General features: G+C 49.4%; 320 protein-coding genes, 1 tRNA gene and 1 pseudogene (2 of these 322 cut by a window edge). 168 read left to right on the top strand and 154 right to left on the bottom strand.

All coding sequences use genetic code 11. From position 1 onward, the window contains the following. Together Pan241w_RS07215 and Pan241w_RS07210 are read right to left on the bottom strand one after the other, a co-directional pair. On the bottom strand, positions 1 to 2,835 hold the 5' portion of the coding sequence (locus Pan241w_RS07215) for a hypothetical protein (RefSeq protein ID WP_145213056.1). The gene continues 480 nt to the left of window position 1, outside the view; the window shows 2,835 of its 3,315 coding nt (coding positions 1-2,835); it begins with the start codon at positions 2,833 to 2,835; the stop codon falls past the left edge of the window. Positions 2,836 to 2,864: 29 nt separating this feature from the next. Beyond that, a complete protein-coding gene (locus tag Pan241w_RS07210) occupies positions 2,865 to 4,055 on the bottom strand; it encodes an ArnT family glycosyltransferase (RefSeq protein WP_198000373.1) in 1,191 nt (396 codons plus the stop codon). A 399-nt stretch (positions 4,056 to 4,454) separates the two neighbouring features. Here Pan241w_RS07210 and Pan241w_RS07205 point away from each other — a divergent pair, with 399 nt between their 5' ends. Further along, the gene (locus Pan241w_RS07205) at positions 4,455 to 6,260 is read left to right on the top strand and encodes a flagellar basal body P-ring protein FlgI (protein ID WP_145213050.1); all 1,806 of its coding nucleotides are present in this window, start codon (positions 4,455 to 4,457) and stop codon (positions 6,258 to 6,260) included. Positions 6,261 to 6,372: 112 nt separating this feature from the next. After that, positions 6,373 to 7,218 (top strand): sterol desaturase family protein, encoded by an 846-nt coding sequence (locus tag Pan241w_RS07200; protein WP_145213048.1) that lies wholly within the window; start codon positions 6,373 to 6,375, stop codon positions 7,216 to 7,218. 58 nt (positions 7,219 to 7,276) lie between these two features. On the opposite strand, the gene Pan241w_RS07195 is transcribed toward Pan241w_RS07200, so the two are convergent. Then, on the bottom strand, positions 7,277 to 7,510 hold the full coding sequence (locus tag Pan241w_RS07195; RefSeq protein WP_145213044.1) for a hypothetical protein: 234 nt from the start codon (positions 7,508 to 7,510) through the stop codon (positions 7,277 to 7,279). Between the two features lie 506 nt (positions 7,511 to 8,016). On the opposite strand from Pan241w_RS07195, the gene Pan241w_RS07190 reads away from it, so the two are divergent. Next, positions 8,017 to 8,247 (top strand): hypothetical protein, encoded by a 231-nt coding sequence (locus Pan241w_RS07190; RefSeq protein WP_145213041.1) that lies wholly within the window; start codon positions 8,017 to 8,019, stop codon positions 8,245 to 8,247. A gap of 92 nt (positions 8,248 to 8,339) precedes the next feature. After that, on the top strand, positions 8,340 to 8,816 hold the full coding sequence (locus tag Pan241w_RS07185) for a hypothetical protein (protein ID WP_145213038.1): 477 nt from the start codon (positions 8,340 to 8,342) through the stop codon (positions 8,814 to 8,816). Between the two features lie 289 nt (positions 8,817 to 9,105). Here Pan241w_RS07185 and Pan241w_RS07180 read toward each other — a convergent pair whose 3' ends face one another. Next, a complete protein-coding gene (locus Pan241w_RS07180) occupies positions 9,106 to 10,437 on the bottom strand; it encodes an Lpg1974 family pore-forming outer membrane protein (RefSeq protein ID WP_232107466.1) in 1,332 nt (443 codons plus the stop codon). Between the two features lie 448 nt (positions 10,438 to 10,885). Between Pan241w_RS07180 and Pan241w_RS07175 the strand changes: the two genes are divergently transcribed. From Pan241w_RS07175 to Pan241w_RS07155, 5 genes are read left to right on the top strand one after another with little or no spacing between them, the layout of a single operon-like run. Continuing rightward, on the top strand, positions 10,886 to 13,480 hold the full coding sequence (locus Pan241w_RS07175) for a PSD1 and planctomycete cytochrome C domain-containing protein (protein ID WP_145213032.1): 2,595 nt from the start codon (positions 10,886 to 10,888) through the stop codon (positions 13,478 to 13,480). A 56-nt stretch (positions 13,481 to 13,536) separates the two neighbouring features. Continuing rightward, positions 13,537 to 14,181, top strand: coding sequence for a DUF1501 domain-containing protein (locus Pan241w_RS07170; protein WP_145213029.1), 645 nt, complete (start codon positions 13,537 to 13,539; stop codon positions 14,179 to 14,181). 14 nt (positions 14,182 to 14,195) lie between these two features. After that, positions 14,196 to 14,642 carry a transposase gene (locus tag Pan241w_RS07165; protein WP_145209666.1) on the top strand — a complete coding sequence of 149 codons (447 nt, stop codon included), beginning with the start codon at positions 14,196 to 14,198 and terminating at the stop codon, positions 14,640 to 14,642. Next, positions 14,639 to 15,040, top strand: coding sequence for a transposase (locus Pan241w_RS07160; protein ID WP_145209663.1), 402 nt, complete (start codon positions 14,639 to 14,641; stop codon positions 15,038 to 15,040). Before Pan241w_RS07165 ends, Pan241w_RS07160 begins: the two co-directional genes overlap by 4 nt. A gap of 1 nt (position 15,041) precedes the next feature. Further along, complete coding sequence (locus Pan241w_RS07155) at positions 15,042 to 15,851, top strand: DUF1501 domain-containing protein (protein WP_145213025.1); 810 nt, start codon at positions 15,042 to 15,044, stop codon at positions 15,849 to 15,851. A gap of 30 nt (positions 15,852 to 15,881) precedes the next feature. Here Pan241w_RS07155 and Pan241w_RS07150 read toward each other — a convergent pair whose 3' ends face one another. Continuing rightward, positions 15,882 to 16,076, bottom strand: a complete 195-nt coding sequence (locus Pan241w_RS07150; RefSeq protein ID WP_145213022.1) for a DUF6435 family protein — start codon at positions 16,074 to 16,076, stop codon at positions 15,882 to 15,884. A 200-nt stretch (positions 16,077 to 16,276) separates the two neighbouring features. Here Pan241w_RS07150 and Pan241w_RS07145 point away from each other — a divergent pair, with 200 nt between their 5' ends. Together Pan241w_RS07145 and Pan241w_RS07140 are read left to right on the top strand one after the other, a co-directional pair. Beyond that, positions 16,277 to 17,662, top strand: a complete 1,386-nt coding sequence (locus tag Pan241w_RS07145; protein ID WP_390621017.1) for an APC family permease — start codon at positions 16,277 to 16,279, stop codon at positions 17,660 to 17,662. Positions 17,663 to 17,930: 268 nt separating this feature from the next. Next, positions 17,931 to 18,620 carry an SGNH/GDSL hydrolase family protein gene (locus tag Pan241w_RS07140; protein ID WP_145213014.1) on the top strand — a complete coding sequence of 230 codons (690 nt, stop codon included), beginning with the start codon at positions 17,931 to 17,933 and terminating at the stop codon, positions 18,618 to 18,620. 108 nt (positions 18,621 to 18,728) lie between these two features. Here the strand turns inward: Pan241w_RS07140 and Pan241w_RS07135 are convergent, their stop codons facing one another. Beyond that, positions 18,729 to 20,102: a DUF1501 domain-containing protein gene (locus Pan241w_RS07135; RefSeq protein WP_145213011.1), complete on the bottom strand. Its 1,374-nt coding sequence runs from the start codon at positions 20,100 to 20,102 to the stop codon at positions 18,729 to 18,731. Between the two features lie 294 nt (positions 20,103 to 20,396). Further along, entirely contained in the window at positions 20,397 to 21,716 is a 1,320-nt protein-coding gene (locus Pan241w_RS07130) for a DUF1501 domain-containing protein (RefSeq protein ID WP_145213007.1), read from the bottom strand. Between the two features lie 832 nt (positions 21,717 to 22,548). Here Pan241w_RS07130 and Pan241w_RS07125 point away from each other — a divergent pair. Next, on the top strand, positions 22,549 to 23,871 hold the full coding sequence (locus tag Pan241w_RS07125; RefSeq protein WP_145213004.1) for a DEAD/DEAH box helicase: 1,323 nt from the start codon (positions 22,549 to 22,551) through the stop codon (positions 23,869 to 23,871). Positions 23,872 to 23,959: 88 nt separating this feature from the next. Here Pan241w_RS07125 and Pan241w_RS07120 read toward each other — a convergent pair whose 3' ends face one another. Beyond that, entirely contained in the window at positions 23,960 to 24,889 is a 930-nt protein-coding gene (locus Pan241w_RS07120) for a DUF1559 domain-containing protein (RefSeq protein ID WP_145213001.1), read from the bottom strand. A gap of 262 nt (positions 24,890 to 25,151) precedes the next feature. Further along, positions 25,152 to 26,174, bottom strand: coding sequence for a ferrochelatase (locus tag Pan241w_RS07115; protein ID WP_145212999.1), 1,023 nt, complete (start codon positions 26,172 to 26,174; stop codon positions 25,152 to 25,154). Positions 26,175 to 26,681: 507 nt separating this feature from the next. Here Pan241w_RS07115 and Pan241w_RS07110 point away from each other — a divergent pair. Both Pan241w_RS07110 and msrA read left to right on the top strand, forming a co-directional pair. Next, complete coding sequence (locus tag Pan241w_RS07110) at positions 26,682 to 27,872, top strand: acyltransferase family protein (RefSeq protein WP_145212996.1); 1,191 nt, start codon at positions 26,682 to 26,684, stop codon at positions 27,870 to 27,872. A 127-nt stretch (positions 27,873 to 27,999) separates the two neighbouring features. Then, positions 28,000 to 28,752, top strand: a complete 753-nt coding sequence (gene msrA, locus Pan241w_RS07105) for a peptide-methionine (S)-S-oxide reductase MsrA (RefSeq protein WP_198000372.1) — start codon at positions 28,000 to 28,002, stop codon at positions 28,750 to 28,752. A gap of 66 nt (positions 28,753 to 28,818) precedes the next feature. On the opposite strand, the gene Pan241w_RS07100 is transcribed toward msrA, so the two are convergent. Then, positions 28,819 to 29,991, bottom strand: a complete 1,173-nt coding sequence (locus Pan241w_RS07100) for a GNAT family N-acetyltransferase (protein WP_145212994.1) — start codon at positions 29,989 to 29,991, stop codon at positions 28,819 to 28,821. A gap of 215 nt (positions 29,992 to 30,206) precedes the next feature. After that, positions 30,207 to 31,379 carry a GNAT family N-acetyltransferase gene (locus tag Pan241w_RS07095; protein ID WP_145212991.1) on the bottom strand — a complete coding sequence of 391 codons (1,173 nt, stop codon included), beginning with the start codon at positions 31,377 to 31,379 and terminating at the stop codon, positions 30,207 to 30,209. A gap of 325 nt (positions 31,380 to 31,704) precedes the next feature. Here Pan241w_RS07095 and Pan241w_RS07090 point away from each other — a divergent pair, with 325 nt between their 5' ends. Both Pan241w_RS07090 and Pan241w_RS07085 read left to right on the top strand, forming a co-directional pair. Next, entirely contained in the window at positions 31,705 to 32,070 is a 366-nt protein-coding gene (locus Pan241w_RS07090) for a hypothetical protein (RefSeq protein WP_145212988.1), read from the top strand. A gap of 316 nt (positions 32,071 to 32,386) precedes the next feature. Continuing rightward, complete coding sequence (locus Pan241w_RS07085; protein WP_145212984.1) at positions 32,387 to 36,589, top strand: hypothetical protein; 4,203 nt, start codon at positions 32,387 to 32,389, stop codon at positions 36,587 to 36,589. Here the strand turns inward: Pan241w_RS07085 and Pan241w_RS07080 are convergent. Next, positions 36,572 to 36,820 carry a hypothetical protein gene (locus Pan241w_RS07080; protein WP_145212981.1) on the bottom strand — a complete coding sequence of 83 codons (249 nt, stop codon included), beginning with the start codon at positions 36,818 to 36,820 and terminating at the stop codon, positions 36,572 to 36,574. The two genes, Pan241w_RS07085 and Pan241w_RS07080, sit on opposite strands and share 18 nt — an antisense overlap. 670 nt (positions 36,821 to 37,490) lie before the next feature. Between Pan241w_RS07080 and Pan241w_RS07075 the strand changes: the two genes are divergently transcribed. After that, positions 37,491 to 38,792 (top strand): GAF domain-containing protein, encoded by a 1,302-nt coding sequence (locus tag Pan241w_RS07075; RefSeq protein ID WP_145212978.1) that lies wholly within the window; start codon positions 37,491 to 37,493, stop codon positions 38,790 to 38,792. A gap of 71 nt (positions 38,793 to 38,863) precedes the next feature. On the opposite strand, the gene Pan241w_RS07070 is transcribed toward Pan241w_RS07075, so the two are convergent. Both Pan241w_RS07070 and Pan241w_RS07065 read right to left on the bottom strand, forming a co-directional pair. Continuing rightward, positions 38,864 to 39,655 carry a glycosyltransferase gene (locus Pan241w_RS07070; protein ID WP_145212975.1) on the bottom strand — a complete coding sequence of 264 codons (792 nt, stop codon included), beginning with the start codon at positions 39,653 to 39,655 and terminating at the stop codon, positions 38,864 to 38,866. Beyond that, positions 39,652 to 40,863 carry an NAD(P)/FAD-dependent oxidoreductase gene (locus Pan241w_RS07065; RefSeq protein ID WP_198000371.1) on the bottom strand — a complete coding sequence of 404 codons (1,212 nt, stop codon included), beginning with the start codon at positions 40,861 to 40,863 and terminating at the stop codon, positions 39,652 to 39,654. The genes Pan241w_RS07070 and Pan241w_RS07065 overlap by 4 nt, the downstream gene beginning before the upstream one ends. A 913-nt stretch (positions 40,864 to 41,776) precedes the next feature. Between Pan241w_RS07065 and Pan241w_RS07060 the strand changes: the two genes are divergently transcribed. Then, entirely contained in the window at positions 41,777 to 45,247 is a 3,471-nt protein-coding gene (locus tag Pan241w_RS07060; RefSeq protein WP_198000370.1) for an MAC/perforin domain-containing protein, read from the top strand. A gap of 12 nt (positions 45,248 to 45,259) precedes the next feature. Continuing rightward, positions 45,260 to 46,594: a hypothetical protein gene (locus Pan241w_RS07055; protein ID WP_145212966.1), complete on the top strand. Its 1,335-nt coding sequence runs from the start codon at positions 45,260 to 45,262 to the stop codon at positions 46,592 to 46,594. 400 nt (positions 46,595 to 46,994) lie between these two features. On the opposite strand, the gene Pan241w_RS29305 is transcribed toward Pan241w_RS07055, so the two are convergent. The 7 genes and pseudogenes from Pan241w_RS29305 to Pan241w_RS07020 all read right to left on the bottom strand — a co-directional run bounded on the left by Pan241w_RS29305 (position 46,995) and on the right by Pan241w_RS07020 (position 61,242). After that, positions 46,995 to 48,362: a sulfotransferase gene (locus Pan241w_RS29305; protein WP_198000369.1), complete on the bottom strand. Its 1,368-nt coding sequence runs from the start codon at positions 48,360 to 48,362 to the stop codon at positions 46,995 to 46,997. 96 nt (positions 48,363 to 48,458) lie between these two features. Beyond that, positions 48,459 to 49,127, bottom strand: coding sequence for a hypothetical protein (locus Pan241w_RS07045; protein ID WP_145212963.1), 669 nt, complete (start codon positions 49,125 to 49,127; stop codon positions 48,459 to 48,461). A gap of 275 nt (positions 49,128 to 49,402) precedes the next feature. Beyond that, positions 49,403 to 50,065, bottom strand: coding sequence for a HEAT repeat domain-containing protein (locus Pan241w_RS07040; protein WP_145212960.1), 663 nt, complete (start codon positions 50,063 to 50,065; stop codon positions 49,403 to 49,405). Further along, positions 50,065 to 58,116, bottom strand: coding sequence for a cadherin domain-containing protein (locus tag Pan241w_RS07035; protein ID WP_198000368.1), 8,052 nt, complete (start codon positions 58,114 to 58,116; stop codon positions 50,065 to 50,067). Before Pan241w_RS07035 ends, Pan241w_RS07040 begins: the two co-directional genes overlap by 1 nt. Before the next feature lie 573 nt (positions 58,117 to 58,689). Then, positions 58,690 to 58,842 carry a hypothetical protein gene (locus Pan241w_RS29300; protein ID WP_198000367.1) on the bottom strand — a complete coding sequence of 51 codons (153 nt, stop codon included), beginning with the start codon at positions 58,840 to 58,842 and terminating at the stop codon, positions 58,690 to 58,692. A 92-nt stretch (positions 58,843 to 58,934) separates the two neighbouring features. After that, positions 58,935 to 60,143, bottom strand: a pseudogene (locus Pan241w_RS07030) (type I restriction-modification enzyme R subunit C-terminal domain-containing protein); the annotation flags it as partial. A gap of 1,025 nt (positions 60,144 to 61,168) precedes the next feature. Continuing rightward, a tRNA-Ile gene (locus Pan241w_RS07020) sits at positions 61,169 to 61,242 on the bottom strand. A 274-nt stretch (positions 61,243 to 61,516) separates the two neighbouring features. Here Pan241w_RS07020 and Pan241w_RS07015 point away from each other — a divergent pair. After that, positions 61,517 to 62,605, top strand: a complete 1,089-nt coding sequence (locus tag Pan241w_RS07015) for a sialidase family protein (protein ID WP_198000366.1) — start codon at positions 61,517 to 61,519, stop codon at positions 62,603 to 62,605. On the opposite strand, the gene Pan241w_RS07010 is transcribed toward Pan241w_RS07015, so the two are convergent. The 3 genes from Pan241w_RS07010 to Pan241w_RS07000 all read right to left on the bottom strand — a co-directional run bounded on the left by Pan241w_RS07010 (position 62,602) and on the right by Pan241w_RS07000 (position 69,188). Next, complete coding sequence (locus Pan241w_RS07010; RefSeq protein WP_145212951.1) at positions 62,602 to 64,674, bottom strand: CehA/McbA family metallohydrolase; 2,073 nt, start codon at positions 64,672 to 64,674, stop codon at positions 62,602 to 62,604. The genes Pan241w_RS07015 and Pan241w_RS07010 overlap by 4 nt on opposite strands. Positions 64,675 to 64,729: 55 nt before the next feature. Then, positions 64,730 to 68,245, bottom strand: a complete 3,516-nt coding sequence (locus tag Pan241w_RS07005) for a PVC-type heme-binding CxxCH protein (RefSeq protein ID WP_145212948.1) — start codon at positions 68,243 to 68,245, stop codon at positions 64,730 to 64,732. Positions 68,246 to 68,360: 115 nt separating this feature from the next. After that, a complete protein-coding gene (locus Pan241w_RS07000) occupies positions 68,361 to 69,188 on the bottom strand; it encodes a 3-keto-disaccharide hydrolase (protein ID WP_198000365.1) in 828 nt (275 codons plus the stop codon). Positions 69,189 to 69,456: 268 nt separating this feature from the next. On the opposite strand from Pan241w_RS07000, the gene Pan241w_RS06995 reads away from it, so the two are divergent. Both Pan241w_RS06995 and Pan241w_RS06990 read left to right on the top strand, forming a co-directional pair. Next, positions 69,457 to 72,270 carry a PSD1 and planctomycete cytochrome C domain-containing protein gene (locus Pan241w_RS06995; RefSeq protein WP_145212942.1) on the top strand — a complete coding sequence of 938 codons (2,814 nt, stop codon included), beginning with the start codon at positions 69,457 to 69,459 and terminating at the stop codon, positions 72,268 to 72,270. Between the two features lie 7 nt (positions 72,271 to 72,277). After that, positions 72,278 to 73,699 (top strand): DUF1501 domain-containing protein, encoded by a 1,422-nt coding sequence (locus Pan241w_RS06990; RefSeq protein WP_145212939.1) that lies wholly within the window; start codon positions 72,278 to 72,280, stop codon positions 73,697 to 73,699. A 7-nt stretch (positions 73,700 to 73,706) separates the two neighbouring features. Here the strand turns inward: Pan241w_RS06990 and Pan241w_RS06985 are convergent, their stop codons facing one another. From Pan241w_RS06985 to Pan241w_RS06965, 5 genes are all read right to left on the bottom strand, one after another. Continuing rightward, positions 73,707 to 74,144: a GNAT family N-acetyltransferase gene (locus tag Pan241w_RS06985; protein ID WP_145212936.1), complete on the bottom strand. Its 438-nt coding sequence runs from the start codon at positions 74,142 to 74,144 to the stop codon at positions 73,707 to 73,709. Beyond that, complete coding sequence (locus tag Pan241w_RS06980; protein WP_198000364.1) at positions 74,144 to 75,790, bottom strand: Na/Pi cotransporter family protein; 1,647 nt, start codon at positions 75,788 to 75,790, stop codon at positions 74,144 to 74,146. Before Pan241w_RS06980 ends, Pan241w_RS06985 begins: the two co-directional genes overlap by 1 nt. 118 nt (positions 75,791 to 75,908) lie before the next feature. Further along, positions 75,909 to 76,712: an SDR family NAD(P)-dependent oxidoreductase gene (locus Pan241w_RS06975; protein ID WP_145212931.1), complete on the bottom strand. Its 804-nt coding sequence runs from the start codon at positions 76,710 to 76,712 to the stop codon at positions 75,909 to 75,911. Between the two features lie 29 nt (positions 76,713 to 76,741). Continuing rightward, positions 76,742 to 77,755 carry a Gfo/Idh/MocA family protein gene (locus tag Pan241w_RS06970; RefSeq protein ID WP_145212928.1) on the bottom strand — a complete coding sequence of 338 codons (1,014 nt, stop codon included), beginning with the start codon at positions 77,753 to 77,755 and terminating at the stop codon, positions 76,742 to 76,744. Positions 77,756 to 77,882: 127 nt separating this feature from the next. Continuing rightward, the gene (locus tag Pan241w_RS06965; protein WP_145212925.1) at positions 77,883 to 79,352 is read right to left on the bottom strand and encodes a glycoside hydrolase family protein; all 1,470 of its coding nucleotides are present in this window, start codon (positions 79,350 to 79,352) and stop codon (positions 77,883 to 77,885) included. Between the two features lie 229 nt (positions 79,353 to 79,581). Between Pan241w_RS06965 and Pan241w_RS06960 the strand changes: the two genes are divergently transcribed. From Pan241w_RS06960 to Pan241w_RS06950, 3 genes are read left to right on the top strand one after another with little or no spacing between them, the layout of a single operon-like run. Continuing rightward, on the top strand, positions 79,582 to 80,718 hold the full coding sequence (locus Pan241w_RS06960) for a GntR family transcriptional regulator (protein ID WP_145212922.1): 1,137 nt from the start codon (positions 79,582 to 79,584) through the stop codon (positions 80,716 to 80,718). Between the two features lie 38 nt (positions 80,719 to 80,756). Continuing rightward, the gene (locus Pan241w_RS06955; protein ID WP_145212919.1) at positions 80,757 to 82,445 is read left to right on the top strand and encodes a M14 family zinc carboxypeptidase; all 1,689 of its coding nucleotides are present in this window, start codon (positions 80,757 to 80,759) and stop codon (positions 82,443 to 82,445) included. 34 nt (positions 82,446 to 82,479) lie between these two features. Further along, positions 82,480 to 83,388 carry a sialidase family protein gene (locus tag Pan241w_RS06950; RefSeq protein WP_145212915.1) on the top strand — a complete coding sequence of 303 codons (909 nt, stop codon included), beginning with the start codon at positions 82,480 to 82,482 and terminating at the stop codon, positions 83,386 to 83,388. A gap of 76 nt (positions 83,389 to 83,464) precedes the next feature. On the opposite strand, the gene Pan241w_RS06945 is transcribed toward Pan241w_RS06950, so the two are convergent. After that, complete coding sequence (locus tag Pan241w_RS06945) at positions 83,465 to 83,779, bottom strand: hypothetical protein (RefSeq protein ID WP_145212912.1); 315 nt, start codon at positions 83,777 to 83,779, stop codon at positions 83,465 to 83,467. Between the two features lie 41 nt (positions 83,780 to 83,820). After that, the gene (locus Pan241w_RS06940) at positions 83,821 to 85,365 is read right to left on the bottom strand and encodes an aspartate:alanine exchanger family transporter (protein ID WP_232107465.1); all 1,545 of its coding nucleotides are present in this window, start codon (positions 85,363 to 85,365) and stop codon (positions 83,821 to 83,823) included. A gap of 331 nt (positions 85,366 to 85,696) precedes the next feature. Here Pan241w_RS06940 and Pan241w_RS06935 point away from each other — a divergent pair, with 331 nt between their 5' ends. Further along, positions 85,697 to 86,182: a ferritin family protein gene (locus tag Pan241w_RS06935; RefSeq protein WP_145212907.1), complete on the top strand. Its 486-nt coding sequence runs from the start codon at positions 85,697 to 85,699 to the stop codon at positions 86,180 to 86,182. Positions 86,183 to 86,307: 125 nt separating this feature from the next. Beyond that, entirely contained in the window at positions 86,308 to 88,743 is a 2,436-nt protein-coding gene (locus Pan241w_RS06930) for a glycoside hydrolase family 10 protein (protein WP_145212904.1), read from the top strand. 305 nt (positions 88,744 to 89,048) lie between these two features. On the opposite strand, the gene Pan241w_RS06925 is transcribed toward Pan241w_RS06930, so the two are convergent. Next, positions 89,049 to 90,470: an RtcB family protein gene (locus tag Pan241w_RS06925; RefSeq protein ID WP_145212901.1), complete on the bottom strand. Its 1,422-nt coding sequence runs from the start codon at positions 90,468 to 90,470 to the stop codon at positions 89,049 to 89,051. Between the two features lie 639 nt (positions 90,471 to 91,109). On the opposite strand from Pan241w_RS06925, the gene Pan241w_RS06920 reads away from it, so the two are divergent. Next, positions 91,110 to 94,319 (top strand): DUF1553 domain-containing protein, encoded by a 3,210-nt coding sequence (locus Pan241w_RS06920; RefSeq protein WP_145212899.1) that lies wholly within the window; start codon positions 91,110 to 91,112, stop codon positions 94,317 to 94,319. 79 nt (positions 94,320 to 94,398) lie between these two features. After that, positions 94,399 to 95,874: a DUF1501 domain-containing protein gene (locus tag Pan241w_RS06915; protein ID WP_145212896.1), complete on the top strand. Its 1,476-nt coding sequence runs from the start codon at positions 94,399 to 94,401 to the stop codon at positions 95,872 to 95,874. Between the two features lie 340 nt (positions 95,875 to 96,214). On the opposite strand, the gene Pan241w_RS06910 is transcribed toward Pan241w_RS06915, so the two are convergent. Continuing rightward, positions 96,215 to 97,015 (bottom strand): sialate O-acetylesterase, encoded by an 801-nt coding sequence (locus Pan241w_RS06910; RefSeq protein WP_198000363.1) that lies wholly within the window; start codon positions 97,013 to 97,015, stop codon positions 96,215 to 96,217. A 121-nt stretch (positions 97,016 to 97,136) separates the two neighbouring features. Between Pan241w_RS06910 and Pan241w_RS06905 the strand changes: the two genes are divergently transcribed. Both Pan241w_RS06905 and Pan241w_RS06900 read left to right on the top strand, forming a co-directional pair. Then, positions 97,137 to 98,042 (top strand): alpha/beta hydrolase, encoded by a 906-nt coding sequence (locus Pan241w_RS06905; protein WP_145212893.1) that lies wholly within the window; start codon positions 97,137 to 97,139, stop codon positions 98,040 to 98,042. Positions 98,043 to 98,103: 61 nt separating this feature from the next. Further along, positions 98,104 to 101,079 (top strand): PVC-type heme-binding CxxCH protein, encoded by a 2,976-nt coding sequence (locus tag Pan241w_RS06900; protein ID WP_145212890.1) that lies wholly within the window; start codon positions 98,104 to 98,106, stop codon positions 101,077 to 101,079. Positions 101,080 to 101,094: 15 nt separating this feature from the next. Here Pan241w_RS06900 and Pan241w_RS06895 read toward each other — a convergent pair whose 3' ends face one another. Next, entirely contained in the window at positions 101,095 to 101,832 is a 738-nt protein-coding gene (locus Pan241w_RS06895; RefSeq protein WP_145223248.1) for an SDR family NAD(P)-dependent oxidoreductase, read from the bottom strand. 481 nt (positions 101,833 to 102,313) lie between these two features. On the opposite strand from Pan241w_RS06895, the gene Pan241w_RS06890 reads away from it, so the two are divergent. The 3 genes from Pan241w_RS06890 to ndk all read left to right on the top strand — a co-directional run bounded on the left by Pan241w_RS06890 (position 102,314) and on the right by ndk (position 104,697). Beyond that, entirely contained in the window at positions 102,314 to 102,709 is a 396-nt protein-coding gene (locus Pan241w_RS06890; RefSeq protein WP_145212887.1) for an ArsR/SmtB family transcription factor, read from the top strand. A 142-nt stretch (positions 102,710 to 102,851) separates the two neighbouring features. Beyond that, entirely contained in the window at positions 102,852 to 104,030 is a 1,179-nt protein-coding gene (gene carA / locus Pan241w_RS06885; RefSeq protein ID WP_145212884.1) for a glutamine-hydrolyzing carbamoyl-phosphate synthase small subunit, read from the top strand. Between the two features lie 199 nt (positions 104,031 to 104,229). Beyond that, positions 104,230 to 104,697: a nucleoside-diphosphate kinase gene (gene ndk, locus Pan241w_RS06880; RefSeq protein WP_145212881.1), complete on the top strand. Its 468-nt coding sequence runs from the start codon at positions 104,230 to 104,232 to the stop codon at positions 104,695 to 104,697. A 93-nt stretch (positions 104,698 to 104,790) separates the two neighbouring features. Here the strand turns inward: ndk and sucD are convergent, their stop codons facing one another. Together sucD and sucC are read right to left on the bottom strand one after the other, a co-directional pair. Further along, complete coding sequence (gene sucD / locus Pan241w_RS06875) at positions 104,791 to 105,669, bottom strand: succinate--CoA ligase subunit alpha (RefSeq protein WP_145212878.1); 879 nt, start codon at positions 105,667 to 105,669, stop codon at positions 104,791 to 104,793. Between the two features lie 110 nt (positions 105,670 to 105,779). Beyond that, complete coding sequence (gene sucC / locus Pan241w_RS06870; RefSeq protein WP_145212875.1) at positions 105,780 to 106,967, bottom strand: ADP-forming succinate--CoA ligase subunit beta; 1,188 nt, start codon at positions 106,965 to 106,967, stop codon at positions 105,780 to 105,782. 262 nt (positions 106,968 to 107,229) lie between these two features. On the opposite strand from sucC, the gene Pan241w_RS06865 reads away from it, so the two are divergent. Beyond that, the gene (locus tag Pan241w_RS06865) at positions 107,230 to 107,661 is read left to right on the top strand and encodes an RbsD/FucU family protein (protein ID WP_145212872.1); all 432 of its coding nucleotides are present in this window, start codon (positions 107,230 to 107,232) and stop codon (positions 107,659 to 107,661) included. Between the two features lie 207 nt (positions 107,662 to 107,868). Here the strand turns inward: Pan241w_RS06865 and Pan241w_RS06860 are convergent, their stop codons facing one another. Further along, a complete protein-coding gene (locus Pan241w_RS06860; protein WP_145212869.1) occupies positions 107,869 to 109,155 on the bottom strand; it encodes an adenylosuccinate synthase in 1,287 nt (428 codons plus the stop codon). A 240-nt stretch (positions 109,156 to 109,395) separates the two neighbouring features. Here Pan241w_RS06860 and Pan241w_RS06855 point away from each other — a divergent pair, with 240 nt between their 5' ends. Then, on the top strand, positions 109,396 to 109,785 hold the full coding sequence (locus tag Pan241w_RS06855; protein WP_145212866.1) for a response regulator transcription factor: 390 nt from the start codon (positions 109,396 to 109,398) through the stop codon (positions 109,783 to 109,785). Between the two features lie 223 nt (positions 109,786 to 110,008). Here Pan241w_RS06855 and Pan241w_RS06850 read toward each other — a convergent pair whose 3' ends face one another. From Pan241w_RS06850 to Pan241w_RS06830, 5 genes are all read right to left on the bottom strand, one after another. Further along, a complete protein-coding gene (locus Pan241w_RS06850) occupies positions 110,009 to 110,521 on the bottom strand; it encodes an REP-associated tyrosine transposase (RefSeq protein ID WP_145212863.1) in 513 nt (170 codons plus the stop codon). 265 nt (positions 110,522 to 110,786) lie between these two features. Further along, positions 110,787 to 111,050 carry a MoaD/ThiS family protein gene (locus Pan241w_RS06845; protein ID WP_145212860.1) on the bottom strand — a complete coding sequence of 88 codons (264 nt, stop codon included), beginning with the start codon at positions 111,048 to 111,050 and terminating at the stop codon, positions 110,787 to 110,789. An 18-nt stretch (positions 111,051 to 111,068) separates the two neighbouring features. Beyond that, a complete protein-coding gene (locus Pan241w_RS06840; protein WP_145212856.1) occupies positions 111,069 to 113,363 on the bottom strand; it encodes a xanthine dehydrogenase family protein molybdopterin-binding subunit in 2,295 nt (764 codons plus the stop codon). Beyond that, positions 113,363 to 113,869 (bottom strand): (2Fe-2S)-binding protein, encoded by a 507-nt coding sequence (locus tag Pan241w_RS06835; protein WP_145212852.1) that lies wholly within the window; start codon positions 113,867 to 113,869, stop codon positions 113,363 to 113,365. The genes Pan241w_RS06840 and Pan241w_RS06835 overlap by 1 nt, the downstream gene beginning before the upstream one ends. 70 nt (positions 113,870 to 113,939) lie before the next feature. Next, a complete protein-coding gene (locus Pan241w_RS06830; protein ID WP_145212849.1) occupies positions 113,940 to 114,809 on the bottom strand; it encodes an FAD binding domain-containing protein in 870 nt (289 codons plus the stop codon). Positions 114,810 to 115,307: 498 nt separating this feature from the next. Here Pan241w_RS06830 and pruA point away from each other — a divergent pair, with 498 nt between their 5' ends. From pruA to Pan241w_RS06810, 4 genes are all read left to right on the top strand, one after another. Continuing rightward, positions 115,308 to 118,319, top strand: a complete 3,012-nt coding sequence (pruA, locus tag Pan241w_RS06825) for an L-glutamate gamma-semialdehyde dehydrogenase (protein WP_145212846.1) — start codon at positions 115,308 to 115,310, stop codon at positions 118,317 to 118,319. Positions 118,320 to 118,963: 644 nt separating this feature from the next. Continuing rightward, positions 118,964 to 120,922, top strand: coding sequence for a cache domain-containing protein (locus Pan241w_RS06820; RefSeq protein WP_198000361.1), 1,959 nt, complete (start codon positions 118,964 to 118,966; stop codon positions 120,920 to 120,922). After that, a complete protein-coding gene (locus Pan241w_RS06815; protein WP_145212840.1) occupies positions 120,910 to 123,168 on the top strand; it encodes a GGDEF/EAL domain-containing response regulator in 2,259 nt (752 codons plus the stop codon). Before Pan241w_RS06820 ends, Pan241w_RS06815 begins: the two co-directional genes overlap by 13 nt. Positions 123,169 to 123,214: 46 nt before the next feature. Continuing rightward, positions 123,215 to 124,108, top strand: coding sequence for an HDOD domain-containing protein (locus tag Pan241w_RS06810; protein WP_145212837.1), 894 nt, complete (start codon positions 123,215 to 123,217; stop codon positions 124,106 to 124,108). 33 nt (positions 124,109 to 124,141) lie between these two features. Here Pan241w_RS06810 and dnaB read toward each other — a convergent pair whose 3' ends face one another. From dnaB to Pan241w_RS06780, 6 genes are all read right to left on the bottom strand, one after another. Continuing rightward, positions 124,142 to 125,563 (bottom strand): replicative DNA helicase, encoded by a 1,422-nt coding sequence (gene dnaB, locus Pan241w_RS06805; RefSeq protein WP_145212834.1) that lies wholly within the window; start codon positions 125,561 to 125,563, stop codon positions 124,142 to 124,144. Between the two features lie 194 nt (positions 125,564 to 125,757). Next, positions 125,758 to 126,264 carry a 50S ribosomal protein L9 gene (gene rplI / locus Pan241w_RS06800; RefSeq protein WP_145212830.1) on the bottom strand — a complete coding sequence of 169 codons (507 nt, stop codon included), beginning with the start codon at positions 126,262 to 126,264 and terminating at the stop codon, positions 125,758 to 125,760. Between the two features lie 91 nt (positions 126,265 to 126,355). Beyond that, a complete protein-coding gene (gene ssb, locus Pan241w_RS06795; protein WP_145223246.1) occupies positions 126,356 to 126,847 on the bottom strand; it encodes a single-stranded DNA-binding protein in 492 nt (163 codons plus the stop codon). A gap of 84 nt (positions 126,848 to 126,931) precedes the next feature. After that, entirely contained in the window at positions 126,932 to 127,348 is a 417-nt protein-coding gene (gene rpsF / locus Pan241w_RS06790) for a 30S ribosomal protein S6 (RefSeq protein WP_145212827.1), read from the bottom strand. Between the two features lie 128 nt (positions 127,349 to 127,476). Beyond that, positions 127,477 to 128,076, bottom strand: a complete 600-nt coding sequence (gene pth, locus Pan241w_RS06785; RefSeq protein WP_232107378.1) for an aminoacyl-tRNA hydrolase — start codon at positions 128,074 to 128,076, stop codon at positions 127,477 to 127,479. Positions 128,077 to 128,105: 29 nt separating this feature from the next. After that, on the bottom strand, positions 128,106 to 128,723 hold the full coding sequence (locus Pan241w_RS06780) for a 50S ribosomal protein L25 (protein ID WP_145212824.1): 618 nt from the start codon (positions 128,721 to 128,723) through the stop codon (positions 128,106 to 128,108). Between the two features lie 653 nt (positions 128,724 to 129,376). On the opposite strand from Pan241w_RS06780, the gene Pan241w_RS06775 reads away from it, so the two are divergent. The 3 genes from Pan241w_RS06775 to Pan241w_RS06765 all read left to right on the top strand — a co-directional run bounded on the left by Pan241w_RS06775 (position 129,377) and on the right by Pan241w_RS06765 (position 135,256). Next, positions 129,377 to 134,092 carry a PQQ-binding-like beta-propeller repeat protein gene (locus Pan241w_RS06775; RefSeq protein ID WP_145212821.1) on the top strand — a complete coding sequence of 1,572 codons (4,716 nt, stop codon included), beginning with the start codon at positions 129,377 to 129,379 and terminating at the stop codon, positions 134,090 to 134,092. A gap of 90 nt (positions 134,093 to 134,182) precedes the next feature. After that, positions 134,183 to 134,629 carry a hypothetical protein gene (locus Pan241w_RS06770; protein ID WP_145212818.1) on the top strand — a complete coding sequence of 149 codons (447 nt, stop codon included), beginning with the start codon at positions 134,183 to 134,185 and terminating at the stop codon, positions 134,627 to 134,629. A gap of 189 nt (positions 134,630 to 134,818) precedes the next feature. After that, entirely contained in the window at positions 134,819 to 135,256 is a 438-nt protein-coding gene (locus Pan241w_RS06765; protein ID WP_145212815.1) for a hypothetical protein, read from the top strand. Positions 135,257 to 135,374: 118 nt separating this feature from the next. Here the strand turns inward: Pan241w_RS06765 and argJ are convergent, their stop codons facing one another. Together argJ and argC are read right to left on the bottom strand one after the other, a co-directional pair. Next, positions 135,375 to 136,580, bottom strand: coding sequence for a bifunctional glutamate N-acetyltransferase/amino-acid acetyltransferase ArgJ (argJ, locus tag Pan241w_RS06760; protein WP_232107377.1), 1,206 nt, complete (start codon positions 136,578 to 136,580; stop codon positions 135,375 to 135,377). Positions 136,581 to 136,602: 22 nt separating this feature from the next. Further along, positions 136,603 to 137,616: an N-acetyl-gamma-glutamyl-phosphate reductase gene (gene argC, locus Pan241w_RS06755; protein ID WP_145212812.1), complete on the bottom strand. Its 1,014-nt coding sequence runs from the start codon at positions 137,614 to 137,616 to the stop codon at positions 136,603 to 136,605. Positions 137,617 to 138,132: 516 nt separating this feature from the next. Here argC and Pan241w_RS06750 point away from each other — a divergent pair. From Pan241w_RS06750 to greA, 4 genes are all read left to right on the top strand, one after another. Further along, a complete protein-coding gene (locus Pan241w_RS06750) occupies positions 138,133 to 139,356 on the top strand; it encodes a cupin domain-containing protein (protein WP_145212809.1) in 1,224 nt (407 codons plus the stop codon). Positions 139,357 to 139,440: 84 nt separating this feature from the next. Then, entirely contained in the window at positions 139,441 to 140,493 is a 1,053-nt protein-coding gene (locus Pan241w_RS06745; protein WP_145212806.1) for a sugar phosphate isomerase/epimerase family protein, read from the top strand. A gap of 60 nt (positions 140,494 to 140,553) precedes the next feature. After that, positions 140,554 to 141,711 carry a Gfo/Idh/MocA family protein gene (locus tag Pan241w_RS06740; protein ID WP_145212804.1) on the top strand — a complete coding sequence of 386 codons (1,158 nt, stop codon included), beginning with the start codon at positions 140,554 to 140,556 and terminating at the stop codon, positions 141,709 to 141,711. A 132-nt stretch (positions 141,712 to 141,843) separates the two neighbouring features. Next, positions 141,844 to 142,323: a transcription elongation factor GreA gene (gene greA / locus Pan241w_RS06735; protein ID WP_390621016.1), complete on the top strand. Its 480-nt coding sequence runs from the start codon at positions 141,844 to 141,846 to the stop codon at positions 142,321 to 142,323. A 115-nt stretch (positions 142,324 to 142,438) separates the two neighbouring features. Here greA and Pan241w_RS06730 read toward each other — a convergent pair whose 3' ends face one another. From Pan241w_RS06730 to Pan241w_RS06705, 6 genes are all read right to left on the bottom strand, one after another. Further along, entirely contained in the window at positions 142,439 to 142,789 is a 351-nt protein-coding gene (locus Pan241w_RS06730) for a hypothetical protein (protein ID WP_145212797.1), read from the bottom strand. 340 nt (positions 142,790 to 143,129) lie between these two features. Next, positions 143,130 to 144,464, bottom strand: coding sequence for an alpha/beta hydrolase (locus Pan241w_RS06725; RefSeq protein ID WP_145212792.1), 1,335 nt, complete (start codon positions 144,462 to 144,464; stop codon positions 143,130 to 143,132). A gap of 162 nt (positions 144,465 to 144,626) precedes the next feature. Next, a complete protein-coding gene (locus Pan241w_RS06720) occupies positions 144,627 to 145,073 on the bottom strand; it encodes a hypothetical protein (protein WP_145212789.1) in 447 nt (148 codons plus the stop codon). A 160-nt stretch (positions 145,074 to 145,233) separates the two neighbouring features. Next, on the bottom strand, positions 145,234 to 146,184 hold the full coding sequence (locus Pan241w_RS06715; RefSeq protein WP_145212786.1) for a DUF1559 domain-containing protein: 951 nt from the start codon (positions 146,182 to 146,184) through the stop codon (positions 145,234 to 145,236). A gap of 578 nt (positions 146,185 to 146,762) precedes the next feature. Continuing rightward, a complete protein-coding gene (locus Pan241w_RS06710) occupies positions 146,763 to 147,089 on the bottom strand; it encodes a hypothetical protein (protein ID WP_145212783.1) in 327 nt (108 codons plus the stop codon). A gap of 503 nt (positions 147,090 to 147,592) precedes the next feature. Further along, a complete protein-coding gene (locus Pan241w_RS06705) occupies positions 147,593 to 149,626 on the bottom strand; it encodes a sigma 54-interacting transcriptional regulator (protein ID WP_145212779.1) in 2,034 nt (677 codons plus the stop codon). 249 nt (positions 149,627 to 149,875) lie between these two features. On the opposite strand from Pan241w_RS06705, the gene Pan241w_RS06700 reads away from it, so the two are divergent. Continuing rightward, positions 149,876 to 151,141, top strand: a complete 1,266-nt coding sequence (locus Pan241w_RS06700; protein ID WP_145212776.1) for a PQQ-like beta-propeller repeat protein — start codon at positions 149,876 to 149,878, stop codon at positions 151,139 to 151,141. A gap of 216 nt (positions 151,142 to 151,357) precedes the next feature. Further along, on the top strand, positions 151,358 to 151,807 hold the full coding sequence (locus Pan241w_RS06695) for a hypothetical protein (protein ID WP_145212774.1): 450 nt from the start codon (positions 151,358 to 151,360) through the stop codon (positions 151,805 to 151,807). A 16-nt stretch (positions 151,808 to 151,823) separates the two neighbouring features. Here Pan241w_RS06695 and Pan241w_RS06690 read toward each other — a convergent pair whose 3' ends face one another. From Pan241w_RS06690 to Pan241w_RS06655, 8 genes are all read right to left on the bottom strand, one after another. Beyond that, a complete protein-coding gene (locus tag Pan241w_RS06690; protein WP_145212771.1) occupies positions 151,824 to 152,222 on the bottom strand; it encodes a hypothetical protein in 399 nt (132 codons plus the stop codon). 255 nt (positions 152,223 to 152,477) lie between these two features. Beyond that, positions 152,478 to 152,834, bottom strand: coding sequence for a 50S ribosomal protein L20 (rplT, locus tag Pan241w_RS06685; RefSeq protein ID WP_145212768.1), 357 nt, complete (start codon positions 152,832 to 152,834; stop codon positions 152,478 to 152,480). Between the two features lie 82 nt (positions 152,835 to 152,916). Further along, positions 152,917 to 153,117, bottom strand: coding sequence for a 50S ribosomal protein L35 (gene rpmI / locus Pan241w_RS06680; RefSeq protein WP_145212765.1), 201 nt, complete (start codon positions 153,115 to 153,117; stop codon positions 152,917 to 152,919). A 409-nt stretch (positions 153,118 to 153,526) separates the two neighbouring features. Continuing rightward, positions 153,527 to 154,576 (bottom strand): flagellar motor switch protein FliM, encoded by a 1,050-nt coding sequence (fliM, locus tag Pan241w_RS06675; RefSeq protein ID WP_145212762.1) that lies wholly within the window; start codon positions 154,574 to 154,576, stop codon positions 153,527 to 153,529. A 74-nt stretch (positions 154,577 to 154,650) separates the two neighbouring features. Continuing rightward, positions 154,651 to 155,916, bottom strand: coding sequence for a glutamate-5-semialdehyde dehydrogenase (locus Pan241w_RS06670; RefSeq protein WP_145212759.1), 1,266 nt, complete (start codon positions 155,914 to 155,916; stop codon positions 154,651 to 154,653). Positions 155,917 to 156,177: 261 nt separating this feature from the next. Continuing rightward, complete coding sequence (locus Pan241w_RS06665; RefSeq protein ID WP_145212756.1) at positions 156,178 to 156,702, bottom strand: Crp/Fnr family transcriptional regulator; 525 nt, start codon at positions 156,700 to 156,702, stop codon at positions 156,178 to 156,180. An 87-nt stretch (positions 156,703 to 156,789) separates the two neighbouring features. Continuing rightward, complete coding sequence (locus Pan241w_RS06660; protein WP_145212753.1) at positions 156,790 to 158,019, bottom strand: Glu/Leu/Phe/Val family dehydrogenase; 1,230 nt, start codon at positions 158,017 to 158,019, stop codon at positions 156,790 to 156,792. A 361-nt stretch (positions 158,020 to 158,380) separates the two neighbouring features. Beyond that, entirely contained in the window at positions 158,381 to 159,598 is a 1,218-nt protein-coding gene (locus tag Pan241w_RS06655; protein ID WP_145212750.1) for an SGNH/GDSL hydrolase family protein, read from the bottom strand. 20 nt (positions 159,599 to 159,618) lie between these two features. Between Pan241w_RS06655 and Pan241w_RS29295 the strand changes: the two genes are divergently transcribed. From Pan241w_RS29295 to Pan241w_RS06630, 6 genes are all read left to right on the top strand, one after another. Next, a complete protein-coding gene (locus Pan241w_RS29295; RefSeq protein ID WP_198000360.1) occupies positions 159,619 to 159,765 on the top strand; it encodes a hypothetical protein in 147 nt (48 codons plus the stop codon). Positions 159,766 to 159,843: 78 nt separating this feature from the next. Continuing rightward, the gene (locus Pan241w_RS06650) at positions 159,844 to 161,049 is read left to right on the top strand and encodes a M20/M25/M40 family metallo-hydrolase (protein ID WP_145212747.1); all 1,206 of its coding nucleotides are present in this window, start codon (positions 159,844 to 159,846) and stop codon (positions 161,047 to 161,049) included. 48 nt (positions 161,050 to 161,097) lie between these two features. Further along, entirely contained in the window at positions 161,098 to 161,994 is an 897-nt protein-coding gene (locus Pan241w_RS06645; RefSeq protein WP_145212744.1) for a polyprenyl synthetase family protein, read from the top strand. Continuing rightward, entirely contained in the window at positions 161,994 to 163,907 is a 1,914-nt protein-coding gene (dxs, locus tag Pan241w_RS06640; RefSeq protein WP_145212741.1) for a 1-deoxy-D-xylulose-5-phosphate synthase, read from the top strand. Before Pan241w_RS06645 ends, dxs begins: the two co-directional genes overlap by 1 nt. Before the next feature lie 56 nt (positions 163,908 to 163,963). Further along, positions 163,964 to 165,364, top strand: coding sequence for a hypothetical protein (locus tag Pan241w_RS06635; RefSeq protein ID WP_145212738.1), 1,401 nt, complete (start codon positions 163,964 to 163,966; stop codon positions 165,362 to 165,364). A gap of 276 nt (positions 165,365 to 165,640) precedes the next feature. Then, complete coding sequence (locus Pan241w_RS06630) at positions 165,641 to 166,576, top strand: GGDEF domain-containing protein (RefSeq protein WP_145212735.1); 936 nt, start codon at positions 165,641 to 165,643, stop codon at positions 166,574 to 166,576. Between the two features lie 29 nt (positions 166,577 to 166,605). On the opposite strand, the gene Pan241w_RS06625 is transcribed toward Pan241w_RS06630, so the two are convergent. From Pan241w_RS06625 to Pan241w_RS06615, 3 genes are read right to left on the bottom strand one after another with little or no spacing between them, the layout of a single operon-like run. Continuing rightward, a complete protein-coding gene (locus Pan241w_RS06625) occupies positions 166,606 to 168,945 on the bottom strand; it encodes a parallel beta-helix domain-containing protein (RefSeq protein WP_145212732.1) in 2,340 nt (779 codons plus the stop codon). 39 nt (positions 168,946 to 168,984) lie between these two features. Further along, positions 168,985 to 170,682: an aldehyde dehydrogenase family protein gene (locus Pan241w_RS06620; protein ID WP_145212729.1), complete on the bottom strand. Its 1,698-nt coding sequence runs from the start codon at positions 170,680 to 170,682 to the stop codon at positions 168,985 to 168,987. Positions 170,683 to 170,740: 58 nt separating this feature from the next. Beyond that, entirely contained in the window at positions 170,741 to 171,751 is a 1,011-nt protein-coding gene (locus tag Pan241w_RS06615) for a DUF1559 domain-containing protein (protein ID WP_145223240.1), read from the bottom strand. Between the two features lie 495 nt (positions 171,752 to 172,246). Between Pan241w_RS06615 and Pan241w_RS06610 the strand changes: the two genes are divergently transcribed. The 6 genes from Pan241w_RS06610 to Pan241w_RS06585 all read left to right on the top strand — a co-directional run bounded on the left by Pan241w_RS06610 (position 172,247) and on the right by Pan241w_RS06585 (position 180,297). Further along, complete coding sequence (locus tag Pan241w_RS06610) at positions 172,247 to 172,861, top strand: TetR/AcrR family transcriptional regulator (protein ID WP_145212726.1); 615 nt, start codon at positions 172,247 to 172,249, stop codon at positions 172,859 to 172,861. 416 nt (positions 172,862 to 173,277) lie between these two features. Further along, positions 173,278 to 175,335 (top strand): carboxy terminal-processing peptidase, encoded by a 2,058-nt coding sequence (locus Pan241w_RS06605; RefSeq protein ID WP_232107376.1) that lies wholly within the window; start codon positions 173,278 to 173,280, stop codon positions 175,333 to 175,335. 195 nt (positions 175,336 to 175,530) lie between these two features. After that, positions 175,531 to 176,607: a beta/alpha barrel domain-containing protein gene (locus Pan241w_RS06600; protein WP_145212723.1), complete on the top strand. Its 1,077-nt coding sequence runs from the start codon at positions 175,531 to 175,533 to the stop codon at positions 176,605 to 176,607. Positions 176,608 to 176,707: 100 nt separating this feature from the next. Beyond that, positions 176,708 to 177,739, top strand: a complete 1,032-nt coding sequence (locus tag Pan241w_RS06595; RefSeq protein WP_145212720.1) for an ABC transporter ATP-binding protein — start codon at positions 176,708 to 176,710, stop codon at positions 177,737 to 177,739. A 71-nt stretch (positions 177,740 to 177,810) separates the two neighbouring features. Next, complete coding sequence (locus Pan241w_RS06590; protein ID WP_145212717.1) at positions 177,811 to 178,635, top strand: ABC transporter permease; 825 nt, start codon at positions 177,811 to 177,813, stop codon at positions 178,633 to 178,635. Between the two features lie 411 nt (positions 178,636 to 179,046). Beyond that, positions 179,047 to 180,297, top strand: coding sequence for an MFS transporter (locus tag Pan241w_RS06585; RefSeq protein WP_145212714.1), 1,251 nt, complete (start codon positions 179,047 to 179,049; stop codon positions 180,295 to 180,297). Positions 180,298 to 180,318: 21 nt separating this feature from the next. Here the strand turns inward: Pan241w_RS06585 and Pan241w_RS06580 are convergent, their stop codons facing one another. Continuing rightward, a complete protein-coding gene (locus tag Pan241w_RS06580; protein WP_145212713.1) occupies positions 180,319 to 180,585 on the bottom strand; it encodes a hypothetical protein in 267 nt (88 codons plus the stop codon). A gap of 528 nt (positions 180,586 to 181,113) precedes the next feature. Between Pan241w_RS06580 and Pan241w_RS06575 the strand changes: the two genes are divergently transcribed. After that, positions 181,114 to 182,154, top strand: a complete 1,041-nt coding sequence (locus tag Pan241w_RS06575; RefSeq protein WP_145212711.1) for a fatty acid desaturase family protein — start codon at positions 181,114 to 181,116, stop codon at positions 182,152 to 182,154. Between the two features lie 100 nt (positions 182,155 to 182,254). Here Pan241w_RS06575 and gcvT read toward each other — a convergent pair whose 3' ends face one another. The 6 genes from gcvT to Pan241w_RS06545 form a co-directional block, all read right to left on the bottom strand. Beyond that, complete coding sequence (gene gcvT, locus Pan241w_RS06570) at positions 182,255 to 183,352, bottom strand: glycine cleavage system aminomethyltransferase GcvT (RefSeq protein WP_145212709.1); 1,098 nt, start codon at positions 183,350 to 183,352, stop codon at positions 182,255 to 182,257. Positions 183,353 to 183,664: 312 nt separating this feature from the next. After that, positions 183,665 to 184,426: a succinate dehydrogenase/fumarate reductase iron-sulfur subunit gene (locus tag Pan241w_RS06565; protein WP_145212707.1), complete on the bottom strand. Its 762-nt coding sequence runs from the start codon at positions 184,424 to 184,426 to the stop codon at positions 183,665 to 183,667. Then, the gene (locus tag Pan241w_RS06560) at positions 184,426 to 186,357 is read right to left on the bottom strand and encodes a fumarate reductase/succinate dehydrogenase flavoprotein subunit (RefSeq protein ID WP_145212705.1); all 1,932 of its coding nucleotides are present in this window, start codon (positions 186,355 to 186,357) and stop codon (positions 184,426 to 184,428) included. Before Pan241w_RS06560 ends, Pan241w_RS06565 begins: the two co-directional genes overlap by 1 nt. Before the next feature lie 75 nt (positions 186,358 to 186,432). After that, positions 186,433 to 187,176, bottom strand: a complete 744-nt coding sequence (locus Pan241w_RS06555; RefSeq protein ID WP_145212703.1) for a succinate dehydrogenase cytochrome b subunit — start codon at positions 187,174 to 187,176, stop codon at positions 186,433 to 186,435. A gap of 386 nt (positions 187,177 to 187,562) precedes the next feature. Beyond that, a complete protein-coding gene (rnr, locus tag Pan241w_RS06550) occupies positions 187,563 to 189,851 on the bottom strand; it encodes a ribonuclease R (protein WP_145212701.1) in 2,289 nt (762 codons plus the stop codon). A 4-nt stretch (positions 189,852 to 189,855) separates the two neighbouring features. Further along, positions 189,856 to 190,827, bottom strand: a complete 972-nt coding sequence (locus Pan241w_RS06545) for a 3'-5' exoribonuclease YhaM family protein (RefSeq protein ID WP_145212699.1) — start codon at positions 190,825 to 190,827, stop codon at positions 189,856 to 189,858. 423 nt (positions 190,828 to 191,250) lie between these two features. Between Pan241w_RS06545 and Pan241w_RS06540 the strand changes: the two genes are divergently transcribed. Next, entirely contained in the window at positions 191,251 to 193,005 is a 1,755-nt protein-coding gene (locus tag Pan241w_RS06540) for a proline--tRNA ligase (protein ID WP_145212697.1), read from the top strand. 99 nt (positions 193,006 to 193,104) lie between these two features. On the opposite strand, the gene Pan241w_RS06535 is transcribed toward Pan241w_RS06540, so the two are convergent. From Pan241w_RS06535 to Pan241w_RS06515, 5 genes are all read right to left on the bottom strand, one after another. Further along, positions 193,105 to 193,773, bottom strand: a complete 669-nt coding sequence (locus tag Pan241w_RS06535; protein ID WP_145212695.1) for a 3-keto-disaccharide hydrolase — start codon at positions 193,771 to 193,773, stop codon at positions 193,105 to 193,107. Between the two features lie 108 nt (positions 193,774 to 193,881). Further along, positions 193,882 to 195,351 (bottom strand): sulfatase family protein, encoded by a 1,470-nt coding sequence (locus Pan241w_RS06530; protein ID WP_232107375.1) that lies wholly within the window; start codon positions 195,349 to 195,351, stop codon positions 193,882 to 193,884. A 155-nt stretch (positions 195,352 to 195,506) separates the two neighbouring features. Beyond that, positions 195,507 to 196,040: a hypothetical protein gene (locus Pan241w_RS06525; protein ID WP_145212694.1), complete on the bottom strand. Its 534-nt coding sequence runs from the start codon at positions 196,038 to 196,040 to the stop codon at positions 195,507 to 195,509. Positions 196,041 to 196,470: 430 nt separating this feature from the next. Further along, positions 196,471 to 197,574, bottom strand: a complete 1,104-nt coding sequence (locus Pan241w_RS06520; protein WP_315940505.1) for a DUF6655 family protein — start codon at positions 197,572 to 197,574, stop codon at positions 196,471 to 196,473. A gap of 503 nt (positions 197,575 to 198,077) precedes the next feature. Then, positions 198,078 to 198,539, bottom strand: coding sequence for a tetratricopeptide repeat protein (locus Pan241w_RS06515; RefSeq protein ID WP_145212690.1), 462 nt, complete (start codon positions 198,537 to 198,539; stop codon positions 198,078 to 198,080). Positions 198,540 to 198,958: 419 nt separating this feature from the next. Between Pan241w_RS06515 and Pan241w_RS06510 the strand changes: the two genes are divergently transcribed. After that, positions 198,959 to 200,590, top strand: a complete 1,632-nt coding sequence (locus Pan241w_RS06510) for a sulfatase family protein (RefSeq protein ID WP_232107374.1) — start codon at positions 198,959 to 198,961, stop codon at positions 200,588 to 200,590. A 27-nt stretch (positions 200,591 to 200,617) separates the two neighbouring features. On the opposite strand, the gene Pan241w_RS06505 is transcribed toward Pan241w_RS06510, so the two are convergent. Next, positions 200,618 to 201,463: a hypothetical protein gene (locus tag Pan241w_RS06505; RefSeq protein WP_145212689.1), complete on the bottom strand. Its 846-nt coding sequence runs from the start codon at positions 201,461 to 201,463 to the stop codon at positions 200,618 to 200,620. A 197-nt stretch (positions 201,464 to 201,660) separates the two neighbouring features. On the opposite strand from Pan241w_RS06505, the gene Pan241w_RS06500 reads away from it, so the two are divergent. The 8 genes from Pan241w_RS06500 to alaS all read left to right on the top strand — a co-directional run bounded on the left by Pan241w_RS06500 (position 201,661) and on the right by alaS (position 214,848). After that, positions 201,661 to 202,785, top strand: coding sequence for an MraY family glycosyltransferase (locus Pan241w_RS06500; RefSeq protein WP_232107373.1), 1,125 nt, complete (start codon positions 201,661 to 201,663; stop codon positions 202,783 to 202,785). Then, positions 202,778 to 205,192 (top strand): O-antigen ligase family protein, encoded by a 2,415-nt coding sequence (locus tag Pan241w_RS06495; RefSeq protein ID WP_145212683.1) that lies wholly within the window; start codon positions 202,778 to 202,780, stop codon positions 205,190 to 205,192. Before Pan241w_RS06500 ends, Pan241w_RS06495 begins: the two co-directional genes overlap by 8 nt. 107 nt (positions 205,193 to 205,299) lie before the next feature. Next, a complete protein-coding gene (locus Pan241w_RS06490; protein WP_145212680.1) occupies positions 205,300 to 206,556 on the top strand; it encodes a DUF1573 domain-containing protein in 1,257 nt (418 codons plus the stop codon). 197 nt (positions 206,557 to 206,753) lie between these two features. Continuing rightward, on the top strand, positions 206,754 to 208,430 hold the full coding sequence (locus Pan241w_RS06485) for a multiheme c-type cytochrome (RefSeq protein ID WP_145212676.1): 1,677 nt from the start codon (positions 206,754 to 206,756) through the stop codon (positions 208,428 to 208,430). Between the two features lie 52 nt (positions 208,431 to 208,482). Continuing rightward, on the top strand, positions 208,483 to 209,049 hold the full coding sequence (cyaB, locus tag Pan241w_RS06480; RefSeq protein WP_145212672.1) for a class IV adenylate cyclase: 567 nt from the start codon (positions 208,483 to 208,485) through the stop codon (positions 209,047 to 209,049). Positions 209,050 to 209,338: 289 nt separating this feature from the next. After that, positions 209,339 to 210,406, top strand: a complete 1,068-nt coding sequence (gene recA, locus Pan241w_RS06475) for a recombinase RecA (protein WP_145212669.1) — start codon at positions 209,339 to 209,341, stop codon at positions 210,404 to 210,406. Between the two features lie 201 nt (positions 210,407 to 210,607). Then, a complete protein-coding gene (locus Pan241w_RS06470) occupies positions 210,608 to 212,224 on the top strand; it encodes a trypsin-like peptidase domain-containing protein (protein WP_145212666.1) in 1,617 nt (538 codons plus the stop codon). Continuing rightward, positions 212,221 to 214,848: an alanine--tRNA ligase gene (alaS, locus tag Pan241w_RS06465; RefSeq protein ID WP_145212663.1), complete on the top strand. Its 2,628-nt coding sequence runs from the start codon at positions 212,221 to 212,223 to the stop codon at positions 214,846 to 214,848. The genes Pan241w_RS06470 and alaS overlap by 4 nt, the downstream gene beginning before the upstream one ends. A 106-nt stretch (positions 214,849 to 214,954) precedes the next feature. Here the strand turns inward: alaS and Pan241w_RS06460 are convergent, their stop codons facing one another. The 13 genes from Pan241w_RS06460 to nusA form a co-directional block, all read right to left on the bottom strand. Next, positions 214,955 to 215,980 carry a dihydrodipicolinate synthase family protein gene (locus Pan241w_RS06460; protein ID WP_145212660.1) on the bottom strand — a complete coding sequence of 342 codons (1,026 nt, stop codon included), beginning with the start codon at positions 215,978 to 215,980 and terminating at the stop codon, positions 214,955 to 214,957. A 92-nt stretch (positions 215,981 to 216,072) separates the two neighbouring features. Beyond that, complete coding sequence (locus Pan241w_RS06455; protein ID WP_145212658.1) at positions 216,073 to 218,232, bottom strand: Na+/H+ antiporter NhaC family protein; 2,160 nt, start codon at positions 218,230 to 218,232, stop codon at positions 216,073 to 216,075. 136 nt (positions 218,233 to 218,368) lie between these two features. After that, a complete protein-coding gene (locus Pan241w_RS06450; RefSeq protein WP_145212655.1) occupies positions 218,369 to 219,604 on the bottom strand; it encodes a sensor histidine kinase in 1,236 nt (411 codons plus the stop codon). An 83-nt stretch (positions 219,605 to 219,687) separates the two neighbouring features. Next, a complete protein-coding gene (locus tag Pan241w_RS06445) occupies positions 219,688 to 220,272 on the bottom strand; it encodes a response regulator (protein ID WP_145223233.1) in 585 nt (194 codons plus the stop codon). A gap of 553 nt (positions 220,273 to 220,825) precedes the next feature. Beyond that, positions 220,826 to 222,658, bottom strand: a complete 1,833-nt coding sequence (mnmG, locus tag Pan241w_RS06440; protein WP_145212652.1) for a tRNA uridine-5-carboxymethylaminomethyl(34) synthesis enzyme MnmG — start codon at positions 222,656 to 222,658, stop codon at positions 220,826 to 220,828. Between the two features lie 37 nt (positions 222,659 to 222,695). Beyond that, the gene (gene ruvB / locus Pan241w_RS06435; RefSeq protein ID WP_390621015.1) at positions 222,696 to 223,781 is read right to left on the bottom strand and encodes a Holliday junction branch migration DNA helicase RuvB; all 1,086 of its coding nucleotides are present in this window, start codon (positions 223,779 to 223,781) and stop codon (positions 222,696 to 222,698) included. 131 nt (positions 223,782 to 223,912) lie between these two features. After that, positions 223,913 to 224,965: a zinc ribbon domain-containing protein gene (locus Pan241w_RS06430; protein WP_145212646.1), complete on the bottom strand. Its 1,053-nt coding sequence runs from the start codon at positions 224,963 to 224,965 to the stop codon at positions 223,913 to 223,915. Between the two features lie 28 nt (positions 224,966 to 224,993). Next, a complete protein-coding gene (locus Pan241w_RS06425; protein WP_145212643.1) occupies positions 224,994 to 225,746 on the bottom strand; it encodes a YebC/PmpR family DNA-binding transcriptional regulator in 753 nt (250 codons plus the stop codon). Positions 225,747 to 225,857: 111 nt separating this feature from the next. Next, positions 225,858 to 228,131 (bottom strand): tetratricopeptide repeat protein, encoded by a 2,274-nt coding sequence (locus tag Pan241w_RS06420; RefSeq protein WP_145212640.1) that lies wholly within the window; start codon positions 228,129 to 228,131, stop codon positions 225,858 to 225,860. A 245-nt stretch (positions 228,132 to 228,376) separates the two neighbouring features. Then, positions 228,377 to 229,312 (bottom strand): hypothetical protein, encoded by a 936-nt coding sequence (locus tag Pan241w_RS06415; protein ID WP_145212638.1) that lies wholly within the window; start codon positions 229,310 to 229,312, stop codon positions 228,377 to 228,379. Positions 229,313 to 229,399: 87 nt separating this feature from the next. Further along, positions 229,400 to 229,810 carry a 30S ribosome-binding factor RbfA gene (gene rbfA, locus Pan241w_RS06410; RefSeq protein WP_145212635.1) on the bottom strand — a complete coding sequence of 137 codons (411 nt, stop codon included), beginning with the start codon at positions 229,808 to 229,810 and terminating at the stop codon, positions 229,400 to 229,402. Between the two features lie 35 nt (positions 229,811 to 229,845). Continuing rightward, complete coding sequence (infB, locus tag Pan241w_RS06405; protein WP_145212632.1) at positions 229,846 to 232,632, bottom strand: translation initiation factor IF-2; 2,787 nt, start codon at positions 232,630 to 232,632, stop codon at positions 229,846 to 229,848. A 112-nt stretch (positions 232,633 to 232,744) separates the two neighbouring features. Then, entirely contained in the window at positions 232,745 to 234,190 is a 1,446-nt protein-coding gene (gene nusA, locus Pan241w_RS06400) for a transcription termination factor NusA (protein ID WP_145212629.1), read from the bottom strand. A 769-nt stretch (positions 234,191 to 234,959) separates the two neighbouring features. On the opposite strand from nusA, the gene Pan241w_RS06395 reads away from it, so the two are divergent. Beyond that, complete coding sequence (locus tag Pan241w_RS06395) at positions 234,960 to 236,378, top strand: tetratricopeptide repeat protein (RefSeq protein ID WP_145212626.1); 1,419 nt, start codon at positions 234,960 to 234,962, stop codon at positions 236,376 to 236,378. Positions 236,379 to 236,473: 95 nt separating this feature from the next. Here the strand turns inward: Pan241w_RS06395 and Pan241w_RS06390 are convergent, their stop codons facing one another. From Pan241w_RS06390 to rpmF, 6 genes are all read right to left on the bottom strand, one after another. Further along, complete coding sequence (locus Pan241w_RS06390; RefSeq protein WP_145212623.1) at positions 236,474 to 237,775, bottom strand: beta-ketoacyl-[acyl-carrier-protein] synthase family protein; 1,302 nt, start codon at positions 237,773 to 237,775, stop codon at positions 236,474 to 236,476. A 415-nt stretch (positions 237,776 to 238,190) separates the two neighbouring features. Further along, positions 238,191 to 239,435, bottom strand: a complete 1,245-nt coding sequence (gene fabF / locus Pan241w_RS06385; protein ID WP_145212620.1) for a beta-ketoacyl-ACP synthase II — start codon at positions 239,433 to 239,435, stop codon at positions 238,191 to 238,193. A gap of 84 nt (positions 239,436 to 239,519) precedes the next feature. Further along, on the bottom strand, positions 239,520 to 239,753 hold the full coding sequence (gene acpP, locus Pan241w_RS06380; protein WP_002649181.1) for an acyl carrier protein: 234 nt from the start codon (positions 239,751 to 239,753) through the stop codon (positions 239,520 to 239,522). Positions 239,754 to 240,143: 390 nt separating this feature from the next. Then, positions 240,144 to 241,052: an ACP S-malonyltransferase gene (gene fabD, locus Pan241w_RS06375; protein WP_145212617.1), complete on the bottom strand. Its 909-nt coding sequence runs from the start codon at positions 241,050 to 241,052 to the stop codon at positions 240,144 to 240,146. Positions 241,053 to 241,103: 51 nt separating this feature from the next. Further along, the gene (gene plsX / locus Pan241w_RS06370; protein ID WP_145212614.1) at positions 241,104 to 242,105 is read right to left on the bottom strand and encodes a phosphate acyltransferase PlsX; all 1,002 of its coding nucleotides are present in this window, start codon (positions 242,103 to 242,105) and stop codon (positions 241,104 to 241,106) included. Between the two features lie 6 nt (positions 242,106 to 242,111). After that, positions 242,112 to 242,291 carry a 50S ribosomal protein L32 gene (gene rpmF / locus Pan241w_RS06365; RefSeq protein WP_145212611.1) on the bottom strand — a complete coding sequence of 60 codons (180 nt, stop codon included), beginning with the start codon at positions 242,289 to 242,291 and terminating at the stop codon, positions 242,112 to 242,114. A 269-nt stretch (positions 242,292 to 242,560) separates the two neighbouring features. On the opposite strand from rpmF, the gene Pan241w_RS06360 reads away from it, so the two are divergent. Beyond that, the gene (locus Pan241w_RS06360) at positions 242,561 to 243,814 is read left to right on the top strand and encodes a tetratricopeptide repeat protein (protein ID WP_145212608.1); all 1,254 of its coding nucleotides are present in this window, start codon (positions 242,561 to 242,563) and stop codon (positions 243,812 to 243,814) included. A 7-nt stretch (positions 243,815 to 243,821) separates the two neighbouring features. Here the strand turns inward: Pan241w_RS06360 and Pan241w_RS06355 are convergent, their stop codons facing one another. Further along, positions 243,822 to 244,994, bottom strand: coding sequence for a prenyltransferase/squalene oxidase repeat-containing protein (locus Pan241w_RS06355; RefSeq protein WP_198000359.1), 1,173 nt, complete (start codon positions 244,992 to 244,994; stop codon positions 243,822 to 243,824). A 384-nt stretch (positions 244,995 to 245,378) separates the two neighbouring features. On the opposite strand from Pan241w_RS06355, the gene Pan241w_RS06350 reads away from it, so the two are divergent. From Pan241w_RS06350 to Pan241w_RS06340, 3 genes are all read left to right on the top strand, one after another. Further along, positions 245,379 to 246,776 (top strand): PP2C family protein-serine/threonine phosphatase, encoded by a 1,398-nt coding sequence (locus Pan241w_RS06350; RefSeq protein WP_198000358.1) that lies wholly within the window; start codon positions 245,379 to 245,381, stop codon positions 246,774 to 246,776. A 398-nt stretch (positions 246,777 to 247,174) separates the two neighbouring features. Next, entirely contained in the window at positions 247,175 to 247,639 is a 465-nt protein-coding gene (locus Pan241w_RS06345) for a BLUF domain-containing protein (protein WP_145212599.1), read from the top strand. Between the two features lie 457 nt (positions 247,640 to 248,096). Further along, entirely contained in the window at positions 248,097 to 248,618 is a 522-nt protein-coding gene (locus Pan241w_RS06340) for a zinc ribbon domain-containing protein (RefSeq protein ID WP_145212596.1), read from the top strand. Between the two features lie 48 nt (positions 248,619 to 248,666). Here Pan241w_RS06340 and Pan241w_RS06335 read toward each other — a convergent pair whose 3' ends face one another. The 3 genes from Pan241w_RS06335 to Pan241w_RS06325 form a co-directional block, all read right to left on the bottom strand. Next, positions 248,667 to 249,734 carry an alpha/beta hydrolase gene (locus Pan241w_RS06335; RefSeq protein ID WP_145212593.1) on the bottom strand — a complete coding sequence of 356 codons (1,068 nt, stop codon included), beginning with the start codon at positions 249,732 to 249,734 and terminating at the stop codon, positions 248,667 to 248,669. A 156-nt stretch (positions 249,735 to 249,890) separates the two neighbouring features. Next, positions 249,891 to 250,922: a phosphotransferase enzyme family protein gene (locus Pan241w_RS06330; protein ID WP_145212590.1), complete on the bottom strand. Its 1,032-nt coding sequence runs from the start codon at positions 250,920 to 250,922 to the stop codon at positions 249,891 to 249,893. A gap of 372 nt (positions 250,923 to 251,294) precedes the next feature. Then, positions 251,295 to 252,449 (bottom strand): acyltransferase family protein, encoded by a 1,155-nt coding sequence (locus tag Pan241w_RS06325; protein WP_145212587.1) that lies wholly within the window; start codon positions 252,447 to 252,449, stop codon positions 251,295 to 251,297. 495 nt (positions 252,450 to 252,944) lie between these two features. Here Pan241w_RS06325 and Pan241w_RS06320 point away from each other — a divergent pair, with 495 nt between their 5' ends. Both Pan241w_RS06320 and Pan241w_RS06315 read left to right on the top strand, forming a co-directional pair. Then, the gene (locus Pan241w_RS06320; RefSeq protein WP_145212584.1) at positions 252,945 to 253,154 is read left to right on the top strand and encodes a hypothetical protein; all 210 of its coding nucleotides are present in this window, start codon (positions 252,945 to 252,947) and stop codon (positions 253,152 to 253,154) included. A gap of 322 nt (positions 253,155 to 253,476) precedes the next feature. Then, the gene (locus Pan241w_RS06315; RefSeq protein WP_145212581.1) at positions 253,477 to 254,811 is read left to right on the top strand and encodes a glycosyltransferase family 87 protein; all 1,335 of its coding nucleotides are present in this window, start codon (positions 253,477 to 253,479) and stop codon (positions 254,809 to 254,811) included. A 9-nt stretch (positions 254,812 to 254,820) separates the two neighbouring features. Here Pan241w_RS06315 and Pan241w_RS06310 read toward each other — a convergent pair whose 3' ends face one another. Beyond that, positions 254,821 to 256,032 carry a hypothetical protein gene (locus Pan241w_RS06310; protein ID WP_198000357.1) on the bottom strand — a complete coding sequence of 404 codons (1,212 nt, stop codon included), beginning with the start codon at positions 256,030 to 256,032 and terminating at the stop codon, positions 254,821 to 254,823. Positions 256,033 to 256,336: 304 nt separating this feature from the next. Here Pan241w_RS06310 and Pan241w_RS06305 point away from each other — a divergent pair, with 304 nt between their 5' ends. From Pan241w_RS06305 to Pan241w_RS06295, 3 genes are all read left to right on the top strand, one after another. Continuing rightward, the gene (locus Pan241w_RS06305) at positions 256,337 to 257,761 is read left to right on the top strand and encodes a neutral/alkaline non-lysosomal ceramidase N-terminal domain-containing protein (protein ID WP_145212578.1); all 1,425 of its coding nucleotides are present in this window, start codon (positions 256,337 to 256,339) and stop codon (positions 257,759 to 257,761) included. A 226-nt stretch (positions 257,762 to 257,987) separates the two neighbouring features. Continuing rightward, positions 257,988 to 260,663, top strand: coding sequence for an aconitate hydratase AcnA (gene acnA / locus Pan241w_RS06300; RefSeq protein ID WP_145212575.1), 2,676 nt, complete (start codon positions 257,988 to 257,990; stop codon positions 260,661 to 260,663). An 11-nt stretch (positions 260,664 to 260,674) separates the two neighbouring features. Then, positions 260,675 to 261,619, top strand: coding sequence for an RluA family pseudouridine synthase (locus Pan241w_RS06295; RefSeq protein WP_198000356.1), 945 nt, complete (start codon positions 260,675 to 260,677; stop codon positions 261,617 to 261,619). An 87-nt stretch (positions 261,620 to 261,706) separates the two neighbouring features. On the opposite strand, the gene sthA is transcribed toward Pan241w_RS06295, so the two are convergent. Further along, entirely contained in the window at positions 261,707 to 263,203 is a 1,497-nt protein-coding gene (sthA, locus tag Pan241w_RS06290; protein ID WP_145212569.1) for a Si-specific NAD(P)(+) transhydrogenase, read from the bottom strand. A gap of 319 nt (positions 263,204 to 263,522) precedes the next feature. Here sthA and msrP point away from each other — a divergent pair, with 319 nt between their 5' ends. Further along, entirely contained in the window at positions 263,523 to 264,530 is a 1,008-nt protein-coding gene (gene msrP, locus Pan241w_RS06285; RefSeq protein WP_145212565.1) for a protein-methionine-sulfoxide reductase catalytic subunit MsrP, read from the top strand. 303 nt (positions 264,531 to 264,833) lie between these two features. Here msrP and Pan241w_RS06280 read toward each other — a convergent pair whose 3' ends face one another. After that, positions 264,834 to 265,568: a Bax inhibitor-1/YccA family protein gene (locus tag Pan241w_RS06280; RefSeq protein WP_232107371.1), complete on the bottom strand. Its 735-nt coding sequence runs from the start codon at positions 265,566 to 265,568 to the stop codon at positions 264,834 to 264,836. A gap of 297 nt (positions 265,569 to 265,865) precedes the next feature. On the opposite strand from Pan241w_RS06280, the gene Pan241w_RS06275 reads away from it, so the two are divergent. The 3 genes from Pan241w_RS06275 to Pan241w_RS06265 all read left to right on the top strand — a co-directional run bounded on the left by Pan241w_RS06275 (position 265,866) and on the right by Pan241w_RS06265 (position 271,308). Next, the gene (locus Pan241w_RS06275; protein ID WP_145212562.1) at positions 265,866 to 269,732 is read left to right on the top strand and encodes a hydantoinase B/oxoprolinase family protein; all 3,867 of its coding nucleotides are present in this window, start codon (positions 265,866 to 265,868) and stop codon (positions 269,730 to 269,732) included. A gap of 230 nt (positions 269,733 to 269,962) precedes the next feature. Then, complete coding sequence (locus tag Pan241w_RS06270; protein ID WP_145212559.1) at positions 269,963 to 270,499, top strand: peptidylprolyl isomerase; 537 nt, start codon at positions 269,963 to 269,965, stop codon at positions 270,497 to 270,499. 5 nt (positions 270,500 to 270,504) lie between these two features. After that, positions 270,505 to 271,308, top strand: a complete 804-nt coding sequence (locus Pan241w_RS06265) for a putative hydro-lyase (protein WP_145212556.1) — start codon at positions 270,505 to 270,507, stop codon at positions 271,306 to 271,308. A 15-nt stretch (positions 271,309 to 271,323) separates the two neighbouring features. Here Pan241w_RS06265 and Pan241w_RS06260 read toward each other — a convergent pair whose 3' ends face one another. Then, positions 271,324 to 271,581 (bottom strand): hypothetical protein, encoded by a 258-nt coding sequence (locus Pan241w_RS06260; protein ID WP_145212553.1) that lies wholly within the window; start codon positions 271,579 to 271,581, stop codon positions 271,324 to 271,326. Between the two features lie 368 nt (positions 271,582 to 271,949). Here Pan241w_RS06260 and Pan241w_RS06255 point away from each other — a divergent pair, with 368 nt between their 5' ends. Genes Pan241w_RS06255 through Pan241w_RS06240 form a run of 4 tightly spaced genes read left to right on the top strand, consistent with a single transcriptional unit; the run spans position 271,950 to position 275,790 of the window. Continuing rightward, positions 271,950 to 272,873: a dihydrodipicolinate synthase family protein gene (locus tag Pan241w_RS06255; RefSeq protein WP_145212550.1), complete on the top strand. Its 924-nt coding sequence runs from the start codon at positions 271,950 to 271,952 to the stop codon at positions 272,871 to 272,873. A 58-nt stretch (positions 272,874 to 272,931) separates the two neighbouring features. Then, the gene (mch, locus tag Pan241w_RS06250; protein ID WP_145212547.1) at positions 272,932 to 273,882 is read left to right on the top strand and encodes a methenyltetrahydromethanopterin cyclohydrolase; all 951 of its coding nucleotides are present in this window, start codon (positions 272,932 to 272,934) and stop codon (positions 273,880 to 273,882) included. A 34-nt stretch (positions 273,883 to 273,916) separates the two neighbouring features. Next, entirely contained in the window at positions 273,917 to 274,834 is a 918-nt protein-coding gene (locus tag Pan241w_RS06245; protein WP_145212544.1) for an ATP-grasp domain-containing protein, read from the top strand. Positions 274,835 to 274,869: 35 nt separating this feature from the next. After that, positions 274,870 to 275,790 (top strand): inositol monophosphatase family protein, encoded by a 921-nt coding sequence (locus Pan241w_RS06240; RefSeq protein ID WP_145212541.1) that lies wholly within the window; start codon positions 274,870 to 274,872, stop codon positions 275,788 to 275,790. On the opposite strand, the gene Pan241w_RS06235 is transcribed toward Pan241w_RS06240, so the two are convergent. Beyond that, positions 275,778 to 276,536 carry a class I SAM-dependent methyltransferase gene (locus tag Pan241w_RS06235; RefSeq protein WP_145212538.1) on the bottom strand — a complete coding sequence of 253 codons (759 nt, stop codon included), beginning with the start codon at positions 276,534 to 276,536 and terminating at the stop codon, positions 275,778 to 275,780. The two genes, Pan241w_RS06240 and Pan241w_RS06235, sit on opposite strands and share 13 nt — an antisense overlap. 383 nt (positions 276,537 to 276,919) lie before the next feature. On the opposite strand from Pan241w_RS06235, the gene Pan241w_RS06230 reads away from it, so the two are divergent. The 8 genes from Pan241w_RS06230 to Pan241w_RS06195 all read left to right on the top strand — a co-directional run bounded on the left by Pan241w_RS06230 (position 276,920) and on the right by Pan241w_RS06195 (position 285,185). Further along, positions 276,920 to 278,029 carry an arsenate reductase/protein-tyrosine-phosphatase family protein gene (locus Pan241w_RS06230; protein WP_145212535.1) on the top strand — a complete coding sequence of 370 codons (1,110 nt, stop codon included), beginning with the start codon at positions 276,920 to 276,922 and terminating at the stop codon, positions 278,027 to 278,029. A 307-nt stretch (positions 278,030 to 278,336) separates the two neighbouring features. Beyond that, positions 278,337 to 278,792 (top strand): ribose 5-phosphate isomerase B, encoded by a 456-nt coding sequence (gene rpiB / locus Pan241w_RS06225; protein ID WP_145212532.1) that lies wholly within the window; start codon positions 278,337 to 278,339, stop codon positions 278,790 to 278,792. A gap of 296 nt (positions 278,793 to 279,088) precedes the next feature. Further along, the gene (gene gcvH / locus Pan241w_RS06220; RefSeq protein WP_145212529.1) at positions 279,089 to 279,475 is read left to right on the top strand and encodes a glycine cleavage system protein GcvH; all 387 of its coding nucleotides are present in this window, start codon (positions 279,089 to 279,091) and stop codon (positions 279,473 to 279,475) included. Between the two features lie 183 nt (positions 279,476 to 279,658). Further along, positions 279,659 to 281,014, top strand: coding sequence for an aminomethyl-transferring glycine dehydrogenase subunit GcvPA (gene gcvPA / locus Pan241w_RS06215; RefSeq protein WP_145212526.1), 1,356 nt, complete (start codon positions 279,659 to 279,661; stop codon positions 281,012 to 281,014). A gap of 66 nt (positions 281,015 to 281,080) precedes the next feature. Beyond that, positions 281,081 to 282,553, top strand: a complete 1,473-nt coding sequence (gcvPB, locus tag Pan241w_RS06210; RefSeq protein WP_145212523.1) for an aminomethyl-transferring glycine dehydrogenase subunit GcvPB — start codon at positions 281,081 to 281,083, stop codon at positions 282,551 to 282,553. 50 nt (positions 282,554 to 282,603) lie between these two features. Then, complete coding sequence (locus Pan241w_RS06205; RefSeq protein ID WP_198000355.1) at positions 282,604 to 283,380, top strand: lipoate--protein ligase family protein; 777 nt, start codon at positions 282,604 to 282,606, stop codon at positions 283,378 to 283,380. Positions 283,381 to 283,815: 435 nt separating this feature from the next. After that, the gene (locus Pan241w_RS06200) at positions 283,816 to 284,655 is read left to right on the top strand and encodes an FHA domain-containing protein (RefSeq protein ID WP_145212517.1); all 840 of its coding nucleotides are present in this window, start codon (positions 283,816 to 283,818) and stop codon (positions 284,653 to 284,655) included. A gap of 317 nt (positions 284,656 to 284,972) precedes the next feature. Further along, positions 284,973 to 285,185, top strand: coding sequence for a hypothetical protein (locus tag Pan241w_RS06195; RefSeq protein WP_145212514.1), 213 nt, complete (start codon positions 284,973 to 284,975; stop codon positions 285,183 to 285,185). Positions 285,186 to 285,255: 70 nt separating this feature from the next. On the opposite strand, the gene Pan241w_RS06190 is transcribed toward Pan241w_RS06195, so the two are convergent. Continuing rightward, complete coding sequence (locus Pan241w_RS06190) at positions 285,256 to 285,675, bottom strand: hypothetical protein (RefSeq protein ID WP_145212511.1); 420 nt, start codon at positions 285,673 to 285,675, stop codon at positions 285,256 to 285,258. 85 nt (positions 285,676 to 285,760) lie between these two features. After that, positions 285,761 to 286,708, bottom strand: coding sequence for a DUF1559 domain-containing protein (locus Pan241w_RS06185; RefSeq protein WP_145212508.1), 948 nt, complete (start codon positions 286,706 to 286,708; stop codon positions 285,761 to 285,763). 521 nt (positions 286,709 to 287,229) lie between these two features. Here Pan241w_RS06185 and Pan241w_RS06180 point away from each other — a divergent pair. The 4 genes from Pan241w_RS06180 to Pan241w_RS06165 all read left to right on the top strand — a co-directional run bounded on the left by Pan241w_RS06180 (position 287,230) and on the right by Pan241w_RS06165 (position 291,142). After that, positions 287,230 to 287,787: an RNA polymerase sigma factor gene (locus tag Pan241w_RS06180; RefSeq protein ID WP_145212505.1), complete on the top strand. Its 558-nt coding sequence runs from the start codon at positions 287,230 to 287,232 to the stop codon at positions 287,785 to 287,787. Next, entirely contained in the window at positions 287,774 to 288,484 is a 711-nt protein-coding gene (locus tag Pan241w_RS06175) for a hypothetical protein (protein ID WP_145212502.1), read from the top strand. The genes Pan241w_RS06180 and Pan241w_RS06175 overlap by 14 nt, the downstream gene beginning before the upstream one ends. Before the next feature lie 73 nt (positions 288,485 to 288,557). Further along, a complete protein-coding gene (locus tag Pan241w_RS06170; RefSeq protein WP_145212499.1) occupies positions 288,558 to 290,381 on the top strand; it encodes a DUF3352 domain-containing protein in 1,824 nt (607 codons plus the stop codon). 443 nt (positions 290,382 to 290,824) lie between these two features. After that, positions 290,825 to 291,142 carry a hypothetical protein gene (locus Pan241w_RS06165; RefSeq protein ID WP_145212496.1) on the top strand — a complete coding sequence of 106 codons (318 nt, stop codon included), beginning with the start codon at positions 290,825 to 290,827 and terminating at the stop codon, positions 291,140 to 291,142. A gap of 102 nt (positions 291,143 to 291,244) precedes the next feature. Here Pan241w_RS06165 and Pan241w_RS06160 read toward each other — a convergent pair whose 3' ends face one another. The 6 genes from Pan241w_RS06160 to Pan241w_RS06135 all read right to left on the bottom strand — a co-directional run bounded on the left by Pan241w_RS06160 (position 291,245) and on the right by Pan241w_RS06135 (position 305,173). Beyond that, on the bottom strand, positions 291,245 to 292,990 hold the full coding sequence (locus tag Pan241w_RS06160) for a SpoIIE family protein phosphatase (protein WP_145212493.1): 1,746 nt from the start codon (positions 292,988 to 292,990) through the stop codon (positions 291,245 to 291,247). After that, positions 292,980 to 294,662 (bottom strand): SpoIIE family protein phosphatase, encoded by a 1,683-nt coding sequence (locus Pan241w_RS06155; protein WP_145212490.1) that lies wholly within the window; start codon positions 294,660 to 294,662, stop codon positions 292,980 to 292,982. The genes Pan241w_RS06160 and Pan241w_RS06155 overlap by 11 nt, the downstream gene beginning before the upstream one ends. A gap of 114 nt (positions 294,663 to 294,776) precedes the next feature. Beyond that, complete coding sequence (locus tag Pan241w_RS06150) at positions 294,777 to 296,057, bottom strand: glucuronate isomerase (RefSeq protein ID WP_145212487.1); 1,281 nt, start codon at positions 296,055 to 296,057, stop codon at positions 294,777 to 294,779. Positions 296,058 to 296,254: 197 nt separating this feature from the next. Next, on the bottom strand, positions 296,255 to 299,548 hold the full coding sequence (locus Pan241w_RS06145; protein WP_145212484.1) for a c-type cytochrome domain-containing protein: 3,294 nt from the start codon (positions 299,546 to 299,548) through the stop codon (positions 296,255 to 296,257). Positions 299,549 to 299,641: 93 nt separating this feature from the next. Next, positions 299,642 to 302,260, bottom strand: a complete 2,619-nt coding sequence (locus Pan241w_RS06140) for a PPC domain-containing protein (RefSeq protein ID WP_198000354.1) — start codon at positions 302,258 to 302,260, stop codon at positions 299,642 to 299,644. Positions 302,261 to 302,638: 378 nt separating this feature from the next. Continuing rightward, a complete protein-coding gene (locus Pan241w_RS06135; protein WP_232107370.1) occupies positions 302,639 to 305,173 on the bottom strand; it encodes a DUF1549 domain-containing protein in 2,535 nt (844 codons plus the stop codon). A 623-nt stretch (positions 305,174 to 305,796) separates the two neighbouring features. Between Pan241w_RS06135 and ribA the strand changes: the two genes are divergently transcribed. Further along, positions 305,797 to 307,047: a GTP cyclohydrolase II gene (ribA, locus tag Pan241w_RS06130; protein ID WP_198000353.1), complete on the top strand. Its 1,251-nt coding sequence runs from the start codon at positions 305,797 to 305,799 to the stop codon at positions 307,045 to 307,047. Between the two features lie 2 nt (positions 307,048 to 307,049). Here ribA and solA read toward each other — a convergent pair whose 3' ends face one another. Both solA and Pan241w_RS06120 read right to left on the bottom strand, forming a co-directional pair. After that, the gene (solA, locus tag Pan241w_RS06125; RefSeq protein ID WP_145212479.1) at positions 307,050 to 308,186 is read right to left on the bottom strand and encodes an N-methyl-L-tryptophan oxidase; all 1,137 of its coding nucleotides are present in this window, start codon (positions 308,184 to 308,186) and stop codon (positions 307,050 to 307,052) included. 533 nt (positions 308,187 to 308,719) lie between these two features. Further along, positions 308,720 to 308,995, bottom strand: coding sequence for a carbon storage regulator (locus Pan241w_RS06120; protein WP_145212476.1), 276 nt, complete (start codon positions 308,993 to 308,995; stop codon positions 308,720 to 308,722). A 470-nt stretch (positions 308,996 to 309,465) separates the two neighbouring features. Between Pan241w_RS06120 and rpmB the strand changes: the two genes are divergently transcribed. The 4 genes from rpmB (at position 309,466) to gatB (ending at position 313,162) form a co-directional block, all read left to right on the top strand. Continuing rightward, positions 309,466 to 309,726: a 50S ribosomal protein L28 gene (gene rpmB, locus Pan241w_RS06115; protein ID WP_145212473.1), complete on the top strand. Its 261-nt coding sequence runs from the start codon at positions 309,466 to 309,468 to the stop codon at positions 309,724 to 309,726. 30 nt (positions 309,727 to 309,756) lie between these two features. Further along, positions 309,757 to 310,047: an Asp-tRNA(Asn)/Glu-tRNA(Gln) amidotransferase subunit GatC gene (gene gatC / locus Pan241w_RS06110; protein ID WP_145212470.1), complete on the top strand. Its 291-nt coding sequence runs from the start codon at positions 309,757 to 309,759 to the stop codon at positions 310,045 to 310,047. Between the two features lie 100 nt (positions 310,048 to 310,147). Continuing rightward, entirely contained in the window at positions 310,148 to 311,605 is a 1,458-nt protein-coding gene (gatA, locus tag Pan241w_RS06105) for an Asp-tRNA(Asn)/Glu-tRNA(Gln) amidotransferase subunit GatA (RefSeq protein ID WP_145212467.1), read from the top strand. A gap of 72 nt (positions 311,606 to 311,677) precedes the next feature. Beyond that, entirely contained in the window at positions 311,678 to 313,162 is a 1,485-nt protein-coding gene (gene gatB / locus Pan241w_RS06100; RefSeq protein WP_145212464.1) for an Asp-tRNA(Asn)/Glu-tRNA(Gln) amidotransferase subunit GatB, read from the top strand. A 103-nt stretch (positions 313,163 to 313,265) separates the two neighbouring features. Here the strand turns inward: gatB and Pan241w_RS06095 are convergent, their stop codons facing one another. The 6 genes from Pan241w_RS06095 to Pan241w_RS06070 form a co-directional block, all read right to left on the bottom strand. Then, on the bottom strand, positions 313,266 to 313,652 hold the full coding sequence (locus Pan241w_RS06095) for a metal-sulfur cluster assembly factor (RefSeq protein WP_145212461.1): 387 nt from the start codon (positions 313,650 to 313,652) through the stop codon (positions 313,266 to 313,268). A 103-nt stretch (positions 313,653 to 313,755) separates the two neighbouring features. Then, positions 313,756 to 314,073, bottom strand: coding sequence for a non-heme iron oxygenase ferredoxin subunit (locus tag Pan241w_RS06090; RefSeq protein ID WP_145212459.1), 318 nt, complete (start codon positions 314,071 to 314,073; stop codon positions 313,756 to 313,758). Positions 314,074 to 314,109: 36 nt separating this feature from the next. After that, positions 314,110 to 315,459, bottom strand: a complete 1,350-nt coding sequence (sufD, locus tag Pan241w_RS06085) for a Fe-S cluster assembly protein SufD (RefSeq protein WP_145212456.1) — start codon at positions 315,457 to 315,459, stop codon at positions 314,110 to 314,112. Positions 315,460 to 315,582: 123 nt separating this feature from the next. Then, a complete protein-coding gene (gene sufB, locus Pan241w_RS06080; protein WP_145212453.1) occupies positions 315,583 to 317,007 on the bottom strand; it encodes a Fe-S cluster assembly protein SufB in 1,425 nt (474 codons plus the stop codon). A gap of 140 nt (positions 317,008 to 317,147) precedes the next feature. Continuing rightward, positions 317,148 to 317,945: a Fe-S cluster assembly ATPase SufC gene (sufC, locus tag Pan241w_RS06075; RefSeq protein WP_145212450.1), complete on the bottom strand. Its 798-nt coding sequence runs from the start codon at positions 317,943 to 317,945 to the stop codon at positions 317,148 to 317,150. 76 nt (positions 317,946 to 318,021) lie between these two features. Next, positions 318,022 to 318,645, bottom strand: a complete 624-nt coding sequence (locus Pan241w_RS06070; RefSeq protein WP_145212447.1) for a helix-turn-helix transcriptional regulator — start codon at positions 318,643 to 318,645, stop codon at positions 318,022 to 318,024. A 466-nt stretch (positions 318,646 to 319,111) separates the two neighbouring features. Between Pan241w_RS06070 and Pan241w_RS06065 the strand changes: the two genes are divergently transcribed. Next, positions 319,112 to 320,800 (top strand): alanine/glycine:cation symporter family protein, encoded by a 1,689-nt coding sequence (locus Pan241w_RS06065; RefSeq protein WP_232107369.1) that lies wholly within the window; start codon positions 319,112 to 319,114, stop codon positions 320,798 to 320,800. Positions 320,801 to 320,895: 95 nt separating this feature from the next. After that, complete coding sequence (locus tag Pan241w_RS06060) at positions 320,896 to 321,333, top strand: universal stress protein (protein ID WP_145212444.1); 438 nt, start codon at positions 320,896 to 320,898, stop codon at positions 321,331 to 321,333. A gap of 44 nt (positions 321,334 to 321,377) precedes the next feature. Here Pan241w_RS06060 and Pan241w_RS06055 read toward each other — a convergent pair whose 3' ends face one another. After that, a complete protein-coding gene (locus Pan241w_RS06055; protein WP_145212441.1) occupies positions 321,378 to 322,160 on the bottom strand; it encodes a 3-keto-disaccharide hydrolase in 783 nt (260 codons plus the stop codon). Positions 322,161 to 322,586: 426 nt separating this feature from the next. Between Pan241w_RS06055 and Pan241w_RS06050 the strand changes: the two genes are divergently transcribed. Further along, complete coding sequence (locus Pan241w_RS06050; protein WP_145212438.1) at positions 322,587 to 323,645, top strand: DUF3500 domain-containing protein; 1,059 nt, start codon at positions 322,587 to 322,589, stop codon at positions 323,643 to 323,645. 52 nt (positions 323,646 to 323,697) lie between these two features. Here the strand turns inward: Pan241w_RS06050 and Pan241w_RS06045 are convergent, their stop codons facing one another. Continuing rightward, a complete protein-coding gene (locus Pan241w_RS06045; protein WP_145212435.1) occupies positions 323,698 to 323,994 on the bottom strand; it encodes a hypothetical protein in 297 nt (98 codons plus the stop codon). A gap of 215 nt (positions 323,995 to 324,209) precedes the next feature. Between Pan241w_RS06045 and Pan241w_RS06040 the strand changes: the two genes are divergently transcribed. The 6 genes from Pan241w_RS06040 (at position 324,210) to Pan241w_RS06015 (ending at position 330,963) form a co-directional block, all read left to right on the top strand. Further along, complete coding sequence (locus tag Pan241w_RS06040; protein ID WP_145212432.1) at positions 324,210 to 325,097, top strand: sugar phosphate isomerase/epimerase family protein; 888 nt, start codon at positions 324,210 to 324,212, stop codon at positions 325,095 to 325,097. A 280-nt stretch (positions 325,098 to 325,377) separates the two neighbouring features. Beyond that, entirely contained in the window at positions 325,378 to 326,091 is a 714-nt protein-coding gene (locus Pan241w_RS06035; RefSeq protein ID WP_145212429.1) for a PTS sugar transporter subunit IIA, read from the top strand. A 391-nt stretch (positions 326,092 to 326,482) separates the two neighbouring features. Beyond that, entirely contained in the window at positions 326,483 to 327,214 is a 732-nt protein-coding gene (locus Pan241w_RS06030) for a PIG-L family deacetylase (RefSeq protein ID WP_145212426.1), read from the top strand. A gap of 166 nt (positions 327,215 to 327,380) precedes the next feature. After that, on the top strand, positions 327,381 to 328,121 hold the full coding sequence (locus Pan241w_RS06025; RefSeq protein WP_145212423.1) for a PP2C family protein-serine/threonine phosphatase: 741 nt from the start codon (positions 327,381 to 327,383) through the stop codon (positions 328,119 to 328,121). Between the two features lie 85 nt (positions 328,122 to 328,206). Continuing rightward, positions 328,207 to 329,790: a hypothetical protein gene (locus Pan241w_RS06020; protein WP_145212420.1), complete on the top strand. Its 1,584-nt coding sequence runs from the start codon at positions 328,207 to 328,209 to the stop codon at positions 329,788 to 329,790. 321 nt (positions 329,791 to 330,111) lie between these two features. Beyond that, complete coding sequence (locus Pan241w_RS06015; RefSeq protein WP_145212417.1) at positions 330,112 to 330,963, top strand: hypothetical protein; 852 nt, start codon at positions 330,112 to 330,114, stop codon at positions 330,961 to 330,963. A gap of 32 nt (positions 330,964 to 330,995) precedes the next feature. On the opposite strand, the gene aroH is transcribed toward Pan241w_RS06015, so the two are convergent. Continuing rightward, positions 330,996 to 331,367, bottom strand: a complete 372-nt coding sequence (gene aroH, locus Pan241w_RS06010; protein ID WP_145212414.1) for a chorismate mutase — start codon at positions 331,365 to 331,367, stop codon at positions 330,996 to 330,998. Between the two features lie 413 nt (positions 331,368 to 331,780). Here aroH and lpxD point away from each other — a divergent pair, with 413 nt between their 5' ends. Continuing rightward, positions 331,781 to 332,878 carry a UDP-3-O-(3-hydroxymyristoyl)glucosamine N-acyltransferase gene (gene lpxD, locus Pan241w_RS06005; RefSeq protein WP_145212411.1) on the top strand — a complete coding sequence of 366 codons (1,098 nt, stop codon included), beginning with the start codon at positions 331,781 to 331,783 and terminating at the stop codon, positions 332,876 to 332,878. 44 nt (positions 332,879 to 332,922) lie between these two features. Then, a complete protein-coding gene (locus tag Pan241w_RS06000; RefSeq protein WP_145212408.1) occupies positions 332,923 to 333,813 on the top strand; it encodes an LpxI family protein in 891 nt (296 codons plus the stop codon). A 19-nt stretch (positions 333,814 to 333,832) separates the two neighbouring features. On the opposite strand, the gene Pan241w_RS05995 is transcribed toward Pan241w_RS06000, so the two are convergent. Next, positions 333,833 to 334,258 (bottom strand): FHA domain-containing protein, encoded by a 426-nt coding sequence (locus Pan241w_RS05995; protein ID WP_198000352.1) that lies wholly within the window; start codon positions 334,256 to 334,258, stop codon positions 333,833 to 333,835. A 627-nt stretch (positions 334,259 to 334,885) separates the two neighbouring features. Here Pan241w_RS05995 and ppdK point away from each other — a divergent pair. Both ppdK and fusA read left to right on the top strand, forming a co-directional pair. After that, on the top strand, positions 334,886 to 337,618 hold the full coding sequence (gene ppdK, locus Pan241w_RS05990; protein ID WP_145212405.1) for a pyruvate, phosphate dikinase: 2,733 nt from the start codon (positions 334,886 to 334,888) through the stop codon (positions 337,616 to 337,618). Positions 337,619 to 338,040: 422 nt separating this feature from the next. After that, positions 338,041 to 340,185, top strand: coding sequence for an elongation factor G (gene fusA / locus Pan241w_RS05985; RefSeq protein WP_145212402.1), 2,145 nt, complete (start codon positions 338,041 to 338,043; stop codon positions 340,183 to 340,185). Between the two features lie 28 nt (positions 340,186 to 340,213). Here the strand turns inward: fusA and Pan241w_RS05980 are convergent, their stop codons facing one another. Next, positions 340,214 to 341,146, bottom strand: coding sequence for a dihydrodipicolinate synthase family protein (locus Pan241w_RS05980; RefSeq protein ID WP_145212399.1), 933 nt, complete (start codon positions 341,144 to 341,146; stop codon positions 340,214 to 340,216). A 165-nt stretch (positions 341,147 to 341,311) separates the two neighbouring features. Between Pan241w_RS05980 and Pan241w_RS05975 the strand changes: the two genes are divergently transcribed. The 3 genes from Pan241w_RS05975 to trxA all read left to right on the top strand — a co-directional run bounded on the left by Pan241w_RS05975 (position 341,312) and on the right by trxA (position 343,633). Beyond that, a complete protein-coding gene (locus Pan241w_RS05975; RefSeq protein WP_145212396.1) occupies positions 341,312 to 342,214 on the top strand; it encodes a triphosphoribosyl-dephospho-CoA synthase in 903 nt (300 codons plus the stop codon). Then, complete coding sequence (locus Pan241w_RS05970; RefSeq protein ID WP_145212393.1) at positions 342,211 to 342,708, top strand: 6-pyruvoyl trahydropterin synthase family protein; 498 nt, start codon at positions 342,211 to 342,213, stop codon at positions 342,706 to 342,708. The genes Pan241w_RS05975 and Pan241w_RS05970 overlap by 4 nt, the downstream gene beginning before the upstream one ends. A 61-nt stretch (positions 342,709 to 342,769) precedes the next feature. Continuing rightward, positions 342,770 to 343,633: a thioredoxin gene (trxA, locus tag Pan241w_RS05965; protein WP_145212391.1), complete on the top strand. Its 864-nt coding sequence runs from the start codon at positions 342,770 to 342,772 to the stop codon at positions 343,631 to 343,633. A 7-nt stretch (positions 343,634 to 343,640) separates the two neighbouring features. Here the strand turns inward: trxA and Pan241w_RS05960 are convergent, their stop codons facing one another. The 3 genes from Pan241w_RS05960 to Pan241w_RS05950 form a co-directional block, all read right to left on the bottom strand. Next, positions 343,641 to 344,795, bottom strand: coding sequence for a hypothetical protein (locus tag Pan241w_RS05960; RefSeq protein ID WP_145212388.1), 1,155 nt, complete (start codon positions 344,793 to 344,795; stop codon positions 343,641 to 343,643). A 1-nt stretch (position 344,796) separates the two neighbouring features. Beyond that, the gene (locus Pan241w_RS05955) at positions 344,797 to 346,983 is read right to left on the bottom strand and encodes a hypothetical protein (RefSeq protein WP_145212384.1); all 2,187 of its coding nucleotides are present in this window, start codon (positions 346,981 to 346,983) and stop codon (positions 344,797 to 344,799) included. A gap of 68 nt (positions 346,984 to 347,051) precedes the next feature. Continuing rightward, positions 347,052 to 348,527: a MotA/TolQ/ExbB proton channel family protein gene (locus tag Pan241w_RS05950; protein WP_145212381.1), complete on the bottom strand. Its 1,476-nt coding sequence runs from the start codon at positions 348,525 to 348,527 to the stop codon at positions 347,052 to 347,054. Between the two features lie 581 nt (positions 348,528 to 349,108). Here Pan241w_RS05950 and Pan241w_RS05945 point away from each other — a divergent pair. Beyond that, positions 349,109 to 353,101: a hypothetical protein gene (locus Pan241w_RS05945; protein WP_145212378.1), complete on the top strand. Its 3,993-nt coding sequence runs from the start codon at positions 349,109 to 349,111 to the stop codon at positions 353,099 to 353,101. Between the two features lie 83 nt (positions 353,102 to 353,184). On the opposite strand, the gene Pan241w_RS05940 is transcribed toward Pan241w_RS05945, so the two are convergent. After that, the gene (locus Pan241w_RS05940) at positions 353,185 to 355,296 is read right to left on the bottom strand and encodes an elongation factor G (protein WP_145212375.1); all 2,112 of its coding nucleotides are present in this window, start codon (positions 355,294 to 355,296) and stop codon (positions 353,185 to 353,187) included. A gap of 400 nt (positions 355,297 to 355,696) precedes the next feature. Continuing rightward, positions 355,697 to 356,977, bottom strand: a complete 1,281-nt coding sequence (locus tag Pan241w_RS05935) for a DUF4013 domain-containing protein (protein ID WP_198000351.1) — start codon at positions 356,975 to 356,977, stop codon at positions 355,697 to 355,699. A gap of 314 nt (positions 356,978 to 357,291) precedes the next feature. On the opposite strand from Pan241w_RS05935, the gene Pan241w_RS05930 reads away from it, so the two are divergent. From Pan241w_RS05930 to Pan241w_RS05855, 16 genes are all read left to right on the top strand, one after another. Continuing rightward, positions 357,292 to 358,929 carry a DUF1549 domain-containing protein gene (locus Pan241w_RS05930; RefSeq protein WP_145212369.1) on the top strand — a complete coding sequence of 546 codons (1,638 nt, stop codon included), beginning with the start codon at positions 357,292 to 357,294 and terminating at the stop codon, positions 358,927 to 358,929. A 3-nt stretch (positions 358,930 to 358,932) separates the two neighbouring features. Continuing rightward, positions 358,933 to 360,201: a DUF1501 domain-containing protein gene (locus tag Pan241w_RS05925; protein ID WP_145212367.1), complete on the top strand. Its 1,269-nt coding sequence runs from the start codon at positions 358,933 to 358,935 to the stop codon at positions 360,199 to 360,201. Positions 360,202 to 360,385: 184 nt separating this feature from the next. After that, entirely contained in the window at positions 360,386 to 361,660 is a 1,275-nt protein-coding gene (locus Pan241w_RS05920; protein ID WP_145212364.1) for an outer membrane protein assembly factor BamB family protein, read from the top strand. A gap of 120 nt (positions 361,661 to 361,780) precedes the next feature. Continuing rightward, a complete protein-coding gene (locus tag Pan241w_RS05915; RefSeq protein ID WP_145212361.1) occupies positions 361,781 to 362,662 on the top strand; it encodes a prephenate dehydrogenase in 882 nt (293 codons plus the stop codon). Positions 362,663 to 362,736: 74 nt separating this feature from the next. Next, entirely contained in the window at positions 362,737 to 365,652 is a 2,916-nt protein-coding gene (gene purL, locus Pan241w_RS05910; protein ID WP_145212358.1) for a phosphoribosylformylglycinamidine synthase subunit PurL, read from the top strand. 350 nt (positions 365,653 to 366,002) lie between these two features. After that, complete coding sequence (locus Pan241w_RS05905) at positions 366,003 to 367,079, top strand: AAA family ATPase (RefSeq protein WP_145212355.1); 1,077 nt, start codon at positions 366,003 to 366,005, stop codon at positions 367,077 to 367,079. After that, on the top strand, positions 367,069 to 367,956 hold the full coding sequence (locus Pan241w_RS05900; RefSeq protein ID WP_145223220.1) for a DUF58 domain-containing protein: 888 nt from the start codon (positions 367,069 to 367,071) through the stop codon (positions 367,954 to 367,956). Before Pan241w_RS05905 ends, Pan241w_RS05900 begins: the two co-directional genes overlap by 11 nt. Positions 367,957 to 368,020: 64 nt before the next feature. Further along, a complete protein-coding gene (locus Pan241w_RS05895; RefSeq protein WP_145212352.1) occupies positions 368,021 to 370,288 on the top strand; it encodes a BatA domain-containing protein in 2,268 nt (755 codons plus the stop codon). Then, positions 370,285 to 372,741 carry a hypothetical protein gene (locus tag Pan241w_RS05890; protein WP_232107368.1) on the top strand — a complete coding sequence of 819 codons (2,457 nt, stop codon included), beginning with the start codon at positions 370,285 to 370,287 and terminating at the stop codon, positions 372,739 to 372,741. Before Pan241w_RS05895 ends, Pan241w_RS05890 begins: the two co-directional genes overlap by 4 nt. 64 nt (positions 372,742 to 372,805) lie before the next feature. After that, entirely contained in the window at positions 372,806 to 375,286 is a 2,481-nt protein-coding gene (locus tag Pan241w_RS05885) for a hypothetical protein (protein WP_145212349.1), read from the top strand. Between the two features lie 214 nt (positions 375,287 to 375,500). After that, entirely contained in the window at positions 375,501 to 377,255 is a 1,755-nt protein-coding gene (locus Pan241w_RS05880; RefSeq protein WP_145212346.1) for a coiled-coil domain-containing protein, read from the top strand. Between the two features lie 40 nt (positions 377,256 to 377,295). Further along, positions 377,296 to 378,432: a hypothetical protein gene (locus tag Pan241w_RS05875; RefSeq protein WP_145212343.1), complete on the top strand. Its 1,137-nt coding sequence runs from the start codon at positions 377,296 to 377,298 to the stop codon at positions 378,430 to 378,432. Positions 378,433 to 378,485: 53 nt separating this feature from the next. After that, the gene (locus Pan241w_RS05870; RefSeq protein ID WP_145212340.1) at positions 378,486 to 379,652 is read left to right on the top strand and encodes an NPCBM/NEW2 domain-containing protein; all 1,167 of its coding nucleotides are present in this window, start codon (positions 378,486 to 378,488) and stop codon (positions 379,650 to 379,652) included. Between the two features lie 52 nt (positions 379,653 to 379,704). Then, positions 379,705 to 381,453 carry a S1C family serine protease gene (locus tag Pan241w_RS05865; RefSeq protein ID WP_145212338.1) on the top strand — a complete coding sequence of 583 codons (1,749 nt, stop codon included), beginning with the start codon at positions 379,705 to 379,707 and terminating at the stop codon, positions 381,451 to 381,453. A gap of 29 nt (positions 381,454 to 381,482) precedes the next feature. After that, positions 381,483 to 382,526, top strand: a complete 1,044-nt coding sequence (locus Pan241w_RS05860) for a S1C family serine protease (protein WP_145212335.1) — start codon at positions 381,483 to 381,485, stop codon at positions 382,524 to 382,526. Positions 382,527 to 382,546: 20 nt separating this feature from the next. Then, the gene (locus Pan241w_RS05855) at positions 382,547 to 384,541 is read left to right on the top strand and encodes a PDZ domain-containing protein (RefSeq protein ID WP_145212332.1); all 1,995 of its coding nucleotides are present in this window, start codon (positions 382,547 to 382,549) and stop codon (positions 384,539 to 384,541) included. Between the two features lie 58 nt (positions 384,542 to 384,599). Here Pan241w_RS05855 and Pan241w_RS05850 read toward each other — a convergent pair whose 3' ends face one another. The 3 genes from Pan241w_RS05850 to Pan241w_RS05840 all read right to left on the bottom strand — a co-directional run bounded on the left by Pan241w_RS05850 (position 384,600) and on the right by Pan241w_RS05840 (position 395,720). Beyond that, positions 384,600 to 391,214 (bottom strand): hypothetical protein, encoded by a 6,615-nt coding sequence (locus tag Pan241w_RS05850; RefSeq protein ID WP_145212329.1) that lies wholly within the window; start codon positions 391,212 to 391,214, stop codon positions 384,600 to 384,602. Positions 391,215 to 391,270: 56 nt separating this feature from the next. Further along, on the bottom strand, positions 391,271 to 394,648 hold the full coding sequence (locus Pan241w_RS05845) for a hypothetical protein (RefSeq protein WP_232107367.1): 3,378 nt from the start codon (positions 394,646 to 394,648) through the stop codon (positions 391,271 to 391,273). A gap of 286 nt (positions 394,649 to 394,934) precedes the next feature. After that, on the bottom strand, positions 394,935 to 395,720 hold the full coding sequence (locus Pan241w_RS05840) for an inositol monophosphatase family protein (protein WP_145212323.1): 786 nt from the start codon (positions 395,718 to 395,720) through the stop codon (positions 394,935 to 394,937). Positions 395,721 to 396,469: 749 nt separating this feature from the next. Between Pan241w_RS05840 and Pan241w_RS05835 the strand changes: the two genes are divergently transcribed. From Pan241w_RS05835 to Pan241w_RS05805, 7 genes are all read left to right on the top strand, one after another. After that, complete coding sequence (locus Pan241w_RS05835; protein WP_145212321.1) at positions 396,470 to 397,042, top strand: A24 family peptidase; 573 nt, start codon at positions 396,470 to 396,472, stop codon at positions 397,040 to 397,042. A gap of 53 nt (positions 397,043 to 397,095) precedes the next feature. Then, entirely contained in the window at positions 397,096 to 397,512 is a 417-nt protein-coding gene (locus tag Pan241w_RS05830; RefSeq protein ID WP_145212318.1) for a TadE/TadG family type IV pilus assembly protein, read from the top strand. Positions 397,513 to 397,626: 114 nt separating this feature from the next. Continuing rightward, positions 397,627 to 398,727, top strand: coding sequence for a Flp pilus assembly protein CpaB (gene cpaB / locus Pan241w_RS05825; protein WP_145212315.1), 1,101 nt, complete (start codon positions 397,627 to 397,629; stop codon positions 398,725 to 398,727). 74 nt (positions 398,728 to 398,801) lie between these two features. After that, positions 398,802 to 400,061, top strand: coding sequence for a hypothetical protein (locus Pan241w_RS05820; RefSeq protein ID WP_145212312.1), 1,260 nt, complete (start codon positions 398,802 to 398,804; stop codon positions 400,059 to 400,061). Between the two features lie 15 nt (positions 400,062 to 400,076). Then, positions 400,077 to 401,438, top strand: a complete 1,362-nt coding sequence (locus tag Pan241w_RS05815) for a CpaF family protein (protein WP_145212309.1) — start codon at positions 400,077 to 400,079, stop codon at positions 401,436 to 401,438. A gap of 2 nt (positions 401,439 to 401,440) precedes the next feature. Next, a complete protein-coding gene (locus Pan241w_RS05810; protein WP_145212306.1) occupies positions 401,441 to 402,301 on the top strand; it encodes a type II secretion system F family protein in 861 nt (286 codons plus the stop codon). Between the two features lie 49 nt (positions 402,302 to 402,350). After that, on the top strand, positions 402,351 to 403,454 hold the full coding sequence (locus Pan241w_RS05805) for a type II secretion system F family protein (protein ID WP_145212303.1): 1,104 nt from the start codon (positions 402,351 to 402,353) through the stop codon (positions 403,452 to 403,454). An 87-nt stretch (positions 403,455 to 403,541) separates the two neighbouring features. Here the strand turns inward: Pan241w_RS05805 and Pan241w_RS05800 are convergent, their stop codons facing one another. Then, positions 403,542 to 404,867, bottom strand: a complete 1,326-nt coding sequence (locus tag Pan241w_RS05800; protein ID WP_145212300.1) for a Gfo/Idh/MocA family protein — start codon at positions 404,865 to 404,867, stop codon at positions 403,542 to 403,544. Between the two features lie 319 nt (positions 404,868 to 405,186). Here Pan241w_RS05800 and Pan241w_RS05795 point away from each other — a divergent pair, with 319 nt between their 5' ends. The 4 genes from Pan241w_RS05795 (at position 405,187) to Pan241w_RS05780 (ending at position 411,857) form a co-directional block, all read left to right on the top strand. Then, positions 405,187 to 405,873 (top strand): hypothetical protein, encoded by a 687-nt coding sequence (locus Pan241w_RS05795; RefSeq protein ID WP_145212297.1) that lies wholly within the window; start codon positions 405,187 to 405,189, stop codon positions 405,871 to 405,873. Between the two features lie 157 nt (positions 405,874 to 406,030). Beyond that, positions 406,031 to 406,429 (top strand): BlaI/MecI/CopY family transcriptional regulator, encoded by a 399-nt coding sequence (locus Pan241w_RS05790; RefSeq protein WP_145212294.1) that lies wholly within the window; start codon positions 406,031 to 406,033, stop codon positions 406,427 to 406,429. Beyond that, on the top strand, positions 406,422 to 408,191 hold the full coding sequence (locus Pan241w_RS05785; RefSeq protein ID WP_198000349.1) for a M56 family metallopeptidase: 1,770 nt from the start codon (positions 406,422 to 406,424) through the stop codon (positions 408,189 to 408,191). Before Pan241w_RS05790 ends, Pan241w_RS05785 begins: the two co-directional genes overlap by 8 nt. 327 nt (positions 408,192 to 408,518) lie before the next feature. Then, positions 408,519 to 411,857 carry a DUF4838 domain-containing protein gene (locus Pan241w_RS05780; RefSeq protein ID WP_145212288.1) on the top strand — a complete coding sequence of 1,113 codons (3,339 nt, stop codon included), beginning with the start codon at positions 408,519 to 408,521 and terminating at the stop codon, positions 411,855 to 411,857. Positions 411,858 to 412,139: 282 nt separating this feature from the next. Here Pan241w_RS05780 and arsC read toward each other — a convergent pair whose 3' ends face one another. The 5 genes from arsC to Pan241w_RS05755 all read right to left on the bottom strand — a co-directional run bounded on the left by arsC (position 412,140) and on the right by Pan241w_RS05755 (position 418,435). Further along, complete coding sequence (arsC, locus tag Pan241w_RS05775) at positions 412,140 to 412,484, bottom strand: arsenate reductase (glutaredoxin) (RefSeq protein WP_145212285.1); 345 nt, start codon at positions 412,482 to 412,484, stop codon at positions 412,140 to 412,142. Continuing rightward, positions 412,465 to 413,841: a sulfatase-like hydrolase/transferase gene (locus tag Pan241w_RS05770; protein WP_198000348.1), complete on the bottom strand. Its 1,377-nt coding sequence runs from the start codon at positions 413,839 to 413,841 to the stop codon at positions 412,465 to 412,467. The genes arsC and Pan241w_RS05770 overlap by 20 nt, the downstream gene beginning before the upstream one ends. A 20-nt stretch (positions 413,842 to 413,861) precedes the next feature. Continuing rightward, the gene (locus Pan241w_RS05765; RefSeq protein ID WP_145212279.1) at positions 413,862 to 414,692 is read right to left on the bottom strand and encodes a sugar phosphate isomerase/epimerase family protein; all 831 of its coding nucleotides are present in this window, start codon (positions 414,690 to 414,692) and stop codon (positions 413,862 to 413,864) included. Between the two features lie 27 nt (positions 414,693 to 414,719). Continuing rightward, complete coding sequence (locus Pan241w_RS05760; RefSeq protein ID WP_145212276.1) at positions 414,720 to 416,258, bottom strand: DUF1570 domain-containing protein; 1,539 nt, start codon at positions 416,256 to 416,258, stop codon at positions 414,720 to 414,722. 65 nt (positions 416,259 to 416,323) lie between these two features. Further along, on the bottom strand, positions 416,324 to 418,435 hold the full coding sequence (locus Pan241w_RS05755; protein WP_198000347.1) for an FAD-dependent oxidoreductase: 2,112 nt from the start codon (positions 418,433 to 418,435) through the stop codon (positions 416,324 to 416,326). A 269-nt stretch (positions 418,436 to 418,704) separates the two neighbouring features. On the opposite strand from Pan241w_RS05755, the gene Pan241w_RS05750 reads away from it, so the two are divergent. From Pan241w_RS05750 to Pan241w_RS05725, 6 genes are all read left to right on the top strand, one after another. After that, positions 418,705 to 420,978, top strand: coding sequence for a BatA domain-containing protein (locus Pan241w_RS05750; RefSeq protein ID WP_145212273.1), 2,274 nt, complete (start codon positions 418,705 to 418,707; stop codon positions 420,976 to 420,978). Between the two features lie 13 nt (positions 420,979 to 420,991). Further along, positions 420,992 to 423,535: a vWA domain-containing protein gene (locus tag Pan241w_RS05745; RefSeq protein ID WP_145212270.1), complete on the top strand. Its 2,544-nt coding sequence runs from the start codon at positions 420,992 to 420,994 to the stop codon at positions 423,533 to 423,535. A 131-nt stretch (positions 423,536 to 423,666) separates the two neighbouring features. Next, positions 423,667 to 427,674 carry a hypothetical protein gene (locus Pan241w_RS05740; protein ID WP_145212267.1) on the top strand — a complete coding sequence of 1,336 codons (4,008 nt, stop codon included), beginning with the start codon at positions 423,667 to 423,669 and terminating at the stop codon, positions 427,672 to 427,674. 35 nt (positions 427,675 to 427,709) lie between these two features. Beyond that, positions 427,710 to 428,750 carry a prenyltransferase/squalene oxidase repeat-containing protein gene (locus Pan241w_RS05735; protein ID WP_198000346.1) on the top strand — a complete coding sequence of 347 codons (1,041 nt, stop codon included), beginning with the start codon at positions 427,710 to 427,712 and terminating at the stop codon, positions 428,748 to 428,750. 263 nt (positions 428,751 to 429,013) lie between these two features. Then, positions 429,014 to 430,309 carry a nickel pincer cofactor biosynthesis protein LarC gene (gene larC, locus Pan241w_RS05730; protein WP_145212264.1) on the top strand — a complete coding sequence of 432 codons (1,296 nt, stop codon included), beginning with the start codon at positions 429,014 to 429,016 and terminating at the stop codon, positions 430,307 to 430,309. Between the two features lie 99 nt (positions 430,310 to 430,408). After that, positions 430,409 to 430,951 (top strand): hypothetical protein, encoded by a 543-nt coding sequence (locus Pan241w_RS05725; RefSeq protein ID WP_145212261.1) that lies wholly within the window; start codon positions 430,409 to 430,411, stop codon positions 430,949 to 430,951. A gap of 30 nt (positions 430,952 to 430,981) precedes the next feature. Here Pan241w_RS05725 and Pan241w_RS05720 read toward each other — a convergent pair whose 3' ends face one another. The 8 genes from Pan241w_RS05720 to fae all read right to left on the bottom strand — a co-directional run bounded on the left by Pan241w_RS05720 (position 430,982) and on the right by fae (position 439,876). Next, the gene (locus Pan241w_RS05720) at positions 430,982 to 432,160 is read right to left on the bottom strand and encodes a DUF1501 domain-containing protein (RefSeq protein ID WP_145212258.1); all 1,179 of its coding nucleotides are present in this window, start codon (positions 432,158 to 432,160) and stop codon (positions 430,982 to 430,984) included. 138 nt (positions 432,161 to 432,298) lie between these two features. Next, positions 432,299 to 433,282, bottom strand: coding sequence for a beta-ribofuranosylaminobenzene 5'-phosphate synthase family protein (locus Pan241w_RS05715; protein ID WP_145212255.1), 984 nt, complete (start codon positions 433,280 to 433,282; stop codon positions 432,299 to 432,301). Between the two features lie 52 nt (positions 433,283 to 433,334). Further along, the gene (locus tag Pan241w_RS05710) at positions 433,335 to 433,910 is read right to left on the bottom strand and encodes a DUF447 domain-containing protein (RefSeq protein WP_145212252.1); all 576 of its coding nucleotides are present in this window, start codon (positions 433,908 to 433,910) and stop codon (positions 433,335 to 433,337) included. A 152-nt stretch (positions 433,911 to 434,062) separates the two neighbouring features. Then, positions 434,063 to 436,594, bottom strand: coding sequence for a BamA/OMP85 family outer membrane protein (locus Pan241w_RS05705; RefSeq protein ID WP_232107365.1), 2,532 nt, complete (start codon positions 436,592 to 436,594; stop codon positions 434,063 to 434,065). Positions 436,595 to 437,069: 475 nt separating this feature from the next. Next, positions 437,070 to 437,678 (bottom strand): hypothetical protein, encoded by a 609-nt coding sequence (locus Pan241w_RS05700; RefSeq protein WP_145212247.1) that lies wholly within the window; start codon positions 437,676 to 437,678, stop codon positions 437,070 to 437,072. Further along, positions 437,675 to 438,337, bottom strand: a complete 663-nt coding sequence (locus tag Pan241w_RS05695) for an RNA polymerase sigma factor (RefSeq protein ID WP_145212244.1) — start codon at positions 438,335 to 438,337, stop codon at positions 437,675 to 437,677. The genes Pan241w_RS05700 and Pan241w_RS05695 overlap by 4 nt, the downstream gene beginning before the upstream one ends. A gap of 67 nt (positions 438,338 to 438,404) precedes the next feature. Then, the gene (locus tag Pan241w_RS05690; RefSeq protein ID WP_145212242.1) at positions 438,405 to 439,268 is read right to left on the bottom strand and encodes an NADP-dependent methylenetetrahydromethanopterin/methylenetetrahydrofolate dehydrogenase; all 864 of its coding nucleotides are present in this window, start codon (positions 439,266 to 439,268) and stop codon (positions 438,405 to 438,407) included. Between the two features lie 110 nt (positions 439,269 to 439,378). Then, positions 439,379 to 439,876, bottom strand: coding sequence for a formaldehyde-activating enzyme (fae, locus tag Pan241w_RS05685; protein ID WP_145212239.1), 498 nt, complete (start codon positions 439,874 to 439,876; stop codon positions 439,379 to 439,381). A gap of 239 nt (positions 439,877 to 440,115) precedes the next feature. Here fae and Pan241w_RS05680 point away from each other — a divergent pair, with 239 nt between their 5' ends. Together Pan241w_RS05680 and Pan241w_RS05675 are read left to right on the top strand one after the other, a co-directional pair. After that, entirely contained in the window at positions 440,116 to 441,453 is a 1,338-nt protein-coding gene (locus Pan241w_RS05680) for an ATP-grasp domain-containing protein (protein ID WP_145212236.1), read from the top strand. Between the two features lie 114 nt (positions 441,454 to 441,567). Beyond that, positions 441,568 to 442,920 (top strand): enolase C-terminal domain-like protein, encoded by a 1,353-nt coding sequence (locus tag Pan241w_RS05675; RefSeq protein ID WP_145212234.1) that lies wholly within the window; start codon positions 441,568 to 441,570, stop codon positions 442,918 to 442,920. Between the two features lie 19 nt (positions 442,921 to 442,939). Here Pan241w_RS05675 and Pan241w_RS05670 read toward each other — a convergent pair whose 3' ends face one another. Next, a complete protein-coding gene (locus Pan241w_RS05670; protein ID WP_145212231.1) occupies positions 442,940 to 443,635 on the bottom strand; it encodes a site-2 protease family protein in 696 nt (231 codons plus the stop codon). A 551-nt stretch (positions 443,636 to 444,186) separates the two neighbouring features. Here Pan241w_RS05670 and Pan241w_RS05665 point away from each other — a divergent pair. Further along, positions 444,187 to 445,479, top strand: a complete 1,293-nt coding sequence (locus Pan241w_RS05665; RefSeq protein ID WP_145212229.1) for a reverse transcriptase family protein — start codon at positions 444,187 to 444,189, stop codon at positions 445,477 to 445,479. Between the two features lie 269 nt (positions 445,480 to 445,748). Next, entirely contained in the window at positions 445,749 to 446,240 is a 492-nt protein-coding gene (locus tag Pan241w_RS05660) for a hypothetical protein (RefSeq protein ID WP_145212226.1), read from the top strand. Positions 446,241 to 446,328: 88 nt separating this feature from the next. On the opposite strand, the gene Pan241w_RS05655 is transcribed toward Pan241w_RS05660, so the two are convergent. Then, positions 446,329 to 447,258, bottom strand: coding sequence for a DUF1559 domain-containing protein (locus Pan241w_RS05655; protein ID WP_145212224.1), 930 nt, complete (start codon positions 447,256 to 447,258; stop codon positions 446,329 to 446,331). 760 nt (positions 447,259 to 448,018) lie between these two features. Between Pan241w_RS05655 and Pan241w_RS05650 the strand changes: the two genes are divergently transcribed. Beyond that, positions 448,019 to 448,813: a DNA topoisomerase I gene (locus Pan241w_RS05650; RefSeq protein WP_232107364.1), complete on the top strand. Its 795-nt coding sequence runs from the start codon at positions 448,019 to 448,021 to the stop codon at positions 448,811 to 448,813. Positions 448,814 to 448,827: 14 nt separating this feature from the next. Here the strand turns inward: Pan241w_RS05650 and topA are convergent, their stop codons facing one another. Beyond that, positions 448,828 to 451,542 (bottom strand): type I DNA topoisomerase, encoded by a 2,715-nt coding sequence (gene topA, locus Pan241w_RS05645; RefSeq protein WP_198000345.1) that lies wholly within the window; start codon positions 451,540 to 451,542, stop codon positions 448,828 to 448,830. Positions 451,543 to 451,973: 431 nt separating this feature from the next. Between topA and Pan241w_RS05640 the strand changes: the two genes are divergently transcribed. From Pan241w_RS05640 to Pan241w_RS05615, 6 genes are all read left to right on the top strand, one after another. After that, positions 451,974 to 454,403: a hypothetical protein gene (locus Pan241w_RS05640; RefSeq protein ID WP_145212221.1), complete on the top strand. Its 2,430-nt coding sequence runs from the start codon at positions 451,974 to 451,976 to the stop codon at positions 454,401 to 454,403. Positions 454,404 to 454,866: 463 nt separating this feature from the next. Further along, positions 454,867 to 455,634, top strand: a complete 768-nt coding sequence (locus Pan241w_RS05635) for an ABC transporter ATP-binding protein (protein ID WP_145212218.1) — start codon at positions 454,867 to 454,869, stop codon at positions 455,632 to 455,634. A 57-nt stretch (positions 455,635 to 455,691) separates the two neighbouring features. Beyond that, positions 455,692 to 458,340 (top strand): Gldg family protein, encoded by a 2,649-nt coding sequence (locus tag Pan241w_RS05630; protein ID WP_145212215.1) that lies wholly within the window; start codon positions 455,692 to 455,694, stop codon positions 458,338 to 458,340. Positions 458,341 to 458,439: 99 nt separating this feature from the next. Next, positions 458,440 to 460,266 (top strand): DUF4340 domain-containing protein, encoded by a 1,827-nt coding sequence (locus tag Pan241w_RS05625; RefSeq protein WP_145212211.1) that lies wholly within the window; start codon positions 458,440 to 458,442, stop codon positions 460,264 to 460,266. 321 nt (positions 460,267 to 460,587) lie between these two features. Next, positions 460,588 to 461,091 (top strand): thioredoxin family protein, encoded by a 504-nt coding sequence (locus Pan241w_RS05620; RefSeq protein WP_145212208.1) that lies wholly within the window; start codon positions 460,588 to 460,590, stop codon positions 461,089 to 461,091. Between the two features lie 73 nt (positions 461,092 to 461,164). Beyond that, a protein-coding gene (locus Pan241w_RS05615) for a hypothetical protein (RefSeq protein ID WP_145212206.1) crosses the window boundary here: on the top strand, positions 461,165 to 461,373 show its 5' end (the start). 1,150 nt of this gene lie beyond the right edge of the window; the window shows 209 of its 1,359 coding nt (coding positions 1-209); it begins with the start codon at positions 461,165 to 461,167; its stop codon lies beyond the right edge, outside the window.

The raw sequence follows: 461,373 nt of genomic DNA, 5'->3' as shown, positions 1-461,373 counted from the left end.
AATCGCAGCAGGACTGATCTGCAATTGTCCCTGCCCCTTTAAATCTGCTTTATTCGAACCGCGACCCCAAAGTTGAATCCAGCCATTCATCACGCCCCGTAATTGCGATTCACCAGGCATATAACGGGCCGCATATTCTTCCAGCAATCCGCGATTCAATTCAATCTGCATATTGTATGACGGAATCGTACTCAGTTCGATATCTCCCATACAAGTCAGCACACCGCGAATCGCTTTTGCCGTAATTGGCTGCTTCGCATTAATTTGTGGCAGACTGACTGACTGAAACTGATCGCGGCGAATCTGGTTTGAGCCCACGGTCAGTTTTTGATCATGAATCTCGAACGGCCCTTTTATTTCTGTGAGATGATAATCCAGAATCACCGCGGAGTCTAAATCGACATTGCCCGTTAAATCCAAATGTGTTCCATCCCACGTCCCTTTAGAATGGACCTTCCCATAAACTCTGGTAATGTCCACGCCCGCTGTAATCGTATTCTCTGCCAGAATCGAATCCATGCCCCAGGCAGCCGTGATGGCGGTTCCCGGCTGTTTCGAACCGCGAAATTCAATCCAGCCACTGGCTGAAATCGGTCGTTGAATATTCAGAGTATTCAATGCCGATGCCATTTCTTCCGGTAGCGCTTTCTGAAAGGCACGATCGGTCGATACGTCATCAATGTTCATATTTTCCAGCAACACCCGCCAGTCGCCGCGCGGAGTCACATCGGCAATCGCATTCCCGATTCCGATCCGAGTCTCGTCATGTCTTCCGGAGATTTTGGTCAAGCGAACTTCACTGTTCTGGGTTTGCGGATTGACAACATAGCTCCAGTTTGCATTCAGATTATCAATGGGATATGGGAATTCCTTCAAGTAGATGCTCCCCGAATACAGGTTCGCACTGGGGATACTGATATCTAACGGCTTGCCACGTTCCCAGACAATGTTGGTTCTCAGATCGATTTTACCGGTCGGCGATAGTTCTCCCCACAATTCCTGTAAGGACGCAGGCAGCGCCAGACGTAAGTTGGAATCGCAGGAAGCATTATTGGCTGTCACGCTTAACTCGAGTCTGCCATCATTGGCAAACCGGGCATAAGAGCCGTTGGCAGAGAGACTCGCATTTCCATGCTTACCCGTCACTTGTTCAAATCGCGTAATCCCGGTTTTACTGAAATAAGAAACGCGACCTTTGAGATTGCTGACCCGATAAGGGAACTCTCGATACTGCAGCGAACCACGATCCACTTCCGCCACTAAATTCAGATGGATCGGTTGATTGAGTAAAGGCTCACGAGTCAATCGCAACGTCACATCCGCATTTCCCTGCAAGTCGATTTGATCCAGAACATTCTGGACTGCTTCCGGAGCAGCAGACCGTACCGCAGCATCCACGGCAGCATCATCTACCTTTACCAGGATATCAATTTTCGATGCCGGACCAGGATGCCGAATCGACCCCACGGCACTGACCGGCCGGTTCCCTGCCATGCCGATGAAATTCAGATCCAACAGATCAGAATCCTTCTGAGTCATCCGGCCTTTAATATGGTCAACCCGATACGGAAAATGAACCGGCATCACTTCACCATCGACGGCAGAGACGATCAGATCCTGAATCCGCCATTTCCCCTGACCGGGAGGATGACTCAATGTCACTTCCAGATCGATATTTCCCTGAGGGCGCAGAGTATCAAAGGTTCTCGCCAGTCCCCCTGTCAATCGACTTCGCAGCCGATCATCAATGGGTAATTTCCGGGCCTGAAATGAAAAGTAGCTTTGATCCTGGGGAGCACCATCTTCGGGAATTTTATTTCCAAAACGATAATATCCACCGACGGCAAAACTACTCTCCCCATTATGGGCCTGTAAATTCTGAATCAATAACCGCTGATTATTCGCATAAATCTTGCCCACAATATTTCGTAAAGGAAACGGCAATAACGGATGCTTAAGCTTCCCCTCACGCAAATGAGTCACCACCTGAAATTGAGGTGGCTGTTCCCGACCGCTTTTAGACAGACTGAAATTAATATCCATCTGAGCGCTCACGCCCAGATCATACATGCCCGTCGCCTGATCGGGTTTAAGTTGCATGGAAGGAAACGCCGACTTTAATCGCGACATCAATTCCGGCGAAATCCCGGTTGCCATCCGCACCAGATTCGGCCCGAATTCCAGTTGGCTCCACGTCCCTTCCACTGATCCGATTTTTGAACCGATGTCCCAATAACCGGAAATTTCCAGTTTCCCCGCCTGAGGAATCGAAGTATGTCCTTCAATTTCATAGCGGCTGGCACCAGAGGGAATCAATCGCAGATCCAGGTTTTGAAACGTCACCGCCGTCGGCACACTCTGGGGACCACGCTCAAACTTGAGTGACAGGCTGCCCCGTTCAATCACCAGCTCCGGCAGCGGTTTATCGCTCCTGATTGGCTCCGGCAATCCTTCCCAGTTCCAGGTTCCATCGGCCATCCGCACCAGAACCAACTGTGGCCGGTTCAGCACGACTTTCTGAATATCGATCTCCTGCCGACGCGCCAGTTTTTCCTGATCTAAAGTGACCACCACTTCGGGTAAATCAATAATCGTATCAGGGTGACTCACAACCTGAACGCGACAACCTTCAATCCGCACCCGTCGCCGGAAATCAAATTGCGCCCGGTCGATATCAATCATCAGATTCGGAATATGATTGGAAATTTTGTCGAGAATGCCCGCCTTCAACATTTCGTCACTGCGCATCCACAAATAATATCCGTAGCTCCCGCCGGTAATCACCAGCGAGACCAGGATCAGCAGACACCATTGAAATGTTTTACGAACAACCATAATGACTAAAAACCACACAAAATCCGGTATTATTCCGGTTTGAGTTCCTTCCGTTTACGAGAGGAAAAACACACTTGATAAAAACCGACCGCGGACAATATATATAAGCTGTATTCCGCAGGCAGCCGATAGCGCAACGAACTGACAAAGACCAGATGAATCAGCGAAAAGTAAACGATCGGCCCGACAGTAATCAGCAGTAGTAAATATTGATCGCGCGAAACCCAGGCACCATACACCGCGAACAACACGACCGGAATGAACAACACTGACACAGCCGCCATCATCCAGAATGACTTGAACTGCGGTGCATTCGGCCAAGGCTTCCAGTAACGCAGCAGCTTCGCTCCCATCAGTTCGAAGACATGACCGGGATGCTGCTGCGCATACTCGACTGCCCGTTTTGTATAGTGCTGATTCATTTCGTATTCACTCATTTTGTTCAACACATTCTCTTGATCAAAAAAAGTCATGTCACTGTCCCCGGTCGCACGCGGATTCAAACCATCGTACAAGCTGGGACCCGCCCACAATGTGGTCGGGACAAAGTGCCCGGTAACCTGATAATTCCGATAAACCCAAGGCACCAGCATCACACTAAAACCCACAATCATCAGCAGGCCTCGCGTGAGTGCCGCAGTTCGATGCTCCTTTGCACTTAATAACAAAATGAAAACAACCAGGGGCAGCATCAACAGCCAGCTCGGTCTTACATAAAAGGCGGCTGCCAGTGAAATGCCCGCCAGCACAGACCAGAGCCTGCCCTGAAATTGATCCTCAACTCTAAATGGAACTTTCGATAATTTGACCAGTACCCATAACGAAATCAGCATCGTCACCGCGAACAGCGTCTCGCTTAAAAACAAAACACTGAACCCCGCCATCACCGGCGATACCGCAGTCAGCGCTGCCGCGATGAGACCGATCGTTTCATTGGCCAGTTCTTTTCCCAATAAATAAACGACAAAACAGGCGACAACTCCCGAGAGCGCCAAAATCAGTCGCACACGAAAATGATCTTCGCCCACGACTGACATCGCACCAGCCAGAAACAACGGAAACCCAGGCATCCGCAGTACACGTCGCGGCGGCGTATAAATCGAATACGGCTCGCCATGCACGAGCGACTGCGCCAGCTTCCAATAGCCGTCTGCATCGCCTTCAATGACATATGTTCGTTCAGGTTGTCGATCTAATTGGCGCTGAACGTAAACCGCCACTCCGCACCTCAAACATGCGGATATCAGTAAGATAAATAATAGTATGTATTTAAGCCGTTTTGCTTGCGGCATCATTGGCCCCGCCACTTTAGAAATGTGGGAATAGTACGACTACTCGACTATCAGGGTCAATTCCAATATAGCTGTCCCTGATTCGCCGGGGCCAAACATCTCCTTTTCTCACCCCGTTATTCAAAGATTCAAGAACGTTGATCTGAACAAATTACGCAACAATCGAAACTCTTAAAACGGGAAACCCCTCATCCAGATCACCCATATTGACATAAAATCCGATTTACAATAAGGTGCCCGCTCCTCTCTCTCAAAACGACGCGCCTCCAGATCTATTCTTCATTTCAATCCATTTCACGAAGCCCTATTTTCAAGGCTGAGGGAAACATGCGCTACTTCAAATTTTCCATACTCGCAGGAATGGGCCTGTTCGCACTGGCCATGTTTTTTCTGTCGCAATCCATTCAAGGCTTTCTCAGTATTAATCAGAACACTGAGCAAACCGCCGCAGAAGCCGAACTGGAAATTTCACTTTCCGAACCAGACGAATTTCCCGATCTCAGTCTCGATTTCCCGGCTGGTCCAAAACAAAGTCCATTGAATCCAGCACCTGCTCCCAAACTGTCGGACATAGCCACCACTCAGGAACTCTCTCAAGATCCACGGCTTCCGGAAAACAGAACACCGGAAATCAATCTTGTCACCGCATCACCACAGTCAGCTGACTCCTCCCCCGCGTTAAATATTCTGCTCCTCTCACAAACCACGAAAGAACAACGCACCACGCTGATCGAAGAATTAGTCCGCATCGATGCCGACCTCGTGCGGCGGGTGGCAATGAAACCGGTCGACCAGCAGGGTATCTCGGCTAACGAAGTCAAAACCGTACAACAGATCTCCTTGACCAATCCCTTTCCCAAACGGACCGTGTCTGCCGGATACAACGTTCCCCAACCAACTATGAAACCGGCGTCGGCTCCCGAACCATTCCTCGTCCAGCAGGAACGGCTCGTTCACATCATCGCCGCCTATCGAGGCATCACCTTCAAAACCACAGGCATCCCCACTCAAGATGCAGCTCTCAATCAAACCATTCCCGTCATTCCCTTCGTCACCAATACCATGCTGCCGGCCACCGTCATCAGCAAAAACCTGGTTCAACTCGACCTCCATTCCGAACTTCCTATCCCCAGAGAAACACAGGCACAGCCGGTTTTGAAACTGGCGCAGTTGGGTGAATTCCAACCGGCGGAAATCATCAAACTCACAGGCAGCGGCCTCGTCGTAGGACTCAACGGAACGGGAGAACGCAATTACTCTCCCGAAGCAATCCAGGCACTCAAGTCCTCCATGGCAGCGATGAAGATCAATGTCAAACAGATTAAAACGCCGCTCCGCGCCGGCAATCTGGCCAATGTCTCCCTCATCGCATACATCCCCAATCAAGGCGTCAAAAAGGGACAACGCATTGAATGCTATCTCACCGCCGCCAATCCCGATGTCAAACTCACAGGAGGCTACCTGCTTCCCACAACCATTCAGCAGACAGAGTCCCCTGCCGCAAGCGCCGTCGTGATGGGCATGCTTGATACAAACCGAACACAAAACAAATCCCAGGCCATCATCGAACAGGGTGCTCAGTTGCTCGCTGATATTACTCCCAAGCTCGTTTCGGGAACCGGCATCCCCCATCTGAAATTTTTCCTGAACGATTCCGCCAGCCTGCCTGCAACGGGACAACTCATCACACAAACCATCAACCAGTTCCTGAAAGCACAGCAAAACCTGAATGCGAAAGCCATGCTGCAATCGACCAGTATGATCATGATCTCTCTGCCCCATCCCAATCAGAAACTGGCACAACAACTGGCAGCCCATTTGCTGAAACTCTCCATTCCCATTCAACCCTCCCTGGCACAATCGTCGCTGGTCAAGAATCAAACACCAGAGTTGATGATCGATCCGGCAACCGCCACCATTCAAACCCGAGGCAACGTCCTGCTCCAGCCAGCTCAAATCGAATATAACGATCTGATACTGGAAATCTCCGCATCCACAGCGTCCGCAACTCCCCGACTGAACGACCTGTTGGCGCTCATGCAACATCTGAAAATTCCCAAACCAAGGCAGATCGAATTCGTGCGCGGACTGCAACAGCAGGGAAAAATCAAAGCCGCCTATCACGAGCAATAACCCGGCCCTTGTCTCCCCGCGAGTCATCTGACAGAATGAAAAATACGGTGCCCCTTTGATGTCGTTACTCGGCACTGGATTTTCACTCCCCTCAAATTAAACTGATGCGCTTATGTTTTCTGAACTCTCAGGATTACAAATTCTGTCGCTCGCGCATCGCATCTTACCAGTCCTGCTCCTCGCTCTGTTCTGGAGCTGGGAAAGCTGGTTCGCATTCAAACCGGTCGCCAGTAAAACGCGCTACCATCACGCCCTGCATAACATTATCCTCGCGGTTCTGAATGCCCTGCTGCTGGGACTGCTCTTCGGAGTCTCTGTCGAATTCGCTGCTCAATGGTCGCACGATAATCACTGGGGGCTCCTCAATCATCTGCCGCTGGGAACCGTTGGAAAAACCATCCTCGCCATTGTTCTGCTCGATGCCTGGACCTACTGCTGGCACTGGATGAATCATCGCATCCCTTTCTTCTGGCGTTTCCATCGCATGCATCACAGCGATCCCTATATGGACGTCTCCACCGCCACCCGCTTTCACTGGGGTGAGCTCATTTTCTCAACACTGTTCCGACTGCTGCTCATCCCCCTGCTCGGCCTCGAAGCCTGGTACCTCATCGTCTACGGTCTGCTTGTCTTTTTATCCACACAATTCCATCACGCCAACATTTCGATCGGCAAGGCTGACCGTTTCTTCCGCTGGCTTTTCGTCTCGCCCGATATGCATAAAATTCATCACTCACAAATTCCCTCTGAAACCAATTCCAATTACTCCACCGTCTTTTCCATCTGGGACCGCCTCGCAGGCACCTACCGCATGCGAAATGATCTCAAAAACATCCACTTCGGCCTCCCCGACTTCGACCAACCCCAATGGCAAACACTCCTCGGCATGTGGAAAACCCCCTTCACAAAAAAGCCACCAACCAGACAAGATCAAAAACAACACCCCCACCCAAAATGATCACATAACTGAGTGCGACCTGAGCGGGTCGGCGCTAGCCGCCGTTTAAAACGTCCTATCAGTTCTCTCGCCCCCAACCTCGAAAAAAACCTACAAAACAGGCACCAAACAAACCTCTTGACTCCCCCGTCCCGTTCTCTAACATGCGGAGATAACGTCGCGCGCGTGAGGAAAACCAGTTTAAGCACCACCATTTGAGCTCCCCTGCAAATCCGCACCCCATAAAACCAACTCGTTTCAGCACGATTTGATTCCACACCCCGCCCCCCGGTTCACTCTGATCAGTACGCATCGCTGGACTTCGTTTGACGTTCAAAGAACAAAATCTGGCATTCATAGACATTCGCAAGTGGTTCCCAGAAAAATTCCGCATCAAAATCATCAACATCTCCTTGACACCCCCACGCCACCAGCGATGATCTCAATCAACAAAACCAGGAACGTCAGCCATAACAGAAACCCCAACTATGAACGAAACGGCGCCCGCAGAAAAGGCCCATTAGCCGCAGGGCGTTAGCCCCGGTTCCTCCCATTTGCAAAGAGGCATTCGAATTAATAAACGCTACCTGGCCCCTGTTTCAACCGAATATAAAACAAGAAACATTCAAACAACAAAAACACACAGACCAAAATCCTACCCGATACAACCCAACGCCCACAGATGAAAATCCAACACGGTTCACAACCAACCCCAAGCGCAAACCACCCACCAGAATTTTCGTGACTTTCGTGGTAGAAAAAAAGAACCAGAATCCAGCAGCAGGCACATACATAAATTTTTGACCGAATGAGGCTGCCATGTTCAATTATGGCGTAACAGGGGGCGTGATCACAATCATTCTGGGATTCGTATTAACATATTCCATCCCACCACTGGCAGATGTATTAACACACATTTTTTTGTTCGCAGTTCTCAATCCACGCTGCGGCGCGTTCCTCTGCCTCACAATTCTGTTCATTGCTTATTTTCTAATCGGTTATGGCATCGGGGCGATTATTTTTCTCATCAAGCGGAATAAATCAGCTTGAGAAGTACTCTTAATCGTAGTGCCTGCTGACACGCAATTTCGTGGTAGAAAAATCATACCTGTCCGAACAACGCCGCCAGGAAAAAGCTCCCCATGATCCGCATCCTCTGGATTATATTAGCACTGCCACTGCTGCTGTTAAGCATTGCATTCATATCGCTGGTGCTGTTTATAATTACTCACCCCCCCGGTGATGTCGCCATACCCATGGGTCCCAAAATCGATCTTCCAGATTCACACTACTATCTCCATCTGTATGGCCCCGCCTTCGAAGGTGAATACTTCTACGGACTATTTGCGGAACATCCCTTCCAGCAATACGAATCACGCACACTCGGTCCGCTCAACATCGACGTCACCACAACTCCCACCGTTGAACAAGAAGCGGACGGAGTCTACCGCATCACCTGGGGTAGCAAGCCCGATGCCCCCTACACCGTCATTGATGTCATACATGGCAAATACGTGGAAGATTCCAACCCGGCCAACGAACGCAATCAGCCATTCAAACTTTACCACTTTGAACCTCCAAACTGTCAGAAACCAGTCATTCAAAACAACGATCAATAAGACCAGATCATCGCGTGACTTCAGTTCGAATTCATGGCGCTCGTGGTAGCCGTGACAGGTAGTGTTTATTTATTAGTTTTGAATGTGATTCCGAGGACCGCAACCTAACCCAGGTCGGTTTTAACCGCGGCTAACACCGTGCGGCTGATCTTGTTTTTGGGACTTTGCCAGCCGGAATGACTTATTAGCCGAAGGGCGTTAGCCCCGGTTTCTCCCAATTTGCAATGACCAATTCGATTAAGAAACGCTACCTGGCAGAAATCGAAAACAGAGATCAGCCCATGTTAACTTACCATTGCAGGGTGAGGTTGACGTAAAAACCGTGCAGGGTGAAGTTGCTGTTGGTCTGTCTCACGCTGGCGGTCGAAAGCGAACCGATCTGGATCGGCAGGACGTTGTGATTCGTCGCGTAGCCGGCGAAGGGATCGGCGTAGACGGACGCCTGATAGCCGGCGTCGATCGAGAAGGAATTGCCGCCGGAAAAGATGTGTTCAAAACCGATTCCCAATTTGGCGTCGGCTGAATAGACGACCTGAGTAAAACCGCCGCTGGTCACCTGCTGCTGATTGTAGGAGATTCCGATCAAAGCCAGATCCTCGGCGACGGCGCCAAATACATATTGGGAAGGCTCGGTCCGGCCAACCAGCAACGCCGCGCCGATCTGCCCTGTGAAACGCAGCCCTCCTTGAGTCTGGTACAGACTATCAACACCAAACCGCGGTCCGACACCCGAAAAGGTCGACGTGTTATCCAACGAGAGGATTAAGGGAACTGACGCGGGGTACACCGCCGCCGGTTCGGGCGGATCGCCGTAAAACGAGGACTTCACAGATTCCTGCAAACGGGCAAAACTCAAGCCGGCAAATAACCTCAGGTCGAGCGACGAACCGAAATCGATGTGCTGCCCGAAATCGAGGTTCACCGCATCATAAGCATACTTGGCAACCCCCTCGGCTCTCCTCAGTTTATTCACTCCGTCGTTGTCTTCTAAATCATCATATGTGTCCGCAGAACCGGGGCCGGTTTGTGAGAAGGGAGAAACCCATTGTGTGCCGCTCTGGGCGGAGGCCCCACTGTGATTAGACGTTCGTAAATGCTGCCAGTCGAGTTGAAAATCGCGGCCGGTATTCTGATACGTATAGGTCGATCCCACTTCAAATCCGGGCTGATAGCTGGTTGTGACCGATTCAATCTCCCAATAGGGAGAAGCCAGTGGTTCCGGTGCACCCGGATTTTTGTATGTGGTAAGGACAGCATAACCGAGGTTCTCGCTGCTCGGCTTCAGGAACAGTGCCCCGACGTCAATCTGCCAACCCGGTCTCAGATCGGGAACCCCAATCCGCAACGTGAGATCTAGATTAGCATCGGCGGGAACCCAGTTATTCGTGCCCGCGGTTTCAAAGGGAATCTCTGCAGGAAGGTCTTCGGAAACAGCCGGTGCGGGAGGCAGAGAACTCGCAGTCGATTCCTCAGCCCGCCCGATGTTCGCTTGCGCGACCAAAACCAGCGCGACCATCGCCAGTATGTACCAGTGCTTTAGAAACATCTTGCCCGATCCTTCTCGTCCCCCCTGATTCATCCCTGGAGTCCACAATAAAGCAGCTTGCGTGGTGTCTCTCACATCCAAGATCGGCATTTCCTGACACAAATAATCAGTACAATCCGCAAACTTTATCAAATCCATGCAAACCACGATTTCTACTCAGTTAAACATTTGAGATCGTCCTGGCAATCACAAGCTCTGCATTACGGGAATGTCAGCACAACCAGTGAACACCGTCCAGTAGCAATAACCATATTCTTGTCATAAACCCTTGAAAAGCGGCATAAACAGCTTCTCATTTTTGAAATCCGTGTGATTCTTTTTCCCAAAAATAAAATTTTTGCTTCTCGCCAGCCGATATTATGGACATAAGGATCTAATAGTTCTATAATATGCAGCATAAAGACTTAAAGCCTTTGCAACTTCAGGTCTTTTCAATAAAGAGATAAGAGTCCCCCCCGTTAGTGAACTGCTTCCATGTCGGTCGTTCGCTTGATTCCTTCCACAGACATGACGAAAGGCGACGATGATGACTCGTATGCTGATCTGTCTCGTTTCGGTATTGGCAATTGTTCTTTCTGGTAGCTCCCATTTAGAAGCTGCCCCCAAAGCCCAGAAAGACGACAAAGGTCTTGAGCTGTTCAAATCGAAGATTGAACCGGTTCTGGTCAAGCACTGCTACGAATGCCATTCCCGCAAAGGTGAAAGTGTGGAAGGGGGCCTCGAACTCGACTCTCCGGCCGGCATGATGCGGGGCGGTGATACCGGCCCGATGCTCAAGCCGCACGATCTCGAACATAGTTCGCTGATTCAAATGCTCAAACATGAAGGCGATGCTTCCGGCATGCCTCCCGAACAGAAACTCTCCGATGACGTCATCGCCGCCTTTGAAGAGTGGATTCGTCTCGGCTGTCCCGACTCCCGCAAAGAAACCGGCCCCACTCTCAAAGAACAACGTTACCAGGCCGCACAAAAACACTGGGCTTTCGTGTCCCCCCAATCAGTCAAACCGCCTGCTGTCAAACAGACCAACTGGCCCCGCAATCCGGTCATCGATGGCTTCGTGCTCTCCGCCATGGAGCAGCAGGGATTGAAGCCGGTTCAAGATGCCAATCGACTCACGCTGGTCCGCCGCGTCTACTTTGATCTCGTCGGCCTCCCCCCGACACCGGCCGAAGTCGATGCGTTTCTGAATGATAAATCGCCGGACGCCCTCGCGAAGCTCGTCGACAAACTGCTCGCTTCTCCCCGCTTCGGCGAACGCTGGGGACGGCACTGGCTGGATGTCATCCGCTTCGCCGAATCGAGTGGCATGGAATTTAACTTCACCTATCCGCACGCCTGGCCTTACCGCAACTATGTCATCGATGCGTTCAACCAGGATAAACCGTACAACATTTTTCTGCAGGAACAAATCGCTGGCGACCTGATACCGGCCCAACCCAATGAATCTCCGGAGACGATCGAAGCCCGCAAGATTGCCCCCAGCATGCTGTCCTTCGGCCCCAAACGGCACAATTCGAGCGGAACCGAATTCCGCATGGATATCGTCGACGATCAGATCAACACGGTCTGTCGTGCGACGATGGCGCTGACCGTCTCCTGTGCCCGCTGCCACGATCACAAGTTCGATCCGATTCCGACAGCCGATTACTACTCCCTCGCCGGCATCTTTTTAAGCACCGAGCCCCTGTATGGCACCATCAAGCAGAAGTACAGCAACACCCCCACCGATCTGCTCCCCATCGGCAAAAATGCCCCGGCTCTACACGCCGCCGCGGAAGCTTATGACAAACAGCTGCAGGAAACCGAAAAGCAACTGACGGCTCAAACTGACGCCCTCAAGAAAGCAAAAGACGCACTGAAACTGGCCGCCGCCGAACATAAAAAGTATGAACAACTGGTGGCGACAACCGTCGTCGATCCCGCAAAGCCAAATGCCGGCAACCAACCTTCGCAGGCCGATGTCGATCAGAAACAGGCGAAGTTAAACAAAGCCAACGATCTTGTTTCCAATCTGACCAGTGAAGTCGCCACGTTAAAAACAAAAGTGGCTGAGTTGAAAAAGAACGCACCTGCCCGACCGCATTACGCGATGAGTGCCCGCGATCGCAAGAAACCCGCCGACACGTATATCGCCGTCCGCGGCGACTTCCGCGAAAAGGGAGACGTGGTTCCCCGCGGTTTTCTGAGTGCGATCAAAATCGAAAACACTCCCCCAATCGCAGCCAACCACAGCGGTCGCCTGGAACTCGCCCAGTGGATCACCAGCGAACAAAACCCGATTACTGCCCGCGTGATGGTCAACCGGATCTGGCATCACCTGTTCGGTCGCGGCCTGGTTCCTTCTGTCGATAATTTTGGCGTGATCGGAAAACAGCCCACGCACCCCGAACTGCTCGACGCTCTCGCCTTGCAATTCGTGCAGGAAGACTGGTCGACAAAACAGATGATCCGCACGATCATGCTCAGCCGCGCTTATCAACTAAGTAGTACCCCCGATCCCGCCAACATGGAAATTGATCCCGATAATCGCCTGCTCTGGCGTGCCTCACCCCGTCGCCTCGAAGCCGAAGCGATTCGTGATGCCATCCTGACCGTCAGCGGACAACTCGATTTCAACCGCCCCACAACATCTACGGTCACCCCACTGGGCGATAAGCTGGCCCGCAGCATTCCCATGGAAAAACTGCAGCCCCCCAGCAATCATCGCAGCGTCTATCTGCCGGTGGTTCGCGATTACGTTCCCGAACTGTTTGATCTGTTCGACTTCCCCTCGCCCAGTCTGGTGAGTGGAAACCGGGCGGTCACCAACGTTCCCGCGCAGGCACTTTACCTGCGGAATTCCCAGTTCATCACCGATCAATCCCGGCATGCGGCCCAGCGTCTGCTGGCGGATCAACAAGCCAAAGACGATGTCTCCAAAGTAAAACTGGCAATGCGGTGGGCGCTGGCACGAACACCGACGGCAGAGGAACAATCCGGCGCCCTGCAACTGATTCAGCAGGTCCGGCAGTCTACTGATCCGAAAAAGAAATCCGCCGAAGTCGATGCCTGGGCCGCCTGGTTCCAGACACTGTATATGACCGCCGAATTCCGTTTTCTCGTTGATGCCCAATAACACACAACCCTGTCCGCAGGTCTTTCACACATACACAAAACAGGAGATCGCCTCCGATGAAACATGCAACCTCAGAAACAACAGTATCACGACGTCAATGGCTCAAGGCTGCCGCCGGTGGTCTGGGTGGGCTGGCCCTGACCGGTCTCGCACCGCAAGCGAAAGCCGCCGGTCTGCTTTCTCCGAAAGTCGCCCATTACACACCCAAAGCGAAGCGGGTGATCTTCCTGTTTATTAATGGCGGCCCTTCGCAGTTCGAGTCGTTCGACTATAAACCGGAACTGAAAGCCAATGGTGGTAAGAAAGGTGCCAAGAAGGGAAAACTGTTGGCGCCCCTGTATGACTTTGCTCAACACGGCGAAAGCGGCATGTGGATCTCCGAAGCGTTCCCGCACCTCGCGAAACAGACCGACCAGATCTGCATGCTCAACGGGATGACCGGTCCCAGCCGCGCCCATCCCATCGCCATCCCCATGCTGCACACCGGCGAATTCAAATTTCAGCGTCCTTCCTTCGGCGCCTGGGTTCTTTACGGACTGGGAACCGAAAACCAGAATCTCCCCGGCTTCTTCACGATCAAACCGACACGTACCTTCGGGGGACCGGCCAATTATGGAAGTGCGTTCCTTCCTAGAGGTTGTCTCATAACGTCAAAAAAAGTGAACGGTTTGGCGCGTCTTTTGCATGAAGTGTTCTCCTGAAAGGAGAATTTCTTATGTATATGACGCTGGTCTGGTGGCCCAAACGAAAACGGGTTTCCACAAAAACAGCGTCCAGGACGGAACGCCCGGTCGTTTTGACCGATAAACAATGGTCTTTAGTCGCAAAACTGTTTCCCTGGACTCCCCCTTCCAAAAAGGGAGGACGTCCAAAAGCCCATCCACGAGATTGCCTGGAAGGCATTCTCTGGATTTTGGTGACAGGAGCACGATGGAAAGATTTACCAAGAGAGTATCCCTCAAAAGCGACGTGCCATCGACGTTTCCAGCAATGGACGATCGAAGGGCGGCTCTTATCTGCCTGGCAAATCATCTTGGAACGAATGGATGATGCTGGCCAGATTGATTTCTCGGAAACCTTTGCTGATGGCACTTTTGCCTCGGCAAAAAAAGGGGTAGAAGAGTTGGCCCGACTCGTCGTGGCAAAGGCACAAAGGTCATGATTTTTGTCGATCGTCACGGGACACCTGTGGCGATCGACACAGAATCGGCCCGTCGTAGCGAAGTCAAGCTGATCGAACCGCTGCTTGAAAAAATCACATTGCAAAATCGACAACCCGAGCGACTTGTTTATGACAAAGCCGCCGATTCGGACTCGTTGCGCAAACGGCTGATGGAAAAGAATATCGATCTGATCTGCCCGCATCGAAAATCGAGAGTCAAACCGCCGACGCAAGATGGTCGAAAGCTTCCACGCTTCAAACGACGTTGGATTGTGGAACGCAGTATTGCCTGGCTCCACAACTATCGTCGCATTGTCACGCGCTGGGAATATCACGATTACCTCTACGAAAGCTTTGTAATTCTTGGGTGTTTATTTACACTATTAAAAAGGTTTTGAGATGCCCTCTAGTACGTTCCAGGCCACGCGACTCGGCTGGTCCGGGCAGTCAATCAAGACGGCCGCCATCAGCAATCTGAAATCGCATCACGGTCTGGGAGCGAATCCCGAACAAACGGCTCTGGCGCTCGCCCAAAAGATGAACCAGCAATTACTGGGACAGACCGCTGATGTTCGCGGCGTGATCGATTCACTCGACCTCAGCGAACAGATGCGCGATGCCGTGCCCGCGGTGATGGATCTGACCCGCGAGAGCAAAGCGACGCTGGACATGTACGGCATCAACGGCGGCCCGTCTGACGATTTCGGGCGGCAATGTCTGCTGGCCCGTCGCCTGAGTGAATCGGGAGTCCGCTTTGTTGAAGTCAGTTCCACCGGCTGGGACCATCACAGCGGTCTCGACAAGTTCAAATCCAAAGCCGAGACGATCGACAAACCAATCGCCGCACTGCTGGCCGATTTGAATCAACGGGGGCTGCTTGACGAAACGCTCGTCCTGTGGAGCGGGGAATTTGGCCGCCAGCCCGAAACCCAGGTTCTCTCCGGCAAAGAAACATTGGGACGCGACCACAACGCCTCCGGTTACACCGCCTGGCTTGCCGGCGGCGGAACCAAAGGGGGGTTAACGCACGGCACCACGGATGACCTCGGTTATAAAACCGTCGCGGGTGAAGTCCACCTGCACGATCTGCATGCGACCATGCTACATCTGCTCGGTCTGGATCACAAGAAACTCGTCTACCGCTTCGGCGGCCGCGACTTCCGCCTGACCAACATCTACGGCAACGTCGTCCACGACATCATCGCCTGAACAGAAACGGGAATTTGCAAGGGCAGGCCTCTATGCCTGCCCGCAATCGTCTTGCGCCGCTTCCGCCAGCCGGTCGAGTTCTTTTAAAATTTCCTCCGCCTCTGAAGTAAGTGTGGCAAAACTCTGGATATCCCCATTCCGCTGCGCATCGCGGGCCGCTTCCAGTTTCTGAGCGTACTGAAGTTCCAGTTTCTTCTTAGGGTTACGACGCAACCAGCCAAACATCTCGGGTCTCCCTGAAAAACATCAATCCAATCTCCTCCAGAGGACTATAGACGCCGCTCTCTGCTTGACAACCACTCCTTTTTTCTCTTCATCAATTTCGTGCCAGGAGAAAAACGGAAGTAGCACCAGCTTGTTTTCAGCCTCCCAACCAGTCATGATGAAATGGATCTGCATGCCGTTACCCGCCTCTCAACAATGGTCTGTTCAATAACACTTCGAGGTGCAAGGAAGTCCCGGGAGGAAGAGTCATTAACCCCAAGACGCAAACTCCAATCGCATCCAAACTCCATCAGAAACTGAACCTGGCAGAGTTGCTGGCCATGGGTATCGGCGGTATGATCGGCGGCGGTATTTTTTCGGTTCTGGGGATGGCAGTGAATATCTCTGGACATGCCGCACCACTGGCTTTTCTGATCGGCAGTTTTGTCGCACTGGGAGCCGGTTACTCTTATGTCAAACTGGCACTCGGCTTCCATAGTGACGGCGCCAGCTTTACCTATCTGGATCGTGCGTTTCCCAAACACCCGAACATCGCCGGGATTGCAGGCTGGACGGTGATCGTAGGCTACATCGGCACGCTCGCCCTGTATGCCTACACATTCGGTGTCTACGGCGCCCACCTGCTGGGTAGTGCGGGCTCTCCCACCGTTCGCATGGTGCTGTCTGCCGCGGTCCTCTTGTTTTTTATGTTGATCAATCTGCAGGGGGTCAAATCCAGCGGACAAACCGAGGTGATCATTGTCTTCTCGAAAGTCATTCTGCTGGGCCTGTTCGCGGTCGCGGGAATTTTTTCGATCAAACAGGACCATCTCTTCCCGGTATTTGAGAAAGGCGTGTCATCGGTCTTCATTGCGGGTGCCATGATCTTTGTGGCCTTCGAAGGCTTTCAGTTGATCACCAACGCGGTCATGGAAACGGAAAACGCAGACCGGAACATCCCGCGTGGCATCTACGGTTCAATTCTGATCACGTCGCTGATCTATTTCGGCGTGGCGGTTGTTGCGGTCGGCAACCTGACGCCAATCGAAATCAGGGCTGCCAAAGAATACACACTGGCGATTGCAGCCGAGCCGGCTTTAGGAACTGCCGGAGGAATCCTGGTCGACCTGGCAGCATTGCTGGCCACTTCATCCGCCATCAACGCCACCGCCTTTGGTGCGTCGCGCATGATGGCCGAGATGGCCACTGAAAAACGAATGCCTCATCGATTCTCATTTCGCAGTCGCACGGATGTCCCCTGGATTGCCATCGTCGCACTCACGATTATTTCCGGCGCCTTCACACTCCTCGGCAGCCTGGAAACGATTACGCTCTTTTCCAGTATGACCTTTTTACTGATCTCGCTGGCCGTCTCCGTCGCCAATCTGAAACTGCGTAAAATCACCAACAGCAACCTCTGGCTGATTCTGTTGGGAATGACCCTGATGCTGACAACCATCGGCCTGCTCGTACTACATCTCTGGCAGGAAAATCATCAACTCTTCTTCTGGCTTGGCGGAGCGTTTGCTCTGATCGCCCTGGTGGAAATCGCATTCTGTGAGCGCGAGTGCCGGAATTCCTCGCACAAACAAAAGAAAAGTGAGTAGCAAAGATTGCGATCTCATCCCACAGATCACTCCCCCCTCTGGATCAGATACTCCCACAATAATTTTCGTGACTTTCGTGTTTTTCGTGGTAGAAAAAAGGAAACGCTGTGTTTCAACAGCTAGACTGTGTCCAGTTTTACTGTAGCGTCTCCAAGGCTATTTGGACCAAGTATATTAGATTGAGGCATGCTATGATAAAATATGATGCACTCTAGATTACCTGTCCCCCGTTGCTAACAGTTTCATCAATCCCGTTGTGAGAAAAACAATGTTCAAATACTGCCTGTTATACTTCACCTTTTGTCTGTTCTGTCTCCCCGCAAACACAAGTACCGCAGAAGTCATCAATGCCGGCGTGGGTGGGAATCGCAGTTCGCAACTGCTAAAACGTCTCAATCGGGATGTGCTCTCGAAAGTCCCAAGTGTGGTCGTACTGATGGTCGGCACCAACGACCGCCTCAACTCGGGCGGCTTTATCGACATCAAAGACTACCAAAAAAACGTCAACACGCTGATTGACAAAATAGAGGGAAGCGGCGCGAAGGTCCTGCTGATGACGCCCCCGCCCTGCATCCCGGAATTACTCTTCAGTCGCCATGATCCCAAAAAATATGCCGACCAGTCACCCAACGAGCGAATGCAAGAAGTCCGTTCCGTTCTGCTGCAGATTTCCCAGAAACGGAAGATCCCCCTGATCGATTTCCATGACTACCTGATCAAGCACAACATTGCCGACAACAACAAAACCAGCGTCCTTCGCAACCCCGCCAATAGCGGCAGCAAAGACGGCGTGCACCTGACGCCCGCCGGCTATCAGCTCCTGGCAAAGCTTGTCGCCGAAAAAATGGCTTCCGAAAAACTGGATACGACCAAAGTCATTTGCTTCGGCGACAGCCTGACAAAAGGTTCCGCTAAAGCAAACTACCCGGCTTATCTTGGAGAGATGCTGGCGAAGTAAGCCACAGTAGAGGATGATCAAGGTATGAATAAAAAAGAGCAGGTTCTTTTATGCGAAAACCTGCCCTCTCATTATTTCTTACTTTGAGTTCACACCAGTAATACTAGCTTAAATCAACTCACGCAACGGTTCAATTCCCTGATCCACCAGATACTGCGGCGTGCCGCTGGTGTCGAAGATGCGGGTGCCGTTCAGGTCCAGACCGATCTGGTGGTACAGCGTCGCAAAGACTTCCTGAAACTTGACTGGCCGGTCAATCGCATACTCTCCTTTGCGATTCGTCTTGCCGATCACCTGCCCTGTGTTCATTCCGCCGCCTGCGAGCATCGCACACGAAACCTTCGGCCAATGGTCGCGGCTGTTATTCTGATTGATCTTCGGCGTCCGTCCGAATTCGCCCCAGACCACAACGGAAACATCTTTATCCAGCCCCCGTTCATGCAGATCGGTCACCAGTGCGGACAAACCCTGATCGAGTAGCGGAAATTCTTCACGCGACTTGGGAAAGTTCATGCCGTCCGGTCCATGCCAGTCCCAGCGGCTATAGTTGAGTGACACAAACCGCGCCCCCGCTTCGACCAGACGACGTGCCAGACAGAAGTTTTCAATCATCCGCGGCGCACCATCCCGCTGGAAAGTTTCGTCGCTCTTGCCGTAACGAGCGAGAATCTGCGGATCTTCTTTCGATAGATCCAACGCATCCGCCAGTTGCGGCGTGGTTAAAATATTCATCGCCTGCTGCGAATACACGTCCATACTTTCCATTAAGCCCGACGTGTCGGCTTCGCGACGGAATGTATCGAAGGCCTTCTGCAGCTTCACCCGATCGCGCAACCGTTCGAGGGTGATCCCCTGCAAAACCATGTTCTCTGGTGAACTGCGGGCTTTGCGACCGACCAGATTAAACGGCGCATGCTGCACGCCCAGGAAGCCGCCCGTGCCGGGTTGGCCCCAGGTGCCGTTCCCTGTTTTATACATCAGCGCCACATTCGAGGGGACCGCCGCGTTGACGGGGCCCTGCAGATTCGAAACAAAGGCTCCTGCTGCCGGCCAGCCTCCAGGGGGCTGACGACTACCGAATTTGCGCCCGGTCATACACTGATAGGCATCGTGTCTGCCGTCAGCATCGGAAAGCGAACGCACCGGAACGAACTTGTCCATCATCGCCGCCATCCGCGGGAACAGTTCACAGATCTGAATCCCGGGCACGTTGGTTTGAATGGCGTTGAACTCGCCACGAATTTCCGTCGGCGCTTCCGGCTTGGGATCCCACAGGTCAATGTGCGACGGCCCGCCGGGCATGTAGATATTGATGATCGCTTTGTGATTGCTGCCGGTCTGGCTTTCGTTTTCAGCTCGTAATGTGCCTGGTAACGAAATTCCCCCTAACGCCATGCCCCCGATTTTCAGGAAGCTGCGGCGGGAAACACCATCACAAAATTGACCGCGCTTCGCGGTCGGTTTACCAAGAATCGTCAGCATAGAATCTATTCCCTCGGCACCATGAATCAGAGCACCATTGAATCAACATAAATACACGTTGATATGATAGCGGAGATCGATTTTGAAAGCAAATGCAATTGAACAGGTCGATCCGGGAATTCTGGAAACCACTGCCCCCCCGATTCAAGTGATTTTTTCGCGACCACAAATGATTCTTTAAGTACGCAAACCCTGATATATTCAATGTTTCGATGTTTTGCACGATGCACTTGAGTCGGTTTTACATTTTCGTGTCGCTTCGTGCTTTTCGTGGTAGTGAAAAAACGGATTGCGCTAAATCAATTCCGAGATCACTTCCCCTTCTGGTAGTGCCAGCATCGGGCGATCATCGAGCGTGCGCAGCTCAGCCTTCGGATTCAAACCCAGGGCATGATAAACGGTGGCCGCAAAATCAGGCACGGAAACGGGGCGATCCGTGATTTCGGATGCATGCTTGTCAGTAGCACCGATCACTTGCCCCGTTTTGATTCCCCCGCCACCCAGCGTCAGACTGAAACAACGGTTCCAGTGATCTCGTCCCGGTGCACGCGGGTCATTATTCAACCGCGGCGTTCGCCCGAATTCACCAGCGGTAATCACCACTGTATTCTCCAGCATCCCGCGCTGTGCGAGGTCATTCAACAGCGCTGCGTAACCCTGCTCATACGGCGGCACTTCGGTTCTTAAGCGGGGAAAGACTTCCGGATGATGGTCCCAACCGTACCGCACATAGCCTTTCACGGTGACAAATCGCACGCCGGCTTCCACCAATCGCCGCGCCAGTAGCAAGCCCTGCCCCACACGATTGCGACCGTATGTATCACGTACCTGTTCGGACTCCTGCGAAATATCAAAGGCATTTTTGGCCCGCTCGGAAGTAATCATCGACAGAGCCCGCTCTCGAAACTGTTCGTGAGTCCGCGCGAATTCGAGCTGTTGTTCTTGTCGCGATTGAAACTGATCCAACGCCGTCAGCAGCGACTTTCGATCGGTCAGGCGATCCACGCTTACCGAATCGGGCGGGCTGAATTCCTTCACCGCAAAACTGCTGCTGTTCGGGTCGGGTGTCACCACAAACGGATCGTAGGTCCGTCCCAGATAACCGCCGAAACCGGGGTCGCCATATCGGGGGCTGTCCAGTTTGCCCACCTGCACGAACGGCGGCGTCTGACGTGCGCGACGCTCCTGCTGCCAGGTCACCATCGCACCAAACCCCGGCGGGTTAATCGTTGGCGTCAGCCGGTTGCCGCTCATCAAATGAAAATCACCCTGGCCGTGTGTCGGAGAATACGAGTGCATCGAGCGAATCAACGAGAACTTGTCCGCACAACCCGCCATGTTCGGCATCAACTCGCACAACTCCATCCCAGGCACGCACGTGGAAATCGGATTCAATTCGCCACGAATTTCTGCTGGAGCGAGTGGCTTCATATCATACATATCGATATGGCTCGGTCCGCCCAGCAACCAGAGCAGAATACAATTCACCTCACGCTTTGGCTTGGACGCTTCCGCTGATTCTGACATCGTGTCCAACAGGTTCACGCCCAACGCAGACAGACTGCCCACCTGCAATAACTCACGCCGATTCAGTCCTGAATTCAAACGCAACATGCCTCGACCTTCGCCTGGGAAGAAAATAAGAAGTCTCGGATGGAAATCCCCACCCAACCAACATAAACATCCATTGATATGATACCGTGATTCGATTTCTGAAGCAAATCAGTAGCTGAAAGTGGTCTGAAAACAGAAAGTTCTAAAACCTCTGAATTATCGCCACCGGCTCACGTTCAAAAAAGCGGCAGTATTTAAAGGGGGGAAATACCCTGAAAACAAGCCATACAAAGCCTTTCCAGGAAATCAGGCTTGGCAAAAGTACTTCGCAAGGGTATACTTTCCTTCAGACGTGGGCCATTCTTTTTAGAAGGCACGTCAAAATGGTCGGAACCAAGCGAGTAGCGCGATCCTCAGAGTAGAATCCGTTTTCTGACCAGAAAGGGTCTTTTTGCAGAGTTGGATCCTCTTGTCACCCTTTCTACTTGTGCGGCTTGTTTGCTGCACACTTATGCTTACCAGTCATCGGTTGTGTGAACCGCTGTCGAAAGCACCGCGTCGTTGTGGACGCACTGAATTCTGTGATTTTCTTGTTTATCCAGAGTTCCCACAGAAGCGACGTTTGCTTTTGGTCATGCCGGTCCAACCTGCTACGCCTGAGTGAATCCCTGAAGAGCCGATGAACGTTTCACCGGCTCGCGCACGACTTGAAATACTGCGCTGTTGCTACCAGGCGGAGCCCAATACCACACCGTGGTGGATCACCCGCACACGAAATTAAAAACACCAACCAGCGGCTGACAGACACAAAGAAGGCACTCCTTCTCCATTGATTCACCGAAATCAACACGCTGACAGCCCAACCTTTGAAACACTCCGACAAGGAAAACCATTGAATACTTTTCAAGAAATCGAATTAATTGCGCCAGTCCAACGTGCATTGGCCGAAGAAAACTACAAAACACCAACCCCCATTCAGGCACAAACCATTCCTGCCGCACTCCAGGGACACGATATCCTCGGCTGTGCTCAAACCGGAACCGGAAAAACAGCCGCACTGGCACTGCCGATTCTTAACCGTCTGGGGAAAAACAATCGCAAAGCGCCCCCGAATCGTCCGTTTGCACTCGTATTGGCGCCCACGCGGGAACTGGCGATTCAAATTGGCGAAAGCTTCGAGACATACGGTCGGCATCTCCGATTGCGGCATGTTCTCGTTTATGGTGGCGTCAGTCAGGGGAACCAGGTACGGGCATTGAATCGAGGCGCCCACGTTCTGATCGCGACCCCCGGACGTTTACTCGATTTGATGAACCAAGGTCATATCAATCTCGAACATCTGGAAACATTCGTCCTGGACGAAGCCGACCGCATGCTTGATATGGGTTTTCTTCCCGACCTCAAACGGATCATCAGCCAACTGCCGGCAAAACGACAGTCATTGTTCTTTTCAGCAACACTGGCACCCAAGATTACCGAACTGGCGCAAAGCCTGCTGAAAAATCCGGTCAGTGTCAACGTGACGCCCAAGACCACCAGTGTGAAAAAGATCAAGCAACAACTGATGCACGTGGAATACAACAAAAAGCAACCGCTCTTACAGAAAATTCTGGGAAGCGACGGCGTCGAACGGGCGCTGGTTTTCATCCGAACCAAACGAACGGCCAACATGCTGGCCCAGCGGCTGATGCGGGCTGGCTTCAAAGCCACCGCCATCCACGGCAATAAATCTCAAAACGCCCGGCAGCAGGCTTTAGAAGCATTCCGCAGTAAAAAGGTGCAGGTGCTTGTCGCGACCGACGTCGCCGCCCGGGGAATCGACATTGATGGCATCACGCATGTAATCAACTTCGATCTTCCCGTGGAAGCCGAATCCTACGTGCATCGTATCGGTCGAACCGGACGCGCCGGCGCTGAGGGCATTGCCATTTCGTTCTGCAGTGGTAACGAACGGAATGAACTGCGTTCCATTGAAAAGTTGATTGGTCATAAAATACCGGTCTCAGCGGAACATCGTCAGTCGGACGTGCGGCCCGTCAAAGCTGACTTGGAACCCCGCACCCGCAAAGGTGCCCCGGGACAAAGAGCGGGTGCCAAAGGCGCACGCCCACCTCGACGCCGTTCCGCTTCATCTGCCGCCAAAGCCAAACCAAAACAGGGACAGAAACGGACCAAGTGGCGGCATCTCAAGCCAAATGCAAAACAAACCAGCTAAACCTGGCTGTGAATGTCGCTACATCAATAAAAACACCGAACGCCTTGCGACGTTCGGTGTTTTTTACTTACTCACTTCGTCGTACGACTTAGAATTCACCCAGTACTTCACCGTCGTTTTTATTCCCCAGATTCTGGAAGGTAGGACGGTCGATATTGGATGAGATAAAGCGAACGGCACCATCGCCGAGCAGTGCATGCACGCCCCCAATATGGTAACTGCGCGCATAATTATATTTGACGCTCGTATTCACAACGCAAGGTGCATTCGGCCAGGTCGTCGATTTGCACGAGTAGTTCTGATCAGGCACAGGTGTATTCGGCACTTCCCGTGTTGAAAACGTCATCTCCCCATGCGCCCCGCCAATTCCATAACAGCCGGGACAGCCCCAATACGTCGTTGTCGCAGCATTACCACGAATCACAATCTCGGAAACCATAATCGTATTCGAGGAACCATCTCGCATATCACGCATCTGGGCTTTCGAATTCTCTGAAAAGATACCATTTAAATTTTTACTGGTCGTCGTCGCTTCATTCCCGGCACAGCCTATGTAGCTCCCTTGAGAGCGCCCCGCTGCATCGGCATTTCCCGGTGTCGAAGGATCGGAGGGACACAAATAAACCGAAACGATGGCTTTATAAACTTCCGGGTTGGAAACGATATGCACGTGCGTGGCAGGATCCTCGGTATATTTCTGATACAAGGGTGCCTGATCGACGAACGGCAAGATCTGATGTGCCCAGGTATCACGCCAATGATACGTTAAATAAGGCGCTGAAGAACTATAGTTCCCTGGCTGGACTTCCATGTGCCCATAAGGCAGCGTGCGATGCGTGTCGAGATAATTATGTAACGCCACTCCAATCTGTTTTAAATTATTTTTACACGTAGATCGCCGGGCCGCTTCTCGCGCCTGCTGGACGGCGGGCAACAACAGTGCAATCAAAATCGCGATAATGGCAATCACAACCAATAATTCAATCAGGGTAAAACCTCGCTTACGAGACGTAGACATACCGACTCCTGTCACTTTTTGTTTTTAACTCGGGAAGGATAGTGGGGATGGTAAGTGAATCTGCCTGGCAGGACGTTTTTTGGAAAAACACAGGCAGGGTGGGCGCTTCAATTACTTACTGATACTTAGTATTTCGCATCTGCAGGGGCAATGACAACGGGGAACGAACGTTTCATGAGAATCTTTATTGAATATTTTGTACAGATGCCGTTCTAACAAGAGCCGTGACGCCATATAAAACATATCGGTTTTAAACCGGTTCTCAGCGTTTGACTTCAGTGACACGCAGGCAGCAGTCAACCGGACAGACATCGTGGCTGGCGCCCATCTCTCCCAGCGCAGGTCGCTCGTCTGTTCCACTGATACGTTCTTCGATCAATTCACGAATCATCGTGATGAACCGCGGATGCACGCCTACCGTTTTTGCGCGCAGCACGTTGATTCCCAATTCGTTCCCGACATCCTTCGCTTCCGTATCCAGATCAAATAACACTTCCATATGGTCCGATACAAATCCGATCGGAACAATCACCACATCTTCGATGCCCCCCTGCACTCCCAGCTCTTTGATGAAGTCACAGATATCAGGCTCTAACCAGGGCTGGTGTGGCGGACCACTTCGGCTCTGATACACCAGATGAGATGAATGTCCTCCCAGTCGCTCGCTAACCAGCCGTGCTGCTTCTTTTAACTGAACTTCATATTTACAGCCCGCTGCCATCGCCAATGGAATACTGTGCGCGGAATACAGGATCGTTGCCTTGTCACGTCGATCTTCGGGAATCTGCTGCAAGACTTCTTCCGTCCGTTCGACCGTTGCTTCGATAAAGCCCGGGTGATTGAAAAACATACGCAATTTATCAACCACAGGTGCCCCTTCTCCCACCTGCTCCTGTGCCCGTTGAATATCTTCCCGATACTGGCGGCAGCCCGAATAGGAACTGAAGGCAGACGTAAAAAATCCCAGCGCCCGTTTGACTCCTGCCTGTTTCATTTCTTCCAGAGTATCCGCCAGGTAAGGAGTCCAGTTTCGGTTGCCCCAATAAATGGGGAGCTGCGGACCATGTGCAGCCAGTTCCAGCTCCAGTGCGGCAATCAACGCCCGATTCTGCGCATTGATCGGACTCACGCCTCCAAATTGTTGATAGTGTTCAGCGACTTCCAGCATCCGTTCGCGCGGTACATTTTTTCCACGCAGCACATTTTCCAGAAACGGGATCACATCATCGGGGCCCTCTGGTCCACCAAAGGAGACAACCAAAATAGCATCATAAGCAGCGTTCATCAAAGATTTTCTTTCCTGGCGACATTCATCCGGCTGGGGTTCTCAATTCAATCCTGATAACGACTGGGGCTCAATCCTGATAACGACTGGGGCAGTCGAAAAACTGTTGATTGGTTTCAACATGTTAATTTGTAGTCAGCAGATCACAAATTGCCACTCTAAACCACAAAATAATCAAAATACCTGATCAGCCAAGTATTTAGGACGCCCAAAGACTATTAGAATGTTCAATGAAACCAGAACTTATGCCAGCTCTGGGATCAGTCTGCTGATGTTGCTTTTTCGCAACATCACGGCATAGTTCACAAGACCAGAATGCCTATTTGTCCGGTTTTAATGATTATCAATTCCGGAATGAGCACGACTACTCTCGAACATGAATTCTTGTCAGATTTCGCCGATCCGAATTAACTCCAACGGATATATATAATCGTCGCGAGGTGATTTCAGTGCGACATTGAACTAATTTGAGATAGCGGCTCCATCCTACTTTCAGGCATACTCACGATGAATCCCCCTAGTGCTTTAGCAACTCCGAAAGCACCCGTTTTACGTTTGGAGACACAGCCAGATGGCACTGGCACTACCCGTTTTTATTATATGGACTCCCTGCGCTCCATCCTGATGATGCTGGGAGTCGTCTTGCACGGCGCACTGATCTACTCCGCCGGCGACCACTGGATTGTTTCCGATTCGCACAAGTCCGAATTTTTTAACGTGCTCGGCTCCATTATCCACGCTTTTCGGATGCCCACCTTCTTTATCATCGCCGGCTTCTTCTCGATGATGAGTCTCAAGAAGTATGGTATCGGCACATTTGCCAAAATCCGCCTGACGCGCATCCTGGTCCCGTTATGTGCGACGGCTCTGTTCATCAACACACTGGAACTCTATTTCAGAACCACCGTCATTCAACAACAGTCAATGTCGTTCGTGCACTTTGTGGTTTACGAACTCCCACAAAAATGGATCTCCGGCGCCTGGGTCTCGCATCTCTGGTTCCTGCTCACACTGCTTCAGTTCTTCGCCGTCGGTATCGCGCTCTATGCATTGTCCAGCCGAGTGACAGATTCCGGCAGACTCAATCGCGTGCTCGCTCCCTTCCGAAAAAACTGCTACTTTCTGTTATTGCTCCCGTTTGCTGATCTCGCCTGGAGCATCATCGACAAACTGGATCCGGAACTCTCGCACGGATCACATTTTTTCGGACTGTTCAACGTAGAAGATTTCGTCGTCTTTCTTCCCTACTTCCTCGTCGGGCTCTGGCTTTATCGAGATCAGAAATTACAACAGGCCTTTCATTCGATCGCCCGCTGGGAATGGTACGCGCTGGCACTCTCGCTCATGGTACAATACATCGAGTCAAATGCTCACGGCTTGAACCCGGAGAGTGTATTACGCATTTATTCCCTCAGCCTGACCTGTGCTCTCTCCAGTCACATCTGTTATGTCCTGTTTTATCGATTCATGAACCGGAATTCCCAATTCTTCCGCTATCTTTCCGATGCCTCGTATTCGATCTATCTGTTTCACCATATCTGTGTGATTGTGTTTGGCTATCTCCTGCTGAATGTCAGTATCGCCATAGGTTATAAATTTCTGGCCGTCGAAATCGCCACAATCTCCCTCACACTGGCCATCCACCATTTTCTGATCCTCAAATTCAAACCGCTACGGTTCCTGTTTAACGGGAAATGAAGTCAGGGCGCGTTCAAGACAGATTCCCCCTGTCCCTGATCACTCCGATTGTCTAAAATAAAACCAGTTGTTATTAATGCTGACTGGTTTTGATTTTCTGATGGATCTGATTTGGGAAAAGGGTGTTATGACGTTCTCTCAATTACCGCTGCTGGTTCTCGTTGGCTTTTCACTCACCACTCTGCTCACCCTGATGAGCGGCTGTGAGAAATCGCTCACACCGGAAGACCGCCCCGTGGCTGTCGCCGACGAACAGCCCCAGCAAGAGCAAACAGCCCTCCTGGAACAGACTGACTCAAAGTCCTCTCCCGCAGCCCAGGAAGAGACGGGACTCGAAGTCGTCACTCTCGGCTCAGGCTGTTTCTGGTGCACCGAAGCGGTCTTCCGCGAACTGAAAGGCGTCAAGTCGGCCGTCTCCGGTTATTCCGGCGGCAAGGTTCCCAACCCAACCTACAAAGCAGTCTGTAACGGCACCACCGGCCACGCCGAAGTCATTCAGGTCACATTCGATCCCAAAGTGATTCCCTTCACTGACATTCTGAAAGCCTTCTGGGAAACACACGACCCGACCACTTTGAATCGTCAGGGCGCTGACGTCGGCACGCAGTACCGCTCCGCAATCTTTTATCACAATGAAAAGCAGAAAGCAGAAGCAACCGCCTACAAAAAACAGCTCGACGCCTCAGGCCAGTTCAAAAACCCGATCGTCACCGAGATCACGGCCTTCGATAAATTTTATCCTGCCGAAGATTATCACCAGGACTATTTCAAACTGAATCCCGGCAACCAGTACTGCCAGTACGTCATTCGCCCCAAACTGGAAAAATTCCGCAGCAAATTCGCCGACAAACTGAAAAAGGATGAAAGCACAGAGAAATAGTCGATGGGCATACCCGTTCACGGGAAGGTTGATTCATAAACGGGAATCAATTTATCCGACGCACACCTAATGCTGAGAAACAGATGACTGGGAGTGCTCAGAATCCTGCTGCTCGTTTTCCAGATCGTGCATAAAGCGATCACGGTACCAGTCTGCGATGCGACTGCTCACCTGCAATGCTTTTGCCATTTTAGAAACAGGTGAATAATGCACGTATCGATAACTGGTCTCCACCGAGGTATACCAGTATTTCTTGGCATCGAGAGACCCGGGACCGATGTCTAACAGTTGATCTCCTGTTTCCATACTGTTACGAATCATTCGCCCCATTAATAATCGACCCAACCCTTTATTGGAAACACCCGGATCAAATCCCATTCGGAGCGAAAACACGCGTCCCTGATAGACATAGTTATAATTAAAAGCGGCCGGCTCGCCTGATAAATAGAGCAAATTTAAATCGACAGCGCCAAATCGAGCTGCGCTTTCATGAGTATCGCGGAAATATTGTGCGACCTTCTCATGTGATAATGTGGTTCCAGTCGTTGAACTTCCCTGCCAACTCTTCTGCGCGATCGTTTCGCAAATGTCATACAAATCCCAGCGTGGATCACTCTCACCAAATTGTTCTCCCCGAGGCCGATACCGCGCGAATTCAATTTCGCCTTCTTTTGCGACCCGTTTTTCGGCACGAAGATACGTCTGACGCGCTTTTCCCGATCGACCAGCGAGATAAGTGTCCCAATCCTGGTTGAGATCCACATAGGCCGTTTGATCCCAGTCAAATTTTTTGAAGGAACAGTCTGCCAACTCCAGAGCGCGTTCCGTAGCACCAGCATCGAAACCATCTGCATCCACACATCGTAAATCGATGAGATCCCAGTCTTGCTGAGACACCTGGATCAATTCCAAAGTCTCTTTCAGAGTTGTCTCGGGATCGGCAGAAACGGGACCATAGAAACTCCCCCAATCATCAAACGGGTAAGTCAGAATGCTGCACGACCCTAATTTTGTTTTCATGCGTCTCACACACAACGGCACAATACCTGTAACCTCATTCGCATCCCGAACCACAAAGATACGCAGGTACTGTTTCTCTGAAAAATGTTGCCAGTAAACTTCTAACCAATCCAGAGACTGAAAAAAACTTCCCCCGGGAGTGACTGACAATAACCGATTCCAGTCATCTCGAAATGGTTCCAGATCTTTGATTTTGTTTATTTCGATAATGTCCAACATGGGCTCTCGTCGTTTCTAATTCTATCGATTCGCAAAAAGGGGCTCGGAACTCAAACTGCCAGAGTGAGCGCACGATTTCATAACGCGTCATTAATAGCATAGAATTCCTGAACAGCATGCCATCTAAAAAGCTGAGAAAAGCAGCAGTGCCCCGCCACATTGTCCCGATCAATCGGGTTATGACACTTATTCACTCCATTGCCCGCTCAGGTGCATCAATGATGTGTTTCTTGTAACGCGCGCTGAGGCACATCACTCGCATCACTCTTCTCGCTTGAAGAGAATCGGTTTCGGAACCAGCCGGCGACCTGATGGCTCAACTTCAGGATCTGCCCCATCGGCGAGGTTTGAGAGTAATGCACGTAGCGGTAGCCCTTCTCCACGGAGGTGTACCAGTACTTTTTGGCATCCTGTGCACCGCACCCCATGTCCAACAGCAAGTCGCCCCGATCCATACTGTCATGGATCATGCGGCCCAGCAACAAACGTCCTAATCCCTTTCGCGACACTTGCGCGTCAAAGCCCATCTTCAGACCATCCAGGCGACCGTTGAAATAATAGTTGAAGCTGAAGGCAGCCGGCTTTCCCGATAGATAGATCAAATTCAGGTCCATCGCGCCCGCCCGGATGGCACTCGCATAGGAATCTCGAAAGAACCCAGCTACTTTTTCATGCGTCAGCGTCGTACCATCTGTCGAAGCAGCCTGCCAGCTGTTGCCCGCAACCTGGAGGCACTGCTCATATAAATCCCAGCGGGGATCTGCATCACCATGCGCCTCGCCCCGGGGACGATAGCGTAAATATTCAATCTCACCTTCTTCTGCCACTTTCCGCTCGGCCCGCAAGTACGTCTGACGGGCCTTGCGCGGGCGGGCCGCGAGATACTCATCCCACGTCTGATCCAGATTGATATACATCGTCTCATTCCAGGGGAAGATTTCAAACGGCATCTTCAGCGACTGAAAGGCTCGTTCCGTTGCGCCGCTATCAAAATGGTCGCGGTCTATACACCGCAAATCGATCAGGTCCCAGTCACGCCGGGACTGTAATACGAAATCCAGGACCGTTGTCAAAGTGGCTTGTGGATCGGCTGAAACCGGACCATAAACGCTCCCCCAATCATCAAACGGAAACGTCAGAATGGAACATGGGCCAAACTTTGTCGAAATCCGTCTCACGCACAATGGCAGTATTCCCGTAATTTCATCTGCATCGCGAACCACAAAGACACGCAGAGACTGCTTCTCAGAAAAATGGCGCCAGTAGACCTCTAGCCAATCCGGAGACTGAAAAAAACTCCCCCCGGGAGTCACCATTAATAACCGGTTCCAGTCGGCACGATAGTCTTTCAGTTCATCTGTTTTGTTCAATTCGATGACGTTCAGCATCCGCTTCTCGTTCTCAATTTTTTCGCAAAGATTTATACCAACAGAGAGACAGTTTTAGACTGAAACAAGCCAAAACCACTATCAAGCAGTTAGTAAACCTTAGTTTAAGACGGGGGACGCACCACTTTGAAATGTAAAGAGAGCTCTGTCAGATGGAAGTGCGTTCCGATTAAACAGGTTTTGACAGTCATTCAGATCACGAGATGAGCCCTAAAATTGTAATATCGGACTCGCAGGACTCACGAGATTTGTATAACCTGCCACTAGAAAGTCCTACGACTCTCGTATTCCCAATACCAATCCAGACAGTAAGGAGACTGATCCCATGAGATACGTATTACTCTTCACCATCCTGATCACAGGTTGCGCCGATAAAGCGGCTGAAAAAGCAGCGGAAAAAGAAGTCAAGCAGGCCGAAGCCGATTCCGCTGTTGAACTCGGCGAAGCCTCCGCCGTGGACTTGAGCACAACAGATCTCCCCGTCCCGGAAAACGCGAAAGTCGACTCTGCAGCGCTGGCAACCATCAAAGCCAAACTGGAATGCGAAAAGTGCGGCCTCGAACGCATGGAAAGCCCCGCAGACGCAAAAACCATCCGCTACAATGTCGACTGTGACGAAATCAAATACATCGTCACCTACGACCCCGAAAAAAACGAAGTGCTGGAATCGAAGCCGGTGGAGAGCAAGTAACGCGAAAAAACCAAACAAGGCCGACAGATCTCGAAGGTCTTGCTCAAGCCATTGCTGAATCATCCTCTAAAAGCGATCAAGTTCGAAAAGTGACATTCGTCACTAGTGGCATATATTTGTTTGCGCTTTTGAGGTCTGGTGAAAAATCGCAATGCTGGTCGAGATGGATTACAATTGTTGGTTTCTGTCTATCAATAAATCTCCCGAATTTGGATTACCGCGACAGTTCATAAGTAACTTGTGAACAGTACCTGTCGTTGATAAACTGGGTTACTTACTTCTTCAGCTCAAAGCCTACAAATTCAACGAGAGAGAAATGCGGTTAAAACAAAATCTGATGGATCAATTTCTCTGCTTTTCAAGGGAAATTCAAGTGAAGTTCCATCAATTGTGGCGATGTCATACGCTCCCAACTGTTAAGCAGAGACCAAGGCCGGTATATCATCAGATCGAATACCTGGAAGATCGCACGCTGCTCACGGCAGCATTCCCCGAGTTTATCGATCCCAATCCGAGCGCTGATAATGGTTTTGGTGATACCGTTGTTGTCTTAAGTACAGGGAACGTCGTCATTACCTCTCCCTACGATGACGCTGGTGGCACCGATGCCGGTGCAGTCTATCTGTTCGACGGTGCAACCAGAGGGTTGATCAGCATACTTCGCGGGTCAACCAGCGGTGACAAAGTTGGTTCCGATGGAGTGACAGTACTCTCCAATGGAAATTACGTGGTGAGCAGTCCGTACTGGGATAATGGTTCAATAGTTAACGCGGGAGCGGTGACGTTCGGAGACGGGAACACCGGTGTAAGTGGCATTATATCAGCAGCCAACAGCCTTGTCGGTACAAAAAACTTGGACCAAGTGGGACGTGGAGGAGTAACTGCACTCTCCAATGGCAATTATGTAGTAAATAGTACTTATTGGGATAACGGCACAATAAGTAATGCCGGGGCGGTGACGTTTGGAAACGGAATTACGGGGGTAAGCGGTGTGGTATCCGCAGCCAACAGTCTCGTCGGTACTACAGGTTTCGAAAGTGTTTTTGCTCATCATGATGTTACGGTGACAGCACTTTCTAACGGAAACTATGTGGTAAGCGACCCAGCCTGGGACAATGACATGGTAAAGGATGTAGGTGCCGTGACATTTGGAAACGGGACGACAGGAATAACTGGAGTCGTGACAGAAGAAAACAGTCTCATCGGGACAACAGAAAATGACTATGTAGGCGGTTGGGGTATCGAGGCGTTACCCAATGGTAACTATGTAGTAGTCAGTACCGGGTGGGACAACGGCAGCATCGCTAACGTCGGAGCGGTGACATTGGGAAACGGAACGATTGGCACAACAGGGATTGTATCAGCAGAAAACAGTCTCATCGGGTCACACAGAGACGACTTTGTGGGCAGGGGGGGGATGACTGTTCTCACCAATGGAAACTTTGTAGTAACCACACCTTGGTGGGACAACGGCACGCACACTGACGCCGGTGCTGTGACATTTGTAGACGGAACAACTGGAGTAACTGGTATCGTATCAGCAGAAAATAGTCTCGTTGGAGCAATCAGGAATCTCAGAGTGGGGGGATATAATAATGTCACCGCGCTTACAAATGGGAATTACGTAGTAAGTACGCCCTGGTGGGATGAAGGTCAAGGTTCATCTCATGCAGTAGGAGCAGTCACATTTGGAAACGGAACCACAGGAGTAACAGGAGATGTGTCTGCAGAGAACAGTCTCATTGGATTAGGCGGTTTTGATGAAGTGGGATCCGGGGGGATATTTGCTCTATCCAATGGAAACTATCTGGTACTTAGCCAAAGCTGGGACAATGAGACGGCAAATGATGCAGGCGCGGTGACATTCGGAAACGGAACCACCGGAATCACTGGGGTAGTGTCTGCAGAAAACAGTCTTGTCGGAACATCCACCGATGACAATGTGGGGAGTGAGGGTGTCGTCGAGCTCTCCAACGGAAATTATGTGGTACGCAGTCTGTACTGGAGCAACGACGGTACTATTAACGCCGGGGCAGTTACGTTCGGAGACGGAAACACCGGCGTGAGTGGAGTGGTATCAGCAGAAAACAGTCTTGTCGGGTCATCTGCTGATGACTATGTGGGGGGGGTGTATAGTGTGACTGCACTCTCCAACGGTAACTACGTGGTTAGCACTCCTTCCTGGAGCAATGGTACATCTACAAACGTTGGCGCAGTCACATTTGGAAACGGAACTTCCGGTGTGACTGGTGTTGTGTCTGTAGAGAACAGTCTTATCGGGACAACAGAAAATGACTTTGTGGGAAGCGGTGGTGTGACGGCGCTCAGCAACGGGAATTATGTGGTAAGTAGCCGTAGGTGGAATAATGGTTTAATATCTAATGCTGGGGCAGTCACGTTCGGAGACGGGAATACTGGAAGTACCGGGATTGTTTCGGCAGCCAACAGCCTCGTCGGCTCATTCACAGAAGACCAACTGGGGGGATATATAACTGCGCTCTCCAATGGCAACTACATAGTGGGTAACAACTTAAGCAATGTGATGGCAACACAGGCAGGTGCCGTGACGTTTGGGGACGGGACTACCGGTGTGACTGGAGTTATATCAACAGCCAATAGTCTCGTCGGCTCAACCGATTACGACGCTGTGGGCGGCTATGGAGTGAGCGCGCTCTCGAACAGTAACTATCTGGTGACCAGTATCTCCTTTGACACCAACACGAAAACATATACAGGAGTAGTGACGTTTGGAGACGGTACGACGGGAATAATTGGAGAAATCTCGTCGACCAATAGTGTGATTGGAACGGAGTCCTCTTTAAAACCCCCTGAGATTATATTGGATGAGATTAACAATACATTTATCGTCGTCCTGAAGGATGAAGGAAGGGTCTGGGTTGGTTCACAAGCAGATGGTTTTCAACCAAGAATCCTTGAAGAAATCAGCGATGTCATCATCAGTGAAAATTCAACTGAGCAAACTGTCAACCTCACTGGTATCACTGCTGGTAGCCGAAGTGGCAATCAGTTACGTGTGACAGCAACAAGCGGCAACACAGACCTGATTCCTGATCCGGTTGTATCCTATACATCTCTGGATTCCACAGGCAGCCTGACATTCATTCCCTCGGCAAACCAGACAGGCACCGCCACGATCACGGTGACCATCGAAGATGGGGGCCTTGATCGTGAACTTGCTACAACAGAAGACAATTTTTGGAGCCAGCGAACGTTTGACGTTCTCGTCAGCATCCCTGTCGACATCGATTTACGAGTTGTGAGCTCCCCTACAGCTGTCAGAGCAGATGGTCACGCTTCGACCCTGCCCACTCATCGGAACAGGGCTGATGAATGGTCCTCTTTCTGGTTAGAGATCTGGGTGAGTACGACAAACATCCAAAGCCCGGGAATTTTTTCAACAAGTCTCGAACTGAGCTATCAGACGGAATATATCTCACCGACAACGATTGAATATGGCTCCAGCTTTTCTCACAACCAAACAGGCACCATCAATGATCCCGCAGGAGTAATAGAGAACCTCTCTGCTGTAACGAATCAGACGGATTTAGGCATTTCTGATTATCTTCTCTTTACGCGCATCAAGTTTGAATCTCTCGCCGATGATGGCGTTAATCTCGACATCCAAAATCAGCTGATTGGGCCTTATGACCTGGGCTTTTCAGTTAGCTCACCTCAGGTGAGTGACGTCACAGGGAATCCGGTCAGCACGACTGTCAATTCATTTCCGGGAACCAGCATTTGGGCAAACCCTTATGATCTGAATGATGACGACTCAATTAATATACGTGACCTCATACTTTTTATCACGGTCTACGGAACAATACCGGATGAATCAGATTCAGACTATGCATGGGTTGCGGATCTTGATCAAAATAATCAGGTCAATATCCGAGACCTGATTTTATTGATCAGCAATTATGGTAAACAAAAAGTTGATGCCCCAGAAATAAATTATCCTGATAATTTTCCTGAATCTTGGAATAATCAACTTATTACAAAGTCTCAAAAACAGTTGCAGGTGAGCACAAAACGTTTGACTCAATCTGCAGCAGAGACCATTCTTGAAAATGCGATTGCCAACGTGACTCCTCATCTAACGTCTGGCGAAAAATCAAAACTCGATAAAACTAAAGTTCAAGTCGTCAACCTGAATGCAGATACTTTAGGTCAGGCTGTTGCCGGTACAATTTATCTCGATCAGAATGCCGCTGGTTATGGTTGGTTTGTTGATACGACACCCTTTGATAACAGTGAATTTAAAAATGAAAGCGAGTTGACATTAATCGCATTACCTGACAGTGATGCATTTGGTTATATAGATCTGTGGACTGTAATCAATCATGAGATCTACCATCTTTTAGGTTACAATCACGAAGCTGACGGGCTCATGAAGAATTTGCTTCTACCTGGAATTCGCAAAAACATGAACTGGGAAGATGAGACAGATCAATATTTCACAACCCTACTAGATGAGATAGCACTAACGCCCTTTGAATAATGTGCGTGTGTGCTGCTGCATGTAAAGATCATCAAAGTCACTTCTCTCCGCACACCACAGCAGGGGCGCGTAGAAGTTTTGGTAAAAGTGATAAAAAGCGACGGCTTCCTGGCCCGTCGCATCCTCGTATGACACATACACAGGCCCAATGCTCATGACATAAATCGCCAGCAAGATTGGGACAGCCAGACACAAAAAACGGATGAACTTGGATTCTTTTTTGTCTGGCATGCAAACTAATTCCGTCGCTTTGTCTCAGCGAAATGACGCCTAAAAATGATCGACGCAAAATTCTATGTAGTCGGTCATGATCGACCCCAAAAAAGAACCTCGCACAATGTATCTCAGGGGCGCATAGAAGGATTTCAAAAAGGGAATGGTCTCTACATAGGGATTACCTCCATATTCAGTAGATTCTGTAAGAGCAATCACAGGACCAATACTGAATGCGTAAAGCAGCAGCAAACTGAAGATGGTATAGAACAGTTTCCGACGAATTTTGGTCCCTTTATTTTCAGTCATACGAACCACCCCAGAAATACAGAAACCTGATCAACACAGTTTAATCCGTTGAAGTCAAAAACCAATCAATAAACATCGTCCAACAATAATATCGATTGTGCGTGTTAAAGAGATTCTCACCTTTATCCACCCGGTAATGCTAGTAAAACCCCCTAAGCTTTCAGGGATTTACCTCAACGCTGTGACAAGTCGGCGAACTATACTTTGTTATTCCATACAAAAAACGTTCTCAAAATGCCTGAGGAAAGGCAGATGCCAGGATAAATCAAAACCGAAGCATCACAGCAGCTTCGAAAAACTCTTCGAGCGATGCAAAACATTTCGAAATGGCGAAAGATTTTGCATTCTGATTCGAGGTTGAAAGTAGATAGACGAAATCATGACTGAACTCGAACAGAAAAGTAATACCGCTGAACTTGCGAACGATATGCACGCAAACTTATTTTCCGGTTTGATGCAGCAAGTTACGCAAGGGGCAACACTGGATACCGTATTGAATTCGGTTTACGAAAATTTCAATTCGATTTTGCCATTCAATCGCATCGGATGTGCTTTGATCGACGAATCAGGAGAACGAGTCGTTGCACGCTGGTGCCGCTCCGAGAAGAAAGTGATTCTCGGCAAAAATTTCAGTGCCCCACTCAAAGGCTCTTCACTTCAATTTGTGTTGGAACAAAAACGCCCCAGAATTCTGAATAACCTGGAAGAGTACCTTCAAAAGCACCCTCACTCCGTCTCAACACGCTTGATTGTGAATGAAGGAATTCGGTCTTCATTCACATTTCCACTGACGGTCGAAGGGCACGGGATTGGGTTCCTGTTCTTTTCGAGCACCGAAACGAATGCCTATTCCAAAGCGCACCTGGCATTGTTCAAAGAAATCGCAGGTTTACTGTCGCTGGTCATTCTGATTGCCTCACAGCGCAAACAAACCACCACATCAGATCGCGAATACATCTTTTTGCTGAATAAACTGGTCAGCTCTGCCAGTCCCCGCTCAGCACATGTCATTCAGTTAGTAAGTCAGTTAGCACCAGGCCTGAGTCCCCAGCACAGCGCACACTATGAATCTGCGGCAACACTGCTTGAAGCTCGTGATATTATTTCTGCAAATGATAATCGGGAACAGGAAGCTATCGTAGAAATCATTAATCAGATCCCCGAATTGGAAACCGTTTCCACAATTATCGAGCGATTCGATAACGAGAGTGACCTTTTGTCGCTCCAGATAGACAGTATTCAAAACGAGCCGCTTTCCCTTGCCGCAAACCTGATCAGAACAGTGCAGGAATACAAAAAACTCGAACACGCCCATTCATCAAACCATTTGCCCTTCGTGCACTTGCGCAGAGAGCCGGAAGTCTTTGCCCCTTTGATTGTCGATGAACTGGAACAAGCAATCATCGCGTCGATTAGTGAAACGACCCAACAAGTTACGATTAAGGAACTGGTTGACGGCATGATATTCAAAGAGCATGTCGTTGCTTCTGATGGTACGATTCTCGTTTCTTCTCACCACATCGTGAACGGACACATCAGGCATCGCCTGGAGAATTATGGAAACAATGGTATGCGAGTCATGGAACCGTTACTGGTAACATGCCCCGCAAGCAATGCGACTCAGAATAAGCCACATGGTACGCCGCGAGACCGCCGAACACTGTGCTCTGCAGCTCGTTGAATTTTGTGCCCCGCATTCAGCATCGCATTTGCCGCGCGTCGGTTCGCTCAAATTGTTCGGGCGATGAAAGTTTACGACGGCTCTTTGTAGATTTTGATCAATTTACGTCGTGCCTCTCGCCTGTCATCCGGCTGGTCTGCCAGACGTGTTTCGATTTCGTTGAGCAATATATCGCGTCGCTGCTCTCCGACCAACGGTTCCCAGGTAGAATGCGTGTTATTCTCATGATATTGCTTAAGGTAGACCGCGGTCGGGACTTCAACAAGATACGTCTGCAGCGCGATTCCGAACACCCAGATCTGATCCGCAAAGTCGTGCGAGAAAAGAGGGAGAGGAGAGTTGAATTGCTGTCGCACAACCCCGCGGTAGGGAATCCCTAAGTTCCAGTGCCGATCGAGATGAATGGCCTCCCACCAGGGAGGTTTCATGCCCAGCGGAATGGGAACTGTGGGTGTTCTTGTCTGCTGATTTCTCTTCAGATCCAGTTTTTCAATAACGCCAAAAGCCAGTCCGGCTGAAGGTGTCGCGTCGAGTGCCGCAATAAGTTCTTCGTAGTACCCGGGACCAATCTCATCATCCTGCGGCATGATAGAAAAAAATTCGGTGTCAGCCAGGCTCAACAATTCGTTCGCATGCAGCCGCCAGTCGGCCACTCCTGCCCTGCGTCGGAAACAGACGCGCTGATCGCCTTGATGTCGTTGTTCCAGAACATCCAGTGCATCGTCAAGCTGAGTAATATCGCTGACGATAATGCGGCACCCAGCCGGACAACCGTTGATCGTCTTTGAAATACTGTCGACCCATCTGCGACCACGGTGAACGGGCATGAGAACAGTGAGTCGGGCGTTGGGATCCAGATTCATCTGGCTTCTCCGCTCATTTCTGCACCGGTAATTTCTCCCAGTTGTGGTGCATTGGTGAGCTTGCCGGTATCGACCGTCCACCAGCCATCGTACGACTTCACACCAAAATTTTCTCGCCGATGCAGCGTACTCTGTGGGTCCTCGATGTCAGTGGTTCCCCGGGCCACGATCACGCCCGCCGCTGATGAAACAATCGATGCTTCACACAGATCGGGCAATAATGTCTGCAATGCAGTCAGCGAGCGTTCGGCAACCGCGTGCGCATGCTGAGGATCTTCGAGCGAACTACTGGGAGGTAGTTTACCGAAGTACGTCCGGCATTCCGGATACCAGCTGATATAAACCTGGCCGTCGCGTCGAGGTACAATATCACCATACGGGCCCTGAACCATCGTTATGGGAACCAGGGGACGGTTTCCCGATCCCTGTCGAACCATAATCTGATGTTTGACTCGATAGCAAATAGTCGATGGATCAGAAGGAATACCCACTGTTTCGTCAATGCGCGCTCTGTCACTCCAGGTGCAGTTTGCAATCAGGTCAGCGTCGAAAATGCTTCCCACGCCTGACTCGTCCAGATACAAACGGAAGCCCCCTTGACGTCGCTCCGCTCCGTCAACTCTGACTCCGCAACGTAAATTGATCAAGGGATGGGAACGAACATGTTGCTCAAGTCTTGACGACAGATGACGCGGGTCGATCGCCGCTTCCTGAGTTTCAATGAACCCCTTCAAGCCAAGTCTCTTTTCAAAAGGACTCTGATTGCCGCTTCGCCTCCACAACCAGGTCAATTGCTGTCCCAGATAGCTGGGGTTGCAGAGTTCATGTTCTGAAAACTCTGAATGCATCAGACGTAGGGCTGCATAGGAAGCTTCCAGCTCGTCAACAGTAGCCAGGCTATCTGGCATGACGGCGTAAAAAAATCCGTCCGACCGCCATTCATCCCATGGCAGCGCGCCGCACCATCGGTCAAGCAAGGGTGAAAAGCAGAGGGCTCCTTCCAGCATCTTGCGTTGAGTGGAACCACTGTGGTCAAGTACGTACACAAACCCCAGATGAATCTTGCCTTCGTTGCGTAAACTGGCTGCACGCAATGGTGCTGGATGAGACTCAATCAGCGTGACCGCATGCCCCCGATGTGCAAGCGACAAGGCCACACAAGTCCCCTGAAGTCCAGCTCCTAGAACAACAATCCCTTGTTTACCCATTTCAATCATCCTCGTGAAGGAAACTGGCGTTTACCCTCCCCAGCCGGCAGTTCTCAGTTGGATTCAGCCAGAAATCATTCCAGACTTGAATCACAACCCAGATTGACACAACCTTCACGCGATGTCGGCTTCCGTTTCCATCAGTCCCCGCCTGTAGTCTTTTTTATACCAGGCCAATTATCCCGGATTACCAGAGACCTGACAACCACAAATGCACCGAAGCATCAAATCTCAGTTCCCTACAAAGGGCATAAAAGTGACCTACTGAAACAGAGCAATAAAAATAGGGCCGACCGTATTCGAGAGGTTTTGCCCAACCACAATTGTGATCGTAAGTTACATGATTCCTAAAATCAAGGGGGTGCATAATCCGGTGCAGTTGGAAATCAGTACCCCATGAGCACACTACGCCCCAAGCTCATATCATCGGGAATAAGGACTGCCTATTAGTATGCAGTAAGAGCAGATACACAAACGCCATTTCATTCAAAATGATGGTTGCCGGAAAATGACATTATCTTTGACAATCTCCGAATTGCTGTATGTCTTACATGCTGTTCTAAAGCGGCTGCAAAATCAGTTTTGGTTTAGCAAACCATCAATATTGAAGACGAGATAAATTGGAAAGGCAATTGCTAATTCCTGAGTTTCTTAAAGAGTACACTGTCCACTAAACAGATGTGAGAATTGTAAATGCCATGATGAAAATAGTACTTGACACGGAACTCACACTTGATTCTTATGAAAAAACGTTTACGTGATAACAGATCTCTCTCTACTGAATCTAGAATTCAACTTTCATAGTTAAAAGAAAGAAAGTCCTATGATTGTTCAAAGGTCACAGTGGCTTTTGCGTCTCTTATTCTATTTATGTTTCATGAGTATTCATCTACCGATTCAAGCAGAAGACGAATTGACACCACTTCACTTCGCCGGAAAAGATTCTTTTGTCTTTGAGTCCGTCCCACTCGATACGGTAGGAACGATTGAATTCATTTTAAAATTCCGTTCCTCGCCTACACCAAACAGTAACCAGAATGAGTTAGATAAAGAGAGCCATCCTGCATCATCCCAGACAAAAACAGGTGGTGAGACTGACATCTATGATCGCTTCTACTTACTGACGAATGCCAGTACCGAAGAGACTCGCTTCGCGCTGTTTGTGGGAAAAGATTTCAAGACCATAGGTATTGCTAACGATGCTCAGGAGGCCTCTCTACCTGTGGCTAAATTGAATGATGGCCGACAACATCATCTGGTGTTTGTATCCCACAATGAATTAACCGAAGTCTTTCTCGATAGCGTGTATCAAGGTTATCTGTTGTTGGGATATGGTCCGCAACTCAATATGCCTTATCGTCTTGGTTCCTGGGATGGCGAAACAGGTAATTTCATTGGCGACATGATTGCCTTAAGAATTTGGGACCGAGCATTGACAAAGTCTGAATTCAGTAGTTTGGATTCAACGTATAGCCTGCCTGCCAGTAATCATTCTGCTTTTAGCAGCTTAGTCTCTTGTTCTGATTTCATGAACCAACAGTTCAATATCCTGAATCTACGACCGACGCTTAAACTAAGCCAAATGCACGGCATCCCTGAAGGAGATCCATTTAGTTGGATTATTCCCCATCAATATGAGATTACCAAGATACGCCCCGTGCCAATAAACGCAAAAACGAGTCAGGGTAGTTATCCTGCATTTTCAGAAATCCAGATTGAATTCAGGGGGCCAGAACGTGTCCTCATGACTTTATCTGAGTACACGAAATTACAGGCCTTTGATAACCAGACGACCTACCTCAGTGCATTGCGTAGAGCCATATTGCATGATTTGAACAGAGCTCAGGACAATCTTGATAAGTCCATCAAGAATGAAGATCTATGGAAACAGTATCTAACGCATCGCGAACAACAGCCTGCACAAAAAGCCAAATACACACTTAAAATCCTTGGAAAAGAACACCATCTAAATTTATCTGAAACTGAAGGTGACTCCGTTCAACCAGAAAGAATCCCTGCACAGTTGCCTCAGCAACCTGTGGGTCGAACTCTTAAACAGTTGATTGTAAATAACCCAATCGTGGAACGTAAACGCATTCAACCTGAAGGGATGATCCCCGAACCTCAAGACAAGAAAGAAAATAAAAAATATTTTGAACAAACAACTTACCTTCCGAGAAAACGCGTTGTTGGTCTTGCAGGAACATATCGCAATGAAATATCCAGCATGCGGGTACTATCCAATCAGGAATTGTCAAAGACCTATCATGCCCCAACAGACGGAACACATCCAAGCTTTGATGTTCAACCTTTCGTTGCCCGTATCCCTGAAAACAGTAAATTTGTTGGCTTTGTTGGATTTAAGACCGGACAAATCAGGTCCATTGCCCTGGCTTATATCGATCCTCCTGAGCCTGACTCTTCGATCCCCAAATGGAATGAAAACATCGACTTGTACCCACAATCGATCGACCACGGTCGATTTGTTCTTCGAGCCATGAAGGAACCGGTGCGCGATGATGAAGGTGTTTTACTACTTGCGAACCAGGGAGATCAAAGAGCAAAAAATCTAATTGACCCGCGAGATGGACGTCTACATGTCCACTCCAATTATACAACCTATCCTGTCTGTCAGATTCGTGAAACAATTGACGGTTCACTCATTGTCAGTTTTGACGAACCGGATAAACGCGTCAAAGTCCGCTCCATGTTACTCACGAAAACCAGCAAGAATGGAATGCTCTACACAGGCATGCATCCACAGGGAACAAACAATGAGTATGCCGTGGCAATGCTTGATAATGGAGGCCTGACTTTTTCCAAGAGGTCTACCGATCAATCACCGTGGGTCTTTCTTGCTTCTTATGAACCGGTCAAGCAGTACGACGATAGTGGAACACCTGAAAATAAATTGCCTTGGGGAGATACCTTCAGTTCCGATCAACGCCCCGTATTGGGCGAATTCAACGCTATGGGTTATCACATTGGAAAGATGGATCCGCGAAATTATCAAATTTCAACAGGAACCACACGTCGACTCTTTCAATGGCCAACTGATGAGAGTACTGAGTATCAGACAACCAGCGCGGGCAAAATGATTCCACACGGTTATTATTTCCGCAATGACCGCGAAGGAATTGAAAAAGGTCGTTCATCTGAAATCACTACACGAAGAACACATCAGGAAGCATGGAACATTAACCTGGGATTGGACATTGGAGTTCCTGAAATGGCTTCATCCAGTATGAAAGGTAGCTATCACCACGAACTCCAAACCGTGTTTTCTTCTGAAGTGGGGTATTCAGTCAGTATCGCAACTGAAACAAAATACGCCATCGTGTTAGACCGCTCTCGCGTTCAACTTGATCCTCAGTTTCGATCTGACGTAAACCGCTTAGCCAATCTTATGATTGCTGGATATGACATCCCAAATTCGGAGTTTGACCGCTTTATCAATTTGTATGGAACGCATTATCCATATGCGGTTTCCTACGGTGGCATGGCATATCAGGAAATGGATTATACAAAGAAAGAAAAAGAAGAGATTATTAACCAAGGTTTTGATATCAGCCAGACGGCATCCGTCACTATTGAAGATGTTACGGCGGGAAGAACTATTGGAGGTGGGTATACATGGGGAAATGGTACCGGCAGTATCCGTCAGAAAAAACGCGAATTTGTGAAAACAATCGGTGGAGAAATTGCTAAAGGAGGTGGCTGGTCATTACCCGATCATGATGAAGTCCCAGTTCTGCTCGATTTACAACCCATCGAAGAACTGTTCAGTCCCATTTTTTTTGAAAAGAAAGTGGTTTGGACAAAGCTTCGTGAAAAAATTGCCGATCGTGCCAAGTTTCCAAATCAATACGAAGCTAGAATTGTCAAAGTCGAGAATCTTGCTAATAAACCATTTGAACTTCATTTCCCTGTATTTAGTAACCCCTACTATTCTAAGGAAGGTGCCAATGGCCCTCCTTCAATGTCAATCTTGCTGGGTGATCTAAAAGAAACACCACAGGTCTCATATGCTCTGGGGAACAAAGAAGTTCTGATTCCTGCCTATAAAGAGAATCTTCGAGATGCTTCACGGATGATATTTACGGTTCCTCAACATGAAACGTCACCACCACAATTTGGAAAGATCGTAATCAATTTGACCGATTTTTTAGGCAAAGATAAAGTCGGTACTTTCAAGATTAACTCAACAACCAGTGGCGAAATCGTTAAAGAGGGTGAAATCGCTGAATTGAATCAAGTACTCGTAAACTGGAATACGAACACACCGACTAAAGGCGAAATTTTAATCGGTAAGCCAACAGATTTAGAGAATTCGTTATTGCTTAGAATTCATTTCGTTGTTCAAAGATCATCATTGTTCTACTAAGCGAGGCCTGTAGTGTCAAAGCCCCCTGAGAATTTGATTGCCTGGGTGTACCCGTGGTTCAATAAACAAAAACTGCTGATCCCCACTTTGGTCTTAGCCATTCTGCTAAGCTGGTCTGAAGCACTGTTAACAGCTGGAAGAGGCAAGAAACCAGCAAGCTCGGCCTCATCTCATCCAGCAGTATACTCGGTAACTGACATTACATCCGGTGAAGTTACGAAACGAGTTACCAAAAGGCGTCGTTCTAATTCGTCATCGAAAAGACCCTCGAATATCGTATCAGTCGACTATAATACCGAAGAAACCGAAAGGTTAGATATCCTGGACGAATTTGCTGAGCTCAAAGCACGAGGAGAATTTAACCAACAGCCGGTCAAGCAAGCAGGCATTTCAAGCTTTGATGAAGATCCAGAGGGTATTCGAGATCCAAGATCATATAATGACGACGAAATTCTACAGATTCAAAAACATATCTCTTCACAACTTTTTGCTGCAGTGAGAGACGAAGCAAGAGAGCATCGAAAAGCACTTACTCCTGAAGAAAGAAAAAATGATAGCAGCACCCCAACCGAAATAGAAATGATGGTTGATGACAAACAGAATATCTTTATCTCCGCAAACAAAAACAGCACACTTGATATCGTCCATAAACTGGTAGTCAAACAAAAAGGATTCGACGAGATCCTGACAACCTCTTATGCCACTAAGAATTCATTCATTGGAAAGAAATCCCGTAGTGATGCTGCTAAATATGCAGGGCTCGCAAAAGGAGAAGATCGCCGAGAACGTAAGCTTGATGCAGCTGAGATCCATGACATTGTTTCATCTGCTAACGAATTACACCATATCAATCTGGAACTCCTGGAAACTACCGGCGATCAAACCGTTTTGAATCAGATTAGAGGGGAGAAAGGTGGTCGAATTTACCTGGTTTATGGAAAAACAGATGACAAGGGACGACACGCTGAAGAAAAATTGATGGACCTCGTTAAGCACGTCGGTGATACGCAAACCCATTACACCGTAGCTGGGAAGAAACGTCCTTGCATGTCGTGCTACGGTCGGATGCTGTACTGTTCAAGAAAAGAGAAGTTCAACATCTCGCATGGTCATAATCCAGGAAGGCTTTGGGAGGGACGGTGGAAAGCGCAGCCATTCGAAATTTTCAAATATACTTTTACAGAAGTTATCAAAAAAGCAAGAACTCATCTGTCTCGTTATATCGACGAGAATGGTAATGAAAAGCTGACAACCACAGATGCCACACAATCTAAGTCCGAAGAATCAGCTAATTCAGTTTCTGATGAACGAGTCAATAAACGTCGTAGAACACGGCGGAAAAAGTAATTACCCTTCAAAAAAGCGGTGCAGAATCCGCTGCAGTACACTGCCGTTTACAGTAAATCAGGACCGCAAACCGCAGATGAGAAAAACGATGTATCTCATTGTGAATCAGGGGCTTGCGAAGAAGTACGAAATGATGCGGAGGGGGAGAATAGGGCCGACAGGACTCGGAAGATTTTATCCAACCAGTTGACACCATGTGAGATAGCAGTTTAGCAGATTTCAAAAGTTGCAGCAGACGTTGCAGTCGTCAATCAATCTCAGTAATTAAAGCGAACACACCATATTTGATTTAATTGTGAAGAATTCCCAAAGCAGAAAGCACTTTCATCTGCTGAAATAAGCTTGCTCTATGAATGGAACCATTTCAACTGAACTCTGTATGAGGGATAGTTAAAATTTATCACTGATTGAAATTCAGTGTGAACGAACCAAAGCGTTGTGGTTCTCGACCAGAGTCTTCCCAACCGTAAGCATACATGCCAACATGCCAGAGGCGAACGGTTGTGTCTGCTATGATTTGAAAGCCGCAGTCCCGTGCTCGTTGAGAGAAAGAATAATCTTCTGCCAGATAATCATAGCCATCATCACGTTGATAAAGCATAGGGTGGAAAAACGGAATCATGGTTTCGCCGAAACGTTCGTTACACATCGGAAGTTTCAACTCTTCCTGAATCTTTCGATAGGCTTCCCGGCGAATGTGGAGAAATCCCGTTCCGGCATATAGAATTTCGATCAGCCCCCCGCCCTCACCAAAAGTCATCTTCGGTGTCCCCGGTAGAACATGGCAGGCAAGTTCCCGCTTCCCTTTTTTGGGATAGATCCCACAAGAAATTGGCAGGTTGTGTTTTCGCAGTTTTTCGATGGCATCAGGAAAAAAGCCGACATCAGAATCGATCCACATCGTTTCTTCAAAGCCGTCTTTTAAGGCATTGGTCGCCAGTTGATTGCGTCCTTGATCGATGGCAGCATAACCCCGAACACGACGAACTGTATAACCTCGTCGTTCCAGTTCCTTGAGAGACTGTTCACACTGCGGCACGATACTGCCTGAATAAGGAACTAAGACCACGCATTTCCGTGGGTCCATCGGGTGAGCAGATGCACGAGGACTTACAGTTTGTGTGGGAGTATGACCTGACTTGTGTGTATGGTGCCCTGCCTGATTCACCTGATGATTTTTGGGAATTCCAACGAATGATAAAAGCTCGCTGACGCCAGCCTCATCATTCAGTTGTTCCATTTCAACAATTTTAAGATGATCTGGAAATTCTTTAGCGAGTCTTTCTGCTCGCTCGTTGTATTCATCCCAGTAACGGGCGATACCCGCTTCCCTGCTCTGAATATCATACTTGGGAAAGATCCGAGACCAGTTGGGCTCATAATGCCAACCCGGCGGCAACTCTTTCGCCCAGTGATTGGTAGGCAGCGGATGCACCAGATCCAGCCAGCGACAGAAACTCTTAACGACGGCCTCTTTATCCCGCTTCAGACAGATGATGCGAACGTCAGGTTCTGCTTTGATGATCTCTTCCACATAAGGCAGATAGAAAGAAGCAATGTCACCAACGAATTCAGCATCCCGCTTCCGCCGCATTCGGGCAAAGCGCCTGGCAATAATGCCGCTATCCGGCTCATGATCCCACGGCAGCAAAGGTGCCTCTTCATGGGTGACCTGCGTATTGGGTTGCGCGTTGAGTATTTCCGCCAGAGAAAGCGTACCGCACCGACCTGTTCCCATGCCGACGATGATTTTGGAATGTTTTGTCATTACCTTGTATCTTCAGCGGCGCATTGGAACTTAAACCCATTATTTCCGCGGCTACTGATTTCTTTGTAATGGGAAATGAAATGGCTGATTGTTGCTTCAGGGAACCTGTAAATTAAAAACCAAATCTTTATGATCAGTCATCTCGCTACCGACAAGATACAATTTGATTCTTTTCGTATCTGGTTTTAATTCTTTAAAGAGAAGCACATCTTTGATTGCTTCACCCGGCTTTAATTTCTTTTGAAGTACTTGCCCTGCATACGGCTGATCTTTCTTTGCTAGGAGAATCGGATATATCGTGCCTTGATCGTCTTGAATATGAGAGACACGCTTATTCGAACTCAGTTCAGAATCAAGCGGAGTCCACGAGGTATATAATAACTCATTTTCAGGATCTTTATTTGAGATTCTCAGCGTTAAATTAAGAGGGGTTTCATCCATATCATCAACGGGTTTCTCAGATTTAATATCAGTGATAATAATCAACATATTGTTGACTTTATAAACTGTGCCCACAACATTCAAAACTTCATTTTCTTTTTGCGTCTCAGCATCCTTGACTGGTTCCGAAGTAGTTTCATCTGAAGAGTTGGTTGTGTCATTGATTAGCGGTTTAGCCGCGGTATTGTTGTCAACGTCGTTTTTGCCGCTATCAGTTACAGGATTATTCTTTGCTGTTTCAGTAGATTTGTTACATCCAGTAAAGGAAATGAACGTAACCATAATCATGCAAATGAACATTTTTATGTGTGACTGATATTTCATTGATCTGACTTTCATAACAATCTTGTCACTCTCATAGTATCGTGACAGTAGAGCGGTGATGATGTAGTGTGCTTTCGTTTGATCAGGAGACGTGTTCCACGCCGACGTGAACCTATAGAATTAAGAGAGAGGCATTACAAGGATCAGTTCACTATAATCAAAGAGTCCTGACCCATTTTTGCCTTCTCCTTACTTGATGCTCCAGATAATCATTGCAACACTTAAAATGTCAGTATGATGAATCATATAGATTGCATATATACTCTCAAAATATTTTAAGCAACTAAACTACCAGAAAATTCTCGCAAGTCAGAGTCTAAACTCTTAGCAACTATCGTCATCAATTCTGGTTCACTCTGTAATTTGCATTTCGCAAGTATAGCGCCATACTTTCTGTTTAACGGTTCCTGATTCTCTATCAATAATAATACCTGCTTAGCTGACAGCTGGTCACAGTCGCCTAAAAACTTGAGGCCTTTAACATGTAAGCTATTTGAAGATTTGAAGTATTCTATTCCTGCTTCAATTTGATCAGCAGTAAGATTTGCTATCAACCTCATCGCCAAAAGTCGTATTAACTTACGTTTGCTTTCTAATGCCTCGATTACATGAATTATTCTTTCAGAGTGTTCCCCATGAGCACAAACAGTCAGAACCTCAAGAGCATAACTTTGGATATATTCATCTTCATCATCATTGGCTAATGGGAAAATTTCTGTAATTAGCGACCTACTTTCATATCCAAGCTCAGAAGCAATCCAAATGGCAGCACGTTTTACATATGGATCTTTATCTGTAAGCAAACCACTGAGAGTAGCTATATTATAGTCTTTAAAATATTCCTGAAGAAGTTGATACGATCTACCTTTCTCATAAAACACTTGAGGATCTTTATGTAGCTCTTTTATAAGCAAATCACCGGTAGTTTCTTTTGACATTACTCACCTAAAGTTCGTTCGATATACTTGATTAGATCTTGCTCTGCTGCTTGTCTTTGGGCATGTGCTGGGTCATAACCATGTTGGATATTACTTTGTATTCGTGTTTGCACACTTGTCTCTAATTCACTCTTAAGTGCCCTCAGATCGTCTGGATCATATTTATCAAGGTTTTCTGGTAGTGGAAGCTCTCCATGCACCTTACCTGTGGCGTCTAAACCACATCTCAGTTCAGCGCTCCCATTATGAACCAGCACCCCAGTTGCAGCAACATGGTAAGTATGATCAACCTGCACCTCAATATTAAAGACCGGTACAGGACTTCCCCGTGACACAACATTTGTGACCCGGGTGATTCCCTTTAAGGTTCTTAACCGTTCTCCTGGCTGCAGTTTGTCTGCCCTGACAAATTCCTGGCGGTCTTCGCTCCAGAACGGGTGATTGCCTGTAGAGCCGATGGGGTTCTCTAAACCGTCTATATAAACATCAACAACTTTTGAGGAAGAGTGACGGAAGACCCCCGTGACGGTTTTGCCCGATCCACTTTTCACAGGTGGACAGGCTGAGATCGAGAGGACCCGGGCATCCCCTTTGATGCCACATTCGGGTACCGAGATATGCACCGTACGACCCGCTGCTGCATTTTGTTCCGCAATCCAGTTCAAGGGTCGCAACAACGTCACATCTGCAAAGGAGCCATCCACTTTAGGGGCGCGGAGTTCAATCTTCCTCCAGGTCTCAGGATCAACGCTGCTCCCGAACCGAAGATCAGGGGCTTCTTTTGGATTGCCGGCCAAGACGTTGTCACCCACTTCAATTTCTGAAATGGGCGTCGTATGCGATGCCGACTCGGGAGACATCGCCCCAAAACCAAACAGGCCCAGCCCCATTAGCAAACAACCGACCAGCCAGACCAGGCCCCCTTTACTGAATCGGCTGTGGCTCGCTTTACCGGCCAATTGCGGAACAGGAACTTTCGCTTCCTTTTGTTTTTTTGCCCCCAAAGGCTTGGGGATTTCGTCCATCAGAACGGCTGTTTGACTCTCTGATTGCACACGGCAGGAAGCGTGATCGTCAAAACTTAATAATGGTTCTGAATAGAGGTGATCCATCTGCATCAAATCTGTCTTATCAGACATGTTCAACTCCCGTTCGGAATGACACAGTTGATTGCACAACTCATCCAACGACTCGGTGGAGAGCCGCCCCGGCAGACCGTCATCTTCCACTGGTAAAATATGGAAATGAGGATCATCCTCGTCCATGACAAGACGCTTTGTTTTCTCCGGGACAATATCCTGATTCTGTTTCTTCTTTCTGCGATATTCAGCGACGCCCATGCCGATCGCCCCCAAGAGAACAAACGTGCTGGAGTAAGCCAGACTTGCATCTGTTTCCGGCCCTGACTCATGAACCAGAGTATCACCGACGAAACATCCCCCATCGGGGGTTTTACATGTTGCTTTCACGTCAGCAACATGATTGTCCGCTTTGCTGATGATGTTATTAGAATTGTCCATCGTCTGACGGGCCGTCTGCCGCAGGCCCTGGACTCCATCACTGACTTCGTCCAGTTTACTGACAGGGATTCGCTTGGCATACTTGGCAATTTTTTCTGCGCCAAAGGGAGTGAGAATCCCAGCGACAGAAATGGCTGCCCCTGCTGTATCCCCCTGGGCAACCAGCACGAGTGCATTCAACCCATCAGAAACTCCCGTGGGATCGACTAAACCTACTGCTTCAGTGACAATTTGAGCGGAGATGAGAATATCGCTGGCCAATCCCCCTTGCGCAGCAAGTGCTTCTTCCCCGACTAGAAAACTAATCGCAGTATAAGAATAAGTTTGCGTTGCGGGATCAACAGAATCTCCAGAATGATTGATTCCGCCAAATTGCGAATCCCAACTACTAGCTTGCCAAGGGACTGTTTGGTTCGCTATTAGACTATTGACCTCATCTAGCGATTTGTAGGATATATACATCCCCCCATTACTTTTATAAATTCGTCTTCCCACAAGACCTAGTGTGTAATCGACTGTCCCTACCAGTTCACCATAATTATCATAGATATATGCCCCATAACTTTCATATCCGAAGGCCGCCTTTAACACATCCAGAGCCCCTGGCCCTCCTGAAACATATCCTCCCATCTCTGGACTATTCGCCATCGACTCTTCTGAGAGAATATTATTCATCAGTTCCTGAACAGGCCCCATCATTTGGCTTTCGAACATATCGGCGGACATGGACATCATATCCAGCATCATCGTAAATTCTGTTTTCCAGCCAATATAGTCTTCGTGGATGTTTCCATTTTGAACATCATCCAGAATGTTTTTCAATGTCTCTTTGGCAGAAGTCGCCTGATCTTTTACGCTCTTGTTAGCGCCCGCAATGATGCGGCCTTTGAGGAAGCTGGCAATATTATCGTGTTTTTTCTTTTCCTCTTCCGCTTGCTTTTTCGCTTCTTCCAATGCCTGATCGATTTCCAAAGTTGCCGCAGAGCCAGAGTCATTCATGACTCCCTCTACAATGGCGTAGGCTCCATTCACAAATCCCTGGATGGCGCCCTGGATCGTGCCATGTTCTGCATTCACAGTCGATTCATGCTCATTGGAAACATCCGTGATACTCGACTTGTAATTATCGGCGTCCGCATCAACTTTTTCTTTCGCAGCCGCTGCCTGCTCGTTGGCTTTCTCTAGTTCGGCAGCTGCCACCGAATTCGCATGGGCGACCGCTTCAGATCGATAGGAATCATCAAACGTCCGCTGATTGGCGATGCCGTCTGTAATGGCCTGCTGCTGTGCGGCATTCACACGAGTGGCCCGCGCATGTCCGGCATCGGCGATGGCTTGGGTTCTGGCATTGGTCGCGTCCTGTACAGATCCGTAATAAGAATTGGCAGCTGATGATGCTGTTGAATTCGCAGAGATCCACGCTCCTACTATCGAATTATTATAAGCGTTCCAGGCGCCGGTCACGGTGCCAATATTCGGATCGGACGAATAATACGACGCCAGGGCATTCGCCCATTCTGAACCAACCGTCGCAACATAGGTCTGCAACGCAGCATGCGAGGCGTTCACTGCGGTATCATATGCGTTTGCCGCTGCCGATTCATAAGTAGAAGCGGCCTGATTGGCGGCAGTAACCCAGGCAGAGTCGGCAGCAACCACCGCTGTCACCCATTGATCATCGGCGGCACTCAAAGCTGCCGTGTGTGTTGCCCAGGCATCCGTCAGCTTTGACTGCAGGCTGTCCCATTCGGTCGCATAGCCGTCAACATACGTTTTTTCTGCAGTCGCAATCGCATCGGAATAGGTCTTAGCTGCCGTTGCTTTCGCTTTGGCGACTTTCGCCTCTGCGTTTGCATAATCGATATCTTTCTGATCCGCTGCAGAGACCTTGGCTTTCTTCAAAGTAGCCTGTTTTTCGGCGATTTCGGCACTGTATTGTTTCACCGTCGCGGTATAGGAAGCCAGGTATGTTGCCTGCCCTACATCATACGCTTTTTGTACGTTCGCATTTTGTTCTGCAATCACTTTCTGCAGGGCTTCATCAGCAGCAGAAACGGTTTCGACCCAGGTTACAGCATCACCATATGCTGTTTCCAGCATCGCGACATAGGTGCTTCCCAACTCTGTCCCCAGCGAGATGGCTTCGTTTCCTACAGTGGTAAAATATGTCGTTGCCGCTGCCCGTCTGGCAGCTTCATAAGCAGTGAAATAGGTATCGTAATCAGCATCGGCGGGAACATTAATATTTTCAATGGCTGCATAATAGGCGTCTTGAGCCGTTTGTGCCGTATCATTAAAGTCACTCCACTTACTTGCAACTTCAGAAACCATTTGGTCATCAAAACCGGGAATGGCATCCAGAAATGATTGCGTGGCGGACTTCACAGTCTGTAAATGTGCTGCGGTGGCGGCATTGATTTGAGCGGTCGCTGTATTTTTTGTACTGACGACGTCATTAGCCCATGCTTCTGCTGCACCTTTGACCGCTGCCGTGAAACCTGCGGGAAGTGTCACATTCATGTATGTATCATAGGCGTCCGAGGCCGTCTGAATTGAAGTATTATAAGTATTATCAGCTGTCGTAATATCAATCGTATAAGTATTATCCGCACTTAAAATTGCGCCATCAAAAGCATCGCCGGCATTCGTAATCGCTGTATCAAAGTTGTTCTGTAAATTCAGAACCTGTGCATCGAAATGATCTGTGGCGGTTGTCACGGAATTCGAATAAGTCGTATTCGCCTGATCCACTGCCGACGCATGGTTGGCATCAGCGGTCGCTAATGCGGAATTAAAGGCATTATCGGCGTTTGTCATAGCAGTGTCATACGCATCATTGATACTCTGCATGGTTGATTCGTATGTCGCTAGAGCAGCATCAATGCTGGCGGTATAAGCGTCCTGAGCCGCCTGGACCGCATTCTGATAGGCAATGCCTCCCTCGACAACCGACAAATCAAACGTCGTTGCGACACCTGCAATCACAGAATCACGAGTACTTTCTGCGGTAGTGACGGCTGAATCAAAAATGGATTGAATGGAGGCAACCGTAGTTTCATATAAAGACCAGGCAGTTGACTCGGCTGCAGCGAATGCGTTCTCAGCATCCGTTTTTGCCGTATTATAATCATCCTCGGCTGAGGTGACTTCTGCGTCATAATCTCCTTGAATCCGAGTATTTTCAGCATCATAGTCCGCTTGAGCGGTTGCGGTATTCGTATCAAACAGACTGTCTGCTGTCGCCAGCTTAGTATTATAGGCGGCAACCGCGTCTGCATTCCGGGTATCAAAGGCTGTCTGAGCCGCCGTTTTTGCATCATTGTAGGCAGTTAAGATCTCTGCTTTTCGAGTTTCGAAAGCAGAATCGTTGGCATTTGAATCTGCCTGTAACTGATCATTTAACGTCGTCGCTCCACTGGTTAATGAAGAGATCTGATCACTGATTCTCTGATTAGACGCATCACGTGCCGCATCTCTCGCTGCTGTATTCGTATCAATCAAGGTAGTGAGTGCATTACCCCCTGCGGTCAGAGAATCGAGTAATCCTGATTTCAAATCTGCGATCGTTGCATCGTACTCAGCCTGGGTTGCAGCACGTTCTGCATCAAAATCGATGTCTAGATCAATCTCATTGCCTGGGCCAGAACCTGATCCACTACCGGATGCTTCACCACTGCCCGATGCTTCACCACTACCGGACGCTTCACCACTACCGGACGCTTCACCACTGCCCGATGCTTCACCGCTGCCGGATGCTTCACCACTGCCCGATGCTTCGCCACTACCGGACGCTTCTCCACTACCCGATGCTTCGCCACTACCCGATGCTTCTCCACTACCGGACGCTTCGCCACTACCGGACGCTTCTCCACTGCCCGATGCTTCGCCACTACCGGACGCTTCTCCACTACCCGATGCTTCGCCACTACCGGACGCTTCTCCGCTGCCCGATGCTTCACCACTACCGGATGCTTCTCCGCTGCCGGACGCTGATCCGCTTCCAGATGCTTCACCACTGCCGGATGCTTCACCACTGCCGGATGCTTCACCACTGCCGGATGCTTCACCACTGCCGGACGCTTCGCCACTGCCGGATGCTTCGCCACTGCCAGATGCTTCACCACTACCGGACACTGATCCGCTGCCAGATGCTTCACCACTGCCGGACACTGATCCGCTGCCACTACCTGAAGCAGAACCACTTGCAGAGGCTGCCCCACTCCCCGATGAAGACCCACTTCCAGACGATTCTGCTGCATCTTCTACATAGACTTCACCCCAAGTAGAAGTGGAATTTCCTGCCGAGTCTGTAGCCTGAACGCTGAAAGATTCATATTGGTTCGTCTCATAATCCAAACTGGCAATGAGCGAAATTGCACCCGTTGTGGAATCGATCGAAAACTTCGATGCTCCCGAAGTCAGCTGATAGGTGATTTCATCGCCTTGTGGATCGGTTGCAGAGACAATTCCTAAAACGGTACCTACAGCAGTTGACTCTGATACCGTCCACCAATAACCCATTTCTCCCGCATCAAAAGTTGGTGCTTCAGAAACATCTTCAACATAGATGTCTACCCATGACGTGGATGAATTCCCGCTGGGATCAGTTGCCTGCACGCCGAAATACACATATTGATTCGTTTCATAGTCCAACGCAGCAATCAGTGTAATTTGTCCGGTTGCAGAATCGATCGCAAAGGAATCTTGACCGGACGTTAAAGAGTATGTCAATGTCTCTCCCACCGGCGAGGTGGCAGAGACGACACCAACTGCGGTTCCGACAGGGGTGTCTTCGGAAAGCCCCCAGTATTGAGACTCTCCATAGTCAAAAACAGGAGCTTCGTTCACATCTTCGATGGATACTTCACCCCACGCCGTTACTGAATTTCCATAAGTATCGATTGCACGTACGCTGAATGAAGCTGACTGGCTGGTTTCATAATCCAAAGCACTGACCAGAGAGATCGCTCCCGTTGCCGAATCAACGGAAAAGCGGGACATACCTGAAAGTAATTCATAACTGACCCCATCACCGTCAGGATCATTCGCAGTCACCGTTCCGATCACTGTTCCGACAGGAGTATCTTCAAAGACCGTCCACCAGTAGCCCATTTCTCCCTCAGTGAATACTGGTGCTGTGTTGCTTCCCGATATGCTGCCACTACCGGAAGCTTCGCCACTACCGCTACCTGAAGCAGAACCGCTGCCAGAAGCTGTCCCACTCCCCGATGCAGATCCACTTCCCGATGAAGTCCCACTACCCGACGCTTCGCCGCTACCGGATGTCTCGCCACTGCCGGAACTCGAACCACTACCCGATGACTCCATCGCATCTTCTACATAGACCTCTCCCCAGCTTGACGCGATATTCCCGTCAGAATCCGTAGCCTGAACACCAAATGATTCGTACTGATTTGTCTCATAGTCGAGGCTGGCAATCAATGTGATTGCTCCGGTCTGACTATCGATGGCAAACTTGGACGTACCTGATGTTAATTGATAGGTAATCTCATCGCCCTGCGGATCAGTAGCCGAGACCGTTCCTAACAGAGTTCCAACAGCGGTGGCCTCTGAAAAAGTCCACCAGTATCCCATTTCCCCTCCGTCAAAAATGGGAGACTCTGACACGTCTTCTACATAGATTTCCCCCCAGGTCGACGTAATATTTCCATTACTGTCAGAAGCCTGGACTCCAAAAGAAACGTATTGACTGGTCTCGTAATCCAGAGGTGAAATCAGTGTAATTTCGCCTGTTTGAGTATTGATACTCAAAGTCGAAGTTCCCGATGTTAACTGATAACTTACCTCATCTCCCTGTGGATCATTCGCAGTCACTGTTCCCAATACAGTTCCTACCGGAGTATCTTCCGCAATACTCCACCAGTATCCCATTTCATTTTCACCAAAGCTGGGAGACTCATTCACATCAGTGACACTCAACTGCCCCCAGGCAGTTGCAATATTCCCATCAGAGTCAGTTGCACTGACTCCAAAAGAGGCAGACTGACTGGATTCATAATCGAGTGGAGCAATTAAAGTCACCACCCCTGATACTGAATCAATTGAAAAAACCGAACCACCAGAAGTTAACTGATAGGTGACCTCATCCCCCTGCGGATCATTGGCTGTCACGGTTCCGACCACAGTTCCCAGGGAAGCATCTTCTGGTAAGCTCCACCAGTAACCCATCTCTCCTTCTGTAAATACAGGAGATTCATCGACATCAGTAACAGAAATATCCCCCCATGTTGTCACAACATTTCCGGCGGAATCGGTAGCGCTGACTCCGAACGAGGCGTATTGGCTCGTTTCATAATCCAAGCCGACGATTAGAGTTAACGCTCCCGTAGCTTCATCGATCGAAAATGTATCTGCTCCGGAAGTCAATGCGAAACTGATGGCATCTCCCTCGGGATCGACAGCAGAAACGGAACCAACCACCGTTCCGACGGCGGTATCTTCTGCGATATTCCACCAGTATCCCATGCCAGCATCATCAAATTGAGGCGGCTCATTTGTGCCGCTCAACATCTGACGCTGCTCCAGATTTTGGATCGATGCAACATATCGGTGAGTGCGTCTTTTCCTATGCCGACTAATTCGTTGGACCCGATTATGAGATCGAGATTGGAGAGAAAGACGCAGAGAATTCAACCAGTCTTTTAACACCATGGCAACCAGTCCTTCGATTTTGTTACACAGGAAAAAAGTAGAAATGCCAGGCGCATACCTCAATCCTTTCAGCGCTGCCCTCATCTGAAAGCACTGATTGGAATTCAGCTTTTCTACCGAATTTCAAAATGTTTTTTGTCAAAGTGACAGAAGGGTGATAATGCTACTCAAAAATTTGAAGTAACTCGTCCGTGAATAAGGAGAGTTGATACATTCAAAGAACACTATGCATTATCGTGTGCCTGCGTGTTTGGAAAGTGATACAGAAGATATAAGGGATAAACCTCGAAATCAATAGAAATATCTTGAATCTTCTAAAAAGATATCTCAGCCACATTCAACAGATTTTCTTATTTCTCTGATCTTTAAAGAGAGGGCTCAGCCAGAAAATTGTTCGCTGTTTTTTTAATTATTACAAATCAAATCAGTTTTTTATGCACTGGTTTTGTATTCAATAGTTAATTTGTAATATGCTCGCTTCTTAATCTCACCAAGCTGGTCGTATTCATCAAGGAATTTTCGACAAGCGACCTTCTTACGAAGCAAATCGAATTCATCATCAACCAGTTCAAAATCTTCACTCATGTCTGTCACCTGCAAACTACCTGATGAATTGGTATCTATGGTTTGTTTTTATCCAGAGAAAACTAAAAGTACTCCCACCAATGGGAGAGCTCCTACGCAGACAGCACCGAGTACAGATACTTCTGAAACTCGATAAACGTATTCGTGATATTCTCGGAACTTCCCAGGGCTGCGATGGCGTCCTGGATGGCTTCGTATTTTAGTTTGAGCAGGTCGGGCAAGACTTCCTGGTTTAGGATTTCTTCGCCGTCTTCGATGTAGTGGGAGAGGACAAATTCCACGAACTCGCGTTGCTCTTGTGACAGGTTTTCGAAGATCTGGGACTCTGCTGCTTTCACGCGTTCTGCTCTCGTGATCGGGGACACCTCGAACGAGACGTATTCCAGGACGTCGAACAGGTCGGACTTGGGATCGGCGACCAGGTCGCGTAGCGTCTTCAGAGACTCGATGCTATAGCCTGCTTCGTCCAGGCGTTCGAGCAAGCCCTTGCGGGTCGTTGGATCGCTCCAGATATCGCGCAGTTCCTGTTCTGAGGAATAGAACTCGGGCAGCTTGCCGAACAGTTCCTGGATGAACATCTCGGCGGTTACGGGCTGCCCGTCTGCGCTCCAGAATGTCGTCTCGGTCATATGGTTGATCTGTCGCGTTTTGCCCCGTCCCAGCTTGATCTGGATCTTTTCCTTTTTGCATTTACAGGGAATCTCGCCGCATTCGGCGCAGGGCTCTTTTTCGCAGATGCAGGGACGCTGGCCGCATTTCTTGCAGAGTTGGGGCGTCTTCTCGCATTCACAGGGATAGGAACCACACTTCCCGCAGACGTCGGGATCGATGGGCTCGCCGTCCCACTCTGGATCGGCGAAGTGATCGAAGATATTCACGAAGTCGTAAATCGTGAAATAGTCTTTCCCCTCAAATGTTCGCGTCCCCCGCCCCACAATCTGCTTGAACTCGATCATATCGTTAACCGGTCGCATCAGGACGATGTTTCGCACGTTCCGCGCGTCAACACCCGTGGACAGCTTCTGAGATGTTGTAAGGATAGTCGGGATCGTCTTCTCGTTATCCTGGAACTCGCGCAGTGCCTGTTCTCCTAGAGCGCCATCGTCCGCCGTGACGCGGGCGCAATAATCGGGGTCGCTGCTCTCTTTCATCTGGTTGATAAGATCGCGCACTACCGCCGCGTGCAGTTGTGTTTTGCAGAAGACAATCGCTTTCTGATTCTGGTCTGCCTCCTCCAGAAAGAGCTGCACGCGGTAGGCTTCCCGCTCTCGAATCTCGATCACTTTGTTGAAGTCGGCTTCTTATCAGAAAACTACATCATGCTTATGAAACGGATTGTTGTGAATGGCGTGGGGTGGTCAAGGGGAGCTGTGAATTTTTTATGCGGGGCAGAGGGGCGGGACGGGTCAGGTAAGTGGCGGCGGGGGTTGCTGTGTGGCTTGCGGGGTTGGTGTGTGTCGACCCGCATAACTTTTTCCGGGGGAATTCGGTTCAATGTGGCTGAAACAAGGGACTTTTATAGTGCTGATTTTCGCAGCGGTGCCGGTTCTTTACCTGAACCTGAACTTCGCTCGCGCGCGACGCACAACTCAGCATCATGCCGATGGGCGGGAAGCCGTCAAGTCCGGTTTATGTAGTGGTCAGTTTTCGGAGTTCAGTTGTGAAGAAGTAGAAAGGAGTCGTATTTGTGGACTGTGGTTATTCGAGGGGCTGTTCAGAATCTGGTTGATCTCTTCAGGGCTGAGATACCGCGGGCCGTGCCTCCACTTTCCGATGATCTGCATGATACTTGCTTCAGAAAACGATAGCACGGTCGCAGAGGGAGCAAGGCCGGTTTTATGTCATCAGCCCCAAGACCGAACGTTACGCGGGCAAAGAGGGCCGGATAGTACCAATCTTCCCAGAGCTCAGACTGTATCTGGATAACTGCTTTTTTACGGAAGAGAAAGAGCCGTCTGAATACGTGATTGCGAAACATCGTATCAGGAGCGAAAACCTGCGGACGACGTTTCACAAGATCATCAAGCGGGCCGGTCTCAAACCTTGGCCGAAACCGTCCCAGAATCTGCGCTCCAGCAGGGAGACAGAACTCACTGAACAGTTCCCGATTCAGACGGTCGTTTCCTGGATCGGAAATTCACCTAATGTAGCGCTGCAAAGTTATTTGCAGGTAAGGGAATCGGACTTCGAAAAAGCGTTGCATATAAGTTGCAGTCCAGTGCTTTCTACAGTGGACCAGGCATGACAGGCAAAAATCACTGATTGCCGTATGTCCTTACCAGTTCTCGCCTTTCTTCCGCAGTCCTTGTTAGTCCAGAATAGTAAATAGGGCCGACAGGACTCGAACCTGTAACCAACAAATTATGAGTTTGCTGCTCTAACCGATTGAGCTACGGCCCCAAGTTGTTTTCTGGTCATTGTTTATCATACACAGTTCCGAAGCGGATTGAAATGAATGCCTGCCTCGGAATGTTCATGAGGTGAAAGGCTGATAGCTTACTGGAGACCCGATAGGCTGTCAAAGCATTGAGCCGCGAAAGCCGCAATCCAGACTAACTTTACACTAATTGTACATCTCTGTTGAAGTCTGACACGCGACAAGGTAAACAGGATCGTAGGGCACACCTGTTTTCTTTTGAAAATTGTTCCTCTGTTGACGAGGTCTGCTTCCATCATGCATCGCCGCTCTCTCTTCTGCCTGATTCTATTTTACATCGGCTGCATGTCCGCATGCCTCTCCTCTGCCCATGCTGAAAAGCAGACGACGCAAAAAACACCTTCAGCTCCCATTCGTGTCAGCACTGTCATCGGCGGGCACATCCACCCGGCCCTCTGCCGCGCCGCAAACGGCGATCTGCTGGCGGTTTATAATGAAAACGGGGGCGGCGGCAAAGAATTATTGATCTCCCGCTCCACCGATGGCGGCTTGCACTGGTCGACGAGTAAACCGATTCCCACGATTAAAGACTGCTCAATCTATCCCGGTTCACTCACGACTCTCAAGAATGGCGAAATTGTTTTACACTGGTCCTGTTATCGCGTGGAAGGCGATCGCCGCTGGCGCGTGCCGCAGTTTTGCACTTCGAAAGATCATGGCATCACCTGGTCTCCCGTAACAGAAATCCCCCTGGTTGACCTGACAAACTACACCTGCCTGCGGCATCCGATTCTCGAACTCGATGCCGATCGCTGGGTCTGCCCCTTTTACGATCGTACGGTGATTTATCATCGCAAAACCAATTCCGTCTACCCGTTTGGCGATGGTCGTAATCATGGCATGGTGCCGCTCGTGCAGACTGCTGACGGAATATTCATCAGCGGCGCGCCACAAGCCAGTTCCCCTGTTCCCGTCGGCAAGCCGGGACAGATGGTGTATGGCCTGCGCTCGACCGATCAGGGAAAAAGCTGGCAGGCCTTGAACAATCTGCCCTACTTCGGCGTTGCCGGTTATGATTTGACGGTGCTGAAAAACGGAACTCTCGTGCTAACATCCATCCTGTACGGTGTGGGTCGCGATGATGAATGGGCGTTCGAACTGACACTCTCGCATGATCAGGGGAAGACCTGGGACAAAACGAATTCCGTCATCATCTTTAACCCGGGGCGTCCGGTCAAAGGTCGCGGTTGGCCACGCACGGTGCAAATTGACGCGCAGACACTGGGTACACTGTTCTTCGACCTCGATCCCAAACAGGATGGTGGACCCGGCGTCTTTTTTGTGCGCACCCCTCTTGCCGCGTTTCAGCCAAGCTTAAAAGACTAATTGTTCGTACGGGCAATCTGGCTGGAACGCCACGCTTCCCCATAGAGCGCAAATCCAATCTGAACCTGCTTTGCGGCGTTTTGCAGTAATTTTGTCAGTTCAGGATCGAAGGGTGACTTTCCACTTGCCCTAAGCAGACTAGCCGCCTGCAGCGAAACCGCCAGATCATAGTCCGCCAGACTTTTCAGCAGCGCATTGAGATCCCCTTTGTGCTCATTCACCAGTCGTTCTGCATACGCATACGCGGGTGTTTTTTTACCATCGCGGTCTGCATCAATCCAGACCGCGCCCGTCGATCCAACCACATGTGATTGATATTCCGGAGAGTCCGGTTGATATGGTTTCGCAAGCGGCCAATAAGGGGCAGACACGCCGGGCCCTGTCGCAATCGCCACCAGATGACAATCGTGAGGAAACTGCTTGAGCTTCCAGGTCCCCTGCCATTTCACGCCCCCCTGGTCTTTGGACTCGATCTTTTCGCTACGAATCAGTTCCCCGTTCGCATACAGGCTGATCTGATCCGCCGTCACCCACGACGGTCCCGAAACGGTAAGACTGACTTCGAGATCGTCGGAGGCAGGCACCAGTTCCCCCGGCCCATATTGGCCGTTAACCTTGATCTGTGTGAACAGTCCGTAAGAGAGCAGTACCTTGCCGTCCACAAAGTTTTGAATGGTCTGACTGACATCAATCTTCGACGGATCTTTGTCTTCTGTTTGAATATATGTCCGCGCCTGCCCCACAATATAACGGGTCACATCATGCGAATCGCTGCAGCCCACCGGCGTCAAGAACAAACCCCGGTTCAGCGCGCCAAACCAGTCGTGATACAGCTGCATGAAATCGGTTTGGGTCGCGCCCGAATTGATGATTTCCATCGCGTTTGCCCGCAAGCGCCAACCATCCAGATTCTCGCCGGTTTGACTCAGATGATTCTTGCGGTCAAAGGGGCGATACTTGGAGTGAATGTCACGCGCATGATTCAATATCGCCACTTTGACGTTGGGCGTCTCATAGATACTGTCGAAGATTTCGTTCCACGACGAGAGCTTATAATCGGGAATCGGCCCTTCCGCCTGAACAGGAAACACATTAAAGTGGCCCCACTTTGTGGTGACTTCGTTTCCAATGACGGGCGTAAAGTAACGTCGCACCTTTAATTTTCGCGATAACGGTTCATAGTCGATCTGCTTGTTGTGATCGGTGGCGATCGGAAACTCAATCTGCTCACCCGCCAGCGTAATCATTCGCTCGGCCATCGAACAGTCGCCGTGCCCCGAATGGGTCAGCGTGTGAATGTGCGTGTCACAACTCACATACCCCGTGGTGTCCACTTCGCGGTTGATCTTGAGCTGAACCTTCTTCTCTTCGCCTGCCTTCACAGTCAGTTTCTGTTGATCAATGCCATATTCAAAACCCCGCCCGGCCACGATGAGATATTCACCCGCTGGCAAGCGGAACCGGGTTTTCCCCTCACTGAGATAGATCACACCAGTCCGCACCGCCTGCCGCTCATTCGACTCTGCCGACGTCGCCACCAGTGTCCCGTCGGAATTCACAATTGTAATTCGACAGGGAAGGGGCTGATTGGATTTCCCATCCACGACTTCAATCGAAATTTCCGCCTCCGACAAAACATCTCGCTTTGGCTCAGCAAAATAAACGATCTCCCCCACACGAATATCATCTGGAGTCTGCTTCCCCGCCTGATAGATGCGCAGTTGATTCTTTCCTGTCTTTAATGTTTTGGGTGGAACCTTCAGCAACAGCTGTTGATCGTTGGCATCGGGAACCAGTTTGCCAAGAACAGTGCCGTTCAGTTCGACATTCCAGGTCTGTTTCACATCCTGCTGTCGTAATAAAAGCGTGCCTTCCCCTTGATTCACTTTCGCCTCAAACGGAACAGACAGCTCTTTCTTCTGGCCCGTTTCCGGAAATGTAGCCCACTCACGATCGCCCGAATTGCGCAGGTGAATCAACTTTGAAGTGACAATCACAGACTCTTCTGCTATCACAGTTCCGGCCATCGCCAGAGAGATCAACGCCGTAAGAAATAATTTCAGCTTCATAACACAGAGCAACTTTCCCAACAGTAGTATGAATCAGTTTCACAAACTCAAGCCGTTAATGACCTGCAGTTGTTTTTTTGGTACTTTGCAGCAGATACGCCAGCAGGTCATGCAATTGTTGCGGCGAGAGAATTTCCAGGAGATTGGCCGGCATCAACGACAGCGGCGACTGTTTCTGTTCGTCGATCTCATCCTTGGAAATCGTAAATTCCTTGCCTTTATTGTCGACGAACACCAGCACGGCCCCCTCTTCCCGGCGTTTCAGTCCGGAAAAGAGGCGTCCTTCATCCGTCAGAATCGTGGTTGTGCGGAAGTTAATATCCACTGACCGGTTCGGATCGAGCACATCTTCCAGCAACCGTTCGAGCCCGCGATTCCCAATCCCGTCTAACTGAGGACCGACCACAGCCCCCTTGCCTGCCAGTTGATGACAGACGGCACAGTTCTTTTCAAACACCGTCTTTCCATTTTCAAGCGAGATTTTAAAGGAGGGATGCGATTTCAAATGCGTGGCAATATTCTCCTGTGTCTTTTTCTCACGAGGCGGCAACGCACTGATTAATTTTTGCAGACGTTTTTTGAATTTCGGATCGGTCGCCTGCTGCAACTGATTCTGAATCCCCGGCTCGGTCAGCAATTGAGGTGAGACAATACCCTGCTCTGCATACGCCACCAGTTGTTCGGCTCCCTGCGGTTGCCTGGATAGCGTCTCCGCCAGTTGTGTCTGCAGGCGAGACGGATAGGTTTTAAAGGCCTGCTTCAGCAATGCATCGACCTGATCGGTGTCCTGCTTGATCACCGCATCGATCACGGCCGACTGAAACTGCCCGCTGACGGCTTCTCGGCTGGTTGGCAGCGGAAACAGCGGCAGAAATGCATCGGTCCCATCCAGCATCATCAAAGCCAGTGCCAGATGATTGCGGGCCCTCGGATCAAGTCGTTCCGCAGACAATAACACCGCCAGTGGCTCCCGGGCTGCGCCAATGCGAAAATCGCGTGCCAACTCTGCAGCAGCCGAAATGCGTTGGGCCTGTTGCTGCAAACCGATGCGGGGCACTTCGACGACAGCCGGTTGAAAACGCCCGACAGCCATCCAGGCATAAGCTCTGCCGGTATCACTGTCGACAATCTCCAGATAACCTTGCTCTCCCGCAACATCCTTTAGGTCCCAGCTGATTTTCTGCGCCAGGTCGTTGCGTGGCGCAGTGACTTGCTTGATCACACTCTGATCCGTGGATCGCTTCAATTGTACATAATTGAGACCATTGTTTGGTTGTTTGGGAAAACCGACATGTCCTGCGATAAAAAATTCCAGTTGGGCCGGAATCGTAAACGTCTGCGACACCAGACGGCCAGTCGACCGTTCTCCCGCGGGTAAGCTGCAGAAAAAAGGAGACGCCTTGTCTCCATCCGCAGACGCACGTTGCTGCACCGCCCAGGGATTGACATTGGTATTCTCATTTAATGAATAATTCACCCACTGCAGAGGCTGCTTGTCAATCGCTTTGAATAATTCTCCTGTCAGTACGACCGCCCAGTCAGACAGGGAATCATCGATCGATAGTCCCTTCTGTCGATATCCCTGCAGAACGGCTTTAATGATTTCGACCTGCAGATCGATGTTGCTCGCCAGTTTGGTCCGCGCTAGTAGAATTAACTCAGGCACTTTTTCCGCTGGTAAGTAACGAACAATGTGACGGAAGTAGCCGGGCAATTCCCCCTGATCGACCTGGTCTGATTTCAGATACTGAATCAAATACAGGGCCGCCTGTTCCGTAGGGACTGCCAGCGAAAGCTGCGCCAATTCGCGTCGTTGCGAAGAACTTAATGTGGACCAGTCCAACTGCTTGAAGACCTGCGAATCACGAATCTGCAACATCAACGCCCGCCGCACGACATACTCCAGATGATGGTCTTCCGCAGGTACCTTCTGCCGTAATGCAAATAACGGTTGAATATTGGCCAACTGGGGATGCAAGCCCAGCGCTTCGGCGGCCGCCCGTTGTACGAAGGCATTTTCATCTTCCAGTGCGCGTACCATCTGCAAGCGGTTCTGCTCGTTCCACGAAGCCTGTTCGGCAAGAATTTTTGCCGCATGAATCCGTACCAGTTCGGAGGGACTTGAAACAGCTTGCGAAATCAAATCATCCGACAACGCCCCCATTCTGAACAAGATCCACAACGCATGCACAACGATTGAAGGCTGTTTCGCTTCGACAACGGCGTGCTGCAACGGAGCAATCGCTGCTTCCCCTTTTTGATCCGAGAGATAATCGGTCACCAGCATCCGCGTCGTCAAATTCGCAGACCCCAGTAACTCAATTAATTGAGGGATTTTCAGTTTCGAATAATCGGTGTGCTTATGATCTTTGTCTTTCCGCACAATTCGCCAGATGCGGCCGCTATGACGGTCACGTCCCGGATGATCGAGGGGAACTTCATAGTGTCCAATAATTTTGTTGTAGAAGTCAGCCACATACAGTGCGCCGTCCGGACCGAGCCGCACATCGACGGGCCGAAACCAGGGATCGGTCGTCGAAAGAAAATCGGGCTCTTCTTTGGCAACAATCGTCGAGCCATGATACACGGGCGAATTGCGATTGATGCGACAGGTCATCACGTTGCCGCTAAAGAAATTGCCCTGATATTCATCCGGGAACTGTTCGCCGGAAATCACTTCCACGCCAGCAATCGCCGTCGAACCATGCAGGTGGTCCATCATCGGTTTGACAAATCCCAGGCCGTCGTCAGGCTTGCCGAAACTCGGATAGTAACCGCCGCGCAAGATCTGATAAATGGGTTTGGAGTGACAGTCCGCAGTAAACAGATTCCCTTTTTCATCGAAGGTTGAACCGAATGGGTTGACCTGTCCGTGTGTGAAATGTTCGATCCGCGAGCCATCGAGCCGCATCCGATACGTGTTCCCGGAATGCATTTCGATCTTGTGACCATCGCTGCCACTCACACTGGTCTGATTATTAAATCCATGATTCGCATAGAGCCAGCCATCGAATCCGCGCCGAAACGAATTGTTCATCCCGTGTGTATCACGCTCGAAACCCATCGGGCCAAACAGCTTCGTTACCTTGTCTGCTTTGTCATCGCCATCCGTATCTTCGTAAAACGATATATCAGGAATGCTGAAAGCGATCACACCGTTTTTGTACGGATACAGGCCGATCGGAATATTCAGGCCTTCCGCAAACGTGGTAATTTTGTCGGCCCGTCCATCGCCGGTGGTATCTTCAAGAATCTTGATCGTATCCTTTCCCTTGGTTCCCGGCTTAACGGGATAAGGGTATTCGCTGGAATCGGTAATCCAGAGGCGGCCTTTAATGTCAAACGCCATGTTCAACGGTTTTTGAATTGTGGGTTCCGCAGCCACCAGTTGAATTTCAAAACCATCAGGCAACGTGAATGCCTTCAAAGCATCTTCTGGTGAAAGCGGTTCGGTAGGGCGAATGAATTCCCGAAATGGATCTTTTTTTTGTGCATAAAGCGAGCCATTCGTAAACAGACAAAAGCCCATCGCCAGGAACAACAGGTAGAGCGCACCGGATGTTGGTTTCATTGTTGATTCACCTAAGGATAAGAAATGGAAAAAACCCGCCTGCTGTGTTCATTTTTTTATGAAACAACAGACGGGTTCAATCGTAAAGGATCAACCAGGAGGAATCAATCAGAACCTATTCAAGTTCTTTGATATAAACATTACGAAACTGCATTAAACTGCTGGCTGGGCTGAAGGTTCCATCTTTCCTCTTACCGCCATGATGCTGAAATGCGATCGGTCCCTTCTCAGGCACGTCAGGCAGTTGCGCATTTTCGAGTACCATCTTGTTGTTCAGAATGACCGTTAAACGATCTTTCACCATGATGATGATAAATTTATTCCACTCGCCCACAGGTTTGTCAGCGTTCACTTTCGGCGTCACACCGGCACGGACTTCAGGAGAGACACTTTGATTGCGGCGATACGAGTAAACTTCGCCGGAACCAAGAGGCCAGCACCAGATATTGACCTGGGCCTTCGGTGTACCCCGCAGATAAATACCGGAATCGGCGTTAGGCAATTCCACGGTAATGACTTTTCCATTCGCATCTTTTAGTTCCGAACCATCGGCCAATACGATCGGCACGTTGTACAAACCGGTGGTCTCTTTGATCCGCCATTCCAGACTCAGGATAAAATCGCCATACTCTTTTTCCGTCCAGAGATTTTTATCCCCTTTGGCTTCGCTCTGTGCATCATAGTCGATCACACCATCGACGACTTTCCAGTGCCCGTTATCCCCTTCGGGAACAACCCAGCCGGAAAAATCTTTACCGTTAAACAGGGATGTATAACCTGGATGCAAAATGTCCTCTGGTGATTTTTTGACAATCGCCCCATCAGAAATCGCACCGGCACGCTTCAGTTGTTTCTTTTGTCCAAAGACATCGGCCTGATTCAATACTGGTAATACAGCGAGCACGCACAGACTCAGTAATAATTTCTTAGCCCCCATTCTCATGGCTACCCTTTTCTCAAAAAAACAGTTTCTTAAATCAGCGTGCACCCGGTGCATACTGTGATTTTCATTGCATTTCATCCTACCGGATCAGGAATCGCCTTCCCACCCAAATACGCAACTTTGTTTATAGAATTCAGTGTATCTTTGTGTCATCAAACGAATTAGTGGCGAATGAAATTGATTTCCGCCCCCTCGCCGATTAACTTAAGAGGATGACCGGGAATCAGTCTATTCCACTCGTCTCACTTGACTTCGAAAGATTTCATTCATGCGCGCTCGTTCTTCCCAACTGGTTCGAAAGCTCTCTCTCCTGATCTGCTGCGGCTTGATCATCGCGATTCAATCCGGTTCCGGACTGTTCTCCGCTGAAGAAGCCAAAATCACTCCACAGGAGCAATTCTTCCTCCAGAAAATTCGCCCGCTGCTCGAACAAAAATGCCTCGGCTGTCACGGTAAAACGCCAGACGACATCAAAGGCGAATACATCATGCTGAACCGTGAAGCCCTGATCAAAGGGGGCGAATCGGGAGAGCCTGCCATCATCGTAGGGAAACCCGAACAGAGCGCGTTCTGGAATGCCGTCACCTGGAAAGACGAAAACATTCAGATGCCGCCCCAGGAACGCAACCGATTGAACGCCGCCGAAATTGCCGACTTGAAGCAGTGGATCACCGACGGCGCCGTCTGGTCCGATCGGAAACAGATTCCTCAAGATTCTCCAGCCGCTGCTAACACCGAAATCGTGATGTCCACTTCAGGCGGCCAGAGCCCGACCTGGACGGGCCGCACCTATCAGCCCGAAGATATCTGGGCCTATCAACCCATCCAGCGCCCGGCGGTTCCCTGGAATGCACTTGCGACCAAGCAACCCGGCGAGCGGCATCCGATCGACGCCTTCATTCAACAAAAGCTCCAGCAGAAACAACTCGTCTCGTCAAAACCGGCCGACCGCAAAACTCTGCTGCGTCGGGCGACCTACGATCTAACCGGACTTCCGCCAACGGCTAAGCAGGTCAAAGAATTCACATCCTCGGACGAGAATACGGCCTGGTCATCATTCATCAAACGCCTGCTGCAAACGCCGCAATACGGTGAGCAGATGGCGCAAATGTGGATCGACGTCGTGCGCTACGCCGACACCAGCGGTTTCGCGAACGATTACGAACGCCCCAACGCCTGGCGCTACCGCGATTACCTCGTCCGCAGTTTCAACGCCGATAAACCATACGATCGCTTCATCATCGAACAACTGGCGGGCGATGAACTGGCCCCGGAAGATCCGGAAATGCTATTCGCCACCGGCTTTCTGCGCAGCGGCCCCTGGGAACATACGGGCATGAGCGTCGCCGCCGTCACTCGTCAGCTCTTTCTGGACGACATCACCCAGAGTGTCGGCGTCAGCTTCCTGGCACACAGTTTTCGTTGTGCGAAATGCCACGATCACAAATTCGATCCCGTCCCCACCCGCGATTACTACCGCATTCAAGCCGTCTTCGCTCCGGTCCAGTTTGCTGACCGCAAAGTCCCCTATCAGTCGTATGAAAATATTTCCGGCTTCGCGGAAATGAAGGTCCGCACGGAAAAATTAATCGCAGAAACCCGCGCCGAACAAGAGAAATTCAAACAGAAAACCAACGCCGCCATCCAAGCCTGGCTCAAAAAAGAAGGCTTTAAAAACCTGAAAGAAGTCGCCGCCGACAAACGGCCGCCACTGCGCTGGTTTGGCTTAACCGAACTGGAAAAAAGCAAACTCAAAATCAATAACAAACGCATCGACTATTTCGAGCGGGAACTCAAACGCTACGAACCGTACGCCTTCAGTGTGTATAACGGCCCCTCCAATAATTATCGCTCGACAAAAGCCGTCAATCTTATCCCGGGTCCAAAGAAACGACAGGGAGAAATTGAACAGACCTTCATCCTCGCCGGCGGTGCCATCACCGCACCCACAGAAAAAGTCACGCCGGGCGTGCTGAGTGCCGTCGCAGGTTCGAATAATGTCAAAGAACCCAATGCCTGGAATACAATTCCCCACTCCCGGGAAGGCCGCCGTCTGGCACTGGCCCGCTGGATCGCCAGTTCGAATAATACGCTGACCGCACGCGTGATCGTGAATCGCATCTGGCAGATGCATTTCGGCACCGGACTGGTCGCCACGCCGAATAACTTCGGTCAAAAAGGAGCCAAGCCATCGCACCCCGAACTGCTGGACTGGCTCGCGACCTGGTTTATGGATCATGGATGGTCAATCAAAAAGCTGCACCATCTGATCATGACGTCCAATACCTATCAGCAGAGCAGTCATCCCGTCGACTCGGAACAGGCCCAGGCAAAAGATCCGAGCAATCAATGTCTGTCGCACTTCCCGACCCGCCGCATGACCGCCGAGCAAATCCGCGATTCCCTGCTCTTTATCACAAACGAACTCAATCCGGAAATGGGAGGCCCCGGCGTCTTTCCCGAAATCAACTGGGAAGTCGCTCTGCAACCCCGGCACATTATGGGTTCGGTCGCCCCCGCTTATCAGCCAATGCCGCGCCCCGAGCAACGCAATCGGCGTACTCTCTACGCGTTCCGTTATCGCACGCTCTCCGACCCGATGCTCGAAGTTTTCAATCGACCGGGAAGCGAGTCATCCTGTGAACGCCGCGATGAAACGACGGTCACTCCACAAGCGTTTGCTCTGTTCAACGGACAATTCACCCACGACCGCGCGATTGCTTTGGCGCATAAGATAAAGCAGGAAACAAAATCAAATCCGGAAGCCATCCGACGAATCTTCCAGGCGATCGTGCTGCGAACTCCGGAACCGGCCGAGTTAACCGTCACGCTCAAGCACGTCAAAGATATGCAGAACTATCACCTGGCGCATCCGCCACAAAAAGTCCCACTGCCCCGTGAAGTCAAACGGGAAATGATCGAAGAATTAACGGGCGAGTCATTTGCCTGGACCGAAAAACTGGATCTGACAGACAACTACGTTCAGGATTTAAAACCCTGGGACGTCGATGCCGAAACCCGCGCCCTGGCGGAACTCTGTCTTGTTCTGATGAATTCCAACGAATTTATTTATTTGCGATAAGAATCCCATGCACCGATTACAACGACGCGATTTTCTGTACGGCATGAGTGCCAGCCTCGGCACCGTGGCGCTGAACGCACTACTCCAGGCGGAAGAAAAACCGGCACCGAAATCGCCCAATCCGGTTTTAGAAAAACCGTTGGCCCCCCGCGATCCGCATTTCAAGCCCCGTGCCAAAGCTTGCATTTTTCTGTTCATGGAAGGGGGACCGAGCCATATTGATACGTTCGACCCCAAGCCGGCTCTGGAAAAACTGCACCTCAAAGAGTTCGTTCGCGAAGACAAACAGGTCTCCGCGATGGCCAGCGGCAAACGGTATTACATCAAAAGCCCGTTCAAGCATCGACAGGCAGGCGAATCGGGGATTTCACTTTGCGAACACTTTTCGCATCTCTCAGAAGTCGCCGATGATCTCTGCGTGTATCACGGACTGCAGGCAGAATCAATCAACCACCCCACTGCCTGCTACCACATGAATACCGGTAATCGCTTCGGCGGCGATCCGGCGATCGGCTCCTGGATGACCTACGGCCTGGGTACCGAAAATCAGAATCTGCCCGCGTTCATTGTACTTCCTGAAGTCGCCTATCCTCAGGGAGGTTCTGCCAACTGGTCGAACGGTTTTTTGCCCGCTTATTTTCAGGGAACCGCCCTGCGTTCCAAAGGATCGCCGATTCTCGATTTGAATCACCCCGCCCATGTCACGCGTGAGACACAACGCAAAAATCTGGACCTGCTCGCCAAACTAAATCAGGCCGACATGCAACGTCATCCGCACGAAGATCTGCTCGCTGCCCGCATGGAATCGTACGAACTGGCCTTCCGTATGCAGGCACAGGTCCCCGATATCATCAATCTGGACAAGGAGACGCAGCAGACCCAGGAAATGTACGGTCTCGGACAATCGGAAACCGATAGCTTTGGCAGACGTTGTCTATTGGCGAGGAAACTGGTTGAAGAAGGGGTCCGCTTTGTTCAAATCTATGCCGCCGGCTGGGATTCACACGACTTTCTGGATCGCTCTCATAAAGCCCGCATGAAGGCCGTTGATCAACCGATCGCCGCCCTCTTGAAAGATTTGAAAGAGCGAGGCTTATTAGATGAAACGCTGGTCGTCTGGACGGGCGAATTTGGTCGCTCTCCCGATAACGGCATCCGCAGCGGCAGACAGGCTGCGGGCCGTGATCATAATGCGAAAGGCATGGCACTCTGGATGGCTGGAGGCGGCGTCAAAGCCGGTCATCGCATCGGTGCGACCGACGAAATCGGCGATCACGCGGTCGAAGTCGTCAATCCAATCCGAAACCTGCATGTCACTCTGGAACACATCATGGGCCTGGATGACAACCAGCTCACCTATTTCCATGAAGGCCGCTTCAAAGTCCTCAGTCAAACCGGCGGCGCCGTGATCAAAGAACTGCTGGGGTAATGTGTCATCACTCTTGAACCAGTGATTTCACCATCTTCACATGCGGAATGGAGACCGCTAAGAATTCGTCCCCTTCTTTTTTATAATCCAGTTTTTCATAAAAGCCGACGGCCGTCGATCGTGCTTCCAACTCAAGTGACTTCACTCCCTGCTGCTTAAGATCGAGTTCCATATTTCGTAAAAGCTGCCTGCCAGTTCCCTGGTTTTGATATTCGACAGCAACCGCCATTTGACGGATTTTTGCTTTCTCCGGAGTCACAGGTACCGCCAGCGCACAGGCCACAACCCGGTCTTCTTCAATCATGCCATAATGTCGATATGCAGATTCCGCTGCCAGATCCTCTGCGAATAAATCCAATCCCAGCGGCCTGCGGAGTAATTCATGACGAAGTTGGCACGCCTGGTCATACCTGTCGGATCGAAATGGAATCCGTTCAAATTTCATCAATCATTCTTTCCACGTTCATGATTCGAAATGGCAGGCTGCGATTCCTGACCGATATCAGTGACGATGATCCGGGCCTTTTGTAAATGATGGACGCCGCGCCAGAGATGATAACTGATCCGGCTCAGCCAGCGATACGCGTCTAACTGCCCCAGCAACACATCGAAATCAGCGCCGGTTCTCGCGGCCGCCTCAGTAAATTGCCGTCGGGTTGATTTCTGATTCTTGTCCAGCTCCAACCAGAAGTGTTCTAAAGGCTGTTCATCCAAAACAAAGGAACGGTCCTGCAAATCGGTTTCTGTTCGTGCGATCAGAGCCGTCAGTTGATCGGCGATTTCAGCGAGCTGTTCAACTTTGCGGGTTGCTTTCAGGCGTTCCAGATCCTGATAGCGTCTCATCAAACGTTCGATATGATCGAGCGCTAAGACCACTTCCTGATAACAGCGCAATGTCTCCGCATCCGATTCTGAAATGTTAATCCGTCTCAAATAATCAGACGTGGTTTCCAGCGTCGATTGATACTGTTTCAGTTCGTCCTGAATTACATCGGTATCCAATTCAGACGTAAACAAACGATGGTATACCGCCAAAACGCGCTGAAACACATCCACCAGCGTCGAACGGGACGCTTCGATGGCCACGTTGGGATTCTGAATCAAAGACTCTTCCAGTCGTTCCGTCTGATCATTGACGGCTTCCGGGACCAGACGCGTGATCACGCGGGCGAACTGCCCGGTAAACGGAATGATTAACATCACTCCCAGAAAATTGAACAGTGAATGAAAAGCAACCAGCGCGATTTCCGGTGAGAGCTCCTGCCCCTGGTTCAGATAGTCATTCCAAAACCAGATATAAACGGGCAAAAGAAAATAGGCTCCGATCGCCGTCACCACATTATAGAACACATGCGCAAAACCGGTTCGCCGGGCTGCCACCGATCCTCCCAAAGCCGCTAGCAACGCGGTAAACGTCGTTCCTACATCAAAGCCAATCACCATCGCCCCCGCTTGCGCGAGTGAAATCGTTCCGGTATGAACCGCAGTCAAGGCCATCGCCACGCCGGCACTGGAAGACTGCGTCACCAGCGTAATTGCCACACCGATCAAAACCAACATCAGTCGCCCCGTCCAGGTATCCTGTGGAAAATTCTGTGGCGTGATTCCATTGGCCAGACCCGCCATTCCCCCCTGCAGACTGTCGATGCCAATAAAAATCACACCAAAACCGGCCAACGCCAGACCAGCAGCCGCGATTCGCTTCCGTGCAAACAGATTCAAGATGACCCCGAACAGGACCAAGGGATAGGCGAGTATACCGAGTTTGAATTGAAAACCGAAGATCGCGACGATCCAGCCGGTGATCGTCGTTCCCAGATTCGCGCCGAAAACGATCCCCAATGATTGCGACAGTGTCAGCAAACCCGCACCCGCAAAACCGACGGCAGTAACCGTCGTCGCACTGGAAGACTGCAGAATTGCCGTGACAACAGCACCGGTTGCAATTCCCGATGGAAGGCTCGTGGTAAACCGCGCGATCATGCGTCGAATCGTATCGCCGGCCAGCTCTTTCAGGCCCGTCGTCAGAATGACCATGCCCAGCAGGAACAGCCCCAGGCCGCCAATCGAATTGAGTATCCCAGAATCCATGAAACTTCCGCAGGTGCATTGACTCATCAGTAAATCAGATGCGTAACCATCTGACAGCAAACAGCTTTCATTCTACCACAAAGTCAGATGATTGACACTGTTTCTCTGAGTCTTCCTCTTACCAGGCAGTCCAGCCACCATCCACCAGAAGATTCTGACCGGTGATATAGCTGCTGGCATCGCTGGCCAGAAACACCGCGGCCCCTTTCAATTCAGACGGTTTGCCCATCCGACCCATCGGGCTATGTTCACTCAATCGCGCGGCCAATCCGTCTGGCGCTGCCTCGGAAGGAAACGGCCCGGGGCTCAGACAGTTCACACGGACATTATCTTTCGCCCAATAGACGGCCAGATGCCGCGTCTGATGAATCAGGCCCCCCTTCATCGTGTGATACGCGACCGGGCTGGCATTACAGATTCCCTCATACGCCTCAGGGTATGAGCCCACCACACCATACATCGAACCGATCATAATCACACAACCGGCGGCCTGACGTTCGACAACATGATCCCGCAGTTTCCGCGCCAGCAGAAAATACCCGGTCGCATTCTGCAGATGCCGGGAAAACGCGTCCGCGGTCACACTCCGCCAGTCCTCACCCACCGGATCATTTCCGTTGTTGACCAGCACATCAATCTGTCCCGCCGCTTTGACTGCGTTGGCAAATCCTTCGTCAATGGACGCCTCCTGCATATGGTCCAGTGCGACGCCGAGATGATTTACCTGATGCGGATCGGGTAGTTCGCTGGCCGTCTGCTCTGCACGACTTCGATCGCGGCTACTGATCACCAGCCGTGCTCCCGCTTCCGCCAGTCCCCGCGCCATCGCGCCCCCCAGATAACCACTGGCCCCGGAAATGAGCACGGTTTTGCCTTTAAGATCAAATAGCTGCTGGACCGTTGGTTCGTCTGTCGGTTTCATAGATTCGTCTGTCACTTTTTCAGTTATATTCAGTTAGAAATATAATGTGCCGGCTCGATCCAGGATCGCTGTTCCACGGAATCCAGAATCGACAGATTTACTGCCAGTGTCTGTGCTCCCTCCTCCAGCGAGCAGAGTGGCGGACAGAAACCGTCCAGATAATCCAGAAACGCACTCGCCTGCCTTTGGAAAAGTGTATCCCGTTCGAGCGTTTCCTGATACCCGACTTGCCACTCCGAATCGGGTTCGGTAATCCAGCGAAACCAGCTTTTCTGGTATTCAAACCGTAACATGCCCCGCTCACAAATCACCGTCATACTCGACTCATTCGCCGGCTGATGCTGGTTCAGTGTGAAACTGCCCATCACGTTCCCCTGCCTGGTGATGACGTGCACGGTATCTTCGACATCCACACCTTCCAATACCTGATGCGAAAAATCAGCCACCAGCGCATTGACGGGGCCGACCAGATATTCGCCGGCATTCATCGAATGGGTGAGCGCATCTTGAACGGCGCCGCCTCCGGTCTCGCGGGATTTGTAATAAATGTCGCGATAAGCGGGTCGGTACGTGGGAAAGTTCTGTCCTGAAACCACCACCAACTCAACCGGCTTGCCATATTTCCCCGAGTCCAGCGCGGCCTTCATCGCCGCCAGCGCCGGGTGCGCCCGATAGACATAAGCAATCGCCGCCTTCTTCTGCTTTTGCTGAAGCAAATTCTGCAGTTCGCTGATGCCTTTGAAATTCGTGCTCAACGGTTTTTCGATCAACAGATCCAGACCTGCTTCCACCGCACGTGTAGAAACATCAATATGCAAATGCGCGGGCGTCGCGATCACGGCACAATCATGCGGATCAGCCAAAGCCATATCAAGGTCGGCGTACTGTCTTTCCACTCCATATTGGGCGGCGATCTTCTCGCGCAAATCAGCATTCAATTCGCAGATCGAAACATCCACGCGATCCGTCGCCTGAAAACAACGCAAATGCCGCTCGCCAATGGAACCCACGCCCACCACCAGTAATCGTCTTTGGTCCGTCATACTTCGCTATTCTTCTGGAAATGAGGAATCAATGAGCCGCTGTCCCTATTAAAAAAACTCCGGAAAGAACCGTCTATGCTGCAGCGCCCCTTTCCGGAGAATCTTTTTCAAACTACTGTGACCAGTCTTACTTGAACTGCAACGAATACAGGTCGGCGTCTTTCATGACAAAGCGCAGACGAACCGGTTTGCCGCTTAAGGACTTCAAATCTTTGCCCCCCTTCCACGTCACAATCCGATTTACTTCATTGCCAATTTGCTCACGGGAATCAGCGAGCGTAAACCCGGGAATCGGCTTACCATTTTCATCTTGAATTTCCACTTTAATGCCACCCGCCGCCGAAGTGGAAAAGTTAATCGACAATTCAGAACCGTCAAAAATCAGCGGTTTCGTAATCAATTCCCCCCCGGCATAATCGGCTCGCACCGATGCAAAACCATCCAGACGCATCGAGTAGCGGCGTAAATGGGCCGTCGGCTGAGCATAATCCTGATTCACATACACCGACATTTCCGCCGGACCGGTTTGCACCACATTCAAGGCAGGATAATTCGTCCGGGAAACCCAGTTTTGTGCGCCAATCCCCCCCGTGATAAATCCACTCAAAAAGGTTCGTTGGTATGTATTATCGCCACGCGTCGTCATCAGAATCGCATCGGAGGTATCTTTGAAATAGCGCGGATGCACGCCAATTTCCTTCGCTTGTGCATCCGTCAACACCTGACGCCCCGGCATAAACCGCGCTGCCACAGCCAGATAGATGTGAGGCGCACGGAAATAAGGGTGCGTCTGATTGGTATAAAGATGCTCGATCGGTGCTTTCTCTCCTCGTGATGTGTATTCCATTAAGACCGGGGGAGACCAGTGAATGAAATCATCACTCTCCGTCCGTGCGATGCGCCGAATCTTATCTTTAAAGACTCGAAAATAGCTGATGTACTTTTTCTCGACCGGAGACCAGAACGCCACATTCTGTGAATCGAACATGTATGGAAACGGCACCATCTTCTTGGGGATGACCGCGCCGGCAGGATGCTGTTTCCAATGAATCCCATCGGGTGACGTAAACGCGACCAGGCCACTTCCCATCGTGCCACCCAATGCCTTATAGCGTTCTGCCTGGGGAACACCGGGCCGCGTATCCAGAAAGGGTGAGAAGTTATGTGTCATCGGTGCTGCATCAGCCAGGATAATATTGTTCTTCTTGAACCCCGCCTTTTCAAACATCGAAAATTCGGGCTTGGTCCAGTTCACGCCATCTTTCGATTCCGCGTAGCAATAGACTTCCCCGACATCGCCGTCCGCTCCGGCACTTGGTCGCCCGCGGTAATAGGCGCGGTACAAATCGCCGTCTTTGATCACAGTACAATATCCGCAAAACAACCCTTCCCAGGGTTTGTCGAACTTCAAAACGATGCCTTCATCCACCGGATGATGCAATCGCAGTTCGGCTCCCTTCAATTGATCAATCAGATAATCATCGACGAATAATTCCCGCTGATCGCCAATCTCAAGTGGCTTCATTTCCCCCGCCTGCAGCGCGGGCGCTTCGAGAATTCCCAGTAACGCAAGTAGCACCAGCATCAGTTGTTTCATTTGAATCCCCTCTGAGTGTGACGAAAGACATCTTGTATTCATTATTTAGATACTACAGCACTAAATCAGACTTTAACACGTGATTCAGCGATACAAATTGATTGACAACATGCAAACAACTTGTATCATAATTAAATACAAGTAACGCACTTTGAATCAGATTTCAAGCGAAATCTGATTTCTTTTCGATTTGAATCCACACACTCCTGCCATTCCACAGGGGACCTTAATGTCATTACTCGCACAATCCGGCAAACAGCGTCCTAAATACATGCTGCTCGTCGATCAATTGATTCAGAAAGTGACTGCGGGAGAAATCCGCCCGGGCGAGGCACTCCCTTCGGAACATCAACTCTGCGATACTTATCAACTGGCGAGAACCACAGTCCGTAACGCGATGCAGCTCCTGGAAGAACAGGGTTGGATCACACGCATTCACGGCAAAGGCTCGTTTGTCAGCACCAACCCACCACTGCCGGTCTCCAAACCGCTCGATATCTTTGCCTTTGTCCTTCCGGAAACGCGAACGGGATATTATCCCTCTTTGCAACGAAGTTTCGAACAGGCGGCCGCGCTCACCCAGAATCAGGTTCTCGTCTGCTGCACGGAAAACAAAGTCGACATGCAAGGTAATACGATCCTGCAACTGATTGACAAACACGTGTCCGGCGTGGCCCTCGTCCCGGCTACCGTTCCCGCAACGCCCGCGTATCAAGTTCGTCAACTACAGCAGCACGGCATCCCGGTTGTCTTCTGTCACAGACAGGTCGAAGGTGTTCAGGCACCACTGCTCTCGATCCCCTTTCGAGACGTCGGTCTACTGGCTGGTCAGACTCTGCTCAAACAGGGGCATCGTTCGGTCGCTATGTTCTCTCCCCATCGGGCGACCGCGTCAATTGAGTACGAGGCCGGCTTGCGCGAGGCACTCGAATCTCATGAATCGCCCTGCCCGGAACCGTTTATTTTTCATGGCCCCAGCGCGCAACTGCATCCCATCGATTACGAACAGGAACTGCTGGCGACGTTAGAAGCGATGTTCCAGCGACCTGAACCGTCGACAGCGATCTTTGCCACCTTCGATTCACTGGCCGAGCTGATTTATCTCCTCTTGGGAAAGCTGGGCAAGCGCGTGCCCGAAGATGTCTCCCTGCTCGGATTCGGTGGCACCGTCCGCCACGGCGCGATTCAAAGCCGACTCTCCTCGATCACCGTCGACGAAATCGCCATCGGACAGAAAGCAGCTGAACTGCTGACATTGATGAAACAGGGAACACTTCCCATCGACACCGCAGAAGTCTTTCCGATGCCCATTAATGTCAGCATTGGAGAAACACTGGCGCCACCCCCAAAACAACAGCGCAAGTAATCACCGCCTGAATTTAACAACAATGCAGGACCAACAACATGATGCCCACACTCACGCAGAAAAATACAACACAAAGTAAATATCATAGTATCCTCTTGCTGTTGATTCTCTCCGTTTGCGCAGTGTCTCCCCCCGCTTTACACGCAGAAGAACAGAACACGCTCCAACAAAAACTGGCCGCCCTGCCTCAACCCTGGCAGAATAAATTGCATCGGCTGACACTCAAAGAGTACACGGAAACCCTGAAATACTGGGAAGAAACGAATCCCGACTGGGTCCAGGTCGACCGCATCGGCGTCACCCTTGAAGGCATCCCGATTCCGATGCTGAAAATCACAGATCAGAAAGTCGACGACAAGTCGAAACAGATCTGCCTGATGACGGCCCTGCATGGCGGCCCCGAACGCAGCGGCACAACCGCCGTCCTGCACTTTATCGAATGGCTCACCAGCGATGATCCGGCTGCAAAGGAAACACGCAAAAACCAATTGCTGTTAATCATTCCCATCATCAACCCCTATGCCTATTTTGAAACCGATCGTTTTGGCAACTCACAGAAGATCGATCCCTATACCGGGGGAGGCACCAACAACTGGGACCTGAAAACACTGCAGTTCAAACACCCTGAAAAATCTCCCGAAGTGATGGCGGTCCTCTCCGTGATGGATCAATTCCAGCCGGACGTGCACGTGGACGTGCATGGCACCGGGCTCCAGGAATACGCGCCCGATCAACTCGGCTCCCGCGAACGCTATCGCGGCCAGACCATGTTTGAAGTGACAGGCTCAGCTTACTCAAACGTCTCGCTGCGTCCCTGGGACTGGCGGATTACCGAAGCCATTAACGAGGCAGGCACCAACGCCGGCTATGGCTACGATCGCTTTGAAGCAGACGCCCAACGACTCTACTGGGGACAGGCACTGACGGCGCTCTCCAAAAAACTCTGGCTGGGACGCCCCAATTTTTACACCGCCCATTATGGATACGCCCGCTACCACACCATGGTCATGGCGTTGGAAGTTGGCTGGGAACAAAGTGGCGTCGCGCGGCTCAAAGCGCTCATGAATATCGGAAACAAAAAATGGAAGGGGGAATACTTTCCCGGTTACCCCGTCAATCGGCTCCAGGGTTACATTGGCCATTTCGTCAGTGCCTGGGGAACCACAGCCAAAGCCCGTCGACAAAGCCGCGTCGAACTCTGGCAGAAACAACCTTATTTTTCGCAAGCACTCCTCTACCCGCAAACCGCCGGCAGAGAGACTTACTTCGTCGCGACGTCCGCCAAAAGCGCCGCACTGTTGTCAGCAGACACTTCGGAATTTCTCGAAAACATCAAACCGATTCCCGCTGTCGATCAGAGCGCGCTCAAAGCGATTATTGAAGCTGGCCCGGAGATCAAAATCGCCGTCAGCAAAGGCCACACCGCGACCGAAGCAGAAACGCCCCTTGAAAACGGCGTCTCGTTTCAAATGCGCATCCCGTATCGCAATCCTGATCTGGTTGACATTCGTCTGAATGGTCACCTGCTGGAAAAAAGTGCGACCGACGGCTATCTCGCCTGGTACGGAGACGGCTTCACTCACGTACAAGTCAATATCCCGCCCGAAACATCGAAAGTCAATGACCTCTACATCATCACCTGCCTCTACAATCCACGCGAACAAAGATCGTACGGCTGGAAACCGCCGCAGGCAGTCAGGGAACGAATCAAACAGAACACGGACTAATACAAACTCTATTCACAACATAAAGGAACTGACCATGAAAAAAGCCGCGCCGCTGATGGCAGCACTCTTACTGATTCTTAATTCATCCGCGCTCCTGAAAGCAGAGAAACCGGTTGAACTGAAACTGGAAAGTGTTCAAAAGATCTGGGATAAGGATCCCCACAACGCTTTTACCGGACTCACGCGTTTCAAAGATCAATGGTTCTGTGTTTTCCGAACCGGCAAAAAACACGTTTCTGCCGATGGTGCCTTGCAGGTCCTTTCATCCAAAGACGGGAAAACGTGGAAACCGGTTGCCCGCATCACCTCGGAGACCGCGGATCTGCGCGATGCCAAAATCGCCGTCACTCCCCAGGGGCAGCTCATGTTGAGTGGTGCCGCTGCCCTGCATCAGCCTGCTGCCATGCGCCACCAGTCCATGACCTGGTTTTCCGATGATGGCACGCACTGGTCCAAAGGACATAAAATCGGCGATCCCAACATGTGGCTCTGGGGCATGAGATGGAACGACGGAAACGTGTATAGCATCGGTTATCATACCGGCAAAAAAGGCCCCCGATTCACTCGACTCTATAAAAGCAAAGACGGCAAACAATATGAAACTGTCGTCGATAAACTCCACGACAAAGGTTACACCAACGAAAGTTCGCTCGTCTTCACCAAGGACAAAACCTGTTACTGCCTGCTCAGACGTGATGGAAAAGGCGCCACTGGTCTGCTCGGCACTTCCAAACCACCCTACACGGACTGGCAGTGGAAAGATCTCGGCGTGAAAATCGGGGGACCAGAACTCTTCCAGCTCACCGAACTACTAGAACTCCCCAGTGGCGGCGACACCAGCTACGCCAACATGGTCCTGCACGATGGCCTGTTGAACGTCAGTTACTATTCCAGCCACGAAGGAAAAACATCCATTTACTTTGCGAAAGTCAGTTATAAATAACGCTGATATTGCGCCAGAGGCCTGCACAAGAAACAGGGGTTTGTGAATTCTAGTTCGCAGACCCCTGTTTTGCCTCCTATCGATGGCATAATGCGAGAACAAAACTTAAAGAGTTCTCTCGCCAGGAATCACTGTTTTGCTTTTCAAAAAAGAGTTTGTGCCCTTCTTTCAGGCTCTCACAATAGACGATCTCACTCAGAGCGTTTCCAGCTTGTCCCAGGTCGCCAAAAAGATGAAACTCCAATAGAATCGTACTGTCAGATTTTTCACTGAATAAATTCCAGCGAATCACCTCATCCTTTTCGACCAAAAACAATTCATCACAGTTTTCAAGATCCCATCCCCTTGCCCGAAACAGAGCGAGCAAATCTTGCATTCGTTCTTTTGACATTTGAAGCTCGCTGATTTTCCTGTAATTACAAGACGATTGTTTCATGAAACCGCCATGATGACCAGTGGCGCTAACAGGGTAATCAGCACCAGCGCTACTGGATAGACGGTGGCATAGCTGGTTGCGGGCACACTCGAATCGATGGCAGACGTGACCGCGCCCAGTCCCGGCGTCGAGGTCATCGCCCCGCAGATTCCCCCAGCGGTTTCCAACAGATCCAGCTTTAAGAAAAATCGAGCCACGAGAAATCCCGTCAATAAAGGTACCAGCACCACAATCGCCGCCACCAGACACAACGTCCAGCCGTTCTGTTGCACCACCGAGACAAACTTGTCTCCCGCCTGACAGCCTGCCTGTGCCAGAAAGACCGTCAGCCCCAGTTCAGCCAGCATCAGCCGCCCAGCGCGAGGCATTCTGACTGTAATCGAACCGAACTGCCCAAAGTGTCCTAGAATCAGTCCCACGATGAGCGGACCGCCGGCCATTCCCAGCGAAAGCGATTCGCCCGCCAATGAAAACTGGATGCGTCCCAGAATCATTCCCAGGATCAAGCCCCCCGCCAGGGTAATGAAATCGGTTTCGTCGGCAGTGCGTGCCCGATGTCCTGCGAACGCGGCAAATTTTTCAAGGTTTTCCGGTTCACCCACCGCCCGCAGTAAATCGCCAAAATGAATCATCTCGTCCGGACCGGGAACAAATTCGATATCCTGTCGGGTAATCCGTGAAATCGTGACGCCAAACCGAGAAAGCAAATGGAGCTCTTTGAGCGTGTGCCCCACCAGTTCTTTTGCAGTCACCACAATCTGCCGCCGCTGCCGTTCCACATCGAGCACAAATTGCGTTTCCGGGCAACGTTCTCCAATCGCTTCGATCACGGTTTCAATTTGGCCGACGCGTCCCACGATTAAGAGTTGTTGTCCCAGCGCCAGTTGAAAGGCGGCGGGAATCGGCCGTGGTTGGCCGTCAATGACAATCCGAGACACCTGACAATTCGATCTCGCCAGAACAGAAAGATCCCGTAAGCGCTTCCCGACAATCCTTTCATTTTTCACCTCAACCAGTTCACGCACAATCTTGCCCGGACCGTCCGCTGATCCGGTTTCAGATTCAGAATTCGCACCCGAATACAAGCGCGGCAATAACTGGATGAACAGGATCACCCCGACGACACCAAACGGATAGGCAATCCCAAAACCGACGGCGACATCCGAGCCCGCAGGCAGTTTCTCCGTCGCAGCTGCCAGAGCGGGAGTGCTCGTTAACGAGCCCGCCAGTATTCCACTGGCCAGATCGGGACTTATCTGAAATAGTCGTGCCAGAAGCCAGGTTGCCAGACCGGCCGAGACCATCATCGCGCCCGCCAGCATCGCCAGAGATTTTCCGCGGCTGACAAACATCCTCAAAAAGCTGGGGCCCGCGCCCACTCCCAGGCAATAAATGAAGAGTACGACACCTGCCAGCCCTACTTCGGGCGCCACCTGGTAGCCCCAGTGACCGGCCAACAACGCGACAAACACCACTCCCGAGGATCCGAGAGAAACGCCCCGAATCGAAATTTTGCCCAAAATCAGTCCGAATCCAATCATGGCAAACAACGCAACAATATCTTCGATCGATCTACACCTTATCTTAACTCCAGAACGCACTTCGGAACCACCGTAAGATAATCAACGAGCCGCTTGAGTGCTACAGGCAAGTTGATGAACTTAGCATGATATTTTCAAGAATCTAAACTAAGTAATGCACTCTATCTGCAAAGAACTGCATGATCTGACAGCGAACACGTTGAACGTTGAACAACCAATATCGAAATAATTACATCGCTCTTCAAAGACTTACAGGAAGATTTCTAATCGCATCAAGCAATGGCATACAACTTGCTCTTGAAATACAGGTCTCAGATCGAAAGGAGAAGAAATGATGTCATATAATAAAGTACAGGACATTTTAAAGTTGGTGCAGACGTTTCATCACAACATGCAACAAGCACTTGAACAGATTCAACAGGACTCATACTCAATCGTGGTCGAGTGGTTATCGGATCAAATCCGGCGTTATGAACAGCATTGGCAATCAGCTCTGGCTGACTACGAAAAGTATGGTGCACAAGATGTGCTTGATACTTGGTTGCAGTTTGTCCCGGATGAGACCGTTCGAAAAGAAATTAATTCGATTACCATTCACCCCGATATGACATTGGAAGAGCTCGTTGAAATCAATATGCGTTTTCGGAACGCGTTAATTGATTTATATCAGACACTGGCGACTGCTTCCGCAGCACCCCGTGTTCAGGAACTGTTTCAGCAGTTACTGGAGCAGGAACAAGCGGTTATCGCCCATCAGAGCTTCATGACACGCGAGTCAGATTTAGTCGACTCGGAAACATGTCACAAGAAAGAATAAAATCCATCTTGGATTACACTGCGATCTGGAATCGAACGCAAACTCAACTTGCCTCTGACTCTCCGAACAGATAAAACTAGCAATACGTGAATACGCTCGTTTTCTGTTCCAGAGTCAGGTCTAAAATGTTTTCTCAAATTCCTTATCTCGTTCTTCTCACCGTCGGCTTTTCAACGGGACCAGAAACCGTTCTCGATGATTTTCACTACGCGACCTCCTCGGAACTTAGAAAGTCGTGGACCGAACTTAAGGGAACACTGCCGCTCGCCATGCAACGGTCGAACGGAAAAAACGTGTTATTACTCTCGGCTCCGTTTTCATCCAATCCCGAGATGTCCCGCGCTGGCCTGGACAAGCAAGTGCGCCTCGACCTCACCACTCCGGGCACCTTCACACTCGATGTCAAACCGGATTCGCCCGACAGTAATCATCAGGTCAGCCTGTATTTTAAAAGTGGTCCCGGCTGGTATTCCACATCCGCCCGAGTCAAAGGCGACGATTGGCACACGCTCCGTTTTCCCAAAAGTGATTTCCGCGCAGAAGACAAACCGGCTGGCTGGGACAAAATAGAAACCATTCGACTCGTGATCTGGCGGGAATCCGATTCGGAACCCAATGCGCGCTTCCAGTTGCGCAACCTGAAAGCCTCGACAAACGAAATTGTGATTGTGGTACCTGATCTCGAATTACAAAAAAAAGAGGCCATCACTTTCTCAGCCGCCGATCGCATCGAAAACTTTCTGAAAACCGCTGGTATTCCCTGTGACCGAATCAGTGAGCCAGAACTCACAACCAAGTCTCTCGGTAAACGATCCGTTGCCATTCTTCCGTTTAATCCCAACATCTCAACCAAAGCGTGCGGCACACTCAATCAATTCATGGAACGGGGAGGCAAAGTCTTTCTCAATTTCAATATCCCCTCTGCTCTCGAAAATAATCTGGGCATCAAAAAAGGGAACTATTTCAAGCCAGATGCCCCCGGGGCCCTCTCCGCCATTCGACTCAAAGACGCGAAAATCCAGGGACTCCCGCCTGAAGTCAAACAGGCATCCTGGAATCTGGTTACTGGGATTCCTGCAGGTCACGGCGCCCGTGTCGTCGGTGTCTGGGTTGACGAAAAAGGGAAACCAGCTCGAAAACCCGCACTCATCGTCAGCAACCGCGGTGCGTACTTCAGCCATCTGATTCTGGGTGATGATCCCGTCAACAAGCAAGCTTTACTCACCGCCATCATGGGCCACTTCCAGCCCAAACTCTGGGATTCCATTGCTGCCGCCACGATTGAACAGGCCGATCACGTCGGTCCTTTCCAAACTTTTACCGATTTAAGGCGTCATATCATCACGACTGTCACGCCGCAATCAAGCCGTGATTTAGCGGCCCGCGATCTTGATAAAACCACAGTGTCTCTCAATCAAGCCAAACGCCTGCTTGAGCAGAACCAGGCCTTTCGGTCGATTCCCTTCGCCCGCAAATGCCGCAAGGAGCGGGTTAAAATCTATCTGCTCACACGAGCCAGCCCTCCCCGCGAAGCCCGTGCGGTCTGGGATCATTCTCCCACAGGCCCCTACCCCGGTGACTGGAATCGAACCTGCAAAGAACTCTCCGACGCTGGCTTTAACATGATTATCCCTAACATGCTCTGGGGAGGCCTCGCACATTATCCCAGCGATGTTTTGCCCCGCAGTCAGACGTATGAGAAATATGGCGATCAGATCGAACAATGCATCAAAGCCGCCCATCAGCACGGTCTGGAAGTCCATGTCTGGAAAGTCAATCACAATCTGTCGACGGCTCCTGCTTCGTTCGTCAAAAAAATGCGCGACGCCGGCCGCACCCAGGTCAGCGTCAAAGGAGAACCGTCCGACTGGCTCAATCCGGCCCATCCAGAAAACTTTCAACTCGAAGTCGACAGTATGCTGGAAGTCGTCAGGAAATATCCCGTCGATGGCATTCACTTTGACTACATCCGCTACCCCAATGATCGGCACTGCTACAGCGATTATAGTCGTAAAAAATTCGAATCCGATACTGGCATCAAAGTTCAGAACTGGCCCGGCGACTGTTATAACGGCAAACTGAAGAGCCAATACCGCGACTGGCGCGCCGCTCAGATTACGCGGCTTGTCGAAACCGTCCAGCGCGAAGCCCGCAAGATTCGTCCGGGCATTAAAATCTCGGCAGCCGTCTTCCGCGAATATCCCGACTGTCGTGAATGGGTCGCACAGGATTGGCCGCTCTGGGCAGAGCGCGGTTACCTCGATTTCATCTGCCCCATGGATTACACCGACAACGACACGCAGTTTCGCATCTGGATTGAAGACCAGCAAAAACACCTCGCCGGTCGCATTCCCATCTATCCCGGTATCGGTGCCCTTTCCACACGAACGACTTTAAGCAGTGATCGCGTCCTGGGACAGGTTGATGTCACCCGCCAACTCAATGCGGGAGGTTTCACCATCTTCAGCCTCAACCCGCAAACCCTCTCCAGCATCGTCCCCGATTTCAAACGCAGCGCCGGCAAGGTCAAAGCTGTTCCTACACACAGAAAAAAAAAATAAGTTCCCCCTCGTGAGCGAAATGGTGCCAAGTAGCGTTTTCGAAATCGGGTAAGCCCGAATGCAATTCGGGCCGAGCGCAGCGAGCAGGAGGTTGCGGTGTTTACTCACAATTTTAACCAGACTCACCAATTTCGTACGCACAAATAAATCTAACACAACACAAAATTTCGCCCGCGGGACCTGATCCCTCCCGTTGTCTTGCGACAACACCAAATTTTGTTCGGTGCTACTCGATGGTCTGGTAAAAAAACAGGCAGACCGGAAAACAATTTCCGATCTGCCTGCATTCATCCTTATAATCCGAGTCAATCCTCTGCACGGCTTCCGTCGCCGCACATTTTCACCACTTTCGGATTGAATCGGGCGACAATATCCACCAGGTCCTGCTGTTCTGCCATGACTTCCATGATGTTTTTATACACGCCCGGCACTTCATCCGCGCCGGCGGAAATCACGGTGATCCCGCGTTTTGCCAGATCATTGCGAACTGCTTTCCAGCGATATTTATCCTTCGCTTTGTTACGAGACATACAACGCCCCGCACCATGTGATGCCGAATTCAAACTCGCTGGATTTCCTTTTCCACGCACCACAAATGCCGGATCCGCCATTGAACCGGGAATCACACCCAGTTCGCCGGCCGCAGCGGGAGTCGCCCCCTTGCGATGCACGTAAAATTCCTTACCATCATGCTCTTCCTTCCAGGCAAAGTTATGATGATTTTCCACACCGGAAACCACCTTACTACCCAGAATTTCCGAAACATTCTGATGAATCACCGCATGGTTCGCAGCCGCATACTCGCCCATTAAATTCATCGCCGCCCAGTATTCCTGGCCCGCTTCCGAATCCATTTCCAGCCAGGCCAGTCGGCCCAGTTTATGATGACGTTTATGCAATCGCGCCTGTGCGATTGAAGAATATGTACTGCACACCGCGGCACCAGCGCCCCGGCTTCCACTATGGCTCAATAGCGCCACGTATTCGCCCGCTTCTAAACCCAGTTCGGCGTCGGCTTCCGTGAACGTCAATACGCCAAATTCGACAAAGTGGTTACCCGAACCCGAAGACCCCAGCTGCTTCCAGGCGCGGTCCTTCTTCTCGCGTGTCACTTTGGAAACGGTCCAGTCCTGATCCATCACACCGTGATACTGTCGCTTTTCATGTGCCGCACCCACACCGAATACGGTTCCCCGATTCAGCGCATCCACGAACTGATGCGGCTTCTGATCCAGCGCATCAACAGAAATATCCAGCACCGACAATTTCATGCGGCACGCAATGTCCACACCAACCGCGTACGGAATTACGGCATCTTCCAATGCCAAAACACCGCCGATCGGCAGACCATAACCCAGGTGCGCATCAGGCATCAATGCAGCACCCCGCGCAGATGGAACATGGCACGCCAGATCCATCTGAGAGAACGCACCTTCATCGATCCCCTCTTTACCCCAAACCTGGTAGTCGATCGGTTCGAACACTTCTTCACGATTATCTTCAATCAGCTCCAGAGCCAACTGCCGAAAGGACAGGTCTTCCAGAAACGCTTCCGGCTGTGCAACCACAGCCTGAACCAGTTCTTTCAACGCTTTACCACGTACCTTCCCTGCACCGGATCCTTTACCGTTTACTTTCTCTTCGGCAACTTTGTTCTGAATCGCTGTTTTCGCAGTCTTCAAACAATATTCTGGAACACCGATTTTCAGCAACTGTCGAGAGTTCATCTCTCTTCTCCTTAGTAATCAATTTGAATCCTATCACGATTCGTTCCCAGTGGACACAAACAAACCCGGCAGGTTCCCTTTTCTATTATTAATCCAAAACAAAACCAAAGTGTTTTCGTCTCGTGATTCCCGCAATCCTCATGATCTTCTTCCCTGCTATTCCAGCGACGACTCATTTCCGTCCAACAAAAAACAACACTCCCACGTAAAATTGACAAACATGAGTACTCACCAGACAAATGAAACAATGTCCCAAATTGAAAGACCCGCGCTATGCCGGAACCACCCTGAATTTGACCATGACGCATCAGATCAGCGTAACTCCAGACCTGACCGAAACATTTGATTCACAACAAGATACGTCAAATTCTGATTATCGACGTCTTGCAAAGGCTTTTGGCTGTGATTAGAATGAGGGGATGAACCTGAATTCAGGAATTTCAGCTTTGCTCCTCCATTCCTGAATACACTACCATCCCGCCTGCTGAGTCATGTGGCTCAGCTACCGCCGCTGCAAACTAATTTGGCTTGTCGGTCGGACAGGTATCACCAGAGATTCATTGACAAGTTGATTCTACAACGCCCCACTCCCAGTGATGGGCTATCAACTTGAAAATTACTACCCAGAAGGTGAATGTCATGCTTCTTGTGTGTTTGAGCAAGCGCTGTTTTACTGCTCTATTGCTAACGCTACTCTGCTGCTCACTGAATCAAGTACAGGCGCAGAATGCCGAGAAAGTCTCTCCCACGAAAATCCGTTCGATTCTTTCGGAAAACTGTTTTCAATGCCACGGGCCGGACGCCAAAAAACGAGCCGCCGATCTCCGCTTTGATACCAGAGAAGGCGCTTTTGCCGAACTGGACGGGCATAAAGCCATCGTCCCCGGCAACATCGAACAAAGCGAACTCATCACCCGCATCATCACCGCCGATGCCGACCTCAAAATGCCGCCAGCAGACAGTGGCAAAGAATTGACCGCAGAAGAAACAGCCCTGCTCAAACGCTGGATTCAGGAAGGCGCGGAATGGCAGGACCACTGGTCCTTTGTCACACCGAAAAAAGCTCCGCTTCCCGCCGTCAAGCAGAAAGACTGGGTGCGAAATCCCATCGATCAATTCATTCTGTCGCGTCTGGAAAAAGAAGGACTCAAGCCGTCTCCCGAAGCAGACCGACGTACTCTGATCCGCCGCGTCACTTTCGACCTGACCGGCTTGCCTCCCAAACCGGCAGACGTCGAAGCATTCGTGAACGACAAATCTCCCAACGCCTATGAAAAAGTCATCGATCGTCTGCTGGAATCTCCCCAGTACGGCGAGCATATGGCACGCTACTGGCTGGACGTCGCCCGCTACGGCGATACCCACGGTCTGCACCTGGATAACTTTCGTGAAATGTGGCCTTACCGGGACTGGGTCATCAAGGCCTTCAATACCAATCTGCATTACGATCAATTTGTCATTGAACAACTGGCCGGCGATTTACTGCCCAATGCGACCATGGATCAACAGATCGCCACCGGCTTTAATCGCTGTCACGTGACCACCAACGAAGGAGGCTCGATTGCGGAAGAAGTCTATGTCCGTAATGTCATTGACCGCGTCGAAACCACCGGCCAGGCCTTCATGGGCTTAACACTGGGCTGCGCCGTCTGCCACGACCATAAATTTGATCCCTTCACAAAAACCGAATTCTACCAACTCTTCGCTTTCTTCAATAATCTGGACGGCCCAGCCATGGACGGCAACATTAAGGACTCTCCCCCTTCATTGAGAGTCCCCAATGCCGCACAGTCCAAACAACTCAAAGCATTCAAAGATCAGCTGGCCGCACTGGGACAACAGGGAAACAACCGAATCAAAACCAACGAGCCCGCGTTTCAATCCTGGTTACAGTGGAAACAACAAATTCAGAAAACGGGCAGCGATCCGAACCTCTCGATCCCGCAACCGGGCGGCGTTTTGGCAGCATTTAATCTAGACGAAAAAGAAGACACCACAGGCGCCGATCATTCTAATTCGAAAAACAAAGCCACCGTCAAAGGCAAACCGGCCTGGACTGCGGGGAAATTCGGAAACGGATTCCAGTTCACTGCCGGGAATTATCTGGATCTCGGGAAGACAGGCCAATTCGCCAAAGCGACTCCTTTCAGCTTTGCGATCTGGGTCAAAACCAACGGTGCCACTTCGGGACCGATTGTTTCGAGCATCAATCCCAATTCACAGGAACGCGGCTACGATCTGCAAATCAAGAATCGCAGTCTCAGCGTGCGGCTCATCGATCGCTGGCCCGGATACGCGATTCAAGTCCAGACTAAAAACAACGAAATCACCCCCAACCAGTGGCACCATGTCTGTGTGACTTACGATGGTTCCGCCAAAGCACATGGCGTCGCCGTTTATGTAGATGGAAAATCTTCTGAGCTGACGATCTCGTCAGACTCATTTAAAAACACAACATCGCTGAATTCCGCCACACTGCTCTTGGGACACTCCAGTACCAACGCCCATTTGACAAATGGATTCGTCGACGAATTTCGGATCTTCGATCATGAATTATCTGAAACCGAAGTCAATCAGGTCTTCTTCGACAAACAGATCACCCCGGTCCTGCAACTGACGGCTGATAAACGTACGCCACAACAGACCGATTTATTACGACAATATTATTTGAATCAATTCGATTCGGAATACCGAAAGGTGCTCGCCCAAAAAGTCCAGGTCAAAGCCCAGGAAGAAAAATTGACACAGTCGCTCCCTACCACCCTGGTCTTCCGCGAACGAAAAGGCATTAAAGATGCCTTCGACTTGAAACGGGGACAGTACGATCAGAAAGGGGAGAAAGTCACTCGCAAAACTCCTTCGCAGTTCCCACAGATGGCAGCCGAATGGCCCGTCAATCGCCTGGGTCTGGCGAATTGGCTGGTGGCTCCCAATCATCCGCTGACCTCACGCGTTGCTGTGAATCGCTACTGGCAGCAACTGTTTGGGATCGGCATCGTGGAAACCAGTGAAGACTTTGGAAATCAGGGAGCGGCTCCCAGCCATCCCGAACTGCTCGACTGGCTGGCAGTTGATTTCCAGGAACACCACTGGGATATCAAACGCTTCATGAAACAACTGCTGATGTCTGCCAGCTATCGACAAAGCTCAAATGTAACTCCTGAACTGTATCAGAAAGATCCGAAGAACCGCCTGCTCGCACGCGGACCTCGTTTCCGTCTCGACGCAGAAATGCTCCGCGATCAGGCACTGGCTGTTAGTGGCTTACTTGTCCCAACAGTCGGCGGTCCCAGCGTCAAACCACCTCAACCAGACGGACTTTGGTTCGCCGTCGGTTATTCCGGCTCGAATACGGTTCGCTTCAAAAAAGACTCAGGCCCCGACAAAGTCTTCCGTCGTGGACTCTATACATTCTGGAAACGGACCGCACCGCCGCCAGAGATGTCCACGTTTGATGCCCCCAGTCGTGAAGCCTGCACGATGCGACGCGAACGGACCAATACACCACTCCAGGCATTGTTATTGTTGAATGATCCTCAATATCTGGAAGCAGCCCGGGCCTTCGGCCAGCGGATGATGAAAGAAGGAGGTAAGACTCCCGAAGAACGCATTCGCTTCGCTTATCTATTGGCCACCGGCAAACCAATTGCTGCGGAAGATCTGAAACTCGCATTAAATACATACCAGGATATGCTGAAGCACTATCAATCCGATACCAAAGCGGCGACCGACTTGCTGGCCGTTGGTGAATCCAAACCGGACGCAAGCTTGAATCCACAGGAACTGGCCGCCTGGACGATGATTGGAAACCTCATTCTCAATCTGGATGAAGTGCTCACCAAAGACTGATCTCATTGAAAACAGTTTTCAACAAATCAACGGGGACTACAAAAGTCCAACACTGCATAAATAAAAGTAAGGTACTGACATGAATCCCATTCAGGAACATCTCTCGCAAATCACTCGACGCCATTTTTTCAAGACCGGCGGATTAGGGTTGGGCACGGCTGCACTCGCATCCCTGGAATCACAACACAACCAGGCCCAGGCAGCGCCCACGGAAATGAAAGCGACCGGCGGACTGCCGGGAGTCCCCCATTTTGCCCCCAAAGCAAAACGCGCCATCTATCTGTTTATGGCAGGGTCTCCCTCGCAACTGGATACATTCGACTACAAGCCGTCTCTCGATAAACTATTCGATAAAGATCTGCCGGAAGAAGTTCGCAAAGGCCAGCGTTTGACAACAATGACGTCCGGTCAGTCTCGCTTCCCTCTGGCACCATCCAAATTCAAATTCACAAAACATGATAACGGCGGCGAAGGCGCCTGGATCAGCGAGCTTCTGCCGCACACGGCCGGAATCGTCAAAGACATCTCAATTGTCCGCTCGATCTGGACCGAAGCCATCAATCATGACCCCGCGATTACGTATATCTGTACCGGAAACCAACTCCCCGGTCGCCCCAGCCTGGGTTCCTGGCTGAGTTATGGGCTGGGCTCCATGAACGAAAATCTTCCTTCATTCGTTGTTCTCACCTCAACCTGGTCCGGCCGTCAGCAGGCGCAGGCACTCTACAACCGTCTGTGGGGCAGCGGATTCCTGGCCAGTAAATATTCCGGCGTCTCGCTCCGTTCCAAAGGCGACCCGGTTCTGTTTCTTTCCAACCCTCCCGGCGTTTCCGCAAAACTGCGACGACGCATGCTGGATACACTGGCAGAAATGAATCAGAACGAATTCAACGCCATTGGCGATCCCGAAATTCAAACACGGATTTCCCAATACGAAATGGCATTCCGCATGCAGACGTCGGTTCCCGAACTGACCGACATCTCCAAAGAAACCAAAGCCACACTCGATATGTATGGCCCCGATGTGCATAAGCCGGGCACGTTCGCGTATCACTGTCTGCTGGCCCGCCGCATGGCAGAACGCGGAGTGCGGTTCTCACAAATCTTCCACCGCGGCTGGGACCAACACGCCAACATCGCCGGCGATTTGCCCAAGCAGTGCAAAGACATCGACCAACCCGCCGCCGCTTTGGTCAAAGACCTGAAGCAACGCGGCATGTTGGATGATACTCTGGTGATCTGGGGTGGAGAATTCGGCCGCACCGTGTATTGCCAGGGAAAACTGACGCGTGAAAACTACGGACGCGACCATCACCCGCGCTGCTTCAGTATCTGGATGTCAGGCGGCGGCATCAAAGGTGGAGTCGTACATGGTACCACCGACGATTTCAGTTACAACATCGTGGATAAGCCCGTACATATCCACGAATTCAACGCCACGATCCTGAAGTGTCTGGGAATCGATCACAAAAAACTGAGCTACAAATTCCAGGGACTCGACCAACGCCTGACCGGTGTCGAGGAACATCATCCCGTCAAGGAAATCCTGGCGTAAAGAATTAGATAACAAACCGGAGGTAGGCCCGAATGCAATTCGGGCCGAACGCAGCGAGCAGGAAACCCTCGGGGCAAACGTTCGATTCAGCTCTATCTCACTCAGTGCAGGTTTTCGAGTTGTTCGTAACGGCACTGTCGGACAAGCCGAACAGTGGCACACCAGCATCATTCTGTAGAAACATTTGGTCCCCCTAATCACTCATTTTTTTTCGTGTGCTTTCGTGGTAGCAAGAAATATCGGGTGGCACCGTTGGCTTGCCCAACGGTGAATCGGATCACGTTTGAAGTCATATCACACAATAATAGATCATCTATCTACTCAACAAAATTTTCTTCTGTTACTCTTTATCGGCAGCCTGCTTTTGCAGTTTCAACATCTGCTCTGCATAACGCTTGCCGAATTCTTTTTCTGCAGCAGCGTTGAAGTGAACCTGATCACTTTTAGCCTTCAGCCCCTTAGACGAAGCCACCGCCGTCCCGGGTACCGTCTTCGCAATCCCGTGTAATGCCTCGTTCACCGTACCCGCACCAGGACGCATGAAGAATTCTCCCAGCTCGCCCATCACAAACGGCATATCGGGCTCATTCAAATCGGTTCGCAAATCGACAATCATGCCGGACAACCGTTTCTGGTAGCTGTTATACAATTCCGGCTTGGAAGAATCGCCTTCCCCCTGATGCCAGATCGCCCCTTTAATCACACCTTTCTTCTGGTTCTTTTTCGCCCATTTGACAGCACGCTCATATAAGTCGCCCCCTTTGACCCAGCGACTGAGTGGTGTCCCACCAACTGCTGCCGGGATTAATCCAATGGTAACGTCCGGGTGGGCGTCCGCGATTGCAGGACCAAACCCCGACCCTGGTCCCACGCCGGCAATCTTTGGCTTGTCAAAGTGCAGCGGGTCGGTCGCAGGAACCCAGTTCCCTTTTTTGTCCAACTTCAAAACCCGGGGATGCGGCTTATTCGCAGCGGGATCAACAACACCGCGCCCTGCCATATTTGACTGCCCGATGAGCAGATAAATATGGAAGTTTTCTTTCTCCGGCAGTTTCGTTGTTTTTTTATCCGCATGAGCAGAACTCGAAACAGCAAACAACCCCATGAACAAGGCCACACTCAGAATCAATTTAATTTTCATTTTTTATTATTCCAGCAGGAAATGGAGAGACATTTTGATCAAACTTTAATTTACTATAGAGGATCACATGATTCGACATCAAACAATCGGTTTCATTATTTTTTGCAGGAATATCAACAACATGAATTCAATCTCCCGACAAGCGCTCATTCTTTTCTCCCTGATTGGTCTTATGGGACAGTCCTTCGAGACAACTGTCGAGGCGGCTGATAATAAACGTGCCACCAAAGGCAAAGCCTGGAAACCACTCAAAGGCGCGGAGTTTAAAGTCTATAAACCGACAGAGCAAGGCGATCTGCATCTCAACATCTTCAAACCCAAAGACTGGAAAGCCGGCGATTCCCGCCCTGCCATTGTTTTCTTCTTCGGTGGTGGTTGGACCGGCGGTAGCCCCAGCCAGTTTGAGCCGCACTGTAAACATCTGGCTTCAAAAGGCATGGTCGCCTGCGCGGCCGAATATCGCATCAAATCCAAACACAAAACCACCCCCTTCGAATGTGTCGCCGACGGAAAATCAGCCGTCCGCTGGATTCGTCAACATGCGGCCGAACTGGGCATTGATCCCAACCGCATCGTAGCGGGCGGCGGGTCAGCCGGAGGTCACGTCGCCGCCTGCACCGGAACCGTTGTCGGATTTGAAGAATCAAACGAAAACCAAAATATTTCCTCCGCCCCCAATGCAATGGCGTTGTTTAACCCGGTCGTCGATACCACTGAGACCGGCTGGAAAGGGGGACCAAGACAACTCGGCGAGCGCTGCAAAGAAATTTCTCCCATCCATTTCATCCGCAAGGACCTGCCTCCCACCATCATTTTTCACGGCACGGCCGACACCACCGTCCTCTTCGAAAATGTGGAACGGTTTACCAAACAGATGAAAGAAAACGGAAATCGCTGTGAATTGGTTGGCTACAAAGATCAAGGACACGGCTTTTTCAATCTGAGCAAAAACAAAGCGAACTACGATTCCACGATCGAAAAGTTGGACGCGTTCCTGACTTCCCTGGGATACCTGAATCAGAAATAGCAATACTCTGCTGAACCTGCCTGCAGACACACGCCACAAATAGACTAAAGGAATCGAAACCATGACCGGTCTCTCATCCCGGAAGATTCTCTCATGTACCTGCCTGAGAAATTCAGTGCTGCTGATCTGTCTGTCATTTTCGATTTCGTCTGCAATCCAGGCGGCAGAGATTCAGACTCCCCGCTCACTCGATGACCGGCTGACAATTGAACTCTTTGCTTCCGAGCCCGATATCGTAACCGTCACCGGCTTGACCGTCGATCAAGAAAACCGGGTGTACGTCGTCGAAAGCCACACTCACTTTCGCCCGGAAAATTACAAAGGTCCCAAAACAGACCGAATTCGTCTGCTGCAAGACACCACCGGCGATGGTCGCGCAGATCGCATTCAGACATTCTACGAAGGTTCCACCGAAACCATGAATGTCGCCGCTCACCCCGATGGCTGGATTTATGTCGCCACCCGCAGCACCATCTTTCGGCTACGAGATAAAGATAATAATGGCAATGCCGATCTCCGCCAGAACCTGGTTCAGCTGGAAACGACAGCCACCTATCCCCACAACGGCTTCTCCGGTTTTGCCTTTGATTTCTTCAACAACATCTATTTCAGTATGGGAGAAAATGAAGGCGCCGATGCCGAGCTGGTCGGCGATTTTGGAAATATCTATTTCACACTCGGCCAGAACTACGGCGACGACGCGATGCTCATCGGTAAAGGAAACATACGCATCCCTGCACTTCGTGGCGAAGGGGGCATCTTTCGCTGCCGTACGAATGGCAGCCAGCTCGAACGCATTGCCACCGGGTTCTGGAATCCGTTCCACCTCTGCTTCGATACTAACGGCCGCATGTTTGTCGGCGACAATGATCCCGGCAATCGCCCTCCCTGTCGCCTGCTCACCATCGTCGAAGGCGGCGATTATGGATACCGCCGTCGCACGCTCGAACCCTTCATCGCCGTCAATGCGGAAACACCGGGCACGCTTCCCATGACTTCGTCGACAGGCGAATCGCCGACCGGTTTAATCGTTTATGAATCAGATCAGCTTCCCGCCGACTATCGAGGTGATCTGCTGGTTGCCAGTTGGGGAGAGCACCGCATCGACCGTTACCACCTGACTCCCGACGGTGCCTCATTCAAAACCACCACACAGCCCGTCATTGCCGGTAAAGAACATTTTCGCCCCGCAGGCATCGCCGTTGGCCCGGATGGCAGCCTGTATGTCGGTGACTGGGCCGACCGTTCCTACCCACTACATGGAAAAGGCCGCGTCTGGAAAATCAGCGCCGTGAATCCTCCGCAAACAGCTTCCAAGATTTCTCTCACCGCCAAAGACTGGCAGAAACGCGATGCAGCTGCGCGCAAGTTACTGGCACAGGGAGACACGGGACTCACAGAACTGAAAGCAGCGTTCAAGAATTCTGACCCGCGTGTCAGAGCCGTTGCCTTGAATGCTTTGATCAGTGCGAAAAAAATGACGCCGAATCTGGTCGCATCTGTCCTGAAAGACAAACAGTCCGGACTTCGCGAACAGGCCGTCACCCGTCTTCCCGCGGATCTGGTTGATTTCCAGGAAGTCGCTTCCCATGATGCTTCTCCCGCCGTCCAGGCAGCCGCGTTAAGGCGCATCACAGACAAATCAGCTTTGCCACTCTTATTTGAACGTCTAAAAAGTACAGATCTGTTCATGCAGCAGGCAGCACGACAGGGGCTCAGAAATACATTAACCGACGCGGTATTGCAGCAGACCTTTTCAAACAGTGAACCCGCGGTCCGACTGGCCGTAATTTTGCTGTTAAAGGAAAGCACATCGCCGCCGTCGGTCCCCTTATTAAAGCAGGCATTGAAAGATGACAATCCGCAGGTGCGGTTTGTCGCCGTCGAATGGATTGGTCGCGATCAACTCAAAACATTTCGTGAAACGCTGATTTCTGATCTCGCCCGAAACGCCACCACGCCCGAACTGTTGAAAGCCTATCTGGCATCCATCGCCCAGCTGGATGGCGTCATGAAAGACTGGACTCGCGGCACCACTGGTGACTGGTGGGTCGCCAAATCAAACGCCCAGCAGCAAGCCGCTCGTTTACTCGATCTACCTGAAACTTCACCTGAGGTACTGAAACAGATTCTGCTGTTTCTCCCCGCGAAGCATCCGGCATTAACGGAAAAGAAACTGACCGAACTGTTAAAGTCAACTGATCCCGGAGTTCAAACGGAAGCCGTTCGGACCTTACGCGAACTGAAAACCAATTCGGTGCGCGAGAAACTCTTGCAGCTGGCCTTGAATGCAAACATCGATCCCAATCTACGCGCGGAAGCCGTCATCAATCTTGATTCTTCTCGGCCGGAAAATATCGCTCCTCTCCTACAACTGGCGCAAGACAAAAACGCAACCGTCAGCAAAGAGGCACTGCGTACATTAACCGGAGCCAGCTTGACTGAAACGCAACAAAACAGACTCAAACAAATGGCGACCGCTGAAACAGAAAAAGCGGCACTCATCGAACGAGTCCTGACGCGACAGGTCACTCAGAAAAAGCCGACGAAAGATCAATTATCCGACTGGATGCACACGTTAGCAGGCCCCGCCGATCCCTTGGCAGGCCAGCGACTCTTCTTCCATCCACAAGGTCCCGGCTGTTTTCGCTGCCACCAGATTGACGGGAGAGGCCAGCAGGTCGGTCCCGGTTTACTTCGCACCAATGGCCGGATTTCCCTTAACCGCGAACGACTGGTGGAAGCCATCATCAACCCCAGCAAGGACATTGATCCTGGCTTTCTGCCGTTGACGATTGTGACCGTCGACGGCAAGACTGCGTCCGGCATCTACCACAAACACAATAACAAAGAACGTTCGATCTATGACTCAAACGGAAAAATCATCTCGTTCAAAATCAGTGACATTGAAGAAATGATTCCGTCTAAAACGTCGATCATGCCCAACGGCCTGATTGATCGAATGACGCTGCAGGAATTTCGAGACCTGATCGCCTATCTGTTGCCTGAAGCGAATGACAAAACCGCTTCCGACTGATTGCAACAAACTAGATTACCGAACAGCGCCGCCATTCACATTGATCACCTGCCCGGTAATATAAGCAGCTTCTCGGCTGCAAAGAAAACGCGCCATCTTGGCGATGTCTTCCGGTTTCCCCCAGCATTTCATGGGGGTTTCCTGTTTGACCCGTTCCTGCCAGACCTCGCTTGCCGTTTCACCCCAGGCGGTCTGAATCCAACCGGGGGCAATGCAATTCACGCGCACATCTGGTGCCAGCGAAACTGCCAGCGAACGACTGAAGCCCATAATCGCATTCTTACTCGCCGCAAATAATTCGCCGCTGTCCCCTTCCATCCCCCGATCCGATTGATCCCAGCCGATATTTAAAATGCAGCCGGTCCCTTGTTGCTGCATCCGTAAACCGACTTCGCGTGATAATAACACCGTTCCCCGCACATCAACCTCGAACAGTTTTTCCAGCTTATGATCGTAATCCAGCTTCGCCTCAGCGCCCGTCAATAAATCAACGCCCGCATTGTTAATCCACAGATCCAATGCCCCCCATTCTCCAAACGCCTGGTCGATGAAGGCAGAATAGTTTTCTCGATGCGCCAGATCTGCAGAAAGGGCGGCCGACTTTCTGCCGCGCTGCTGAATTTGTTCCACCACTTCCTGCGCTGCGTCTTTGGAATTCCGAAAATGAATCAGAACATCAGCGCCCGCGTCGGCCAGCTCTAGCGCAATTGCTTTGCCAATCCCCGTAGAAGAACCAGTGACTAAAGCTGTCATGCCCGACAAATCACAGAACGAAGATACAGACACTACATAACCCCAATATCAAAAGAGACTTAAGAAAACGTTCCACAAGCTATTTTCTGAATAATTAGATAAACTGGATAAATACTAGTTGACGAGTGGGCAGAGCACTACCATAATTGCCAACGAATTGAGGGAGCGTTCTTTGTTTTATTTTTAGAAAGTGAAGCGTCTCCCCAACATCACATCTTTCGCCTGTCTGGCAAACAATACAAGTAGTTGAGTAGGTACTTCAGCTTAGATCTGCGCGCCACGTATTACAGGCGATTTTGGGCCACAATGTAGTAAAAGGTTGGTATGGCCAGCGGTTGGCTGCTTGTTTTTTGTAACTCCTTCCCCCCACGGATATCGTGTGCGGAACGTACTTAATTATGCCCCACAGGCCGGTCGCTGAATATATGCGACGGTTTAAAAAGAGCTTTTTTGCATGAATTTAAAAAAGGAAACTAGTAATATGGCCACAAATCTTGTGGATCCGCCCCAAGAACAGTCGACACAGCGATTCCCAACGCTGCCAGATCATCTTGAAAAGAACTTAGTTAAAGTATTTAAGTTGCTGTCTGACGAGACACGACTTCGAATCATGCTCTACCTGGCCCAGGAAGAAGAATTATTCGTAACTGCTTTATGCGAACGGCTGAACCAGAGTCAACCAGCAGTCAGCCACCATCTGGCATTACTGCGGGATGCTGGCCTGATTGAAGCACGTCGCGACGGAAAACACAATTTCTACTCGATTTGCCGCGAACACTTCCATTCGATTATGGGAGAATTGTTCAATAGTTTTAACGATCCCGATGAAAATATCATCCGGATTGACAATTTTGTGCTGACACAAAATCTGAGCTAATCTCCCTTGGGGATCAAATCAGAAAAATCCTATCGAAGAGGCCGGCGGATTACTGCCGGTCTCTTTTTATTTGCGCTGATCTTTGATAGAACATATCAGATTTAATCAAATTTATTCCCATGTCCTGAGATCAGTGTAGATAATGCAGAAAACAGCGAAGTTAGCCCTTGCCGATGGTAGTGTGTTCACAGGGACGGCTTTTGGTGCGGATGGGGAAGTCCACGGTGAAGTTGTGTTCAACACGAGCATGACCGGATACCAGGAAATCCTGACGGACCCCTCCTACTGCGGTCAAATCGTCACCATGACCTATCCACAAATCGGCAACTACGGAATCGTACCCGAAGATGTGGAATCATCGGGAATCGCCTTACAAGGTTTCATCATCCGTGAGCTTTGTGAAATCCCCAGCAATTATCGCGCAACACAGACGCTGGATGAATACCTCAAGGCAGCCGGTGTCATCGGTCTGCAAGGCATCGATACCCGCGCACTGGTCCGAAAAATCCGTACTGTGGGCGCCATGACAGGAGTCCTTTCGACCGAAGATCTCGACGATGAATCGCTGGTGAAAAAAGCACAAAATAGCCCCCAACTGGCCGGTCAGGATTTAGTCAGTCAGGTGATTCCCCAATCAGCATGCGAATGGGAAGAAGGCCTGTCCGAACTGGCCCAAAGCAGTTCTACCCACTCCTTCGCAGGAAACATGATCGACACCCTGGCGGAAAATGAAGACAACACCGACTGTGACTTTCACATTGTGGCCATCGATTACGGCATGAAATGGAATATTGCCCGGCACCTGAAACAACTTGGATGCAAAGTCACGATCCTTCCCGGCAATTGTACCGCACAGGATGTCTTGGACCTGAATCCGGATGGCGTCTTCCTGTCAAACGGCCCCGGCGATCCAGAACCATTGACCTACGCCATCGAAACCATTCGTGGTCTTTTGGGAAAAGTTCCTATTTTCGGAATCTGCCTGGGCCATCAATTGCTCGGCCTGGCCTGTGGCTGCAAAACATTCAAACTCAAATTCGGACATCGCGGTGCCAATCAACCTGTCGTCAACCAGGATACCGGGCAGGTGGAAATCACCTCACAAAATCATGGATTTGCCATTGATCCTGAATCCATGCCCGACGATGTCGAAATCACACACATTAATATGAACGATAACACGGTCGCAGGCTTAAGGCACAAAACATACCCCGCGTTCAGCGTACAATATCACCCTGAAGCATCAGCGGGCCCGCACGACAGCCACTACCTGTTTCAACAATTCTTTGACAGTATTAAGCAGGCACAAGTTTCATCCTGAACGCCTTACCCTGGCAAGCAATTCAGGCTTGAAATAAGCGACGATTTCCATTCCAATTCACTCTGACGTGAATTTTCCGTAGAAGAAATCTGCCTGCGGGTTAAAACAGACATCCGAACAAACGCATTTAGACTGAGCAGGGACAGAACCAATTCCCTCAAATCCTTACAGACAATCGATACGATAGAAAGAACTCCACATGGCACTCGAACAAACATTGATCCTGATTAAACCCGATGCGGTGCAGCGACGTCTGGCGGGCACCCTTTTATCCCGCTTTGAAAACAAAGGGTTGAAAATCGTCGGGCTCAAAATGCTGCAGGTCACCAAAGAATTATCAGCCGAACACTATGCAGAACATGTGGAAAAACCATTCTACCCGCTGCTCGAAGAATTCATTACCGCCGGTCCCGTCGTCGCGCTTGTTGCCGAAGGCCCGGAAGCCATCTCTGTCGTGCGATCCATGATGGGTTCCACCAATGGTCGCGAATCCGCACCGGGAACCATTCGTGGCGATTACGGCGTCAGCCGCCAGATGAATCTGGTTCACGGCAGTGACGGACCGGAAGCCGCTGCCCGCGAAATCAAAATCTACTTCAAACCCGAAGAGCTAATCGACTACGATACCTCTCTCGGCGGCTGGGTTTGTGCAGACGACGAAAAGTAAACGTTCGCAGACGGTATTCTCAATATATAAAAAAAGGGCAACCAGATTCACCGGTTGCCCTTTTCTCTTTGAGACTCATTCAGTCCACCAGATTTAAGCGGCAGCTTCTATCGCCCGCTTGACTGCAGCCCCCATGTCGGCGGGGCTTTCTGCCACGACAACACCGGCTGCTTCCAGAGCGGCAATTTTTTCATCAGCGGTTCCACTTCCCCCGCTGATGATCGCCCCCGCGTGTCCCATCCGTTTTCCGGGAGGTGCCGTCTTACCGGCAATGAACCCGGCCACCGGTTTGGTGACATGTTCCTTGATGTATTCGGCCGCTTCGATTTCGGCCGTTCCACCGATTTCACCAATCAGCATGATCGACTCCGTCGCAGGATCGTTCTCGAACAGTTCCAGCAGATCGATAAATGTGGTGCCGATGATCGGGTCACCACCAATGCCCACAGCAGTTGTCTGGCCTAAACCGACATTACCCAGCTGCCAAGCGGCTTCGTAGGTCAGCGTTCCACTCTTGCTGATCAGCCCTACGGAACCAGGCGTATGAATATAGCCGGGCATAATGCCGATTTTCGCAATGCCGGGAGTAATCACTCCAGGACAGTTCGGGCCAATCAGGCGGCTCTTTTTATCCTTGAGATAGTCCATCACCCGCACCATATCGGTAACAGGTACGCCTTCGGTGATGGCAATGATCAATTCCATGCCGGCATCCGCGGCTTCCATGATTGCTTCGCCACAAAATGGCGGCGGAACGAAAATCAAACTTGTGTTCGCGCCGGTTTTTTCGACCGCTTCTTCAACCGTGTTATACACCGGAAACCCGTCGACTTCTGTGCCCCCTTTACCGGGAGTCACGCCGCCTAACAATGGCGTCCCATATTCGCGGCACTGCTGGCTGTGAAACAGACCGGACTTACCGGTGATCCCCTGGCAAATGACGCGTGTCTTTTCAGTAACTAAAATACTCATAATCTGTCACCCTTGCGGGAAATGTGTTTTTTAAAGATGGCTAAGATCGCTTTTTACAAAACAACCACGTCAAATCATCTCGGCCCGCTGAATTCACAGGCCGTCTGGTCCTAGGAACTTAAAGTGGCAACGACTTTCTGAGCAGCATCTGTTAAATCGGTCGCGGAAATAATATCCCGACCACTTTCAGAAAGCATTTTACGGGCCACTTCCACATTGGTCCCTTCCAGACGAACCACTAGAGGCACCGTGAAACCAACCTTCTCGTAGGCTTCCAGTAATGCAGTCACAATCGTGTCGCACTTCATGATCCCGCCAAAGATATTCACCAGGACCGCTTTGACGTTTTCGTCCGCCAGGATAATCCGAAATGCTTCGGTTACCTGATCGACATTCGCTCCGCCACCGACGTCCAGGAAGTTAGCAGGCTCGCCACCATGATGCTTGATCAGATCCATCGTACTCATCGCCAGGCCAGCCCCGTTAACCAGACAGCCAATGTTTCCATCCAGTTTGACGTAGCTCAAACCGGCATTGCCTGCAGCAACTTCGGCCGGGTCTTCTTCGGTCAGGTCCCGCAGTTCGTCAAACGGCTTATGACGGAACAGTGCATTGTCATCAAAGGTCACTTTCGCATCCAAGGCCACCAGATCCCCTTCGCCGGTGATCACCAGCGGATTGATCTCGGTCATGCTGCAGTCGTTATCAACAAAGAATCGGCTGAGCTGGCAGAAAAACTTCTCGGCACTGCGAACGGTTTTCCCTTCCATACCCAATTTGAACGCCAGCTTGCGGGCTTGAAATCCGAGCAAACCGGTGTGAATGGAAAAGGGCTCGCTCAGAATTTTTTCAGGAGATTTTTCGGCAACGACTTCGATTTCCATTCCCCCTTCGGTAGAGAGAATCATCACCGGGCCGCCTGCTTCACGGTCAATCACACACCCCAGATACAGCTCTTTGGCAATATCCAGTCCCTGTTCGATGAACAGTGTATTAACCTGCTTCCCCTCCTCGCCTGTCTGGATGGTGACCAGAGTTGATCCCAGCATCCGTTCGGCGTTCTCGCGAACTTCCTCTGCGGACCGTGCCAGAACAACACCCGCTTGATCGGGGTGTTCTTTGAAACGACCTTTTCCGCGGCCTCCGGCGTGAATTTGTGATTTCACAACCACCAACGGACGGTCCAGTTTCTCAAATGCGGCCACCGCTTCATCGGCGGTTTTCGCTATGATTCCCTCAGGTACGGGAATCCCGGCTTCGCGAAACAACTGTTTGGCCTGATATTCGTGAATTTTCATTGATTTTTCAGACTTTCTCCTGAAAATTTGCTACCGACTAGATTAACGGCGATTCAAAAAATGGCGAGCCACCATCTTGAACTCAGGCCATCATAACGGGTTCACGACGGCATATCCAGCAAGCCATCCTCGCCTTCGCCGTAAAATTTCTGCATAATGGAAATCCAATCGGCTTGTCAGATTCATTTGACTTTTGAGCCTTCAAAATCGAGGCAACCACCGGCAGCGATCTACAAACATTCACAAAAAAAAGGGAAACGCGATGCTCAAAGGAATTCCTCCGATACTCTCCCCCGATCTGATGCACACAATCATGAATATGGGGCACGGCGATGATATTGTACTCGCAGACGGAAACTTCCCCGCCGACTCACACGCCCAGCGGATCATCCGCCTTGATGGCCATGGGGTCCCTGAAATCTTAGATGCGATGCTGCAGTTCTTCCCGCTCGATACCTTCGTGGATCAGCCAGCCGGCTTAATGAACCCCGTCGACGAAAAGACGACGGAGCCTCCCATCTGGAGCACCTACCAGCAACTCATTCAAAAGCACGACAGCCGGAACTTCGAGCTGGAAAAAATCGAACGCTTCGAATTTTACGAACGCGCCAAACAGGCCTACGCCATCGTCGCCACCAGCGAAACAGCCCTGTATGCCAACCTGATTCTCAAGAAAGGGGTCGTGGTGGAATAGCTGTTCTCAGTGAGAACAAACGAATTCTTTCACAGAAGAAAATTGCATCGCGGCGTAGGGGCGGTGCCTATGTGCCCGCCCGCCTTGCCGGACTCAATTTTGTATCACTCTCCGATGGAAGTATCTGAAGCATTCATACGCCCCTGATTCTGCGGGCAACCACACAGGGTTGCCCCTACAATTGCAGATATTGTTGCAAGTCAAAGCCTACTTCAACAAAATCGTCTGCTCACGGTCGGGTCCGACGGAAACGATCTCGACCGGTTTGCCGATGATCTCTTCGATTGCCTTGATATAGGCGACGGCATTTTCCGGCAGGTCTTCCATGCGACGGATGCCGGTAATATCCTCTTTCCAGCCGGGAATCGTTCGATAAACTGGCTTGGCCTGTTCCAGATCGAGAATATGGCTGGGGAAGTCAGTCACCTGCGTGCCATTCACATCGTAAGCTTCACAGACTTTCAACTCGTCCAGCCCGCTTAAGACATCCAGCAGCATCACGGCAATACAGTCGACGCCGCTGATGTTGGCTCCGTAGCGGGTGGCAACGGCATCGAACCAGCCACACCGCCTGGGACGGCCGGTCACAGTTCCGTATTCATTCCCCACATCGCGAATCCGCTGTCCGATTTCATCGTGCAGTTCGGTTACAAACGGCCCACCTCCGACACGCGTGGTATACGCTTTGACGACACCGATCATCTTGTCGATATAACGTTCCGAGACACCACTTCCATTATGAATGCCACACCCGGAACTGTTGGAGGAAGTTACGTAAGGGAATGTACCATGGTCGATATCAAGCAGGCTCCCCTGTGCCCCTTCGAACAGAATCTTGCGTTTCTCGTCGACGGCCTTCAGCAGATAAGCACTCGTATCAACAACATGTGCCTTCAGTTTTTCGGCATAAACAGAATATTCTTCGTAGATCGCATCAACAGACAATGGTTCTGAATCAGGATCCAATGATTGGAACATCTTGTTTTTGTAAGGAACGATCTCTTCCAGGCGGCTGCGGAAATAGTCCGGGCGGATCAAATCTCCCATACGAATTGCATGGGTACGGCCTGCTTTATCACGATAGCAGGTACCAATGCCCCGCATGGTGGTCCCGATGGCTTTCTCTTTGCGACTTTCTTCGAAAATGACTTCTTCCTGCATGTGATAAGGAAAAATCACATGCGCGCGGTCACTAATCAAGAGCCGACTCGCTTCAATCGGGCCATTCTGCTCTGCGATCGACGCCATCTCTTTCAGGAAGGCCTTGGGGTTGATCACCACTCCGCCGGTAATCACGGACGTCACATTGGGATTCAGCACACCAGCCGGCAGCAACGAGAGTTTATAGGTTTTTCCGTCAAATTTGACAGTGTGGCCTGCATTATTGCCTCCCAGATAGCGAACCACGATTTCGTGCTGCTCTGAAAGTAAGTCTACAATTTTGCCCTTGGCTTCATCGCCCCACTGTAATCCAATTACCGACGTCGCTGACACTACACTATCCCGCTGGTTGAGTTAAAAATATTGAAAAATGACTGGCAATATTGATTCAGGATCGAATCAAACAGGGCGCATACAACGCGCGCACCGGCCCATTTTATCGAACAGATTCCCATTTGGGGAGCGCCACGCCTCACGATGATCTTAATAATTGGATTTTCGGTACATCAGGTGATATAATTGCCTGTGCACGCTTCTTAAGTGCGGGCCAGATCAGGAAAATACGCCAGGCTAATGAACATATCTCCTCAAAAACGCGTTTTAATCATTGATGATGACGAAGGGCTGACTGAGCCCCTGCAAATGGCATTGGAAGCCGCCGGTTATCAAGTGTTAACGGCTCATGACGGCAACGAAGGCGTCATGAAAATCGAACGGGACGCCCCCGACCTCGTCCTGCTGGATCTGGTCATGCCCCGCCGTAGCGGCTTTGCCGTCTTGGACAGCATTATCAACCAAAAACACAGGGCTCCCCGCATCATCATGGTCACAGGCAACACCGAAGCCAAATACCGGGAACTGGCCCTCGAACGAGGCGTCGACCGCTTCATTCCCAAACCGTATCAAATCGACGATCTGGTGGAAGCGGTGAATGAACTGTTGAAAAGTGAATCAACGGAATAACATTCGCAGGCAAAAAACATCCCCGGGTGGGACCGAATGCAATTCGGTCTGAGCGAAGCGAGCAGGAGGTTGCAGCTCAATCGCACAAATCAGATAAGAACACACTAAATTTCAATCAACAAAGAAAATCAGGCCCACCCTTTCACTATAGATCGGGTACACTGCGACCTCCTGTTGTCTCGCGACAACTCCGAATTTCATTCGGAGCCACCCAGATACGTTTTTAAATCTTTGGCCAGCTGATTGGTACACCCACTGATTTACTTAATTCGTAATGACGCGCCGAGCTCCATGCCCATTCTGTGATGCTATTCACCAATCCTTTTCTGACGGGGTTCATGTGCATGTAGTTTAATTTTTCTTCGATCTTATATTCCGACTCAATTTCAAAAGAATAATAGCGTTTCTGCCAAATGGGGTCTTCTTTTGCAAAGGTTCCTGCGTACTGGCTTTGATGTTGAATGAACAATTTGATTGAACGACTCGAACTCCGCTTCCAATCTCTCATGAACACACTCAGTTTACCAAGTTCTTGAAACCAGATCAGACAGTGAACGTGATCGGGCATAATCACGAAACCAACACAGACTTCATTATGCCTTGTCAGCTCATGATTCAGTGTTCCTAAAACACGTTTTTTTGCATCGTCATGATCCAGACACCTGCGATTTCCAAAACAGGAAAACGTAATAAAATGGACATATCTCTGATCATCGAAGATGCGTCGTTTGCTCATCACTCAATAATAGCAAACAGAATGTTCACTGCGAGTTTTTCTTTTCAGAAACTCAAAAGGGGTGGGACCGAATGTAATTCGGTCCGAGCGAAGCGAGCAGGAGGTCGCAGTTTAATCATACGAGTCAGAAGAAAGCACACCAAATCTTAATCAAAAAAGAAAATCAGGCCCGCCCTTTCACCAAAGATCGGGTACACTGACACATCCTGTTGTCTCACGACAACTCCGAATTACATTCGGAGCCACCCGGTGATGCTCTAAAAACTTATCCACCGCCAATGGCGGGCAGAAAGTGAATTTCACTTTCGGGGGAGACTTTTTGTGCGAGGCCGCGGGGAGTCACATTTTGATCGACTGTGACAGCCATCCCTGCCCTGAGTTTTCCCTCAGGGCAGAGATGGTCTAGTACACCCGGAAACTGTTGATCCAGAGATTGAACCGCTTCCAGTACGGTGGCCCCTTCCACATTTACTTCTTCCTCTCCCTCACAAAACGGTCTGAGCAAGGGGGGAATAAACAGACGAGGCATACTCGGTTCAACTCCTGATCAAGACTCTTTTTTCAACAGCTCGTGCAGCACGCGTGGTGGCGACATCGGCAGTTCATACAACCGCACGCCAACGGCATTGTGAATTGCTGCTTCCAGAGCAGCCGGCGGTGGTACGATGGGAACTTCTCCCACGCCACGCACGCCATAGGGATGACCTGGGTTAGGCACTTCCACGATAATCGCATCAATCATCGGCAGGTCATAGCAGGTGGGAATCCGGTAATCGAGGAAGTTCGCATTCCGCATACTACCTTCTTCGTCATACCAGTATTCTTCGTTCAAGCCCCAGCCAATTCCCTGTACGGCGCCCCCCTGAATCTGTCCTTCAACATAGGACGGGTGAATCGCCGTTCCACAATCCTGGGCGGCCGTGTAACGCAAAATATCCACTTTCCCGGTATCGGGGTCCACTTCCACATCGACCAGATGGGTGCCAAACGCGCCGCCTGGTTCGTTGTGATTGGATACACCACGCCCAACCAACGGCTCACCTGTCAGAGATAATTCGATGGCGATTTCTTTAAAAGTCATCGACTTATCCGGCCCGATGACGGAACCGTCTTCGTAGGAGACTTGCTCCGGATCAACTTCCCATAGCTCAGCCGCTCGGGCGACAATCTGTCGCTGCAAGTCTTTGGCGGCTTCATAAGCGGCCCAACCTGTCGCATACGTCACGCGGCTGCCGCCGGTCACGTCGGTGTAACCGACACTGTCGGTATCGACCACAGCTGGCTTGATGTCTTCGGCCGTTAATCCTAGTGTTTCGGCAAACTGCATCGCGATCGCGGTACGGGAACCACCAATATCAGTCGAACCTTCCAGCAGACCAACCGAACCATCTGAGTTGACTGTCGCCGTCACAGCCGACTTCAGCCCGGCATTGAACCAGAAACCGGAGCCAATACCCCGGCCCTGATTTTTTCCGGTCAGCGGCGTCTTGTAATGTTCGCTGTTTTTGATGGCTTCCAGTGTTTCCACCAGACCGATGCGGGGATACGTTACGCCGTCAATGCGGCGTGTTCCTTCTTTCGCGGCATTCAGCAAACGAAAGTCAACCGGTTCCATGCCCAGTATTTCACAAAGCTCGTCCACCACTGTTTCGGTTGCGAAGGCAGCATTCGTTGCCCCCGGTGCGCGATACGCGTTGGTTCGCGGCTTATTGACGCAAACGTCAAACCCTTCTACGCGCCCATTGGGAATGTCATAGCAGGAAAAAACGCACATCGCCCCGGCCCCGATTGGTGAACCGGGATAGCCGCCTGCTTCATACGCCATCCAGGCATCGGCGGCGGTGATACGCCCATCGGCATCAACGCCCATTTTGATTTTGATCGCAGACGCGGGAGTGGGGCCTGATGCCTCTAGAACGTCGGCCCGGTCCATCACCAGTTGCACGGGCGCCCCTGATTTACGCGACAACACCGCAGCCACGGGTGCCAGATAAACAGAGATCTTGCCTCCAAACCCGCCCCCAATTTCCGCAGGAACGACTTTCACACGTGCCAGAGGCACATCCAGTAATTCGGCAACTTGCTGACGAACAGAAAACGTTCCCTGGGTCGACGTCCAGACGGTAATCTGTCCATCGTTGTTCCAGAGTGCGGTCGCGACGTGCGGCTCGATATATCCCTGATGCACGGTCGCTGTGCGGAACTCCCGCTCGACAATATGTTCCGCTTCGGCGAATCCCTTTTCGAGATCCCCTTTTTCAAAAACGATGTGCTTGGCGATATTGCTTGGCTTGTCGCCCTTCTCACCGGTGGAGGCTTCTTCTGTCCGCACATCCGGATTTAAAACGGGGGCCGAATCTTCCATTGCTTTCAGCACATCCAAAACCGGAGGCAGAACTTCATATTCAACTTCGATCAGGCTGGCCGCTTCCTGGGCAATATGCAGATTATCCGCGGCGACCGCAGCAACGGCGTGCCCTTTATACAGCACTTTGGTGCGTGCCAGGTTATTGCTGCTGAGATGGTTCAGAACAACCGACCCTTCACCCAGTTCGGCAATTTTGTCGCCGGGCTCTGGTAGATCCGAACTGGTGGCAACCGCACGCACGCCCGGTAATGCTTCCGCCTTCGAGATATCAATCGACTTGATATTCGCGTGCGCATGTGGACTGCGTAGAATCGCGCCGTAAATCATGCCTTTGACTTTAATGTCCGCACCATACAACGCACGGCCTGTGACTTTGTCAGCACCGTCGTGACGAATGGGACGGGTGCCGATCACTTTGTATTTGGGGGCCTCGTCACTTCCTTCTGCTGCTTTGGTTTCATCAATGGTCGCCATTAGACAGTCTCCTTTTCACATGAAGCCGATTGTCCTGCCCGTTGTTCAGCCGCCTGCTGAATCGCACGTACAATTTTGTCATAGCCGGTGCAGCGACACAGATTGCCCGCCATCGAGAAACGAATTTCTTCTTCGGTCGGGTTGGGATTCTCATCCAGAAACGCTTTGGCTGCCATGATATAACCTGGAGTACAGATTCCGCACTGCAAAGCCGCGTTTTCCAGAAAGGCTTCCTGCAGGGGATCCAAACCATCGCCGGGTGCCAGACCTTCGATGGTTTCGATGTCGGCGCCTTCCATTTCCACTCCCAGCACCATACAGCTATTGACGGCTTTGCCATCTACAACCACTGAGCAGGCACCACAGTTTCCGTTCGAGCAGCCTTCTTTGGCACCGGTCAGGTTCAGGGTATTACGTAATATTTCGAGTAATGTCTGCCGGGGCTGGCAGAGGAACTCCTCTTCACGGCCGTTGATAGTCGCGGTTACGATCCGTTTCTTCGCCATTGAAAAGTCCTTATTAAAAAAATCTGATTTTGTTTCAATTATTGAGAGATTCATCCGATAAAACGCTGAATCATCCGCGAGCACGTTCGACCGCTTTTTTAATCACACGTTCGGTTAAGACGCCGGTCACATGAGTTCGAAACTCCTGGGTCCCCCGCATATCGGTAATCGGATGCACAACGGCTTTCGCAGCGGCAGCCGCCTTCTGAATGGTTTCGTCATTCACCGGCTGACCGGCGAGCGCCGCACTGGCTTCCTCTGCATAAAATGGCTTGGCGGCAACCGCCCCCAGACCGATGCGGGCAGAGACAAAGTTTTCACCACTCTCATCCAATATCACGGATGCACCCACGCCGACCACGGCAATATCCATCTCGTTACGGGGAATAAACCGGCGATAATGCGAGCCACTGTGTGGCGGACGCGGAGGAAATTTGAGTTCGACAATAATCTCGCCCGGTTCCAGAATGTTTTGACCTGGGCCGGTACAGAATTGATCGACGGGAACCTCTTTGGTGCCGGAGGGCCCGGAAATCACCACGGTCGCATCCAAAGCGATTAAAGCCGGCGTTGAATCGGCGGCGGCACCGGCATTCGCCAGGTTTCCCCCGACACTGGCCCGGTTTTGAATCTGCATCCCGCCAATAATATTGCTGCTGTCGGCAATCGCTGAATATTTTTCGATAATTCCTGGATGTTCGTAAATCTGGTAACAGGGGACAGCGGCACCCAACCTGAGACCTTCGTCATTCAGTTCCAGCACCATCAGTTCCGGGATTTTCTTCAAATCGACAATCAGATCCGCAGACAACCTGCCTGTTCGCACATGATCGATTAGATCGGTTCCCCCCGCCAGCGGGCGGGCACTTCCATTACTCTTGGCTAACAGGCCAACGGCATCAGCCACTGAAGTGGGGGCTTCATAGTCAAAGTCTCGCATAGCAGGTTCATCCCTCTCCAAATTGTCTTGATCATCATCCATTCGCGAGCGAATCTCAGATCATTGATCCAGTTTCACTGAAGCTCTATTATCAATCACCGGTGTGGTAACATCAATGCAACCAAAGATGAAGAAACACCGTATTTCCTATTTTTATAATTTCCTTAAGAATAAAGCTTCACACCATGCTGACAAGTCTGATTCTCACCTGTGAGACCAGAAAAGTTCTGATTGACTTCCCCTCAACACTTACCTCGTCTATTCAGATTTGTTAATCTGCTTCCCAGTCAACAACATACAGAAAAAAAAGGGGTTGCCAGCGGCCCATTTATCAAGAGGCTAACCCAACACTCGATCGAGTGTTTTCGTAAGACAATGAGTGACAGGATGTCAGTAATCAAAGCCGTTTATCCATTAAACTCCCTTGGCCTGTGGACTCAGACAAAACCTAATTGGAATACAGAAAGTGCAGACTGCACTCAGAGGCAGGTTACATAAGTGGCACGAAAAAAAGCGTCTTCAAGCCTGAATCAAAAATTTGAACAGCGAACACAGGAGCTCGGCCAGCAGATTTGGGGTCTGCTGGAACGTCGCGAGCCCACCATGTTCGAAAAACGCTGGTGGGATGATCGGATTCTCTCCTGGGCGATGGCTGACGAATCGGTCAAAGTGCAAATGTTCCGTTTTGTGGACGTATTGCCGATGCTCCGCTCGCATGAATCCATTGTCAGGCACCTGCAGGAATACTTCGAAGATGTCCGCAAGCATCTTCCCTGGGCGGCCCGGATCGGTCTGGAATTATCACAGCCGAATTCCGTGCTGGGGCGTGCCCTGGCATTGAACGCCCGCTCCAATGCACGTCGGATGGCCAGCCGTTTTATCGCCGGGTCCACAGTGGAAGAAGTGCATCGCACTGTCGATCGGCTCAGAAATGAAAACTTTGCCTACACGCTCGACCTGCTGGGGGAAGCCGTCATTAGCGAAGCGGAAGCCGAGGCGTATCTGCAATCCTATCTGGATCTGATCAAAGGCCTGGCACCCCGCGTCAAAAAATGGTCAGAAAACGTACAACTCGACTGGGATAATCAGGGACATCTTCCCAGAACCAACGTTTCCATCAAACTGTCGGCGCTCTGCAGCCAGTTCAAGCCTACAGATCCGGTCGGCACAATGGCTGCGGTCCAGCCGCGTTTGAGAACACTGCTGCGAAGTGCCATGAAGTACGATGCCTACCTGCACGTTGATATGGAGCAGAACTCTTATAAACCATTGACGCTGGAAATCTTCAAACAGACTTTGATGGAAAAGGAATTCTGCGACTTTGATAACGTTGGTATTGTCATCCAGGCCTATCAGCCGGCAGCTGAACAAGACCTGACGGACCTCTTAAAATGGGCCAAGAAACGAAAAACGCCCGTCTGGGTCAGACTCGTCAAAGGCGCTTACTGGGATTATGAAACGATCACATCTCAGTATCATCACTGGCCGATCCCCGTGTTTCAGGAAAAATGGGAATCGGATGCCAACTTTGAAAAACTGACACAAACGCTTTTGCAAAATCACCAATGGCTGCGGCCCGCCTTCGGCAGCCATAACATGCGCAGCCTGGCACATGCCATCGCCGTCGCACATGAACTGGATATTCCCCCTTCTGCTTATGAAATCCAGATGCTGTATGGCATGGGGAAAGAACAGGCACAGGTCTTTGTAGAAATGGGACACCGCGTCCGCATTTACACGCCGTTCGGCGAACTCATTCCCGGCATGGCCTATCTGGTCAGACGATTGCTGGAAAACACTTCTAACGACTCTTTCCTTCGACAAAGCTTTACCGAGCACGTCAACCTGGAGACTTTGATGATGAACCCGTCCGACCACGCCAAGAAATCAACCGTGAAGAAAGATTCTGAAGAACCAAGTGGCTTCCAGAATGAACCGTTGATTGACTTCAGCCTGGAAGAATCCCGCACCCGGATGCAGGAAGCTCTGGAATCGGTCTCTGATCAGTTTGGTAAAGAATACCCGCTCTTAATCAACGGACGTGCCATCGATACCAAAGCCACCATCACCTCGCGCAATCCATCACACTTTTCCGAATCGCTGGGAGTCGTTTCATCCGCCTCTGCCGACGATGCGATCGACGCCATTGATGCTGCTCGCCGGGCATTTCCTGCTTGGTCGAAAACCGAACCGCAGTACCGATCCGAATACCTGGAATTGATCGCCGCCAACATGCGTCGCAAGCGATTTGAACTGGCCGCCTGGATGGTTTATGAGTGTGGGAAGCCCTGGGAAGAAGCGGACGGCGATGTCGCGGAAGCCATTGACTTCTGCATGTATTACGCCGACCAGATGCGCAAAATGGCAGAGCCCCTGAACTGCGACGTTCCTGGCGAAGAAAACGTTTACTTCTATCGTCCCCGTGGAACGGTCGCGGTGATCGCGCCCTGGAACTTCCCGCTGGCGATTTTGACCGGTATGACAGCCGCCGCGTTAGTCACCGGAAATACGGTCGTGATGAAACCGGCTGAGCAGTCTTCCATCGTCGCCGCCAAACTGATGGACCTGATACACGAATCCGGTATTCCCGATGGCGTTGTGAACTTCCTGCCCGGGATCGGTGAAGAAGTCGGCCCCGAATTAGTTGGCAGTCCTGACGTGGAAATGATCACCTTCACCGGCTCGCGGAATGTTGGTCTGTCGATCAATGAAACGGCTTCGGAAACCGACATTCGCCAGAAGATGGTCAAACGGGTCATCGCCGAAATGGGGGGTAAAAATGCAATCATCGTCGACGATGACGCCGACCTCGATGAAGCCGTCCTGGGAGTCATTCATTCCGCATTCAACTATGCCGGCCAGAAATGCTCTGCCTGTTCGCGCGTCATCGTGCTCGAATCCATTCATGACGTATTTGTGAATCGTCTCGTAGAAGCGACCAAAAGTTTGAAAATTGGTCCTGCCGAAGATCCCGGCACAATTGTCGGTCCCGTGATTGATGAAGACGCCAAACAGAAAATTCTGGAATACATTGAAATCGGCAAAGAGGAAGCCACTCTTGCTTTGGCCTGTGATACTTCAGAACTCGACGAGGAAGGCCATTTCGTCGGCCCCCACATTTTCACTGATGTGGACTCTAGTTGTCAGATTGCTCAGGAAGAAATTTTCGGTCCTGTGCTGGCGGTGATGAAAGCAGAAGACTTTGAAGAAGCGATTTCAATCGCCAATGACACGCCTTACGCACTCACCGCGGGCATCTTCAGCCGCAGCCCCGCGCATCTGCAGAAAGCGAAGATGGAACTGGTAGCCGGTAACATCTATCTCAACCGAGGCATCACCGGAGCGATGGTCGAACGTCATCCGTTCGGCGGCTTTAAAATGTCTGGTATCGGCAGCAAAACGGGAGGCCCGGATTACCTGCTCCAGTTTGTCGTTCCAGTCAACGTCACCGAAAATACCATGCGCCGCGGCTTTGCTCCCACAGCGACCAGCGAGAAAGCCGAAGAATAGTTCTACCGCCATTATCCGCGAAGCAAACTACTTTTCATCGCTTGGATACCACCTCTGAATCTCATGTGAAACCAGACTGCCACAAGGCATTCAAGCGATTGAAAAATGCGCGCCAGGTCCACTTGCTCAAAACAACACTCTGAACTGAGTACACCACCTGTCGACTCCTCGACCTTGGTATTAGCCTCTGTACTCTTGAGCAATATCGAAATTCGCTAAAAGGAGGGAGATCACTTCAGCACGATCCCCCTCAGTTTCGATTGTTGCGATTCTACCGATCCAGCATTTCTCAGATCATTTAAAAAGTCAGATCAATTACCGTTGTTGCCAAATTGCAACATATGTTTTTGATGGCATCTGGGAAAATACCGGGAACGAACTCGACCCGGATTTTCCAGTGCCAAGGCATCGCGCTGACAGCAACCACAACGTGTACACCTTAAACGGTTAGCAAAAACACTTTGTTCAACTTTTTGAGATGTGGGGCCAATGTTTTCAATGAGGAGCACTTCACAATTGAGTACCCGGATCGGGTTCTCATGGAGTCTCATTTACAAAACTCATTGAGCTGCCAAAAGCGCGCTGAATGGATCAAAACTCTGCCTGATCTAAAAAACAGCGAGAACAAAAGCAGGAATAATGAAGTGTCCAATCAGGAACAAGAATCAGCACAACAGCAAAACCAGTCAAGCAGGTCGGGCCGTGATTTAAAAAAAGGCACGACACAACAAAAGGTGTTACAGCCCGTCCGGTTGTACCACAATTTAAAGGTGCGCATTCTGCTGCCCGTGGTGATCGCAATGGTAGTCATACTGGGATGTGGTCTGTTCGGGATGTATTGGCAGGATCGACAGGCCATCGACTCAGATGTGCACGCCCGGGTCAAAGGGGCACAACAGGTTCTGGCAAATCAGCTCGATGAAGATGCTTCATTGTTGATCGGATTTCAACAGTTTCTTGCCGACAATGAAAAACTCCAAGAAGCCTGGTTTTCTAAAGACCGTGAAGAACTGCTGCGACAGGCAACTCCGATCTATGAAAAAATCAACAAATCAAACCGAGTCACCCACTTCTACTTTATCGACCTTGAGCACACCTGTTTTTTACGTGTGCATCGCCCTTCACAATTCGGTGATACCATCAGACGCAAAACGATGAAGCAGGCAGCCACAACGGGGAAAACAACCTACGGCATCGAATTAGGAAAATTCGGACACTTCACGCTACGTGTCGTAAAACCCTGGTTCGTTAACGGTAAACATGTCGGATACATCGAACTGGGCGAAGAAATTGAACACATCACCCCCAAGCTATCGGAAACTCTGGGAGTACAAGTTGTGTTCGCCATCGAAAAACGCTGTCTCGACCAGAAACAATGGGAACAAGGACTTAAAATTCTGGGACACGCCGGAAACTGGGACCAGTTATCAAATTTTGTCATCATCGATAAGACAATCGGATCAGTCCCCCAAAAATTGTTATCCCAAATTGACTCCGGCAAAACAGAAAACACACAAATCTCACTTACAGATTCATCAACCGGAAAAATGTATCATGGTGGGATCATGCCCCTAATGGACGCCGGCGATCAACAGGTTGGCAGTCTCGTGATCATGAAAGACATCACCCAGCAGACTGCAGAACTACGCAGGATGGCAAGCCTGTTGCTCATCGTTGGTTTCGTGGTAGGCGGAGTCCTGTTTGCTGTCTGTTACATCTACATTTCATCTCTCAGAAATGTCTCAAAACAACTCATCGAAACGGCACACCAGGCAGGTAAGGCCGAAATTGCCACAAGTGTTTTACACAACGTTGGAAACGTACTCAACAGCGTCAATGTTTCTGCAGGCCTGATCCAGGACAATGTCCTCAAATCCAGTGCCCATAATCTGACCAAAGCCATCGACGTCATGCAACAACACCTGGACGACATCGGCGACTTTGTGACCAATGATGACCGAGGAAAACACCTACCGCGGTTTCTGATCGACGTTAGCCAACAGATATCAAGCGAGGAAGAGTCGATTCTTGAAGAAGTCCACTCTCTGATCAGAAACATCGATCACATCAAAGCCGTCGTAGCATCCCAGCAAAAGAACGCGAATGGTACTGCCGGAGTTCTCGAAGAATTTTCGCTGGTCGAATTACTGGAAGACGCAATCAACATTAACACTGCTTCAATGGAGCGGCATTCAGTCAAAATCGTGCGAAAATTCGACGATATTGAACCAGTAGTTTCTGACAAACAACTTTTACTACAAATCATTGTGAATCTGATCAGCAACGCGAAATACGCCTGTATGGAAAGCGGAAATAAAAAACACTTATTAACGGTTCGCTTGAAACACAAGGCACAAGATCGGGTCGTGATCGAAGTACAGGATAACGGCATGGGAATCACTGCTGAAAACCTGACAAAAATCTTCTCCCACGGATTCACAACTCGTAAAGAAGGCCACGGTTTCGGTCTCCATAGTGCAATCCTGGCGGCAAGAGAACTGGGCGGGAGCCTGACCGCTTCCAGTGATGGCCCTGGAACAGGCGCCACTTTTACACTGGAAATACCGTACCAGAAGGCAGGGACTATGCTATGCACGAAATAAATGAAACACGCAATCGACGCATCCTTGTCATTGATGACAACGAAGCCATTCATGATGACTTCAAGAAAATCCTGGCAGGCAGCGTAAAGCCAAACTCAACCAGCGACTCCTATGCCGCCTTTTTTGGCGAGCAGGCAGCGACGTCCGATGAACTTGCATTCGATGTCGATACCGCTTCACAAGGACAGGCAGGCCTGGAAAAGGTCCGCCAGTCAATTCAGGACGACCAACCCTATGCGATGGCATTTGTCGACATTCGCATGCCTCCCGGCTGGGATGGCATTGAAACCGTCGGGCGTCTCTGGGAAGTGGATCCTGATCTGCTGATTGTGATCTGCACGGCTTACAACGACTATAACTGGACCGAAATGTCACAACGGCTCGGCTGCATGGACCGCTGGCTGATCCTGAAAAAACCATTTGACAACGTGGAGGTCAGACAGCTTGCCTCTTCCCTCACGGAAAAATGGGACCTGGCCAGGAAAGCCGAGCTGAAAATCAGCGAACTACAGCAGACCGTCGGAACCACAAACCGTGAACTGGCGGCGTTTCGCAAAGCGGTTGACGCGGCAGGCATTGTCGCAATGATCGGCGTGGACGGCACAATTCTGGAAGCGAATGACAACTTCTGCAAAGTCTCAGGCTATTCCCACGACGAACTTGTGGGGCAGAACCATAACATCGTCCTCTCCGATCATCACCCGGACGAGTTTTTCGAGGAACTATACGCCACGGTCGAACAAAACAAAATCTGGCGGGGCGAGATCTGCAACCGTGCGAAAGATGGATCACTCTACTGGGTCGATACCACGATTGTTCCCATGCTGGATGAACATGATAAGACAGTCAGCTACTTCACACTGCGAATTGAAATCAGCGATCGCAAAAGACTGATGGGGCAACTCCACACACAAGCCTATAACGATTCCCTGACCGGGCTGCCGAACCGGGCATCGATTCTGGATTCCATTCAGACTGCGATAGACCGCGGCCCAAACCATCATTTTGCACTGCTATTCCTCGATTTCGATCGCTTCAAATTAATCAACGACAGTCTCGGACATGACATGGGAGATGAACTCTTAAAGGAAATCGCCCAACGATTACGCACAACCCTGCGGGGCACTGATCAAATCAAACCTGCCCGACTGGGGGGCGATGAATTCGTCGTGCTGCTCAACAGGCTCACTAACCTGGACGATGCCACTGTCGTAGCAGAACGTCTACTCGATGTTTTTTCCCAAAGCTATCAATTGGGAGCACATACGGTTTACTCGACGGCAAGTATCGGCGTAGTCACCAGTGAATTTCAATATCAATCTGCCAGTGATATGCTCCGCGATGCCGACCTGGCGATGTACAAGGCAAAAGCAGCCGGGCATGGTAGCTATCTGATCTTTGATCAGACCATGCGAGAAAAAGCGCAATATCGACTGCAACTCGAAGGTGATCTGCGGACAGCGATTTCACAAAACGAATTCTCCCTGTTCTATCAACCCATTGTCTCACTGGAATCAGGAAAACTGGAAGGGCTCGAGGCATTAGTCCGTTGGACGCATCCGGATCGCGGACTGATCAGTCCTGATGATTTCATTCCTGTCGCAGAAGAAACCGGCCTGATCGGTGCTATCGGACAATGGTGCCTGGATGCAGCATGCCAGCAATTCGCAGAATGGAGACAGACATTTGGCGACGATGCACCAGGATTTCTGCATGTCAATGTCTCGCGCAGACAATTGCTGGACCCCAACCTGGCAAAACTCGTCGAACAGGTCATCCAGAAACATGCAATCCCCCCGGAACACCTGCACCTGGAAGTGACCGAGAGTCTGATCATGGAGGACCAAAAAACATTTATCCCCATTTTGAAAAAACTTCGGAAATCAGGAATCAAGATCGACATGGATGACTTCGGTACCGGTCATTCGTCTTTGTCTTGCCTGCATGAATTCCCACTCGATGTACTAAAAATCGACCGTTCCTTTGTGATGAATGCCAAACATGTTCGCGACTACGCAGCCTTGCTCCAGGCCATTCTGACTCTCGCAGATAACCTGGAATTACAAGTCGTAGCGGAAGGAATCACCGACAGCGAACAGTTGATCCTCTTACAGGCCCTCGGCTGCGAATATGGACAAGGCTACTTATTCTCAGAGCCATGCACGACCGAAGAAATCCAGTCCCTGTTCGGCTCCCAGATCGATTGGACTCAAAATTCATCGGAAATGCAGACAGCAACAACATAACACTCTAAATACCAGTAAAAAACAGACGTAGATCAGGACAGGTGAAATGATTAGGACAGAACCAAAGATTGACAACACAGACGAGTTTCCCTTTATCGTGGAATCGTCCTTTCATAAAATTAAAAATATCGCAACCCTGCCTGCGGTCGCCCATCAAATTATGAATCTCGTCGCTGATCCGGAATCAACGACCGACGATCTCAGGAAAGTCATTGTCAACGATCCCGCACTGAGTGCTTGTATTCTCAAAGTTGTGAATTCCTCATACTACGGTTTCCCGCAACAGATTGGTTCCATCGATCGTGCCATCGTTCGGTTAGGTCTGAATGCGATCAAGAACATTGCCATCGCCACCAGCTTGAATAAGGTCTTCAAATCGAACCGCATCGGCACCGATTTTGATCCTTGTGATCTCTGGACACATTCAGTCGCAGTCGCAATCTGCGCACGAGAAATCTCCGTCAGAAGTGAAATCGGCGAACCTGACGAGGTCTTTCTGGCGGGCCTGATTCACGACATTGGCATTATGGTCGAGATGCAGGCAAACCATCAGGAATTCGTAGAAATCATTGGCATTGTGAGTCACGAACAAAACACCACATTTCGCCAGGCTGAAGAACAGGTACTCGGGGCAACACATGAACTTTTCGGCGCTTTCATCTGCAGAGAATGGAAGTTCCCGCCGCAGTTTGAACATGTCGCACGCTACCACCATCACCCGATGCAGCTTCCGCAAACGGACCGTAACTTGCCCGCGATCGTCCATGTCGCCGACATCCTCGCCGCCCAGATCCATGAAGGCTATACGCGCACCGTGGAATCAGAATCTATTGCTCCGGAGATCCTCAGCATTTTAAATCTGAGCGAATCAGACATCGAAACACTGGGAGAAAGCCTGAGAGATTCGATCCACGAAGCACATCAATTACTCGGCGGTTGAGAGTCAAATCAGTTCGCAGTAGAACATTCAAGCTTAACCAAAACCGCCGCCGTCACCCATGTAGCCCCCTTCGGGAACGTCCATGTTGGCATAGTTGGCAAACCGCATTGAAGAAGCCTTCCAGGTCAGATTAATAATCCCGGTTGGACCACTACGGTGCTTCGCGACAACGACTTCCGCCAGCCCCGGACTGTCTTCAGGGTCATATTTATCGGGACGGTGCAGGAACATAATCAAGTCGGCGTCCTGTTCGATGGCTCCACTTTCTCGCAGGTCAGCCAGACGCGGTCGTTTGTCTTCACGCAACTCTACGCCGCGGTTCAACTGCGCCAACGCGATAATCGGCACGTTCAGTTCCTTACACAAACCTTTCAGACGACGGGTGATCTGTGCAATCTGTTGTTCACGCGGCATCGTCTTGTCTTCAGGTTCGATCAACTGTAGATAGTCGATGATAATCAATCCCAGATTGCTCAGCCGTTTTAATCGACGGCAAATCGCACTGATTTCCTGAATGGTGCGCCCCGGTTTATCGTCAATAAACAAAGGCATTTCACTAATCTCGGAAGAAGCCTCCATCAGGCGATGACGTTCGTCGTCTTCCAGATCCCCAGCCCGCAAAGAATGACCATTGACTCCCGAGCGAATACACAGCAAACGTTCCGCCAGTTCGAGTTTGGACTGTTCAAGACTGAAGATGATGGTTGCCGTACCGCCGTCGTCTGCGGCAGCTTCCGCAAAGTTACAGACCAACGCCGTCTTTCCCATACTTGGACGTGCCGCCAGGATGATCAATTCCGATGGCTGAAATCCATTGATCTGCGTATCCAGATCAATAAATCCAGTCGTCAAACCAGTGAGCATTCCATCCATTTGCGAGCGTTCATGAATCCGATCAAAGGCATCCATCAGAATGTCTTTGATCTCGATCTTGTCCCCTTCACCCTGCTGTTCCAGAATGCTGAAGATGCTCTGCTCGGCCTTGTTCAAAACATCCAGGGTATCGCCCTGGGGGGCATAACTTTCCCGGATGATTTCGGTACAGGAATGAATGAGTGTGCGTTGAACCGATTTATCTCGGACAATTTTGGCATAATATTCTGCGTGTGCCGCGTGGGGGACACTCTCCAGAATTTCATGCAGATACAGCACATCGCCCGCTTCAGCCAACTCCCCTTTGGAATCGAGCTCTTCGGCAATCGTCACCGCGTCAATTCCGCGAACACCGGCATCATGTAGCCTGAGAATCGCTGAAAAAATGCGCGCGTTCTTGTCGCTGTAAAAATGATTGGCTTTGACAATCTGAACCAGATCATCAATCACGATATTATCCAGGAGGATACTGCCTAAGACTGCTTTCTCCGCGTCCAGATTCTGTGGGGGAACTTTCCCAAACAATTCCTCCACGGATTCCTGTTTTGGGCGGCGAAAATTTCCTTTCCCGGCAACTGACATGACCATCCCCTGGCTCTGTAGACGTTAGAAATGAGATCGCTGATGCAGAACGATTGCGTAAAGACTCAGGCAACCGAAATTCAATATTCGCTCAGCAGACTCAATCATATAAAACTAAAAGAGGTCCGGCAATATACCGGACCTCTCTCTTATACGGGAAGCTCTGACTGGCAAAAAATGTTTGCCAAACGGGCTTAGCTTTTTTCAGCAGTGGGAACGACCCAGACTTTGACTTCGGTCTTTACCTTGTCATGCAACTGAAGTTTAACAGTATACATTCCCAATTCTTTGAGTGGACCTTCCAGCCGAATGCTGTCAGCAGGAATCTCAAAACCACCTTCTTTGAGTGATTTGCTGATATCAACGGCAACGATCGACCCATAAAGATGGCCATCTTCATTGGCGTTAGCTTCCATCGTCACGCTGTGCTTGCTGAGTTTGTCAGCCAGTCCTTTCAAGGACTTCAGACGGTCTTTCTCGAGCTCTGCCATTCGCTTCTGGTGTTGAACCACCATCCACTTGTTGTGCTCTGTGGCAATGGTAGCCAGACCATAGGGCAATAAAAAATTACGAGCATATCCGGGCTTTACTCGAACAATATCGCCCTGATCACCCAGACTATCAACTTTTTCTGCCAGCAAAACCTCGATAGACGACTTGGAACTACCGACGACTGAGGTGTTACGTTGTTTGCGAACCATTATCAATCACTTCCGTAATTTTCTGTTTTATACAATCGTTTCAATTAAAACTGTTACTTTTTCTCACAAGCGGTTTGAAAATGTAGCTCTGCTAGAAAGGCACATCATCATCAGGCACTCCTCCGCCGGGTGCGTTATCATAAAATGAATCCGCAGCACTGGAAGCCCCACCTTGTGAAGGTGCATTTCCTCGAGAGGCATAACCTCCTCCACCTGAAGGAGCTCCACCACCACCGCCAGACTCGCCTCGACCTCCCAGCATGGTCATATTTTCGCCAACGACTTTGAGCTTGCTCCGCTTTTGACCTGACTCCTTGTCATCCCACTGATCCAGCTGCAACCGACCTTCAATCAGAACCGAACGCCCTTTGGTAAGATATTCGCTGGCAACTTCTGCTGTTCGCCCCCATAAAGTCACGTCCACAAATGTGGTTTCTTCCTTGCGTGAATTAGAATTCTTGTCAAACCAACTCCGATTCACGGCGAGCCCAATCTCAGCAACAGCACTTCCCCCGGGTGTATAACGCACCTGTGGGTCACGTGTTAAGTTACCTACCAGAATGACTTTATTGAAACTGGCCATCATCGGCCTCCCTGAAAATGAATGGTTTGCGTTCGAACGTCCCGGAAGATCTGAGTCAGATCCAACCAAGAGGACAACAAAGACTTAGTCTTCGTCATCATCATCAATGGCATCATAATCTGCATCTACTTCCGCAGTTTCGCTGTTGTCAGACTCTTCTACTGCTTCAGGAGCCGAAGAAGGATCGATTGCGGTAACCATTGCATCAAACAAAGTTTGAGGCTGCTTGATAACCAACTGACGAATGACAATATCACTCAGATGGCAAGATCGGGTGATCACTTCCATCCCGCTTCCAGGCATTGTGAAGTAGACCAGATAATGCAGACCTTTCATATGGCCTTCAATCTCATAGGCAAGCTTGCCGTCCTGCCAGGGACGGTGCGCCACAATCTCAGCACCTGCTTTTTCCAGAATTTCCATTAAATGAGCAATTGTCCCTTCATGGTCAGCGGCAAACTTACCACTGTCCAACAGAAACATGCCTTCGTAATTTACCATAACCGCTTTTTTCTCTGCTACAGACAAGACTTTTCTCCCGGAATAATTTGGCCCTCTGTTGGCCAGATGACAATCAGATTCCCATTGTTTTCAGTTTATCATTGCCGGTTTTCAATCAAACCGGGATATCATCCTTCAGGTGCATTCACCTGATTCATGGCAATTTCGAGACCACTTTGAACCCAGCACTCCACCCCTTTCGCAGCTGCTTCCACTGCCTGGGGGATCAGTTCCAGATCTTTTTTAGACCGAAAACGCCCTAAAACATAATCCGCTGCTGGAAATCCGGCAGGAGGTCGTCCCACACCGATTCTCAAACGGGGCACATCCTGCGTACCCAACTTCTGGATAATGTCCTGCAATCCTTTTTGACCGCCGGCCGAACCAGATCCCCGCATGCGGAGACGCCCGACAGGCAAATTCATATCATCACAAACTACCACCACATCAGTGGAAGGCAATTTGAAAAATTTCACTAATGCCGCAACACTGCGACCGCTTAAATTCATAAACGTTTGCGGAGCAACCAGTAACACTTTTTCCCCCGCAAAGGAAAACTCACCGACTTCCGCCTCAAACTGGCTTTTCCACCCGGACACACTGTGCCACTCTGCCAACTGAGACAAAACGTCAAACCCAACATTGTGCCGCGTTCGTTCGTATTGTTTACCGGGATTTCCCAGTCCTACGACCACTTTCACAGCACCACCCGTCAGGCCATCAAACACTTAATCTATATTGTTCACTCTGAGAATGACTACTCTGCTGCTGCCTCAGGAGCTTCTGCTGCTGCTTCTTCAGCTGCTTCCTCTTCTTCTCCCTTAGGAGCAAGAACATGCACAACGACCTGATCTCCCTCATTATGGATCTTGGAGCCGCGAGGGACTTCAACATCACTGACATGAATCGCGTCGCCAATTTCCAATGCATTGATACGCACGGGTAGATCATCAGGAATATTGTGAGCCAGACAGTCAAGTTCAAGAGTATGCAGAGGCTGCTCCAGAATTCCACCCGATACGACACCGGGAGAGGTTCCACGCAATCTGACAGGCACTTCGACTGTCACACGTTCAGAAGCATTAATCCGGATCAGATCCACATGCAGGACCTGAGTTCCGAAAGTATCCCACTGCAGATCCCGCAGCATTGTTTCTTCAACCTGACCATCCACGTCAATTTCGAAAACGCGTTCACGGTTCTTGATCAGATTCTGGAGATCGTGATCTTCCACACTCACATGAGCCGGTTCCTGCTCATGGCCATATACCACAGCGGGTACCCGACCAGCCCGACGGATGCGGCGGCTTTCGATCGAACCTAGTTTATCCCGTTTGAAAGCGCTGATTTTCGGCAATACAAAATCGTCTGACATTTCCCAACATTCCTCGAATAGTGATCTGGCACCAGGCCTTGATCCACTCTTCCATTAAAGACTTTTGAATCTATAACTAGACACTATGTAATTGAAACGGCTGAAATCCAACATAACGCCCCTACATCTATTGTGCTCATTTTCCATAACCATCAGGACAAATCTTTGCGATTCGTCTCTGGCAAGACACATTCTGCAGGGACAACTGAAGCGACTCCACCCGGAATTCCGGCTGGTACTCGGCTAGCATGCAATAGTTGAAGCGTGCAAAAATAACTTCCCGCAAGCAAATCTGCAACCGATTCCCCCCCCTAACTTGGTTGAAAGTCGCAAGACTGACTGTTTTTTTTGATTTCTCCTGCCAGAAGCTCACTGCTCTGCCCGGTTTCACTTCTAACAGGCCACAGGTAACGATACATAAGAACACAACTCCTTTCAACTCTACCAGGCTATTCCTGACAATATCACAGCAAAAATAAAGAGTGGCAGAATCCAACAGATTCCGTATTGGCTCAAAGAAAACTGGCTGTAGAATAGAATAAAGAGTTTTCGCAAACATCCGGGGGGACCGATCTCTTAATCACCCCTTGCTGAAAGCGAGAGAAGAAGCTCTGATTCCATTTTACTTATCAGGCGACCAGAAGGCTGAGTTGATGCATTCAATCATTCTAAACCGGACTATCGTCCTCATCGTCATAACCTGCCTGATGATGCCCTCTACCATCAATCTGCAAGCGGACGAGAAAGAAAAAAAAGACCCTTTTCAACCCAATGCACAACAACAGGCTCAGCCCCAAAACCCATTGAACCCGCTGAAGAAAATCATCCAGGGCTGGTTTGGCGGCCCCAAACCAGCGCCAGGGCAACCGGCTAAGATACCTGTCACCAAAAAAAATCCTGGCTATTACCGCTTTCCCCAAGACCTGGAACAGGAACGCCGCTTCAAAACCGTACGGAAATTAATTGCTGATCAACAGTGGAACGCCGCACGCGATAAATTGCAATTAATGCTGGAAAACAGTCTGAACCTGCCAATCCATGTCTCCGGCGAACGCGCACTCATCACTGATCGTGAATTGATCTACCAACTACTGGAACTCCTGCCGGTCGAACAACGAGAACAATTCAACCGTCAGTATGAAGCACTCGCCGAAAAACTATTGAACGATGCGCGGGAAAATCACTCCCCACCGGAAAACTATGCCGAAATCGCAACCCGATTCTCAGGCACGCAGGCCGGAATGCAGGCCATGAATTTCCTGATGTCCTACCATCTGGAACGAGGCGAATTTGGCTTAGCCGAACAATATCTGCAACGCCTGCTGAATTCAAACACATCCATTACGGAAACCTCGCAGTGGAAAACAAAAGCCGCTTTTATCTTCAAACAGACTGGGAAAGAATCGCTCATCGCAGAATTATTTCATTCTGCACGAGACGCTTCACTGGGAGAAAAACCGATCAGTATCGGCGGCTCTGTGGAAGCACCCAAGTCTTGGCTCAGTCAGCAACAGGACCTGAATTTGACTGCGAATCTACTGCTGGATGAGTGGCCCATGCTGTTTGGCTCTCCCAGCCACGCTGCGCGGGCGAAACATGCCGATCCATTACTGATTCCCCGCTGGTCATACCCGCTGACCTCAAATCTTTCGATCCAGTCACAATTGAAACTGATCCAGGAAGATCTCGCCAGTTCCGGTCGTGCAACGATTCCTGCACTCCCCCCTTTAGCAACACAGGGGAAAATTGTGTTCCGGACACTCAAAGGCATTCAGGTTCTGGATGCACTGACGGGGGCTCCGCTCTGGGAATCGACTCTGGAACACTCACCCGAAGAATCTTTTATCGCAGCACAGCTAAAAGGCCTCAATACCCCACAGGCACGGGGGCTATTTGATCCGACCCCGGAAGACCAATCCTTCCCCGTTTATAATGGGACCAACCCCGATAAACATGCCTTAACAAGCCTGATTTATCGAAATGCAAACTGGGGCAGCCAAAGCTGTGATGGGCGGCAACTCTATGTTCTGGAAAACATGCGGCTCAATCTCGGGGGCACCAGTTTATCCAGGAACCTGAATCGATTTCGTCGCAACCTGAGAAGGGGTGAGGACGTCGCCGATTCCTGGTCATCCAACCAAATTGTTGCTTATGACCTGCAAACAGGGCAACAAAAATGGAAAATTGGCGGTACCCAATTTGATGAACCTTTTGACCTGCCTCTGGCGGGCACTTTTTTCATGGGTGCACCGACTCCGTCAGACAACGAATTATATATCGTTGGGGAACGGGACCGGGAGATTCGCCTGTATGCCCTGAATCCCCAAACCGGAGAAGAACTCTGGTCACAACAGATCGGCAATCCTGACCAGGATATCGCGCAGGATATGGTAAGACGCTGGTGGATTGCCCCTGTTGCCATCGATCAGGGTGTCATCGTCTGCCCTACCACAATTGGATTAGTGACAGCCATTGACCGACTGAATCACTCGGTCCTCTGGTCAACCCAATATGTCACCGACGGCTCTAATAGCTCAAACCAGCGTTTCAATCGCATCCGGCAAACTTCGATTGAAGAGCTCAATCAACGCTGGTGCCCTTCCGCCCCCGTCATTTCCGGAAACAAAGTCGTTTACACTCCCCCGGACAGTGAAACTCTGGTTTGTCTGGATTTGATCACCGGATCCCCCTGCTGGGCAAAACGAGCCAAAGAAACGTCATTGTATCTGGCAGGTGTAGTGGATGATCGAATTCTGCTGGTGGGAACCAATAGTGCGACTGCGATTTCATTGAAGACCGGTAAGACAGAGTGGAACACTGCATTTCAAGCATCAGCAGGCGCCCCATCCGGACAGGCTGTGATTGCAGACCAGCGCCTACACATTCCGCTACAAAGTGGGCAAATCTGGACTTTGGATGTCAAATCCGGAAAGGTCATCAATAAACTTTTCAACGAAACTCATGACCAGCCTCTGGGCAACCTGATCATTCAAAATGGACAATTTCTCTCACTGAGTGCAACAGGCCTGGTCAGCTATGAACAAAAACAGTCATTCGAAGCAAAAATCGCAAGCATCAAACAGCAAAAGACGCAAGCCCCACTGGCACTCTTAAAAGAGTCTGAAATGTTGATGATGAGCCACTCTTACCCGGAAGCGCTTCTGAAATTACAACAAATTGATCAAAAGCAACTGCCGGCTCAATATCGAAATCAACTTCAAAAACTGACCATCAACTGTCTCTCTTCCCTGATCCGATCTGATTTCCAGAAACATGATGACCTCGTCGAGCAACTCAAACAACAAGTCCGCTCAGAGAGCGAGCAGATCGAACTCCAGAGACTGCTGTTTGAACGTTACGCCGCCAAAGAACAATTCTCTGATGCGATCGCGTTACTCATGGAACTGGCACTGATACCGGAAGAAACATACTTCCAGACAGCTGCCACCGAAACACAGATTGATTCCTGGATTGCAGGACAGGCAACCGATCTTTGGAAACAGGCGACCCCCACAGACCGTGAACAGTTTTCACTCCAAATCGAGCAAAGAGTACAACAGGTCTTAAGCCTGAAACAAAGGCAACAAGAACGCTTCCTGCAACAGTTTGGCTTTCATCAAGCCACACTTCCGGTATTACAAAAAGTCATTGCGGCTTCAATGAACTCCGGCCAGTTCTATGAGACCGAGCTCTGGCTCACACGCTTGGTAAAACAGAATCAGCCACAGTTGGCAGCCCAGGGGCTGGCCCGCATGGCGGAACTTTGTCTGAAGTTTCAGTTGAATCAGGATGCAAAATACTACCTGGAACGACTTGCAGAGTATGATCCCCATCTTCAGGTCACAGAAAACCAGACACTCCAGCAGTTTCTGAAACAAAAACAACAGGCCTCCCTCACAAATTTGGAACGGGATCAACAAAAAACCTGGCGACCACAGCAACTGACTCTCATTGTGGGGAAACCTTCCCGCTATTATTCCGCTCGGGAATTCATATTGAATACGAGTGATTCCAGCCTGCCCTTCTTCCAGAACAGAACACTGATCGTAGATCCGAAACAGAATCGACTCACGATCTTCACTCCTGATCGCAAACACCTGATCTGGTCGACTCCACTCCGATCCTCTGATTTGAATCGCTCATCAGGCTTTAATGAAAGTGAAGTAGTAGGTCACAATCTGATCCTGCAACACCGCGATATGTTGCACTGCTTTGATCTCGTAGGCCAAAAGCTGATTTGGAGTCAGAGGTTGGAAAAGAAACAGACGAATCGTTACCACTCCAACGCGTATCAATTGACGCCCGCTTCAATGGAATCTGTAAGCACACTGGTGCATCGTCATCACCCCTCCATTGCGGTTCGTAATGTGGGAATGATTGCTGCCGCCAATGCAGATTACACCTGTTTCTATAGCCGTCGCAAAATAATTCTGGTCGATACCAGAACAGGAAAAATTCGCTGGACGCATGAAAACGTCGATAATGAAACCAGGGTCCTGGGAGACGATCACCTGATCTACCTCGTTACCAGAGACCGGATCACCAAAAAGGTCCTGCGTGTCAGCGATGGCCAGCCGGTTCCCCTCTCACAGGTAGGCGATGATCTCCAACACGCAATCTATCAAGGCGAAACAGCCTTCGTTTCAATTTCATCGCCCAATGACAAAAAACGGCCTGGCCAGAAACCAGGACATACCGCGGTTTACCGTTTTCACTCCCAGTCAAAAGAACAAAACTGGAGTATCGACTTCCCCCCGGATTCTCAATTCGGGCTGTTCAACCAGCACTACCTGTCAGTTTTGACACCAAAAGGGGAAATCACAATTGTTGACTTGAGAACGGGGAAAAAATCGTCTCTGGAATCGCTCACGCAAGCAGAACTCAAAAATCATAAAAAGTTCTATCTGGTCACCGACCACGACTACATCTACCTCGTCGGCCATACACAGACACACAATTCCATCTCCGTCAATGTCCCTGCGATTCCCATCAATGGAAAGTTGTATGTTTATGATCGCCAGACTGGAAAACGGCTTTGGAACCAGGAAGTAAAGAAACAACACCTGGTTCTCAACCAGCAAAATCTGCTGCCTGTCATCCTGCTTGTCTCCCGTGAATACAGACAGATTGGAAACCGCCATACCAGCATCTTCAGTTTACAGGCCTTGAATAAGCAATCAGGAAAAAATCTCCTGACCTGGGAAGCCCCTGTCGATTCCAATATCCGGGCAATCAATACCGATCAACAGCAAAAAATGATTGAAATCCTGACCTATGGTGCAAGAATTCGGCTATATGATGCCGATGAACTTGCTGTTCGGCACCCGGAGATCCATCCGGTTCCGGAACCGCCCCCTAAAAAGAATTAGAAATCCACTTGCGAAATGAAACGCATAAAAATACAATGATGTAGTTTCACACCTGAACGTTTCTCTCATCCCGATTTGAAGAGAGCAGTAATGTATCGTGTTTTTGTCCTGATTCTGATTGGCTCCCTGGCTCTGCCTGCCGTCCCGGTTTCGGGTTGCGAATGCAGCCAGCAGCAGTCCAGCCAGACGAATGCCTGCTGCTGTAGTAAAGCAGGATCGAATCAGACAAAAAAACAGAAGTCTTGTTGTTGCCAGGCTTCCCAGAAACGCGAAAAACAGGATACACAGGACAAGATGCAGTGCCAGAAGCAAAACTGCCACTGCAATCAAACCTTTCAGCAGCCAGCGACAACGATTTCAGTGAAATCCACCGAACTGGCTCGTCAACTTCGCGAAAATTTTGAGTCAGTTGATCTGACGGCTGAACTTTGCTTTTCAGCCCGCCCCGCTTCCACACGCTCATATGAGTTGCGTCCTCCTGTTCATGCTTATGATGCAGGGGAGTTTTGCGCGCACTTCTGCCTCTGGTTAATCTAACTCCGTCTTTTTCTATCGGATTAACCTCATCCGTTCTGCGTGAGCCATGCCTTTCACTGGCCAGCTCTGCGCTGCTTCCTGTCGCATGACATTTTTCACTTCAGGAAACTCAGAACGGACCCGCTTCTCGGATATGTTTTGTTCCAAATTTTGAGACAACTACACTTTTTTACTTTCAAGGAGAAACCCATGCGTCAAGTTCTATCAATCGCCGCCTTATTGGCTGTCGTTGCATTTGCAGGTCAGACTTTTGCTGCAGAAGGCAAAGCCGTCTGCCCGGTTGCCGGAAAACCAGCCAACCCGAAATGCACCGTCGATTACAAAGGGGCTACCGTCAGCCTCTGCTGTGGAAACTGCAAAAAAGCATTCACAGCAAACCCTGCTAAATTTGCTGCCAAAGCAAACCTGCAACTGGTTGCTACCAAGCAAGCCAAACAGGTTAAATGCCCCTTCGCTGGCAAACCTGTTAACCCAGCTCAGGAAGTGACCGTTGCTGGTACCAAAGTGCAGTTCTGCTGTGGTGGATGCAAAGGAAAAGCAGCCAAAGCAACAGGCGATGAGCAGATCAAATTGATCTTCAACGACAAAGCTTTTGCTAAAGGCTTCAAAGTGACAAAGAAAGACTAGTATTGCTTTACGACATCATGCACATCCGGGCCAGCATGATGTCGCTTTAAAGTAAGTCAGATACAGGAGTGGGAGCGTTTTTCGGAATGCTCCCACTCTTTTTTTAGACACCCAACGATCAGGTTGTATACTCTGAATTCAGACGCACATATTCCTGCGTCAGATCGCTGGTCCAGAATACCACCGACTCATCCCCAAACGGCAGCTGCACCTGAATCAACACATCACGGTTCTTACGCAGACCATCAGAGACCGCCTGCTCATCAAAGTCGACAGGCTGTCCATTCTCATAAATTAAACTACCGTTGATCTGCAGCAGAATATCCCGTTCAGTCAGTTTGACGCTGGTCCGACCAGTGGCGGAAACAATCCGCCCCCAGTTCGGGTCCGCACCGGTAATCGCCGTTTTGACCAACGCATCATTGGCAATCGTCCGGGCGATTTCAAACGCATCCTCTCTCAGCTTTGCCCCCGAGACTTCAATTGTAATAAAATGGTCGGCTCCTTCTGCATCGCGAATGATGGCCTGCCCCAGTTCCATAGCCACTTCATCGATTGCCGACTGCAAATCACTCAGTTCCTGATCAGACAGTTCAGCGGCTCCCGCTGCGCCATTCGCCAATAAGATCACCGTATCGCTCGTACTCGTATGCCCTTCAACGGAAACACAATTGAAGCTGCGATTGACGGCATTTCGCAATAGTTGATCGGCTTGAGCCGAATTGAGCGGCGCGTCGGTCATAATCACCGACAACATCGTTGCCATATTCGGCGCAATCATCGCGGCTCCTTTCGCCGCACCACTCACTCGCACGGTAGTCCCACCAATTGAAAGTGCATGCGTTGCCTGCTTGGGAACGGTATCCGTTGTCATCATTCCCGTCGCTGCCTGCCGAAATGCCCGCGCCCCGGAATCCAGCTGCCGCACGACTTCCGGAATCCCCTGTTCCAGAGGCGCACGCGGCAGAAAGTGGCCGATTACTCCTGTTGAACAGACCAGGACTTCTTCTTCCGCAAGCGATAAGCCGTCCGCCACCAGGCTGGTCATCCACTTTGCATCTTCGATCCCGCGCTCCCCGGTGCAGGCATTCGCATTTCCGGAGTTAATTACGACTGCACGAACCGATTCGCCGGGAACGCGTTCGCGCGAAACTTTCACAGGAGCCCCACACACCTGATTCTTCGTAAACACACCCGCGCCACAACAGGGCACATCAGAAGCAAACAAAGATAAATCAAAGGTCGATTTATCTTTCTTGATGCCACAAGCCAGGCCAGCCGCACGAAACCCCTGGGGTAAAATCATTTCAGCAGTCAACTGCATCTCCTTGACGATATAAGAAATTTCAGACGATTAAACCCGTTGTTTCAGGGTAACCCGCCATCAAATTAAAGTTCTGAACGGCAACACCGGCAGCACCCTTGATCAAATTATCGGTCGCTGAAAAGACGATCAATTGATCGCCGGCAAACTGCACGGAAATGTCACAATAATTTGTCCCCGCCACGTCTTTGGTAGCGGGAATTCGATCAATCACCCGCACAAACGGCTTCCCCTGATAAAAGGCACGATAAATGTCTAGTATCGCGTCGCGACTGACAGCTTCTGTCAATCGGGGATACATGGTCGCCAGAATTCCCCGGTTCATCGGCGTCAGATGGGGAGTAAACGTCACTTTGACCTCTTTTCCCCCCACCGTGGTGAGTACTTCTTCAATTTCCGGAGTGTGACGGTGTGTCCCCACACCATAAGCGGTAATACTTTCGTTGCATTCAGGATAGAGCGTCCCCAGTTTGGGATTTCGTCCTGCACCACTGACGCCGCTTTTGGCGTCAATAATGATCCCCGTTGGTTCTACCAACCCTTTTGCCATTAACGGCGCCAGCCCCAAAATGGCTGTGCTGGTATAACAGCCCGGATTGGCAATCAGATCGGCAGAGGGAATTTTCTCAGCCCAGAGTTCGGGCAAACCATACACAGTACTTCCTAACCGGGTCGGATCGATGTGCACATGGTGATACCATTTTTCATACACGGCCGGATCACTCAAGCGGTAGTCGGCACTCAAATCAACCACTCGGCAGCCATCCGCCAGTAAATCGGGAATGACTTCCATGCTCGCTACATGAGGCAAGGCACAAAACACAAAGTCTGCCCGATCCGCAATCTCAGCCGGGGTCAGTGCTTCACAACGCAAATCCAGGCGTCCTTCGAGGCAAGGATGAATTTCACTGATATGTGGCGCTGACTCCGAACGGGACGTCAACGCGACGATTTCCACATCCGAATTTCGCAGCAGAATTTTAATCAACTCCAGAGCCGCATAACCTGTGGCTCCCATTATGGCAACTTTTGTCATTGTTTCCTGATCCGACTAAACTCTAAGAAGCGGCAAACCCTGAAACAGGTGTCTGCCTGAGCACATTGAAAACATCATACAATCTGAAGCGTGAATAAGAAGACGACAAGGATTGACTCGGCAAGGATCGCCAGAGTTCTCCATTTTTTCAGGATCCTATTCCACCAGGGAAACAAACAAAAGCAGACCACAGACGATAATGCAACAGAAATGGGATCTGTTTCAAATTTCCCCACCAAACTTCTGATTTTATAATGATTATTTAGAATTAACAAAGTCAACGCCCACATGGGAAATGAATGTCATTCTTTCAAATTAGCCGCAAAATCAATTCGGTTTCCTTTTCAAAAACATTCTTAAACATCACAATAAAACCAGTGATTCAAGTCATTTTTTAACAACAGCAATTCAATTTGCCAGTGTTCCGAGTTCCTGATCAAACGGCGGTTTTGTATCGAGCCGCCAGTGGTTCACATGGACACCCACCAGTGCAACATGGAATAAGAAGAGGAAAGAATGTCTAACGTTGCCAAGCTAGCCGCCGATGCGCTGACTGAAGGTGGTGGAATTTTACGCTTGTCCCCAACATGGGTCCCCCGCTCGTTTCTTCAACCCGGTCGTCGTTTGAAACTGCATCCTAATGACTACTACGCCTTGGGAACCCATCGGGGCGGTATCGATGAGCGCTGGTTTGGCTCCACAACCGTCGCCACCAACGAAGGCGCACCAGATGATGAAGGTTTGAGCTACTGTGTCTTCGGCGGTGAAAAGTTCACTCTGCGAGATGCCATCGCTGAACTGGGTGCCGAAGTCATTGGCGATTCGATCTGGGGCAAATACAATCGCTGGCCCGTTTACTCCAAGTTCTTTGACAATATGGGACCGATTCCTCACCACATGCACCAGAATGCCGAACAGGCTGCACTGGTTGGCCAGGAAGGAAAACCCGAATCGTATTACTTCCCTCCCCAGATGAATGCCATCGGAAACAACTTCCCCTACACCTTCATGGGGCTGGAACCAGGCACCACCAAACAGGATGTCATCGACTGCCTGGATCGCTGGAATGACGGGGATAACGGAATTCTCGATCTCTCTAAAGCGTATCGCCTCAAACCGGGTACCGGCTGGTTGATTCCTCCCTGCGTCCTGCACGCTCCCGGAAGTCTCGTTACCTACGAACCACAGTGGGGCAGTGACGTCTTCGGCATGTATCAATCGATGGTCGAAGGCCGGGCCGTACCACGCTCGCTGTTGACCAAAGACTTCCCTGAAAACAAACACGACGACAACGCCTATCTCGTCGATGCCCTCGACTGGGAAGCTAACGTCGATCCCAATTTCAAAGCCAACAATTACCTCGAGCCTATTTCGATCGGCGATACCGCAGCCGACGGCTATGTTGACCGCTGGATTGTTTACGGCAAAGTCAAAGGCGAGCAGTTATTCACCGCGAAGGAATTGACCGTCGACCCGGGATGCAAAGTCACCATCAAAGACTCCGGCGCATACAGCTGGATCACAGTCCAGGGTGAAGGCACAATCGGGAAACTGAGACTGCAGACACCTGCCATGATCCGCTTCAGAGAAATGACAGAAGACGAAGTCTTCGTGACAGAGAAAACCGCTCAGGAAGGCGTTACGATTGAAAACACGGGCAGTGAACCATTGGTTTCACTCCGTTACTTCGGCCCTGATGCCTGCCCCAGTGCTCCCAATATCGGTGAATACCAAAAATAATCTGATCAGCCACACAGAGCTGCCCGAACTCTCGGGCAGTTTCTTTTTGATCTTCTAATTCCTGCTAACATGAAAGACCATCTCATGAGTGATCACACAGCTAACCCCCTCCCCAAGCTTCATAACGCAGCCTGGCCGGGCGTCGTTGGAAAAGGCCCCGACTCAGAACCACCAATTGACCTGGATACCATGCTCGACCTGACCGCTGCCGCCGAAGTGGATGGCATCAAGTTCGACGGAACTGATCTGTTCCTGTTTGACCCGCACGTCAGCATTGATTCCAGCGATGATGACCTGAAGCAACTTGCCGAAAAAGTGCAGTCCCGCAATCTGGTCATCGGCTCGGTCGTCGCTCCGGTCTGGCCTCCCACCGGTGGTGGCTCCGCCATGGGTAGCGACGAAGAACGTGGCCAGTTCCTGGAACAGGTTCGCAAAGGATGCGGCATTGCTAAAAAACTACGTGAGCTTGGCGTTCGGCCTTACGGCGTCGTTCGTATCGACTCTGCCGCCGGCCCCGGTGAATGGATCGAAGATCCGGAAGGCAATCAGGCCAAAATCGCAGACACCTTCAAACAAGCCGCCGATATCGCCGCCGATCATGGCGAGCGTCTGGCAGCAGAAGGGGAAATCTGCTGGGGTGGCATGCATAGCTGGAAACGCATGGTTCAACTCCTGGAACTGGTCGATCGCCCCGATGTACTCGGCTTTCAGGCTGACATGTCGCATACTCTGCTCTACCTGATGGGTTACAACGCCCCCGAGGATCGTCTCCTTCCGGAAGACTTCGACTGGAACGATGAAGCCACTTTTGATGCCGCCTATAAAACCCTGACCGATGCCCTGCGTCCCTGGACGATCGATTTCCATGTGGCTCAGAACGACGGCACCGTTCACGGCACCGGATCGCATGACAAAACAGGTAGACACTGCCTGCCCAAAGACCCTAACGGCAAGCTTGATATCGTTAAACGGGCCGGTTACTGGTTACGTGACGAAAACGGCAACCCCACGAAGAAGTTTCAGCACATCTGCTGGGATGGTTGCATGTTTTCCAATGAAGTCATGATGAACCCCCAGACCTGGAACGACATCCTGGAAGCAATGATTAACGTCAGAGACGCTCACGGCTGGTCGTAATCGTTTCCTTTACACTCTCATTTTCATTTTAATTTTTAAAATCTACAAGGAGTCACACCAATGACCAAGCCAGTACGCGTCGGTCTGATCGGCTACGGATTCATGGGACGAACCCACTCTAATGCTTATAGACAAGTCGGCAAATTTTTTGATATCGAACACACACCTGTTCTGCAGGCCTGTTGTGCCCGTAGCGAAGATAAAATCAAAGACTTCGCAGATAACTGGGGCTGGGAATCCTATGAAACCGATTGGCGCAAGCTGATCGAACGGGATGACATCGACCTGATCGATATCACCACCCCCAACAACTCACACCACGATATCGCCATCGCTGCTGCGGAAGCAGGCAAAATGGTTCTCTGTGAAAAACCACTTGCCATGAATACGGCAGAAGCCGTCGCCATGACCGATGCCATCGAAAAAGCAGGTGTGGCAAACATGGTCTGGTTTAACTACCGTCGCGTTCCCGCCATTTCTCTGGCCAAGCAACTGGTCGATGAAAAACGGATCGGTCGTCCCTTCCACTACAGGGCTCAGTACCTGCAGGACTGGACGATCGCGGAAGACGTTCCCCAGGGTGGTGCGACCCTCTGGAGACTGGACGCCAAAGTCGCCGGTAGCGGCGTGACCGGCGATCTGCTGGCCCACTCGATTGATTCTGCGATCTGGCTCAATGGGCCAATCACTTCGGTTTCTGCAGCAACAGAGACGTTTGTCAAAGAACGCGTTCACCAGGAAACCGGCGAAAAGACCAAAGTGGAAATCGATGACGCCTGCATGTTCTTAGCCCGGTTTGCGAATGGCTCCATGGGAACCTTTGAAAGCTCACGCTATGCCCGCGGACGTAAGAACTTCAATACCTTCGAATTGAACGGCGAAGACGGCTCTGTCTTCTTCGACCTGGAAGATCCACAGATTCTGCAGTATTTTGAATATGCGAATCCTACCACAGGGCAGAAAGTCGAAGATCATGTCACCGGTTGGCGCCGGATTCATGTCACGAACTTTGAGCATCCCTACATGGATCACTGGTGGGTTCCGGGCTGTACGATCGGCTATGAGCACACCTTTACGAATGCTCTGGCTGACTTCTTCCAGGGACTGGATTCAGGCAAGCCAACTCAACCTGACTTCAGAGCGGCACTTGAGACTCAGAAAGTCTGCGACGCCGTTCTGCAAAGTGCGAAAGACAAGCAATGGGTCGAAATTGCATAGCATTACCGGCAGGTTTTCTGCTATAATGCCGGCATAACAAGCCTTTGTAAAAACGGGCGACAATTTCAAGTCGCCCGTTTTTGCTATATACTGAATCAAATAAATCTCGAGGATAAAGAACCGGGAGTCAAAATCATGGACCGTCATCCAATCACTCAAGAAGGATACGATAAACTGCGCGAAGAAATTCGTTACCTCGAAAGCGAAAAGATGCCAGAGATCGCTCAGGCCATCGCTGATGCACGCGCCGAGGGTGACTTAAAGGAAAACACCGAATACCACGCCCAGCGCGAAGCACAGGGGATGACACAAGCGAAAATCAACCAGCTCAAAACAAAGCTGGCAAATTGCTATATCGCCGATAAATCCACCATGCCGAAAGGTGTAGTCACCTTCGGAACAACCGTGACTGTGAAAGACCTGAGTGACGGCCTGGAAGAGAAATACGAATTTGTCGGCCCCGGTGAAGAGGATTATACAGGCGAAATCATGAAAATCCTGACCTCAAGCCCACTGGCGGAAGGCCTGCTGAACAAAAAAGTAGGGGATCAGGTAGAAGTCAATGTCCCTTCAGGTATGCTCAAATTAGAAATCATCAAAATCGACGACTGAGAATCAGCTGTAACACACAAACAAAAACAGCGGCGTAAAACATCATTCACGCCGCTGTTTTTTTATTCAGATTTCTAAAATCATCGTCAGCATCGAACTATCGAAATCCGGGCTGCTATTTACCTTGAACCAGTACCCGATTCATCAGGGGTACTGAAGGTGCAAATGTTTGCACGATTTGTGTTACTAATTGCTTCAGATAGTAAGTGGAACTGACGCCATAAACAGTGATTCCAGAGTGATCACAGCGGACTTTGATGTTCCGTACCTGTTGATGAGTACCGGAGAGGATTTCCGTTTCCAGCTTAGCTGGGGCAGGACAGGACTCCCATTGGGAAGGAACCTGCTGCTGCTGCTGCGGCACTTCCATTTCAGGCTCACATTCCAGGCTCTTTCGAAGACCATCCAGAATGCTTGTTTCTTCTGCAAATGAACGACGGGGCTTTTGTAAAGTCTGCAAAGACATCGCAACGATCCAACTAAAAAAATGAGTGTCGGCTGAAATTCAAACTACTTTTTCCACAGTCGCGAATCATGTGCCGAAAGAAACCCGATTCAAAAAAACAGCAGACTCGCAACGCCGCCATAGATATGAGAAAAGCCTATCTAATACAATATACAAGACTTAAAAAAATTAAGACTGAACCCAATCTTAACCGCCTCCAAATAATTCGAGCGACTTTGATTAAGTTTTGATGTGCGCCGTAAGTTTGCGAGCTGCATAAAAAATGTGCGAAAAACGGGGCACAGCCACACCCCAAACGGGCTCCGGCGATCAGTCAGATCAGCCCTAAGAATAGCCCTGTTTATTTCTGGGCTTTGATCCATTTGGCGATATCGATGACGACTCGCTTCTCCACATTACCAGGAGTGATATATTCACTGGGAGTACTTTTTCCCTCCCCCGCCATGAAAAGGTGATTCAGCCGGGGATAGGAAATCAACTTCACATCATCGCGGCTCCCCAAAGCCTGTTTCCACAGTTCAAAATCAACCATGGTCACCTGATAATCTCGCTCCCCCTGCAGGATCAGAAAGGGCTTCTCCAGCGTCTTGGCTCTGTTCGCGGGCTGATATCCTCTCAGATCAAGCCAGTATGTTGCCGAAATCCCTAAGGGCAGTTCTGATGTCGCCACTTCTTCTGACAGTGCCGACGATTTCACCTGTTCCACCTGTTTTTTGATGGTCTCTATGCTCTTCTGCTCTTCCGGGGTGATCGTTCCGTCCAGAGAAAGCAAATAGTTTACCTGATCCAGCACAAGATCTTCCAGAGGGCGTACCGAGCCGGCAAAGCTGATAAAACCGGCGATCTTATCAGAGGCGCCCCCGATCCGCGGCAGCAGATTCCCTCCCAGACTGTGCCCCAGCACAAAAATACGATCTGCATCGATCCGCGGCTGCTCCGCCAGTGTATCCACGGCAGCGACAGCGTCATCGATTGACTCTTCCTTGACGGTCAACCCACCTGAAATCAACGCCATTTTGAGCCGATGATGTTTGGTCCGCTTCTCATACCTCAGAACGGCGATGCCACGGGTAGCGAGCCCGTGCGCCAGATCTCGAAAAGGTTTATTGGGGCCGATCGTTTCATCCCGATCATTCGGACCTGATCCATGCACCAGCACAACCGCTGGGACCCGCTTATCACCTTGGGGCAGAGAAAGCGTGCCTGGTACCGCCCAGAGCCCTTTGCCAACAGTCACTTCGACTTCCTCAAACGCCTTCCGATCGACATAACCGGGAGTGCGATAGGCGCCGGTTGGCACGAAAAACAAGCCTGTGATTTCATTCTGCTCTGTGAATACTACCTTCGCATCGAGCTTCCCTCGCTCGAACTGACAGGTGACAAACACAATTTTATATTTCTTCAGATCCTCGGTCCGCGTCTCTTTGATCTCTTGAAAGCTGCCATACTGGGTGACGAGACCATTCCAGATCGCCTGCAAATTGTCAGAGGGAAGCGCCTTGGTCATTACACGATCAAATCGCTGGACCACTTTCTCAAACTCGCCTTGCCCCATCTGCTCGACAAATTCCCGCGCCAATTTCACGCGTTCAGGTTTTACCTGCTCAGTCGCGAACACAGACTGCCAGAGCCCTAGAGCCAACAACCAAACGAGAAAGACTCTGGTTCGTTGCATTTTCGAACTCCACTTGAGACTGCTCCATGAGTATCGATCAACCTGAATCGACTATAGCAAGTCTGTCATGGATTTGATAACACTTTATCAATTCAAATCAGACGATGTCTCTGAACTGAGCAAATCAAGACAAAGCGCTTGTTCCTGGAAATTCTCCACGAATTACTTCAGATCAAAATCATGTACATTTTCTCCCTCTTTGATTTCGATCGACAGTGTGGACTCCGAATTAAATCTGGCTGGAATAAACTGAACGACTTCCTCAACTTTCTGTCCTTCACCTCCTGAGGAAACCATCATTTTGCCAGAACCACGATAGCTTTTGATTTCGACACGGTTCTTACCAACCGTTGCACCATCCTCTTCCGCGATTGTATATTTTCCATCCTTGATGTCGGCAAAGATGGCCTTGCCAGCCACCTGCCCATTGATTACTTCCCCATCAGGGATAAAGCGAATTTTCCCCGATTCCAGCGGCTTCCCCTGATAGCTAACCGTTCCACGCACCTGAGAGGTGGAAAACTCCAACCCAGACTGCCCACCGCAACCCGTGGTGGCTAATAAGACCAGTCCTGCAAAGAAAATAGGTAGCTGATTCTTTGAACGCATTTTTCTTTTCCATAAAAGTGATATCAGTATGAGAAACTGAGCCGACTTTGACGGGTCAAAGTCGGCTGCAGAGATCAATCATGAAACGAACCGGCAGCGGGAACGACTCCTGGCCAGTTCACGGCGATCCGTTATTTTTTTAGCAGGAATTCCGTCGAAATCAGAATTCTCCCAGAACATTGTCGTCTGATTTATGTCCCAGGTCCTGCCATGTTTTCAGATGGATATTGTCAGAGACAAATCGAACCGCCCCATCGCAGAGCAGAATATGCACTCCACCGACATGCTCACTCGCGGGGGAGGCATTGGCGTATTCCTGATAGGTCCGGCACGCTGCTTCCGTATTCGGAGGGAACACCGTCAAATAAGCCCAGCGAATTGAAGCATCGCCATAAAACCAGGATTGACCTCTCAGTTTTCCAGTACTACCTGGCGCGCTGCAATCATCGAGAATCCCCCCCGTGCTGACATTCCCGTAGTTGATATATTCCGAACCAACCAATAACTCGGAAACCATCATCGTATTCGAAGTTCCATCGGTAATATCACGGATTTTTGTTTTGCTGTCAGTAAAAAAGACCGAGGTCCCATTGTTTTTATAGGAACTGCCCCCACCTGAAACAGAACCAAGCGGGCTGTTGCCGACGCACCCCGTATAATTACTGGGGCCACTGGAAGAGCCTGTTGTTCCCTTCCCACCCGGATCGCTGGGACAACGATAACCGGGCAATTCAACGTTCCGCACATCTGCATTATTCGCGTGCCTCCCCGGGTCAGGCATCGAAAAATCAATCTTGTTGTAAAGCGGTCCCTGATCCATAAAAGGCAGGATGAATGCAGACCATAAAACTTTCCCCGTATTCCAGCCACTTACTCCGGCATAGGGGTGCTGGGGTGCTCTCGTAATTCCGGGAGGGAATGTGGAATGGGTATCGAGATAGTTATGTAAAGCAATCCCGATCTGTTTTAGATTATTTTTACAGGTACTGCGACGGGCTGCTTCGCGAGCCTGTTGCACAGCAGGTAACAACAACGCAATCAAAATGGCAATGATGGCGATCACCACCAGTAATTCAATCAGGGTAAAACCCCGTTTTCGTTGGTTCATCATAAGCTCCTGGATCATAAGCAATCATCAAAGACTGAAGACATCGTTATAGAATCAAATCGTTTTGGTTAGGCTGAGTTTGGTGCTAATACAGGGGAGGGAATGAAGGACTCTCAAAGTAGGATTGATTTAAAGCCTGTTTTTTCAGGTTCCGCAGACCAAAAACGGATCGTCGAAGAACGATTGAAAAAGGTGGGGAAGGTTCATCTTAAATCAGGACTGTAGCTGGAACGAATCCGGCTATAAGGGGTGGGATACTAATCGGAGAAACAATTCTGTTTCAGGCTCGAAACATAATCTGATTGTAACGAACCGTATACCCTGTGAACAGGATTTTTCCTTTTTTTAAATCGAAAACCAGATGCTTAATAGCTGTCAACGGATGTAGAAATGAATCATTTCTAAAGCTAATACCAGACAGTGGATGTGGTTTGCGTGTAACCATGAGATATAAACAGAAATCCGGGTGATGATCTCTCAGGGCGCAAAAAAAGAGTCTTCAGAATGATATCTGAAGACCCTTCTTTATAGAAAACATAACGACTCGCCTCGTGAAAAAAGACGCAGCGAGACCGATGGTCTTAAGCAAGCAGTCCCTGCAGGAGGTTTTCTCCCGGACCGTGATCATAGCAGTCACTATTATTCCACAGGGGAAGACCGGCAGCATAGCGAGCGGCCAGCATCAGAACTTTTTGTTCTGAACCAGGCTTCGCCTGAGTTGCTTCGTCTGGATTAATTCCCATTTCACGGTATTCTTCTTCACCGAATAAAGCATCGAAGTTGGGATCATACCCATCTTCCGAAAACTCCTGGAAATCACCATCTTCGTAGCTGACCAGTGACTGATCACCTTCAAGCTCGTATGAAAGATTATCAACGTCATTCGAACCCATCAAAAATGCCGACATTCTCTTCTTCTTTCTCCAACAACAACAATAACTAAGTCCAGGCCTTCCACCCATACGATATGAGTAGACAAACCTTCTACGTGGAACAAAACAATCAGTCATCTCTACCAAACCGAGAAATTCAATCGCTCGTAGCGTACGCGTCCATTGCGTTATTTGGGAGATTGAAAGCAACACCCTCCAAGGGTGTGGGAAGTTTTTTCAGGTGGGAAACTCTTCTAAAATTTAGTGGTTAAAAAACATCCCAGTTTCTAGGGTTGCGGCTCAAAGCCACAAGCAAGGACACCTAATTGGTATCCCCTGTTTCTAGGACAATTCTTTAGTTTTTATGATAAAATGTCAACAAGATTTTTGACATTTTTGCAAACTACTTTGAAATCGAATCTCTGATCAGGTACCAAACCCCCGACTTCGAGTTGAAAGCCTGCTGTTCGGCTGAATTTGCTGGATTTTGATGAATCAAAACTCTGTTTAGCCATGCTGGACACCATTCGGAGCGACTCTCAAGGACGGTTGATTCCATAGCGTTTCAGTTTGCGATCCAGAGTTGAACGCTCAATCCCCAGGATCTGAGCAGACTTTGATTTGTTCCAGTTGGTGTTATTCAACACGGCTAGAATGTGTTCTTGCTCGACCACTTCGAGCGCAACCTCCCGGAACCCTGTCTGTGCCGCTGGCAAGACACATTGAGGATCGCTTTCCATTCCTACCGCGGAAAGCTGAATATCGGATGCGTCAACGATATCGCCCGTGCATAGAATAAAAGCCCGTTCGATCGTGTTCTGTAACTCTCGAACATTACCGGGCCAATGATACGATTCCAGCAGGTCTTGTGCTTCTTGAGTGAAACCGCGAATGGGTCTGCCGGTTTTAACAACAAATCGATTCAGAAAATAGTTGGCCAGCAACAGGATATCATCCACCCGAACACGTAACGGATCTACACTGATCTCAACTACATGCAGCCGAAAATACAGATCCTGTCGAAACGTCCCTTTTGCCACTGCCTTTTCCATGTCACGATTTGTAGCAGCCACAACCCGAACATCGACATCAATCGAAACACTTCCCCCCACACGCTCAAAAGAGTGCCCTTCCAGAACGCGTAAAAACTTCGCCTGAACTCCCAGAGACATCTCGCCGACTTCATCCAGAAACAGGGTTCCCCGATGCGCCTGCTCGAATTTACCGGGCTTCTGGCTGGTCGCCCCTGTGAACGCGCCCTTCTCATGGCCGAACAGTTCGCTTTCCAGCAACCCTTCACTCAGTGCCGCGCAGTTCATACAGACGAAGGGTTGTTTTTTACGCTGACTGTTAAAGTGAATCGCTCGAGCCACCAGCTCCTTGCCCACTCCACTTTCGCCACGAATCAAGACACTCGCATCGGTCGGGGCAATCCGCAGGATCTGCTCCTTCATCGCAATCATACTGGGGCTCTTACCGACCAGCTCACTCTCCAGTTCCAGCTGTTCCCGCAAGGCCTTGTTCTCGCCTTCCATCCGGGCCAGACCATCAGACAGCTTCTTTCTCTCCGCCAGATTTTGAAATGAAACAGCCAGCTGATCTGCCAGAGCCAGAGTGAACTCCAAGTCATCGGAATCCAGGGGATTGTCTGGATTCGTCGAATAGAGATGAATCAGCCCGGTGACCCCCTGCTTGTTACGCAGCGGGGCACAGATCACACTCTGGGCATGGATCTTCCCCAGACTGTCCCGGGTAGAAAGTTTGCTGTCCTCGGAGATATTGTGCGCCAGAATGGCATCCCCCTCATCAAACACCATCTGAGACAGAAAGTCAGACGGTTTCTGATAGGGCATTTCATCCACAGACTGAAACGCAATCACCTTCAAATTTTCCGGTTTGCGAGGTTCCTGGCGTGCGGGATAAAAGTATAAAATCGCCCCGATATCTGCGCTCGTCCCCTCAAATAGACCATTCAATACAATCTGAGAGAGTTCCAGCTCAGACTGGACATTCCCCATATCCAACGCCAGACGGTAGAGTCGTCCCAATTCACGGCTGGTACGATCCCGGTCAAGTTGAGATGAGGGAGGTGGTGTATGAAAGCGGGTGTGCTTCTTGCGCTGAATAATTTCTGGAACGTTCAGCTCTTCCCAACTGGACTGCTGGCCGACTCCGATCGTTTCGCTTTCCAGCTCTTCAATCGAACCGGCAGAGGTCAGCCGAGATGAAAAACGAGCGATATCAAATGTGAAGATCGCCTGAGTATCCCCTACCTCGATCACGTCCCCTTCCTGAAGTTCATGATCCTGAGTAATCGCAAGTCCTTGTACCAACGTACCATTACGGCTCCCCAGATCGCGAATGACCCAGGTAAAATCGCTGTAAAAAATCTCACAGTGATTGCGGCTGCAAACCTCGTCATCCAGAACAATCCGGTTCGTGGGTGCCCGGCCAATCGTCGTCACCTGGCGATCGACCAGTCGATAGACCTTCCCTCGCTCATCCAGTTCCTGAATGATCAGGTAAGCAACCGAAGCTGCGCCATTTTGATTTTGTTGATCAGAATTATGCATAGATTATTACGCAGGATCTGTGTCACTGTTGAAAATCAGTGTGCCTGGTACTCTCTTCAGAAACAGGTTAGGCCCCCGCCCCGCAAACAATGCCGAAATCAGTACGCCCTATTTACTTACGATAACCCCAGCAATTATTATATTCAATTAACTTGCACCAGAACATAAAATTCGTCAAGCTAAAATAAGATTTCGTCAAGCGACCCATGTGAAACATCAATAACTTCCTGCCTGTAAAGAGAATCTCCCATGCCTAGATTACTTTTCGCCCGCGTTTTCACTCCTGCCCTGCGGACTATCCTTGGTATTTGTCTCTGCTTATCAGCCCTGACAGCCTTACAGGCCGAGAACTGGCCTCGCTTCCGCGGGATTGATGGTTCCGGAATTTCCACCGAAAAAGGATTCCCTCAAAAATGGACCGCAAAAGATTATGCCTGGCAAAAAGAACTTCCCGGTTTAGGCCATTCCTCGCCCTCAGTCTGGGGTGACAATCTGTTTGTAACGTCTGCCCTCGGCGAAGGAGAAACCCGCTATCTGTTTTGTATCGACCCCAAAACCGGTCAGGAAAAGTGGCGACGCGAAACGAAATTGAAAAAAAGCCACAAACACCGAAAAGGGAGTTGGGCCTCCAGTACTCCGGCCACAGATGGTGAACACGTTTATGTGGAATTTGCAGACGAAGAATCCTATTTATTGATTGCCTACGATCTCAAAGGCAATCAAATCTGGGAACGTGACCTGGGATCATTCACCAGCCAGCACGGCCACGGCAGTTCTCCTATGATCTATAAAGATCTGGTGATCGCCACCAATGACCAGCAGGGGCCGAGCTCAGTGACTGCCTTTAACAAGCTCACCGGTAAAACCGTCTGGCAGGCAGACCGGGCTGTCCGCAGGACTTCCTATGCAACCCCCATCATTATCAATCACCCCAACACCGGCCCCCAATTGATTTGCGTCAGCGGAGCAACCGGCATTAGCAGTCTCGACCCGGAAACAGGGAAGGTCAACTGGACTACGGGAGAGTTTCCCATGCGAACCGTATCTTCTCCTGTCTATGGTGAAGGCCTGATTTTTGCGACCTGCGGCGGGGGCGGCAGAGGAAAACTACTCTACGGTGTCGATCCCACCGGTTCGGGAAATATCAAAGAGACCCACATCAAATACCAACGCTCTACAAAACTGCCTTATGTTCCCACACCGGTTGTCTATGAAGGGCATCTTTACCTTTGGGGCGATAGCGGCGTGGTCAGCTGTGTCGATCTGGCGACTCAGAAAAATGTCTGGACCGAACGCGTTGATGGTGGCTATAGCAGTTCTCCCGTCTGCATCAACGGCATCCTGTACTGCATCGATGAAAATGGCCAGGTCGCCATGATTGATGCTTCTCCTAAATTCAAATCATACGGGAAGGTCAAGCTGAGTGATCCCAGCCACGCCACCGTGGTTGTGGCGAACGGCCAGATGTTCCTGAGAACCTTTAAAAACCTGTACTGTCTGAATGCCCAGAAGTAATTTTTGACGAAATTCCGGACGTACTTCGCAAGAATGTGATTCATAACCATTCAGAGCGCTGCTATACTTAAATGATGTCGCCATGAGGCGTTCCCTTGTGTTCACCCCAAAGGGCAACCACTCGCGGCGAGCATCATAGACCCCTTGGATCGAGACCAGGGCCCCTCAATCCACTCAATAATTTATCAATTGATTTTCTATAGATAAGGATTGATTATGCCCGCCTGGCCCGGTGGCCCCTGCCCTCAATGCGGGGAGGACATGCCTGCAAATCTGGTTCATTGCCAAACCTGTCGTGAGTTGCTAAACGATGAGCTGGAGCACGATACCGTTGAGATTCCTGCCTTCCATCCACTCAAGGAACTCTCCGCTCACTGTGACGCCTATCCGGTTGGCTTTTACTTCCAATGCCCCGACTGCAAAAAAGAATTGCGGGTCCACAAAAAGTATCTGGGCAAAAAAGTCAGTTGCAAGTTCTGCCAGGCTTCTATTTCCCTGCGTCTCGACTCTCAGCAGACAAAATCATTTGGGTTTTACACAAACTGCCCGCATTGTAGTGAAGAATTACGCATCGCGCATAAATATCTGGGAACAATCGCCTCCTGCAAGTTCTGTCACGGTCATATTCAACTACTTGAAAAACCCGCAGACCCGGTCGACAGTTGAGAGGCACATACGGAGTTTATTGACGTTCCGCTTCCGTCGCAGAATCGGCAGTCCGTTCCCAAGAGACATCCGCTTGTGCAGGGCGTGTTTTATAGAGCTCTCCGGTCTCATTAAAGAGTAACGCCACATTCAAATGCCAGCGTTTTCCATCTTCGCGCTCCCACAGATCACAATAATAGATCGAAGGGCTTGATGAAAACTCTCCCGAAATCCCGGCTGCGTTCAGCCGCTGGATCGCCTGCTCTTTCTGTGTTCCCATAGGAGCAATTTCAAGAATCTTCTGTGATTGCTCTTCGAATACCAACGGAGCAGGAACAACCTGTTGCAGCCCAGTACACGCCACCAGCGCCAGTTCGCTCAATAGGCAGATCGCAGCAACTCCCAGGCAGCGAACCCACCTTCCGCTTGCTGGCATTGAAATCACCTTGTTAGACATTCGCTCCCCGCCTCCATGAATGGGAAACTGACTAATCCCCCTCGAATGAAATTCGAAGCGAACTATACCAAAATCACTCCAACAGGCGTACTGCAATTTTCAAATCACGTTTTCAGCCTGAACATGGGAGATATTCAGGCAACTCCCGTTGCTTGGGGCATAAAAAAAGCCAGGTTTGTCTGATTAAAACAAACCCGGCTTGCATTTGATTCGCCAATAGAGGCTGAAACAGGTCTATGCCGCTAATGCAGCTTGAGCCGCTTTCACGATCTCATCAAAGACCTGAGGCTGAGAAATCGCCAGCTCACTTAGAGACTTACGATTCAGCGTGATTCCTGCTTTTGTCAGACCATTAATGAATTGAGAGTAATTCGTACCCCGTTCACGACAGGCGGCGGTGATGCGAGTCACCCATAATGCCCGGAATTCGCGTTTGCGTACGCGACGGTCACGATAGGCATAAACCCGTGAACGAACCAGGGTCTCTTTTGCGGTTCGCAACAGCTTACTGCGACCGCCAACATTCCCACGTACTTCTTTAAACAGTCTTTTCTTTGCTCGACGTCGAGCTGAACCTTTTCGAACTCTCATGACTACTTTCCAACTGAGAAGTTAATTTTTGATTCCGTCTGGATTGAGACCCCATACACAGGCATACGGGAGAGCGGTGATGTTACGAACTGGGACGCAGTGCGTTCACAATCAATTTCGCCTCAGCACCTGTCACAACTCCATCACCACGAAGACGAATCTTTCGCTTCGGGCTCTTCTTACTCAGAATGTGGCCACGATACGCTTTTCTGTGCTTGGCTTTACCAGAAGCAGTAATTTTGAACCGCTTCTTCATTCCTTTATGTGTCTTTTGCTTAGGCATTATATTTTCACTCTTCGTAAACGATTCAGAGGCAGCAGTCGCCTCTGTGAAAACAGAGATTCAGATCGCAAACCCTGGGGTACAATATCAGTATTCTTATCATTCAACAAATGAATGATTCGTCAACCAACAGAGAGGACATGTTCATACAAACAGTCCGTATTGATATTATGATGAAAGTTGATCGCGCAGTATAATCAGCCTCACTCTATTTTTTCTACCGAAACGAGACTAAAAACCGGGGGACTTCCCAGAAAAAAAGTCTGAACTGCCTAAAACCGGGCTTTCTGTCTCACCAGACAGCCAGATGCTCCCTTTTGCATTCAGCACCCAAGTCCCAAAACAGCGTCAAAGTCCCTGTATTTTCAGAGTAAAGAGACTCGGGAAGCATTTTATGCTGGCATCACGGTCAAGATTCAGACATCTCCGCCTGTTTGATCCGCTCTTCAATAATATCCTTGGGAACTGCCAGCATTTTTTCAATACTGATCGCCTTATGCCCTTTATAAACACCGGGATAAGCCGTAAAGACCGGTGAGCCTTCCAATTCGACCGTCAAGCTTTGCGCGCTCCCCTTATTACACATGATCACATCACCAACAGCCAAATTGAGTACTTCCCCAGCTGTTAACATACTATTGTCCAGGTCCACCTTCAAGCTGATTGTAGATTTAGAGACGCTCGCTTCCAGATTCAACTGCTGTCTCAGGTCAGGAGACTTCTTTTTATAGGCAGACCAGGTATCGGACGTCAGTTTATTCGAGAGAGGCTCAATCGTATTAAAGGGAATACACAGGTTAATAATGCCGCGGGTTTCCCCCATGGTGACTTCGAATGAGATCAAAACAATCACTTCGTTGGGAGGTACGATCTGCACCAGTTGCGGGTTACTTTCCACCTGTGACACGCGCAGCTTCCAGTCACACAGGTTACTCCAGGCGGACTCGATCCCCTCGATCGCCAGACCAGTGATCCGGGAAACAAGGCGGATTTCAATTTCGGTCAACGCCCGGTTGGGATAGGCACCCTGCGAATTTCCATCCCCCCCTAACAGTCGATCGATGATCGGGAAAATAATGGAAGGACTGATATCCAGAATAATGTGCCCATCAAGGGTTTCTGATTCGAGCAGGTTGAAGCAGGTCGGGTTTTCAAGACTGAAAACAAATTCGCTATAGGTCAACTGGTCAACGCTGATCAATTTCACTTCAATAATCGACCGGAGCATACCACTCAGCGCAGCGCCGAACTCACGACTGAAACTTTCATGCAACGCACGGAAGGCCCGCATTTGCTCTTTACTGACACGTTCCGGGCGTTTGAAGTCATAAATGCTGATCTGGGAATTGAAATCGTTATTGCGCGTGGAAGGTCGACTCGCCCCTCCACTACTCGACGCACTGGGATCCAATGCCGATAATAACGACTCGACTTCATTTTGACTGAGTACGTCTGCCATCCCTGGCCTCCCTAATCTTCAAATTCAGAATCGCGATAGCCCCGCGATCCGAATTTCGAATCACCCAATACCTTCTATTCTCTGATCTGCCCTGCTCCGTGGGCCACATATTTGTAACTCGTCAATTCATGCAAACCACAGGGGCCGCGTGCATGGAACTTATCGGTACTGATCCCGATTTCAGCCCCTAGCCCAAACTCACCCCCATCGTTAAATCGCGTGCTGGCGTTGACAATCACAGCGGCGGAATCGACTTCTGTCGTAAACTTTTCGGCAGCCGCCAATTCTGTGGTAATGATCGATTCTGTGTGCCCAGACCCGTATTTGTGAATCCGACTGATGGCTTCGTCCATGTCATTCACAATTTTGACAGACATGATTTTCGCCCCGTATTCTGTCGCATAATCCTCTTCTGTCGCCGGTTTGCCTCCGCTAACCAATTCGAGAGATTGAGGACAGCAACGTAACTCAACCCCCTGCTCCACCAGTGCCTGTATCACGGCTGGAAAAACGGTCTCCACCAGATCCGTATGCACCAACAGACTCTCGGCTGCATTACAAACTCCCGGACGCTGGCATTTACTGTTCACGGTAATCGACTTCGCCAGTTCCAGGTCAGCTGATTGATCAAGATACACATGACAGACCCCGTCGAAATGCTTGATCACAGGCATTGTCGCATCGCGGGCCACGCGTTCAATCAATCCCTTTCCGCCACGGGGAATCGTCACATCAATATAATCACTCAGCTTCAGAAAATGTCCGACTGCCTCGCGGTCTGTCGTTTCCACCAGTTGCACGGCCTGTTCGGGAAGGCCCACGTCTCTTAATCCCTGTTGTAATAAAGCATAAAAAGCCATGTTACTGTGAAATGCTTCTTTCCCGCCTCGCAAAATCACGGCATTCCCGCTTTTGACACATAGCGCAGCGGCGTCAATGGTCACATTCGGTCGTGATTCGTAAATAAAGAAAACCACTCCCAAAGGCACACGAACCCGCGTCACCAACAGCCCATTGGGCCGCATGTTACTCCCAATGACTTCACCGATCGGATTGGGGAGTGCAATAATCTCTTCCAGTGCCGTCTTTATGCCCTCTAATCGGGACTCCGTTAATCGCAGTCGATCGATGGACGCCTCGTTCAGGCCGTACTCTGGAGCTTGCTCGATATCTTTCGCGTTGACTTCCAGTAACTCAGGTGTGCGCTGTTGAATTAATTCAATCATCCGGCGCAACCAGGCATTTTTTAGATCTCCATTGGCGGAAACCAGTTTTCGGGAAGCATCGCGCGCCTGCTGAGCCAGCAGTTGTGTATATTGAGGCAGGTCTAATTCAGTCATGATACTCTTAAAAATCTACGGGACAGCGTGCCCGTTCTCTCCAGCTTGGTTTTGCAAAACAGTAACTCGTTATTCTACCAGACACACCGGTTACCAGAAAGTGCGCTTCAAACTAGCGCCCTATTCGTCAATCGACCTGATATTTCATGGGGGAGTATCAAATATCAGCGGGAATGTGTCAACGCGGGATCCCTGGAAGCGGGAAATCACCCCTGTTTCACTCATGACTGAGGCCAAGCGTGCAGCAGTCAGCATCAAAATTTAGAATTGCCACTCAGAATAAAGCTTGGACCGGAAATCGTGCCACTCAGCGTTCTTACTCCGGGAACCACAACTCTCCACCATATCTGCTGTCCACTTATCCATCATCCTGAGCCGATCAGACATGATCCGGACCGTATTGAACACGACTTTTTGTGCTCCTTGAGCCCCGTTTTTAAGCATCTGATCAAAATCATGCCCCGGGATTCGAACTGTTTCAACATCGGTCAACGCCACGACACTTGCGGAATGCGGAGCCGGTTTGAAGAAGGACATCTCACCAAAAATAGAAAGCGGACTTAATTCAGCCAGTGCCTGCTCATTTCCATTCGAGAGTTTTTTCCGCACTTCGCAGGAGCCACTCTGGATAATCCACAAATATCGCGTGGAATTCCCTTCATCGAGGATCCGGGTACCGGCTGAAAACTCTTCCCACTCTGAAGTTGAAAGCAGTTCTTCCATTTCGTCAGGAGTCACCGACTGAAACAGTACACAGTCCTTGATCAGTTGCTCTGTTGATAGCATCTTATCACCTCATAAACGCTTGGTGTTAAACTTAGAATTGTTAATCAATTTCAGAATTGAACAGGAGAAGGGAATTTCAGTCAGGTCTTAAATCCCCCCTAGAACGGTTGCCCGTCCCACGCGACCGATCCCAAGAATATAGGCGGCAACACGTAAGGAGACCTTTTTATCGGTGGCAATTTTCCAGACCAATTCAAAGCTGTCATTCATAATACGATCTAACTCGGACCGAACACGGGATTTTTCCCAACTAAAATGCTGCCGATTTTGTACCCATTCGAAGTAACTCACGGTCACACCGCCCGCATTTGCCAGGATATCGGGTACGACAACGACTCCATTTTTCTCAAAAATCTCGTCTGCTTCCGGTTCTGTGGGGTTATTCGCAGCCTCAATAATGCATTTCGCCCTGATATCGCGGGCATTTTCTGATGTGAGCACGCCTCCCAAAGCAGCCGGAATCAAAACCGTGACATTCGAAGTCAGCAATTCCTCATTCGAAATCGCTTCCGTTTCGGGGAAACCTTTTACGGCACCGGTATCTTTTGTGTATTCAATCAGTTTGGGAATATTAATCCCGTCTGCGCTATAAATCCCGCCACTGGCATCAGAAACCGCGACGACCTTGGCACCGAACTCGTCCAGAAAGTGAGCCGTATAACTCCCCACGTTTCCAAAACCCTGAATGGCTACCGTGACTCCTGCCACATCGATCTTCAGGTGATCCAGGGCATCACGCGTAATCATAGCCACACCGCGGCCCGTTGCTTCTTCACGTCCATCAGCGCCGTGTAATTCCAGAGGTTTTCCAGTCACACAAGCGGGGTTGAAGCCACGATATTTTTCATACTGATTCATAATCCAGGCCATGACCTGCGCGTTGGTCCCCATGTCGGGAGCCGGAATATCTTTCAGTGGCCCAATCACATCGTAAATTTTATCAATGAATTTGCGGGTGACCCGTTCCAGTTCCCCGGGGGAGAGTTGCCCCGCGTTGACCGAGATTCCCCCTTTGGCACCACCATAGGGAATATTCACCAGTGCTGTCTTCCACGTCATCAGCGAAGCCAGTGCCAGTACTTCGTCGGCGTCAACTTCAGGGTGAAAACGAAGCCCCCCTTTCATGGGACCGCGCGAACTGTCATGTTGAACGCGATACCCGATGTAGGTCGCAATCTCGCCGTTATCTCGCTCGATCGCAACTTCAACCTTCACTTCGCGTTCGGGTGTCCGCAATAAGTCCTGCATGTTGCGCGATAAGCCAACCTGGCGGGAAGCCTGGTCAAAATAACGACAAGCTGTTTCATACGAACCCATAAATTTCTTTCCTGCTTTCGTCGGAAGTTCATTTCTATAGAAGAGTCATTTTCACCAACAATTTAAGAGCCCTGATGGACCACACTTCAATTCACATAATTTTTCAATGTTTTACAAACGGGTCAGAATTTTGGTTCTACACTGAAATATTAAGATCTCTTAACATTAATAAAGATATGTCATGCTTGAGCATAACCTCTTTGAAAATCAAAGAATTTGACGCCCTGAGCCTGAATGAGGGCTTTCACCCTACGTTCTATACTTTCTAAATCGATTCCATTGTTCTTAACTCTGTTTCTGACTTACCACTTGTTTCATTATTACCATTATATCCATTACAAACCTGAGAGTCCTCTCCTGATCAGCGGGCCGGAACCAGTGCCTGCTGAGGCCCCGGTTGCGTTGAGGAACCAGGCTCTGTATCTGACCAGATACCGGGAACATCCTTCATAATAAATAATGCCAATTCCCGAGCATAGAGGGCATGTCCTTCCCGGGAAAACTGAGGGACACTGTTCAGATAGTAGCGATCCGGATTCTGAATGCTTTGAAATGTGGGCGATGTATCACAATAGGAAAGGTTCAATTGCTTCGCATAGGTCTCCAGCAATTCGAACGGAAAGCGACTGGCATACAGAACACCGTCTCGTACTCCCAGTGAACTGCGTGCTTCTCCGCTTATAGCAGTCTCCGAAACCTGCCATGGTTTGGGATACGTTGCCAGAATAAATCGCGAATAAGTTCCTTGTGCCACTTGCTGAATATTTTGAATTGGCTCCAACGTCTGTCTGACATACACAGACCAGTCAGGGGGATGATCTTCCAACCACAAGTACTTCCCCTGTGGTGTATCGATATCCCGGTCCAGCCCAGCTGGCTGGTTTTCCACCCAATAATCTCCCAGCCACCGTAGCGTGTAGCGATACACAAAAAAATGGCTTTCCAGACGTTCTGGCGCATTGATCTTCTCATAGAGCGGATGCATCGAGCAGAGGGGAACTCCCGAATCACCTATCTGGGTATAACGTCGTAATGCATGATCGTCGGCGACATCAGACATATCAAAATTGAAAAGAATCAAATCTGGTTGAAGCCCCAGCAAGGAATGTCTCAAATGCAGATAAGACATGAGCGGACAGGCGTCAGGCACCCCGGCATTAATCACTTCCACTTTCAACTGCGTCTGTTTTTGCAATAGATTTTCCAGACGCACACAAAATGTATCCGAGTCTTTCATCTCGGGGGCAAGAACCGTTTCCCCTCCCAGGCAGAGAATCCGAAACACGCCTGCCGGCTTGGGAATGGTATACTCTCTCCCCCTGAGCCCCATGCTGTTGATCTGAAACTGAATCAACTCTTCCGTATCCGGATGTTTTCGGGAGACTTCCTGTAAAGGCCGAATGCGATGATAGGTGACATCCGAAGGAATCAGGAAGCCTTCTTCATCATAATTGCTGACCGACACCTGCTGCCGATAATCGGCAATACGTAACGCGACCTCACTCCCTACTGCCAACAGTATGAGCGTAATCAATGCCAGCATTAAATGCTTGAGCCAGCGCAGGCGGGAACGAATCATCTTCAAATAACAGAATACCGATGTTAAGATTCAGCCCGGGTAATCGGAACCCGTTCGTGAAATTCAGCGACAAAACAGCCGGGATTCTAATTTTGATCCTGATTTACAGCAATATGAGTCTGAAAGACCCCAATACCGTGTTTGTCATCAACCGCAAACCGCATTGAAAAAAACCAGCTGAAAGCGTAACTTGCATCATTCGTTCGGAAATATCCCACTGATCTCTTTTTGGTAGAAGCCTCATCATGAGCCCACACACTGCAGCTGCTTCCGCTAAAGTCAATTCCAAACAGGCATTACAACTCGTCACCGATCTGATGGCCATTCCCGGCAAAAGTGGGGAAGAAGGGAACATCGCCGCGGAAATCGTAAAACGACTCCGAAAAGCCGGCCTGTCCGAAAAGCAGATTACGTTCGACTCAGCTCATAAAAAGAGTCCCATCGGTGGCGAAACAGGAAACCTGATTGTCAAGCTGCCCGGTACGATTCGAGGCCCCAGACGTCTGTTAATGGCGCACATGGACACGGTCCCCCTCTGCGTTGGAGCAGAACCGGTCAAAAAAGGAAACTTGATCCACTCAAAAAGCAATCAGACCGCGCTGGGAGCCGACGACCGGGGCGGCTGTAGCGTCATTTTGAATGCGTTACTCACCATTCTGGATCAGGATCTGCCGCACCCTCCGCTCACATTCTGCTGGATGGTTCAGGAAGAAATTGGCCTGGTCGGTGTTCGCAATCTGGCAACCGGAAAACTGGGAAAGCCCAAAATGTGCTTCAACTGGGACGGGAAACTGGCTGACACGGTCTGTATCGGGGCCACAGGAGATTCCGGAATGCTGATCCATATCTCGGGCATCGCCAGCCATGCAGGCGCACATCCGGAATTGGGAGTCAGCGCTGCCGTCATTGCCGGCAAAGCCATTGAAGATCTCGTTGAGAATGGCTGGCACGGATTGGTCATCAAAGGCAAAGAGAGCGGCTCCAGCAACATTGGTGTCCTCTCAGGAGGGGCCGCCACAAATGTCGTGATGCCGGAATTGACCATCAAAGCCGAAGCACGCAGTCATAACCCCCGGTTTCGTCAAAAAATTCTCAACGAGTTCAAAAAAGCGTTCCAGAACTCTGCAAAAACCACGAAAAACAGTGCCGGAAAGCGTGGGAGCGTTTCCTTTGAATCGCATTTAAAATATGATTCTTTTCGCCTTTCGGAAGACGAACCCGCGGTTCAAACCGCAAAACAGGCCATTCAGAAACTGGGGGGACAACCAGAATTGACGATCGGTAATGGGGGACTGGACGCAAACTGGATGGCCGCTCATGGATATCCCACAGTCACACTCGGATGCGGGCAGCAGGACATCCATACCACAAACGAAACCTTGATCATTGATGAATTTCTCAAAGCCTGTGAAATCGGGCTGCTGTTAGCCACAGCGACAGAAACAGATTGAAATCCCCCCAAAGTTCTCACGGCAACTTCTAACAAAGATCAGTATTGAATGAGTGACCCATCGCTTTCCTTTAAAGAAACCTGGAGCCAACTTCAGAAGCTCGTCAATCAGCATTTACCTGATGCCCTGGATCACTCACCAGACTGCCCCCCGATTCTCAGAGAAGCAATGTCTTATAGCCTCTCCGCGGGGGGAAAACGGCTTCGACCCATTCTGGTTTTGCTTAGCTGTGAAGCCTGTGGCGGAGATAGGGAAAAGGCACTCCCCGCAGCCTGTGCTATCGAAATGGTGCACACTTACTCCCTAATCCATGACGATTTACCAGCCATGGATGATGACGAACTTCGCCGGGGAATGCCCACCAGTCATATCAAATTCGGAGAAGCCAACGCGATACTGGCCGGAGATGCTTTACTGACGCGCGCCTTTGAAATCATGGCTGAACAAATTGCAGTAAAGTCTTGTGCTGCTGAATGTTGTGTTGATTTAGCTAATGCCGCTGGTGCCGTCGGTATGGTGGGCGGACAAGTCGCTGACTTAGAATCAGAGCACCGTGAACACTCTACTTTGGAAGAATTGGAAGCAATTCACCGCCGCAAAACAGGTCGACTGATTTGCAGTGCCCTTACAATGGGTGCCCGGATTGCGGGTGCAGACGCCGTAACCCTGCAAATACTGGAAAGATACGGCACTTGCATAGGTTTGGCATTTCAAATTACCGATGATCTGCTTGATTTAATCGGTGATGAAGAAAAAATGGGAAAAGGCGTGCGAAAAGACGCCGAACACGGTAAATTAACCTACCCCTCCCTGATTGGCGTTGAAGAAAGTCGCCAACGCGCTAAAAATTTGATTGACGAAGCGTGCCTCTCGATCGCCCCACTAGGGAGCCACGGCCAACGATTGGAAGAACTGGCCCATTTTATATTGGAACGAGACCACTGATGAAAATCGAAATTCTACCACGGATCAAGTCACCGCTTGAGCTGCAAACTTTATCCGGGAGTGAACTCGAAACCCTGGCTGCAGAGATTCGTGAAGTTTTATGCACGGTTGTGGAAGACCGCTCGGCACACTTTGCCAGTAATCTCGGCGTCGTCGAACTCTGTATTGCCCTGCATCTCGCCTACGACTTTTCAAAAGATCGACTCATTTGGGATACCGGGCACCAAATCTACCCCCACAAATTACTCACAGGTCGCTACTCCCAGATTTCCACAATCCGTCGCAAAGGGGGATTGATGGGTTACCCCAATCCGGAAGAAAGTGAATATGACCTGTTCATGACCGGTCACGCGGGTGCCAGCGTTTCGACCGTCCTGGGTTTGAAAGCGGGTGACGACCTGACTGGTGAAACGGAACGTAAATCAGTAGCTGTAATCGGCGACGGCGCCCTTCCCTCAGGCGTTGTCTTCGAAGCCATGAATAATGCAGCCGGCCTGAATAAAGACGTGCTCGTCATCCTCAATGATAATAAAATGGGGATCTGCCCCCGCGTTGGTGGGCTGGCAAAATATCTGGATAAAGCTCGCGTTGCCCCCTTCTACAACGGCTTAAAGCGAGATGTCTCCTGGTTATTAAACAAAGTTCCCGTCGTCGGCGAGTCAATGGAACATACGCTGGGCAGCTTCAAAGAAGCCGTCAAAGGTTTCCTGCATGGCGGGATGCTGTTTGAAGAAATGGGCTTCCGCTATATCGGCCCCGTGGACGGACACAATATTGAAGAACTGTCCGGCTACCTGGAGATGATCAAAAACATCAAAGGCCCTGTATTGCTGCACGTCTTAACCGAAAAAGGACACGGTTTCGAACCGGCTACAAACGACCCGGTCTCCTTCCACGCACCGGCTCCCTTTCAGCGGAACGAAGAAAACGAAATTGTCCCCATCGAAAAACCGGGCAGCACGACTTCCAAAGCCTTCACTGATGTGGTCAGCAGTTCCATCTTCCAGGCGATGACCGACAACGAACGGGTGGTTGTCCTGACAGCCGCCATGTGTGCCGGCAACAAACTAGGGAAAATCCGCGATGGATTCCCGGATCGCTTTTTTGATACCGGCATCTGTGAAGCACACGCCGTCGCCTTCGCGGGGGGTATGGCCAAAGCAGGTCTGCGGCCGATTGTTGATATCTACAGTACGTTCCTGCAACGCAGCTTCGATCATATTTTCCAGGAAGTCTCGCTACAGAATCTGCCTGTCACCTTCTGCATGGACCGGGCGGGAATCGCCGGCGAAGATGGCCCCACGCACCACGGCGCGTTTGATAACACCTATATGCGCTGCTTTCCGAATATCGTAATGATGTCCCCCGGGGATGCCCGGGATGTCGAGCCGATGCTCGAATTTTCCCTGAACCATGACGGCCCCACAGCCTTGCGCTACCCCAAAGCGGCCGCTGATTCGGTCGAACGCAAGGTCGCTCCCGTGGAACTGGGCAAATCGGAAGTCTACGTCTGGGGCAAAGACGGCATGCTCATCGCTTTTGGCTCCCTGTTCACAAATTGCATCCAAGCCGCCGAACAACTCCGGGAAGAGGGCCTCGACGTCGGCGTGATCAACGCCCGTTTTGCCAAACCGATTGACGCCGAGGTCATTCATCGGGCGATTCAGGAATCGGGCTTTGTGATTACCGTTGAAGAAGGTACACTCTGTGGCGGTTTTGGTTCAGCCGTTCTGGAATCAGCCAATGAGGCAGGCCTGAATACCAGTCACCTCAAACGACTGGGCATTCCGGACCGATATATTGAACATGGCAACCGCAGCGAATTACTGGTTGACCTGGGACTGGATGTGGCTGGTATCCTGGCAACATCACGCGAAATGGCTCAGCAGACTAAAGTTGTGGTAAACGAGTAAATTTTCTTCTTACATTCTCCAATCAGTATGGACGCTTGATTTACGGAGCCTTTCGAATGTTTTCACTGAGTGCTGCGATTCCCTCACGGATTTTTTGTATCATCATTTCGCTATTGGCGATCAATCTGATTTCAGATCTGAAGTCAGCAGATGCGGAAACTTATGAATTCAGAGAACCCATTCAAGACTCTCGCACCTTTAATGTAGACTCCACGATCAATGTGGAAGGCCAACTCGAAACAGCAATCAAATCGGGCAAAGCCAGATCACTGACGCTGAACGTGGAAGGCAAACTTCAATATCTGGAACGCAGACTTCCGGGCACCGGACGCGACGCCGAAGCACTTCGGTCTCTACGTTACTATGAATCGGCAACAGCCAACATCGATGTGCAGGGACAAAAAACGTTTGCCCGCGGAAGAGACAAGCACCGCTTGATTGTAGCGGAAGGCAAAACGGAAGGTCTCTCGCTGCATTCTCCCACGAGTCCCCTGATGCCGTCCGAACTGGAATTGCTGAACTCACCGGGAGACAGCCTGCCCGTGATCGCACTACTGCCCCAATCGGATGTCGAAGTTGGCGAAGCCTGGACTCCCGATCGCTGGGTCATCCAGTCTCTGACCGGCCTCGAAGCCGTCCTCAAATCGGAGCTGACTTGTAAACTGGAATCCGTCGAAGATGAACTGGCGGTCATCAGCTTTCAAGGGAGTATTGAGGGTGCCACCGTGGGCGCGCAAACAGAAATTTCAGTGACCGGCAAACTTCAGTTTCGTTTAGATAAAAACTTCATCAGCCACCTGGAACTGAAACAGGAAGAAAAGCGGTCTGTCGGTTCTGTCAGTCCGGGCATGAAAGTGACCGCGCAGGTCAACTGGGACCGCAAACTGGCAGCGGCCCCCGGTCCTCTCACCGACGAAGTACTCGCTTCAATTCCTCTCGAGACAAAACCGGAATCAAAATATCTTAGTTTTGAGCCCCCCTGGGATGTCCGCCTCTTGTTGCCACGGGACTGGTATGTTTTTCATCAGACCGGCCAAGTCGCCGTGCTGAGATTACTAGATAAAGGCAGCCTGATCGCCCAGGCCAACATCTCGAAAATTCCGGCTGTGAAAGCAGGCGAACACACGCCGGAGGAACAATTCCAGCAAGATATTCGCACTTCGCTGGGTGACAAATTAATCAAGATTCTCAAAGCCGAAAACCTCTCTCCCGAAGATGGTCGATACATTCATCGCGTTACCGTCGCCGGCAAAGCGAATGAAATCCCCGTACACTGGATTTATTACCTTTGCACAGCACCCACAGGCAAACAGATCTCTTTCGTCTTCACCGTCGACGAAAAACTGGTCGAACAACTGGGGAATCGAGACACCGACGTCGTTCTCAGCCTCAAATTTCTGGAACCAAAGCCAGCCCCTGTTCAGGCAGGCCCCACCGAAGCCAGCAAGCGGAAATAATTCACCGCTTTTTCATCTGGCCATCAGCCCTCGTCTGTAAGACTTCTGCAATTCCCTGCGCGGAACAACCAGTATAATCCATACATTCCTCGACTGAGATTTCGCACTGAAGTCGAATTGTAGGACACATTCCTCCCATCTGCGCACTAAGCTTCATTATGTAGAAGCTGTTCAAAGCGCTACATCAATGTCATTTCAGACAACACACTGATCCAATAACTAAAACTTCATCTCCTTCGGGCGAGAAAGCTTTCCTTCCCAGTCAGGAAGAGAATCATGATGACAATCCTCTTAGTATCTATGATTTCCCTCACAAATGATGTTCTGATTTTATTTGGAGCGGGACTTTTAATCGCCGTCAGCCTGGGTTTTACCGCCGGCTATTTTTTCGGCAAAACTGCTCCCGCACGGCATCTCCGCCAAGCCAAAAAACATATCCAAGGTTGTTATCAACATGTCAAAGAAGCATTGGATACGGCACAGGCTGCCTGCAGCATGCTCGAAAAGTTTCCTGGTATGGTACTGACCAATGAGCAATCCAACGAACTGAATAAAAAACGTTCCAACTTGCTGGAACTCATCACGCGGCTGGTAGAGCGAAAAAGTTCCGATCCGGAGCAGGCCGTGGCGGAAACAAAAAAAGACAAAAAGAAAAAACAGAACTTCCCGGCAATGCAATGGGCTCTCGAGCCGGAACACGTCCATTTAAAACTACCTGACACATCCGCATTTGAAGCCAACCTGGAGATGATGCTGCTGGGAAGTACTTCGAGTGAACAGACCTGCGGCTTACTACTCGTCCAGATGAATCAGTATGACCAGCTCAAAGAACGGTTCGGCATCATGGCTCCAGTCAAGTTCATGAAAACGATCTCGCGGCTGGTGTTACATAAGATAAGAGACGAGGACGTCATCTGTCTCTGGAAATCCGACACACTGGCAATCCTATTCCCCGGCTATTCACTCGAAGAAGGCCAGTCCAACGCAGAAACCATTCGCGAAGCGATTCGCCATCACCACTTTCGCCTGGAAGCCACCAGCCCGGAAGTCGTGGTGACCGCCAGCCTGGCTTATATCAATTGCGTTCCCGGCGACTCTGCCGAACTGGTACTGGAACGCGGTTCTCATGCTTTAGCAAAGTCTCAGAAAAAAGGCCGCAATCAGCTGATCATTCAAGACAGCCACTCCTACGAGCACAAAGCCGCCGTTTAGATCAACAGCAAGGTGACGACAACCACAATCTAAGGCGAGGGCTTCTTCGCAGGGTCCGGCTGCATTTCACCAATCCACTGTCGAATCAAATCGACGGCTTCCTGATGCACAATGCGGTTGCCGATATTCGGCATCCGCGCCGCCAGATCATTGGACTGCAAGCGATGCATCAAAATCGATTTGTCAGGTTCACCGGGAACAATGTCGTAATCACGGCCCCCTGATCCCCGTCCGGCGGCGACCGGAGTTTTCCAGATACCGATTTTCGCAGGGTCAGATTGAGTCAAACGTAAATCCAGGCCCGTCGTTCGGGCGTTCCCACCAGGACTATGACAGTGCGCACAATTCACCGACAGATAAGCACGCACGCGCTGGTCCAGTGTTCCTGAATCCGGTTCATCAAAATCAGCGAGAACTTCGATCGAGTCTGGTTTGGGAGCGGCTTCCAGTAATCGGTTGCGAGTCAGGTAAGCCAGTTGATTCTCTGCCCCCTGTGCATAATGATAAAGCCGATTCAGATTAGAGGCCGTCGGTCCAATGGGTACGTATTTATCGTGATGGCTATGACAACTGATGCATTGATTGGCATTCGGTATTAAATGCCGCGTCGACCGTGGTTTCCCGTCGGAGTGAATCCAGGAGACCTCCACTTCGCCTCCTCCCAGACTCAACTCCGCCTCCGTTTGCTCTTCATTCCAGATATAAGAATATCCGTACCAGCCGGTCTCTTTGAGAAATTCCACACGTGTTTCTAATAAACGTTCTCCCTGTGAGGGATCTCGCAGATCATTCAGATAGGAAAATGTTTTAATCAACATCGTCCCCACCGGAAACTCCAACACACCGGCTGACTTGAATTTGATTTGCCTCCCTTCAGGTAATCGCACAAACCGATACTTGGATGTGTAATCGGTAAACAGAGTCGTTATCAAATCATAGGGAATCACACCATCGACGGGTTTCTGTGATGCCCCGTTTCCCTGAAACAAACCCAACTCCGACAGCTTGTTGGGGGCAGCATAATAAACGAGTAAGGTCGTGTTTTTCGTTGGTTGTGGAGCGCCATGCGGTTTGAGCTTCACCGGTTTGAGTGGCGGCAACGTCCCTTCAAATGGTGCCATGTCTGGGCTGGGCCGATATTTGCCCGCCGCAATATTGACGGGACTTAGATTACTGAAATCGATATTCAGGAACTTCGCCTCCCCATTATTTGACAACCGGAGACTTTGCTCCGACGGAAGTTTCCCATCAACCTGCTTTTGCGGATCGACCACACCGTCATACACAATCGCAGGCAGCGGTGTGCCGACGATGGACTTCAGTACTAAACCGAGTTCGCCATCGGGTACCGTGCCGCCTCCCTTAATTTGATTGTCATGAATCGAAACGCCTTCCGGATAGGGATCGTAGTTTTGATCCTTCAATTTCTTTCCATAAATCAGAAAACTGACCACCGAGATGCTGAAGGAATGATTCTCCTCGATTTGATTTTCAAAGACTTCCACATCATCGGTCGCCATCACCAGCACTCCCGAACCAGAGGGAACAGAAGCGACCATGTTCCCTTTGGGTGCAAAATTGGGAGTATTGTTTTTGAAGATCCGATTCCGGAACAGACGTACGTGGCGTCCATTCTTCTGAGGAAGTCCTGGCAGGTCGAACACCAGGAGTCCGCCGGTATTCTTCGTGACAATATTTCCGTAGACGTCGGCATTGATGGTGTTTTCGATCTCAATGCCGGCAACATTTGATTCCGCGCGGCAGTTTCTGACAACCACATCAGTGGACTGGCCGACATAAATCCCCGCGTCAGCTGCTCCAATCGCAATACAATTTTCAATCAACACGTTTTTACACTGAACCGGATAAAGCCCATAGGCCCCATTGGTTGTTTTTGGCCCCCCCGTCCATTCAGTGCGGATCCCCCGAAAGGTCACATTCTCAGCCCCTAAAACTTTAATCGCATTATGGCTGGTGTCTTCCACCGCAAAGTCTTCCAGAACAAGATTATCTCCACTCGCCAGTAAACCAAAGCTGCCGTCCGTCTGATTTTTAAATGAAAGAACCGTTTTCTCATGGCCTTGCCCACGAATCGTGACATTATCCGTTACCAGGTTTAATCCGGACCGCAGCTCATATTTGCCCGCTTCCAATACAAGCACGTCGCCCGGAATGGCTTGAATCAAACGAGACTGAAATTCAAACTGAAAATCAGGACCAGGTGAAAACGTATAAGTCGCTGACTCCAGTTTCGGCACGTTTGACTCCGCCGCCTCAAGGCGATCCCCTATGCAGAAAAACACGGCAATCAGAATGGGGCCTGCGAAACGGAATGTTTTGTGAAATGCGAACGGAATGGTCTGTGGCATATCGGATCAACCTGCGCTGAGTTTGCTCATTGAAAAGATTTATTTAAAGACAACGGAAAGCCCTACACGTAATAGATTCATCAGTGAAGGCTGGCGGTACAAATTCATCAGCCCCCAGCCAACCGCTTCCGGATTGGGGTGTGAGGGGAACCAGACCGGTTTCGGAAATAAGGTCAACGGACCATACAACACCGTTTTTTCCACATCCGAAAGAAAGAAGGTGTTATGCACGTTTCCAATTCCACTGGCTACATTAGTTAAATTGGTCCCCGGTGCGCCTCCCCAGGGGGTTGACATGAATGCATAATTCAAAGCAGGCCAGTGATTGATTCCCACGGCGCCATAATTCATGCGGGAGATACAACGGTCCAGAACATCGCGATTTGTTTTTTGAAATGCATTCGGAACCGTAATGGTGGCACACAGCGTCCCCCACACTTCCTGGTTCACAAAATCAACGGCCCGTTCGAGAAACTCGGTATCGGAATCAGCCTCAAGCGCAGTTTCCGCACAAACACAGACAAATGATTCTTCCTGAAATAAATGCGGCGACTGACTTGGGTCAGCATTGCGGATCAACTTCCAAGGCAGGAACTCTTTGTTCTCAGGCACATCCCCGGTAAACCGCTCCCAGCGTTCCGCCGCACCGGGATAGTAGGCATACCGTCTGGGAATCTGTTCTAGCTGACGCTCAATCAGCGCTAAAAACCGGTCGCGTTGCGGCCAATCCGCAGAGGTAATGATGACTTTCGTCGCCAGGCAATTAAACGAAGCGTTATTCACAATCGAAGCAGCAATATTTTCCGCTTGAAACTGCAACTGTTTTTCCGAGTATGCGCCAGGCACCACGATCCAGGGAGAGACATTTCCCAGCTCACTTGTAATCGGCACATCGATCAGAGGCTGATTTTTCGCTTTCCGCGACTCCCGTTCTGCAGGATCACTGCCCCAGACAATCGCATCGTGTGTCTGCGTCGATCCGGTAATATGAATGCGATCAATATCGGGATGCGAGACCAGATATGCACCGGCGGCGGCAGTTCCTTCTACAATCCGTAATAACCCGGCTACTATCAACGGCTGAAACGCTTGCTCGAATACCGGTTTCAGATATGCGTTGACCGGATTCATTTTCAGCAAAACCCGTTCCCCATCCTGCAGAATTTTCGTCAACACATCAGTGGCAGGAATCGCCGACACGTTTCCTGCTCCCAGTACCAGTGTCAGCGGCATTGATGCACTGCTGTCTGTTTTCAAATGAGCGAGATCAAATAGCGACGTCGATTCCACACCCGGCTTTAACCAGGCCTCTGCCTTCAGCCCGGCGAAGACCAGCGCGTCATAAATTCCGCTGGTCGGAAAAACAGGTACGCGCCACTGCTGCCCTGTTGACAACTTTGGAGACCTCGGGAGACGAGGTTGATCGGAACGCGCGATCGCTTTCAAGCTGATTAATAACACTTGCAAAAATCGAGCCACGGAAACCGGCCCGGCCAAAAGTTCCTCTGCACGGACCGGGCTCGCTTCCGGAATTCGTTTCGCCTGACAGGAAAGATCGACCCATTCCTGCGTGGCAGTGGAAAGACTGAGCAGACACTGCTCGATCAATTCAATCCGCTGCCCGATTGAAAAGCCAACCGACGCCCGGTTGGCTTCAGCCAGTTCGGTTAACGCCCGAACAAGGTCAGACTGATTCGGAATCGAAACACCTTGCTGATGCAGGATCGTTTTCTCCATCGTAGAAAATCACATTCCACTTCAAGTTACGGCGAGGTAAAGACACTGTTTTTTGATTCTAAGGTGTCTCGACCACTTCTCCGCCGTGAATTGTTGAAAGGGCCTGATAGACGCCCAGATCGATATTCTCACTGATGAAGTGCACCGAACCATCTCCATACAGGAAATGAGCTCCGCCAACATGCTGGCTGCGGAAATTACTAGTGGCATCCGCGCTTGTGCCAAATGAGCAACTGGAAAAGCTTCCGAGGTCGATCAGTGTTTCAGTCGTCAGCGGTTTATTGATCCGGTCAGCGGTACTTCCAAAGACGCTGGCCCGAGGCCCCATAAATAATCCTGCTTTGAAATCAGATGGAGGAGGTTGTGCTACCATCCAGCCTTGTGTTGCTTCCACTGGTGTCGCTGGTGCGGTATTGCAGCCCTGCCCCTCACAAAGCATAAATTGAGAGCCGGTCGCTCCTTCCCCCATCGCGATTGTATTACTCGAACCATCAACGATGTCCCGCATCTTGGCCCCCTTATTGAGGTCAAACATCCCTTTAACATTGCTGGGGTGGTTACTGGTATTGCACCAAGCTACATTCGATCCACGACACATCAGATAAGTCGTAATCCCCAATGTTCCCATCGCCGGTATCACAGCATCCAAAGCAGGCTCATGAAGCGGATTTGCCCCAACATTAGAGGGACAGACAAACATCGGAATCACAGTTCGGGCCACCGCGGGAGACTGCTGTTCCCAAGGCTCTGAAGAATCATAGAGATTCGACAGATTCGCCTGATCAAAATAAGGCAGCATCATCACAATCCCGTTGGCAAAAAAATCACCACCGCCTGAAGAACCCGGCTTGAAACTCGCCCCCAGCGGAAAGGTGCTAAACGCTTCGTGATAATTGTGCATTCCCAGACCGAACTGCTTCAGATTATTTTTGCACTGTGATCTGCGTGCCGCTTCTCGTGCCTGTTGAACTGCAGGTAGTAGCAATGCAATCAGAATCGCAATAATTGCGATAACCACTAACAACTCAATGAGTGTGAATCCTCTTTTTAGAGGTTTACGATGTGCCATGACGCTACTCCTCGCATATTCAGAAGTGTTAGGAATTGACTATTCGTATGTGCTTGCAGCACGAATTTCAAAACTCGGTCAATCAGATTGAGTCCAGGCACTCTTTCTGCCAGAACCACAATTCGAACATACACGCTCTGACATGTCGTTCTCTGATCAACGAAACTCACTCTTGAAAGTTTCCGGCAGTTCAAAAAGATGTGAATCGGAACCGCCGACCCTCATGGTAGCTGTAAGAGAATAACCTCTTATCGATTCATAAATATGAGTCAGAATTACTGGTTTTTCGTCTAAAAACATTGAATAACCGGTAACGTTACCGTTACATTAATATTAATACTAACCTGCTCTGTTTCCGAATTCAACATAATTCGGATCAAAATGGTGCTTCAAAATGTAAATCGGATCGACAAGGTATCTGGTTCAGCCAGGGTTTCTTCACAACCTGAAACGCGCTAGTTATACTCGACTTTCCTCACACCAAATGGAGTTTGAATGACATCAACCGATGCAGAAATGGTACCTCCCAAAAAGGAAGTCAATTCCCAGGCAGCGATCCTGAAAGCAGCCATCGAGGAATTTGCTGAACGTGGCGTCGAGGGTGCTCGAATTGAATCCGTCGCGCGAAAGGCGAAATTTAACAAGTCACTCATTTATCGTTACTTCACTGATAAACACGGGCTATTTGAGGCAGCCCTGCAAAGTAAGCTTGAAGAACGGAATGAGAATGTCGAAAAGATTCCCGTCAAAATTGAAGAAGTCCTGCAATTCTACTTCGAAGAAAACTTACGCGACCAGAATTACGTACGCGTTCTCTTGAACGAAGCTCAGCAGAATGAAGGTGCGCCGCTCATCGATGAACCCTGGCGACGGGACTACTACCAGAAACATATCAATCGCCTCAAACAGTCACAGGCAGAAGGCACGATTTCCGACGAGTTTGATCCGGTCTCCTTGATGCTGATCTTTACGGCTCTCGTCTTTTTCCCCGCGACACTGCCTCAACTGGCACAATTGATTTCGGGACACAGTGTCGATTCTGAAGAGTTCAAAGCGATTTGGAAGGATTGTCTGACAGCGATCACAAAACTGCTCCAATCCGGTGAATGATCGGAAACCGACGCGCAAATTCACGTAAGCCATTTTAAAAAATGCACTTAAGACAAATACTCCAATCATAATTCTTGCCATCAAACTTGAACGTTCATAAGCGCCCTGGACTTTTTCTTATTTTGAACCGGATCCGGACAAAATACAGGTAATAATGGCCAACGGAGAACGCCGGATAGACGTACTAAACTTCACTGGCATGATGATATAAGGAAATTCACGTAGTTTTCTGTGTTTCGCCGGTAAATCGGCAACTGACAAGTAGATGGGGTTGGAGAGTCCTGGAAATGTCGTCTTGTTCTGTTTTCTCTGATCCTATAATATCAGACTTCCAACATGAGTGAATTCCCGGCTCACAACCGGTTCTACAAACGGTTTCTCTACATCACTTACAATTCAATAAACGGACGAAACTTATGAAGTTAAATCCTCCCTCTAAAGCAGCCGCTGCTCTTAGCCTTTGCATGTTTCTCCTCTTGGGAACAGCCATCTTCGCGCAACAGGCGAATGTTTCTGATTCATCCAGCGATTCCGTCACAGCAAAACGAGTTTGTGCGATGGTCAGCCGTTTTCACATTAGTGGCAAACCGATCAATGATGAAATTTCTCAAAAACTGATGAAACGCTTCATCAAACAGCTCGATCCGCAAAAACTCTATTTTTACAAATCTGATATTGCGAGTTTCGAAGCAGAAAAGAACCAACTGGATGACAAGCTGGCTATGGGAGATGTCAAGTTCGCCTATAACGCATTCGACTTGTACTTGAAGCGACTTCAAGAACGAATGGATTACGCACAGCAACTGGTTGACGTGGACCATGACTTCACGGTTGATGAATCGATTGTTGTCGATGCCAAAGAACTGGATTTCCCCAAAGATCAATCGGAAATGAATGAGCGTTGGAGAAAACGCGTTAAGTTCGATTTATTGAACCTGATTCTGGAAGATACTGAACTTGCTAAAGCACGTGAGCAGTTACATAAACGTTACCGCAATAACCTGCGAACCATGTCGCAGACTGATAATCCCGAGAAGCTGGAAATGTACTTGAGTGCGTTAACACACTGCTTCGACCCTCACTCCAGCTATATGTCGCCTCAAACCCTGGAAGACTTCCGCATCAGCATGGAACTCAGCCTGGACGGCATCGGTGCCGCTCTGCGTTCTGAAGACGGTTATACGGTCGTAGCTGAAATCGTTCCCGGTGGAGCCGCAGATGCCGATGGTCGCCTCAAAGCAGGTGACAAAATCGTCGCAGTGGCCCAGGAAGACGGTGAATTCGTCGACGTCGTCGAAATGAAACTCAGTAAGGTTGTGCGATACATTCGTGGAAAACGAGGAACCATCGTTCAATTACGCGTTAAGAAAGAGAAAAACAGTGCGGTTGAAGTTTATAAATTAACACGCAAAAAAATTGAATTAAGTACCTCGGAAGTCAAAGGCAAGATCATTGAAACTGGTGAACGTCTCCCCGGCAAGACCGGACGCATCGGTGTCATCAGTATCCCTTCCTTCTATCGTGATTTCCGCGGGGCTCAACGAGGCGATGAAAACTTCAAAAGTACAGCTCGCGACGTCCGTAAAGTTCTGTACGACTTCCGCGATCAGGGAGGCGTTGATGGAATCGTGATCGACCTGCGGTTCAATGGTGGTGGTGCCCTCAGCGAAGCCATCGAAGTTTCCGGCCTGTTCGTTGATGAAGGCCCTGTCGTTCAGGTCAAACAACCGGACGGCGAACGAAAAATTCACAGCGACGTAGAACCCGGTGCGGTCTATACTGGTCCGCTGGTTGTTGTCTGTAACCGTCTGTCCGCTTCGGCATCAGAAATTTTTGCAGGCGTCATCAAAGACTACAAACGGGGAATTATCATTGGTGACACCACCACACACGGAAAAGGCACCGTGCAAAACGTGATGCCTGTCAGCAACCAGATGTTTAGCTTCCTGCGAGGCCAGGATCTGGGTGCTTTGAAACTGACGATTAACCAGTTCTATCGCGTCAATGGTGACAGTACTCAAAACAGGGGCGTTCGTTCCGACATCGTGTTGCCTTCACTGATCGACAACATGGACCTGGGAGAATCATTCCTGGATGATGCGATGGAGTTTGATAAAACCGAAGTCGCTCAATTTGCTCCCGTTGACATGGTCAGCCAGCAAATCCTGAAACGTCTGCAACAATCCAGCACACAACGTGTGGTCGCAGATAAAGAGTTCAAAGAAACACAAGAAGAGATCAACAAGTATCTGAAAAAGAAAAACCAGAAAACCATCTCACTTGTTGAGGCCACTCGTCGAAAAGAACTTTCGAACGATAAAGAAAAAGAAGATAAGAAAAAGGAAGAAGAAGAAAAGAAAAAAAGTGAGACCGACAAAGAGATTTTCAAGAAAGATTACTACAACGATGAAATCTTGAATATCACCGTCGACTACCTGAATGTTCTTAAAAACATGAATACAGTTCAACGCTAAACTGATTCGAAACTAGTCCCCTGAACTCCGGTCCCTTTATTGAGGCCGGAGTTTTTTTATTTGCGATCTCGCTTCTGCTGCAACAACCACAGCATCAATTCAAATGTTTGAACCTGTTCTCTTTAATCCAAGGCTGTTACACTGATGAAGAGATAACAGAGCTCCCCGCCATACACTTATTGTGCAGGTTCCCGTATGCAGCATGCTCAGCACTTTCCACGCTATGATATTCGGCAAACCTATCAATGGAATTATGAAAACGCACCTGCGCCAGTAGAAGTGGAACCACCGACGATTCCTGGCTCATGGTCATTTTGCGGCCTGCCCGTCCCTTCTCCACTGGGAATTCCGGCAGGACCGCTACTGAATGGAAAATGGGTACGGTATTATGCCAGTCTCGGATTTGATGTCCTGACTTATAAAACCGTCCGCTCCTCCGCGCGTGCCTGTTACCCGCTCCCGAATTTACAACCGGTTCAGACAACTTCCCTCGCGGGAGGAGAACAACGAGTCTCCATCGCGGAAACCATGCGGGGCAGCTGGGCCGTCTCTTTCGGCATGCCCTCAGCCTCACCGGACGTCTGGCGCAAAGACATCGAACAAACCCGATCACTTCTGCCTGCAGAGAAAATCCTGTCGGTGTCCGTTGTCGGCTCTCTGCAACCGGACTGGTCACTGGATGAACTGGCAGACGATTATGCAGTGTGTGCAAAGTGGGCCATTGAAAGCGGCGCCGATTGTATTGAAACCAACTTCTCCTGCCCGAATGTCTGCACGCAAGACGGACAGCTTTATCAGCAACCTGAGGCAGCCGCACTGGTTGCCAGTCGCGTGAAGCAGGTCACCGGTTCCGTTCCCTATCTCATTAAAATTGGACATCTGCCAGAGAAAACACAAGCACACGAATTCTTACAAGCCGTGCTGCCCTTCGCGTCCGGCATCGTCATGACGAATAGCGTCGCCACAACAGTCGTTGATCAGGAGCAGAATCTGCTGTTTGATGGGGAACAACGGGGCATTTGTGGTGCAGCTACAAAACAAGCCTCGCTCAATCAGCTCAGAATCTTCGCAGATCTCATTGCGGAGTTGCCCGATGAAGTAGATAGGCCGCATCTGATCTCCTGTGGAGGCATCAGCTCTGCCGACGATGTCAAACAGTTTCTGTCCGCCGGCGCTCAGGCAACGCATCTGGCAACCGCCGCCATGTGCGACCCACTGATCGCCTGTCAAATCCGTCAAACCCTGGCAGAATCAAAAGATGTCTATATCTGAAATGACATCTGTCATATCAAACGCCATTTGCGCTTCTGTTTTTTCTGAATCCGCTACTTTGTCGCTCGACCCGAAACGACGGGTACCGTAAGATGACGACATGAATGCCATCGTCGTAAAAAATCTAGAGAAAAACTATAAAGTCTACCAGAAAAAAGAGGGCGTACTTGCTTCCCTCAAAGGACTTTGGCGACGTGATCATAAAACCGTACATGCTGTTTCCGATGTTAGTTTTTCAATTGAGAAAGGGGAAATGGTGGCCTTTCTCGGCCCCAATGGCGCCGGCAAAACCACGACCCTGAAGCTTCTGGCAGGACTGATTTTCCCTTCCGCCGGCGATGCCACCGTGTTAGGTCATATCCCCTGGAAACGTGAAAATGAATACCGCCGCCGGTTTTCGCTGGTAATGGGACAGAAGAATCAGCTCTGGTGGGACCTGCCCGCCCAGGAATCATTTCGCCTGCATAAAGAAATCTACCGGATCGACCCACAGCAATACACACGACGCATCGATGAGCTCACCAGCCTGCTCGAAGTGCGGCACCTGATCGGCCAACCCGTTCGTGAACTATCCCTGGGGGAACGCATGCGGATGGAACTGATCGCGGCATTACTCCACAAGCCGGATGTCCTGCTACTGGATGAACCAACCATCGGTCTGGATGTGGTTTCCCAACGCCGCGTACAGGAATTCCTGAAATACTACCAGGTCGAACAGAAAACCACCGTCGTGTTAACCAGCCACTATATGAAGGATGTCGAAGCGCTCTGCAAACGCGCGATCATCATCAACCAGGGCAGTATCAAACACGATGGCCCGTTAAGCGATATTCTGGATCGGTTCAGTAATTATAAAATCATGGACGTCCAGTTTGACGGTGATGACCACCCCCGCGACTTTTCACAATGGGGGGAAGTCATTGAATTTGAAGCACCGCATGTCAAACTGAAAGTCCCGCGCAATAAAATCCCCGAGATCCTTTCGAACCTGCTGGCCAAGTATCGCATTTTAGATGTGGGCGTGCAGGAACGCCCTCTGGAAGAAGTCATCGCGGAAGTATTTACCGAACATAAAAATGATGCTGATCGTGCCAAAGATGAAAGCAACCTGCTGCAATCAACGACAGATTGATCAAAGCATTGAAACACCTTAATTCCGTTTGTCACTTTGTTTTGAACACCTCTTTTCAATTTCAGTAAATCATGATTGCCAGCCTGCGAACAAACTGGATCATTCTCAAAACCTCCGTAGAAGAACGTCTCGTCTACCGTGGAGATTTTGTGTTTGCGACTCTGGTTCGCTTCCTGCCGATTGTCACTCAAATTTTTCTATGGGGCGCCATTTACGGAGTTCATTCCAAGGACCCCGTCGGTTCCATTAAAGGTTACACATACCACCAGATGGTCGCCTATTACCTGCTGGTGATGGTGGGGCGTGCTTTTTCGAGTATGCCTGGACTGGCAAATGGAATCGCTAACGATGTCCGTGACGGAACCATCAAAAAGTATCTGATACAGCCGATCGATATGCTGGGTTATCTCTTCTGGGCGCGCATGGCTCACAAGCTGGTCTATTACATGGTTGCAATCTGCCCTTTTATTCTCGTGTTTTATCTCTGCCGTGACTATTTTGCCGGCTGGCCAGATGCTTTTACGATTTCGGCCTGGATCCTGTCACTGATGATGGCATTCCTCGTCGGCTTCTTAATCGAATCGCTGATCGGCCTGATCGCGTTCTGGTTTCTCGAAGTCAGTTCCCTGATCTTCATCTACATGATGTTGAATTATTTTCTCTCAGGGCACATGATCCCACTCGACCTCTTTCCAGAGCCCTTAAGTCAGTGGATGCAAATGCTACCTTTCAAATATCTCGCCTATTTCCCGGGTACCGTGATCCTCGGAAAATATTCACATCAGGAACTGATTTTCGAATTGTCCATTGAAGTGGTCTGGATTATTGTGCTCTTTTCACTCAACCGGATCGCCTTTCAACGGGGAATCAGACGCTACAGCGCTTTTGGGGGTTAACTCAGTCATTCAAGACTCGATGGCTCCCTGGACGCACTCAATTGGTACGATTTTCGTGTCATTAGTGCATTTCTCACCCCCTTCTACCACAAAGTTTCATATTTCTGCCTTAGACGGATGCATGCCGATCTGCTAAAATGGATCCACAAGGGCTGAGTGAACTTTCGTCAAGAATGACCCGCCGCAGGATGAAAGTCGCTGCTCCACTGAGGTCACGAACTTAGATGCCACTGCTGGTGTCTACCAATTGTCCCCCCTTTTTCAGCCTCCTGAATCGAAATGAGGGACATGCTGTTTTTCTCTCGCGATCAGAATACCTGAACCTAAGATGTGAGCGGAAAAGAGTTTGAGTTCCAAAATACAGTGCTCTTAAATCCGGCAATCAATTACAGTTTGAATTAAAAAAATCAAATGTCTATTACCCCCGTCGTTCCCACGAATGAAGAGGAACCCATTTACAATCGGCTGTTTTGGCTTTGCTATCTGGCAAATGTCATTTTAGTTACCGCAAACGCCCTGACATTTCGCTTTGCCGATTTAATTACTTACCTGGGGGGAACCGAAGAACTCGTCGGTGATATTGTCAGCTGTGGCGTCTTTGTCGCTTTGATTGCCCGTTTCTTTCTCGGACAGGGCATTGACCGCTATGGAGTCCGACGACTCTGGGCCATTTCCGCGATCATTTTTGTGTTCGGGGCCGGTGGAATGGCGCTCTGCCGCTCATTGGGCTGGCAAATCTTTGCATTAAGAACGTTTTTTGCGACAGGTATCGCCGGTATGTTTACCTGCTCGGTCGTGCATATTCAACAAAAAGTCCCCCAGCATCGTCGAACAGAAGTTATCGGCTGCCTGGGCAGCAGCGGCTTTGTGGGAATGATCCTGGGTACGCAGGTTAGTGACTGGATGCTGAAATGGTTCCCGCCGGGAAATGATCAGTTCTATGCCTTGTTCGGGATTCCGGCCATCCTGGGCGTTTGTTACTTTCTGATCGTACTGGCTGTGACACGCAATGATGTTCATCGCAGGCCCAAAGTCACACCGGCCGCACACCAGTTACTGTTCCGCTACTGGCCAGGTCAGGTCGTGGTCATCGCCATCATGATGGGCCTCAGCTTTACCGTGGTCAGCGTATTCTTAACCCGCTTCGTCACTCAACGGGAACTGGGAGGCATTGGAACATTCTTTGCCGGATATGCCACGTCTGCCTTTGCCATCCGTATTCTGACGCGTCGCTGGGGAGAGACTGTCGGCCGAAATAAAATGATTACCATGGGTTTGATGGGACACGCCATCGGTCATCTCATTCTGCCTTCCATCACACGCGAATGGCAATTGATTGGCCCTTCTATTTTGTGCGGCTTTGGGCACGCCTTGCTCTTTCCTGCCGTCGTTTCGCTGGGAACGGAATCATTCCCCAAACATTTTCGCGGCACCGGGACCACAATCGTGCTCGGTTTCTTTGATGCGGGAGCCATCATTTTTGCTCCGATCATGGGAAGCATTATTGATCGCTGGGGAATCGTAGCAATGTTCTACACATCAGCGTGTATCATGACCTTAACCGCGACCGTCTATACAATCACGGCAAACCACAGCCTCAGTAAAGATGTCGCAGCCGCGCCGGAAGAGCTTTGTGCCACTCTCGAAGAAGCCGTCGACTGACCAGGATCACTCGACTACGAGTTACTGAATCGCACCTGATTCCAGATCCTGAACTACTTCTGCCAGGATCGCTGGATCCGCTAATTTGAGGACATGATCAATGCGCGTTGGTGGCACATTCAGCCGTTCCATCAGTTCTCGTGCCCGCTCCCAGAGCTTCTCTTTCTTCTTGCCTTCTGCCAAAAACAGATTGGTACAGAGCTCGGAAAGCTTTTGCTGATCAATCGAATCCCGGTTATCATAGTAGCGTTTGATCACGTCTTTCTGGTAATTTGAAAATTCTGCCATCGGAAAGGCTTCACTCCTGAGCTCGATTCAAAAAAATATCTGTACAATGGGGTGCATCCCTGTTGAACTGGGATAATGCAGGTTTTTATCGGTTTGAAAGGCCAAAGGTTTGACTAGAATTTAGACTCTCACCTGACTATTAGAGAAAATTTGACGTTCGGCTTCTAGCAATATATATGAATTTTAAAAGTGGAAAATGATGATTCACCGATAAGAAAGATTATTGTGCGATTTTGTGCTGGTTGTATACTCCCAGATCAATGTAAATTTCGTAAAATACCCATTGCACGCATTGATCCTGAATCGTCAAAATCCCAAAAATAAAGCCATCATGAGCGCGAGATTATAAGACATGATGCAGTAATCAACCCAAATGGCCGAAATTTCTGATTAGTTGACTCACCGTTTTTCAGTGAGTACCATTTTATCTAGTTTAAGTTGTATCTATTGTAACGCGTAAGTGTTACTCAAACTGGTTAAATAAAATATTAGAAAAGTGCTGGTAGTTTATTAAACCCGGAGCGAAACGTGTCCGTCACACAATTCACTGAACAAGAACTGAAGGACCTGGAAGAAAAAACGACCATACCTCGTTTTTTATTCTTACCCCTGGGATTGGTTGGACTTTGGTGCCTTGCCGTTTACTGGCCTAGCAATGCGATTGGCTGGCAAGCGTTTTGGACTTTATTTACGTCCTATTGCCTGTTCTGCTGGACCAGCTGCTTTCATGAATGTTCTCACCACACTCTGTCCGGATCTAAAAATGCCAGTATCTGGCTGGGACGCGTGCTGGGAACAGCGATGTTCGTACCTTACACGATCTATCGAGAAAGCCACATTCGTCATCACGCCTACTTAAATAAGCCGAGTGACTGGGAGCTCTGGCCTTATTCGGATCCGAATACCTCACTTGGTTTTCGCAGAGTTTTCATTTGGTTTGACCTGCTGCTGGGTCTGTTTATGGCTCCCTACATTTATGGTCGAATTTTCTGGCATAAGGACTCGCCGCTGAAAGACCCCAAGCTTCGAAAAGCCATCCGCTATGAGTACATGGCGATGGTTTTGTTCTGGGGCTCCGTCATCGGCCTCTGTGCCTACTATGATGCTATCTGGGGCCTGTTGCGGGTCTGGTTCCTGCCACACTACCTCGCTGGAATCTATCAAAACACCCGTAAATTTACCGAGCATCTCGGCATGAGCAGCTACGATCCGATGTTGGGGACGCGTACTGTCGTTGGCTCAAATATCATCACCAGGTTATGTACTTACTTCAATTTTGATATCTTTGTACATGGTCCACACCACCGCCATCCTCGGATTGCCCATAACTTACTTCTGCAAAAAATGGACGACTACAAGGAGCAGAACCCGGATGTCAAGTACCCGGTCTTCACCAGCTACTGGGGCGCCATTATCGACATGGCTCCGTCATTCATTTTCAAACCGGGTGTCGGCATGAATGCAGGAGCTCCCGCTCCCGCCAAAGAGAAAAAACAGATCGATAACTTCGTGCAGGATGTTGCGAAGGAAGTCCTCGCTGATCAAGACCACGTCAGCAAGCCGACTTAGTGTGAGCTCTTACTGACCTGAAGTTTCTCATCTGAGTTCCCAAAACCATACTCGGCTGCAGCCATCTCAGAGCCTGCAGTCGACTGGCAAGTGTGGCTTCTTAAGTGTCGCGTTTATAAAACGGCAATTCTGTCAGCTTGACAGGAAATCGTTTTCCTCGAATGTCTGCTTCCAAGGTCCGTCCTGGTTCTGCAAATTTCGCTTCAACGTAAGCCATCCCGATCGGCATATCGAGTGTTGGAGAAAAAGATCCGGAAGTCACAATCCCGACCTGCTGATCTCCCTCAAACAGCGGGCATCCTTCTCGAGCCGCCCGTTTTCCTTCCAATGTAAAGCCCACACGAACTTTCCGATCTTCGCGGGCTTTGGCGGCAATCAAAGCCTCTTTGCCGATGAAGTCGGCTGCCTGTAATTTCACGGCGAAATTCAGACCAGCCGTAAACGGATCCGTTTGCTCATCCAGCTCGTGACCATACAAGGGCATAGCAGCTTCTAATCTCAAAGTATCCCGACAGCCTAAGCCTGCAGGAACAAGTCCGACGGACTCTCCGTCCGCAATCAAACGCTCCCACAGCGTGACTGCCTGTCCTTGATCCAGCACGACTTCAAAGCCGTCTTCGCCCGTATATCCGGTTCGGCTGACAAGTGCATCAACGCCTAAAACCTGAGTTTCCACGCCATAATAATATTTGATCTCGCTCAGATCGGCTTCAGCCAGGGGGTTCAACACGCCCAGTGATTCAGGTCCCTGTAGAGCCAGCATGAATTTGTCGCAGGTCCGGTCATCAATCTGAACATCAAAGCCCGCTCGCTGTTTCTCGATCCACTCCACAATTTTCAGACGATTGGATGCGTTGACGACCAGCAGATAAAAATCGGAAAACCGGTAAACCAACACATCATCCAGAATTCCGCCTGCTTCGTTCGTCACCAGCGAATACCGAATCTGCCCCGGCTTGAGGGATTCCACATTGTTCGTCAGCAGCCGATCCAGAAATCGGCAGGCATCCGGACCGGAAAAAAACAGACGCCCCATATGGGCAATATCAAACAACCCGGCCGTTTTTCGAACAGCATGATGTTCTGCGGTAATATTGGAATACAGCAGGGGCATTTCCCAGCCAGCAAAATCGACCATGCGACCACCATGGTCAACATGCCATTGATGACAGGCAGTAGATAACAATGAATCAGACACGGGATTTCTCTCTTTTTATTTCTGCTCTGAACAGAATTTTTGCTGGAAATAAAACGGGGTCTATTTCTAGAGCGCATCGCATTTTATCATAGCGTCTCTCAATCAAATATACTCGGTCCAAATGGCCCTGGAGACGCTACAGTAAAACTGGACACAGTCTTAACGAGGCTGTTCTATTGTGGAAGCTTGTCTGCGATCACGCAATCATCAGGCAGACAGAATCTAAATTTTCTAAAACTCGGCGCAGAAAAAAAGCGAGACCTTCTGGATGAAAACCTCGCTTTGAAAATTTGAGTTTCAATCCTGCTAACGCTACTCTTTGGAGCAGAGCTTGGCACGCAGATATTCCCGATTCAGACGGGCAATGTTCGACACGGAAATTTCCGCAGGACAAGCAGCCTGGCACTCTTCCGTATTCGTACAATTTCCAAAGCCTTCCAGATCCATCTGTGCCACCATGTTTTCCACTCGGGAAGCACGTTCCGGCTCACCTTGAGGCAGCGTGGAGAGATGCGACACTTTCGCAGACACAAATAACATCGCAGAAGCATTCTTACAGGCTGCTGCACAGGCACCACAGCCAATGCAGGCAGCCGCATCCATGGCTGTTTCCTGAATATGCGCGGGTACCGGAATTGCATTGGCTTCAGGGGCATTCCCGGTACTGACCGAAATGAAGCCCCCTTTTTCGATAATGCGATCAAAGGCACTGCGATCTACGACCAGGTCGCGTACGACAGGAAATGCCTTGGCACGCCAAGGTTCTATCACAATGGTATCGCCATTTTTGAAACGTCGCATATGCAACTGGCAGGTGGTCGTGCCTGAATCAGGGCCGTGCGCCTGACCGTTAATCATCAGGCTGCACATGCCGCAGATGCCTTCACGACAGTCATGGTCAAAGGCAATCATCTCTTCGCCTTTTTCATGCAACTGCTCGTTCAGCACATCCAGCATCTCCAGAAACGACATATGCGTGGAAATGTCGGTCAGTTTGTATTCGACATAACGCCCTGCAGCATCAGGTCCTGGCTGTCGCCAAACTTTGAGCGTCAGATTCAAAGTCTCGCTCATTATTTATAACTCCTCGTAGTCAGAGGTACTTCGACAAATTCTAAATGCTCACGATGTTCCACTGGTTCTTTTCCGACCTCAGTAAACTCCCAAGCCGAGACATGACAGAAATTCTCATCGTCACGTTTTGCTTCATTATCGGCAGTCTGATGTTCTTCACGGAAATGACCACCGCAGGACTCTTCACGCACCAGTGCATCTCGCACCATCAGCTCACCAAACTCCAGGAAGTCGGCCAGACGACCGGCGTGTTCCAGATTCTGATTCAACTGCTGCCCCTCGCCAATAACTTTGATACTGGACCAGAACTCATCTCGCAGATCACGAATCTTACCCATGGCCGTTTCCAGCCCCTGGCGTTCGCGCGACATACCACAATATTCCCAGAGGATATGCCCCAGTTCTCGATGAATACTATCAGACGAACGCGTGCCCTGGATTCCCAGAATTTTCGCATTCCGATCCTGTGCATTTGCCATTGCAGCCGTGAAAGCTTCATCGTCCGTTGAAACAGAAGGCAAGCTGTGTGAAGCGAGGAAGTGACCTGTCGTATAGGGAGCCACAAAATAACCGTCTGCCAGTCCCTGCATCAAAGCCGAAGCTCCCAGACGATTGGCACCATGATCAGAAAAGTTGGCTTCTCCCAGAACAAACAAGCCCGGGATCGTACTTTGCAGATGATAATCGACCCACAAGCCTCCCATCGTATAATGGACAGCGGGATAGATTCGCATCGGAACCTGATACGGGTCTTCGCCGGTAATCTTGGCATACATGTGGAACAGGTTGCCGTACTTCGCTTCGATCACATGTCTTCCGTCACGGGCAATGGCGTCCCGGAAATCGAGGAAGACCGCCTGGCCCGTCGCACCGACGCCATAGCCAGCATCACAGCGTTCTTTTGCAGCCCGAGAAGCCACATCACGCGGCACCAGGTTTCCAAACGCAGGATAACGACGCTCGAGATAGTAATCCCGCTCTGCATCAGGAATCTCATTCCCGCGACGCTTATCCCCTTGTTCTTGAGGCACCCAGACCCGACCGTCGTTTCGCAGACTTTCACTCATCAGCGTCAGTTTAGACTGATAATCGCCACTGACGGGAATACAGGTCGGATGGATCTGTGTGTAACAGGGATTGGCAAAGAAAGCGCCCCGCTTGTGGCACCGCCAGGCAGCGGTTACATTAGAACCTTTGGCATTCGTCGAAAGATAGAAGGCGTTTCCATAACCGCCCGTACAAAGCAAGACACAGTCTGCCGAATATTTTTCAAATTCGCCCGTGATCAGGTTCCGCACAATAATGCCGCGTGCGACGCCGTCAATCACAACCAGATCCAGCATTTCTCGCCTGGGTAATAATTCAATCCGCCCGGCACCGACCTGTCGCATTAACGCACTGTAGGCTCCCAGCAGCAACTGCTGGCCCGTTTGACCGCGTGCATAAAACGTTCGCGAAACCTGAGCTCCGCCGAAAGAGCGGTTTGCCAGAGATCCGCCATAATCGCGGGCAAAAGGAACTCCCTGGGCTGCACACTGATCGATAATGTTATTACTGACTTGTGCCAGTCGATGTACGTTGGCCTCACGGCTGCGATAGTCGCCCCCTTTGACGGTATCGTAAAATAACCGCCAGACGCTGTCGCCGTCATTCGGGTAATTCTTGGCGGCGTTGATTCCCCCCTGAGCGGCGATACTGTGAGCACGCCTCGGAGAATCCTGGAAGCAGAACGACTGCACCTGATAGCCCAGCTCCGCCAAAGAAGCGGCCGCAGAAGCACCCGCCAATCCAGTCCCGACAACGATGATTTTCTTCTTCCGTTTATTCGCCGGGTTAACCAGCTTCATTTCCTGTTTGCAGCGGTCCCATTTCTGGGCCATCGGACCTTCAGGAACGCGAGAATTTAAAACCGTCGTAGCCGCCTCGGCCATGATATCAACCTTCAAAACGGAAACTGTTAAACTAAAGAATGAGCTGTGACAACAAACATACTTGAGTGATTGGAATCAATGAATGAAATATCCCCAGATCGGCAAGCTGACAAAACCAACGGCAATCACAATCGCAAACAGGATGGCCAGTTTTTTGATCAGCGGCATATATTTGGGATGATTCAAACCCAGTGACTGGAATGCACTCCAGAAACCGTGCGATAAATGGAATCCAAGAACAATCGTTCCCACAATATAAATGGGGGCACTCAGACTGCTACCCAGTACCTGAATGATAATACCGTAAGGTGTTGCATCCTTGTAATCGACTGTGGGATTCGCCTGCAATTTCATATCAATCATATGCATGACCAGAAATGCCAGAATGATCGAACCGGAAATAAACATCCAGGAACTGGTCCGTCCCATCGGAGTGCGACCGAAAATGGATGGTGGTTCCTCAATCTTGCTCTGTGTCTGCTGATAACTGATATGACGTGCTTCGCGATTGTCACGAGTCAATTTGAATGCCAGGGCAATATGCACGAACAACAACAGAAACAGCCCGGTTTCGGCAACTGGTAACAGCATCATGCTATGCAATTCGTGGGCGTAGTTATTGTAAGAATCCGCCCCGACATACACGAGCAGATTGCCCGCTAAATGCACGACCAGAAAGCTACACAGTAAAAGCCCGGTGATCCCCATCACGAACTTCTGACCAATGGAAGAGGAGAGTAAAGTCATCAACCATTTCGTAGCTGATTTTCCGCCTGTTGACGGAGATGCCTGTTGTTTCTCACTCAATTTCGTCACCATAATCAAGCTCTCGCCCGGTTACCCTGAGGCGATCCTGTGAACTATTTTGTGATATGAAAATCTTATCTGAGCGCCCTGCTCACAGCCTTTCGCTCTGAATCTGTTCTGACTCAACGGAAGGGCAGTCAGATTTCTGATACTACTTAAGTTATTATATTTCTTTGCCTTGGAACATCAATCTTTACCTAATTATAAACTTGGATGCTTTTCCAAATATCAGGCATTCTTCATTGAGTTCTAGAGCAAGACGGACTGATTTCAATCGAAACATCCGAATATCCATTCATTCCGCCTCATCTGGAGGCAAATTAATGTTTTACTCGCCTCTGTTCTCTTTACATCGGATAGACGCCGATTGATCTCCGCTCCTCCTTTGACCTTTACGATTATTTTCTCTTTTTCTTCTTGCTGCGTTGTGATTTTACCTTCCGGCTTTTCTTCTTCGTGTTCGGCTTCGCTTTTGACGAAGACTTCTTGGCCGACTTTTTATTTTTCTGACGAGAGGGGCCTGCGTTTGAGGTCTTTCCCACCTTTTTAGAACTGGGCAGTCGGAAATCCAACTCACGGCGATCCAGATCGATCTTCTCGACTTCCACAGTTAAGAAATCGCCGATCCGGTATTCCTGCCCGGTCCGTTCACCCACAATACTGAATTTGGCGGCGTCCTGATGAAAGTAATCATGCTTTCCTAGACGGCTGATGTGCAACAGCCCTTCCACTGGAACATCCGTCCCTCTACAAAACAGGCCAAAGGTCTCGACGCCTGTGATCATGGTTTTCAGGGTCTTGATGTTATTCTCAATCATCCATGAAAGCAGTTTCACTTTGGTCAACTCACGCTCAGCCGACTCTGCCCGACGCTCTCGCAGGGAAAGCTCATGCCCCAACTGCCTGAGCCCTTGTGGGCTTTGCCCCTTCCCCTTGTCCGGCCGTTCCAGTATTTCATCAATCATGCGATGTATCGTTAAATCAGGATAACGGCGGATCGGGCTCGTAAAGTGGCAGTAGTGATCAACGGCCAAAGCATAGTGACCTAACTCCTCATCGGTGTATTCTGCCTGTTTCAAACTACGCAGCAACGCATAATTGATCGCCTGTTCTACAGGTGTTCCATGAACCTGCTCGATCAATCGCTGGAGATCTTTACGGCTCTGGGCTTTTTTAAGCGTATAGCCCATCGCATTGACGAATTCTGCAAACGCGACCTGTCGCGGCAATTCCGGAGAGGGATGCACGCGTCTCAAAAATCGCAGATTCCGATCGTTAAACGCTTCCGCCACAGAGATATTCGCGGCCAGCATAAACTCTTCGATGATCTGATGACTTTCATCATGCTCGCGTTCGACCGCGCCACTCACACGGTGCTTGTCATCAAAGGTGAGCCGGACTTCCGAAAGATGTAACTCCAACGCACCGGCTGAGAATCGGCGTCCCCGCAGAATCATCGCCAGATGATGCATGTTTTTCAGCAACTCTCGCACTTGGGGAGAAACATTTTTCCCTTCGTCATCGCGTCCCTGAATGATTGGCAGAACCTGTTCATAAGCAAAACGCTGTGTTACCTGTACCGCGGAATTGGCAAACTCCGTATGGACGGGAACCCCCTCAGCCGTGAACTCAATAAAGGCAGATTTCGTGAAACGTATCTGACCTTCCTGCAGGCTGGCCAATCCATTCGAGATGATTTCCGGCAACATGGGAATCACCTGGCCCGGCAGATACACGCTGGTTCCCCGCCGCTTCGCTTCGCGATCCAGAATCGAACCTTCTTTGACGAAGTGCGCCACATCGGCAATATGCACGCCTAACAGCCAGTGCCCTTTTTCGTTTCGCGTTAATGAAATCGCATCATCGAAATCGCGGGCATCGGCAGGGTCGATCGTCACAATCGTCTCTTTGGTCAGATCGCGACGGTTTCCCAATTTTGTTTCATCAAACAGACTGGCCTGCTCGCGGGCTTCTTTCAGCACCTCTTCCGGAAACTCCATCGGGATTCCGAATTCATAAACGATCGAAAGCAGATCGACGCCCGGCTTCCCGTGTGGACCCAGCACCTTGGAAATGACGCCCTGCCCCAGATAATCCTTGGAAGGAAAATGCAGGATGTCGATAACCACTTTGTCTTCCGAACTGACTCCTTTGGCTCCCGGGTCTCCTACATGAATTGGAGAATTGAAAATTTTGCCGTCCACGTGGACATAACCTTCGCCGTGCGATTCAAAATAGGTGCCAACAAAAGTCGTCGAAGCCCGTTCGATAATCTCCACCACCCGGCCGCAGATCTGGCCTCCGCTACGTCGGCGGTTGATCACCGTGGCATAGACTTCGTCACCCGTATGGGCATCTCCCAGATCGCGTTCAGAAATATAAAGATCGCCCGCGTGACGCTGGTCGTGTGCGATATCATCCGGTTTATGATGGGGAATCAGATAACCCGCGCCAGAACTGGTCTTTTTAATGGTTCCCGCAATCCAGCCCTCTTTTTTGACCGGACGAATCAGCCCCGAGTCCGAAACCAGAATATCCTTTCTGGAACGCAGCGTTTCGATTGCCTGCTCAAATTCCGCAGATGTGGACTTCGAACCTCCCACCTTTTTCAGCAGCGCTTTTTCACGCACGGGCGTATAACCGGGCCGGGTTACATAATCGAGAATTTTCTTCTCAAAATCGGGCATCAACTCAGTCCTCGGTTATTCCCTTAAATAGTTTTCGCTGCAAGCGGGGCGAATAGGGGGTCCAGTTCGATGTGGAGTTCAAGTCGTCGTCAATGAATCGCGCAAACTCATTGACCTTGGCATCCAGGTTATCGAGATGATGCAAGGCAACCGCTTCGGGAGTCATGGGTAAGCGGGCACTACCAAATTCATACGTCCCATGATGACTGACAATCATATGTTTCAGCCGCAGTTCTGCCTCTTTCGGAAACGATTCGCCCGTCATTTCCTGATAAGCGTTGATTTTCTCGGTCAGCATCTCCACACCGATAATCAGGTGTCCTAATAATTGACCTTCATCCGTGTAGACGAATTCGTTCTCGTAACCGAGCTCCCGCACTTTGCCAAGATCATGCAAAAAGACACCCGCCAGCAAGAGACTCATGTCGGCTTTGGGATACAAATCCGCCACACGCTGGGCTGTCTCCATTAAATTGACGACATGCTCGATCAGCCCGCCATGATAGGCATGATGAGTTTTGACGCCCGCCGGTGCTCTGCAGAATTCATCCATCAGCCCTTCATCAACCAGAAAGCACTCCATTAACGTGCGAATCTCATTGTTTTCGATGCTCAACAGCATCTCGCGGAGTTTGCTCAGCAGCTGCTGCACATCCTGTGGTGCCTGTGGTTGAAACTCGGCGGGATCAAGATTTTCCGCGGAAACGGGCTCGATATAAGTCAGAATAATTTGCAAGGTTCCCTGAAACAGATGCACCTTGCCTTTGGCCTGGACGTAATTTCCCGATTGAAAATGCTGCATCCGTTCTTCAACGACATTCCACATCCGGGCATTCACGACACCGGTACAATCTCGCAAATCGGCTGATAAAAACAGGCTGGCATTCCGGTTGGCACGTAACTGCTTATCAACCAACAGAAAAACCTCATTGACCGTATCACCATCTTTCAACTGATTTATATATTGACGAGACATCTCGAGTCGGCTTTCAGAAACACTTTTAAAACGCTATTGTCGATCTAAAGTTTCGCTAAGAAACACAATAGAGCGATCTTACGCCGTTCGATTCTGCTCAACAAGTCCGACACCAGTCCGTTCTGAAAGTCTCTCCCATTTGATTCTGTCCGCTTCTAATTTCATACTGACCGGAGATTCTGCCAGCTCAATTAAAATACAACAACACTTTCTCTCGCCCATACTTAGGGCAATGAGAATATTTTTCCGACAGTCCAGGCCGAACCTTTTGAATACGAATCTGTTCTGCTAGACTGTGTCCAGTTTTACTGTAGCGTCTCCCAGGCCATTTGGACCGAGTACTTTAGGTTGAGAGACGCCGACTTCACCTGAGACCCATCCAACTACGTAAACATTTTCAAATTAAATACTTAAGGAAATAACGTGCGCTGGTCAAACACCCTGATCCCGACTATCAAAGAAGTTCCCGCCGATGCGGAAATTCCCAGCCATCAGTTAATGCTCCGCGCAGGGCTCATTCGCCAGTTGATGGCCGGCGCTTATACATATCTGCCACTGGGCTGGAAAGCCATTCAGAAAGCAGCGCAGATTGTCCGGGAAGAAATGAACGCTGCTGACGCCGCCGAACTGCACATGCCCGCCCTGCAACCGTTGGGACTGTTTGAACGAACGAATCGTAAAGAAGCCTTCGGTTCGGTCTTGATTCAATTTGACGTCCCTCGTGGCAACCGCCAGATTCCCATGGCATTGGGGCCAACTCACGAAGAAGTCGTCACCGACTTAATGAGTCACTGCATCAGTAGCTACAAGCAACTCCCTTTGACCGTGTATCAGATTCAAACCAAGTTCCGAAATGAAGAGCGACCCCGCTTCGGCGTTTTACGCACGAGCGAATTCCTGATGAAAGACGCTTACAGCTTCAGCTCCTCGGTTGAACAACTGGATGAAATCTACGACCGCATGTATCGGGCGTACTGCCGGATTTTTGCACGCTGCGGTTTGAAATACCTCCCTGTCGAAGCCGAAAGTGGTCCGATTGGGGGCGACGCGTCTCACGAATTCATGATTCCCGCCGACAACGGGGAAGATTCGATCGTGTACTGTGAAACATCCGGCTATGCCGCCAACATGGAACGCGCTGACACAGGTCGCACAGCTCCCGAAATCAAGACGTCGGCGAATGCAGGTACGCTGGAAAAACAAGCGACTCCCGAAGCCACCAGCATCGAACAGGTCAGCAAACTTCTGGGCTGTGAGCCCTCCCAGATGATCAAAACGTTGATCTACGTTGCCGATGAAGAACCGGTTGCCGTGCTCATTCGCGGCGATCACGAAGCCAATGAAGGCAAGATCCGCCGCGCCCTGGATGCGGCATCCGTCGAAATGGCCGACGACAAAACCGTTCAAGAGGTCACCGGGGCTCCCACCGGATTCGCCGGGCCTGTGGGGATCAAGTGTAAAATCATCGCCGATCATGACATCCCCGTCATTGAAAACGCGATCACCGGTGCCAACGAAGCCGACTCGCATCTCTTGAATGTGAATGTCGGCCGAGACTATCAACTGGAAACGACATACGACCTGCGTAACGCGGAAGCCGGCGATCCCTGCCCGAAAAGTGGCGCGCCGCTGACCATCGTACACGGCATCGAAGTCGGCCACGTCTTCAAACTGGGAACCAAGTACACCGAAGCACTCGATGCACAATTCCTGGATGAAAAAGAAAAGCGGCATCCGATTATCATGGGCTGCTATGGAATCGGCGTGAACCGGATTGTTGCCGGCCTGGCAGAAACACGCCACGATGAGAAAGGCTTGATCTGGCCCCTTTCCATCGCCCCTTATGAAGTCCTTGTGATTCCTCTGAACACGAAGGATGAGGAAGTCATGCAAACCGCGGAGCGCTATTACAGCGAGCTCAAAGCGGCTGGCGTGGACGTACTGTTTGATGATCGCAATGCCCGCGCGGGAGTCAAATTCAATGACGCCGACCTGATTGGAATTCCCTATCGCGTCGTCATCGGCGGCAAAGGACTGAAGAATGGTGAGATCGAAACCAAATGGCGCACGGCGGAAAACGCGGAAATGATAGCCGTCGATGCAGGTATTGCTCCGATCCTGGAAGCATTAGAAGCGAAGAAGCAGGAAGAATATCAGGCAGCCAACGTCCCTGAGTAAGAGAGCCTTCCTGAAGACGAAACCGGAATCAAAACAGCCGGCAGAGAATAAACCTCTGCCGGCTGTTTTTTGATTTCGTCGTCGATCAGTTCAAAGAGACTACTTCAGTTCTTTGATCCGAATGTCTTTCCAGGCTACGGAATAAGGGCCGGTTCCCTTTTTGATACCGTGCACCTGCAGGCCGATGAATCCTTTGGGATGCGTTTTATAAATCGCTTCGTCGGTCAGGTCTTCGATCTTCTCGCCGTTAATCCAGGTCTGGATGCGTGGACCATTGGCAACGATCCGGAATTTGTTCCACTCGCCATCTTTCAAATTCTTGTGGGGCTTAAGCCGTTTCTCAGGCGTCAACCAGCCACGTCCAGTCGCTTCACCATAGACATAACCGGCTTCGGCACCATTTGCGCCACTGGCTTCGATTTCCACCTGAGGGCCATTGACGCGACCGTTTCCGTCCTTCTGCTGGCTACGAATCTGCACACCTGAGTTCAATTGATTGTGAACTTTAACTTCAAACTCCAGCTCAAAGTTTCCATACTTTTTCTTAGTGCACAAGAATGAGTTAGGGCTGCCTTCGGAAGTTGTCCCTTCAATCGTACCATCGACGACTTTGTAGGTGGCGGTTCCATTGTGCTGCACCCAACCATTGAGGTTTTTACCATTGAACAGATTCACCCAGCCGGACTTGTCACCCGCCTGAACGCTGCCTGTCAGACAAACAGCCGCCAGGACAGCCATACTGATTCCTAATACGCGAGTTCGTGTCATGTTTTCTCTCCAAAAAAAGTCTCAGTGTTGTTAGTAGATCTAAAGCAGATTCGCCATCTTAACAAAGCAGGCGTTACAAATCGAGCGGCCGCCGTACTATCAATTCCACTACGGAGCCAGAATCGGTCCCGGTGTATTGATCGTCGTCGCCTGCCTGGCGTCACCGGGCATTTCACGATGTTCAAACTCGGGCGGCGCTGGCTTCCCCGGTCGTTGATTCCGGTCCAGCGTCGGATTCTCGGGAACGGTATCCCCCGTTTCCGCAGTCCATTCATCCAGCACCTTCCTGAGTCGGGTCAAGTCGGCAGCATACTCCGGTTTCGAAGCCAGATTCTGAAACTGATGCGGGTCTTCTGTGACCAGATAGAGTTCTTCAGCTGGTCGAGGCTTCAAAAAGACATCCTGCTGAAATTCGTTCAGCTTGCCAGCCTTGAATCGTTCCCAGAGCACTTCGCCCGAAGGGAATTCAATCGATTCGACACACAGGTTCCTCTGTTCCGGCCAGGCATTGCGAATGTAAAGCATATCTCCCGAGCGGACCATTCTTTCATGGGCCTTAAAAACGTGCCAGTTATGTTCGGCAAACGCATAATCGCGCACTTTGTCATCGGGTTGCTTAAGCACTTTTTGAAAGCTGACTCCCTGAATGCGCGGGTCAGGTGAGACTCCCGCCACTTCAAGAAACGTCGGGCCAAGATCAATCGTGCTGACGAGACTCTTGCTCACGGTTCCCGGCTTGACGGCGGCAGGCCAGCGCACAATCAACGGTGTTTTGATGCCACTATCATACAGTCTGGTTTTACACCGGGGGAAAGGACGACCATTGTCGGCGAAAAACAGAACGAGTGTGTTGTCAGCGATTCCCTGCGCATCGAGTTCATCCAGTATTTTGCCAGTAAAGAAATCAATGCGGCTGATTTCATCATAGTATTGCGCGAGATCCTTACGTGTTTCTGGTGCATCAATCAGATAAGGAGGTACGACAACCTCATCGGGTTTGTGAGGTTGATATTCGTTAGACGCTTGCCACTTCCGATGGGCATCCACTGAAGCAAACCAGCAAAAAAATGGTTTGTCTTTCGGGCGTTTCTTAAGAATCGGAACCCAGTCGGCTTCCCGGCCCGGCCCCTTGCCTTTCGAAACATGATCAAAGGCAGTCAACGCATAAGGTCCCATATGCTGCTTACCGGAAATGACCGTGTAATAGCCGGCATCTTGTAATAATTGGGGAAATAAAACCTGCCCTTCAGGGAGCGGCGTGTGCAATTCGGGAGCGCCGGTATTATGCGGATAGCGACCGGTGATCACACTGCATCGACTGGGGCTGCAACTGCTGGTGGTGAGATACGCGTTATCAAAACGCAATCCTTCTTTCGCCAATCGATCCAGGTTGGGTGTTCGAATCGAGGGGTGCCCATAACATCCCAGATCATTCCAGGAAACATCATCAGCAAAGATCATGATGATATTGGGACGGGATGGCGCTGGTTTGTTTGCAGCCTCACTCGCGGAAGCCAGCAGAACAACGCAGACAAGACAAAGCAGAGAGTTCCACAAACGCATTTGAACATGCAACATGCACGCTACCTCAATTTAAAAGAGCAGAGAGAAATGAGAACCTGTCAAAAACAGCACCCTCTACGGTACTATAACAGGAGAGACATCTCAATCTTGAGGTAGCAAATCGGTTTTGAAGATTCTCCAAAACCCGTTTCATAAACAATCATTAGTAATCAAACGTCATAATCCCCTTCGGGATCAATTCCAAAATCTTCCGTTTCCTCGGTTTCATTTTCCAGAAACGAGTTCTCGTCGACATCTGATTCTTCGGCTTCTTGAACCGGTTCAAATGAAATGGTGAGATGGACTTCATGATGAACGATCGGATTAAACTGTTCGCCCAGTGGTTCAAAACGGAGATGGATATTTGCTTCAGAAGCAATTTCATCGGCCGTTTTTTCTGCCGTTTCCGCTAAATCATTCTGGCCACTTTCTCGGTAACAGGCTCCCAACGACTTCCAAGGGAGCTGGCTATGGGGTATCGGTAATAAATCAGCCGCATATTGCAAAGGTTGAATCGCTTCTGAATAACGTCCGACTCGTTTCAATGATTCCCCGCGTAAAAAAGAATAGGAAGCGGTGAGAGAACCGGGATCACTCACTTTATCAAGCTCCCTGAGTGCTTGACGGGGCATCCCCAATTCCAGATAGCCTTCTGCAGCAATCAATCTTCGCACTGTTTTTTTAGGAATTCGAGGGATCATCATAATAACCTCCAGTTTCACCTGATCTGGCGAACTTAGTTGGTTGAATTTTTTCGGGAAATCAACGCCTCTGGACCAGATTTGTTTTTTCCCATTCTGGAAAAACGTAGTTGAGAGTCCTCTGGATCAATTTTACCGCATAGAATGTGCCAAATCTCCTCCCTTACCATTATTAACAAACGTAAATCATTACTGAATAACAACTTAAACAACAGTGGCAGTCTCCACTCAAACATAGACAGTGCCATTTTGACAGCCAACCTGATATCATAGTGGTTGCAACGTGCATCGAAACTGCACAGGTTGCACCTCGCAGGGGCTTTTCTTTAGACAATCGGCAGCAGGAGCCGGTTCGCCTCTCGAATCTGAACTGATGTTCGATTCCCACAGCAGATTGCCAAAGCCTCTGCTTTCAATACGTGGCGAACAGGAATTATTCAGCAAGAATTTTGCGAAACTTGCCGTCAAATTCAAAGTTTTCGAGCATCGTCGCGGGAGGCTTCTGTTCGTTCGGCTTGGGATCTTTAGGCCAGACCGTTGAGATCCGGGAAGGATCGCTTTGTAACCAGTCCTGGTGGCTGGTTGCCTTCTCCGGTTTCAAGAAGAGGACGGTCTTGATTTTAGAAGGATCAATTTCAACCTTGGGTTCAGCATCCGCTTCGGTTTTTGCCACTTTTGCTGCTTCTTCTTTTTTGGTGGCATCTGGCTTGGCTCCTGCTTTCAGAGCTTTTGCAGCCGCTTCGGCTTTCTGTTTTTCCTTTGCCGCCGTTTCTGCTTCGATCCACTCTTCCAGAGTTTTCACCTCTCGTTTAGGTGCCTCTTTCCCGGTCTTGGCAGTCTTCATTTTGGATGTTTCAACAAAGCGGGCAGGTTCCCGATAATCAACGGTGCTCGCATTCGCAAACTCTTCACCACTAGCTAAAGGATTCCCAATCTTGGAACCGGCAAACTGGGTTCCTTCTTTATAAATCGATCCCCGCTGAAATGGTCCCGCTCCCAGAATCCAGGTATCGCGGGCGGAACTCTTTGCCTGAAGCACTCCCGATTGCCAGACACGCTCGCGTGTTTTCTGGTTGTAAGCAAAGACACTGATTTTTGCGGCTGCGGTTTGATTATTCTTTTTCGCCAGAGAGATCTCTGGGATCGTAGGAATTGCGGGAGCCGTGGGAACCAGTGAGGCAGCAGAATTCAGCATATTACTGGCAGGAATTCCATAATTCACTTCATGTCCGTTGGTGGCCAGTGTACCCACACGCGCCTCGATGACATAATCGGCGTCTTCTTTTTTCTCTTGAATCAGGCAATTGGCCGCCACAATCTGTTGTCGCAGTGAACTGATAATATAATCAGCATTCACAAAGCCAATCCCTTTTACAGTTCTGATATACGTCGTATCAAAGTACACTTTCTGATTCGCCAGTGTACTGAAATCGAGGTGAGAAATGGTTTGATCCACCGCATCAGAAGTCAATAACTGCTCGGTCGCACTATTACTGATCATCTTGCCGCACCCTGATAACAGAGTCAGCAATAACATACATAAACAAGTATGAACGCGATTGTTTAAGAATCGATTGAAATCAAACATGAGTTGTGGCGATCGTCTTTTCAGCACAAATTTGTCAACACGATTTCCACTGACCGTTTGAGAAATCCCAACAGACAGTAGCCCGGAAACACAGTGTGAAAGGGAACGTCCATACGTCATCATTTTTCATCAATGCTAACATTGATGATTGAATCCGTATTTCTGTTTTATTGTGTAGGAAAGGTGGCCAGAACCAGAAAGGAACTTGGACCAGGAGGTTGTGACTCTGCCCTGATGCGTATGGGATACGATCAAAGACACAGGTGAATCTGAGTGAATCCTTAAGTGAGAGGATTTAAGAAATCAGCTCAGGGGCGGAGTATAACGAACGCATCGCGAAACTCAAATATGATTTTCAACACAAGTAAATCGACATAAAACAATACAATAAAACACCTTATATCTATTTCACAAAACTCACTATAACAAGAATTCTGATAATTTCCGATGTTTCAGCGGGGAATCCGGGGGGCACTAAACCGGTTGAACTCAGTGAAACTGGACATCCGGGAAGAAAGATCATTCCACTCAAACGCCTTTTTTTGCGTTTCAGTCAGGCTCAAAACCGCACAGGTCACTTCGATCTCTTCGACCGCTTCGGCGGTCAAGGAAGCGACTTCAGCCAGTTCGTGATAGCCTCCCAGGCGAAAACATTCGCTCAACGAACTCCAGGCCTTGCGGCTTTCCATCACAGGAAACAGACGCGCTGCCTGATGTAATGGTTCAATTGCTTCATGATACTTTTCCTGACGACGGTAGGCTTCTCCAATCAGATAGAGCCGCATCGCTTCGAGCACGCCAGCGTCTTCCATCGAGTGCAATGCATCGAGTGCCTGTATGGGCATGCCCAGTTCCAGATATCCTTCGGCGGCCATAATCTTGTGAATCACTTTGGGAGAAACATTTTCTAACATTATTCAATTCCTTTTTTTACCGGTGGGGCAAGCAATCCATTGCCCGGCTGCATTTCTGTTTCCATGACAGGTCTCAATCCTCTGAGACACAAAAACTCATACAGGTTCTCAAAAGCAACCCTCGTACCAATCAACAGATCACCACAATTAAATTCTCCTATCTCGCTACACTCAAACACTTTTTAGCAACAAGAAAAATTACTTCGTATCCGAAGAAACGGGGAAGAATGCACTTTCTACCCTGAATTCATCTGTAATTTCTACATCACTCCTGGTTGATGTCTCTGCATGCAATCCTGTTCACAGCACATCACAAAACTTGCACTTCCCCCTCGAAACCTGCATGATAGAGCTCAAACACATTCATCATTTGAACTGCTTGAAAACAGATCTTCTTTTTAAGACTGAGGATGAACCTTATGCTGCCGCGCTTGAAGCCATCACCCCGTTTTTCCCTTTCACTCATTTTGAGTCTGGTCTTCTGCTGCTCTTTTCCCCTGATGGGCCTGGGAAATTCAAAAGCCCATGCGGCTGAACAACAACGACCGAACATCCTTTTCATTTTTACAGATGACCATGCCTCCCACGCGATGAGCTGCTACGGCTCTAAAGTCAATCAGACACCAAATCTTGACCGGATTGCCCGAGAAGGAATGCGGTTTAATAACTGCTTCTGCACGAACAGTATTTGTGGCCCCAGCCGCGCCGTGATTCTGACAGGCAAGCACAGCCACCTGAACGGCTTCAAACAGAACGGCAATAAATTTGACGGCTCACAACAGACCTTTCCCAAGATCCTCCGAAAAAATGGCTACCAGACCGCGATCGTGGGGAAATGGCACCTGGCAACTCAACCAACGGGTTTTGATTACTCGGAAATCCTGATCGGTCAAGGCCCCTATTATAATCCCCCGATGATCCGCAACGGCGAGCGCGTCAAGCACGTCGGCTACACAACCGACATCATTACCGACCTGGCCCTCGACTACCTCAAAAACAGCCGCGATCCCAATAAGCCTTTTATGCTGATGTTCCAGCACAAGGCGCCACATCGTAACTGGCAACCCGGTCCCAAACATCTACACATGTACGATGACGTAACCATAGCCGAACCCGACAACCTGTTCGACAATTATGAGGGACGCGGCACAGCTGCCAAACAGCAGGATATGACCATCGCCAAAACCATGACTCCCTTCGACCTGAAATTAACGCCACCCAGAAACCTGACTCCCGAGCAGTTAAAGGTCTGGAATGCCGCTTACGAACCCAAAAACGAAGCCTTCCGGAAAGCCAATCTCACCGGGAAAGATCTGGTCCGCTGGAAATATCAGCGATACATGAAAGACTACCTGCGCTGTGTCGCCTCGGTCGATGATAATGTCGGTCGGATGCTGGACTACCTCGAAAAATCGGGCCTCGCAAAGAATACGATTGTAATGTATTCCTCAGACCAGGGCTTTTATCTCGGTGATCATGGCTGGTTTGATAAACGTTTCATGTACGAAGAATCCTATCGTATGCCGTTTCTGGTGCGCTGGCCAGGTGTCATCAAAGCCGGCAGCATCAATAACGATCTGGTCTCCAACCTCGACTTCGCAGAAACATTTCTGGATCTGGCAGGCGCCCCCATTCCAGACGACATGCAAGGGGTCAGCCTGGTCCCCTTGTTTAAAGGTAACAACGAGAAATGGCGTGAAAGCCTTTACTATCACTATTACGAATTTTATAACAACCGCCGATCCGCCCACATGGTTCGTCGGCATAATGGAGTCCGCACCAAGCGGTATAAACTGATCGACTTCTATAATCTCGGCGAATGGGAACTTTATGATCTGAAAAAAGATCCCCGCGAAATGAAAAACGTCTATGCCGATCCGGAGTATGCTCAGGTCGTGACCGATCTGAAAGCAGAATTAAAACGCCTGCAAACACAGTACAAGGTTCCTGATGACACGGGCTCGGTAGAGAAAGATCCTCCTTCGCTCCATCTCAAGCCTCGCAACAGCGGCGCGGCTCAAAAGAAAAAGAAACCTGCCCGGAAAAACTAAACCGGGCGTCCGCTCCTTCTTGCGGAATCAGGAACGAGGCAGGCGATGAAATCGGATTGCGGCAACCGCGTATTGTCGTGATCCGAGATCCCAGCGCCACGGCGGCAGCATTTCCACATTCTGAACCAGACCAGCCAGCGGAGCATTCCCTTTCAGTTGGGAAAAAAGCACGCCCGGATGGACGCCATGGAAGAAATTGCGCGACGAAAGCAACTGCGAGAGATATTGAGTGAATTGAAAATCGGGCACGTCTTTCAAGTCTGTTGCTGATTCGGAAGATACAAAATCACTCACAACTAAACCCGCTCCCCCCTCCTTGATGAGATCCACAATGGTTTGAAAATGCTGTGAACGAATCGCAACCATCAGTTGCTCAAACTGAGGATGCGTATCCCCGACGGCATTCACGGCCTGCAGAATCAGTTGGCTCAGCACACACGTCGAACAGACCACATCAAACGGGCCGGGCAGATCCAATGCAGCAGGTTGAGAGAACCGCTGGATGATTTCACTCAAATCAGTCTCCGGCAAAGTACTGGCTGCCTCAAAGCCAGCCAGCTCCTCACCTGCCCCGGTGAGATCCCGCACATAGCGAAAGACCCGGGGATCATCGGCTACCTCTTGAGATTGAACGCCGTACTCCAAAGCGCTCTCATCCAGGTCAACCAGATGAACCTCACTATACACCTGCAACAGTCGCTTCAGATCAAGATCATTGCAGTTTCCCGCTCCCAGCACACAGAGCCGCCCCTGTCGGTCTCCCACGAGACCAGTCAGATACTTCATCAGTGTTTCACGGTGCCTGGCGCCCGTTTCCCAGTTGGGACGGCTGGCCAGATTAAATTGAAACTCACCCTCAAATAATTTGTTCATTGCCGCGGTTTGATGGCTCCATAAGACATAGCGGTTTCACAGGTTATACAGATAGAATCAACTTTAAGTCATGCACCAGATATATCAATCGAAAACGAAGGAGAAAACCATTTTTCGCTACCACTAAATCGTTTTGTCAGCCAAACTAGGACATATATCGCAAGACTCTCCATTTTTTATCCTGAATGTCATCTGTAATGTTATTCTTTGTCATTGCTTGCCTGGTCCCTGCGTTTCTGATTTCGTTCCTCTCCACTGCTGCCATGCGCAAACTGGCTCCGAAATGGGGCCTCATAGACCAGCCTGCGCACAGAAAAGTACACACCACGCCGACCCCCCTGGGAGGTGGCGTGGGCATCTGGCTGGGAGTGGTGGTTCCCATCGCCGTCGCTCAATTGACCGTACTGGTGATTTTAAAAACAGGCCTCTCGACCAGCTGGATTCCCCAGGAACTGGTCCCCCATTTAGAGGGAGTCCTCTATCGCTCTGGTCAATTATGGACCGTGCTCGGGGGAGGCACCGTGCTGGCGGTGATGGGGCTGCTGGATGACAAACACAACATCTCCTGGAAACCCCGCCTGGCCATTCAATTACTGGTCGCACTGGGACTCGTTATGGCCGGCATACGAGGAACGCTCTTTATTCAGCAACCCTGGGTCGGCATCGTATTGACAATGGCCTGGATTATCGTCCTGGTCAATTCCTTGAACTTTCTGGATAACATGGATGGACTGACATCGGGCATCGGATTGATCGCAGCGATTTTGTTCGCGTTGATCATGCTGCGATTCACGGGTGAACCTCGCTGGCTGGTGGCTGGTGTGTTGCTGGTGCTCGCCGGTTCGATTGCCGGTTTTTTATGTCACAACTGGCCTCCGGCAAAGATTTTCATGGGAGATTCCGGCAGCTACTTTATCGGTTTGATCCTTTCGACAATGACCATTCTGGGAACCTTTTATCCTGGAGATGCCCCTGCGGGAGCATCGGTTGCCAGTCGTCATGTTATTCTGGCTCCACTTTGCATTCTGGCGATTCCCCTCTATGATTTCTGCACAGTCATGATTATTCGTCTGAAAGAAGGACGCAGTCCTTTTCATGCTGACAAAAGTCATTTTTCGCATCGGCTGGTAGAACTGGGACTGAGTAAACGTGATACTGTGCTGACCATCCATCTGGCGACACTGACGACCGGCGTGGGGGGACTGATTTTATACGAAGTCTCTACCTGGAATGCCGCCCTGCTCGTCATATTGATGATTTTATGCGTGCTGTGTATCGTGACGATTCTGGAGAACGTTGGTCGGAAAAATCGGAATGAGTAAACGCCGAAAACAGAACCGATCGCAGTCGACTCAAGCCACCTCTACGTCAGCTGCGCCCGCATTCGGTAGACTATCCGGGCTGCTGAACGGCATTCAGCTGTTTCTGATTGGCACTCTGATTACGGCCCGCTATTTCCTCCCTGCCGAATCAGCGCCTCAAGGAGAGACCCTGGCCATCACATTCGGATGGTTCATCCTGGCGATACTGTTTTGCGGCACGTTGCTCACAGAGCGTACCCGCGTCTTTCGGGCAGACCGCTACGATCTGGGTGTCTGGCTACTGGTCCTGGGACAAGTTATCTCAACACTGGTCATGATCTATACTGCAGAAGGTCAACAACGAGCCGCCTTGAATATGATGTGGGAATGGGTCGGTTTAGGACTGACTTTTTCTCTGACCCGTCGCCTGATTGCGACGACATCGCTGCGCACCACATTATTACAGGGATTCTTGACCACCATTGTGCTGCTCTCAATCTACGGGATCTGGCAACATCACTGGATGTACGACCAACTGGCTCAAGAATACCTGTCTGTACGACAACAATATGATGCGGCTGATTCTCCTGCAGAACGTGCCCGGTTCCAGCAACAATTGAACTCAATGGGCGTTCCTGCAGATTCGCTTACAGGCAGTGGGCAAAAGTTGTTTGAACAACGGCTGCTCGACAGCTCGGAACCCCTGGGCATGTTTGCTCTGGCAAATACTTTTGCAGGCCTGCTGGCGGTTGGCTTCCTGATTACATTTGCACAAACGATTCCTGTTTTGTTTTCCAAAACCGCAAACGCCGCTTCGAAATCGGATCGCTTCAAATCCTGGATCCTGGTACTCCCCACGATTCTGATCGGCTATTGCCTGATCCTGACCAAGAGTCGTACTGCCTGGGTTGGCGTCATGGGAGGTCTGGTCAGTCTCGCACTCTTAAAGCTGATTCAAAAACGACAAGGCACAAAGGAACAACGAGCGCTCTGGAAGAAGCAAGCCCTCAAATGGGGCATCGGCGGCATGATTGTCGTTCTCGGCTTCTTCCTGCTGGCAACATTCAGTGGCGGCTTTGACCGGGCCGTTTTGACTGAAGCTCCCAAATCACTCCAGTATCGTCTGGAATACTGGACGGGGACCTGGGATGTCATTCAGGAAAACCCCTTGTGGGGCACAGGGCCGGGAAATTTCCGTAATCACTATCTCAAACACAAACTACCCGGTTCCAGCGAAGAAATTTCTGATCCCCATAACATGTTTCTCGATGTCTGGGCGAATGCCGGCCTGATCGCATTTGCAGGGCTGCTGGCCATTCTCGCTTTGGCCGCCTATCGCTGGCTGATCAAGCCTCTACCGGTCTCTGAGAACACGGAATTGAACACCAGCGCCCCCCATCTTCACTTCTCTCCGGATCAAATCCTGTTATTGCTGGGTTTTGTGCTCTCATTTCCTCTGCTGTGGGGGGAGCAATTATTCTTGCAATCCATTGATGAAATTCGACTCTGGCTGTTCTGCCTGGGCTGGCTGGTGATTTTTTTTACCCTCAATGTCGGTTGGCAAGCCTTGCATGAATCAGATTGGAAGAACTCAGCAGCGTCCTTTGTGCCTCTGGCCTTAGCGTCTGCTTTTGTTGCGCTGTGTATTCATCTGCTGGGCGCTGGAGGAATTGCCATGCCAGCGGTGACCCAAACCTGGCTTCTGCTTCTGGCATTCGCATTTCCAGTGACAACACCACTCAAAGTCAGTGAGAAAAACGAGACAACCAGCAACCATTCTGTTCCAGCATTGCCATTCAAAACTATACATTTGAAAACCGCCAGTTTCATCTTCTGTCTCCTGATTACGTTTTTCTTTATCAGATCGTCATTTGCGCCAACAATCGAGCGAAAAAACCTCGTAAGGGAAGGAGAGCAGGTTCTCTTGCGCGGGAATTCCGCTCGAATTGCGCAACGGTATTTCCAGCAGGCCAGCCAGGCAGACCCGCTCTCTCCAGCCCCCTGGCAGGCATTGGCTGAACTAGAGTTTCGTCAAGGAGCTGAGAATCGGGATGCATTTGAACAAGGGGTCAAACTGAGTCAGGCCGCGATTCAGCGTGATCCTAAAAACCCGCTCAACTACTTTCAGTTAGGACAACACTTTTATCAGCAATATCAAACATCACAAAAACAGGAGGATCTGGACGGCGCCCTCGAAAACCTGAAACAGGCAGTTAGTGGATACCCCCACAATGCCCGCTATCGGGCGGCTTATGCGGAAGCGTTATTCGCTGCTCGCCAAACCAGAAAGAGCCATGAACAGGCAGAGCGGGCAGTTGAGCTGGATGAAGCCAATCGTCGTGCCCAACATGTCGACAAATATTTGAATGACGAGACATTAAGTCGAATGAAAGAAATAATTAACGTAACACAAACGAATCAGAATTGAACTCAGGCGTCCTGCACCTCATAATAACAACAGGTACCGAAATCAGTACCTCAGTTCCAATACAGATTATTTTATCTCACTTATACGACTTCTTTGCTGGTGGAATTATGAATCTTCGTACCATTCTTACAACAGTGGTTGTTCTCATCGTCGCGCTGGTCGGTACTGTCTGGCTAGGGCGAGGAAATGGCGATCTCGAGCCGACAACACCTGCCCGACCTGCAGCAGACCCAGATGACGACCGTCCCAAGATCGCAGCAAAAGGTCCTTACCCGAAAGCGGTAGTAGAAAAACCGCGCTATAATTTCGGTGAGATGGCCGTCGGGCAATCCCTGTCTCATAAGTTTATCTTAAAAAATGAGGGAGAAGTTCCGCTGGAAGTCAAAAAAGGGAACACGACCTGCAAATGCACGCTCAGCGAAATGAAAGATAATACGGTCGCCCCCGGTAAATCCATTGAGATCGAACTCACGTGGACCCCGAAAGCGCCTCAAGAACATTTTGGGCAAACCGCAACGATCTTTACAAATGACCCCGAAAACAAGGAACTCAAGCTCCAGATCGAAGGCACCGCCAATAACCTGATTAGCTTTAGCGGAGATATGATGGGCACCGCTCACTGGTCCCTCCCGACCATGGAAAGCGATGAACCGGTTTCGTATACGGGATCAATTCATACCAAATACATGGACGAGTTCAAAATTACAGGAATCGAGTCTGACCGAGCCGGGTTGACGGCTACCTTTAAGCCGCTCACGCCTGAAGAACTCAAGGAAGAAGATACGAAGACTGGGTACTCAATTGAAGTCACAGCTGATCCTACAAAATTTCCTCTGGGAGGATTTACCGAACGCCTGACAGTCAAAACGGATATCCCCAACGACCTGGAACCAACAGAGTCCCACGCAGATCATAAACATCCTGAAGGGCACGACCACAAGCACGAACATCAGCCGCCCGGAGATCGAACATTTGTGATTCAGGTTTCAGGAAACCATACCGGCCCCATTCGAATTGTCCCGACATTTGGCGTTTACTGGAATCCGCAAACCATGGTATTGAACCTGGGAGAGTTCTCCGCCAAAGAGGGAAAAGAAGTCATGCTCTCCATGTTTGTGGAAGGGACAGAACTGCCTCTGGAAATAGTCGACCAGCAGGTCATACCCGATTTTCTGAAATTTGAGCTGAAAAAAGATGATAGTTTTCAATCAAAAACGAAACAGCGCTATGAATTGAAATTTGCCGTCCCTCCGGAGCTGCCCGCTGTTTCCTTTGGACGTACCAATCTGGCGAAAGTAAAATTGAAAACGAACCATCCCAATGCCAAAGTAATCGAGTTCAGGGTCCAGTTCATTTCACTATAACCGTTGATTTTGGGGCTGATTCTGTTCATGAACTCATCAATCAGCCCTTATTTTTCTCAGTTTTCTATTTTACTTTTCAGGGCCACCGTCAGATCCACTTTGACGCAACACCATGTGATGAGCTAAGATAAGCAGCGAGGAACCAACCCCCTACACTGTTTATTTTCCTCATTCATATCCATGGAAGGCCGCATTGAATGTTATTGAAACCAATCTCAGACCAACATTGTCTGCTTGCCCTGCTCTGTCTGCTTCTGCTGGCCGGCTGTGAAAGCAACACACCTCAGCCAACCACAAAAACATCAGATTCAACCGTTTCTGAAAATCAGTCGGAGAAACAGAGCCCAGAGAGTCCCCCTCCTGCAGAACAGCATGCCAATGCGACACCTGAAAAATCCGGCACCACCAATTCTGAACATGCCACAACAGCAAAACCCAAAGCGACTTTAAATACGAAAACAACTGTTTCGCCAGGCAAACCTGAGCCATTGTTTAAAGACTGGCCGGCACCGAAGCTGGCGATTGTCTTAACTGGTGAGCGGCACGGTTATCTGGAACCCTGCGGATGTACTCAAAACCAGACCGGGGGCGTTTCCCTGCTGGCCAATCTCTTCAAGCAAATTGAAGAACGGAAATGGCCTGTCACTGCCTTTGATCTGGGTGGCCTCGTCAAACGCAATCGTCGACAGAGTCAGATCAAATATGAAACCATTCTGACTTCGATGAAAGATATGAAGTACGGCGGGGTCGGCCTCGGACCGGAAGAACTCCGCTTTGGCGCCGATATTTTTCTACAACTACATAACCCCGAGCCCACTTCTCCCAATACAACCCCCACATTCCTGGCAGCCAATATTCTGATTCTGGATACTCCCGATCTGGGCAAAAGCCATTTCAAAATCATTGAAGTGGGGGGCGTCAAAATGGCGGTCACTTCCATCATCGGTAAAAGCCACATGGAAAAAGTCCCCGACATCACCTGGCAGGAACCCGCCAAAGTTCTGCCTGATGTCATCAAAAAAATGGAAGCCGCCAAGCCCGATCTGATGATTCTGCTTTCGCAATCCAACAAGGATGAATCAAAAGCACTGGCTGAAAAATTTCCGAACTTTGACATTCTGTTAACAGCAGGCGGCGTAGAAGACCCGCTCGGTGAGCCTGAATTTATTGGCAAAACCATGATGGTCGATGTGGGTCATAAAGGGAAAAGTGCCGGCGTTGTCGGCTATTATCCAAAGCAGGCAACCAAAGACGATCCTTCAAAACGGTTCCGATTTACGGTCATCGAACTCGATAAACAACGTTTCAAAGACACCCCCCGCATGGCCGAACATATGCAGTTTTATCAGGATCGCCTGAAACAGGAAGATCTGGCGGCCAAAGAACTTCCCATTGATCATCCCCGCGGCGCCACATTCGTGGGAGCAGAAAAGTGTGGCGAGTGCCATACAAAAGCCTATGAAAAATGGCTCACCACCGCGCACGCGCATGCCTATGAAAGTCTGATTAACGGCCGCAAAGATCAGATTGAACGAGGTGAGAAAATTATTTCCCGCATCTATGATCCCGAATGTCTCTCCTGCCATGTGACCGGCTGGCATCCTCAGGAGGTGATTCGCTACAAAAGTGGTTTTGTGAATAAACAGGAATCCCCACACCTGTTAGGTCAGCAATGCGAAAACTGTCACGGCCCAGGCAGCGGTCACATCGAACTCGTTGATATGGACAAACTTGATGAAGCCAAAAAAGTGATGCGAGTCACGCTCGCCGAAGCCAAAAAGAGCACCTGCTATCAATGCCATGATCTTGATAATAGTCCCAAGTTTGAATTCGACTCCTACTGGGAGAAAATCAAACATCCCTGGCGCGATTAACCGCATATCTCAAATTCACTGAATGATCTCCCCTCAACCATTGGGCCTTTAAATGCTGGAAGTGGAACAAAAGTTTTTACTCGCTGATAAAGCGGCTTTGCTGGAGCAACTGGCACAACTCGGCGCGACACAGGAAACGGACCAGGAACAGGAAGATCTTTACTTCACGCACCCCGTACGAAATTTTGCCGAAACGGACGAAGCCTTTCGCATCCGCCGCATCGGCTCTGAGAATCGGGTCACCTATAAAGGTCCCAAGCGGAACACGGTCAGCAAAATACGCAAAGAGATCGAGCTGGCGTTTGAATCCGGTCAGTCTGCCTTTGAACAACTGACTGAAATGCTGGAGCTACTGGGATTTCATCCTTTGAGAAGTGTCCGTAAACGGCGGACTCCCTTCACCTGTCAGCATCAGCAGCGCGCCTTTGAAATCACTGTCGATGCAGTCGAAGGACTGGGTCTGTTTGCCGAAATCGAATTGCTCGCGGAAGAATCGGAACTAGAGGAAGCCGATGCCGCGATCATCGAACTGGCTGCATTCCTGGGAATGACTCATCCCATCCGCACGTCCTATCTGGGCATGTTGATTGAAAAGGAAACCCAGTCTGATTCTGATTGAGCTTATTGTGAATTTTCGAAGCTTTCCCTCCATTTATTCCTTTTCAGACTGGGGAAATTCTGAAATAATTGCCGACAGATAAAAATGTCTCATGTTTTCTGTTGTGGTAGGAGAAATATTGACTAGTATATATTAGTCCACAACAGACACTTCTTTTTAGAATCCATGGGTCGAGACGGCGTTCAATAATAGCGTCCCCGCAATTCTCGATAAATTAGGCACCTTGCTTCGCCTGACGAACTCGAACTCATTTGCGGGGCAAATGCCATATTATTGAAGGAAGACCTCAATGGCTGCAAAAGCACGATCAAAACGAGCTGCAACTCCCCCTCCCACTAACAACAACGGTTCTGACGGGATGCTTGATAACGCGCTCGGGCAAATTGAGCAGGCGTTTGGCAAAGGCGCCATCATGAAACTGACGGGCGATAACGCCCAGGCTGTTCCCTCGATCGCCAGTGGTGCCCTTTCACTTGACCTGGCACTGGGCGGCAAAGGCTTTCCCCGTGGTCGCATTATTGAACTGTACGGCCCTGAATCGAGTGGTAAAACCACGCTCGCATTACATGTGATTGCCAATGCTCAAAAAGAAGGGGGCATCGCCGCCTTTATCGATGCCGAGCACGCACTCGATCCCGTCTGGGCCAAGAAACTCGGCGTCAACATTTCGGAACTGCTGGTCAGCCAACCCACCTATGGTGAAGAAGGACTGCAGATCGCAGAAATGCTGATCAAATCGAACTCGGTCGATGTCATCGTTGTTGACTCAGTCGCCGCCCTGGTTCCCAAAGCTGAACTGGATGGCGAAATCGGCGATACCCACGTCGGCCTGCAGGCACGTATGATGAGCCAGGCCATGCGAAAGTTAACCGGCGCCATTTCCAAATCGAAAACGACTGTGATTTTCATCAATCAGATTCGTGAGAAAATTGGCGTCATGTTCGGAAGCCCCGAAACAACACCCGGCGGTCGCGCCCTGAAGTTTTACAGCTCGGTTCGTGTCGATGTTCGCCGGATTGCGACGCTGAAGGATGGTGATACGGTCACTGGCATTCGCATGAAAGCCAAGATTGTCAAAAATAAGATCGCCCCTCCTTTCCGGGTTGCCGAATTTGATATGCTCTCGACGGGCGGAATTAACTTCGAACTGGACCTGCTGGATCTTGCCGTCGAAAATAAAATTGTCAAAAAGGCCGGAAGCTGGTTCAGTTATGGAGAAACGCGTCTCGGACAAGGTCGCGACCGTTCCAAGTCCGTTTTGGAAGAAAACCCCGATATCTGCCAGGAAATCAAGCAGAAAGTACTGGAAGCCAAAGGGCTTGCTCCCTCTACCCAGCCGGAAGCAGTCGAAGCCTGATTTCGTAAACGTCCTGTAAACGAACTCAATCAGTCAGAATAGCACAAACGACCTTGAAACCAGCAGTGGTATTCGAGGTCGTTTTGCATTGGGTTATGCCCAAAAACAGAGTAAAATCAGGATTTATCATCGTCAGACTAAATTGAAACACTTTCTTCTGTATCACAGAACATTTCCCTTTGATTCGATCCAGGTCAATGCATGCTTAATGCTCAATCAACTCAAATTGCTCGCAGCCGTCTCTTGGCAATCATGGCATTTCTGAGCGGGCTGTCTCTACTGCCATTCGCTCCAAGTCCGTCGCTGTATGCACAGAACCTGGATGCACGCGCCATTGCCTTTGCCGTTCAACAGCAGCTGGTTCAAGCAATCGAAAAGTCTGAAAAGTCCGTCGTTGCCATTTCAAAAATCAAAACAAAACGGCAACAGATTCAATCGCGGATTCCTGCCCCCTTCGGTCTGGACCCGAATCAGGGGTTAAATCTATCACAAGATCCGAAAAACCTGAATTTTATCCCCAACGAATTTGGAGCGGGAGTTCTGATTCCTGATCCCACAGGACAAAACCGGGTTTTGATCCTGACCAACTATCACCTCACAGAAGGAGGCCCGGTTGCGGGGAAGAAAACCAATCCGGAAAATCGAATTTTTGTGCATGCCGCCAACCAACTGGGATTTTATGCCGAACTGATCGCAGCCGACCCCCGTAGCGATCTAGCGGTCCTTACACCGGCAAAAGGCCTTCCGAATCGTTCGACCCGTGCCCTCAGTCCTATTAAATACGGTAACACCGAAGCGATTCGCAAAGGCCAATTTGTGATTGCCCTCGGAAATCCATACGCGATCGCCCGCGATGGATCGCCCAGCGCGAGCTGGGGAATTGTCAGCAATTTTCATCGTTACCCGGTACCAATCTTCAAAAATTTTTTAAATCAGGAACTGGATAAAGAGGAAACCCTGCACCACTTTGGAACATTACTACAAGTCGACACTCACCTCGACCTTGGAACCAGTGGGGGCGCTTTACTGGACCTTGATGGAAATTTAATCGGCGTCACCACGTCTCTTGCCGCATTGGAAGGCTATGAAAAGTCAACCGGCTTTGCCATCCCGATCGATCAAGCCACATTACGGATCATCAACAGTCTCGCTGCTGGAATGGAGCCCGAATATGGTTTCCTGGGCATCCACCCCCTGACCATCGAACAAAGTCAGGCAAGACATCTCTTTACCAGGAATACTGTGCTACTGGAGCCTTATTACGTAGTAGCCAAGAGTGTCAAACCACACTCTCCAGCTCAACTCGCCGGCATGCTGCCCGATGATCTGATCCTCTCGATCGAGGGACAAAAACTGACCCGAGATTTCGACTTAATGCGGGAAGTAGGCAAAGCAGGCGCAGGAAAGGAAGTAAAGCTTCAAATCTTGAGAGGAAAAAAACCGCGTGAGTTGACTCTGACAGTGAAACTAGGAAAATGGCCAGTGGCGGACGATGAGGGTATTGTGCAAACCCAATTTCACCATCCCCTCTGGCGCGGACTTAGAGTCGATTATCCTACTGCTCGCAAGAAATATACCTTCAGTCCGTTCAGTTATCCACCAGCGGTCGTTGTGACGCATGTCGCTCCGGAAAGCCCTGCACAACAGGCTGGCCTCAAAGAAGGAAACTTCATCAGCCATTTTAATGATCAAGCGGTCAGATTGCCTGATTCGTTTTATCAGGAAGCACAAAAAGCAAACAATTCACCAGTAACATTACAACTTTTGGATGGCCGAAAGGTGATCCTTTCTCCCCAAGAAGCAATCAAAAAACAATGAAAACAGACGAACTTCGCGAGAGTTATCTTTCCTTCTTTGAAGAAAAAGGTTGTGTCAGAAGACCATCCGATGTCCTGGTCCCACGCGATGATCCCACCGTGTTATTTACCCCCGCCGGGATGAACCAGTTTAAAGATCAGTTCCTGGGTGTGGGCAAACTCGAATTCACACGGGCCACAACGTGCCAGATGTGTCTCCGTACGGGTGATATTCAGAATGTCGGCGTCACCGCTTATCATCACACGTTTTTTGAAATGCTGGGGAACTTTTCATTCGGGGATTATTTCAAGCGCGAAGCCATTCACTGGGCCTGGGAATATCTGACGGATAAAAAATGGCTGGGCCTCGATCCCAGTCTGCTGTCCGTCACCGTCTACAAAGAAGATGACGAAGCCTACAATATCTGGCACGACGAAATCAAACTGCCCGCTAATCGCATCAGTCGCGAAAATGAACACGAAAACTTCTGGCCCGCCGGGGCACCCTCGTTAGGCCCCGATGGTGTGTGTGGCCCTTGTAGTGAAATTTTCTATCACCCCAACGGCGGCAAAGATAACGTCGAAATCTGGAACCTGGTCTTCACACAGTTCAATCGCGTGGGAGATCCCCCCGATAACCTGAAGCCACTTCCTAAGCAAAACATCGATACCGGCATGGGACTCGAACGAACTGCCTCGGTTCTGCAGGGCGTCCCCAGTAACTTTGAGATCGACACACTCAAACAACTCTGCCTGGCAGCCGCTGATACGGTCGGAACGGCCTACAAGTTTGAAGCTCCCGAAGGACGACCGATCCGTCGCATTTCTGACCATGTCCGTGCCATCACCTTCAGCATCCATGAAGGTGTCAATCCCGGCAGCCTTAAAGAGAGCTATGTCGTGCGTCAATTACTCAGGCGTGCGCTACTCGAAGGTTACCTGCTTGGTAAAAACGAACCATTCCTGTACCAGCTGGTCCCGGCGGTCGTGGAAATTATGAAAACGCCTTATCCGGACATCGTCAAAACCGTTGAAAATGTGCAGAACACCATCAAAGTCGAAGAAGAACAGTTCCTCGACGTCATTGAGAAAGGGCTCACCCGTTTCGCTGGCTTCCTGAAGAAAGCAGAGCAGGAAGGGAAATCGGAAATCTCTGGTGAAGATGCCTTTGATCTGCATCAGACAGATGGCTTTCTGATCGAACTGACCGAAGCCCTGGCGGCCAAAAATAATATTGCCGTGAATCGCAATGAATTTAACACCCTGATGGATCGGCACCAGAAAGACAGCGGCAGGAACGCCTTCGCAAACTCGGTGATGTCGGAAGGCCCACTTACCGCGCTGCATAAAACGACCAGCGACACGATTTTCAAAGGTTATGAAACGACAGAAGCCGAAGGAAAGGTCGTAGGGATTATTGCCGAAGATCGACTGGTCGAATCCGTCGTGGAAAAAGGGCACGCACATCCCGTTGCCGTCGTCCTGGACGAAACCCCCTTCTATGCAGAAGCCGGCGGTCAGGTAGGCGACACAGGCTTCATGGAAGCAGATGGCGTCAAATTTGAAGTCATCAATACCCAGAAAAATGGAGGATTGATTCTCCATCTCGGCCATCTACTGGAAGGCCAGCTCAACCTGGGACAAACTCTCAAAGCAACTGTGGTGGAAACACGGCGCGCCGGCATCCAGCGTGCTCACTCAGCAACGCACCTGCTACATCATGCCCTGCGAACCGTCTTGGGTGAAAATGCCATGCAGCGTGGGTCCAAAGTAGAAGAAGACACACTTCGCTTTGACTTTTCGCACAGCAAAGCAGTCACTCCCGAAGAACTGAGTCAGATCGAAGACATCATCAACCAACGTGTTTCCGAAGGCGCTGATGTCAGCACCGAACTGATGAAACTGCAGAAAGCCCGCGATCTCGGCGCAATGGCGTTGTTCGGTGAAAAATATCCCGATAACGTACGCGTGGTTCAAATGGGAGACTTCAGTATTGAATTGTGCGGGGGAACTCACCTCACCAATACCGGTCAGGTTGGTCTCTGCAAAATCGTGAATGAAGAACCCGTCGCCAAAGGAGTGCGCCGGATTCACGCATTGACTGGCTCCAAAGCTCTGGAAAAAACCAGAAACACGGAGAAACTGATTCAGGAAATTGCCGCACAACTCAAAGTTCCACGGCCCGATGAACTGCCTCAGCGAATCGCGCAGCTGCAGGATGAATTGCGGGACACCAAAAAACAACTTTTGAAGTATTCCAGCAAGTCACTGTCAGGCACTGCCGATGAACTGCTGGAACGCGCACCAACAGTCAACGATGTCAAAATCGTCTCTTACCATGCCCAGGATGCTTCCCGCGATCAACTGCGGGAACTGGCAGACCTTCTACGTAAAAAAGGTAAGCAGGTCGCTTTGATTCTGGGTACGGTCATTGACGGCAAAGTCGCCCTGATGGCAGCCGTCAACAAGGACCTGGTCAAGCAGGGCCTCAAGGCCGGCGATTGCGTCAAAGCCTCCGCCAAAGTGGTCGGCGGCGGAGGTGGCGGACGACCTGATATGGCAGAAGCCGGCGGCAAAGATCCGGATAAGCTGGACGATGCACTGGCAACAGGCGCAGACTACTACCGCAGTCAACTCGAAGCGTAAGCTTTGACGATCGGCTAGACTGTGTCCAGTTTTACTGTAGCGTCTCCAAGGTCATTTGGACCGAGTATATTAGATTGAGACACGCTATGGTAAAATGTGATGCGCTCTAGATCAGATTCCGACGGTTGAGTTCGGCAACGACGCGTTGCACAATTTGGGATACGTCGTTGCTCCCTAACTCTTCCGTGATTCCGGTAGCACAGCCCCCGATCGGCTCATTCGTAAAACCGTGCTGGGATAACATACACTGCAGCGTTCGGCTTAAGGTGGAAATATCGGTTTGCTGCTCTGACGTGCTTGGCTGTCGTCCCTGCCCCATTTGAAAACCACGCAGTTCAACAGCGGCACGGAATCCTTCAGGAAACTCTGCCGAGTAAATCATCGTGTCAAACAGGGTCAACAAGTCATATTGCACACGACGGGCTTCATCCAGTTGGGCCGACATCGTCAGATCGTAGAGTTTCCGCGTCAGTTCAGGAACGACTCCCGAACTGGCATTGGTTCCCCCGTCAGCACCGCTCAATAACAGAGGCATCAACGCCGCATCCCAGCCGGTCAGAAAAGAGAAATCGGGACGGTTCGGACGCACAGCCTGAATCATGCGAATCATATTCGGGATATCTCCCGATGAATCCTTGATCGCCACGATCTTTTCGCATTCTTCAGAGAGACGTTGAATCGTAGGCACATCGATCGGACTGGCAAACATCGGAATGTTATACAGGGTCACATCAATCGGAGTATTATCACCAATTTCCTTAAAATAGGCATAAACAGAAGCGGGGCTCAGTTTGTAATAAAAGGGAGCCACAATCGCCACGGCTCGAATTCCCAGACTGTGATAATACTCGCACGCTTTAATGGTTTCGCGGACGTTGGCTTCTGCCGCTCCTGCTAAAATCGGCACGCGCCCTTTGGTCTGGTCGGCAATGATCGCCACAATCCGCCGACGTTCTTCGGGGGTGAAGCGAGTAAATTCGCCGGTGGATCCGTTGGGATAAAGCCCGTGGACCCCTTTTTCAATGAGCCAATCGATATAACGTCGCAATTCAGGCTCGTTAATTTCGCCTTTGGAATCGTAAGGGACCAGATTCGGGGTAAAAATTCCACTGAGTTTTTGCTGGGGCTGCATTCTGGGGGACACCTATACATTAAAACAAACAAGTTGCCAGTTTACGGAGTATAGGGGAATTATAGCATACAAATCAGTGGGGCGACACAGTTTCAAGCCTCTTCTACGGGCTCTTCTGCAGACTCTTCTTGATCTTCGGATGCTGCATCATCTTTATCGGTTATTTCTTCTGGCTCACTCTCCCCACCATTAGAACGGTTAAATTCCTCAGCAGTCACACCCGCCTCCAGAATCGCTTTTGCTTCCACTTCTGCCGACTTTCCATAAAACTGCAGAATCAGGAATAAGACAATCAGACCGACCGGCAGGAGAATATAAGGTTGAATACCAAAGCCAACGGGAATATAGCCGAAGACAACAGAAACCGCGGCAACGGTCATCGCATACGGCATTTGTGTGAGAACGTGATCCAGATGGTCCGATCCGGACGCCGCTGATGAAAGCACCGTCGTATCGGAAATGGGCGAGCAATGATCGCCAAAAATCGCTCCCGCCAGCACGCCGCCAATCGTTCCCAGCATGAGATGATGATTCGGCTCGGCTTCATTCAATGGAACCAGCAGGCTATAGGTGACGGAAATCGACAAAGGCATTAAGAGCCCCATCGTAGACCAGGAACTGCCGGTGGCAAAACTCACGGCTGCTGCCAGCAGAAATGTAATCGCAGGCATCCAGTTCGGAGAGAGATGCCCCGAAAGCATTTCGACGAGTACTCCGGCCGTATTCAGATGACCTTCGTCACAAACCGTGGCCACCGACCAGGCCAGAACCAGAATCAGAATTGCCAGAAACATACTTTTGGCACCGACCGACCAGGCTTCTACACATTCATTGAGTGAAAGCGACTTGGAAAAGCTGCAGCTGGCAACGGCAGCGATCGAAGCCAGGAACGAAGAAATCAGTAAGACCCGATTGGGAGAGGCATGCTCTAAAATCGTCCGTAAATTCTTTTCCAGTAACAATTCGCCTTGCTGCAAACGCTCCAGATTCAGGCGCTCGATTTCAATCGTCCCCGTCCACCACAGGCCGATCATTGCCAGCCCCAGCAACACAGATAACGGAATCAACGCATTCCGCAATAACTGGCGGTGAGCCAGCTCTCCTTTTTCTGCACTCGATTCGGCTTCGACAATATTGAAACGCCCGGGCCGCATGACCTGATTAAAGGCAATCGTACGCACTTCGGCCTTCAACATCGGACCAAAATCGTGCCCCAGATAGGCGACCAGCCAGACAAACGCCAGTAATTGCAGTGGATAAAAACGGTAAGGCAGACTATATAAAAACGTGGTGTAGTAATCTTCTGCCATCCCCAGGCTGGCATAGGAGTCGGCAATGTAACCGATTTCCACTCCCACCCAGGTCGAAATAATCGCAATCCCCGAAACGGGAGCGGCGGTCGAGTCAACCAGGAATGCAAGCTTTTCGCGGGAGACTTTCATACGATCTGTTAAAGGCCGCATCGAACTGCCGACCAGCAATGAATTCGCATAATCATCAAAAAAGACAACCAGCCCCATAAACCAGGTCATGAGCTGACTATGCTCGCGTTTTGTCGCGTACTGCGAAAGCCGGTTGACTAATGCAGCAGTTCCTCCACCGACGGACATCACACCGACCATCGCACCGAGGAACATCGTAAACAAAATGATCATCATATGGGAATTGTCGGTACTTCCCGGCTCGACGATCTCATGTATCACAAACGTATCCAGGGTATGTACAAACCCCAGAAACAGGTTACCGTGGGCTAAAATCACCGCCCCACACCAGATGCTGACCAACAGTGCCAGAATGATATTTCGAAACCAGACCGCCAAAATCACGGCCACAATCGGAGGCAGCAAACTTAACCAGCGAGAAATCCGATACACTTCCAGTGACCCCGCCCCCCGAATATCCGGATCCACGATGATTGTATCAGAGGTCACGAAGACTTTTTGATTCTTGGCTAAGTCAGTCTTCAGTTCCAGTATGCCGTCTTTGAACGGGGGTAAGGCGGTATCAACTTCATCGATCCATAAATCGATACCGATTATCTGTTGAGGATGACCAGAGAACTTCGTATCCAGCGAGCCATTGACGTTGAGTGCACGAATGGTAACTTTGCTGACAGGGACCCCGACCACAACGACGTCAGGCGCTTCGATCGCATATCTTGCCGGCTCTTTTTTCAGAGGTACATCCGAAATCTTCTCGGTCTGCCCTAAGAAGCTGGTCAGAATTATCAGAAAGGAATGAATCGCCGCCATCGTCCCTCAGGCTGCTTGATCGATAAAAAGTTGGGGCAAAGCAATTTCTGCTCGCGAAAAATCAACTTGCCAGACGTCCTGCTGAGTATATTGAAACCGATCCCCGACTGATCCGCAAGCGATGATTTTCAAAAAGTCACTTGTTTTCACTCTCTGCAGGATTTTCCGCAGGCCAGATCAGATGAAATGTCACACCCTGATCGATATTCGTTTCCGCTTCGATCGATCCTCCATGAAGCGAAACAATCCGCCAGCACTTTGACAACCCAAACCCTAAGCCTCGCCCCGCCTGTCGGGCAGAAAAGAAGGGATCAAATAGATGCTCCCGTTCCTGGTCTGTTAAGCCGGGGCCATTATCAATCACGCGCAGATGCAGGCTCCGCTTCTCTCCAGCAGTCAATTCTTCTGAAACAATCCGAATCTGACCGCCAGTTTCCAGTACATTCAGACTATTCAGAATCAGATTACTAAGCACCACCTTCCACTGCGTTTCATCGGCCCAGATTGAATGCGATTCGGGAATCTCAACTGTGAGCTGACTTTCGGAATGGGTAATGGCTTCGTCCAGACTTGCCAGGACTTCCTCTGTTGTTTGCTTTAGATTGTGTAAACTCGGGCGCGGAACGGGGGGCCTGCCAAACAGCATCGCATCACTAATCATATCGCGGACGCGATAAGCCTGCCCGCCGATGGTCGTGAGAGCTCGCCTGCGTTCCGGATCTGTTTCCCCTTTCAACAACATCTGCACGCGTCCCACAATCGTAGCGACGGGATTATTGATTTCATGCCCGGCACCAGCCGCGAATTCCGCCATCGCTTCCAGTTTATCAACACGGGGAAGCACGCGGCGTTCTGCAGCGGCGGTATCCTCTGCAACGGTGTTTGATAACGCAGGTTTAAGATCCAGCACTTGAGCCAACAGACGCTGGCTGAGTTCTACCAGTTGGGAAATGAGAGGCTGTTTTTCCGTGAGTCGTGTCGCGGAAAACAGGCACACACCCACAACCTCAGTTTGATTAGAGGGAATCGAATAGAATTCGTAGGGCGAATCGGAAATCCGTGAAAACGATCGGCCCTGAGTAAAGATTGATTCAGCCTGCTCTCTCTCCGAACCAGCATGCGCTGATTGAATCGCATTCGCAACGAAACACTCTGTTTCATTTGGGCTAGCCCGATGAATGCTGCCCGTCAGTTGTTGTGACCGGCGATCGAAGACGGCAATGTAACTGGCATCCGCGACTGCGGCTTCACACCAGACTTCAGACAGTGCATTAAGAATTGATTCCAGTGAGCGCGCAGGAATCAATGCAAACAGACGTCTGTAATACGCATCCGGTAAATCCAAGCTGAGGGCACCGGTTTCGCTCAACATCTGAAACTCCCTGAAACAGCATCCACAACGATCGGAGAAAAAATCCGATCGTCATGAAACTGATGACTGTTCATTTTTTGGAATCAGCCGGTAGCGTGAACGGATTCCAGATTCAGAAGCGTACAGACCCGATCAGCCAGTTGCTCGACTTCAAATGGTTTCTGCATGAAGTCATTAGCGCCAGCCGCTTTTAAATCGTCAATCTTGTCTGCTTCTACCATACCACTGATGCAAATGATTTTCACATCGTCCATGGAAGAATCGCTGCGGACTCGCTGACAGACTTCTTTTCCATTGATGTCAGGCAGCATCACATCCAGAATAATAATATCGGGGTGATACTCTTTGACCATCATTCCGGCATCGAAACCATTGTTGGCAACGCGGATTTCAAATCGGGAGTCTGCTTCCAGAACATCGCGGATCAATTCTACAAGTTCCTCATCGTCATCCACGATCAGAGCCTTGCGTTTTCCGCTTTCCAGTGCATCGGTGGGAATTCCATTGTCTTTCATAAACTTGAATAAGACATCACGAGGAATTCTACGAAAGCGAGAGCCGGGTACACGAAATCCCTTTAATTGGCCAGAATCAAAACAGCGAATAATCGTTTGTTGACTCACTTTGCAAATCTTTGCGGCTTCGCCTGTGGTAAAGACCGTTTTCATATTGCTCATCCATCCTTTGAAGACCCGCCACAGTTGAGCGGGAAAGACCAAGCGCTGTAAGGCTATTACAACATGCAATAACCGAGCCCCTGCGCAGTGAAACCGATGACCCGTTCATCAAGCTCGCTGCATGAAACTGACATCTCCATAATCAGCCTCTTATCTATTTACCTGGAAACAAGTAAAGTGATAAAAAACCGCATCCTCCAAGGTGCAGTTCTGTGGCCCGTTTACTTGCCAAACGCTACTGACTTTCCAGACGCCACAAGTATCCCACATAGATACAAACGCCAAAACTTTCAATACCGCTTGACTTTACCAGTATTATCAATAACTCCGATTGTATCTATTCTGACGATATGGTCAACACGCATTCGCCACGTTGACCAAATTATTGAAACAAACATGTACGAATTATACACTTACAATCATCAGACCTTTACCCACGGTTACCCAAAAACTCTCGTTTCTCACGAATGCAAACCATCCGCGCATGCAAAAAGTGCAGTGACTGTAGTGAGTTAAGAAAATATTTTTGCGAGCATCGCAAAAATCACGTGGCCATCCGGTTGGAGCTATTTAAATAAAGCACAAGCACCGTTAAATCTGCCGGGGTCAGACCGCTGATTCTACCCGCCTGACCGATATTCCGTGGTTTGACGCGACTCAGCTTTTCCTTCGCTTCATTGCGTAAGTTGGGCACGAGCTGATAATCGATATGGTCAGGAATGTGCAGTGTTTCCACGTTTTTCTGCTTCTCAATCTCGGCTGTCTGACGTCGGATATATCCCGCATACTGCACTTCAATCAACGTTTGCTGGATGGCTCGATCCGAGAGGGACATCTCTTTTAATGCAGGAGCAAATTCACAGATCTCGCTCCAACCAATATCCTGACGGCGGAGCCATTCTTCGAGTGAATTTCCCTGATAACGGGTCGCTCGAATGAACTCGATGATCTGAGCGATTTCAGCCTCGTAAGTCTGAAATTTCTGCCAGCGTTCCTCTCCGACAGAACCGACGCGACGACCGATGGGTGTCATCCGCCGATCTGCATTATCCTGTCTGAGTAACAAACGAAACTCGGCCCGCGAAGTAAACATCCGGTAAGGCTCATCCACGCCTTTTGTCACCAGGTCATCAATCAGTACTCCCAGGTAGGCTTCATTGCGATCCAATACCAGGTCTTCCTTACCCGCAATCTTCAAGGCAGCGTTCAACCCGGCCAACAGTCCCTGCCCGGCGGCTTCTTCGTAGCCTGTGGTCCCATTCAACTGGCCGGCGAAGTACAAGCCTTCGACTCTCTTCGTTTCTAAAGTCGGCTTCAATTGTGTAGGAGTCGCAAAATCATATTCGACGGCATAGCCGTAGCGCATAATCTCCGTATTCTCCAGTCCCCGAATGGAATGAATCATCTCATCCTGAACATCGCGAGGCAGACTGGTCGAGATCCCGTTGCAATAATACTCGTTGGTATAACGGCCTTCCGGTTCCAGAAATACCTGATGCGAATTGCGCTCTGAAAAACGCACCACTTTGTCTTCGATCGAAGGACAATACCGCGGGCCCGTTGAATTAATCTGCCCGGAATACATTGGTGCGCGGTGAAGATTTTCATTGATCAACCGATGAACGTGCTCGTTGGTCTCTGTTAAATAACAGGACATCTGCGGCTGATTAATTTTCTCCGTCATGTATGAAAAGGGCTGAGGATTTTCATCGCCGGGTTGTTCTTCCAGAACAGAAAAATCAATCGTGCGACCGTTGAGCCGTGCGGGAGTTCCTGTCTTAAAACGCTGCAGTTCAAATCCCAGTTCGGCCAGACTGTCAGATAGCGTGCCTGTGGTTCCTTCGCCGGCGCGGCCTCCTTTTGTCTTCGCTTCTCCCGTATGCATGATTGCCTGCAGAAAGGTGCCTGTGGTCAGAATCACGGCCCGTGCACGATACCGGGCTTCGCCGTGAACCTGTACTCCGGCGATTCGTCCCTGTTCCACAATCAGACTCTTTACAATCTCCTGCCTGAGTGCCAGATTATCCTGCTGTTCTACTTTCCATTTCATACTGAACTGATAGGCTTTTTTGTCGGCTTGCGCACGCGGGCTATGCATGGCTGGCCCTTTGGAAAGATTCAGCATCCGGAACTGAATTCCCGTCTCGTCGATCACCCGCCCCATTTCTCCGCCGAGCGCGTCAATTTCGCGAACGATCTGTCCTTTCGCAACGCCGCCAATCGCAGGGTTACAACTCATTTGACCGACGGTATCGCAGTTCATGGTCAACAGGGCCGTCTTCGCTCCCAGGCGCGCAGACGCTAAAGCAGCTTCACAACCGGCGTGCCCGGCTCCGACAACAACAACATCGTAATCATACGTAACGGACTGACTCATAGTTCTTCTCTGTATTTTCAGTTGGGATCGTCGTGGCTTAACCGAACAGTGCACCCGCGTCGGGGGGTGTCAATTTCAGATGTTCTAAAGCAGCCATCGTGACGATACGACCACGGGGAGATCGCTGAATAAAACCGGAGCGGAGCAAAAATGGCTCGACTTCGTCTTCCAGTGTATCCGCTGGAATGTTTAAGCTGTGACCGAGTGCCTGGACTCCTGCAGGTCCTCCGGAAAAGGTCTTGATCAACGTCTCCAGATACCGCCTGTCCTGTCGCTCCAGACCGATCTGATCGATTTCCAGCATTTCAAAGGCGCGGGCAACGATGTCATTGGTAATATTACCATCCGCCTTACTGGTCGCATAGTCCCGTGCCCAGCGAAGTAGATTATTCGCCTTCCGCGGCGTGCCTCGACTGCGGCGAGCAATCTCGAAGGCAGCCTCATCGGTAATCTCTGTCCTCAGTTTCTTCGCATTGCGGCGGACGATTTCGATCAGTTCCACATCTTCGTAAAAATCCAGATGTTCGCGGCGAACAAATCGATCGCGCAAGGGCGCCGTTAACATCCCACTTCGCGTGGTGGCGCCAATTACGGTGAATTTCTGCAGCTTCATATTCACAGTACGTGCATTGAGACCTTCGCCTAAGGTGATATCGACTCGAAAATCTTCCATCGCCGGATAGATAAATTCTTCCACCGTCGCCGGCATACGATGGATTTCGTCGATGAATAAAAACGAACCATGGCTGGCATTGGTCAGATAAGGCAGCAGGTCCTTGGGCGCACTGAGTGAGGGGCCAGAGGTAATCTGCAGTTCCGTTCCCAGCTCACGTGGCAAGACGGAAGCCAAGGTGGTTTTTCCCAACCCGGGAGGTCCATCCAGCAGCAGATGCCCTAAAGGTTCGTTCCGTTTGCGGGTCGCATCCAGAAAGACTTCCAGCCGCTCGACGACAGCACGTTGCCCGACGACTTCGCTCAGCCGCTGAGGCCTGAGCGCATCATCGTACTCCGCATCATCGGCCAGATAGCTGGAATCCCAGCCGCCCCCAGCACCGGAAAAATCTTCTTCCGGTTCCTCATCGCCTCTTATGACAGGTTCACGAACCATGTTCACTTCCAGAATTGAATGTACCGTCACCAGAGACAACACAGCCCCTGCCCAACGGCGGGTATCATAGCAAAAGAACTCCCCAGCCGTAAAACCCAGGCTGGGAAGCTCTCAAGAATAGCAGATGTTTCAAAAATTGAATTCGTTCACTGGCCAGTCATTTCAGCGTAACTCACCGTACCTACCATCAGAACAAAGGGGATAAAAATAAGGTAAATCGCGGCAATAAATCCCAGTATAAATAGCACTGCCACGATAGCCATCCCTCCCTGTACCTGCTCCATACCCGAAACCACCAAGAATAAGAAAGCATAGGAGATTAGCGTGATTCCCACCATCACCAGGTAAATCAAAAATAAGCTTAAAAGATTACCCCTGGTTATGTTCCGGGACTCTGTGAAGGATTTAATGCCTGGCAAATTTCGGTCGATCAACAAGAACGCGTAGGGCCAAAACATGAGCGCTATTATGATTCCTGGTATTACAAAGCATAGGTAACCAAGCAGATATAACAGAAGAAAAATAAGACTACATAGTAACATGCGTCCCAAATAGGGGCCTCCGCTGAAGAGTTCGTTAAACCCTGGTTGTGACCCTCGCACCAACTTCAATAAAAAGGAGAGAACCCCTAAAAGAAAATACGATTGAACGACGGAACTGACTACGATAAGTACTACATAATAGATGATGAATAATAAAACGAATGCGGCACCAGGATTCGGCTTCCCCATCGCCAGAAAGCCTGCGAAGCCTATTGCTCCTAGTATTAGTAATAACAGGAATGTTGCCACGGCAGATGCGATATATGCCAGTAACTGAATACCAATAATCTTCCCCAAGTTTGCTTTAAAGACATGCCACGCTCTCGAATAAACCTCACCTACAGTAATTATGTATGAACTAGCAATCTGTTCTTCTTTAAGTGTCTCACCACAATGATGGCACTTTTTAGAATCTGCAGGTATCGATTCTCCACACATGGGACAATCGATACTTGCTCCTGCCAGAAAACTTTCTTCTTCAGGAACTGGCTCATCGAATTCATCAAAGCCGTCAAAGCCGTGATCTTCTGCTGTAGCAGCAGGCTGCGGGACAGTGACCGGTTCTCCACATTGAGGACATTTGGCTCTGCGTCCTGCTTTATCATCTGACGTCTTCAGAACTTTATCACAATGCGAACAACTGAACTCAATCGTCAAGGTTGTGTCCCCATAAAGGTTTTAAGTATTAATCGGCGGTGACCTCTGCCATGATCTCATCTGGAATATTAAAATTGGCTGTTACACTTTGCACATCATCATGGTCTTCAAGTGCCTCCATGAGTCTGAATACTTTTTTCCCGTCTTCGACTCCCAAATCGACCGTCGTATCGGGAATGCGCGAAATCTCTGCCAGATTTGTGGGAATTTTCTTTTCCTCAAACGTATCAGCGACCTGTTGAAATGCCTCAATACTGCAGGTGACTTCATAGACATCACCATTGGCGGAAACGTCATCCGCACCTGCTTCCAATGCAATCTCAAACAATTCGTCTTCTTCGACATTTTCACAGGGAACCAGAAACAGGCCTTTGCGTTCAAACATCCAGGCCACGCAGCCGGTGCTGCCCAGGTTGCCGCCATGCACTTCAAAGATCTTGCGAATCTCACCGGCGGTTCGATTTCTGTTCTCTGTCAGAATATCGCACAACACCGCCACACCAGCAGCACCGTAGCCTTCGTAGACCAACTCTTCAAAGTTTTCACCGGATAACTCACCGCAGCCTTTTTTCACGGCGCGGTCAATGTTTTCTTTCGGCATACTGGCTTTGCGGGCCTTATCAATGGCATACCGTAATGCCAGATTCATACCAGGGTCGCCTCCGCCATGTTGTGCCGCCACGATAATCGCACGACTCAACTTGCCAAACAGCTTACCCCGCTTTTTATCAATCACCCCTTTCTTGGCGGCGATATTTGCCCAATGTGAATGACCTGCCATTTATAGTTCGCTCAGCTCAATAAATAATAAAGTGAAATACCTGCGCCAGAACAACGCAGATCAGAAATCGTTTAACTTATTCTACAAAACACGAGAAAGGAAAGGCCTCTTTTACTGATTGAGTTTCTTTTCAATTTGCTCAATCATCTTCGTGTCAGGGGGAGTTGCTTTTTGTGCTTCTTCCAACGCCTTCTTCCAGAGTTCGGTTGCTTCTTTTTTCTTGTCTAGTTTGTTGTAACAGTCAGCCAGATGGTCCAGAATCGTACTGTCGCCGCCTCCCGGCAGTTTACTGGCACGCTCCAGATATTCCTGGGCCTCTGTATATTTCTGTCGCTTAAACAGCACCCAGCCCATACTGTCGAGATAAGCCATATTATTGGGCTCTGACTTTAATGCAATCCGAATCATCTTTTCGGCCTGTTCCAGCTTCTTGCCCTGATCAGCATAAAGATAGCCTAGATCATTATTGATTGATGGGTTCTCCGGATCAGCGGCAAGCAACTCTTCCAATACTTCTTCCCCCTTGCCGATGTCTCCCTTTTGCACATAAGAATTCGAAAGCATCATCTTTACCTGATAAACAAGTTCCTTCTGCTTGTAATACTTTTGGATAAATTTCTGCAACTGCTCAATCGCTTTGTCCCAATCGCGACTGTGATAGTAGATCCAGGCATGCTGGAATTCCAAATCAGGAATTTGGGAAGCAATCTGCCGGGCTTGTTGATTGGCTTTCAGAGCAGCCTGCGTTTGGCCATTCCGCTCTCGGGCATCGGCTAATTGAAACAGCAGATCAAGCCGTTGCGGCGCCAAGAGAGGATTTTCAACGGCTTTCTGTAACAAGTCCGACAGCGTACCAAATTGGCCATCCAGCCTCAATAACGGGCGATATCCCTGTAAGATCAAAAATGCCCAGTTCCCACGTACTTGGGGTTTGGGATGTTTTTCGGCAGTGTCCAATGCAAACTGGTAAAATTCACCTGCTGCTTTTTTCTGATCCGCGACTGAGGCCAGCTTGGCAATGATAAAGCCGGAATAGACATCGATACCCGGAGGATCTTTGTCTTTCAGTTTTTGTGCTTCGGCCAGCAGCGCTTGGATAAATTCTTTATCCTGCGACATCTTCTGCAAGTCTGATTGAATTCTTTGAATCCCATCACTCGTCTGCACAATTTTAGAGAGCGTTGGAATCAGCTTGTCATACTTCTGATTACTCTGGTACAGGGACATTAACCCCACCAGTCCATCGAGGTCGGATGATTTTCCGATTGCGCCCAGATAGGTTTTCTCGGCTTCATCAAACTGGCCCGCTGACTTATATTGCTCGGCCAGATAGTAATGCAGAGTTCGATTGAATCGGTCTTTCTCTGCGAGCTGTTGCAACTTGGGAATCAATTCATCTGAACGATTTAAGGACTTCAGGATCTCTGCTAGAAATTCATAAGCCTTGCGGCCTTTTGATTGCAATTGCTCATCGAAATAGGCCTGCAACGAATCCAGTGCCTGCTGATATTGTTTGGATCGAAAATAAACCTGAGCCAGATGATACTTCAGGATCCCCGGACGGCCTTTTTGTGATTCCGCTGCTTTGTTGAAGGCTTCCACAGCCAGTTTCAGTCGGTCTGTTTCCAGAAATGACTGCCCGATCCGTTCATATAATTTTGCCTGATTCGCTTCCAGTCGGGAACGTGAACTAAATTCAAAAGTATATTCATCCGGCTTTGTCAGTGCATTAAATACGACTTCCCAGCATTGAGCAGCTTCCTCGTGCTTTCCTAAGCGCTCGTAGAGATTTGCCTGGTCGTGTTTGACACTGACATACACACCCGACTTTTTGTTAATCGCAGGAGAGTCGGATGCTTTTTTCAGAAACATGATGGCGTCTTCAAACCGCCCTTGCCCTGCCATATGCAAACCCAGCTTACGCATGAGTTCATAATCATTCGGGTCGAGGGCAACGGCCTTCTGTGCAAATTCAATTGCTTCTTCTGTTTTATCAAGCCCCGATGCCAGTCTGATCAGAACTCGGTAGATCTCGATCGAATTGGGATTATATTCCATCGCCTTTTTATAGGCTTCGTAAGCTCCAATAAAATCGTTCCGTGCTTCACGCAAACGCCCGGTCATATACCAGGCAGCTGAGTCAATCTGTTTCTGCTCTTCAGGAGTGCGCGGTTTTGCAGGGACCAAGGGCATTACATCGTCATCAGCAATCCCCCCTTCCAATGAGAAGACTTTGGGCACCGACTGTTTCTGAGGGGTTTTACTGCTTCCCTTCTTGCCCGGCATTTTGGCTGAAACAGAGGACAGACCAATTGAGACCGTTAACACAGGTAACAACAGGAACTGGCCAGCTAACAGGATCGCCGTCTTGGGAAAACCACTCATCGTCAAACTCCATTATGGGAAACAGAGATCAGGTATTCTCTTTCTGATACTACAGACTATGTTTGCAAGCACAGTAACAGAGAATATTTATTGTAACTCCTATTCACCACCTTCTCCAAGCCTGCTTTCTGCGGAATCCATTATTTTCATACCGAGAAAACCGGAAGAATATTGATGGTACAGGTCGAATGAAAGTCATTTGTGGTCATCTGGAAAGCTGGCTGGCAGAGCTTAGTTCGGTTTGCCTATTTTTTGGTGGAAGGAGATTTCTTCTTTTTGGGTACTTTTTTCTTGGTCCCCGCCTTTTTGGCAGGTACTTTTTTCTTGGCTGCTTTTGCAGGTGTTTTCTTAGCGGCTTTCTTAGTTCCTTTCGCAGGAACTTTCTTTTTCACTTTTGCAGCAGCTTTTTTAGCTTTGGTCGCAACTTTCTTTTTCTTCTTTGTGGCTTTTTTCTTCTGTTTCGAAAGTGGATTGGCAAACATATCTTCCAAACGATTTGGTGCCTGCTTTAAATCGACGCCTTCTTCCGGCAAGGGATTTTTTGCTAAATTAAAGTCAGCCGCCAACTCCTCGTCTGTCGCCAGACATCGCAACAAATGGCTGAACAACGGGGCGTCCGACTTACGCACACTCGATTTCAGGCTATCGCTGGCGGTTTCAATGGACTCATCAGCGGGAACCAGCCCCAGCCATTTACTGGCATTCAGAATTTTTTCATCTGCGGGAACAAGATGACTCCCCAGTATGACCTGTAGAGTATGATTGATCACAAACGGAGTTAACGACTTCATTCTCGTTAACTGTTTTTGTGCCTGCTCCAGTGTTTTCTTTCGCATCAATTCCAGATCAAAGCAGTATTCTTTGTCAAACACATACTGTAAGACAGATCTGATCCGATACGCTCGCCATTCCGCATCACCCACAGCAGAAAAGCACGATTCCAGTTCAGAAATCGTGCTGACCCGGATTTCATTCAGATCATGAAACCCTTCCAGCAGGGCATCAAACACTTCATCCGCTTGTGAATTGGTCGTATTCTCGAGACAGATAGCGTGCAAGATCGTCTCTAATACGGGACGATCATATTTTGGTAATGTTGCTGAATACCGTTTTTTGAGTAACGCGATCAGCTTCTTACAGATAGCCTGTTTGTCGGATGTTGATATTTTTTTAGCAACCATATCTGTCTGTGCAATATTTGAGATATTTCAAATGGAAAGTAATGAAAACAACTCTTTCATTCACGGGAACACTGCCAGTTCTTCCCGCTACGATCCTTCGTCCGTGCTCTGCTCCTCAGCCGAAGAAGGCTCATTCGCTAACTCTTCCGTTTCTCTCTCGGCCTGTAACTCATCCAAAAGACGAAGCGCATCTGTCGTTTCTTTGACAGAAGAATCCAGAACAAATTTAATCACTGGTGTATAACGAGTTTGAATTCGATCTGCTATTTTGGATTGAATAAACCCTTTAGCAGACTCCAACCCATGCATACAAAGCGCTTTTGTCTTTTCATCCCCCATGATCGAAATATAGATCTTGGCTGACTGCACATCTGGTGCAACATCAACGTGCAATACTGTTACATTCTTGATCCGAGGATCGCGGAGATGCAACAGGATTGTCGTACTCACTGTTTCTAATATCGCCTGAGCGATTTTTGCTAATCGACGTGATGTCATTCAGTCCCCGCAAGCATTCACTAATTCACCCGGTTCTACTTCGACGTCGAATCGAGCGTTCGTTTCACTTCATTGATCCGGAATGCTTCTAACAGGTCACCCTCTTTAATATCATTAAACCCGGATAGCAAAATACCGCACTCCATGCCTTCTCGAACTTCCTTGACATCATCCTTCTCTCGCTTTAACGAAGCAATCGGATACTGATTCAGAATTTTCTGATCTCGAATCAGGTGGACCCGATCGTTCCTGTTAATGGTTCCATTCAGAACACGGCAACCTGCAATCTTTCCGAAGCGACTGATCGAAAACGTCTGCAGGACCAATGCACGGCCGGTTTGCTCCTGCACCAGCTCGGGACGCAATAGACCTTCCAGCGATTGTCTGATGTCATCGACCACTTCATAAATAATGCTGTAGCGGCGAATCTCAACATCTTCCTGGGTCGCCAGATTCCTGGCACGATCTTCTGCTACTACATGGAATGCAATAATGATGGCATTCGATGCACTCGCCAGATAAACATCACTCTCGTTAACTCCGCCGATTCCTTCATGCAGAATTTTGACACGTACTTCAGGATGCTCGAACTTCCCGATCTCACTACGAATCGCTTCCAGTGAACCGGGGGTATCCGCTTTGATAATCAGAGGCAGGTCCTGAATCGCACCTTCACGGGCAGACCCCAGAATGTCTTCCAGCGTGCGAGGACCGCCGCTATGTCGTGACAATACATCAGCACGCCCTTCATGCCGACGCTCTTCGGCTAACGCTCTTGCCTGATCGATATCGTCGACTACGACAAAATGATCGCCAGCGCCAGGCACCGTATCCAAGCCTGTTACCTTGACAGGCATCGAAGGAGGTGCCTCTTCAATTTGCTGATCCATGTCATCATACATGGCGCGAATGTAACCGTAGGATTTACCGCAAATCACGGCATCACCGATCCGTAAGGTTCCCTTTTGAACAATCAACCAGGCAACCGAGCCACGCCCTTCATCACGGAACCCTTCCAGGCAGACGCCGACGGCAGGCCGATTCGGGTTGGCTTTGAGTTCATGCAATTCTGCGGTTAACAGCAGTGTTTCCAGCAGATCATCCAGTCCGGTCCCTTTGAGCGCCGATACACGGACCACATCCGTTTCGCCACCCCATTCAGAGGGCAGCACATTCTGGGCTGTCAAATCCTGTAATACCTTTTGCTCATTGATGTCCGGCAAGTCAATCTTGTTCATCGCCACCACCATGGGTACCCCTGAAGCCTTAACGTGGCTGATACTTTCAGCAGTTTGAGGCATCACACCATCGTCGGCGGCGACAACCAGAACTACCATGTCTGTTACGTTGGCTCCCCGTGATCGCATCTCACTGAATGCGGCGTGACCGGGTGTATCAACAAACGTCAATTTGTGGCCGTTGTAATCGATCTGATAAGCGGCGATATGCTGGGTAATCCCCCCTGCTTCACCTTCTACGACTTTTGAGTTTCGCAATGAATCGACAAGTGTCGTCTTTCCATGATCGACGTGCCCCAGAACCGTAATCACCGGCGGACGCGTGACAAGATCTTCCGGAGCATCTTCCTGCTCCATAATCTCGGTCACTGTTTCCTGAGCGCCCTTTTGTCTCTTGAAGGTCAGGTCCACACCCAACTCCAGCGCCACTGCCAATGCGGTCTCTTCTTCAATGATCTGGTTAATCGTGACCATCTCACCAAACTCTTTGAACAAGATCGACATAATCGCTTTAGCGGGACGACCCATCGCTTCGGACAGGCTCCGCACAGTCATCGGAACTTCGACTTCAGCTTCGGTTTTGTGAACAATGGGGCCGGTGTCATGCTTCCGCTTTGTACGACGGGGACGGCGACCAACGACTTCCTGTTGCTCCGTTCCATCTGGAGCGAAGACACGGCGGCCTTCTTTGCGCTGTTCGCGACGCTGCTTCCGTGCCTCGACCAGGCTCAGGCTTCCGCGGCGACCTTTTGAATCATCATCCGGTGCCTCACGATCTTTGTCTTTATCCTTCTTCTTCTGCTCTGTATGCTGTGCAAGGTGAGCAGCCAGCGGACTCTTCTGCTCAAGGATATCTGCAGTCAATCGCACTTCCGGCTTCTGGGCCTTCTCTTCTTTTTTCTTGACCTTCGGAATCACCGGCTGCTTATAAGCGGGAGGTGCTGCCACCGAAGGCAGAGCAGACTTAGGTCGTGTTTTGGCCTGCTGCTTGCCAGTACGTGTCGACCCCCGTGGTTTCATCTCACGCATGCCCGAAGACTTCATCGCGCCACCAGCGGGGACATAGTCATCCCGACTGAGAGCCTGTTCTGAATCGCCCTTGTCCTCTTCTTCGGGTTGTCGCTCTGATTTCCGTTTCAGTAAACCAGAGCGAGACTCAGCGGCTTCCGCTGGCTCTTCTGTTTTTTCCTCTGCAGGAGGTGCGCTTTCAGCTGCCACTTCTGATTCTGGTTCTTCCTGTTCTACCGCGACCCCAGCCTCATTTTCTTCAGGCTCTGAAGGTTCTTCAGCGGGTTTCGGAGGCGCTGAGCGCGGCGTCTGTGCGCGAGACGTCATTGCTTTGATGGTCCGCATCTTTTTGGGTTCTCGCTGAGGCGTCAGAACGGCCTGATCGACGGCTTCCGCAGAACCCTCAGAAGGTTGGTCCTTCTTGTCTAAATAAGCAATAACGATGTCACGTTCTTCGGGCGTGATGCTAGCCAAAGCGGAGTTTTTTAACTTCACCCCCGCCTGGTTACATTCATCGATCAGCACCTTGCTGTCCATTCCCAACTCTTTTGCAAGAGCAAAAATACGAATCTTCAACAGCCCTTCTCCCGTGAACAAATTTGCAAAACGTTTTTCAATCCAGTCAGACTCAAACGAATTGCCCTATGAGGTAAAAACACCTCATAACACTTACTCGTAATAAAACGATTTATTCCTGCTTCTCAGTCGGTTCTTCCGTCACATTTTCCACATTCACTGGTTCCTCTTCAGAACCAGTTTCAACCTCTGCAGTCGCAGGCACTTCTTCTTCAGATGCAGCCGCCTCTGGTTCCGAAGTCTCTTCAGCGACTGTCTCTTCAACCTCTGGTGCTGGCTCTTCCGCCACAGCTGTTTCTTCTTCTACTTCTGATGCGGGCGCTTCAACAGGCGCTTCTGGTTTTGCTTCTGCACCAGCTGGCTGATTCTTCTTGGCAGCACGCATCGCTTCTTCTTCTGCTTCAACGCGTTCACTCTCCCGGTCAGCAACGTCAACAATTTGCTCACACTGCTCGGCAGTCAAGCCGCCCAACTCTGCCAACTGGTCTGGTTCAATCACAGACAAGTCATAGTAGCTGAAGAAACCTTGCGAGACTAAACTCTCTGCCAGTTCCTCTGAAACTCCCGGAATCGAAGAAAATGCTTCGACAGTTTTATCCAATTGTTCGTCCAGCTCGGTTTGAGTCATCACTTCGATATCCCAGCCAACCAGTTTGGATGCCAGACGCACGTTCTGTCCTTTTCGGCCGATCGCCAGTGGTAGTTGATCGTCGCGTACCAGCACAATCACACGTCCTAACATCGGACACAAAATCACGTCTTCCACTTCCGCAGGCTGCAGTGAATTCGGAACCAGTACCTGCAGCGAATCATTCCAGCGAACAATATCAATTCGCTCGCCGGCAAGTTCATCAACAATATTTTTAATCCGGGCGCCCCGCATACCCACGCAGGCTCCGACGCAGTCAATGCTGCTGTCGATACAGGAGACCGCCACTTTCGAACGATAACCGGCCTCGCGCGCTAATGACCGAACATCGATAATTCGATCGGCTACCTCTGGAATCTCAAGCTCAAACAAACGGCGTACCATATCGGGATGTGTCCGCGAGAGAATCACTTTCACGCGGCTTCCCGCTTTTCGCACGTCTAATACAATCGCTCGCACTCGATCACCGACGCGAAATGATTCACCGGGAATCTGTTCGCCTCGGGGAAGAATGCCTTCAATTTTCCCCAGGTTTATCAGAACGGCACCCCCTTCGACTCGGGAGACTGTTCCCGAAACCGACTGGTGTTGCATTTCCATATATTCATCAAAAACCGTGTCACGTTCTGCTTCACGGATTTTCTGAATCATCACCTGCTTGGCTGTTTGAGCAGCAACCCGGCCCAGAATTTCACCGAGAATATCCTGAGCTAACTTTTCACTGTCGCAATAAACGGTTGGCTCACCCGACTCACGATCAATATCTACAGTAAGCTCGTGATCATCCCCAAAGTGTCGGCGCGCAGCTGACAGGATAGCCTGCTCAATTCCACCAAACACGATTTCTTTATCGATACTTTTATCGCGTTGAATGGCATCAACAATCCGGAGAACTTCCTTACCGTCCATAATTGTGTTTCCTTCATTCGACAGTCGATAAGATCAACTGACTCGAAAACGACTCAAACAAGACCTGAACCGGTCAAATCTTTATCTATTACTTCCGAAGCGGCCACAAAGACGTGCTTCTCAGATACCACCATTAACAAAAAAAAGCGGGAACATGCCCACTTTATGACTACCCGCACCACCGCAAAACGGTAGCCAGATAGAGTCGCGATTGGCATATAAATATAACAAATCACGACAATCGGATTGGTGAGCGAGTGCTCGAGTTCCAACCAGCCTACATATCAGAGGACTCCATTCGAGTTTACGAATGCCGATTCATCACAAAGAAACAAACAGCCAGAGCGGCATGTCACCCCTTGCAAGCGCAATGCGTACTGAACACCAGTATGCAAAACAATTGCGCATGAAAGTATCCCTACTATGAATACTTTACTATCCCGTGAAATTAATCTCCGCGTCTTCAGATGTCAAGCACCGCAGGCAACTATTTCACAACGACTTACCTCATAGATTTAAGAATCGGAGCAGAAGAGCGACTACTGATAACACATACAGTTGCCACAAAACGAATGCCATCCATGCGGAAAAGTCGTTGAAAATGAGCATTTAGCCAGTTTCTTCATGATGTTGAGAGATTGATCTCCTTCAAAACAGGAAACTTCTATAGTATTTAGGAGAAATCCCGTTTTTAGCGATTCAACCATGCCGCTCTCCGGGTTTGTAAATTTGAACAACAAATTATCCTGTTTTGAAGGACACACCTGTAATGTCTCGTCTACTCCCCCTTTTGATTCTCTGCCTTGGAATTCCGGTCACACTGGCTGCACAGCCCCCCAACCCCAACGACCCGTTTGCACAACAAAAGATGCAGGCGGATCAGGCCCAGCAACAGGGTGACCATGCAAAGTCGATCGAATTAACCTCTCAGATCCTGCAACAAAAGCCGGATGACCATGTCGCCTATTACCTCCGTGCCAGTGCCCGCGTTGAGTCTGGTCGAGAAAAGGGAAACACACAGTCGATCCGCGAAGGGATCGGCGATGCCCGCGAAGCAATCCGCTATAGCCAGAACCAAAATGTGAATTACTATCTGCCTTATCTGTACGGCATGATGAATCTGGCCGTCATGGAAAACAAAAAAAGTCATGCGGAGACGGCTCTCAACGTTGCCAATCAGATCCTGGCACGCCCGAATCTGACCGCAGAAGAACGCGCCAACTTCCATTACCAGCGGGGAATGATCTACCTGCCTTTGAACAAACCTCAAGATGCAGCAAAAGACTTCAGCGAAACCATTAAACTGCAACCCAATCACTTTGCCGCCTTACTCGCACTTCCAGACGCCTATGCGTTAGCCGGAAACAACGAAATGGCATTGGCCAGCTTCAACGACGTCGTACAGAAACAACCCAATTCTCCCATCGTTTACAATAACCGTGCCATGTTTTATCAGCAGCAGGGCAAACTCCAGGAAGCTGTCAACGACTTCTCCCGCGCGATTCAAATTGACCCTCAATACCACCACGCCATCACCAACCGGGGCTTTGCTTACCTGGAAGGGGGCAAACCACAAGTCGCCGAGGCAGACCTGACGCAGTCTTTATCCATCGCACCCAACCAGCCGTTTGTTTTGGGAATGCGGGGAGAAGCCCGGCTCCTGCAAGGGAAAATCGATCAGGCGATTGCGGACCAGAAACAGGCTGTCCAACTCGACCCCAATAATGCAGCCCTGCACTCCGACCTGGGTTTCTCCTATTACTTCAAGCAGAATTATCCTGAAGCCCTTGCGCAATTTAATCTGGCCGCCCAACAGGCACCAGAACAGATGAAAGTGCTCAATCCCTGGATCTATATGGCCATGGTACGCAGCAACCAGAAGCCGGCCGCCGATGCCAAATTCCAGTCGATCCTATCCCAGAAACCAGAGTCGCGCGATTCGGTGGATACGATCCTGGCATTCCTGCTGGGAGGAATCACCGAAGCAGACCTGCTGAAATCGATCGACCTGAAAGACCCGAAACGTGCCAAAGCACAAACCTGCGAAGCACATTACTTCATTGGAGAAAAAGCGCTTCTGGCGGGCGATTCTGCAAAAGCAACCCAGAATTTCCAACAGACGCTGAATACCAATTTGAAGAACCTGTCAGCCTACCGCGGTGCACAATACGCACTCAAGAAGTTTTAAGACGACTGCGACAAACCAGAAGGTACGTTAAAAAAAACAGCCTCGGAAAGATTGAATCTCTCCGAGGCTGTTTTGCTTTATTGCGTGTGATCTACTCAGACGCCACAGATGACAGACGCACTGGCCTGACCGAATCCTGTCGTACTGATTTTCAAGAACAGTTTATTATCTGTTGGCAAGGGTTCACTTTGAACCACATTCAAAGGACAGTCGGGATCAGGAGTCTCATAGTTCAATGTCGCGGGAATCACTCCCTGCTTCAAAGCAACCAGCGAACCACTGGCTTCCACAATTCCACAACCGGAACCGGAATTACCAAAGTAACTCTTCAGGGCAGTCACAGGAACCTCGGAAGTTTTATCACCAAAGACATCCTGAATCGCCTGATATTCCTCGACGTCAAACAACCGTTCTCCCAGGCCATGGGCATTGATATGACCGATGTCCCCAGGTTCAACTCCAGCGCGCTTTAACGCGGCTTTCATCGCGTTAGCCATGGCAACTCTGGCATCAGCCGATCCATCCCGACTCACGACACAAGAAGCGCCGGTCCCCAGGACTTCACCCCAGACTTTAGCACCACGTTTTTCTGCGTGTGTTTTCTCTTCCAGCAACAACGAACAGGCTGCTTCGCCAACGACCTGACCGGTTCGCGCTTTATCAAAAGGACGGGCACGCTTAGTAAAATCTTCGGGCGCATCTGCCAGTTCTTCCCAGAACTTAGCATGAATCGACTTCACTTCATGCACCCGGGTTCCTGTCACGCCAGCGACCATCACGTCGGCCCAGCCACGTTCAATCACGCGCTGTGCCTCACCCAACACCAGATTCCCAGAGGCTTCCGCCTGTGTGATTGAGTTATTCGGCCCGCGTGCATCAATAATAATGCCGATATGACAGGCGGGCATGTTGGGAAGATATTTCAACAACCAGAGAGGTTCCATCTTGGCCAACCCCTCATCCCCCCAACGCTCGTATTGAAACTCGGTCCCTTCGCTGCAGGCGACACAGGCACCGTATAATACTTCTGGTGGGCTCAGCATGAGATTCGCACCGAACTCGATCCCAAACCGCTCGCTGTCGACCGCTTCCAGATCGATGGCTGAATCTTCCATCGCCAGATTCGCAGACGCGACACCCATCTGAATCTCACGACACATGACCTTAATACTCTTTCGCTGCGCTTTAAGGTACTGCTTCTTGATCGTGGTATTATTAAAATCAGAAACTTCTGCGACACACGTATCAGGTGCTGCCAGATAGGAGTAGAGCTCCGATTTCTTGATGCCCGATTTTCCTGACATCAAACTGTCTTGAAATGCTTCCACTCCGATCCCGATCGGGCTGAGAATACCCATGCCTGTAATCAGGATACGACGCTGTGATTCTGTATTCATTTGAATCTCTTTAGAAAGTCCCGCTTATCTACTTACGCCAGCTGCCTGCGAATCATGTACTGTCATCGTAGAAACATATTCCTCCCAGGCAAGTCCCTTGCCCGATTCCATCACGAAAACCAGAACAGCTGGCTCATCATAGAAAAAGAAGAATTTGCGTGCCACTGAAGACATACTGCGATTCGCCTTAACCCAACCTCACGGCAAACCGCAACATTCATACACCACCCGGACCGATCCAAGCACCTGTAACAAGGGATAGCTAAGACAATCAAGGCACGATTTTCAACCCTGAAGCAACCACGAGATGAAGAATTCTTTGGGAAAACTCCCCCTCAATCCAGGTCACTCCCCAAGAACTCTCGCCCATAATCATGCGATCAGTGGCACAATCGATTCGATGCAAGAAACTCGCTTAAGGAGCTTTTTGCAGAACCAGACACGCATTATGCCCACCAAACCCGAAACTGTTCTTCAAAACCCGCTCAATTTTCATATCGCGTGGCTCATTGGGAATGTAATCGAGATTACATTTTTCGTCCGGTTGATCCAGATTGATCGTTGGAGGGCCCACCTGCTCCAGCAGAGCTTTGACAGCAACTACAAATTCAACGCCGCCCGAAGCGCCCAACAAATGGCCTAAATGACCTTTCGTACTGGAAACAGGCATTGTTTTCACATGGGAACCAAACACGGTATTGATGGCCACCGTTTCTGCGACATCACCTAAAGGAGTACTTGTTCCATGCGTATTGATGTAATCAATGTCTTCAGGATTGATCCCGGCGTCCTTCAAAGCATGCTGCATAGCACGTGCCGCACCACGGCCTTCCGGATCAGGTGCCGTCATGTGTGTTCCATCAGCAGACATTCCGTAGCCGATGACTTCTGCCAGAATCGGAACACCCCGCTTTTTCGCATGCTCATATTCTTCCAGTACAATGATGCCGGCACCTTCTGCCATCACAAAGCCGTCTCGGTCTTTATCAAAAGGCCGGCTGGCTGACTGAGGATCATCATTGCGAGTCGATAACGCATTCATCCGGGCAAAGCCGGACAGCCCCATCGGAGTCAAAGCAGCTTCACTTCCACCGGTCACCATAATGTCGGCGACATCATTTTGAATCAGCTTAAAGGCATCCCCAATTGCGTTCGTTGCAGAAGCACAGGCAGTCGCAACGGCACTATTCGGGCCTTTGAGCTCATAGGTTACGGAAATATTTCCACTAGCGGCATTCACCATCAGCTTGGGAATCATAAACGGAGAAACCCGCGCCGGCCCCTGATTATACAGGCGATCGTGCTGGCTTTCGATTTCGTTCAAGCCACCAATCCCGCTTCCCACCAGAACGCCTCTGCGGTAGGGATCACCGTCAAAGTCTTCCAATTGAGCCTGCCGGTAAGCGATATGCGCCCCCACCAGACCAAATTGAACAAAGCGATCAACGCGCTTCAGGTCTCTGGCTGAAATATTGGTATATTCGGTGGCATTAAAATCTTTGATTTCCCCACCAAAGCGGACTTTGTAGTCGGAACAGTCAAAGCGTTCTACTGGACCGACACCACTTTTGCCAGCGCATAATTTGTCCCAAAACTCTGAGACATCTAAACCCAGAGCCGTTACAACAGAAACCCCCGTAACGACGACTCGCCTGCGCATTCGAGAACACTTCCTACAATGAAAAGACAGGACTCTATAGAATCAAAACATCGGAAACAGAAACGAAGCAGTTCCTGCGACTGATCAGCTGGCCTTCTCGGTGATATAACCGACGACATCGCCTACAGTTTTGATTTTGTCATAATCATCATCAGGAATCGTGACATCAAACTCGTCTTCAAATTCCATGACAAGTTCAACAATGTCGAGAGAGTCGGCCTTTAAGTCGTCGATAAATTTGCTATCCAGCGTAATATCTTCTTTTGGATGGCCCAATTGCTCACTCACGATACCAACCACTTTTTCTTCAATTGACACTCGTCTTCTCCTTCACCGTCTTAGTGATTTATTTACTTTTGTATGGCTGGAAACATCTTTACCAAACCAACTTGGATGGATTTACCAATTCGTGGTAGCGAGATATATCCAGTTTCCCTAATTATGTAAACCTTAAAATGAGACAAGAATTATGAGTCTTGTCTACTCCACCAAAGTTATCTCATAATTTGATTGGGTTGACTTTACCAGTCTCGGAACACACGATTTTTAGTTCCCGGGAATTTTCTTCGAGAACCCTTCGTAAGTTGTTGTAGCACAGATTGATAGATTAGATCAAGATCGGTCAAATCACTCAAAATGTACCGGACGACACCACTGGCCTTCTGCTCGCGAGACCCGGGTGATGAGATCATCCCCAAACTCCCTCGTTTATGAATCGTTGACCGTCTCGCAAGAAATTTTGCGATTCACACGTTTCATTAACCCCTTCAGAACTTTTCCAGGGCCGATTTCATAAAATTCATCAAAGCCGTCATCCAGCATTTTCCGCAGGGAATCTTCCCAGAGAACAGGGCTGATGACCTGTCGTATCAGTAGTTCGCGGATTTCGTCCGGATCTTCATGAATTTCCGCATCCACATTGGAAACCACAGGAATTTCCGGTTTTTTCAGGCCCACGCCGGCCAGTGCCTCGGACAGCGAACTATCAGCCGGCTTCATGATCTCCGTATGAAATGCCCCAGCGACCGCCAGAGGAATCGCACGCCCCCCTTCCTGCTCGGCTAATTCGGCAGCTTGCTCACAAGCACTATTTTCGCCTGACAGTACAATATTTCCGGGACATAAATAGTTGGCGATCCAGATTTTCCCGGCCGAGGAAGCGGCCTGACAAATCTCTGCCACTTTTTCGCGATCCAGCAAGAGAATACTGACCATACCGGAAGGATTGGCATCCGCGGCCGCCTGCATGGCTTCACCGCGACGCTGCACCACGCGCAAACCGTCTTCAAAGCTCATGGCCCCCGCAAAAACCAGTGCGGTATACTCTCCCAAACTTAAGCCGGCTGCCATTTCGCACGCCAGAACTTTATCGGGAGAATCAGCCCGGAGCATTTCCAAAGCCGCCAGACTTGTAACAAATAAAGCCGGCTGGCTGATCACGGTCGAATCCAGCTCTTCACTGGGCCCTTCGAAACAAAGCTTGGCTAAATCGTACTGCAGAATTTCAGCAGCACGATCAAACAGCTCCCGGGCAGCGGGATATTTTTCGACAATTGTTTTGCCCATGCCGACATGCTGAGCACCCTGTCCGGGAAATAAAAAAGCGATTCTGCTCACTGGTCGATCCCTCTATTTTTATTCCTGCGCTGAAAATAATAATCTCGGGGTTTAGGCGACTGGCTTCTGCGCCAGATGCTCGGCGATCTGAGAATTGATGCCACGATCCTTGAACATGGCACTCCCCTTCAAGGCATTAGAAATCGAATGTGCATCACTCGACCCATGGCAGATGATACAGATCCCATCGATGCCTAACAGCGGAGCACCACCAGTTTCATGATACCGGAACCGTTTCCCCAGATTCTGAAAGGCCTGCTTGGCTTTATCCCGCTCAGTATCAAGACTGCCGATAATATGCTTCGAGGCCTCTTTCATCAGAAAATCAGCCATTCCTTCGCTGACTTTCAACACGACATTCCCGACAAATCCCTCACAAATCAAGACATCGGCTTCACCCTGATAAAGCCCACGACCTTCGACATTTCCGACGAAGCTGTCTTTCAAAGGACTCTCATTAAGCAGTCGATAGGTGTCTCGATAGAGATCATTGCCTTTCACGTCTTCACTGCCGATATTGATCAGCCCGATTTTGGGAGATTCAACACGCAGCACTTCGCGGGCATAGATCTCCCCCATCACCGCATATTGATACAGGTGCGAAGGACGCGCCGAAGGATTCGCCCCGACATCCATCAGCACGGCATGACCGGCAATGGTCGGTAAAGTAACCGCAATCCCAGGCCGCTTGACGTCTTTCAAAAACAACCGGGTTTTTAACCCTGATGCAACGACAGCACCCGTATTGCCAGCACTCACGACAGCATCGACTTCGCGAGCTGCCATCAATTTCCAGCAGACCGAAATCGAGCTGTCCGGCTTTTGACGCATCGCATCGGTCGGCTTCTCCTCCATGCCAACAACCTGGCTCGCATGCACAATCGATAAACGATCGCCACTATAGCCGGAAGCTTCAATCTGAGATTCGAGTTGATCTTGAGGACCCACCAGCACTACATTCAGCGCAGAGTCTGCCTGCAATGCGGCAATGGCTCCTGTTATGTTCGGTTCGGGGGCAAAATCTCCCCCCATTGCATCCAGTGCAATCCGCATTGATGCTTAGTCCTCAGAATCAACGATGGTTCGCCCCTGATAGAAACCACAGTGAGGGCAAATGGCATGGGAAGGGGACGCGGTACCACACTGGGGGCAATAGGTCGGCTTAGCCGCTTTGACACCATTGTGACTACGTCTCTTACGAGAATTGGATTTAGACATCCGTCTTTTAGGAACTGCCATGAAAAAGACCGCCTTAAAACACCTGACTTAACTTAAACTATACTAAAAACACAACTTAGCGTTAACTAATCATCCTGTGAGCGCACGGAGAGCTCTTTCACCGGCTTTTCTGACAGGAATCGAACATACTACGCAATTTTTAAAACAACTGTCAAGCTACAGGGCACAGAACAGACGATATCAAAAGTGATATTTTCATTTTGTTCCCACACAATAAAACATCAGTACACACATTGAATCGCTAATTCCTCAGGAAATCGAGAATCGCCATGATGGATCATCGCCTCAAATCCCCTGCTCGTCGTCAATTTCTGCGCAATTTCGCCAGCCTTCCCTTTGCCATCCCCACCATCGGCTCGCTGCTTGGCGCCGGCACTATTGCGGCAGCGGCTCCCCAGCAGATGACGCCCCAGGAATTACAGGCATTTGGCAAACAGATCCAGGCGACTGCCAATTCACAGGATACAGCAAAATTCCGAGCCCTGTTCGACTGGAAAACATTCATCGACCGGGTTTTGGCAGAATACGAACAAAATCCAGCAGTCAAACAGGCGATTCAACCCGTGCGTCAGCAGCTCGAAACCGCCTATACCGAAAATAATCAGGGCATCGACACGGAAATCCTGGCTGAAGTCGGCAATGGCGCCGATTACCGATTCCTCGCCATGCGCAAGGAACAGGACCAGTATAAAGTCATTTTCCGCTTCCTTCGCCCCGACTGGACCCTGAACTACCAGGCTCTGATTGTGGAAAAACAAGCATCGGGCGAGTTGAAAATTATCGACATCGACAGCCTGTCCACAGGCGAATTCATTTCGCAATCTTTGCAACGACTTTACCTGCCGGAAATCTACAAAGCACACCTCGCGGTGAAAGATAAACTGACCGACCAGGAAAAGAGTCGAATCATCAACCAGAAAAAACGCTACGACTTCCTCACGCCAACCGAGGAAAATACCGACCCATTCCAGGCCTATCAGCAACTCCCCAACGAATATAAAGGGGAAAAAACCGTACTGCTTTTCCTGGCGCAGGACACGATCCAGAAAGAAAACCCGAAAAAATATCAATCCGTCCTCGGTGCGTTCCGGAAATACCATCCCAACGATCCGGCGGCGGAACTCTTAAGCGTCGAGTACTTCACTCTGCTCGAAGAATACAATCAGGCATTGGAAAGTCTGGACCGCCTGTCGGCTGCCATCAAAACCGTCGATCCCTACCTCTACTCGGTCCGGGCAGGCATCCTGATCGAAATGGGGGATATCAACTTAGCCGGAAAATACGCCGGCAAGGCATCCGAAATTGAACCGGACCTGCTGCAGCCTTACCTGCATCTGATCAATATCTCGGTGATGCAGAAAAACTTTGACGACACCATCAAACACCTGGATACACTCAAAACCAAATTCGGTTTTGCCTACGAAGACCTTGATCTCAGCGAACTGGATAACTTTGATAAGTTCACCGCTTCCCCCCAGTTCAAAAAGTGGCAGGCCAGTCAGCCGCCAGCAAGCCCGAAATAGAAAACAACTATCTTGCTGTGGTCTGCTTCAAGGGAGGCAAGACGTCACACTTCTTGAGTGCCAACAGGGGATACAGCGTTCCACTATAGGTAATGAAGTGCCAGCGGTCCGTATTCAGTGACCGCGTCCACCAGCGGCCCGATTCCCGTTGGTGCGTTAACAACCACTTAATTCCTTTTTGAATTTGTGGATCGTCCGCGGGCACGCCGCTTTCACGTAGCACCAAGATCGCCAGCCCGGTCTGATGCCCGTCACTGGCCGGATTCTGCCATGCCTTGGAAGTCTTATCAAATTCGGGTTCATCGCGTAGTTTCTCGGCCCGATTCCCTTTGCCCCAGGCTTCCGGGGCCGCAAACGTTCGAATCGACCAGCCCCCATCGGGCAGTTGATGTTTCCGAACCATCTTGATCAAAGCCTGTTTTTTCTCCGTGCTCAATAAATCCGGATATTGCGCCGCCGTCCACAACAACAGCAAACGACCATAATCATGCGGGGGTTCCGTTTTCTTTAAGTATGCGATCAGCCGATCCACGCCCGCTTTCAAAGTCGGATCCTGCAAACCATCCCGCCATCCCGGAGCCGAAGCCAACGCCCGCGCCGCCACGGTTGCCCCCTGATAGTTGCTTGATTCAAAGGGAGGCCAGCAATCCGTATTGCCCCAGCTCCCATCCTGAGACTGCACACTCAGCATAAATCGCAGCGCTTCCTCGGTCTCCGGCGACAACTTCTTACTGACATGCCGATCCCATTCCGCCAGCCCCGTCGCGACATACGCCATCTGGGTCGGCCGAATCCCGCTCAGCTGCTTTTCCCGGTCCATCGCTTTCAGTTTTTTTAATTCCGCGATAAAGAAATCACGATTCTCTACAGCAGGCGGCCCCAGTTCCAGCGTCAACTCAGGACGGGAAAACAGATACAGACCATTAGTGTGACAACTCACACATTTACGCTGCTTCGTCCAGGCTACCGCCCCCTGCTCCAGATATTGATCTGCCAACTCCAGTGAAAACTCCTTGCGAATTGGCTCATCAGCGGTCGCTTCGGGAACCGCGATTTGATCGTACTTGTACTGGTATTTTTTCTCTTTAGCGGCCGTCTGTTTCTTCGGAACCTCAGCAAAGACCAGCGAGACGCTAACACAACTTACCAATGTCAACGCAATGATTCTCAAACTGCTCATCGATCTGGCTCCTGGAAAAGGTCCGCTCCGATTCATTGAAAGACTCCGCTCCACACAACCAATCAGCATATCTTTATGCATCCAGTTCTACCACTCAAAACAGCAAAATGACGACTCTATCCGAAAATCACTTCCGCCACGGGAGAACAGGCGCCGATCGGAGAAAAGAAACAGTAGCCCGACGAATCATCCGGTACCACCGCACCTGTTTTTCGCCATGGACTTTTGGATCGGTTGTTTTTTCTCCTCTTCAACACTAAAAATGAGACTATAAGCCCGCCTTAACAGATGCCCCCCAACCAGAGTGGTAACCCTCATACCCCAATGGATGCCTTAAAGCTAAAACGGCCGAAGAGATCAATTCGCTTTCAGCTGCTCTTGGTAGTGAATGTCGTGCTGGCTGTCTTTGTGGTGCTGTTTCTCATTTTTTCCTATCAGCGAAACCTGGCTGAACGCCTGGCAGAGAAACGGATCGCACTCGATGAAGAAGCAGCGACGTTGCTCCCCTCGATCTTAGAAATGCAGAACGAAGGCAAGGAGGCAGTTCAGCAGTATCTCGAAACCATCTGCGCACAAATGCAGGAAATCCATGCTCCGGTCCATCACATTGTGGTTCGATTTCAAAATGGCCCCTTCAAGCTGCTTTCCGAGCATGGTGCTTCTGCGGAATTGCTGCAGGTCATCCAAAAAGCCGCCAGGTCGCCCAAACATGCGACACGCTTTGAAAATTCCGAAATAGTAATCGGAACGTATACCCAGAGCGGCGTCACCGTTTATGTCTCTGAAACACTGGACAACCTCTATGGATCGGTGTTCGCTGAAGTCCTGAATAATCTCACTGGCTTTATCATACTGTCGCTCATCACTGGCATCGTAATCAACATTGCCCTGACCACGATCGTGACGCGTCCCTTGCATCATCTGGTCCAGACGGTCCAAGAAATAGGACAGGGGCAACTCGGCGCACAGTCTGAAACATTTCACTGTGCCGAGCTCAACTACCTGACCCACGAAATCAACGACATGAGCACCTCGCTGGCTGCTGCCGAGAATATTCGCAAACTGCAAATGGCCAAAGCCCGTAAAATTCAAGAAAACCTCTTACCCAAACGCATCAAGATCCCCGGCCTCAACGTGACCTCGCTCTTTCAGCCGGCGGACGAAGTGGGGGGCGATTATTATGATATTCTCCCTTTGAGTGACGGCGCCTGGCTGTTCTGCATCGCCGACATTACCGGGCACGGCATTTCCGCAGCGATGAGTGCCGCTGTACTGAAAACCCTGCTCATTCAGGCCACTGAGCATACCTGCTCGCCGGCAGAAATCTTAGATTTCATTAACCGCCGGTTCACAGTCGTCAGCCCGGTAGGTGAATTTGTATCGATGCAACTCCTGCGTGTCGTTCCTCGAACCCACTCAATCGAATATGCCAGTGCCGGTCACGAACCAGCCTGCTTTCTCTCGCCAACGGGAGAACTCTCAGACTCAGAAACCACCGGTCTGCTACTGGGCATCGATGAAGACGCAGAATGGGACAACATTACGCTCTATTTAACACTGGGGCATCGGATGCTGCTGATCACCGACGGCGTCAGTGAAACCCATACCCCCGAAGGAGAAATGTTCGGGCGCAAACGTCTCACTGCTTTGCTTCAGGAGTGCCAGCACCTTTCGATTGAAGAGACCACACAGCAACTTCAGGAAAGCCTGTCTCACTTCCGCAACGGCAGCCCACAACAGGACGACGTAACCGTACTCCTGATTGAAATGACCGAAGCGTAAAAAGGGAAATTCATTAGTGACTTACAGGATCAGGTCCTAACATTACTTGAAACCTGAACCAGGAGATACTTTCACAGACGTGTCGATTCTCTTCGGGTTAGTACAGTCTCAATCAAGTCTTCTGGTTAGGCAATTTGCTTTGATTCGCTGGAGATCTCATTTGCATCCAGTTCAATCACAATTCTACACAGGCAATTAGAAAACATTAATAATTCACTGAATGTAAGAACGCTACTCTACTGAGTAAGCCTGTCTACTAATAAACGACTTTTTTATCCACATATAAACTTCATATTGATAATGGAGGTAAATACCTCCATAGAGTGCCGATAAGTGAATGATAGATGTTCTCGAATTCGATTCCCAATTCACCTAATTGAATTGCTGAGTAATTCATTATGAAACTTTATCAACTGATCTATGTAAGCAAGAGTGTCGCTTCGGTTTCAAGAGTCGAATTGAAAGAAATCTTGAAGGTGGCATGCCGTAACAATAAAAACCAAGGCATCACGGGAATCCTGGTTTATGATCGTGGTCATTTTTTCCAGGTTCTGGAGGGGGGATACAATAATGTCGAATCAGTCTTTGCCAAAATTCAAAAAGACAAGCGACATTGTCGAGTCAACCGTATCATTTCCTACACAATCCAAGAACGTTTTTTCAGCAAATGGTATATGGGTTTATATAATCTGGAAGATTCAACACATTTCGATTTTTACAAATTAAAAAATTGCATGAAATCGCTCCATGAAATGACCTCCGTCAGTGAAAAGCGGACTTTGGCAAAGTATGCATTAACAATATTTATCGATCTCAAAGGGAAAACGAAAGTACAACCAGAAGACTTGATTGAGCTAACCTGAACCCCAGAAATTAATGACAGAGTCCAAGAGACTCTTTTGCTCAATTCACGATACACTCTGACATACAACAATTGACATCTCTTCGCCCATCGTCATCAAGATCTGCTTTATGAACCTACAGTGCCATCTTCGCCACCCGTTTCGGTATTGAGTTTTATCTAGTGTTTCTTCATGGCTAGAAAGCCTGCTTTTGATTCAAGAATGATCGCATGCATGAGACAGTCGTCTACTCAAATTTCTGCGGCGACATGCTGCTGTTCTTTAATGTTGTTTCGAAATACCTTGGACAAAACCATCCTTCGCAAGCCCTCAGTACATTGTTACTATAACTTTCATAGATACTATAACTATCGTAATAACATCGATTCACGATGAAGGAAACACCTAAAAAAGACCATAAAACGCTCTACATCCACTTTCTTATCTCGCAAAAGTTTTGGGCTACCAGGAAATAATAATGACGCCAAATTCATGGAAGCAATCCAAAGAATTTATAAACCTGATTTCTGATAATCTGACCGTACTACTGGAATCATCTGAGTTTGAAACAATTCGAACTCAATTGATGGAACTTGTTAACAATCTGGATAAACGATATGGAATCAACATCAACTGCATGATCGATATCATTGACTGGGAAGAGGAACGAATTCTGCCACTGTTGAATACTGGCATATCAACTGCTGAAAGCGGAGAGATCTTTCGCACCTGGAACGATACATCACCGCAAAAATATGTCATCGATGGTGAAATCCATGTCGTTCCTCAAGACTTCTGTCCAAGCTGCTGGAATGACTGGGGGTTCAAATGGAAAAAACGGACCTGCCCGGAATGCGGGATTAAATTGGGAGAAGAATGTAAAATCCTGCTCGATTCTGACGTGTGTCCCCACTGCAGAGAAGGAATCATATCAATGAATCATCAAGTCTGTGGTCAGTGTGGATTTAAGATTGATCCCGGCTGTGTTGTATGGGGCTAATGGAGATTCAATAACGTTCGGGGGGAGTCATGCCCCGTATTTCAATTCTCACTCCCCATGATAACCGCGCCACATCCAGATCAGTGTGTCGGCCAGTGTCTGTTCGAAGACTTTGCGATCGCAGTGTCGGGTCCCTTTGCTGAAGACGTAGCGGTAGTCATAACCTTTGGCTTTGAGTGCGGCCGCCGTGCGCTCGTTAGCCATCACCCAGTTGTGATAGGTCTCTTCCGGATCGTTGGCACGCAAATCATTTTCAGCGACGTGGGTAAAGATCCGCAGCGGTTTTTGATCACTGTTTTCGATCAGCTTCATACTGGAATGGTATTCCCACGCGCCCAGCGGGTACTTCGCTTCTTCGGGTGCATCATCGTCCTGCTGGTCAACGAACGTGCCGGAGTAGGTAATCAATCGACGAAACAGATCCGGACGAAACCAGCCCATCGTCAGCGCCGCCGCTCCGCCGGAACTGCAGCCCATCGCGGCGCGGCCCCAGGGATTGTCAGTAAACGCAATATTGGGATAGGCGGCTCGAATCTCTTTGTTCTTCAGCACAGCCGGCAAGACTTCGTCGTTGATAAACCGGGCAAAGCGATCGGACATCGTATCATATTCCAGACCGCGCTCACTTCCCTTGCCGTCGTTCCCGCCATTCTGAACGCCGATCACAATAAAAGCGGGCAGCCGGCGCTGCGGGTCCTTCGAGATCGTCAGATTATCCAAAGCATTGCGGACCAGATCCATGCGGCTCGGCCCATCATGGGTAACCAGAATCGGTGCCTTCGTGCCGTCCTTGTAGGCGGCGGGAACGTAAACAAAAATCTTACGTGTTTCACGCACAGGCTTTTTGGGATCGAGGGTCTTATCATTGCCGGGAAAGATTTTGCTTTCAGCCAAAGGCATCGAGAATTCGAAACTCTTGCCTTTGGGATTGCCTTGATCAGTCAGGTCCGGGTCGATTTGATACTCGGGACCAACGACATAATTCCCATTGCCTTGTTTGCCCGGGTTCTCCGTATATTTCTCCGCGGAAAAAACAATATTGGAGGCCAATCCAAGAACCGCACAGGTGAGTACACAACAGACACGATTTGACAAGCGCTTCGAATTCAGCAACATAAAACATTCCACCGATTGCAGGAGATCATTGGGGTAAAAACAAAAAAGACCAGAATATGAGACTACTCTGTTTGAGCCAGACTTTCAAATTAAGAATCGGAAATTGTCAGAACAGATCTGCTCCCTCGTTCTCGCTTTCCGAATTTTTCCACTTGTCTACAACTGCTTGAGGTCAACTCGCAGTTTCTCGCCGCTCAGCCAGAGTTGCTCAATCCACTCCAGACTTTTCGAAACGGGTAGCCGCGGGTTGCCCATCGCGATTTGCCAGTGCTCCGGGTTTGGAAGCATGAGGAAATAATTGGAAACGGTATTCAGCATGATCATGTCTCCCACCGTCTCTAACTGTTCGTGGTCGATTGGGTATTCTTCGCGATAGCCCTCGACCAGCTTCGCCAGAACGTGTCCGGCTAATTCAGGACTGGTATCCGACACCTGCAGACTGGGATAAAAGTAATGCACGAACAGCAACACACCCAGATCCATTGTCCGCCAGCCATAGCAGCCCAGGTCGAAGTCGATCACCTCGACCCGGCCCTCTTCAACCAGGAAATTTCCCGCATGCAGATCGCGATGAACCAGTCCATAGTGGCCAGAAGTGGTGGGCCGTCCCTGCCAGTCGTCTGTAAAAGCGCGCATCGCCTCGACGACTTGCGGATTGAAAATTTCGGGCAGCGGATCGGGAAACTGCCCGAGATTGATCTCGTACCAGCGCAGACGATCGTGGTCGCCCGGCAAGTGGAGATCATCTGAAGCACGATGGATGCGGCCGATCTCGCGGCCCAGTTTGAGGAAGAGTTCGTCATTCCACTCGACATCGGTCGCCGGGTTGAGTTGTCTTCCCCCGAAACGCTGGAAGCAACAGACATGCATGGCCCCTTCATCCACGCCGACGGTCTCCAGCAATTCCCCGCCGCGTGAAGGAATCGGCGTCGTCACCGTGCAGCCATGACGAATCAGGTGTTCCAGCCAGATCAACTCTCCCAACACTTCATCTCGTCCGCGCACCGCACCGTCGCTGATGCGAATAATCACCGGCTCACCATCCTGGCGCTCCGTAGCAAACACATGATTGACCCCGTCGCGGATCAACTCTGTCTTCTCGGGCACCAACCCCCAGTGATCAACACACTGCGCCAGCGCAGCATAATATGGCGAAGTATCGTCAACCGGCAAATGATACGGATTCAAATCATGACTCCATTTTAGTAAGTGTCATGTCAATCAAAGGCTCTTAACACTTAATTAATTGAAACGTTTCTCTTTAGCAAAAGAAATTCCGTGAGAAGTATAGGGGTAAATGAGCTTCTCTAATTCTCAATGACAATTTCTTTTACGCGTCTTAAACCGAATAGTTGTACATCGAAAGTACCTTGAGGACAATATCGCATTGATGAAATACCCAGGCACTATTCGAATCCTGTCTGCCATGGACAGAAAAAACTCTAGACCCCTTTGATCTTCCCATAAGAGACTATAAATGCAACGCTATTGCCCCGTTTCCGCGTGAGTTAAAGGGGTCAGGAACCTATAATAAAAGAGTCCTGACCCCTTTTTAACACTCTATACCACCGGTTCCGCCTCACGAACTGCTGTTCCTGCCTGGCGTGGGAAAAAGCGTTTTAGTTTCAGGAACTGTTTTTCATAGCAGTGCCAGCTGATGATCGCCAATATCAGAATGATGACGACTCCGACACAGAATGTGTAGACTGCTCTCCAGCCGTTGACGTCGTTCTGTTTCCAAAGCTGAAGATAAATCTGATTCAGAGGAATTAACACCAGCATCTGAAAAATGTAAATTGCGTAACTACGATTCCCAAAGTAGCGTAGCAAGCTGAACTCCAGAATGCGTTTCAGAGGGCGAATAGAAGGCGAATCCAGCATTACGAATGCAATCAAGAACGCACACAGCATCGCAAAGAGAGTATAACCAATAGTCTGGCTGGCTAACCCCTCGATCCGGAAGCCGCCATCAAAGATCACCACGGCAATCAATGCCAGACCTGTGATCAGCAGACAGGGTGTTTTGAACCGCTCCAACCACTTCCGCTGGTCCGTGTTTCTCAACCAGATCGCGATCAAGGCTCCCGCACTCAACGTATCGAGCCGAAAAACCGTAAGCGTATAAATGGTCATGGGATCGACCCCTTGATACTTGGCAATACATCGCAAGACAATTGCCATGAGAATCATGCAGCCACAAAACAAACTCAAACTGCGCCGATTCAGAAAATAGATCGCAAACGGCCAGAAGAGATAGAACTGTTCTTCAATCGCCAGAGACCAGAATGGTTGCAGCATCATCGGCGGTGTGCTTCCACCAAAAGCAGGTCTCCAGTTCTGAAGATAAAGCCAATACCAGATTTGGTTAGGGAATTCCGGGTTACTCAAAAAAAGTACGAGAATCACACCATAATAAAGGGGAAAAATTCGCAAGACACGACGGAAGTAGAAGCTGCGATAGTAATGCTTACTATCACGAGTATCGAGTAGAATCCCGGTAATCAAAAACCCGGACAACACAAAAAACAGATCCACACCACTCCAGCCAAAGCTCGCCATTTGACGATAATAGCTCCCTACAGGAGTGGAAGCTCTAATGATCAAACCACCGTGAAAACCAAGCACCATCAATATCGCAATCCCGCGAATCCCATCCAGGGCAGGCACGTGTTTTTCAGATGTAATCGGTTCAAACGACGGGGAATTCATATGCATCAGTGAATCGTAAAATGTACCAGGTGAAATTGCTCCGAACTGATTTTCGAGCAGTGGTATCCCGGATACAACGGCCTCCTGGAAGAAAGCGATTCAAGCTGCCGTTTCTAATCGGATCATAACGATTCTGATGATCGTAGTGCCAACGACACTCGCTGATAGTCACCGGCTGCTCGTATGAAAGATACAAGGAACGAATTGCACTGCCGTAACCGGAACCTGTTTGTGCATTTTTAAGCGAAATTCGTTCATGATTCCTTCAATATGTTCATCTGAGATGCTGCTGGTGATATCTGGTAGGATTGGTTTGTCGATGGTTTATTTTCACACTCTGGTTGGCAACGGCGACTGATGCCGTGCTGTTCATGACAGGGCGGTGGTTCTGGTTCCATTCGATTGTTTCATTGGACTGAATTTCGCGAGGCGGGCGGCCACATAGGGCCGCGCCCTACTTTTTTCTTTTGCTGGTTTCTTTTGAAGTCGGGGACCAAGTTGATGAATTTTCATTCTGTGTTGCCATTCATGAAACGTGATTTTCTTGAAGGGCGTGGAGCGGTCAAGAGGAAAGGAGATTTTGATGTGGTGCGAACGGTGGTTGGGAGTGTGCCTCAAGGGGCGGAGAGTGGAGCGGGCGGTGTTGGAAATGCGCCGATGTGTGTCGACCCGCATAACTTTTGGAGGATTCCATTTGAAAAATCGGTCTAAAACAAGCGGTTTTTGGCAGGTGAGGTTAAAACCGGTTTCACAGATTCACCTGAACCAGCAGTGCTCACGCGCGCGACGCGCAACAAGGGTTATCGCGGGTGGCGCGAGGCAGTCAAGTGCAATTTTAATACTGGAAATGCGATGATTGGGCGCGAGTAAGCCCTGTTACCACTAAAAACCATTAAGTTTCACTCCACTCTGGACACAGGGGTGATCACCAAGGTTAAATGGGCAGTTCAAGGAAAATCATACACGATTTCAATACCTTGACAGCAGAGAACCGCTGCATGGTATTTTTATAATTTCGTTCCCGGAGCGATCCGTGTCAGAGCAACCCGAGCAACAGCAGATCGACAACTGGCCCGTGGCCCGCAAGATTGTGTGGGTCCTTTTGTTTCTCTGCGCATTGGCTGTGTTCGCTCCCGGATACTATGCTGCTTTCAGGCCAGCTCATGGGCAGATCTTCGACTTCTTTAAGGAGTGGGCCGCCGTTAAGAATCGGCTAGCCGATTTACCCGTTTATTCCAATCAGGAACTGGCTCTGCAGAAACATCTGGGCCTCAAACTCTCAAATCCGGAAGGTTTTTTCGACCACTATAACACCCACCCTCCCACAGCGAATTTGATGGCAGTCCCGTTTGCCTGGTTGTCGTATCAGGAAGCGCACCTGGCCTGGAATCTGACCTCGATCGTCATGCTCTGCGTGATCGTATTTTGGATTGTAAGGGGACTCGAGGTCCAAATGACAATCTGGACGACACTCGCCCTCGTCACCCTGCTCCTGGCCTGCGATCCACTCCAGCAAACTCTGATTCAGGGACAGCCGAATCTGCTGCTGACGCTGCTGATAGTCGGCGCGTGGCGAGCTGGCAGATCGGGGAAGTCATTCGTCTCGGGCATGTGTCTCGGACTGGCAACCGCGGTGAAAATTTACCCGGCTTATCTGTTTCTGTATTTCCTCGTCCGACGGGACGGACGGGCGCTGGCTGGCGGGGTCATCTCGTTTGCTCTGATCACGCTGCTCACTGCTGCGGTCTTCGGCGTTGATGCCTACCGCGATTACCTGACTGTCGTGTTACCCTCCATCTCCGATGTCACGAACAACTGGGGTAATGCTTCACTGCTGGCATTCTGGGAACGGTTGTTCGACCACAGTTCTACAAGCATCCAGCCCCTGGTGAATTCCCCTGCTCTGCTGCAGATTTCAGTCTGGTCATCTTGGCTGGTTCTGACGGCGCTGGTTGTGAGGTCTGTCTGGAAAACGCGCGCTGAGGTATTCAGCAATGAAGGCTTTGCGATTACGATCGTCGCCATGCTGCTGATGTCGCCGACAACCTGGCACCACTATTTTATTATCCTGGCTTTGCCAATCGGATTACTGCTATCGCGCTATCAGCCACACACAGGAAAACGCTGGATTGTGAATCTGCTGATTCTCGGGCTGGCGATTAGCCCTCGCGTCGCCTGGGTAGTCTTAATTCCTAAACAAAAAGCAGCTGCCTCCGCCGCGGAAAGCACTCCCTGGGAACAAGGGGGCATGGTTGCACTGCCCTGGCAATCACTGACGGCACTTTCTTATCAATGTTATTTGCTGCTGATCATCATCGTCATACTCTGGCCAACCAGTGCCATCCTCAGAGATGATGATTCCACCTGAAATCACTTGTTATTCAGTAATTTTCACCGTGACCTTACCGCTGTTGTCAGCCAGTTCATGCCAGTCATCGCGGCACCGCAGAAACAGTTTCCCACTGGCGGGTGCCTGAAAACGCCCCGATTCTCCCAACTCAAACTCTTCGCTGAGTTCGTACTCGTTGTCTTCATTTTCGATCAGCACCACGCCCACCAGAGTCCCCAGCCCTTCGTCGCTGCCTTTCGCCGTCACAGACTCTGCATCGCTGCTGGTTTTCCACTCTCCGTCTGTTGAAAACTGATATTCGGTTCCTGCTTCTACCAGTGCTCGAGAGGCCTGCCAGCCTTCATTTGCTTCAATTTTCGAGATCAGTGTGCGCGTCGAATTCAGCTTGCGGAATTTCGTTTTCCAGTCCCATTGACAGAGATCACAGCGATAGCCCTGGTCAAAATGTTTCAGGAAAAAAAGATACTCGAACGAAATTTCCCGCGCCATGGAACCATAGGTCTGATTGAACGAAGCCGGTTTATTCATTAACAGCCCCAGCCCCAACGGACGAAACCGGGCTGCATAATTCGGGTTGGTTGCCAGCAGATGGCACAAGGCCCACCGCCAGCAATAATTCTGCCAGGAATCGCCGGTCGTTTCCCTGGAATTGACAATCTCATTTAAGCTTTTGGGCTCGCTGCGTTTGATGTAATCAATCACATAACGTTCACAGCTTACCGAGAGAGGCTGACCTTTTTTCGGAACGACTTTCCAGTTGTTTCCCATCTCGGCCATGCCTTCGCTGTACCAGACAGGCCCTGTTCTCCCGAAATTCTGCGCACAGTAAGCGTGTACTGCTTCATGCTGCGGCGTCCCTCGACTGGAGGTCGCATACACAATCGATTTAGCAGCGATGATCTGCCTGCCCCGATAGGTGGTCTGGCTCATCGTCACGCCCCCCCCACTTGCCACAGAGCGAAGCCCGGCCGGATGCAGACTGCCAGGCGGCCAGTTTGCCAGATCTTTCACCACATAACACTCGATCACTCTGCGATTCGGACTGCCCCAGTATGTCGAAATGATGACCAGCATCTTTTCCAGGCGCTCCAGTAAATCTCGCGCCTCTGCGGGGGGCAGATCGGTATGAATCAGAAAATTTTTGGAACGGTAATCAGCGGGAGACAGCTGCTCAGAAGCATCGTTGGCATTCTTGCTTCGCTTTCCCTGTGCATATAAACCGCTAACAGAGTCAGACATGAAAAAGAGAACAAAGACCAAAGCTCCGGCTATGATACTTCTGTTGAAAATGTTGATTCGCTCCACAGACGATCATCCTTTTTACTTGATTCAGCCCGACCTCGTGATTTACTGAAATCCTCTTAAAAGACGTGAGATTTTATCTTAACATGCCTCTCAGGCAAAAGAAATTGCTGCCTGAAACAGGCAAGAACGCATCTCAAACGCTTGATATGTCTGCTCTCCCCCTTTACTCTAAAACGAAACCGTTTATAAAGAAGGTTTATTTTATTTGTCATTTGCACAAGAGTAAGAGGTTTTCTCTATGAAATATCTAACGCAGATTCGAGTCGGTTTTCTACTGTTTCTGATTTCCTGTGCCGCTTTCTCACAGCCAGAACGCTGTTTTGCCGAGGAAGCACTCTGGAAAGCTGGATCTGCCAGTGTGGTGATCACTCCTGAGGAAAACCTCTGGATGGCCGGTTACGGAGGCCGCAAAGCTCCTGCAGATGGGAAAATTCATGATCTGTGGATGAAGGTCCTCGTGATTGAAGCCCACGACGGACATCGTGGCGTCATCGTCTCTACAGACACTCTGGGGATTCCCCAGTCGATCTACAATAACGTCTGTGCGGCACTCAAGGATAAATTCAACCTCGACCGCAGCCAGATCATGCTTAACAGCTCACACACGCACTGCGGCCCTGTATTACGTGGTGCCCTGCATGACATCTATCCGCTGACTCCGGAGCAGATTAAAAAAATTGGCGCCTATTCAGATAAACTAGAACAACAATTGGTTGATGCCGTCGGAACTGCGATCAGCAAACTGGAACCAGCCACGCTCTGGTCTGGAGAAGGCTTTACCAGCTTCGCCGTCAATCGCCGCAACAACATGGAACCTGATGTTCCCAAACTCAGAAAAGCAGATGATCTCAAAGGTCCCATCGACCATAGCGTTCCGATTCTGGCCGTCAAAGATAAAGCAGGTAAACTGAAAACCATCGTCTTCGGCTATGCTTGCCACAATACCACTCTGGGAATCCAAAAATGGTGCGGCGACTATGCCGGTTTCGCCCAGTACGACTTGGAAGCGATGTTCCCCGGTGTGACCGCTATGTTCTACATGGGCTGTGGTGCCGACCAGAATCCACTACCACGCCGCACACAGGAACTCGCAGAATCCTACGGTTCACGTTTGGCGCATGCGGTTGCCGACACCGTCCGCCTGCCCATGGTCGAACTGGACCCCGAATTAAAAACCGAACTGGAAATCATCGACATCAAGCTGGGTGACGCTCCCACGAAAGAAGAACTGGAAACACTTGCCACCGGTAATCCCAGTTCCTACCGAACCCGCTGGGGATCTCGCCTGCTGAAACAGCTTAACTCAGGCAAACCGTTCATGACTTCATACCCGTTTCCCGTCCAGGTCTGGAGATTAGGAAAGACACAACTCTGGATCACCATTGGCGGCGAAGTCGTTGTGGATTATGCATTGGGAATGAAAAAAGAGTTTGGCGATTCCACATGGGTCGCCGGCTACTGTAATGATGTCATGGCCTACACCCCTTCACTACGAGTTCTTGAAGAAGACGTTCCGCCCCGCAAATCATCGCGCTGGGGATATGAAGGAAACACATCGATGGCCGTCTATGGTTTACCCGCCAATCGCTGGTCCGAGGAAATTGAGGACAAAATCGTGGAAAGTGCCCGGCGACAGGTCAAAAAGGTCCGCAATGGAAAATAGACCCGGTCTGCGGTAGAATCCCCCTAGTCGGTCCCGACTTTTACGGTCAAACGCCAGCTTCTAGGGATGTTTTGCGTTTTTGACGGCCCTGCCGTTTGTCGATCGGGATACGAATCCCTAGAATGCAGCATATTCAGATCTGCAAAGAAACTTAACTAAAGACAGGTTCCCTGTGGCAACCTGAAATTAAAATTTATCTATTATACGTAGCACTGAGGAGAGATTAATGGCTTCCGGAAATCCTTTTGGCGCGGAAGGTCAATTAAAGGCAGCGGGTAGTGAGTTCACTTATTACCGTTTACAGAAACTCATCGACGATGGCATTGGGAATATTGAAGCCCTGCCCTATTCGATTCGTGTGCTACTGGAATCGTGTCTACGAAACGTGGATGGTTTCGTGGTCAATGAATCTGATGTCAACAATCTGGCCAACTGGAGTGCGGAATCTCCCAATCCGGTAGAAGTTCCCTTCAAACCTGGTCGCGTCGTCCTGCAGGACTTTACAGGAGTGCCCGCTGTCGTCGACCTCGCCGCCCTGAGAAGCGCCATGGTCCGTTTGGGCGGAGATCCTCAGAAAATCAATCCGCTCGTTCGCTGCGATCTGGTCATTGACCACTCGGTCCAGGTCGACGAGTTTGCTACCAAACTCTCGCTGCAACACAACGTCGAAAAAGAATTCGAACGCAACCAGGAACGTTATCAGTTCCTCCGTTGGGGTCAGCAGGCACTGAATAACTTCGGCGTCGTGCCTCCGGCCACCGGAATTGTGCATCAGGTCAACCTCGAATATCTGGCCAAAGCCGTGCTGACGAAAGACGGCGTTGCCTATCCCGACAGTCTGGTCGGAACCGACAGCCACACCACCATGATCAACGGCCTGGGAGTCGTCGGCTGGGGAGTCGGCGGCATCGAAGCTGAAGCCGTCATGCTGGGACAACCGATTTATATGCTGACCCCGGAAGTCGTTGGGTTCAAACTCAGCGGAAAACTTCCCGAAGGTGCGACCGCGACCGACCTGGTGCTGCGAATCGTGCAAATGCTGCGTGAGCATGGTGTTGTTGGTAAGTTCGTCGAATTCTTCGGTCCCGGTCTATCCAACATGAGTCTGGCAGACCGGGCCACGATCGCCAACATGGCTCCCGAATACGGGGCCACCATCGGCTTCTTCCCTGTGGACGATGAAACCCTGAATTACATGCGTCGTACCGGACGGACCGACGCGGAAGTCGATCTGGTCGAACGCTACTACAAAGAACAGGGCATGTTCCGCACCGACAGTTCGCCCGAACCGAGCTTCACCAGCCAGTTGCAACTCGATATTTCCACTATCGAAGTTTCCCTGGCCGGCCCCAAGCGTCCACAAGACCGGATTGCGTTGACCGACATGAAATCGCACTGGCACAGCGATCTCAGTAAAACCTTCGGCAAAGAGGATCCTTCTCCCACGAAAGCTCCTGTTGAATATGCAGGCGACAACTTCGAACTCAAAGATGGTTCGGTCGTGATTGCTGCCATTACCAGCTGTACCAATACCAGTAACCCCTCGGTTATGCTGGGTGCGGGACTTCTGGCCAAGAAAGCTGCTGAAAAAGGGCTTACACGCAAACCGTGGGTTAAAACCAGTCTGGCCCCCGGAAGCCGCGTCGTTACCGATTACCTGGAAAAAGCGGGCCTGACTCCTTACCTCGATCAACTCGGCTTCAATCTGGTCGGCTATGGCTGTACGACCTGTATCGGCAACAGTGGACCGCTGCCCGCACCGATCTCCAAAGCCATCAATGACAACGATATCGTCGCTGCCGCCGTCCTTTCCGGTAACCGGAACTTCGAAGGCCGTATCAGCCCCGACGTGCGGGCCAATTATCTGGCCAGCCCGCCTCTGGTTGTCGCTTACGCTCTGGCTGGTACCACTGACATTGATCTCAGCACCGAACCCATCGGTCAGGATCAATCTGGAAATGATGTTTTCCTCAAAGACATCTGGCCTTCTCAGACAGAAGTCAACGAAACATTGGAAACAGCCATCAATCCTGAAATGTTCCGCGATGAGTACGGCAAAGCCACCGAAGGTTCCCCTGAATGGCAGGCTATCAATGGTGGTGACGGCGACATCTTCGAGTGGGATGAAAAAAGTACCTACATCCAGGAGCCGCCGTTCTTCGTCGATATGCCCGAAACTCCCGCACCGATCAGTTCCATCAACGGAGCCCGCGTGCTGGTCTCTGTCGGTGACTCAGTAACCACCGACCATATTTCTCCTGCCGGTGCGATCAAAGCCGATTCCCCTGCTGGAAAATATCTGCAGGAGCATGGTATCACTCCCGAAAACTTCAACAGCTACGGCAGCCGTCGTGGAAATGACCGGGTGATGACCCGTGGCACCTTTGCAAACATTCGTCTCAGCAACCTGCTGGCTCCCGGAACCAGCGGCGGTGTCACCACCTATCTGCCGACCGGTGATCAGACTTCGATCTACGAAGCATCACTCAAATACAAAGAAGCAGGTACACCTCTCGTCGTACTGGCTGGCGGCGATTACGGGATGGGCTCGTCTCGTGACTGGGCTGCGAAAGGAACGTTCCTGCTCGGCATCAAAGCCGTGATTGCCACTTCGTTCGAACGAATTCACCGTTCGAATCTGGTTGGCATGGGCGTGCTGCCTTTGCAGTTCCGTGATGGCGAAAACCGCGAAGAACTCGGACTCGATGGCACCGAAACCTATGACATTGAACTGGACGACAACCTGAAACCAGGTCAGGCCATTCGTGTGACCGCTACCAAAGAGGACGGCACGCAGGTTCTGTTCACGGCGCAATGTCGCGTGGATACACCCGTCGAAGTCGAATACTATCGCAACGGCGGTATCCTGCACAAAGTCCTTCGCGATCTGGCTCAAGCCTGATCAACGATTTGATGAAATCTGCATACGAAACCGATCTGATTGTCGAGGAATATCTGGATGGTTCCCGCATCGATCGGTTTCTCAGTCGCCATTTCAGAAATTATTCGACGCAGCGTCTGCAGCGCATCGTGCAGGCCGGTTTTGCCAAAGTCAATGGTACGCCGGCTGGCCCGCTGCAACGCGTTTTTCGCGGCCAGCAGATTCATATCGTTCTTGTCGAACCACCTGATAAAACTTATGTTCCCGAACCGCTGCCGCTCGAAATTCTGTTTGAAGATGCGTGGCTGATCATCGTCAACAAGCCTCCCGGTATGATCGCGCACCCTGCGGGAAATATTCTCTCAGGTACCGTGGCCAACGCACTGCAATATTATCTGGATCAGCAGACAGGTCTTCGCAGCCTGTTACGACCGGGCATCGTTCATCGGCTCGATCAGTTTACCAGCGGAATCTTAATCGTCGCCAAAGAGCATCTGGCACATCGCAGCCTGTCGATTCAATTTCAGAAAAATCAAATCAGCAAAGCTTATCTGGCCATCATTCGGCACAACCCAGAGCAGGACACATTTGAAAACAGTGCCGCCATCGGCGAACACCCCACACAGACCGGCGTCTGCATGTCAACACACCCACAAGCCTTGCGTGCCAAAGCCGCGTTCACCCGGTTTGAAGTCCTTGAGCGATTAACCGATCATACTCTAGTACGTGCGTTTCCCCAAACAGGCCGCCTGCATCAAATTCGCGTGCATTTGGCCGATCTGGGATTCCCGATTATTTCTGATGATTTTTATGGCAACGATGAACGGCTGCTCGCAGATCTGAATTTGATCAACAGACAGGCACTGCATGCCGAACAGATTGAGTTCGCGCATCCGGTCACTGGTCTGCGGATGAAAATAACTGCGGGAGCACCTGATGATTTTCATCAGGCGCTCGAGCGGCTACGGAATACCTGACACGTTCAACAAAAATGTACTCATCAGAATATTAATCATCAACGGTCTGCATGGATTGCAAGAAGCCCCAAACAGTCCGACTTCAAGCTAAACCTCTACCGTTTCTGATTCATCCAGTTCAGCCTGATTCACCTCTTCCGCTTCTGGCTCAGCAGATAACTCTGAATTCGCTTTGGTGAGTTGCGACTCTTCAAACAGACGATCCAGACTCATTTTTTCAAACGCATCAAAGGCAGCAACCTTATAGCATTCTGCCATCGTCGGATAATTGAACACGGCATTCCGGAAATACTCAATCGTCCCATCCAGCGACATCACGGTCTGCCCGATATGAACGATCTCCGTTGCGGATTCACCAATCGCATGGATTCCCAGAATCTTCAACGTTTCCCGATGGAACAAAATTTTCAACATCCCGTCACGGTCGCCGGAGATCTGTCCCCGCGCGATTTCTCGATAACGGGCTGCTCCCACTTCATAGGGAATATGTTCGTCGGTCAACTGCTGTTCCGTTTTTCCGACCATCGAAATTTCAGGGATTGTAAATAAGCCGTAAGGCATCAGGTCGAACGCTTCAAATGGTTCATTAAAGGCATTGCAAACCACGCGCCGCCCCTGCTCCATCGAGACACTGGCCAGAGCCGGGAAACCGACAATGTCGCCGGCACCATAGATGTGAGGCACCCAGGTCTGATGCTCTTCGTTGCACCACAGCCGACCGCGCTCATCCGGTTCCAGACCGGCGGCCTGAAAGTTGAGTTCGTCCGCATCACCGACACGACCAACGGTATACAACACTGAATCAGCAACAAGCCGCTTGCCGCTCTCTGTCTGAACGGCTGCCATCGTATCAGAAAAACGCTCGATCCCGACCACTTCTTCTCCCATTCGGAAGACCATTCCCAGAGAACGGGCATGGTGAATCAGGGCATCAATAATTTCACGGTCGCAGAACTCAAGTAAGTGTTCCCGGCCATCCAGAACCGTCACTTCGACTCCCAACGTCGCGAACATAATGGCGTATTCAATACCAATTACACCGCCGCCGACGACAATCATCGATCTGGGGATTTCTTTCAGATCGATGATTTCGTCGGAATCGAAGATTGTTTTTCCATCAAAGGGAATGTGAGGTGGACGGGAAGGCTTTGTTCCGGTCGCCACCAGAATATGATCCCCATACAAAACTTTGCGTCCCGTTTCACCATCCACGGCCACTTCGTGCGGACTGACGAATTGGGCCTCACCAATGAATATTTCCACGCCATTTCGTTCCAGCTGATCGTGGATAATTTCCAGTTCATGTTCGGCCACATCAGCCAGCTTCAGACGCAGGTCCTGCATTGTGATGCGGCGTTTTCGGCGATACCACTTGCTGTACACATCGCGATGACGATACCCGGTCAAATACAGAATGGCTTCACGCATCGTTTTTGACGGGATCGTACCTTTGTGCAGGCAGACACCACCCATTCCACGAAAGTTGCGTTCAATGATCGCAACCCGCTTACCGAGTTTTGAGGCCGCAATCGCAGCTTTATGTCCAGCGGGACCACTTCCAATTATCACAATGTCGTATTTCATAGCACCAATCTCTATGTGACCGATTTAATTCTTCAACATCAGATCGTTTCACCATAATGTTAACCCAAGAAGTCTGAGTAGACTTTTCCGTGTAATCAACCTACTCTTTCTTCGTCCCTCGGATTGCTTAGAGAAGATATAAAGATTGAAGCAATCCTTGAAACAAGCTATTTTGCGTATGTGTTGACGGTTATACTGATTGTCTCGCTCAAGGAAATACCTCACCAACGGGGAAATTCCTCCCGTCAGGAACAACGATTGCTCCTGTCTCGCCGGTAAAACTGTTCCGCGTTATGACGACCAACAAAGGGCACTACTGATGAACCACTTGATCCGTAAAATCTGGGATGTCCCTGAAAACGAGCACACGCCTGAGGCGATCTTCCAGAATCGCAAAGCACATCGCCGGGAATTCCTGAAGCTCATGGGGTACGGATTGGGAATTGCTGGTTTTGCGGATTTGCTCTCTGGTTGTGAACAGGCCACGCAGGAAGAAATCGAAAAAGCGGGGGCCGTTGAGCCACTGCCAGAAGCGCTGCAGGGAATCTACCCGGCTCCCCGCAATGAAGCCTTTAAATATGGTCGCCCTGAAACCAAGGAAATCGAAGCCGTTGAGTTTACCAACTTTTATGAATTTACAGGTCCGACGTCCAAGGAATCCTGGAAATACGTCGGGAAGTTCGAAACTTCTCCCTGGTCGGTTACGATCGAAGGAGAATGTGCCAAGCCCCGCACGTTGGACATTGATGATCTTTACAAAGAGATGAAATTCGAAGAGCGGGCTTACCGCCATCGCTGCGTAGAAACCTGGGCCATGTGTGTTCCCTGGACCGGTTTTCCCCTGGCAAGTTTATTAAAACTGGTCGAGCCTAAACCCACGGCGAAATTCGTCTCCTTTGAAACATTCGACAAACCCAAACAGGCGCCTTACATGGAATCCAGCGGCACTGGCACCTGGCCGTGGCCTTACACCGAAGGTTTAAGCATCGAAGAAGCGATGAACGACCTCACATTTATCGCAACCGGGCTGTATGGAAAGCCGCTATTGAAACAGAACGGGGCTCCCATTCGGCTCGTCGTCCCCTGGAAATACGGTTTCAAGTCCGGCAAATCGATTGTGAAGATCAAACTCACATCCGAGCAGCCGGCCACGTTCTGGAATACCGTTAATCCCACCGAATACGGGTTTGTCGCCAACGTGAACCCCGACGTCTCGCACCCCCGCTGGAGCCAGCGCACCGAATGGATGCTCGGAACGGAAAAACGGTATGACACCAAGATCTATAACGGATACGGCGAATATGTTGCCGAACTGTATAACAGTTAAAAAAGCTTGAAAATCTAACTGATCAAGAGTTATTTCATCTCTCGCGAACGAAACAATTCGTCGTAGGAGCCGTGCCTGTGTGCCCGCCTGGTGAGGTGCTGTTGTTATGGTTCTTATGATGGGGCCAGAGAAAACTTCACACGTCCATTCGCCTTCAACGTCGATACCGCGGGTCGCCACATAGAGCGCCCCCTACATTAAATGAGTGGGGATTGATCAATTTTGCGCACTAAAAAAGCCGGGAGAAGAAAACTTCACCCGGCTTTTTTGTTTTTTAATTGTCAACTGGTGATGACAATTGGCTTAGTCTTCCGATGTGAACATCATCACAATCCGCAGGACATACCAGAACAATGTGGCAACAGAAGCGAACAGCGCCAGTGAAGCCGACACGTATTGATCGGTCGAATAGTGATGCAACACGTTGGATGTGTCATACAAAATGTAACCACTGAGCAACAATACCATTGCTCCGGCAAACAAGATTCCCAGTGAGAAGCCAAAGAGCGACGCACCAATGGCGATCCCGATCGCAGCCAGCATGGCAACCGTCAGGAAACCGCCGAGGAAGGAGAAGTCGGCCCCGGTTACAAAAACATAAGCTGTCAGTCCGCCGAAGATACAGAGAGTAATAATCGCCGCAACGGGAATGACAGTGGGATTAGAAAATTGAGTTGCGAACCAGAGAATCGGCACAAAGATCAGCGCCTCGGCAACAATATACAAACCGAGCCCCGCATATTGGGTCCCCAGCGAACGAGCACTCGATGCCATGGAACTGGCAATCCAGCTGGCCGCCATGAAGGCGATCAGCACCAGCCACCAGTTTCCACCGATGGCCTGCATCATGCCGTTCACCAGCGCATCATTGCTGAAGAGAATAAATTCCAGCCCCATAAAGGCCATAATCGCACCAAACAGGTGCATGTACGTTTTGCGGATAAAAGCGGCGCGCTCAGAAGCAATTGCGTCAATGGCAAACATGCCGCCGCCCGCCGTTGTGTCCTGGTCGTAATAATCAGGATTGTAGTTATTCATTGACAATCTTCTCCAATATGTGAGATGGGATGTTCCAGACGAACACAGTTTGGTCATCGAGTATTATAGGATCGCGCTCAACGGCTGCATATAAGCTGATTCCGCGAGGCATGATAATTATAGGCCACGGTGCACATAATTCAAGTACCAGCTGATTTACTTAATCTGTTTTGCCGTTTCCAGTACGACTGACACTCCCGCCGGGGCAACCTGTGGGTTTGTTGTGCCTGCCTGCAAGTTCTGGTATGTCATACAATAGTCTACGTCAGAGAATCCAAAGAATTCTAGAAAATTCATGTGAAAGCTTACGAAATATTTGATGAAATGAATGAATTAAAGTCAGAGAAAAGTGACCTAAAGTGGGAATTTTGGATCGATGTGGGAGGGACATTTACGGACTGTATCGCCCGGTCTCCGGAAAATGAGTTTACTCCCTTTAAGACTCTTAGTTCGGGCATGACCAAAGGGCGAATTCAACAAATCTGCGATCCGACCACAATAGTCGACCCCTCCCGCACCGGAGACCCGGCAGAGTTCTGGCAAGACTATCAAATCGAATTTCTGAATGAAGAGGGACAACCCATTCATTCTGCACAAGTGACGACCTTTGACACCACGACCGGTACACTCTGTTTCACGTCGTCCCTGCCTGAGACGGTGAAAGAGTCAACCGGCTATGAACTCTCCTCAGGTGAAGAGGCCCCCGTCCTGGCGATCCGCTGGATCCTCGGTCTGAAAAAGTCAGACACGATCTCCAATGTCAGTGTTAAACTCGGAACGACGCGCGGCACCAATGCCCTGCTCACCCGCAATGGCGCCCGCACCGCATTCATCACCACAAAGGGTTTTGCAGATGTCTTGTTAATCGGTAATCAAGACCGCCCCCGTCTGTTTGATCTTGTCATTCAGAAACCGGAGCCTTTGTTCGAAACTTCAGTGGAAATCGAGGAACGCATTGACGCGGAAGGCACTGTGCTTCACGCCCCCAATCCTGAACAAATTCGTCAACAACTTCAGGATCTCAAAGCAACGGAAGTAGAATCACTGGCAATCTGCCTCTTGCATTCCTTCGCCAACCCCGACCACGAAGAACTGGTTGCCCGCATTGCAGAAGATATCGGCTTTGAGGAAATCAGTGTTTCCAGCCGTCTCTCCCCGCTGATCAAAATCGTCTCCCGCGGCGATACGACGGTCATGGACGCTTACCTGAATCCAATTCTCAAAGACTACATCAAGAAACTTCGCGCACCGCTACAGAACTGTGATCTCAAACTGATGACCTCCGCCGGGGGTCTGGTCGACGCCACACATTTCGTTGGTAAGGACAGCATCCTCTCCGGTCCTGCGGGTGGGGTGATCGGGTATTCCCGCGTTGCAGAGGTCGCCGGCTTTCCGAAATCGATCGGCTTCGACATGGGGGGCACCAGCACCGATGTCTCACGATTTGACGGCATCTATGAACGTGAATTTGAAACCCGCAAAGCGGGCGTGCGGATTGTCGCTCCGATGCTGAGCATCGAAACCGTTGCTGCCGGCGGCGGAAGTATCTGCGGTTTCGACGGCATCAAATTGCACGTCGGCCCCGACAGTGCGGGTGCGAATCCGGGCCCCACTTGCTATGGACGGGGCGGCCCGCTCACCGTCACCGACCTGAATCTGTATCTCGGCAAAATTATCCCCGCCCGGTTTCCTTTTGCCCTGGATCGCAGTGCCGTCGAACAGCGACTCACACAGCTTTGTGAGGAAATCGCTGCGTCCCCCATGGGGAAAACCTACACACCCCTCGAACTGGCCGAAGGTTTTTTGCAAATCGCCAACGCCAATATGGTTCGCGCCATTCGTAATATCTCCGTGGCCCGCGGCTATGATCCGGCTGACTATGTGCTGGTCAGCTTCGGCGGTGCTGGCTCTCAACACGCCTGTGCGATTGCCCGGGCACTGGGAATTCATGAAGTTCTGATTCACCCCTATTCAGGAATTTTAAGCGCTTTTGGTATTGGACAAGCCGACGTGCGACGGTTCGGCCAGCAGTCGGTCCTCAAGCCCTGGTCTGCTGAGCTCAAGCAGGAACTGCAAACCCGGTTTGAAAAACTCGATCAGAACGTGTATGACGAAGTCCGTTCCGAAGGAATCCCCCCCGAACGTATTAATGAGCCCGAGCATTCGCTCGAAATGCGTTACCTGGGCACCGACGCTACGATTCAGATTCGCTGTCAGGCAGACGCGGATGAATTGACCGCTTTCGAACAGGAACACCAGCGGCTCTATGGCTACATTCACAAAAGTCGCGCCGTGGAAGTTACCGCACTGCGAACCGAAATTGTGGGACAGATGGAAGAGCCGAACCTGCCTGCTGCAGAACTGATTTCGCGGGTTCCAACTCCACTGGAAACAGTGGAGACCTGTTTTCAGGGAACGCTCCAGCAATCAGCCGTGTATCTGCGAGATGAATTGCAACCGGGCGATCAGATCTCCGGCCCGGCCATCATCTGCGAAGCGATTTCGACCGTGATCATCGATCCCGGATTCAATGCGGAAATCTTAGCACGCGGCGAAACGCTAATTCGCGAGACCACCCAAAACACAGGCCCCCATCACGGCATCAGCACCGAAGCCGACCCCGTGATGCTGGAAATCTTTAACAATCTGTTTGCTTCGATCGCCGAACAAATGGGGATCACGCTGCAGAAAACCTCGATCTCCACAAATGTCAAAGAACGTCTTGATTTCAGTTGCGCCGTCTTTTCCTCTACCGGCGATCTCGTCGTGAATGCCCCCCACATTCCCGTGCATCTGGGTGCGATGAGCGAAACCGTAAAGCGCATCATCGCCGACAACCCAGATCTCGCGTCCGGCGATGTCTTTGTGACCAACGATCCCTATCGCGGCGGCTCGCATCTGCCTGACGTGACGGTTATTACTCCCGTGCATCACCCGGAGACCAGTGAGTTATTATTCTTTACTGCCAGCCGCGCCCATCACGCGGAAATCGGGGGCATCGTGCCTGGCAGTATGCCCCCATTCTCCAAAACACTGGCTGATGAAGGGGTATTGATTCGCAATTTCAAACTCGTCGATCAGGGTGTTTCGCGAGAAGACGAACTGCGGGCATTACTTCAATCAGGCGAGCACCCGTCCCGCTCGGTCGCCGATAATCTGGCCGACGTCTCCGCGCAGGTCGCCGCCAATAATTGCGGTGTGACGCTGCTGAACGACCTGGTCCGCCGTTATTCTTTGCCGGTCGTGCAGGCGTATATGATTCATATTCAGCAGGCGGCAACACAAAAGATGCAACTGGCCCTCGATCAAATTGAAGACGGTGTTTATTCCTTTACCGATCATCTGGATAACGGCGTCCCGCTCTCAGTAAACATCACAATCCAGGGGACATCGGCTACTGTCGACTTTACCGGAACGGGGCCCGTACTCGAAACCAATCTGAATGCGAACCGGGCGATTGTGAACGCGGCGGTGCTGTATGTGTTTCGTTGTCTGATCCAGGAAGACATCCCTCTCAACAGCGGCGTCTTGGCACCCATCGAAATTGTTCTACCCGAATGTTTTCTAAATCCTCCCGAACGGGAAACGCCGGCAGAATGTGCGGCGATGGTCGGCGGCAACGTGGAAACCTCACAACGAACCGTCGATACTTTACTGGGTGCCTTGAACAAAGCGGCCGCCAGTCAGGGAACGATGAATAATCTGACGTTCGGCGACGAGACCTTCGGCTATTATGAAACGATCTGTGGTGGCAGTGGCGCAACAGCAGACCATGATGGCACCGATGCCGTACACACCCACATGACCAATACCCGGCTCACCGATGCGGAAATCATCGAACGCCGTTATCCGGTACGGCTGCACGAATTTTCGATTCGCAAAAAATCAGGAGGTACAGGACAGTATCATGGCGGCGATGGCATCATTCGCCGGATTGAATTCCTCAAGCCTTTAAAAATCTCGCTGATTTCCGAACGCCGGGGGGAATATCCTCCCTTTGGTCTGGAAGGTGCCCTGCCTGGACAGATTGGAGAAAACCTGCTGCAGAAAGCAAATCAGACTTCTCAGGAATCGTTGGGAGGCAAATTCTCTCTCTCTGTGGAAGCCGGTGATACACTGACGATTAAAACGCCCGGCGGCGGTGGGTTTGGAAAACCGGAATAATATTTGAGCCACCAGCTCCCTCCGGTCCCTGACAGGCTCAATAATTTGTTCACCGACTCAGATAGTCGATATTCAGGATTGGGGTTGTCAATTATGCGGTTCAAGACATTATTGTCCTGATCAGCTTTGTGATTTTCGCTGACAGGCGGTAAGGTGACATTGATCATCGTTTTAACAGAAAAACAAATTACTAACCGTTTATATAAATGATTCAAAGAAGGAACAGTAACGTGTCTGAAAACCGTCGCGCAGAAGTCGATGCCGCGTTGGCCGATGTTGATTTCGACAAATTCAATTATCAGGTCGTCTTCGAAACCTCAAAAGGAACAATCAAGATGGACTTGTATCCCGATGTCGCACCGGGACACTGCCGCAATATTATCGGCCTGACCAAGATCGGCTTTTACGATGGAATTATCTTCCATCGCGTGATTCCCGATTTTGTCGTTCAGGTCGGTTGCCCTCAGGGAACCGGAACTGGCGGACCGGGTTATACGATTGATGCCGAGTTCAACAACATTCCCCACGAAACCGGCGTGTTGTCGATGGCCCGTACGAATGATCCGAATTCGGCTGGCTCGCAGTTCTTCATCTGCCTGGGCCGCGTGCCTCATCTGGATAACTCCTACACGGTCTTTGGAAAAACGAGCGATGCGGATAGTGAAGCCGTCGTCCTGGAAATTGGAAACGTCGAAACCAATCACAGTGATCGCCCGCTGGAAGATGTGAAAATCATCTCATCTGAGGTCATCGCGACTGAAAAGTAAACACGATGAATGACATTCGTTCTTCTCTTCAAACAGGCGCACTTGTGCGACGGGCATGTCGTGAAGGAACCATCACCGGGCAAACGTCGGGGCTCGCCCCCGGCTTTGCTCAGGCGAATCTCGTGATCCTTCGTGAACAGGATGCCTCTCAATTTCTCGAGTTCTGTCAGAAGAACCCCAAGCCCTGCCCACTGCTGGAAGTCACGGAAGTCGGTGATCCCTGCCCTCACAAGCTGGGGGAAAGTTCTGATCTACGCACCGATCTGCCCCGCTATCGAGTCTGGAAGCAGGGAGAACTCGTAGAAGAGCCAACCGACATCAACCATCTCTGGCGAGACGATCTGGTTTCCTTTCTGATCGGTTGTTCGTTCACGTTTGAATCCGCGTTGATCGAAGCGGGACTATCTGTCAAACACGTTGACCTCGGCGTCAATGTGCCCATGTATCGCACGACCATCGATTGTGAATCGGCGGGCATGTTTTCTGGACCACTGGTTGTTTCCATGCGTCCCTTTAAGCCAGCCGATGCGATTCGAGCCGTGCAAATCACTGGCCGTTTCCCTGCCGTACATGGCGCTCCCGTCCATCTGGGATTCCCCGAACAACTGGGAATTACCGACCTCGCCCAACCAGATTTTGGCGACGCGGTTCCTGTTGAACCGGAAGAACTGCCCGTCTTCTGGGCGTGTGGCGTGACTCCGCAAGCGGTGCTGATGCAAGCCAAACCGGAATTCGCAATTACTCATAGCCCCGGTTGCATGTTCGTCTCCGATCTCAAAGACGAAGAGTTGGCGATCGCCAGATTATAGATCAGAAGAATTCATTCACGAATGTGATTCGATTTCGGATGATTCTCTCGCAGTCGCTTCCTGATCAGGCAAATGGATCGAACGGACGCGATAGTCTTCCCACATCAGGGAATAAGCGAAACAGGGCTCACGCTCGAGAGTGAAGGCAACAGGCTGACTTTCCCAGAAGCTCATCAGGTTTCCCTGTGGCGGTTTTGTATAGAGGCGACGTTTACACTGCGGACAAACCATCCCATAGGGAGTGGCTTGATCTTCTGCACATTGGTGCTCCATACAAATTGTCTTCATAGGTTCGTTGCTCATACATGACAATTATATCCGGTGGAGGAGACTCCCCTCCAGTTTATTTTTCGTTTCCCCCTCTGGAATTTACGGAAACCGAGCAACAGCCCCACCTTTTTCAGGATTTTCCGTAAGCTTCGAAACCCGATCATTCACTACAGCCCGTAAAACCGGTTTAAATGTCATGATTCCCTCCTGACTGATGGGCAACACTGCCCGATTCCTGTAGTCCAGCCCCTTGAATCATCGCATCCTGGAAACCAGTTTGGTATAAAATATGGTCTGACATCAAGTTGCTCACTTGTTTGAAGAATCACCCATTCCTTACTTTTTGAAATACAGACTCTGGTACACGATTCATGGCAGTCAACCTCTCCGAACAATTAAAGGGTGTTCTCCCTCCCGTTATCACTCCGCTGACGCCGGAACGCAGACTCGATCCTGACTCGGCGGAATCGGTCTATCGCTTCATGCTGAAACAGGGCGCACATGGGATCTTTCTATTCGGAACATCCGGGGAAGGTCCTCTGCTACGAAATGACGATCGGCAACAGGCAACAGGCATCGCCGTCAAGGTTGTCAATGGCTCCGTCCCACTCCTGGTGGGAGTGATCGCCCCGGGAACAGAACAGATTATTGAACAGGCCAAAGTCGCCAAAGACCAGGGTGCCGACGCCATCGTTGTCTGCCCCCCCTTCTATTACCCGGCAAGCCAGAAAGACATGCTCGTCCATTACCGCACCATTCGCGAGACCGTAGATATCCCGATTTTTGCGTATGACATTCCCGTGATGACGAAAGTCAAAATCGAAATGGATACGTTAATGACCCTGGGAAAAGAAGGCACGATCATCGGTGTCAAAGACTCCAGCGGCGACGCCGTCAGTTTTCATCGACTGGTCGCCAGCAAGCCACCGGGAATGAAACTGTTTACCGGAGCCGAAATGCTGGTGCATGCGGTCGTACTCGCTGGCGCCGACGGAACTGTTCCTGGTCTGGCCAATGTCGGTCCCGAGCTGTTTGTCAAACTGTATGAAGCGGCGGCTGTGAACAATCACGCAGAAGCAGTGCGACAGCAGGAAGCCATCGTTCGCCTGTTTGAAGTCTTTGTCTGTCCTGACGGCACAATGAATGTGGGTTATATTATTGGAGCGATGAAAACCGCCCTGCGACTGCGCGGCGTGATCGAGCACGACACGCTGTTTCATCCGTTCCCGGCCTGCACACCCGAGCTGATCGCACGCACCCAACGAATTATGGAAGAAGTCGGCTGTCTGCAATAGATCGCAATTGTACATCTCTCTATTTCACTCTCTGAACTGTTGAATTGAATTAAGAATCATGAGCGGAGTTTTAAACGAACGAGCGTGCCAACTGACAGAACGCCTGCTGGCGAAAGCGGGGGAACTGAAAGTCATTCCACATGCGTTGGAGAATGGCGCAATCGTGGTCGATTGTGGAATTGAAACTCCCGCTGGAATTCAGGCTGGTTTAATGCTGTCCCGAATCTGTATGGCCGACCTCGGTCAGATTCAACTCGTTCCGGGAACACTGGAAGGACAACCGCTGCCTTATCTACAAGTCCAGACAGACCATGCAGTCGAAGCCTGCCTGCTGAGCCAGTATGCCGGTTGGAAAATTGATGTCGAGAAATTTTTCGCCATGGGATCCGGGCCGATGCGGGCAGCCGCGGAAGTGGAAGACCTGTATCGCATCCTCGCCTTCGGTGAGTCACCCGAAAAAACGGTCGGCGTGCTCGAAGCGAATACACTTCCCGGCGTGGCAGTAGTCGAAAAAATCTCGAAAGCAACAGGTATCGACCCTCAAAATATCGTTCTGCTTGTAGCCCCCACCTCGAGTATTGCTGGCAATATCCAGGTCATCTCGCGTTCGGTAGAAACCGCCATGCATAAACTGTTCGAATGCAAGTTTGATGTACACCGCGTGCAGGCCGGGTTTGGATCGGCACCACTGGCACCAGTCGCGAAAGATCATCTGACTGGTATCGGACGCACTAACGATTCCATTCTTTATGGAAGCGCGGTCACACTCTGGGTCACCGGCGATGATGCATCACTGCAGGAAATCGGCCCTACAATTCCTTCCAATTCGGCTGCCTGTTTCGGCAAGCCGTTTCTGGAGGTTTTCGAAGAAGCCAATCACGATTTCTATGAAATCGACCCCAGTTTCTTCAGCCCGGCAGTCGTGAATTTTCAGAATCTCGATACGGGTAATGTGTTTCAGTTCGGGCAGATGAATACCGAACTCTTACGACACAGTTTCGGTTTCTAAGTTTCTGCAGACCTCTTTTTGACGGAACAGTTTCGTGCGGATTGCCATTCTGGGAAATCAGGGAAGCTGGTACTGCGAGCAACTGCATCAAGCAGCTCAGTCTCGTGGACATGACGCATGCAAAATTGAATTCCGTGACCTGGCCTCTTTGATCTCGGGAACTTCTCAGGAACAGTGCTTCAGTTATGATGCTGAGCAAAACCAGATCGAATTGAATCGGTTTGACTGCCTGATTATCCGTACGATGCCCCCTGGCTCTTTAGAACAGGTTATCTTCCGTATGGATATGCTGGGCCGCATGGAACAGGCGGGCGTCACCATTTTCAATTCGCCCCGCGCCATCGAATGCGCGGTTGACAAGTATCTGACCACATCCCGTCTGGCTGCTGCCGGCTTACCTGTGCCAGCGACCGCCGTTTGTGAATCATCTGAAGCCGCGATGCAGCACTTCGAGATTTTGGGAAGCGACGTCGTCGTCAAACCACTGTTCGGCTCGGAAGGACGAGGCATCTTTCGCATCAGTGATCCCGATCTGGCCTATCGTTCTTTCCGAACCCTCGAACGCACGCAAGCCGTCATTTATCTCCAAAAGTATATCCCGCATCCTGGCTACGATCTGCGAATTTTGATTCTGAACGGCAACGTAATCGGCGCCATTCGACGGCACGGCATGAATGATTTTCGTACCAACATTTCGCGTCAGGGACAGGCAGAACCTCATCAACCTTCCGAACAGGAAGTGGAACTGGCCGTCCGCGCTGCGGAGTTGACTCAGGCGACATTTGCCGGCGTCGACCTGCTTTGTCCAACGGATGCCCCTGAAAATCTGTCTCTGCTGGAAGTCAATGCAGTCCCGGGCTGGCGCGGCTTTCAATCTGCCACAAATATCGATGTCGCAGCGCTGGTGATTGAATATCTGGAGCAGAAACGAAACAATAGGCCTTCTGTATAACCATCAATTTTGCGCATTCTGAAAAGATCAACGACATGGAATTAAACGCACTATTAACCGCCCTGCAAACACATCTGCCCGAGATCCTTCGCTGGTCCGGTGCCATCGCCAAACGTTTGAGGCACTTCAATATCGCCGTCGAAAACAAAACATCGGGGAGTGCTTTGACCGATGCACTCACTCTGGCCGATCTGACGCTGCAGGAATTAATCGTGGCTGCACTCCGTGACCGTGATCCGATCTTTCTACAATGCCGTATCGAAGCAGAGGAAAAAACGGGCGATCTTGATCGTTTTTCAGAAGACGCTCCGTATGTCCTCTCGATTGATCCGATTGACGGGACAAAACAATACCGCGATAAAACAGCCGACGGCTATTGTGTGATGATTCATCTGCGCGATAGCGAAACCGTGCATTATTCACTCGTTTATATTCCGGAGACCGGCGAACAGGGAACCTGGGTTGAAGCCGTCCATCAACGCGTGGTCTGTGGACCGGATGATTTCAGCCGCCCTGCCCGTGAAGTGCTGGACGCAATGCCTGCCATCGATCCCGAAACACGCCCCGATTCTTCGCAGATCTATCTCATCGGATTTCAAGACGAAGATACGTCCAACGCGCAGCTTGTGACAGAAGCCGGTCTGAAAGGGGTTCCCCCGGAAGAAATGCCGGGGAGCATTTACGATCACCTGGCAACCGGCGCATTTGGCGGCTCTTTGATTCATACTCCCAACGTTTACGATTTCCCCGTTTCGTTGCACATCGCCCGTATTCTGGGAGGCGACGCCGTCTGGGTACATAATGGGGAACCAGTAAATTTCCACGAACACTGGCTGGATGAGCGGGCCGACATGTTACGGCTGCCGGGGATCACCGCCTGTAGTGCGAACCCAAACACACTCAAAATTCTGTGTGACTTAGCGAAAGACTGGAGTCCAATTCGTTATAAAGATTGAGGGGAATCCTCATCCAGAGGCTTCGTGGCTTCCACAATGATGCCGCCCAGCTTTAGAAACTGATGGATCGGCGTGAACCAGTGCTGCTCTTTCCAAGGCAGGCCTGATTCTTCGAATGCCTGCTTCAATTCCACTCGATTGTAGGTTCGACACTTCCAGGTGCGGCTGTTTAACATCCCAGAAAATTTGTCTTCTGTCGCCAGCAGGAACAGACTACCCCCCGGCTGCAGCACACGATAGATCTCTGTGAGACCATCCCGGGGATCGGCGACATACTCCAACACCCAACCACACGTTACACAATCAAACGATTCATCACGGAACGGCAGCATGGTCAGATCGGCTGAAAGGTAATTCGGCCGCGCACTATCCATGCGGTTTCTGGCGCGTTTCAGCATCTGATGCGATAAATCGCAGGCAACCAGACGTGCCTCGGGATGTGTTTCTCGCAATAAATGCCCGAGAATCTGGCCTGCACCTGATCCAATATCCAAGATGCTGCGAAATTCCGTAACATCAAATCGACGGGTTTTGATAATGCGGCCAACCAGCGGATCGTGCAGCGATAATTTACTCGCCAGATACAACACAGCTCCCGCGGGACCATCATAAAGTTTACGTGTCGTCGATTGAAACTGGTTTTGATCAATCTGATCTCCACCACCAAATTCAATCAGAGAGCGCAAAGATTTTTTCAAACGTAACCGTTTGGGATTGGGTTTTTCGGGAGAACTTAATGGAGCCATAGTTCGTGATACTTGTGAAACCTGGAGAAAAATTTAGTCGAAAAAAATGATTTTCGAAATCAAATCGAGATCATCTTAACCAACGGGTTACCAAAAATCGTGATGATTTCCCGAATTCTTAAAAATCGCTAAAGAACACATTCTTCATAAGCATCATAAATGCTCCAATCATAATAACTTAAGAGGGGGTATTATTCCAGCAGCTTGAACAATGCAATTTCGCCGGTTATGATCACTCATATTGAGACACATTCAAATCAAGATTTACAATGCAGTTACACTTTAATCGTGATTCGTGGCGGGCCTGAAAATCTTATCTTTTTTGACCGTTGAATTGCGCCAGAAAAACAATTTCTGCGAGAAATTTAAGGCTCAAATTGTTCATGACCGAACGAATCAATCTAAAACAGACTGACGATATCCGCGATGTCATTCATCTGGCAGTTCAATATCTGGCAAAAGGCGGATTAGTCGCATTTCCAACCGCGACAGCGTATGTGGTTGCAGGTCAGTCTCTAAACGCCTCAGCGATGTCCAAACTGCGTGCTTATTCCCAGTCTGATGAACCGTTGGTCCTCTGTGTCAAAGGCTTTGACGAAGCACTTGATTTCCAGCCAGAAATGCCCCCCATTGGTCAAAAACTGGCAAAACGCTGTTGGCCTGGGCCCGTCGTACTGGAAATGGATCGCCCCGGGCCGGATAGCCTGTTCTCTCAGTTACCCTCAGAAGTGCAATCTCAAATTTGCCCCGGAAGCCGCATCAGACTGCGTTCGCCAGCACATGAAATCATTTACCAAACGATGCGACTCTCCCCTTCACCGCTGGTCCTGTTGAATGAACAACCAAAATATCAGACCGCAGACTCGCTGATGGAAGATTTTGAGGACCAGGTCGCGCTGATTATTGACGATGGTCCTTCCCGATTTGGTGATCAATCTACCATCGTCTCTATTACCGATAATCAATGGAGCATTCTGCAACCAGGCGTCGTTAAGGAAACCACCTTGAAAAGACTATCCAGCGAAATTTATATGTTTGTCTGCACAGGCAACACCTGTCGTAGCCCGATGGCCGAAGGATTATTTCGAAAAATGCTTGCTGATAAGCTGGGCTGTCAGGAAGATGAATTATCAGATCACGGCTTTATTGTCGGCTCTGCGGGACTAGCCGCCGCTATGGGGGCTCCCCCCAGTCCAGAAGGAGTGACAATCCTTGCTGAACAGGGTATTGATATTCAGGCCCATGAAAGCCAGCCCCTGACAGAACGCTTACTCGAACAGGCAGACTATCTTTACACAATGACACAAGGCCACCGTGCGGCAATTCTGGCGGAGCGTCCCGACCTGGAAAAGTCAGTCAGACTACTCTCACCGGAGGGAAAAGATGTTTCCGATCCGATCGGGGGAGGTTTTCAATGCTACGTCGAGTGCAAAAAAGAAATTGAACAATACCTGAAGTCAATCATTGCCCAGATCAACAAATCCGTGGAATAATAGCCTGCTTCAGCAGAACCTGACTGAACAGATTGTTTTTTCAAACAAAAAATTCGAGATCCGCTGCAAGAGCACTCTTGCTATAATAGTCTCTAAACCATTACCCTTTACGAATATGAAGAAGCTGTTAAGTCCTCTCTCACCAGGCAGGAACATTAAGTGTAGTAGAACCCTCACCTGCTCTACTACATCGCAGTCAGAAATCGCCATCCTGCGGGATCAGACTTAACAACGATCAATTGAGAGCAGGGCTCAATCGACATTCAGATTCCAGTTTCGATCTAATTATCTATACAAAAGAGTTTCGATGAAAATTGCAGTTGCCAGTGATCACCGAGGGTTTGCTACCAAGGTCAAAATCCTCACACTTTTAAACCAATTAGGACATGAAGCGTTCGATTATGGTCCTGAAGACGGTGAAAGTGTCGATTACCCAGACTATGCGATCAAAGTAGCCAAAGCGATCGCAGATAAAACAATCGACCGCGGCATTCTGATCTGCGGGACCGGAATGGGAATGTGTATTGTCGCCAACAAATTCCCCGGAGTGCGGGCAACTCCCTGCCACGACGACATCACCGCTCAAATGAGCCGTCTGCATAACGATTCGAACGTGCTCTGTCTGTCTGCAGACCTGCTCGGAGATCGACTTGTGAACCGGATGATCGAAATCTGGCTGAAAGAAGAGTTTGAAGGTGGTCGACACGCACGACGACTCGAAAAATTGAACAAAGTCGAAGAAGAAAACATGCCGCCTCACTAGGTCTTTTGCCTTTCGTGAGTCTAAACAGATATTCCCCTCTCTCTGCCAGCCGCAAACGGACAGATGTTTCCTGTTCTGTCGCCACGATTCTGCATTCATCTGACTCGGAGTCCCGAATGGGACTCCGCAAGATATACCGCGGTAGTCGTGGAATTTCCCTCACCGATTCCTTTTCAAACCGCTTAAATCTCTGTATCGTCAACAAAGAGGAATCAGGGAATTTTTGACTTCTTTTCTCAAGGTGGAAGCTGTTCACGACCTTTGAGCAAAGAAATAGAATAGAGGGTTTTGCAATCATGGATCAGGGCAACTTAAAATTCACCAAAACTCATGAATGGGTCAGTGTAGACGGCGAGATGGCAACTGTGGGCATCACCGATTTTGCCGTCAACCAATTGACCGATCTGGTTTACATTGAGCTTCCAGAAATCGGCTCAACCTGTGAGGCTGGCAAAGTGTTTGGGGAAGTAGAAAGTGTGAAAGCCGTTAGCGATTTATATTCTCCGGTGAGTGGTGAAATTGCTGAGGTCAATGCATCACTTGTGGATGATCAGGCACCACTTTCTGACGATCCATTCGGTGCTGGCTGGATAACCAAGGTCAAAATGTCAAATCCATCAGAGCTGGACCAATTCATGACTGCCGACGATTACCAGAAATTCTGTGAGTCAGAAGCACATTAAAAGAAGCCTCTACAACAGTTGTCCCTGGTCCAAACTTTTCGGGCTTTCGATGGCTGCATCCGAGAAATTCTTGCCGCGTTCGTAATAACGGTAAAAAGAGAGTTCCAACGTCTCTCCCGTGACTATAATCAAAACAGTTGAATCACCAACGTCCTCAACATCACGCTTATTAGCGAGTGAACCGTGCCTTACCTCTTTAACACACCAGAACAACAGCAGGAAATGCTGCAAGCCATCGGCGTTGACTCTCTGGAAGCTTTGTTTTCCACAATACCACAAGAGCTGCGTCTGGATCGCCCCCTGAATATCCCCCCTGCCTTAACCGAAATGGAACTGCAGGCACACGTCTCAAAGCTGGCAGCAGAAAATGTCGGCCCGGGTTCACGCGTTTGTATGCTGGGGGGCGGGGCTTATGATCACTTTATTCCTGCCGCCGTCGATGAAATTGCCCGTAGAGGCGAATTTTATACCGCGTACACACCATATCAGGCCGAAGCCAGCCAAGGCAGTCTGCAGACTTTCTTCGAATTCCAATCGCTGATCTGCCAGTTAACCGGCATGGATGTTTCGAATGCCAGCCTGTACGAAGGAGGTACCTGTGTCAGTGAAGCCGCCTTCATGGCGATGCGGGTCACCAATCGCCACGATCGAGTCGTCTTGCTCGGCTCGCTGCATCCGGAATACAGACAGGTCGTGGAAACCTATTTGAAACACTTAAACTGCGAAGTCGTCGTGGTTCCCTGTGTTGATGGCTCAGTCGATCCGGCCGACGTCGATGCGGCAATGGACGATCAGACCGCCTGTCTCGTCATCCAGCATCCCAACTTCTTCGGTACACTCGAAGAAGCAGAACAACTGACAGAAATCGCTCATAAATATGGCGCCCTGTCTGTTGTTTCCTACGATCCGATCAGCCTTGGGATTTTGAAACGTCCCGGTGATTACGGTGCTGACATCGCCATCGCCGAAGGGCAATCTCTGGGAACTCCGCTGCAATTTGGCGGCCCTTATCTCGGACTGTTCTCCTGCAGTGAAAAGTTTGTCCGCAGGATGCCCGGACGTCTGATCGGTCAAACAGTCGACCGCAATGGCAAACGCTGTTATGTACTAAATCTACAGGCACGCGAACAGCACATTCGACGTGACAAAGCGACCAGTAATATCTGTAGTAACCAGGGATTAATCGCGATTCGTGCCGCCGTTTATCTTGCATTGCTCGGGAAACAGGGCATTCGTGAAGTCGCAGAACTCTGCTGCCAGAAAGCACATTATGCAGCCGAACAACTTTCTCAAATTGAAGGCATCGAACTTCTGTTCCCAGAACGTGCCTTCTTTAAAGAATTTGTCTTAAGTTGTTCAGAGGGAGCCGACTTCCTGCTCCGCAAAGCACGTCAGGCTGGCTTTGACTTAGGCCCGGAACTCTCTCGCTTTGAAGGGACAGATGGCTCCAGCGCAGATCAGACCGGTGTCCTTGTCGCGATCACAGAACAAAGAACACGGGAAGAAATCGACCGTCTGGTGACGGCCCTCAAAGCGTAGCTTCGCTTTATTGATACCTTAATGCGTTTCACTCAGTCCTGATATTTTGAAGCAACAACCAATACCATGCGAAATCAATTGGCCACCGAATCATTGTTTGCTCTCTCTCAACCTGGCCGGCGCGGTGCCGAGCTTCCTGAAGCGGACGTCCCTGTCAAACCGCTGAATGAACTGCTCCCTGCGGCAGCACTGGCTACAGAGCCTACGGGACTCCCTGAAGTCACCGAGCCCGATATCATCCGACATTTCGTGAATTTATCGACCTTAAACATGTGCGTCGATACCCACTTCTACCCGCTGGGAAGCTGTACGATGAAGTACAATCCCAAACGGCATGAGCGGCTGGCGAGCCTGCCGGGAATTGTCGACCTGCACCCCTATCAAAATCCATCTGACCTGCAAGGCATGCTGGCCTTGCTTTATGAGACACAGGAAATGCTGGCGGAAATTTCAGGTCTGCCTGCGGTATCCCTGCAACCTGCTGCCGGTGCCCAAGGCGAATTTACGGCACTCTTGACGGCCAAAGCCTACTTTGAAGATCGCGGCGAAAAACGGACAAAAGTTTTATTTCCCAACAGCGCACATGGAACGAACCCTGCCAGTGCTGCAATTGCCGGATTCGACTGCGTTCAGCTGGCCAGCAGCAAAGGCGGTCTCGTCGACCTGGAAGACCTCAAAGCAAATCTGGATGACCAGACTGCCGTCTTCATGGTCACCAATCCAAATACCCTGGGACTATTCGAAAAAGACATCAAGCAAATCGCAAACATGGTTCACGAAGTCGGCGGGCTGGTCTACATCGACGGTGCCAACATGAACGCTATTCTGGGCTTTACTCGCCCCGGTGATTTTGGCGGCGATATGATGCATTACAATGTCCACAAAACCTTCACCGGCCCGCATGGTGCCGGCGGCCCCGGATCAGGGCCCATCGCTGTACGTGATTTTCTGGCTGATTTTCTGCCTGGCCCTGTAATCAAACGCAATGACAATGCGGGTGAAAACGAAGACCAATACACTCTGGAAAACCCGCCCAAATCAATCGGACGCGTCCGCACCTTTTATGGCAACATCGGAATCGTAGTACGAGGCTACTGCTACCTGAGAACGCTGGGAGCCAAAGGCCTGAAAGCCGTCTCAGAAAATGCCGTTCTGAATGCGAACTACCTCAAAGCAATCTTGAAAGATGTGCTGCCTGTTCCTAACGGCGACCTGTGCATGCACGAGTTTGTGGCCTCAGCTTCAAAAATCAAATCCGAAAACGGAATCACAGCGATGGACATCGCCAAGCGTCTGCTCGACTTTGGTTTCCATGCCCCCACCGTTTATTTCCCACTAGTGGTGCCTGAAGCCATTATGGTCGAACCGACGGAAACAGAATCCAAAGAAACGCTGGACGCCTTTGCAAAGTCGATCCGAACGATCCTTCAGGAAGATCCTGAATTTCTGCATCTGGCGCCTCACAGCACCGAGATCAGCAGGCCCGATGAAGTTGTGGCGGCACGTCACCCGATTCTGCAATGCTGCGAGCCCCAATAGGCGACAGGTATGTACCTCAAGTTATATCACTCTACAGTCTGGTTCCTGGTATGACTCATTCTTCAATCCCAGATCACTGTCGTCTGATCATCGAGCCAGCTCCGTTAGCAGGCAGCTGGAATATGGCTGTTGACGAAGCGCTACTCGAATCAGCAGCAGAAAACGAACTCTGTTCATTGCGCTGGTATCGCTGGGACCAGCCTACGATCTCCCTCGGCTATTTTCAGAAGAATGAAACCGAAGAGCAAAATCAAACCTGGAAAGGCCTACCCCGGGTACGCCGTCTCTCAGGTGGAGGCGCCATTCTACATCACCATGAATTAACCTATTCCTTCGCAATTCCGGCAAGCCACCCTCTGTCCCAATTCCCCCCCGATCTTTACCTGACGATTCATCAACCTGTAATCGACATCCTGGCCACTCATGACCTGCAGGTTGCATTTCGAGGGGTTTCGTTCAAAGCAGAGTCGGAACCCTTCCTCTGCTTCGGGCGGGGTGATGAACGGGATCTCGTATACCAGGGGAACAAAATTCTAGGGAGCGCGCAACGAAGAAGACGTGGTGCAATCGTTCAGCATGGCAGTCTATTACTGCTCACCTCTGAATATGCGCCTCATTTTCCAGGTCTATTGAATCAATACGAGCAAATCAGCCTGTACCAGTCACAATTTTTGTCCCGATTGGCAGAGGAATTCTCGCAGGCCATTGCCCAGGCCATTCAGCTGCCTCTTGAGTCTCAAAAACTGACTGACGAAGAATTTGAACAGGCCCGTCAACTGGAAAAAGAAAAATACTCCCGTGAGTCCTGGACGTCTCGCAAAACATAAGCTTATTGGTTAGTGGTGTTGGAGTTATCAATATCAAGGAAATATTACCAGTTGATTAATAAATGGTTCACATAACAGATGTACCTTTTATCTTTATTGACATCGTGCTATCTGCCTGATAGCGTTAAGTATGTAATACGTGTTTTATCTTATATTATTTTAAGTGTTACGGAAAATAGTAGTGGATTTTTACTTACGATGAAGTGAGTCAAACCACACAATGCGGGCCATTGAGCATTGTCATTTGCTCCATTTCTATGACGAGAAGTTATTTCACTCATTTCTGTTGCTTGTTCATTTTACGCTTCTTATCTTCCAATCTACTGACTAAGAGAAAACAAGTCACCGGAGGCAGAATGGCGAATATATATTCAGCCATATTATGTCCCAGAGCTTTTAGCGTGTTCTGTATGAAACCTATGGAGTGAACGATTTATGTTGCAGCTTTCGTTGAAGGTAATTGGTGGTCGTCATGATGGAAAACAAATCCCCATCAAAGGCAAAAAGTTTTTAATCGGCCGGGAAGAAGATTGTCACCTGCGCCCGAATAGCGACATGGTCAGCCGGCATCATTGTGTCTTCACCGTTGATGAGTACAGTGTGCGTTTACGCGATTTTGGCAGTACCAATGGTACCCTCGTCAATGACAAACGCATTAAAGGTGAGGTGCAGCTCTCGCACGGAGATAAAATCCAGGTAGGAAAACTCGATTTTGAAATTGTGATTTCACATAGTGCCAACGCTGAAGGGGCGCCAACCGCGCCGGATGCAGCTCCCAGTGGTGAAATTCTTACCGGATCAGATACTGTTTTTGATATCCCCGTTCATACTCCTGAGGGTTCCGAGACAGCCACTGCAGCAACCGAATCGACTCCCGCGCCTGAAGCAACCCCCGCTCCCAATGAACCTGTCAGCCCGGAAGTCTATGAAGGTGACACCCAAATCCTGTCTGCCGAACAACAGCAAGCAGCGCAGCAGGCTTACGAACAGGCAGCACAGCAGGCAGGCTATCCTCCTCAGCAGTATGGATATCCGCCACAACAGATGCCACCGGGACAGCAATACCCCTACCCAATGCCGCCACAATACTATCCGCAACAGGGATATCCGCAGCAACCGATGCCTGCATATCCACAACAGTACCAGATGCCGCCTCAGGGTTACCCTCAACAACCCCCGCAGCCACCACCAGAACAAGGTGAGTCTGCAGCCCCTGAATTACCGCCGGTAACACTGCCGCCACCTGAAGAAACCGGCCTCAAAAACAAAGAGTGAGCCCGCTCGCTTCGTCAAGTTGCGAACTTTTCCTTAATGGTGTTGCATGAGCCTGGCTGCATCGACCTGGTGCCATATGGAGTGTGTGATTGGTCTGTCTGATGCAACGCCGAATCCTGAGATAGCTCACAGCATTCTCCAGAGTTCCCATTGCTTTTCTGAATTGCCTTTGCGAGAATCAAGGCAGAAGGTTTAATCTATGAAGTCTGTAGCCTGAGTTCAGTGATGGATGACCGGCGACACGAATTCTAGTCCACCTTCGAGTTTCAGTTTGATTTTGAGAACCATGATGCTAGAAAAAGAGGGAGACGCTTTCAGTGAATGATTCAGCCAACGCCAGCAGTGATATTCAGCGCCGCTACCGTGAGTTTCTCGACCTTCTGCCTCTTACTTTGTCGCTGGCAGGGCTCCCCGAAAGCGACCATGGCAAATACTACACCGAAGAACAAGTGGAAGCCCGAGCCTTTACCGTCAAGCATGCATTCAAGCAGGCACGCATCCTGGCTCGAGAGTGTATTCAAAAACAATAAAATCACGTCACGACAGAAAAACAATGAGCCGGATTCATCAGAACCCGGCTCGTACTGTCTCTCAAGAATTCTATTTACTTTTGAGTTCAAATGTAAATTCATTTGCTCCCGAGTCACTGACTTCTGCTTCGAGTGTTGTCTTTTCATTGTAAGTCGCTGGAATATACTGCTCAATTGCAGGAACCGGCGGCTCATCAGGAGCGCCTCCCACAACAGTTTTCCCTGGTACTTCACGTGTTGCGGTAATTACAACTGCTTTTTTACCTGCAACAGCCTCAAATGAGAATTCCCCATTCTCGATCTTTCCAGCAGCGCTGGCTGCTTTTTCAGCGGCATCTCGAAAAATGATATTTCCCTCCGCCAGAGGCTCACCATCGAGTGTCACTTTGCCTGAAACAGGATATGTCACCGGTGCATCACTGGCACCGCCACAACCAACAAATATTCCTGCAGTACACATTAAAATCAAACAGAACGAAAGTGTTTTCATTGAATCTTTCCTATGGGATCAAATTACCCCCGGCGAACCTACCGGGGGCAATGGGAGATCGATAAATCTATAATTTTGTGAGGAATTAAAATTCCCCGACAACTTCACCACCGGAACGAGTTGATAAAGCCCGGTATGTGCCGCGGTCGATGTTTTCTGAAATAAACCGCACACCACCATCGGCCATCCCTACATGCACTCCGCCCACATGCTGACTACGGGCATAATTCCAGCGCGACGATTGATTTGTAACGCAGGGAGCGTTCACATCCGTTGTGCTTTTGCAGAGGTAGTTCTGGTCTGCTGCTGATGTATTCGGGGTCTCATAGGCGGTAAAGGTCACTTCACCATGAGCACCACCAATCCAGTAACACCCCGGGCATCCCCAGGAGAAACCAGTTGGTACTTCAACGCGTTGAACTGCCTCACTCATCAGTAATGTATTCGAAGTTCCGTCTTTCACATCCCGAAACTTGGTTCTGGTATTCTGCCCAAAAATACCATTGTCGGTACCAGTCGAACGGTTATTCGCCCAACCGATACAACCAATATAATTACCTCCCCAACGAACACCACCATTTTCAGCAAATGCAGGTCCAATATCAGAGGGACACATGAAAACCGGCAGAGCTGTCTTCACAAAAGTCTGGCTGCTCGAAATATTATGCACATGATTGCTCGTGCTTGATGACACATTTGAACAATCCCCCTCATAGGCATTATACATCGGTGCCTGGTCGATATAGGGCAGAATGCGATGGAACCAGGTATCCCGGTTATGGCAGTAATTTGGGTATCCCGAACCAATCGCCATATGGGCATACGGAAAAAGTTGATGCGTATCATGGTAATTGTGCATCGCCAGACCAATTTGCTTCAGATTGTTTTTACAAGTACTTCGCCGAGCGGCTTCACGTGCCTGCTGTACGGCGGGTAATAACAATGCGATCAGAATTGCGATAATGGCGATCACTACCAACAACTCAATGAGGGTAAACCCTCTTGGCTTAACAGAAGTTCTCAAGTGCCTCATCTTGAACATCCTTAAAAAGAAATCATAAAAAGTAACAATTCCACATGCATTAATAATATAGATCATTATTTAGGGAATTAACCTAAGTATGTTTCTCTTCTTATGGGATGTCAATCTAAACACTTAAGTGTAATTTAATCAACAACTTAGTGAATACTAAAACCACTATATACATTTATTTACTTAATATTATAAATATATGGTATTTACCTCCTTCTTTTCTATTTTACCAGAGAACATTGACTGGACTTTGCCCAAAAGATGCTGGCTTTTTGAGGAAATCTGAGTCTCATCTCCTGTCTTTATTGGAAAAGAACACTAAACATTAAACCACCTTGCTTATCCATTCTGAATTTTCTTCATCCCCCTGAAACCTCTGCTCGAATAAATTGGTATATTTAATTGAATGGCTTGAGGTTTTGATTCAAATTTCAGTAGTACGCAGAACCGTTTCGATTGCAGTCAGTAAAGGAGTTCCTGCAATCGGCAGCTGCAACGAATGACAAAAACGGGATTTCTCCGTGAATGAAGAAGATGCGGCGCAAGTCCGAAGTTGCCTGGAAGGTAATACAGAGGAGATGCGCGCATTTGTAGCACGATTCCAAAGTCCGATTTTTGGACTCTGTTATCGTATGCTCGGACATCGACAAGACGCCGAGGATGTGGCGCAGGAAGTTTTTGTACGTGCCTTTCGGAGTCTTCATCAATGGGATCCTACCCGGACATTGAAACCCTGGTTATTGACAATCGCCGCCAATCGATGCAGAACATTTCTGAGTAAACGGTCCAAACGACCCGTTCCCGCAGAGTTTGCCTCCGAACTGGCAGTCAGTCAATCACCGGAACAACTACAAGATCTTGGTGAAGAACTTCAAAAAGCCATCAACCTGTTACGCGAAGATCATCGCACGTGTTTTATTTTATTTCATCAGGAAAATATGAGCTGTCAGGAAATCGGAGACATTCTGGAGAGACCGGAGGGGACCATCAAAACATGGTTGCACCGCTCCAGACAGGAACTGGCGTCAACACTCAGACAGCGTGGAATTGTACCAGAGGTCAGACATGAATCTCGTTAAATATCAATCAGAACTGGAATACATGATCGAAACGCGAAATTTTGATCAACGTTCTAAACTGGAAAACCTGGCCACCTTATCGCCAGAACACCAGAAAGTCTGGGAAGACTTCCTGATCATCGAACATACATTGCCTGCCTGGAAACAGACTCTGCCGGAAATCGATCTGGTCGAAGCTGTCATGTCACAACTAGCTGGCCCCCCAAATCATAGCTTGGAATCAACGATTCCCAGTGAAGTTCCTTTTACAACAGACAGAACCTCACACACTTCAACACGCTGGTTATATGGCAGCCTGCTGACTGCTGCAGCGTTGCTGATCGCCATCTCCCTGAAATTCTCAGGGGATCAACCCGCAATGGTACCTCCCAACACCATTGCCACGAACACAAATATTATCTCTGATCCTCAGATACCACCCATTAAAACTAAAACTCCGAACCAAAGTTTCAATCAGTTATTGCGTAATGCAGGCGCAGCTTCCTGGGGACTGGCACAAAGCACTGCCGGCACGATGACCGAAGCTGTGAGTCTAGTCCCAGTGACACGTCCGACTCCTGAGACAACTGGTGTCGTACCTGCTGAATCACACTGGGTCGATGATATCAATCATGAAATGCAACCACTGAAAGACCAGATCAGCCATGCCTGGAATTTCATTCTTCATTCCGTTCCCGAAGAATCAACCAGAATTTAAAAGCACTTAGTTCCAGAATAAGATATGTTTTCCTGATACCAATGTTTAAGACTTACCGGGAGTGCACCGAAGTATGCAGCCTATGAAACAATATCCAGCAAAACTCTGCCGGACTGTTAAGAAATCAACAGTCCTCGCAATGGTTTTGGTATCAGTGGTCTTTACTTCCATTGGCAGTGCAGCTGCTGTCAATGAGGCTCCTCTCAGCCAACTGGTTGATGACAAGGCAGGGGTCTATATCGAAGCCGCTGATCTCAATGGGCATCTGAAACAATTTCTGGTTTCTCCTGTGGTAACCCGCTTCCAGCAGACACAAGTCTTTCAGTCCTGGCTTCAGAGTCAAGATGTGAAAAATCTTAAACAGGGCTTGCGCGATATTGAATCGGTCACAGAACAACGCCTGCTACCGCTGCTCAACAATCTGTTTGGTGAATCGGTGGGAGTGGCAGTTTTTAATAACGGCCCGAAACAAGCCCCTTCCCCTCTGCTGTTAGCCAGAGTGAAAGATGCAAACGCCACCCAAAATCTGTTCGAAAGCTGGTTCGAAAAAACTGGGGTCGTAGTTACATCAATCAACTATCAGGATGTCCCCTGCTTTATCGCCAGTCAACGGGAGGCTTCTTCTGATACAGTGCCTCGAATTTATTATGCCTTTCTCGAACGCACGCTGGTGGTCACTGAAAATAAACAGGTTCTGCAGTCGACCGTCGACTTATATGTAAAACAGTCTCTTAAAAAACAACCGCGAGATACTCAGGCCAGTCTGTTCAATCTGAAAATCTATCAGCGGGCTCAATCGAAATTATCTCCGAATGTCACCGGATCGCTGTTTCTCAACCCACGCATCTGGGATGAACATATCAAACCGCCCAAAAACGAAGTCGAGAAAGGAGTCGTCAACTGGTGGCATAAAACGGGAGGCCTGATTGTCGGTCTTCATCTCAAAAACACCGTGGCACTGGAAACCGTCATCCTGTTCAACTCTGAAGCGATCAATCTGCCGTTACTGGATGTCTTACGAATTCCGACAGAGATTTCCGAGAAATATACGCTGGTTCCGAAAAAAGCATTGGCAGTCCTCTGTGGCCAACTCAACGTTCATTTACTCACCCAAAAAGTTGTCGACTTTTATGCGGACAAAAATCCGGAAAAATGGCAGAAATTCCATGCTGTCAGTATCGGCCTCTTGGGAGGTCTCGACCCGGTCACGGAATTCTCAAAAGCTCTCGGCCCGAATGTCCTGTTCTATTCGGTTCCACGCAAAGAACTTTCCTTTGATGCGATTTCATTTGACGGACTCGTTGCATTGCAGCTCACGAATCCTGGCCAGCCTGCAGTCGGTCCAGAGAAGTCTCAATATCAGACCGCCCTCGAAAATGTCGCAAACTTTTTGATGAACAGTATGCTTGCACATCACAATGCTAACCTGAAACAGGAAGTGACTCCCTCCGTCCTCAAACTGGAAGATCACGAACTGTATCAAATGCGGTGGATTGATAGCCTCGGACCTTATCAACCCGCTTATGGTATCAATGAACAACAAATCGTATTTGCCAGCTCACCGGAACTGATCAGAGAATTCTTCACTTTGAAATCTGAAGAAAGCCTTGCAGCGCTCCCTTTGTTCCAGACCTGGAAAGAAACATTTTTTCAGGAAGAAAAGCAACTTTGCTTTCTGAACATTTCCTCTATCAGAGCATTCATTGATCAGAATTCCGACTTCCTGGCAAAGCAACTGGCAAAAGGACAAGGCGGCGATCTGGACAAAGGCCGCAAAAAGCTCTCCGGCTTAAAAAGCCTGCTCCAGTCTTTTGACGGGCTCTTCCTGGCAGCGGGGCTTCAGAAAACCCAGGTCCGCATTATCATGGGCTTAGGCTCACTCGATCCAACCAACTAAAGCAGTCTTGGATGGAATCACCTTCTCAAACGCGATCGTGATTATTTCACTACATGCGCTCTCTTTAATCACGATTCTGTACACAATTCTGAACATCGCCTCGAAATCCCCGCCCTAAAATCGGAATAATCGGGATAACTACTCAACCGGCAATGTCTCTTACACTTATCAGTGTTAATTATTTTAAACAAACTACCCAATCCGATTTTATGTGGAAATAATAGAGTAAGGTTAGCTCCACATTCTTTCCCTGGCCAGAAAATATTTGGCATTGTGGATCAATTTTTCACCAAGTTCTTATGAAGCAAAAATTGAAGACTCAGGGATAAAGATCGCAAACCAATGTTTTGTGTATTCAGTTTCACATTGGTTTTTATCACTGTTCGTTCCATACAAATGATTTCAGGCAAATTTACTCCCCTCGAAAAAGGCAAAAATTAAACATGGTCAAACAACTAGATCCCCCGTCAGAATTAGTCGTCGATCGTCGTCGTGCCAGCAGAAGAAGCGCGACCGCCAAAAAAGAAGCCATTCATGAAAAGCATGAAGTCGTCGACCAACGTAAGACAGAACGACGTAGGCAGATCGATCCTACAACGTGTGAACGCGATTATAGCGACCAGGAAATCGACTTCATGAAAGCAATGGATGACTACAAAAGACGTAGCGGTCGTCAATTCCCTACCTGGAGTGAAGTACTCGAAGTGTTACACAGCATGGGATACCGTAAGGTAGCAGAACCAACCGACATTTCCCTGTAGAGATTTATATCTCATAGGTCAGTGTTGAAAACGAAAAGTGAGACGCATTCCCCCCGTGTCTCACTTTTTTTATGCGCCCAGATTCGTTCAGGCCGACTGTGATCAACTCTGATCTCTGCCAATGATAACAAGCGTCATATCATCATACTGTTCAGATTGCCCAGCAAACGTTTTCACCGCTTGCAAAATGTGAGCGCCCAGTTTGTCAGGCTTTGATTTGGATTTCAAGATCGCTGCTTTCAGTCGTTCCAGCCCAAACAGTTCGCGTTCTTCGTTCATCGCTTCGGTCACGCCATCAGTAAACAGGATCAACCGTTCGCCAGGATCGAGTCGATGCTGAATTGCCTGATATTCATACTCGTCCATTACTCCCAGTGGCACACTCGGCTGGTCAGCAGCCAGTTCTGTCAGTGTGCCATTCGCCGTTAATAGTAGAGGATTCAGATGCCCGGCATTGATGAAGGAAATCAGGTTCTGCGTGAGATCAATCTGCCCCAGAATAAATGTGATAAACCGCCCGTCATGGGCCGCTTCGTCGATATGATGGTTCACCCGGTGTACGGCGTCGGTTACATCCGTCACAAATTCGACCGTACTGCGAACCGCACTGCATACACGCGACATCACCAACGATGCGGGCACCCCCTTCCCGGCCACATCACCCAAGGCAAACCAGATCAGATTTTCTTCGGGCTGAATAAAATCATAATAATCACCGCCAACTGCGCGAGCCGCCTCGTAAGAGACAAAAAACTCATAGCCGGATACCTGAGGGATGTTGGCCGGCAATAGCCCTTTCTGAACGCGGGCAGCAATCTCCATTTCATTATCGTATCGCTGTTTTTCTACATGCGAGATCATCAGCCGGGCACTCTCATACGAAAGCGCCGTCTGCCCGGCAATCACCATCAGAAGTTCCAGATCATCCTCGGAAAACATCTGACCAGCCAGCTGCGTATCCAGATTGATAATGCCAATCACACTTCCATCCAAACCCAGCATCGGCGCACATAAGATAGAGCGGATTGTCAGCGTGGAGACCGACTCGCTTTTTTCAAACCGTTCATCATTGGCAGCATCCGCAGAAAGCACACCCGTTTTATTATCTGTTACTGCTTTCAGAACCGTTCGACTGAGTTGTAGTGCTTCGTGATCATTCTCCCGCCGATGACGCACCGCCTTTGGGAAAAACCGTAAATTCTCCCGATCCCGTAATAAAATACAGCCCCGATCAGCTGCAGGAAAAATATGAAATAGCCCTTCCAAAACCTTTGCGGCCATCGAATCCAGGTCAGACGCGGAAGCAATCGTACGACTGATTTCCAGAATCGCCTTCAACTTGATTTCCGGCTTGATCTGAAACTGATTCAGATCGCTGTTGGTTCCTGTCGCTCTCAAAATGGTCGATTTATCTTTGGCAGGAGGCCTGACTGACACGTTTTTCAGCGAAGGAATTAATCCGTAGGATGTCAGTAGACCTTCCTGCTGGTTATTCTCATATTCAGCGTCGCTGGAAAATTCCAGGAGAAATGGGCCAATGGAAATGGAATCGCCCGACTGTAGTTCCACCGGATCCCTGACGAGCATATTATTGACAAACGTCCCATTACCACTGCCCAGATCTTCCAGTTGATACAAACCGTCTTCGATCAGTGAAATCCGCGCGTGATATCGCGAAACGGTATTGGACTTGAGACAGACCTCACAATCAGGATGACGGCCCAGAGTGACCTGCTTGCCTTTGATTTCCAGTCTGGAAGAGTTGCCATTATTTTGCAAAAACAGGCTGGCAGACATGGTAAAACCATCAGGTTGATTGAATTGAAAACAGCATTCTTCAGGATACACGCCCGAATGTCATTATAGTGATATCATCATTCTGCGGCCGACCGTTGGCATGTCGTCTGACATCCGTTAGCAATGCCTGCCCTAACTCTGCTGCATTTTTTTCCCGGTTGGCTTTGATAAATTCTCGCATCCGATCCAAAGTATACAATTCCCCTTCAGGATTCATGGCTTCATCAACACCATCCGTAAACAGCACCACAATTTCCCCCGGCGCCAGATCGCGTTCTACCACTTCGAAGGGAAATCCTTCCATCACTCCGATCGGCACACCGATACTCTCTTCCGGAAACTCATCCAGTGTACCATCTGGCTTTAAAATCATCGGTGACATGTGCCCTGCATTCACCAGTGACAGACGATGATTGCGTGTGTCCAAGATCACCAGCACATACGTCACAAATCGCCCTTCCACCGCGCTATCACACATGTGATCGTTGATCGCTTCCACGGCAGGCCCCGCCTCATGTACGAACCGCATTGTGTTCTGAACACAACTCGACATGCGGGCCATGATCATCGCGCCAGGCACCCCCTTGCCGGCAACATCTCCAAACGAAAGCCCGATTTTGTCATCGGGAAGTTCGAAAATGTCATAATAGTCTCCTCCCACAGCTTGTGCCGAATGATACGAAGCGAAAAATTCGTAGCCATCAACTTCGGGCACTGAACTGGGAAGCAGTCCCTGTTGCACACCGCGGGCAATGTCCATCTCATTGTCCTGCTTCTGCTTTTCCATATAGGAAGACATCAGCCGCGCACTTTCATAAGAGAGTGCTGCCTGTCCGGCAACGGACATCAACAGATCCAGATCTTCTTCCTGAAACTGCTTCAGTGGATTCTGAGTATCGATATTGATAATGCCGATCGGTTCTTCTGAAAGCCCCAGCATCGGCACGCACATCATGGATCGAATGGACAAATTTGAAATCGATTCGCTGGCATCGAATTGTGAATCACTGGCTGCATCGGCGGATAAGATCCCCGATTTTTCTTCCAGTACTTTATTCACAATTGTACGGCTCAATTTGACTGTCGCATCTTCCCCTTCGCGTCGATGCTTGAATGCGCGGGGCACCATTTCATCTGTTGCTTCATCTTTAAGCAAAATACAGCCCCGGTCTGCGGCTGGGAAGATATTAAACAACGTTGTCAGAATTTGCGGCAACAGCTTTTCCAGATCGACGGTCCCAGCCAGACTGCGACTGATTTCAATCATTGCTTTCAACTTGGACTCAGGCCGTACATCCAATCCCCCAAAACCGCCTCCGCCGGAAATCGCCCCCATGATCGTTGCGGAAGCATCGCCCTCATCATCCGACGAATACCCAAAGTCGAAACTCGAATCGACTGCCGAAATAATGGAGCTCTTTTTCGCTTTGTTCTTTTGATCGGCTTCAAAGCGAAATAAAATCGGACCAACCTTCAGACGATCCTCGTGTGCCAGTTCCGTTCGGCCTTCGATTTTCTTGCCGTTGACGAACGTTCCATTTCCACTACCCAGATCTTCTACAAAATACTGATCCCCTTCGCCAATCACTTGCGCATGACGGCGGGATACCATATTCGAATCAAGCTGGATCTGGCAATCCGGGTGCCTACCAATCACGGTTTCCTCTCCGGAAAGAGGATAATTGACAGCTTGACCAGCTTGCAGCATGACCAGGGTAGCCATATATGAAACCCTTATGATGAATCGATGAAAGACGTGATTTAAAACGGGATACGCATGCTATTTTAAAGCTCGTCTGCCCCTGATGCAATCGCGTTAAGACATCGAGCTCTTCGATTAGCAACCAAATATGGTCTCCACATTCCCTCTCAGAACCAGTTTACCCAGATCAATGGCACGCTGTTCAGACCAGTTCCGACCAATCACAAAATCGCTGGCTAATACATTCGCTAATACTCGACGATACATGCGGAACTTAGGCAAGGCAAATTCCAGCTTATACATATCGCTGTAATAACCGACCTGTTTCGTTTTCGGCACCGCTTCCAGACGACTCTTGCAGTCAAAATGAATAAACGCAGGTGTATTTGAATACCACCAGTGACCATTGATGACAACATTCGGGAAAATCCAACTGTAGCTGACCAATTCTTGATTACTGGTACTCGTCAACACAGACACAGGAAAGGTCACATTGGGAAAGGCGTTGAACAGTTCTTTATAAAGGATCAGCGAAGTCCGCTTGTCGTAGAGGTCCTGCCCCTGAAAAACGCCCGCTTCATAGACCCGACGATTGACCCCGATCATCAGGTCAAATGGCAAGCGATGTACTGCACAATATTCTGCCAGGGTCCAGAATACAAACTGGCTGACAGTTTTCGATTCTTCACACGTAAGTTCATTACCGGCAAACAAGGATCGGACTGTAGAATCAACTTGGTCAGCCGTCACGGCGACAGGTGAAAAATCAGGCGGTAATGAAATTGCACAGGCTCGCGCCCCTTTCGCCGTGAAATGCGCAAATAACTCGCCGATAGCATCCCTCAGCGTTTTGGCACAACCAATGTCCATCTGAGTGGCTTTCGCCAGTCGCTCTCGCGTTTCACTTTTCACCAAATGAAACACCAGATCATCCGTCCGCAGACAGGGGATATACAACTTCGTGTCGAAACCTTCCAGAGGGTCATCGAAATCATTCGTCAAAAAGACCTGCTCAAGACCACTCTGTTTTAAGACCTGCTGCTCCCAGTCTGGCTGTGCCATTTTCTCAGCAGCGGTATCGTACAGCTTCTCCCAATTAGATTCCGTAATGGCATCCTCTTGAAAATCGAAGAATTCACTGCAGATATCCAGCAACCAGCTCAGCTGGATTGTGTTATCCAGATCGTCCAATTGAGTGACCAGACGTCCCACCTTCTCTTTAGGATCGATACCCGGTTCTTCAATTAATTCTTTGGCAAGACCAGCTGAATGGGCCAACTCGGTATAATAATGATACCCCATGATGTCTGCCAATGTGGTGGAGGCGGCAGAATGAGGATTGATATGCGTATGCGGGTCGATCAGAACAAGACTCTCGAGTTCCGCGAAAATACGTTTACTTAACTGTTCAGACATAATGAGATGGTTCCTGCTGATTTCTAACAAGTTTCAAGTGTGTCTGCGAATATAATCAGTCGGCTGGAACAGTGCAATCAGGTGGTGATTTTCAACAGATCGTATCAATCAAAATACATAAAAAAAGCGGCTCTACGACAAAATGTCGCACAGCCGCTCGAAGAAGACGTTCAGCACGTCTTATATACTTTAATAACTTACTTTCCGGCACTGGCCTGCTGATTTCCAGAGACCGCGGGCGGATTAAAACTATGAAGCAGTTTCCCCGTTTTTGCGTCCCAGACTCGCAAGATGCCATCTTCGCCACCAGCAATCACCGTCGCCTCATCCCGGCTGCCAGCCACGCTATACACGTAGTCTGTAGAACCACCCAGATTGCGGACATTTTTACCGTTGGTCGTCAGGTGCATGCGAACGGTTTTATCGCCGCCACCGCTGACAATGTTATCTCCCAACCCGAGGAAAGAAATCGACGTCACCTGTTTGGAATAACCGGAAATCGTTCGTTTCTGTTCGCCGGTTTCAATATTCCAGACCTTAATCACATTGTCGGCTCCTGCACTGACTATCGTGGATTCATCCGCTTTCCAGGCAACATCCAGTACGTGATGCGTGTGTCCTTCAAACGATTTCACAAACTTACCCGTCGCCACATCAAAGATTTTCACAAACTTGTCAGCAGCACCAGTCAGCAATGATTTTCCAGTCCGAGAGAACTTCAGTCCCAGCACGGTATCGCTGTGGGCATTATCGAGCTTCCGGACCACTTTACCGGTTGCAACATCCCAAAGAATGATTTCACCACTTCGTGAAGGATCTCCACCTCCGACAGCCAGTAACTTTCCATCCGGGCTGAAGTCCAGACAAAGTGCCCGATTAGAGATTGGTGATCCACCCACATTCATTGGGTCTTTGGTATCAGCGCCCAACTGGGCAATCAGTGACCAGACAGGTTGAATACTCTGAATTAAAACCGTCTTATCAGCACTGCCGGAAACGACGGTTGTCTTGGATGTATATCCAACAGAGGAGACAGCTGCGGTATGACCGGCTAATGTATCCAGTTCTTTACCGGAAGCCACATCCCATACGCGAACTTGATGACTGTCATCACCAGTCACAACCTGTTTGCCATCTTCAGAGAAAGCAACGGCTTTAATGGGAGTCAGAACTGCGGCCTGTTTTTTTGCTTCCGCAAGAGCTGCGTCCAGTTTTTTAGCCGATGCATCTAAAGCAGCTTTCTCCTTAGTGCGCTCAGCAAGTTGGCCTTTGATTTTCGTCAGAGTGGTTTCTGCGACTTTAACAGAACGCTCTGAAGAAGTAATCTTTTTTGCTGCTGCTGTAGCCGCATCGGCCAGTTTTTTCGCTTCGGCTTCAGCGTCAGCAACTTTCTTATCGACGGCTTTCGTATCAGGTTTGGAAGCAGCCAGCTTCGTCGCAGCCGTTACTGCAGCAGTCGCTTTTGCAACGGCCTGCTTTGCCGTCTGAATAGCCTGCGTTGCCTGTTTTTCATCAGTCGTTTTTTTCTGCTTTGCTGCAGCCAGTTTTTTCTGTACTGCGTCAAAGGCGGTTTTTGCTTTCGCAACGGCGTCCTTCTTCTTTTGCTCTGCAGCTTTATCTTTTGGATCAGGCTTGACCGCATTGGCATCATCCAATGCTTTCTTGGCCGCAGCCACCTCTTTTTCGGCTGCTGCAATCGCAGTCTGATTCTGCTGATTAACCTGCTTCAGCTTTGCATCAGCGTCAGCAACCGCTTTGTCCGCAGCCGCCTTTTGTGCATTGGCTGCTTTAACAGCATCTTCGCCTTTTTTCTTATGATCGGCCAGCAATTTCGCCTGTTCAGCCTTGGCTGCTTCTACCTTCTTGGCAGATTCATCAGCCTTTTTCTTAGCTTCCGGCAATGCCTTTTTCGCTGCCGCCAATTCTTCATTCCGTTTTTTCAGTTCTGTTTCACGATCTTTGACATTCTTGTCAGCAGCTTTAACTGCGGCGTCACCTAAAGCAACTTTTTGCTTTTCAACGGTCTGTGCTTCGGTCGCTACAATCAACGCGCGTTCTTTCGCTAGATCGCCGCGGAATTCCTTCAGCATTTTGCCGTCACTCAACTGCCAGATCTTTCCTGTTCCGTTAACGGATACCGAAACGATATTTTTAGCATCAGGACTGACATCAACGTCTGTAACAGGCGCCCCGTGGTTGATCGACCGAACCTGTTTTTTGCCATTCAAGTCCCAGACACGGACAGTACCGTCTTCACTGCCAGAGACCAGTTGTGTGCCTGCCGGCATGACCAGTTCGACTGATGAAACGGGTTTGGTATGTCCCTTTAGCTCATACAGAGCGGCAGGAATCTCTGGTGCTTTTTCTCCTGCTTTGGGAGCGGGAATCGTCAGAGGCCAGACATAAATGATGTTGTTTGCGGCGCCCGCCATCACCTGAGCGCCATCTTTACTGACCGTCAATGAATTAATGACGGCTGGTGTTTTCATAGTTGAAATCTGCTTACCATCGGCGGCATTCCAGACACGCAAACTTTGATCAGCCGAAGATGTAACCACTTTCGAGCGATCCGGAGTAAAGGCCAGCCCTTTGATTTCGCCAGCGTGCCCTTTCAAATCTACCAATTTCTTCCCTTCCGGCAATTTCCAGAGAGAGGCAGAATTGTCAGCAGTTGCAACGGCCAGCACGCTACGGTCTGCGTTCAATGCCATGCTGTTCACAGCGGCAGGAAGATCGATTTTCTTGACCACATTCCCGATCGATTTCTTCCAGAGTTTAACAACCCGATAGCCGCCTGAAGCAAGCAGACTGCCATCTGAATTAAACGCGAGTGAATGTACAAAATCGCGATGTGCGGCTCCCTGCGGATAAAATGGTTTTCCATCCTTTTGCAATTTCACCAAAGCAGGATCATTTAATGTGGCTGCTTCAGTTCCGGAAGCCAGATCGTAGACAGAAATACGATTCGCACGCCCGACTGCTGCATAACGTGCCCAGGGAGAAAGTGCGGTCGCATAAATTGAGTTCAAACCAGGTGGCAGAGACTGCCAGGCAACGCCCGCATCAGCAGACTTTCCACTGGATTTGGCACCTTCGATAATCCACTGACGTAGAATACCAACCTGCTGAGGCGTTAACGCTTTGGCTCCCACCTTGTTCGGCAGCGGGGGCATGAAACTTTCTTCGACGCGGGCTGCAACATTGTAGAGATAACTTTCATCAGGTTTCCCGGGTACTACTGAAGCACCGCTGTCTCCACCCTTGATCAACGCTTCGACATTTTCCAGAACGAGCGAGCCTTCTTTTTTCGCTACGTTATGGCAGGCGATGCAATTGGCATCCAGGATCGGAAACACATCTTTCTCAAAGCTGACAGGACGTCCCAACTCTACTTTCGCAGGTTTGATCGGTTTTTCTTCTGCCACCGCAAAACTTCCAGCGGCAAAAACTGCAGCTAACACCACACATAAATTAGCAAACCGGTTCCGCATAACGTGCCCCTCTGTTATCACTGTTGAAACAGTTGAAAAAACAAGCAACTGCCTATGTTCTAATTCTGAAATTGTTTCTTGAATGCGTTTATATTACTTGGTTACTTTTAGCTTGATCGGTGCATCCACCAGAGCTTCCCCCTGGAAGTCAGCTTTGGCACGTACCACCATGTTCGCCAGATCGCCTTCAGTGGCATCTGCACCAGCCTTAATTGGAATTGTCGCTTCGGTCTGATCAGCCGGAATCTGAACGGTAGTCGCAGTGACTCCCTTCACACCGGGGGGAAGCGGCAACGTCAATTCCACTGGTCCTTTAAAATTATTGATCCGTTTAATGGTCGCTTTGACATCAATGCCCGCCCCCTTCTTCAGTGCACCACCACTGGGAACATTCAAAGTCAGCGTGACCGGAGCCGGATTGACGCGAATCACTAAAGGCGTTGAGGGAGCATACACTTTAACGGTCTTGGGAGCAGCCGCCTTTTCTGCAGCAGCCACTTTCTTGTCAGACGCTTTCTTCGCAGCATCGGCGGCTTTCACACTCGCTGTTGCCGCTTTGACTTCCGCTTCTGCTTTAGCCTGTTCTGCTTTCTTTTGTTCCGCCGTCTTATCCGAAGCTTTGGCAATCTCATCCCGTTTTTTAGTCGCAGCTGCCAGAGCGGCTTGTGCATCGGTCAATTTCTTTGCCAGCTCAGCCTGTTCTTTTTTGGCATCGTCAACTTGACCGGGGTTACGACGGTAAGAGACATCTACGGTCGACTGCAAGTAAGTTGTATACACGCCGGGCTTCGCATTGTTCTTGACGAAAACCTGGAACAATTCTTCCTGTTTGCCTTTGGCGATCGTTTTATTCTGCGTCGTAATATTGCTGTTTTTAGGAACACCACTCCAGGCGAGCGCCACGGCATTATCAAATCCCGTGCGTTTGACAACTTTGACGGGAACCAAAATCTGTCGCCCTTGATTCACTTTGACCTCGGCAACATCCGCCACCACCTGATAGGGAGCGACTTCATCAATCACAGACAGCCCCAGCGAGCGTGCAATTCGAGACTCCGCACGAATATTCACTGCCACTGGCCTCAAAACCGTCGCAGCACGTGCAACCCGCTCCAGTTTCTTAGCGTCAGGGCCTGCTGCATGACCAACAATTTCGATTTGGCCCGACCATTTTTTCGCTGATTCATCGGCAGTGATAATCATCTCTGCATTATTGCTGCCGGCACCAATACTCGCCGCTTTACAGGTCACACCGGCTGGTAGCCCTTTAACCGAAAGATCAATTGTTTCATTGAAGCCATCCTGTCTCAGCGCCATCACAGAGATTTTGAAACTGTCCCCTTTTCGCAGAGCGATCGCGGCAGGAGCGCCGCCCGTATTAACGGCTTGCGGATGTAGAGGTAAGGCCACCAGTCGATAATCAGGCTTAGGCTGTCGCAGTACTGCCCGATAAACCATACGCGGATTTCCACGCGTTTCAAACTGAAGATCACGCAGGGTCACCCGGTACTCACCATCAGCGGGAGCGGTAAACAGGTAGTAAGGATCATCGGTTCGTGTATCGAATAATTTGCCCCCCAGATCCGGGAAGACACTGGTCGCTCCTACATTGGCCAAGCGTTTGAATGTCTCTTTACCCTCTTTATCTTTGATTACCTGATCAACGACGATCACAGGGTCCATCACAATTCCGTTTCGCTGACCAAAGACTTCGATCGAATATTTTTCTTTGGCCTTACCGGTAAAGCGAAAAGTATCAACGTCATTTTTTGCTTCAAACTGTCCCACAAACTCTCCGGGAATGCTCAACGTCTCTTCTTTTGTCTGTTCATCGCGAACGATTTTTCCTTCCGCAAAGAAAATCGTTACTGGATTCGAACTTCCGGCCGGTGACTCCCAGACATAGGAAAACCCGTCTGCACTTACTTCATGCGGAAAGCCCTGCTCTCCCATTTCTAATGTGGTGGGTTTCGCTGGCAGTGCAATAGAAACCTGAACTTCCTGGAGAGGCTCATCACCGATGCTCCAGTCCGAGATTTTTCCTCCCGGCAGGTTATAACCATACAATGTATAATTGGAAGTTGTCCCCGGTGTTCCGGAGGGAGGCATAATAAATTCGATATGCGGTTTTTTATGCACACTCAAGCGATAGACGTGTTGTGCTCCACCTGAATAGGTCAGGTCGAATACTTTAATCTGATAGGTGCCATCTTGCGGCAGCGTCAGATTGATGTATGGATCGTTTCGAAAGGTATCGCGTTCGCTGGCGAGGCGTTTGTTGTCAGGTCCATAAAGTTCGACGACAGCAACCATTGGTGAATCAATGCGAGCCGCCCGACAGTCAATCGAAACCTTCTCTCCCTTTTTACCGGGGAACGAAAAATAATCCACATCAGTGGCCCCTTGCAGGCCTGCATTGACAACGGAATCCATAGCAACGGCGGTTGCTTGATCGGACTTGTTATTCGGTTCTGCTTCCGCCTTTTCTAGCAGATCACCTACAACAAATGAACGTGGGTTGCTCAGTCCATACAAGCCATGTGCTCGGACATCATATACGCCGGCAGGCACCTCTTTGCCAACCGTCACCATAAAGGTATTAGCAATCGGTGTCTTTTTCCCATTGCTTTCCTGTATTTTGGGAACGGCTTTGATGCCGGGATGACTGAACCAGAGTGAGTCCAGGTTTTCCAGGTCTTTGCCGTTCGTCACCTTCACTTCTACAGTCTGACCTTTCTGGCCTCCTGAGGGAGAGACTGCGTACACAGTTGTCTGAGGCAACTGTGCCTGGAGGGACTGTATGTTTGTCAGACAACATGCCCCAATTCCTGCGACAAGAAAACATACAACCTTCGCAAATAAACGACGTCGGTCAAAAAATCGCGTATGCGTCATAATACTGCTACCAATTTTCTGGATGGAAGTTTCTGGGAGGAATTCAGGAGGGAGCCCCAAGGCGACCCGGCTCTTCACAAAAAAGAACCGGAGCCCCAGACTATCTTAAGTTTATTGTAAAAAAGCTGACAACCATTGTCTAAACATAAAATAGCTGTCAGCTTGAATTTCAGAGACTTTTATCGGAATTCGAATTTAGTGGTTAAACAGGAATTCTTTGGTATTGATCAAAGCCCAGATGATGTCTTCATACGCGATCTGAGGCTTTTCTTTGTGCCGCTCAATGTAGGAAAGTGCAAATTTCATTTCCTGCTCTTGAGGTGCACGGGAGTAGACCCAGCGATACAGTTCTTTGACTTTTTCTTCATTGGATCGCTTGGTATCTTTCGCAAGCATCGCCGCACGGCTGCTGCCGCCGGTAATCTTATCTTGAACTTCTTTACTGTTCAGCAGATGCAGACTCTGAGCCAGGTTCGCACTCTGCGAACGTTCACATTCACAGGCGGTATCTGCCTGAGGCTGCCCAAACACTTTCAAGAAGTAAGGAGCGGAAGTCGCATCAGTAATCTGAATCGCTTTAGTTTCTGCAGGAAGCCCTGAGAACCGCTGAGTTGAATTTGTGACCTGATGGAAAACATCGTACAACACTTCTGCCGTCAGTCGTTTAGGATAGTAACGGGAGAAATTCTGTTTGTCCTTCAGGTTATATTCATTGGGCAGCGAACTGAGCTGATAGGCATTGGAGCGGCAGATCGCACGCACCAGTTCCTTCAAATCAAAGCCGCTTTCGACAAAGTGTTTTGCCAGACCATCCAGCAACTCTGGATTCGCAGGAGGATTCGTTGCCCGCATATCGTCTTCGGGTTCCACAATTCCTCGTCCAAAGAAGTGTTTCCAATACCGATTGACCAGTGCTTTTGCAAAGAACGGATTGTCGGTACGAGATAACCATTGCACCAGTGCGACACGGGGATCACGCTCCGGACTCAGGTCCAGAGGCTGCATTCCCAGAGCAGTGGGCTTCAGGTTTTCACCCGAGCGGATATTCTTGGCTGTGGCAGCACCTTCTCTATGGAAGACTCGCTTATCACGGAAGCCACGTGTTCCAATTGACCCGGCTGTTGGATCTTTCGTTCCTACCCGACTGAAGAAGGCTGCCAGACCGTAATAGTCATTCTGGCTCCATTTTTCAAAGGGGTGATGATGACAACGGGCACATTGAATTCGCAATCCCAGAAATAGCTGCGCGGTGTCTTCAACTTGCTCTTCAACAGTATTGACTTCGCGGTACCAGACCACAGCAGGATTCTGTCGGAATTCTCCTGAAGCAGAAAGAATTTCACCTACAAATTGGTTGTAAGGTTTATTCTCGTACAGACTGTTCCAGATCCACTGATAAAAGGCATTTGTGCCGGCAATATCAACGGGCTGCAGCTTCTTGTTACGTAAAACCATATTCCATTTGTTGGCAAAGTAATCTGCATATGCGGGGCTGTCGATCAGACGATCAATCAGTTTATCCCGTTTGGCAGGATCTTTGTCAGCCAGAAATGCTTTGACTTCTTCTTCACTGGGGGTTGTTCCCGTGATGTCGATATAGACACGTCGCATGAAGGTCGAATCATTGGCGACCGGTGAGGGAGGAATCCCCAACACTTTCAGTTTATTGAAGACGGCTTCGTCAATCAGGTTTTTCGATTCAGGTAATTTCGCAATTTCAATTCCCAGAGGAATCGTCGCCCGGAACGTCGAGACCTGCCCCTGGTAACGAGCCATGATGGCAACTTCACCAGACAGATTTAATGTTTTGACCAGACCGGTTTTATTGACTTCCGCCATTTCTGAATCGTTCGCTTCGAACAGAGCCATCCGAGTGACGTCTTCAGTTGAACCATCAGAATAGGTGGCAATCACGGAAATCTGTTGCTCGGCTTCCTGCCCCATCGTGCGGGTCGCAGGAAAGCATTCAATCGAGGCAACCGTCCGGTCTTTGTCACTACCGTATGGCATGCCTTGCTCAATCCAGCGATAGAGCAGACGGTACTCATAAGAATCGGGCTTTATCAATTTGCCACCACCGTGAGGCGTGACTCCGGTTCCTTTGGTTAACAACAGGCTCTCTGAGGGAGAGGTCGGAAACAGACGACGTCCTCGGCCCTCTTTGACGAGGAATTCATAATCGTCTTCAGGATAAAAACCGAGCAACGACAATTTAAAACCGTTCTGTCCGCTGGCTTTTCCGTGACATCCACCACTGTTACAGGTCAACTTGGTAAAAATGGGAACGACCTGATTTTTGAAATTGATCGCATCCGGTGTTGCAATGCCCTCAATGGAAACCGGAATGGTAGCTGTCTTGCCATTCTTCGCGGTTACTGTTAACTGAGTCTTGCCATCTTTGAGCGGGGTGATATAACCATCATTCGAAATCGAAGCGATGTCCTGATTCGCAATAGAATAAGTCACATCCCGAGTCAGGTCATGCAATTTGCCATTCATTAAGACGCCGGTCACAACCACCTGCTGCCGGGAATCAGGACCTCTTAATGACAATAGTTCTTTTTCACCTGGATGCGGACCGATTTGTATTTCCTTGAAATCGACCTTTGCATCAGCAGCAGGTGCCGCCAGGGCATTCGTCGCACCACTACCAGAAACAAGAAACAGAGTCAGCACTCCACATAGCATTAGGATCAGGGGTGTCCGAGAGCCTGTGATTCGGAAATCCATACATCAACTCCTGTGTAACTGGTTTCGTTTTTACTTCAGGTCTGACAGCATGCTGTTTTTTGCGATTACGAACAGACCTTTTCAAAGTAGCAATTTAGTTTGAAAACGCTTGTTAAATGGCTGGTTTGTAAGGGAAGCTTTTTTAGGTAAGTTAACCAATCAGTACTTCACTGCCTGGTTGATTTTTGTGGAACAGTCCAAGTTCATTTATCAAATGTACTTTTCCTGATAGTTCAATGTATCAAAGTTTATTGAATTGTCAACGTTTTCGCCAGTCAGCCAAGACAAAACTGCCGTTTTGTCCACATTACTCAAAAAGAGAATCGGACTCAACCAACCCGATATTCTATTTGTCTCAAGCCGAAATCACTGTCCAAAACCAGATAATTCCAAATTCCGGCACAATCATTAAAACGCGATTACCTCATTAATACAGCCCTTGATGACATATTATTTGAAGGGAATCACACTGTTCTTTCAAAAACAAGATTTCTTTGATTGCCAGTAAAAGTCTCTTCTATAGAATAAAAGTTAGCACAGATTCTGCTTCAAGAGTTCCTTCCGGGGAATTTTTTGAAAATTCTCTTCATTACCTACTTCCCAGATGGCTTTAAAACATTCTCATGGCTGATCCTGCAAAGACCGAACTTCCCGTCTCTAACATCCAACATGTCTTCGAACGATTGAGGGCAGGTAAGCCTGTGATTGTGACAGACTCCAGTGAACGGGAAAATGAAGGCGACTTTATTGTTGCCGCTGAAGCCATCACCCCTGAGATTGTCCAGTTTCTGTTGCGACATGGTAGTGGTGAATTATGTGTCTCCCTTCCGGATGAAGTCGCCGAGCGTCTACAACTCAATCCGATTGTCGGCCCGGAAGAAAATACCGCTCCTAATAAAACCCAGTTTTTGATTCCCATCGATCACAAAGACAGTGGCAGCGGCGTGAGCGCTGAATGTCGTGCCATCACGATCCGTGCGTTAAGTGATGAGAACGCCCAAGCATCTGATTTTGTCCGCCCCGGTCACATCCATCCTCTGCTGGCAAAACAGGGAGGCATCCTGCGTCGCGCCGGTCATACAGAAGCGACAGGTGATCTGTTGAGCATGGCCGGATTGAAACCAGTGGGCGTGCTGATTGAAATCCTCAGCCAGGAAGGCTACGGTATGGCTGATGCCGAGGAACTGCAGGCCATTTCCAAGAAGTTTGATATTCCTATTATTTCCACCGCTGAAGTCATTCGCCACCGCTACATCAGTGAAAAGCTGGTACATCGCGAAGTGGAAGTTCCGATCAACACCAAAAACTATGGCACCGTTCAAGTCATTGGTTATTCGGTGGAACACGAAAACCAGCAACCCGTGGCTCTGGTTTGGGGAGACCTCTCTTCTGTCGAAGCTCCACTGGTGCGAATGCACTCATCCTGTTTCACAGGTGATCTGCTCGACTCCCTGCGCTGTGATTGCGGAGATCAATTGCACATGGCAATGTCTGCCATCTATCAGGAAAAAGCCGGTGCTGTCGTTTATCTTCCTCAGGAAGGACGGGGAATCGGCTTGATCCCCAAACTGAAAGCCTACGTCTTGCAGGACCAGGGTTATGATACCGTCGAAGCCAATATCCAACTCGGCTTTAAAGCAGACAGTCGCGACTTCACCGTCGGAGTTCAGATCCTGAAAGACCTGGGACTGTCTAAAGTTCGCCTGCTGACCAACAACCCGAAAAAGACCGACTCCGATGTTTATACCGGTTTCGATCTGGAAGTGGTGGAACAAGTCCCCATTGTTGCGCCCCCACATAAAGATCGCGAGTTCTACCTGCAGACCAAGCGCGACAAAATGGGCCATATCCTGCCCACGACTCCCGCGGACTGATTTCAGAGTTCGTCAAAGCGGCTCGCCGAGAGAAACTCGATCGGGTGCGTCGTATGCCCTTCAGTTGCCAGATCGGCCAGAATCTCTCCGATGACCGAAGCGAATTTGAATCCGTGCCCGGAAAAACCCGCACCATACACAACCCTTGGATTCCTTGGGTGTCGATCCACAACGAAGTGTCCGTCTGGAGTGCGCGTATACATACAAGTGGCATGCCTTACGGGATCAGGCTTCAGGTCTGGCATCACTTCGCCGATAAACCGGGATACCGCCAGCGCATCCGTTTCCAACAGTTCCCGGTTCAAATGACTCGGATTAGCTACCAATTCACCGCCGGTATGCTCTGCCAGTTTGACTGTTGTTCCATCCAGAGATGGGAAACCATAGAACTCACCATAGGGCATATCAACAAAGAAACCGCCTTTCCCTTGATCCAGGTTATAACCCGGCTGTTCAACCGAATTCCAGAACAGGACCTTTCTCACAACTTCCAACGGTAAATTTATCTCCGCCAGACAGGCACTGCTCCAGGCCCCCGCTGTAACAATCAGCCTGGAGGCAATGATGTGTTGTGCTTCTGTCTTAACTTCGATCAACTGGTCGCTGATTGTGACCGATTGAATCTTCTCATTAAAATAAACTTGTGCGCCCTGCCGCTCCGCGCATTCGATATGAGTTCGCACACAGTCTTCCACATACAGAAAACCGGCCTCGGGTTCATAAGTCACTTCAAAACCGTCCGGAATTTGAAATCCAGGAAAACGGGCTGTTACCTCAGAGGCTGACACCTTCTCAACCGCGACATCATACAACCGGGAAGCCAGATGCACGCCTTGAATGACTGCACCTTCAGGAGGCCCTGCTACCATTAAACCACAGGGATTGAAGAGTTCCTTTCCCGATTCCTGTTCCAACTCATGCCATAATTCATAAGCACGCTGTAATAAGGGAATATAATTGGGATGTTCAAAGTACGCTTTTCGAATGATCCGAGTATCGCCGTGTGAACTTCCCCGATCATGGGCGACTCCGAACTGTTCAATGCCTACTACTTTCAGACCACGACGCGCCAGATGGTACAAGGCACTACTGCCCATCCCCCCTAGACCGAGAACCAGATAATCAACGCGTACCGTCATGAAATAATCTCGTTCTTTCTACTCTGCCAGGCGATTCATGCTCGCGTCAGTGGAAACTCACTTTCAACGCAATTTGATTATCGCCGGCGATGACCGCAGTCGTCAATGTAGTTTCGCATGATAGTAGCCTGGAACAGATTCCGCTTCAGCAAGAAGTCTCCTTTCAGAAACACCTATGACAAAAAAATTACCGGGTGTTCTAGAGATGGCGGTCAACCTACCCCACATACACACTGACCACCAAATTTGAACACCCGGTAATTAATGACATCACAGAAAACCATCAAGGTACGATCATTTCCTGTATTAAGACCTGCTATCACTTCGCACGGCTTGCCACTTCACGGTAACAACCCATACAAGCCCTGCTTGTTCTCGCAGAATCTGTTTTCGTCGTACTTCTTCCTCACCGCACTACGGGAAAGATCGGAATCTTCCCTGTTGTCTTCGCCCAGCTCTCAACCTGCCGAATTGAGAAATCCCCCCCTGGGCTCCAATAATTCGTCAGCAGCAGTTGTTTGCATCATTCTCGCCTAACAAACCAATCGAGCGGCCTCGACCACAGACAGCGTACCCAGTGATGCCGAATCAGGCAGACCATCACCGTCTCGATGTTCTTGCCGCCCTTTGATCACAGGCTGACTTTCTTCTCCTTGCACTTCATCAAACAATTCCCCTCTGACAACTCGAAGGTGGTCGGGAGCATCAATGCCGATTTTGATAGAACCTTTTCCGGTACGAATCACTTTCACCAAAATATCATCGCCAATCCGGATTCCCTCAGCTAACTTCCGTGTCAAAACCAACATAATCGTCACTCCTTTTTATCGTTAGATCCAATTCAGATGCAGTATTTGGTTTACCTTTGAGCAATTCAGTCTGTCCACAAACCATTGCCCGGTCATATTGAACTAGTAGTTGCGATTAGCGTGCCAAACACGTTTCCCACAAACAATATTCACCATAAACTGTTACTGCTATTCACCTTAAAAATTATCCAACCCCAAAACCATCAAATTCAGTGTGGATGCTTTTTCAAAAAACTGTCCCCAATAGTACAATTTTCAATTCCTGAGAATCATTTTGGGGACACATTTTTCAACTTTTCTAATGGCAGGAAACGATATCTCAGTGGCTTCGGTTGCAATATCAGGCAGGGCAAATATACTATTGGGTTCCTTGAATGGCCGAATCTTTCAAACTGCGGTCAATTTACGTCAATTGAAATCAGCATGAGCTGAGTTTTTCAGAACCCACTAGATAGTCAAAGAGTATACAAATGGGTCAGAAGTGTGATGCCTGTGGCAAGACTCCCGTAATTGGTAATCGAGTTCGCCAGCGTGGTAAGTACAAATACCTGGGTGGTAACGGTCGACAGACAACGGGCGTTTCCAAACGCGTCTTCAAGCCAAACCTGCAGAAAATTCGGGTTCAGGTCGGAGGGAGCGTACAAACGCAACGCGTTTGCACCCAATGCATTCGATCTGGCAAAGTGACCAAAGCTGTCGCGAAAAAGCCATTTACATTGCCCTCGAATTAATAACGATTCCCACTCTCAAGCAGATTGTCTATGAGTACTCAACTCTCTGAGCAAGACGTACTGAAAGTTGCTTCACTCTCCCGCTTGAAACTTTCTGAAACGGAAGTCAATGCGCTGGGGAAACAGATGGAATCCGTACTCAAATATATCGACATGCTGGACGAGCTGGATACCGAAGGCGTCGACCCCATGGCACATGCGATCGAGATTTCGAATGTCTTTCGCGAAGATCAGCTGAAAGAAAGTCTCCCACGAGAAAAAGCGCTAGCCAATGCTCCGCAGACGGACGGGAGTTATTTCCTGGTACCCGCAATTCTCTAGTTGACCGGCGACTTTACCATTGAGCACATAAAAGCAATAATCCAAGGCCCGGCTTGCTGACAAGTCGGGCTTTTAAACTTATATGGAGACTCGACATTCCATGTCTATCACGTCAGCCACCGCAAGCGAACTGCTTGCGAAAATGAACTCCGGCGAAATCAGCAGCGAAGAAATCACCACCGCTTGCCTGAATGAAATCTCCCGCCGCGATGGCAGTATCAATGCCTTTCTTTCCGTACAACAAGAAGCGGCCCTCGAAAAAGCCAGAGAAGTTGACCAGAAACGAGAAGCAGGCAAACCGCTGGGAAAACTGGCTGGCGTGCCTGTTGCCCTCAAAGACAACATCTGTGCCGCAGGTGTCACTACCACTTGTGCCAGTAAAATGCTGGAGAACTTTGTTCCACCTTATGATGCCCACATTGTAGAACAACTCAAAGCAGCTGACGCCGTCCTGATTGGCAAAACGAACCTCGATGAGTTCGCGATGGGCTCTTCGACAGAAAACTCGGCCTTCAAAACAACCGCCAACCCCTGGAACACCGACTATGCAGCTGGTGGATCCAGCGGTGGCTCGGCCGCTGCCGTCTCTGCCGGTTTCACACCACTGTCCTTAGGCAGCGATACCGGTGGATCGATTCGTCAGCCCGCCAGTTTCTGCGGTGTCGTCGGCCTGAAACCAACCTATGGCCGCGTCTCCCGTTATGGCTTAGTGGCGTTTGCCAGTTCTCTAGATCAGATTGGCCCTTTTGCCCGCGATGTGACAGATGCCGCGTTAATCCTGGAAACGATCTCGGGAAAAGATCAACGCGACACGACCAGCCTCGATGCCCCTATTCCGGATTTCACGGCAAAACTGGAACAGCCACTGGAAAATCTTAAAGTCGGCTATGTGGAACACCTGCACGCAGAAGGCCTGCACCCGGATGTCAAGGCGGCGACTCAACAAGCATTGGACGTTTATAAATCGCTGGGGGCAGAACTAATCCCCATCGAGCTGCCCCATGCCAAATATTGCGTTGCCACTTACTACATCATTGCTCCTTCCGAAGCTTCCAGTAACCTCGCCCGCTATGACGGCGTGCATTACGGCTACCGTGCGGAACAGTTCGAAAACATGATCGACATGTACGCTGCCAGTCGCGGTGAAGCATTTGGTGCGGAAGCTAAACGACGTATCATGTTAGGTACCTATGCCCTTTCCTCTGGATACTATGACGCCTATTATCTCAAAGCCTTAAAAGTCAGACGATTGATTCGAAACGACTTTGAGCAGGCGTTTCAAAATGTGGATATCATCGCCACACCGGTAACTCCCACACCTGCTTTTGCGATCGGCGAACTTGTGGATGATCCATTGGCGATGTACCTGGCTGATATATTCACGACCAGTGCCAATCTCTCAGGGATTCCAGGAATTTCGATTCCTGCAGGCATGAGCGAAAACAGCCTCCCAATCGGCCTGCAGCTATTGGCACCGCCACTGGAAGAAGAACGGCTCTTACGTGCCGCACGCATGTTTGAACGTGAAACCGAATGGCACTTGAAACGCCCGGAATAAAAACCGGCGGATTCTCAACAATATCAAACATACATCAATTTTAGACATTGAAATAAAGGGTAGCGTGACATAATGGACTATACGGTCATCATCGGTCTTGAAGTCCACGTGCAGTTACAGACCAAAACAAAGCTCTTCTGTGGTTGTTCAACGAAATTCAACCCGGACCACCCGAACACACAGACCTGCCCGGTCTGCCTCGGCCTGCCCGGCGCGCTCCCCGTTTTGAACAGGGAAGCCTTCCACCTGGGCATGAAAACGGGACTGGCTATCAACTGTGAAATCCCTGCGTTTACCAAATGGGACCGCAAACAGTACTACTATCCCGACCTGCCAAAGGCATATCAAATCAGCCAATACGATCTCCCCATGAGCCAGAACGGCTGGTTGGAAATTGAGATCGATCCTGAAACCCGCGAGAAGAAGAAAGTCGGGATCATCCGTGCCCACCTGGAAGAAGATGCAGGCAAAAACAGCCACGATGAATCAGGCCGCGGCCAGGAGAGCAAAGTTGACCTGAACCGCTGTGGTACCCCTCTGGTCGAAATCGTTTCAGAACCTGATCTGCGATCAGCCCAGGAAGCCCGCACCTACCTGGAAGAACTGAAACTCTTACTGACGTACATCGATGTTTCCGATTGCAACATGCAGGAAGGCAGCCTGCGGTGTGATGCGAACGTGAACTTGCACGTCCATCAGGGAAACGGCGAAACAGTACCAACTCCGATCGTTGAAATCAAAAACCTGAATAGCTTTCGTGGGGTGGAACAGGCAATCGAATATGAAGTGCAGCGTCAATGGAAGGAGTGGCAGAAAACCGAACTGAGCCTGAAAGACGTTCCCAAAGAGACCCGTGGCTGGGATGCCGACCGTGGCGTTACGCTGGAACAACGCGGCAAAGAAGATGCCGCTGACTACCGTTATTTCCCTGATCCGGATCTGGCCCCCGTTACAGTCACCGATGCAGAACGTGATCGCGTCACGAAAGAACTTTGTGAACGCCCTGCACAGCGTAGAGCCCGTTTTGCAGAGAGTTATCAGCTCTCTGCCTACGATGCCGCCGTGATTATTGATCAGGGACAGACGGTTGCTGACTACTTCGAAACAGTGGCTGAAGGTTGTAGCAATGGCAAACAGGCTGCCAACTGGGTCACCCAGGATGTGCTCCGCGAACTGAATGAACGCGGGCTGACCATTGCAGAGTTCCCTATTCAACCAGAAGTGCTCGCGGCATTATTGCAAAAAATAAACGCCGAAGAAATCACGATCAAAAGTGGACGAACTGTGTTCCAGGAGCTGTTGAACTATGCCGACGGGATTCCCGGAGTGGAACAGATCCAGAGCATCATTGAAGACAATGGACTGGCGTTGGTTTCCGATACTGGTGAACTCGACGCCATCGTTCAGACGGTTGTTGAGAAAAACGAGAAAGCCGTCGCTGACTTTCAAAGTGGTAAACAGGCTGCGGTGGGAGCATTGATCGGTCAAGTGATGCGCGAGATCAAAGGGGCAGACCCGAAAGTCGTCCGTGAACTCTTAATCAAAAAAATGAGCTAACTAAATTTCCGGTTTACTGACATCCCTTCCGCAAAGAGCCTGCGACTCAACAGACGTAAAAAAAGGGGCATCGAAATGCCCCTATCTAGTCTCTCGAACTATGTTAAAAAATTCCCAACTCATCGCGTGCATCCTCGGTCATCAATTCTGGCGACCAGGGAGGTGTCATCGTTAGCTGAATACTGGCCTCGTCGACATCGTCCAAGCGTTCCAGCGCCATTTTTGCCTGCGTAATAATCTGTGGGCCGGCTGGACAGGCAGGGCTGGTTAATGTCATCGAGACAGTGACCTTCGCACTGTCTTCTTCGGTTCTTTGAACTTCGTATACCAATCCCAAATCAACAATATTAATATTTAATTCCGGGTCAATTACCTGCTTCAACGCATCCACCAGCGCTTCTTCACCCCCGACGCCTTTCAAGGCTGAAAACACGGGCAATTGCCCGTCATCCCCATTCTTCCCAGAATCATTATTCAATTCTTCCGACATATTCCTGTCTCCCAATCTGTATGATGACGCCCATAATCAACAAAAATAACTAAATAAATAAATCACAAAAACTATTCACTTGAATATCAACAATCTATCTTATCTATTTCACCGCAGGCCGTGCAAAGATATTATTGCCCCGGACCTCAATTTCAAATGTTTTAATCGGTTTCGTAGCCGGCATGCAAAGTGCTTTTCCCGTCACTAAATCAAACTGCGCTCCATGACGAGGACATTTAATTGCCCCATCTTCTATACAGCCATTCGTCAAAGGCTGACCATCATGTGTGCATACATCCTCTATCGCCAGATACTGATCGTTCACCCGAATCAGTAAAGCAGGAGTGTCATTAATAAACACTTCCAGACGATCGGCAGTGCCAAATTCATCAATGGCAGCAATTTCTTCAAAATCAGGCATGTCTATTTATCTTTATTGTCTTCAGACGGTCAAAAGTTACCGACCAAATCCTAACTTTTTAATGATTGCCTGATTAAGCGTCTCGCGAACGACTTCGACGGGAATTCTATCAAAGACAGTCTGGAAAAATCCTTCTACGATCATGTGCATCGCTTCATACTCTGACATGCCCCGTGACATGCAATAGAAGATTTGCTCTTCATCGACGCGACCTGCGGTCGCACCGTGAGTACAACGCACATCATCGGCTTCAATTTCCAGCCCCGGGATTGCATCGGCACGACAGGTGGGAGACAGCATCAGGGAATCATTTCGTTGATACCCATTTGTCTGCTGGCCTTCGGGTTCAACCCGAATCATCCCCCGCCAGATCGCTCGCGCGTGATCTCGCAAGACCTGTTTGTAAAGCAGATCAGACCGGGTCTCTGCAGCATTGTGGCCCTGCTGAGTATAGAACGAATGAATCTGCTGATCAGTTGAGAATGTAACACCATTGACTTCTGCTTCTGCACCACGTCCATCAAGCACAACATCCTGATGAATGTGAGCCAGCTTGGCACCAATTCCACCAACGGTCCATTGCAGGAATCCGTTATTCTCAACACGCCCAGCCTGATGTCCGATATGCCAGACTTTATGGTTCCAGTTCTGCAACTGGACATAACGCAGACGAGCCTCTTTGGCCAAAATCAATTCGACAGCCCCGACATGCAACCCCAGATTCTCTTCCGTCGTTGAAGCGGTTTCTTCCAGCAAAGTAGCAGAAGCCCCTTCTTCGAGAATCACCAGGGTATGACTGAAGTCGGCAGCTTTTTCTGACTGCAGCGAAATCAGACTATGCAAGGGTGCCTCGACTACGGTATTACGGGGAACATATAAAACGGTGCCTCCCGTCCAGAATGCCGCGTGCCATGCCGAAAACCGATCCGTTTTGCTATCGACGGCTTTGGTCATGAAATATTTCTGAATCAACTCACTATGCTCGCGGACAACTACAGACAGATCACCAAAGATGACTCCTTTGGCTGCCAGTTCTTCTGCAAGATCATGTGAAACCAGTTGACCGTCGACATGAGTCACATGCCCGGCAAATTCAGCCTGTCCCTTCAACAGGGTCTCTGCCGTTTTACTATCGGCAGTTGCCTGGGAATTATCAGAACCGGCACTGAGCTGAAAACGATCGGGACGCAATGCCCGTAAGTCAACACGACGCCACTCTTCCGGATCCAGCTCCGTCTCTAAGAGTTCACAATAGTGCTGAAAAGCCTGCCGCCGTGACTGGGTGACCCAGTCGGGTTCATCACGTGTTGCCAGAAACGCTTCAAAAGCGGCTTCAGCAAAGCCAGCAGGAATCGCAGCAGATGTATTAACCGAGGGAGTACTCATACTATTATCTATTATGCCTTCAGTATGTTTGCGTGTAGTAAATTTGATCTGTTTGAAGGGGCTACCTTCACCTGTTACGTCTGTTGTTCAATTGCATTGGATCACAGTAATTAAACGACTGCCTTACCCAATGGAACCTTCCATCTGCAATTCAATGAGCCGATTCATTTCGACCGCGTATTCCATCGGCAACTCTTTCACCAGTGGCTCGATGAAACCAGTTACAATCATTGAAGAGGCTTCCGCTTCGGTCAGACCGCGACTCATTAAGTAAAAGAGTTGCTCTTCACCGATTTTGGAAACGCTGGCTTCGTGCTCAATGGCAACATCATCTTCTTCAATTTCAATATATGGATAAGTATCGCTGCGGCTCTCTGGATCGAGTAGTAGAGCATCACAGACCACGTTCGATTTACAACCATGAGCCCCCGGATCCACTTTGACCAGGCCACGATAACTGGATCGACCACCATCTTTGGAGATACTCTTGGAGATAATGCGACTCGATGTATTCGGTGCACAGTGAACCATTTTAGCCCCGGCATCCTGATGTTGCCCCTTGCCGGCAAAGGCAATCGACAGTGTCTCGCCACGAGCTCCTTCGCCCATCAGAAAGATCGCTGGATACTTCATAGTTAACTTGGAACCCAGGTTTCCATCCACCCACTCCATGAGTGCGTCTTCGTAGGCAAAGGCCCGCTTAGTGACAAGGTTATACACGTTATTTGACCAGTTCTGAATCGTGGTATAACGGAACCGTCCGCCCTTTTTCACAATGATCTCAACCACAGCAGAGTGCAGGCTGTTCGAGCTGTAAGTCGGCGCCGTACAACCTTCGACATAATGGCAGGACGCCCCTTCGTCTACAATCACCAGCGTCCGTTCGAACTGTCCCATGTTTTCTGAGTTAATCCGGAAATAAGCCTGTAACGGAAATTCGATATGAACCCCGGGAGGCACATACACAAACGAACCCCCCGACCAGACAGCTGAATTCAAAGCCGCATACTTGTTATCATCCGGAGGAATGATCGTGCCAAAATATTCCTTGAATAGTTCAGGATGATCTCTTAAGGCTGAATCGGTGTCGGTAAAAATCACCCCCTGCTTTGCCAGGTCTTCCTGTAAACTTCCGTAAACGACTTCTGATTCATACTGAGCTTTCACACCCGCAAGGAATTTTTTCTCTGCCTCAGGAATCCCCAGACGGTCGTAAGTTTTACGAATATCATCGGGAACATCTTCCCAGCTGCGCTCCTGCCCTTCTGAGGCACGCACAAAATAATGGATGTCCTGATAATTAATTTCGTCCAGATTACCACCCCATTGTGGCGTCGGTTTTGACTCGAAAATCTCAAGAGACTTCAAACGAAAATCCCGCATCCAGGCAGGCTCGTTTTTCATTTCTGAAATCTGAGCAACGACCGCGGCGTTCAAGCCTTTCTGGCCGGTAAACACATACTTGTCTGTGGGATCATGAAATCCATATTGATATTCTCCAATATCAACATTCTCATTTTCAGAATTGGTATCCAACCTGGTTGACATTTCAATTTCTCCCACTCTGTATTTCAAAATGCGCCCCAACAACAGGAGGCACTTTTTTAAATTGACTATTACGTTTCTTGATAAATGACGGGGCGTTTTTTCTGAAACTGCTGAAATAGCAGCCTCCTTCAAAACAAAACCTAGACTGCTTCAACAACTTCTTCTGCCGCCGCTTCAGGATGACGCTCACGCACGCTGGAATAACCGTGTTCATGAAGTTCTGCAGCGAGACTGGCATCGCCGGTCTCAACAATTTGGCCTGCCAGCATGACATGAGTAAACTGAGGTTGATTGAATTCCAGCAACCGTTCGTGGTGCGTAATAATCAATACGCCCATTTCCGGACCTGACAACCTGCTCAAACCTTCGCTGACCACTTTGACGGCATCGCTATCCAGTCCACTGTCTGTTTCGTCGAGGATGGCAAATTTGGGCTGCAACATGGCCAGCTGAAGAATCTCCATCCGTTTCTTCTCACCACCAGAGAAGCCATCGTTCAAATAACGGCGGGCCATCTCCGGATCCATGCCCAGTTCGTTCATTCGGTCCCGGAGCTCTTTACGAAACTCACGCATCGGGATCAGCTTCTCGCCTTCTTTCCGATCAGGATTCCGAACATTGGACATCGCATGTCGCAAAAAATCAGCAACTTTCACACCGGGAATCACGACTGGATACTGGAATGCCAGAAACAGCCCCAGCCGAGCCCGCTCATTCGGATCCAGTTCCGAAATATCCGTTCCGTCGATCTCGATTTTCCCTTTGGTGATTTCATAGCTTGGATGCCCGGCTAAGGCGTAGGCCAGTGTGCTTTTTCCAGAGCCGTTAGGCCCCATCAACGCATGGATCTCACCCTGATTAATTTCCAGGTTGACCCCTTTTAAGATCGGTGTGCCACTGACTGATACATGTAGATCGGAAATTTTCAACAAACTCATTTTTCGTATTTCATCCTGTCATCCGGTTTTCTGAACAAATTCAGAAACGTCAATTAAATTTACGGTACTTTCTCAGTTAAGTTGTCTCTGCCTGAAACTCACAACAATGGTGCCCATCCAGACAACACTCTGCCAGATTCATCTTGGTCCCCAAAACCCGCTCAAAGACGCGTTGCTCCAGTTCACAGATGGAAGCATCGCCACTGGCAATATCGTGATAGGGACAATTATGTTCGCGTAAGATCGGCAGCGGGCCAGAATTGTCCAGCTCCACCACAAACCCGCGTTCTTCTAAAGCTTCTTTCAACTGCTCCATTCGCCCATTTAAAGACGGAGCATCCACATTGCGACCATACTGCTGAACCAGAGCAGTCTGGATTCGAGCCGCCAGACGACATCGAAGCTCTTCATTATCAATCCCTTTGAGCTCTTCCCAGAGGATATTTGCCAGCTCGGCGTAATTATCCCCTAACAATCGCATCCCTAAAGGGGTCACGGAATACGTATAATGCGGACGCCCTCGACCTTCCTTGACTTGTGTTCGCGCAATCAAATCCAGTCCCTGCAAGCGAACCAGTCGCTGGCGAACCGCAGTCGCCGTCACGCCTTCCTGTTCACATATCTCGTTTATCGTTGCTGACTTAAGACGATTGAGCCCCAGCAAAAAACTGCGATCATGATCATCGATTGAAACACGCATGGATTGTTTTCTACTTGGTGAAAAGGGTCTGTTACCGAAGATAGCAGCAGCCTGACACTTCAAGCGCTACAACACTCTACGAAATAGTCTTTATACCAGCATCCTAGGCATACCTATCATTTTTGACAACCAATATTGTCAAAAAGAAACAATTGAGATCCAGTTTCAAAACGAGCGAACTTTTCTGTGCTTTTTCGAGAATCACCTTGGAACGTAAACCTTTATTTGATAGTCTCATACAACAATTATGATATCAAAAGACGATCTTGCGCTCTCAGGGGAAATCACAATCCCTCTGACTCACTCCAGTTAACCAACCCGATCAAATCATAATTTCAGGAAATGCCTGTAACACACCGCGATTTTTTCCGCTTTGGTGACTAACTTACTCACCGTAAGCTCGAACTTTGATTTGATTGATGTTTTATCTCTGGCAACTGTTACTTGCGAATGGGAATCCAATTTTATGAATTTCGACCGGCAACGCAGCCCCATCTCTTTGGTAGTTCGTTCGGGACTGGTCACAGTTCTGATGCTTCTGTTTCTCAATTTAAGTAACTTGACAGTGGATGCATCACAGGCACCTGCCTCGGCACCAGAAGCGTCTCAACAAACTTCAGTAGAAACACCGAAAACCGAGAAACTTGAGGCCACTGGTTTTGCGAAAGTCGAGAAGACAATTGACGACATCTTCGGTGTGGTAAATGGGGGGATCGCTAAAGTCTTTTTCTATCCAATCCCTTTGACCTCCGCACAAATAGAAAAAGGGGATGGGGTTCCACTTGCAGTCCTCTGGCTGGTAATTGGCGCCACTTACTTCACCTTACGCATGAACTTTATTAACCTGCGAGCGTTTAAACACGCCATTTTACTCGTCCTCGGAAAATACGATAACCCGGAAGACGAGGGAGAAGTCACCCACTTCCAAGCCTTAACAGCTGCCCTCTCTGCGACGGTAGGACTCGGAAACATTGCAGGAGTTGCCATAGCAATCGGAACCGGAGGTCCTGGGGCTATGTTCTGGATGATGTTGGCTGGGCTTCTGGGGATGACCTCAAAGTTTGCTGAGTGCACGTTAGCTCAAATCTATCGACGTATTAGTCCGGATGGTCGTGTCATGGGAGGCCCCATGTGTTATCTCTCAGACGGCTTGAAAGAACAGTTCCCAGCAAATCCTTTTATGAATGGCCTGGGTAAAGTCCTGGCAGTTCTGTTCGCTGTCTTGTGCATCGGTGGCTCATTAGCTGGCGGTAACTCGTTTCAAGTGAATCAATCCCTTGAGGCTGTGGCAGAAACGATCCCCGTACTAAAGAACTACAGCTGGGTCTACGGTGTAACCATGGCCTTTTTTGTTGGCATTGTCATCATCGGCGGCATCCGCAGTATTGCACGCACAACAGAGAAAGTTGTGCCCTTCATGTGTGGTATATATATTCTGGCATGCCTTGCCATCATTATATTCAATCTCGAAAAAATCCCCGATAGCTTTAAGGCAATTTGGAATGGCGCTTTCAATGCCGATGCCGCTTATGGAGGCTTTATCGGGGTACTTATCATTGGCTTTAAACGAGCCGCATTCTCCAACGAAGCTGGAGTCGGCTCGGCAGCGATTGCCCACTCCGCAGCCAAAACACAATATCCAGTACGGGAAGGAATCGTCGCATCACTGGGACCATTTATCGACACGATAATGATTTGTACAATGACCGCTCTCGTCATGATCATTACTTCCGCTTATAACGACCCTCAATACACGAATTTGATCCAAGGGAATAAGGGGGCAGCTCTCACTTCTGAAGCAATGGCTTCCCAGATCCCTTATTTCAACTATATCCTATCCATTGCAGTGGTCCTGTTTGCATATTCGACGATGATTTCCTGGTCATATTACGGGGAACGTTGCTGGGCCTTTCTGTTTGGTGACAGCAAGAAAGCCTCAATGTCTTACCGCATTCTGTTTCTGGTCTTTGTCGTTCTTGGTTCGCTTGTCTCCGCTACCAATATGCTGGAATTTGGTGATCTCATGATTCTGGGTATGGCGTTCCCCAATATTCTGGGTGTATTACTGCTTTCGAACCGGGTCAAGCGGGAACTGGACGCCTATTGGAAAAGGTACAAGTCCGGGGAATTTGAGAACCAGTCCAGTTCGTCATAGCCTCAAACAAATTACCACTGTTTGCTGGCATTATAAATTCGTACAATTAACAATGACGGCTGTCATTTGAACCCTAACATAAGAAAGCACACATCATGGGCTACTTCACAGGAAAAAAGATCCTTGTCCCTGTTGATTTTTCTGAGAGCTCACTCGAAGCCATCAAGAAAGCCATTCAAATTTCAGAAGCCCCAGCAAACGTGACCGTCGTGCATGTCATGGTGCCACTGGACCTGGTTTCACCGGGCGTTCTGTTTGGAGGGCTGACCGATGAAAAACGCACAGAACATGTCGTAAAATATGCCAAGGAAGAATTTGCAAAACATCAGATTGAAGGTGTCCGTTTCGAAACGCTGGTTGGCGACCCTGGTATCAAGATTGCCGATTTCGCAAAAGACAACAACATCGATCTGATTGTGATCCCTTCGCACGGCTATACGGGAATCACCAGGCTGGCGTTGGGCTCTGTCGCAGAACGCGTCCTCAGACATGCTCCCTGCCCTACCCTTGTTTTACGTCAGCCGAAAAGCTGAGCTGAGAGTCCACAAGAATGAACCCGCTGTAACAAGAGGCCAGACTAAGTTTTGTCGGGCTTCTGTTGTGCGACGGGTTCCTTCTGCTCGACTACCGGCTCCGAAGGTAAGATTTCCACCAGAAGATTTCGAAAGTGAATTTCAGAGCCTTCACTCTGGAGTGCAATTGCGCCTTTACTGGGATCACAGCCGGTAACTTCACCAAGCTTGACCCCATTGATCATCACAGAAATGTTACCCTGTTGGCACGTTAACACGCATTTATGCCACTTCCCAACTGGTAAATCCAAAGGCTTTGTCGGCGAGAGCTTATTTGCAGACTTGGCACCGCTTCCCGGTGTCGGAAAGACATAACCGGCTTCCGGTCGATGTAACTGAACCTGGAACGCCTTAGGCCAGACCTTATCAGGTTCGGCTGTGAACAACAGAATCCCACTATTGGCATTCGGGTCGTTGGGATACATCCATTCCATACTGAATCGGAAATTTTCATATGACTTTTGTGTTCGAATATAACCGTAGGGTTTTCCAGAACAGATCAAAATGCTGGGCTGGTCCTTGCCACCACTGACAACTTTCCAAGTCACATTTCGGTTTGCCTCTTTCTCTTCTTCACTGAAATATTTCCAGTGATCCCAAAAATTTCCACCGTTCAATAATTTTTCCGGTCCGGGCAATGGTTTGGGAGAGGGAGCAGGTTTCTCTACTTTTTCGCTCGTACCTGGTTTTGGTGTGGGAGTTGCGTCCTGGGCTATGACAGCGGCTGCTCCCAACACATAGTAGGTAATTCCCCCCATCAGGAGCAGCGAAGAAATTCGTTTTCGCATATGCTTTCGCTTTGAACAGGCAGGCGCCTGTCTCCACTTATCCCAAAATCGATGATGAAAATTCAGCACGCTATTTTTTGCCCGACATTGACTGTTAAAAGAACCTGACTATGGAAATGTAGATAAGAGAATCAAACATTCTAAACCCATACCCATCAACATTCAATTACGCCCGTCATTCGTTCCACTAGATTTCACAAATGACCTATTTAGAAACAAGTGGACACAACATCAGACTAACACTACCACACAGGAGATACCAGCACTAAGTCCAACTAATTTCCTCTCAACTCAAAAGATCGGCCCTGCCACACATCGAATCAATCCCTGTAGATTTTATTTGACGATCAAGCCAACCGATTGATAAACTAATTGAAAATCGGAACAGTACCATCCCCCTCTCATTCACTAAAGATTGGTGTTCTCATGAAATTCAATCCGCTCACTCCCTCACAAGGTTTCACTCCCGACTCTCTGCCAGTTTCACGACGGCATTTCGTTAAATCTGTGGGAGCCGCGATCGCAGGAACTCCATTACTTAATACAGCAGGACTGTTAGCAGGACAGCCTTCAGAGAAAAAAACGCAGACATCTGCTCCAGAACCACTCACTCGAAAACTGTATGAAAGCTTGACTCCCAAACAAAAATCAAAAGTCTGTTTTGGATGGGACCATAAAGACAAACATGGACTATTGCGTCAGCATGTTCGGGCAAACTGGAATATTACAGAGCCGATTGTAAATAGCGACTTCTTCACCAAGGACCAACAAGACATCATTGAAGCCATCTTCTTTGGTCACTTTGATCCCAGTTGGCATAAAAAAATTCGCAAGCAACTTCTGGATGACCAGGGTGGTTATGGCGAAGACCAATCGATTGCCATTTTTGGCACACCGGGAACGGATCAGTTCCAATTTGTCATGACGGGGCGGCACACAACAGTTCGTAGCGATGGAGACAGTGCAGAACATCTGGCCTTTGGTGGCCCCATTTTTTATGGACATGCTGCGGATGATTTTAATGAAAAACCAAATCATCCTGGTAATGTTTTCTGGGAGCAGGCATTAAAGGCAAACCATGTCTACAAAATTCTGGACGGAAAACAGCGTAAAGCCGCTCTGATTCCTCAGGCACCGGCTGAAACTAAAATCCATTTCAAAAAATCGGCCAACCAGATCACTGGCCTGCAGGTTGCCGATATGACACGCGACCAAAAACAGGAAATGCAAAAAGTTCTCAGTTCCCTCATCGAACCCTACCGGGTATCCGATCAAAAAGAAGTTCGGAAATGCATCGACGCACAAGGTGGCCTGGATCAATGCAAAATTTCTTTCTACCAGTCCGGTGATATCGGAAAGGACCAGGTCTGGGATAACTGGCGTCTCGAAGGTCCCGCCTTTGTTTGGCACTATCGCGGCGCGCCACATGTGCACGTCTGGGTTAATATTTCAGATGATCCGCACACACAAATTGTCACTAGTTAATTTTTGTCTTGGTCAATGACTTCAACTTGAACCGGGCAGGAACTGGAATAAATCATGTTTCCTGAACCCGGTTCTTTTTTTGACAATATTCCTTGGCCTGCAAGCGAACCTGCCGGTTAGCGAACCATGAATTTGAAAACTCTTTGGATTCAACTTTGCGCTCAAAACCAGCCTGAGCTATTGAGCGCGAATACGCAATTTCAATACCGAATGAAAGTTCTTTCTCGGCATGTTTTCTAATCGTGCTTCTCCATACAGAACGTAACATGAAAGTTTTTTTGAACTCTTTAAAACGTTGACTGATGTCGGTTGACTTTCTGAGTGGATAAGCAATATTGGTCTTTAGCAAAAGTTGTTTTCTGTTTTGCTATGGAAAATTTTTTGTGATTACTTATGATACTCCGGTAGTCTCCTTCACTGATTTAAATCGCAAGTTAAATTTGTAAAGTCAAATACCTCCAAAGTAATTCACCCTGAATTTTTATTTATTGTTATTGACAATTAGACCACCAAATCTAATTGAAAATATATACCTGATCTTCTCTCCAGACAGCAGGTGACCGAGTGACTAAAGAGCTTCTCTCACAGCGTAAAGTCAATTCGTTCTCTACTCCATCTTCCACTGTTAAACCAAAAAATAACGAGCATTTATTTTCTCTATCTGATCGAATTTCCGTAAATCAAATCACAACCTATCACTGGTCTTTTAAAGAGAGCCTGCTCGGCCTGCTAGCTAGTGGAATCCCTGCGATTGGCCTCTGGAATCGAAAAATTTTGGACCTGGAAACAGACCAGGCAGCGGAACTGGTGATTGATTCGGGTATGAAAGTTTCTACCATTTCCCTGGCAGGTGGCTTCACTGGCTGCAATGAATATTCGTTTGATGATTCGATCGCAGATGCCATTCAATTGATCCAATTTGGCGGCCAAGTCAATGCGGCTGCTATCCAGATCGCCAGTGGCCCCCGTGCAGGACATACTTTAAACCATGCACGGGACCTGACCATTGATGCACTCAAACGATTAGGAGATACCGCAGCAGCTAATGGCACAAAACTGGCATTAAAAACAATGCCACTCTCGCTTGCCCGAAATTGGACCTTTCTCAATTCTCTGCATTCCGCCTTAGAAATCATTGACGCATGCGGACATCCAGCTGTCGGAATTTCAATCGATCCCGTTCAGCTCCAGCAGGAAGAAGAAATTCAGGAACTTTTATCCGAGATTATCTCGCTGGTGACCGCTGTTCAAATTTCTAACTTTGATTCAGACATCACATCGCGGGATTCATTCGCCGACTATGACATGATTGAAACTATCAATGATGCTGGATACCAGGGTTTCTTTGATTTGGAAATCTGGTCGGAACAGGTCTGGCAATCGGACTACTCAAGCCTGCTTTCTCAACTTCAGTTGGCCTGTCAGACAGAAACTTCTTCTCAATTCGGTTAAAGCCTGCTTGTTTTCACTCCCAGGCTTTTCCGGGATCTGACGCGAAAAAAGTCGCTCAAGATTGATTACCTGCGCGCTTTTGGGTTACCATATCAGTGAGCTTTAATGTGAATTCGATATCATTGGATTCACCTACCAGCCACTTAATTCACTCCCTTAATAATTGCAAGTTCCAGATTCCAGCGATATGGATGATCTGATTTCAGCATACCCTGTAGCTGATATAGGCTCTTGCTAAACTGATTTTCTCCGATTTCTCTCCAAGTAACGGTAAACTCCCATGGCTCATGAACCTTTCAGCCTGAATGACTTATCAAAGCAACTGGGCAGAGATCGTCGTGAACTTGAAAAACTGGCGAATCGTGGAAGAATTCCAGGTCGAAAAGTGAAAGGGGAATGGCAATTCCATCCAACAGAAATTACCCACTGGCTGGAAGAGGAGATGCGCAGTTATACAACCTCAGAACTGGAACTGGTCGAGCAGACCAATGCCCCCACAGAACTCGATTCCAATCACCTGATTAGCAGTTTGATGCCTGAAGAGTTGATTGAGGTTCCTCTGAATGCGCGCACGAAAAGATCGGTTCTGGAAAGCCTGATTGAAGTCGCTGGAAGGACCTGGCAAATCTGGGAACCTGCGACCGTTTTGACTGCTCTCCAACAACGCGAAGAAGCCTACCCGACCGCGTTTGAGAATGGCGTCGCGATCCCCCATCCTCGAAACCCCATTCCTGATGCCGTCGGCGAACCGCTGATCGCTTATGGACGCACACTGACCGGAATTCCATTTGGCGCGCAAAATGGTAGACTCACCGACATTTTCTTTCTGGTTATCTGCTCCGATGCATCAACTCACCTTTCCGTTCTGGCCAGACTGGGGCGAATGATGCAGTTGCCTGACTTTGTTGAGCAATTACGAGCGGCGACAACCCCTCACGAGACCAGACAAATCATCATTGAAGCAGAAGAGAAAATCGCCGAAAGCCAGACTTGAAACGATTCAAAGTCGGCGAAAGCAACCTGCCTTCTGCCACCAGAAATAACTGGTGTCCTGGTTCTCATCTCAATTCAGATCCAAAACTCGGCTTTCTCTGAACAGGAATCAAACCTAAGTTCGGTTTCCCCGGATACTACCAGTCTCTGTTTCCTTGAAAGCCAATCCTGCAGATTGTGATGATTCTGAAGATATTCGAGTTTCCATTGTTGACGAATGCTGGTTCAGCACAAAGAATGGCTTTCACTACCCGGTGCTGAACCGAAACAAGTGATCATCAACCCAGACATTATTTGTGGGTTGTTATTTCATGTAAAATAAACGATCCGGACTCCACATAAATATTTCAAAACGCACGAGTGAAACCAGAGTGCAATAGAGAACAGGCCCGATGAACACAGAACTTCCCGAAACACTTGACGTAATCGCCGTTGGTGCACACCCTGATGATGTCGAGATTGCCTGTGGAGGAACCTTGGCGAAACTCGTTCAACAGGGATATCGCGTGGGGATCATCGACCTGACTGATGGAGAACCAACGCCGCTGAGCCCGGGGCCGGAATTCCGATTGAAAGAAGCCCGAAATGCAGCCGATATCCTGGGAATTCATGTCCGTGAGACATTGGAACTGACCAATCGTCGGCTATTCGATAACTTTGAAAACCGGGTCGCTTTAGCCTCATTGTTTCGTAAATATCGTCCCCAGGTTGTGCTGGGACTTGCCGGTAAAACTCCGATGGCTTCCCCTGATCACTGGCAAGCCATGCAGATCACTGATGCCGCTGTTTTTTACTCGCGACTGACAAAATGGAATGAACATTTTAACCATACGGAACCACACACCATCAAAAAACAGGTCTGGTTCCCCCTCGGTTTTGGATCATTGAATTATCCCGAAGGTAGTGGGCAGTTTGTGGTTGATATTTCAGATACACTCGAACAAAAGCTGGAATCGATTCGCGCTTATCAATCACAATTCCCCCCGGAGAAAAATCGGGTCTTCCGGCTTGTGGAAAGCCAGAACAGGCTCCTGGGCACCAGTGCCGGCTTTGAAGCGGGAGAACTCTTTATCTGCTCCACAACACTGGGAGTCAGAGATCTGGTCCAGACGGTTTGTCCCTGAAATTTATCTAAGACAATAAAAAACAAGTAGATACAGCATTTTTAAAATTTCCATCTACTGCAAAAGATGCTATGATGCTATGGAGAAAATGTTCTTTGATCTGATATTGGAAATGAAAGACATTGACCTCAATATGAATTATTATCGGCGCAAAACAGGCTAATTAATGGTTGCAATTCGTTACGGCAAAGTCAGCATTACCGGAAATTTCCGTGAAAATAATGAGGACAATTATTACGTTGATTCCACCAGTAAATACTTTCTGGTTGCAGATGGTATGGGGGGGCAATGCGCGGGTGAAAAAGCCAGCCAGCTTGCGATTGAACTGATTCCTCAAAAACTGGATGAGTTGATTCGCTTTGAAGACGCCAAAACAGATAACGTCATCCCTGCCATTGATGAGGCTGTCTCACATGCGAATGTCGAGATCATGGCGCTCGGCGAGCTAGACCCCAACTGTCGTAGTATGGGTACCACAATCGTTTTTGTGATCCTGGTCGGCGATAAATTTTTCATTGGGGGCGTCGGAGACAGCCGGGTTTATCTGTTAAGAAACAATAACCTGCACCAGCTGACTACAGATCATTCCCTGACTCAGGCATTGGTTGATGCCGGTACCATCACTGAGGAAGAGGCACTGACGCATCGTTACAAAAATGTTCTCTATCGCTATCTGGGTACCAAAGATGGTAGCGCAGGAACGCAAGCACGACAGCTGGAGCCTTCACCCCAAGATCGTATCATCCTCTGCTCCGATGGAGTCACCGACGGCATTCCCGATGAAAAGCTACAAGAACTTTTGGGGCAATCTGATGATCCACAGCAGACGGCCGAAGCGATTGTGAAAGCAGCACAAGAAGGAGGCTCCAAGGATAATATTACCTGTATCGTTTTATTTGTTGATTAACGATTAATGACTCTTCATCCTGAAGGCCATTCGAACCCACAATTTATCACAGGCTGTTGTTTTCAGTTTTTAATCTGGCTGCGCAATGCGATTACAAACTCTTATCCCTTTCCTGATAGCAGCCATCATCACCATCGGCCTGTTCTGGTTTTCACAGATCCCACTGGGAATTGACGGAGAATGGACGTGGGAACGCATCCCATTTGTAGGACCGGAAATAATTCCCGGCTGGATTGTGGCCGGGATTGCATTCAGCGTTTACCTGTTAGCAGTTTTGCTGGGCCTCTCACGGGTCAAATACGCAAATCGCTTTGAACTATCGATCTGGCTGTCTATGCTGGCTGCCTCTAGCATCATCTGGTCCCTCCTGCTGCAGGACAGTCCCCCGGGCGAATACCGACTGGCAAAAGCCCCCTTCGTACTGTTTTACAAAGGTTCCTCAGGTTATTTTACCGAAGCACAATCAGGGATTCCTGATCTGAAACGGTATCTGGCAGATTATGAAACCAAAATGAAACAAGGGGATGTGCTGCATGAAGGGACTCACCCGCCCGGACTGCCGCTGTTCTACAGGACGTTGATTCAACTTTGTGATTCTGCTCCTGGGTTACAATCGCTGCTGCTTCAAACCCAACCTGCTTCGTTTCAAGAAGCAACCGACATCATCGCGAATTTTACAGCCTCAGCAGAAAACGCTTTAACCGAACGCGACAGTGCCGTTCTCTGGCTGGCCACTTTAATCACACTTGTCATGTCTGCACTGACAGTGATCCCGTTGTTTTTGTTATCACGCGAATTTTCTTCACGCGAAGTCAGTTGGCAAGTCGCCGCATTCTGGCCGCTGATTCCGGCGGCGTTGATCTTTCAACCGAAATCAGACGCCCTCTATTCCGTCATCGCAATTTTGTTTCTCTACCTCTGGGTTGTTGCCTGGCGCCGCAATTCAAAACTGTGTTTTCTACTGGCAGGATTTTTACTCTGGAACGGGTTCTGCCTGTCGCTGGCTTTTCTTCCCGTCGCGCTCTGCGCTGCTTTATTTTCTGTTTTAGAAACCTGGCAGCTTCGCAATGACAGCAGTCTACCCACTCCCGCCTGGAAACACTTTCTGGCAGCAACCGTCTGTGGGCTTTTGGGACTGTTGATTCCTACAATCCTGCTGGGAATCTTTTACGATATCAACCTGCTTCAGGTCTGGCGTTTCAATCTGCAAAACCATGCCGGTTTTTATCTACAATATCCCCGTACCTACTGGAAGTGGTTGTTGGTGAATCCAATTGAAATTAGCCTGGCTCTGGGACTGCCTCTCTTCTGGTTGGCAGGGAAATCGTTCTGTAGTCGAAAACAATCATCCACTAACCGGGAAGGGCTGCCTTTTCATTCCGGGTACTCAAGTCTGTCACTCTCCTGCGTGATTGTTCTTGGTCTGTTATGGCTCTCGGGAAAAAATATGGGAGAAGCCGCCCGCCTCTGGCTCATCTTTCTTCCCTGGTTCCTGATCATGACGATTCCGTACTGGCAAACGATTCAAGTCGAAGCAGCATTCAATGATTCCCACCCGCCTTCGTTCCTGAAACAACAATCAACCTGGATCGTGACATTGGTCGCTCAGGCAATTGTCTGCGTCGCCACTGTCAGCCGGATTACCGGTTTTCATTTCCCCTCTGGATAATCCTTTACGTTCTGAAACCAGCTAAAGAAGAATCTCGGGGGCTCTCAACCAGTCTGTGAGATCGCCAGTATATTCGACACAATCCTGATATTCGTAATTCCCGACGCCAGGGTAGGCAGGGCCGTTCGCATGAGTCGATAGAGAACTAAAGCGCGTATCACAAAGCCGTTGCAGGCTGGAACAAATATTTGTTCGCTTTCATCGCTCCTAAAACGCGATAAAGTACCAGAGCCGGAACAAGAGCGCGGTATACTTGATGTACAATCAAGACCATGATCTGAAACTCAAGAGAATTCGCACGTAGGTTTCTGGATTCCTTCTATGACCGTCCTTAATAGCATCTCATCCCGAACCATTCATTCTGCGATCGGCTGCTATCTGTGTTGCCTGATGTCGGTCTTGCTTGTTGGGTGTTCCGAAAATTCGCTGGACTACACTGAACTCAAACAGATCAATGAAAAGGTGACTGAAAGCGAACTGAAGAAATATCTCAAAGTCATCAAGCTGTTACCACAAAATAAAATCCCAACGTTCCCATCCGTGTATGCTCCGGCTCCTGCCTGGAGTCATATTCGCTCCCTGCCTATCGAGGACCTGGTCAATAGTGAGCAGAACAATCTGTCGCAGCTATGGGACATTCAACGGATAAGTGATCACTTTGGGATTCGAAATCGGACCTTAAAAAAAGCGCTTCACCGCAGGGACATGTCCAAGGACCAGTTCATCAGCTTTACGCTGGCTCTGGGACTCGCTGCCGGCCGAACCCAACTCCGGCCGGATCAAAATCTGGAAGAAATCATCCAGAAAGGTGAGAAAATCATTCATCAACTGCAACTGGACAAACGGCCCTTTTCTTCACTTTCTCTGGAAGAGAAGCATCGTACTTTACACGAAGCAATGTGGATCGCCCGGGTCAATCGTGCTAAACAATTGATTCAGGTTCCTCCAGAAAATATTAATCTGGTGAAAAACAACTGGGACGAACTGAAAGAAGTTTTGCCTCCTGAGTTTCTGAAAAATCCGCTGGGTGATCTGTCGGATACGCTAGAAGAACGTGGCATCCCCTTCACAATCAACGAAGAAGAAGATTCCGATGATTTACTGGAGTGGACGTCAATGAATGCCATTATTGGGACGGATGAACCAGATTCCAAACCGGAAAAGATCCGCTGATTCTGAGAGAATCCAAGAGAAATTGACTCTCCTTACTGAGCTGATGCCACATCAGGTCGAAGTTTTTGTGCTTCATTCAAATACACATGCACGACTTCAGATTGCTTCTGGTCCGTATTCACATGAATCATCACTCGGATGCAGCGTGGCATCGCCCCTTTGACTGCAATTTCTGACGCGCAGATCAAGGGAACCGACTTCATACCTAGGTCACGGGCCGCTTCAGCAGGAAACGCCGAAACCAAATCGGGAGTCGTCGTAAAGAAAACAGATACAATATCTTCGTAGTTCTCAATTTGATTTGCTTTAAGAAGTTGCTCAAGTAACTCACGCGTTGCAGATAAGACTTCTGCAGAATCATCCTGAGCGACCGTTGTTGCACCACGAATTCCACGTACCGACATCACAATTACCATGCATTTAAAAGTTGATTATCCGCCCGGTTATCGGCCCAAAAGTAGACAATGCGATCTTGATAACCAGATAAGGCTGCCTTCAGCCAAAACCACATCCTAACTAATTCTTCGGCTGTTCGCTACCAGTCGCATTCCTGAATTCTAGACGGTCACAGGCTGGGCGGCAAAGTTTAACTACAATGATCATTACTACTTAACAAAATAGTAGCCCGAACAGGAACATTACCTGTTTTTAAAAATGGTCTTGCGTTACTTTTGCTTTATCAAGTAAAAAACAACCTTATCAGCGAATCGGGGGGGCCAGTAATCACAATAACCACCAGGATGGTGTGTTTGTCTTCCTCTGATGTCTGTCTGACAATCGAACTTGAAAACGTGCATCTTTCGGAAAGGACTCCTTGATGTCGACGACTGTTGAATGCATCGCGCAAGAGCTGAATTGCCCCGCCAAAGGCAATCAAAGGCTGGAAATCCATGGCGCTGAATCTGTTTTGAAAGCAGGTCCCCATGACATTACTTTTGTTGGCGATGAACTCAATCTGAAACGACTGAAATCAAGTAACGCGGGTGCCGTGATTGTTGAGAAACGATTGGAAGAATCGTTTCAGAAGGCATATGAAACAGCCCCATTTACATCCCTGACTGTGGAAGATGCACAAGCGGCGTTTATTAAAATTTTCCAGAAACTGCGTCCCCAGCGTTCACTTCCCGATGTGGGAATTTCTCCCCAGGCCGACATCAGTGATCAGGCTACCATCGGCGAAAACTGTCATATCTACCCTCGGGTCACTATTCGTCCCGGAGTCCAAATTGGAAACAACTGCCGGATTTATCCTGGTGCTTATATTGGTGATGACTGCGTGCTGGGCGATGATGTTACCATTCACGCGAATGCGGTTTTATACCCCGATGTCAAGATTGCCAACCGCGCTCTGATCCATGCATCTGCTGTTCTGGGCTGCGATGGTTTTGGATATCGTTTCGAACAGGGACGGTTTATCAAAATCCCTCATCTGGGAAGTGTGCGAATTGAAGACGACGTTGAGATTGGTGCAGGCACAACCATTGATCGCGGCATGATTGGCGCCACTGTGATCGGTGAAGGAACGAAGATTGATAATCAGGTTATGATTGCGCACAACTGTGAAATTGGAAAACACAATGCCTTCGCGTCACAAGTGGGCTTCGCTGGTTCCATCACCACTGGCGACTATGTCCGCTGTGCGGGACAGGTCGGCATCGCAGACCATGTGCATGTTGGAGATCAGGCGACGTTGGGCGCACGGGCCGGCGTTCATCGTGATATTCCCCCCGGAGAAGTGCATATCGGCACCCCTGCCGCGCCCGAAAAAGAACAACGAAAAATTGTGATGTCCATTCGAAAAGTTCCGGAAATGCGGAAACAGATTCGTGAATTGGAAAATCACATCAAAGAACTGACTCAACGGTTTGAAGAACTGAAAACAGACCAGACCAATGATGAAACAGCGCTAACCTGATTTTACTTCCTGTCATTTATGAGAGCGAAACTCTGTAGTTATCAATGAAAGCATTGCAAACGACCAATAAGAATTCTCAACGACAAATCGGGTTGTTAGCCGGAGCCGGCCGCTTCCCGATTGTATTCGCGGAACAAGCGCGGCAGCAGGGATATTCCGTCTGCTGCCTGGGTATCTTTGGCATGGCAAGTGAAGAATTGTTGGATGTCTGTGATACATTCCACTGGATTCCCCTGGCACGCATCGGCAGAGCGATCAAACTATTTCAGCGCGAACATGTCAATCGGATCGTGATGGCCGGCAAAATTGAGAAGACCGTCTTATTCAGCCCGTTTCGAATTTTTAAGTTATTACCAGATTTTCGCACGTTGCATATGTGGTATCGCTACGCAAAAAAAGACCGAAAAGATGATACTCTGTTACTGGCTGTCATCAAAGAATTTGAGCGTGACAATCTGTTTTTTGAATCTGCCCTGGATTATTGCCCGGAGTTACTCGTGAAACATGGATTCCTGACCAAAAGACGTCCCAGTCAATCTCAATGGGAAGATATCAAAATGGGCTGGGATATTGCCAAACAGATGGGGCAACTGGATATCGGACAAAGTATCGTCATTAATGATAAAGCCGTCATCGCTGTCGAAGCGATCGAAGGCACTGATCGAGCCATCCAGCGCGCCGGCCAACTCTGCAAACGGGGTGGATTTACAGTCGTCAAAGTCGCGAAACCACAACAGGACCGCCGTTTTGATGTCCCCACCGTTGGAATCAAAACGCTGCAAACCATGCACGAAGCCGGAGGTCGCGTTCTGGCCATCGAAAGCAATCAGACGATTATGATCGACCAGCAGGAAGTGGCTGACCTGGCGGACAAACTGGGAATTGCGATCGTCTCCCTCAACGAAGAAGAACTGACATTACAACTTGCCAGTTAAACAGGACCGTTCGGAACATTTACTCCGACGCCAGTTTCATTTCGCTGCCACTATCTGAATCGAGTCGGTCTTCTTCTACGTCAAGCTCAAGGTTGAATGCGGTCAGCATTTCTGTTCTCTGATTTGCTTCAGGCACTTCTTCGTCTTCTTCTTTAGGGTCCCCCGACAATTCGACCTCAAATTTCATGGAAGCAAGAGAGAGTTCATCACCCGGTAACAAGGCACCTCGAGTAATTTTCTGGCCATTCACGCGAGTTCCATTGGTACTGCAGAGATCGCGAACAAACAGCAGGCCATCAGTTTTGATAATCACACAGTGAATCTTAGAGATACTGTTCTTGTCGATCTGAATATCACACAAGTCTGATTTTCGCCCGACAACAGAAACATCCCTGGTAATCTCAATGGGCTGGCCTCCATTCACCGGAATCAATCGCGCTATCATGGGTGCAGCCTGTAACAAGACATAAATACACGTAAGTAATTACTCATAGGAAGTTTATTGTGATTCTGAGAAATGAGCAAAGTCAAAGGGAATTTTGAGTCCTTCAGTTCATGTTATCACAGCTTCAGGCAATTTCCATGCTAAATCATTCAGATCGAATTAAACGGTGCTTCTGGGCTCAGTTTCGGTCAGGTTAACGCCGGATTCTGACGAAATTACAGGCCCTTCAACTCGATTATCGTCAGTCGCTTGACGGTGAGACGGAGCAATGGTAGTGTCCCTAGTAAATATGCTGCAAACCGATGGCTTAACGTACAGGATTTCTGCCGCAATCTGTGAAATAGACCGGCTACCAGAAATACTGCAGGAACCGAAGTCAAATCGGGTCAACGGGATATCAACCGCCAGATACAAACTGTCTTCTTGAAGACAAACAGCAGTTGGTAAGTTCTTTACCAGCAGCCGCGAGTTCCGAAAATAAGCATGAGAGTGGGTTGAAATTCAGCCCCGCATCTTAACAGGGAAGCATTAAGCTTCTCAAAACAATAGATATGTACTGGTTAGCAACCGGTTTCTTTGCGTGAAGGAACCGAAGGTCTAATCGATTAACATTAAGAGGATTTAAGTATGTCAGGTCAAAAGTATGTGTACTTCTTCGGTGCTGGAAAAGCAGATGGCGACGCCACAATGCGCAATACCCTCGGGGGTAAAGGAGCGAACCTGGCAGAAATGATTAATATCGGCCTTCCTGTACCAGCCGGTTTCACCTTGAACACAGAAGTCTGCATCCACTACAGCAAGACCAAGGGGGAATACCCGGAAGGTGTTGAGGCACAGGTCGAAGAAGCATTGGCCAAAGTAGAAGAAGCCATGGGCGCCAAATTCGGCTGTGACACCAACCCGTTGCTCGTCTCCTGCCGTTCCGGAGCACGTGAATCAATGCCCGGTATGATGGATACCGTCTTGAACATCGGCCTGAATGACACGACTGTCCAGGCATTGGCCAAGCAGTCCGGCAATGAAGCATTCGCGTGGGACAGCTACCGTCGCTTCGTGCAGATGTATGGCGAAGTCGTCATGGGCATGAAAGGCGCCGATGAAGATCCGTTCGAGCATGCTCTGGAAGCCAAGCGAGAAGCAGCTGGAGTTCAATATGACTCTGAACTGAATGCCGAACAGTTAAAGGAACTGGTCGCAGAATTCAAAACACTAATCAAAGAAGGAACTGGAAAGGACTTTCCCACCGATCCCAAACAGCAGATCTGGGGCGCCATCGGCGCTGTCTTCAGCAGTTGGGATAATGACCGTGCTGTTGTTTACCGACGTGATTACGGTATTCCTCACGAATGGGGTACTGCCTGTAACGTACAGGCGATGGTCTACGGAAACCTGGGAGACGACTGTGCCACCGGCGTTGGTCTGACCCGAAACTGCTCGACCGGAGAACCCGGATTCTGTGGTGACTACCTGATCAACGCTCAGGGAGAAGACGTGGTTGCAGGGATTCGTACTCCCAAGCAAATCGAATCCACTTTGAGCACCGACATGCCTGATGGCTACAAGCAGCTTGATGACATCGGTCGTAAGCTGGAACAGCATTACAAAGACGTACAGGATATCGAATTCACTATCCAGCGTGGCAAAGTCTGGATGCTGCAGACACGAAATGCAAAACGAACCGGCTTCGCAGCTGTTCGTATTGCCGTCGATATGGTCAACGAAGGTCTGGTCAGCAAGGAACAGGCCATTACCAAACGCCGTATTCCTGCAGACGACTTGAACCAGTTGCTGCAACCAATTTTCGATCCCGCTGAAAAAGAAAAAGCCGCCAAAGAAGGCAATCTACTTACCAAGGGGATCAACGCCGGTCCTGGTGCTGCCTGCGGACACATCTGTTTTAGTGCAGAAGAAGCAGAAGCCATTTACAACCGTGACAATTCGGCAGAACTGGTTCTCGTTCGTCGCGAAACCAGCCCTGAAGACTTGCGAGGGATGCGTGTTTCCAAAGGGATTCTGACCGCCCTGGGTGGTGCCAGCTCACACGCGGCACTCGTTAGCCGCCAGATGGGTAAAGCCTGTATCGTCGGTGCATCAGAACTGAAAATCGACTCGGTCGCTGGAACGATTACAGCCGGCGACAAAGTTCTCAAAAACGGGGACTGGATCAGCATCGATGGTTTCACCGGAGAAGTCTTCGCCGGTAAAGTGGAAACGAAACCAAGTGAAATTGTTGAAGTGCTGATTTCAAAAACCATGAAACCGGAAGATTCAGAAACCTACCAGCGCTATGAGCAGCTGATGAGCTGGGTTGATGATATCCGCAAATTGAAAGTTCGTACAAATGCTGACCAGCCCGATCAGGCAGCAGAGGCAATTTCCTTCGGTGCCGAAGGAATCGGACTTTGTCGAACCGAACACATGTTCTTCCATCATCTGGCTGAAATTCGTGAAATGATTGCCGCCGGTGATGTTGAATCTCGGACAAAAGCAGTCAACAAACTGCTCCCATTCCAACGGGAAGACTTCTCAGGAATCTTCCGCGCCATGAATGGCCTGCCAGTCACGATTCGTCTGTTAGACCCACCATTGCATGAGTTCCTGTCAGATCGTCACTTGGAAGAAAACCCCACACTGGGTGAGGAACTGGCCAATGAACTGGGTGTAACGGTTGATTTTATTCGTCGTCGTGTCGAAGAACTGCATGAGCTGAACCCAATGCTTGGTCACCGTGGATGTCGTCTGGGTATTGTGTATCCGGAAATCACCGCGATGCAGGCACGTGCTATTATGGAAGCCGCATGTGACGTTCAAAAAGAAGGCATCGACGTCTATCCCGAAATCATGGTTCCTCTGGCTGGATTCAAAACAGAATTTGACAACCAGGCAAATATCATTCGTGCCGAAGCGGAAAAAGTGCTCGAAGAGAAAGGCGTCAAAGTCGATTACCTGGTCGGAACCATGGTGGAACTTCCCCGTGCTGCGATCTGTGCTGATCAGATTGCCGAAACCGCTGAGTTCTTCAGTTTCGGTACTAATGACCTGACTCAGACCACTCTCGGAATGAGCCGTGATGACTACGGTACTTTCATCGGCCATTACCGTGAAAACGACATCATTCCATCCGATCCATTCCAGACCATCGATCAGGATGGGGTTGGACGTCTCATGCAGACAGGTGTCGAACGGGGACGAAGCACTCGCTCCGGTCTTAAAATCGGGATTTGTGGTGAACACGGTGGTGATCCTGCCAGTGTGATCTTCTGCCACGAATTGGGACTGGATTACGTGAGCTGCTCTCCCTTCCGCGTGCCAATCGCACGTCTGTCGGCTGCTCAAGCCGTTCTGGAAGAAAAAGCATAAGAACATTGATATTCAATACTTAAAGACAGGGAGAGGCTCTTTAATGTCTCTCCCTGTCTCTTTTTGCTGTTCATCGCAAACTGTATTGTTTAAAATGAATGCGTAATTAATCAACGAGTTTTCGGAATTTAACCAAAAATCCTCTTCCCCCCAAGACGATACAACGATAAGATTCTACGCTCACACCTGACGCTCAGATTGTCTACTTGCGAAATGTCAGTGATCCCTTGTTTATTAAACCTGCCGGGTCAGCCATCACAACAGTAGCGTGATGCGATTTTGCAGGGCCTACCTCCCTGTGAAAGCTTGAGTGTTTCTTCTCAAAAAGTTCCGAAAAGTATAGAGCTCTTTAACAAGGTCGGTACGTTGCCGTCCGTTTTGTATCCATAACATGTTATCCTAAGTAAACGTGCATCAAAGCCATGAAAAATCTGGACAAGTATCGAAACATTGGAATTTCGGCTCATATCGACTCTGGTAAAACCACTCTTACCGAGCGTGTTCTGTATTACTCAGGACGTATTCACAAAGTACGTGAAGTTCGGGGCGGCGATGGTGGCGCTACGATGGATAGTATGGACCTGGAACGTGAACGAGGTATTACGATCGCCTCTGCTGCAACTCAGGTAGCCTGGAAAGATACAACCATCAACATTATTGATACGCCGGGCCACGTTGACTTCACAGTAGAAGTCGAACGTAGTTTACGCGTACTCGATGGTGCGGTTCTGGTACTCTGCTCTGTGGGTGGTGTACAAAGTCAGTCATTGACTGTAGACCGTCAGATGAAACGCTACGGTGTCCCCCGTATCGCGTTCATCAACAAGATGGACCGTACCGGTGCTGATTCCGCCAGCGTTATCAAACAGATCGAAGAGAAACTGCATGTTGTGCCTCTGCCACTGCAGATTCCCATGGGTGAAGGTGCGGATTTCGAAGGTGTCGTAGACTTGGTCACAATGCAGGCAGTCACCTACGAAGGCGAACAAGGTGAAGACGAAGTCTTCGGCGAAATTCCAGAGCAATTCAAAGCGGCTGCCGAAGAAGCGCGTGCTGCGATGCTGGAAACGCTCTCTATGTTCAGCGATGACCTGATGGTTGCTCTGCTGGAAGAAGCAGACGTTTCTGTTGACGAGATTTACAAAGTTATCCGTGACGCCACACTGTCTCATGAAATCACCCCCGTGATGATGGGAACAGCGTTCAAAAATAAAGGGGTTCAGACTCTGCTCGACGCAGTGGTGCGATTCCTGCCCAGCCCACTTGACCGGGAAATCTCCGCCATCGACCTGGATGCGCAACAGCAAGCAATCAAAGATGGTGCAGAAGATACCGATAGTGAATCATTTCGTACCGAACTGTCTCACTCTTCGGACAAGCCACTGGTTGCGATGGCATTTAAGATTGTCGATGAAACATTCGGCCAATTGACTTATATGCGTATCTATCAGGGCAAGATCGAAAAAGGTCAAAGCTATGTCAATACCCGAACCGGGAACTCCACCCGCTTCGGCCGATTGGTACGTATGCACGCTGACAGCCGCGAAGACGTCGATTGCGGTGAAGCCGGCGACATCATTGCTGCTGTCGGAATGGAATGTGCCTCTGGTGATACCTTCTGTAGCGATGGCGTGAACTATGCTCTGGAAAGTATCTTTGTTCCCGAACCTGTGATTCGTCTTTCGATCGAACCACTCGATCGGGATGGTGCAGACCGTCTGGCCAAAGCCATTCAACGTTTCAATCGTGAAGACCCCACCTTCCATGTGATGACTGATGAAGAAACCAATCAGACCATCATCGCAGGCATGGGTCAGTTGCACCTCGATGTTTATATCGAGCGTATCAAACGTGAATACAAAGTAGAATGTATCGTGGGTGAACCGCGTGTTGCTTATCGCGAAACACCAACCATCCCTGTCGAATACAATCACAAGCACAAAAAGCAGACTGGTGGTTCCGGTCAGTACGCTCACGTGGTTGGTACCATTGAACCAATGCCTGTTGAGAATGACAGTGAAACCTATGAATTCGTAAACAACATCAGCCAGGGACGCATTCCTCGCGAATACATCCCTGCCGTTGATAAAGGTTTCCAACGGGCTCTGGTAAAAGGTCCGCTTTGTGAGTGTGAAGTCGTCGGTGTCAAAGCGACCCTGTCTGATGGTAGCTACCACGATGTTGACTCCTCGGAAATGGCCTTCAACGTTGCTGGATTCAACTGTATGCGAGACGCATTGAAGAAAGCTAACATGGCCTTACTGGAGCCCATCATGAAACTGGAAGTCGAAGTGCCTGAAGAATATCAGGGCCCCGTTTCCGGTCATATTGCACAAAAGCGAGGCGTGATCAATACTTCTGAAACCCGAATGGGTACCAGTATCTTCATCGCAGAAGTACCGCTGGCAAGCATGTTTGACTATGCCAACGAACTGCGTTCGATGACACAGGGTAAAGGTGGGTTCAGCATGGAATTCTCCCGTTATGCCCAGGTGCCCCGCAATATTCAGGAAGAAGTGGTGGCCCGCCGCCTGAAAGAAAAAGAAGAACGTATGGCAACTGCCTAGTTCAATAAGAAAAGCAAAAAGCCCCGTTTTACGAAACGGGGCTTTTTTGTTGCGCCAACTCAGCTTCGGTTTCCAGGATTGGTTCCATCAACTCACGAATCTCTGCTTCCTGCTCGGAAGTCAAAGTCCGTTGCGGTGGTCGAGGAGGACCAAAGTCGGCCCCTGTTAAACTGATTGCATACTTTAACATGCTGATATTGAAACTGTCCCCTGCCCTGGCCCGATAGTCTTCAATCGGCAGAATCTGGTGTTGAATCCGCATCCCTTCTGCGTGAGCGCCAGAGGCAAAAGCGGCATGCATCGCCAGTGACAAATGCGGGCAGACGTTACCTGCACCACTGGTAAATCCACCAGATCCAGCCAGCATATAATAAGGGGCAAAGCGTTCTGCCGAACCACAGATCCACTCCAGACCATGTTTGTCTGCACTCACCGTTGTCCGGAACTGATGCATCTGGTTCACTGAATACTTGACCCCGACCGACCGCTCGTCAGAGGCTAATTCCAACAGCAGTGCGTCAGTGGGAATCTCCGCTTTTTTGTAGAACAGTGTCGGGCAATTGGCGGCATCCATCACACTCAGATAATATTCTTCTGCCCCCCGATCGCTCATATAGGGGTGCGCGAACGGCATGAACATGATGCCTGTGGCACCTGCTTCGATACAATCGACTGCAGTCTGACGAGCGATACCCACCTGATACCCGATGGGGGCAAAAATCAACGTGTCCGGCCCCGTGACTTCGCGTGTCACTCTCACAAGTTCCACAATCTCTTCTGGACGCAGACTATGAAATTCACTCGTACCAGCCCCCGGCAGATAAACACGCATCCCGGCTTCATACAATTTAGCTGTATGCGCCGCCTGTGCATCCAAATTGAGTTGATCGTTCTCATTAAACGCGGTCAGGGGCACGATATGAACGGTTTGCAGTTGTTGTCGCTCGATAGAAGGGCTCATAAATCAATTCCTGTTACCTGGGCAGATCAAGTTGCCGGAGACTTCATTTCTCCGAGACCATCCTGCAAAATTAAAAACTCCCAGTAGAAGCAGAGCAGAATAATTAAGACTCTTTACATACTGTTGTACGCAGTTTTCTGCTAACCATCAATCAAACCGAGTCACATGAGTCAAAATAATCAACAACTCGAACACTGGATCTACCTCGCGTGCCTGATGGAAGCGACTGCCAAAAAGCCAGGAAACGTACACCCTGAAGCGGCTTTTCCAGACTTAACCTATTCAGATTTTTTGAAATCGGCTGCTGTGATTGCTCCGATTCTGGCTCACGCGACGCCAGACACGATTGGCCCCATCATCAAGGAATGCATCAGCGAAACCCAGAAAGTCATCCCGAGTAATTCGAATCTCGGCATGGTGCTTCTACTAACGCCGCTGGCAGCAGTCTCCCAGGAACAGACCATCGCTGCCGGGATTGACTCGGTACTGGATCAATTGACCATTCAGGACTCCAGAGAAGTTTATGAAGCAATCCGGATTGCCAAACCAGGAGGCTTGGGGAAAACCGAATCGGAAGACGTCGCGACGGAACCAACGGGCACACTCCGCGACGTCATGTGCCTGGCGGCGAACCGCGATTTAGTCGCCAGGGAATTCGCACATGCGTTTCGCATCACACTGGAGCTGGCTGTACCGGCCCTGCAAGAGCTCTGGAACCAAGGTGCTGACTGGGGAGAAGCCGTCATTCGCTTACAACTTCGGCTGATGTCAGAGTTTCCGGATACTCTGATCGCACGTAAATGTGGTCTGGAGGAAGCAGCGGAATCTGCTGCACGTGCGAGAACCGTATTAGAGGCTGAGGACTACACAGCGAGCCTTTCACAATTCGATGCGTGGTTGCGCCAGAACGGCAATCAGCGCAATCCCGGTACCACCGCCGACTTGATTGTGGCAGCTTTGTTTGTTGCGCTGCGGGATGGTTTTATTCCAACGCCGGAGCTCGATACAATAGTCAGACAAATTCCCTCGAAGATGAAACCAGACTTGAAAAACGAATACAAACAATGAATCAAGCCCCCCAATATAAAGTACGCGTCACTAAAGACCATCTGGTCTTTAGTGCGGCACACTTTATTACATTTAATGGCACTATTTGTGAACGACTGCACGGACATAACTGGCGGGTCGCCGCTGAATTGACAGGTCCATTGGATGAAAATGGTTACGTCTTTGATTTCATTGCCTTAAGAGATCAATTACAAAAAACCGTGGATGCGCTCGATCATCGTGTCTTACTGCCTACTCATCACCCTATGATTCAGGTCATCGAAGAGAACAACGAAGTCCAGGCAACGTTTGAAGACCGACGCTGGGTTTTCCCCAGAGAAGATTGTATTCTGCTACCTGTTGCAAATACGACTGCTGAATTAATTGCGCATTGGATTGGCCAGCAACTGCTGACTGTGATAGGATCGCATGAATCCAGCCAGATCGATCTCGTACAGATTGAAGTGGAAGAAAACTTCGGGCAATGGGCCATCTGCCATTTGAAAGTCCCTTAAGCCTGAAACTTTATCTTTCAAACAACAATACAAACCTGTCTCACTGCCAAGGAATTCACTCATGCCAGCAAACTCTGCATGGATCATAGATATCACTGAAGAAAACTTCGAAACAGAAGTGATTAAGCAATCGGAACAAACACCGATTGTGATTGATTTCTGGGCTCCCTGGTGTGGTCCCTGCCAGCAGCTGGCTCCTCTGCTGGAAAAAATGGTTGAAGAGTTCCAAGGAAAAATTCGTCTGGCCAAAATTAATATTGATGAACAACAAGGGTTAGCAGCTGCATTCCAAGTGCAATCCATTCCTACAGTGGTTGCCTTCTTGAACGGTCAACCCGTTGATCACTTCCAAGGTATCTTGCCTGAAGAATCACTGCGAGAATGGATTACGCGACTTGTTCCTTCGCCCGTAGAAATGTTACTTCAGGAAGGACAAATTCTGGAAGAATCAGATCCTGCCGCGGCTGAAGCCAAATATCGTGAGGCTGCAGACCTGGATCCTCAAAATGACGTGATCAAATTACGAATGGGAGCCGTCCTGGCCAAACAGTCCCGATTTGACGAATGCTCCCAGATCATTCAGGAACTGGAAAAACGGGGATTTCTAGAACCAGAGGCAGAACAACTCAAATCTCAACTGGAACTGCAAGCAGCAGCGGATGAAGCCGGTGGAGCCGAAGCTGCCCGAGCTGCACTGGAAGCTGATCCGGAAAACCCTGATCTAAAAATTGCATTGGCCGATGCACTGGCTATTTCAAACAAACACGAGGAAGCGCTCGAAATTTGCCTGTCGATTATCGAACAGGACAAAGCGGGAGCTGGGGTGGAAGCCAAAGCGACGATGCTTCGCATCTTTGACTTGTTAGGCCCTCAGTCTGCTTTGACGAGTACCTACCGCAGGAAGCTGGCAACCCTATTATATTAAAGCACCTTTATTGCCCTGCGGATCTGGTTCCTGCAGGAGAACCTGCAATCGGCACACCAAACGGCAGCGGACGTCCGGCAACCTGATATCCCAGAGAATGCGCATGTTTCTGTAAACTGCGATACAACTCGAAGCTGTCAGGGTAAACCCAGAAAGTGAGTGTAGAACCGGATCCGATATCCGTTAATGCACGATAAAAATGTGACTGAATCTGAAGCGCAGATTCCAGGTCCTCTCCGCTGACATCATCATTTCGATCAATCTCCCATTTGGTTACTCCCACTCGAAAACCTCCGCTCCCGCCATTTCTGAGTTGATCAATGGCTGAGAGCGCCTGGCGTTCGACAACGTAATTCATGGTGTAGCCACGAATGGGACCAACTTTGCCATGATGCTCTCGATACTTAGCTAGCCAGCTTCCTCGTTTCATTACCTGATCTTTCAAATCACCCAGTAATTCATTGATTGGCACATACGAGACACGATTCTCCGAGAGCAAAAAATGCCATTCCTTATCGGTTACCAGTTGACTGACGGGAGTTAAACGATGTTTGAGCTGTTTGACCTGCTCCTGTGGTGCGGACACCTTTCTAGCCTGAGCGACAACCCGCTCTAACTCTTTTTTGGTATCTTTTGTCTCTTTGACCAGCCCCAGCAATTGTTGGTAGTCTTTCTCCAAATGATCACTTTTTTGAGTAATTTGAGAAACCAGAGTTTGTACTTCACCATTCACTGCCTGTTTTTGCTGTAATAATTCCTGCGCTCCGACTTTCCGGTTTTGCATTACCTGATCGAGGCGGATCAACTCTGCTTCGAGCTTCTGCAATTCACTCAACAATTCTGGTGATGGATGCTGGTAAATTACTTTCGGTTTTTGAGGCTCCAGCCGTTTTGTTTCCTGCTGAGACAAGATTAAGGCAGGCGGCTCCTGCAGTGGTGGCTCTGGTTCAATTTTCGGAAGAAAGGCTTCCAGATCGGCGTCGATCACTTCCGGTTGAGGCGGGCTTGCTGGTTCATTCTCTGCAACGGTCACAGGAGCCTGGCTCATGCGGACACCGGCAATCACGATTAAAATAATCAGAATTCCAACGATGTTGGCAACGATATCCAGAAATGAATCCGAACCAAAACCGGTTTCTCCTTGAGGTGTGCGGCGGCTCATGTTACTGCCCCTTTCCGGACAAGGGTGAAGAAGAGACCGGCAAAGGATCCAGTGTGTATTTTGCCTCCGTCTGCAGCCCCATTTTCTGAGCTGAAGATTTCAACCGTTCGTAGTACTGATTACCACCGGGACTGATTGTAAACTGAATCGTAGGGACCCAGTAAAACCCTTTGGGAGCAGGCCCCCAGGATTCGACGTACTGATCCATCACCACAATCATCGACTGTAGCAACTGCTCCTGAGTGACTCCCTGATCGACTCGAATTGCCTTTTCGCCTCCGACCAGAATTTGATCCGCTCCAACCTGCACGGTAATTTCTCTTTCAAAGCCGATTCCGGAACGTGACTGAGCAGGCTGCCACCGACTGTTATTTGAGGATTCAATTGTGGAAGAAGCACCAGAGCGTCTATTGCGGTTGAGTGATAAGGTAGTGGCATTGCCTGCTCCGGAAGCGGATCTCCCGGGAGGAATCCGCTCCAGACGAGGTTGAGACGCTGCATTCTGGGACTGTTGATCCGAACGGCCTGTTCCGGCTTGTGATCCCTTTTTCAGGAAGGGGTTTTCGACCATTCCATTCTGTGAGGAATTCGGAGCTGTTCCACTTTCCTCTTGTCCTGTCCCATGTGGATCGCGCGCATTAGTAAATTGCTTCCCTTGGGCTGCATCTAATGGAACCAGATGTTGTTCGGCCATTTCTTTGAGCTGATCACGGCCGATCACTTTTGCCTGTTTCAAACTCGAATCACGCTCCCCGCTCCAACCTTTCGGTTCTTTCAAATCTGCCAGGTCATACACTTCGGCTCCCTGACGACTGCCGGGAAGACTTTTCAGTCCCGTCGTGCGCTGCCGTGATTCCTCTCTCCCAGCGCCTGCCCCTTGCCCGTATTTTTCTGACTCGTTGCTCCCCGTACCTTCTTTAGAAACAATATGCTTTTGATTGGCAACACTTCTCAGATGCTCCGCCCGTGCCATTTGCTGCCGAGGTGTTAAGACATCACTGAATCGCGATCCAGCGGAAGCATTTCCCGTGTTTCCCGTTGCCAACTGCCCCGATCCACGGCTTGCCCCAGTTCCCGTTCCGGCTTCTTCCTCAGGCTCGATCACGCGCACCGTTCCCGTTCGTGCATCAAACTGTAATCGACGTCCCCCCGGCCCAGGTTGACTGTTTTGACGGAGTTGCGAAACCAGATTTTTGCGTTCTCTTAAAACGCGATCTATGGCAGACTGACAAACCTGTTCTGCATTCGGATCTTTTTCAGGTAATGCGAAATCCCAGTCGGCATCAATCAATTCATAGCCGGAATCCAGATCCAGATTGTTCAACAATTTTCGTGCGACATAATACCCTACACTGCCGCTGGGGCGAACCAATATCAAAACATAGGGCTCCTGATCGGTACGTCCATCTTTTGTTTTCCAGTATTGAAACAAGGCCTGTGTTCCCGCTAAGAGCGGATTGTAGCCAGGTGTAAATTCCTTGAGATCATCCGGCGTTAATGTGATCCCTTCCGGTAGAAAGGTCAGCCCTTTATCTGTGCATTCGATTAAAATCGGTCGTTTGGCGGTGCCTGTCTGGCCATCATAAGTGATGATGGAATATTTGCTGCGTGCCGTCTGTTGTGATTGTTTTTTCTGCTGCAATGTTCGCAATTCTTCCTGAAGCAGCTCCGCCACGCGCAATTTCTGATCTTTCAACTGAACCATTTTCTGACTGAGCTCAGAATCTTTTTCCTGCAACGACTGAATCTGTTGTTTACTCTGATTCAAGACAGCTTCCGATTGACTCAATTCATTTTTCAAACGGATCAAATTCTGATTCTGTAATTTCAAAGCAGCGAGTTTCTTTGCTTTCTCGCGATTCAATGCGTTTAACCGTGCTTCCTTCTCCAATGCCAGATTAATGACTTTCGGCTCTGGTTCCGGAACAGGCTCCGGTTCCTGGACTTTGGTAATAATCGGGGCAGCCGGTTCCGGCTCGACGACCTCAGCAGCAAACAGGACCGGGGGATAGAGATCGTCTTCAACGACTTCTTCTACAACCACTTGCTGGACCTGCATGAGAGCTTGATGACGAATACGGCGTGTGGTGACGACCAGCAGGAAGATTAAGGCTCCCATAGCACAAATGAGAACCGCTAAGAATGGAAATAGCGATACCGAACGTGCTTCGCGACCTTGTCTGCTCATGAATCAAACCGGAATTATCACTTCGTTCAGAAAAAATACTTGAGAATCACAACATCCGCATTTCAATTTCAGGCAGCATTTCGGCTGGATCGTGCCGTCAACAAATGGACGGCTGCGCTTAAGCTGTGCAATGTTTCTTCAAAGGTTTCCGTTGCACGAATGGCATCCAGATTTTCCGCCAACCGTTTCTGCAAGCCCACCAGATGCTCTTCCTGCCCTACAATCTTCAATAGGTTTTCACTCTGTGAATTTAGAGCTTCAATCTGTAGCGATGACACTTCCGATGTGTCTTTTAACTGCTGATTCCATTGTCTGACTTCGCCGGCAATCTCTTTGGTTGCCTGCTCAATCTGTGAAGTCTGACGGGATTGTGCAGAGATGACATCCTGATGTACTTCATTCCAGATCTGAGCCAGATGCGTTGAGAAATGGCTGTTCGACTCTTTCTGTTGATCCTGCCAACGTGTCAGCATCAATTCAATCTGTTCTGTCGTCGATTGATAAGCGGTTAAGAATTCGTTTCGCAGTGATTCCAACTGGGATGAGTGACTCCCCAGTGTATTTGACATCCCTTCCTGCATGGAATCGTCAAAAGTGACCTGCTGCCGTTCCATCATCTCCGACCAGCGGCTGCGCAATCCTTCAAGATTTTGCTGCCAGAGCTCGGTCTGACGCTGAATCATCTCTTCGGTCCGCTGTACCAGTTGCTGTGCCGCTTCCACTTCTGCCGACTCAAGCGGACTGACAGAATTCTCAGACACACTCATACAGGATGCAATATTCTGAATCCCGAACAATTCGATCTGCTCAAGTTGTTTTTGCTCCATGCGTTCTACGATGAAGGTGGAGAAAACCAGAATCAAAGACAGCCCCAAAGCCAGAGCCGTCGTATCAAACGCGACGGCCAGACCGCCGGTCACTTCGGAAAGAGACGTATCCAACTGGTCAGGAGTCACGTTCGCAATGGCGATCGTAATCCCGATCACGGTCCCCAAAAACCCGATGATCGGGACGGCCCAGGTAATTGTGCGGATGAGTGAATAACTGGCATGCACCTGCTCGGCTGCCAGTTCGGCCAGATACTTTAAATGCTCATCGAGATCTTTGACTGAGTGACGGCTTTTCACATAGGAAACCGTGTCATGAAGTCTCTTGCCTAGATAAGTCTCGCCAATCCAGCCTGGCAACGATTGAACCTGATCGGAAAAAACGTCAATCCGATCATCCAGATTTTCAATTTCACCAATGGTCTCCCAGTCAATTTTCGTGTCTGTCAGAGACTTTTTCTGACTGAGCATGCCCATGCCCTTGACACCGATAATGGACATACCAATGAAAAACAGGGCCGCTGTTGCGTATTCAAGTGGGTGACTACAGAAATAACGATCAATCAACGATCGATACACGGGGAGATGTGGAATCAGGGCATAAAAGCCAAATGTAGCAGCAGCCCCCCAAAAAAGCGGAGACTTCAGAACTGCTTTCGACCAGTTTAATAAGTGATCTTCTTTTTCACTTTCCGGCAGTGATTCCAAGTGTTCCATCTGTCTGTTCACATCCTTTAAGGCACATTTATTCTGTCAATATTTCAAATCAGAATCTTGCATAGACTCTGAGACTTTTTTGAAAGCTGTCGCTGCTGAAATCGGCGAGAACTGCATCACCTAAGATGCTTTTGAACGAATCAGATAAATCCCTCGCCCATCGCCATTTACCAACGTCGGTTTTGATCCCTTTAACTGAAAGGAACACAATAAAAGCCCACTTGAGTCGTACGCACATTCGTTATAATCGTCATATTATGACAGTCGAGTTGAAGGAAACTTGCACAACGGATTGAGAAGAAGGAAGTAACCCAAAATACTCATGCGAACACCACCCAAAAGTAGTGATATGACCAGGGTACCGTTTACTATCGATTTAGCGATAAACTCCTTTGAAATTGGCAGTTAGAACCTATAGAAGGGATGGATTTTTGACGTCGGATCGCTAAAAAAAATAATTGATTCGGGGATTCAGCCCTTTGGGACTGTTCAAGGAGGAAATAGCCTGTTTAACTGCAGACGAGTCACATGATTCGCTTGTCTCTTTCTATTATCTGATTCAACCATCCACGTTTACTAATATGACTGCATCGCGAAATAAAAAATCGGACCAGGACACGCTTCCCACTGTTGATAAACACGTCACAAGGGAAATCCTGGGGTATCTAAACTTCTCTAATGGAAAACCAGATCCCAAATTTCGCTTGAACTGGAACCAGCTCTTTTCCGAATGGGAGCATCCACCGACCACACAAACGCTTGAACTGCTGTTAATTTCGCACTTAAAAGAATTGGAAGGAACTACAGGAGCTTTCCAGGAAATCAAGCAAGCTGAAAGTGTGATCCAGATTGCGTTTGAGGAATGTCTGCCACAATACAGGCAGCATCACCGAGACCTGCTGTTTCATGTCACTGAGCAGGAATTGATTCAGCCTTATTTTCTGGCAGTCCTGTTCGAAGCACTGCTGGAACAGGGAGGTCCCTGGGAGCCCACACAACAAGTCGTATCGGGAACGATCAACCGATTAAACGACTTCGTCGGCTTCCGTCCCGTGGCCGTTCTGGAAAATGGCCGCCAGATGCAGGTCTACCCGCATGAAAAATTCAGGCCCCTGCCTGTTTACTTTTGTGAGAGTGGTGTCGCTTCAGGCTCATATCAACGCTTAATCGAACAAACTATCAAGACGCTGCAAAATACACCCGATGACCTGCTGCACCAGGCTTACTTTAGCTTAGACAAGATGGATGAAATCGCCATTGACCTCCGTGCACACGATCATCTGCATCCTGTTAACAAGCGTACTAACTACATGTTCGGCGAGTGGGACCCACACGTCATCGACAACCAGGGATACTATCGCCGCTTTGTCATACGCCGATTAATTCTCGATTCGCTTTTGGCCTGGATTGATGAGAACGAAGATATCCCGCTTGAAGAACGTTTACAAGATGCTGCTGCGGTATTAAGTGGTACGATGTTAATGGCATCTTCCATCAGCGGTTGCGGCCCCGATACACACGCCAGTGATACCAGTTTAACCTCTCTCCTTCCCAGAGTCGCCCGACAGAGAGACGACTATTACAATCGTCTGCTGGCTTCCGCTACAGGGAAACGTGCCGAACGACTGCTCAAAGAAGCAAAACAGTCACAACAACCTTTCGGGCATATCCGCCATTATCTGAATCTACATCTGGCCCGCTATGGTGCACAACAGGTGCAGCATCGCCAGCTATCCCGCATTTATGCGCGGATGGGTTTCTCCGCCGCCGCCCGCTGTGAAGCGGCCGTCATCCCTTGTACTTCGGTGCGATTTGAATGTGAAATTCAATGGAGGATCACGATGGTCCACCTGCATCTGGAACGGTATGAGCTGGAACAGGCGTGGAAGCTAATTCCCGAAATAGAAGACCATCTGACGAGAGGCATTGAATGTGGCGCCTTGATAGATCCCTGGAACATTCTGGGATTTCAGGGGCTATTCCCGCTGTTTATTTCCCGCGAAGACAGCATCCCTGATCAACGCAGTGAAGTTCTGCTTGATCTAATGGAAGAAACTTTTTCCGCCTATTCGGCAACGCTCAGCGAAGCTGCTGCGCAGGGAAACAATCAATTGAAGCTGGAGATTTCCGACCGGTTCCAAAAACTGGCAGAGAAATGGGACCGCTACGCGACTACCACAGTGGAAGATCTACCACATGTGAATGGTCAGGATTCCTTTGAATCAGCCGCGCATGTTTCACAAATTTTGACCGAGTGGAAAAGCGGCGGAGAAGCCGTGGGAGATATCTCCTTCTGGCGACAACACGTTGATCGTTTTGAATCTGCCAAAGCCTATGCCCTCACCGTCGATGCTCTCCTCCAAAAACATGATCATGTGGCCGCCATCGGACTGATTATGCAGTGGCTCAGCCAGGTCGATCAGACTGGTCTGGAATCGGGACCGTATTCGATTCATGCCGTTCTATTGCAATGGATGCGCCAGCTGACTTCAAATGTCGATCCTGAAGCAATTCCTGCGAACAGCCACTCGATCCGTAAGATGTTCGACTACCTGGAAGCCAATGCTGCTGACTACTGGTCCGTGCCCAACTTTGACGCCGTGTTGCCGATCCCTGAAAAAGAAATTGAAGATCCGTTTGAAATTGATCCAGAAGAACCCGACGAAGAAGATTCTCTGTTCGATGCTGCTTATGAAAATGTGACGTTTCGTGACAGTGCCGACGATGGGATCCAAGGCGAGATGATGGACTCGGGATTCTCTCCCAGCAATACGGAAATCGAGTCGATCAATCGGCAGCTTGAACCGCGTCTCAAATTCTTGAATACGCTCTCACAACTCTGGCAATTGTCAGCGGCTTTTTTCTGCGAAACAAAATTCGTCTCTTCCGAGAATTCAGAAAAACCTGCTGTATTGAATGAGGAAACCCGGGAGTCCATCGCAGGTTGGATACAACATACCGAACACTTACAACAGGAATTGGTCGTTCTGTTGAACTCCATCTGGAACTACCAGATTCCCAAACCGAGTGGCGACCATGACTCGAACATCGAATACGATCTGCAACTCCAGACAAAATACTATTTAATGCACGCCATCATCATCACCACGGTCAATTGCCGTTCGGCGCGCTTAATGTTGGTGTCAACGTTGCCACAAACGGAAGCGGAATCCGAACTCTCAGAGAATGAAAGCCTGCTGGTTCCCATTTATCGCGGCGTCCTGACACGAGATGTCGAACTGATCAAACGAGAATTCCCCACGTTTCTAAGCAATATCGTGGAAACTCCACTCTTATACACTCCCATTGACCAGGGAGGTAAACCAAATGTTGTCTTAAAAGTCCGATCACTGCAAATGATTCTCCGTTTTCTGCTTTCACAACTTCCCAACCTGGGATTGCTGCGTGAAACCTGGCAACTGCTGAAAACAGCCTATCGCATGGAACGCAATTCACGTCCGGAAGGAATCGCCGTCAGTGAATTTGATCGGTTGTTCCGGACGGCTCTGCGAAGCACGCTCTCAGCGATTATCCGGTCATCGCATTCCTGGGAAACAGAACAGCTGGACGACGAGCAACTGATCAACATTGCTGAGCAGCTGGTTAATAAATATCGTGAACAGTGGCTCAAGCATAGTCGCACGATGAGACTTTCCAGTGCCGAAGCATTGAATCAGGATTTTGTCTGGCAGGAAGTAAAACAGTTCATTGAACTTTATGGAGCCGATCTGTTTCACGCACAATATCTGACACTCGGTAATCTGCGAACCATTCTGCACAATGGGATCGAACAATATCTGGATTATCTGGCAGAGTATCAGGACCCAGCCCACCCTATGGCGCTGCTGACCGACCTGGAAGATGGCAAAGTTGACATCGAAGAGGCAGTCACTAATCTTAAAGTCATTTTTGAATCCGTAATCGATAAATTCGATCGTTTTGTTGAATACAACAGCACAACCACCCAGTCAGACTATGGTGAAATGTTTTACTGCCTGCTTGATTTCCTGCGAATCGAAGCCGCCTATGAACGTGATGACTGGAAAATGGTTCCCTTATTGATCGCCCATAAGGTCCTCGCCCAACAGGACCGCAATGAATCGGCTCTCATCTGGGAGGCCGTTTTTGAAGCGACTTCTGAAGAGATGGCAAAAAAGCATCTCAAGAAATTGAAGCAGACGGAATCAAAATACAAAATCAATCTTCCATTGATCTCAGATCATTTGAACGAGCGATTTGTAAAACCCCTGGCGGTGAACCGCATGATGGCTCTGGTACCACGAGCCATGAAAGACGCTGCAAATGGGAATGAAGAGTCAGCCGCGTTTTCTATTCTGCAGGAAGAAATAGAGCGCTACCTGGCTTCGACCATTGGTTCCGGAATTGACATTCCAGACTGGATGCGCAATCTGGAAGACGAAATTGACCGTCTGGACGAAAAAGTAACTAGTGAGCAATACGATATCGAAACGCAAATCAAACTCTCACCGGTCCCCATGTCTCTGGACGACATCAAAAAACAATTGAAACAGTGGAACCAACCGCTCACGCGCAGTCGCAAAAAAAAGAAATAAGACGCAAACTATAAAAACTCAAAATCAGCCTGCAGAAGAAACAATATCTCCTGCAGGCGATTCTTATCAATTGCAGCCACAAATTATTCATTGGCTTTATTGAGTAACTCAATGATTTTTGCTTGTTCATTCGGTGGGATCATTTCATAGTGACTCAGTTCAATGTCGTAAGTTCCCCGTCCCCCCGTCAAACTGGAAAGGGTACGGGCATACGTCATGATTTCGGCCAGCGGAACCCGTGCCTGAATAATTTCGTAGCCGCCGGGAGAGACCTGCATCCCTTCCATGCGCCCTCTGCGACTGGAAAGATCACTGCTGATATCGCCAACATTTTCTTCAGGAATCAGGATCTCAATTTTGACAATCGGCTCCAGTAAAACGGGGCGCGATTTCTGAAACAGTTCAGAAAAGCACTTGCTGGCGGCAATTTTAAAGGCCGTCTCGTTACTGTCTACCGGATGATCTTTGCCGAAGTAAACTTCGCAAATGAGATCCTGCACCTGACAGCCTGCTACCACGCCCTGCTTCATCCGCTCGCGGACTCCTTTTTCGACAGCCGGGATAAATTGATTCGGAATCGAACCTCCCGAAATCCGATCCACAAATGCAAAATTGAGTTCGGGATCGTAATGATAAGACCTGAGATGATCAAAGTTTGCTTTTGTGAAATACTCTTCCGGATTCACATCCTGTGGCATTGGAGAGAGTCTGAGATGGACCTCAGCGAATTGTCCTGCGCCACCTGACTGCTTTTTATGTCGATAGCTGCCTTCTGTGCTTCCCATAATCGTTTCCCGATATGGCACCTTCGGTTGATGCGTGACGACTTCCACTTTATCTCGATGCAGCAGTCGTTCCTGTACGATCTTTAAATGCAGTTCACTCATCCCCTGCATGACCATCTCATGCGTTTCTTCATCATGAATCACATGGAAGGTCTGATCTTCTTCTTCAATTTTGTGAAGCGCGCCAGATATTTTCTGCTGGTCATTCTGACTTTTCGGCTCTACCGCCAGCCCGACCACTGGATGTGGAAATTTGATTTCCGGCAGTGAAAGTCCGTCACCGTTCACATCCGCGGCAAGCGTATCCCCCAGCTTCAGATCATCGACTTTTGCAACGGCAAAGATATCTCCAACTGTTACTTCATCTACGGGTTCCTGTTTCCCGCCTTGCACATCAAGTAGCTGATTCAATCGGACCGATTTTCCGGTACGTACATTCACAACCGAAGAATCTTTATTTAACTTACCGGAAAAGACCCTGAGATAATTCATTTTAGAAATAAAGGGATCGATACGGGTTTTAATGACTTGCGCGACAAACGGTTGGTCTGGTGAAGGATCCAGCATAACGGAACGCCCGTCTTTGGTCTGCTCCATGCGTTTAATATCTTGCGGGCACAATGTGTAGTTCGACATGGCTTCCATAAACTCGGCAACGCCAATACCCGTTTTGGCACTCATGAATAAGACGGGAATCAACGTACCCGCTGCCATAGCTTTAGGGATATTAGCCGACAATTCCTGAGCACTGAGCTCTTCTCCCTCAAAGAATCGCTCTAATAACGCTTCGTTCGATTCGACGATGGCTTCAATCAATTCCTGGCGTGTGCCTTCCGGGTCCCCTAAAACTCCCTCTTCGGATGCCTGTGCATTTTTCACAAGATCATGCACGGCTTTAAAATCGGCTCCCAATCCAACCGGCAGGTTAATTGGTATGCAGTGAGAACCGAATGTTTCGCGAACGGAATTCAACAGGGAATCGTAGTCGATATTTTCTGTATCACATTTATTGAGCACAATCATCCGGGCAATGCCGGCATCCTGCGCCATTTTGGACACGCGTAATGCGTTGATTTCCACGCCATGCCCGGCGTTCAACAAGATCAACGCGGTTTCGACAGCACGTAATGCGCCGGAAACCTGCCCGATAAAATCCGGGTAACCAGGTGTATCAATCAGATTGATATGGTGGCCACCATAATCAAAGTGCACCAGAGTGGACGCGATGGAAATCCGATGATCAATTTCTTCTTCATCAGTATCCAGCAGGCTTGTGCCTTCATCGACAGACCCCAGTCGTGGAGAGGCACCAGATTGAAAAAGTAAAAGATCGGCTACAGTTGTTTTGCCAACAGCCCCGTGGCCGACCAATGCCACATTCCTAACGTCATCTACCTTGTATTCGTTCATCGCTCGTCCTGCCTTTCAAAAGAATGGCCAGGCGCAATTGTCCTCCGTTCCGTTAAAGGCAACACGCTTAGCCAGGAAATGATGCGAACGTGTGTGCCGGGAAAAAAAGAACTTTTCCCCGCATATCCTTAAACCGGATTTCCGGATGAAACCCGGATCAATTCTGCGATTGATTACGAATTGAATGGTCTCTCTACTTTAATTCTATCCAATTCTTCCTCTCTCAAAATCATAACTTTTTGATTTTTAAAAGGCGAAAGGATTTTCTGAAAAATCGGGTTGCACACCGGAAAACAAAGGGCTGCGTTAAAACAGGCAGTTAACAGCGAGCGGTCAATGCAAATCAAGACTTTCCACAAAGCCAGTAGACAGTGAGGCTTACCCCTGCAGGTCGATCACTTTAGTAGGGAATTGGCAATAAGAATACATGGTGCTCCAAGAGCACGCCACTACCGTGAATCCCAATGAACTGGGTGAAGAACAGGAGAAACACATAAACGGCCAGCAGCGGCAGCACGATCGTCCGGCCTAACCAGCGCCACCCAAACCAGGCGTTTTTTGTCCGCGCAGAGGCACGGTAATAGACCCAACCCAACAGCAGTTTTGTTGGATAAATCGTTGCCACAAAGATCAGAGTAATTCCCCAAACCGCATCCCGAGGCAGGGCTGCCACCTTAAACAGATACAGAGGCAAAGACAAAACATATACGACAACCAGTGCTACCATCCAGGCTAAGGGAGCCCGTTTGAATTTACGACGAACCGTTCTCAATTCAAACATCGCGCGAAAACGATTCTCTGCAGCAAAGTGAGCCTGTAGTAAAGGCAGCCATCCCAGCACAATCACCAGGCTGAGCCCCCCCAGCAAAGTAATTAGAACAGGACCTCCCTGCCCTCCTTCCGGAGCACTCGCTGCGGAAAACATTAATGACGGAATCACCAGCCAGATAAAGGCGCCCAGAAAACCGCGTAGTCCCAGTGAAAAATTCTGTCCCAGTTTCAGCGATGCCACAAAGTCGCTCACATTCAGAGCAGCCCGTTCGAAGTAACCACCGGCTCGAAGCTGTTTGATAAACCAGATTAAATTTTTGAGCGGCCGAACGAAACAGAAAAATTTCCCACCACGGGCTAACGCCAGACAGAGATGAATGGCAATCAGAATCGAGGCAACACGATTCAGAAAATGTAGTGTCTGGTCACTCTGTCCCCCTGGGTCAACCAGTCGCGCGTCGGCGGCTGCACCTGCCAGTAGAAACAGTGGTATCATCCAGAGACCTATGCCAATCACAATTGTTCCCAGTCGCGGCGCGATATCCAGAAGAGGAAATGCCAGTCGAATTTTTCCCGTACGTGCCACCCGGCCTTCGACATCCAGCAGATAGCCCAAAGCAATAAAATTGACAATCGGGATCGCGGCAATCACTGCCAGAAACAAAACCAGACAAGCAATACCAAACGCCATTCGCATCAGCCAGAAGGTTGCTTTGATCGGATGACGGAATAAGTGAGGAAAAGGGGGAATGTTTCCGACAACTTCATCAGGATAAAACAGATCGATCTCAGTCTTTACTGATTCGGTTTTAGAGGCATCCGGGAGGAAGTCAATCACTTCACTGGCTGTCACAGAGCCTGCCTCTCGTGCATCCTCAGAATCATTTTCTTGTGTGGCGTGCTCAGTCACAAGAGGCTCCGACTGGTTCCCAGATACTCGGGGGTTTGATCGTAAATGAATCGCGTCCCCTGAATCAGCATGCATTTTCAAAATACCACCTGCGAATAGGTAAGTCTAAATTATAACAGATATTTCTGCTGAATCGAGAAGCAAACATATCTTGCTCCTGATCTGCCTAATGAGTGATACTCGAAAAAAAGCCCCAAGTTTCAAGAAATCACTGAAACTTTCGAATTGCCAATCTGGTATGATTAACAGAACGCGTGAAAAAAGAAACCGTTTCACGCTCTTAAGTGCCTTCACATTTATTCAGAGATGATTTTATGAAGCCAAGATCCCACAACTGGAAAATCGCTTGCCTGCCATTCTGTGTTGTTGGTCTGGTTGTTTCACTGGTCGCCTGGGCTTCCAGCAGCCCGGTTGCCATTTCTCCCAAAGCACCTGCCCTGCCAGAAGACAATTCTATTATCAGTACTGTCGAACAGGTCGATCAGGTTTTTGAAAATCAATGGTCCGAACAGGGTATTACCCCCACTGAAACGACAGATGATTACCTGCTGCTCCGCCGGCTCTCGTTGGCCTTGCATGGCACGATTCCCTCATTGGAGGAACTCCGTGAATTCGAAGCGATGCAGGGAGCAGATCGAATCCAACGCTGGACCCTCAAACTCTTGGAAGACCGTCGCTTTGCCGACTATTTTTCAGAACGATTCACACGTGCTTATGTCGGCGTGGAACAGGGTCAGTTTATTATCTTCCGTCGTGATCGATTCAAAGCCTGGCTCAGCGAACAGATTCAAGCCAATACGCCGTACGATGAACTGGTCCGCACGTTGATCTCCGGTGAAGGACTCTGGACCGGTGATCCCGAAACGAATTTTATTACATCAGCAGTCGCTGACGGTAACCTTGATCGCAACAAGTTAACCGGCAGCACGGTGCGTGCCTTTCTAGGACAGCGAATCGATTGTGCCCAATGCCATGACCATCCCTTTGATCATTGGAAACAATCCGACTTTGAAGGTTTGACTGCCTTTTATGGACAAGTTGAAATTCAGGTTCTCGGGGTACGACAGAACGAGGAACTGAAATATGAAGTGGAAGACCGGGAGACACTAGAAAAACGTACTGTTTCTCCGCAGGTCCCTTTTCTGAATGAGTGCCTGCCGGAAAAAGGGACTCTGCGGGAGAAACTGGCGGCGTGGGTCACACATCGTCAAAACCGTAGATTTGAACGGGCTGCCGCCAATCGGTTCTGGGGATTAATATTTGGTGTTCCCTATTTTAATCCCGTGGACGACCTGCCCGCTCCCACCGATTTGACTGAATCGGATCCAGATGTGCTCGACATTCTCGGACAGGATTTTCGCGAAAACGGATATGACATCAAACGCATGGTTCAAACCATTGTCGCATCAAAACCATTTCGACTGTCTTCCACTTCTCAAACCGATGACAGCGAACAAATTGAACGCGCCACTGATGCCTGGGCGCTGTTTCCACTCGTCCGTTTGCGTCCTGAACAGATTATTGGATCCATGCTGCAGGCTTCGTCGTTAAAAACAATCGATCAGAATTCGAATCTCTTTATGAGAGGACGCCGGTTTTTCTCCGAGATTGATTTTGTCCGTGAGTACGGTGATTTGGGTAGTGACGAACTCAATGATTTTCCCGGCACGATTCCCCAGGCTCTGCTCAGAATGAACGGCGAATTCGCTCGAGACAACGGCAGTGCTTCGATGTTGAATTCAGTCGGGCGAGTTTCACAGCTGGATATCTCAGATGAAAAACGGGTGGAAACCTGTTTCTTAGTCTGCCTGACCCGCTTACCTACCAGCCTGGAACGAGACCACTTTTTGAAACAATATCAGACTGCTTCAAATCCGAAACAACGCGAGAAAATCACCGAAGACCTGTTTTGGGCTCTTTATAATTCACCCGAATTTTCCTGGAACCATTAAGCCATGTTTGATTCCACTTTTTTATCAACCAAATTCAACCGCCGCGACTTATGTAAAGTCGCCGTGGGCAGCACGCTCTCATTTATGCTGCCCGGATTCGATTTGAAAGCAGCACAAAAACGAGGTCCCGAACGCCAGAAATCGGTCATCGTTCTCTGGATGGGGGGAGGCCCCAGCCAGCTGGAAACCTGGGACCCACATCCGGGAACAGCCATCGGCGGTCCGGGAAACGCGATTAAAACCGTAGTCCCTGGACTCCAGATTTCCGATATGTATCCCCTGTTGGCAGAACAGCTCGACGGGATGTCGGTCATTCGCTCCATGGTTTCCAAAGAAGGCGATCATGAACGCGGCACTAAATATCTCAAGACAGGTTACCGTCCCGAACCAACAACTGTCTACCCGGCACTGGGGGCAATCATCACACATGAAACCCCCAATCAAAGTCTTGAAATCCCCCAGCATATTTCGATGGGTAATACCCAGTTCCCCGCTCGGGGCGGCTATCTTGGCGGACACCTTGACGCATTCCGTGTGCAGGATCCGGGGAAAAATATTGGCAACATGCGCGCCGGTGTCGAATCCCCACGACAGAATCGCCGTCTGGAAAATTTAAATATCGTCTCCCAGGCATTTCAAAAAGGCAGAACCATTCAAACAAAAAAAACATTGCACCAGTCAACTATCGACCGTGCATTGACCATGATGAGTTCCGAACAGCTCAACGCGTTTGAAATTGAGAAAGAGCCGGAGTCAGTCCGCAAGGCTTATGGAGACTCTTCTTTCGGCAGAGGCTGCCTGGTGGCCCGCAGGCTGGTTGAGCAAGGCGTGCATTCCATTGAAGTCAACCTCAGCGGCTGGGACAGTCATGCCAATAACTTTACCGGACACCAGACCCAGGCGAAGATGCTCGACCCTGCTTTTTCCAGTCTGCTCAAGGATCTGAAGTCGAGAGACTTGCTCGATTCGACGATTGTACTCTGCATCGGCGAATTCGGTCGCACTCCCAAAATCAATCCACTGGAGGGCCGCGATCACTGGCCCACAGGTTTCTCCTGTATCGTGGGGGGCGGCGGCTTGAAAGGGAATGTAATTATCGGAGAAACCGATCCGACCGGCAAAGAAAAGAAACCGACCGAGCCAGTTCAAATTCAGGATCTTTACGCGACAATTCTGCAAAATCTGAACATCGACTATAAGAAAGAACTGATTTCTCCCATCGGTCGTCCGCTGGCTCTCAGTGACGGTACGCCCATTGAAAAGCTGATCTGAGCCAGCCAGCTAGTTCCATTATCCCTCTGTTCACCGGAATAATTCAGGCAGAACCAGGAATAATGCTTGCCTGGAAGACTAAAACACTCTAATTTGATGAAACAGCGAAACCAGCTTCGGCTGTCGTTGTTTCATTATTGAGTGAACTTTCTCCCCACCCTCGATCTTCCAATGGAATTTGAACATGAGCCGCATTCTTTCCGCAGTGATTTTGTTATTGGCTTTTGCGACAACAAATCTGACTTCGCTCCCGGCCACTGACTGGTCCCAATTCCGTGGCCCTTCCGGAAATGGGATTTCCGCTTCCACGGGCCTACCGACAGAGTGGAATGCCGAGAAGAATATTGTCTGGAAAACGAAATTGCCGGGACATGGATCTTCCAGCCCGGTTCTATTTGGCAATCAGGTGTTTCTCACCGCATATACCGGATACGGTCTCACGACAGAAGATGATGGCAACCCGTCTGATTTGCGGTTGCACGTCATCTCAGTCAATCGACAGAACGGTGAAATCATGTGGGATGAATCGGTGCCTCCCTTGAATCGGGTTCAGAAAATCACGAAACGAATTGTCGACCACGGCTACGCCAGTGGAACTCCGGCCTGTGACGAGACCGGCGTCTATGCCTTTTTTGGTACCTCGGGCGTTGTCGCTTATGACTTGAAAGGAAAACTCAAGTGGCGAGCCGACGTCGGCGAAGGAACCGCGGGCTTTGGTTCTGCTTCGTCTCCGATTCTGTACAAAGACTTTGTGATCGTGAATGCCAGTATTGAAAGCGATACTGTTTACGCGTTAAAGAAAAGCAACGGCGAGATTGCCTGGAAAGCAGAGAATATTGTCCGTGCCTGGACCACTCCCTCAATTGTGGATGTGCCGGGCGGCAAACAGGAACTGGTCGTGAACCAGAAAAATCAGATTCTGGGATTTGATCCAGATACAGGTAAAAAACTATGGACCTGTGAAGGCATTCAAGACTACGTCGTGCCCGTTGTTGTTCAGAACGAGGGAATTCTGTACTGTCTGGGCGGTCGTAGTAATCGCAGTATTGCCGTTCGTCCGGGAGGTCGCGGCGATGTCACTAAAACTCACAAGTTGTGGGAAGTCAACGTTGGTGCGAATGTTACTTCTCCCGTTTTCTTTAAGGACCATCTCTACTGGGCCAGCGATCGCGGCATCGCGTTCTGCCTGAATGCGAAAAATGGAGAAGTGGTCTATAAGAACCGGCTACCGACCAAGTCCCGACTCTATGCGTCCATCGTTCTCGGCGACGGTAAGCTCTATATCACAACCCGGGAGAATGGGGTCGTTGTCCTCAATGCGGGTCCTGAATATAAGGAGCTGGCACGGAACGAAATCGAAACCGATGAGGACTTATTCAATGCCTCTCCCGCTGTCAGCGAAGGTAGTATCTACCTGCGAACAAACGGCTACCTCTATCGAATCTCAGATCACAAATGAGACGCATCACAAAAGACAACGATTAAATAACTTACAGCGTCGTGAGACTTTTCGATCAGCTCGCTGATACTGCCTTCGAGCCGCTGGAAATCCCGATTCGGGGCTTCTACAATACGAGGCATGACTGAACCAACGACAGAAAATCCCTACCTCTTCAAAACGATCGGCATCATTGGCGTCGGTCTGCTGGGAGGTTCTATTGCAGCGGCAGCGCGACGCCGCAAAATAGCCAAAACAGTCCTGGGAGCAGGGCGGAATCCCTCTCGCATGCGCGCGGCTCAACAATCTGGCTTACTGGACCGTGGCACCACGAATATCGCTGAGACATCAGCCCAGTCAGATCTGGTCATCGTTTGCACACCCGTCAACCAGATCGTGCAATTCATCCGAACGGTGGCGCAACATAGCCGCCCGGGAACCATCATCACCGATGTAGGCAGCACCAAACAGAAAATATGCGAAGACCTTTATGGAAGCCTTCCTGAAGGAGTGACGTTTGTCGCCTCGCATCCCCTGGCAGGTTCGGAAAAAGCCGGTTTTGAATTCGCAGACCCTAATCTGTTTCAGCATCGCCCCTGTGTGATCACACCAGACGCTTCGCTCCCCATAGAGGCAGTCGCCAAAGTCAAACAATTCTGGGAAGCGTTGGGGATGCATGTTCTGGAGACTTCTCCTGAGAAACATGATCAAATCCTCGCTGAAACCAGCCATCTCCCACACGTGGTCTCTTCCGCATTAGCCATGACCCTGACGGCAGAAAACAGAAAATTTACCTCAACCGGATTTCGGGATACGACCCGGATTGCCGCCGGTGACCCCTCAATCTGGCTCGATATCTTACTCAGTAATAGTGAAGCCGTTGTGCACAGTATTGATAAATACACCCAATCACTACACCGCTTAAGAGATGCCATCAAAAACCATGACGAAAATCTGCTGCGCCAACTTCTGGAAGATGGTAAAAAGAATCACGATGCATTAAATTCAGCCCGTCCACAATAGCGTTTGTCTGGGGCGATGGCTGTAATCGAATAAATTCATTTTTCTGACTTGATTAAACAGTAACTGGAATTCACATGCTTTGCGAAGTTGAAATCAAACCTGCCGAGAACCAGATCGACCGTGAAGGTGCCCGGATTCTGAAAGAATGCCAGGTGCTCGGCACCAGTTCCATTCGCTCTGTACAGGCCGCACACTCATATTTGCTGGAGGGTGATCTGAATCAAGCCGACGTAGAAAAGATTGCCCGTTCCCTGCTCTCCGATCCGATTGTCGAAACGTTTGAAATTCGCATGCTGTCGAGCAATTCATCCGAAGCGACCGAAACCGAACCGCTTCTTAATGTTTTGTTCAAGCCGGGTGTGACAGACAATGTCGCCAACAGTGCCCGGCAGGCAATCTGTGATATAGGCCTGTCGGTCGAAAATGTCGCCACCTGCCGCAAGTACTGGGTCAACTCTGATGCGAGCTCTGAAGAAATGGACCGGATGGCGGCCAAGGTTCTTTCGAACGAAGCGATCGAACACGTGGTCCGTGGACCTCTCAGTATGGACACCATCAAACTGGGCAGTGAATACACGTTTGAACTGACTACGATCCCCATTCGTACCATGAATGACCAGCAACTGGAAACGCTTAGCCGAGAAGGTCAACTCTACTTGAATCTGACAGAGATGCGGACCATCAAAGATTACTATGTCAGTCAGGAAAAAGATCCAACCGACGTCGAACTGGAAAGTATCGCACAAACCTGGAGTGAACACTGTTCTCACAAAACACTGGCCGGACGAATTCATTTTCGGGATGAAGAGCGCGACCTGCATTTTGAGAACATGCTCAAGGAAACGATCTTTGCCGCCACTACGGAAATTCGTAAATCACTTGGCGAGAAAGACTGGTGTGTCAGTGTATTCGCCGACAACGCCGGCGTGATCACCTTCGACGACAAGCAGGATGTCTGCTTTAAAGTGGAGACACACAACCACCCGTCAGCACTGGAGCCGTATGGTGGTGCGAATACTGGACTGGGCGGCGTGATCCGCGACCCCTTGGGAACAGGACTCGGAGGCAAACCAGTTTGTAATACTGACGTCTTCTGTTTTGCCCCTCCGGAAATTTCTTACGACGAACTTCCAGCAGGCGTGTTACACCCCAAAGCTGTTGCCACCGGTGTTGTTTCCGGCGTACGCGATTACGGCAACCGCATGGGAATTCCGACTGTCAATGGCGCGGTTTACTTCGATGAACGCTATCTCGGAAATCCGCTCGTCTACTGTGGCAACGTGGCAATGCTGCCCGTAGGAAAATCTGCCAAGCAACAGGCACAACCCGGGCATTATATCGTTGCTGTCGGCGGTCGCACCGGACGGGATGGAATTCACGGCGCAACATTTTCTTCTGCCGAACTGACTTCAGAAAGTGAAATGCTGTCTGGTGGCGCTGTGCAAATTGGAAATGCGATTACCGAAAAAATGACGATGGATGTCATTCTGGAAGCACGCGACAAAGAGTTATTTTCGGCCATTACCGACTGCGGCGCCGGAGGTTTCAGTAGCGCAGTGGGAGAGATGGGAGAAAAGACGGGCGCTGAAGTCTGGCTGGATCAATGCCCGCTGAAATACGCTGGCTTGTCCTATACCGAAATCTGGATTTCTGAAGCACAGGAACGAATGGTTTTGGCAGTTCCCCCCGAAAACTGGGAAGAATTCGAAGCGATCTGCGCTGGTGAGGGTGTCGAAGCATCGGTGATTGGAAAATTTACTGATACCAATCATCTGGTTCTCAAATATCAGGAGCAGACTGTGGCCGATCTGGAAATGTCGTTCCTGCATGATGGCCGACCACCTGTAATTCGTGAAGCCATTTACAAAACCCCAGACTTTACCCCTCTGATTCCTCCACAAAATGGCGATCATACCAACGACCTGCTTTCGATCTTAAGCTCACTGAATGTCTGCAGCAAAGAGTGGATTATTCGCCAGTATGATCAGGAAGTGCAGGCTGGCAGCGTTGTGAAACCGTTAGTCGGAGTCCAGAATGACGGTCCCTCTGACGCCGCCGTCGTCCGCCCTGATCTGACTTCAACCCGCGGTCTGGTCATCTCGTGTGGCATGAATCCCCGATACGGAGACTTAAGCACCCACTGGATGGCGGCCTCTGCGATTGATGAAGCCATTCGAAACTGCGTCGCAGTAGGAGCAGATCCCGCGAAGATTGCGATTCTCGATAATTTCTGCTGGGGAAATACCGACCGGCCGGAGACGTTAGGCAGCCTGGTTGCCGCAGCCCTGGCTTGCCAGGAATTCTCAATTGTCTTCGGCTCTCCCTTTATCAGTGGTAAAGACAGTTTGTACAACGAGTTTTCATATGAGAATGAACAAGGGGAAAAAGAGACTGTCGCTATCCCCGCTTCACTCTTAATCAGCGCCATCGGACAAATTGCCGACGTCAGTAAAGCAGTCACGATGGACTTGAAAGCACCCGGCAACCGGATTTTCCTGGTTGGTTCGACACAGGATGAATTGGGAGGCAGCCACTTTGCACTTGTAAATCAACTGGAAGGGGGGCAGGTTCCACACGTCGATAAAGATGAGGCACCGGAAATTTTCAAAGCGATGCACGCTGCCATTCAGCAACAACTCGTGAGAAGTTGTCACGACCTGAGTGAAGGCGGACTGGCTGTCGCAGCGGCTGAGATGGCCTTTGCTGGTGGATTTGGAATGAAACTGGACCCGACGCGTCTTCCCGAAGCACTTGAGCTTTCAACCCCCAGTCTGCTATTCTCAGAAAGCAACACCCGCTTTTTGATCGAAGTTGCCCCGGATAAAATCGAGGCGCTACAGGCCTGCTTTAAAAAACTGCCGCTGGTCGAAATCGGGGAAGTCATCAGTAGCCGCCAGTTCACTGTGAAAGGCAATTCGGGTAATGTCGCGATCAATGCCAGCCTGGATGAGTTGAAAGTCGCCTGGAAAAATCCATTGGCGTGGGACTGATGAGTCACCCCGTCTGTGTGGATACACGCTGATGTTTTCTACTGGAAATCGATCGGCTGAGGCCGGCTTAACAGAGTCTTTCCAGTCAATCTCGACAGGAAGCTTCAAAATAAGGCTTCCCCACCCACCCGGGTCGAGTAAAATAGGCAAAAAGGTCTGAATTTTTGTTTCTTGTATTCGAAGCATTCTTCAGAGAAAATCCTGCCTTTCGTGAACGCTCGCAGATTGGAAGGAAACCCCTGTAATTTCTTGGTTTATAGTCGCAAAGTCCCTTCTCAGGCATTACGATAGAACTTACGGAACTATCTGTGCTAAGCAGTGTTTACCTTTGTAGAAAGGTGTGAAAACGGATGTCGGAAGAGAATCATGATGTAACCGGATCTCCTGAGCTTGAAATCACTCAGGAATCAATTGATAAGCTGAGTAATGCCTATCAGCAGATCCACGGTCAGATGTCGAAAGTCATTGTGGGTCAGGATGATGTCATTGAGCAGCTCTTGATCGCACTATTCAGTCGTGGTCACTGTTTACTAGAAGGAGTTCCAGGGCTTGCCAAAACGCTGATGATCAGCTCGCTGGCCCAAACACTTTCGATGTCGTTTAGCCGCATTCAGTTTACCCCCGACCTGATGCCCGCTGATATTACAGGAACCGACGTATTACAGGAAAATCGTGAAACGGGAGAACGAGAATTCCGTTTCATCCCCGGTCCTTTATTTCATAACGTGGTTCTGGCGGATGAAATTAACCGAACGCCTCCCAAAACACAGGCCGCTTTGCTGGAAGCAATGCAGGAGCATCAAGTCAGTGTCGGGCAGACACGGCACCTGCTGAGCGATCCCTTTTTTGTACTGGCAACGCAAAACCCGATCGAGCAGGAAGGGACCTACTCTCTGCCGGAAGCCCAGCAGGACCGGTTCATGTTTAAAGTTTACGTGCGATATCCATCGTTCCAGGAAGAACGGGAAATCGCTCGCAAAACCACGTCCGATACAAACCAGAAAATCGAACACGTTTTGAACGCCGTCGATGTACTGGAAATTCAAAAAATCGTGCGTCAGGTGCCTGTTTCGGACCACGTGATTGATTACGCACTGGCTCTCGTCAGACAAACTCGCGTCAATGAACCGGGGACTCCTGAATTTATCAATGAATGGTTGAGCTGGGGCGCAGGCCCTCGCGCAGTCCAAAACCTGTTACTAGGTGGAAAAACACGAGCGTTACTCAATGGTCATGCTCACGTCTCTACGGATGATATCAGCGCTCTGGCCGCCCCCGTGTTACGACATCGCATCGTAACGAACTTCTCTGCAGAGTCTGAAGGCATTACTTCAGACCGTGTGATTGAGCGATTGATTGAAGAGACTCCGTCTAAGGAAGGCGAACTGACCAGTGACCCAAGATTACAGAAAATTTTTGCTGCCTGAAGCAATTTCCCGAATTTCACGACTCGAAATTCGGGCACGTTCGATTGTCGAAGGGTTCTTATCCGGATTGCACCGTAGTCCTTTTTTTGGCCAATCGGTGGAATTTGCTCAACACCGCGAGTACGCACCCGGCGATGATGTGCGCAACATCGACTGGAAGGTCTGGTCGAAAACGGACAAGTATTACATCAAGCAATACGAAGAAGATACGAACTTAAGAACAACCCTGCTGGTGGACGTCAGCGAATCAATGCAATTCGGAACCGGGCCACTCAACAAATACGAATACGGTTGTACGGCGGCAGCAGCGCTGGCTTATCTGTTACTGAAACAGCAGGACGCCGTCGGTTTGATTACCTTTGATGATGCCATTCGTTCCCGCGTTCCCGCCTTAAGTAAACGAAATCATCTCAATGCCCTGCTCACTGCGCTGGCAACAGAAAAACCTGCTCAAAAAACTGACATTTTTGACGTATTAAAAGAAGTCGCCGAAACGCGATCCCAAAAAGGTACGATAATCCTTATTTCCGATTTATTCGTCAATCGGGAAAGCTTGTTCAAAGGTTTACGTCTCCTGCAGTATCGCGGCCACGACATCATGTTACTGCATATTCTGGACGATCAGGAACTCGATTTTGATTATGCGGGAACAACCCGTTTTGAAGGCATGGAAGAAACGGGCGAACTAGTCTGTGATCCCCGCTCCTTACGCGAAGGTTATCTGACTGCCATGCATGAGTTTTTAAATGAAATCAGAAGGCGTTGTGCCAAAAATAAATTTGATTATCAAACGATCAGAACCAGCGAGTACCTCGATGCGGCATTGGCTCATTATCTGAACCATCGGATCGGCATGCAGCAATCGATTCGCCAGTAAATCGAGATCATCGACTGAATTCTTTTCATCATAACCCCAACAGAATGAACTGACACGACAACTTATGGAAGCCTGGTTAACTCAACATTTTGTGAATTCCGCACTGGTCTATACCGGTGCCGCGATGGTTGCTGCGCCCATCATCATTCATTTAATTAACCGGTTCCAATACAAGCGGGTTCATTTTGCAGCGATGGAGTTTCTGTTGCAGAGCCAGCAGACCAACCAACGACGCGTTCTGCTGGAACAACTGCTGCTGCTGTTACTGCGAATTCTGCTGATTATCTGCCTGTTACTGCTCATTGCGCGGCTGATTCTGGATCCGAACCAGTTATCCATGTTCCATGGCGCCAAATCGCATCATGTGATTGTGCTCGATGACAGCGGCTCAATGCAAAATGTCTGGGGAGAACAGAGTGCCTTTAATGAAGGTCTGCAGGTCATTCGGAAAATCGCTGCAGAGGGCACGAATCGTCCTAACACAGAAAAAATGTCACTGATCGTACTCTCACGCGCCGATGCCCCACTGTTCCTTCAAAGAGACATCAACGAAGAATTAATCAACGAACTGGACGCCAAGCTGACCAATCTGTCCTGCTCACATCAAAGCCTGGATCTGAATCAGGGTCTGGAAGCAGCGGCAGACCTCCTGAATGAAGACCGGGCTGTGATCAAAACGCTGCACCTGATCTCTGACTTCCGAAAGTCGGATTGGCAGGAGAAAAAAGGGGTTGCAGACACGATCGAAAAATTGAGCAAAAATGATACCGCGATCAATCTGGTCAAAACCGTTCCCGACTCCCAACCGAACCTGGCGATTACAGAACTGTCAGGAGCAACAGAAGTCGCAGCCGTAGATGTACCACTCCGCCTGCGGGTCAGCATCAAGAATTTTGGCGACCAGGTCGCTCAGGATGTGCGCGTGGCAGCGTTCGTCGATCACAATAAACTTCCAATGAGTATTGTCTTTGACAAGATCGAAGCTGGCAGCGAAATTTCGCAGGATTTTGATGTCGTGTTCAATCAACCAAATCTGCACCAAATCAACGTCAGTCTGACAAACGATGCCCTGGACGGCGATAACGCCCGCTTTCTGGCGGTTGACGTAAAACCGTCTAATCCGGTATTGATCATCGACGGCAACCCCTCGGGTAACGAGTGGATGTATATCCAAACCGCGATCGCGCCTGACGCCTCAACTACAGGCTTTGCCCCCTCCGTGGAGAGCATCGATTATTTGAGACGGCATCCTTTAAGTCAGTACAAAAACATTTATTTGCTGAACGTGGCTGAGTTGCCCCTGGATGCGGTGGCCGCATTAGAAACATTTGTTGAAGACGGCGGAGGTTTAATCTGGTTTGCAGGTCCTTCGATTCAAACCGCATTCTATAACGACAAGTTATACAAAGAAGGAAAAGGCCTGTTTCCTGCGCCACTGGAAGTCTCTCCGCGAGATCTTCCTGCTCGAGAAACAAACACAATGGTCGATATGCAGGTTAGTGATCACCCTCTGTTTTCCGTGTTTGCCGGCCAGGACAACCCATTGATTGAAGCGGTCACGATTTCGAGATACTTTCCCCTTTCAGAAAAGTGGCTCCAGACTGAAGCCGCCAATGCCTCGGGCGTTAATGTCATCGCAACGCTCCGAAACCAGGCCCCGTTTATCATTGAACACCGCCTGGGTAAAGGCCGCATCATTACCTGCCTGACTTCAGCGGGGCCAGTCATGTCGAATGCAGGTGAACCGTGGAATTCCTGGGCGCTCAATCCAAGCTTTATTGTCTTCCAACTGGAACTACAAAAATATCTGGTCCAATCTCGCTCGCATGATCAGGCTGAAATCGTCGGTCAACCGATCGAATTTTCTCTCGATGCGGCTTCGTTTTCCGATGAAATCGAAATTCAAACACCAATCGCTCAGGGAGAACGAACCGTGCGGTTAAAGGCCACCCCCGGACAGGCAGACGAAGCCTCTGAAAATGATTCATTGAAGTTAATCACCGTGTTTCGCGAAACGGATCAACCCGGCGTGTATTCCGTGCAATTGAAACGTCAGGACCAGACCGTCGAACCACAAATGTATGCGTTTAATTTTCCCGTCTCGGAAAGTAACCTGACCCTGGCTACTTCAGATGAACTCCGGAATGAGACCGGGAATTCCCCGCTCATTCAGATCCAGGAACCCGGCGAATTCCAGTGGATTCAAGGGCAGGAAGCGGGCCGGGAAATTACCAATTCCATTTTAGTGATTCTGTTCCTGTTATTGATTTGTGAACAGTTACTCGCGTATCGATTAAGTTATCATCCCAAGATGGCGAGTGCAGCCGCATGAACTTGTTTTCTACGATCTCCAATTCCCTGATCCTGGCCGCCGGCGAAACGACCTCGTTTCGTTCGATCGAATACGATACGCCCGATTCAGGCTGGGGATGGCTGCTACTGCTGGGATGCCTGGGACTCGTACTGGCACTTTCGTTCCGGACCGTTTGGAAAGATTCAGTTCAATTACCCCTGTTCTGGCGTTGCTGGCTGACGGGATTACGACTGTGTGTCTTCGCTGCCTTGATTGTGATCGTCTTCAATCCACACGAACGAACACAAAAAATGTCGTTTCGTCCTTCACGCGTGGCCGTGCTCGTCGACACATCGCTTTCGATGCGACATCCCAATCAACAGGCTCCGGTTAACGCCAGTTCGCCTGCAAGTCAAAATGTGCCCAGCCGCATGCAGGTTGTGGAAAAACTGCTGGCCGATTCACCGCTGATTAAAGACCTGCAAAAAAAACATCAGGTCAGCATATACACTTTCGATAAAGCTTTAACCGGCCCACACCACGTATTTCAACGTGAACAAGTATCAGAGGAATCAGCGGCGATTCCATCTCCTGATATCGAAACGAAACCCGAAATTCCGGTCGACTGGAACAGTCTCTTGCAACCACAGGGGCTAGAGACCCGATTAGGAGAATTACTGGGGCAGCTCATCCGCGAAATCAATGGTTCAACACTCTCTGGAATCATCATTGCCACTGACGGAGCTTCGAATGCAGGCACCGATTTACTCTCTGCCAATGAAACGGCGAAAGACTCTAAAGTACGCCTCATCACACTCGGCGTAGGCAGCCCCACCAAACCTGCTAACGTACAAATTTCGAAAATCATCGCCCCCACTGACGTGCAATTTGGAGATGCGTTTGAAATTACAGCTCTACTGCAAGCAGTAGGCATGCCTGGAAAAAACATCACCCTGGAACTCCTGAAAAAAATCGAAGGTGAAGCACAACCAACCGTCGTGGAATCCCGTGATATCTTATTGCCGACAGAAGATGGGCTCCCCATCGATGTCAAATTTGAACGCACACCCAGCGAAGAAGGAGAGATCAGCTATCTAGTTCGGGTGCGCGGCAATCAACTGGCGCAGGATGCCAACGCGATGGACAATGAGCTGGAACATAGCGTAAATGTATTTAGTCGTCCCACACGTGTGCTGGTGATCGCGGGGGGACCGATGCGAGATTACCGTTTCGCTCGCACCATGCTCTATCGCCACCCTTCGATCAAGTCCGATGTCTGGCTGCAAACAGCGCCGCCGGGTGTCTCGCAGGACGCCGACAAACTGTTATACGAATTCCCCGATCGGGCAGATCTGTTTGAATATGATGTGATCCTGGCATTTGACGTCAACTGGGAACTGCTCTCACCAGAACAGATGCTGACGTTGAATGAATGGGTCGCTACAGGTGGCGGGGGAATCGTGCTGGTTGCCGGCGATGTTTATACACCCCGGCTTGCGCAGGATGCGGAACGCTATCAACCCATCCTCGACCTGTATCCCGTTTCCATCAATTCCTTTGTCCGTGACTATCTGGATCAGGAAGCAACGCAAATCCGTCGGATCGAATGGACTCAAGCTGGTCTCGATGCCGGCTTCCTGATGCTGACAGATGACCCCGCGACATCCAAAGAACTGTGGGAAAACTTTCCTGGCATCTATCGCTGCTACCCGACCAATGGACCTAAGGCAGCTGCCACCGTCTATTCGCATTTCCCCGATCCCAAAACACAGACAGAGTTCGGCTTCTCGATCTTGATGGCTTCGCAGTATTATGGTGAAGGCCGCTCCTTTTATCTGGGTAGTCCTGAAATCTGGCGATTACGGTCCATTGAAGAAGACTATTATGACCGTTTCTGGACCAAGCTCATCCGCTATGTCGGACAAGGTCGTACGAAACGGGGCACAAAACGAGGCACCCTGATTCTCGAACGGGATGAATATCTGCTCGGCCAGACTGTTTCCGTACGCGTCCGCTTACTGAACCCGGAATTTAAGCCATTGATTCAGGAATCGGTCCCCATGGAAGTCATCGACCCCCGCGGCAGACCGCTGGTTCCCAACCTGTTATTAATGCATGATCGCAATCGTCCGGGAGAATATGTCGCCAGTTTCCGTGCCAGTCTGCCCGGTAAGTATCGTTTCGAACTCACCGTTCCCAATTCCAAAGGTCAGATTGTCGAAGGTAACCTGACAGTGTTACTCCCGCGACTGGAAGATGAGTCGTTGAGCCAGAATGTCAAAGGCCTCAAAGAACTCTCCCGCGATACCGGTGGGGCTTACCTTGCCATTGATGAAGCGGAAAAAATCCCCTCACTCCTGCCCGATTTGGGAGAAGAGTTTCTCGTTGATGAACGTCTGAAAACTCTCTGGGATCAGGCATGGGTCTTCTTCCTGTTAGCTGGTTTATTAGCAACGGAATGGCTGACCCGAAAACTGTTTAAATTGTCATAATATTTTGAATACATATGAAGAGAAAAGATCACTGCCCCTTATATCCACAGTGTGAAACAAGTACATGAGCAAACCTTCTCAATCAACCATACCTCAGGAAATCACCGAGCTACTCAACCGGTTGCGAGGAAAAATCCGCAGATATATCCTGTTGGAAGGAACAGCCAGACTGTTGGCTGTCATCGGCGTGATTTTCTGGGCCAGTTTCCTGGTTGACTGGGCGTACTTTCAACTCAGCCATCTCGAGTTACCCGTCTGGTTTCGTGCCTCATTTGTGCTGATTTCTCTCGCCGTCATTCTGGCGTTGGCTGCCAGTTTTCTCCTCTTTCGGCTCATGAAAAAAATGAGACGGAAAGCGTTGGCATTGGTGCTGGAACGACGTTTCCCTGAATTAAATGACCGCCTGGCGACGGCAATTGAACTGCATGAAACACACGAACCTCAAAATGCGCTCACACGTGCCATGCTCGAACGAACCGTCCATGATGTCGCCGAGGGCAGTCGGGACCTTCCGCTGGAAGACGTATTCGATAAGCGCCCCTTAAGACGTGCCTTTTTCTTTGCGTTTGCGCTGACGATCTCAATTCTGACTCTGGCGATTATCAATCAGCCTGCGATGGCGCGCTGGGCTAAAGGATATCTGGAACTCCGCAGTGACTACTGGAATCGGGAAACCGGCCTGATTGTGAAAGTCATCGCACAACCGGGCGACCGCATCAAAGAATTTCATAACCAGACCTACAAACATGGCCTGGGAACCGATCTAACGCTGCTTGTCGAAACCGTAGACGGCAAAAAGATCCCGGAACGTGTGCAACTAACCTACCGCATGCAAAATGGACGGGGCGGAGGCCGCACTGTCATGTCGCGGATGGGTGAAGGACGATTCAAACATACCATTACAGATCTGCTGGATAGCATACAGATCTGGGTCTCCGGAAATGACTTTACCAACCCCGAACCCTATCTGGTCGAAATCGTTGAAACACCCGTTTTGGATCAAATTCAACTGGCTTGTCTTTACCCGGAATATACCGGTCTGAATCAAACCGATACCGAAACGGGCCAGCGGATTCCAGATCTGCATACAGTACAGGGAACACAAATTTCTTTACCCGTCAACTCTGAATTTGAAATGGTCTCAACCGCCAACAAACCGATCACGCGTTTTTCCTTCGAGACCGATCGATTCAATCTACAGTTAGAACAAGCTGCAGAAGATGCAACGACGGCCGCCGAAAACTTCCTGGCATGGAAAAATCCTGAGGGAGAAATCGTACAGCAAATCGCATTGACGCCGCAACTCCTGAACCAGATGCGAGACACCGATGGCCGCACTTTTCGAATTCCCTTCAAACTCGTGTCGGAAAATCAGGAAGAGGTTACTTCAAACGCTGCCCCCCTTCCCCAGTCCATTCCCTTAGTAGCAGACCAACCGATTCGGATCTACCTGGAAGATGCCGACGGTTTACTGGTCACAGAACCCATCAGGCTGATCATAAACGGCATTGTTGATCAACCTCCCAAAGTCGACACCCGACTGACGGGCATTGGTAAATCGATTACTCGTAAAGCCACGATCCCCATCGAAGGTATGATCACCGATGACTACGGAATTCAGGCCGCCCGTTTTGATTTTCTTGTCGATCAGGACAAGAACTTCAGGCCGCGCCCTTTCCGTAAAAAACCATCCGACCGACCCAAAGAGTTTACTCTGCAACGCAGTGACGACGAAGTCTGGGAACGTTTTGAAGTCCTGCCACTCGATTTGAAAGTAGGACAGAAAGTCAGCCTCACTGTTCAGGCGGAAGACGCCGACAACCTGAGTGGGCCTCATCAGGTCCACGGCGAAACCTATCACTTCGAAATTGTGACCGATGAAGAATTACTTTCGATTCTATACTCTAAAGAACTGAATCTGCGAAAACGATTCGAACAGATTTATAAAGAAGTCTCCCAGACACGCGATGATCTTGCGCAGCGAGTAGAACAGTTAAAGCAAGCACAGACCATCAGAGAAAAGCAGAAACAGGGACAGACTGATCCCCGCTGGTCTGAAACGTTGACGGAAATTCAAAACGCAGTAGCCGTCTCGGCTGACCGCTCATTATATGGAACACGAAAAAACGCGACCGAAACCGCTTCGATTGTCGAATCCTTCTATGACATTCGGGAAGAACTGGTCAATAATGGCGTAGCCACCGCACAGATTATGGGGCGGATCGATGACAAAATTCTCAAGCCACTCACGACCATCCATGAGCAAGACTTTCCCGACGTTGATCAGCGTCTGGGTTTGTACCGTCTGGCAATGGAAAAGGGTAGTGATCCTCTACCAGAAATACAGGCCAGCATTGAACTTCTGGACGCGATGCTGGTCCGGATGAAGAGTGTCCTCAATGAAATGCAGGATTTATTAGAGTTTCACGAAGCGATCGAAATGTTGAAAAATTTAATCGAACGAGAAAAAGAGCTCGCAGAAGAAACAAAAAAGTTTCGCAAAAACAAGCTTTTGGACCGTCTTAAAGGGCTGGGACTGGAGTAATCCCGCTCGAGCTAAATTATCTCTACTTGAAGTGATTCTCCGCACCTTGACAGTTGAACACAAAAACACACTTCGAACAGAGTCAAATACTTGATATAATAGGACCGATGGCTTTTTCTCTGCGCGCTTAATCATCAGAGGGACACTCATCTTACCTTTACCCACCTTCATCAATTCTGAGAACAATATGGAATCTTTGGCAGGAGCACCACTCATGTTGAATCGTCCTCGGACCGCCGTTCTGCTGATCGCTTTGATCAGCGGCTTGCTCTGCCCTCATCTCGTCAGTGCTCAGAATCAGGATCCACAGCCCAAAGCCAGCAATACCAATGGCCAGGATCGCAATCTCACTGATAAGCAGGAAGCGATTTCGCAACAGTTCAAACGATTCGAATCGACTCTCCACGATCTGGGAGAGTATATGAAAAAAACTGATCCTGCCCGTGCAGACCTGCTGTTTCGCGCATTCGGCCAGAGTAAACAAAACCAGATGACCGTAGAAATGCAGCAAGTGTTACAAATGCTGGAAAAAGGGCAATTGGGTGATGCGGTAGAGCGTCAGGAAAACCTGGTCAAAAATATGCAGGACCTCCTCGCGTTGCTTCAAAGTGAAGACCGCATGAGTGAAGTCGAAAAAGAGAAAAAACGCATTCAGGATCTGCTCAAAGACGTCAATCGACTGATCGGTCAGGAACGGGATGTCAGAGCGGCTACGGAACGAGGTGGTAACCCTGCAGACTTGAAAGAAAAGCAAAAACAGACAGCACAGAACGCTGAGAAACTGATTGATAAAATCGATCAACAGGATGCCGAAAAGAACGATTCTCAGAAATCTGAACAAGATCAACAGGGGAAATCCACCGATAAGAAGTCGGATAAGAAAACAGACAGCAAAGAAAACGAACAGGAACAAAAATCAAAAAACGGGAAATCAGATTCGAAATCCGAATCCGAAAAATCAAAAGACTCTGAATCGAAAGGCAAGACTCCACAAGATGGTAAGTCCGACCCCAATCAGAAAGGGTCTCCCGAGCAGAAGTCCTCCCAGCAGAGTCAACAGTCTCAGCAACAGCAGCAGTCTCAACAACAACAGGCACAACAAAGCCAGTCTCAGGAAGGGCAAAACCAGCAGTCCCAGAAACAGGAGCAGAAAACTCCCGGGCGTGAGGAAATCGAGCAGGCCCGAAAAGAGATGGAAAAAGCAATTGAGGAGCTGGAGAAAAAACAGAAAGAAGCCGCTTCCAAACACCAGGACGATGCCATTCAGAAACTGGCAGAAGCCAAGGAAAAACTGGAAGAAATGCTGCGGCAGCTTCGCGAAGAAGAGCGTGAACTGATGCTAGCGGCAATGGAAGCCCGACTGCAGAAAATTCTGGCACAACAAAAACGTGTCTATGCTGGGACACTTACGATCGGCCAGGTTCCCGAAAAAGAACGAACCAGCCGACACACCGCCAGAGCCGTTCAGCTATCACGAGAAGAAAGCCTGCTCGGTCTGGAAATCGAAAAAGCAATTTTATTGATCAAAGACGAAGGATCGTCGGTGGCGTTCAGTGAAGCATTATCAGAAGTCCGGGAAGATGTGCAAACGGTCGCGTATCGTTTGAATCGAACACAGGTCGGCGAACTGACTCAGGAAATCGAAAAAGATATCATTAGTGCACTCGAAGAAATGATCGAAGCCCTGCAGAAAGAAATGGAAAAATCAGACGAAGAAAAGAAACAGCAGCAGCAACAACAGCAACAAGGCTCTCCCCAGGATCAAGCTTTGATTGACATGCTGGCAGAAATTAAAATGCTGCGTTCGTTGCAACTCCGTGTGAATAAACGAACCCGCCGGATTGAAAAGCTGGCTTTGGAAAAAGACGCTAACCAGGCAGAGATTTTTCAACAACTACAACAACTTTCAAATCGTCAGACGCGGATTCAAAACGCAACTTACATTCTGGCGACAGGTAAGAATAAATAATCATTTCGATTGAAGAATCCTTAAAAGGTCACAAACTGACATGAAACATTGGTTCCCATCGATTCAGAAAAAAGCAGTCGTCGAATGCCTTTTGCAACGGTTCACGGTGATTGTTTTTGTTTGTGCACTGTCTGCTTCTGTGTTCGCACAGGAGCCGATCCCAGTCCCAATCCCGCTCAAAGAGCCAGCTGTAAAAAAAGCGGAACCGGTTGAAATACTGGCGGCACCATCGAGGGTTGATCTCAAACTGCAATTGCAAAGCTGGGTTGCCGAACAAAAGGTCAAAAACCCGACCCAGTTAAAGATGATCGCTAATCTACTGGCGAAATTGGAGTCCCCAATTTCTGCAGAAGAAAAACTGAATCTGGCATTAGAAGTGTTTTCAAACGTGAAACCGGAAGCAAAACAGTTACTGAAAGATTACCAGCTTTCTGATCGACTCCCTCAGCTTTCCAGTCCTCCCTTATTAGTTGAAGGAGACGCAGATACGATTTATCTGGCGAATGTTCGCTATTATGTCGCACGCAACCTAACCCAGTTTCGAATGGTTGATCGTGCTCTGACCATCTTTAACTCCATCAAGCCAAACACACTTATCGACCCCGCCGGTTATCTGTTTTTTAAAGCAGCCTGCGAGCATCATTTATTACAGAAGAAATCTTGTGGAAAAACTCTGGACCAGTTGCTGAACTACACCGAAAGCGTACCGGAACGCTATCGACAGGTGGCAGTCCTGATGCAGGCGGATCTTGAAACCCTGAAAGAGGAAAGCCTGGACGAGATTTCGCGGAAGATGAGTGATGTTGAACGCAGGCTCGATCTCGGAAACTCCGGTAAAAAAGTTCAGAAGGTCGAAGATGAAATCATCGCCTCTCTGGACAAATTGATCAAAAAAATGGAAGACCAGGCCAAAAATAGCTCGTCTTCAGGAGCCGGGGCAGGCAGCTCGAGTTCGCCTGAGGGAGGAGCAGATGAGAGCCGTGTGAAAGGTCAGGTCGCACCAGGCGAAGTTGATAAGAAAAAATTATCCAACAATGGTGGCTGGGGACAACTTCCCCCTAAAAAACAAGCTTCGGCAAAAAATATTATCAATCGTAATTTTCCTTCACACTATCGCAAAGCCATTGAAAAGTATTTCAAAAAGCTGGCAACCCAAAAAGCAAATACCAATAAATAGATTTCTTCTCAAACTTAGTCCCCACAGATTTCGTTGAGTCCTGGAGAGTTTTCATGCATTCCCTGTTTTGTGTTTCAATGACGATGCTGCTGGCGGTTTCACCAGAAGTCGAAATGACTTCACTCAGTGGAACGTCCGTTTCAGGAAACCTGCAGTCATTGAATAAAGCTGTGATCGGCCTCAAACAAGGTGAAACAGCTAAAGAACACCCACTCGCAGAAACCTTGAATGTACGTTTTCCCAAAAACCGGTATCAGCGCAGCCTGGAAACCCCATTAACAATTCGCTTAACCGATGGATCAAAATTCCCCGTTCAAACGCTGCAGAGCAACGAACGGCAGATCAAAGTCAGTGGAGATCAGACCGGCACACTTCTCCTGCCGACGAATCAGGTCACTTCAATCCGCTTTGGAACATTGAATTCCAATATCAGTGCCTCTTGGGATAAACTCCTGAACAACAAGAGCAACAAAGATCTGCTCGTCGTACAGAAGGAGAATGTTCTTGATTTTATTGATGGTGTCGTCGGTTCCATTACCGATGATAAGATTCAGTTTTTCACTGGCGACGATGAAGTTGCCGTGAATCGCAAGCGTGTCTTCGGCATCATTTATTTTCGACAACCAACATCGGATGCGTCCCCCTTCTGTTCTATCCGTCTGACCAACGGCGGGCTGATTAATGCTTCTGCGATCAGCTACTCGGGAGCCGAATTCAATGCCACACTGCAAAGCGGTACACGAGCCCAATTTGCTCCTCAATCGATTGCAAACCTGGACTTCAGCCAAGGCAAAGTTCGGTATCTTTCCGACCTGGAACCGCGAAAGATCGAGTACACGCCCTTCTTTGACACCGTGTGGAAGTACCGCAAAGATAAACATCGTGATGGTGGTCCACTCCGACTGGACGGTAAAGAATATGCACGCGGACTTTACATTCACTCTAAAACGCTCCTGCAATATCGAATCAAAGAGGAATACCGAAACTTTCGGGCAATCATGGGGATTGATGATTCTGTTCCCGGCATCGGCTTTGTGTATGTTGAAATTAAAGGTAATGGGCGAACGCTCTATTCTGGAAACGTGCGGAGTGCTGACGCACCGATCGAATTAGACCTCGATGTTCGCGGCGTGCGCGATCTCGAAATCTTAGTGGATTTTGGTGACAACCTGGAGATCTGTGATCATCTCGATCTCTGTGAGGCACGCTTAATTAAGTAACCTGACGCAAGATCAACCAACGGTTTTGTGATTAAAGTTTAAAGGTAATTCAATGCAGAAAAATGTATTCTGTGCCACGCTTATTATCAGCATGCTTCTGATCGTACCTGCCTTTGCAGAAGTTTCGTCAGTTGATCCGGCTGTTTTAGCAGCGCAAAAACAACGCATCGATGTCATCAAAGCAGTCTCCCCTTCAGTCGTCGCGATCTTTGGGGCTGAGGGCGCGGGAGGTGGCTCAGGCGTTCTGGTGACGCAGGACGGCTATGCGTTGACCAACTTCCATGTTGTTTCGGGTGCAGGCAACTTCATGAAATGTGGGCTGAATGATGGCAAACTTTATGACGCTGTGATTGTCAGCATTGACCCTACTGGCGATGTGGCACTGATCAAGTTGCTCGGGCGAACCGATTTTCCCGTCGCCAAGCTAGGCAACAGCGACACGGTTCAAGTGGGTGACTGGGCCTATGCAATGGGAAATCCTTTTCTATTAGCCACCGATTTTCAGCCGACGATTACTTACGGAATCGTCAGCGGGGTACACCGTTATCAATATCCTGCAGGAACGTTTCTCGAATATACCGACTGTATTCAGGTCGACTCTTCAATTAATCCGGGTAATTCGGGAGGTCCTCTGTTCAACGACCGCGGAGAACTGATCGGTATCAATGGTCGTGGTTCGTTTGAAAAAAGAGGCCGCGTCAATTCGGGCGCAGGTTACGCTATCTCCATCAATCAGATTAAACACTTCTGGGATCACTTAAAAAGCGGGCGAATTGTTGACCACGCTTCCCTCGGTGCAACTGTGACGACCAGCCTTGACTCCACAATTGACGTCGCCGAAATACTGGAAGATTCAGACGCGTATCGGAAAGGACTGCGTCTCGGTGATGAAATCGTTTCTTTTGCAGGCAGACCGATCCGGAGTGTAAACCAGTTTAAAAACATTCTCGGTATTTATCCCGCGGGCTGGACTCTGCCACTCGTGTATCGACGGGATGAGAAAAAGCACACCATCTATGTACGTTTGCAGGCATTGCATACTGCAGCGGAATTACAGGAACAGGCTGGGCAAAAGAAAAAACCTCCTGTCAAACCTTCACGACCGGGCGAAGAAAAGCCTCCCCAGATGCCAAATCCTCACGCCAAACCAGAACCCGCGCCACCAGAACAGTACAAGCACCTTTACATTCCTAAAACCGGATTTACGAATTACTACTTTAATCAGCAACAACAGGATCGGTTACTGCAAGCTTTAAATACAACCAGCAATTTTTCGGACCGTAAAGGGACCTGGTCACTGACCGGAAAACAGGAAGACGGCAGTGAATTCACACTCACGCTGGCCGACAAAGGTGTGGGATTTGAAGCTGGCAACGATATCTTTCTGCAATCGCTGGAGACGGGAACCTTCGTGGATGAGCCACCGGGAACAGGTGGATTACTCGCAGCATTACACCACTTCCGTTTACTGCTGTCTGGACAGAGTGATCGCTTTACCGACTTTTATTACCTGGGCAGCGAACTCCTGGATGGAAAAAATGAATTGGTTGATGTACTGGTTGCGACGCAGACCGGAACGATTTCCCGTTGGTACTTTAATAAAGCAGATCTGTCTCTACGAGGGTTTGATTTTTATCTCACCGAAAATTCGGAGGTGTGCTCAATTCGCTTCGAACAGTTCCAAACTCTCAACGGACAAAAATTTCCGGGAGAACTTGATATACTCTACGGAAATCGACCTGTGATGAAATTAAAAGTTGAACGTCTCAAGTTAGAAACATTGGATACTCCCAAGAAATAGCATCGATTTGTGATGAAGGTTGATCCTCAGTGATTAAACAAAAAACCGTAAAGTCCGTTCTCGTTTACTTGTGCCTGGTTGGTTCCGTGTTGGCGGTCCCTTTAACTTCCCAGGCCTCGTCTCAGTCAACGATCAAGTATGCCCTGCCCCGCATAGTCAAGATCTTTGGTGCAGGTGGCGTAAAAAATCTATATGGTTACAGTACAGGCTTTCTCGTCTCACCCGAAGGACACATCGCCACAATCTGGAGTCCGGTACTTGATACAGATCGTTTATCTGTTGTACTTCACGATGGACGAAAATTTGAAGCTGAAGTCTTGGGAGCCGAGCCACATCTGGACCTGGCCATCATCAAATTAAAATCGGAACGTGAACTCAATCTCCCCTGTTTCCATTATCGTGAAAAAACCATCGCTGGTCCCGGTACTCGCATCTTGGGGTTCAGCAATATGTTTCGTGTTGCGACCGGGGATGAACCGGTTTCAGTTCTGCACGGCGTGATTGAAGCCCGCACCGATTTACCCCGGAGACGGGGTGCGTTTGAGCTTTCTTACTCGGGAGACGTGTATGTTGTCGATGCGATTACCAACAACCCGGGTGCCGCCGGGGGAGCCATTTTAACGTATGATGGCAAACTCCTGGGAATGATCGGAAAACAGGTCCGCAACGCAAAAACCAATACCTGGGTCAACTATTCCCTGCCGATTGACGTACTCAGCAAAAGCATTGAACAGATTATTACCGGCAAGTTTGATTCCAGTGAAGAGAAAAAAGAGCCGGAAACCACTCCAGAACGTTATCGCCCCGTTGATTTTGGCCTGATCATGGTGCCGGACGTTCTGTATCGAACTCCCGCATATATCGATAGCGTTCTGCCTGATTCCTTAGTTGCCAAAGCTGGTCTACAACCGAATGACCTGGTGGTATTTGTAAACGATGAACTGATTAAATCCTGCAAGACACTCAAAACGGAACTGGGAAAACTTGAGACAGGCGACTTGCTGCGTCTGGTAGTACGCCGGAACAATCAACTGGTGTCCGTGGAATTCCAGGTCCCTCCCGAAAAGAAATAACCTTTCATAGCCTGACGATCATGACATACATTCGAAACATCTACATTCTTATTATTGCGTTGTGCCTGACTGGCATTTCTGTTACACAGGCTCAGCCACCAGCCTCTGATCTGGAATCACTGGAAGAACGCGCCTTCAAACAGGCGGCTGCCTTTGTAAACCCATCCATTGTCAGAATAGAAACGGTGGGTGGTCAGGAACGAGTCGGAAAAATATTAACCGGCACCGGACCAACATCGGGCGTGATTGTCAGTCGCGATGGGCTGATCATTTCCAGCGCATTCAATTTCATTGGAAAACCATCTTCAATCCTGGTGACATTACCCGATGGGCGTCGTTTTCCGGCACAGGTCGTTGCCACCGACCATTTGAAGATGTTGACCCTGTTAAAAATCGAGGCACAAAACCTGCCGGTGCCTTTAGCCGTCCCGGAAAATGAACTTCAGGTAGGGATGTGGTCCATTGCACTGGGACGAACATTCGATCTGGATCAGCCCAGTATTTCTGTCGGCATTGTTAGTGCCCTGGAGAGAATCTGGGGAAAAGCCATTCAAACAGACGCCAAGATTTCCCCCATCAATTATGGCGGTCCTTTGGTAGATATTAACGGCCGCTTGATGGGGATTCTGGTCCCACTCTCGCCGGGTGCCACGGGAGAAACTGCTGGCGTGGAGTGGTATGACTCAGGAATTGGTTTTGCGATTCCCATGTATGATGTATTGAAAATCATTCCCCGCCTGAATACCGGCAAAGATCTTCATCCGGGATTATTAGGCATCACAATGACTGGAAAAGGCGACCTGTCGAGCAACATGAAACTAGATCGGGTACGCTATGGAAGCCCGGCTCAAGTTGCAGGGGTCAAGACAGGAGATACTCTAACCAGACTGGATGGTAAACCGGTCAACATGCACTCACAGGTCAAACAGGTTCTAATGAGCAAGTACGCTGGTGAAGCAGTCAGCCTGACCGTAACCAGAGAGGGTGCTAAGGAGCCGTTGACGTTTAAAACCACGCTGGTAGAAAAACTGGTTCCATTTGAGTCGGGTTTTCTCGGGGTCCTACCACAACGTGAATCAAAAACAGAAACAAAGCCGGGAGTGGGTGTGCGTTTTGTCTTTTCCAAATCAGCGGCTGCTAACGCAGGCTTAAAACCCAAAGACCGAATATTGGAGTTCAATAAACAAAAAGTGGCATCTGCGGAAGCGCTAGCATTAATGGTAAACCACCTGCGCCCCGGCGAAACTGCCACCCTGCTGGTTTCCCGAGATCAGAAACCGTTAACCGTCAATGTCAAATTACAGGCAACACCAAACATAGTAGAATCCTCTTTACCAAGCCAGGCGCGACCATCCCGAACTGCTGAAGAAAACGAACAGGACAAGATCAAAGTCGGACACTTTAAAGATCAACTTCCCGGTCATGAGCAGAGCTTCTGGGCATACGTTCCAGAAAATTACGATCCCAGTTATAAATATGGATTGATGGTCTGGATCCATCCTCCGGGGAACACAATGGAGTCCACAGTATTCAAGGAATGGAAGAGTATCTGCGAACAACGTGGCATTATTCTTGTAGGACCTGCCGCACAAGATGTCATTCGCTGGAATCGGGATGAAGCAGAATTTGTCAAAGAAGTAGTCGAATCAATGCAAACAAGATATGCAATTGATGCCAAACGTATTTTTCTTGTCAGCCATGCGAACGGTGCAGAGTTCGTATTTCAACTGGCGTTTAAATATCGAGACTTGTTTCGCGGTGTCGCCGTTTCCGATGCTTCCCTGCAAGACAGGCCACCAGAGACAGACCCTGATTATCCGCTCAGCCTGTACTTTGTTCTGAATGCCAATAACCCACTGAATCAGTTATTGCAGCCCCGAATCGAGGCGATTCGAAAAATGAATTACCCAACCGTGTTCCAGCTTCTTAAGGACGATAGACAAGCCGGGCAATATCTGAAGCAGCCGCAGTTAGAAGAAATAGGGCGTTGGGCGGACAGTCTAGATCGAATTTAGCGTCATCTGGTTCGTCAAATTACGACACACCAGTTTCTCCTGCTCCAGACAGTGAAAGTCACTCAACGACACTGTGAGCACCGGAATGGTTTGCCAGCGACAGATCTGATTTTGCAGGAACTGATTTCCTGTTTTTGAACACCATCAAAACGGCAAGTGCAATAAATGCCAGCCCCAGATATTGAGGTGACAAAAACAAAATCCAGAGGATTCCTAAAGTAATCAATCCAATCGCTGGCTGAGTATCCAGCCAATCAGCGGACCGAGATTGAACACATCGCCCCAGTATCGGAAGCAGGATGAGCAGGCAGAAACCAGCCAGTACCACGTCCAGATAAAAATTGGGAATAATCCATGCCAGCAAAACATCAGAATCAGGTTTTGAATCTCCTGAGTTGGAATAATAACGCACTTTCTGCAGGGGCACTGGTCCTAATTTCTGTTGAAACTGATGCACAAAAGAAAGTGTTTTCTGATCTGGTTCTTCAGCCTGATTGACATATTGTTTTAAAACAAACACGCGTTTTTTTAAATCATCGAATCGATTCAGCTCTTCACTGGTTCCCTGGCCATTCTCAACAGGTTCTGCCAGGATCAACTCCAGTTTAGTAAATTCATTTGCAACAGCATCCCACGTGGATCGAGACAGACGGTTCTCCTCCCCCAATTCAAGCTCAAGTTCAGCAATTTTGAGTTGTTCGTCCAGCTTATCAGCAAAGTAGGTAAACGGGGTTACGTAATCTGAAAGAAAAGTTCGCTGGCTATCTGACGCGATGACTTTAATCAAATTTTTATCAAACGAGAAATTTGTTGGCTGCGGTATTTGCAACCAGGCTTTCTCCAGAAAGTACTGATGTTCGATTTGAAAAGATTCCCAGAACAAAGTAATTTCATCAATTTGTCCGCTTCCATTCAGAGGAATTGCCAATGTACTATTTTCCGGCTTGAGAGAACTGTCATTTTCACCATTAATCAGCAATGCCATCAGTTTAGTTTTATCAGGCCAATCCAGAGTTAACACGCGGTTGCTTTGATTAAATAATTTGATCTGGGTTACACCATGAATGGTTCCCTGATCGCTCAAAATAATTTCTGTTTCAAGATAAGGAATAAACGCTGCATTCATTACGCCAGCACTGTGCGAAGCCATGCTTAATTTCCACGGCAACTGCGAAGCCGTATAGACACGACTGCAATCGATATCAGAGGAGGCATCACAGCGGGCCTGTACCCAGGCAGGAACATTGTCTGCTAACAGTGTTTGTCTTGCTTTTTTGTCGGTTAATTGAAAATCCTGAGTTTTAGAAAGCAGAAGATAGTTATTTTGGATGTTTGAATTTTCCAGAGTCACAGGCATCACCACCAACTCGTCGGCTGGCTTCATGATTGTTGCCCTGATCGTGACCGTTTTTTCCTTCGAAGCGGAAGCCGTAGACTGTAGCTCGACCCGTTGTAATCCATCGGGCATTTTATCCTGAATTTCAAATGGCATTCCATCAATCGAAAACTCATCCCCAAACTCAATCGGTATCAGCAAATTTAATTTTTTCATATCAGCAGCAGGTAAGGTGAAACGTAAAGATTGTGTCACCTCAATTTGTTGATCTTCCACTGAATCAATGATGGTTAGCGTATCAACGGCGATCATGGATTTTTGCAGTTTGACCATCAGTGAAATAGGCTGACCGACAGAATCGCGTTCCTGGAAACGCCCCACTAAAGAAAAATGATCGACGATCGCGGGTTGTGTTGAATTCTCTTGAATTCGGCGAAAATGAGGTGAGGTTAATTCGACATCGAGTTGAGGCTTTTTATATAAACTCAACAGAGACTCTTCAACTTCTACTCCCTGCAACTGAATACCCGGTATTTTCAGGCTTCCCAGTTTTCGGATCGGTAGCCAGCCCTTAAGTGTGAGGTCCTGCAATCCCGAGGTTTTATTTTTCAAAAACAGCGTGATTTGATTTCCAATGCGATGCCAGTGAGCCAGCCTCTCCACATCTTCTTCTTTCACTGACAGTGATTCAATTCGAAGACCTTCCGGTACAACAAGTGAATGTTGAAACGCCGGTGCCTGACTGATTCGTAATTCTGCCGCAAAAGTCCAATCGATATTCTTGCGATTCACCACCACTGTCTGATTTATTCGTGCTGATCGTTTGGGATTTTTTGGTCTGAGGACCAGTGAAATAGGAGCAGGTTGATTAACTTGAAACAGCAATGCGGACGACTTCACAATACTGTCATCGATTTGTTTACCAGATGTCTTAGACGAGACCGACAGAACGCCCTCTGGAAGTGCCCCTGCCTGTTCGATCTCAAACTCCGGACCAGCACGCACCCCCACCTGATGCGACACGACTTTAATCGTTGTGACTTGGGAATCCTGATTCCCAGAACCGAAATCGACTGGTAAAACCTTGACCTCCGTCAATGGATCGTTGGCCGGTAAATCAAAGGTGGCATTAATTTCGAATTTACCCGTTTTTGATTCTGACAACTCCAACAGTAACTCTTCACTCTCTTCATTCTCAGCCGGGCGTAAAGCAGGAACGACTGTGATTCCTGCAGATTTCACATCCCTTAAGACTGCACCTACAGGAAGTTTCCAAGACAGATAATCGACTTTCCCACTCAGCACTGTATATTTCACCTGGACTTCCATCCGAATCAGTGAAGGAGATACTTCAGCATTCGTTAAAACTGTCGCCCCAAGATTTAAGGGGGTTGTTTCTGAATTCTGGCTGGTGAGCCATTTCACTTTAAGTAGAGTATTTTCTTTCAGGAAAGAAGAAAACTGTTTTTTTCCGGCCAACTGGTATTGGGAAACACCGGTCGTTTCAGTGAGTTCGACCAGATAAATCGGATCATTGCATTGAAATGTAAACTGATTTATCGTGACAGGAGGAATCCCTAATTCAAATTGCCCGCTGGTAGCACTGAACTTCACTGCCGGATGCAAGATCAACTCAATCAGATGTTCCTGATAAGAATATGGTAAAACTGGTTTTTGTGCTTCAACAGGTACATCCGGGCCTAACGGCGATTGGGTTGTCATTTGTTGATTCTTCACATTCACCTGGATGCCTTGCCCATCTGCCCCCAGTAAAACCGGAACAATATTCCCGTCGACTCGACAGGAATCTGGGCCACTCAGATTTCCACCGCTGATGGGCAGTTGAACTGTTGCATTTTCTTTTTCAATAGGAACCTTTACTTGAAAGGTCGCCTTCACAGTCAGTAACTGGTCATCATGAATCGTACCGTCGTAGTGAGCCGAAGAAATCAGATATTCCGGTTGCTGCGTAAATTCTGTAAGCGCTTCCAGTTCCTGAAGTAAGTCCGGTGTGAGATAGGCAAACGATTCCGTTGTTGAACCTGATGAGTCAGGCAGAAGAACCATTTCCGTTTTGAGTTCCTTAGACTGATTCGCAGGAGTCGACAAAACCGGTGCTGGTGAATTTTGCGCATAGCTGGCAGCAGCTGAAATCCCCAGGAGTCCGATCATGATGATGCGGGCTGCTGAGTAAAGTGAAGAGACCGGTTGCTGATATGCTTTTGTACTTTGATCCTCAATTTGTATTTTTGTTTCCTGCCGGAGGAATCGGCGGGGAATTAACATCACGATTAAGATTCCCGTGAAACAACTGCCTGCGATTTGTGCTAACGGCAGTGGAAAGATCCAGGCTAGAGCTAATGAGATCAGTGCCAGCATAATGCAGAGCTTCTCTCGAATTCCAACACTGAATATTCGCAATAACATCCCGACGATGATAGTCGACAGTAATACAATCCAAGAGATAATCTTTGACTGACCCGTGTTAGAAGTTTCCAGGATGCCATACTTCACCGGAAACAACACGATCGCATTCCAGCGGGACTCAACACTTTCAGCCGGTCCCTGGTCTTTCCCGAGTACTCCAAAGAATCTGCGAGTCAATGTTCCATCAGGGATCGCCTGTTGCAGGACCATATCTTCGGGACCGCTCAGCAAACTTATGCCTTCCGGAAGTGTAAAATTCCAGTCTGTTTCCAGGACCCGTTGATTGATTTGAGGAAAGGGGATCTGGCGTGTCACGCTCAGCCCATCGGGAACTGACGAAGTCTGATATTGAATCGTAATTCGATATGAGTCTAACTGATCAAAGAGAGGAACCAGGAATTGACTTTCTGTTTCAATCGGTGTCACCCGCTGCTGATTAACGGCTGTTGAAATTAGCTTCACATCAGACGGGAAATGAAACAAAACTTCATCATCAAATGTTTTTGATAAATCGAGGTCAATCGTTGCCCGATGGACATCAGGTTCTCCATTTCCGTGACCGAACTTAGTATCAACAACAATCGTTGCTGTCCCTTGCTCTAAACCAGTGTCTGAAAAATCAGACGCGCGCGAGATTGTTAATACCCCCGAAGGACGTTCATAATCCCACTCATAGTTTCGCTGACTGCGTTTTAATCTTGTACTGTTTTTTGAATCAGAATTTGCCAAAAGACCTTCAGTCTGGATGCGTAAATTCAACTCGTTTGAATTCAATACTCGGACTACACCGCGAAATGGCTTAGCCTGGGGTGCAAACACCAAAGATGCTCTCATATTTTTCTGGAAAGGTCGTCGGCGTTCTCCACGAATTTCTATTTCACTGAAAACAGGTGTCGAAAAATTCAACTCCCAAAGCTCACCTGAATCGGGGAGTTGCCACTTCTGATGCTCAGAAACCGGCAGCTTTTGAGTATTGAGTTTTGACTGCAAGCTACTTCCGGAAGGAAGCGTCCATTCCACAGGTTCACCTGTCTCAGAGAGATAAACAAGCACACGTTGAATCCCCCCTCGTACAGGCACACTGTTTAAAATATAATTTTCCTGGATTACGTCATCATTGATTGCAAGAAACGTACTGCCGACAACCTGAAGTGACTGTTCCATTTTCGAAAGTCTCAGAGCTCCCCATCTTGAACCGGAATAAGGGGAAAGATGAAACAAACGCGACATGTTTGAATCGGTCACTGGAAATGTCCAGTTTTTAGGAAGCTCATTCGCTGCGATTTCTTCTACTTCTTTGTCTGGCTCAAACAGCGAAGCCAGTTCAGGGCTCGCGGCTAATTCTAAAACCCGATCAATATTGTCACATCCTAATGGCCTTACTCCAAACAAATCGATCGACCGTTTTAAAACGGGAACCAGTCGTCTGGCCTGAATTTCCAGTGAATAGGGAGTATCAGGCGAAACGGAAATCGGAAGTCGGATACGTAACTTTTGTTGTCGGCCACTCCGTTCTACATCCCAGACCAGATCACCGGAATGTTTCTCAGTGGCCAGACTTTTGACTTGAGTGATCTCCCAACCAGCAGGAATCATTGCCTCCAGGCGATAGGTCGTCCCTGCAGCGGAAGTCCAATGGATGCGTGATTTCAAATTCCAGACTTTATCTTCGACCTGAACCATACTATGAACCCTGGCAGAAAGATTCAGGTCCGGTAAAGCCAGGCGATACTGCAAACGTGCATCGGGAGTATATTGCTTGAAGTCGTATGATTCTCCCTGTTCCTCTTGAATAAGCACCCCGGTCTGGCGTAGATCTGATAAAGTGATCGCATGTGTCTGCAAGGGAGAGGAAATATCAAGATGCACTGTCCCCCCTAAAAAGTGGGCCTGATTCAATTTTAGCCGGGGAATGGTTACATCACCCTCTAAAGAAGGTGATGCCAATGCACGAATCGATAAGGGACGACTGATCCCTACCAGAGGATCGATGAGATCTACTGTAATCCGGTTCTGACCTTTCTGTTGTTTCACTTCAAATGGTAAAGCCAGATCATTGCCTAGAGTCACAGAATAGATTTCATATTCCACAGGTGCTTCAAATTCCAGTTTTTGAACAGGTTGATTCAAAACTTCAATCTGGAAATCTTCCCGAAGCCTTAAACCATCTTCCCGTACGCCAACCTGAGCAAATTGATGATACAGAATTTGTGTAGGCGCCTGTTTCTGTGTCTCGCTCTGGTAAATGACGGCTTGAAATTCGGACTGTCCGCCGAGTTCGATCTGCCATAAATCATAATTGGGTAGTCCGGATTTCAATGGACCTGAAACATAACCGACAGACGTTGTCAGAACCATGCCTCGGGGGACTTTCAGTTGAACACGTGAGACTACTGTCTCGGGTAATTGAAAAGTAAACTCCGTGCGCTGCGGCAGTTGTCTGCCTTTCAAACTCCACTGTCCCGACAGAGTATCGTCAAAATGATCAACGAGTAACAAGGTTTGTTGATCCGGGGCCAGTCCCCAGACGGCGTCCTGCTGACCCCACTTTAATTCATGAATCGCTAAATTCAGTTTTGACAGGTTGATAAACCCTGGCTCATTCCGGGAACAATGTAGAACATACTCCAGACGTCCATCTATGAGGTGATCACCTTTGAGCGTAGCAGTATAAGTTGCTTCCTGAATCCAGGAATTTGGAGGCGTGTTTTTTTTTAATACAGCCGCTTTTTTAAGTGACTGATATTTCTTTAAAGGGACGGGATACCAGTTTCCCTCAGGCCACTGAGACGTATCACGACCAGAAACAGTCATTTCTTTAATTCGCAATGAGGGACTCAGATTCAACGTATTCTGTTCAGCAGCGGAGAGACTCCCTGAATTCAATAGACAGGATATCCCTACGATCATCAAACAAATTATTCTGAGAGCAGGACTTTGCTGCCATTCGAGTTTTTGATACCCCCTCATCGGCTGGCCCCGGCTTCTGATGATGAGACGGGTTTATCGACGACTTCAGAACCAGGTCTGACAGCCGTAATATCTTCAGGATCCACTTCCGATGGTCGAATACGTTCAGAATAAGAAGGCGGAGGAATAAAGTCACTCGGTGCAGAGAGAGTCAACAGTTTTGATTCACGTCGTTTTCGTGAAGTTCCATTTATCAATGCCGCGACGACAGCCAGAAGTAATCCGAAGACCGCAGGCTGCAAAAGCACTTCCACCGGAGCAGCATACCATAGTGCAACTGTAGAAACGGCCGTCATCATAACTAACAGCACCAGCGCGCTTCTGAGCGCTGAGATACTCATTAAAATAAATCCCAGCAGTAAGGCAGTCCCGGCACCAATGAACACAATCATTGAACGAGAGAGCGCATGAAACTGTAGCGAAGCTGCCGGACCGATCCGATAGAATTGATAGTCGTTCACTCCCATAAAATCTGTTCGTTGGGGTGGTGTTTTATTCATGTCGATCGGAATTTCATCCTGGCCTGAAAACAGCCGTGACCAGAAGACCCCCTGATGTTCCCAGCGAAATTGAGGGGTGTACCCTCGAGGAATTGTAAAGAGATGTTCGTGATTGGGCAGTCGGATTTTCCACATCGTCTTTTCAATCCAGAGATTATCTGAAAATTCGGCAGCACCAACCGTCAATGGGCCGAATTGGGAGTCACGCTGGTGTCTGGTGGAACTATAATCAATCGTCAGAATATTCGCTGGTGTTTGTGCTTCTTTCCGTTTGGCGATTGGCAAACTGAGTTGGTAGTCCTGAGCGCTCCCCTGTGTCAGATTAGCTGTGACCGGTTGATCGTTCCACCAGATTTCATCGATCTTGATCCCTGAGTTTTCTGGCATTCTGAATGAAAGAGTTCGTGGTGACACTGGAAACTGATACTGAGCGCGTGCCTGATAGGAACCAGCCAAATCGATGCTGCAATCGATCCATGCCTGACGGATTGAATAAGCCAAGAGAGAGCCCGATTCGCTTTTTTTGAATTTGAGACTAATGTCTGCTTCGGGATCCACAGCACGCCAGAACGCATTATTATTCATGGCCAACTGCTGCTGCCAGGCCGCATCCGTACTTTCAACTTCGAACGACTGTGCATCTTCGTCGTTCATCATTAAAAGTTCAAACTGGCTTTCTGAAAAAGCCACATCGTCAGAACGGATCAGGGGGATATCTAATTCGGATTGAGAAGTTTGCGTCAATAAATAGACGGCTGTAATTTTTACTGATCCCAGTTTTTTGCTGCGTAGAGAAAGTCGAGCATTCTGGATCGGATCTGTTTCGTCCGAGGTCCAGGTTGGTACAAGCGGGTTCTGCTCATCATCGAGATAAAAATTAACACGATTTTTCAAAGACAGAGGCACCAGCAAACGAACTTCAGATAGTGGTTCATATTCAATCTGATATTGAATTTCCTGCTCAACACGGGTCTCTGAACCATCGATTTCTATCAGGGCAGTACTTGCGGCAGTAATTTCCTGGCTATGAATCGAAACAACAGCCGAAAACTCATTGACTCCCGGTTGAATTTGAAACATGTTCTTTCGCAGAATCTGAATTTCCGCCGGCAGCGCGAACTGATCTAGTTGTACCAAAGGAGTTGACAGGACCTGCGTTTTTGGTGCGGAGGTCAAATCGGTAACGACATTGGTATCATTGGCAAGTACCAGTGACGTGGCAGACAGACTGGGGGCTTTGATTTCGGGAAGCGAAAATTTGAAGGGTTCCTGATCTGCAATCACAGGACGCCGGGCACGGAAGGAAATTTCAAATGCTCCCTTGGAGCGTTTTAGCAGATTAATGTTAATTCTGTCCGGCTGAGACTGATCAACTTTAATCGCTTCCGTCAAAGATGGTTCCTGCATCAATTCCAGTTCCCAGCCTTCTTCTTTCCGATGAGGCCAATTGAACGAAACTTGATCGAGCGCACCTTGAAATACGTTAATTTTCACACGTGCTTCCAGTTCTGCCCGGTTTCCAAACATTTGAACCAGGTAGAAAGGCTTGGCAGAGAAGTAGGGTTTGACGCGTTCAATATTTAGCGGCAGTTGAAATGGCTGTTTCAGAAAGCGATATGAGCTATCCAGGTCTTTCTGGTTGGCCTTGATCTGATAGACAGACCGATTCTGCCCTTCAGTACGAAAGATGCGATAACCATCCAATGTCTGAACATCAATCAAACCTGTTTGCCGTTTAGCCCGACTCACTTCAAAGCCATCAATCAGAAAGTGGCCGCTCTGTTCTGGAAAATCCGTCTCCAGGGTCCACTGCAATTCGATGGGGCCGACCGTGGGTTCAATCAGCGAGACGTCAACCAGATTTCCTTTTGTCACCTGGTGACTCTTATAACCTTCACACTTCACATCCAATAGCCGAAACGATTCTGGCAACTTAACCTGGACCGACTGAAAACTGCCCGTCAAGGCTTTGATAGACTGGTTCGCATTCAGTAGAACCGAGTCTGAAGTGAAATCAGCTGTGATCAGAGTCTCGGCCTGTAATACAGTTTCGACTTTCTTCTCATCAGGAATGGGTTGCCATGAAAGATCAAGCTGTTCACCCAACCCGAACATTTCTACCTGACTCTGTTCTTCGGAAACGGCCTTTTTCGAAACCGCGACTCCGCTGGGAACCTCCAGACTGATTTGAGACAATGGAACTGTCAATTGTAAATTACTGACGGCGGTTTGCGGCAGCACTAATTGCAGACGCCGTGAAGGTAACTGTTGTTTGAGCGATATGCTTAACGTCAGATTCAGCTCATGCGTCCCTTTTCCACGAAACCACCATAGATAACCATCCGTTCGGTTAAAACCACCTGGACTGGATTCACCTGCGCCAGCATATCCAGTTTTCAGGAAGATCGATTCATTCAATTTTAAAGGGACACGAATCCATTTCTGATCTTCATTGATCAACACAACAATGCGAGCATCAAGAATGGCGCGATCATCTTTAATGGTACCCGTGAGTGAAACGGAAGAAACCGCGTACTCGGGCGACTGTTCTACCTGAGCAGCCTGCTTCTGTTTCAGATACTCGAGAATTTGATCCAGGTTGAGATTTGGGAGAGGAATGTATTGGCCATCAGCCCCTTTAAAATAGACTCCCTGCTGGCCTGGTGTATTTGGTGAGTCCTCGGAAACCGAGTTGGAGGTCTCTGAACTTGAATCAGTCTTTGACGACTTTGCTTCAGGTTTGGGCTGACTGGAAGCATTCAGGAGCCTGGCTCCAAAATCTGCTTTCCGTTCATCCTGCTTCTCACTGGTCCGATCACCTGGCTGTTGTTGTGCGTAAACATTCTCAGACGTACGTCCTACGCAGAAAAACAACAGCAAAGGTAGTCCACAAGAGACTATAACGAAACGAGCAAGATATGACATAATCGCAAATTGATCCCATATTGCGGGAACCGGAAAACACTGAAAAAATCTAACTCATTGACCTGGAAGGAGCTAAATCTATTCTAAAACCGAGGAATTCTTCTACTCTGTCTGATCGAAGCGCAATCCACGAAAGTGTTCATAAGAACATAAACAATGTATGAGAAGAATGCATTTCAGTCCTTATATCATACGTCGTTTTTTGGGCACATTAAAGAAGGAATCTCAAAGCTGACTAAAAAAGCGGTCCGGTTAATAATGTTTGCAATTCTGTATGAATATTTGTTCCATTAGTCGCCAAAATACTGGGCGTTTCAATTGAAAAATTAGCATTTTCGATGGAGGTCACCGCGCCTCCCGCTTCTCTACAAATCAGTACGCCAGCTGCCATATCCCAGGGTTTTAAATTGCTGGACCAATATCCTTCAATCCGCCCTGCTGAGACATAACATAAATTGAGCGCTGCCGACCCGGTGCGCTGCAATGTTTGTGCTTCGGGCAAAACGCGTAAGAATCGATCTACGGCGATATCCTGACCTGTTGTACCAACGGGTAAACTGGCAACTAACATTGCCTGATCAAGAGACGGAATTCGGGAAGTTTCAATTGGTTCTCCATTCAACCGTGCGCCTTCTCCGTGAAATGCTGAGAACATCTCATCGCGATTCGGATCGTATACAACCCCCAGTATCAGTTCCCCCTGATGCTCTAAACCGATCGAGACACAATAGTAAGGGAAGCCATGTACATAATTCGAAGTGCCATCCAGAGGATCAATCACCCAGCGATAATCTGAGTCGCCTTCTTCGTGCGTCAAACCCTCTTCCCCCAGCATATGATGCAGGGGAAATCGCTCGCTTATGTGATTCACAATTGCGGTCTGCGACGCAAAATCAGCGTCCGTCACCAGATCGGATCTTCCTTTTTCAGAAACGCGAAACTCGTCAATCCAGTCCAGCAGGCATTTGGCTCCCAGCCGCGCGGCAGTTTCAGCAGCGTCAATCAACTCAGTGGAATTCAATGTTCAACCTTCCATGAAACACATTTTAGATTCAGTCTTCTGCACACTTAAATCAGATTCAGAATCTCAATTCATCCAGGGGGATCAAGAAGCAGAGAAAATCCCCAGAAGTTTGTTCGATTATCATGATTATGCTGAATAATCGAATTATCACCATTCTATGAATCAAACCGCAGCTCGTGAACCGTCAACGTCCGGATTTCATCATTCTTTTATAGTCTTACTGAGAAACACAAGGTCAACCGCTGACCGACCCCGAGGCGTCAGACTCCCAGCAATAGCAATCAGTTGCGCAGGAACCCTCACCTGCGACTCATGATGAACGCTCCCAAAGCAGACCTCAACAGATCTCAGCAGACTCAGCTGCGACCGGTTTATAGCGATTTTTATTGTTCTCTGGTTTCTAAGCAAAATATCAATTCTATCAATCCCATTGATTAATGTTGCTTATTCAAAACAGTGAAGCCAGTCAAGGTGTGGATTTTTTTCAGATTGAAAGTATCAGGTTGGAAACATGAGGTATATTTTCAACACCTAGTGCTTTGTCAAGCTAGAAATAAAGGGTTGGGGGTATTGTTTACGTGCTCCGTTGTCACACTCTCGTGATATCTATCAACCCCAATTTTAAAATGACACTCCACTAGTATTGGTTTCATTATTGTTTTTCTGAGAACCAGATCTGCCTTGTGTGGTAGACATTTCCTAACCAGACAATTCCTAACCAGACAAATTGATTGAAAAGATAACAAATGGATTTTCCGCTCACACAGCTCTCACTTTACATCATGGCGATTAGCGTCGGAATCTTTACCGTCATCGCCGCCATTACGGATTACAAAGCCAGAAAAATCTATAACGTCCTGACTGTTCCTTTCTTTGTCTTAGGGATTATTTATCAGGCCGTTTTCAATGGCTGGGAAGGCCTGATGTATGGAGGCCTGGGTTTTCTGGCTGGTTTCGGCTCGTTTTTCCTGATCTGGATGGCGGGCAGCGGCGCTGCGGGAGATGTCAAAATGATGGGGGCCTTATCGGTCTGGCTGGGTTTTAAAGCAACACTGGCCGTCATGATAGTAGGCACGCTCTTTGTACTGATTGGTTCTTTTGTGATTCTGTTCTGGAGCGTGATTAGACGTGGAGCACGGAAAACAAAAGAAACGTATCTGGCAACGGGCAAGACCTTAAAAGGCAAGAAGAAAAAATATAAAGCGGAAACCATGGAACAAAAACAGAAACGCGGTTTGATGCCGTTTGCCCTTCCCGTGGTCTTGGCAACTTGGAGTGTGACGACCTGGATGGTGATTAAATCAATCGTACTGCAGTAATTGTTGTAGATCAAAACTCATAGTATCCGGAAATCGATGAAAGTATTTCTGCTGTGAATGTAAAACGAATTCAGAAAAACCAGAAACGAACAGAACGCAAGGGCTTCCTGAGCATGGAACTGGCCCTGGTTTTACCGATTTTCGGTATTGTCCTGTTCGCCCTTTTTGAGTTTACGCTCTTGTTTTACGCACGCGCTGATGTTGTCGAAGCCAGTCGGATTGGTGCTCGTCTGGCAACATTGCCGGGTGTGACCCAGGAAAATGTGGAACAGGAAGTAAAGAAAATTCTGCCTCCCCAATTGGGACAAGGGGCCGTTGTTCAAGCTGACATGGGAGAAAAGCCGGGAGACATCGTCATGGTGGCTGTCAGCATTCCCATGACATTCGCTTCCCCCAATCTGCTTTGGCCGATTGGCTATGACATTAAAGGACAAAATTTGTATTCAGAAACCAGGATGATTAAAGAGTAAATCTCTTCTGGTTTGATTTGGAAATAATCGTGTAGCCCTCCGACGATTTAACAGGAGGGAATGTTGGAAGTCAGGTAGAACCCCTGCTTCATCAAGTTACGGGAGATTGATCCGGTGAAAAGTCTGACCCCTGCAAAAGTATCACTGTTGATGTTTGGCGTCTTCGGCATACTGATTGCAGCATATATCGGAAAAAGATTATTGGCGGGAAAAGAAGAAGCTCCGCCGGTTGCAACACGAAACATTCCCATGGCAATTAGTGAACTGGAACCAGGCACACTGGTAACCGAAGAGCACCTGGGACTGGGTCCGATTGCGATCAAAAATTTGAAACCGGAAATGATGACATCAAATCGTGTCATTGTCGGCCGAATCGTGAAAGAACGCATTCCGGCTGCCACTCCCATTTCAACCGGTCAACTCTATCCAGCAGGTGAAACGCCGCCGATTCAGGTTGAACCAGGAATGCGAGCCATTTCAGTCCCGCTTGAATCATCGGTTGACCTCGTTGATGGATTGATTAAACCGGGTGAGTATGTCGACGTTCACATGACCCCCACGGGCATGAACAACGACAGACGCTTGAATGGCGGGATGACGTTAACCTTATTCAAAGGTGTTCGCGTCATCGCAATCAATCGCAGCTACACACAAAACAGCAGTTCCCGACGAGGTACGAATGTGACACTCGAATTAACTCCGGAACAGGCCAATATTATGATTCTTGCCCGTGATCGTGGTGAGATCACCATGAGCTACACGCCTGAAGGGAAAGGGAATGGCGGCGTCGCGATCAGTAATGCCGACAAAGCAACTTTATATGAAATCCTGGGATTAAAGACACCGGAAAAGCCAAAAGAAGAAGAACCTCCCAAACCGTTTGTCGTAGAAGGTTATTACGGTTCGAGTCGCAGTGTGAATCAGTTCGACAAAAATGGTGTGCGGATTGGCGACTACAATAATTTTAATCGTGGCGGCAGCCGTGCCTTTAATTCCGGCGGATATCTCAATCCGAACTGGGGACGTGGCGGCGGTTATGACAGCGACAGTGGTTCCATCAGTGCTCCTGTTCGCCCGACACCGGGTGCCCCCGGAAGTGCAGGACCGTCTGCACAGCGAGGTCCACAGAGTAACCCGAACGTCCAGAGTTTTCCTGATCGACAGCAAGGGCCCGTCGCAAGTTCCTATTCACAAAATCGGCCTGCAGGGCGGTAATTGACAACAGAGTTAATACCCGCATTCAGGATTTCTGCCTTATTCCCAAAGAGACGATTACCGAAATCACTGTCATGAAACGTTTTCAGCGAACCCACATCACAAGACCACAGCACGTCGGTCGACGAGGAGTGATCACTCCTCTCGCTGCGATGGTGCTGCTGGCTGTCATGGTGGGGATCGCTTTGATTGTGAATCGACTCTGGTTGGATGCAGCTACCCTGGAAGTCACTACCTGTATTGAAACCGCGGTTTTAGCCGCAGGTCACGAACTCGCATCAGATGAATTGCTCAAGGAAAATCCGGATTACAACAAGCTCATGACGAGGGCGGAAAAATCGGCAAATCGTGCGCTCAAATTAAATACGGTCGCTGGACAGCGTATCGGAATCCAATTGACCAAAGGCGACAATCTCCTGTTTGGAAAGACCGTTCCCGTAGCTGAAACCGGAGAAAGACAATTTTTACAAACCGACCATGAGCCGCTGAGCGTACAAATCAAAACAGATCACGCCAGCCGACTCAATAACCCTGTCGCAGAATTATTGTCTGAGGTAACCCGGACTAATCTGGGGACGCCAGGGACACAGATCGAAGCCTCAATCGATAATCACGTCATTGGCATTCGCCCTTTTGAGAATGTGGCAGTTCCCGCATTTCCTCTGGCAATTCTGAAAGATGACCCTACGGGAAAACACACAGAAACCTGGGAACTCCAGATCATTCAGAAAAAAGGGAGCGATGAATATCAATTCGACCCGAAAACTGGCAAGGTCACTCGCGGCTCAGATGGGATTCCGGAAATCAAGCTGACGGGAAAGCCTCGACGGGGTGATATTGCTGATGCCAATATGCAGATCCTCGATTTTGGATCAAAATTCCATTCCGAGGCGGTTGTCCGACAGATTTTAGCAGGTCTGACTAAACAGAATCTGAAACAGTTTCACGGTGAATTAGTATTTAATGCACAACCCGTTGAAATCAAATGCAGTCCCAATATCGAAAATGATGAGCAAAACGCATTTAAAGACATGCTCGGTCAGTGCCGCATCTGTTTTCTCTATAACAAAGTGAATGCCACACCAAGATCTTACAACGGCATTGCCGACTGCACAAAGCTCGTAGCGGGCCGGATCATGGCTGTCAAACGGCTTGAGAATCAGGCATGTGAAATCATCTTGCAACCCGGAGTCATTACCTCACGAGCAGTCGTGCTGGCCAAGCCTAAACCAACAGAAAATGTAAACGCGTCTGCATCGAATACAAAACCAACCGCAGACGACAAAAAACAAAGTACAAACAAATACATTTACAAGCTTTATCTGACCCAGTAAGGGCGGAGACGAAACATGGTATTACAAAGCGAAACCAGAGTTGCTAATTCAGCCGTTGATGCGAAAAAAGCCTTTCAGAGGTTAAAAACACAGCTGCATCACCAGATGGTTGATGCGATCGACTTTTCCAAAGCAGGCGAACTTCCGGAAGAGGAATTGCGTGGAAAACTCCGCGGGCTGGCTGAGCATCTTTGTATGCAGCAGGAAATTAAACTCGATCATGAAAACCGTGAAATCATGGTTCGAGAAATTCTGGACGAGATCTACGGATTCGGTCCCCTGGAGCCTTTAATGAGTGACCCTGAAATCAGCGATGTGCTGGTAAATGGTGCCGACCGGGTTTTCGTGGAACGGAACGGGGTACTGGAAGAAACCGACATTAGTTTTGCGGATGACGCACATCTGATTCAGTTAATTCACCGACTGGTCGGACGGGCCGGGCGACGCATTGACGAAGTCTCTCCGATGGTCGATGCCAAGCTTCCCGATGGTTCTCGTCTTAACGCAGTAATTCCCCCATTGGCGCTGAAAGGCCCCACCCTTTCCATTCGACGTTTTCGATCACAGGCTCTGCTATTTGATGACATGGTACAAATGGGATCATTGGCTCCCGACATGGCGAAATTCCTGGAAATGGCAGTTCACGGACGGCTCAATATCTTGATCAGTGGTGGTACTGGTGCTGGAAAAACGACACTGTTAAATAACCTCAGCCGTTATATTTCCGGCAAAGAGCGAATCGTCACCATCGAACAAACTTCAGAACTCCAGCTTCAGCAACCCGACGTGGTGTCACTGGAAGCCAGGCCATCCAACATTGAAGGTCAGGGAGAAATTAATCAGCGGGACTTATTGAAAAACAGTCTGCGAATGCGGCCTGACCGAATTATCGTCGGCGAATCGCGTGGCGGTGAAGTATTGGAAATGCTGCAGGCGATGAATACAGGTCACGATGGTTCGATGAGTACCGTCCACGCCAACGATACCCGCGACGCATTGGACCGACTGGAGTTGATGATCGCCCTTTCGGGTGCGGAACTTCCAAACTCAATTGCCCGACGGTATATCGCTTCAGCCGTCCACTTACTGGTGCACATCACACGTCTGCCTAATGGTGAACGAAAAGTGATGCGTATTTCAGAATTGATTGGCTTCCAGAACGGCGAATATATGGTGGAAGACCTGTTCGTCTTTCGAATTACCAATGTTGATCCGGATGGTCATGTCAACGGTTCCTTTTATGCTACCGGACATAAGCCTGTCGCGATGAACTGGTTAACTCAAACAAACTTTAATGACTGCGAAAATCTGTTTCATGCCCGTGAATTAGAGCTAACGGACCGTCAATCTGATAAGCAGGATGGACAGGAGATTTAACCATGGCCACAGATGCCACAATAAATACAATCAATGCTGCGGATGATTTTTCAGAAATCCTGCGCGATCGAAATAAATACGCTGTCTCTGATTCCAATCAGATCGGTAACCGTGTGAATGGCGGATTCGATGAATTGATCATCCATTCCGGAGTCGATGCGAATCCGGCAGTGATTCTGTTTCTCTGCCTGCTGACTGGGATCCTGATCGGTGGTCTTGTTTTTGTGTTACAGGAAAATTTCCTCTCCACATCGCTGGCGTTCATGGTGGGAGGCATGGCTCCCATTGGTTATCTGATTTTCCTACGCAGCCGACGCCAGAAACGAATCAATGAACAGCTTTCCGATATGATTGACGAACTGGCACGTGCCGCTAAGACAGGTCGCAGTTTGACACACTGTTTCATCAATGTGGCTGAAAAAACGCCTGCCCCGTTGGGAGATGAATTGAAAGAGTCTGCCCGGCGCCTGGAAATGGGCGTCTCCATGAAGGCGGCTCTGGACGGACTTTATGAACGAACAGGTGTTGCCAGTTTGAACATTCTCTCGATGGCATTGATCGTGCATCAGGAAACCGGTGGAGACCTGGTGAAAGTGCTCGAACGGCTGGCACGTACAATCCGGGACCGTATGTTATTTTTGGGTCGCCTGCGTACCGCCACTGCAGGTAGCCGTGCGACCGCAGTACTGATGATTTTGCTCCCCCCTTTGATTCTGGGATTCTTCGTCTTACGTGATCCTACCTATTTAACAACCTTGATGGCTTCATCATGGGGACGGGGTGCAACGTTTACCGCTATTGCATTACAAGTCATTGGATCCTTGTGGGTTCTGCGAGTTTTGAAAACGAGTCAACGTAGCTGATCCAACAAGAAACTATTCAGACCTGCCATAATTTGGCGAGGGCAACCTTATGTTTACACCAACAACGATTACAATTTTTTATGCCGCCTGTGGTGTTATCGTTCTCTGGATGTTGTATCGCATCATTCGTAAGCGAAACCTGCGTCCTGTCGAGCACAAAACAGAACACGTTGAACCGGAACCGACTTCGCTCGAGCATTCCGCATCCTCATCGGTTTCGACACCCCCTTCATGGGAAAATCGTCGACTGTTCTCCGGGGGAGATTCGACAAATCAACAAGCCGAGCAAAAATTGCCTCCGGTCGAAGCGGGCGATGTTCCTTCAATGGGATCTGATGATTATGTATTCGGATCGGCGACCCCTGCTCTATCGGAAATGATGCCAGAGTCGGAAGGCCGACGTCTGCAAACCAAAAAGGAACTGCAGGCAGCCGGTTATTATCAACCACATGCTCTCCAGAACTTCTCTGCAATTCGCTATCTGTCGATTCTGGGAACTCTGCTGTTCTTTGGTGTGATCTTAATTCTCGCTCCGGAACGTTTTGAAATTCCAATCCTGATTTCGATGATTCTGGTACCGATTCTAGTTTGGGCGGTTCCCTTCCTGTTTATCACCAGCAAGGCTTCCGACCGGAGAAGTGAAATCGAACAGGGGATTCCTGACATGTTGGACATGCTGAATATGTGCGTCTCGCAGGGGATGACTGTTCCGCACGCCTTAAAGAAAATTGTTACCGAACTGGCAAAAATTTATCCGGCTTTAGCGCAGGAACTTCGTATCGTGATTGAACAAGCTTCGATCGGAACGTTTTCGCAAGCGTTGTCGAATTTTAGTAACCGGATTGATGTTCCTGAAGTGCACTCCTTTGCCTCGCTGTTGATTCAAACCGATCAAATGGGAACAAACGTGACCTCGGCACTGCAGGAATACAGTGATAACATGCGTGAAAGTCTGTCACAACGGGCAGACGAAAAAGCGAATAAAGCAACATTCAAACTGCTGTTCCCGACAGTACTCTGTCTGATGCCGGCCATTTATATCTTTTTACTGGGCCCGGCCATCGTGGAACTGTCTGACTTCTTCCATTCCGGTGGAAGCGACAGCCTGAACAGCACAACAGACTTGTTCCAACAGGTGGGTACACAACAATAAACAGTCTGATTCATTGAACTCAACAAAAAACGTCCTGGCAGTCGTCGTACTGCCAGGACGTTATTTTTTATGATGTGATGAATTCATTTAAAGCAACGGCAGTTCCCAGGCCTTCCGGTATTCACGTCCCAGCAAGGAGTTTGCCAGCTCATTGCCGACCACACGATTCTGAGCGGGGTCGAATTGAATCTCCCGACCAGCCCGATAGGCGACATTTCCCAAGTGACATAGTGCACTGGAAGTATGGCCGATCTCAATATCAGACGTTGGCCTATCGCGGGTCTTGATACAATCGATGAAGTTGCGGTGGTGAGTGGCTGCCTGATCGCTGGTTCCTGAGGTAGCTGCTTCTTTCTGGTCGTAGACTTTCCAGCCTCCCCTGTCCACAATCAGCGTTCCCTTATCACCATAGAAAGCGGCAGCAGCATTCCGGCCTTCCATGCCGTGCGTGCTCCAGAGGCGGTGCTCCCAGACGATCGTTTTGCCTGGATAATTATATTGAACCACCTGAGTATCCGGCGTCTCTTGATCATCGTCGAAAAAATATTTTCCGCCCGAAGCAGAGATGCGTTCCGGCAAATCGACATCAAGGCCCCAGCGTGCAATATCCAGCATGTGCACGCCCCAGTTTCCCATTTCGCCCGTCCCATAATCCCAGAACCAATGCCAGTTATAATGAAACCGGTTCGGATTAAACGGGCGGCTGGCAGCGGGCCCCAACCAGAGATCATAATTCACACCCGGAGGAACCGCTGTGTTTTTCTTTCTCCCGATTGATTTTCGTCGGTGAATAATCCAGGCTTTAGCCAGTTTGACCTCGCCCAGTTTTCCACTCTTTACGAAATCAACGGCTGACTGAAAATGCGCTCCGCTCCGTTGATGAATTCCAGATTGCACCACACGCTGATACTTTCTGGCGGCTTCAACAATTCTCAGGCCTTCCGTCAGATTGTGTGAGACCGGTTTTTCCACATAGACATCTTTGCCGGCCTGACACGCCATTATTGCCATCAGAGCATGCCAATGATCGGGTGTCGCGATGACGACCCCATCAATTTCCGGATCATCCAGAACGCGACGAAAATCAGTGACAAATTGAGGCGCGACCCCCTGCCCTTTTTCAATCGATTTAACCGCAGCCGGTGCGACAGATTCATCCACGTCACAAATCGTTTTGATACGTACATCGGTAAAGCCGGCCATACTGGATGTCAGAAACTTCCCCTGCCCCCGGACACCAATGCCAGCCAGAACAACGCGTTCATTGGGTGATGTTTCCGCCTGTGCCATATCGCTAGCCAGACCCACAACTCCAGCAGCCATCCCCGCGGCCATTCCGGCAGCATTCCGCGCACTCCGATCCAGAAATTGACGGCGATTTACATCTCGTTTCAGAAATTCCTCTACGTCCACAAAAAAACCTCTTGCTTTAACTCGTTCACTAATTAGAACTTTTGAATTTGTTTCAGATCATGGATTTATTCGGTATCATTAACTGCCTATTATTATAACAGGTAAAAGAGCATTTAATATCCCATCCTCCTATATAGAATACGCATTTCTGTCACATTTGTGGGTAGTCTCTGGACCGTAAGACGAGAAAACAGGTAGACAAGCCAGATTCCTGCCGTTACTAATAGAAATACAATAGTAAGAGGGCTGTCGTGTGGCGATAGGTTGCCCCTGCAAAACAATTATTAAAATAACGAAGACGAAACAAAGAAATTGCAGTATGCCGATCAAATTTCGATGTCAACATTGTGATCAGTTGATGGGAATCTCTCGTTCCAAGGCGGGCGAGGTTGTCGACTGTCCTACCTGTGGTTTGTCTGTGCGGGTGCCTGGTCTGGATGGAGAGGTTGCTCCGATTCCGCAGCCGAAACTGGATCTGAAAGATGCTGAGCTGACGAACGCCCTCGATGAACTGGCAGCCATCGGCGCAAATGTCACTCTCGATAAACAGCAACATGTGGAACCAGAGTTGAACCTGCAGCCCGCTGCTTCCGTGCGTCCTGCACCTCAAATGCAGTCCGCCCATGAAGAAGCATTCAAAGCAATTCCCGTCAAACCTGTCAGTCCCGTTGTCGCTCCACAACAGGCGGAATCAGCGAGTCCGATTCAGCAGCCTGAAGCTCCGATTGCGCCTGTCAGTCAGTTGTCAGTTGAACCGGCAAACGAAACAGAGATCAACCATGAAGAAGAATTATCAAATCTGGCCAGTCTCGCACAAAAACGTGCCTCAGATGTCTTAGCTGAAAAAAAGAAGAATCGTTTAAAACGCTCTGCCAGATATGAGCTGCCAACGAGCACCTGGATCATTATCCTGATCACATTCGCTGCACTGACATTCTCCATCGGTCTACTGGTTGGACGTAACATGTCGCCCATCTTGCCGACCGTGAATGCAAATCAACCTTAAAACGGATGCCGCACACGCCCGGAGAACTCTAACCATTCTCGGTACATCTCCAATTTTTTTCGATACTCCATCTATCTACTAGTGAATTAGTTGACATACTACTAATGAATCAGTAGTATGGGATGTGATGATCAAATTTATTTAATTGGAGTTAAGGATGTCGCGACATCGGTTAGGAACCCCTACAGAAGTGGAATTGGAAATATTGCACGTGTTGTGGGAAAACGGGCAAGCAACTGTACGTGAGGTGGTGGACGTTCTGAACGAGAGCCGACCACGGGCTTATACTTCAATTCTCAGCATGCTGAACGTCATGTTTGAAAAAGGATTGGTGAAGCGGAAATTGGATGGGCGGGCTCACATTTATCAAGCCAAGCTCTCTCGCGAAAAAACGTTGGGCGGCGTTGTCAAAGATTTGCTGGGCCGTGCGTTCAATGGCTCATCGACTTCACTCATCACACAGGTGCTGGAACAATCCAAACCTTCCCAGGCTGAACTGGATGAAATCCGGCGGACGATTGAAGCCTGGCAAGAGCAGGAGCGGTCCAATGATTGAACACCTCACATCTCCGACTGCTCAGACGGTTTCAGTGACGCTATTACATTTCTTATGGCAAGGGGCAGCGATTGCTCTTGTGTATTGGGGACTGCAAACTACCTTTGGATTTAAATCGGCGAGAGTACGGTATGTGTCGTCGTTGGTTATGTTAGCTGTGCTGGCAGTCTGTCCAATATTGACCTTTGCAGTATTATCTGATTCGATTTCTTCGATGAATTCTGGGCTGGCAGACTTAAGCCATGAGCAGGCTGAGCTAGTCGATTCGCACAAGATTGTTACTCGTGATTTGCAAACAGCGAGAATGCAGGATGCGTTAGAGAATTCTGAGACTGTTAAGACAGTTAAAAAACAATGGAAACTGAATACTTTCTTAACCGCTATACAGCCTTATGTCTTAGTGATTTGGTTAGCGGGAGTGATACTGTCGGGAGCCCGGCTGACTGCTGGAGTATTCCATATCGAATGGCTGCGATCGGGGCGAATGCCAATTGCAGCAAAGTTATCCCAACGCTCAATAGAATTCGCGAAACGCATGGGGTTGAAAACAGCCAGAGTGTACTCTTCAATGCGAATCAGAGAAGCAGCCGTCGTTGGTTTTTGGAATCCAGTTGTATTGTTACCCGCATCCTGGTTAAGTGCACTACCTGTCGATGTGTTGGAAGCAGTCATTGCCCACGAATTAGCACATATTCGCCGATTTGATGTGTGGGTCAATTTATTGCAACGAGTGGTGGAGACACTCTTGTTTTATCACCCTGCTGTATGGTGGTTGTCAAACCAGATACGGCAGGAACGTGAAATGTGCTGTGATGAAATCGCTGTCTCAGTAACGGAACAACGTGGAAATTATGCCATTGCATTAGAACGAGTTGCCAGGATTCAGGCGCAGGGAGGCTTAAGGTTGGCACCGGCATTTATGGGAGAACAAAAGATGAATCTGTTGAGTCGAGTTCGAAACATATTGGGACAATCAAATCCACCAGAACACAACCCTGCCTGCCTGGTGGGGATCATGGTGGTGGCAGTGCCTTTGATGCTGTTCGGTTTTTCTGGAAGCTCGTCGATCGGAAACCAAGCAGTTGCGCAAGAAGGGGGCAAATCTGCTGAGGCGGAAGCCGGACCAAGAAAATCTGCAGAAGGAAAAGTGGGAGTTCGTAAATCAGCTGAACGAGACGGCGGAGGGGCACTGCAAGGCTTCCAACCTCAATCGAAACGGGAAGCAGCATTGTTTCAGATGATTCAACAACTTCAACAAGAAGTGTCTGCTTTGCGACGTGAAGTGCGGTCAAGAGGCACAGGAGACCGTTTCCGAGAAAGTGAGCTTATGCGAGATTCCTTTAAAGATGGAGCCCCGGAGCAGGTAGACCGAGCAGGAGCAGCAAAAACGCTTCCCGCCGGTTGGGAACGCAGTAAGGTTGGTAAGGTATTCAAAGCCTACGACAAAAACGGCGACAAGTTTGTCAGTTTGGAAGAATGGCTGGCGATGACCAATGGGAATATTTCTGACTCACGCCGCAGAATTCAAACTCGACGATTCCATGCAACTGGTACCGGCGATGATAAAAAGTTGAGCCAAGCTGAATTCAATTTTTACTACACAGTTGGACGCTACAAAAACAGACGTGATGGTGAGGGCAAGAAACGTGGCCCCCGCGATGGGGAAGGGATTAAAAAAGGTCTCCGGGATGGTGAGGGAATTAAAAAAGGGCCACGTGATGGGGAAGGAAAAGTGAAATCTGGTCCCAAAGATGAAGGCTGATTGAGTTCCTTGAATCAGACTTTTCTGTTCATGAATTTTTTTCAGATTGGAATTAGGCCTATGCATCGCTGTTCAACTTGGTTCTTCACATTTAGTTTGCTCGTAATTTGTGGTTGTGGAGATGCTACTCCCGTAAAATTACCGGAGACGGCGACCGATCCATCGCCAATAAATAATGTAGCGGCCACGAAAGAATCTCAATCAAGCGTCGCCAGCCAAAATCCAACTCCAAAATTCGAGAGTTTAAACACCCTTAATCCTACTGTAGAACCGCAGGACGAGAAGAACAGAGTTGTTGAATCGATCAACAGAGCACCAGAGCAGTTGATGATTTCGGCCCCAAAAAAACTCTCGCCTCTGCAAACCCAAGCCGTTGCGACTATGAAAAAGGCAGCGACATATTACCGTGAGAAAGTCGCAACTCACGGCGGGTATGTGTACCACTACGCACTCGATTTGTCTCGTAGATGGGGTGAAGGAGTGGCGACTCCGGATCAAATTTGGGTACAACCGCCTGGTACGCCGACAGTGGGAATGGCATATCTCGATGCCTATTCAGCTACGGGCGATACGTTTTATCTCAATGCAGCCCGGGATGCTGCGGTGGCGTTGGTTTACGGCCAGATGAAATCTGGTGGCTGGACGAACTGTATTGATTTTGATCCAAAGGGAACACGGGTTGCCCTCTATCGGAACGGCAAAGGGCATGGCCGGAATGTATCCTCTCTGGATGACGGTCAGACTGGTACCGCCATTCTCTTTCTGATCAAAGCCGACCAGGCTTTAGAATTCAAACATGAGGCAATTCACGAATCCGTTCAAGTTGCGCTTGATGCATTATTGAAAGCACAGTTTCCGAACGGGGCTTTTCCCCAGGTGTGGGATGAAGACACTGTACCCGACCCGCCAGTGAAGCAAGCAAACTATCCAGACTACGATTGGAGAACCGAAGGTCGTATCAAAAACTACTGGGACATGTATACTTTGAACGACAACGTAGCGGGATCTGTAGCCGACGCATTATTACTGGCTCATCAAGTTTACGGCGAAGAAAAGTATAAGACCGCATTAGAAAATTTGGGGCAGTTTCTAATTCAAGCACAAATGCCTGAGCCGCAGTCAGGTTGGGCTCAGCAATATAATTATGACATGCAACCGATCTGGGCTCGCAAGTTTGAACCGCCGGGAGTTTCAGGAGATGAAACACAGGAAGCAATAGAAACGTTAATGACGATTTTCGCTCTGACCGGCGATACAAAATATCTCGATCCGATCCCGAACGCATTGGCGTATCTAAAACGATCTCTGCTACCCGAAGGAAAACTGGCTCGGTATTACGAGTTAAAATCGAACAAACCACTTTACATGGTCCGTCGTGGAAAAAAATACGAATTGACCTACGACGATTCAAAGCTGCCCGCTCATTATGGTTGGAAGACAGTCTCCAAAATTGAGCAATTAGAAAAGAAATATGAAATATTAAAAGCAGGTGGTTTAATTCCCAAACCAAAAATTGAAGAAGTAGATACGCGAAAAATTCTCTCATCTCTCACCCCTCAAGGCCGCTGGATCAGTACCTATAACGGCGAACGTCTCGTTGGTCAGGCCAAGATGCCTGTCGGTGAGAAGTATCTGTCAAGTGAGGTTTTCAGCAGCAATCTCTCTCAATTAAGTGAATTCGTCCGTACTCCCGCTTCAACAAAATCCCCTCAGAAAAAAACAAACACTAAGAAGCTGCCCGCACCTTCCTCAACATCACGATCGAAAAAAACAAAGAAATCTGTATCCTCTGGTACAGAAGTCACACTCGTAAGAAATGGCAAACCGATGGCCATCATCGTGACGAATGGGAATCCGAAGGAGAGTCAGATTACTGCTGCTGCCGAATTGCAGGAACACATTCGCATCATGTCCGGTGCAACTTTGCCGATTATCAAAGAAAACGAATTACGGCCAAATCCATCCAAGGCATTGATTTTAATTGGACCGGGCAAGCTCACGCAGAGACTCGGCGTAGTGGCGAAAACCATGGAACCGGAAACATTCGTGGTTAAAACAATGCCTAATGTGCTGATTTTAGCTGGCGAGGATGGCGGCAGTAAAAGGAACGCCCGCAATGGAACTTTATGGGCCGTGTATGATTTTCTGCAAGACCAACTTGGTTGCCGTTGGATTTGGCCCGGTGAAACAGGGCAACGTATCCCCCGCAGAAAAACCATTGAGGTGCCCTCGCTCAACATTCGTGAAACACCGACTGTCAAAATCCGCTTCATTAGGTTACTCGCCCAAGACAAACACCGTGTTGGCTACGAGAAGGAGGGGATAGGTCGTCTTCTCGATTTAGGAAAAACTTACGACAAAATTTCGGAAGACGAACGAGTCTGGAGCCGCAGAATGCGGTTAGGGCGATCGTTCAAACTTTCGTATGGCCATGCTTTTACCGATTGGTGGGAGAAATACAACAAGACGAACCGGGAAATATTTGCATTGCAACCAGATGGACAACGCCGTCCGCGCTCCAAGTCGAAGCCAGATTTTGTCAAGATGTGCGTTTCAAATCCAAAACTATGGGACATGCAACTGGCTCATCTGAAGAAGTATGCTCAACAGGGAGCCCGAGGGTTATGGGTGAATGCCTGTGAAAACGATGGCAGCGGTGGATTTTGTGTTTGTAAACGTTGTCGTTCGTGGGACGCCGATCCAAACACGGCACTTACATCACTGCCGTCAGTCGAAGATGGTTCGGATATAGATGGGAAGCCTCAACACTCGAATCTTCCGGAAAGTTTATCCGATCGATATGCTCGCTGGTACAACGAGTTGGCGATCCGCGCACGAAAAATTGATCCAGAATCCAAGATCATTGCCTATGGTTACAGTAAATACCGTTCGCCGCCGACCAGCTTGAAACACATCGAACCGAATGTCTGGATCGGTTATGTTGGCTTCAATGCCTATCCACGACCAGACGATTATAAAAAAATGTCGACCGACGAATGGTTCGGTTGGTCAAAACTGGGGGCAACAGTTTTCCTGCGGTCAAATTCGCTGTTCTATTTGGGTGAAGGGGCACCATATGTAACCAGCCAGCAAGTGGCTGAAGACTTGCAATTTCAGGTCCAAAATGGTTTACAGGCCACTGACTTCGACGCACTACAAGGGTACTGGGCTGCCACCGGCCCCACATACTATGTGCTGGCAAGAATGCTATGGGATACGGAAGCCGATGTCGAGCAGGTGTTAGCCGAGTTCTATGATTCTTTCGGCCCATTTCAAGATGTCGCCAAAGAGTATTACGAATATTGGGAAAAATTCACTGTTGGTCTGGGAAACAACAAAAACTTTATCAATTTAAAAAGACCCGACCGCATGCGAGCTTACTCATCAATTTACAATGAGGCCGTTTTCAGAAAAGCAGAATCGATTCTCAACAAAGCAAAGCCGCTTGCAAAGCTGGCGACAGAAGAGGAACGCGATCGTTTTGAAAATATTGTCTTCGGGCTGCAACACGGTCGATTGCTGGCAGCTGCTCTCAAAGACGGTAAAACCTCAACCGGACTAGCCGGAAAACGTTTAATGGCATTCCGCCGAAAAATTGCCAGTCGCAACGTACTCAACGTCTACTGGGTCATCTCTAAAGAAATGCGGTATAGAGTCTTTAATTAAGTAGAGTCATTTTGGCACAAGTACTGTTCCACGAGAAATCGAAAAACCAAAGATGACATCTGTAATGTAGTGAAACTATAGTGGGTGAGTTTTTCAGATCGATTTGTTGCAAAATACATAAAGCATTAAATTCGCTCCAAGTGCTCAATTCCACCAACGAATGCAAATGAGTCATCAGAATGTAGATTTTACTCGCGAAACTTCTCATTTGCGCTATAGTAAACTTTAAGGAAGATTAGACCGGATTCCACTTTCTCGTAGAAATACCAATCTGAATCCTGATTAAAGCAGGGTCTTGATATTCTCGGGAGGTCGCCCGAGAATTGCTTGACGCCCTTTGATCACAATCGGACGTTCTATCAATTTTGGATGCTCTACCATAATCGCGACCGCTTCTTCGCGAGGCAGTTCGCGTTCCGCCAGTTTCAGTTCGCGATAAATGGCTTCCCCTTTCCGCATCAAATCGCCTGGTTCCATCTTTAATTTTTTCAGAATGGAATCCAGCTCTTCAGCCGTGGGTGGTGTCTTCAGATATTCGATCACCTCAGGCTCTATGCCCGCTTCTTCAATTAAGGCCAGCGTTTGTCGGCTCTTACCACAACGGGGATTATGATAAATCTTCATCATGCTGTTCGATTCTTTTTTCATCCAGCAACGCAGACATCTGCGCTACGATTTCAGGCAGTTGCGTGTGCAGTTCATAGACGTCCCAATGATCGGACGGCTTTTGATAAAGTTGTGTTTTTAACGATTCATCCAAATAGGGTGGTTCTTCTGAATCAGGAGTCTCTCGTTCTTCACGTAATGTGAGATAATAAAATTCGGCAGTCCGTAATGCAATCGCCCGATCACTGGCCGCATAAATGACCGGTTCCGGTAGCGTCGTCTGATCACGAGTCAGAGTCAGCAAGTTCGATCCAGCGCTGGTAATTTTCTCACGAGGAATGCCCGACCAGGATAACAGCGATACGGGAATGTCTGCTGACTGTGACAGGAATTGCCGCCGTGTTCCCTGTTGCTCATTCTCTGAATCAAAAATCAAGAGTGGAACGTGCGTCGCTTCCTCGAACAGGTCCCAGTTTTCCACCTGCCTGACAGGTCCCAGCAATTCGGAATCGCCCCGCGCTGCAGTCACAATTAGCAGAATCGACTGCGATTCTGCATAATCCAAAAGTTGATCCAGCAAGCGTCCAAACCATTGATCCAGCAGCGTGACATACCCGGCATAGACGGCCCGTGCCATCTGTCGTTCATGATCTTCCAGTTCAGACCACTCTTCAGGATTGGTAAACAATTCTGCAACAACGGTTACCAGTTCCTGCCAGTCTTCAACATCGAGGTCTGACTCCGAATTCTCATCTGAGTCGAGCTGATCAAACTCTTCTGCAAGTTCTGCTTTTTCCTCGAAATCGTCTTCACTCTCTCCCTGATCAAGGACTTCATCCAGATATAATGTCGAGAAAAATTCGGGCGCGAGGGGCAGGAGCGGAACGCCTTCGGATCGGATCCAGACAAGTTGGTCCTGTGAAGATTCCATCCATTCCGGCAGACGTTTCAAGACGACTTGCATCAGTTGCGCAATCGGTGTGTTGACCTCACTGACCTTAAATCCGTTCTGGCCTGAAACCGTCTCCACCTGATCAAACTGATTGAAATATGTTTCCTGCGCCCGAGTATCTGCATTGCGCCCGGCTTCGCTGTCTGATTCCAACAATAAGGTGGATTGAATTCTCTGCTCTCGCAGAAGCTCAAACAGACCCGTGTCATTCTCATTCGTCTGTGTTCCAAAATCGCAGGGAATCGTGTGGCCTGTCCACCAGGGGTATGAGTTTTGTGATGAAAGATCATTTGCGAAATGCTGATCAAAGACAACGGAAAGGGAAGCCAGGCGATCGAAATTGGGAGTTTCAATCCACTGATGGCCATAACAGCCCAACATGCAGGCGGGAAGTTGCTCAAAACTGACGACGAATGCTTTTTTCATGGAATTGCTTCTACCACTCATCAAAGAAGTGAATCAACCCATTCTTTACAGCGGACCGCATACGCGCGGGCATCATCGGCTGTCACGATGCCTTCTGCCTGATGGACGGTAAAAAAGCCACCGTAGCCAACCGCCTGTAGTCCGTCGACCACTTTCTGAAAATCAATCCCACGTCCGCTCTCGTCCCAATAAGGCAAAAGCTGGAACGGGCGATCTCCCAGACACCATGTTTCCAAATGGTCTGGTCCATCGTCGGTAATCACCAGATTTTGCACATAGACATTCATCAGCCAGGGAAGAATCTGCCGCAGTGTTGTTTCGCCGTATTCCTGACCACACATCAGCAGGCTTGCCGGTTCATATATCAAACCAACATTGGGACGATCGATCTGTTTGAGAACGGCTACCGACCGTTCCACTTCTTCAAACAGACAAGCCGGATGAAACTGATGCACCAACTGCATCCCCCGCTCAGCGGCCAGGTCGGCAGCTTTTTGAGCATGGGCAATATCTGCTTCCGTTTTCAAGCAGACGCGGATCATGCGGCTGCCTAAGACTTCTGCCACGTGCAGACTGGGCTCAATATTTTTAAGCGCGTCGGGAGCCTGGTCGTTATTTTGTGGAATATTAAAATCAGCTGTGACCATTGAAACCACCAGTCCCGCCTGATCAACAATGGAACGAACCTGCTCCAGTTCTGCTTGCGAACTATGCACGCCCGCTACGCTGGCACGCATACACAATGCAGAATACCCCAGATCAGCGGCAATTTGAGCAATTTCAGCAAAGGGAATGTTTAATTTCGTCTTGCAGGCAGCTTCAGCGATCCTCACTGAAAGTGACAGTTTCATCGTTTGACCTTCAATTCATCTTCAGAATTAATTTGAGGGAGTAACTTGTACTCTACGAGAAACAACGGGAACAGGCAATTTCCCCGCAGCCCATTCTTTGGCAATTTCACTATTGGGATAAGCCGACTCAACTTCCACGTGATACGTTTTCCAACTACCTCCCCTGCCGCCGCGCATCAAATGAGTAGCATTCTTTGCTTTTAGTTTGATTTTCTTGCGAATTCCCACTTCCGATAAATACCACTCTGCATATGTGCCCGCATCAGTCTGCACCGTGACATGAAACGTCATTGGACGAAACGGCGAAATATTCTGCAGCCAGCCTTCAATGCGAGGCGGTGCAAGCGGCGAATAAGAAGTCGCCGTCATTTTGACAATGGCCATTTCCTGTTTATGTTTTTCCAGGTGCATGGTTCGATCGTCTAATGGCGGCAATTTCACTTTTTGATCCAGAATGGCCCGCACCAGTTTCACCTTGAACTGGAGCTGCAGAGATTCCGGTCGCACTTTCATGATTTCGACAAACTCATCGTATTGCTCCTTCGGCGTTAATTTTTCGAAGGGCTCTTTAGATGAAATATTTTTAATGTATTCGACATATTCTTTCGGATACTGGGTAACCAGCATCCAATGCAATCCCCAGGCGTGGACGTAGGCATCGCCCGATAAAATACTTCCACTGAAGGCGCCATTGTATGAGACCACATGCCCCCAGTTTAATAATTTGGCAACTCCGGAAAGCAGTGCATAATGCGAATTGATTCGATCCGGGCTGACATTAATGCGATCCCCCTTGCCTTCAAAACCGGTGGCGATGCCTTCCATAAACCACGATGGAACCGGCGCCAATCTTTTGGCAACGCCTCGATTGGTCGTCTGCAAATGGATGGCTTCGTGTAACGGCGTTTCAAAAGAGCTGCATTCGCTCATCCTGAGAATCAGGTTGTTGGAAATCTGAGAATAATAAGCGAGTACATTGCTCGCTCCTTCGCCCAGCGCAGAAGTTTCTTTGGCATATTTTTCAAAATCGTCATCTGACTCGAAAATAAGCATCGCCATCGGAAAATCATATTCCTTGAGTTCGATGTTCATTTTTCTGGCATATGTCTCGAAGATCACTTCCACGTTATGCATGAAACGCCCTGCCTTTTCCAGAAACGTTTTAACGCGTAGCTCAGTTCTGTCCGAACCATCCAGAGGTGCCGCCAACACAACGCCGACGACGAAGGGCTCCTGCAGATGAAAACGGAATTTTTCACTACCAAACTTTTTTAACAACCCCTCTGACATCTGCTCGACGGTCAGGGGTAGAGGTGCTGCTTTTAGAACCCGTTTTTTAATTTTCCCCTGCGGCACCAATTGCAGATAGCCATCTGGTTTCAACAGGCCGTGCTGCATCTCTCCACGATGTTTCCCCGAACCGTAGAGCATTGCTTCGATTGTCACGGTCTTGCCAGACTCATCCACGTATGTGAAAAGGTCAGCCTGAAGATTAGTGATCCCCAGAGTGCAGGTGAAGGTAAAAATCAGCAGACTCACACTATATTTGAAAATGCCGTTTCGCATGGTTTTCCTTTATGTCGTTATTTCGTTCCTACCGGATAATGGTAATGGACAGTCTCTGGGCGCTTTTAGTTCGTTTCGACGGGAACCAGTTGCAAGGCATCAACAATGACATGCCCGTCGGTCCCTTTATTAGTAATCACCAAAATCTCCTGTTTGCCTTTTTCAAGCACAAAACGTCCCAGTGAATGATATTTGCCTTGATTCGGCTTTTGTCGCTGATTCACCAGAATGGTTTTGGAACCGCCGGAATGCTGAACAGTATAGGGCGTATTTGTGGCTCGGTTGGAATTGGGTGCGTAATAAACGCGAACGTCATACAAACCAGCCTCAGGAATGTCTGCTGAAAAAGTGACCTGCATTTCTCCTTTGTTGCTATCGCTGTCATGCTGATATCCATACGCAACATAGGGAGTATTCGATGAACTTTTTTTCCAGCCTAACGTTGCTTTGGCATCTCGGTCATCAACTACAATCCCTTTTAGTTGAGCAACGCGAATCGGGGGAACACGACGCGGCCCATCCCACGCCAGGACTTGCTTATCCTGTAACAGTTGCTTTCTTAATTGGGAATAATCAATATCCTGCACCGCTTTGTCCGCATCAATTGCCTGGCAGGCGGCTGTCGCCGCGGATTGCCCCAATACCATGAAGACCGGCTCCATGCGAATCGAACCATAGGCAATATGCGATGCCGCCATCGCGACGGGAACCAGCAGATTTTCACATTCTGATTTTTTCGGACGAATGGAACGATAGGAAATCGGATAAGGGTGCGGCACCCCCACTTGGACGTCTCCTTCATTCAACGTTCTTCCATTGATGGCATAACGCTGCTGGTTATGCGAATCCATCGTGTAAGCGGCCATTCCGACGCTGTCTTCCGCTACGATTTCGGACATACAGTTCTTTTCTGTCATCACATATTCCGAAATCATCCGCCGCGCTTCGCGAATGTAAAGCTGAAACGGCCAGCCTTCCGTATCCTGAAATTCATCTTTGGCCGGCTTCCAGGTCTGAAACTTCTTACGGACTGCTGCAGGAACCCGGGGAGAATTGGCCAATGTCCACATGAGTCCCTGCTGATAGGTTAAATGCTCCTGAATAATCTCCGCCCGTTTTTGATAGTCGGCATCCGGATATTCGTAGTTCATGCCGATGTTATCAGTCGAGATCGCGAAGTTATTATTCGTATCGGTTTTTCGGTTTGGCATCAGGCTAGGCGCCCAGGGAGTACGATGGTCGCCGGCTTCAAAATTTCGCAGCAACAGTTCATAGCGCAGAGGATCATAATTGTCAGGCTTCACCCACTCCCGCTGATTTTCCGGGACATCGGTCGTACACATGCGAAAACAGTAAGCCTGCACTCGATGATCGCCATCACCATCCTCACCGCCGGGACCTTCCTGCTGGACTCCCGGCAATAAACCACTTTTCGGATCACCGGGAACAATATAAGGATCAACGGGTTTGATAAACTGATGATAAACGGCATTCTTGGTTTGAATTCCATTGAGTGTTTCACCATACGTTGCATTCGATTCACGTCCGACATGGTAGGACACGCCAGCAACCGCCATCAGGTCACCTTCGTATGTTGCATCAATGAAAACCTTACCATTAATGACCAGGCCACTTTCCATTTTGATGGAACCAATGCGTGTCCCTCGTTTCTGAACCCCCTGCTTCAGATCCAGACGCTGACGTTTTAAAACTGGCACCGATTCATCATCGAGCATTTTGTCAAATGTCGCTTCCGCGATATGAGGCTCGAACGTCCACATTTCCGCTTCATTGCTCTTTTTGCGACGGCTTTTATACTCGGCTGCTTTCTGATAAACCCAGGATTCAGGCTGGCTGTAATGTGTACCCAGTGCGCGATAAAACTCGCGGGCAATCCCCCCGATGGCCGCTTTGTTCCCAATATCAGTCGCCCCCAGACCTCCGGAAGAAAGTCCTCCCAGATGATTCCCTGGCTCGATTAATAACACAGATTTCCCCATCCGTTTTGCCTGAAGGGCCGCGGCGATCCCCCCTGAGGCACCACCGTAGACGACAACATCATAGGCGGGTTCCACTTGGTCCGGCTTGATTTCCTTCGCATTCGTTGTCGTACTAACGACGAATAATAGAATCATTACTAACACGGCGCGGACCATTTTCGTATAAACAGAGAGCATTCCCTAAACCTCATTACGATGACGGAGTTTATTAATCGGATGTGAAAAACAAGCGGACATGTTTACATGCCCCTGTTCAGTCCATCATAATCATTGAACAGCGATTTAAAAACCAGTTCGCCCGAAAACTGTATTTCTGCCAGACTTAAATTGTTAATTGTGTAAGCAATACCATTTACGACGATTCCTACATATAATTATGGGTGTTCCTTTTTAGAAACACTCCTTGTATCCGTTCCCCGTTCATCCCCCAGACACAGCAGGCATTCATGACATTTGATTTCCTCAATCCGATGATGCTACTCGGCTTGCTGGGGATTTCATTGCCCATCTTGGTGCATTTACTGAGTCGTAAACGCTACGACATCGTGCACTGGGGAGCGATGCAGTTTCTGCAACTGGGACGACGGACCCGGCGCCGTATTCGCCTGGAAGGCTGGCTGCTGCTGGCCATTCGCATGCTACTGATTGCTTTAATCACATTTGCGCTGGCACGCCCCTGGATTTCCGGCGGTTTTTTATCGAAATTTATTTCCACACAATCCCGAGACGTAGTCTTCATTATTGATGGTTCCTACAGCATGGGCTGGGAGGGAGAAGCGACCACGCCACATTCTGCCGCCATTCAATGGATCCACCGTTTTATGGAAGAACTGAACTCGGGAGATACCATTACGATCATTGATGCCCGTGACCAACCGCGGCTGGTGACCGAGTCTCCCACTCATCAGTTTGAACTGGTACGGGAAAAGTTAAATCAACTGCCACCACCGGCCGGTTCATCCAATCTGGCAAACTCGGTCTCCAAAGCCATTCAGACTCTAAGTACAACATCCAATCTGGAACGCGAAATCATTGTCCTCACGGACGACCAGGCTTTCTGCTGGTCTCCACAAGATACCATTCTATGGGATCAGGTGAATGACCTGCTGCAGCAGTCGGCGGTCCCCATTGATTTGTGGGCCACCAACGTGGGGGGCGAAAAGAATCAGGGAGTCCAATCTAATTTACGAGTCGATAAATTAATGGCTTCCCGTGAAGTCTGTGTGAAAAATCTCCCTGTGAAGATCGCGACCACCATCCGCTACGACGGCCCTGAACCGACGTTGATCTCTCCTGTCTATTTTGAAGTCGATGGCCAGCGGATCAATGAAAAAACACAATCAGTGAAAATTGAAAATCATGGCGAAGCCGCTATTGAGTTCCAGTATCGCTTTGAAGACGAAGGAACCCACGTCGTTAGTGTTGTACTGGACCCGGATCAGCTTCCGGGAGATGATCGATCTGACGCGGCTTTACATGTAACCAGCGCTCTGCCGGTATTGCTGGTCGATGGCACACCCAGTTTTGACCCGACACGTAGCGAAGTTTTTTTTACCAATCTGGCGTTAATGGCACCTACAAACCGCACCCCCTGGATTCAGACCACTGTCATTGAAAAAGAACAGCTAAATGCAGAGATCTTAAAAAATCAGGCGGTTGTCATTCTGGCAAATGTGGATGCCCTCACCGAAACACAAGCGGGTGACCTGATTGATTTTGTCAATCACGAAGGGGGAGGCGTGATGATTGCCCTCGGTGATCAGATCAATCCCGAGCAATACCAAAAGCTGCTGTTTCACGCTGAGGGCTTGATCCCCGTTAAACTCAAAGCACACGAATCGAATCCGGGGATCGACTTCGGCAATCTGATTCAAATCAGTTCCGACAGCCTGCAAACTCCCTGGCTCGCTCGTTTTCGAGGTGAATATGCCAGCGGCCTGACTTCAGCCCGGTTTAACCACTGGTGGGATGTCTCAATTCTCGACCAGGCTGTTGAACCTCCCGACGATGAGACAGAGGAATCGAAGGCCAAACCGAAGTCGACGCCTGTCAAAATTGCCGAACTGAGTAATAACAAACCACTGATGTTCTTAATGAATCACGAACGTGGCCGAGTCATGCTGCTGACGTCATCAATTGATGCCGACTGGAATAATCTGCCGACCAAACCGGATTATGTCCCCTTTCTGCACGAAGCCATATTTGAACTTTCTGCGGGACGCGTGTTCCGAAATATCAATACCGACGAACCCATCGTCGTCCCGGTACCAGCCAAGACGACGATCGACCAACTCGAATTTCTCGATCCGAACAACAACCCGGTCGCAGGTACAATCGATTCTTCTGCAAACGGGGCAACGTTTCAATCACCAAATACATCGCTGCCCGGCGTGTATGCGCTGAATCCCAAACAGGGCGTAGAAACCGAACTGAAAGCAGATCGATTTGTCGTCAACTTTGACCGCAGTGAATCAGACTTAACGCCTCTCACCGAAGCACAACAGAAAACATTGAGCGACGATTATCATTTGACATTTTTTAAGACACTCGATGAACTGAAACAGGCGATGTTTTCGGATGTCTCGGAAACGGAATTCTGGAGAGTTCTGTTATTGATCTTCCTGCTGCTAATGGTGGGAGAGCTATTTCTGACAAGGCGACTGGTACAAGGCGGGCACGCCACCCTCGCTGATCATAATCACCCCGATTCTACTATTTAAGATCCATGCTGACATGAGTGAACGGCACTTCCAGTTTAACAGTTTTGAATTGAGCGGATGGACGATTGTCAGCGTCTGTGCCGTCGTGCTGGCGCTGGTCACCATCATCCTGCTCTTTCGTTACGAAAGACGCCTGGTTGCGCCTAAAGTGGGAAATATACTGATTGCTCTGCGCGTGATGACACTCATTTTCATTCTGCTTACGTTCCTGGAACCAGTTTTAACCTGGTCCTTCAATACGGAAAAAACGGGACGCCTCGTAGTCGCCGTGGATGTTTCCGACAGTATGAATACCCAGGATCGCCATGCCAGTGATCTGGAAAAACTGCAACTGGCGCGGGCGTTGAAAATAATCGGCAACGATCAGATCGATGACCGCCTGGACCGCTGGGAAAATGCGTACTCTTTAAAACAGGACCCCCCGTGGGTCGACGAAAGTGAAACAGCCAATCCGGAAAAAAGAGCTCAACTGGCGGCCAGTCGTAAACAGAATCTCGAAGAAATTTTCGCGGAAATAGACAAACTATCCCGTAAAGAAATCGCGCAAAAACTGTTATTGAACCCAGCCAATCCAATTTTGGAGAAACTACAACAGCGAGGACAAGTCGATCTCGTTCTATTTGCCGGTGATGCGGTTTCCGCAGAGAAAACCACACTGGAATCGGGGCTCGATCAGGTCCCGGATCAGGTTCATATGGGCTTGTCCAACCTCTCGCAGGCGCTCAAAGCCTCCTCCGGCAGTGCCGAATCCGGTGCTTCGCCGGTCTCCGGCTACATCCTGTTGACTGATGGCCGCGACAACAGCCAACTCAACCCGGTCTCCACGGCGGAGCAACTGGGACAAATGCAGGTGCCGGTTTATCCTGTAATTCTGGGATCTTCTCATCAACCGAAAGATATTTCAGTTGCCGCCCTCGATTATCCTCAAACCGCTTTCAAAGACGACAAACCGTTACTCAAAGCCCGGATTGGCACCAGCGGTTACGACGGTCAGGAAATACGCGTGGTCTTAAAACAGAATGATCGCGAAGTCGCTGTGAAAAATTTTAAGTCCCGGGGCATCAGCAAATTGCTTGAATTTGAACTCGACTCCGAAAAACTGGGAAGACAGGAATACACAGTCGAAACAAACCTCCTGCCGGGCGAGACACGTGACGACAACAACGAAAAAAGCTTCGCGATCAATATTGTGGATGATAAATCGCACGTATTGCTGGTCGAAGAGACAGCACGCTGGGAATTCCGCTTTCTGCATAACGCTCTCGAACGTGACAAACGAATCGACCTGCAGCAGGTCCTGTTTGAACAACCCTACATGGGCCTCCTCCCGCAGCCGTTTTTCCCGAATCAATTATTGATTAAAACCCAGCCTGAAAACGAACAGCCGAACCTGGAAGAGAAAACCCATCCCTTCGCAGACAAAGATCTGATCATCATCGGCGATGTTTCACCCGAACACCTGGAAAACTGGGAGCACATCCAAACGTTCGTCGCCGATCAGGGAGGAACTCTTGTATTACTGGCGGGAAAAAAATATCTGCCTCTGGGACACCAATCGGAAATTCTGAATGAACTGTTGCCACTCGAAAATCTGAAAGTGGTTGACTGGAATCAGGCAAATTTCAAAGTCCCTCCCGCTGAGCGAGGAATGCGGCTGCAACTGACACCGGAGGGAGAAGCGGAACCGCTGTTCCAGTTTGATGTGAATCCGGAAACCAACCGTGATATCTGGAAACAACTTCCGGGGCACCTCTGGTTCCTGCAAGGGGAACTGAAACCGGGTGCTTCCGTATTAGCCTATGGCATTTCTCCTTTTAATGCGCCACTTGATGAAGAAAAAGATGGGGTAATCATCCAGCGTCAATATGGTTCCGGGAAAGTAATCTGGATTGGGATCGACAGTACCTGGCGCTGGCGGTATCGAGTGGGAGACCGATATCATCACCGCTTCTGGGGTCAACTGGCACGCTGGGCTGCTCGGAACAAAGCGTCTGCTGGCAATGAATTTGTCAAATTCAGTCTGAGTAAGACGGACATTGATGCCGGAGAAATCACTACCGCGACGGCTCGTTGGACTCAGGAATACCTGGACCGATTCCCGGACGTGAAATCCAGTGTGACCATTTCCTCTGCAGCCGAGCCGGACAAAATCATTGCTTCATTTGATCTCAACCGACAAAAGAACCAGCCGACCATCCAGGAAGCAAATCTACCCTCACTTCCCGCCGGGGAATACCAGCTCAAGCTGATCACGTCGCCTGAAGTCGCGGAAGGAAAAGAGATCACGACCCCCCTGTTCGTCCATGAAATTAAAACGATTGAATTGGGCAATTTGACATCGAACCCGCAGTTGCTCTCGGAAATGGCAGAATCCAGTGGTGGAAAAATGCTGACGCCCGGGACAATCGATCAACTGCTGGAATTATTACCCAATTTAAGCCAGGAAACGACGAATCAGGATGAAATTTCACTATGGGATCACTGGCTGATTCTGACGCTGATCATGGGTATTCTCACGGTAGAATGGGCGATTCGCAAACTGAATGGATTGCCTTGACAAGATTTTAGGCCTCAAACGGCTTTTTCAGCACGATTTCGCACCAGATCTTGTTACAATATTAGGGTACCCGGTCTGCAAGGGCCGTTCGCCTCAAAATCATTCAACCACCATTTCTGCTGAGACAAACTATGGATGGGCAGTTAGATCATTTTGTTAATGAACTGAAACGTCAGTTGAACCAGCTTGATCGTAGAATCCGCTCTCTGGCTCTGCTTCGAGGCATGGGTTTCATTGTACTCGTTCTGATCTGTCTGGTCACGATGCAGATCAGTCTGGACTTTCTGTTTTCTCTGGGCACGAAGGCGCGGATTGTATTGAGTTCGTTTTCTGTCACGGTACTCGTCGCTTGTATCTGGTTTGCGATGCTGCGTCGCGTCTTTCATAAAAGAACGCCGGTAGAATTAGCTGCGATTGTGGAAGAATCGCAGTCTGCTCTGAACGAACGGCTGACATCGGTACTGGAATTATCCACCGCACAAAATGAATCTAGCTCGGTCGTCATGCGAGAACGCCTGGCCAAAGAAACGATTGCTTCGCTGACGACGTTTAATATTTCTGACACAGTCCCCTCTGATCGCGCGATGCGCTTTATTATGAGTGCGGGCATCGCTCTCTTGATTTTTTTGACGCCGCTGTTGATCTGGCCTGACGCTTATCGTCTCTTGCTATCGCGAAGTGTCATTCCCTGGGGAAATTTCGCGACAGTCAGTTCACTGTACTTTGACGTACAACCCGGCGATGAAACGGTTGCCCGCGGTGAAGATCTGCAAATTATCGCAATCCCGCACTGGCACACCAAACAACCCGGGACGATCGATGAAGTCTGGATTGAATGGGAAGATGCCAAGGGGGAACATTTTTCGCGACGGATGGATCTGGATCAGGAAGCTGGCCATTACCTGACTCAATTCTCACGTCTACTGACGGGATTCCAGTATCAGATCACGACTGATCGCAGCCGCAGCAAACAATATGCAATCCAGATCGCAGAGCCACCGTCTATTACCGACACACAACTCAGCATCGTCCCCCCCGATTACACACAAACGAAACAGCAGGAATTAACGGTTCTTCCCAGTGAAATCAGAGTCCTGGAACAGAGCCAGCTCTCTTTCAATCTGAGCTTTGACCGCCCTGTCACAGAAGCATCACTGCGATACCAGCTTTATACATCCGGCGCGAATCCAGAAGAGCATCCCCCGGTTGAGCAGAAAGAGTTTGTATTGAGCGACGATCTGTTGACCGCCCAACTGGAATTGCCGGTCCACAAAAAGAGCTTTTTGTTTCATATTGCGCTAACAGGCAAAGAAGGAAACCTGAAAACACAGACATCAGAGCATCTGGTCAAAGTCGTGCTTGACCGCGCACCGGAAATTGAACTTTCGATCTACGACCAGCCGGAGTTCTTCAAACCGGATGAAAGCCTGACGGTCCCCGTCAAAGTCATTGATGATTTTTCTGTCGAAGCACTCGAAATTCATGTCAAAAAGCTGGATGAAAAAGAAACCATTACCAAAGTTCCCGCAGAATTGCTGGGCAGCTCTGCCGTGGCTTATGAATTCAAAATTCCGCTTGCGGATCTGCAGGCACAGCAGGCTGATATTTTCACCTACCGCGTTCGGGCCGTCGACAACCGCGAGATTCCCTCTCCCAATGAGGTCTGGTCGACGCCCCGTGTGTTCGGAATTGATAAAAACGCGGAAGAGCAGCTATCAGCAGGCGTCATTTCCCGCCAGCAAAAGTTACGTGATGAGCTGAGAAAAATTCAACAGGATTACAAAGAGCATCAGCAGAACGTGGATCAAAAGATTGCCGATCTGAAAAAATTAAAAGAGCAGGATCAACTTGCTGCTGGAGATCAGATTGAACTGCAAAAAATGACACAAGAGGAACGCAAGCTCGCCCAGCAACTGGAAAACGTGGCGAATGAATTTCTGCAACTCCCCTTGTATCAAAAACTGGCGGCACAGACCCAGTCTGTCGCACGAACCGATTTCGTGAAAAATCATGACACATTGAAATCTGCAGCTGGTTCAGAAACCGTCAAACAGGCAAAAGATGACCTGAAACCGGTCCCCCCAGCTATGACCGCGACCGAGAAAAAACTCGGAGACCTTGTCCAACAGTATGAAAAGCTGGTGGAACTGGAAAATGATTTACTGAATTTGAATCGACTTGCTGAGGAGACCGATCATCTCGCCGATGACCTGCTGGCATTCAACGATAAACTGGAGTCCGCCACTCAGCAGCCACAGGCCAAATCAGACAACAAGCAACCGCAGCCGCAGGCGGGAGAAAAAAATGAGCAAAATCCTCCATCACCAGAACAACAGCAGGATCAGCCTCACCAGAAGCTGACACCGGAAATGGAAAAGGAGTTGGCGAATCTGCAAGCGGAACTGAAACACCGCCAATCCAGTCTCGCGAAGGATCTGGACAAGTTACTGGAACGCCGTCCAGAGCTGGTCGACGCTGCTCGTAATCATCAGCTAAAACAACTCGATTCACTGGTTAATCAAACCTCACAGCTGGTTGAACCCCAACAACAGCTGGCTGAAGCGATTCAGCAGCAGGCGCCGGTCGCAGCGAGCCGGCCAGATGCCGCTGCCCCCCAACAACAGGCGGCCCCACAAGAAGCGACGCCTTCCGGGCAAGCTTCACCGCCGGCTGCCAACGGGAACGAACCACAGACAGCCGCCTCAAATGCCGCCAATGCAGAACCAGCGGCCAACGCCCAACCGGCCGAAGCTAACATGAGTGGTGAACCATCACGGGCGAAAACGGAATCCGTAAGCAATTTACAAAAACAGCAGCAGATGCTGGCCCAGGCGGCAGCGAATCTTGCTCTAGAAACAGCACAACAATTTGGTCCCGAGTCAGAGCCAACCCGCAAAGCCACTCAACTGGCAGAAGAAGCGATCAAAGCACAGCAGGCCGCGAATGCCGGTCAGCTGCATGAAGCAAGCCAGGCTGCTAACCGCGCAGCAAAAATGGCCGAAGCGATGAAGCAAGCTCATCAGTCCAAAAAAGAAGAACCGACAGAACGCGATGCCTTTCTGGAGCAAGCCGAACAAATGGCAAATCTGCAACAGGACCTGGCAGGGAAACTGGCGCAGGCTTCTAACTCTGAAGAAATGCGGCAGGAAGCCTTGAAGAATTCACAGGAAGGCCTTGCGCGACAGACCCAGGCATTGACCCAACAGTTGGCCGAAACATCCGAAAAACTGGAAACCGATCCGATCGGTCTGAAAAAAGAGAGTCAACAGGCTGAACGAACGCAGGAAAAAACAGCCAAAGCCGGTCAGGCAATGCAGAAAGCAGTCGAAGGACTCTCAGAGGAAAACCTGGCTCAGGCTGCCGAACAGGCGCAACAGGCAGCCCAGGCACTTCAGGACGCCGCCCGCAAAGCACAACATGCAAAAAGAGAATTTCAGAAAGAATCGCCTGTTCCTGAAAAAGTAGGCGATCAGGTTACCGATGCTGCTAGACAGCTGCGCAATGCACAGAAGCAGTTGGAACAGACTCCCGAATTCAAAAACGCCGGCGATCAAAACATGGCCCAGAAAAAACAGGCCGCTCCTTCCGAAGGAAATTCCGATCCGAAACAGGCAAAAGCGGCTGACCAGAAACAAGACGGTTCCCAAGGGCAAGACCAGAACAGCCAGGCGAAAGCAGAACCCGGCGACGATTCACAATCCAGTGAACAGCAGGTTTCCGAGAATTCCCAAAACCAGAGCCAGCAGTCAGAGAAAGGAAAACCGTCCGCTTCCAAAGAAGCAGCCGAAGCGCTTAAACGGGCCGCAGAATCACTTTCACAAGCAGCTACCGAATTGAAATCGAAAGCCCAACAGGGTTCCGATCCTGGTAAAGGACAACAGTCGCAGACCGCTTCTAAAAATATGGCTCCAGGCAAAGGGCAAGGCGAAAGCGAGGGAGGTGGCGCTAAAACCAGTGTGGACTTTACCCAACTCAAAACCAAACTGATGGCGATGTCAAATCGTAACTGGGGCGAACTTCCCGGTCATCTCGACACGGAAATTCTGCAGGGCTCTCGTAGTCGAACCGATCCGGAGTATGCCCGTTTGATCAAACATTATTTTGAAGCAATCGCCAAATCCAAATCCGACAGCAAGTAAGAATGTTTTGTGTTTTGAACTAGAGGAACATACCGATGTCGCGCTGGTTGACCGTATTACTGCTTTTGGGATCCTCTCTGCAAATGACCGCAGTTTGCCGGGCGCAGGGAGTGGATCAACAAAAAAAACAGCTCGACGCAAGCATTCAACGGGCCGTGCAGTTCTTATCGAAATCTCAACAGCCTTCTGGCGCCTGGTCATTTAACTCTTATGGAGAATCGACGGCTGCAACTTCGCTGGCCATTATGGCCTTCATGGCCGCCGGTTATGTTCCGGAGGAAGGTCCTTACGGTGATCAGATTAACAAAGGCATCGACTGGGTACTGGCACATCAACTCGACAATGGGTTAGTCGTGCATCATAAAAGTCACGGGCCCATGTATAGCCACGGCATCAGTACTCTGATGCTGGCGGAAGTTGCGGGAATGCTCACCGGGGAACGTGAAAAAAAGTGCCGCCAGGTTCTGGAACGTGCTATTAAGTTGATTGTGTCTGCACAGGATGTTTCCAAAGATAAAAGAAACATCGGCGGTTGGCGTTACACTCAGACCAGCAAAGACAGTGACCTCAGTGTCACCGGCTGGCAATTATTAGCGCTGCGTGCTGCAAAAAATATCGGCTGTGATATTTCCGCCGACCATATCGATAAAGCAGTCGCCTATGTGCGGCACTGTCGCGGCCGTAACAATATCGGGTTTGCTTATCAACCCGGCGGAGCCCCCAGTGCCACGCGAACCGGTACGGGTATTCTCGCTCTGGAAATTTGCGGGAAACATCATACCCAAGATGCCTTGCAAGCGGGTGATTATCTCGTACAGCGCCCGTTGCATCCGGATGAATTCTATTATTTTTATGGCGCTTACTACTGCAGTGTTGGCATGTTTCAGATGGGGGGCGAATACTGGAAAAAGACCCGCGCCACGATCGTGCCCCAGTTGCTGGAAATGCAAAAACATGATGGCAGCTGGCTGGCGAACAAAGGCAGCGAAAAAGAAGCCGGCAAAGTTTATGCCACCACGCTGGCTGTCCTCGCACTCGCCGTCGAATACCAGTATCTGCCCATCTATCAACGCTGAATTCACCCTGCAGCTCTGATACATCTGATATCAAAGCGCCCTGGAAACAGTTCGATCCCTAGAATCTCGTTGAAATCGCGTCGATTGGTTCGACTCACTCAAATCAACCCTTCGACTATCTGCTTGCTACCAATAGAGTTACCCTTATCATACAGAGATCAGGGGCACCGAATTGACCTTGGAGAACCAGCCGGTTATCTTTAGAATCCGCTGTTGCGAATGACCTGTTTACTTCCCATCTTAACACCCTTGGATAACCGACCGTGCGGATTGCTTACTTAGATTGTTCTACTGGAATTAGCGGTGATATGACTCTGGCTGCCCTCGTCGATGCGGGCGTCAATCCAGACCAGATCATTGCCGGCATTGATTCCCTGGGTTTGCCCGGCGTCAAACTCTCATTCTCTTCTACCATGAAGGGGGGCTTTCATGCGACTTCCGTACAAATTAAACATCCCGAGCAGCACGCCCATCGTCACTTAAGCGACATTGTCAAGATCCTGAAGCAGTCGGATCAGCTTACACCAAAACAGTACGAGATATCATTTGCACTGTTTTCAGCGATCGCGGGTGCCGAAGCAAAAGTGCATGGCTCGACCATTGAAAAAGTACACTTTCATGAAGTCGGAGCCATCGACTCCATTGTGGATATTGTGGGAGTCGCGATCGGCTTCGACTTGCTGGGCGTTGAACAAATCATTTCCAGCCCGATTCCAACAGGCTACGGACAGATAAAAATTGATCATGGCATCTGCACGGTACCAGCCCCGGGAACTGCCGAACTCCTGAAGGGAATCCCCCTGGCCGACATTCCAATTCAAGCCGAGCTGACTACTCCCACGGGGGCCGCTATTATTGCAACACTCGTCGATCGATTCTCCATGCTACCTCCCATGACGATTGAAGAAATCGGATATGGGGCCGGCACAAAAAACTTCCCGGAGCGTGCCAACCTGCTCCGCATGTTTGTCGGTGAATCTGTTACAACCAGCAATACCAATTATGTGACATTGCTCGAAACAAACCTGGATGATGTTTCTGGAGAGGTTATTGGGTATACGAAACAGAAACTGCTGGCCGCAGGCGCGCTGGATGTTTATTCGACTGCGATTCAGATGAAGAAAGACCGCCCGGCCGTCATGCTGAGCCTGATTTGCAAACCAGAGTCTGTTGATAAACTGGAGTCCATTCTGTTTCAGGAAACAGAAACGCTGGGCATCCGCCGTCACCAGCTCCAGCGTTCCATTCGTCCCCGCCAACAGCAGCAAGTCAAAACCGCATGGGGAGAAGTAGACGGGAAACTTTCGCTGGCGCCAAATCAGCAAACGATTTTTACTCCGGAATATGAATCGTGTGCGAAACTGGCGGAGAAACATCAGGTCTCGCTCAGAACCATCTATCGTGCTGCTGAAGCTGCCTTCCTGTTTGATGGAAAACCAGCGACTTCCTTCGACACGGCAGCAAATGTCCCCCACGACCACGACCACGACCACGACCACGACCACGACCACGACCACGACCACGACCACGACCACGACCATGACCATGACCATGGATAAGCTAGCTCTCTTAGTTTGATCAGGAAGATTACCAGAGCAAATCAGATACAAATTGCGTCAATTCGATTTTGTTTGGAAGTAAAGGATGACTTACCAATCATGTTTGAGCTTAGTGATACCAACACCATTATAACCGGCGTGTTGATCCTGCTTGTCGCCTGGTCTCTCAGAAGAAGCTTTCGTGAACAGTCTCGAATCAGCAGTCGAGATCCACTGGAAGAAGCCCAGAAGGAAATTGCCACCCGCGAACAAAGCCAGTTGAATCGGCTCGATCAACTTGAAGTCAAACTCTACGAATACGGCAGAGAAGTCGAATCCCGTAGCGATGACCGCCTGCAAATGCTGGATACATTGCTGCGCGACGCTGACCGGGAAATTAATCGGCTGCGTCAACAACTGGCACTGGCGCAACAGAATACGGATACGTCGTCAGCATCCTCTGAGGAACCGGGGCCGGACATTTTAGTCTATGACAATTCCCGCAAAATCACCGCGGCGGCAGAGCGGCGTATGATGATCGTTTATCTGAGTCAGGCAGGTTTTTCCTCACGAGAAATCAGTAACTGTTTCCAGTGCGATCAGTCAGAAATCGAAACCATTATCGCTGAAGAAAACGAGCCCCCCAATACTGAGACTGCTTGAACACGAAGTGCACTGTGTTTCGCCGTCAGTTTATCCAGTGATCAATTCCTCGATCGGTGATGCATCTACCAGTTTCAGTTCCCGATCATCCAGCTGTGCCAGACTGCTAGCGGGATTGAGTCCCAGATGATGATAAATCGTCGCCGTCAGTTCGGAAGCGTGAACCGGACGTTCCACCGGCGCACTGGCTCGAGCATCGCTGGCCCCCACGACCTGACCTCCGGGTGTTCCGCCGCCTGCAACCAATGCCGACCAGACATGTGGCCAATGATCACGGCCGCCATGCGCATTGATCTGAGGCGTGCGACCGAATTCACCAGACGCAACCACCAGTGTGTCGTCCAGCAATCCTTTGGAAGAGAGATCATCAAGCAGGGTCGATAGCGCTTTGTCAAACGCAGGTCCCAGTGAATCACGGTACTCGTATACTTTTCCGGAAGTCCCTGTGCCGGTGCCGTGGCAATCCCAGGTCAATTGCTGATGTAGATCATCGAATAAATTGACGATCACACAGCGGGTGCCCCGTTCAACCAGTTGACGTGCCTGCAGCATCAGTCGGCCGAATCGATGCTTTCCATACTGCTGCTGAATCGCCTTGGATTCCCCCTCAATTTTGATCTCATATTCTCCACTGGCAGAAGACTCGCCAACGGTAGTCGCAGGGTCAAACTCCTCTCCCAGAAATGTTGCCTGCTGTCCACGATACATGTTCACGCCCAATGAACTCACCAAGCGTGGCAGGACCACAAAGGGAGGTGCATCGCCACGCGGTCCAAATTGGCGCGAAATCACCGATCCAAAACAGGGATAATTCAATGCCCCTTTTGATAACCTGCCTGTCTGAATGAGCTGGTAACCAGTTTCGTGAATCGGGGCTGCATCATGATACAAGGAACGGACGAGTGAGAACTGACTGGCACGCTGCGCCAGTTGCGGAAAAGCTTCACTCACTAACAGCCCCGGTACTGACGTCTCGATCGCTTTGAGCGGTCCTCGAATTTCAGCCGGCGCTTCCGGTTTGGGATCGAATGTTTCCAGTTGGCTAGCGCCCCCTGTCATCATGATCAAAATACAGTTCTTCTGCGAACGATCACTTTGGGCAGCAGATAACGCCGCCCGTTCGGACATGGACAACCCAACGAAGCTCAAACTTCCCACGCGGAGAAAATCCCGGCGGGAGACTTCAGATTGATTTTGCTTGGAGTTCATAACCTATCTTACCAGTTCTTTTCAGAATGTGATGTCTTTTCTGGGGTGGTACTATTATACCAGCCTTGGTCTATAGTCGAAGAATTCCTCCCCTGGAATTCAACCTGTTTCAGAAACTTCGAAACCAAATTCAAAAGTTCATGTAGACTCTTTGATATGAATCTGGGCACCCCGATTGAGCGGATTGACCGTTCGCAGAGAACATAATTCGCCGTAACCATTATCCAGCAATAGACTTGAAACGTATTCAGCCTCAGCAGAACTGGAACAGACAACTGATAAAGTCGGCCCCCAGGATGTTTGGGCGATCCCCTGGATCCCATTGGCAATTAAGAGTGATTCCAGCTCTGCCATCTGCGGATGGGCATAAATTCCACCCTGTGCGGGCTTAAAAAACTCACCGACAGTCCGCCCAAAAGTGGTTAAACCGGCGCTGAACTCGGGAAAATCGTGTGACAGAACCGCTGGCAGAAGTTGCATCAATACTAGTCGACAGAGTTGTTCTGTGATGGCAACCGGCATCGGCCCCAGCCGTTGAATTGCCTCCACTTCAATGGTACCAGAGATCCCCGCCTGATCTTTGGGTGTGATCAACAGAATTCTCCAATCTTCCGGAAAGTCAGCATGTGCCACGAGAGGACTGATCTGCTCTGAATTCCGCTTGCCCCCCTCAACCAGAAAGCCACCCCAATCAAAACCGTGAACTCCCAGTGCCGATCGCGCCCCGCGTCCAACCCGTAGTGCCAGTTCGACGGAAGAGGGCTCCTGCTCTCCATAAAGCAATGAAACCGCGCGTGCCACTGCCAGACTTAACTGAGTTCCTGAACCAAAGCCACAATGCATTGGAATCTCGGATTGAAATTCCAATGTGAAGAAACGCGAGTGTGAAGCATCAGGAAGATACTTCCGGGCCGCTATGAGAGCTGCTTCCACTTTTGAGTAGTAAGCATCACTGCATGTGATGTGATCCTGACCAGCGGACGACTCTTTTGCGGAAAGCACAAAATGTGGTGCATCTACCATCAAGCCGATGCCACCAAATTCGCGGCCCGTCATGGGAGCCAGTGAGAGCAACCCCCAATGCAATCGGCTTCCGGTTGTAATCCTCACTTCGTGTGGCATGATCAATATTTTCTGCGACTGTTTCAATTAAGTGACAGGAAGGCACAAATGATTACGATTTGATTTCAGCATATGCCTTGGAAATATATTCTTCCAGTAAACAAAACGCTGTCTCTTCCTGAGGACCTGCTGTTTTTTTGACAATTTCCGCCAGGGACTGATACTGAGCCTCTAATTCGCTTTGTTCAATCAGATGCGTACGCGTTGCCAGAATCGCAGCTTCTAACACAGCATGCTTGGCACGATTGAGACCGAAATAATCACGAATCCGGCCCTGATGCACCACGGTTGCCTGCATCACAGTACGAGCCTGGGTTTCGTCAATGCTCTCGATCTCAAATTCGTACCAGCGACAGGCAGACTGCAGAACCTTCCCGTCAATTTTTTCGGCGGGAAATGTTTCCGGAATTTCATCTAGCTGGCCGATCGCGGCTTTTGCCAGTAATAAAACATCATCAACTACGTGCAGGACTCCGCAACGGGTTTCTTTCAAATTGCTGAATGTGCGTGATGTCTGAAACGGACGCAACACAAACTGGGACATCTCAGAATTCACCACCGGCCCCATCGGCGCAATATTCAATTCACCCTGCTGATTTTGACTGGTTACAATGCCTTCCAGAATCATCGACGCTGCTCTCTAAAGTAAGATAGACGCACTTAACAAGCTACTATCATAGTCCAGAGTCGGCTCTAGTGAAACCAGCGAACACTTTGAAATCAGGACCGGCCAGCAGTTTGCTGGAGAGAACAGCATCTTGATCAGATCAGACTGAGAGATTATCGGGTAAACCCGACATAGAAACTGAAGACCTGTGTTTCGTCGAAAGACTCCTTAGCCAATGGCACTGAGAAGTCCAACGCCACGGGGACAGGCCCCATTGCAGGCACTGTTAACCGCAGGCCGGCACCGACAGAAACACGGAACTGATCGAGAGAGACATGATCTTCCACTGTACCGAAGTCACTGAAGAAGACCATCTGGATCATCTCGTCAGCGGTAATTGGAACCATGTATTGGGCACTACCCAGGAAGCTCCAGCGACCACCAACGGCGACGCCGTTTTCGCGAGGAGTCACTCCCCGGAATTCGAAACCGCGGAAAGTTTGGAAACCACCGGCATAGTACCGTTCAAAAACAGGTGTATCAGAATCGGTCCAACCCAATGAGGCACTCAACGAAAGAATGTGACGTCCGCCACCATCGGGTCGCTTGTAGATCGTGAAGTATTGACTGGCGTTTGTTTCCAGACGACTGTAATCGAAATCACCAACAGCCTGCTCTGCAGCAAACTCAAGAATATGTCCTTCCGCAGGCAGGAACGCGGCATCACGAGTGTCATGAGTGGCTGCAAGGCGGAATGTATTCAGTAAATTATTTCCGACAGACTGCTGAACGATCGCGGGTGTCGGCGTGCGTGGATTTCGCAAGTCGACATTTTCCAGACGGAATTGACCGTTGATAGACCATTCCTGCGTCAGTTGACGTCCCAGTGAAAGACGCATTCCAACGCGTTCTTCATCCCAGTCTGTATAGAAGCGAGTGAAATAGAATCCACTGACTCCCAGACTGAAGTTCGTATCCAAGAAATAGGGATCAGTCCAGTTTACCAGATAACGGCTGACCTGATCACCGGGGACGGCTTCTGCTCTGAAGCGTTGTCCACCACCGCGCCAGGCGGTTCCATCCAGAATATCTTCAAAACTGCGTGGTGGCCTGAGGATATCAAAATTTTCTTCCTGCAGAACGATCGAACCGACCACACCCGCATCACTGTTTACACCCACGCCGAACATCAAACGACCGGTTCGGCTTTCCGAGGCATACACATCCAGGTCAACCCAACCGGGTTGTTGTTGGGGGAATTCGGTTCCCATCGGATCGCCCAGAGGACTGTTTCCGAAGAGGGGATTCAAAGCTTCCGGGATCCCATTGTCATAGTTCTGTGCCCGGAAGACTTCTTCCTGGCCGGAAAGTGTTTTTAGAGGAGCCTGATAGCGATTACGTCGGGAAACCTGATTTTGCTCCCGTTCATGGTTTTGCCCACGAACTACATCATCCTTTCGCATGGCTGCAAGTTCTTTTTGTGGGTCAACCCGCTTGATATTGATGCGTGGCCCTTGCTGGGGTCCTGCCTGGAAGACTTTGCCTCCTTCAATGCGACGCTTACTTTTAGCAATCAGTCGTGGGTTTGCCAGATCGCCAGGTGCGACTAATAAAGGATTCGTCAAAACCGAACTCTTGGTTCGCGGGTTATCACCTGAGATGTGGGGAGTAATCTTTCGAATCCGCCAAGGTTTGTCTTCGTTAATTTGATAAACCAAATCGACTTCGCCTGGTGCTTCCAAAAAACGGGGCACAGGATTCACCTTGGCAAACAGATGACCGCGTTCACCGTATTTCGCTGTCAATTTTTCGACATCGGTTGATAAAGCTCGGCTGTTGAAAAACTCACCCGAAGCAAGTTTGATGTCATCGCGAATTTCATCTTCCGAGAAGATTCGATTCCCCTCGATCAGAATATCGCGGACCTTATAACGTTTGCCTTCATTCACCGTATATTCGATCTGCACACGGGAACGGCCTTTGTTATAGCCAACTTTCTCATCAATTTTCACATCGAAGAAACCCAGGCTGTTATAATACTGCTTGAGAGCAACCAGATCGTCTTCCACGGTGGAAGGATCATATTTCCCTCCCAGAACGCTTAAGCCGAGAGGTGCTTTTTTCGTGAGCAGTTTTGTTTTGAGTACGCCTGAGCTGACAAATTTATTTCCCCGAAACTTAATGCCGGAAACAACAACTTTGGGACCTTCTTTAATTTCAAAGATCACTTCACGATCATTGGGGTCTCCGCCTTTGCTCAAATTGATTTCAACAAATCGATAACCACGTTCAACGTAGAGCTGTTTTAACCGATGCACGGATTCCAGATTGGCAGAAACATCAAAGGGGGAACCGACTTTTAACCCGGTGGTCGCTGCCAGACGTTTGGTTTTGACTTTCTTGTTTCCGCGAAATTCGACCTTCTCAACGATTGGACGTTCTTTGACTTTGAAGATCAGCACCAGTCCCTGTTCGGTTTTTCGATAGACTGGCTGGACACTGGAGAACCAGCGTGTAGCAAACAGTAGCCGAACATCTTCCAAGACTTGATCTCGAGTCGCAGGTCGGCCGCGTTGTATTTTTGTTTTTTGTAAAATGGCGAGTGCTGGAATGGATTCGTTACCTTCCACGCGAATATCAAACAGCGGGTCGTTCAGTGAAATCGAACGCTGTTCTTTTTCCTGCGCGAAGGCTGAGCTCAGCACCGGGGCAATCCCGTTGCTGCAGGCTCCGAATAATATGATCTGTACCAGGATCAGGCTAAACGCCCATCTGAATGCGCTGCCGCATCTGGTGTCAGACAAGACACCTCTTATCATGGCGAGTCCAATTGTAATTTTTGCGAGAAAAGATATGAGGTTCACTTTAATGTGACAGGTCGGAATTCTCTTTTTCAATGGCCCTGTGATCTCAGGGAGGATATGAGAAAAGGGAGTGTAAGACAGGAAAGTTACCCTCTGGTAAAAAGTGGGTTGCGTAGAAATAACGAAAATCGAAAACAGCCGCAAGACGAGTTTTTCAATGACAATCAGATTTGCTGACATCGATTGAAAAAAGTACGCAGCACCACTGATTTGCGTGTAAGAATTACAAGAATTGCCCATAAATTCACGTATTTCATCATGAAATAGCGAACTCTGTTGAGCTGAATGGGTGCTGGTAATTCAGGAAAAAATGTGCTTACTCAGCGGTCGACTGTAAGTGACAGGCGACACAAGAGAGTACCACGCTCTGAACGGAAACCTTTTCACGGCCTGTTTTAGCAGCGATCGAATTTGCGCCGGTTTCGCGCTGTGCAATCCAGAGGCATGGCTGCTGACTTGGAAGGCTGTTGGCCGTCGGTGAAAGTTGACTCTCAGGTGTATTCAGAGAGATTCCCCACCCCATCAGAAAACCGGCTACTAAAATCAATGCTGCATGTAACAGTCGTTTTTGATACTGCTTTCTCTGAGGAGGTTGTACTGTCTGGCTCACACCAGCTTCTGCGCGTAAACGTGTTGCCGCCTGTTCAGCCATGCGGACTGTCTCGGCAGACAGAAACGGCTGTCCGGTTTTCGGGAAAATGGACGCGGTTTCCGGAGCGGCGGTCTGATGAAAGTCGGCATGAAATTTGTCAAAGCCATCCAGATCCGTTGGTTCATCGAGAATCTGCTGAAACGATTCCAGCGCCGGCGCCAGCGTTTCCTTCATCTGCTGACAACGCGGGCACATCTGCAGATGCCAGAGTAACTCCTCACATTGATGATCTGTGGGATGAGTCATTAATTCAAACGCTTCGTCACAATTCATGAGACATCTCCTTCCGAAGTCAGTCCTTCAGAAAAACGATGAGCCAATTGAAGCAATCCGTTTTTCACACGTATTTTTGCCGCAGACAAACTGCAATCCATCGTTAATGCAATCTCTGAAAATTTCATGCCGCCAAAGAAACGGAGCCGCAACGAATCGGCCTGGACTTCCGGTAGTTCGCTCAAATACAAAGCCAGCAGTTCAAACTGTTCTGTCTTGAGCACTGCCTGCAAAGGTGTCTCTGACGAACTGGGTTCGGGAATCATCGTATCAGTAGCAGTATCAAATGAGGACCGCACCATTTCACGGGGTTGGCGTAACTCCCGCTTATAATGCCGTCGACACAGGTTCAAAAAAATCGTCCAGAGCCAGGTCGAAAAAGCAAACTCAGGATTATAGGACTCGCGTGCCGCAAATGCAGATAAGAATGCTTCCTGTACCAGATCTTCTACAGCGGCCTGCTTGCCGTATTTACTCCAGGCAAATCGTAGCAACCGATCACGATAGCGCATCACTAACTCATCGAACAGAAGATATTCTCCTGCACAGATGCGTTTCATGATGGTGGCATCGTCCAACATGGATGTTTCCCAAATGGCCTGCCAGATCACTCCAGGCAGCAATAAAGGCTTGTTTACAAACGATTTTCTTTGATCCAATTCTATCGGGTTCCGTGAGGAGAATGCAACCTGAACAATTTCATTCTCAGACAGTTCCCGATAGCAATCATGAACTCAGATTCGCACCGATTTGATAGATTTCTTCCGTATCGAGCAGCAGGTCATTCGTTTCGAAGAGCTGACGGAGGGCGGCTTTATGAATTTTCATCTTGGTCCCGCCCACTCCAATTGCCCCGTAACAGAGAACTCCCTCTCGCTCGGTCGCTTTATCCATGACATCCACGTCCTCAATCCCAGCGGGAGGCACCGCATTCAGATCAATGGCGACCTTAAGCTGTTTCATCGGTTTCCAGCAAGCGGCCGGGATTAGTTTGACCCCTGCTGCGCCGGCGGCGATGATCAGATTAGTATCCCGATTGGTATCTTCCATCTGCTTGTGGTCTTTGAGTGACAGTGGCTTCAGTTTTGCGTCATCCACAATCGCCTTAACCGCATCGCAAGTCGCCTGAGCACGTTCTTCCGAACGGGACGCCACGATCACGGTCGCCCCCCGCTTTGCAAGCAACTGTGCCGCACGCTGCCCTACAGGGCCGGTCCCCCCCAGAATCAATGCCGTTGTTTCCGAAAAGTCAAGATGCTTGCCCGCTGCCAGAACTGCCGCTGCGGCTGTGGTATTGGATCCATTCGAATCCATCATCACAGAGACCCGCACGGGACCAAAAAACGTCTCCTTAATTTTTTTGAATAAGGTTTCGCCGGAAGAGACATCGCTCCCGCCGACAAATATTGCAGTATGATGTAATTCCTTGGGTCCTCGCGTAAACATGGCGCCATGTACGAGTGGTTCGACATTAACGGGAGTCACATCACCGTAGCTCATTATTTCATCAATTTCGGCATCGACGGCAACCACGCGATCAAACGAACTGGGATGCGCATCGGTATCCAGTTGAATCAGTATTTTTTTCATGAGAATTCCCCAGCACTATTCATTACAGGAAATCGGAAATGCCCAAACGAAATACCCCTGTTCCGAAAGAACAGGGGTATGAATTCGATCTTTCCACCAAGTCAGAAATATTAACCAGCATAGAAGGGGTGAGAAGCTTCACTCTTCTTAGCCAGCATTTCGTCAGCAGAAGGCTCATTTTTCATTGCACGAGCAATCGCTTCTTTAGTGGCTTCGTAGTTGTATTCGAAGATTTTGGTGTCGTCATCGGCTTCCCAGTGAATGAAGACACCACAGACGATAACCAGATCTTCGCATTGATCTTTTGGAATGACGCCCGCTTCAACGCTGTCTGCGACAGCCTTTGCAACGGCGTATTGAGCGGGGCCAAACATCTGAACGGCCTGCTTTGCACCTTTAATTGTGACCTTGGTGATCATGACTGTTGCTGGCTTTACAGCCAGATTTGGTGATAATACAGCCAACAGGTTACTATGACCCATTTTCTGGCTGGACAGAGCGTTTGCAAACGCTGTCCCGACAGGACCATTTTTGTCACCAATCAACAAATCGATATGAGCAACTTCATTACCTTCACCAACAAGTGACTCACCGACAAACATTGACATTCTTCGTTCTCCATTTCGTATTAGGTTCTCACAGTTATGCATTAAGCACAAATTTAAAACGGATCACGAATACCGCAGTCCTGAACGGACGGCGAATCAAACAGATGTAAGCTTCGCCTTGGATCATTCGTAGCCTATGCTATGTAATAACAATTTGAGAACAGGATTGCCAGTAATCCGCTGGTATTCACACTAATTCCTCATAAAATTATCATGACATCCCTCTAAAATGCGATTTGATGAATCAACAAAACCCCTTTGATAATTCCGGGAAACCGCGTCTGCTGATCGTGGGTGCCAGTACGCGGGCTGCCGCATTTTCGGCAGTGCGTGCAGGCTGGCAGCCGGTTTGTGTTGATCAATATGCAGATCAGGACCTGCGGGAAATCGCCGAAGTGATCCCCAAAACCGAGGCCCCCGCTCATTGGATCGAATCGCTGTACCAATTCCCGACGCTGGATTGGATTTATACCGGGGGCATGGAAAATCATCCTGATCTCATTGAACAAATCAATCAGAAGCACCGACTGCGAGGCTGCGGTCCGGAAAGCCTGTATCGAGCCCGTGACCCCTTTTATCTGGAACGGCTCTTGAAAGACAAACCGATTCAGGCCGTCCCCTGCAGGCCTGTTGGTTTCATTCCTGATGACAATACCCGCTGGTTGCATAAACCACTTAAGGGAGCGGGCGGGATGGGAATCCGATTCCTGGATTCGATTTCGCCTGATATTGTGATCAACGGGGACTGCTATCTGCAACGATATCAACCTGGGATTCCCTTGTCTGCCCTGTTTATTGCGTTTCGTCAGACCACAGTTCTGATAGGAGTTTGCCTGCAATTGATTGGAAATGCTGCTCTCAATGCAGAAGCATTTCAATTTTGTGGCGGGATGACTGTCTCTCCCGCTCTTGCCCCTTTGCGAAATCCACTGGAAGAACTGGGGAGAACCGTAGCCGAAAGCTGTGAAATCCAGGGGATCTTCGGCTGCGACCTGCTGCTGGACCCCACACAGACCGATTCGCTTTGGTTGAATGAAGTTAATCCGCGTTATACGGCACTTACGGAACTTCTGGAACTGCAACACCGCACGCCACTCCTCGACTGGCATCTGACTGCTTGCCGGTCTTTTGAGGAACATCAAATTGACACAACGACCGCCCCAAAACTTCAAAAGTGCGTTGAGAGAGCAGAAAAACAGCCGTTACCCTACATTTCCAAAGGCATTTTGTATGCCAGTCGGGATTCCGTCTCCTCTCAAACCGTTGGGAATCGACTGGATTTTCGACCTCGTTATCATATTCCAGAATGTGGAGACATCCCCTGCGCAGGAACAGCCATCCCAGCCGGTTCACCTGTCTGTACTATTTATGGAGTAGGGGAGAACCATGAGTCCTGCTTGAAATCACTGGCTGATCGAATTGCCTGGTTTGAGCGGCACTTTGATCTTCAAGCCTGCCAGGATAAGACCGCTTCCAGCGCCTTTAGCAAGCTCTGGCCTGTAAAGACATCGGAAAACCAGTTTTTTACAGGTTTTTTCTCAAGCCGGAATGAATCGGGTTCGTTTCTTGAAGATTGAACTCATTGGTTATAAAATCGAGTTTAGTATTGGTATTCTCCAAGACGACATATAAAACACAGTTGAACTGTCTCACTGTTTTATCAGTTTACATGAAGGAATAATTTTAGACCGATGCCCAAGTCAACAGATATCAAAATTGTTGAGGCAAAATTTTCAACCGAAGAAGTTCCTTTTCGGACCCCCCTGAAATTCGGTGGGCGGGTGATGGATAGCAGTACGCTATTGAATGTGGAAGTCATCGTTGAAACACGCAATGGAAAACAGGGTATCGGAATTGGCAGCATGCCGGCCGGAAATATCTGGGCCTGGCCCTCCTCGGTCGTCAGTCCGGAAGACGCGTTGAAAGCGATGATTGAATTTCTGGAGGAGGCAGTGGAGATTGCCAATATCTGTCCGGAAGTCGCGCATCCGATCGATCTGATGTACCATATTTCGGCTGAATATCACTTCATGGCCAAGAAACTGTCGAAACGTCTGGGCTTGGAGGAAGAAATTCCCGAGTTGGCGCAACTCGTTGCTTCAAGCCCTCTGGATGCAGCCATTCATGATGGATTTGGGCGAGCGAATCATATCAACAGCTACAATGGCCTCTCTTCAGAATATATGACTCACGATCTGGCAGAGTATCTGGATGATCAATTCAAGGGGGAATATTTGGATCAATACACGCTTCGCGATCCCAAACCGAATCTACCGTTATACCATCTGGTAGGCGCGCTCGATCCGATTACCGAAGCGGACATCAGCGAACGTATTAATGACGGACTGCCGGAAACCCTGGGCGAGTGGATTAAAGCCGACGGCTTGACTCACCTGAAGATCAAACTATCCGGTGATAACATGGATTGGGATGTCAGCCGCGTGGTTGCTGTCGAAAACGAAGCAGCCAAAGCGCAGGCCGAACGCGGACAGGATACCTGGTGCTATTCATTGGATTTCAATGAGAAATGTGAAAACGTAGACTACGTACTCGATTTTCTGAACAAAATCCGTGAGCAGACACCGGCTGCCTTCGACCGGGTACAGTACATCGAACAACCAACCAACCGCGACCTCAAAGCCAACCCTGAAAATAAAATGCACGAAGCGGCCAAGATCAAACCGGTGGTGATCGATGAATCGCTGGTGGATTATGAATCGTTACTGCTCAGCCGCGAACTCGGTTACTCGGGTGTTGCTCTGAAAGCCTGCAAAGGCCAAACCGAATCGCTGTTCCTGGGTGCCGCGGCCCAGAAGTTTGATATGTTCCTTTGCGTTCAGGACCTGACCTGCTGCGGTTATTCATTCCTGCATTCTGCCAGTCTGGCGGCCCGCATTCCGACAATCGCTGCGATTGAAGGCAATGGACGACAGTACTGCCCGGGACCGAATAAAAAATGGACGCGGTCTTATCCCGGTATGTTCAACATCACAGATGGGACGGTCAAAACGGCCGAACTCAACGGTGATGGCTTAGGATTCTAAGAATCAGGCAGAGTTTCTGTTACCAGGTACTATTACGCTGCTGGTACGCCTGAAAATTGAAGAAGGCGAACAGAGCAAACATGATGCCGGCAAAACGCAACTGCTGCTTGAAAAAATAGAAGGCCAGCAGCCCCGCAACCACCATTGAGATCTGCAGCGCCAGGACATCACCGCGATAGCGTTTGACTGCTTTGCAGATATCTTCGCAAATATGCCCCCCATCCAGCGGCAGCACCGGGGCGAGATTGATTAACCCCCAATACAGGTTGATGAAATACAGGAAGTAAAATGTGGCTCTCACATAATCTCGTCCTTCAGGGCTGAACTGATCCCACAAGCCAAACTTGACTGAGATCATCTTAAAAAACATGACCGCGCCCAGCAACGCAAAGCCAGCAAACGGCCCTGCGGCAGACACGATAATCGAGCGGCGGGTTGTCATCCCGGAATACGGTTGAAACATGGCCAGTCCACCGAAGTGATACAGGACAATTTCCGGAGGCCAGCCAAAGTGTCGTGCCGTCAATGCATGCCCGAGCTCATGCACCAGAATGGAGACAAAGACACAGGCGATCCAGATCAACGTCATTTTAATATCATTGGGGTTCCAGCCCATAAATGCTGATACTGCCCAGAATAGCGGGTGAACGCGTACGGGAATCCCAAACATCGAAAACCGCAAATCAAACTCAGTGGGAGCCACATTTCCCAGCATTTTCAAAACTTTCTGTTTTCACTATCTTCCAGTTTGTCCCCGAATCAGACAGAAATCGGATGGAACAGAGACAGCGTACTCGATCACCGCCGGGAATGCACTCCCGCAACATTTCCGATTCTGCAGAAATGTATCGTGGTCCTGAAATCATGGCAATTGCAGTTCTCCTAATACCTTGCGTGTTATTTTTTATACCAGTTTTTAGTTGCTCCATTGCTGGAGTGGAATTCGTGCTGGAATCTTAAGGCTTTATCCAGATTCACAAGACTTAACATTGACGCATCTCACGAAAAGGATACGATTTGCACCATAATGGGCAGTGGGTCGCACAAGTTTTGACTCTGACTGTATCCTGACGGATCACTCAGGGCTCTGCGGGGATACCCCGTGGGAGAAGTATTGACCATTCTACGACACGTGAAGTATCGCTACGATAGATGGTTATCGTAGCAATACTTCGCCACAGGATCGGTTGTGCGGCCCGCTGGCCATTTCTATTTTTTATCACTTTTCTGACGATCACCAAACTGACCTGACTGCAGGATTTCTGAATGGGCTTCTTTGATTTCATACGCCAACTTTTTTTTGGCCCCGCACCAGATCGGTCTGTTGCGCGGCCTGAGACGAGCGCGAATGCAGAACAGACGAAAGCCCCCCGAGTCTTTCGCAAACCCCGTCTGAGCCCTCTGCGATACAATAAAAAGAAAACTTTTACAGCACCTGAAAGCGCTGATGTAGAATCCCTGCCATACAAACTCGCTCGCCCTTATGAATTGCTGCGCTATCGATCGGAAACCGATCATTATCTGGATATGACCCAGGATGGAGATGCAGCAAAACTGGGTCGCTTTGATCTACCCGTTTTTTCAACTCCGGAAGATATCGCGCACTGGTTGAATCTTCCACTAGGAAAACTTGCCTGGTTGACTCACCGGTTCAATCAGTCAGATCGTCCAGATGATGTGAAGGAATCGCATTACACATATCATTGGTTGCCGAAACGAAATGGGTTTCGGCTGATCGAAGCCCCGCGTCCTTTTATCAAACTGGCGCAGCAGCAGATCTTACTGGAAATCCTGAACCAGATTCCCGTTCATGACGCGGCACATGGCTTTGTCACCGGCCATTCCCCTGTCACAAATGCAATACCGCACACGGGCAAACGTGTGGTTGTCAAATTTGATCTGGAAAATTTTTATGCCAGCGTGAATTTTGCACGCGTCGTTTCAATCTTTCGCAGCGTCGGCTATTGTCGCGAAGCTGCACTCTGGCTGGCCCGGTTAACCACTACTGCGATTCCCATAAATATGCCATTTCCTGATGGAAGCCTGCGCCCGCTGTTACCGTATCTTTCACGCCACCTGCCACAAGGGGCATCGACTTCCCCTGCACTCGCGAACCTGTCTGCCTTTTCGCTGGATGTCAGACTCTCTGGGTTAGCACGTTCCTTTGATGCAGACTACACACGTTACGCCGACGACCTGACGTTTTCCGGATCCGATCAGTTTCTGCGATCACTGCGTGTATTTATTCCACTCGTGAATCAGATTATTCGTTCCGAACGATTTCAGGCGAATCAATCGAAGCGGCGCGTACTGCGGGACAATCAACAGCAAAAAGTAACCGGCGTTGTTGTCAACGAACACACGAATGTCCCGCGAAAAGAATTCGATCTGCTGAAAGCCATTCTCACTAATTGCATACGCCAGGGACCAGCGGGCCAGAACCGGGAACAGCATCCCGATTTTGCCAGCCATCTGCGCGGGCGAATTGCCTATGTGCAACAACTCAACCCGAATCGCGGCCAGCGACTGCTGCAGCTCTATGAACAGATTCGCTGGTAACACCAGCGCACAGTCACTCTCAATCAATCCTGTTCTGCTTTCTGATACAGAGACATTCCGTTCTTGCCAATACTGGCGAACCAGGTGGAATCAGTTTGACTTTTAAACGCTGAATATGTTCTAATGAGCGTTCATAAATCATCTCATGAATAAGCACCATCCTGACTCTCTCTCGATGTTAGTCTTACTGACGAAGGAACGCTCGATTCAATAAACCGTTCTCAGACTTTTCCATCTCATGTCTCATTGCATTATAGAAAGATTGTTACATGCCCAGAATGTTTCCAAGAATATCGGTTCCTGGTCTACTTCTCTTGTTTGCGGGAACACTTACGGGTTGTGGCAGTGATGTCACGTTATACAACGTGAAAGGAAAAGTAGAATTTGATGGGAAACCACTACCCTATGGTCAAATCAAATTCATTCCCGATTCATCCAAAGACAACAAAGGCGGGGGTGGCTTCGCGGAAATTATTGAGGGAGAATATGATACCGCAAAAAACGGAAAGGGCACGATGGGTGGCCCGCATATTCTGGAAATCAGTGGCTTTGACGGCGTCACTCAAGGCACACCTCCCACGGGGGAAAATTCCGAAGAAGAAACGGAATACCTGGCGAACGGGAAGACGTTGTTCTTTGGCTATCGTACGGAACTCGATTTGCCCGAAGAAGAAGCGACGCAGGATCTGACAATTCCCGCGGATGCTGCCAAGCAAAGCCCGTATGGCAAAAAGAAAAGAAGAGCTGCCAACGAACCATAGGCTCGCGTGTGGCGCTCTTCTCAGCAAGTTCCAGTTACTCAAACACCAAAGCTCCTCAACATGACGAGGAGCTTTGGAAAGAAGTAGACTACTCTAAGGTTAGAGTTTCGCCATCATCACGGCTGCCGGCAGCCAGATACGTCGCGAAGTCAATGTTTTCTGAGATGAAGCGGACCGAACCATCGGCCAGCATGAAATGACAGCCCCCCACGTGTTTACTGCCAAAGCTGGCGTCATTGAACAAGGCACTTCCTGACTTATAACCGGCTGAATTCATCACCGTCGCGATGTTGCGGCAGGAATAACAGGCCGAAGTATTGGAATCAGTCGTTTGCGTGCCCTGTGTCCAACCTCGACGCTGATTGGTATAGCCAGCTCCCGCAACTTTTTGTGGGTCCCAAGATAATTCCCCCATGATGAATGTATTTGTAGTTCCGTCGTGAATATCGCGTATCTTGATACTTGAGTTACGATAAAGGATCCCATTGATCGCCCAGCCACCATGATTTTGAGTGGTATAACCCTTAATATCATATGTTCCTCCGCCAGGCTTGGTCCCTTTCGCCCCCATGACACCGTAGTAATGTATCGTATACTGCTTTGTATTCCCAGAGATGTCTCTTTTTCCGTAGCTGGGACAGTGCAATAGTGCAAAAGTCTGTTCTTTCAGGACCCTGTTATTTGTCGGCGTTGTCATATCATAATGTATGTCAAAATTAAATTTGTTATACAGTGGCGCCTGATCTACAAAGGGCAGCAGCATGACATGGAAGCCCATGCGGTTTCCGTTCCCAAAATATCCGGGAGGAAATCCTGAATGCGTCTCATGATAGTTATGCAGCGCCAGTCCCCATTGCTTTAAATTGTTTTTACAGGAACTTCGGCGGGCTGCTTCACGTGCCTGTTGAACGGCGGGTAAGAGCAAGGCGATTAAAATCGCAATAATCGCAATCACTACCAGAAGCTCAATCAGGGTAAAGCCTCTTTTTCTCACAGACTTCTTTTGAGAATCCTGCATCACGCAACCTCCATAAAAATAAGGAATAAGAATTAGTGCTAACTTATCTCAATCGAAAGAAATCTGTACTCGAAGACGGATTTCGAACAGACTTAAGCTTTCAGATAAAACTGGTTTAAGTAGTTAGAGAAACACGAAGTAATCGTTGTTTGTTTAAACTTTCCTTAAATTTGTAAAGCAGAACTGAATTTATCGTTCAAAGATATATCCGAGCGGACACATCCACTTTTTGCTCTGGATAGAATCCCTTTAGATCAAAGGAACTTAGATTAAGAAGAAATGAAAAATTGCTTAAATCCAGATTTCTCTTACTATATCAAAGCTGTACCAAGATTCAAGCTCAGCACTAAACCCGCAAACACTCACACCCCCTAAACTATTAAAATATATCGACTTACCTTCTACCTACTCATTCAAGATCTTGACGTTTTGACGCAACTTCAAAAGATGATTCTTGTTCGATCTCAAATCCCCAGTCTTTCTAAGTCAATCATCCACTGTTCAATCTACCTTTTTTCAATTCGAAACCTTAGTTCAAAACCGTTCCCTCTGAGTGAATCAGAATTCCAGTGAAATGAATTCTTGATTTGGTATTTTCGTCCTCAGGTTTGATCTGCTAAAAAGAAACTCAAAGCAAGACCTCTAAACACTCTCCCAGGAAATACCGTTTTAAGTGTTTCCCCTTCCACCGTGGAAACAATGAGTTTTTTTTGATCCCTGTTTGAACGGACTTCGTTTTTTCAATCAGGGAGGCGAGTTCGTGCTAACACCGTTCGATCAGTTAGGAATTATTGTGGGTGGATTTCTTCGTATCCTGTTTAACAATCCCTACTTTAGAAATCTGTTAAAGCCTTTAACACGATTCTTTGTCGGATTGATTGCGATCCCGATCTTTCACCTGATTCTCAACAAAATCGTACGCGTTCAGGACATTGATGAGGAACTGGAAAAAGACCTTGAGCAATGGTTCCGCGGTTCGCTGTTATTGCTGGCGGCCACCGCGAATATGGAAGCGGCTCTGTTCGGTTGGGTCCCCATGAGTCTGCAGGGAACCGAAGGCTGGGTTTTAATGGGCTTTCGGATCATGTTGGCCATCGGTGTGATTGAAGCGATGCCGGATCAGGAATTATTTTCGATCATCCACCCTGGTCCACCGGTCTTGAAGTTATCAAGAGAGTACGGGATTTTCCGAGAATTGAAAGAGAAATGGCGGGCGATTCTGAAGGGGATTGTTTGTCAGCATGTTAACCGATCTTCTCCAGTATTTGCCATCCTCTCTGCGATCGCCGTTGATACTGTAGGCTGGGTCTGTTATGGAATAGCAATCACTCAGTACCTGATCATTGGCCTGGTGACGTCGCGTGATCGTGCACTGGATGTGCTCTCCGAATTTGATCGGCAGGTCACGCTTCGCAGACGTGAGTTGATTGAAGAATTCGACCTGAACGATTCAGAAGTCAAAGCAGCAGATCGGAAGAGATGCGAAGAGGAAGCAGAACAGGAAACCCTCCCCCCGGGCGCGGTGGAAGTGGATGAATCCAATGCTTCCGCCTGACCGAGTTCATTCGCTTATTCTTCAGCCGTTTTTTTCTTCGCTGTTTTCTTCTTCGCTGTTTTCTTCTTCGCTGTTTTCTTAGCAGCTGTCTTTTTTGTCGCCGCTTTCTTGGTGGTCTTCTTTTTTGCAGCCGCTTTTTTGGTCGTCTTTTTCGCGGCCTTCTTTTTGCCTGCAGCTTTCTTTGTTCCTTTTTTCGCCGCTTTGGCTTCAATCCATTCGAGTGCCTGCTCCAATGTTACTGTTTCGACTTCATACCCTTTGGGAATAGTCGCGTTGATTTTGCCGTGCTTGACATAAGGACCATAACGACCATCAAAGATGGCAACCTGTTCTTCGTCTTCCGGATGTTTCCCCAGATCGCGAATCGGCGTCGGAGCACTGCGTTTGCGGGCCTGCTTCAGTAACTCGACTGCCCGGTCCAGGCCGATCGTCAGAATATCGTCTTCCTTGCCCAGCGACTTATAAACTTTGTCGTGTAGCACATAAGGGCCAAAGCGACCGATGCCTGCGTTGACCTTCTTTCCGGTTTCGGGATGCTCGCCTAAGAACCGTGGCAGACTCAAATATTTCAACGCTAATTCAAAATCAATGGAATCCGGATCGACGTTCTTGGGAATACTGACACGTTTAGGCTTGGGACCATCTTCAATGACATCCCCTAACTGCAAATAAGGACCAAAGGGACCGTGCAGCTTATAAATGGGTGTATTCTCCTCGGGATGCATTCCGAGAGACTTTGGCCCTTCACTCTTCAGGCGAATTAATTTCTGTGCCAGTTCATTGGTCAGGTCGGCGGGTGCAATATCATCGGGAATGGAGGCGGAAACAGGCTCTTCTTCTGATTCATCAGAGACATAAGGACCATAGCGGCCCACACGGACCGCAGACTCGATCCCTTCCAGATCCAACGTGCATATTTCACGTGCGTCGATGGTTTCCTCTTTAGATTTCACCTGCTCATCCAGGCCTTCTTTGCCCCGATAGAACTGGTTCAAATATGGTAGTCGATCCCCTTCGCCAACGGCAATATCATCCAGTTCCTGTTCCATGGCAGCGGTAAACTGCAAGTCGACCAGGTTCGGGAAAAACTTTTCGAGCAGACGTGTGACTGCCAACGCGGTAAATGTCGGGACGAGCTGACTACCTGACTTTTTCACGTAACCACGATCCTGAATCGTACCGATAATGGAAGCATACGTACTTGGACGGCCGACGCCTTCGCTTTCCAGTTTGCGAACAATGCTGGCTTCCGTATAACGCGCGGGAGGTTTCGTTTCGTGTTTGAGCGGTTCGACCTGACTGGCTTCCAGCGCCTGATTTTCTTCCAGAGGTGGCAGCATGGATTCACTGTCATCCAAAGCTGCTTCCGGATCATCGGAACCTTCAACATAAGCCCGGAAGAAACCGGGAAATTCAACATGACGTCCGGTAGCCCGAAATTCGGCATCCGCGGCGGTGATTGTCACAGTTTGAAAACGCAGTTTGGCTTCTTCCATTTGAGTGGCCATCGTCCGCTTCCAGATCATCGAATACAGTTTGGCCTGTTGCCCTTTCAAACCGATTTCTTCGGCGGTTTTCATCTGCTTTCCCGCAGGACGAATCGCTTCGTGAGCTTCCTGTGCTCCTTTGGATTTCGTATCGAAGCGGCGGATTTCCGGGTAGAGATAGTCTTTGCCGTATAAATCTTCAATCCGCTGGCGTGAGGCAGAGACGGCTTCGTTCGAGAGGTTGACACTGTCAGTACGCATATAAGTAATGTGACCGTCTTCGTACAGTCGCTGCGCCACCTGCATGGTTTCCCGAGCCGACATATTCAGCTTTCGGTTCCCCTCCTGTTGCAGTGTACTGGTCGTAAACGGCGCGGGGGGTTTCCGCGACTGCAGACGCTGCTCGACTGAAGTCACTTTCCAATCCGACTTCTTGACACGTTCCAGTAAGTCATCGGCCTGCTGTTCATTGAGCAAGAGGACATTCGCCCCCTCTTTCAATTTCCCCGTCGACTCATCGAAGTCTTTTCCGCTGGCGACTTTCTTGCCGCCTACTGTGGATAACATCGATTCAAACTCGGCGCCTGCGTCAGTTTTGAGCTGCGCCTTCAAATCCCAGTAGGTACCACTTTTAAATGCCAGCCGCTCCAGCTCACGTTGTACTAGAATCCGAACCGCTACCGATTGCACACGACCGGCAGAGAGACCGCGGGCAATTTTCTTCCAGAGTAGCGGGCTCAATGTAAATCCGTACAAACGGTCCAGAACACGGCGGGTCTCTTGAGCCGAGACCAGATTTAAGTCGAGTTCCCGGGGATTGGCAATCGCTTCCTGAATGGCTTCTTCTGTAATTTCCGAGAAAACCATGCGTTTCACGGGCACTTTGGGCTTGAGCAATTCGGTCAGATGCCAGCCGATGCTTTCTCCTTCGCGGTCTTCGTCGGTCGCGAGAATCAATTCTTCTGCATCTTTCAGGGCGTCCTTGAGTTCCTTAACCGTTTTTTTCTTCTCTTTGGGAACCAGGTAATACGGCTCAAATTCGGACTCAACATTGACGCCTAATGTGGCCCATTTGTGTTTTTTCTTGAATTCGGAAGGGACATCGGAGGCTTTGGTGGGCAGATCACGAACGTGCCCCATACTGGCCAGGACCTTATATTTACTACCTAGATAGCTGCCGATTTTCTTGGCTTTAGCCGGTGATTCAACGATCACTAATGCTTTCAGCTTCTTCTTTGCCACCAGACTTGCCCTTCCTGAGAAACCGACGTAAACCTTGTCACCAAGGCCATCCTGACTACAATACGCGGCTCAATTGTTCCTGTATTTTACTTTTTTTGATTCGCTTCACCGGATCAACTCGATAACTTTATCCGGCAATCCATACCCGCCACAAAACTCTCTGTCAAGCCTGTATTTATTTTTTCACGCCGGATGATCGGCTTGAATGGGGCACTTTTTGGAATAAGAACAGGCAGGAAACAACAGGATTCTTTGAGAGAAGACTTTCACGAATGGCCCGAATAAATTACAACACATAAAATAATCGGAAAACTCTTTTCCAATTTGAAGATACGAAAAGCGGTGATCTCGTCAACCGAATCTGGTTGACGCGTGAATTTCACTTTAGGAAATCGATTTTATTCGACTTGCAGACTGAAGAAGGAAACAGAATGGCCTCGCCACTGGAATTGTTTCGTAAAAACCAAAAAGTATTAATGGTTCCGCTCACCATCCTGGCTATGTTCGCGTTTATCGTGATGGACCAGTTGAACCCCAATCAGGCTCCGCCCATCGTGGGCATGTTGTTATTTGGTGGCCTGTTCTGGTATCTGGGGAAAGATCGCGGCAAGGGAATGCTGTTCGCCGTCATCGGAGGTGTCGTTGGCCTTTTTGTGGGATATACCGTAATGCCCCGCCAGGGCGCCGCAATGGTCGTGAAGACAACCGCCGGTAATATTGACCAGATGGAATTTCAGACCCTTGTCAAAAACCGTCAGATTGCTAACCAGTTTGTGATCCGAACTTACTATGAATCTTTGCCGGAAGAAGAACGAGAACGTGCCCAACCACCACGCGGGGCGCTGTTCGGTTTTGGTCGGGACACTGAAGACGACATCATCCTCGAATATCTGTTCCGTAAAGAAGCGGACAAGATGAATCTGGTTGTCTCTGACGATGCGGTCACTCAGTATGTTTCCCGCTATACGAATAGCAAACTCAGCCGGGATGGCTTCCGGAAGGCCTGTCAAAGCATGGGAGTCACGGAAGGTGGGATTTATGATATTCTCAAAGACCAGCTCAAAGCGCGGCTCGCTTTTCAATTACTCCGGCCAGAAGTTTCTCTGACGCCGGATCAGTACTGGAACTTCTACAAAAAATTCAATGTCCGCGAAGAACTGGAAGTCGTTGGCCTGCCGGTCAAAGATTTTGAAGCTCAAGTAACTGCCCCCACCGAAGCTGAGAAAAAAGCGTTTTATGAAAAATACAAAGGGGTCTTCCCCAACGAGACCGGCCCCGGCTCTCCCGGATTACGTCAACCGCAACGCGTGCAGGTCGAGTACCTGATGGTTGACTATGAAGAAACCGAAAAATTGGTTCCGCCTGTAACGGACGCTGAAATCAAGGCCTTCTACGAAGAAAATAAAGAACGGCTTTACAAGAATAATCCGATTCCGGATTCGCCTGATTTTCCTGCACCGCTTGCACCTCAGAACCCAGCAGCTCCAAAAACCAACGAGCCTGTGGAAGCAGCTAAACCGGGTAATAGCGACAAGAAACCAACAGCACCTCAACCGGCACCGGTCAAGGAAACTAAACCCAAGGCAGCTCCAGAAAAACCAAAAGAGAGCCCTGAAAAGAAAACAGAAACAAAAACAGAGAAGAAAGAAGAATCAAGTGCCCTTGATTCAGAACTTACGACCTTTGTTTCCCTCTTAGACGAAAAGCCAGTTGAAGCACCTGTGGTAGCTCCGAAACCAGGAGCGACACCAGCGACGACCAAACCGGAGAATGCGACAACTGCCCCGGCACCACTGGAGCCGTACCGTCCGCTGAACGACGATCTAAAAAATGAAATTCGCGATCAGCTGTTACGAGAACGGACGCTGACGCTAATGAAGGAAAAAATTACCGCTGCCGTCACATACATGAACGACCTCAGCTATCGCATTACCAGCCCGGCTGAAGGCGTGGCTCCTCCCACTCCGGAAGAGACCACCAAACTGCTGAAAGAGTACGCTGCCAAACATCAGCTGATTTACAACATCACGCCGATGATGTCTGCACAGGAGATGGAAGAGTCAGAGAAGTATCCTCTGGGTACGGCGAAAGAGCCGTCATTGAATCAGTTTGCCGCTCAACCCCGAACTGTGATCGAGCAGCTGTTTGAGACTCCCGTCGACCTGCTTTACTCCGCTTATGAAGCGGAAGACTCATTCTCCAGCGCTTTGATCTCCTACTGGAAAGTCAAACATGTCGACGCTACGATTCCGAAATTTGATGACCCCAAGATCGACGAACAGATTACCGAGCAGTTAAAACTGGAAGCGGCTCGGCCAATCGCCATGAAGCGGGGAGAAGAACTGAAAAAGCTGATCTTAGATGCCGGTGACAAAGGGATGTCCGAAGCGCTCTCCGGCCAGACAATTACCGGAAAAAAAGAGGGAACGGAACTTTCCACAACGACAACCGAGTCGTTCAGCTGGATGCGAACCTCGACGGCAGGCGCCAGCAACCCGTTCTCGATGCCTCGTCCGGAACTCTCGAGCATTTCCGCCATTGATGGTGCCGGCAATGAGTTTATGGAGCAGATCTTCGACAACATGGACGACGGAGACGTGGGCGTGCTCATGAATGCCGACAAATCGGTCTGTTATGTTGCGAAAGTCATGAACCGCATTCCTTCGACAGAGGGTGGTTTGACCGCTATGTACCAGGAATTTCTGAAAACTGACCTGTTCTTCTTCTTCTCGCCGTATCTACCATTGGCTCAAATGGAGCAACAGCAGACGAATTTTGAATGGAGCCGCGAGCTGGAAGAAAAATATCAGGTGCAAAAATTCTTCCAGGAACTGGCAGAAACAGAAGAACGGGTCGAATAAATACGCCCCACAAAACCAATGAATTCAGAATCGGTTGTGCCTTAACTGGTACAACCGATTTTTTATTTTCCCTGCCTTGATTTTGACTGCTTTCGGAATTATTTTTTGCAAAACCAGTGAAAAAAGGTCTGGACATCAGGAAAATTGGTGATTAATCATAGAGAAACGGGTTGGGTTTTACTTGTGTCTAGGACTGCCTGATGCCTCCGATAGACAAATCTGATTTCAGGGCGCAGCAATGCAAGGCCGCAACCATTCAAGTTAAAGGAAGATCCAGCTAACTCAAAAGGGACTCTCATCCTTTGTTGTGTTTTTAACAAGATCCAGTTAAAAATGAACGAGTTCAATAAGCTTGCCGTTTTTCAAACAGTGCCGCTATACTTTTGAAATGCAGCGAGTCCCTTAAGTATTCACTTATTCTGTTGAATCAACCCACGAGACAATCATCGGGAGTATTATTGCAATGTCGGAACAGGTTCAGCAATCTCCTGCCGGGCAGGCGACAGGCTCATCGCAGGAGAACATGATCGAAGCCATCGGATTGAGCAAATTCTATGGCCAGTTCACTGCCACGAAAGATGTGACATTTTCTGTCCCACGCGGTCAGGTTGCCGCCTTTCTGGGGCCGAACGGTGCGGGCAAGTCAACCACGATGAAGCTTTTGACGGGCTTTCTCTCCCCGAGTGAAGGTCAAGCACGGGTGGGCGGTTTTGATGTGAGTACTCACCGCATTGAAGCCAGCCAGAAACTGGGTTACCTGCCGGAAAACGGCCCGCTCTATGAAGAGATGACGCCCCAGGGTTTTCTGAAATATGCCGGAGGCGTGCGTGGCATGTCGCGTGCGGAACTCAGTAACCGGCTGGAGTTTGTCATGGATAAATGCGACTTGAGCAGTGTCTGGAAAAAACCGATCCGCAAACTGTCCCGTGGTTTCCGACAACGTGTGGGCATGGCGCAGGCTCTACTGCACGATCCGGATATTTTAATTCTGGATGAACCCACCAGCGGACTGGACCCGAACCAGAATCAATCAGTGCGCGACTTGATTCGCAGTCTGGGAAAAACGAAAACCATTCTGCTTTCAACACACATCCTGCAGGAAGTCAAAGCAGTCTGCAGCCGCGTGATTCTGATCAATCAGGGATCAGTCGTGTTTGACGGATCTGTAGATGAACTGGGAAGCAGTCAGGAAGATATGGAAGCCAGTTTCCATAAACTCACATACGCGTAATTTCTTTTCACCGACCAATTTAGTTTCATATAAAGCTGACGTAAGGACCCTTCAATTATGTTGCGGAACAACGTTGTATTGGCCGTATTCAAGCGAAACGTACAAAGTTACTTTTCCGGAGTGCTGGGTTATCTATTTATTGTTGTGTTTGTGGTGGCAGGCGCCTTTGCTGCCTTCAATCAACAATTTTTCGCCAACAACCAGGCCAATCTGGACCAGCTGAGTCTATGGTATCCTTTACTGCTCTTATTCATTATCCCTGCGATTACAATGGGCGCCTGGGCCGATGAGAAAAAGATGGGAACGGACGAACTGCTGTTTACCATGCCTGCCTCTGATCTGGAAATCCTGCTCGGAAAATTCCTTGCAGTTCTAGCCGTATATACGATTGCTCTGTTGTTTTCGGTGACTCATATCTTTGTGCTATGGAGTATTGGAAACCCTGATCTCGGAGTGATGTTTACTACTTATTTTGGTTACTGGCTGGCCGGCGCTTCCTTACTGGCGGCGGGCATGTTCGCTTCAGCTTTAACCAGCAGTACCACTGTGGCATTTGTATTGGGAACGGTGATCTGCGCTGTCCCGGTCTTCATTGGTCAGGTAGCGCCCTCCAGTAATCTGATTCAGGGCTTGAGTCTGGTCGAACAATTCCAGGATTTTAGTGCCGGTGTTCTACCACTGGGCGCGATTCTGTATTTCATCTCACTGGCTGTGATGATGCTGTACTTGAACCGGATTCTGATTACACGCCGGCACTGGAGTGCTCAAGAACAAAACTCGATGGGTCTGCAGTACCTGGTACGTACGGTCTCTCTGGCGGTCATTCTGATCAGTGCGAATGTGATTGCTTCCTATGGCAGTAGCCGCATCGATGTGACCAGTGAAAAGGTCTACAGTCTCTCACAAACCACAAAAGATCTGATCGCCAAAATCGATGAGAAAAACCCGATCACGATTGAAGCCTTTATCAGCCCGGAAGTATCAAGGGAATATGTGCCGATTCGTAAACGGTTGATTGGACTATTGAGAGAATACAATCAGCTGGGTGGAAAACGTCTGCAGGTTCGCTTCGTCGACGTAGTCCCATTCAGTAAAGAGGAAGAAGAAGCCCGATTGCTGAATATTTCTCCCGAAAGGGTTCAAACCGAACGGGGCGGGCGGGCGTTTGTCGATACGATTTTCATGGGTGCTGTCGTCAAAAGCGGCACGGATGAAGTGGTGATCCCCTTCTTTAATATGGGAACGCCCATTGAATATGAATTAACGCGTTCGATTCGCACGGTCTCAAAAGACGAACGTTTGACCGTGGGAATTTTAAACACCGATGCCAGCATCTTTGGCGGTCTGAATATGGGTATGGGAGGCAATCAGCCCCCCTGGTTGATTGTGAGTGAGCTCAAGAAACAATACAAAGTCGAACAGGTCTCACCTGATTCTCCTATCAGCGATAGCGCTTATGATGTTCTGATCGCGGTCCTGCCTTCTTCACTGACACAACCACAACTGAAGAATCTGGTCGATTATGTCAAAAAAGGAAAACCGACTCTAATCTGTGACGACCCACTACCTGTCTACGGTGGCGGCCGGGGAATCCAAAATGCACCACGCATGCCCAAGCCGAGTCCAGGAGGAGGCATGTTCGGCATGCGTCAACCACCGCCCACTCCCAAAGCTGATGAAGGACGTCTGACGTCCTTGCTGAACGTCCTGCAGATTGCCTGGGATAATGGTGAAGTCGTCTTTGATTACTTTAATCCGCATCCGGAATTCGCCGAAGTCGTGCGTCCCGAGTTGATCTTCATCAGCCCGAAAAGTGGCACGCGCAGTGCATTCAGCTTGAATAGTAATATTACCAGCGGATTGCAGGAAATCCTGACCTTCTTCCCCGGTAGTATTCGTCCGCGGAAAGATAGAGATCTGAACTTCGAGCCGCTGCTTCGGACCGGGCCGAACTCGGGGCTCTTAGCCTGGGGAGAAATCACCAGTCCGTTTTTCAATTCGATTCGAATTGCCCAAGATCCACTGCGTGTGATTGACGAACATGCGCACGTGCTGGCAGCGCACATCACTTCGACACCGAAATCAAAAGAGAAAAATATTAATGTCATCTTTGTCGCTGATGCGGACCTGATTTCGGATGAATTATTCAATATCCGAGAACGCCAGGCGTTTGGCTTAAAAATCGACAACGTAACGTTCCTGCTGAACTGTGTCGACCAACTAGCGGGCGATGACTCTTACATCGCACTTCGCAAACGTCGAGAAAAGCACCGTACCCTGACTCTGGTAGAGCGGGAAACATCTGTGTTTGTAAAAGAACGAAACGAAGAACGCGAAAAAGCTACGAAAGATGCGGAAGCCAAACTGGCAGAAGCGCGTGATCGGCTGAAATCCGAGCGAGATAAAATTGAGCAGGATAAATCGCTCGATAATCGCACCAAACAGATCATGCTGCGAATGGCTGAAGAAAACGAAAGCCGACGCCTGGAAGTGGATGAAGCCAAAATTGAACGAGAAAAACAACAGCAGGTCGAAAAAATCAAAGCCCAGACGGAGCGTCAGATTCGAGAAATCGAAGATCGCATCCGCTGGTATGCGATTCTCGTGCCCCCCTTCCCGGCGATTCTACTTGGAATCTGCTTCCTGTTTTTCCGTATGAAAAATGAAAACCAGAATATCTCTCCTGACCGGAGACTGAAGAAATAGTCGGAGGCCGATTCTCAGAATTGCCTCTGATTTGAAAACATAAAACTGCGTCTTGTTTGAATTCAATTTAAACCACTGTTTTAAGTAAAATCGTTTGCCATGAATGAAACGACCAGAACACTGACCTTTGTAGGGATTGCGGTGGCTGCCCTGATCGCCGCTTACGTGACCGATCGCGCATCTCAGCCAACGGAGTTGACAGGCTACGAGAATGTGGGAGAAGAATTCTACCCCGACTTTGCCGACCCGACGCAGGCGAAGTCGCTACGCGTTGTCAGTTACAATGAAGACTCCGCCACACTGAAAGTCTTCAATGTGGAATTCAAGGACGGAGTATGGAAAATCCCTTCGCACCACGATTACCCGGCTGATGCGGAAGATGAACTGGCTGAAACCGCCGCTTCACTGGTGGGCGTGGTTCGCGGAGCATTAGAAAGCCGACGTAAAAGTGATCACGAACGTTTTGGGGTGATTGATCCGCTCGATGAATCGAATACCAACCTGAAAGGACGCGGCCAGCGGCTGACACTCTCGAAAGAAGGGGGCGCACCGCTGGTTGACTTTATTGTGGGGAAACAGGTTCCAGATGAACCAAACGAGTACTTCGTTCGCAAAGTAGATGAAGATTCCGTCTATCGTACAAAACTCAACGTTGACCTTTCCTCCAACTTTTCGGACTGGATTGAACCCGACTTGCTGAAAGTCGATCGAGACCGCCTGGTTGAAATCATCGTCAATAAATACTCAATTGATGAAGGCAAGCGGCGGATTGTGAACCGAGAGCTATCTACCCTCACTCGGAAGAATTCGACAGCCCCCTGGGAGTTGGAAGGATTAAACCCAGAAACCGAGAAGCTGAATACCAGCGATGTCAACCAGATGATCAACACACTGGATGATTTAAAGATTCAGGGGATTCGCCCCAAACCCACGGGCATCGCTGCTGAGTTGAAAAAATCCGGTAACCTGCGTCTGGATCCACTCGACTTTGTCGATTTGCAAAGCAAAGGATTTATCTTAGCCAGCGACCCCCAGGGAAATCAACAACTGGTTTCAAACGAAGGGGAAGTGATTGCAGCGACAAACCAGGGAGTCGTGTATTCGCTGTACTTCGGTGAAATTTTTACCGGCAGCGCGCTGGATATTGAAGTGGGGAACAGTGGGAGCAAGAAAGACGAAAAACCGAAATCAGAAGATAAGACGAAGGCATCTGATTCAGCAGACACCAAGCAACCAGAGAAAAAAGCGGATGAAAAAACTGATGATGGTGCTCTGAAAACCAGCCGTTACCTGTTTGTCACGGTAACATTCGACCCGTCCTTTATTGGTGATCCCCCACAAAAACCGGTCGAACCGAAAAAACCAGCTGGACTGAAAGAGAAAACCGACAGTGAGAAAAAAGAAGAGTCCAAGCCAGCTGATAAAGATAAAAAAGAGGATAAAGCCAAAGCGGAAGAAAAACCCAGCCCGGAAGCTGAGTATGAAATCGCGATGAAAAAATATCAGTCTGAATTGAAGACCTACGAGAAGCAATTGAAAGAATATGATGAGAAAGTGGTGAAAGGGAACGAACTGGTTCAACAGCTGAATGAACGATTTGCAAACTGGTATTATGTGATTTCAGCGAACAGCTTCGAGACGCTTCGCATGTCGCGCAAAGCTCTGATTGAACCCATTGAGAAGCCGAAAGAAGAGGCGGGGAAAACAGGCCCTGCGAATAATCCGACCGGTGGAAAACCGGCAGCTCAGCCAGCAGGTCCCGCGACCAATCCTGCACCTGCTCCGGTCAAAAAACCCGCACCCTCAAAAACGGATGCGAATGGTAAACCGGATAAGCCCGCCGCGAAGCCGAGCGCCGGTAAAACAGAGGCTGCCAAACCGGAAACCAAACCCACTCCACCATCAGCCTCCCCCAAGAAGAACTGATCATTAACTCAGTTACTCCGTGATCAAGCCAAAGCTGTGAAAAGCCTCAAATCAGAGGTCTTTTCCGCAGTTTTGGCTTTTTTTACAGATCCAGAACCGACTCTGTTCCGGTTAGGTAAACTTTGCCGGCCATGTTCCTGTTATTCGGGTGATTCCGGTCGAATCGTTCACAGTACATCCTCCTATCCTCCCGATAAAGCTTAATGAACGATTTATAACGATTCTGTAAGTTGCTCACTCTTAACCGGGTCAACACGTCATTAATTACATAGGTCCAGCTGCAAAGGAATTGCAGTTCGTACTTGTGAAGGAGTCACAGAAATGAAAAGACTTCCCAATAGAATCCAATGGGGGATTATCGGCTTTTCAGTCGTTTTATTAGTCGGATTGTCTATTGAACTCTCCAAAGCAGGGACAAAAGACGAATCAGCCAGTTCGTCTGCCAATTTCATCAAATGGCACGCCGATCTGGAAACCGCTCATCAGGCTTCACTCAAAAGCAATAAACCGGTTTTCATCGTGTTTGATGCCAGCTGGTGTACTTACTGCCGAAAACTGGAAAAAGACACACTTTCCGACCCCAGAATGGCCCGTTATCTGAATCAGGCATTCGAACCTGTTCACCTGGATTTCGACAAAGACCGGAAAATCGCCGACGTTTTGAAGGTAAAGTCGATCCCCTGCACAGTCGTTCTGAGTTCAGAAGCCGACCTGCTGGCCCGACAAGTGGGCTACTCGAAGGTCCCCCGATACCACTCCATGCTGGAAAAAGCCCGTAAATTACAGGCTGTAATCCATCATATCGAGTACTCGGAAGGTCGCTGATTTCTGCTGATATCCCTTATTCCGCACAGGCGCAAATCTTGATAAATCTGCGAAGAACGTGTACTTTGCGCATATGAATAAAAGCAAAGAGCCTTTTGGCATCAATCCGTCGGGTGAAGGTGACTCCTGGGAGTCCCTCGCAGGTGATCTGTTTGGCATCGATTTCGACCAGCAAGTCGAACCGGTGCCTACGGACTTCGATGATAGTCTGTCTGAAGAAATCGAAGAGGAAACTCCCGACGAACCAGAAGCCGCTGAACAGGAACCGGTTCCCGTATCAGC

Origin of the sequence: Gimesia alba (assembly GCF_007744675.1) — a bacterium.
In the GTDB taxonomy this organism is placed as follows: domain Bacteria; phylum Planctomycetota; class Planctomycetia; order Planctomycetales; family Planctomycetaceae; genus Gimesia; species Gimesia alba.
The sequence above is the reverse complement of the archived record's forward strand: the minus strand, read 5'-3'. Positions and strand labels throughout refer to the sequence as shown.

What these genes read in the sequence shown, in the direction of transcription:
- Pan241w_RS06595 (WP_145212720.1), top strand. Translation starts at nt 176,708, where the DNA reads ATGAATGCCATCGTCGTAAAAAATCTAGAGAAAAACTATAAAGTCTAC.
- Pan241w_RS06695 (WP_145212774.1), top strand. Translation starts at nt 151,358, where the DNA reads ATGCCCGCCTGGCCCGGTGGCCCCTGCCCTCAATGCGGGGAGGACATG.
- Pan241w_RS06360 (WP_145212608.1), top strand. Translation starts at nt 242,561, where the DNA reads ATGATGGATCATCGCCTCAAATCCCCTGCTCGTCGTCAATTTCTGCGC.
- Pan241w_RS07160 (WP_145209663.1), top strand. Translation starts at nt 14,639, where the DNA reads ATGATTTTTGTCGATCGTCACGGGACACCTGTGGCGATCGACACAGAA.
- Pan241w_RS07130 (WP_145213007.1), bottom strand. Translation starts at nt 21,716, where the DNA reads ATGTTGCGTTTGAATTCAGGACTGAATCGGCGTGAGTTATTGCAGGTG.
- Pan241w_RS06425 (WP_145212643.1), bottom strand. Translation starts at nt 225,746, where the DNA reads ATGGCAGGTCATTCACATTGGGCAAATATCGCCGCCAAGAAAGGGGTG.
- Pan241w_RS07175 (WP_145213032.1), top strand. Translation starts at nt 10,886, where the DNA reads ATGATGACTCGTATGCTGATCTGTCTCGTTTCGGTATTGGCAATTGTT.
- Pan241w_RS06610 (WP_145212726.1), top strand. Translation starts at nt 172,247, where the DNA reads ATGACATCAACCGATGCAGAAATGGTACCTCCCAAAAAGGAAGTCAAT.
- Pan241w_RS06775 (WP_145212821.1), top strand. Translation starts at nt 129,377, where the DNA reads ATGCATTCAATCATTCTAAACCGGACTATCGTCCTCATCGTCATAACC.
- Pan241w_RS06910 (WP_198000363.1), bottom strand. Translation starts at nt 97,015, where the DNA reads ATGAAAATTAAATTGATTCTGAGTGTGGCCTTGTTCATGGGGTTGTTT.
- Pan241w_RS05880 (WP_145212346.1), top strand. Translation starts at nt 375,501, where the DNA reads ATGTTGAATCGTCCTCGGACCGCCGTTCTGCTGATCGCTTTGATCAGC.
- Pan241w_RS05925 (WP_145212367.1), top strand. Translation starts at nt 358,933, where the DNA reads ATGTTTGATTCCACTTTTTTATCAACCAAATTCAACCGCCGCGACTTA.
- Pan241w_RS05755 (WP_198000347.1), bottom strand. Translation starts at nt 418,435, where the DNA reads ATGCTCTCTGTTTATACGAAAATGGTCCGCGCCGTGTTAGTAATGATT.
- Pan241w_RS05920 (WP_145212364.1), top strand. Translation starts at nt 360,386, where the DNA reads ATGAGCCGCATTCTTTCCGCAGTGATTTTGTTATTGGCTTTTGCGACA.
- Pan241w_RS06665 (WP_145212756.1), bottom strand. Translation starts at nt 156,702, where the DNA reads ATGCTATCAACAGAGCAACTGATCAAGGACTGTGTACTGTTTCAGTCG.
- Pan241w_RS05950 (WP_145212381.1), bottom strand. Translation starts at nt 348,527, where the DNA reads ATGGAACACTTGGAATCACTGCCGGAAAGTGAAAAAGAAGATCACTTA.
- Pan241w_RS05875 (WP_145212343.1), top strand. Translation starts at nt 377,296, where the DNA reads ATGAAACATTGGTTCCCATCGATTCAGAAAAAAGCAGTCGTCGAATGC.
- Pan241w_RS07040 (WP_145212960.1), bottom strand. Translation starts at nt 50,065, where the DNA reads ATGTCAAAAGAAACTACCGGTGATTTGCTTATAAAAGAGCTACATAAA.
- Pan241w_RS06135 (WP_232107370.1), bottom strand. Translation starts at nt 305,173, where the DNA reads ATGGATTTCCGAATCACAGGCTCTCGGACACCCCTGATCCTAATGCTA.
- Pan241w_RS06865 (WP_145212872.1), top strand. Translation starts at nt 107,230, where the DNA reads ATGCTCAAAGGAATTCCTCCGATACTCTCCCCCGATCTGATGCACACA.
- Pan241w_RS07185 (WP_145213038.1), top strand. Translation starts at nt 8,340, where the DNA reads ATGATCCGCATCCTCTGGATTATATTAGCACTGCCACTGCTGCTGTTA.
- Pan241w_RS06515 (WP_145212690.1), bottom strand. Translation starts at nt 198,539, where the DNA reads ATGTTAGAAAATGTTTCTCCCAAAGTGATTCACAAGATTATGGCCGCC.
- recA (WP_145212669.1), top strand. Translation starts at nt 209,339, where the DNA reads ATGGCTGCAAAAGCACGATCAAAACGAGCTGCAACTCCCCCTCCCACT.
- ssb (WP_145223246.1), bottom strand. Translation starts at nt 126,847, where the DNA reads ATGGCCAGTTTCAATAAAGTCATTCTGGTAGGTAACTTAACACGTGAC.
- Pan241w_RS06730 (WP_145212797.1), bottom strand. Translation starts at nt 142,789, where the DNA reads ATGTCTTTGCAGACTTTACAAAAGCCCCGTCGTTCATTTGCAGAAGAA.
- argC (WP_145212812.1), bottom strand. Translation starts at nt 137,616, where the DNA reads ATGACAAAAGTTGCCATAATGGGAGCCACAGGTTATGCGGCTCTGGAG.
- Pan241w_RS05850 (WP_145212329.1), bottom strand. Translation starts at nt 391,214, where the DNA reads ATGATCGTAGGGATATCCTGTCTATTGAATTCAGGGAGTCTCTCCGCT.
- Pan241w_RS07165 (WP_145209666.1), top strand. Translation starts at nt 14,196, where the DNA reads ATGTATATGACGCTGGTCTGGTGGCCCAAACGAAAACGGGTTTCCACA.
- Pan241w_RS06000 (WP_145212408.1), top strand. Translation starts at nt 332,923, where the DNA reads ATGAAAGCATTGCAAACGACCAATAAGAATTCTCAACGACAAATCGGG.
- Pan241w_RS06670 (WP_145212759.1), bottom strand. Translation starts at nt 155,916, where the DNA reads ATGACTGAATTAGACCTGCCTCAATATACACAACTGCTGGCTCAGCAG.
- Pan241w_RS07095 (WP_145212991.1), bottom strand. Translation starts at nt 31,379, where the DNA reads ATGCTGAACGTCATCGAATTGAACAAAACAGATGAACTGAAAGACTAT.
- Pan241w_RS06510 (WP_232107374.1), top strand. Translation starts at nt 198,959, where the DNA reads ATGCTGCCGCGCTTGAAGCCATCACCCCGTTTTTCCCTTTCACTCATT.
- Pan241w_RS07035 (WP_198000368.1), bottom strand. Translation starts at nt 58,116, where the DNA reads ATGTTGAGCGGCACAAATGAGCCGCCTCAATTTGATGATGCTGGCATG.
- Pan241w_RS05945 (WP_145212378.1), top strand. Translation starts at nt 349,109, where the DNA reads ATGACTGCATCGCGAAATAAAAAATCGGACCAGGACACGCTTCCCACT.
- Pan241w_RS06945 (WP_145212912.1), bottom strand. Translation starts at nt 83,779, where the DNA reads ATGTCAAAAGAACGAATGCAAGATTTGCTCGCTCTGTTTCGGGCAAGG.
- Pan241w_RS06835 (WP_145212852.1), bottom strand. Translation starts at nt 113,869, where the DNA reads ATGGCGAAGAAACGGATCGTAACCGCGACTATCAACGGCCGTGAAGAG.
- Pan241w_RS06095 (WP_145212461.1), bottom strand. Translation starts at nt 313,652, where the DNA reads ATGTCGGAAGAATTGAATAATGATTCTGGGAAGAATGGGGATGACGGG.
- Pan241w_RS07100 (WP_145212994.1), bottom strand. Translation starts at nt 29,991, where the DNA reads ATGTTGGACATTATCGAAATAAACAAAATCAAAGATCTGGAACCATTT.
- Pan241w_RS06975 (WP_145212931.1), bottom strand. Translation starts at nt 76,712, where the DNA reads ATGAAACCGACAGACGAACCAACGGTCCAGCAGCTATTTGATCTTAAA.
- Pan241w_RS06955 (WP_145212919.1), top strand. Translation starts at nt 80,757, where the DNA reads ATGATGCCCACACTCACGCAGAAAAATACAACACAAAGTAAATATCAT.
- Pan241w_RS06765 (WP_145212815.1), top strand. Translation starts at nt 134,819, where the DNA reads ATGCGTCAAGTTCTATCAATCGCCGCCTTATTGGCTGTCGTTGCATTT.
- Pan241w_RS06265 (WP_145212556.1), top strand. Translation starts at nt 270,505, where the DNA reads ATGAATGACATTCGTTCTTCTCTTCAAACAGGCGCACTTGTGCGACGG.
- Pan241w_RS05735 (WP_198000346.1), top strand. Translation starts at nt 427,710, where the DNA reads ATGTCGCGCTGGTTGACCGTATTACTGCTTTTGGGATCCTCTCTGCAA.
- dxs (WP_145212741.1), top strand. Translation starts at nt 161,994, where the DNA reads ATGAAAATCGAAATTCTACCACGGATCAAGTCACCGCTTGAGCTGCAA.
- Pan241w_RS06810 (WP_145212837.1), top strand. Translation starts at nt 123,215, where the DNA reads ATGATTAGGACAGAACCAAAGATTGACAACACAGACGAGTTTCCCTTT.
- Pan241w_RS07005 (WP_145212948.1), bottom strand. Translation starts at nt 68,245, where the DNA reads ATGAAACCAACATCCGGTGCGCTCTACCTGTTGTTCCTGGCGATGGGC.
- alaS (WP_145212663.1), top strand. Translation starts at nt 212,221, where the DNA reads ATGAAAACAGACGAACTTCGCGAGAGTTATCTTTCCTTCTTTGAAGAA.
- msrA (WP_198000372.1), top strand. Translation starts at nt 28,000, where the DNA reads ATGACGTTCTCTCAATTACCGCTGCTGGTTCTCGTTGGCTTTTCACTC.
- Pan241w_RS05630 (WP_145212215.1), top strand. Translation starts at nt 455,692, where the DNA reads ATGTTGCGGAACAACGTTGTATTGGCCGTATTCAAGCGAAACGTACAA.
- Pan241w_RS05635 (WP_145212218.1), top strand. Translation starts at nt 454,867, where the DNA reads ATGTCGGAACAGGTTCAGCAATCTCCTGCCGGGCAGGCGACAGGCTCA.
- ppdK (WP_145212405.1), top strand. Translation starts at nt 334,886, where the DNA reads ATGTCAGGTCAAAAGTATGTGTACTTCTTCGGTGCTGGAAAAGCAGAT.
- Pan241w_RS06255 (WP_145212550.1), top strand. Translation starts at nt 271,950, where the DNA reads ATGGCAGTCAACCTCTCCGAACAATTAAAGGGTGTTCTCCCTCCCGTT.
- Pan241w_RS06025 (WP_145212423.1), top strand. Translation starts at nt 327,381, where the DNA reads ATGGTTGCAATTCGTTACGGCAAAGTCAGCATTACCGGAAATTTCCGT.
- Pan241w_RS06740 (WP_145212804.1), top strand. Translation starts at nt 140,554, where the DNA reads ATGACCAAGCCAGTACGCGTCGGTCTGATCGGCTACGGATTCATGGGA.
- Pan241w_RS06585 (WP_145212714.1), top strand. Translation starts at nt 179,047, where the DNA reads ATGTCTATTACCCCCGTCGTTCCCACGAATGAAGAGGAACCCATTTAC.
- ribA (WP_198000353.1), top strand. Translation starts at nt 305,797, where the DNA reads ATGGCTGATCCTGCAAAGACCGAACTTCCCGTCTCTAACATCCAACAT.
- rpiB (WP_145212532.1), top strand. Translation starts at nt 278,337, where the DNA reads ATGAAAATTGCAGTTGCCAGTGATCACCGAGGGTTTGCTACCAAGGTC.
- Pan241w_RS05975 (WP_145212396.1), top strand. Translation starts at nt 341,312, where the DNA reads ATGAGTCAAAATAATCAACAACTCGAACACTGGATCTACCTCGCGTGC.
- Pan241w_RS06470 (WP_145212666.1), top strand. Translation starts at nt 210,608, where the DNA reads ATGCTTAATGCTCAATCAACTCAAATTGCTCGCAGCCGTCTCTTGGCA.
- Pan241w_RS05835 (WP_145212321.1), top strand. Translation starts at nt 396,470, where the DNA reads ATGGATTTTCCGCTCACACAGCTCTCACTTTACATCATGGCGATTAGC.
- Pan241w_RS05660 (WP_145212226.1), top strand. Translation starts at nt 445,749, where the DNA reads ATGCCCAGAATGTTTCCAAGAATATCGGTTCCTGGTCTACTTCTCTTG.
- Pan241w_RS07085 (WP_145212984.1), top strand. Translation starts at nt 32,387, where the DNA reads ATGCGGTTAAAACAAAATCTGATGGATCAATTTCTCTGCTTTTCAAGG.
- Pan241w_RS06280 (WP_232107371.1), bottom strand. Translation starts at nt 265,568, where the DNA reads ATGAATAACTACAATCCTGATTATTACGACCAGGACACAACGGCGGGC.
- Pan241w_RS06345 (WP_145212599.1), top strand. Translation starts at nt 247,175, where the DNA reads ATGAAACTTTATCAACTGATCTATGTAAGCAAGAGTGTCGCTTCGGTT.
- Pan241w_RS06830 (WP_145212849.1), bottom strand. Translation starts at nt 114,809, where the DNA reads ATGCGAGACTTTGACTATGAAGCCCCCACTTCAGTGGCTGATGCCGTT.
- Pan241w_RS06505 (WP_145212689.1), bottom strand. Translation starts at nt 201,463, where the DNA reads ATGAACAAATTATTTGAGGGTGAGTTTCAATTTAATCTGGCCAGCCGT.
- argJ (WP_232107377.1), bottom strand. Translation starts at nt 136,580, where the DNA reads ATGCAGTTGACTGCTGAAATGATTTTACCCCAGGGGTTTCGTGCGGCT.
- Pan241w_RS07120 (WP_145213001.1), bottom strand. Translation starts at nt 24,889, where the DNA reads ATGTCTACGTCTCGTAAGCGAGGTTTTACCCTGATTGAATTATTGGTT.
- Pan241w_RS06720 (WP_145212789.1), bottom strand. Translation starts at nt 145,073, where the DNA reads ATGCGTTCAAAGAATCAGCTACCTATTTTCTTTGCAGGACTGGTCTTA.
- Pan241w_RS06535 (WP_145212695.1), bottom strand. Translation starts at nt 193,773, where the DNA reads ATGACACGAACTCGCGTATTAGGAATCAGTATGGCTGTCCTGGCGGCT.
- Pan241w_RS06325 (WP_145212587.1), bottom strand. Translation starts at nt 252,449, where the DNA reads ATGCATATGAATTCCCCGTCGTTTGAACCGATTACATCTGAAAAACAC.
- Pan241w_RS05980 (WP_145212399.1), bottom strand. Translation starts at nt 341,146, where the DNA reads ATGAGCCCTTCTATCGAGCGACAACAACTGCAAACCGTTCATATCGTG.
- Pan241w_RS05780 (WP_145212288.1), top strand. Translation starts at nt 408,519, where the DNA reads ATGATTTCGGCCCCAAAAAAACTCTCGCCTCTGCAAACCCAAGCCGTT.
- sufD (WP_145212456.1), bottom strand. Translation starts at nt 315,459, where the DNA reads ATGAGTACTCCCTCGGTTAATACATCTGCTGCGATTCCTGCTGGCTTT.
- Pan241w_RS06415 (WP_145212638.1), bottom strand. Translation starts at nt 229,312, where the DNA reads ATGGTTGCTAAAAAAATATCAACATCCGACAAACAGGCTATCTGTAAG.
- Pan241w_RS06710 (WP_145212783.1), bottom strand. Translation starts at nt 147,089, where the DNA reads ATGTCGGCATTTTTGATGGGTTCGAATGACGTTGATAATCTTTCATAC.
- Pan241w_RS06230 (WP_145212535.1), top strand. Translation starts at nt 276,920, where the DNA reads ATGACCGAACGAATCAATCTAAAACAGACTGACGATATCCGCGATGTC.
- rpmB (WP_145212473.1), top strand. Translation starts at nt 309,466, where the DNA reads ATGGGTCAGAAGTGTGATGCCTGTGGCAAGACTCCCGTAATTGGTAAT.
- Pan241w_RS05820 (WP_145212312.1), top strand. Translation starts at nt 398,802, where the DNA reads ATGAAACGTTTTCAGCGAACCCACATCACAAGACCACAGCACGTCGGT.
- sucD (WP_145212878.1), bottom strand. Translation starts at nt 105,669, where the DNA reads ATGAGTATTTTAGTTACTGAAAAGACACGCGTCATTTGCCAGGGGATC.
- Pan241w_RS06650 (WP_145212747.1), top strand. Translation starts at nt 159,844, where the DNA reads ATGAGCCCACACACTGCAGCTGCTTCCGCTAAAGTCAATTCCAAACAG.
- Pan241w_RS06565 (WP_145212707.1), bottom strand. Translation starts at nt 184,426, where the DNA reads ATGAGCGAGACTTTGAATCTGACGCTCAAAGTTTGGCGACAGCCAGGA.
- mnmG (WP_145212652.1), bottom strand. Translation starts at nt 222,658, where the DNA reads ATGAGTCAGTCCGTTACGTATGATTACGATGTTGTTGTTGTCGGAGCC.
- fae (WP_145212239.1), bottom strand. Translation starts at nt 439,876, where the DNA reads ATGTCAATGTTTGTCGGTGAGTCACTTGTTGGTGAAGGTAATGAAGTT.
- Pan241w_RS06450 (WP_145212655.1), bottom strand. Translation starts at nt 219,604, where the DNA reads ATGTTGAGCGAAACCGGTGCCCTCAGCTTGGATTTACCGGATGCGTAT.
- Pan241w_RS29300 (WP_198000367.1), bottom strand. Translation starts at nt 58,842, where the DNA reads ATGAGTGAAGATTTTGAACTGGTTGATGATGAATTCGATTTGCTTCGT.
- Pan241w_RS06915 (WP_145212896.1), top strand. Translation starts at nt 94,399, where the DNA reads ATGAATCCCATTCAGGAACATCTCTCGCAAATCACTCGACGCCATTTT.
- Pan241w_RS07110 (WP_145212996.1), top strand. Translation starts at nt 26,682, where the DNA reads ATGAATCCCCCTAGTGCTTTAGCAACTCCGAAAGCACCCGTTTTACGT.
- Pan241w_RS07015 (WP_198000366.1), top strand. Translation starts at nt 61,517, where the DNA reads ATGCATCGCCGCTCTCTCTTCTGCCTGATTCTATTTTACATCGGCTGC.
- Pan241w_RS29305 (WP_198000369.1), bottom strand. Translation starts at nt 48,362, where the DNA reads ATGACAAAACATTCCAAAATCATCGTCGGCATGGGAACAGGTCGGTGC.
- Pan241w_RS05720 (WP_145212258.1), bottom strand. Translation starts at nt 432,160, where the DNA reads ATGAACTCCAAGCAAAATCAATCTGAAGTCTCCCGCCGGGATTTTCTC.
- gatB (WP_145212464.1), top strand. Translation starts at nt 311,678, where the DNA reads ATGGACTATACGGTCATCATCGGTCTTGAAGTCCACGTGCAGTTACAG.
- Pan241w_RS06065 (WP_232107369.1), top strand. Translation starts at nt 319,112, where the DNA reads ATGAATTTCGACCGGCAACGCAGCCCCATCTCTTTGGTAGTTCGTTCG.
- Pan241w_RS07070 (WP_145212975.1), bottom strand. Translation starts at nt 39,655, where the DNA reads ATGAATCTGGATCCCAACGCCCGACTCACTGTTCTCATGCCCGTTCAC.
- Pan241w_RS07045 (WP_145212963.1), bottom strand. Translation starts at nt 49,127, where the DNA reads ATGAAATATCAGTCACACATAAAAATGTTCATTTGCATGATTATGGTT.
- Pan241w_RS07115 (WP_145212999.1), bottom strand. Translation starts at nt 26,174, where the DNA reads ATGAACGCTGCTTATGATGCTATTTTGGTTGTCTCCTTTGGTGGACCA.
- cyaB (WP_145212672.1), top strand. Translation starts at nt 208,483, where the DNA reads ATGCTGGAAGTGGAACAAAAGTTTTTACTCGCTGATAAAGCGGCTTTG.
- Pan241w_RS05930 (WP_145212369.1), top strand. Translation starts at nt 357,292, where the DNA reads ATGAAGCCAAGATCCCACAACTGGAAAATCGCTTGCCTGCCATTCTGT.
- Pan241w_RS06520 (WP_315940505.1), bottom strand. Translation starts at nt 197,574, where the DNA reads ATGTTATTGCTGACTCTGTTATCAGGGTGCGGCAAGATGATCAGTAAT.
- Pan241w_RS07075 (WP_145212978.1), top strand. Translation starts at nt 37,491, where the DNA reads ATGACTGAACTCGAACAGAAAAGTAATACCGCTGAACTTGCGAACGAT.
- sufB (WP_145212453.1), bottom strand. Translation starts at nt 317,007, where the DNA reads ATGTCAACCAGGTTGGATACCAATTCTGAAAATGAGAATGTTGATATT.
- Pan241w_RS06690 (WP_145212771.1), bottom strand. Translation starts at nt 152,222, where the DNA reads ATGCCAGCAAGCGGAAGGTGGGTTCGCTGCCTGGGAGTTGCTGCGATC.
- Pan241w_RS06600 (WP_145212723.1), top strand. Translation starts at nt 175,531, where the DNA reads ATGCAGCATGCTCAGCACTTTCCACGCTATGATATTCGGCAAACCTAT.
- Pan241w_RS05680 (WP_145212236.1), top strand. Translation starts at nt 440,116, where the DNA reads ATGAATCAACAAAACCCCTTTGATAATTCCGGGAAACCGCGTCTGCTG.
- Pan241w_RS05715 (WP_145212255.1), bottom strand. Translation starts at nt 433,282, where the DNA reads ATGCCACACGAAGTGAGGATTACAACCGGAAGCCGATTGCATTGGGGG.
- Pan241w_RS06705 (WP_145212779.1), bottom strand. Translation starts at nt 149,626, where the DNA reads ATGCATAATTCTGATCAACAAAATCAAAATGGCGCAGCTTCGGTTGCT.
- Pan241w_RS06605 (WP_232107376.1), top strand. Translation starts at nt 173,278, where the DNA reads ATGAAGTTAAATCCTCCCTCTAAAGCAGCCGCTGCTCTTAGCCTTTGC.
- Pan241w_RS06590 (WP_145212717.1), top strand. Translation starts at nt 177,811, where the DNA reads ATGATTGCCAGCCTGCGAACAAACTGGATCATTCTCAAAACCTCCGTA.
- Pan241w_RS05865 (WP_145212338.1), top strand. Translation starts at nt 379,705, where the DNA reads ATGCAGAAAAATGTATTCTGTGCCACGCTTATTATCAGCATGCTTCTG.
- Pan241w_RS07195 (WP_145213044.1), bottom strand. Translation starts at nt 7,510, where the DNA reads ATGCGTACTGATCAGAGTGAACCGGGGGGCGGGGTGTGGAATCAAATC.
- Pan241w_RS05970 (WP_145212393.1), top strand. Translation starts at nt 342,211, where the DNA reads ATGAATCAAGCCCCCCAATATAAAGTACGCGTCACTAAAGACCATCTG.
- Pan241w_RS06950 (WP_145212915.1), top strand. Translation starts at nt 82,480, where the DNA reads ATGAAAAAAGCCGCGCCGCTGATGGCAGCACTCTTACTGATTCTTAAT.
- Pan241w_RS05620 (WP_145212208.1), top strand. Translation starts at nt 460,588, where the DNA reads ATGAAAAGACTTCCCAATAGAATCCAATGGGGGATTATCGGCTTTTCA.
- Pan241w_RS05805 (WP_145212303.1), top strand. Translation starts at nt 402,351, where the DNA reads ATGTTTACACCAACAACGATTACAATTTTTTATGCCGCCTGTGGTGTT.
- lpxD (WP_145212411.1), top strand. Translation starts at nt 331,781, where the DNA reads ATGTCGACGACTGTTGAATGCATCGCGCAAGAGCTGAATTGCCCCGCC.
- Pan241w_RS05700 (WP_145212247.1), bottom strand. Translation starts at nt 437,678, where the DNA reads ATGAATTGTGACGAAGCGTTTGAATTAATGACTCATCCCACAGATCAT.
- Pan241w_RS06990 (WP_145212939.1), top strand. Translation starts at nt 72,278, where the DNA reads ATGCACCGATTACAACGACGCGATTTTCTGTACGGCATGAGTGCCAGC.
- Pan241w_RS06050 (WP_145212438.1), top strand. Translation starts at nt 322,587, where the DNA reads ATGAAATTCAATCCGCTCACTCCCTCACAAGGTTTCACTCCCGACTCT.
- Pan241w_RS05815 (WP_145212309.1), top strand. Translation starts at nt 400,077, where the DNA reads ATGGTATTACAAAGCGAAACCAGAGTTGCTAATTCAGCCGTTGATGCG.
- Pan241w_RS06260 (WP_145212553.1), bottom strand. Translation starts at nt 271,581, where the DNA reads ATGGAGCACCAATGTGCAGAAGATCAAGCCACTCCCTATGGGATGGTT.
- Pan241w_RS05940 (WP_145212375.1), bottom strand. Translation starts at nt 355,296, where the DNA reads ATGAACGAATACAAGGTAGATGACGTTAGGAATGTGGCATTGGTCGGC.
- Pan241w_RS06395 (WP_145212626.1), top strand. Translation starts at nt 234,960, where the DNA reads ATGTCTCGTCTACTCCCCCTTTTGATTCTCTGCCTTGGAATTCCGGTC.
- Pan241w_RS06995 (WP_145212942.1), top strand. Translation starts at nt 69,457, where the DNA reads ATGCGCGCTCGTTCTTCCCAACTGGTTCGAAAGCTCTCTCTCCTGATC.
- Pan241w_RS06615 (WP_145223240.1), bottom strand. Translation starts at nt 171,751, where the DNA reads ATGGCACATCGTAAACCTCTAAAAAGAGGATTCACACTCATTGAGTTG.
- aroH (WP_145212414.1), bottom strand. Translation starts at nt 331,367, where the DNA reads ATGTCGGTACGTGGAATTCGTGGTGCAACAACGGTCGCTCAGGATGAT.
- Pan241w_RS06925 (WP_145212901.1), bottom strand. Translation starts at nt 90,470, where the DNA reads ATGAACTCTCGACAGTTGCTGAAAATCGGTGTTCCAGAATATTGTTTG.
- Pan241w_RS06660 (WP_145212753.1), bottom strand. Translation starts at nt 158,019, where the DNA reads ATGGGTTCGTATGAAACAGCTTGTCGTTATTTTGACCAGGCTTCCCGC.
- Pan241w_RS06390 (WP_145212623.1), bottom strand. Translation starts at nt 237,775, where the DNA reads ATGAATACAGAATCACAGCGTCGTATCCTGATTACAGGCATGGGTATT.
- Pan241w_RS06420 (WP_145212640.1), bottom strand. Translation starts at nt 228,131, where the DNA reads ATGAGTGGTTTTCCCAAGACGGCGATCCTGTTAGCTGGCCAGTTCCTG.
- Pan241w_RS05795 (WP_145212297.1), top strand. Translation starts at nt 405,187, where the DNA reads ATGCCGATCAAATTTCGATGTCAACATTGTGATCAGTTGATGGGAATC.
- Pan241w_RS06940 (WP_232107465.1), bottom strand. Translation starts at nt 85,365, where the DNA reads ATGATTGGATTCGGACTGATTTTGGGCAAAATTTCGATTCGGGGCGTT.
- Pan241w_RS06560 (WP_145212705.1), bottom strand. Translation starts at nt 186,357, where the DNA reads ATGGCCGAGGCGGCTACGACGGTTTTAAATTCTCGCGTTCCTGAAGGT.
- Pan241w_RS06960 (WP_145212922.1), top strand. Translation starts at nt 79,582, where the DNA reads ATGTCATTACTCGCACAATCCGGCAAACAGCGTCCTAAATACATGCTG.
- Pan241w_RS06930 (WP_145212904.1), top strand. Translation starts at nt 86,308, where the DNA reads ATGTTTTCTCAAATTCCTTATCTCGTTCTTCTCACCGTCGGCTTTTCA.
- Pan241w_RS06340 (WP_145212596.1), top strand. Translation starts at nt 248,097, where the DNA reads ATGACGCCAAATTCATGGAAGCAATCCAAAGAATTTATAAACCTGATT.
- Pan241w_RS05955 (WP_145212384.1), bottom strand. Translation starts at nt 346,983, where the DNA reads ATGAGCAGACAAGGTCGCGAAGCACGTTCGGTATCGCTATTTCCATTC.
- Pan241w_RS05915 (WP_145212361.1), top strand. Translation starts at nt 361,781, where the DNA reads ATGACTGAACCAACGACAGAAAATCCCTACCTCTTCAAAACGATCGGC.
- Pan241w_RS06030 (WP_145212426.1), top strand. Translation starts at nt 326,483, where the DNA reads ATGAACACAGAACTTCCCGAAACACTTGACGTAATCGCCGTTGGTGCA.
- Pan241w_RS06335 (WP_145212593.1), bottom strand. Translation starts at nt 249,734, where the DNA reads ATGTTGCTGAATTCGAAGCGCTTGTCAAATCGTGTCTGTTGTGTACTC.
- Pan241w_RS07000 (WP_198000365.1), bottom strand. Translation starts at nt 69,188, where the DNA reads ATGAGAATGGGGGCTAAGAAATTATTACTGAGTCTGTGCGTGCTCGCT.
- Pan241w_RS06855 (WP_145212866.1), top strand. Translation starts at nt 109,396, where the DNA reads ATGAACATATCTCCTCAAAAACGCGTTTTAATCATTGATGATGACGAA.
- Pan241w_RS06890 (WP_145212887.1), top strand. Translation starts at nt 102,314, where the DNA reads ATGGCCACAAATCTTGTGGATCCGCCCCAAGAACAGTCGACACAGCGA.
- Pan241w_RS06700 (WP_145212776.1), top strand. Translation starts at nt 149,876, where the DNA reads ATGCCTAGATTACTTTTCGCCCGCGTTTTCACTCCTGCCCTGCGGACT.
- fabF (WP_145212620.1), bottom strand. Translation starts at nt 239,435, where the DNA reads ATGCGCAGGCGAGTCGTCGTTACGGGGGTTTCTGTTGTAACGGCTCTG.
- Pan241w_RS05960 (WP_145212388.1), bottom strand. Translation starts at nt 344,795, where the DNA reads ATGAGCCGCCGCACACCTCAAGGAGAAACCGGTTTTGGTTCGGATTCA.
- Pan241w_RS06900 (WP_145212890.1), top strand. Translation starts at nt 98,104, where the DNA reads ATGACCGGTCTCTCATCCCGGAAGATTCTCTCATGTACCTGCCTGAGA.
- Pan241w_RS06845 (WP_145212860.1), bottom strand. Translation starts at nt 111,050, where the DNA reads ATGCCTCGTCTGTTTATTCCCCCCTTGCTCAGACCGTTTTGTGAGGGA.
- mch (WP_145212547.1), top strand. Translation starts at nt 272,932, where the DNA reads ATGAGCGGAGTTTTAAACGAACGAGCGTGCCAACTGACAGAACGCCTG.
- Pan241w_RS05665 (WP_145212229.1), top strand. Translation starts at nt 444,187, where the DNA reads ATGGGCTTCTTTGATTTCATACGCCAACTTTTTTTTGGCCCCGCACCA.
- Pan241w_RS06310 (WP_198000357.1), bottom strand. Translation starts at nt 256,032, where the DNA reads ATGTCTGACTCTGTTAGCGGTTTATATGCACAGGGAAAGCGAAGCAAG.
- Pan241w_RS07170 (WP_145213029.1), top strand. Translation starts at nt 13,537, where the DNA reads ATGAAACATGCAACCTCAGAAACAACAGTATCACGACGTCAATGGCTC.
- plsX (WP_145212614.1), bottom strand. Translation starts at nt 242,105, where the DNA reads ATGCGGATTGCACTGGATGCAATGGGGGGAGATTTTGCCCCCGAACCG.
- Pan241w_RS06750 (WP_145212809.1), top strand. Translation starts at nt 138,133, where the DNA reads ATGTCTAACGTTGCCAAGCTAGCCGCCGATGCGCTGACTGAAGGTGGT.
- Pan241w_RS06645 (WP_145212744.1), top strand. Translation starts at nt 161,098, where the DNA reads ATGAGTGACCCATCGCTTTCCTTTAAAGAAACCTGGAGCCAACTTCAG.
- gcvH (WP_145212529.1), top strand. Translation starts at nt 279,089, where the DNA reads ATGGATCAGGGCAACTTAAAATTCACCAAAACTCATGAATGGGTCAGT.
- Pan241w_RS05885 (WP_145212349.1), top strand. Translation starts at nt 372,806, where the DNA reads ATGAGCAAACCTTCTCAATCAACCATACCTCAGGAAATCACCGAGCTA.
- arsC (WP_145212285.1), bottom strand. Translation starts at nt 412,484, where the DNA reads ATGATGAAGATTTATCATAATCCCCGTTGTGGTAAGAGCCGACAAACG.
- rplI (WP_145212830.1), bottom strand. Translation starts at nt 126,264, where the DNA reads ATGGTTCGCAAACAACGTAACACCTCAGTCGTCGGTAGTTCCAAGTCG.
- Pan241w_RS05765 (WP_145212279.1), bottom strand. Translation starts at nt 414,692, where the DNA reads ATGAAACTGTCACTTTCAGTGAGGATCGCTGAAGCTGCCTGCAAGACG.
- Pan241w_RS07135 (WP_145213011.1), bottom strand. Translation starts at nt 20,102, where the DNA reads ATGCTGACGATTCTTGGTAAACCGACCGCGAAGCGCGGTCAATTTTGT.
- Pan241w_RS06120 (WP_145212476.1), bottom strand. Translation starts at nt 308,995, where the DNA reads ATGTTGGTTTTGACACGGAAGTTAGCTGAGGGAATCCGGATTGGCGAT.
- Pan241w_RS05855 (WP_145212332.1), top strand. Translation starts at nt 382,547, where the DNA reads ATGACATACATTCGAAACATCTACATTCTTATTATTGCGTTGTGCCTG.
- rbfA (WP_145212635.1), bottom strand. Translation starts at nt 229,810, where the DNA reads ATGACATCACGTCGATTAGCAAAAATCGCTCAGGCGATATTAGAAACA.
- Pan241w_RS05870 (WP_145212340.1), top strand. Translation starts at nt 378,486, where the DNA reads ATGCATTCCCTGTTTTGTGTTTCAATGACGATGCTGCTGGCGGTTTCA.
- Pan241w_RS06905 (WP_145212893.1), top strand. Translation starts at nt 97,137, where the DNA reads ATGAATTCAATCTCCCGACAAGCGCTCATTCTTTTCTCCCTGATTGGT.
- Pan241w_RS05640 (WP_145212221.1), top strand. Translation starts at nt 451,974, where the DNA reads ATGGCCTCGCCACTGGAATTGTTTCGTAAAAACCAAAAAGTATTAATG.
- carA (WP_145212884.1), top strand. Translation starts at nt 102,852, where the DNA reads ATGCAGAAAACAGCGAAGTTAGCCCTTGCCGATGGTAGTGTGTTCACA.
- Pan241w_RS05675 (WP_145212234.1), top strand. Translation starts at nt 441,568, where the DNA reads ATGCCCAAGTCAACAGATATCAAAATTGTTGAGGCAAAATTTTCAACC.
- Pan241w_RS05745 (WP_145212270.1), top strand. Translation starts at nt 420,992, where the DNA reads ATGAGTGAACGGCACTTCCAGTTTAACAGTTTTGAATTGAGCGGATGG.
- Pan241w_RS06770 (WP_145212818.1), top strand. Translation starts at nt 134,183, where the DNA reads ATGTATCGTGTTTTTGTCCTGATTCTGATTGGCTCCCTGGCTCTGCCT.
- Pan241w_RS06185 (WP_145212508.1), bottom strand. Translation starts at nt 286,708, where the DNA reads ATGAGGCACTTGAGAACTTCTGTTAAGCCAAGAGGGTTTACCCTCATT.
- Pan241w_RS07065 (WP_198000371.1), bottom strand. Translation starts at nt 40,863, where the DNA reads ATGGGTAAACAAGGGATTGTTGTTCTAGGAGCTGGACTTCAGGGGACT.
- Pan241w_RS06060 (WP_145212444.1), top strand. Translation starts at nt 320,896, where the DNA reads ATGGGCTACTTCACAGGAAAAAAGATCCTTGTCCCTGTTGATTTTTCT.
- Pan241w_RS07200 (WP_145213048.1), top strand. Translation starts at nt 6,373, where the DNA reads ATGTTTTCTGAACTCTCAGGATTACAAATTCTGTCGCTCGCGCATCGC.
- gatA (WP_145212467.1), top strand. Translation starts at nt 310,148, where the DNA reads ATGTCTATCACGTCAGCCACCGCAAGCGAACTGCTTGCGAAAATGAAC.
- gcvPB (WP_145212523.1), top strand. Translation starts at nt 281,081, where the DNA reads ATGCGAAATCAATTGGCCACCGAATCATTGTTTGCTCTCTCTCAACCT.
- Pan241w_RS07190 (WP_145213041.1), top strand. Translation starts at nt 8,017, where the DNA reads ATGTTCAATTATGGCGTAACAGGGGGCGTGATCACAATCATTCTGGGA.
- Pan241w_RS07205 (WP_145213050.1), top strand. Translation starts at nt 4,455, where the DNA reads ATGCGCTACTTCAAATTTTCCATACTCGCAGGAATGGGCCTGTTCGCA.
- Pan241w_RS06625 (WP_145212732.1), bottom strand. Translation starts at nt 168,945, where the DNA reads ATGCCACAGACCATTCCGTTCGCATTTCACAAAACATTCCGTTTCGCA.
- Pan241w_RS06305 (WP_145212578.1), top strand. Translation starts at nt 256,337, where the DNA reads ATGAAATATCTAACGCAGATTCGAGTCGGTTTTCTACTGTTTCTGATT.
- Pan241w_RS06205 (WP_198000355.1), top strand. Translation starts at nt 282,604, where the DNA reads ATGACTCATTCTTCAATCCCAGATCACTGTCGTCTGATCATCGAGCCA.
- Pan241w_RS07090 (WP_145212988.1), top strand. Translation starts at nt 31,705, where the DNA reads ATGAGATACGTATTACTCTTCACCATCCTGATCACAGGTTGCGCCGAT.
- purL (WP_145212358.1), top strand. Translation starts at nt 362,737, where the DNA reads ATGCTTTGCGAAGTTGAAATCAAACCTGCCGAGAACCAGATCGACCGT.
- Pan241w_RS06090 (WP_145212459.1), bottom strand. Translation starts at nt 314,073, where the DNA reads ATGCCTGATTTTGAAGAAATTGCTGCCATTGATGAATTTGGCACTGCC.
- sucC (WP_145212875.1), bottom strand. Translation starts at nt 106,967, where the DNA reads ATGAAAATTCACGAATATCAGGCCAAACAGTTGTTTCGCGAAGCCGGG.
- Pan241w_RS06920 (WP_145212899.1), top strand. Translation starts at nt 91,110, where the DNA reads ATGCTTCTTGTGTGTTTGAGCAAGCGCTGTTTTACTGCTCTATTGCTA.
- Pan241w_RS05895 (WP_145212352.1), top strand. Translation starts at nt 368,021, where the DNA reads ATGGAAGCCTGGTTAACTCAACATTTTGTGAATTCCGCACTGGTCTAT.
- rpsF (WP_145212827.1), bottom strand. Translation starts at nt 127,348, where the DNA reads ATGGTAAATTACGAAGGCATGTTTCTGTTGGACAGTGGTAAGTTTGCC.
- Pan241w_RS06190 (WP_145212511.1), bottom strand. Translation starts at nt 285,675, where the DNA reads ATGAAAACACTTTCGTTCTGTTTGATTTTAATGTGTACTGCAGGAATA.
- Pan241w_RS06460 (WP_145212660.1), bottom strand. Translation starts at nt 215,980, where the DNA reads ATGCAGCCCCAGCAAAAACTCAGTGGAATTTTTACCCCGAATCTGGTC.
- sthA (WP_145212569.1), bottom strand. Translation starts at nt 263,203, where the DNA reads ATGAAATACGACATTGTGATAATTGGAAGTGGTCCCGCTGGACATAAA.
- nusA (WP_145212629.1), bottom strand. Translation starts at nt 234,190, where the DNA reads ATGGACGGTAAGGAAGTTCTCCGGATTGTTGATGCCATTCAACGCGAT.
- Pan241w_RS05670 (WP_145212231.1), bottom strand. Translation starts at nt 443,635, where the DNA reads ATGCTGGGAAATGTGGCTCCCACTGAGTTTGATTTGCGGTTTTCGATG.
- Pan241w_RS06320 (WP_145212584.1), top strand. Translation starts at nt 252,945, where the DNA reads ATGAATTTTCATTCTGTGTTGCCATTCATGAAACGTGATTTTCTTGAA.
- Pan241w_RS06055 (WP_145212441.1), bottom strand. Translation starts at nt 322,160, where the DNA reads ATGCGAAAACGAATTTCTTCGCTGCTCCTGATGGGGGGAATTACCTAC.
- Pan241w_RS06635 (WP_145212738.1), top strand. Translation starts at nt 163,964, where the DNA reads ATGTTTTCACTGAGTGCTGCGATTCCCTCACGGATTTTTTGTATCATC.
- Pan241w_RS07080 (WP_145212981.1), bottom strand. Translation starts at nt 36,820, where the DNA reads ATGCCAGACAAAAAAGAATCCAAGTTCATCCGTTTTTTGTGTCTGGCT.
- rplT (WP_145212768.1), bottom strand. Translation starts at nt 152,834, where the DNA reads ATGAGAGTTCGAAAAGGTTCAGCTCGACGTCGAGCAAAGAAAAGACTG.
- Pan241w_RS06490 (WP_145212680.1), top strand. Translation starts at nt 205,300, where the DNA reads ATGAATCTTCGTACCATTCTTACAACAGTGGTTGTTCTCATCGTCGCG.
- Pan241w_RS05995 (WP_198000352.1), bottom strand. Translation starts at nt 334,258, where the DNA reads ATGATAGCGCGATTGATTCCGGTGAATGGAGGCCAGCCCATTGAGATT.
- Pan241w_RS06240 (WP_145212541.1), top strand. Translation starts at nt 274,870, where the DNA reads ATGGAATTAAACGCACTATTAACCGCCCTGCAAACACATCTGCCCGAG.
- Pan241w_RS06815 (WP_145212840.1), top strand. Translation starts at nt 120,910, where the DNA reads ATGCACGAAATAAATGAAACACGCAATCGACGCATCCTTGTCATTGAT.
- Pan241w_RS05710 (WP_145212252.1), bottom strand. Translation starts at nt 433,910, where the DNA reads ATGATTCTGGAAGGCATTGTAACCAGTCAAAATCAGCAGGGTGAATTG.
- Pan241w_RS05625 (WP_145212211.1), top strand. Translation starts at nt 458,440, where the DNA reads ATGAATGAAACGACCAGAACACTGACCTTTGTAGGGATTGCGGTGGCT.
- Pan241w_RS06295 (WP_198000356.1), top strand. Translation starts at nt 260,675, where the DNA reads ATGAAATCTGCATACGAAACCGATCTGATTGTCGAGGAATATCTGGAT.
- Pan241w_RS06455 (WP_145212658.1), bottom strand. Translation starts at nt 218,232, where the DNA reads ATGGCGGCGATTCATTCCTTTCTGATAATTCTGACCAGCTTCTTAGGG.
- Pan241w_RS06840 (WP_145212856.1), bottom strand. Translation starts at nt 113,363, where the DNA reads ATGGCGACCATTGATGAAACCAAAGCAGCAGAAGGAAGTGACGAGGCC.
- Pan241w_RS05655 (WP_145212224.1), bottom strand. Translation starts at nt 447,258, where the DNA reads ATGCAGGATTCTCAAAAGAAGTCTGTGAGAAAAAGAGGCTTTACCCTG.
- rnr (WP_145212701.1), bottom strand. Translation starts at nt 189,851, where the DNA reads ATGCCCGATTTTGAGAAGAAAATTCTCGATTATGTAACCCGGCCCGGT.
- ndk (WP_145212881.1), top strand. Translation starts at nt 104,230, where the DNA reads ATGGCACTCGAACAAACATTGATCCTGATTAAACCCGATGCGGTGCAG.
- Pan241w_RS06545 (WP_145212699.1), bottom strand. Translation starts at nt 190,827, where the DNA reads ATGTCTCGTCAATATATAAATCAGTTGAAAGATGGTGATACGGTCAAT.
- Pan241w_RS05740 (WP_145212267.1), top strand. Translation starts at nt 423,667, where the DNA reads ATGGATGGGCAGTTAGATCATTTTGTTAATGAACTGAAACGTCAGTTG.
- Pan241w_RS05905 (WP_145212355.1), top strand. Translation starts at nt 366,003, where the DNA reads ATGTCGGAAGAGAATCATGATGTAACCGGATCTCCTGAGCTTGAAATC.
- Pan241w_RS05690 (WP_145212242.1), bottom strand. Translation starts at nt 439,268, where the DNA reads ATGAAAAAAATACTGATTCAACTGGATACCGATGCGCATCCCAGTTCG.
- sufC (WP_145212450.1), bottom strand. Translation starts at nt 317,945, where the DNA reads ATGAGTTTGTTGAAAATTTCCGATCTACATGTATCAGTCAGTGGCACA.
- Pan241w_RS06580 (WP_145212713.1), bottom strand. Translation starts at nt 180,585, where the DNA reads ATGGCAGAATTTTCAAATTACCAGAAAGACGTGATCAAACGCTACTAT.
- Pan241w_RS06070 (WP_145212447.1), bottom strand. Translation starts at nt 318,645, where the DNA reads ATGCGTGTTTCAATCGATGATCATGATCGCAGTTTTTTGCTGGGGCTC.
- Pan241w_RS06020 (WP_145212420.1), top strand. Translation starts at nt 328,207, where the DNA reads ATGCGATTACAAACTCTTATCCCTTTCCTGATAGCAGCCATCATCACC.
- gatC (WP_145212470.1), top strand. Translation starts at nt 309,757, where the DNA reads ATGAGTACTCAACTCTCTGAGCAAGACGTACTGAAAGTTGCTTCACTC.
- Pan241w_RS07150 (WP_145213022.1), bottom strand. Translation starts at nt 16,076, where the DNA reads ATGTTTGGCTGGTTGCGTCGTAACCCTAAGAAGAAACTGGAACTTCAG.
- Pan241w_RS06155 (WP_145212490.1), bottom strand. Translation starts at nt 294,662, where the DNA reads ATGGCTACCCTGGTCATGCTGCAAGCTGGTCAAGCTGTCAATTATCCT.
- Pan241w_RS07140 (WP_145213014.1), top strand. Translation starts at nt 17,931, where the DNA reads ATGTTCAAATACTGCCTGTTATACTTCACCTTTTGTCTGTTCTGTCTC.
- Pan241w_RS06935 (WP_145212907.1), top strand. Translation starts at nt 85,697, where the DNA reads ATGATGTCATATAATAAAGTACAGGACATTTTAAAGTTGGTGCAGACG.
- Pan241w_RS05760 (WP_145212276.1), bottom strand. Translation starts at nt 416,258, where the DNA reads ATGCGAAACGGCATTTTCAAATATAGTGTGAGTCTGCTGATTTTTACC.
- fliM (WP_145212762.1), bottom strand. Translation starts at nt 154,576, where the DNA reads ATGGCAGACGTACTCAGTCAAAATGAAGTCGAGTCGTTATTATCGGCA.
- Pan241w_RS06630 (WP_145212735.1), top strand. Translation starts at nt 165,641, where the DNA reads ATGATGACAATCCTCTTAGTATCTATGATTTCCCTCACAAATGATGTT.
- Pan241w_RS06170 (WP_145212499.1), top strand. Translation starts at nt 288,558, where the DNA reads ATGCAGCCTATGAAACAATATCCAGCAAAACTCTGCCGGACTGTTAAG.
- solA (WP_145212479.1), bottom strand. Translation starts at nt 308,186, where the DNA reads ATGACGGTACGCGTTGATTATCTGGTTCTCGGTCTAGGGGGGATGGGC.
- dnaB (WP_145212834.1), bottom strand. Translation starts at nt 125,563, where the DNA reads ATGTCAGTTGCCGGGAAAGGAAATTTTCGCCGCCCAAAACAGGAATCC.
- trxA (WP_145212391.1), top strand. Translation starts at nt 342,770, where the DNA reads ATGCCAGCAAACTCTGCATGGATCATAGATATCACTGAAGAAAACTTC.
- Pan241w_RS05810 (WP_145212306.1), top strand. Translation starts at nt 401,441, where the DNA reads ATGGCCACAGATGCCACAATAAATACAATCAATGCTGCGGATGATTTT.
- Pan241w_RS06355 (WP_198000359.1), bottom strand. Translation starts at nt 244,994, where the DNA reads ATGAGCAGTTTGAGAATCATTGCGTTGACATTGGTAAGTTGTGTTAGC.
- Pan241w_RS06175 (WP_145212502.1), top strand. Translation starts at nt 287,774, where the DNA reads ATGAATCTCGTTAAATATCAATCAGAACTGGAATACATGATCGAAACG.
- rpmI (WP_145212765.1), bottom strand. Translation starts at nt 153,117, where the DNA reads ATGCCTAAGCAAAAGACACATAAAGGAATGAAGAAGCGGTTCAAAATT.
- Pan241w_RS06500 (WP_232107373.1), top strand. Translation starts at nt 201,661, where the DNA reads ATGTTATTCTTTGTCATTGCTTGCCTGGTCCCTGCGTTTCTGATTTCG.
- Pan241w_RS06445 (WP_145223233.1), bottom strand. Translation starts at nt 220,272, where the DNA reads ATGAAAACGGTCTTTACCACAGGCGAAGCCGCAAAGATTTGCAAAGTG.
- Pan241w_RS05770 (WP_198000348.1), bottom strand. Translation starts at nt 413,841, where the DNA reads ATGAAAAAAGCATTCGTCGTCAGTTTTGAGCAACTTCCCGCCTGCATG.
- Pan241w_RS06780 (WP_145212824.1), bottom strand. Translation starts at nt 128,723, where the DNA reads ATGTCAGACGATTTTGTATTGCCGAAAATCAGCGCTTTCAAACGGGAT.
- Pan241w_RS06150 (WP_145212487.1), bottom strand. Translation starts at nt 296,057, where the DNA reads ATGTCTGAACAGTTAAGTAAACGTATTTTCGCGGAACTCGAGAGTCTT.
- Pan241w_RS06970 (WP_145212928.1), bottom strand. Translation starts at nt 77,755, where the DNA reads ATGACGGACCAAAGACGATTACTGGTGGTGGGCGTGGGTTCCATTGGC.
- Pan241w_RS06655 (WP_145212750.1), bottom strand. Translation starts at nt 159,598, where the DNA reads ATGATTCGTTCCCGCCTGCGCTGGCTCAAGCATTTAATGCTGGCATTG.
- Pan241w_RS06495 (WP_145212683.1), top strand. Translation starts at nt 202,778, where the DNA reads ATGAGTAAACGCCGAAAACAGAACCGATCGCAGTCGACTCAAGCCACC.
- Pan241w_RS06850 (WP_145212863.1), bottom strand. Translation starts at nt 110,521, where the DNA reads ATGAGCAAACGACGCATCTTCGATGATCAGAGATATGTCCATTTTATT.
- Pan241w_RS06980 (WP_198000364.1), bottom strand. Translation starts at nt 75,790, where the DNA reads ATGGATTCTGGGATACTCAATTCGATTGGCGGCCTGGGGCTGTTCCTG.
- Pan241w_RS05890 (WP_232107368.1), top strand. Translation starts at nt 370,285, where the DNA reads ATGAACTTGTTTTCTACGATCTCCAATTCCCTGATCCTGGCCGCCGGC.
- msrP (WP_145212565.1), top strand. Translation starts at nt 263,523, where the DNA reads ATGAACCACTTGATCCGTAAAATCTGGGATGTCCCTGAAAACGAGCAC.
- rpmF (WP_145212611.1), bottom strand. Translation starts at nt 242,291, where the DNA reads ATGGCAGTTCCTAAAAGACGGATGTCTAAATCCAATTCTCGTAAGAGA.
- Pan241w_RS05750 (WP_145212273.1), top strand. Translation starts at nt 418,705, where the DNA reads ATGACATTTGATTTCCTCAATCCGATGATGCTACTCGGCTTGCTGGGG.
- Pan241w_RS06485 (WP_145212676.1), top strand. Translation starts at nt 206,754, where the DNA reads ATGTTATTGAAACCAATCTCAGACCAACATTGTCTGCTTGCCCTGCTC.
- acnA (WP_145212575.1), top strand. Translation starts at nt 257,988, where the DNA reads ATGGCTTCCGGAAATCCTTTTGGCGCGGAAGGTCAATTAAAGGCAGCG.
- Pan241w_RS06965 (WP_145212925.1), bottom strand. Translation starts at nt 79,352, where the DNA reads ATGAAACAACTGATGCTGGTGCTACTTGCGTTACTGGGAATTCTCGAA.
- Pan241w_RS06985 (WP_145212936.1), bottom strand. Translation starts at nt 74,144, where the DNA reads ATGAAATTTGAACGGATTCCATTTCGATCCGACAGGTATGACCAGGCG.
- Pan241w_RS06015 (WP_145212417.1), top strand. Translation starts at nt 330,112, where the DNA reads ATGACCGTCCTTAATAGCATCTCATCCCGAACCATTCATTCTGCGATC.
- Pan241w_RS06165 (WP_145212496.1), top strand. Translation starts at nt 290,825, where the DNA reads ATGGTCAAACAACTAGATCCCCCGTCAGAATTAGTCGTCGATCGTCGT.
- Pan241w_RS06235 (WP_145212538.1), bottom strand. Translation starts at nt 276,536, where the DNA reads ATGGCTCCATTAAGTTCTCCCGAAAAACCCAATCCCAAACGGTTACGT.
- Pan241w_RS07155 (WP_145213025.1), top strand. Translation starts at nt 15,042, where the DNA reads ATGCCCTCTAGTACGTTCCAGGCCACGCGACTCGGCTGGTCCGGGCAG.
- Pan241w_RS06895 (WP_145223248.1), bottom strand. Translation starts at nt 101,832, where the DNA reads ATGACAGCTTTAGTCACTGGTTCTTCTACGGGGATTGGCAAAGCAATT.
- Pan241w_RS06035 (WP_145212429.1), top strand. Translation starts at nt 325,378, where the DNA reads ATGGCTCATGAACCTTTCAGCCTGAATGACTTATCAAAGCAACTGGGC.
- Pan241w_RS06715 (WP_145212786.1), bottom strand. Translation starts at nt 146,184, where the DNA reads ATGATGAACCAACGAAAACGGGGTTTTACCCTGATTGAATTACTGGTG.
- Pan241w_RS06555 (WP_145212703.1), bottom strand. Translation starts at nt 187,176, where the DNA reads ATGGTGACGAAATTGAGTGAGAAACAACAGGCATCTCCGTCAACAGGC.
- Pan241w_RS06525 (WP_145212694.1), bottom strand. Translation starts at nt 196,040, where the DNA reads ATGATGATCCCTCGAATTCCTAAAAAAACAGTGCGAAGATTGATTGCT.
- Pan241w_RS07010 (WP_145212951.1), bottom strand. Translation starts at nt 64,674, where the DNA reads ATGAAGCTGAAATTATTTCTTACGGCGTTGATCTCTCTGGCGATGGCC.
- Pan241w_RS05785 (WP_198000349.1), top strand. Translation starts at nt 406,422, where the DNA reads ATGATTGAACACCTCACATCTCCGACTGCTCAGACGGTTTCAGTGACG.
- Pan241w_RS06745 (WP_145212806.1), top strand. Translation starts at nt 139,441, where the DNA reads ATGAGTGATCACACAGCTAACCCCCTCCCCAAGCTTCATAACGCAGCC.
- Pan241w_RS06145 (WP_145212484.1), bottom strand. Translation starts at nt 299,548, where the DNA reads ATGCGGAACCGGTTTGCTAATTTATGTGTGGTGTTAGCTGCAGTTTTT.
- Pan241w_RS29295 (WP_198000360.1), top strand. Translation starts at nt 159,619, where the DNA reads ATGTTAAGATTCAGCCCGGGTAATCGGAACCCGTTCGTGAAATTCAGC.
- Pan241w_RS05725 (WP_145212261.1), top strand. Translation starts at nt 430,409, where the DNA reads ATGTTTGAGCTTAGTGATACCAACACCATTATAACCGGCGTGTTGATC.
- Pan241w_RS06620 (WP_145212729.1), bottom strand. Translation starts at nt 170,682, where the DNA reads ATGGAGAAAACGATCCTGCATCAGCAAGGTGTTTCGATTCCGAATCAG.
- Pan241w_RS05790 (WP_145212294.1), top strand. Translation starts at nt 406,031, where the DNA reads ATGTCGCGACATCGGTTAGGAACCCCTACAGAAGTGGAATTGGAAATA.
- fusA (WP_145212402.1), top strand. Translation starts at nt 338,041, where the DNA reads ATGAAAAATCTGGACAAGTATCGAAACATTGGAATTTCGGCTCATATC.
- Pan241w_RS06200 (WP_145212517.1), top strand. Translation starts at nt 283,816, where the DNA reads ATGTTGCAGCTTTCGTTGAAGGTAATTGGTGGTCGTCATGATGGAAAA.
- Pan241w_RS06530 (WP_232107375.1), bottom strand. Translation starts at nt 195,351, where the DNA reads ATGTTGCATGTTCAAATGCGTTTGTGGAACTCTCTGCTTTGTCTTGTC.
- Pan241w_RS06725 (WP_145212792.1), bottom strand. Translation starts at nt 144,464, where the DNA reads ATGCAACGAACCAGAGTCTTTCTCGTTTGGTTGTTGGCTCTAGGGCTC.